The sequence below is a fragment of the Pseudomonas sp. LBUM1673 genome (genome assembly GCF_059695645.1).
On the sequence record NZ_CP166780.1, the window covers coordinates 2801376 to 3259260 of the forward strand.

Annotated in this window: 409 protein-coding genes, 23 pseudogenes and 1 riboswitch (2 of these 433 only partly in view); of the genes and pseudogenes, 226 read left to right on the forward strand and 206 right to left on the reverse strand. The window is 57.2% G+C overall.

What is annotated here, in order from left to right:
- The 3 genes from ACA044_RS12835 to ACA044_RS12845 form a co-directional block, all read left to right on the forward strand.
- Nucleotides 1-606, forward strand: partial view of a LysR family transcriptional regulator gene (locus tag ACA044_RS12835; RefSeq protein ID WP_497446666.1) — the 3' portion only. Its footprint begins 342 nt before the window's first position; 606 of the gene's 948 nt are visible here — the last part of the coding sequence; the start codon falls outside the window, past its left edge; it ends in the stop codon at nucleotides 604-606.
- A gap of 92 nt (nucleotides 607-698) precedes the next feature.
- Complete coding sequence (locus tag ACA044_RS12840; protein WP_497446667.1) at nucleotides 699-1502, forward strand: putative hydro-lyase; 804 nt, start codon at nucleotides 699-701, stop codon at nucleotides 1500-1502.
- Between the two features lie 137 nt (nucleotides 1503-1639).
- Nucleotides 1640-3763, forward strand: a complete 2124-nt coding sequence (locus tag ACA044_RS12845) for a TonB-dependent siderophore receptor (protein WP_497446668.1) — start codon at nucleotides 1640-1642, stop codon at nucleotides 3761-3763.
- Nucleotides 3764-4021: 258 nt separating this feature from the next.
- Here the strand turns inward: ACA044_RS12845 and ACA044_RS12850 are convergent, their stop codons facing one another.
- The 4 genes from ACA044_RS12850 to ACA044_RS12865 form a co-directional block, all read right to left on the reverse strand.
- Nucleotides 4022-4381, reverse strand: a complete 360-nt coding sequence (locus tag ACA044_RS12850) for a PqiC family protein (protein WP_497446669.1) — start codon at nucleotides 4379-4381, stop codon at nucleotides 4022-4024.
- A 585-nt stretch (nucleotides 4382-4966) separates the two neighbouring features.
- Nucleotides 4967-5494 carry a LysE family transporter gene (locus ACA044_RS12855; protein ID WP_497446670.1) on the reverse strand — a complete coding sequence of 176 codons (528 nt, stop codon included), beginning with the start codon at nucleotides 5492-5494 and terminating at the stop codon, nucleotides 4967-4969.
- Nucleotides 5495-5623: 129 nt separating this feature from the next.
- Nucleotides 5624-8002 carry a penicillin acylase family protein gene (locus tag ACA044_RS12860; protein WP_497446671.1) on the reverse strand — a complete coding sequence of 793 codons (2379 nt, stop codon included), beginning with the start codon at nucleotides 8000-8002 and terminating at the stop codon, nucleotides 5624-5626.
- A 32-nt stretch (nucleotides 8003-8034) separates the two neighbouring features.
- On the reverse strand, nucleotides 8035-9261 hold the full coding sequence (locus ACA044_RS12865; RefSeq protein ID WP_497446672.1) for a cation:proton antiporter domain-containing protein: 1227 nt from the start codon (nucleotides 9259-9261) through the stop codon (nucleotides 8035-8037).
- A 226-nt stretch (nucleotides 9262-9487) separates the two neighbouring features.
- Between ACA044_RS12865 and ACA044_RS12870 the strand changes: the two genes are divergently transcribed.
- The 10 genes from ACA044_RS12870 to ACA044_RS12915 are packed head-to-tail and all read left to right on the forward strand — an operon-like array spanning nucleotide 9488 to nucleotide 18184.
- On the forward strand, nucleotides 9488-9796 hold the full coding sequence (locus tag ACA044_RS12870; RefSeq protein WP_497446673.1) for a hypothetical protein: 309 nt from the start codon (nucleotides 9488-9490) through the stop codon (nucleotides 9794-9796).
- A gap of 8 nt (nucleotides 9797-9804) precedes the next feature.
- Nucleotides 9805-10710, forward strand: coding sequence for a GNAT family N-acetyltransferase (locus ACA044_RS12875; protein ID WP_497446674.1), 906 nt, complete (start codon nucleotides 9805-9807; stop codon nucleotides 10708-10710).
- Nucleotide 10711: 1 nt separating this feature from the next.
- Complete coding sequence (locus tag ACA044_RS12880; RefSeq protein WP_497446675.1) at nucleotides 10712-11407, forward strand: SDR family NAD(P)-dependent oxidoreductase; 696 nt, start codon at nucleotides 10712-10714, stop codon at nucleotides 11405-11407.
- A complete protein-coding gene (locus tag ACA044_RS12885; protein WP_497446676.1) occupies nucleotides 11404-12771 on the forward strand; it encodes an ANL family adenylate-forming protein in 1368 nt (455 codons plus the stop codon). The genes ACA044_RS12880 and ACA044_RS12885 overlap by 4 nt, the downstream gene beginning before the upstream one ends.
- Entirely contained in the window at nucleotides 12768-13388 is a 621-nt protein-coding gene (locus tag ACA044_RS12890; protein ID WP_497446677.1) for an LbetaH domain-containing protein, read from the forward strand. The genes ACA044_RS12885 and ACA044_RS12890 overlap by 4 nt, the downstream gene beginning before the upstream one ends.
- A gap of 15 nt (nucleotides 13389-13403) precedes the next feature.
- On the forward strand, nucleotides 13404-15116 hold the full coding sequence (cmlS, locus tag ACA044_RS12895; protein ID WP_497446678.1) for a chloramphenicol-biosynthetic FADH2-dependent halogenase CmlS: 1713 nt from the start codon (nucleotides 13404-13406) through the stop codon (nucleotides 15114-15116).
- Nucleotides 15106-15669 carry an RBBP9/YdeN family alpha/beta hydrolase gene (locus ACA044_RS12900; RefSeq protein WP_497446679.1) on the forward strand — a complete coding sequence of 188 codons (564 nt, stop codon included), beginning with the start codon at nucleotides 15106-15108 and terminating at the stop codon, nucleotides 15667-15669. The genes cmlS and ACA044_RS12900 overlap by 11 nt, the downstream gene beginning before the upstream one ends.
- A 22-nt stretch (nucleotides 15670-15691) precedes the next feature.
- The gene (locus ACA044_RS12905; RefSeq protein WP_497446680.1) at nucleotides 15692-17098 is read left to right on the forward strand and encodes a GNAT family N-acetyltransferase; all 1407 of its coding nucleotides are present in this window, start codon (nucleotides 15692-15694) and stop codon (nucleotides 17096-17098) included.
- Between the two features lie 19 nt (nucleotides 17099-17117).
- Nucleotides 17118-17480, forward strand: coding sequence for a hypothetical protein (locus ACA044_RS12910; RefSeq protein ID WP_497446681.1), 363 nt, complete (start codon nucleotides 17118-17120; stop codon nucleotides 17478-17480).
- Nucleotides 17477-18184: a 4'-phosphopantetheinyl transferase family protein gene (locus ACA044_RS12915; protein WP_497446682.1), complete on the forward strand. Its 708-nt coding sequence runs from the start codon at nucleotides 17477-17479 to the stop codon at nucleotides 18182-18184. Before ACA044_RS12910 ends, ACA044_RS12915 begins: the two co-directional genes overlap by 4 nt.
- Here ACA044_RS12915 and ACA044_RS12920 read toward each other — a convergent pair.
- The 3 genes from ACA044_RS12920 to ACA044_RS12930 are packed head-to-tail and all read right to left on the reverse strand — an operon-like array spanning nucleotide 18171 to nucleotide 20307.
- On the reverse strand, nucleotides 18171-18896 hold the full coding sequence (locus ACA044_RS12920) for a helix-turn-helix transcriptional regulator (protein ID WP_497446683.1): 726 nt from the start codon (nucleotides 18894-18896) through the stop codon (nucleotides 18171-18173). The two genes, ACA044_RS12915 and ACA044_RS12920, sit on opposite strands and share 14 nt — an antisense overlap.
- 48 nt (nucleotides 18897-18944) lie before the next feature.
- Nucleotides 18945-19859 carry a DMT family transporter gene (locus ACA044_RS12925; RefSeq protein ID WP_497446684.1) on the reverse strand — a complete coding sequence of 305 codons (915 nt, stop codon included), beginning with the start codon at nucleotides 19857-19859 and terminating at the stop codon, nucleotides 18945-18947.
- A gap of 40 nt (nucleotides 19860-19899) precedes the next feature.
- Nucleotides 19900-20307 (reverse strand): hypothetical protein, encoded by a 408-nt coding sequence (locus tag ACA044_RS12930; protein WP_497446685.1) that lies wholly within the window; start codon nucleotides 20305-20307, stop codon nucleotides 19900-19902.
- Nucleotides 20308-20401: 94 nt separating this feature from the next.
- Here ACA044_RS12930 and ACA044_RS12935 point away from each other — a divergent pair, with 94 nt between their 5' ends.
- Nucleotides 20402-21319 (forward strand): LysR substrate-binding domain-containing protein, encoded by a 918-nt coding sequence (locus ACA044_RS12935; RefSeq protein WP_497446686.1) that lies wholly within the window; start codon nucleotides 20402-20404, stop codon nucleotides 21317-21319.
- 408 nt (nucleotides 21320-21727) lie between these two features.
- On the opposite strand, the pseudogene ACA044_RS12940 reads toward ACA044_RS12935, so the two are convergent.
- A pseudogene (locus ACA044_RS12940) lies at nucleotides 21728-21925 on the reverse strand (AAA family ATPase); the annotation flags it as partial.
- 783 nt (nucleotides 21926-22708) lie between these two features.
- Here ACA044_RS12940 and ACA044_RS12945 point away from each other — a divergent pair.
- The 7 genes and pseudogenes from ACA044_RS12945 to otnI all read left to right on the forward strand — a co-directional run.
- A pseudogene (locus tag ACA044_RS12945) lies at nucleotides 22709-23401 on the forward strand (methyl-accepting chemotaxis protein); the annotation flags it as partial.
- Between the two features lie 104 nt (nucleotides 23402-23505).
- A complete protein-coding gene (locus ACA044_RS12950) occupies nucleotides 23506-24219 on the forward strand; it encodes a FadR/GntR family transcriptional regulator (RefSeq protein WP_497446687.1) in 714 nt (237 codons plus the stop codon).
- 26 nt (nucleotides 24220-24245) lie between these two features.
- Nucleotides 24246-25151: an L-threonate dehydrogenase gene (gene ltnD, locus ACA044_RS12955; protein ID WP_497446688.1), complete on the forward strand. Its 906-nt coding sequence runs from the start codon at nucleotides 24246-24248 to the stop codon at nucleotides 25149-25151.
- A 10-nt stretch (nucleotides 25152-25161) separates the two neighbouring features.
- The gene (otnK, locus tag ACA044_RS12960; protein WP_497446689.1) at nucleotides 25162-26454 is read left to right on the forward strand and encodes a 3-oxo-tetronate kinase; all 1293 of its coding nucleotides are present in this window, start codon (nucleotides 25162-25164) and stop codon (nucleotides 26452-26454) included.
- Nucleotides 26451-27089: a 3-oxo-tetronate 4-phosphate decarboxylase gene (gene otnC, locus ACA044_RS12965; protein ID WP_497446690.1), complete on the forward strand. Its 639-nt coding sequence runs from the start codon at nucleotides 26451-26453 to the stop codon at nucleotides 27087-27089. Before otnK ends, otnC begins: the two co-directional genes overlap by 4 nt.
- A 195-nt stretch (nucleotides 27090-27284) precedes the next feature.
- Nucleotides 27285-28745: a GntT/GntP/DsdX family permease gene (locus ACA044_RS12970; protein ID WP_497446691.1), complete on the forward strand. Its 1461-nt coding sequence runs from the start codon at nucleotides 27285-27287 to the stop codon at nucleotides 28743-28745.
- 118 nt (nucleotides 28746-28863) lie between these two features.
- Nucleotides 28864-29646: a 2-oxo-tetronate isomerase gene (gene otnI, locus ACA044_RS12975; RefSeq protein WP_497446692.1), complete on the forward strand. Its 783-nt coding sequence runs from the start codon at nucleotides 28864-28866 to the stop codon at nucleotides 29644-29646.
- Between the two features lie 4 nt (nucleotides 29647-29650).
- Here otnI and ACA044_RS12980 read toward each other — a convergent pair whose 3' ends face one another.
- Nucleotides 29651-30469 (reverse strand): DeoR/GlpR family DNA-binding transcription regulator, encoded by an 819-nt coding sequence (locus tag ACA044_RS12980; protein ID WP_497446693.1) that lies wholly within the window; start codon nucleotides 30467-30469, stop codon nucleotides 29651-29653.
- A 1288-nt stretch (nucleotides 30470-31757) separates the two neighbouring features.
- On the opposite strand from ACA044_RS12980, the gene ACA044_RS12985 reads away from it, so the two are divergent.
- From ACA044_RS12985 to ACA044_RS13070, 18 genes are all read left to right on the forward strand, one after another.
- Nucleotides 31758-32726, forward strand: a complete 969-nt coding sequence (locus ACA044_RS12985; protein ID WP_497446694.1) for a sigma 54-interacting transcriptional regulator — start codon at nucleotides 31758-31760, stop codon at nucleotides 32724-32726.
- 332 nt (nucleotides 32727-33058) lie between these two features.
- Entirely contained in the window at nucleotides 33059-33265 is a 207-nt protein-coding gene (locus ACA044_RS12990; protein WP_260954414.1) for a type III secretion system major pilin HrpA, read from the forward strand.
- A 68-nt stretch (nucleotides 33266-33333) separates the two neighbouring features.
- Nucleotides 33334-34209, forward strand: coding sequence for a DNA-binding protein (locus tag ACA044_RS12995; RefSeq protein ID WP_497446695.1), 876 nt, complete (start codon nucleotides 33334-33336; stop codon nucleotides 34207-34209).
- A 33-nt stretch (nucleotides 34210-34242) separates the two neighbouring features.
- Nucleotides 34243-34599 carry a type III secretion system inner rod subunit SctI gene (gene sctI / locus ACA044_RS13000; RefSeq protein ID WP_497446696.1) on the forward strand — a complete coding sequence of 119 codons (357 nt, stop codon included), beginning with the start codon at nucleotides 34243-34245 and terminating at the stop codon, nucleotides 34597-34599.
- 8 nt (nucleotides 34600-34607) lie between these two features.
- Nucleotides 34608-35402, forward strand: a complete 795-nt coding sequence (gene sctJ / locus ACA044_RS13005) for a type III secretion system inner membrane ring lipoprotein SctJ (protein WP_497446697.1) — start codon at nucleotides 34608-34610, stop codon at nucleotides 35400-35402.
- Nucleotides 35399-35977 (forward strand): hypothetical protein, encoded by a 579-nt coding sequence (locus ACA044_RS13010; RefSeq protein WP_497446698.1) that lies wholly within the window; start codon nucleotides 35399-35401, stop codon nucleotides 35975-35977. The genes sctJ and ACA044_RS13010 overlap by 4 nt, the downstream gene beginning before the upstream one ends.
- Nucleotides 35978-35988: 11 nt before the next feature.
- A complete protein-coding gene (gene sctL / locus ACA044_RS13015) occupies nucleotides 35989-36594 on the forward strand; it encodes a type III secretion system stator protein SctL (protein ID WP_497446699.1) in 606 nt (201 codons plus the stop codon).
- Between the two features lie 86 nt (nucleotides 36595-36680).
- Entirely contained in the window at nucleotides 36681-36902 is a 222-nt protein-coding gene (locus ACA044_RS13020) for an HPr kinase (protein ID WP_007906128.1), read from the forward strand.
- The gene (locus ACA044_RS13025) at nucleotides 36889-37305 is read left to right on the forward strand and encodes a type III secretion system chaperone (protein ID WP_497446700.1); all 417 of its coding nucleotides are present in this window, start codon (nucleotides 36889-36891) and stop codon (nucleotides 37303-37305) included. The genes ACA044_RS13020 and ACA044_RS13025 overlap by 14 nt, the downstream gene beginning before the upstream one ends.
- Nucleotides 37298-39307, forward strand: a complete 2010-nt coding sequence (gene sctC, locus ACA044_RS13030) for a type III secretion system outer membrane ring subunit SctC (RefSeq protein WP_497446701.1) — start codon at nucleotides 37298-37300, stop codon at nucleotides 39305-39307. Before ACA044_RS13025 ends, sctC begins: the two co-directional genes overlap by 8 nt.
- 117 nt (nucleotides 39308-39424) lie before the next feature.
- Nucleotides 39425-39622 (forward strand): HrpT family type III secretion system protein, encoded by a 198-nt coding sequence (gene hrpT / locus ACA044_RS13035; protein ID WP_497446702.1) that lies wholly within the window; start codon nucleotides 39425-39427, stop codon nucleotides 39620-39622.
- Nucleotides 39615-39968 (forward strand): negative regulator of hrp expression HrpV, encoded by a 354-nt coding sequence (locus ACA044_RS13040; protein ID WP_497446703.1) that lies wholly within the window; start codon nucleotides 39615-39617, stop codon nucleotides 39966-39968. Before hrpT ends, ACA044_RS13040 begins: the two co-directional genes overlap by 8 nt.
- A 320-nt stretch (nucleotides 39969-40288) precedes the next feature.
- Nucleotides 40289-45934, forward strand: coding sequence for an AvrE-family type 3 secretion system effector (locus ACA044_RS13045; RefSeq protein WP_497446704.1), 5646 nt, complete (start codon nucleotides 40289-40291; stop codon nucleotides 45932-45934).
- 323 nt (nucleotides 45935-46257) lie between these two features.
- Nucleotides 46258-46623, forward strand: a complete 366-nt coding sequence (locus ACA044_RS13050; RefSeq protein WP_497447218.1) for a winged helix-turn-helix transcriptional regulator — start codon at nucleotides 46258-46260, stop codon at nucleotides 46621-46623.
- A 311-nt stretch (nucleotides 46624-46934) separates the two neighbouring features.
- Nucleotides 46935-47333 (forward strand): type III secretion system chaperone, encoded by a 399-nt coding sequence (locus ACA044_RS13055; RefSeq protein ID WP_497446705.1) that lies wholly within the window; start codon nucleotides 46935-46937, stop codon nucleotides 47331-47333.
- A 98-nt stretch (nucleotides 47334-47431) separates the two neighbouring features.
- Nucleotides 47432-48169 (forward strand): hypothetical protein, encoded by a 738-nt coding sequence (locus ACA044_RS13060; RefSeq protein WP_497446706.1) that lies wholly within the window; start codon nucleotides 47432-47434, stop codon nucleotides 48167-48169.
- A 66-nt stretch (nucleotides 48170-48235) separates the two neighbouring features.
- Nucleotides 48236-49843, forward strand: a complete 1608-nt coding sequence (locus tag ACA044_RS13065; protein ID WP_497446707.1) for a pectate lyase — start codon at nucleotides 48236-48238, stop codon at nucleotides 49841-49843.
- A gap of 32 nt (nucleotides 49844-49875) precedes the next feature.
- The gene (locus ACA044_RS13070; RefSeq protein ID WP_497446708.1) at nucleotides 49876-50172 is read left to right on the forward strand and encodes an HrpW-specific chaperone; all 297 of its coding nucleotides are present in this window, start codon (nucleotides 49876-49878) and stop codon (nucleotides 50170-50172) included.
- A gap of 641 nt (nucleotides 50173-50813) precedes the next feature.
- Here the strand turns inward: ACA044_RS13070 and ACA044_RS13075 are convergent.
- The 13 genes from ACA044_RS13075 to sctW form a co-directional block, all read right to left on the reverse strand.
- The gene (locus tag ACA044_RS13075) at nucleotides 50814-51422 is read right to left on the reverse strand and encodes an aspartyl/asparaginyl beta-hydroxylase domain-containing protein (RefSeq protein ID WP_497446709.1); all 609 of its coding nucleotides are present in this window, start codon (nucleotides 51420-51422) and stop codon (nucleotides 50814-50816) included.
- A gap of 104 nt (nucleotides 51423-51526) precedes the next feature.
- A complete protein-coding gene (locus tag ACA044_RS13080; protein ID WP_497446710.1) occupies nucleotides 51527-57223 on the reverse strand; it encodes an AvrE-family type 3 secretion system effector in 5697 nt (1898 codons plus the stop codon).
- A 306-nt stretch (nucleotides 57224-57529) separates the two neighbouring features.
- Nucleotides 57530-58621 carry a type III secretion system export apparatus subunit SctU gene (gene sctU / locus ACA044_RS13085; RefSeq protein WP_497446711.1) on the reverse strand — a complete coding sequence of 364 codons (1092 nt, stop codon included), beginning with the start codon at nucleotides 58619-58621 and terminating at the stop codon, nucleotides 57530-57532.
- A 33-nt stretch (nucleotides 58622-58654) separates the two neighbouring features.
- Nucleotides 58655-59455: a type III secretion system export apparatus subunit SctT gene (gene sctT, locus ACA044_RS13090; RefSeq protein ID WP_497446712.1), complete on the reverse strand. Its 801-nt coding sequence runs from the start codon at nucleotides 59453-59455 to the stop codon at nucleotides 58655-58657.
- 1 nt (nucleotide 59456) lies between these two features.
- Nucleotides 59457-59717, reverse strand: a complete 261-nt coding sequence (gene sctS, locus ACA044_RS13095) for a type III secretion system export apparatus subunit SctS (RefSeq protein ID WP_497446713.1) — start codon at nucleotides 59715-59717, stop codon at nucleotides 59457-59459.
- A gap of 41 nt (nucleotides 59718-59758) precedes the next feature.
- Entirely contained in the window at nucleotides 59759-60412 is a 654-nt protein-coding gene (sctR, locus tag ACA044_RS13100) for a type III secretion system export apparatus subunit SctR (protein WP_497446714.1), read from the reverse strand.
- Nucleotides 60409-61479, reverse strand: a complete 1071-nt coding sequence (locus tag ACA044_RS13105; RefSeq protein ID WP_497446715.1) for a FliM/FliN family flagellar motor switch protein — start codon at nucleotides 61477-61479, stop codon at nucleotides 60409-60411. The genes sctR and ACA044_RS13105 overlap by 4 nt, the downstream gene beginning before the upstream one ends.
- Nucleotide 61480: 1 nt before the next feature.
- Entirely contained in the window at nucleotides 61481-62029 is a 549-nt protein-coding gene (locus ACA044_RS13110) for a type III secretion system HrpP C-terminal domain-containing protein (protein ID WP_497446716.1), read from the reverse strand.
- On the reverse strand, nucleotides 62026-62487 hold the full coding sequence (locus ACA044_RS13115; RefSeq protein ID WP_497446717.1) for a type III secretion protein: 462 nt from the start codon (nucleotides 62485-62487) through the stop codon (nucleotides 62026-62028). The genes ACA044_RS13110 and ACA044_RS13115 overlap by 4 nt, the downstream gene beginning before the upstream one ends.
- A complete protein-coding gene (gene sctN / locus ACA044_RS13120) occupies nucleotides 62474-63829 on the reverse strand; it encodes a type III secretion system ATPase SctN (protein ID WP_497446718.1) in 1356 nt (451 codons plus the stop codon). The genes ACA044_RS13115 and sctN overlap by 14 nt, the downstream gene beginning before the upstream one ends.
- Nucleotides 63829-64803, reverse strand: coding sequence for an FHA domain-containing protein (locus tag ACA044_RS13125; RefSeq protein WP_497446719.1), 975 nt, complete (start codon nucleotides 64801-64803; stop codon nucleotides 63829-63831). The genes sctN and ACA044_RS13125 overlap by 1 nt, the downstream gene beginning before the upstream one ends.
- An 11-nt stretch (nucleotides 64804-64814) precedes the next feature.
- A complete protein-coding gene (gene sctV, locus ACA044_RS13130; protein WP_497446720.1) occupies nucleotides 64815-66908 on the reverse strand; it encodes a type III secretion system export apparatus subunit SctV in 2094 nt (697 codons plus the stop codon).
- Nucleotides 66905-67936, reverse strand: coding sequence for a type III secretion system gatekeeper subunit SctW (gene sctW / locus ACA044_RS13135; RefSeq protein WP_497446721.1), 1032 nt, complete (start codon nucleotides 67934-67936; stop codon nucleotides 66905-66907). Before sctW ends, sctV begins: the two co-directional genes overlap by 4 nt.
- Nucleotides 67937-68250: 314 nt before the next feature.
- On the opposite strand from sctW, the gene ACA044_RS13140 reads away from it, so the two are divergent.
- Nucleotides 68251-68841, forward strand: a complete 591-nt coding sequence (locus ACA044_RS13140; RefSeq protein ID WP_497446722.1) for an RNA polymerase sigma factor — start codon at nucleotides 68251-68253, stop codon at nucleotides 68839-68841.
- On the forward strand, nucleotides 68838-69416 hold the full coding sequence (locus ACA044_RS13145; RefSeq protein WP_497446723.1) for a GNAT family N-acetyltransferase: 579 nt from the start codon (nucleotides 68838-68840) through the stop codon (nucleotides 69414-69416). Before ACA044_RS13140 ends, ACA044_RS13145 begins: the two co-directional genes overlap by 4 nt.
- Nucleotides 69417-69583: 167 nt before the next feature.
- Here the strand turns inward: ACA044_RS13145 and ACA044_RS13150 are convergent, their stop codons facing one another.
- The 5 genes from ACA044_RS13150 to fliB form a co-directional block, all read right to left on the reverse strand.
- Entirely contained in the window at nucleotides 69584-70750 is a 1167-nt protein-coding gene (locus ACA044_RS13150) for a T3SS effector HopA1 family protein (RefSeq protein ID WP_497446724.1), read from the reverse strand.
- A gap of 18 nt (nucleotides 70751-70768) precedes the next feature.
- Nucleotides 70769-71935 carry a T3SS effector HopA1 family protein gene (locus ACA044_RS13155; RefSeq protein ID WP_497446725.1) on the reverse strand — a complete coding sequence of 389 codons (1167 nt, stop codon included), beginning with the start codon at nucleotides 71933-71935 and terminating at the stop codon, nucleotides 70769-70771.
- Nucleotides 71932-72315: a CesT family type III secretion system chaperone gene (locus ACA044_RS13160; RefSeq protein ID WP_497446726.1), complete on the reverse strand. Its 384-nt coding sequence runs from the start codon at nucleotides 72313-72315 to the stop codon at nucleotides 71932-71934. The genes ACA044_RS13155 and ACA044_RS13160 overlap by 4 nt, the downstream gene beginning before the upstream one ends.
- A 105-nt stretch (nucleotides 72316-72420) precedes the next feature.
- A complete protein-coding gene (locus tag ACA044_RS13165) occupies nucleotides 72421-73185 on the reverse strand; it encodes a substrate-binding periplasmic protein (RefSeq protein WP_497446727.1) in 765 nt (254 codons plus the stop codon).
- A 189-nt stretch (nucleotides 73186-73374) separates the two neighbouring features.
- Nucleotides 73375-74760, reverse strand: coding sequence for a flagellin lysine-N-methylase (gene fliB, locus ACA044_RS13170; RefSeq protein WP_497446728.1), 1386 nt, complete (start codon nucleotides 74758-74760; stop codon nucleotides 73375-73377).
- Here fliB and ACA044_RS13175 point away from each other — a divergent pair.
- Nucleotides 74662-75081: pseudogene (locus ACA044_RS13175) on the forward strand (methyl-accepting chemotaxis protein); the annotation flags it as partial. The gene fliB and the pseudogene ACA044_RS13175 sit on opposite strands and share 99 nt — an antisense overlap.
- Before the next feature lie 52 nt (nucleotides 75082-75133).
- Here ACA044_RS13175 and ACA044_RS13180 read toward each other — a convergent pair.
- Both ACA044_RS13180 and ACA044_RS13185 read right to left on the reverse strand, forming a co-directional pair.
- Nucleotides 75134-76033 carry an alpha/beta hydrolase gene (locus ACA044_RS13180; RefSeq protein WP_497446729.1) on the reverse strand — a complete coding sequence of 300 codons (900 nt, stop codon included), beginning with the start codon at nucleotides 76031-76033 and terminating at the stop codon, nucleotides 75134-75136.
- Nucleotides 76034-76248: 215 nt separating this feature from the next.
- Nucleotides 76249-78024, reverse strand: coding sequence for a sigma 54-interacting transcriptional regulator (locus ACA044_RS13185; RefSeq protein WP_497446730.1), 1776 nt, complete (start codon nucleotides 78022-78024; stop codon nucleotides 76249-76251).
- A 293-nt stretch (nucleotides 78025-78317) separates the two neighbouring features.
- Between ACA044_RS13185 and ACA044_RS13190 the strand changes: the two genes are divergently transcribed.
- From ACA044_RS13190 to ACA044_RS13215, 6 genes are all read left to right on the forward strand, one after another.
- Nucleotides 78318-79793 (forward strand): benzaldehyde dehydrogenase, encoded by a 1476-nt coding sequence (locus ACA044_RS13190; RefSeq protein WP_497446731.1) that lies wholly within the window; start codon nucleotides 78318-78320, stop codon nucleotides 79791-79793.
- 59 nt (nucleotides 79794-79852) lie between these two features.
- On the forward strand, nucleotides 79853-80620 hold the full coding sequence (locus ACA044_RS13195; RefSeq protein WP_497446732.1) for a coniferyl-alcohol dehydrogenase: 768 nt from the start codon (nucleotides 79853-79855) through the stop codon (nucleotides 80618-80620).
- Nucleotides 80621-80834: 214 nt separating this feature from the next.
- Complete coding sequence (locus ACA044_RS13200; RefSeq protein ID WP_497446733.1) at nucleotides 80835-82484, forward strand: DUF1302 domain-containing protein; 1650 nt, start codon at nucleotides 80835-80837, stop codon at nucleotides 82482-82484.
- A 15-nt stretch (nucleotides 82485-82499) separates the two neighbouring features.
- The gene (locus tag ACA044_RS13205) at nucleotides 82500-83861 is read left to right on the forward strand and encodes a DUF1329 domain-containing protein (RefSeq protein ID WP_497446734.1); all 1362 of its coding nucleotides are present in this window, start codon (nucleotides 82500-82502) and stop codon (nucleotides 83859-83861) included.
- Nucleotides 83862-83930: 69 nt separating this feature from the next.
- Nucleotides 83931-85034, forward strand: a complete 1104-nt coding sequence (locus tag ACA044_RS13210) for a WD40/YVTN/BNR-like repeat-containing protein (protein ID WP_497446735.1) — start codon at nucleotides 83931-83933, stop codon at nucleotides 85032-85034.
- 52 nt (nucleotides 85035-85086) lie between these two features.
- Complete coding sequence (locus tag ACA044_RS13215) at nucleotides 85087-87510, forward strand: efflux RND transporter permease subunit (RefSeq protein ID WP_497446736.1); 2424 nt, start codon at nucleotides 85087-85089, stop codon at nucleotides 87508-87510.
- 485 nt (nucleotides 87511-87995) lie between these two features.
- On the opposite strand, the gene ACA044_RS13220 is transcribed toward ACA044_RS13215, so the two are convergent.
- The 3 genes from ACA044_RS13220 to ACA044_RS13230 form a co-directional block, all read right to left on the reverse strand.
- Nucleotides 87996-88931 carry a class I SAM-dependent methyltransferase gene (locus ACA044_RS13220; RefSeq protein ID WP_497446737.1) on the reverse strand — a complete coding sequence of 312 codons (936 nt, stop codon included), beginning with the start codon at nucleotides 88929-88931 and terminating at the stop codon, nucleotides 87996-87998.
- A gap of 248 nt (nucleotides 88932-89179) precedes the next feature.
- Nucleotides 89180-89554, reverse strand: a complete 375-nt coding sequence (locus tag ACA044_RS13225; protein WP_497446738.1) for a sigma factor-like helix-turn-helix DNA-binding protein — start codon at nucleotides 89552-89554, stop codon at nucleotides 89180-89182.
- Between the two features lie 6 nt (nucleotides 89555-89560).
- Complete coding sequence (locus ACA044_RS13230) at nucleotides 89561-89713, reverse strand: hypothetical protein (protein ID WP_497446739.1); 153 nt, start codon at nucleotides 89711-89713, stop codon at nucleotides 89561-89563.
- A gap of 379 nt (nucleotides 89714-90092) precedes the next feature.
- Here ACA044_RS13230 and ACA044_RS13235 point away from each other — a divergent pair, with 379 nt between their 5' ends.
- Together ACA044_RS13235 and ACA044_RS13240 are read left to right on the forward strand one after the other, a co-directional pair.
- The gene (locus tag ACA044_RS13235; protein WP_497446740.1) at nucleotides 90093-90500 is read left to right on the forward strand and encodes a response regulator; all 408 of its coding nucleotides are present in this window, start codon (nucleotides 90093-90095) and stop codon (nucleotides 90498-90500) included.
- A 74-nt stretch (nucleotides 90501-90574) separates the two neighbouring features.
- Complete coding sequence (locus tag ACA044_RS13240) at nucleotides 90575-91243, forward strand: HAD-IA family hydrolase (RefSeq protein WP_497446741.1); 669 nt, start codon at nucleotides 90575-90577, stop codon at nucleotides 91241-91243.
- Nucleotides 91244-91353: 110 nt separating this feature from the next.
- On the opposite strand, the gene ACA044_RS13245 is transcribed toward ACA044_RS13240, so the two are convergent.
- Complete coding sequence (locus ACA044_RS13245) at nucleotides 91354-92013, reverse strand: methyltransferase family protein (protein WP_497446742.1); 660 nt, start codon at nucleotides 92011-92013, stop codon at nucleotides 91354-91356.
- Between the two features lie 165 nt (nucleotides 92014-92178).
- Here ACA044_RS13245 and ACA044_RS13250 point away from each other — a divergent pair, with 165 nt between their 5' ends.
- Complete coding sequence (locus tag ACA044_RS13250; protein ID WP_497446743.1) at nucleotides 92179-93126, forward strand: pyridoxal-phosphate dependent enzyme; 948 nt, start codon at nucleotides 92179-92181, stop codon at nucleotides 93124-93126.
- Nucleotides 93127-93170: 44 nt separating this feature from the next.
- Here the strand turns inward: ACA044_RS13250 and ACA044_RS13255 are convergent, their stop codons facing one another.
- The 15 genes and pseudogenes from ACA044_RS13255 to ACA044_RS13325 form a co-directional block, all read right to left on the reverse strand.
- Entirely contained in the window at nucleotides 93171-93488 is a 318-nt protein-coding gene (locus ACA044_RS13255; protein WP_497446744.1) for a DUF2388 domain-containing protein, read from the reverse strand.
- A 237-nt stretch (nucleotides 93489-93725) separates the two neighbouring features.
- A complete protein-coding gene (locus tag ACA044_RS13260) occupies nucleotides 93726-94019 on the reverse strand; it encodes a putative quinol monooxygenase (RefSeq protein ID WP_497446745.1) in 294 nt (97 codons plus the stop codon).
- 123 nt (nucleotides 94020-94142) lie between these two features.
- A pseudogene (locus ACA044_RS13265) lies at nucleotides 94143-94838 on the reverse strand (aminotransferase-like domain-containing protein); the annotation flags it as partial.
- 189 nt (nucleotides 94839-95027) lie between these two features.
- A complete protein-coding gene (locus tag ACA044_RS13270; RefSeq protein WP_497446746.1) occupies nucleotides 95028-95390 on the reverse strand; it encodes a Mor transcription activator family protein in 363 nt (120 codons plus the stop codon).
- Nucleotides 95387-95845, reverse strand: coding sequence for a gp16 family protein (locus ACA044_RS13275; RefSeq protein WP_497446747.1), 459 nt, complete (start codon nucleotides 95843-95845; stop codon nucleotides 95387-95389). Before ACA044_RS13275 ends, ACA044_RS13270 begins: the two co-directional genes overlap by 4 nt.
- A gap of 65 nt (nucleotides 95846-95910) precedes the next feature.
- Nucleotides 95911-96426: a Mor transcription activator family protein gene (locus tag ACA044_RS13280; RefSeq protein ID WP_497446748.1), complete on the reverse strand. Its 516-nt coding sequence runs from the start codon at nucleotides 96424-96426 to the stop codon at nucleotides 95911-95913.
- Nucleotide 96427: 1 nt separating this feature from the next.
- Nucleotides 96428-96814: a DUF2528 family protein gene (locus ACA044_RS13285; protein ID WP_497446749.1), complete on the reverse strand. Its 387-nt coding sequence runs from the start codon at nucleotides 96812-96814 to the stop codon at nucleotides 96428-96430.
- A gap of 1 nt (nucleotide 96815) precedes the next feature.
- Nucleotides 96816-97499 (reverse strand): DUF3164 family protein, encoded by a 684-nt coding sequence (locus tag ACA044_RS13290; RefSeq protein ID WP_497447219.1) that lies wholly within the window; start codon nucleotides 97497-97499, stop codon nucleotides 96816-96818.
- Nucleotides 97432-97914 carry a hypothetical protein gene (locus tag ACA044_RS13295; RefSeq protein ID WP_497446750.1) on the reverse strand — a complete coding sequence of 161 codons (483 nt, stop codon included), beginning with the start codon at nucleotides 97912-97914 and terminating at the stop codon, nucleotides 97432-97434. The genes ACA044_RS13290 and ACA044_RS13295 overlap by 68 nt, the downstream gene beginning before the upstream one ends.
- Nucleotides 97911-98228: a hypothetical protein gene (locus tag ACA044_RS13300; RefSeq protein WP_497446751.1), complete on the reverse strand. Its 318-nt coding sequence runs from the start codon at nucleotides 98226-98228 to the stop codon at nucleotides 97911-97913. The genes ACA044_RS13295 and ACA044_RS13300 overlap by 4 nt, the downstream gene beginning before the upstream one ends.
- Before the next feature lies 1 nt (nucleotide 98229).
- The gene (locus ACA044_RS13305) at nucleotides 98230-99411 is read right to left on the reverse strand and encodes an ExeA family protein (RefSeq protein WP_497446752.1); all 1182 of its coding nucleotides are present in this window, start codon (nucleotides 99409-99411) and stop codon (nucleotides 98230-98232) included.
- Nucleotides 99411-101036: an IS21 family transposase gene (locus ACA044_RS13310; protein WP_497446753.1), complete on the reverse strand. Its 1626-nt coding sequence runs from the start codon at nucleotides 101034-101036 to the stop codon at nucleotides 99411-99413. The genes ACA044_RS13305 and ACA044_RS13310 overlap by 1 nt, the downstream gene beginning before the upstream one ends.
- Before the next feature lie 153 nt (nucleotides 101037-101189).
- Complete coding sequence (locus ACA044_RS13315; RefSeq protein ID WP_497446754.1) at nucleotides 101190-102119, reverse strand: hypothetical protein; 930 nt, start codon at nucleotides 102117-102119, stop codon at nucleotides 101190-101192.
- A gap of 10 nt (nucleotides 102120-102129) precedes the next feature.
- Entirely contained in the window at nucleotides 102130-102432 is a 303-nt protein-coding gene (locus tag ACA044_RS13320) for a helix-turn-helix domain-containing protein (RefSeq protein WP_497446755.1), read from the reverse strand.
- A complete protein-coding gene (locus ACA044_RS13325; RefSeq protein ID WP_497446756.1) occupies nucleotides 102429-102908 on the reverse strand; it encodes a hypothetical protein in 480 nt (159 codons plus the stop codon). The genes ACA044_RS13320 and ACA044_RS13325 overlap by 4 nt, the downstream gene beginning before the upstream one ends.
- Before the next feature lie 111 nt (nucleotides 102909-103019).
- Between ACA044_RS13325 and ACA044_RS13330 the strand changes: the two genes are divergently transcribed.
- Nucleotides 103020-103262 (forward strand): hypothetical protein, encoded by a 243-nt coding sequence (locus ACA044_RS13330; protein ID WP_497446757.1) that lies wholly within the window; start codon nucleotides 103020-103022, stop codon nucleotides 103260-103262.
- A 36-nt stretch (nucleotides 103263-103298) separates the two neighbouring features.
- Here the strand turns inward: ACA044_RS13330 and ACA044_RS13335 are convergent, their stop codons facing one another.
- Nucleotides 103299-103511 (reverse strand): DNA-binding protein, encoded by a 213-nt coding sequence (locus tag ACA044_RS13335; protein WP_497446758.1) that lies wholly within the window; start codon nucleotides 103509-103511, stop codon nucleotides 103299-103301.
- Here ACA044_RS13335 and ACA044_RS13340 point away from each other — a divergent pair.
- The 30 genes from ACA044_RS13340 to ACA044_RS13485 all read left to right on the forward strand — a co-directional run bounded on the left by ACA044_RS13340 (nucleotide 103500) and on the right by ACA044_RS13485 (nucleotide 125304).
- Nucleotides 103500-104015: a helix-turn-helix domain-containing protein gene (locus ACA044_RS13340; RefSeq protein WP_497446759.1), complete on the forward strand. Its 516-nt coding sequence runs from the start codon at nucleotides 103500-103502 to the stop codon at nucleotides 104013-104015. The genes ACA044_RS13335 and ACA044_RS13340 overlap by 12 nt on opposite strands.
- Before the next feature lie 2 nt (nucleotides 104016-104017).
- Nucleotides 104018-104608, forward strand: coding sequence for a hypothetical protein (locus tag ACA044_RS13345; RefSeq protein ID WP_497446760.1), 591 nt, complete (start codon nucleotides 104018-104020; stop codon nucleotides 104606-104608).
- Nucleotides 104609-104665: 57 nt separating this feature from the next.
- Nucleotides 104666-105223, forward strand: coding sequence for a hypothetical protein (locus ACA044_RS13350; RefSeq protein ID WP_497446761.1), 558 nt, complete (start codon nucleotides 104666-104668; stop codon nucleotides 105221-105223).
- Between the two features lie 99 nt (nucleotides 105224-105322).
- On the forward strand, nucleotides 105323-105715 hold the full coding sequence (locus ACA044_RS13355) for a hypothetical protein (RefSeq protein ID WP_497446762.1): 393 nt from the start codon (nucleotides 105323-105325) through the stop codon (nucleotides 105713-105715).
- Between the two features lie 138 nt (nucleotides 105716-105853).
- Nucleotides 105854-106321, forward strand: coding sequence for a structural protein (locus ACA044_RS13360; RefSeq protein WP_497446763.1), 468 nt, complete (start codon nucleotides 105854-105856; stop codon nucleotides 106319-106321).
- Nucleotides 106318-106557 (forward strand): DUF7940 domain-containing protein, encoded by a 240-nt coding sequence (locus ACA044_RS13365; protein WP_497446764.1) that lies wholly within the window; start codon nucleotides 106318-106320, stop codon nucleotides 106555-106557. Before ACA044_RS13360 ends, ACA044_RS13365 begins: the two co-directional genes overlap by 4 nt.
- Nucleotides 106558-106752: 195 nt before the next feature.
- Nucleotides 106753-107352, forward strand: coding sequence for a lysis protein (locus ACA044_RS13370; RefSeq protein WP_497446765.1), 600 nt, complete (start codon nucleotides 106753-106755; stop codon nucleotides 107350-107352).
- A gap of 6 nt (nucleotides 107353-107358) precedes the next feature.
- The gene (locus tag ACA044_RS13375) at nucleotides 107359-107577 is read left to right on the forward strand and encodes a TraR/DksA C4-type zinc finger protein (protein WP_497446766.1); all 219 of its coding nucleotides are present in this window, start codon (nucleotides 107359-107361) and stop codon (nucleotides 107575-107577) included.
- Nucleotides 107574-107879 carry a DUF2730 family protein gene (locus ACA044_RS13380; protein WP_025132158.1) on the forward strand — a complete coding sequence of 102 codons (306 nt, stop codon included), beginning with the start codon at nucleotides 107574-107576 and terminating at the stop codon, nucleotides 107877-107879. Before ACA044_RS13375 ends, ACA044_RS13380 begins: the two co-directional genes overlap by 4 nt.
- Entirely contained in the window at nucleotides 107876-108169 is a 294-nt protein-coding gene (locus ACA044_RS13385; RefSeq protein ID WP_448092479.1) for a VpaChn25_0724 family phage protein, read from the forward strand. The genes ACA044_RS13380 and ACA044_RS13385 overlap by 4 nt, the downstream gene beginning before the upstream one ends.
- Before the next feature lie 2 nt (nucleotides 108170-108171).
- A complete protein-coding gene (locus ACA044_RS13390) occupies nucleotides 108172-108720 on the forward strand; it encodes a phage protein Gp27 family protein (protein ID WP_497446767.1) in 549 nt (182 codons plus the stop codon).
- Nucleotides 108717-110336: a hypothetical protein gene (locus ACA044_RS13395; RefSeq protein WP_497446768.1), complete on the forward strand. Its 1620-nt coding sequence runs from the start codon at nucleotides 108717-108719 to the stop codon at nucleotides 110334-110336. The genes ACA044_RS13390 and ACA044_RS13395 overlap by 4 nt, the downstream gene beginning before the upstream one ends.
- Complete coding sequence (locus ACA044_RS13400) at nucleotides 110333-111826, forward strand: phage portal protein family protein (protein ID WP_497446769.1); 1494 nt, start codon at nucleotides 110333-110335, stop codon at nucleotides 111824-111826. Before ACA044_RS13395 ends, ACA044_RS13400 begins: the two co-directional genes overlap by 4 nt.
- The gene (locus ACA044_RS13405) at nucleotides 111826-112656 is read left to right on the forward strand and encodes a phage head morphogenesis protein (protein ID WP_497446770.1); all 831 of its coding nucleotides are present in this window, start codon (nucleotides 111826-111828) and stop codon (nucleotides 112654-112656) included. The genes ACA044_RS13400 and ACA044_RS13405 overlap by 1 nt, the downstream gene beginning before the upstream one ends.
- A gap of 10 nt (nucleotides 112657-112666) precedes the next feature.
- Complete coding sequence (locus ACA044_RS13410) at nucleotides 112667-113143, forward strand: phage virion morphogenesis protein (protein WP_497446771.1); 477 nt, start codon at nucleotides 112667-112669, stop codon at nucleotides 113141-113143.
- 235 nt (nucleotides 113144-113378) lie between these two features.
- A complete protein-coding gene (locus ACA044_RS13415; protein ID WP_497446772.1) occupies nucleotides 113379-114491 on the forward strand; it encodes a peptidase in 1113 nt (370 codons plus the stop codon).
- Between the two features lie 12 nt (nucleotides 114492-114503).
- Complete coding sequence (locus ACA044_RS13420) at nucleotides 114504-115427, forward strand: major capsid protein (RefSeq protein ID WP_497446773.1); 924 nt, start codon at nucleotides 114504-114506, stop codon at nucleotides 115425-115427.
- A 7-nt stretch (nucleotides 115428-115434) separates the two neighbouring features.
- Nucleotides 115435-115878 (forward strand): hypothetical protein, encoded by a 444-nt coding sequence (locus ACA044_RS13425; RefSeq protein ID WP_497446774.1) that lies wholly within the window; start codon nucleotides 115435-115437, stop codon nucleotides 115876-115878.
- Nucleotides 115875-116207, forward strand: a complete 333-nt coding sequence (locus ACA044_RS13430) for a capsid cement protein (RefSeq protein WP_448092488.1) — start codon at nucleotides 115875-115877, stop codon at nucleotides 116205-116207. The genes ACA044_RS13425 and ACA044_RS13430 overlap by 4 nt, the downstream gene beginning before the upstream one ends.
- 8 nt (nucleotides 116208-116215) lie before the next feature.
- Complete coding sequence (locus ACA044_RS13435; RefSeq protein WP_497446775.1) at nucleotides 116216-116650, forward strand: gp436 family protein; 435 nt, start codon at nucleotides 116216-116218, stop codon at nucleotides 116648-116650.
- Nucleotides 116647-117129, forward strand: coding sequence for a Gp37 family protein (locus tag ACA044_RS13440; RefSeq protein ID WP_497446776.1), 483 nt, complete (start codon nucleotides 116647-116649; stop codon nucleotides 117127-117129). The genes ACA044_RS13435 and ACA044_RS13440 overlap by 4 nt, the downstream gene beginning before the upstream one ends.
- On the forward strand, nucleotides 117126-117359 hold the full coding sequence (locus tag ACA044_RS13445) for a hypothetical protein (protein ID WP_497446777.1): 234 nt from the start codon (nucleotides 117126-117128) through the stop codon (nucleotides 117357-117359). Before ACA044_RS13440 ends, ACA044_RS13445 begins: the two co-directional genes overlap by 4 nt.
- Nucleotides 117360-117365: 6 nt before the next feature.
- Nucleotides 117366-118790, forward strand: coding sequence for a phage tail sheath subtilisin-like domain-containing protein (locus ACA044_RS13450; protein ID WP_497446778.1), 1425 nt, complete (start codon nucleotides 117366-117368; stop codon nucleotides 118788-118790).
- Nucleotides 118791-119315 (forward strand): phage major tail tube protein, encoded by a 525-nt coding sequence (locus ACA044_RS13455; protein WP_497446779.1) that lies wholly within the window; start codon nucleotides 118791-118793, stop codon nucleotides 119313-119315. It begins immediately after the preceding gene.
- A gap of 163 nt (nucleotides 119316-119478) precedes the next feature.
- A complete protein-coding gene (locus ACA044_RS13460; protein WP_497446780.1) occupies nucleotides 119479-119793 on the forward strand; it encodes a phage tail assembly protein in 315 nt (104 codons plus the stop codon).
- Nucleotides 119794-119989: 196 nt separating this feature from the next.
- A complete protein-coding gene (locus tag ACA044_RS13465) occupies nucleotides 119990-122581 on the forward strand; it encodes a phage tail tape measure protein (protein WP_497446781.1) in 2592 nt (863 codons plus the stop codon).
- On the forward strand, nucleotides 122581-123462 hold the full coding sequence (locus tag ACA044_RS13470) for a phage tail protein (protein WP_497446782.1): 882 nt from the start codon (nucleotides 122581-122583) through the stop codon (nucleotides 123460-123462). The genes ACA044_RS13465 and ACA044_RS13470 overlap by 1 nt, the downstream gene beginning before the upstream one ends.
- On the forward strand, nucleotides 123462-123668 hold the full coding sequence (locus tag ACA044_RS13475) for a tail protein X (protein ID WP_489837093.1): 207 nt from the start codon (nucleotides 123462-123464) through the stop codon (nucleotides 123666-123668). Before ACA044_RS13470 ends, ACA044_RS13475 begins: the two co-directional genes overlap by 1 nt.
- The gene (locus ACA044_RS13480; protein ID WP_497446783.1) at nucleotides 123656-124771 is read left to right on the forward strand and encodes a phage late control D family protein; all 1116 of its coding nucleotides are present in this window, start codon (nucleotides 123656-123658) and stop codon (nucleotides 124769-124771) included. Before ACA044_RS13475 ends, ACA044_RS13480 begins: the two co-directional genes overlap by 13 nt.
- Nucleotides 124771-125304 carry a phage baseplate assembly protein V gene (locus tag ACA044_RS13485; protein WP_497446784.1) on the forward strand — a complete coding sequence of 178 codons (534 nt, stop codon included), beginning with the start codon at nucleotides 124771-124773 and terminating at the stop codon, nucleotides 125302-125304. The genes ACA044_RS13480 and ACA044_RS13485 overlap by 1 nt, the downstream gene beginning before the upstream one ends.
- Nucleotides 125305-125321: 17 nt before the next feature.
- On the opposite strand, the gene ACA044_RS13490 is transcribed toward ACA044_RS13485, so the two are convergent.
- Complete coding sequence (locus tag ACA044_RS13490) at nucleotides 125322-125891, reverse strand: hypothetical protein (RefSeq protein ID WP_497446785.1); 570 nt, start codon at nucleotides 125889-125891, stop codon at nucleotides 125322-125324.
- Between the two features lie 307 nt (nucleotides 125892-126198).
- Here ACA044_RS13490 and ACA044_RS13495 point away from each other — a divergent pair, with 307 nt between their 5' ends.
- Genes ACA044_RS13495 through ACA044_RS13515 form a run of 5 tightly spaced genes read left to right on the forward strand, consistent with a single transcriptional unit; the run spans nucleotide 126199 to nucleotide 130059 of the window.
- On the forward strand, nucleotides 126199-126576 hold the full coding sequence (locus tag ACA044_RS13495; RefSeq protein WP_497446786.1) for a GPW/gp25 family protein: 378 nt from the start codon (nucleotides 126199-126201) through the stop codon (nucleotides 126574-126576).
- Nucleotides 126560-127681 (forward strand): baseplate assembly protein, encoded by a 1122-nt coding sequence (locus ACA044_RS13500; protein ID WP_497446787.1) that lies wholly within the window; start codon nucleotides 126560-126562, stop codon nucleotides 127679-127681. Before ACA044_RS13495 ends, ACA044_RS13500 begins: the two co-directional genes overlap by 17 nt.
- A complete protein-coding gene (locus ACA044_RS13505) occupies nucleotides 127674-128255 on the forward strand; it encodes a phage tail protein (protein ID WP_497446788.1) in 582 nt (193 codons plus the stop codon). The genes ACA044_RS13500 and ACA044_RS13505 overlap by 8 nt, the downstream gene beginning before the upstream one ends.
- Nucleotides 128255-129556, forward strand: a complete 1302-nt coding sequence (locus ACA044_RS13510) for a glycine-rich domain-containing protein (RefSeq protein ID WP_497446789.1) — start codon at nucleotides 128255-128257, stop codon at nucleotides 129554-129556. Before ACA044_RS13505 ends, ACA044_RS13510 begins: the two co-directional genes overlap by 1 nt.
- A complete protein-coding gene (locus tag ACA044_RS13515; RefSeq protein WP_497446790.1) occupies nucleotides 129550-130059 on the forward strand; it encodes a DUF4376 domain-containing protein in 510 nt (169 codons plus the stop codon). Before ACA044_RS13510 ends, ACA044_RS13515 begins: the two co-directional genes overlap by 7 nt.
- A gap of 200 nt (nucleotides 130060-130259) precedes the next feature.
- On the opposite strand, the pseudogene ACA044_RS13520 reads toward ACA044_RS13515, so the two are convergent.
- Nucleotides 130260-131006, reverse strand: a pseudogene (locus tag ACA044_RS13520) (aminotransferase-like domain-containing protein); the annotation flags it as partial.
- A 205-nt stretch (nucleotides 131007-131211) separates the two neighbouring features.
- On the opposite strand from ACA044_RS13520, the gene ACA044_RS13525 reads away from it, so the two are divergent.
- Together ACA044_RS13525 and ACA044_RS13530 are read left to right on the forward strand one after the other, a co-directional pair.
- Entirely contained in the window at nucleotides 131212-131652 is a 441-nt protein-coding gene (locus ACA044_RS13525; protein WP_497446791.1) for a carboxymuconolactone decarboxylase family protein, read from the forward strand.
- Nucleotides 131653-131930: 278 nt separating this feature from the next.
- Nucleotides 131931-132911 (forward strand): LysR family transcriptional regulator, encoded by a 981-nt coding sequence (locus tag ACA044_RS13530; protein WP_497446792.1) that lies wholly within the window; start codon nucleotides 131931-131933, stop codon nucleotides 132909-132911.
- A gap of 69 nt (nucleotides 132912-132980) precedes the next feature.
- Here ACA044_RS13530 and ACA044_RS13535 read toward each other — a convergent pair whose 3' ends face one another.
- Genes ACA044_RS13535 through ACA044_RS13555 form a run of 5 tightly spaced genes read right to left on the reverse strand, consistent with a single transcriptional unit; the run spans nucleotide 132981 to nucleotide 137816 of the window.
- Nucleotides 132981-133736, reverse strand: a complete 756-nt coding sequence (locus ACA044_RS13535) for a metal-dependent hydrolase (RefSeq protein ID WP_497446793.1) — start codon at nucleotides 133734-133736, stop codon at nucleotides 132981-132983.
- Between the two features lie 3 nt (nucleotides 133737-133739).
- Nucleotides 133740-134723 (reverse strand): fatty acid desaturase family protein, encoded by a 984-nt coding sequence (locus tag ACA044_RS13540; protein ID WP_497446794.1) that lies wholly within the window; start codon nucleotides 134721-134723, stop codon nucleotides 133740-133742.
- A gap of 3 nt (nucleotides 134724-134726) precedes the next feature.
- Nucleotides 134727-135755 carry a fatty acid desaturase family protein gene (locus tag ACA044_RS13545; RefSeq protein WP_497446795.1) on the reverse strand — a complete coding sequence of 343 codons (1029 nt, stop codon included), beginning with the start codon at nucleotides 135753-135755 and terminating at the stop codon, nucleotides 134727-134729.
- Entirely contained in the window at nucleotides 135748-137085 is a 1338-nt protein-coding gene (locus tag ACA044_RS13550) for an MFS transporter (protein ID WP_497446796.1), read from the reverse strand. The genes ACA044_RS13545 and ACA044_RS13550 overlap by 8 nt, the downstream gene beginning before the upstream one ends.
- On the reverse strand, nucleotides 137022-137816 hold the full coding sequence (locus ACA044_RS13555; protein WP_497446797.1) for a hypothetical protein: 795 nt from the start codon (nucleotides 137814-137816) through the stop codon (nucleotides 137022-137024). The genes ACA044_RS13550 and ACA044_RS13555 overlap by 64 nt, the downstream gene beginning before the upstream one ends.
- A gap of 174 nt (nucleotides 137817-137990) precedes the next feature.
- On the opposite strand from ACA044_RS13555, the gene ACA044_RS13560 reads away from it, so the two are divergent.
- Complete coding sequence (locus ACA044_RS13560; RefSeq protein WP_497446798.1) at nucleotides 137991-138512, forward strand: GNAT family N-acetyltransferase; 522 nt, start codon at nucleotides 137991-137993, stop codon at nucleotides 138510-138512.
- Between the two features lies 1 nt (nucleotide 138513).
- Here the strand turns inward: ACA044_RS13560 and ACA044_RS13565 are convergent, their stop codons facing one another.
- On the reverse strand, nucleotides 138514-139206 hold the full coding sequence (locus tag ACA044_RS13565) for an aspartate/glutamate racemase family protein (protein ID WP_497446799.1): 693 nt from the start codon (nucleotides 139204-139206) through the stop codon (nucleotides 138514-138516).
- 235 nt (nucleotides 139207-139441) lie between these two features.
- On the opposite strand from ACA044_RS13565, the gene ACA044_RS13570 reads away from it, so the two are divergent.
- A complete protein-coding gene (locus tag ACA044_RS13570; RefSeq protein ID WP_497446800.1) occupies nucleotides 139442-140608 on the forward strand; it encodes a nucleoside hydrolase in 1167 nt (388 codons plus the stop codon).
- 260 nt (nucleotides 140609-140868) lie between these two features.
- Nucleotides 140869-143475, forward strand: a complete 2607-nt coding sequence (locus ACA044_RS13575; protein WP_497446801.1) for an exo-alpha-sialidase — start codon at nucleotides 140869-140871, stop codon at nucleotides 143473-143475.
- A 57-nt stretch (nucleotides 143476-143532) separates the two neighbouring features.
- On the opposite strand, the gene ACA044_RS13580 is transcribed toward ACA044_RS13575, so the two are convergent.
- On the reverse strand, nucleotides 143533-144888 hold the full coding sequence (locus ACA044_RS13580; protein WP_497446802.1) for a hypothetical protein: 1356 nt from the start codon (nucleotides 144886-144888) through the stop codon (nucleotides 143533-143535).
- Nucleotides 144889-145370: 482 nt separating this feature from the next.
- Between ACA044_RS13580 and ACA044_RS13585 the strand changes: the two genes are divergently transcribed.
- Both ACA044_RS13585 and ACA044_RS13590 read left to right on the forward strand, forming a co-directional pair.
- Complete coding sequence (locus ACA044_RS13585; RefSeq protein ID WP_497446803.1) at nucleotides 145371-145865, forward strand: hypothetical protein; 495 nt, start codon at nucleotides 145371-145373, stop codon at nucleotides 145863-145865.
- Nucleotides 145866-146109: 244 nt separating this feature from the next.
- On the forward strand, nucleotides 146110-146781 hold the full coding sequence (locus tag ACA044_RS13590) for a DUF3313 domain-containing protein (RefSeq protein WP_497446804.1): 672 nt from the start codon (nucleotides 146110-146112) through the stop codon (nucleotides 146779-146781).
- 157 nt (nucleotides 146782-146938) lie between these two features.
- Here ACA044_RS13590 and ACA044_RS13595 read toward each other — a convergent pair whose 3' ends face one another.
- The 3 genes from ACA044_RS13595 to ACA044_RS13605 form a co-directional block, all read right to left on the reverse strand.
- Nucleotides 146939-147097 (reverse strand): hypothetical protein, encoded by a 159-nt coding sequence (locus ACA044_RS13595; protein WP_497446805.1) that lies wholly within the window; start codon nucleotides 147095-147097, stop codon nucleotides 146939-146941.
- Between the two features lie 9 nt (nucleotides 147098-147106).
- Nucleotides 147107-147898, reverse strand: a complete 792-nt coding sequence (locus ACA044_RS13600; RefSeq protein ID WP_497446806.1) for a hypothetical protein — start codon at nucleotides 147896-147898, stop codon at nucleotides 147107-147109.
- 274 nt (nucleotides 147899-148172) lie between these two features.
- Nucleotides 148173-148598 (reverse strand): YciI family protein, encoded by a 426-nt coding sequence (locus ACA044_RS13605; protein ID WP_497446807.1) that lies wholly within the window; start codon nucleotides 148596-148598, stop codon nucleotides 148173-148175.
- 226 nt (nucleotides 148599-148824) lie between these two features.
- Here ACA044_RS13605 and ACA044_RS13610 point away from each other — a divergent pair, with 226 nt between their 5' ends.
- The 11 genes from ACA044_RS13610 to ACA044_RS13660 all read left to right on the forward strand — a co-directional run bounded on the left by ACA044_RS13610 (nucleotide 148825) and on the right by ACA044_RS13660 (nucleotide 167513).
- On the forward strand, nucleotides 148825-151419 hold the full coding sequence (locus ACA044_RS13610; RefSeq protein WP_497446808.1) for a pyocin-S2/colicin E7-DNase domain-containing protein: 2595 nt from the start codon (nucleotides 148825-148827) through the stop codon (nucleotides 151417-151419).
- Nucleotides 151409-151684: a bacteriocin immunity protein gene (locus ACA044_RS13615; RefSeq protein ID WP_497446809.1), complete on the forward strand. Its 276-nt coding sequence runs from the start codon at nucleotides 151409-151411 to the stop codon at nucleotides 151682-151684. The genes ACA044_RS13610 and ACA044_RS13615 overlap by 11 nt, the downstream gene beginning before the upstream one ends.
- Before the next feature lie 107 nt (nucleotides 151685-151791).
- Nucleotides 151792-153360: a bacteriocin immunity protein gene (locus ACA044_RS13620; RefSeq protein WP_497446810.1), complete on the forward strand. Its 1569-nt coding sequence runs from the start codon at nucleotides 151792-151794 to the stop codon at nucleotides 153358-153360.
- 56 nt (nucleotides 153361-153416) lie between these two features.
- Nucleotides 153417-153860, forward strand: a complete 444-nt coding sequence (locus ACA044_RS13625) for an SRPBCC family protein (protein ID WP_497446811.1) — start codon at nucleotides 153417-153419, stop codon at nucleotides 153858-153860.
- Nucleotides 153861-154153: 293 nt separating this feature from the next.
- Nucleotides 154154-154654, forward strand: coding sequence for a thiol peroxidase (gene tpx, locus ACA044_RS13630; protein ID WP_497446812.1), 501 nt, complete (start codon nucleotides 154154-154156; stop codon nucleotides 154652-154654).
- 449 nt (nucleotides 154655-155103) lie between these two features.
- Nucleotides 155104-156420 carry an MdtA/MuxA family multidrug efflux RND transporter periplasmic adaptor subunit gene (locus ACA044_RS13635; protein ID WP_497446813.1) on the forward strand — a complete coding sequence of 439 codons (1317 nt, stop codon included), beginning with the start codon at nucleotides 155104-155106 and terminating at the stop codon, nucleotides 156418-156420.
- A complete protein-coding gene (locus ACA044_RS13640) occupies nucleotides 156417-159521 on the forward strand; it encodes an MdtB/MuxB family multidrug efflux RND transporter permease subunit (protein WP_497446814.1) in 3105 nt (1034 codons plus the stop codon). The genes ACA044_RS13635 and ACA044_RS13640 overlap by 4 nt, the downstream gene beginning before the upstream one ends.
- Nucleotides 159518-162625: an efflux RND transporter permease subunit gene (locus ACA044_RS13645; protein WP_497446815.1), complete on the forward strand. Its 3108-nt coding sequence runs from the start codon at nucleotides 159518-159520 to the stop codon at nucleotides 162623-162625. The genes ACA044_RS13640 and ACA044_RS13645 overlap by 4 nt, the downstream gene beginning before the upstream one ends.
- Nucleotides 162622-164103 carry an efflux transporter outer membrane subunit gene (locus tag ACA044_RS13650; protein ID WP_497446816.1) on the forward strand — a complete coding sequence of 494 codons (1482 nt, stop codon included), beginning with the start codon at nucleotides 162622-162624 and terminating at the stop codon, nucleotides 164101-164103. The genes ACA044_RS13645 and ACA044_RS13650 overlap by 4 nt, the downstream gene beginning before the upstream one ends.
- 342 nt (nucleotides 164104-164445) lie before the next feature.
- Entirely contained in the window at nucleotides 164446-166527 is a 2082-nt protein-coding gene (locus ACA044_RS13655; RefSeq protein ID WP_497446817.1) for a putative bifunctional diguanylate cyclase/phosphodiesterase, read from the forward strand.
- A gap of 239 nt (nucleotides 166528-166766) precedes the next feature.
- On the forward strand, nucleotides 166767-167513 hold the full coding sequence (locus tag ACA044_RS13660) for an SDR family oxidoreductase (RefSeq protein ID WP_497446818.1): 747 nt from the start codon (nucleotides 166767-166769) through the stop codon (nucleotides 167511-167513).
- 150 nt (nucleotides 167514-167663) lie between these two features.
- Here ACA044_RS13660 and mapR read toward each other — a convergent pair whose 3' ends face one another.
- The 3 genes from mapR to ACA044_RS13675 form a co-directional block, all read right to left on the reverse strand.
- On the reverse strand, nucleotides 167664-169073 hold the full coding sequence (gene mapR, locus ACA044_RS13665) for a GntR family transcriptional regulator MpaR (RefSeq protein ID WP_497446819.1): 1410 nt from the start codon (nucleotides 169071-169073) through the stop codon (nucleotides 167664-167666).
- A gap of 170 nt (nucleotides 169074-169243) precedes the next feature.
- On the reverse strand, nucleotides 169244-170674 hold the full coding sequence (ccoG, locus tag ACA044_RS13670) for a cytochrome c oxidase accessory protein CcoG (RefSeq protein WP_497446820.1): 1431 nt from the start codon (nucleotides 170672-170674) through the stop codon (nucleotides 169244-169246).
- A gap of 195 nt (nucleotides 170675-170869) precedes the next feature.
- Nucleotides 170870-171103, reverse strand: coding sequence for a DUF3203 family protein (locus ACA044_RS13675; protein ID WP_497446821.1), 234 nt, complete (start codon nucleotides 171101-171103; stop codon nucleotides 170870-170872).
- 139 nt (nucleotides 171104-171242) lie between these two features.
- Between ACA044_RS13675 and ACA044_RS13680 the strand changes: the two genes are divergently transcribed.
- Nucleotides 171243-171743: an MgtC/SapB family protein gene (locus ACA044_RS13680; protein ID WP_497446822.1), complete on the forward strand. Its 501-nt coding sequence runs from the start codon at nucleotides 171243-171245 to the stop codon at nucleotides 171741-171743.
- Between the two features lie 9 nt (nucleotides 171744-171752).
- On the opposite strand, the gene ACA044_RS13685 is transcribed toward ACA044_RS13680, so the two are convergent.
- Nucleotides 171753-171926: a hypothetical protein gene (locus ACA044_RS13685; RefSeq protein ID WP_497446823.1), complete on the reverse strand. Its 174-nt coding sequence runs from the start codon at nucleotides 171924-171926 to the stop codon at nucleotides 171753-171755.
- Nucleotides 171927-172142: 216 nt separating this feature from the next.
- Between ACA044_RS13685 and ACA044_RS13690 the strand changes: the two genes are divergently transcribed.
- From ACA044_RS13690 to glgB, 3 genes are all read left to right on the forward strand, one after another.
- On the forward strand, nucleotides 172143-174140 hold the full coding sequence (locus tag ACA044_RS13690) for an alpha-1,4-glucan--maltose-1-phosphate maltosyltransferase (protein ID WP_497446824.1): 1998 nt from the start codon (nucleotides 172143-172145) through the stop codon (nucleotides 174138-174140).
- A gap of 163 nt (nucleotides 174141-174303) precedes the next feature.
- On the forward strand, nucleotides 174304-177645 hold the full coding sequence (gene treS, locus ACA044_RS13695) for a maltose alpha-D-glucosyltransferase (RefSeq protein WP_497446825.1): 3342 nt from the start codon (nucleotides 174304-174306) through the stop codon (nucleotides 177643-177645).
- 2 nt (nucleotides 177646-177647) lie between these two features.
- Nucleotides 177648-179879 (forward strand): 1,4-alpha-glucan branching protein GlgB, encoded by a 2232-nt coding sequence (glgB, locus tag ACA044_RS13700; RefSeq protein WP_497446826.1) that lies wholly within the window; start codon nucleotides 177648-177650, stop codon nucleotides 179877-179879.
- Nucleotides 179880-180010: 131 nt separating this feature from the next.
- Here glgB and ACA044_RS13705 read toward each other — a convergent pair whose 3' ends face one another.
- From ACA044_RS13705 to ACA044_RS13770, 14 genes are all read right to left on the reverse strand, one after another.
- Nucleotides 180011-181078, reverse strand: a complete 1068-nt coding sequence (locus ACA044_RS13705; RefSeq protein ID WP_497446827.1) for an autotransporter domain-containing protein — start codon at nucleotides 181076-181078, stop codon at nucleotides 180011-180013.
- A gap of 428 nt (nucleotides 181079-181506) precedes the next feature.
- The gene (locus ACA044_RS13710) at nucleotides 181507-182307 is read right to left on the reverse strand and encodes an endonuclease/exonuclease/phosphatase family protein (protein WP_497446828.1); all 801 of its coding nucleotides are present in this window, start codon (nucleotides 182305-182307) and stop codon (nucleotides 181507-181509) included.
- Between the two features lie 154 nt (nucleotides 182308-182461).
- Nucleotides 182462-183220 carry a PIG-L deacetylase family protein gene (locus ACA044_RS13715; RefSeq protein ID WP_497446829.1) on the reverse strand — a complete coding sequence of 253 codons (759 nt, stop codon included), beginning with the start codon at nucleotides 183218-183220 and terminating at the stop codon, nucleotides 182462-182464.
- Nucleotides 183221-183632: 412 nt separating this feature from the next.
- Nucleotides 183633-185792, reverse strand: a complete 2160-nt coding sequence (glgX, locus tag ACA044_RS13720) for a glycogen debranching protein GlgX (protein ID WP_497446830.1) — start codon at nucleotides 185790-185792, stop codon at nucleotides 183633-183635.
- A 91-nt stretch (nucleotides 185793-185883) separates the two neighbouring features.
- Entirely contained in the window at nucleotides 185884-186216 is a 333-nt protein-coding gene (locus ACA044_RS13725; RefSeq protein ID WP_497446831.1) for a DUF2934 domain-containing protein, read from the reverse strand.
- Nucleotides 186217-186237: 21 nt separating this feature from the next.
- A complete protein-coding gene (locus ACA044_RS13730; RefSeq protein WP_497446832.1) occupies nucleotides 186238-189036 on the reverse strand; it encodes a malto-oligosyltrehalose synthase in 2799 nt (932 codons plus the stop codon).
- Entirely contained in the window at nucleotides 189033-191111 is a 2079-nt protein-coding gene (gene malQ, locus ACA044_RS13735) for a 4-alpha-glucanotransferase (RefSeq protein ID WP_497446833.1), read from the reverse strand. The genes ACA044_RS13730 and malQ overlap by 4 nt, the downstream gene beginning before the upstream one ends.
- Complete coding sequence (gene treZ, locus ACA044_RS13740) at nucleotides 191108-192904, reverse strand: malto-oligosyltrehalose trehalohydrolase (RefSeq protein WP_497446834.1); 1797 nt, start codon at nucleotides 192902-192904, stop codon at nucleotides 191108-191110. The genes malQ and treZ overlap by 4 nt, the downstream gene beginning before the upstream one ends.
- A 13-nt stretch (nucleotides 192905-192917) precedes the next feature.
- The gene (gene glgA / locus ACA044_RS13745) at nucleotides 192918-194504 is read right to left on the reverse strand and encodes a glycogen synthase GlgA (protein WP_497446835.1); all 1587 of its coding nucleotides are present in this window, start codon (nucleotides 194502-194504) and stop codon (nucleotides 192918-192920) included.
- 597 nt (nucleotides 194505-195101) lie between these two features.
- Nucleotides 195102-196055, reverse strand: coding sequence for a D-2-hydroxyacid dehydrogenase family protein (locus tag ACA044_RS13750; RefSeq protein ID WP_497446836.1), 954 nt, complete (start codon nucleotides 196053-196055; stop codon nucleotides 195102-195104).
- Between the two features lie 13 nt (nucleotides 196056-196068).
- Nucleotides 196069-197106: an alpha/beta fold hydrolase gene (locus ACA044_RS13755; RefSeq protein WP_497446837.1), complete on the reverse strand. Its 1038-nt coding sequence runs from the start codon at nucleotides 197104-197106 to the stop codon at nucleotides 196069-196071.
- A 250-nt stretch (nucleotides 197107-197356) separates the two neighbouring features.
- Nucleotides 197357-197791, reverse strand: a complete 435-nt coding sequence (locus ACA044_RS13760; protein ID WP_497446838.1) for a YqaA family protein — start codon at nucleotides 197789-197791, stop codon at nucleotides 197357-197359.
- Nucleotides 197791-198237, reverse strand: coding sequence for a DUF411 domain-containing protein (locus tag ACA044_RS13765; RefSeq protein ID WP_497446839.1), 447 nt, complete (start codon nucleotides 198235-198237; stop codon nucleotides 197791-197793). Before ACA044_RS13765 ends, ACA044_RS13760 begins: the two co-directional genes overlap by 1 nt.
- A 262-nt stretch (nucleotides 198238-198499) precedes the next feature.
- Complete coding sequence (locus ACA044_RS13770) at nucleotides 198500-199495, reverse strand: aldo/keto reductase (RefSeq protein WP_497446840.1); 996 nt, start codon at nucleotides 199493-199495, stop codon at nucleotides 198500-198502.
- Nucleotides 199496-199612: 117 nt separating this feature from the next.
- On the opposite strand from ACA044_RS13770, the gene ACA044_RS13775 reads away from it, so the two are divergent.
- Nucleotides 199613-200539, forward strand: coding sequence for a LysR family transcriptional regulator (locus ACA044_RS13775; RefSeq protein ID WP_497446841.1), 927 nt, complete (start codon nucleotides 199613-199615; stop codon nucleotides 200537-200539).
- Here ACA044_RS13775 and ACA044_RS13780 read toward each other — a convergent pair.
- The 6 genes from ACA044_RS13780 to ACA044_RS13805 form a co-directional block, all read right to left on the reverse strand.
- Nucleotides 200528-201490 (reverse strand): GNAT family N-acetyltransferase, encoded by a 963-nt coding sequence (locus ACA044_RS13780; protein ID WP_497447220.1) that lies wholly within the window; start codon nucleotides 201488-201490, stop codon nucleotides 200528-200530. The two genes, ACA044_RS13775 and ACA044_RS13780, sit on opposite strands and share 12 nt — an antisense overlap.
- Nucleotides 201490-202779, reverse strand: a complete 1290-nt coding sequence (locus tag ACA044_RS13785; RefSeq protein WP_497446842.1) for an AMP-binding protein — start codon at nucleotides 202777-202779, stop codon at nucleotides 201490-201492. Before ACA044_RS13785 ends, ACA044_RS13780 begins: the two co-directional genes overlap by 1 nt.
- A 15-nt stretch (nucleotides 202780-202794) precedes the next feature.
- Entirely contained in the window at nucleotides 202795-205224 is a 2430-nt protein-coding gene (locus tag ACA044_RS13790; protein WP_497446843.1) for an acyl-CoA reductase, read from the reverse strand.
- A 1-nt stretch (nucleotide 205225) separates the two neighbouring features.
- A complete protein-coding gene (locus ACA044_RS13795) occupies nucleotides 205226-206356 on the reverse strand; it encodes a LuxE/PaaK family acyltransferase (protein ID WP_497446844.1) in 1131 nt (376 codons plus the stop codon).
- Between the two features lie 21 nt (nucleotides 206357-206377).
- On the reverse strand, nucleotides 206378-207619 hold the full coding sequence (locus tag ACA044_RS13800) for an MFS transporter (RefSeq protein WP_497446845.1): 1242 nt from the start codon (nucleotides 207617-207619) through the stop codon (nucleotides 206378-206380).
- 288 nt (nucleotides 207620-207907) lie between these two features.
- The gene (locus ACA044_RS13805) at nucleotides 207908-208045 is read right to left on the reverse strand and encodes a hypothetical protein (RefSeq protein ID WP_008155215.1); all 138 of its coding nucleotides are present in this window, start codon (nucleotides 208043-208045) and stop codon (nucleotides 207908-207910) included.
- Between the two features lie 156 nt (nucleotides 208046-208201).
- Between ACA044_RS13805 and ACA044_RS13810 the strand changes: the two genes are divergently transcribed.
- Nucleotides 208202-208390: a hypothetical protein gene (locus ACA044_RS13810; protein ID WP_497446846.1), complete on the forward strand. Its 189-nt coding sequence runs from the start codon at nucleotides 208202-208204 to the stop codon at nucleotides 208388-208390.
- Here the strand turns inward: ACA044_RS13810 and ACA044_RS13815 are convergent.
- Complete coding sequence (locus tag ACA044_RS13815; RefSeq protein ID WP_497446847.1) at nucleotides 208380-208781, reverse strand: fe2+ zn2+ uptake regulation protein; 402 nt, start codon at nucleotides 208779-208781, stop codon at nucleotides 208380-208382. The two genes, ACA044_RS13810 and ACA044_RS13815, sit on opposite strands and share 11 nt — an antisense overlap.
- A 389-nt stretch (nucleotides 208782-209170) precedes the next feature.
- Here ACA044_RS13815 and pvdQ point away from each other — a divergent pair, with 389 nt between their 5' ends.
- Nucleotides 209171-211516 (forward strand): bifunctional acylase PvdQ, encoded by a 2346-nt coding sequence (gene pvdQ, locus ACA044_RS13820; protein ID WP_497446848.1) that lies wholly within the window; start codon nucleotides 209171-209173, stop codon nucleotides 211514-211516.
- A gap of 55 nt (nucleotides 211517-211571) precedes the next feature.
- On the opposite strand, the gene ACA044_RS13825 is transcribed toward pvdQ, so the two are convergent.
- Complete coding sequence (locus ACA044_RS13825) at nucleotides 211572-212573, reverse strand: FecR family protein (protein ID WP_497446849.1); 1002 nt, start codon at nucleotides 212571-212573, stop codon at nucleotides 211572-211574.
- Nucleotides 212574-213030: 457 nt separating this feature from the next.
- Here ACA044_RS13825 and ACA044_RS13830 point away from each other — a divergent pair, with 457 nt between their 5' ends.
- On the forward strand, nucleotides 213031-214074 hold the full coding sequence (locus ACA044_RS13830) for an Ldh family oxidoreductase (protein WP_497446850.1): 1044 nt from the start codon (nucleotides 213031-213033) through the stop codon (nucleotides 214072-214074).
- A gap of 91 nt (nucleotides 214075-214165) precedes the next feature.
- Here ACA044_RS13830 and ACA044_RS13835 read toward each other — a convergent pair whose 3' ends face one another.
- Complete coding sequence (locus ACA044_RS13835; protein WP_497446851.1) at nucleotides 214166-214483, reverse strand: ElaB/YgaM/YqjD family protein; 318 nt, start codon at nucleotides 214481-214483, stop codon at nucleotides 214166-214168.
- A gap of 165 nt (nucleotides 214484-214648) precedes the next feature.
- Here ACA044_RS13835 and ACA044_RS13840 point away from each other — a divergent pair, with 165 nt between their 5' ends.
- Nucleotides 214649-214900 (forward strand): hypothetical protein, encoded by a 252-nt coding sequence (locus ACA044_RS13840; RefSeq protein WP_007937833.1) that lies wholly within the window; start codon nucleotides 214649-214651, stop codon nucleotides 214898-214900.
- Between the two features lie 21 nt (nucleotides 214901-214921).
- Here the strand turns inward: ACA044_RS13840 and ACA044_RS13845 are convergent, their stop codons facing one another.
- Complete coding sequence (locus ACA044_RS13845) at nucleotides 214922-215836, reverse strand: LysR substrate-binding domain-containing protein (RefSeq protein ID WP_497446852.1); 915 nt, start codon at nucleotides 215834-215836, stop codon at nucleotides 214922-214924.
- Nucleotides 215837-215921: 85 nt separating this feature from the next.
- Here ACA044_RS13845 and ACA044_RS13850 point away from each other — a divergent pair.
- Together ACA044_RS13850 and ACA044_RS13855 are read left to right on the forward strand one after the other, a co-directional pair.
- A pseudogene (locus tag ACA044_RS13850) lies at nucleotides 215922-216041 on the forward strand (carbon-nitrogen hydrolase family protein); the annotation flags it as partial.
- Nucleotides 215995-216420, forward strand: a pseudogene (locus tag ACA044_RS13855) (transposase); the annotation flags it as partial. The pseudogenes ACA044_RS13850 and ACA044_RS13855, both read left to right, overlap by 47 nt.
- Before the next feature lie 210 nt (nucleotides 216421-216630).
- Here ACA044_RS13855 and ACA044_RS13860 read toward each other — a convergent pair.
- The 3 genes and pseudogenes from ACA044_RS13860 to ACA044_RS13870 form a co-directional block, all read right to left on the reverse strand.
- Nucleotides 216631-216733: pseudogene (locus ACA044_RS13860) on the reverse strand (DUF159 family protein); the annotation flags it as partial.
- A gap of 53 nt (nucleotides 216734-216786) precedes the next feature.
- On the reverse strand, nucleotides 216787-217833 hold the full coding sequence (locus ACA044_RS13865) for an acyltransferase family protein (RefSeq protein ID WP_497446853.1): 1047 nt from the start codon (nucleotides 217831-217833) through the stop codon (nucleotides 216787-216789).
- Between the two features lie 77 nt (nucleotides 217834-217910).
- Nucleotides 217911-218144, reverse strand: coding sequence for a hypothetical protein (locus tag ACA044_RS13870; RefSeq protein WP_497446854.1), 234 nt, complete (start codon nucleotides 218142-218144; stop codon nucleotides 217911-217913).
- Between the two features lie 241 nt (nucleotides 218145-218385).
- Here ACA044_RS13870 and ACA044_RS13875 point away from each other — a divergent pair.
- Nucleotides 218386-218694: pseudogene (locus ACA044_RS13875) on the forward strand (transposase); the annotation flags it as partial.
- Here ACA044_RS13875 and ACA044_RS13880 read toward each other — a convergent pair.
- From ACA044_RS13880 to rfaH, 14 genes are all read right to left on the reverse strand, one after another.
- Entirely contained in the window at nucleotides 218669-220147 is a 1479-nt protein-coding gene (locus ACA044_RS13880; RefSeq protein WP_497446855.1) for a family 16 glycosylhydrolase, read from the reverse strand. The pseudogene ACA044_RS13875 and the gene ACA044_RS13880 sit on opposite strands and share 26 nt — an antisense overlap.
- Nucleotides 220148-220184: 37 nt before the next feature.
- Complete coding sequence (gene galE / locus ACA044_RS13885) at nucleotides 220185-221240, reverse strand: UDP-glucose 4-epimerase GalE (protein WP_497446856.1); 1056 nt, start codon at nucleotides 221238-221240, stop codon at nucleotides 220185-220187.
- 29 nt (nucleotides 221241-221269) lie between these two features.
- On the reverse strand, nucleotides 221270-222688 hold the full coding sequence (locus ACA044_RS13890) for an oligosaccharide flippase family protein (RefSeq protein ID WP_497446857.1): 1419 nt from the start codon (nucleotides 222686-222688) through the stop codon (nucleotides 221270-221272).
- A gap of 13 nt (nucleotides 222689-222701) precedes the next feature.
- Nucleotides 222702-223655 (reverse strand): glycosyltransferase family 2 protein, encoded by a 954-nt coding sequence (locus ACA044_RS13895; protein WP_497446858.1) that lies wholly within the window; start codon nucleotides 223653-223655, stop codon nucleotides 222702-222704.
- Nucleotides 223656-223672: 17 nt separating this feature from the next.
- Nucleotides 223673-224986, reverse strand: coding sequence for an O-antigen ligase family protein (locus ACA044_RS13900; RefSeq protein ID WP_497446859.1), 1314 nt, complete (start codon nucleotides 224984-224986; stop codon nucleotides 223673-223675).
- Nucleotides 224983-226095, reverse strand: a complete 1113-nt coding sequence (locus ACA044_RS13905) for a glycosyltransferase (RefSeq protein WP_497446860.1) — start codon at nucleotides 226093-226095, stop codon at nucleotides 224983-224985. Before ACA044_RS13905 ends, ACA044_RS13900 begins: the two co-directional genes overlap by 4 nt.
- On the reverse strand, nucleotides 226092-227171 hold the full coding sequence (locus ACA044_RS13910; RefSeq protein WP_497446861.1) for a glycosyltransferase: 1080 nt from the start codon (nucleotides 227169-227171) through the stop codon (nucleotides 226092-226094). Before ACA044_RS13910 ends, ACA044_RS13905 begins: the two co-directional genes overlap by 4 nt.
- A 2-nt stretch (nucleotides 227172-227173) precedes the next feature.
- Nucleotides 227174-227878, reverse strand: coding sequence for a WecB/TagA/CpsF family glycosyltransferase (locus ACA044_RS13915; protein ID WP_497446862.1), 705 nt, complete (start codon nucleotides 227876-227878; stop codon nucleotides 227174-227176).
- A 13-nt stretch (nucleotides 227879-227891) separates the two neighbouring features.
- On the reverse strand, nucleotides 227892-229232 hold the full coding sequence (locus ACA044_RS13920) for a UDP-glucose dehydrogenase family protein (protein ID WP_497446863.1): 1341 nt from the start codon (nucleotides 229230-229232) through the stop codon (nucleotides 227892-227894).
- A gap of 48 nt (nucleotides 229233-229280) precedes the next feature.
- Nucleotides 229281-230672: an undecaprenyl-phosphate glucose phosphotransferase gene (locus ACA044_RS13925; RefSeq protein ID WP_497447221.1), complete on the reverse strand. Its 1392-nt coding sequence runs from the start codon at nucleotides 230670-230672 to the stop codon at nucleotides 229281-229283.
- A 148-nt stretch (nucleotides 230673-230820) separates the two neighbouring features.
- Nucleotides 230821-233133, reverse strand: coding sequence for a GumC family protein (locus tag ACA044_RS13930; protein WP_497446864.1), 2313 nt, complete (start codon nucleotides 233131-233133; stop codon nucleotides 230821-230823).
- A 2-nt stretch (nucleotides 233134-233135) separates the two neighbouring features.
- On the reverse strand, nucleotides 233136-233669 hold the full coding sequence (locus tag ACA044_RS13935; protein ID WP_497446865.1) for a polysaccharide biosynthesis/export family protein: 534 nt from the start codon (nucleotides 233667-233669) through the stop codon (nucleotides 233136-233138).
- Nucleotides 233670-233685: 16 nt separating this feature from the next.
- Nucleotides 233686-234846: an outer membrane beta-barrel protein gene (locus ACA044_RS13940; protein ID WP_497446866.1), complete on the reverse strand. Its 1161-nt coding sequence runs from the start codon at nucleotides 234844-234846 to the stop codon at nucleotides 233686-233688.
- A gap of 37 nt (nucleotides 234847-234883) precedes the next feature.
- Complete coding sequence (gene rfaH, locus ACA044_RS13945) at nucleotides 234884-235420, reverse strand: transcription/translation regulatory transformer protein RfaH (RefSeq protein ID WP_497446867.1); 537 nt, start codon at nucleotides 235418-235420, stop codon at nucleotides 234884-234886.
- Between the two features lie 605 nt (nucleotides 235421-236025).
- Here rfaH and ACA044_RS13950 point away from each other — a divergent pair.
- Nucleotides 236026-236732: pseudogene (locus ACA044_RS13950) on the forward strand (NAD-dependent epimerase/dehydratase family protein); the annotation flags it as partial.
- Between the two features lie 97 nt (nucleotides 236733-236829).
- Here the strand turns inward: ACA044_RS13950 and ACA044_RS13955 are convergent.
- Nucleotides 236830-236970 carry a hypothetical protein gene (locus ACA044_RS13955; protein WP_497447345.1) on the reverse strand — a complete coding sequence of 47 codons (141 nt, stop codon included), beginning with the start codon at nucleotides 236968-236970 and terminating at the stop codon, nucleotides 236830-236832.
- 94 nt (nucleotides 236971-237064) lie between these two features.
- Here ACA044_RS13955 and ACA044_RS13960 point away from each other — a divergent pair, with 94 nt between their 5' ends.
- Nucleotides 237065-237988, forward strand: coding sequence for a carbon-nitrogen hydrolase family protein (locus ACA044_RS13960; RefSeq protein WP_497446868.1), 924 nt, complete (start codon nucleotides 237065-237067; stop codon nucleotides 237986-237988).
- 67 nt (nucleotides 237989-238055) lie between these two features.
- Nucleotides 238056-239633: an alkaline phosphatase D family protein gene (locus tag ACA044_RS13965; RefSeq protein ID WP_497446869.1), complete on the forward strand. Its 1578-nt coding sequence runs from the start codon at nucleotides 238056-238058 to the stop codon at nucleotides 239631-239633.
- A 3-nt stretch (nucleotides 239634-239636) separates the two neighbouring features.
- On the opposite strand, the gene ACA044_RS13970 is transcribed toward ACA044_RS13965, so the two are convergent.
- Entirely contained in the window at nucleotides 239637-240101 is a 465-nt protein-coding gene (locus ACA044_RS13970) for an LEA/WHy family protein (RefSeq protein WP_497446870.1), read from the reverse strand.
- 279 nt (nucleotides 240102-240380) lie between these two features.
- Between ACA044_RS13970 and ACA044_RS13975 the strand changes: the two genes are divergently transcribed.
- Both ACA044_RS13975 and ACA044_RS13980 read left to right on the forward strand, forming a co-directional pair.
- Nucleotides 240381-241097: a helix-turn-helix transcriptional regulator gene (locus tag ACA044_RS13975; protein WP_497446871.1), complete on the forward strand. Its 717-nt coding sequence runs from the start codon at nucleotides 240381-240383 to the stop codon at nucleotides 241095-241097.
- Between the two features lie 52 nt (nucleotides 241098-241149).
- Nucleotides 241150-241491: a nuclear transport factor 2 family protein gene (locus ACA044_RS13980; RefSeq protein ID WP_007897370.1), complete on the forward strand. Its 342-nt coding sequence runs from the start codon at nucleotides 241150-241152 to the stop codon at nucleotides 241489-241491.
- Nucleotides 241492-241520: 29 nt separating this feature from the next.
- Here ACA044_RS13980 and ACA044_RS13985 read toward each other — a convergent pair.
- A pseudogene (locus tag ACA044_RS13985) lies at nucleotides 241521-241613 on the reverse strand (metal ABC transporter ATP-binding protein); the annotation flags it as partial.
- Between the two features lie 32 nt (nucleotides 241614-241645).
- On the opposite strand from ACA044_RS13985, the gene zapE reads away from it, so the two are divergent.
- From zapE to ACA044_RS14000, 3 genes and pseudogenes are all read left to right on the forward strand, one after another.
- The gene (gene zapE / locus ACA044_RS13990; protein ID WP_497446872.1) at nucleotides 241646-242764 is read left to right on the forward strand and encodes a cell division protein ZapE; all 1119 of its coding nucleotides are present in this window, start codon (nucleotides 241646-241648) and stop codon (nucleotides 242762-242764) included.
- Between the two features lie 18 nt (nucleotides 242765-242782).
- Nucleotides 242783-243364: pseudogene (locus ACA044_RS13995) on the forward strand (DinB family protein).
- Nucleotides 243365-243483: 119 nt separating this feature from the next.
- On the forward strand, nucleotides 243484-243975 hold the full coding sequence (locus tag ACA044_RS14000; protein WP_497446873.1) for a GNAT family N-acetyltransferase: 492 nt from the start codon (nucleotides 243484-243486) through the stop codon (nucleotides 243973-243975).
- 200 nt (nucleotides 243976-244175) lie between these two features.
- On the opposite strand, the gene ACA044_RS14005 is transcribed toward ACA044_RS14000, so the two are convergent.
- Together ACA044_RS14005 and ACA044_RS14010 are read right to left on the reverse strand one after the other, a co-directional pair.
- Nucleotides 244176-245921 carry a phosphoethanolamine transferase CptA gene (locus tag ACA044_RS14005; RefSeq protein WP_497446874.1) on the reverse strand — a complete coding sequence of 582 codons (1746 nt, stop codon included), beginning with the start codon at nucleotides 245919-245921 and terminating at the stop codon, nucleotides 244176-244178.
- 392 nt (nucleotides 245922-246313) lie between these two features.
- The gene (locus ACA044_RS14010; RefSeq protein ID WP_008069248.1) at nucleotides 246314-246496 is read right to left on the reverse strand and encodes a DUF6026 family protein; all 183 of its coding nucleotides are present in this window, start codon (nucleotides 246494-246496) and stop codon (nucleotides 246314-246316) included.
- Nucleotides 246497-246768: 272 nt separating this feature from the next.
- Between ACA044_RS14010 and gnd the strand changes: the two genes are divergently transcribed.
- Genes gnd through ACA044_RS14025 form a run of 3 tightly spaced genes read left to right on the forward strand, consistent with a single transcriptional unit; the run spans nucleotide 246769 to nucleotide 250087 of the window.
- A complete protein-coding gene (gnd, locus tag ACA044_RS14015) occupies nucleotides 246769-247749 on the forward strand; it encodes a phosphogluconate dehydrogenase (NAD(+)-dependent, decarboxylating) (protein WP_497446875.1) in 981 nt (326 codons plus the stop codon).
- Nucleotides 247746-249269, forward strand: coding sequence for a glucose-6-phosphate dehydrogenase (zwf, locus tag ACA044_RS14020; RefSeq protein ID WP_497446876.1), 1524 nt, complete (start codon nucleotides 247746-247748; stop codon nucleotides 249267-249269). Before gnd ends, zwf begins: the two co-directional genes overlap by 4 nt.
- Nucleotides 249266-250087: an HAD family hydrolase gene (locus tag ACA044_RS14025; protein ID WP_497446877.1), complete on the forward strand. Its 822-nt coding sequence runs from the start codon at nucleotides 249266-249268 to the stop codon at nucleotides 250085-250087. The genes zwf and ACA044_RS14025 overlap by 4 nt, the downstream gene beginning before the upstream one ends.
- Nucleotides 250088-250202: 115 nt before the next feature.
- On the opposite strand, the gene nhaB is transcribed toward ACA044_RS14025, so the two are convergent.
- From nhaB to ACA044_RS14040, 3 genes are all read right to left on the reverse strand, one after another.
- A complete protein-coding gene (nhaB, locus tag ACA044_RS14030; protein WP_497446878.1) occupies nucleotides 250203-251705 on the reverse strand; it encodes a sodium/proton antiporter NhaB in 1503 nt (500 codons plus the stop codon).
- Between the two features lie 77 nt (nucleotides 251706-251782).
- A complete protein-coding gene (locus tag ACA044_RS14035) occupies nucleotides 251783-253072 on the reverse strand; it encodes a delta-60 repeat domain-containing protein (protein WP_497446879.1) in 1290 nt (429 codons plus the stop codon).
- A 285-nt stretch (nucleotides 253073-253357) separates the two neighbouring features.
- Entirely contained in the window at nucleotides 253358-253624 is a 267-nt protein-coding gene (locus ACA044_RS14040) for a hypothetical protein (protein ID WP_497446880.1), read from the reverse strand.
- A 343-nt stretch (nucleotides 253625-253967) separates the two neighbouring features.
- Here ACA044_RS14040 and ACA044_RS14045 point away from each other — a divergent pair, with 343 nt between their 5' ends.
- The gene (locus ACA044_RS14045) at nucleotides 253968-255293 is read left to right on the forward strand and encodes a sigma-54 dependent transcriptional regulator (RefSeq protein WP_497446881.1); all 1326 of its coding nucleotides are present in this window, start codon (nucleotides 253968-253970) and stop codon (nucleotides 255291-255293) included.
- 167 nt (nucleotides 255294-255460) lie between these two features.
- Here the strand turns inward: ACA044_RS14045 and fapF are convergent, their stop codons facing one another.
- The 9 genes from fapF to ACA044_RS14090 form a co-directional block, all read right to left on the reverse strand.
- Nucleotides 255461-256741 (reverse strand): fibril amyloid transporter FapF, encoded by a 1281-nt coding sequence (fapF, locus tag ACA044_RS14050; protein WP_497446882.1) that lies wholly within the window; start codon nucleotides 256739-256741, stop codon nucleotides 255461-255463.
- A gap of 46 nt (nucleotides 256742-256787) precedes the next feature.
- Nucleotides 256788-257528: a fibril amyloid subunit FapE gene (fapE, locus tag ACA044_RS14055; protein ID WP_497446883.1), complete on the reverse strand. Its 741-nt coding sequence runs from the start codon at nucleotides 257526-257528 to the stop codon at nucleotides 256788-256790.
- A 32-nt stretch (nucleotides 257529-257560) separates the two neighbouring features.
- Nucleotides 257561-258241 (reverse strand): fibril amyloid maturation endopeptidase FapD, encoded by a 681-nt coding sequence (gene fapD / locus ACA044_RS14060; protein WP_497446884.1) that lies wholly within the window; start codon nucleotides 258239-258241, stop codon nucleotides 257561-257563.
- Between the two features lie 61 nt (nucleotides 258242-258302).
- The gene (gene fapC / locus ACA044_RS14065) at nucleotides 258303-259733 is read right to left on the reverse strand and encodes an amyloid-like fimbrin subunit FapC (protein WP_497446885.1); all 1431 of its coding nucleotides are present in this window, start codon (nucleotides 259731-259733) and stop codon (nucleotides 258303-258305) included.
- A 51-nt stretch (nucleotides 259734-259784) separates the two neighbouring features.
- Nucleotides 259785-260357 carry a fibril amyloid subunit FapB gene (gene fapB, locus ACA044_RS14070; protein ID WP_497446886.1) on the reverse strand — a complete coding sequence of 191 codons (573 nt, stop codon included), beginning with the start codon at nucleotides 260355-260357 and terminating at the stop codon, nucleotides 259785-259787.
- A gap of 1 nt (nucleotide 260358) precedes the next feature.
- Complete coding sequence (gene fapA / locus ACA044_RS14075; protein WP_497446887.1) at nucleotides 260359-260796, reverse strand: functional amyloid chaperone FapA; 438 nt, start codon at nucleotides 260794-260796, stop codon at nucleotides 260359-260361.
- 336 nt (nucleotides 260797-261132) lie between these two features.
- On the reverse strand, nucleotides 261133-261657 hold the full coding sequence (locus ACA044_RS14080) for an AAA family ATPase (protein ID WP_497447222.1): 525 nt from the start codon (nucleotides 261655-261657) through the stop codon (nucleotides 261133-261135).
- Entirely contained in the window at nucleotides 261654-262217 is a 564-nt protein-coding gene (pnuC, locus tag ACA044_RS14085) for a nicotinamide riboside transporter PnuC (protein WP_497446888.1), read from the reverse strand. Before pnuC ends, ACA044_RS14080 begins: the two co-directional genes overlap by 4 nt.
- A gap of 181 nt (nucleotides 262218-262398) precedes the next feature.
- Nucleotides 262399-264033, reverse strand: a complete 1635-nt coding sequence (locus ACA044_RS14090; protein WP_497446889.1) for a methyl-accepting chemotaxis protein — start codon at nucleotides 264031-264033, stop codon at nucleotides 262399-262401.
- Nucleotides 264034-264327: 294 nt separating this feature from the next.
- Between ACA044_RS14090 and ACA044_RS14095 the strand changes: the two genes are divergently transcribed.
- Both ACA044_RS14095 and ACA044_RS14100 read left to right on the forward strand, forming a co-directional pair.
- Nucleotides 264328-265158 carry an undecaprenyl-diphosphate phosphatase gene (locus tag ACA044_RS14095; protein WP_497446890.1) on the forward strand — a complete coding sequence of 277 codons (831 nt, stop codon included), beginning with the start codon at nucleotides 264328-264330 and terminating at the stop codon, nucleotides 265156-265158.
- A complete protein-coding gene (locus ACA044_RS14100; protein WP_497446891.1) occupies nucleotides 265155-265571 on the forward strand; it encodes a DUF1294 domain-containing protein in 417 nt (138 codons plus the stop codon). The genes ACA044_RS14095 and ACA044_RS14100 overlap by 4 nt, the downstream gene beginning before the upstream one ends.
- 6 nt (nucleotides 265572-265577) lie before the next feature.
- On the opposite strand, the gene ACA044_RS14105 is transcribed toward ACA044_RS14100, so the two are convergent.
- Together ACA044_RS14105 and ACA044_RS14110 are read right to left on the reverse strand one after the other, a co-directional pair.
- Nucleotides 265578-265937: an MmcQ/YjbR family DNA-binding protein gene (locus ACA044_RS14105; protein WP_497446892.1), complete on the reverse strand. Its 360-nt coding sequence runs from the start codon at nucleotides 265935-265937 to the stop codon at nucleotides 265578-265580.
- Complete coding sequence (locus tag ACA044_RS14110) at nucleotides 265934-266842, reverse strand: LysR substrate-binding domain-containing protein (RefSeq protein ID WP_497446893.1); 909 nt, start codon at nucleotides 266840-266842, stop codon at nucleotides 265934-265936. Before ACA044_RS14110 ends, ACA044_RS14105 begins: the two co-directional genes overlap by 4 nt.
- 129 nt (nucleotides 266843-266971) lie before the next feature.
- Here ACA044_RS14110 and ACA044_RS14115 point away from each other — a divergent pair, with 129 nt between their 5' ends.
- Both ACA044_RS14115 and ACA044_RS14120 read left to right on the forward strand, forming a co-directional pair.
- Nucleotides 266972-267583, forward strand: coding sequence for an FMN-dependent NADH-azoreductase (locus ACA044_RS14115; protein ID WP_497446894.1), 612 nt, complete (start codon nucleotides 266972-266974; stop codon nucleotides 267581-267583).
- A 169-nt stretch (nucleotides 267584-267752) separates the two neighbouring features.
- Nucleotides 267753-268790: an alpha/beta hydrolase family protein gene (locus ACA044_RS14120; RefSeq protein ID WP_497446895.1), complete on the forward strand. Its 1038-nt coding sequence runs from the start codon at nucleotides 267753-267755 to the stop codon at nucleotides 268788-268790.
- Between the two features lie 119 nt (nucleotides 268791-268909).
- Here ACA044_RS14120 and ACA044_RS14125 read toward each other — a convergent pair whose 3' ends face one another.
- The 4 genes and pseudogenes from ACA044_RS14125 to ACA044_RS14140 all read right to left on the reverse strand — a co-directional run bounded on the left by ACA044_RS14125 (nucleotide 268910) and on the right by ACA044_RS14140 (nucleotide 272497).
- A complete protein-coding gene (locus ACA044_RS14125) occupies nucleotides 268910-270097 on the reverse strand; it encodes an MFS transporter (RefSeq protein ID WP_497446896.1) in 1188 nt (395 codons plus the stop codon).
- Between the two features lie 268 nt (nucleotides 270098-270365).
- A complete protein-coding gene (locus ACA044_RS14130) occupies nucleotides 270366-271955 on the reverse strand; it encodes an ABC-F family ATPase (RefSeq protein WP_497446897.1) in 1590 nt (529 codons plus the stop codon).
- 12 nt (nucleotides 271956-271967) lie between these two features.
- Nucleotides 271968-272192 (reverse strand): annotated as a pseudogene (locus ACA044_RS14135) (site-specific integrase); the annotation flags it as partial.
- A 98-nt stretch (nucleotides 272193-272290) separates the two neighbouring features.
- Nucleotides 272291-272497, reverse strand: coding sequence for a hypothetical protein (locus tag ACA044_RS14140; protein ID WP_497446898.1), 207 nt, complete (start codon nucleotides 272495-272497; stop codon nucleotides 272291-272293).
- Nucleotides 272498-272888: 391 nt separating this feature from the next.
- Between ACA044_RS14140 and lpxO the strand changes: the two genes are divergently transcribed.
- Nucleotides 272889-273788 carry a lipid A hydroxylase LpxO gene (lpxO, locus tag ACA044_RS14145; RefSeq protein ID WP_497446899.1) on the forward strand — a complete coding sequence of 300 codons (900 nt, stop codon included), beginning with the start codon at nucleotides 272889-272891 and terminating at the stop codon, nucleotides 273786-273788.
- A gap of 147 nt (nucleotides 273789-273935) precedes the next feature.
- Here lpxO and ku read toward each other — a convergent pair whose 3' ends face one another.
- Nucleotides 273936-274796, reverse strand: a complete 861-nt coding sequence (ku, locus tag ACA044_RS14150; protein WP_497446900.1) for a non-homologous end joining protein Ku — start codon at nucleotides 274794-274796, stop codon at nucleotides 273936-273938.
- A 214-nt stretch (nucleotides 274797-275010) separates the two neighbouring features.
- Between ku and ACA044_RS14155 the strand changes: the two genes are divergently transcribed.
- Both ACA044_RS14155 and ACA044_RS14160 read left to right on the forward strand, forming a co-directional pair.
- Nucleotides 275011-275361 (forward strand): hypothetical protein, encoded by a 351-nt coding sequence (locus ACA044_RS14155; protein ID WP_497446901.1) that lies wholly within the window; start codon nucleotides 275011-275013, stop codon nucleotides 275359-275361.
- A gap of 51 nt (nucleotides 275362-275412) precedes the next feature.
- Nucleotides 275413-276558: a PQQ-dependent sugar dehydrogenase gene (locus tag ACA044_RS14160; protein ID WP_497446902.1), complete on the forward strand. Its 1146-nt coding sequence runs from the start codon at nucleotides 275413-275415 to the stop codon at nucleotides 276556-276558.
- 162 nt (nucleotides 276559-276720) lie between these two features.
- Here ACA044_RS14160 and ACA044_RS14165 read toward each other — a convergent pair whose 3' ends face one another.
- Nucleotides 276721-277056, reverse strand: coding sequence for a DUF2834 domain-containing protein (locus tag ACA044_RS14165; protein WP_497446903.1), 336 nt, complete (start codon nucleotides 277054-277056; stop codon nucleotides 276721-276723).
- A 247-nt stretch (nucleotides 277057-277303) separates the two neighbouring features.
- Here ACA044_RS14165 and ilvA point away from each other — a divergent pair.
- Nucleotides 277304-278299: pseudogene (gene ilvA / locus ACA044_RS14170) on the forward strand (threonine ammonia-lyase, biosynthetic); the annotation flags it as partial.
- 479 nt (nucleotides 278300-278778) lie between these two features.
- A complete protein-coding gene (locus ACA044_RS14175; protein WP_497446904.1) occupies nucleotides 278779-279048 on the forward strand; it encodes a DUF1652 domain-containing protein in 270 nt (89 codons plus the stop codon).
- Here the strand turns inward: ACA044_RS14175 and ACA044_RS14180 are convergent.
- The 12 genes from ACA044_RS14180 to ACA044_RS14235 form a co-directional block, all read right to left on the reverse strand.
- On the reverse strand, nucleotides 279045-279443 hold the full coding sequence (locus tag ACA044_RS14180) for a hypothetical protein (RefSeq protein WP_497446905.1): 399 nt from the start codon (nucleotides 279441-279443) through the stop codon (nucleotides 279045-279047). The genes ACA044_RS14175 and ACA044_RS14180 overlap by 4 nt on opposite strands.
- A 177-nt stretch (nucleotides 279444-279620) precedes the next feature.
- The gene (locus ACA044_RS14185) at nucleotides 279621-280565 is read right to left on the reverse strand and encodes a carbohydrate kinase family protein (RefSeq protein ID WP_497446906.1); all 945 of its coding nucleotides are present in this window, start codon (nucleotides 280563-280565) and stop codon (nucleotides 279621-279623) included.
- A 13-nt stretch (nucleotides 280566-280578) separates the two neighbouring features.
- Complete coding sequence (xylB, locus tag ACA044_RS14190; protein WP_497446907.1) at nucleotides 280579-282075, reverse strand: xylulokinase; 1497 nt, start codon at nucleotides 282073-282075, stop codon at nucleotides 280579-280581.
- 185 nt (nucleotides 282076-282260) lie between these two features.
- On the reverse strand, nucleotides 282261-283733 hold the full coding sequence (locus ACA044_RS14195; RefSeq protein ID WP_497446908.1) for a mannitol dehydrogenase family protein: 1473 nt from the start codon (nucleotides 283731-283733) through the stop codon (nucleotides 282261-282263).
- Nucleotides 283734-283747: 14 nt separating this feature from the next.
- Nucleotides 283748-284851, reverse strand: coding sequence for an ABC transporter ATP-binding protein (locus ACA044_RS14200; RefSeq protein ID WP_497446909.1), 1104 nt, complete (start codon nucleotides 284849-284851; stop codon nucleotides 283748-283750).
- A 142-nt stretch (nucleotides 284852-284993) separates the two neighbouring features.
- Nucleotides 284994-285824: a carbohydrate ABC transporter permease gene (locus ACA044_RS14205; protein ID WP_497446910.1), complete on the reverse strand. Its 831-nt coding sequence runs from the start codon at nucleotides 285822-285824 to the stop codon at nucleotides 284994-284996.
- A 10-nt stretch (nucleotides 285825-285834) separates the two neighbouring features.
- The gene (locus ACA044_RS14210) at nucleotides 285835-286761 is read right to left on the reverse strand and encodes a carbohydrate ABC transporter permease (protein WP_497446911.1); all 927 of its coding nucleotides are present in this window, start codon (nucleotides 286759-286761) and stop codon (nucleotides 285835-285837) included.
- Between the two features lie 178 nt (nucleotides 286762-286939).
- Nucleotides 286940-288250, reverse strand: a complete 1311-nt coding sequence (locus ACA044_RS14215) for an ABC transporter substrate-binding protein (RefSeq protein WP_497446912.1) — start codon at nucleotides 288248-288250, stop codon at nucleotides 286940-286942.
- 328 nt (nucleotides 288251-288578) lie between these two features.
- Complete coding sequence (locus ACA044_RS14220) at nucleotides 288579-289484, reverse strand: helix-turn-helix domain-containing protein (protein ID WP_497446913.1); 906 nt, start codon at nucleotides 289482-289484, stop codon at nucleotides 288579-288581.
- A gap of 79 nt (nucleotides 289485-289563) precedes the next feature.
- Nucleotides 289564-290445 (reverse strand): phosphatidylinositol-specific phospholipase C domain-containing protein, encoded by an 882-nt coding sequence (locus tag ACA044_RS14225; protein WP_497446914.1) that lies wholly within the window; start codon nucleotides 290443-290445, stop codon nucleotides 289564-289566.
- Nucleotides 290446-290610: 165 nt separating this feature from the next.
- A complete protein-coding gene (locus tag ACA044_RS14230) occupies nucleotides 290611-291477 on the reverse strand; it encodes a phosphatidylinositol-specific phospholipase C domain-containing protein (protein ID WP_497446915.1) in 867 nt (288 codons plus the stop codon).
- Between the two features lie 170 nt (nucleotides 291478-291647).
- Nucleotides 291648-292940 carry a glycosyltransferase gene (locus ACA044_RS14235; RefSeq protein WP_497446916.1) on the reverse strand — a complete coding sequence of 431 codons (1293 nt, stop codon included), beginning with the start codon at nucleotides 292938-292940 and terminating at the stop codon, nucleotides 291648-291650.
- 284 nt (nucleotides 292941-293224) lie between these two features.
- Between ACA044_RS14235 and ACA044_RS14240 the strand changes: the two genes are divergently transcribed.
- A complete protein-coding gene (locus ACA044_RS14240; RefSeq protein ID WP_497446917.1) occupies nucleotides 293225-295579 on the forward strand; it encodes a hypothetical protein in 2355 nt (784 codons plus the stop codon).
- Between the two features lie 6 nt (nucleotides 295580-295585).
- Here the strand turns inward: ACA044_RS14240 and ACA044_RS14245 are convergent.
- Nucleotides 295586-295874, reverse strand: a pseudogene (locus ACA044_RS14245) (response regulator); the annotation flags it as partial.
- Nucleotides 295875-295881: 7 nt separating this feature from the next.
- On the opposite strand from ACA044_RS14245, the gene ACA044_RS14250 reads away from it, so the two are divergent.
- Nucleotides 295882-296628: a transposase gene (locus ACA044_RS14250; RefSeq protein WP_497446918.1), complete on the forward strand. Its 747-nt coding sequence runs from the start codon at nucleotides 295882-295884 to the stop codon at nucleotides 296626-296628.
- A 242-nt stretch (nucleotides 296629-296870) separates the two neighbouring features.
- Here ACA044_RS14250 and ACA044_RS14255 read toward each other — a convergent pair whose 3' ends face one another.
- Both ACA044_RS14255 and ACA044_RS14260 read right to left on the reverse strand, forming a co-directional pair.
- Nucleotides 296871-300704: a hypothetical protein gene (locus ACA044_RS14255; RefSeq protein WP_497446919.1), complete on the reverse strand. Its 3834-nt coding sequence runs from the start codon at nucleotides 300702-300704 to the stop codon at nucleotides 296871-296873.
- 183 nt (nucleotides 300705-300887) lie between these two features.
- Nucleotides 300888-301247 (reverse strand): response regulator, encoded by a 360-nt coding sequence (locus tag ACA044_RS14260; RefSeq protein WP_497446920.1) that lies wholly within the window; start codon nucleotides 301245-301247, stop codon nucleotides 300888-300890.
- A 28-nt stretch (nucleotides 301248-301275) separates the two neighbouring features.
- On the opposite strand from ACA044_RS14260, the gene ACA044_RS14265 reads away from it, so the two are divergent.
- The 6 genes from ACA044_RS14265 to ACA044_RS14290 all read left to right on the forward strand — a co-directional run bounded on the left by ACA044_RS14265 (nucleotide 301276) and on the right by ACA044_RS14290 (nucleotide 307827).
- The gene (locus ACA044_RS14265) at nucleotides 301276-301509 is read left to right on the forward strand and encodes a hypothetical protein (RefSeq protein ID WP_497446921.1); all 234 of its coding nucleotides are present in this window, start codon (nucleotides 301276-301278) and stop codon (nucleotides 301507-301509) included.
- Nucleotides 301506-305009 carry a response regulator gene (locus ACA044_RS14270; protein ID WP_497446922.1) on the forward strand — a complete coding sequence of 1168 codons (3504 nt, stop codon included), beginning with the start codon at nucleotides 301506-301508 and terminating at the stop codon, nucleotides 305007-305009. Before ACA044_RS14265 ends, ACA044_RS14270 begins: the two co-directional genes overlap by 4 nt.
- Nucleotides 305009-305824, forward strand: coding sequence for a CheR family methyltransferase (locus ACA044_RS14275; RefSeq protein WP_497446923.1), 816 nt, complete (start codon nucleotides 305009-305011; stop codon nucleotides 305822-305824). The genes ACA044_RS14270 and ACA044_RS14275 overlap by 1 nt, the downstream gene beginning before the upstream one ends.
- Nucleotides 305821-306198: a chemotaxis protein CheB gene (locus ACA044_RS14280; protein ID WP_497446924.1), complete on the forward strand. Its 378-nt coding sequence runs from the start codon at nucleotides 305821-305823 to the stop codon at nucleotides 306196-306198. The genes ACA044_RS14275 and ACA044_RS14280 overlap by 4 nt, the downstream gene beginning before the upstream one ends.
- On the forward strand, nucleotides 306192-307388 hold the full coding sequence (locus ACA044_RS14285) for a hybrid sensor histidine kinase/response regulator (RefSeq protein WP_497446925.1): 1197 nt from the start codon (nucleotides 306192-306194) through the stop codon (nucleotides 307386-307388). The genes ACA044_RS14280 and ACA044_RS14285 overlap by 7 nt, the downstream gene beginning before the upstream one ends.
- Nucleotides 307389-307449: 61 nt before the next feature.
- Nucleotides 307450-307827 (forward strand): response regulator, encoded by a 378-nt coding sequence (locus ACA044_RS14290; protein ID WP_497446926.1) that lies wholly within the window; start codon nucleotides 307450-307452, stop codon nucleotides 307825-307827.
- Nucleotides 307828-307953: 126 nt separating this feature from the next.
- On the opposite strand, the gene ACA044_RS14295 is transcribed toward ACA044_RS14290, so the two are convergent.
- The 4 genes from ACA044_RS14295 to mexE form a co-directional block, all read right to left on the reverse strand.
- A complete protein-coding gene (locus ACA044_RS14295) occupies nucleotides 307954-309009 on the reverse strand; it encodes a tetratricopeptide repeat protein (RefSeq protein WP_497446927.1) in 1056 nt (351 codons plus the stop codon).
- Between the two features lie 340 nt (nucleotides 309010-309349).
- Nucleotides 309350-310771: an efflux transporter outer membrane subunit gene (locus ACA044_RS14300; RefSeq protein ID WP_497446928.1), complete on the reverse strand. Its 1422-nt coding sequence runs from the start codon at nucleotides 310769-310771 to the stop codon at nucleotides 309350-309352.
- On the reverse strand, nucleotides 310768-313947 hold the full coding sequence (locus ACA044_RS14305; protein WP_497446929.1) for an efflux RND transporter permease subunit: 3180 nt from the start codon (nucleotides 313945-313947) through the stop codon (nucleotides 310768-310770). Before ACA044_RS14305 ends, ACA044_RS14300 begins: the two co-directional genes overlap by 4 nt.
- 15 nt (nucleotides 313948-313962) lie before the next feature.
- A complete protein-coding gene (gene mexE / locus ACA044_RS14310) occupies nucleotides 313963-315216 on the reverse strand; it encodes a multidrug efflux RND transporter periplasmic adaptor subunit MexE (RefSeq protein ID WP_497446930.1) in 1254 nt (417 codons plus the stop codon).
- A 252-nt stretch (nucleotides 315217-315468) separates the two neighbouring features.
- On the opposite strand from mexE, the gene ACA044_RS14315 reads away from it, so the two are divergent.
- On the forward strand, nucleotides 315469-316002 hold the full coding sequence (locus ACA044_RS14315; RefSeq protein ID WP_497446931.1) for a hypothetical protein: 534 nt from the start codon (nucleotides 315469-315471) through the stop codon (nucleotides 316000-316002).
- Between the two features lie 10 nt (nucleotides 316003-316012).
- On the opposite strand, the gene ACA044_RS14320 is transcribed toward ACA044_RS14315, so the two are convergent.
- Nucleotides 316013-316732: a DUF1266 domain-containing protein gene (locus ACA044_RS14320; protein ID WP_497446932.1), complete on the reverse strand. Its 720-nt coding sequence runs from the start codon at nucleotides 316730-316732 to the stop codon at nucleotides 316013-316015.
- A 71-nt stretch (nucleotides 316733-316803) separates the two neighbouring features.
- On the reverse strand, nucleotides 316804-317583 hold the full coding sequence (locus ACA044_RS14325) for a DUF1266 domain-containing protein (protein WP_497446933.1): 780 nt from the start codon (nucleotides 317581-317583) through the stop codon (nucleotides 316804-316806).
- 963 nt (nucleotides 317584-318546) lie between these two features.
- Here ACA044_RS14325 and ACA044_RS14330 point away from each other — a divergent pair.
- Nucleotides 318547-318990, forward strand: a complete 444-nt coding sequence (locus tag ACA044_RS14330; protein WP_497446934.1) for a DUF3592 domain-containing protein — start codon at nucleotides 318547-318549, stop codon at nucleotides 318988-318990.
- A gap of 4 nt (nucleotides 318991-318994) precedes the next feature.
- Nucleotides 318995-319582: a hypothetical protein gene (locus tag ACA044_RS14335; protein WP_497446935.1), complete on the forward strand. Its 588-nt coding sequence runs from the start codon at nucleotides 318995-318997 to the stop codon at nucleotides 319580-319582.
- A gap of 125 nt (nucleotides 319583-319707) precedes the next feature.
- Here ACA044_RS14335 and ACA044_RS14340 read toward each other — a convergent pair whose 3' ends face one another.
- Nucleotides 319708-320625 (reverse strand): LysR family transcriptional regulator, encoded by a 918-nt coding sequence (locus ACA044_RS14340; RefSeq protein ID WP_497446936.1) that lies wholly within the window; start codon nucleotides 320623-320625, stop codon nucleotides 319708-319710.
- Nucleotides 320626-320893: 268 nt separating this feature from the next.
- On the opposite strand from ACA044_RS14340, the gene ACA044_RS14345 reads away from it, so the two are divergent.
- The 3 genes and pseudogenes from ACA044_RS14345 to ACA044_RS14355 form a co-directional block, all read left to right on the forward strand.
- Nucleotides 320894-321916, forward strand: a complete 1023-nt coding sequence (locus ACA044_RS14345) for a zinc-dependent alcohol dehydrogenase family protein (RefSeq protein ID WP_497446937.1) — start codon at nucleotides 320894-320896, stop codon at nucleotides 321914-321916.
- 566 nt (nucleotides 321917-322482) lie between these two features.
- Nucleotides 322483-323973, forward strand: coding sequence for a hypothetical protein (locus tag ACA044_RS14350; RefSeq protein ID WP_497447223.1), 1491 nt, complete (start codon nucleotides 322483-322485; stop codon nucleotides 323971-323973).
- Nucleotides 323974-324040: 67 nt separating this feature from the next.
- A pseudogene (locus tag ACA044_RS14355) lies at nucleotides 324041-324208 on the forward strand (PLP-dependent aminotransferase family protein); the annotation flags it as partial.
- Nucleotides 324209-324610: 402 nt separating this feature from the next.
- On the opposite strand, the gene ACA044_RS14360 reads toward ACA044_RS14355, so the two are convergent.
- Together ACA044_RS14360 and ACA044_RS14365 are read right to left on the reverse strand one after the other, a co-directional pair.
- Nucleotides 324611-324742 carry a hypothetical protein gene (locus tag ACA044_RS14360; RefSeq protein WP_497446938.1) on the reverse strand — a complete coding sequence of 44 codons (132 nt, stop codon included), beginning with the start codon at nucleotides 324740-324742 and terminating at the stop codon, nucleotides 324611-324613.
- Nucleotides 324743-324806: 64 nt separating this feature from the next.
- Nucleotides 324807-325265: a helix-turn-helix domain-containing protein gene (locus ACA044_RS14365; RefSeq protein ID WP_497446939.1), complete on the reverse strand. Its 459-nt coding sequence runs from the start codon at nucleotides 325263-325265 to the stop codon at nucleotides 324807-324809.
- Nucleotides 325266-325428: 163 nt separating this feature from the next.
- On the opposite strand from ACA044_RS14365, the gene ACA044_RS14370 reads away from it, so the two are divergent.
- Both ACA044_RS14370 and ACA044_RS14375 read left to right on the forward strand, forming a co-directional pair.
- On the forward strand, nucleotides 325429-325821 hold the full coding sequence (locus tag ACA044_RS14370; protein ID WP_497446940.1) for a DUF6957 family protein: 393 nt from the start codon (nucleotides 325429-325431) through the stop codon (nucleotides 325819-325821).
- Between the two features lie 165 nt (nucleotides 325822-325986).
- Complete coding sequence (locus ACA044_RS14375) at nucleotides 325987-326547, forward strand: hypothetical protein (RefSeq protein ID WP_497446941.1); 561 nt, start codon at nucleotides 325987-325989, stop codon at nucleotides 326545-326547.
- 42 nt (nucleotides 326548-326589) lie between these two features.
- Here ACA044_RS14375 and ACA044_RS14380 read toward each other — a convergent pair whose 3' ends face one another.
- Nucleotides 326590-327009 carry a hypothetical protein gene (locus ACA044_RS14380; RefSeq protein WP_497446942.1) on the reverse strand — a complete coding sequence of 140 codons (420 nt, stop codon included), beginning with the start codon at nucleotides 327007-327009 and terminating at the stop codon, nucleotides 326590-326592.
- A 164-nt stretch (nucleotides 327010-327173) separates the two neighbouring features.
- On the opposite strand from ACA044_RS14380, the gene ACA044_RS14385 reads away from it, so the two are divergent.
- Complete coding sequence (locus tag ACA044_RS14385) at nucleotides 327174-327557, forward strand: hypothetical protein (protein ID WP_497446943.1); 384 nt, start codon at nucleotides 327174-327176, stop codon at nucleotides 327555-327557.
- 86 nt (nucleotides 327558-327643) lie between these two features.
- Here the strand turns inward: ACA044_RS14385 and ACA044_RS14390 are convergent, their stop codons facing one another.
- Nucleotides 327644-327904, reverse strand: coding sequence for a hypothetical protein (locus ACA044_RS14390; protein WP_497446944.1), 261 nt, complete (start codon nucleotides 327902-327904; stop codon nucleotides 327644-327646).
- Nucleotides 327905-328966: 1062 nt separating this feature from the next.
- On the opposite strand from ACA044_RS14390, the gene ACA044_RS14395 reads away from it, so the two are divergent.
- The 5 genes and pseudogenes from ACA044_RS14395 to ACA044_RS14415 all read left to right on the forward strand — a co-directional run.
- Nucleotides 328967-330187, forward strand: coding sequence for a hypothetical protein (locus ACA044_RS14395; protein WP_497446945.1), 1221 nt, complete (start codon nucleotides 328967-328969; stop codon nucleotides 330185-330187).
- Nucleotides 330187-330648 (forward strand): three component ABC system middle component, encoded by a 462-nt coding sequence (locus ACA044_RS14400; RefSeq protein WP_310659236.1) that lies wholly within the window; start codon nucleotides 330187-330189, stop codon nucleotides 330646-330648. Before ACA044_RS14395 ends, ACA044_RS14400 begins: the two co-directional genes overlap by 1 nt.
- On the forward strand, nucleotides 330645-332648 hold the full coding sequence (locus ACA044_RS14405; RefSeq protein ID WP_497446946.1) for a DUF3732 domain-containing protein: 2004 nt from the start codon (nucleotides 330645-330647) through the stop codon (nucleotides 332646-332648). The genes ACA044_RS14400 and ACA044_RS14405 overlap by 4 nt, the downstream gene beginning before the upstream one ends.
- 30 nt (nucleotides 332649-332678) lie before the next feature.
- Nucleotides 332679-334511: an ATP-dependent nuclease gene (locus ACA044_RS14410; protein ID WP_497446947.1), complete on the forward strand. Its 1833-nt coding sequence runs from the start codon at nucleotides 332679-332681 to the stop codon at nucleotides 334509-334511.
- 331 nt (nucleotides 334512-334842) lie between these two features.
- Nucleotides 334843-335067: pseudogene (locus ACA044_RS14415) on the forward strand (DUF4113 domain-containing protein); the annotation flags it as partial.
- Nucleotides 335068-335205: 138 nt separating this feature from the next.
- Here ACA044_RS14415 and ACA044_RS14420 read toward each other — a convergent pair.
- On the reverse strand, nucleotides 335206-336414 hold the full coding sequence (locus ACA044_RS14420; RefSeq protein WP_497446948.1) for a PIN domain-containing protein: 1209 nt from the start codon (nucleotides 336412-336414) through the stop codon (nucleotides 335206-335208).
- Between the two features lie 205 nt (nucleotides 336415-336619).
- Here ACA044_RS14420 and ACA044_RS14425 point away from each other — a divergent pair, with 205 nt between their 5' ends.
- Nucleotides 336620-336985: a histone-like nucleoid-structuring protein, MvaT/MvaU family gene (locus tag ACA044_RS14425; RefSeq protein ID WP_497446949.1), complete on the forward strand. Its 366-nt coding sequence runs from the start codon at nucleotides 336620-336622 to the stop codon at nucleotides 336983-336985.
- A 182-nt stretch (nucleotides 336986-337167) separates the two neighbouring features.
- Here the strand turns inward: ACA044_RS14425 and ACA044_RS14430 are convergent, their stop codons facing one another.
- Nucleotides 337168-338307 carry an MFS transporter gene (locus ACA044_RS14430; protein ID WP_497447224.1) on the reverse strand — a complete coding sequence of 380 codons (1140 nt, stop codon included), beginning with the start codon at nucleotides 338305-338307 and terminating at the stop codon, nucleotides 337168-337170.
- 195 nt (nucleotides 338308-338502) lie between these two features.
- Here ACA044_RS14430 and ACA044_RS14435 point away from each other — a divergent pair, with 195 nt between their 5' ends.
- The 3 genes from ACA044_RS14435 to ACA044_RS14445 are packed head-to-tail and all read left to right on the forward strand — an operon-like array spanning nucleotide 338503 to nucleotide 340935.
- A complete protein-coding gene (locus ACA044_RS14435; RefSeq protein ID WP_497446950.1) occupies nucleotides 338503-339000 on the forward strand; it encodes a MarR family winged helix-turn-helix transcriptional regulator in 498 nt (165 codons plus the stop codon).
- A 57-nt stretch (nucleotides 339001-339057) separates the two neighbouring features.
- The gene (locus tag ACA044_RS14440) at nucleotides 339058-339561 is read left to right on the forward strand and encodes an arsinothricin resistance N-acetyltransferase ArsN1 family A (protein ID WP_497446951.1); all 504 of its coding nucleotides are present in this window, start codon (nucleotides 339058-339060) and stop codon (nucleotides 339559-339561) included.
- Nucleotides 339562-339576: 15 nt separating this feature from the next.
- Nucleotides 339577-340935 carry an FAD-dependent oxidoreductase gene (locus ACA044_RS14445; RefSeq protein ID WP_497446952.1) on the forward strand — a complete coding sequence of 453 codons (1359 nt, stop codon included), beginning with the start codon at nucleotides 339577-339579 and terminating at the stop codon, nucleotides 340933-340935.
- Nucleotides 340936-341089: 154 nt separating this feature from the next.
- On the opposite strand, the gene ACA044_RS14450 is transcribed toward ACA044_RS14445, so the two are convergent.
- From ACA044_RS14450 to ACA044_RS14470, 5 genes are all read right to left on the reverse strand, one after another.
- Complete coding sequence (locus ACA044_RS14450; protein WP_497446953.1) at nucleotides 341090-343573, reverse strand: arsenate reductase (azurin) large subunit; 2484 nt, start codon at nucleotides 343571-343573, stop codon at nucleotides 341090-341092.
- 13 nt (nucleotides 343574-343586) lie between these two features.
- Nucleotides 343587-344105 (reverse strand): arsenate reductase (azurin) small subunit, encoded by a 519-nt coding sequence (locus ACA044_RS14455; protein WP_497446954.1) that lies wholly within the window; start codon nucleotides 344103-344105, stop codon nucleotides 343587-343589.
- Nucleotides 344106-344303: 198 nt separating this feature from the next.
- Nucleotides 344304-345389, reverse strand: coding sequence for a flavin-containing monooxygenase (locus ACA044_RS14460; RefSeq protein ID WP_497446955.1), 1086 nt, complete (start codon nucleotides 345387-345389; stop codon nucleotides 344304-344306).
- 37 nt (nucleotides 345390-345426) lie between these two features.
- Nucleotides 345427-345774 (reverse strand): ArsR/SmtB family transcription factor, encoded by a 348-nt coding sequence (locus ACA044_RS14465; protein ID WP_497446956.1) that lies wholly within the window; start codon nucleotides 345772-345774, stop codon nucleotides 345427-345429.
- Between the two features lie 91 nt (nucleotides 345775-345865).
- Nucleotides 345866-346138 (reverse strand): hypothetical protein, encoded by a 273-nt coding sequence (locus tag ACA044_RS14470; protein WP_497446957.1) that lies wholly within the window; start codon nucleotides 346136-346138, stop codon nucleotides 345866-345868.
- Nucleotides 346139-346402: 264 nt separating this feature from the next.
- On the opposite strand from ACA044_RS14470, the gene ACA044_RS14475 reads away from it, so the two are divergent.
- The 8 genes and pseudogenes from ACA044_RS14475 to arsJ all read left to right on the forward strand — a co-directional run bounded on the left by ACA044_RS14475 (nucleotide 346403) and on the right by arsJ (nucleotide 352287).
- The gene (locus tag ACA044_RS14475) at nucleotides 346403-346816 is read left to right on the forward strand and encodes an arsenate reductase ArsC (RefSeq protein WP_497446958.1); all 414 of its coding nucleotides are present in this window, start codon (nucleotides 346403-346405) and stop codon (nucleotides 346814-346816) included.
- 7 nt (nucleotides 346817-346823) lie between these two features.
- A complete protein-coding gene (locus ACA044_RS14480) occupies nucleotides 346824-347180 on the forward strand; it encodes a metalloregulator ArsR/SmtB family transcription factor (protein WP_028621210.1) in 357 nt (118 codons plus the stop codon).
- A 45-nt stretch (nucleotides 347181-347225) separates the two neighbouring features.
- Entirely contained in the window at nucleotides 347226-347696 is a 471-nt protein-coding gene (locus ACA044_RS14485) for an arsenate reductase ArsC (RefSeq protein ID WP_497446959.1), read from the forward strand.
- A 16-nt stretch (nucleotides 347697-347712) separates the two neighbouring features.
- Entirely contained in the window at nucleotides 347713-348774 is a 1062-nt protein-coding gene (gene arsB, locus ACA044_RS14490) for an ACR3 family arsenite efflux transporter (RefSeq protein WP_497446960.1), read from the forward strand.
- Nucleotides 348775-348778: 4 nt separating this feature from the next.
- Nucleotides 348779-349494 (forward strand): annotated as a pseudogene (gene arsH, locus ACA044_RS14495) (arsenical resistance protein ArsH).
- Nucleotides 349495-349507: 13 nt separating this feature from the next.
- Nucleotides 349508-350014, forward strand: coding sequence for a cyclin-dependent kinase inhibitor 3 family protein (locus ACA044_RS14500; RefSeq protein ID WP_497446961.1), 507 nt, complete (start codon nucleotides 349508-349510; stop codon nucleotides 350012-350014).
- Between the two features lie 35 nt (nucleotides 350015-350049).
- Nucleotides 350050-351054 (forward strand): ArsJ-associated glyceraldehyde-3-phosphate dehydrogenase, encoded by a 1005-nt coding sequence (locus ACA044_RS14505; RefSeq protein WP_497446962.1) that lies wholly within the window; start codon nucleotides 350050-350052, stop codon nucleotides 351052-351054.
- A gap of 12 nt (nucleotides 351055-351066) precedes the next feature.
- Nucleotides 351067-352287 carry an organoarsenical effux MFS transporter ArsJ gene (arsJ, locus tag ACA044_RS14510; protein WP_497446963.1) on the forward strand — a complete coding sequence of 407 codons (1221 nt, stop codon included), beginning with the start codon at nucleotides 351067-351069 and terminating at the stop codon, nucleotides 352285-352287.
- A 232-nt stretch (nucleotides 352288-352519) separates the two neighbouring features.
- Here the strand turns inward: arsJ and ACA044_RS14515 are convergent, their stop codons facing one another.
- The 5 genes from ACA044_RS14515 to ACA044_RS14535 all read right to left on the reverse strand — a co-directional run bounded on the left by ACA044_RS14515 (nucleotide 352520) and on the right by ACA044_RS14535 (nucleotide 357170).
- Entirely contained in the window at nucleotides 352520-353872 is a 1353-nt protein-coding gene (locus ACA044_RS14515; RefSeq protein ID WP_497446964.1) for a hypothetical protein, read from the reverse strand.
- Nucleotides 353873-353994: 122 nt separating this feature from the next.
- A complete protein-coding gene (locus ACA044_RS14520; RefSeq protein WP_322178444.1) occupies nucleotides 353995-354231 on the reverse strand; it encodes a thioredoxin family protein in 237 nt (78 codons plus the stop codon).
- Between the two features lie 19 nt (nucleotides 354232-354250).
- On the reverse strand, nucleotides 354251-355288 hold the full coding sequence (locus ACA044_RS14525; protein ID WP_497446965.1) for a permease: 1038 nt from the start codon (nucleotides 355286-355288) through the stop codon (nucleotides 354251-354253).
- Between the two features lie 27 nt (nucleotides 355289-355315).
- On the reverse strand, nucleotides 355316-356395 hold the full coding sequence (locus ACA044_RS14530) for an ArsO family NAD(P)H-dependent flavin-containing monooxygenase (RefSeq protein WP_497446966.1): 1080 nt from the start codon (nucleotides 356393-356395) through the stop codon (nucleotides 355316-355318).
- Between the two features lie 142 nt (nucleotides 356396-356537).
- Nucleotides 356538-357170 (reverse strand): Crp/Fnr family transcriptional regulator, encoded by a 633-nt coding sequence (locus tag ACA044_RS14535; protein WP_497446967.1) that lies wholly within the window; start codon nucleotides 357168-357170, stop codon nucleotides 356538-356540.
- Between the two features lie 71 nt (nucleotides 357171-357241).
- Between ACA044_RS14535 and ACA044_RS14540 the strand changes: the two genes are divergently transcribed.
- Nucleotides 357242-357778 (forward strand): aspartate carbamoyltransferase, encoded by a 537-nt coding sequence (locus ACA044_RS14540; RefSeq protein ID WP_497446968.1) that lies wholly within the window; start codon nucleotides 357242-357244, stop codon nucleotides 357776-357778.
- A gap of 31 nt (nucleotides 357779-357809) precedes the next feature.
- On the opposite strand, the gene chrA is transcribed toward ACA044_RS14540, so the two are convergent.
- Nucleotides 357810-359015 carry a chromate efflux transporter gene (gene chrA, locus ACA044_RS14545; RefSeq protein ID WP_497446969.1) on the reverse strand — a complete coding sequence of 402 codons (1206 nt, stop codon included), beginning with the start codon at nucleotides 359013-359015 and terminating at the stop codon, nucleotides 357810-357812.
- A gap of 273 nt (nucleotides 359016-359288) precedes the next feature.
- A riboswitch (Fluoride riboswitch) is annotated at nucleotides 359289-359350 on the forward strand.
- A gap of 142 nt (nucleotides 359351-359492) precedes the next feature.
- On the opposite strand from chrA, the gene crcB reads away from it, so the two are divergent.
- The 4 genes and pseudogenes from crcB to ACA044_RS14565 all read left to right on the forward strand — a co-directional run bounded on the left by crcB (nucleotide 359493) and on the right by ACA044_RS14565 (nucleotide 361012).
- On the forward strand, nucleotides 359493-359876 hold the full coding sequence (crcB, locus tag ACA044_RS14550) for a fluoride efflux transporter CrcB (RefSeq protein ID WP_497446970.1): 384 nt from the start codon (nucleotides 359493-359495) through the stop codon (nucleotides 359874-359876).
- A 10-nt stretch (nucleotides 359877-359886) separates the two neighbouring features.
- Entirely contained in the window at nucleotides 359887-360210 is a 324-nt protein-coding gene (locus tag ACA044_RS14555) for a DUF190 domain-containing protein (protein ID WP_497446971.1), read from the forward strand.
- A 34-nt stretch (nucleotides 360211-360244) separates the two neighbouring features.
- Nucleotides 360245-360361, forward strand: a pseudogene (locus tag ACA044_RS14560) (inorganic diphosphatase); the annotation flags it as partial.
- A gap of 33 nt (nucleotides 360362-360394) precedes the next feature.
- Nucleotides 360395-361012, forward strand: a complete 618-nt coding sequence (locus ACA044_RS14565) for a class I SAM-dependent methyltransferase (RefSeq protein WP_497447225.1) — start codon at nucleotides 360395-360397, stop codon at nucleotides 361010-361012.
- 257 nt (nucleotides 361013-361269) lie between these two features.
- Here ACA044_RS14565 and ACA044_RS14570 read toward each other — a convergent pair whose 3' ends face one another.
- On the reverse strand, nucleotides 361270-361590 hold the full coding sequence (locus tag ACA044_RS14570) for a hypothetical protein (RefSeq protein WP_076030499.1): 321 nt from the start codon (nucleotides 361588-361590) through the stop codon (nucleotides 361270-361272).
- A gap of 555 nt (nucleotides 361591-362145) precedes the next feature.
- Here ACA044_RS14570 and ACA044_RS14575 point away from each other — a divergent pair.
- From ACA044_RS14575 to ACA044_RS14585, 3 genes and pseudogenes are all read left to right on the forward strand, one after another.
- Nucleotides 362146-363138: pseudogene (locus ACA044_RS14575) on the forward strand (S-(hydroxymethyl)glutathione dehydrogenase/class III alcohol dehydrogenase); the annotation flags it as partial.
- A gap of 95 nt (nucleotides 363139-363233) precedes the next feature.
- Nucleotides 363234-363617: a VOC family protein gene (locus ACA044_RS14580; RefSeq protein ID WP_497446972.1), complete on the forward strand. Its 384-nt coding sequence runs from the start codon at nucleotides 363234-363236 to the stop codon at nucleotides 363615-363617.
- A gap of 279 nt (nucleotides 363618-363896) precedes the next feature.
- Nucleotides 363897-364112, forward strand: coding sequence for a hypothetical protein (locus ACA044_RS14585; protein WP_497446973.1), 216 nt, complete (start codon nucleotides 363897-363899; stop codon nucleotides 364110-364112).
- A 109-nt stretch (nucleotides 364113-364221) separates the two neighbouring features.
- Here ACA044_RS14585 and ACA044_RS14590 read toward each other — a convergent pair whose 3' ends face one another.
- Nucleotides 364222-365178 carry a hypothetical protein gene (locus ACA044_RS14590; RefSeq protein ID WP_497446974.1) on the reverse strand — a complete coding sequence of 319 codons (957 nt, stop codon included), beginning with the start codon at nucleotides 365176-365178 and terminating at the stop codon, nucleotides 364222-364224.
- 874 nt (nucleotides 365179-366052) lie between these two features.
- On the opposite strand from ACA044_RS14590, the gene ACA044_RS14595 reads away from it, so the two are divergent.
- Nucleotides 366053-366322 (forward strand): hypothetical protein, encoded by a 270-nt coding sequence (locus ACA044_RS14595; RefSeq protein WP_429433051.1) that lies wholly within the window; start codon nucleotides 366053-366055, stop codon nucleotides 366320-366322.
- Between the two features lie 102 nt (nucleotides 366323-366424).
- Here the strand turns inward: ACA044_RS14595 and ACA044_RS14600 are convergent, their stop codons facing one another.
- Complete coding sequence (locus ACA044_RS14600) at nucleotides 366425-366601, reverse strand: antitoxin Xre/MbcA/ParS toxin-binding domain-containing protein (RefSeq protein ID WP_497447226.1); 177 nt, start codon at nucleotides 366599-366601, stop codon at nucleotides 366425-366427.
- 134 nt (nucleotides 366602-366735) lie between these two features.
- On the opposite strand from ACA044_RS14600, the gene ACA044_RS14605 reads away from it, so the two are divergent.
- On the forward strand, nucleotides 366736-366951 hold the full coding sequence (locus ACA044_RS14605; RefSeq protein ID WP_497446975.1) for a hypothetical protein: 216 nt from the start codon (nucleotides 366736-366738) through the stop codon (nucleotides 366949-366951).
- A 180-nt stretch (nucleotides 366952-367131) separates the two neighbouring features.
- On the opposite strand, the gene ACA044_RS14610 is transcribed toward ACA044_RS14605, so the two are convergent.
- From ACA044_RS14610 to ACA044_RS14625, 4 genes are all read right to left on the reverse strand, one after another.
- Nucleotides 367132-367341, reverse strand: a complete 210-nt coding sequence (locus ACA044_RS14610) for a hypothetical protein (protein ID WP_192351914.1) — start codon at nucleotides 367339-367341, stop codon at nucleotides 367132-367134.
- 56 nt (nucleotides 367342-367397) lie between these two features.
- On the reverse strand, nucleotides 367398-368141 hold the full coding sequence (locus tag ACA044_RS14615) for a hypothetical protein (protein ID WP_497446976.1): 744 nt from the start codon (nucleotides 368139-368141) through the stop codon (nucleotides 367398-367400).
- Nucleotides 368142-368290: 149 nt separating this feature from the next.
- Nucleotides 368291-368557, reverse strand: a complete 267-nt coding sequence (locus ACA044_RS14620; RefSeq protein ID WP_497446977.1) for a hypothetical protein — start codon at nucleotides 368555-368557, stop codon at nucleotides 368291-368293.
- Between the two features lie 131 nt (nucleotides 368558-368688).
- Nucleotides 368689-369483: an endonuclease NucS domain-containing protein gene (locus tag ACA044_RS14625; protein ID WP_497446978.1), complete on the reverse strand. Its 795-nt coding sequence runs from the start codon at nucleotides 369481-369483 to the stop codon at nucleotides 368689-368691.
- A gap of 731 nt (nucleotides 369484-370214) precedes the next feature.
- On the opposite strand from ACA044_RS14625, the gene ACA044_RS14630 reads away from it, so the two are divergent.
- The 3 genes from ACA044_RS14630 to ACA044_RS14640 all read left to right on the forward strand — a co-directional run bounded on the left by ACA044_RS14630 (nucleotide 370215) and on the right by ACA044_RS14640 (nucleotide 372686).
- Nucleotides 370215-370469 carry a hypothetical protein gene (locus ACA044_RS14630; protein ID WP_497446979.1) on the forward strand — a complete coding sequence of 85 codons (255 nt, stop codon included), beginning with the start codon at nucleotides 370215-370217 and terminating at the stop codon, nucleotides 370467-370469.
- Between the two features lie 352 nt (nucleotides 370470-370821).
- Complete coding sequence (locus ACA044_RS14635) at nucleotides 370822-371376, forward strand: Pycsar system effector family protein (protein WP_497446980.1); 555 nt, start codon at nucleotides 370822-370824, stop codon at nucleotides 371374-371376.
- Between the two features lie 107 nt (nucleotides 371377-371483).
- A complete protein-coding gene (locus ACA044_RS14640; protein ID WP_497446981.1) occupies nucleotides 371484-372686 on the forward strand; it encodes a nucleotide-binding domain-containing protein in 1203 nt (400 codons plus the stop codon).
- A gap of 241 nt (nucleotides 372687-372927) precedes the next feature.
- Here ACA044_RS14640 and ACA044_RS14645 read toward each other — a convergent pair whose 3' ends face one another.
- The 4 genes from ACA044_RS14645 to ACA044_RS14660 form a co-directional block, all read right to left on the reverse strand.
- On the reverse strand, nucleotides 372928-373137 hold the full coding sequence (locus ACA044_RS14645) for a hypothetical protein (protein WP_497446982.1): 210 nt from the start codon (nucleotides 373135-373137) through the stop codon (nucleotides 372928-372930).
- A 72-nt stretch (nucleotides 373138-373209) separates the two neighbouring features.
- Nucleotides 373210-373701, reverse strand: coding sequence for a GNAT family N-acetyltransferase (locus ACA044_RS14650; protein ID WP_497446983.1), 492 nt, complete (start codon nucleotides 373699-373701; stop codon nucleotides 373210-373212).
- Nucleotides 373702-373761: 60 nt separating this feature from the next.
- A complete protein-coding gene (locus ACA044_RS14655; RefSeq protein ID WP_497446984.1) occupies nucleotides 373762-375225 on the reverse strand; it encodes an alpha/beta hydrolase in 1464 nt (487 codons plus the stop codon).
- Between the two features lie 143 nt (nucleotides 375226-375368).
- Nucleotides 375369-376262 carry a ribonuclease H1 domain-containing protein gene (locus ACA044_RS14660; protein ID WP_497446985.1) on the reverse strand — a complete coding sequence of 298 codons (894 nt, stop codon included), beginning with the start codon at nucleotides 376260-376262 and terminating at the stop codon, nucleotides 375369-375371.
- A 486-nt stretch (nucleotides 376263-376748) separates the two neighbouring features.
- Here ACA044_RS14660 and ACA044_RS14665 point away from each other — a divergent pair, with 486 nt between their 5' ends.
- From ACA044_RS14665 to ACA044_RS14675, 3 genes are all read left to right on the forward strand, one after another.
- Nucleotides 376749-377837 carry an alpha/beta hydrolase gene (locus ACA044_RS14665; RefSeq protein ID WP_497446986.1) on the forward strand — a complete coding sequence of 363 codons (1089 nt, stop codon included), beginning with the start codon at nucleotides 376749-376751 and terminating at the stop codon, nucleotides 377835-377837.
- Nucleotides 377838-378177: 340 nt separating this feature from the next.
- Nucleotides 378178-378804, forward strand: a complete 627-nt coding sequence (locus ACA044_RS14670; RefSeq protein ID WP_497446987.1) for a hypothetical protein — start codon at nucleotides 378178-378180, stop codon at nucleotides 378802-378804.
- A 240-nt stretch (nucleotides 378805-379044) separates the two neighbouring features.
- Nucleotides 379045-379449 carry a hypothetical protein gene (locus ACA044_RS14675; RefSeq protein WP_497446988.1) on the forward strand — a complete coding sequence of 135 codons (405 nt, stop codon included), beginning with the start codon at nucleotides 379045-379047 and terminating at the stop codon, nucleotides 379447-379449.
- A 501-nt stretch (nucleotides 379450-379950) separates the two neighbouring features.
- Here ACA044_RS14675 and ACA044_RS14680 read toward each other — a convergent pair.
- From ACA044_RS14680 to ACA044_RS14700, 5 genes are all read right to left on the reverse strand, one after another.
- Nucleotides 379951-380982 carry a serine/threonine-protein kinase gene (locus tag ACA044_RS14680; RefSeq protein ID WP_497446989.1) on the reverse strand — a complete coding sequence of 344 codons (1032 nt, stop codon included), beginning with the start codon at nucleotides 380980-380982 and terminating at the stop codon, nucleotides 379951-379953.
- Entirely contained in the window at nucleotides 380982-381458 is a 477-nt protein-coding gene (locus ACA044_RS14685) for a hypothetical protein (RefSeq protein WP_109521224.1), read from the reverse strand. Before ACA044_RS14685 ends, ACA044_RS14680 begins: the two co-directional genes overlap by 1 nt.
- A 507-nt stretch (nucleotides 381459-381965) precedes the next feature.
- Entirely contained in the window at nucleotides 381966-382547 is a 582-nt protein-coding gene (locus ACA044_RS14690) for a hypothetical protein (protein WP_497446990.1), read from the reverse strand.
- 163 nt (nucleotides 382548-382710) lie between these two features.
- On the reverse strand, nucleotides 382711-383376 hold the full coding sequence (locus tag ACA044_RS14695; protein ID WP_497446991.1) for a histidine phosphatase family protein: 666 nt from the start codon (nucleotides 383374-383376) through the stop codon (nucleotides 382711-382713).
- Nucleotides 383377-383535: 159 nt separating this feature from the next.
- Nucleotides 383536-383868 (reverse strand): hypothetical protein, encoded by a 333-nt coding sequence (locus ACA044_RS14700; protein WP_497446992.1) that lies wholly within the window; start codon nucleotides 383866-383868, stop codon nucleotides 383536-383538.
- A gap of 383 nt (nucleotides 383869-384251) precedes the next feature.
- On the opposite strand from ACA044_RS14700, the gene ACA044_RS14705 reads away from it, so the two are divergent.
- From ACA044_RS14705 to ACA044_RS14735, 7 genes are all read left to right on the forward strand, one after another.
- Nucleotides 384252-385490 carry a hypothetical protein gene (locus ACA044_RS14705; protein ID WP_497446993.1) on the forward strand — a complete coding sequence of 413 codons (1239 nt, stop codon included), beginning with the start codon at nucleotides 384252-384254 and terminating at the stop codon, nucleotides 385488-385490.
- A gap of 538 nt (nucleotides 385491-386028) precedes the next feature.
- Nucleotides 386029-387165: a radical SAM protein gene (locus tag ACA044_RS14710; RefSeq protein WP_497446994.1), complete on the forward strand. Its 1137-nt coding sequence runs from the start codon at nucleotides 386029-386031 to the stop codon at nucleotides 387163-387165.
- On the forward strand, nucleotides 387165-387779 hold the full coding sequence (locus ACA044_RS14715; protein WP_497446995.1) for a 3'-5' exonuclease: 615 nt from the start codon (nucleotides 387165-387167) through the stop codon (nucleotides 387777-387779). Before ACA044_RS14710 ends, ACA044_RS14715 begins: the two co-directional genes overlap by 1 nt.
- On the forward strand, nucleotides 387773-388357 hold the full coding sequence (locus tag ACA044_RS14720) for an AAA family ATPase (protein WP_497446996.1): 585 nt from the start codon (nucleotides 387773-387775) through the stop codon (nucleotides 388355-388357). Before ACA044_RS14715 ends, ACA044_RS14720 begins: the two co-directional genes overlap by 7 nt.
- Nucleotides 388354-389139 (forward strand): aldo/keto reductase, encoded by a 786-nt coding sequence (locus ACA044_RS14725; protein ID WP_497446997.1) that lies wholly within the window; start codon nucleotides 388354-388356, stop codon nucleotides 389137-389139. Before ACA044_RS14720 ends, ACA044_RS14725 begins: the two co-directional genes overlap by 4 nt.
- Before the next feature lie 95 nt (nucleotides 389140-389234).
- A complete protein-coding gene (locus ACA044_RS14730; protein ID WP_497446998.1) occupies nucleotides 389235-390044 on the forward strand; it encodes a TIGR02391 family protein in 810 nt (269 codons plus the stop codon).
- A gap of 66 nt (nucleotides 390045-390110) precedes the next feature.
- Entirely contained in the window at nucleotides 390111-390317 is a 207-nt protein-coding gene (locus ACA044_RS14735; protein ID WP_497447227.1) for a GIY-YIG nuclease family protein, read from the forward strand.
- A 232-nt stretch (nucleotides 390318-390549) separates the two neighbouring features.
- Here the strand turns inward: ACA044_RS14735 and ACA044_RS14740 are convergent, their stop codons facing one another.
- Together ACA044_RS14740 and ACA044_RS14745 are read right to left on the reverse strand one after the other, a co-directional pair.
- Nucleotides 390550-391479 carry a hypothetical protein gene (locus ACA044_RS14740; RefSeq protein ID WP_497446999.1) on the reverse strand — a complete coding sequence of 310 codons (930 nt, stop codon included), beginning with the start codon at nucleotides 391477-391479 and terminating at the stop codon, nucleotides 390550-390552.
- Between the two features lie 421 nt (nucleotides 391480-391900).
- A complete protein-coding gene (locus ACA044_RS14745) occupies nucleotides 391901-392071 on the reverse strand; it encodes a hypothetical protein (protein WP_497447000.1) in 171 nt (56 codons plus the stop codon).
- Nucleotides 392072-392395: 324 nt separating this feature from the next.
- Here ACA044_RS14745 and ACA044_RS14750 point away from each other — a divergent pair, with 324 nt between their 5' ends.
- Together ACA044_RS14750 and ACA044_RS14755 are read left to right on the forward strand one after the other, a co-directional pair.
- Nucleotides 392396-393298, forward strand: a complete 903-nt coding sequence (locus ACA044_RS14750; RefSeq protein ID WP_497447001.1) for a tetratricopeptide repeat protein — start codon at nucleotides 392396-392398, stop codon at nucleotides 393296-393298.
- A gap of 204 nt (nucleotides 393299-393502) precedes the next feature.
- Entirely contained in the window at nucleotides 393503-394558 is a 1056-nt protein-coding gene (locus ACA044_RS14755; RefSeq protein ID WP_497447002.1) for a hypothetical protein, read from the forward strand.
- Nucleotides 394559-394681: 123 nt separating this feature from the next.
- Here ACA044_RS14755 and ACA044_RS14760 read toward each other — a convergent pair whose 3' ends face one another.
- Nucleotides 394682-394999, reverse strand: a complete 318-nt coding sequence (locus ACA044_RS14760; RefSeq protein WP_497447003.1) for a hypothetical protein — start codon at nucleotides 394997-394999, stop codon at nucleotides 394682-394684.
- A 34-nt stretch (nucleotides 395000-395033) separates the two neighbouring features.
- Nucleotides 395034-395786 (reverse strand): hypothetical protein, encoded by a 753-nt coding sequence (locus ACA044_RS14765; RefSeq protein WP_497447004.1) that lies wholly within the window; start codon nucleotides 395784-395786, stop codon nucleotides 395034-395036.
- Between the two features lie 344 nt (nucleotides 395787-396130).
- Between ACA044_RS14765 and ACA044_RS14770 the strand changes: the two genes are divergently transcribed.
- Nucleotides 396131-396526, forward strand: coding sequence for a hypothetical protein (locus ACA044_RS14770; protein WP_497447005.1), 396 nt, complete (start codon nucleotides 396131-396133; stop codon nucleotides 396524-396526).
- 80 nt (nucleotides 396527-396606) lie between these two features.
- On the opposite strand, the gene ACA044_RS14775 is transcribed toward ACA044_RS14770, so the two are convergent.
- Nucleotides 396607-397578 carry an endonuclease gene (locus tag ACA044_RS14775; protein ID WP_497447006.1) on the reverse strand — a complete coding sequence of 324 codons (972 nt, stop codon included), beginning with the start codon at nucleotides 397576-397578 and terminating at the stop codon, nucleotides 396607-396609.
- Between the two features lie 161 nt (nucleotides 397579-397739).
- On the opposite strand from ACA044_RS14775, the gene ACA044_RS14780 reads away from it, so the two are divergent.
- On the forward strand, nucleotides 397740-398261 hold the full coding sequence (locus ACA044_RS14780) for a GIY-YIG nuclease family protein (RefSeq protein WP_497447007.1): 522 nt from the start codon (nucleotides 397740-397742) through the stop codon (nucleotides 398259-398261).
- Between the two features lie 113 nt (nucleotides 398262-398374).
- Here the strand turns inward: ACA044_RS14780 and ACA044_RS14785 are convergent, their stop codons facing one another.
- The gene (locus tag ACA044_RS14785) at nucleotides 398375-398662 is read right to left on the reverse strand and encodes a hypothetical protein (protein WP_140669709.1); all 288 of its coding nucleotides are present in this window, start codon (nucleotides 398660-398662) and stop codon (nucleotides 398375-398377) included.
- A gap of 190 nt (nucleotides 398663-398852) precedes the next feature.
- Here ACA044_RS14785 and ACA044_RS14790 point away from each other — a divergent pair, with 190 nt between their 5' ends.
- Entirely contained in the window at nucleotides 398853-400007 is a 1155-nt protein-coding gene (locus ACA044_RS14790) for a hypothetical protein (RefSeq protein WP_497447008.1), read from the forward strand.
- Nucleotides 400008-400487: 480 nt separating this feature from the next.
- Here the strand turns inward: ACA044_RS14790 and ACA044_RS14795 are convergent, their stop codons facing one another.
- The 3 genes from ACA044_RS14795 to ACA044_RS14805 form a co-directional block, all read right to left on the reverse strand.
- Nucleotides 400488-401519, reverse strand: a complete 1032-nt coding sequence (locus ACA044_RS14795; protein WP_497447009.1) for a reverse transcriptase family protein — start codon at nucleotides 401517-401519, stop codon at nucleotides 400488-400490.
- Nucleotides 401520-401847: 328 nt separating this feature from the next.
- On the reverse strand, nucleotides 401848-403149 hold the full coding sequence (locus tag ACA044_RS14800) for a MarR family transcriptional regulator (RefSeq protein ID WP_497447010.1): 1302 nt from the start codon (nucleotides 403147-403149) through the stop codon (nucleotides 401848-401850).
- Between the two features lie 412 nt (nucleotides 403150-403561).
- The gene (locus tag ACA044_RS14805) at nucleotides 403562-403957 is read right to left on the reverse strand and encodes a helix-turn-helix domain-containing protein (RefSeq protein WP_497447011.1); all 396 of its coding nucleotides are present in this window, start codon (nucleotides 403955-403957) and stop codon (nucleotides 403562-403564) included.
- A gap of 344 nt (nucleotides 403958-404301) precedes the next feature.
- Here ACA044_RS14805 and proA point away from each other — a divergent pair, with 344 nt between their 5' ends.
- Complete coding sequence (proA, locus tag ACA044_RS14810) at nucleotides 404302-410937, forward strand: anti-phage protein ProA (RefSeq protein WP_497447012.1); 6636 nt, start codon at nucleotides 404302-404304, stop codon at nucleotides 410935-410937.
- Nucleotides 410938-411212: 275 nt separating this feature from the next.
- Here the strand turns inward: proA and ACA044_RS14815 are convergent, their stop codons facing one another.
- Entirely contained in the window at nucleotides 411213-412181 is a 969-nt protein-coding gene (locus ACA044_RS14815) for a DUF6896 domain-containing protein (protein WP_497447013.1), read from the reverse strand.
- 302 nt (nucleotides 412182-412483) lie between these two features.
- Here ACA044_RS14815 and ACA044_RS14820 point away from each other — a divergent pair, with 302 nt between their 5' ends.
- Nucleotides 412484-413323, forward strand: coding sequence for a pentapeptide repeat-containing protein (locus ACA044_RS14820; protein WP_497447014.1), 840 nt, complete (start codon nucleotides 412484-412486; stop codon nucleotides 413321-413323).
- A gap of 778 nt (nucleotides 413324-414101) precedes the next feature.
- Here the strand turns inward: ACA044_RS14820 and ACA044_RS14825 are convergent.
- The 4 genes from ACA044_RS14825 to ACA044_RS14840 form a co-directional block, all read right to left on the reverse strand.
- The gene (locus tag ACA044_RS14825; RefSeq protein ID WP_497447015.1) at nucleotides 414102-414512 is read right to left on the reverse strand and encodes a hypothetical protein; all 411 of its coding nucleotides are present in this window, start codon (nucleotides 414510-414512) and stop codon (nucleotides 414102-414104) included.
- A 1-nt stretch (nucleotide 414513) separates the two neighbouring features.
- Nucleotides 414514-416562, reverse strand: coding sequence for a hypothetical protein (locus tag ACA044_RS14830; RefSeq protein ID WP_497447016.1), 2049 nt, complete (start codon nucleotides 416560-416562; stop codon nucleotides 414514-414516).
- Nucleotides 416563-416567: 5 nt separating this feature from the next.
- Entirely contained in the window at nucleotides 416568-418250 is a 1683-nt protein-coding gene (locus ACA044_RS14835) for a hypothetical protein (protein WP_497447017.1), read from the reverse strand.
- 154 nt (nucleotides 418251-418404) lie between these two features.
- The gene (locus ACA044_RS14840) at nucleotides 418405-419700 is read right to left on the reverse strand and encodes a site-specific integrase (protein WP_497447018.1); all 1296 of its coding nucleotides are present in this window, start codon (nucleotides 419698-419700) and stop codon (nucleotides 418405-418407) included.
- 157 nt (nucleotides 419701-419857) lie between these two features.
- Between ACA044_RS14840 and ACA044_RS14845 the strand changes: the two are divergent.
- Together ACA044_RS14845 and pgm are read left to right on the forward strand one after the other, a co-directional pair.
- Nucleotides 419858-421102 (forward strand): annotated as a pseudogene (locus tag ACA044_RS14845) (aminotransferase class I/II-fold pyridoxal phosphate-dependent enzyme); the annotation flags it as partial.
- 111 nt (nucleotides 421103-421213) lie between these two features.
- The gene (pgm, locus tag ACA044_RS14850) at nucleotides 421214-422860 is read left to right on the forward strand and encodes a phosphoglucomutase (alpha-D-glucose-1,6-bisphosphate-dependent) (protein ID WP_497447019.1); all 1647 of its coding nucleotides are present in this window, start codon (nucleotides 421214-421216) and stop codon (nucleotides 422858-422860) included.
- Between the two features lie 167 nt (nucleotides 422861-423027).
- Here pgm and ACA044_RS14855 read toward each other — a convergent pair whose 3' ends face one another.
- Nucleotides 423028-424362, reverse strand: a complete 1335-nt coding sequence (locus ACA044_RS14855; RefSeq protein ID WP_497444406.1) for an IS110 family RNA-guided transposase — start codon at nucleotides 424360-424362, stop codon at nucleotides 423028-423030.
- Between the two features lie 315 nt (nucleotides 424363-424677).
- Nucleotides 424678-425373, reverse strand: coding sequence for a pirin family protein (locus ACA044_RS14860; RefSeq protein WP_497447020.1), 696 nt, complete (start codon nucleotides 425371-425373; stop codon nucleotides 424678-424680).
- Nucleotides 425374-425653: 280 nt separating this feature from the next.
- Here ACA044_RS14860 and ACA044_RS14865 point away from each other — a divergent pair, with 280 nt between their 5' ends.
- The 3 genes from ACA044_RS14865 (at nucleotide 425654) to ACA044_RS14875 (ending at nucleotide 431009) form a co-directional block, all read left to right on the forward strand.
- Nucleotides 425654-428128 (forward strand): UvrD-helicase domain-containing protein, encoded by a 2475-nt coding sequence (locus tag ACA044_RS14865; RefSeq protein ID WP_497447021.1) that lies wholly within the window; start codon nucleotides 425654-425656, stop codon nucleotides 428126-428128.
- A 326-nt stretch (nucleotides 428129-428454) separates the two neighbouring features.
- Nucleotides 428455-429831 carry a pyridoxal-phosphate dependent enzyme gene (locus ACA044_RS14870; protein ID WP_497447022.1) on the forward strand — a complete coding sequence of 459 codons (1377 nt, stop codon included), beginning with the start codon at nucleotides 428455-428457 and terminating at the stop codon, nucleotides 429829-429831.
- Nucleotides 429828-431009, forward strand: a complete 1182-nt coding sequence (locus ACA044_RS14875) for a cystathionine gamma-synthase (RefSeq protein ID WP_497447023.1) — start codon at nucleotides 429828-429830, stop codon at nucleotides 431007-431009. Before ACA044_RS14870 ends, ACA044_RS14875 begins: the two co-directional genes overlap by 4 nt.
- A gap of 192 nt (nucleotides 431010-431201) precedes the next feature.
- On the opposite strand, the gene ACA044_RS14880 is transcribed toward ACA044_RS14875, so the two are convergent.
- On the reverse strand, nucleotides 431202-431477 hold the full coding sequence (locus ACA044_RS14880; protein WP_490133199.1) for a DUF1652 domain-containing protein: 276 nt from the start codon (nucleotides 431475-431477) through the stop codon (nucleotides 431202-431204).
- A 274-nt stretch (nucleotides 431478-431751) separates the two neighbouring features.
- Between ACA044_RS14880 and ACA044_RS14885 the strand changes: the two are divergent.
- From ACA044_RS14885 to ACA044_RS14940, 12 genes and pseudogenes are all read left to right on the forward strand, one after another.
- A pseudogene (locus ACA044_RS14885) lies at nucleotides 431752-431859 on the forward strand (DUF4440 domain-containing protein); the annotation flags it as partial.
- A gap of 2 nt (nucleotides 431860-431861) precedes the next feature.
- Nucleotides 431862-432161: pseudogene (locus tag ACA044_RS14890) on the forward strand (FAD-dependent oxidoreductase); the annotation flags it as partial.
- Nucleotides 432162-432328: 167 nt separating this feature from the next.
- On the forward strand, nucleotides 432329-432787 hold the full coding sequence (locus tag ACA044_RS14895) for an REP-associated tyrosine transposase (RefSeq protein WP_497447024.1): 459 nt from the start codon (nucleotides 432329-432331) through the stop codon (nucleotides 432785-432787).
- Nucleotides 432788-433262: 475 nt separating this feature from the next.
- Nucleotides 433263-434720, forward strand: a complete 1458-nt coding sequence (locus tag ACA044_RS14900; RefSeq protein ID WP_497447025.1) for a serralysin family metalloprotease — start codon at nucleotides 433263-433265, stop codon at nucleotides 434718-434720.
- 92 nt (nucleotides 434721-434812) lie between these two features.
- On the forward strand, nucleotides 434813-435235 hold the full coding sequence (locus tag ACA044_RS14905) for an AprI/Inh family metalloprotease inhibitor (RefSeq protein WP_497447026.1): 423 nt from the start codon (nucleotides 434813-434815) through the stop codon (nucleotides 435233-435235).
- Between the two features lie 211 nt (nucleotides 435236-435446).
- A complete protein-coding gene (locus ACA044_RS14910; protein ID WP_497447027.1) occupies nucleotides 435447-437246 on the forward strand; it encodes a type I secretion system permease/ATPase in 1800 nt (599 codons plus the stop codon).
- Entirely contained in the window at nucleotides 437243-438592 is a 1350-nt protein-coding gene (locus tag ACA044_RS14915) for an HlyD family type I secretion periplasmic adaptor subunit (RefSeq protein ID WP_497447028.1), read from the forward strand. The genes ACA044_RS14910 and ACA044_RS14915 overlap by 4 nt, the downstream gene beginning before the upstream one ends.
- 2 nt (nucleotides 438593-438594) lie before the next feature.
- The gene (locus tag ACA044_RS14920; RefSeq protein ID WP_497447029.1) at nucleotides 438595-439959 is read left to right on the forward strand and encodes a TolC family outer membrane protein; all 1365 of its coding nucleotides are present in this window, start codon (nucleotides 438595-438597) and stop codon (nucleotides 439957-439959) included.
- Between the two features lie 264 nt (nucleotides 439960-440223).
- Entirely contained in the window at nucleotides 440224-443271 is a 3048-nt protein-coding gene (locus tag ACA044_RS14925) for an autotransporter domain-containing protein (protein WP_497447030.1), read from the forward strand.
- A gap of 23 nt (nucleotides 443272-443294) precedes the next feature.
- Nucleotides 443295-444992: a polyurethane esterase gene (locus tag ACA044_RS14930; protein WP_497447031.1), complete on the forward strand. Its 1698-nt coding sequence runs from the start codon at nucleotides 443295-443297 to the stop codon at nucleotides 444990-444992.
- A gap of 97 nt (nucleotides 444993-445089) precedes the next feature.
- Complete coding sequence (locus ACA044_RS14935) at nucleotides 445090-446943, forward strand: polyurethane esterase (RefSeq protein ID WP_497447032.1); 1854 nt, start codon at nucleotides 445090-445092, stop codon at nucleotides 446941-446943.
- 255 nt (nucleotides 446944-447198) lie between these two features.
- Nucleotides 447199-447564 carry a hypothetical protein gene (locus tag ACA044_RS14940; protein WP_497447033.1) on the forward strand — a complete coding sequence of 122 codons (366 nt, stop codon included), beginning with the start codon at nucleotides 447199-447201 and terminating at the stop codon, nucleotides 447562-447564.
- 144 nt (nucleotides 447565-447708) lie between these two features.
- Here ACA044_RS14940 and ACA044_RS14945 read toward each other — a convergent pair whose 3' ends face one another.
- Nucleotides 447709-448635, reverse strand: coding sequence for a 2-hydroxyacid dehydrogenase (locus ACA044_RS14945; RefSeq protein ID WP_497447034.1), 927 nt, complete (start codon nucleotides 448633-448635; stop codon nucleotides 447709-447711).
- 272 nt (nucleotides 448636-448907) lie between these two features.
- On the opposite strand from ACA044_RS14945, the gene gabT reads away from it, so the two are divergent.
- The 6 genes from gabT (at nucleotide 448908) to ACA044_RS14975 (ending at nucleotide 455449) form a co-directional block, all read left to right on the forward strand.
- The gene (gabT, locus tag ACA044_RS14950; RefSeq protein WP_497447035.1) at nucleotides 448908-450200 is read left to right on the forward strand and encodes a 4-aminobutyrate--2-oxoglutarate transaminase; all 1293 of its coding nucleotides are present in this window, start codon (nucleotides 448908-448910) and stop codon (nucleotides 450198-450200) included.
- A gap of 95 nt (nucleotides 450201-450295) precedes the next feature.
- Nucleotides 450296-450952: an HAD family hydrolase gene (locus ACA044_RS14955; protein ID WP_497447036.1), complete on the forward strand. Its 657-nt coding sequence runs from the start codon at nucleotides 450296-450298 to the stop codon at nucleotides 450950-450952.
- A gap of 45 nt (nucleotides 450953-450997) precedes the next feature.
- Nucleotides 450998-451486 carry an Lrp/AsnC family transcriptional regulator gene (locus ACA044_RS14960; RefSeq protein ID WP_008055821.1) on the forward strand — a complete coding sequence of 163 codons (489 nt, stop codon included), beginning with the start codon at nucleotides 450998-451000 and terminating at the stop codon, nucleotides 451484-451486.
- Nucleotides 451487-452000: 514 nt separating this feature from the next.
- Nucleotides 452001-452774: a DUF4198 domain-containing protein gene (locus ACA044_RS14965; protein ID WP_497447037.1), complete on the forward strand. Its 774-nt coding sequence runs from the start codon at nucleotides 452001-452003 to the stop codon at nucleotides 452772-452774.
- A gap of 39 nt (nucleotides 452775-452813) precedes the next feature.
- Nucleotides 452814-454019 carry an acetyltransferase domain-containing protein gene (locus ACA044_RS14970; protein WP_497447038.1) on the forward strand — a complete coding sequence of 402 codons (1206 nt, stop codon included), beginning with the start codon at nucleotides 452814-452816 and terminating at the stop codon, nucleotides 454017-454019.
- Nucleotides 454020-454105: 86 nt separating this feature from the next.
- Nucleotides 454106-455449, forward strand: coding sequence for an OprD family porin (locus ACA044_RS14975; protein WP_497447039.1), 1344 nt, complete (start codon nucleotides 454106-454108; stop codon nucleotides 455447-455449).
- 280 nt (nucleotides 455450-455729) lie between these two features.
- Here ACA044_RS14975 and ACA044_RS14980 read toward each other — a convergent pair whose 3' ends face one another.
- Together ACA044_RS14980 and ACA044_RS14985 are read right to left on the reverse strand one after the other, a co-directional pair.
- Nucleotides 455730-456443 carry a cupin domain-containing protein gene (locus tag ACA044_RS14980; protein WP_497447040.1) on the reverse strand — a complete coding sequence of 238 codons (714 nt, stop codon included), beginning with the start codon at nucleotides 456441-456443 and terminating at the stop codon, nucleotides 455730-455732.
- Nucleotides 456444-456511: 68 nt separating this feature from the next.
- A complete protein-coding gene (locus ACA044_RS14985; protein ID WP_497447041.1) occupies nucleotides 456512-457369 on the reverse strand; it encodes a GNAT family N-acetyltransferase in 858 nt (285 codons plus the stop codon).
- 240 nt (nucleotides 457370-457609) lie between these two features.
- Between ACA044_RS14985 and ACA044_RS14990 the strand changes: the two genes are divergently transcribed.
- Nucleotides 457610-457885, forward strand: the beginning of a protein-coding gene (locus ACA044_RS14990) for an aldehyde dehydrogenase family protein (protein ID WP_497447042.1). It continues 1197 nt past the right edge of the window; the window shows 276 of its 1473 coding nt (coding positions 1-276); it begins with the start codon at nucleotides 457610-457612; its stop codon lies off the right edge, out of view.

The following is a 457885-nucleotide window of genomic DNA, read 5'->3' on the forward strand; positions in this document are numbered from 1 at the left end:
ACCTTCCCCGCGGTGGAGATCGAGATCACTGCCGACGCCGCACGCAATCTCTGCGAGCAATTGCAAAAGGGCTATCTGGACATCGTGTTCCAGACAGACCTGATCCGCCATGAAAGCGTGCGCAACCTTGAGCTGGGGCACTACCCCATGCACTGGATCGCCGCCAGCCACTCGATCTATGCCCGGCCCTATGCTTCGCTGATCGAGATGGCCAGTGAGCGCATCATCACCTTCGTCAAACACTCACGGCCGCATCAGGATGTGCTCAACCTGCTGCACGCCCATGGCATCAGCGCGCCGCGCGTCAGTTGCGTCAACTCGGTGTCGGCCATGACCCGGCTGATTCGGGACGGTTTCGGTATTGGCGCCTTGCCGGCGGCACTGGTGGCCAAGCCCTTGGCCAGCGGCGAGCTGATTCAGTTGGACCCCGGCACGCGTCTGCCGCAACTGGATGTCGTGGCCTCGTGGCGAGCGGGCGTCGGCCTGGAGCTGATCGAGAGCATCGTCGAGATGAGCCGCCAGGTGGTCGGCCAATATGCGATTGATGTCGGCCCACAACGCATGGTGGCGGCACCGGGTCTCAACAGCCGACGACCCCTTGAATAACTTTTAGTTGTTGAGTGGTAACAACATTCCTTGTTGGACGGCGTCGCCATGATTTTCTAAAAAGAGTCCACGAACCCTGTGGAGACGCCGTGATGACTCAGCCAGCCCTGTCCTTCGAACAGTTGCAGCAGTGCACCCCCCTGGCCCTGCGCCAAAGCATTGCTGCCGGACACTATCAAGGTCATACCAGCGGCTTGGGCCAAGGCCGGGTGCAAGCCAATATCGTGATTCTGCCCAGCGATTGGGCCAACGAGTTCCTCAGGTATTGCACCCTCAATCGTCAGGCCTGCCCGTTGCTGGACGTGACCGAGCCGGGTGATCCGTATTTTCGCAATCTCGGAACCGCCATTGATATCCGCCACGATGTGCCCCGATACAGGGTCTATCGCCATGGCGAGCTGAGTGAAGAGCCGCTGGATATCGAGCATCTGTGGCAAGACGATCTGGTGGCTTTCGCCATCGGCTGCTCGTTCTCCTTCGAACAACCATTACTGGATGCCGGCATTGCACTCAGGCACATCGAACTGGGCCGCAATGTCGCCATGTACCAGACCAATATAGACACTCGCTCCACCGCTCGCCTGAGTGGCAAGCTCGTGGTGAGCATGCGGCCAATGAAAGCCGCTGCAGCGATCCAGGCGATTCAGATCACCGCCCGCATGCCCAACGTCCACGGAGCTCCCGTACACATCGGTGATCCGTCGCTGATCGGCATTCACGCGCTAGACACCCCGGACTACGGCGATGCCGTACCCATCGAGGCTGACGAAATACCCGTGTTCTGGGCCTGCGGTGTGACGCCTCAATCGGTGGTGCAGGCTTCACGTCCGCCACTGTGTATCACCCATGCCCCCGGCTGCATGCTGGTGACGGACTTGTACAACAGTACTTTATAAAGGCGTGGGTGGCGCTTTGTGGGTTAAGGCAACATGTCAGGAAAAAGTACCAACTGTTAATGGGAATTGATATTATTCAGCATAAATTCTTGCCAGGCTCCTGAGGTGCCCGGCATCCTCCTAAGGATTGTATGTTGATGCGTCGAACCCTCGTTTCTCTGTATGTGATCCAAGCTATCTCCCAGACCGCCTGGGCTGAACAAACACCGGCTGATCCTGCACCCATTGTGCTGCAAGCGATCGACATCAACGGCACAGTCGATGAGCAGGCCCAAGGGCCGGTCCAGGGCTATCGAGCGACCCGTTCGGCGAGTGCGACGCGCACAGACACTCCGATTCATGAAACCCCACAGTCCATCAGCGTGGTCACCCGGGATGCCGTGGAAGACCTCAGCGCCACGCGCCTGCAAGACGCCCTCGATTACGCCGGGGGCGTGGGCCGTGCGAACAATTTCGGTGGCCAGGGTCTGACCACTTTCACCGTGCGCGGCTTTACCACGGGTGAGTTCTACCGCAATGGCTTCCCGATCAACCGCGGTTATCCGAACATGCCCGATGCCAATACCATCGAGCGCCTGGAGGTCCTGCGTGGCCCCGCCACTATGCTGTACGGCCGCGGCGACCCGGGCGGCACCTTCAACGTAGTGTCCAAGCAACCCCTGGCCGAGCGCACGGTCACCCTGGGCAGTCAGCTCAACGATCAGGGCATGCGTCGCGGCACACTGGACGCCTCTGGACCGCTGGATGACGACGGGCGACTGGCCTATCGGCTGAACGTGATAGGCGAGGGCGGCGATACCTTCCGTGATCAGGTCGAAAACGAACGTTACGGTGTGACGCCGGTCCTCGGTTGGCAGGTCAACGACACCACCCGTATCACCTTCGAAGGCGATTTCATGCGCAACAACGTGCCGCTCGATCGCGGTGTCACCCGCTATAGCAATCAGGTCGGCGTGGCATCGCGGGAGACCTTTTTCGGTGAAAAGGACGTCGGCAAGTTGCACAACGACAACAACATGGCGCAATTGCGTTTCGAGCATTTTCTGAACGACAACTGGACCTTGGGCGGCGGCACGCAATTTCTCGAGGGCAGCCTGCAAGGCAATGCCATCGAAGCCAACGGCGTCGCTGCCGACGGTCGAACGCTGGGACGCAACTTCAACTACCGCAAGCTGGAATGGCGTGACCTTGATGTGCAGTTGAACCTGACCGGGCATTTGTCCACCGCCGGATTCGACCATACGTTGCTCACGGGCATCGAGTATGAGGATTACGATTACAAGTCGATCATCCGTCGCTCCAGTGGGGCGGTGGGTGCCTATCCCATCGATATTTTCAATCCGGTCTACGGCCAGCCGCGTCCGGCGCTGACTCGCACCACCACCAACGATCAGGAAAACCTCAAGACCTATGCCGCTTTCGTGCAAGATCAGGTGACCCTGACCGAGGGTTTGAAAGCCTTGGTGGGTGTGCGTTTCGAACGCTTCGAACATGACTACGACAACTACCTCGTCAACGGTCCGAGCTGGACCGCCAGCGACAACGCAGTCACCCCGCGCCTGGGGCTGATCTACGACCTGACCCCGACCGTGGCGATCTATGCCGACACGGCGCGGTCCTTCAAGCCCAATAGCGGTGCCAGTCGAACGGGTGGCGGCTTCAAGCCTGAAGAGGGCAAATCCTATGAGGTGGGTGTCAAGTGGGAGGTTCTCGATCGCCAGTTGAGTGTGGATGCCGCGGTGTATCAGATCGAAAAACGCAACGTCCTGACGACCGACCCGGTGGACTCGACCTTCAGCGTTGCGGCGGGTGAAGTTCGCAGCCGTGGTTTCGATCTGAATGTGGCCGGCAACCTCACGCCAGAGTGGCGCATGATCGGTGGCTACGCCTATGTGGATGCCGAAGTTACCCAGGACAACGTGCTGAAGTCAGGCACCCGTCTGGTGAACATTCCGCGCAACAGTTTCAGCCTGCTGAATGTCTATGAGTTCCAGGACGGCAGCCTCAAAGGGCTGGGTCTGGGGCTGGGCGCCAGGTATGTCGACGAGCGCGCCGGCCAGACCGCGGCCAATGCCTTCTCCATGGATAGCTACCAGGTGTTCGACCTGCTCAGCTATTACAAAGTCAACGAGCGCCTGCGGCTTAACCTTGACTTGAAGAACCTGTCTGACAGCCACTACGACGAAGGCGCCTTTGGCAACGTCTACGCTTATCCGGGCGCGCCGAGAACCGTGCAGGCGGGGATTTCATACACCCTGTAGGGAGATTTTCCCGGGCTGCGAGAGAGGGGTATGGGTTTAACAAGCCTGTACCTCTGCGAGGCCCCCTTTGTAGCAGCTGGCGAAGCCTGCGTTCGGCTGCGTAGCAGTCGTAAAATCAGAGATCGCGGTACGTCAGGTAGATCGTGTTAGCCGAACTCACGACTGCTTCGCAGCCGAACGCAGGCTTCGCCAGCTGCTACAGATAGCATTGCGGCTTAACTGACTCGCATTAGCTACCGCGCTCCTGTTCATGCCTCTTCAGCGCGACTGCGCGCAATCCGTATTCCGTGACAGTGACCAGCGACGTGCATCCTTGGCGACCTGTTCACCCAGCATCGCAACAACGCGTTGTTGAGCGTTGGCCAGTTGCGCATAGCCACCGGGCGCTTCCTCCCTGAACCGGCCCTGACACAGCAAGCGGGCTGGGGGCGTATCACCGACAAAACTCAGGCTCCAATCCGCTTGTAACTCGACTTCCCTACCGGGCCAGTTATCGAGACGTCGAACCTGCACCTTGATTCTCAGCACGGGTGTATTCGGCGGCTGTGCAAGTCCTGAAATGTCCTGTGTATTGAGGCGCTGCGTCAATTCGGCAGAGAGTGCACTGAGCCAGTTCACATGCGGCTTCCCATGGGTAGTGTTTTGTCGCTGTGCAGCGTCTACTACGCTTTCCTAGGTGGGTTTGTTTAGGGCTGCGGGAGGTGATGATGAGGATCCAAGAAAAGAAAGAAGTTGAGATCGTCATAGACATCCTGTGCGATGTCTGCCTCGAAAGCACTCGCGCCGAGGGTTATGGCCTCCAATACGCCATATTGCAGGCCCACTGGGGATAGGCTCGGCCCACGATGGTGAGTGCTATGAGATACACCTGTGTGAACGCTGCTTTTTCCAGGCAGTTGCCAGCCTTAAGCAGGAAAGGCGTACCCAAACGATGTTCAGTGAAAATGAAAAGGACAAGTTAACTGACAATTTCGGCATGGTTGCAGCGGACGATTTCTTCAACAACGGCGGAAGCAATCCTCATGTCGTTCTACCAAGCGTTCCGACTCTGAGCAGGCCTCCCTGAATGATCGAGCGCAGAATCTCCCATTCTAGATCTCAACTTCGGCACCTGGATGCCCTGAACGCGCGGGTGGTCTACCAACGTAGAGGTGCATTGGTAGGTCTGCTCGGTGATACGTCTATAACACCTGAAAACGATCTCTATCTGTCTTGAAATACCAGTTTTCTTCTCTCAATTGGAACCGATAAAACGATGCTGGTACGCGTTTCGCCATAGTTATTGATCTTCGCGATGACATTTTCGATGTCGGCCATCGACTTCGCATAGATCCTAATAAGGTACGAGTCGTTACCCGTAACGTGTAGGCACTCAACGACTTCAGGGATGTCGTTGAGCGTTGCGATCAACTTAGACTTTGATGGCTTGAAGGTAGTCATGCCGACGACAGCCGATCCCAGAATGGTTATGGTTGACCCGGAAAAATAGTTGATCAACCTAAGCTTTGATTGAGAAATCCTAGTCTTGAATATGGAGGAAAACCCGCTCAACCCCAACCACCAGACAGCCGAGCCTAGAAATATACCTGTCACCATAGGCAGCACTGAGTGCTGACTGCTTTGATCATTGACCATGCCGTCACTCATGGCGGCAAATATCGCGATAAACGATAAGATGGCCATTGGGTTCGATGGTGTCAGAAGCGGTGTAGTCGAATAAGCCTTCATCATCTCATCAGTTAGTCCCACTGCCCTCAGCGAAAATCCGTTTCAGGCTGGTTTACGCCTATTTGTCCGAGGGCTCCTGTTCTGATGAGAGTCGTTTTCGGCGATCCGACGGAGCTCGCAGTTGCAGTGCGACTACGGTGTTAGCTCAAGCGTACTTACCGTATGGCTGGCCACATCGGCTTCAGAAAGATGCATGGGCTGGTAATGCCCCTTGGTAAAAGGCAATGCCTGGTCCTTGTAATGCTTGTCAAACAGCACACCACTCTGGCCTACCGGCAAAATTCCCAGCCCTCGGTCAGGCGTCCCCAAGTCAATCAGCCGACGCACGGAGGGTCCATAGTTCACAGCCCACGGCGCGAGGCCCAAAGGGGACGAGAAGTTGTTGGGGACCTCATGATTGCCCGGCACCTCGAATGGCCCGACGTTGAATAGCATCCCCAACCATTTCTGCGTGCCCAGTGGGTGCATCTGGGTCAGGTGGTGGGCCTTGCTCCATTGCCATTGGTTGGCGTCTGGGCCGAGTGTCGATTGTAGGTGAGCGACGCTGGCCTGCCAGGCTTGCGCGACTACATCGGCACGGTTTTCCTTGCCCGGTGTGGTGCGATCGTCCCACCAGGGGGAGGTATCGTCAGCCGCCAATCGAGGCAATGCCGCATCCAGCACACGGGTAGTCAATAGGTTTTCAAACAGGGCATTACCCAGCTTTTCGTGCAGGGTCAGATAAGCCAGTTCATATAGGAACTGGTTGAATAACGTGGCGCTAACCGAATCCAGCGGATAGTCCCCTTGCCACTGGGCGAGATTCTCCAGCCATTGCCGCTGCTGAGGGTCACGAACCTGTTCGCGCAGAATCGGCAGCAACGGCTGCAGCACCCGCTGGCCGTAATGAGTGCGTGTGTCCAGTTGCACCTGCTGGCTGTTGTTAACGTCCCATTTCACCTCATGGCTCAACCATTGGTTCAAGCGTTGGCCGCGGTCGGGCAGATTGTAGTAACCCTGGATTCGCCGACCGGTGGGCGAGGGCGGTTGGGTGTTGGCTGAAACGATGTAGCCCCGAGCGGGATTTTCTTCATGGGGGTTTTCGCTGAAAGGGTAGTACCCGGACTTGTCAGCCTGGCCCGTGCTGCCATCGAGGATAAAACCGGGATCCACGTCCAGAGGGCGGATGGGCAGCGCAGCGGCAGCCCACCAGGCAATGTCGCCTTGGGCGTTGGCGTACACGATATTCAGTCCCGGGGACTGGATCTTCGAGGCGGCCAGGCGGGCCTTGTCCAGCGTGTCGGCACGATTGAGCGCATAGAACGCCTCGACCACCGGGTTCTCGGTATCCAGGTAGTTCCACCACAGTGCGATGGGCCGGTTGCCCGCGCTCTCGCCCAGGGCATCGTTGATGATGGGGCCGTGGGGCGAGCGCCGCAGGTGCAGCTCCACCGCGGGTTCGTCCTTGACCTCGATAAGCTGAACCTGATCTTCAAGGGTGACCCACTGGCCCTGGTACCAGACTTGGTTGGGGTTCTGCGGGTTGGTCTTCTCGGCGATCAGGTCGATATCGTCGTTCTGGAACATGGTCAATGTCCAGGCGAACGCCTGGTTGTGACCCAGCAGGGCAAAGGGCACCAGGCTTTCGTAGTCACCGTACAACTCAAAGCCGGGCGCTGACAGGTGGGCTTCGTACCAGACCGACGGCACCGAAAAGCGGATATGCGGATCGCCGGCCAGCAAGGGTTTGCCACTGGCGGTGCGACTGCCCGATACGGCCCAGGCATTGCTGCCCTCCAATTGAGGCAGGCCAGCGGCGCTCACGGCCTGCTCGCTGAGTTGTGCCAGGGCTTCGAGGCCCTTCCAGTCGTCAGCGTTGAAAGTCTGAGTGGCGAGGGCTCCGTTGGGGCGCCAGTCATGGTCGAATACCTTCAAGTAGTCCTCCCCCAACTTTTCGCGAATGAAGGTCAGCAACGGTTCGGTGCGAAAAGCGGCAGCAAAACTGTAGGCCATGTATCCGACCACACTGTAGACATCCTCGGGTGTGAACGGACGCTTGGGGATGCCCAGCAAGTCGAACTCCATAGGGCTGGCATGCTGGCGCTGATACTCATTGATGCCCTCGAGGTACGCCTGCAAGGCCTGCCAGGCAGGGCTGTTGTGGTCGGCATGCGCGACTTGCAGGTTGGCACGCTCGCGGATGCGCAAAGTCCGAAACAGCTTGTCGGTGGGCACCAGTTTGCTGCCCAGCACTTGCGCCAGCTCGCCACGGGCCAGGCGTCGGAGCATTTCCATCTGAAACAGCCGGTCTTGTGCCTGGGCGTAGCCCAAGGCGCGATACAAATCGCCTTGGTTTGCCGCTGTTATATGGGGGATGCCCCGCTCATCGAAGCGCAGTTGCACAGGCGCCTGCAGACCTCTGAGCACCACCGTTCCCTGGCGTTGCGGCTGCTTGCTATGGACATACCAAGCGCCGCTAACCGTGACGACCGTTACCAGAACCACCAGGCATAGCAGAATGCGTTTGAACACGAAAAAGACCTTGTTGGCAGGAAAGAGAAGGGCTATTGCGCACTCAACAGGCGACCGCTGGCGCTTCGTTTATGCAGCAGATGGAGCAAGGGACCGGTCATCATGGTGGTGACCACGGTCATGATCACGAACAGGGTGAACAGCTCTGCGCCAATCACCCCCAGGTCCAGGCCGATTTTCAACACCACCAGCTCCATCAGGCCCCGGGCATTCATCAGCACTCCGACAGAGGCCGCCACTGACAGCGGGTAACCTGCCAGGCGCGCACCCAAGGCGCCGCCCAGCAACTTCCCGCTGACCGCCACCAGCAACACCAGCGCCAGCATGCTCAGGCCCACGCTGGAAAACGCCGCTGTAGAGGTATTGAGGCCCGCCAGGGCAAAAAAACTCGGCATCAGCACAATCACCGCGATGTGCTCCACGCGTTCCACCAGCATGTTCAGCAAGCGCTGGTCCCGGGGCAGGCAAGCGCCAAACAGGAAGGCGCCGAATACGGCATGCACCTGCAGCCAGTCGGTGAGGCTGCCGTAAATCAATGCGCCACACAGCAACACCAGCAGGCGCGTATCGCCGTCATGGCCGATGCGCTCAATCCAGGCCTTGAGCAGCGGGCGTACGCACCAGAATGAAGCGGCGCACAACAGCAGTAGCCCGCCAAATCGCAGGGCCAGGTCCTGCCATTGGCCGTCGACCTTCAGGCTCGTGGCCGCAATGGCCAGCAGAATCCAGGCGCCCACATCGCTCAGCGCGGCGGACATCAACGCCAGTGAACCGGCCTCGCTTTCAAGCAACTGCCGCTCCTTGAGGATGCGCGCCAGCACCGGAAAAGCCGTCACCGAGAACACCGTGCCAATAAAGAGCACAAAGCTCAGGCGCGGTACGCCTGGCGGTGCGAACGACTCGAACAGCAGCGGTGCCACTGCCGCCCCCAAGGCAAAGGGAATGATGATGCTGCAGCCCCCCGTCAGCAGCACTTTGCCCTGCATGCGTGGCCCTGAGCTTTGCGGAAAGCGGAACTCGGCGCCCACCACAAACATGAATAACAGAATGCCAAGATCACTCAGGGTCTTTAGCTGTATCGCCGCGTCGCCCTTAAATAGTGCGTGGTGAAACTGTGGGAAGAAGTACCCCAGAACAATTGGGCCCAAAATAAAACCTGCCATCATTTCCCCGATAACTCCCGGCTGACCTATCTTCTTCAATAGCGCTCCCAAGGCCTTGGCAGCCAACAAGATGAATACAATCTGCACGAATAGCATGGGTTCTACCTTAATGGTGTTCGTGGAATTTTACTCATCTGCAGGCGGCTCTAGCCTGAAATGAAGGGATTGACGGTCGATCCTAACTGATATGGGAAAATTCAAAAACCTATCGAAAAGGATAGGTTTCTTAGTTTCGCGAAACTGTTAGATTCCTACTGCCTCAGCACGATGTTCGCTACCGGCGAAGAGCTGAACTTCTCCACTGTCCTGACGGAGGTCGATAATGAGAGAGCAACTATTCAGCATTATTAATGCTGTGCTGAACGAAGTTAATGCCACGCGTAAAGAGAAGATCGACCTGGGTAACGTAGACGCCCTGGCGCTCTATGGCACCACTGGCGTATTTGATTCCATGCAACTAGTCAGCTTTCTGGCTGCGGTTGAAGAAGGTCTGGATGATGAACTCGGCATTGAAATCTCTCTGACATCTGAAAAGGCGGTTTCGCAAACAATCAGTCCGTTCAGCAGTGTCGCGTGCCTGATTGATTTCATTGTCGCCGAGACTCAAGCGCCGGCGCTGGCATCTGCCTGATCCCCTTCATGCCCGAGGTCAGCCCATTGAACGTGATCGTGCGAAAAGCCCTGAGCAACGATATGTATACGGTCTGCAAGTTGCTGCGCGAATCGACGCTAAACTCCAACTGGATCGGCGTCAATGTGCGCAAGCGCATGTTCCAGGACCCGTGGTCGGGGGGTGAAGACTATTTTGGTTATGTGATGCAAGACGGCGATGAAGTCGTGGGTTTCCTGGGGCTGCTGTTCACCCGGCAACCCGTCAACGGGCCAGACGAGCGCTTCTGCGAGCTGCACAGTTGGTACGTCAAGGAAGACTATCGCAAGGAAAGCCTCAAGCTGCTGTTGCCAGCGTTGTCCATGCGCAAGGTTACCTTGCTTAACTACACGCCGACACCCGATGTGTACGAGATCAGCAGGAAGTTCGGTTTTACCGATCTGGAAACCGAGTTGTTACTGATCTATCCCTTGGGCAATCTGTTGAATAGTCGTCGACGTTATCGCTTGGAAACGGATATCTGTGTGGTACAAGGCTGGTTAAGCGACAAGGATAAGGTGATCTTTCACGATCACGCGTCACTGGAGTGTCGACACTTGATGGTGGTTGATAGAGTCAGCGGTCGCGCCTGTTATTTGATCGTCAAGAAAATGACCCGGCGTTGGTTTGAACCCTTTGCCCGCATCTTATATATCAGTGATCCTGAATTATTTGCCCGTAGCGTCGACAGTTGGCGTTTGAAGTTATGCCTAATGCTCCGCGTTCAATGCTTGGTGACCAATGCTGCAGAGTTGGATGGGTTTGCAATATATTTATCGCGAAAGATTAAGCGAGAAGTGCCATCGCTGATAAAAACAAAATCGCCGTCGTTATTGTCAGAAAATATCAAGCCTGTTTATAGTCTGCCCCTGCTCATTGGTTATAAGTTGCATTGAAATGATTATATTGCTGACAGGGACGCGCAAAGGCGTCGGTAAAGATGTTGCTCTGCATTTATTGAGTCGCGGCGACCATGTTGTGGGTTGCAGCCGTGGCGCAAGTAGTATTGAACATGAACATTACCAACACTTTTGCCTGGACTTGAATGATTCACGGGCGGTGCGGCAGATGATTAAGCAAGTGCGCCTGACCCATGGCCGGCTCGATGTACTGATCAACAATGCCGGTGAAGCCAACATGGCGCCTTTTCTGTTGACACCGGAAGAAACCGTACAGGGATTATTTGCCAGCAACGTGTTCGGCCTGATCAACGTCACTCGCGAGGCGGTCAAGTTGATGCAGAAAACCGAAGGAGCCAAGGCCATTGTCAATCTGTCGACCGTGGCCACCCGCTGGGCAATTCCCGGCCAGTCTATCTACGCCGCCAGCAAGGCCGCCGTCGAGCAACTGACCCGCACATTGAGCAAAGAGCTGATGGCTTTCGATGTTCGTATCAACACCCTGGCGCTGCCACTTTACCGCAGCTCCATGACCCGCACGCTTCCTCAGGAGATCAGGCAGAAAATGATCGAACGCCAAGCCATAGCCCGACTGTGTGTGTTCGCCGATGTGATCGGCCCCCTTGAGTTTCTGATCGGCCCGCAATCGGCCTTTGTCACCGGCGAAACCTTGAGCCTGGGAGGTGTGCAATGAACCGTTCACGGTTGCTCGGCGCGCTGGCCGAACCGGCGGAACGGGTGGCGCTGTTGCACGGTGAGCACAGCCATACCTATGCCCGACTGTGCCAAGCCGTCGAGCAGGCCCAGGCCACACTCCGGGCCCAAGGCGTGCAGCCTGGTGAGGCGGTGATCCTCAATGCCGACTACGGCGTCGAGGCGATTGCCACGCTGTTGGCGCTGTACCTGAACCGCAACATCATCGCGCCGCTGGTGGACCTGAGCGAGCGCGCCGTCTCGACCCTGCTGACCGCCGCGCACTGCCGCTACCGCATCGACATCCGCGACGGCTTGCTGCAAGTGCATCCCCTTGCCGAAGCCAGTACCGCCGAACCGCCGGTGCACTACCAACGCCTGCGCGAACAAGGGCGAGCCGGTCTGGTGCTGCTCAGCAGTGGCAGCACCGGGGCGCCCAAAGCGATCCTGCATGACTTCGATGAGCTGATAGAACCCAAGCTGGAAAAGGGCCAGAAGAAGCCAACGACGATTCTGATGTTTCTGCTGTTCGACCACATCGGCGGTCTCAACTCATTGCTCAACACTCTGCTGGTGGGGGGGTGCGCGGTGTTGCCCAGCGAGCGCACGCCCCAGGTGATCTGTGGGCTGATCGAGCGCCACCGGGTTAAAGTGCTGCCCGTCAGCCCGACTTTTCTCAACCTGATCCTCATGGGGCGGCACCAGGAACAGCACGATTTGTCCTCTGTACGCCTGATCACCTACGGCACCGAAACCATGCAGCAAAGCCTGCTGGCCCGGGTCCAGCAGATGTTCCCCAAGGCTAAGATGCTGCAGACCTTCGGCACCAGCGAAACCGGGATCAGTGCCACCGTCAGTCAGTCGTCGGCCAGTACCTTCTTCAAGCTGGTGGACAAGAACACCGAGTACCGCATTGTCGACGGCGAGCTGCAGCTCAAGACCCAAAGCCAGTTCATGGGCTACCTGAACCAGGACACCGACAACGTCACCGCGGACGGCTGGTTCCGCACCGGCGATCTGGTGGAGCAGAACGACGAGGGCTATTTGTGCATCCAGGGCCGGCAGAAGGAGCTGATCAACGTCGGCGGCCTGAAAGTGCTGCCCATGGAGGTGGAGAACATCCTGCTGGGCGACCCGCTGATCGAGGATTGCCTGGTCTACGGCATGCCCAACGCGATTACCGGCCAGGCCGTACATATGGACGTCAAGGCCACGGCGATTGCCAGCAAGCAGGAGCTCAAGCGCTATGTGCTCGAACACTTGGGCAACCAGCTGGAAGCCTACAAGTTGCCAGTGAAAATCAATAAGGTCGACGAGATCGCCTTCTCCAACCGCTTCAAGAAGAGTCGGGTGGTGAACCCATGAGCGATATCGTCATTCTCGGCACCGGCAAGTTCGCCCTGGAACTGGCCAGCTACCTGCGGGAGATCGAGCCCCGGGGCGTGATCCGTTTCCTGGGGATCACCGACCATCCCCAAGCGCATACCGCGTTGCTCGAAACCTCACCCGAACAGAGGCTGGACACCCGGCATCGCTATGTCCTGGGCGTATCCGAGATCGCCTTGCGCCAACAGCTGATCGACCGGTACTTCAGCGATGGCCGGCTTCTGGCGCCCAACTTCATCCATCCCAGCGTGCGTCATCACCTAGACCTGGCCCACAGCCGCGGCAACGTCATTGCGGCCGACAGCTACCTGGGCGTCAACGTGCGACTGGGGTCGTGGAACATGATCAATTACCACTGCTGCCTGGGGCACCACTCGAGCGTCGGCGACAACAATTTCCTGTCGCCCCTGTTCAACGCTGGTAATAGCGTGACCTTGGGCAGTCGTGGTTTTTTTGGCTTGAGCACCGTAGTCGCGCCGCTGACCGTGGTCGGCGATGACGTCACCGTGCAGGCCAGTGTGACCCTAAGCGAACTGATCCCCGAGGGCGCCCATTGCAGTTCAACGGCGCGGCAAAAAATCATTCAACTGGTCTGAAGGAGTAATTCCCGCATGAGCAAGAAAGCGAACGTCATTGTCATGGGTGGTGGTCCTGCGGGCAGTATCGCGGCACTGACTCTGCAAAAACTGGGGCACCAGGTCATGGTGTTCGAGAAAGAGAAGTTTCCCCGCTACCGGGTCGGCGAGTCCTTTCTACCGGGCACTTTGTCGATCCTGCATCGCTTGGGCCTGAGCGACAAAATCGCCGAGGCCGAATACGTGCTCAAGCCTTCCGCGACGTTCCTGTGGGGCAAAACCGAAGCGCCCTGGACGTTCTCCTTCAGTACGCCAAAGACCGAGGACTGGGTGTTCGATCATGCCATCCAGGTGCTGCGCTCGGACTTCGACCAGATGCTGCTGGAGACTTGCCGCGAACGTGGGGTCAAGGTGTTCGAGGAAGCGGCGGTGATCGACGTCGACGCTGAGCACCCGGACCACGTCAGCGTCCAGGTCCGTCACAAAGGCGAGACCAGCGAGTTCAAGGCCGACTACCTGATCGATGCCTCGGGCAGCAACAGCCCGCTGGTGCGCAAACTGGATTTGCGCGAGTACGACGAGTTCTACAAGAGCGTGGCCCTGTGGTCGTACTTCAAGGCGCCGGACCCGTTCAAGAACGACCTCAATGGCACCACGTTCTCCATCACATTCGAAGACGGCTGGATCTGGATGATCCCCCTCAAGGACGGGATCTACAGCGTCGGCACCATCGTCGACCAAAGCAAATTACCTGACATCAAGGCCCAGGGCCTGGAAGCCTTCTACGACCAGACCCTGGCCAAGAGCGAACGCGCCCTGGGCATCCTCAAGGGCGTGAAGCGCTCGGAGGAGGTCAAGCTGGTGCGGGATTGGTCCTACGAAACCAAATACTACTCCCGCGGCCGCTTCTTCCTTTGTGGCGACTCGGCGTGCTTTACCGACCCGCTGTTTTCCCAGGGCGTGCACCTGGCGTCGCAATCGGCGGTCAGCGCAGCGAGTAGCATCGACTACCTGATGAGCCATCCCGAACAGCAAGCCCAAGTGCATGCATGGTACAACCGCAGCTATCGGGAAACCTACAACCAGTACCACGAGTTCCTGGCATCGTTTTACACCTTCGCCTCGTTCACCGAGCCGGAGTCCGAATTCTGGACCAAACGCCGGATTTCCGAGTCCGCCGATGAGCGTCTCCAGCGCAAGGAATGGTTCGAGCAATTGGTCAAGGGCGAGAAACAGAACCGCCCGCAGATCGGCGATTTCAAGGACCGCGCCTCGACCATGATCGCCATCGGCAGACACCAGCGCCCTACACTCACCGATGAGTTCATGGACGCCGAACTCAACCCGGCCCGGGTCCGTTGGATTGCCGACCTGACCAAGCAGTTGAACCGCATCACCCGTTTCGACTGGAACGGCGAGCAGGTCGCCACGACCGACTACTTCAAGATCGAGCCACAGAGCTTCAAGTTGCAGCTCAAGCAGATACTCTCCAACGGCGCCGGCAAGGACATGAGCAAGTACTCGGTCAACGACGCGCTGGTGCAGTTGATGCAATCGCTCAACGAGGAGGGCTTTGGCTACAAGGAGCTGATGGTGCGCCTGAACGATGTGGGCGAGGTGAACTCCTCACAGTTTGTCATCCGCCTGATGGAAGCCGGCTTGCTGGATGGCTTTGACAAAGCTGGCAACAAGGTGCGGGTGCAAGACCGTCTGCGCTTTGACGGTGTGGGGGTGGAATATGAAGTCTGATCAGGCGTTCGACTGGCTGTTTCTGGCGGGTATCGGCAATTCCGGGCCCACTCACTGGCAGCGACATTGGGAGGCCGAGCACCCAAATACGTTATGGCTGGAGCATCGCGACTGGGACAACCCCAGCCGTGACGAGTGGGTCGAGGAGTTGCAGCAATTGCTCTCGACCCGCCAGCACCCAGTGGTGGCCGTCGCCCATAGCCTGGGCTGCCTGTTGCTGCTGGAGTGGGCGGCGCAATATGCGCCCGCTCCCGACAAGATACTGGGTGGTTTTCTGGTGGCGGTGCCCGACCCCCGTAGCGCCAATTTCCCCGAGGAGGCCATTGGCTTTCACCCAGCCGATGACCTCGCCAGCCTCTTGCCAGTGACCATCATCGCCAGTGAGGACGACCCCTATGGCGCCCTGGACTATGCCCAGCGCAGTGCCCGGCAGTTGGGCTGCGAGTATGTGAACCTCGGCGCGCTGGGGCATATCAACGGCAAGTCGGAGTTGGGTTACTGGCACCCCGGATACAGTCTGCTGCAAGACTTTACCCGAACGCTGACGGCTTGAGCCTCCCAATGAGGACAATGATATGTCTGCACGCACTGCACTGTTGCCCATGTCTCACCTGTTTGTCTCGTCGCTGTCGCCGCTGATCCGCGGCGTAGCGTTCGGTCAGTCGCACCGCATCCCGGTGCGGGTCCACCTCAGCGATATCAGCGTGCCGGCGACGCTGTTGGCCCTGGACGAGCACCGCGCGATGCTGGAGCTGGCGCCCGGGACTCAGGTCCAAGGCACTGGCGAAGTCAGCATCGGCCTAACGTATGGGCAATGCCTGCATCGCCCGGCGGTGCCGGTGTGGCGTACCGCGTCCTGGGTGCCGACGGCGGCGGCCAGCCTGATTGTCGACCTGTCGGGAGAGCGTCCCGAGTTTCTTTCCCGCCAGGTCGCACAGGCTGATCGCGTGCTGTCGGCTAGCGCGACCTGCCCGGTTTTTTTCAAGCGTCGCCTGACCGTGCAGGTCGGTTGGTTGAGCCCGTTGGCGGGAGAGCTGCAAGTGCTGCAGGAAGACCCCGGGGTGATGCCCGGCATGGACCTGGCGTTGCACTTCAATTGCCGCTGGAGCGGTGCCTGCCGCGTGTGGGTTCAGGTGCTCGAGCGATATGAATGGCAGGGGCGGTGGACTTGCCATTTCCGCGTGCTGGACCCGGCGTCGAGCCAGGCGGTCGCGCTGATGCTGTTGTGCCAGCGCGAGGCGTTCACGTTCGACAACCTGCCCGCTGCGTTGCGCAAGTCTGCAGCAGTGGACAGGCTGATCTCGGTGAGTATCGTCGAGACCCCGCGGCGCCTGGAGGAAGTCCTCGAGTGTCGCTTGGCCGCCAACCGTCACTATGGTCGCTTGGGCAAGGTCGAGGATGCACAGAGCCTGTGGGATGACTTCGACCCGTTTTCGATTCAGGTCAGTGCCCGGCTGGGTCGCAAATGCGTCGGCGCCGGGCGGGTGGTGATCAACGAAGGGCATCGCCAGCGCTGCGAGATTGAAGTGTCGACCCCCTTGCCGGAGTGGCTGTGGGAGGGCGGTTTCGTCGAGATGTCGCGGGTGGCGATCAAGCCCGAATACTCCGGGCACCGGGTGATGCTGGCGCTGTTGCGTGAGCTGGGACGTATCACCTTGTTCCTGCGCTGCCGCTACATCGTGCTTGATGCCATCGAGTTGCTGGTGCCCATCTACACGCGCCTGGGCGCGCGCTGCCTACCCATCAGCAAGCAGCATCCCTACAGCGGCGAACGGGTGCGGATCATGTACTTCGACGTGGGCCAGTTGCTGGCCCGCGTCGACCGTGGGCTGCTGCACTGGTTGTATGTCTTTGGCCCGACTATTGAGCACAGCATTTCCCCTCAGAATATCCAGGAAGTGGCCGCCACGTTCCGAGTGTCCGCCGCAAGGCTGCGTATGAAAAGGAGCATGGCCGGTGTCCTCAAAAAAATCCTTGGCTGACCCCGCACGGGTGAAAGTCGTGAGCTCCGTGGTATCCGCCTCCCTCTATGGCGGCTGGGTGGCTTACTGCGCGCGCCAGCAGCCGCTGGCGCAAATGCTCGGTTCGGGACTTGCGCAGTGGCTGCTCAGTTTTGCCGCGACCTTTGCCTTCTCGGCGCTTATCAGCCGGCTGATCGGCGACAGCCGGCGCTATGAGGTGGCGGCCATGGCGGCAGGGCTGGCGATGCTGCTATATGGCTCGATCTTGTTCAGCGTCCATGCCATCGTCGGCACACCCCGCCCCATGAGCACCTTACTACCGGTCCTGATACTGGCAGGGGCCTATGCGTGCGTGTTCGCCAGTCTGCAAGTGCGGCACAACATACGTCCCGCGCTCCCATGACCGCTCCACAGTTGATCATGTTTGGTCTCGATCATCTTGCGGGCCCGCACTGGCTGGCCGCACTGAGCGAGGCTGAGCGCCGCCACGGCGATACACTCGAAGGCCGCCAGCAACGACGCTTTCTCAATGGACGCATCGCGCTACGGGTGAGCGTCGCGCAGTTACTCGATTGTTCCGCCATGCAAGTGAAAATCGAGCGCACCGCGTTGGGGCAACTGTCCATTAATGAACCCGCACCGCTGTGCGTCAGCCTTACCTATGCCGAGCCCATCGGCTTGCTGGTGCTGGCGTCGACGCGGGTCGGCATTGACTATGAAGCCGGCCCGGCGCCGGTGTTCTGGCAGAGTGCGATGCGCCGCTACCTGTGTCATTGCGAACAGCACTGGCTGCAGGCGCATAGCACCAACGACCAGCGAGCGCAGGGCTTTGTCTGGTTATGGACCCGCCGGGAAGCGCTCCTGAAGTACTTGGGTACCGGCATTCGCGGCCAGCGCCAGTGCCTGTGCGACTGGCCGGAGGGCGAGCAGCCCTTTCAGCGCCGCTTCAACCTGGGAGGTGGCGCGGGAACCCTGGTCAGCGAGGCCCCCCTGGACGGCTTGCAGACCCGCTGCCTGACCTTCGACACCGAGAATCCTGCACCTGTTGATGACCGGCTACACTGGCCTTCGATGCCAAACATCGGGGTTCTCTCTAGACTTGGATGATCTGCATGGACAGCGCTTGCACCACGGCCGCGCTACGGCTAGTCACGCCGAATTTTTTGCGGATGTTCTTGAAGTGGAAAGCCACATTGGCTTCCGAGCAGTTACAGATGTTGGAGATTTCCCAACTGGTTTTGCCAATAGCACTCCATTGCAGCACTTCTTTTTCACGCGGGGTCAACCGAACGTCCTTGACTTCCTTGAGTCCGCAGAGAAATTTCAGGGCGCTTTGCAGGGCGATGTCTCTGAGCAAGGCAAGCTCGTTCCAATGCGCATGGATCAAGCTTTTGGCGGCGTACTGATCGACCTCGTCGACGCTCAGGCCAAAGGTGCCGAACTGGCCTTGGGGGCCATGCAGGGCCAAGGTCACTCCATTGACCAAATCATGGGTGGCGGCTTCTTTGCGCAACACCCGCTGATTGCTGCTGGTGTACAACTGATCAGTCCACACCACAGGAAGCACGCTGTGCATGCAGTGCAACACCACTGGGTCGATCTTGCTGTAACCGGCGCGATCATAGGCCTCGATCCAGGCTGTGGGGAAATCACCGATGACCAGGGCGCTGCGGCTGTCGGCCTTGACGCTGGATTTCAAACAGAACAGAAATCGGCTGAACCCCAAGCGCAAGGCTTGTTTTTTCATGCAATTGTGCCACTCGTTGATTGTGCCGATTCGGCTGAAGTCCGAGAACGACTCAATGGCGTCCAGATCCATCTTTAAGTCCTCCTGAACTTATTCTCAAACCCGGCCCCGCCGTGGGGGCTACTTGTTCACCAACCATATGGAGAAGGCAATCAAGGCCCCTCCAATGCCTTGCAACCACGACAAATGAGTGTTCAACACCATAAATGAGAGCAGCACCGCAAACAGCGGCGCAAAAAACAGAAAGCCACTGACACTGCCCGCATTGCCTCGCCTCAGCGCGATGAACCACAGACCGAAAGAGCCGGTGGACGCCGGTATTGCCAGCCACAGAAACCAGCCCCATTGAGTGGCCGTGATGTGCTCGGGCCACTGCTCGCCAACCAGGCCAGCCAACACCAGCACCGCCAGGGAGCCGATAAACATTTGCCAGAAGCTCAAGGCCCATACGCCGATCGGCAAGCGGTTACGCTTGTTGATCAACGTCGCCATCGCCCAACAGAGCGCGGAGCCCAACCCGTAGCACAGGCCTTGCACCGCTGGCAGGTCTGGAGAGAGCGAAACGTCCGTGCCGATGGCCAAGACGATGCCGCCAACCCCCAATAACAATCCGAACAAACGACCGGCCTTGATCGGCTCAGCAAAAAACACCCGGCCTCCCAGCACCACCCACACCGGATTGGTGAAGAGCAAAATGGCAGCGGTAGAGGCCGAAATCGTGCGCATGGCCATGAACAGGAGACTCATGACTGCAGCCGTCTGGGCCAGCCCGATCAAGGCCACGATGCAGGCCTCCTTGAGCCGTAGATGCCGGGGGAAAAGCGCGTCGATCAACGAATCACTTTCCAGCCACAGCAACGGCAACGTAGCGATCGCTGCCACCAGAAAGCGCCAACCGACCAGCAGAAAGGGTGGAAAGCCATCGTTGAGCAAGATCTTGCCAGAGACAAAGCTTGAGCCCATCAAAAAGGTCGAGGCCAATATGACCGCGACCAGGGTTATCCGACCCTCTCCTGTGCGAGCGAGCTTCGGCATTATCCGATGTCCTTGCAAGGCGCTCACTGACTGCCCATTGCTAGTTGATAGCGATGCGTAAAGCCAGGGTGCGCGGGTTCGTGAAGGAGGTTCCCAGCCACCTGCGTAGCACGGAAAAATGACTCCAGTGCCGGGGTTCATTTGCTGGCGCCACCTGCATGACACCCTCGCCATCAATCAAGGCCAAGCCAGCGGTCAATTTGATGATTTGCCCCTGCTCCAGTAAAACATCGCAGCCACCCCAACTGATCCAGTGTGTGCCGGTCACTGAGCGGGTGTAGATGTCCTGAGCAAATCGCAGGGATAACAATTGAGCCTGTCCCAAGGAGATCTGTACCCAATTGTGCTCGGCGTCTTTAGGCTGCAAAGCTGATTTTTTGGCCAATATCGAGACGCTGTTCACCACGCCGTCCTCTTGGTGGTAGTCAATGCCGATATCCAGCGACACTGTTGAGGCTGCCGATACACTTTGACTTACATTAAATTGGCGGCGAGCTCTAAAATATCAGTAATTATTTACGATTCCTGTTAGGTGGGCTTACATGTCGACGATTCCCCCCCTCAGCTGTCTTCGTAGCTTCGAGGCCGTTTCCCGGTTAGGTAGCGTGACGCTCGCGGCAGAGGAACTGCATGTGACGCACTCAGCGATCAGCCAACAGATCAAGGTGCTGGAGGCGTTGGTTGGTGTAAGCCTGTTCGTCCGTGAAGGGCGGGGCTTGCGGGTGAATGAGCACGGTCGGCTGTATTCACTGCAAATCCGCCAGTCGTTGGGCGCCATCGCCGAGGCCACTAATCTGGTCCGGGCACGGCCCAAGGCTTCCGAACTGGTGGTAGCCGTGATGCCGTCATTCGGGCGCTCTTGGCTGTTACCCAGAATCGGTCGGTTTCTGCAGCACTATCCACATATCACCGTGCGTTTGCAGGCCAGCCTGACGGTATCCAATCTGCTTCAGGAGTCGATTGATATCGGCGTGCGTATGGGATGTGGCGACTGGGAGGGGATGGAAAAGCGTTTGATGTTCCACGATGAAATGGTGGTCGTCGCGGCTCCCGATTTCAATGGCGGACGGCTACCGACGACACCGCTGGAGATCGTCGCCAGCACAATCATTTTCACGATGGACTCCTGGCAACCCTGGTGCCAGGCAGCCGGCCTGGATATTGACGTGCCGCGGGCTGGCCTGTGCAGCAATGACTCCAACCTGGTACTGGAGGCTGTACGTCTGGGGCAAGGTATCGCATTGGCCCGCCGCAGTCTGGTGCATGATGCCATCGTGCGAGGCGAACTGGTCCAACTAACCGAATATGCATCACCTTATGCCTACCCATACTGGCTGGTATTGCCGGGTCAGAAGCATTCAAAGGCCAAACAGCATCAGTTTTCAGCATGGCTGTTTGCAGAGGTCGAGCGGTATCTGCAAGAAGTTGCACAACTCAGCGGACTACCCCCGACATCCTAAACATCTTGTATATACACCCAGCCCTGAAGGTGTGCGCAACTCCGCGCGAAGGACCATGGCCTATGGCGCCCTATTGGCGTCTGAATTGCGGACTGACACGGTCGCGGTAGGGATGGCAGTTACCTGCCATCCCTACCGCGACCGGTTAACAAGCGAATTTATGGTTTGGATGGTAAGCGTATGACAAAGTCACCTGTACGAGCCGAGCGTACGAAAAAGGATACTGGTGATCGCAGATCATTACCTCTAGAAAACCAAGAACACTCAAAAACCAGCCAGCAATCTAATGTTCAAGGACGCTCATTTTTTGGCGAGTCCATAACGATGTAGCTGGTGATCGAAGACACGTGCGGAAAGGTACCGAGCGTCTGCTGATCACCCCTTGCTACGTTGGGCTTTTAGCTGGCGCTACTCCCCGGATAAAAATCGTCTAGTGATCATTGCCACTGCCTCCGCCGGAGACGTCAGGGCTGTGTCTATATTAAACGGAGCGTTATCCCACACCTCATATTCATGATCCAATACAGACTGCCAGGTTGGTGGAGTCAGCCCAGGAATATCAATCTTCCTGGTTTCTACCCGTCGCTGGTGTTCATGTTTATCAGAGCCTCTTTTCTAATGACCACTGAAGGCCGCGTTCACCCAGGTGCAGGTGTTGATCAGACAGGGCGCTCTTGATGCTGCGATGGCGCAGTTGAAACAGCAAGTCATCCCCGCCGAACATGAAGTTCATAAAAGCCTGGACGCCCTGATGACGCTGCAAGGGAAAATTTTTGCCGATCGTGAAAGGTCGGCGCTCACCCTGTACCGGGATGCGCGTCTGAGCATGTTGGGGCTGCTTGTATTCTGCCTGGCCTCGGTCATCGCCGCTGCGTTCATCGTCACACGTAGTGTCACCCGATCTTTGGGTGGCGAGCCTGATGATGCGGCACGGCTCTTGAGTCAAATCGCTCAAGGTGATCTGACGATTCATGTGCCGGTGAATGCAAGTGCCGACGGTCGCGTGATGATGAACATGCACCAAATGCAGCAAAGCTTGAACGCGATGGTTAAACACATCGCGGCATCGGTTGATCGGGTGGCCAGCTCCTCCGAAGAACTGAGCGCGGTCAGCAGCCAGACCAGTAGCAGTTTGCAGTTGCAGGGCCTGGAGATCGAACAGGCTGCGGCAGCGGACAATCATATGACGGCGGCCGTCGACGAGGTCGCACGCAATGCAGTCAGCACCAGCGAGGCGTCCCGGGTGTCCGAGCAAACCGCGCAACGCGGCCGTGAACAGGTTCAGGAAATGGTGGCCTCCATAGGTACGCTGGCGGACGGCATGACGGACACTTCGCAGCGAATCCAGCAAATGGCCGGCCGTGTGCAAGGCATCAGCACGGTGCTGGCATTGCCGAGCAAACCAATTTGCTGGCCCTCAACGCGGCGATTGAAGCCGCCCGTGCCGGTGATGCCGGACGTGGTTTTGCGGTGGTCGCCGATGAGGTGCGGGCGCTGGCCCATCGCACTCAGGTGTCGACCCAGGAAATCGAGCAGATGATTGGTGATATTCGGCTTGATACCGGGCACGCGGTGACTGCCATGCAAAGCAGCGGTCACCTGGTGCAGACGACCCTGGAAGTCGCGCAACGTTCCGGCGAGGCCCTGGAAGAGATCACCCGATCGATCTCGCAGATCAACGAGCGCAACATGACGATCGCCAGTGCCACGGAGGAGCAGGCATTGGTGGCCCGTGAGGTGGATCGCAATCTGGTGGGGATTCGTAACTTGTCCGAGCAAGTCTTGCTGGGTGCCCGGCATACCGACATCGCCGGTATGGAGTTGGCGCAGATGGCAGGAGCACTGCACCAGACCGTGGCGCGCTTCAAAATCCAGGCAGAAATAGTTCAAGCGCAATCCATGTGGGAGCGGGCCGTGGCGAGGGGGCTTGCCCCCTCGCCACGGCCCGCTCCCACAGGTTCCGCTGACTGGCATTACTCAAACGCTTCCAGAAAGCACACCAACTCTTTCCTTGATAACAACGCTCCTGTCAGTTGGATCCCACTGAGCAGTGGTTGCGCCTCCATCCTGCTCGCATGTTAAAAAATGTTATCTTTAAAAAAGACTTCACATAATCCGCTCATTGGGGGATTATCTGCTCAACCTGTATGACGACCTGATAACAAGACAAAAACAGGATGGCTACGATGTTCGACAAGGTTCCGACTCATGTGTTGAGTGACAGCGTCGCTCAGCAGCTGCTGGACAAGATTGAAACCGGTGTGTTCGCCACCGGCAGCAAACTGCCCAGTGAAGCCATGCTTTCAACAGCCTTCGGTGTCAGTCGCACCGTGGTCCGCGAAGCCATTTCTCGTCTCAAGAACGAAGGCGTGCTGCAGCCCCAACAAGGGCGCGGCATCTTCGTCACGGCTAACGCCAATATCCGCCCGCTGCGTATCGATTACGCCGAAGCCAATCTGCCCGGCAGCGTGTTTCACCTGTTGGCGCTGCGACGTGCCATCGAGGCGGAAATCGCCTCCGAGGCGGCACTCAATCGCAGCGAAGCCGATTTGGTGCTGATCGACGAAGCGCTGGCACGCATCGATGAAGAGGTGGATGAAGGGCAGGACGGTGTTCGCGCCGATGTGACCTTTCATCGCGCCATTGCTCAGGCCACGGGCAATCCTTACTTCCTCAAGACGCTGGAGTTCGTCAGTCAGTACCTGGAGGCTGCGACCCGCATCACCCGCATCACCCGCACCAACGAGGCGGGCAGGGCGGACTTCTCGCATCAGGTACATGAAGAACACCAAGCGATCGTCGCGGCCATTCGGCTGGGCGATCCGCTCGCTGCCGGGCATGCCGCCCGTGCCCATATTTACAACGCGGCCCGCCGTCTGCGCCTTGCCGGCGTTGAATGAGCCGCTGCTTTCCTCAGGAGTACCCCATGAATAACAAGAATGTCGGTGTTGTCGGTCTGGGCGCGATGGGGCTGGGCATTGCCCGCTCGCTGTTGCGCAGCGGTTTTAATGTGCATGCCTGCGATGTGCGTGCGCAGGTGACGGAACAGTTTGCCGGGGAGGGCGGCGTGGCGTGTTCTTCGCCCGCGCACATGGCCGCTGAGTGCGACGTGATCATTACCGTGGTGGTGAATGCCGAGCAGACCGAAACCGTCTTGTTTGGCGAGGGGGGGGCCGTGGCCGCGTTGCGCCCGGGCAGCCTGGTGATCGGTTGCGCCACCGTGGCGCCGACCTACGCCGTGGATCTGGGCCAGCGCCTGACTGCGCAAGGCTTGCTGTATCTGGATGCACCGATCTCCGGTGGCGCGGCCAAGGCGGCTGCCGGTGAGATGACCATGATGACTTCAGGCCCGGCCGACGCTTACGCCAAGGCCGAAGCGGTCCTTGCAGGCATGGCCGGCAAGGTCTATCGCCTGGGTGACACCCATGGTCTGGGCTCGAAGGTCAAGATCATCAACCAACTGCTCGCCGGAGTACACATCGCTGCCTCCGCCGAAGCCATGGCGCTGGGCCTGCGTGAAGGGGTCGACGCCGATGCGCTTTACGAAGTGATCACCCACAGCGCCGGTAATTCCTGGATGTTCGAAAACCGTGTGCCGCACATTCTCAAGGCCGATTACACACCGTTGTCCGCGGTGGATATTTTCGTCAAGGACCTGGGCCTGGTGCTGGATACCGCGCGGGCCAGCAAATTCCCGCTGCCGTTGTCGGCCACTGCCCACCAGATGTTCATGCAGGCTTCCAGTGCAGGTTTCGGTCGTGAGGACGACTCGGCGGTGATCAAGATTTTCCCCGGCATTGAACTGCCAACTGCCAAGACCGAGCCTGTTTGAGGAACGCCCAATGAACACCACCACTGCACGCCCATTGCTGGGTTGCATCGCCGACGATTTCACCGGTGCCACGGACCTTGCCAACATGCTGGTGCGCGGCGGTATGCGCACCGTGCAAAGCATCGGTATTCCGAGCAGCGAAGTGGCGGCCGGGCTCGATGCCGATGCGATCGTCATCGCGCTGAAGTCGCGTACCATTCCCGTCGCCGAAGCGGTCGAACAGTCCCTCGCCGCGCTGGCCTGGCTGCGTGAGCAAGGCTGCGAGCAGATTTTCTTCAAGTATTGCTCGACGTTCGACTCCACCGCGGCCGGCAATATCGGCCAGGTCAGCGAAGCGCTGCTGGCGGCACTGGGCAGCGACTTCACCCTGGCGTGCCCGGCGTTCCCGGAGAATGGCCGGACGATCTTTCGCGGCCACTTGTTTGTGCAGGATCAACTGCTCAGCGAGTCGGGCATGCAGCATCACCCACTGACGCCGATGACCGATGCCAACCTGGTTCGGGTGCTGCAGTCGCAGACTGGCCTGAACGTTGGCCTGTTGCGCTACGACACCATTGCCCAAGGGGCCGAGCAGGTGCGTGAGCGCATCGCCGAGCTGCGGGCTCAAGGTGTCGGCATGGCGATTGCCGATGCCTTGTCGGACAGCGATCTGTACACCCTCGGTATCGCCTGCGCCGATTTGCCGTTGCTGACCGGCGGTTCGGGGCTGGCCCTGGGTTTGCCGGAAAACTTTCGTCGCGCCGGAAAACTGCGTGACCTCGACGCCTCGAAACTCCCGACAGTATCGGGCGGTGAAGTGGTGTTGGCCGGCAGCGCTTCGATCGCTACCAATGGGCAAGTGGCTGCCTGGCTCGAAGCCGGTCGGCCGGCGCTGCGGATTGACCCGTTGGCCCTGGCGGTTGGCGAACCGGTGGTTGCCCAGGCCCTGGCCTTTGCCCGTGATAACGAACAGACCGTATTGATCTACGCCACCAGCACCCCGGACGAAGTGAAGGCGGTGCAACAGCAACTCGGCGTCGAACGGGCCGGTGCCTTGGTGGAGAACGCCTTGGGTGAGATCGCTCAGGGCCTGCGCCAGAGCGGCGTCCGGCGCTTTGTGATTGCCGGCGGTGAAACCTCGGGTGCCGTGGTTCAGGCGCTGGGTGTACAACTGCTGCAGATCGGCGCGCAGATCGATCCGGGAGTGCCGGCGACAGTCAGTAGCACGGATGAGCCTCTGGCCCTGGCGCTCAAATCGGGCAACTTCGGTGGTCGGGATTTCTTCAGCAAAGCCTTGAAGCAACTGGCCGGAGGTGTTCAGTGAATAACGAAAACGCCCTGCGCGAAGAAATCTGTCAGGTCGGCCGCAGCCTTTATGAGCGCGGCTACACCGTCGGCAGCGCAGGCAATATCAGCGCGCGACTGGACGACGGTTGGTTGATCACACCGACTGACGTCTGCCTCGGCCGCCTCGACCCCGCGACCATCGCCAAGGTCAATCTGGCCGGCGAATGGGTGTCCGGTGACAAGCCTTCGAAGACCCTGGCCTTGCATCGCCAGGTCTACGACCGCAACCCGAGCGTCGGTGGCGTGGTGCATACCCATTCCACCCATCTGGTGGCGTTGACGCTGGCAGGTGTCTGGCAGCCGGACGACATCCTGCCGCCACTGACGCCGTATCAAGTCATGAAAGTCGGGCATATCCCGTTGATTGGCTACCAGCGTCCCGGCTCGCCAAAGGTGGCCGAACAGGTCGCGCAGCTGGCCAACAGCGTTCGCGGTGTGATGCTTGAACGGCTGGGGCCGGTGGTCTGGGAGAGTTCGGTTTCCAGAGCCAGCTACGCCCTGGAAGAACTAGAGGAAACCGCTCGGCTCTGGCTGATGAGCAATCCGAAGCCCGAACCGCTCGATCAGGCAGCACTGGAGGAGCTGCAAAAAGCCTTCGGCGTGCACTGGTAGTGCGCTGATTTTTTTAAAACGATAGAACACGACAGACCGATAAAGCAGGCCCTGTTCGGGAGACGCGCAGCGACTCCCCACGACCCCGGCTTGCCTGAAAAATACAATAACAAGAGGACATCCAGGCATGACTCACTTTCACTGCGGTATTTTCAGAAGAACCCTTTCGTTCACCCAGCGTGGAGGGCTTCTGAAATGAGCCCGTTAATCCTGATGGTTACCGCGGGGCTAGGGATCGCTCTGTTGTTGTTTCTGGTGCTCAAGTACAAGTTCCAGCCCTTCGTGGCCTTGATGCTGGTGAGCATTCTGGTGGCACTGGTGGCCGGGGTGAAACCGGCCGATCTGGTCGCCACCATCGAAGGCGGCATGGGCAAGACCCTGGGTCATATCGCGATCATCATTGCCCTGGGCGCGATGATCGGGCGGATCATCGAACTCTCCGGCGGTGCCGAGGCGCTGGCCAAGACGCTGATTAGCCGTTTCGGCAATCGACGCACGCCGCTGGCGCTGACGATTGCCGGGTTCATGGTCGGGGTGCCGGTGTTCTTCGAGGTAGGCGTGATCATCCTGATGCCGCTGGCCTATGGTGTCGCTCGCAGTGCGCGTAAGCCGCTGCTGGTATTCGCACTGCCGATGTGTGCTGCGTTGCTGACCGTACACGCCTTCCTGCCGCCACATCCGGGCGCGGTGGCTGCTGCCAGTCAGTTGGGCGCCGACCTCGGCCGCGTGCTGATGTTTGGTCTGCCGATCACTGCGTTCCTTTGCTATGTCGGTTACCGTGTGGCCGGGCGCATGACGCGTCGGGTGTACCCGATGACCGACGATATTCGTGCCGAGGTCTATGGCCCGCATGTCACCAACGAGGACCTGATCGCCTGGTCCAATGGCAACGGCAAGAGCACTGAGCGGGCCGCTGTGGCCGTGTCGCACATGGGCCTGGAAGAGGCCACCAGCAGCATCGTATCCAAGTTGCCGCCGGCACCCGCGCCGGGTTTTGGTCTGATCGTCAGTCTGATCCTGTTGCCGATCATTCTGATCCTGCTGGGGACGCTGTCCACCTCGTTGCTGCCTGCCGACTCGATCCTGCGCGGCATCATGACCGTGCTCGGCGCGCCGCTGGTAGCGCTGCTGATCGATACCTTGCTGTGTGCCTGGTTGCTGGGTTCGCGTCGGGGCTGGAGTCGTACTCAGGTGTCTGACGTGATCGGCTCGGCCTTGCCTGGCGTGGCCATGGTGATTCTGATTGCCGGTGCCGGCGGTGTGTTCGGCAAGGTGCTGGTGGATACCGGAATCGGCGCAGTCGTCTCCGATATGCTGCGCACCACCGGTCTGCCGGTACTCGCCCTGGGCTTTCTGCTGACCATGTTGTTGCGTGCGGTTCAGGGTTCGACCACGGTAGCGCTGGTGACTACCGCCGGCATCATCAGCCCATTGATTGCGACCCTCGATCTCACGGCGAACCACATGGCGCTGTTGTGCCTGGCCATGGGCGGCGGCGGGTTGGCCATGTCCCATATCAATGATGCCGGTTACTGGATCTTTACCAAGCTATCCGGGCTGAACGTGGCCGACGGCTTGCGCACCTGGACGGTGTTGACCACCTTGCTCGGCACGTTGGGTTTCGGTATTACCCTGCTGATCTGGCCGTTTGTCTAACGCACTGTCGACTTGTAGGAGCCAGGCTTGCCGGCGAAGGCGTCCTTAAGAGCGCCTTCGCCGGCAAGTCGGATCGCCGCACCGCTGGCTCCTACAAAAAACATACATAGGAGTTACCATGCCTCGTTTTGCTGCAAACCTCAGCATGCTCTACCCGGAACATGAGTTTCTGGATCGCTTCGCCGCCGCTGCCGCCGATGGTTTCGAAGCCGTGGAATACCTGTTTCCCTACGACTACAGCGCTCAGGAACTCAAACAGCGCTTGAGCGACAATGGCTTGGTGCAGGCTCTGTTCAACGCACCGCCCGGCGATTGGGCAGCGGGCGAGCGGGGCACGGTGTCATTGCCGGGCCGAGAGCGTGAATTTCGTAGCGGCTTTGATCGCGCGCTGGAATACGCCGCGGTACTGGGCAACTCGCGTATCCATGTGATGGCCGGGTTGCTGCCGTCAGAAAGCGATCGCTCGCGGCATCATGGCGTGTACCTGGAGAACCTGGCGTACGCTACCGCGCAGGCCGCCAAGGCCGGCATCACGGTGCTGCTGGAACCAATCAACACGCGGGACATGCCGGGCTTTTTCCTCAACCGCCAGGATCAGGCCCAGGCCATCTGCAAGGAAGTGGGCGCCAGTAACCTGAAGGTTCAGTTCGACTGCTACCACTGCCAGATCGTCGAAGGTGACCTGGCCACTAAACTGCGTCGGGACTTCGACGGCATCGGCCATATCCAGATCGCTGGCGTGCCGGATCGGCATGAGCCGGACCTGGGAGAAGTCAACTATCCCTATCTGTTCGAGTTGATCGACCAGTTGGGTTATGACGGGTGGGTAGGGTGCGAATACCGGCCGCGTGGCAACACATCGGCCGGCTTGCAGTGGCTGCGGGACTGGAAGGCGCGCTAACGCCCTACACGTTGCTATCGGAAGGCAACAACAGTTCGACACCCTGCTTGCGGATGCTATCGGCCGCGGCGGGGGTCAGCGCGTCGTCGCTGAGGATGATGTCGAACTGCTCGAGCCCGGCGATCCTGTACATGCTGAACGTGCCGTACTTCGAACTGCTCGCCACCAGCACCACTTGTGAGGCCGATTGCATCGCGACTTGCTTGACCTCCACCTTCAGCGCCGAAGGCGTGGTAAGGCCGCGACGCAAATCCCAGGAGCTGGTGGAGATGAAGGCGACATCGGTGACGACCTGGCGCAAGGTGGCCACCGCCAGACCGCCCACGCACGATTGATTGGAATGATCCAGCTGCCCGCCGGTATGAATCACCGTGACATGGGGTGCATCGATCAGCGCCTGGACAATCCCGAAGTCGTTGGTCACCACGGTCATGCCCGACAGGGCCTTGATGTACGGGACGATCTCCAGCGTGCTCGTCCCCGCATCCAGATAAATCGTCATATCGGCATGCAACAGTCGTGCGGCCAGCTTGGCCATTGCCTGCTTCTGCGGCAACTCGACCACCGCCTTGAACTGATGGCTGGGCTCGCTGTGGAGCTGGCTGGCGATTCGCACGCCACCGGTTACCGAGTAAGCACGGCCTTCCTGTTCAAGCAGCGCGATATCGCGGCGGATGGTCATGTGCGAACAGTCGAACATGTCCATCAACTGATGAACGCTCAGCACCTGATGCTTGCGCAACTGACGCAGCATCAATTCACGGCGCTGTTCAGGAATCATCGGTGCGCCGCTGTCGGCGGCGATGTCCTTTTGACTAGGCATTCGGGCTCCAGAATGAAGAAATCCGCTGACAAGGAACGCGGGGCAAACATAGTAGCGAATCTACGGTAAAGGGACGAGCTGTTGCGGATTGCTGTTCTTATGAAGCTGTGGTGAGTACAGAGATTTTCAGCGTGCCAGTTCGCCCACGCGCACTGATCGATATGATCAGCTGAGAAAGCCGCTATTGAGCATGACGTTATCATTTGAACATGTGACGGTGTAGCCGCTCATCACCGAGATGGCGGGTTAAAGCGACCTTGCGTCTCCTGAGTCACCAAGCCAGAACCTCCATCGTCCCGAAAGACGACGTGTCAAAAGAAATCGGCATAGTCCCTGCTGTTAATTGTGCTGACGCGTGTTTTTTCATGAGCCATAAAGGAGGCGGCCAAGGAGAAAATTGCCAGGAAGGAGCAGGACGACGAGTTGCCTGCGAGTCTGGGATCAGCCTTTCGATGTGAGCCGCCAAGCGCTCTTGATTTCAACCGCGCCTCACTCTTTGCAGCTGCCAAAACCCAGGCTTCGCCAGCGACTACAGATCGCGTTACGGCTTGACTGACTGGTATTAGGGCCCGGTATGGGCCATCGGAGATTGCCGACGATTGGCCCAGCGGTTAATCAGATCTTCACGTTACTCCCATTCGGAAAGTCTCCCATGTTGAGCCGATTGCGCGATGCCCGAACGAAGAGAGCGACTGCCTATTCCAGTTAATTGAATAAACACAATTACTCAATAGGTATAGTTCATGATGCGTGTCGATGATTTCGGCGGTAGGGTATTCGATTATAAGAGCTTGTTACTATGTCGTGCGTCAATAGTGTTCGTTACGAACAGTATTGTTCGTAGCGTCGTAAACTCTGGCTAGATTTATGTGAGTTATGCAGGAGGAAAGACACATAACCATTTAAAAAGCTGACAAAAACTAACATTTACTGATCCAGTCAAATACGAGCCCCGTTTTATTTTGTTAGACAATTTTTGTTTTTTTCGGGTTTAAGGCGCCAGCAAGCGAGCCGGGGTTATTGAGGTATTCATTCGGGGTTGGGGTGGGTTTGGTACGATTCTGATTTTATGAGAATTAATGATACTGGAATTGTTGCACTATGTTGGTGCGTCCGTTGTGAAAGGTTGGGATGTCGATTGAAGTTTGCTTATCATGTTCCCCGCTGGGCACTCAAGAATGATAAAAGAACTGAGGGCTTGCGGCAGTTAAAGCACATGATCGTATAAAAAGGCCCAGGTGGCAGAGGAGTTTCGTCATGGTTAATGAAAAGGATGGCGGGGGGCGTTATGGGAAATAACCATCCACAACAGGTGCATGAAGTACTAGATATTTGGGGGGCTTTACAGTCATTCATACGAACGGCCGCTCCTCTCAAAGTGGACATGATTCTTGAGGGGGAGACCGGTACCGGGAAAGACACGCTGGCGCGGCGTGCCCATCAACTCTCCGGACGTCCAGGGCCGTTTATCGCTCTGAACTGTGCCGCGGTGCCCGAGCAACTGGCCGAAAGCGAGTTGTTCGGGGTGATGGCAGGGGCTTTTACCGGGGCGCATAAATCTCGATCCGGTTACATCGAAGCCTCCGACAAAGGCACGTTATTTCTCGATGAGATCGACAGCATGCCGCCGCTATTGCAGGCAAAACTGCTCAGGGTGCTGGAGATGCGGGGTATCGAGCGATTGGGCTCGACTCGTTTCGTACCCTTGGATCTGCGCGTTCTGGTGGCGACGCAAACCCCACTGAAAACACTGGTCGAGCAAGGTAAATTCCGTCGCGACCTGTTTTTTCGCTTGAATGTGATCACCATCAAACTTCCGACTCTGCGCTCGCGACCTGACTTGATATTGCCCTTGTTCGAGCGCTTTGCCGAGGATGCGGCATTCAAACACGCCAAGCCCATGCTTCAAGCCGCGGCCGATTTGCGCACGCAACTGCTCAGCCATCATTGGCCGGGTAATATCCGGGAGCTCAAGGGCGCTGCAGAACGTTTTGTGTTGGGGGTTTCGCCCTTGCAGGGTGAGCATCATGCCTACGGTGAAAGTACGGTATTGCTGAAGCCCCAATTGAGATCGTTCGAGAAAGCGCTCATTCAGGATTCACTGCTTCGCCATTCCAAATGCATCGAGGCGGTTGTCAGTGAACTGGGGATTCCCAAGCGGACCCTTTATCACCGCATGAAAGCTTTGGATATCACCTCTACGAGCGAGTGGATGGGGGTGGAGTGCGTTTCTGAGCGGTGGCCAGGCACAGTCTAAAATCGTTCATGCACTGTTTTGGTTCTAAAACCTGGTGTTTATCAAACTCCCATTTAGAGGAGTTGATCTGATGGGATATGACAATCGTTAGAAATGCTCTTTTCTGACGGGAAGAATAGGCGTGCAAGACGGGAGTCACCCTGACACGCATTGATCATTGGCCCGACCAGACGACCTGTTCGATGGCTAATGATGGGGGCAAAGTGCCCTGGAGCACTATCGGCATTCTTTGTCTGCGAGAAACTTTGGAACCATTTTCTACGCGCCTCCACTCATTAAGCGAATGTCATGTCGATGTTCAAAAAAACCTTCAATGATCAGGAGTAATAACTATGGCTGGTGGTGCTTCCCTTGGCGCTTCGATGGCTGCAATGACTAAGATGGACGCAACTGCTGCTGCGACCACTACGATGAATGCTGAAGCGCAATCCAACAAAATGATGACCGATACCGTGAACGGCATTTCCAGTGCCTATCAGGACTCGGCAACTAAATCCCAGAACGCGATGCAGCAAACCGGTAAGGCCATCAACTACTAAGTTGACGACAGCCCTGCCCGTGTAAACGGGTAGGGCTATAGGGTCATCACTGTTAAGGAGTAGGACGCATGATTGCTTCTTCATTAAGTACTGCATCGTTGTCCAGTGGCTTCAATAACGTTGCCGAGTTCGACAGTAAGAACAGCGATACGGCCAGTAGCATCGCTTCTTTGCTGAGCGACGTGTTACTTGATAAAAAAGGCAGCGGCGCGACATTCGACCAGAAAAATCCTCTGGTCGCCATGGTCGCGGAACATATGGACAAGAACCCGGAAAAGTTCGGAAAGCCCGACGATGCCACTGGCAATGTGAATGGCTGGAAGGATGAGCTGGGAGAAGATGACTATCTCAGCGGCGATGAAAAGGAAGCCTTTGCCAAGGGGCTGGAGAGTCTGATTCAAGAGATTCTCGGTGATAGCGTGGGCAACGCCTCCGGTGGGTTCGGCAGCAACAGTACGCAGAACGACTCAGGCTCGCTGGACACCAATGACTTGTTGTCGGCCTTGCTCGGCGATCTGGGTGAAGAGACGCTCGGCAATCTGCTCAAGCCGACCGGCGATCCTGCTCGCGACAAGCGTGGCGAGGTGGCGTTCGAACCTGAAGACAAGGATGTGCTCAAGGAAGTGGCCCGCTTCATGGACATGCACCCGGAAGAATTCGGCAAGCCGGATGGCAAGTCGAAGGACTGGATGGGTGAGCTGTCCGAGGGTGATACCTACATGTCCCGTGCCGAAGGCGAGCAATTCCAGAAGGCCATCGACATGATCAAAGGGCAAGTCAAAGACAACGCTCAAGGTAACTCTCTGGCGGCAGACATGCCGAATGCCGGGCAGAACTTCTTGAACGGTGGCGCTGGCAATACGCTGCAAACCGACGCCAGCATTGCGGCCGGCAACGTACTTTCCGTGCTGGTCCAGCAGTCTTCCACCAGCGCCCGTGGTTAAGGGCAACACCCATGCCTTGGCAGGAGGAGTGTGATGGCGATTACACGCATAACAGGTAGTCACGCAGAGGTATCCGGTTCTGCAATAACGCCAGACGATGCTCCTGCCAAGGCAGACATCGCTTGGTTCAACGCCACCTTGCATCGGGCCGCCGAGAAACCGGCAAGCGCCGATCAGGTGGCTATCCCGGCCTCGCAGGCCTCGCTGTCGCTACAGCGCTTCAGCGATCGGGCCGCACGGGATCTGGATCGGGCGTCGAGGTCCATCGACCCGCAAGACGCGATGAAGGCCAACCGCTCGTTGTCCTCGTTTTATCTGGAGAGTTTGCTCAGCGCAAAAATCGTTAGCAAAGCCGCACAGAGCGTGGAAAAACTCACCAGTCTGCAATAGGCATGAATATGCGTCTTAGAGTAGTGAGGCTGGCAAGCGTCCTGCTGCTGTCGATGTCGATGGCTGCCTGTGGCGACCGCATGGAATTGCATCGTGGCCTTTCCGAGCAGGATGCCAATGAAGTACTTGCCGAGTTGTCGAACAAGCACATCGATGCACAGAAGCGCGTGGACAAAACCAGTGTGGCGGTCCTGGTCTCTGCGCAAGATATCTCGCGCGCAGTCCGGGTGCTCAGTGCCGTTGGTTTGCCGCGCGACTCGCATTCGAGCCTGGGCGATATTTTTCGCAAGGAAGGGGTGATCTCCTCGCCGCTCGAGGAACGGGCACGCTACATCTATGCGCTGTCGCAAGAACTGGAGCGCACGCTTTCGCAGATCGATGGTGTGGTGGTGGCGCGAGTGCATGTCGTGTTGCCTGAGCGCATTGCACCGGGCGAGCCGGTACAACCAGCCTCTGCGGCGGTCTTTATCAAACACCGCGAGGATTTTGATCCGGACAGTGTCGTGCCGCGTATTCGCAGCATGGTCGCCAGCAGCATCCCGGGTATGGCGGGCGCCGATGAAAAGAAACTGTCGGTCATCTTCGTGCCTGCTGAAACCTATCAAGCGCAGCCAGACATGGTCAGTTTCGGGTTGTTCGTCATTGCACGCGATCGGCTGGAATTCTGGCAATGGATTGCGCTGCTCAGTGCGGTGGGGTTGTTGCTGTTTCTGATCGGGTTATTCGCGCTGAACCCGGGGTGGCGTCACACCATTGTTGCTCGGCTCAAGTCCGACAAAGCGCCCTTGAGCGACCCTCGATGAATGTCGCAACAAGTCCCGAGCAATCGCTCAACTGGTTGCGCTGGTGGGCCTATGGATGGTCGCACGCCCATCCCAGCTGGCATCTGCAAGCGCGTATTGGCCTGGATGCCGAGCTGGCCGCGACGGTTGGCAATATTCGCTATTCATGGCTGAGCCACAGGCTGGACGTTGTTGCGTTGCCGGCGCAGAAGCCGCGTCCGGCCTTGCTGCGCTTGCTCCAGCTTTCGCCGCAGGGCCGGCAACGAGCCCTGGATCTGGCAGTGGCCATCTGCGGCGGGGACGAGTCGGGCCCGACCCTCGACGAAATCGGGCACACATGGTGTCGACGCATGGCCAAGGCGTTGCAACCAGGGTATTGGATGCCCGAAGGCTGGCGCCAGTACCCGCCCGAGGAGGCGGGTCTGTTGTTACTCAAGGCCTGGGCCGCAGAACCCACCTGGGAAAAACTGCGTCTGGGATTTCCTCGCGCCGCCGTCGAGGCGGTCGAGCGGATCACACTGCCAGCGATGCCATTGTCCAGACTGGATGCAGTGTGGGAGGCGGTCAGTTGGCATGTCTTTAACGTCACGGAGTAAGGGGATTGGACATGCTGGCCGTTCGCAAACTCACACTTGCCGCTGATTGCCAACTCATAGGCGAGCCACTGTTGCGTCGAGAAACGATAGACGATTGTTTGCTCGCGGGGCAGGTCCTGGAAGCTGCCCGAGAACAGGCACAAGGCATTCTCGACGCCGCGCTCACCGAAGCGCAGGTGTTGCGCGACGATGCCGCCGAGCAAGCACAGGCGCAAGTCTGGGAGCAAGCTCAAGCGCTGCTCGACGACTGGCAAGCGCAGCGCGAGCAGATGTGGGAAGGGTTGAATGAAACTGCTCGGCAATTGCTCGACGAAGCATTACGCACGTTACTGGGCGAAGTGCCTGAGCCGGCACGTATCGATGCCTTGTTACGCCATCTGAAAGCCGCTCAACCTGCTGACGAAGCCAGTGTGCTGCATTGTCATCCGGACCTTGCACAAATGCTCGCCGAGCGATTGCGTGTGCGTGGCCATTCGAACTGGACGGTACGCGCCGACCCGCAACTGCCCGCGGATGGTTTGAGCCTGCGTTCCGACAACGGTGACTTCAATCTGAGTTGGCAGGCCTTGCAGCGTTGGATTCTGCCAGAACAAGCGCGCCTCAACGGCTGTGCCTGAGTTTCGGTTGATCCATTGAGCATGCAATGGAACCGAAGTGAAGTGCCGTTCCACTCATCAGAGAGTCAAAGACCAGGAGTATCACCATGTTTTCTTTGGAAGCAATCCGACACCGTCTCGATAGCAATTTCGAGCGCACGCAACAACAGTTGGACAAATCTGCGGTAGAGATGGATGGCCTTTCCCCGGATGACTGGCACGCCTTCAACACCGCCATGCGTCAGACATCCACCGCCTCCTGGGCGGCAAATCAGGAGGTTGTGGTCAAGCACAACCTGGCCAAGGCCATTATCAATGAAATCCGCTGAGCTCACGCTGACGGTCGAGCGTTGGCTGGACAGTGGCGAGCATGAGCTGAGCCTGGCGGTCGATAGTGCCCGGATGTCTTTGCAGCGCCGTGGGGGAGGTGTGCTGTGCTGCGCGATGCTCAGCACAGTCTGGCGTGGCGACGATGCTTCGCTTGAGGCTGCGCTGCGTCTTTGCGGCCCCAGCCTTGGACGCTTTGCCGGTGCACTGGCGCTCGATCCGCAGGAACGTCGCCTCTGCCTTTTGCTCCGTCTGATGAGCGATGACAGTTCGGCAATCATCCGTGCACTGGAGTCACTGGCCAATCAGCGCGATGTCTGGCAATCGCTGCTCACGCAAGCCCCTGCGGCGGCGCCCCCTCGACGCGCGGACCGACCTACCTTGATGGGGAGACCCTATGTTTAAGCGACTTTGCTGGTTACCTCTGCTGGGTGCCCTGGCGCTACCGGCGATGGCTGGCGTTCCGGAGGATTGGCGCCAGACGGCCTACGCCTACGAAGCGGTTGAAACACCGTTGTCGACGGTGCTTGCCGACTTTGCCGAGTCGTTCGGTGTCAAGTTGAGCATGCATGGCGTTAACGGTGTCGTGAACGCGAAGATACGCTCGGCCAATGCCGAAGAGTTTCTCAACCGGTTGGCGCTGGAGCATCAGTTTCAGTGGTTTCTCTATAACGGCAAGCTGTATGTGAGCCCTCAGGCCGAACAGGTTTCTCAGCGCCTGGAAATTTCCGCCGATGCCGCGCCCGACTTGAAACAGGCCCTGACGGATATCGGATTGTTGGATAAACGCTTCGGCTGGGGGGAGTTGCCCGATGAAGGCGTGGTGCTGGTCAGTGGCCCCTCGAGTTACATCGAGTTTATCCGCAGCTTCAGCAAAGAGAAGGTCAAGCCTGAAGAGAAGCAGCAGGTCATGATGTTCCCTTTGCGTTATGCCTCGGTGGACGATCGGGAGGTTCGTTATCGCGACCAGAGCCTAGTGATTCCAGGCGTGGCCAATATGCTTAACGGTTTGCTCGACAGCCGACGAATACCCGTTACACCGGTGGGCTTTCAAGACAGCATACAGGCCTACCAGGGGCTGGCAGACATGGCCCGGGGGAAAATCCAGAGCCTGGCGGGCGAGCGAGAACCGGTCAAGCCTCGATCCGTCGCTACTTCGGCGAGTAAGTCGAACAAAAAGGTAGTGGCTGACTCACGCAACAATGCGCTACTGATCTATGACGATCCGCAGAAGCACGGTGTCTATGAGAAGCTGATCGAGCAGCTGGATGTTTCGCGTAATTTGGTGGAGATCGATGCGGTCATTCTGGATATCGATCGCACCCAGTTATCGCGTCTGGAGTCGCGTTGGAGCGCAAAGGCAGGGTCAGTCGGTTTCGGCAGTTCATTGTTGACGGGCGGTACGTCGACCCTTTTTATCAGCGACTTCAAGCGTTTCTTTGCCGAGATACAGGCCCTGGAAGGTCAGGGCGTCGCGTCGGTGATTGCCAATCCGTCAGTGCTGACACTGGAAAACCAGCCGGCGGTGATCGATTTCAGTCGCACCGTGTATATCACTGCCACTGGCGAGCGGGTGGCGAACATTCAACCCGTCACCGCCGGCACCAGTTTGCAGGTTATCCCGCGAACCATCCCCAATGGCGCGCAGAACCGTTTCCAGTTGATCATCGATATCGAAGATGGCCAGATCGAACAGAACGCCGACAGCACCACGCCCGGGATCAAGCGCAGCAGTGTCAGTACCCAGGCGGTCATCAGCGAGAATCGTTCGCTGGTCATCGGTGGGTTCCATGTCGATGAAAGCGGCGATCATGAAGACCGGGTTCCGCTTCTGAGCGATCTGCCGCTGGTGGGGCCGTTGTTTTCTTCCAAGCGCCGGGAAAACTCACGACGCGAACGGCTGTTCATCCTGACCCCGAGGCTGATTGGCGATCAAGTGGACCCGGCCCGTTACCTGGCTGCGGAGAACAAGCCACAGTTGGCGGCGGCGCTGGCGCACACCGGATCGCCGGGTAAGGACGCCCTGCTGCGCGATAAGCTGGCCAATGCTTTGGGTGAGTTGGTCAAGGGTCGTATTCCTGCCGGCGTCAACGCTGTATCTTCCGGCGCGGCGGTACGGGATTTGTGCAAGATCGGCGATCGACCTCTGGCGTTCAGGCCTGAAAAGGCCCAGTGGTTCGCGGGAGTCGACTACAGCGTTGCAGTGAGTGTGGTGCGCAACATAGGCAGACAGCCATTGCAGTTCGAAGAACAATCCTGTGCCGGTGCCCAGACGCTTGCGGTGACGGTCTGGCCGCATACCTTGTTGCAGCCAGGGGAGTCTGCTGAAGTTTTTATCGCCTTGCGTCCTGTTGCAGTTTCTGGTGTGCCGGGAATACCATCGAGAGTGTCATTATTGCCGTTGTGAAAAGACAATTGAGTTGATTAATTAATTATGATTCCATGTTGATGCCTGTCCAGGTGCTTCAATAATTAGTATTGCTATTGCAGGGTGGCAGGAGCGATGAAGGTAAGGAATATAAGTATGAAGGTTAACTGTTTTTCTTTTTTATTGATCGGGAGTCAGTTGTTTTTGAGTGGGTGTTCCTCCATGGGCACAACGAACTGCCATTCGTCTGATTGTGCAAGACCTGTGTCTAATGAGCAGCAGTTGAGTGTTTGGTGGTCACCGGCTTTACGCAACGGGCAGAGTGATTACAGTAGGGTGCCGCTGCATGAATGAAGTGATTGTCCGAAGCACCGATCAACAGAGTTTCATTACCCATGTCGGTGATGGACGAGCCAGTGTCTGGCAATGGGCTCCCGGTATAGAGCTTGTCTTTCGTGAGGAGGGCGTCGGTTGGGGCATTGCCTTGAATATTCGGCACAGTGCACAACGACCGAACCTTTTTTCCGATACGTTGAAGCGCCGCTTTGAAGATATAGAATCCTTCGATGGTTATTATATTTGCCTTGATAGCCAGCATACGTTCGTTATCTGGCATGCGCTGCCCAGCGAGCAGCGCTCCAGCGATACACTGGAGCAACTCTTGGCTCAGGTGCTGGAACTGGCGGGTCTGAAACACTGAGTCTGGCTCGGTTCCAGAAGGAACCGAATGCCATTATTTGTCCACTCATGAAGTGAGCCAGGCGCTTGTCTGGCAGCCGCTAACGATGGCGAGCCCCAATAAAACTATCCAGCACTTTTCGAGCGCTCTCTCCGCTTTAAAATAGGGAGTATGTGCACTTCAGGCAGGATGTTTCTGGATGTTTCTGGATATTAGTCGCGAATGACACAACATTTTAAATGTATCTATGGAGCTGGCTTGTCTGAACTGTCACTTATAAGTGAATACTAATACTGCTCCAGGATGGGGCTTGTCCCGGATAAAAATCAAGGAAGACAAATATGAAACTATCCCCCTTGGGTCAGGTGTCCAGTTCGGCTTCCGTGGATACCACGCAGCGAACCGGCGGCAGCAGCGATTTTCATCAACGGCCGGAACAACCGACCCAGCGCAGTTCACACTCACTGGGCAGCATCGGCAAACACTTCAGGAAAAAGCTCGGCAAGCTCCTGCATATAGGCTCTGCCACCGGCAGCCGTCCGAACGTTTCGGCAGCGGCTTCTGGCGCCGCCACCAGCGCCACCACCGCAACCCCAGCGCCAGCCATGGCCACTCCCGCCGCCCGCCGACCACCCAGCCACAACGCGCTAGGCGCGCAGCTTGAGCGCGCGCGTCAGGAGGAGAAAGCGGCCGGTAAAAAGCCGATGAGACAGGGCCAGGCGAGCGACGAGCCCTCGACGTCGGGGAGTGCAGAAAAAGATCCGAAAGCCTCGAACAAACCTCGGACCAAGCTGCTGTCGGGTGGTATGCACGAGCTGGTGACCACCCGCCCGCTAAAAAAAATGCCCGTCAAACTGGAGTCGGTTCCGGAAAACGATGTCGACCATGAACTTGCCACCCACCTGTCCAAACCGAAGGCGGCGGCGAACGGCGAACAGAGCGCTACCGATAAAAACCAGCGCAATGAGGCCAGCACTTCAAAAAGCCCGGCCACCATAGTCAGCGAGATCGAGGAAGTCGGCGAAGACACGGGCCTGCACGGCGCCAGCCTGGAAGACGGAAAAACCTCGGAGCAGGATGAACAGGCTGTCAAATCAGCACTCAAGGAAAGTCGCCGGGATGGTGGACGGCTGCAGGGCGGGGACAGTCTCGGTCGGTCGCTCAGCGATCAACTGGCGCCCACCGGTGCGCGAGCGCTGGCGAATGAGCCAGGCCCAAAGCTGTCACGCAGCAATGCCGGACGCTTCAACCATGGCATCGAGCTGCTGGAACGCACGAACAACCCGAAACAGCCCCTGAGCCTGGACCGCGAGGGCCAGTTGCAGGTGGGGCGCATGGACCCTCCGGCACTCGCCGACATCGTCCAGTCGAAGCTCAAGACCGCCAACAATTCGTTTGTCGCCCTGCACAGCGAGTTCGGGGCCGATAGCCATGAACATGTGCTGTTGGATAACAAGGGCAACCTGCTCCATCTCAAGCAATCCGATACCGCGACCACCTTGCTGCGCAGCAGCCAGACCAGCGACGCCCGACAGTTCCTCAAAGACTTCACCGATGCCGCCCCGCAGCTGCGCAATCAGAACGGCAGCCTGGGCCTGTACGGACAGAACACCCAGATCGGCAAGGAGATCCTGGACGCGCCCGGCAAGGCCCAATTCAGCCACTTGACCGGCGTACACGAAGACCACAACGGCCAGCAGCTGCGCCTGCATGACGACAAACTCTATCGCTTCGACCCGGCTACCAAGGGCTGGCAAGCGCATCCGGAACTTGCCGAGCGGACCTTCAGCGCGCTGAGCACCCAAGGCAATGGCAGGACCTATGGCCTGACCGACAAGGCGGTGGTCGACCTGAGTTCGGAAGACAATCGGCAATACCCGGTCAGTAACATCAAGGCCTTTTCCGTTAGCCGCGAGGGTGAAGCCGCCTTACTCCAGAACAAGAACGATAAACAAAGCCTCGGGCTGCTCGATCTGAGCGCCAATCCGGCCACGGCGCTCACCGCGAGCATCGACGTGAAGCTCGCCGATGACGCGGACGTCACCAGCATCGCCCTGACCAAAGACGCCCTGCTGCTCAGCGATACTCAGGGACGGCTATACAGTGTCGACCGCCAGCAACTGAGCGATGACCGCACCGAACTGTCGCTGACACCGGAGCAGGCAATCACGCACCCGGACGTCAACCTGGGGGGAACCCACCATGCCGAAGCGTTGATCGGTGACGACCAGGGCCAGGTCCATGCAATGATCAAGGATCCGGCAGGTCACACCCATGTCCTCCCGGTCGATACCGCCAGCGGCTCGCTCAAGCCTGGCTGGAACCTGACCGATGCCATGGTGCTGAACAACACCCGCGGCCTGCCCAATGTCACACCGACCCAAAGCAACACCTTCGACCTCGGCCGTCTCGGCAAAGTCGGCCTGGAGAACCAGCAAGTCCAGCGCTGGGACGCCGCCACCCGCGCCTGGGGCCATACCGAGATCAAGGATGTCAGCCATCTGAGTATCGGCCTCGATAGCCGGGCCTACATGATTCAGGACGGAACGCTGAAGAAGCTCGAGGTCAGCCAGGCCCCCGCGCCGCAATCCTTCGGTCGTGACTATGCGTTGTCCCAAGCGACCCAAACCACCCAAGTGAGCGCCGGCAGCGCTATCGCCGGGCTGGAGGGTCGCACCATCACCGCTTTCGCCATGGTCAACCCGGACCACTTCGTGGCCCTGGACGATACCGGCAAACTCACCGCCCACCACGAAAAAGGCGCGATGACCGAGCTGAACACCGAGGGCCTGAACGGGTCGATCAAGTCCCTGGCGCTGGACCAGAATTCAGACTTGTACGCCCTGAACGATCAAGGTGAAGCCTTCCAGATGGACAAGGAAGACTGGCAAGCCTCCGAGGCGAAACCGCGCCCCGAAGCGCAATGGAAAAAAATTTCCACGCCGGACGACGAACCGCTGGGCTCGTTGCGCACCGGCGATGACCAGCAATTGAATGCCACCCTGTTGCATGGCGACGATAAACCGCTGGCCCGGCAAAACAACCATGATTGGAAAGCGGTAGAACCGTCAGAAAGCAAGGATGTCCTCGGCGATTTGCATGAACGTCTCAATGATGGCGTCAAAACCAAGCGCATCCCTGGCACCGGTCTTACGGCGCGGTTCGCCGTCAGTGCACTGGGCCGGGGGGCGATGGAAACGAAGAACCGTGTCAGTACCAAAGAATTCATCACCGCCCATGTGTTCAAACCCACGCTGGAAATGCCACGCTGGATGAAGGCCACGGGTGACAGCCTGGTGCATACCGCCAAAGGCCGGGACGGTCTCAATGATGTCTACCAGGCCGAAGGCAAGCTCTTCAAAAAACTGGAGGCCATCGCTGACGCCGACACCCCGGTGCCGGCCAAGGGCGAAGACCTCAAGTCTCGGATCGCCAGGCTGGACCTGGGCCCGGAAGGCAAGGGGCTGGTTGAGCAACTCGAGGGGTTTCGCAGTGAGCTGGAAAACCATGCGTACAAGAGCACCGTGCATCTGGGGCAGGAATATGGCCAGCTGAAAACGCTGCCGTTTCGCCAATTCGAAGGGCTGCTCAATCAGCATGGGGAGTTCAATCCGCCCTCCAAACGGACGGCCCTGAGCATGGGCCTGTCCGATGTCGCGCGTAAGCTCAACATCAACAGTTCCGACCACAACCTGGTACAAGAGCTGCAGGGTGCCCTGAAAAAAATCGCCCCTTCGGATGAGAACCGCACCGGCGAACTGCTGGGCAAGCTCGAAGAAAAAGGCATGAATATCTCTCACCAGAAGGAAGAGATTCCCCTGGGCCGCCGACGCAATCCCAGTGACGACCTGGCACTGACCAAGGCCCGCCTGGCGCTGGATGTCGTGGCCCTCAAGGATTTGTCCGATCTGGTGGGCAAGATCGAAAACGAGCAAAAGGAAGCCCAGGCGCAAGCCCACCTGCAACAGCCTCAGCCGGCAGAGCCACCGCGGATGCGCACCGCGCAAATCATGGAGTACCGCGACGGGCTGCTGCAACTGCGCGATGTGCAGTACGAAGATCACCCGGTCAAGCAGGTCACCGACATGGGCTTCCGTGGGCATGCCAGCCTGGAATCGACCTATGACGGCATCAAGGCCTTCATCAATGGCTTCAGTAAAACCGACCATGCCACCAGTTCCAACCTGCGCGCCGCCACTGGCAGCACCACCCAGAAGGAACTGGCCGGAACGCTCAAGTCCGCGCTGAAACAGCTCGATCATGGCGATGATGAAATCAGCATACAGCGCAGCTATGGCGCGAGCCTGTCCCCCCCTTTCGTCGGCCTGATCGGTAAACCCTTCGGCCCCTTTCCAAACGGCGGTGTCGGCGCGGCTCGGACCTATACCATGGGTGCCTTACGTGATAAAGAAGGCATCGTCGTCTACATGACGCGTGACGGTGCACTCTCGGGTACGGCTGGGGTAGGTGCGGGCAGGGACATACTGAGCAAGCTCACACACAAGGAGTCCAACAGCAAACCGATAGGCAACGATCGCGAACTCCAACCAGGTGTGCGTATGGATGCAGGTCTGAGCGCTACGGCCACGAGTACCCTAAGCAATGGCCTGCAGTTCAAGATTGCCGATGAAGATATCGACAAATTCGTCGACAATATGATCTCGGGGAAGACCACCCCCATGGAGTTGATGAAAAGCGGCTATTCCCATGAGGTACAGCGGGCGAAACGCTTCAACTTTGACGTGAACCTCACCGCCGGGGTTGATGGACGTGTCGGGGTCGGTCTCAGTAAGGCCGGCAGTACGCCGTTGAACGCAGCGGCCCGCGTCATAGGCGGGGCTAACGTCAGCGTAAACCTGCTGAACTACAGCGACTATTCAATGAAATCGACTTCGGATAACGCTACCGTGCGTGAGTCGGGCATGAACCGTCCACGCTTTTTGAACAAAGCGACCGCCAGTGCTTTCCTTCGCGCTCAAGTCGCCGGTGGACGCACGATCGCACCGCCTGCCCCTGCTCCCGGCAGTGGCGCAAAAGCCCCCCTTCCCGGAGGTCTGGGTATCGCCTCCACGCCGGAACTCATTGGATCGATGAGTGTGGAGTCGAAAACCTCCAAGATGGTCAACTTCAAGTTCAAGGAAGCGCAGTCCTTGAAAGAGGAGGACATTGGAAAAGTCTCTGACACTTTGAAAAGCGCCTTCAAGGACAAAGCCACTCAGAATGAGCTGGCCCGGCTCAGCGAGCAGTCGAAAGCGCCTGAGTTGGCAGTAGATCCAGACAAGGCTGTTGAGTCGCATCTGGAGGGGCTGGATAAACACTTCGCCAACAAGCAACCCGAGAATGACGAGCAGCATGCGGCTCTGCGCGCACTGACCAAGGCCGGTCACCGGCATGTCGCGGCCAAGGAGCATCACAACCTGCTCGAAGGTGCCATGTTCGAAAGCGCTTACACGAACCTGTCACGTCTGGATGAGAAAACCCTCTTGACTCAACTGGCGTCCGGCGTGAATCCAAATCATGTCGTAAGCAATGCTGAACGTATCGCCGAGTTCATGGAGAAAGACCCGAAATTGAAAGCCCTTATCGGGCACCTTCAGTCCACCAGCGGCACTGTCGCCCGCGTCAGGCATGAGCTCAAGGACAAAGCGACCGATACCGTAGATATCGGCTCGAGGAACGGCACCATTACCCACGGCGACCTGGCCACGATGCTCGGTAACCGCGACAACACGCGAATCCAGTCCATCATGGTTCTTCACGGTGTGACCCAGCCGGAAAGCTTCAGCACGCCGACACCGCTCATCAGTGCCGCCAGTAGCTCGTCCCTGACGGTCACCAAGACACTCGGCAAGATCAACTTCATCTACGGTGCGGATGAGAGTATGCCGAAGAGCTATACCCTTGATGGCGATATCGCGAGAACCAGGACAAGCGAAAAACAACTATTGAAAGAGTTGAAAGACGCAGATCTGCATCTCAAGAGCTGACCCAACAACAAGTGCGTACGCTTGATCCCGGCAGTACAAGCGTACGCGCTGTCACCGAGTTACTGATCATGTGGTCGTAGCCGAGTACCGCGACATCGTCGGGAATTTTAGTCCACGGCCCAACAACACCTGATAGGCATGTGATCGTTGTCACAGATCAGAATGCCGGAGGAGGGACGACTGCTGGAAGGAGAGATTTGAGCTGTTTCATGAAGTCCTCTTTATTTTTGTTTTTATAAAAGATAGCGTTAACATTGCAGCGGGTTTTGTCAGTCTGTAAGGAGGGATTTTTTTGGATGTTATGAGTAATGGCGAACCCGGGAATGTGTCTTTTGCTTACTGATTTGTTTGCGCGCATTGGCGACAAGTGGACGCTGAAGGTGATCGACGCGCTGGTCCACAGACCCATGCGTTACAACGAAATCCATCAAGAGGTCTCAGGGATTTCGCAACGCATGCTGACGCGGACTCTCAAAGGTCTGGAGCAGGAGGGGCTGATCAATCGAACGATGTATCTGACAATACCACCTCGCGTGGATTATGAACTGACCGAGCTTGGGCAGCAGTTGACCGTCGCACTGCAATCACTTTATGACTGGGCATTGATACATCGACAGGCGATGTCCGCAGCCAGTGCGCACGTTGCCCGGACGGAACAGGACGACGAATTGCAGCCTGGTCATGATTAGCCTTGCAATGGAAAAACAGATGGGTTGAATCTTCCAATAATGGGAGAGTGTCAGAACATTTTGCTGTTGGAATGACAGCCCTGATCCGATGAAACATTACTTCTCGGGGCGCCCTCGCGACTCCCAAACCACCTTCTACGCTCGACAGATCTGTACTGAGTCCGGGCTTCTGATGGTTCAGGCGCTGGAACTGGCAGGTCTGAAACACTGAATCCGGCTCGATTCCAGAAGGAACCACATGCCATTGTTTTTCCACTCATGACGTGAGCCAGACGTGTGTCCGGCAGACGCTAACATGAGAGGAATCAAAGATGGCGGACTCCAATAAAACTATTCAGCGCTTTCTCGACCGAATGGGTGAGCGGTTGGGTCTCCCCTTGTCTTTGCAACAGGGAGTATGTGCACTTTATGACAGTGACGATAATCAAGTGGCTGTTATTGAACTGCCGGAACACAGTGAAAATATCGTACTGCACTGTCGGCTCGGAAACGTACAAAAACGAGCTGATAATCTGCAACGCTTGCTTGATCTGAACTTCGACGTCTCTGCCTTGCGCGGCTGCTGGCTTGCGCTTGATCAGGGTGAGGTGCGCCTGTGCACTCAGCGCGAACTTGAGTATTTGAATGAAGACCACTTCTGTCATTGGGTGACCGGTTTTATTGCACAGGTCCGGGAAACCCGTACTTCGCTTGGGCGACTGTTGGCGTAATGCAAGTAGCAGGGAACTGGCTGTTATTCAGCGCCACTTAGCGAGGGATGGTTGCAGTCCGTAACTATCCCATTCACTCACAAGCGAGGCTACAGATCATGGCAGATTTAGGTATTTCGCAAAGTTCATTGGGCTCTTCCGGCCTGGGCGGTCTTGGCGGCGCGGGCGACACGGGGCTGGGCCAGACAGGCCTGGGAGGCGGTCAGTCCGGTGGTTCATCGCTGGAGGACCTGGCGGGTTTACTGTCCGAGCTGCTGCTCAATTCATCTGCGGGTTCGGGGCAACAGGGCGCTGGTGGCACCGGGAGCGGCAGTGAGGCTGGCTCGGATGCCCTCAGCAAGCTGCTGGATCAGCTGAAGAGCGGCACTCAAGGTAGTCAAGGCGCCCAGGACAGCGGTCAGAGCGACGCGCAAACCAAGGGCAGTGAAGACGCATCTACGCAGGAGTTGCTCAAACAGCTTCTCCAGGCGCTCCTCAAACAACTGCAGGGCGGTGAGAGTGGTGACAGCACCGGTCAGAGCAAGGGTGTCGATGCCGCGGGCGGCGCAAGTGGTGCCGGTGGTGCCAGCCCGGGTGGGGCGAGTGGAGCAGGCGGTGGCCAAGGTATTGAAGAACTGCTCAACACCTTGATGAAAAGTCTCGGTGACAGCTCGTTGTCGAAGTCGGTAGCGCCGACTGCCGATGGTGGTGGTCAGGTCAGCAAGGATGGCACCTCGAAGGAGACGCTGGGGATGGTCGGTCAGCTCATGGACACCTATCCGGAAACGTTCGGCACGCCAGGCCAAGGCAGTGGCGGTACTTCCGGTTCGGGCGACGCGCCAGGCACGAAAGTCTAGAGCGTCAAAGTTCAGGGGGGCTCGGCAATCCTCAACGACTTATTATTTATATATGAGGCCAACACTATGGCGGATTTAAATATCACGATAAACCTTGCCCAAAGTCCTTCCGGCTCGAATGGAATCGGCGCTCAGGGCGACAGCGGGCTCGGTCAGACCGGCTCCAATGGCAGCCAGTCCGGTGCTTCAGCCCTGGAGGACCTGGCGGGTTTGTTGTCTAAAATGCTACTCAATTCATCTTCAGGGCAACAGGGGGCAGGCGGTGCGGGAAGTGGCGATGGCTCCAGCGCCATCAGCGACCTGCTGGAAAAGCTGAAGAGCGGCAACAACGATGTCCAGGGCAGCGGTCAGGGCGGGACGTCCGATAAGGGCGCGGCTCAAGGCGGTGACGAGGCCGCGGACAAAGAGCTGCTCAAGCAGGTTCTGCTGGCACTCTTCGAGAAGGTCCTGGGTGGAGATGGTGCCGAAGGCTCGAGTCAGAGTAGCAACGGCAGCAACGGCAGCAACGCCTTGGGTGGTGCGGGTGCCGGCGGCAATAAACTGAACGCGCTGGGCGGCACCAACGAGCTGGGTGGTGGCACGGGCGTGGGTGGCACCAGTGGATCAGGTGACAGCCAGAGCACTGAAGAGCTAGTCAACAACTTGATGAAGAGTCTTGGCGACGGCTCCTTGAAAAACTCGGTATCGCCGACCGCCGACGGCGGCGGCCAAGTCAATCAGGATAGCAACCTGAAAGAGTTGCTGGAGTTGATCAGCCAGTTCATGGACAGCCACCCGGAGACCTTCGGTGACGCAGCGAAAGGCGGTGATACATCGTCCAGCAAGGGCGCTTCGCCTGTCTCGACGGGCGGCAGCCCATCGCCCGTTTCCGGTGGCGGAGGAGGGGGCGGTGCTGCTCCAGAGGCCGGTGGTTCCGAGGGCGTAGCGCCTACGGTTACCGGACCTGCTGGCGGTGGCGGCGGCGGTGCACTGGCGCCTGCGGGCACTGACTCCAAAGGTCTGGCGCCGTCCTCCAATGCGACTTCAAGCACTGGCGGGGCTTCGAACATCGATTTCCCGAGCGCATCGAGCAATCCGACAGTGGTCAACGAGACCATCAAGGTCGGTCCTGGTGAAACCTTTGACGGTGAAGGCAAGACCTTCACCGCAGGCTCTGCCCTGGGTGATGGCGGTCAAGCCGAGGGGCAGAAGCCTCTGTTCGAACTGGCCGAGGGCGCCACCCTGAAGAACGTCGTGATTGGTGAAAACGGCGCAGACGGTGTGCACGTCAAGGCGGCGAGCGAGAAGGCGGTCAACGTTGATAACGTGCACTGGACCAATGTCGGCGAAGATGCGCTGACCGTGAAGGATGGCGGTGCCAAGACCACTAACCTGAACGTCACCAACAGCACAGCCCAAGGCGCCAATGACAAAGTCTTCCAGCTTAATGCCGATGCCAACGTGAGTGTCGATAACTTCAAGGTCAAGGATTTCGGCACCTTCATGCGCACCAACGGCGGCCAGCAAGGTAACTGGAATCTCGACCTGAATAACATCAGTGCCGAAAATGGCAAATTCTCGTTCGTCAAAAGCGACAGTGAAGACCTGAAGCTCAAGACCCATAACATCGATCTGCAAAATGTCGAGAATGCCTACAGCAAACTGCCTGAATCGACCAAACGGGAGGACGTGTGATGGCAGTCGGGCAGACAGAGGATCAAACGCCTGTGAGCTGGAGGAGCCTGGTGCAGGGTGACGGTTACCTTTCGCCGGAGCAACGCAAGGCGTTCGAATATGCGATCGACCTGGTACTCGAGCGTTTGCATGCAACGCTTGATCAGCCGACTCAAGGCAGCGGACGCTTTCAGTTCGACCGCTATGTCGACGGTCTGGAGACCTTGTTCTTGCGTGATGCGAATGCTCAAGACCTGCAAAGCGATGCCGCCGTGACCGCTTTCTGGATCGTTCGGCTATTTGCCGACAGGATCCTGCGCGCGGGTGACACACGCCCCAGCATGCACTGATATACCGCTGAAACCAGGCCCGGTCATTTGACCGTAATGCCGTTCACATCAAAGAGTCTTGAGTCAGAGAAACCTGTGGCGAGGGAGCTTGCTCCCGCTTGAGTGCGTAGCACTCACAAAAATCGGCAATGCTTGTCAGATTTATGGGGCCGCTACGCGGCCCAGCGCGAGCAAGCTCGCTCGCCACATAAAGGTAGGCATGACTGAAAAGTGCGCTTAAGTGAACAGCATTGCGGTCATTTGACCGGGCTTTCTCGTTATCACCGCCGCGTGCACCAATTGCTGCACATCGGCATATGCGGATTCATGCGTCACCGCCAGCTTGCGCGCTGTACAAACCGTCGATGGAAGGCCTGCACCAATGACCGTACGGTACCGAGCATCTGCTGGCTGGCCCAGCGCAACGAAGCGCTGTGTTCCGGGCGGGTGGCGGTGGGGGCTTGATGGGCGAGGGCTTCGGCGCAAGTTCCAATGCCGGTAAGTCAAGAAGTATGAGCGACGAAAATCCTGTGGGAGCGAGGCTTGCCCGCGAAGAATGCACCGCGGCTTTTCAGGTATTACGCGTCATCGTTCTTCGCGGGCAAGCCTCGCTCCCACAGGTTCTGCGCAAGGACTTATTTTTTTTTCGGTGCCTGCGGCGTTCAGCAGCTCGCCATCCTGGCCTTGTCGAACTCAAGGTAAAGAATGGTGCGCTCGACGTTCGAGGCATTGACCACGAAGTGGTCGAGCGAACCATCGAAAATCACGGCCTCGCCTGCGCGGTGCTGATGGAACTCGCCGTTGACATTGAGGTACGCGTAATTACCTTCGACCGCAGCGCTCAGGGTGATGTGCATTTGTAGCAGCCCTTCGCTGAACACTTCGGGATGCCGATGACAGGTCAGAAAACTGTGAGCGGCCAGGCGCGCCAGGGAGCACACCTTGATGCCGTCCAGGGCGCCGAGCAGGTCGAGTGTGTCGGGAAAAAACGCCCGGGCGGCCTCGATCGGCTGGTTCTGCACCTGCAGGGCAAACTGCACCCAATCGCGATTACCGCCTGCCTGCCCCCAGCCTTTGAGCCAGCCGTAGTCACCGCCCTCAAGCAAGTGCAGGTTGAGTTCGGTGAAGACCTGACCATGGCTCTTGTCGGTCCGGTCGATGTCGAGCAGAGGGGCCTGCAGACGTGATAGTTCGTCGCGAATGATCTGCCAGTTGTTTTTCAGTTCGAGTAGCGGTTTGAACGAATCCAGCGAATAAAAAGAGGGGCGCACGGCAAGGTACTCCGGATGATCGCATAATCAGAGATGGGTGATTGTCAGTGGCCGTGTCAGGCGCATATTCCTGCAAATATACGCCTGCGCAGGTTACCGCTGGTTTAACTCTTGAGCTGCAGATCTGCATCTTTCAACTCGGTCAGAAGCGCTTTGGTGCCGGCATCGGTACGGGCGATGTCGCCGGCCAGGGTGTAAGCCTTCGGCACGTTCTCGTCTTTGCCATAGGTGAAATTGATCTGGCCCAAAGTCTTGGTGATGGTCAGGGCCGCTCCGCTGCTGGCGCTGAGCAGCGGGGTCGGGGTGGTGAAGCTGTCCGGCTGGGTGGCGGAGTGGTAGACGGTGATCGCCTTGAGCCTCATGTTGTCGCGGTTATCGAGCATTTTAGTCAGATCGCCATGGGTCAGGGTGCCATTTCTCGAGCCGATATCCACGGTATCGCTTGGCCCATCCTTGAGCTCCAGACGCACACGGGCGAGGGTGCCCATGGATGATTTCAGGTGCCCGACCAGTGCTTTGAGTTTCGGATCCTGTTCCATGAACCCGGCGATTCGCTCGGCATTGCTCTGTACGTGGTCCGGATTCAACCCCATGGTCAGTTGGGTCAACAGGCTTTTCTCATCCAGGCGCGACAGATTCGTGTAGGAACTCTCGAAACGGGCGCCGTTGAGTATGTTGTGGTGGCTCTTGGCTGCGGCATGCTGATGACCGGCTCGGGTCAACGCGCGCTTGGCTGCATGTTGCTCATCGTTCTGTGGCGTCTTGTCCGCGAACAAGGTCTCTAGCCCCTCCAGATGTGCGTCGATGGCCTTGTCCGGGTCCGTCGCCTGCTCCGGTGCTTTGGACTGCTCGCTGAGCTGCACCAGGGCTTTTTCGATGGCTTTATCCTTGAAGGTGCTTTTCAAACCATCGGAAATTTTGCCGACGTCCGAGTCTTTCAAAGGCTGCGCCTCGCTGAACTCGAACTTCACGCGCTTGGTGGTTTTCGACTCCACCGTGACCGATTTGCTGTAAGCCGCCGGGAGGCTGATCCCCAACACGCCGGCATCGGCGGTGCTGCCTGCGGGCGGAGGAAGATCGCGACCGCCCACGAGTTGACCGCGAAAATGGGTACCGGCCGTCAGGCTGTTGAGAAAACGTGGGCGGTTCATCCCGCCTTCCCGGCGCACGCGGGTATCGTCCGAGGTCGACTTCAGTGAGTAGTCGCTGTAGTTCATCAGGTTGACGCTGACGCTGGCACCACCGGTCAGTCGCGCCGCCGAGGACAGCGGCGTGCTGCCGTCTTCGCTGAGACCGACCCCGGCGCGGCCGTCGACGGTCGCGCTAAGGACTACATCGACGTTGAAGTTCCGGCCCTTTTCCACTTCATGGGCATACCCGCTTTTCATCAAGTCCATGGGAGTGGTCGTGCCGGAGATCATGCCGTCGACGAATTTGCCGATGTCTTCATCGGCGACGTTGAACACCAGGGCATTGCGATTGCGGGTGGTGGCTGTCGCGCTCAGTTCACCGTCCAGACGCACGGCCGGCAGGAAACTGCGATCGTTGTCGGTGGGCAGTTTTTTATTGTTGGATTCCTTGCCGGTCATGTCGAGCAACAGGTTTCTGCCCGCACCGAGTCCCCCCGAGCCCGTGAGCGAGCCCTCGCGAATCATATAAACCTTGACGCCTTCCCCATCACGCTCGGCATTCAGGGTGTAGCTGCGCGAGGCGCCCAGGCCGCCGCTGGGAAAGGGGCCCATGGGTTTGCCGACGGGGGCGATGAAGGGCGTGCTGAGGTTGGCGCCATAGCTGCGTTGTATGCTGATTTCATCATCGGAATCGAGCTGTTTTAGCGCGGACGTGAGCGTGCCGGCCAGTTCCTTCTGGGTGGTGCTGCCGGTGGCGGCGCGCAGGTTGGTGCTGATGGCATGGTCGGTTTTGCTGAAGCCGTTGATGAAGGCCTTGATGCCGTCATAGGTCGATTCCAGGCTGGCATGCCCACGGAAGCCCATGTCGGTGACCTGCTTGACCGGGTGATCTTCGTACTGCACATCGCGCAGTTGCAGCAGCCCGTCGCGGTACTCCATGATTTGCGCGGTGCGCATCCGCGGTGGCTCTGCCGGCTGAGGCTGTTGCAGGTGGGCTTGCGCCTGGGCTTCCTTTTGCTCGTTTTCGATCTTGCCCACCAGATCGGACAAATCCTTGAGGGCCACGACATCCAGCGCCAGGCGGGCCTTGGTCAGTGCCAGGTCGTCACTGGGATTGCGTCGGCGGCCCAGGGGAATCTCTTCCTTCTGGTGAGAGATATTCATGCCTTTTTCTTCGAGCTTGCCCAGCAGTTCGCCGGTGCGGTTCTCATCCGAAGGGGCGATTTTTTTCAGGGCACCCTGCAGCTCTTGTACCAGGTTGTGGTCGGAACTGTTGATGTTGAGCTTACGCGCGACATCGGACAGACCCATGCTCAGGGCCGTGCGTTTGGAGGGCGGATTGAACTCCCCATGCTGATTGAGCAGCCCTTCGAATTGGCGAAACGGCAGCGTTTTCAGCTGGCCATATTCCTGTCCCAGATGCACGGTGCTCTTGTACGCATGGTTTTCCAGCTCATTGCGAAACCCCTCGAGTTGCTCAACCAGCCCTTTGCCTTCCGGGCCCAGGTCCAGCCTGGCGATCCGAGACTTGAGGTCTTCGCCCTTGGCCGGCACCGGGGTGTCGGCGTCAGCGATGGCCTCCAGTTTTTTGAAGAGCTTGCCTTCGGCCTGATAGACATCGTTGAGACCGTCCCGGCCTTTGGCGGTATGCACCAGGCTGTCACCCGTGGCCTTCATCCAGCGCGGCATTTCCAGGGTGGGTTTGAACACATGGGCGGTGATGAACTCACCCGAGCTGGTGCGGTTCTTCGAATCCATTCCTCCCCGGCCCAGTGCGGTCGTGCTGAACTTTGCGATCAGGCCGGTTCCGGGAATGCGTTTGCGCACTTCGCCGTCACTGATGCGGCCATGCAGTTCGCTCAGGGTATCCTTGCTTTCTGACGGTTCTACCGCTTTCCAGTCATGGTTGTTTTGCCGGGCCAACGGTTTATCGTCGCCATGCAACAGGGTGGCGTTCAGTTGCTGGTCATCGCCGGTACGCAATGAACCCAGCGGCTCGTCATCCGGTGTGGCGATTTTTTTCCATTGCGCTTCAGGACGCGGTTTCGCCTCGGAGGCCTGCCAGTCTTCCTTGTCCAGCTGGAAGGCTTCACCTTGATCGTTCAGGGCGTACAAGTCCGAATGCTGGTCCAGCGCCAGGGACTTGATCGACCCGTTCAGGCCTTCGGTGCTCAGCTCGGTCATCGCGCCTTTTTCGTGGTGGGCGGTGAGTTTGCCGGTATCGTCCAGGGCCACGAAGTGGTCCGGGTTGACCATGGCGAAAGCGGTGATGGTGCGACCCTCCAGCCCGGCGATAGCGCTGCCGGCGCTCACTTGGGTGGTTTGGGTCGCTTGGGACAACGCATAGTCACGACCGAAGGATTGCGGCGCGGGGGCCTGGCTCACCTCGAGCTTCTTCAGCGTACCGTCCTGAATCATGTAGGCCCGGCTATCGAGGCCGATACTCAGATGGCTGACATCCTTGATCTCGGTATGGCCCCAGGCGCGGGTGGCGGCGTCCCAGCGCTGGACTTGCTGGTTCTCCAGGCCGACTTTGCCGAGACGGCCGAGGTCGAAGGTGTTGCTTTGGGTCGGTGTGACATTGGGCAGGCCGCGGGTGTTGTTCAGCACCATGGCATCGGTCAGGTTCCAGCCAGGCTTGAGCGAGCCGCTGGCGGTATCGACCGGGAGGGCATGGGTGTGACCTGCCGGATCCTTGATCATCGCATGGACCTGGCCCTGGGCGTCACCGATCAACGCTTCGGCATGGTGGGTTACTCCCAGGTTCACGTCCGGGTGCGCGATCGTGTGTTCCGGTGTCAGCGACAGTTCGGTGCGGTCATCGCTCAGTTGCTGGCGGTCGACACTGTATAGCCGTCCCTGAGTATCGCTGAGCAGCAGGGCGTCTTTGGTCAGGGCGATGCTGGTGACGTCCGCGTCATCGGCGAGCTTCAAGTCGATGCTCGCGGTGAGCGCCGTGGCCGGATTGGCGCTCAGATCGAGCAGCCCGAGGCTTTGCTTATCGTTCTTGTTCTGGAGCAAGGCGGCTTCACCCTCGCGGCTGACGGAAAAGGCCTTGATGTTACTGACCGGGTATTGCCGATTGTCTTCCGAACTCAGGTCGACCACCGCCTTGTCGGTCAGGCCATAGGTCCTGCCATTGCCTTGGGTGCTCAGCGCGCTGAAGGTCTGCTCGGCAAGTTCCGGATGCGCTTGCCAGCCCTTGGTGGCCGGGTCGAAGCGATAGAGTTTGTCGTCATGCAGGCGCAGTTGCTGGCCATTGTGGTCCTCGTGTACGCCGGTCAAGTGGCTGAATTGGGCCTTGCCGGGCGCGTCCAGGATCTCCTTGCCGATCTGGGTGTTTTGTCCGTACAGGCCCAGGCTGCCGTTTTGATTGCGCAGCTGCGGGGTGGCATCGGTGAAGTCTTTGAGGAACTGTCGGGCGTCGCTGGTCTGGCTGCTGCGCAGCAAGGTGGTCGCGGTATCGGATTGCTTGAGATGGAGCAGGTTGCCCTTGTTATCCAACAGCACATGTTCGTGGCTATTGGCCCCGGACTCGCTGTGCAGGGCGACAAACGAATTGTTGGCGGTCTTGAGCTTCGACTGGACGATGTCGGCGAGCGCTGGAGGGTCCATGCGCCCCACCTGCAGCTGGCCGTCGCGGTCCAGGCTCAGGGGCCTTTTCGGATTGTTCTGACGTTCCAACAACTCGGTGCCATGGTTGAAGCGCCCGGCATTGCTGCGTGACAACTTCGGGCCCGGCTCATTCGTCAGCGAATGCGCGCTGGGTGGCTGCGCCAGTTGATCGTTGATCGAACGGCCAAGACCGTCTTCTCCCTGCAACCGCCCACCATCCCGGCGACTTTCCTTGAGTGCTGATTTGACAGCCTGTTCATCCTGCTCCGAGGTTTTTCCGGTTGGCGAGTGATCTTCCTCGCTGAAGCCGTGCAGGCCCGTGTCTTCGCCGATCTCCTCGATCTCCTCGATCTCGCTGACCCCGCTGGCCTGGGTCTCTGGAACGCTGGCCTCATTGCGCTGGTTTTTATCGGTAGCGCTCTGTTCGCCTTTTGCAGCCGCCTTCGGTTTGGGCTGGCTCGCGGCGAGCTCACGGTCGAGGTCTTCCTGGGTTTTGGACGCCATGGGCGGGTTGATGAAGCGGTCTTCCGGAACCGAATCCAGTTTGACTTGCATTTTTTTAAGCGGGCGGGTGGTCACCAGCTCGTGCACGCCGCCCGACAGCAGCTTGGTCCGAGGTTTGTTTGGGGCTTTCGGCTCTTTTTCTGCACTCCCCGATGTCGAGGCCTCGTCGCTCGCCTGGCCCTGTGTCATCGGTTTTTTACCGTCCAGTCTCTCCTGCTGGCGCGCGGCCGCAAGCTGAGCGCCTAACGAGTTGCGGCTTGGTGGTCTGGGGGCGGCGGGTGTGGCCATGGCTGGCGCTGGGGTTGCGGCAGTGGCGCTGGTGGCGGCGCCAGAAGCCGCTGCCGAAACGTTCGGGCGGCTGCTTGAGGGAGAGCCGATATGCAGGAGCTTGCCGAGCTTTTTCCTGAAGTGTTTGCCGATGCTGCCCAGTGAGTGCGAGCTGCGCTGGGTCGGTTGTTCCGGCCGTTGATGAAAATCGCTGCTGCCGCCGGTTCGCTGCGTGGTATCCACGGAAGCCGAACTGGAGATCCGGACGTTTGATGATGGGATCATGTAGGTGCTCCTCGACTCGTACTGAAATCCGCGCGCCCGGACAGTCCTGGGCGAACATTAGGGATGTATTCAGTCCGGTGAGTGGCTGGCCATGTCCGTCGGTTCCACAGGAACGGTGAATAGAGGCCGGGCATCGAAGGGCAGGGGTTTCTGTAGCAGCTGCCGAGCCCGCGAGGCTGCGTTCGGCTGCGCAGCAGTCGTAAAACCAGAGTTTGCGATACATCAGGCAGACCGCGTCAGCCGGACTCACGACTGCTTCGCAGCCGAACGCAGCCTCGCAGGCTCGGCAGCTGCTACAGCCGGGAGTCAGCTCGGGTTGTCGGTGATTTCGATGATGTCGTCGGCGGCGTGTTCGTCCAGTTCACGTAACAGGCGATAAGCCTGGGCCACGGCTTGCAGGGTTTCGCGCGGGATGAAGCGGCCAACCTCGCTGCGATACAGGGTGCGGGCCAGCCAGACGAAGCGTATGACCGGCACGCCCGCCTCACGGGCACGCTCGATCAGGTCGCGGGCCTCAGCATCCTGACCCTTGCAGATGATGCGGGGCAGTGCGGTTTCCTCTGGCCGATAGAACAGCGCCACGGCGTAGTGCGTGGGGTTGACCAGCAGCATATCGGCGTCTTCCACCGGAGCCTTTTGCGGGGCGGGCGCGGCACCGCCCTGGGTGAGTTCGCGGCCCATGGAGCGGCGGTGCGACTTCATGTGCGGGTCGCCTTCGGAATCCTTGTGCTCCTTGCGAATATCCTCGTGGCTCATGCGTTGGCCTTTGAGGAAGAAGTACTTCTGCAGCCCGAAATCCAGCGCCGCCAGCACCAGCAAAACCCCCAGGCAGATCCGTGAAAGCCGCGAGAACATGTCGATCATGGCGCGCCAGTACGTGTCCAAGTCGGTGTTGGCCAGCCCGATCAGATCCCCCACGGCGGGCGGTAACACCACATACAGCACGCAGGTGATCAGCACCGCTTTGCTCAGGCTGTTGAACAGGTTGAACAGTTGTTTGGCCGAGAACATCTGCTTGAACTGATTGATCGGGTTGAGCCGGTCGAAATCCAGTTTCAGGGCCTCGGGGGCGAAGAGGATGCCAAACTGCGACCAGCCGCCGATGACCCGCATGATCACCGCCAGGCCCAGCGCCGGTAGCATGAACAGCAGAAGGTCGATGCTGGCCTTGACGAACATCTCCTTGAGCGCGGCCTGGAAGGGCATGTCGAGTTGTCCGAAGGGCACGGACATCAGGCCTTTGAGCTTATCCATGCCGCTTTCGGCAAGGGTGAAAATCAGCTCGATCAGGGCGCCGAAGATCAATAGCTTATGCACATCCTGGCTTTGCCCGATCTGGCCTTTCTTGCGCGCATCGTTGAGTTTTTTCTGGGTCGGTTTTTCTGTTTTTTCGCTCATTGATGGCTCCTGGCAAGGGTATCTTTCGAGGCATCAGGGCCGCGGGTTCAGCAGCAGTGGCAGGGTATGCCGCAGATCGCCCAAGGCATCGAGTCGACCTTCGGCAAGGAACGACAGCATCGGCAGGTACAGCACCAGGAACGCCAGCCCGGCCAGGCTCTTGGCCGGCATCGCCAGGGTCGAGACTTGCAGTTGCGGGCTGTACAGGCTGAGGATCGCCATGCCGAATTCGATCAGCAGAAGCAGGCCCACCAAAGGCGCGGCATAGAGCACCATGAAGCGGAAGATGCTCGCGATCAGGCTCAGGTAAACCGCGAAGCCATCGGCCGCGGGTATCGGCATCCACCGGGTCGCCGGCCACACGCTGTAACTGTCCCAAAGCACTTGGGTGAGGCTGGAAAAGCCCGCACCGAGGATCAACAACATGATCAGCACTTGCTTGAACATGAATCCCAGCTCAGAGGTGTTATCGCCGAGTGCCGGGTTGATCTGCCCACCGACCAGGGCGCCGCGCTGGTTATCGAACAGACAGCCGATGGATTCGAACAACCAGAACGGCATGGCCAGCAAGACACCCAGCAGCATGCCGAGCACTGCTTCCTTGAGTGCCAGGCCGCAAAGGTTCAGCCAATGGAATTCAACCCCGGCCAGCGTGGCGCGGATCCCCGGCATGGGCATCAGGGCCAGCGCCAGGACGATGCCGTTGCGCTGCATGCCTTTGAGTTCGCGAAACGAAAACGCCGGTACCAGCAGCAGGCAAGGGTAGATCCGCGCCATGCCGAGGGTCAGGGCGATGACGGAGTCGGACAACAGGCTGATGGCGTGCTCGAACATCTCAGTGCCCCGTCTGCGCAATCATGCCGAACGCCAGAATGGTCAGTTGCATCAACTCGACGCCTATCCAGCGCCCGGTCAGGGCCAGGGCGACGCCGACCGCGACCAGTTTGATGGCGAACGGTAGCGTCTGGTCCTGCAACTGCAGAACCGCTTGCAGCAACGACGTCACGATGCCGACGATTACCGCCACGATCAGCGGCGGGGCCGAGAGCACGACCACCAGCAACATGGCCTGCTTGAACAGGTTCAGGATTTCCATAAGTGCCTCGATCTATCGCGCACAGCAGTGCAAGCGGGCGGTTACAGGTAGCTGTAGAACAGACCGTCGAGCAGACGTGTCCAGCCATCCACCAGAACGAACAGGAGGATTTTCAGGGGCAGGGAAATCGTCATGGGCGCGACCATTTGCATGCCCAGGGCCAGCAGGATGTTGGAGACGATCAAGTCGATGACGATGAACGGGATATAGATCAGAAAACCGATCTGAAAACCGGCCTGCAATTCCGAGAGCACGAAGGCCGGGACGATCACCAGAATGTCCTCACGACTGGCCTTGGCCGCCATCTCCGCCGGCCACATACGCTGGGTGTTTTCCAGCAGGTGGGTCTGGGTATCGGGATCGACGTTGCGCGACATGAACAGCCGCAGCGGCTCGACGACCTGGCTGGCGGAGCTCTGCATCTGCGCCAATGTTTCATGGCGCTCCGGCAATTGCTTGAAGCGTTGCCCCATCTCGTTGAACACCGGGGCCATGACAAACAGGGTCGCCGCCAGCGCGATACCATACAGCGCCATGTTCGGCGGCACCTGTTGCACCCCGATGGCGTTGCGGGTGATCAGCAGCACCATGGAAATCTTCAGGAACGCAGTGCAGATCACCATCAGCAACGGCACCATCGAGAGCCCGCCGAGAAACAAGGCGAGCATCATCGGATCGATTTGTCCCTCACTCATCGCTGTTGTTCCAGGCGCGTAATCTGCAGGCCGAGGCGCCCCTCCACATCCACCAGTTCGCCATGAGCCAAAGGCCGTTCGCCATGGCACAGCAGGGCATTGCCCACGGTGCTGCCCTCCACGGTCAGTACCGAGCCGATGGCCAGATTCCGCAGTTCCGACAGCTTGAGTGAGACGCTGCCCATGCGCAGGGTCAATGCCAGCGGCAGGTCGGCGAAGCGGTCGGGGCTGGCGAGTGGTTCCTCGGCGGAGTCACCTTCGAGGACGGAGGTGTCCAGATCGGGCAAGCCTTCAATGGCGTTCATGGGGTCAAGGCTGGGAGGATTGAGGTGATCGAGGGGTGCATTCATGAGGGTTTCTTCCAGTTCGGTGACGATGAAGCGCGGTGGGTTCGTACTCTCCAACTGCAGACCCAGGCGGCAGCCACCGATTTGCAGCGGGCCTTGCCCATCAGGGGCGAACATTGCTTGCTCGGGGAAGACAATGTCGCCTTCACGCAAGGAGCGCAGGACCGCCGCGCTCATGTGGGTGCGACCCAGCAGCAACGGGATGCAGAGGGGCAGGTCACTGTCCGGGCCTGACAGAGGCGGGCGCCAGTTGCCCCGATCGAGCAGCCGCAGCAAGGTGGTCGGCGCCAGTCGTAGCCGGCTGCAAATGCGCAAGCCATTGATGCGCGCTTCCAGCAAACATTCCAGGCCGTCATCGAGGGGCGTTTGCGTGGGTTCCAGATGGACGAACAGCGCCTGCAATTCGGGGCTCAGGTACTGGTTATAGATCTGCCAGTACCAGGCACTGTCCTCCGGGTTGCGATCACTGTCCGGCAGCATCGCCGGGCAACTGGATATCAGGCTGAGAAAAGCTTCCGCATCGCTCAGTAACAAGGGACCGCAGCCGCTGGTCATGACGTTGCCGGTGATCGACCGGGGGTCGGCGTCAAGCAGGTGCACGCTCAACGTGCCGCGGGCCGCTTCCAGCTGAAAGTCCAGATTCAGCCCTTTACCCAGACGTCTGCGCACCTGCGCTTCATCGCTTTTCATCGGCCGCAGCCTGAGTGCTTGAACGGTCATCTCAACGGTCCTTCAGATCGAATGACAACTTGACTCGCCGCCCGAGCCGCTGGCTCAACAGTTGGCGGCTGGACTCCTGGCTTTCCCGGCAGCGTGCCCAGGCTTCGCCCTGGGCAAAACGCAGGGCGATATCCATGACGTTGCCCTGGCGCATGACCTGTACGGCGACTTCGCCCAGGTTCGGCAGTTCGAAGACGGCCTCGATGGGCAAGTCATCGATGGGCTGCAGTTGTTCGTCGATGTGCTGCAGCTCTATATGTTGAATCAGGGCATCCCACAGCGGGGCGCTATAGGTCGCGGCAGCAGACTCCGGTTCGAACGACGGCGGGCTGCCGGCGAAGCCCTGGGAAGAACCTTCGCCGGTGAATCCGCTGAGTGCCGGGGTGAACCAGCCGAGATCGGGGCTGATCAGCGTTTCGAAGACTTCACCGTCGTGGCGGATCTCGCTCGCCGGCTCGAACGGGCGCGCGGTTCTGGGGAACTCGGCGCGTCCAGTCGTTTCCTGGGGGCGGGCGTTGGCCGTTTTGGCCGGGACATGAGCATGGTTCATGAAGCCTCCCGGGCCAGATCGAGCAAGTAATCGAGCTTTTCTACATCGCGTAGTCGACGGCTGACTTCGAGGCGACTTTCTTCAGCCCAGAGCGATTGTTGATCATGTTCTTTTTGCAGCGCGATGCGTGCCTGCTTGCTGCGCTCGATCCGCCGCAACGACAGTTGTTCCTCGGCCAGGGAATCTTTGAGTTCAGTCAGCGGCATCGGTTTATCTCGGTACTGCTCAAGTAGCTCGAGGCGCCGCTGGCGATGGATCGCCCGCAAGCGCATGGCTTCGCTGCTCAAACTGTCGAGCCGGGCGCGCATCTCGTCGAGCACCTGGCGCTGGCGGCGCCAGGCCTGTTCGGCGAGCCTCAGGCGTTGTCGACGAATAGGTGCCAGCATGTCGACGGTTTGGCCAATGACAGCGAAATCGCCGGCAGGGTAGTCGTCTTGGTCTGCATCAGAGTGGGACATTGGCGGTTACCTCGGCAAGATGATCGAGGGTGTCCTCGAAGGACACCGGTTCGCGCAGAGACTGTTGCAGGAAGTCATTGATGGCTGAGCGCGAGTCCACCGCACAATCGGTCAAGGGGTCATGACCCGGTTGGTACTCACCGAGCTTGAGGAGCATTTCCACCTGCTGGTACGCCGCCATTAATTTGCGTATCTGGGTGGCGCTTCTGACCTGTTCGGTTCCCACCACACCGCTCATTGTGCGGCTGAGACTGGCGAGGACATCGACCGCCGGGTAATGGCCGCTTTCGGCGAGCCTCCTGGAGAGCACGATGTGACCATCGAGCAGCGAACGGACTTCGTCGGCAATCGGATCGTTCATGCTGTCCTGTTCGATCAGCACCGAGTACAGGGCGGTGATCGCGCCGTCATTCGTTCGTCCGGCCCGCTCGACCAGGCGCGGCAGCAGGCTGTACACCGAGGGCGGTAATCCGCTACGGCCGCTGGGTTCACCACTGGCCAGGCCGATTTCGCGCTGGGCCCGGGCGAAACGCGTCAGCGAGTCGACGATCAGCAGCACCGATTTGCCTTGCTCACGGAAGCCTTCGGCGATCGCGGTAGCGGTGAAGGCCGCCCGGGCTCGCTCCATGCTGCTGCGATCGGACGTCGAGCACACCAACACGGTGCGGCTGCGTAATTGCTCATCGAGTTCATGATCGAGAAATTCGCGCAATTCGCGCCCACGTTCACCGATCAGGCCGAACACGATCGCATCGCAAGGGGTATTGCGCGCCAGCTCGGCAAGCAGGGTGGTCTTGCCGCAACCGGCGCCGGCGAACACCCCGACCCGTTGCCCTTCGCCGAGGGTCAACATCCCGTCGATGCTGCGCAGCCCGGTGGGCAGGGGCATCTCGATGCGCGGGCGGGCAGTCGCTGCCGGAGCATCGCGAATCACCGGGATAGCACCTGGCGTGCCAGCAGCGGCGAACGCGCTGGGGCCGTCGCCATCCAGGCTGCGACCGAAGCCGTCCAGTACCGCGCCAAGCAATCCCTCGTCGACGCACAGGCTGTGGGGCTGGAACAACGGCTTCACCGGCGCGCCAATGGCAATGCCGTCAAGCGGTCCCAGGGCCGCGAGCAAGGTGTTCTGGCGATCGAAACCGACGATTTCGGCCATGACCAGACTGTCGTCGGCTCGGCGGATTTCGCACAGGTCACCCATGCGCGCCCGGGGGATCTGGCTGTGCAGGAGAATCCCGCTGACTGCGCAGATGCGCCCGTGAACCTCCACAGGAGCCGCCCGTTGCAGGCGTTCGCGTTCGCCCTGTGCCCAGTCTTCTAAACGCTCGAAAGCCTCACGCATCACCAGCTCAACTCGACTCGGCGATCGCCTTCGAAAATCACCCGGTTATCGTTGATCTCCACCAGGCGCATCCCATCGATTTCGTCACCGAGGAACAGTCGACGCCCATCGTTGGTGACGATATGGGCCAATCGGCCATTGCTGATCTGGGCCACGGTAAAGGGCAGGATCGGTGTCGCTACGGGCAAGGCGCTCTGTACCCGGATCGGGCTTTGATACTGACGCTCGAAACGCAGCAGCATCCGTTCGGTCAATTGCAGCAAGTCGTCTTCGGCGAAGTTGCCGTGCAAGAGGATTTTTCCCGGCTCTTCGGTCAAGGTGATGCGGTTTTGCAGGTCTCGCTGTTGCAGCATCTTCAGGATCACTTTGCGCACTTCCTGCGCATCGGCCAGCACCACTTTGGCCGCGGGTGGCGGTGCAGCAGGTACCGGCTCCTGGCGGTTGAATGCCCAGAGCAGGATCCCGAGAAACAGCGCTAGCCCCGTGATAAGCAGCAGTGAAGCGATCAGCGAGGGAGGCTGACGGCGCGGCTGCGCGTGTACTGTTTCATCCCGTTGGGCGTTGATGGACAGCAGCTCTGGCTGCTCTTGAGAGCCGTCCGGCTGTTCACTGACGATCGACGGCGTGTCGGTCGCTGGAGGTGCCCGCTCGGCGGTGATGGTCTCGTCTTCGGGCCAGTCGGTGTTGGCACTGACCACCGAGAGCCAGACGCCATTCAGGGCAAAAGGGGTATCGGGTTGCAAGGTCGAAATGGCCTCGACGCGATGCCCTTCGTTGTCGGTCACTACGCCTTCCTGGCCGGTCAGCGACCAGGTGCTGTCAGCCAGACGCAGCAGGCAGTGGCGGTTTTTGATCCCGGTATCGTAGAGCGCCAGGTCGGCATCGCTTGACGAGCCGATGCTCCACTCAGCGCCGGACAAAGGCAGTGCCGCGCCGCGATGCAAACCGGTTAAAACGCGCAATTCATACAGCATGTTGTGCTCCATCAGGCCAGTAAGGCCTGGGCCTCTTCCAGGTCGATGCGTCCCAGGACATTGACCTGCACCGCGGATAACAACTCGGCGAAGGACAAGACCGGAACATGATTGAAATCATCCTGCAGCAGGCTGCGCATCGGGCTGCGCAAATCCTGGGCAACCAGCAGCACCGGTGCCGGTCTGGCTCGCAATGGAAAGGCTTCGCGCAGTTGCTCGACGAAGGCGCCGGCCAGTTCCTGTTCGAGGGCGAAATAAGATTCGCTCTGGGTCTGGCGCAATGCGTCGCGTAGCAGCACCTCGGTTTCCGGTGTCACCAGCCAGGCGTGCATGACCCCGCTTTCGCTGTGCTGGTGGCAGATCTGGGCCTTGAGGGCGATGCGCACATAGTCGGTCAAGGCACTCAGATCGCGTTCATGCTGGCCTTGCTCGATCAGCGTCTCGGCGATCAGGCGCACCGCGCGCAGGGAAACCAGTTCGGACGAAAGCCGCTGCAGCACCGCCGAGAAGCGCGCCAGGGGCAGGGTGCGCTGCAGCTCCTGGGCGAGTTCAGGTTGCTCGCTTTCCAGCCAGCCGATAATCGCCTTGGTTTCCTGCAGGCCGATAAATTGTGGCCCCGTGGACTGGAAGGCGCGGTTCATGCGTTCAAGAATCAGCGCCTCGCAACTGGCCCCTTCGACCTCATCGCGCAGCAGAATGGGATGCTCGGGATCGAACCAGAACCACTGGCTTTCATCGCGTTCGGGCGTGCCGGGGTCGCCGCCATCGTCTTCATTGACCAAGCGGTAATCCACGGCCATTTTTTGCGTTGCGAAACTGGCACGGATAAGCGGCACTTCATACACGCTGAACAGAAACTCGTCGGTTTTTTGCAGCTCGTCGAATTCAATATCGAACGAGGGCAGGGTCAGGCCGAATCGATGAACCAGGGTGTTGCGCCGTTGGCGAATGGTCTGGATCAATTGCTCGACCTCGCGGCTGCCCTGATGGCTGGCGTGAAAGCGCAGCAGATAGGCCCGTGACGGGTTGAAGCGGCGGATGTCTTCGCGGCCATTCAATTCAGGGTTCTTGAGTCGTTCTTCTCCGGCGTTGGCCTGTTGGGTGTTTTTATGGCTGGCGCGCAACAGTTGAATCAAGCCACTGGCAAGGCACAGCATGCTGATGGTGATGAACACCAGGCTTGGCATTCCGGGGATGGCCGCAAAGCCGAGCATCCCCACCGAGGAGATGACCCAGGCCTTGGGCTGGCTGGTCAACTGTTCGGCGATTTCACGACCGATATTCAGATCCAGTGACTGGCTGTCGGGGGCCACCCGGGTAATGATCATGCCGGCGGTCAGGGAAATCAGCAGGGCGGGGATTTGCGCAATCAAGCCGTCACCGATGGTCAGTACCGAATACAGGTGCATCGAATCCGCCGGCTCCATGCCGTTCTGCAAAACACCGATCGAGAAGCCGCCGATCAGGTTGATGAACACAATGATCAGACCGGCGATGGCATCGCCCTTGACGAATTTCATGGCCCCGTCCATGGCTCCGAACAGTTGACTCTCCTTGCTTAACTGTTCGCGTCGCTGGCGGGCTTCGCGGACATCGATCAAACCGCCTCGCAGGTCACTGTCGATGGACATTTGCTTGCCGGGCATCGCGTCCAGGGTAAAGCGCGCAGCCACTTCCGCCACACGTTCCGAACCCTTGGTGATGACCAGGAAGTTGACGATGGTGAGAATCAGAAAAATCACCAGGCCGACTGCCAGGTTGCCGCCGACGACAAAGCTGCCGAAGGCCTCGACGATATGTCCGGCGTCCTGCTGCAGCAGGATCAGGCGTGTGGTGGCGATGGACAGTGCCAGGCGAAACATGGTGGTCAGTAGCAACACGGCCGGGAACGTTGAAAACGCCAGCGGTCGTGGCAGGTACATGGCCAGCACGATCAGCAAGGACGATATGCAGATGTTCAGCGCGATCAGCACGTCCACCAGGGCTGTGGGCAAGGGCAGGATCATCATGAATACGATGGCCATGACCATGAAAGCACCGACGATTTCGGTACGGCGCATCGCCGATATGGCCAGCCGGTTGAGCCAATAGATGAGCTTGTTCATCGCTTGGACTGCCCATCGGGAAGCCCGAGCACTTTGCGCTCCTGCCGGGATACTTCGTCCATCAAACCCAGCATCAACCGCAGGCTGTTCTGCCGGGTCTTGTTGTCTTTCCATACCGGCAAGGGCAAACGCTGCAACAGCGATAACAAACCATTGAGGAAAATCGGTTGCAGACGTTGATCGCGGCCGACGGTTTCTTCGGTCAGGGAGGAAAGGTCACGGGCAAAGAAGCCATTGCCGCAGAACCGCACGATCCGGCGGGCCAACTGCAGGGTGGTCATTTTGCCGGCAGGGTTTTTTAGCGCGAGGCGTTCCAGCAAATCGCGACAGATTTGCAGCATGTTGCTCAACTGGCTGGAGGCGCCCAGACCGCGCAGCATCGAGCGTAATGCCGCGCCGGGCAAGGACGGTGCCATGGCCGCGATGTCGTCGGCCAGTGCCCGTTGCAAGGTGCGCAGCACCCGGGGAAATTGCTCTTCATTGAAGCGTTCGAACAGCGATTCCAGCAGGACGGACAACGGTTGCTGCCCGACGATGGCTTTGTAATAGAGTTGACGAATGATCTTGCGTTGATCAGCGTCCTGACTGAACAAGGCGATGGCGCTGGCGGTGTTCAGCCCGGCGCGGATCTTGTCACCATGCAATTCTCGCAGCTCTTCGATGGCGCTCTGTACGTCAGCGATTTCTTTCTCGTCGCCACTGGTGGTCGCCAGGCGCAGGGTTTGCTGCAAAACGATGTCGGTGCGTGCCGGATCATCCTGGGTCAGTGCCAGCATCGCCTGCATCGAGGGTTGCTGTTGCAGCAGCATCTGCATGCGCCGGGCCTGCTGTTCCAGGCTCGGTTGGTCAGGATGATCGAGCAGCCGATAGAGCTCGGTCAGCTTCTCGATTCTCTCCAGCCGCCCCGGCGCATGGGAGGTCTGGACGTGACGTTCATCGATACGCTTGGAGTGCCGTTCCACACTCTCGCTGAACTTCATGCCGATTTCTTCCATGGAGTCCAGCAACGGGTTTCTGGGGACCTCCACGCGTTCTATCTTGGGTGCGAGCGGGGGAATGAAATCCGGTATTACAGGCGTGTCGTTATAAGCGCCGATTTTCATAAATAAGGAACGCCATGAAAGAGTCTGTGTGTGTTCTGTGTGGCACTTTCCAGCGTTGAGTTCCCTTGATGCTGAACTATTTTTCTTGTTTTAAAAGTTGTGCAAGAAATTGCATTGGCTGTGTGTCAGAAATGCAAAAAATGGCATGGTGTAATTGTTCTAATTTATAAATATTCAATTAAATCAGTTGGTTGTGATTTTATAAGAACTGGTACATAAGCTGCTCTATCTCTCTCGCCATGTTGGCTATTTCAATTGTATGGAACGAGGGATTTACGATGGAGCTAAACAGCGTTCAGCCTGAGGTGATGGGCTCGATACATCTGGATGTTGGGGCGTTGGCAAAGAACAGTGAGCGCAAGTTGCGCAGTTTTATTACTCAGCGGGTATTCAATGCGGCAGATGTCGATGATTTGATGCAAATGACTTATCTGGAAGCGCTGCGTAATCAGCACAAATTCATCGGGGCGTCGAAGCCGGAGACCTGGTTATTTGGCATTGCCATGAACCTTGTGCGTAATCACTTCAAGTGTATGTACAGCCAGCCACAGTGCAGCGAGTTGGAGGAGTCAGGCGCCGACAACCTGGAGCATGGCCATGATCCAAGTAACGTGAGTGATCATCAACGCGTCCTCAGTCGAACGCTGAAGGCCATCGGCGAATTGTCGGAGGACATGCGTAACGTCATGAAGCTGGTGGTTGAAACCGACATCAGCTATCAGGATGCGGCGGACAGCCTGGGTATTCCGATCGGTACCGTACGCTCGCGCTTGTCCCGTGCTCGCGAGCAGTTAAAGGCCAGCGTTTTTGCAGGAGCCGTTTACTCATGAGCAGCCTCAAGCAAGGAGTTCCTCAGCACGTCCTGCCGCGCGGTGTGCGTGAATCCACTGACGCGGATCTTCCCGCCATGATGGCGATCTTCAACGAAACGGCCGACACCGGGGCCAACTCTCCGGTGACCCGTCCCATGACCCTGGAAGAGGTCACCTTTTATATCAACCTGTACAAAAACGACGGCTTGCCGGTGTTTGTCATCGAGCGTGGTGGTGAAGTAGTCGGTTGGTTATCGATCAATCGGTTCAGTTGGGGCACCCAGGCGTGTCGCAACACGGGTGAAGCCGCCATTTATGTGCGCGCCGACCATTACGGTCGGGGAGTGGGCGTACGCCTTGGCCAGGCCTCGGTGATTCTGGCCAGGCAATATGGTCTGGAAACGGTGGTGTCATGGATCATGGGCGCGAACAAACCGAGCCAGCACATCGTTCAGGCCATCGGAGCACGCCTGTGGGCGCGCCTGCCGAATATCGCCCGATTCGGTGACACCCGCGCCGATGTTCTGTTGTTTGGCTTACCGCTTTATGAAGAACTCTCGAGCCCGGTGCAACTGTTCAATCAAGACGCTTGATAGGACGCTGACCAACGTGTGGGAGCGGGCTTGCTCGCGAAGAGGGAGTGTCAGTCGGCACCAATGTCGCCTGACACACCGCTTTCGCGAGCAAGCCCGCTCCCACAGGGGAATTTCGGTTGAGCGCTGAACGGGTGTCACAGGGGATGGCATTTAGCGTTCTCGCCTCACCGGGCAGGTGTCAGTCTGAACGCCGGGTTGTCCGGGTTGTAACCTCGCTCGGCAATCGCCTTTCTCAGTTTGCTCTCCAATGAGTCGCCGCTTTGATCCTTCAGCGCGGTTTCAATCAGCGTGGCGCGTGAAATGCCATGACTGCTCGAGTCATTCTTCATCGTCTCGGCATAGTAAAGCCCCTTGGCCAACGGCTGCATGCCCGCCGGTGTATGGTCGATCAAGGCATCCCTGGAAAGCATGGCCTGGAGCTTGCGCCCCAGTGCCTGGGTCGTTGCATAGTCCCCCTTTATATGAAGAACGGCAGAGTCCGGTCTGGCCCCCATTTCGATCGGGCCGGCTATCTTGGCTGCGACGATGGCGTTCTCGCTCTTGACCAGTGTTGCGATGACCTGCGCCAATTCACCCGAATAGCGCGGTTCGATATTGACGGTCAGGCGCCCCGTACTCAGCTCGTGGGACGTCCGTCCTTTGGGCTCGAACCTGTAGAAATCCATGCCCGGGTCGGGATGCCCCTTGATGAGTCTGTCGAGGGTGACGACTTCTCTGTATTGCGCCGGCATCTCGTCGAACCCTTGTGGCGTTATATCAACGCCGTGCTCGCGGTCTAGCCTTACCAACTCATTCAAGACAGCTTTCTGCCCGGCAGGCTCGAGCAGTTGAACCTTGGGGGCGTCGTCAAGATACAGGGTGTAAATGTCATCCGTGGTGATGGGTTGTTTGAGTTGTTCAGCCTTCTTGGCCCATTCATGCAAGCTGGCAAAGGCCTCCTTGCCGACGGGCACGCTCTGTTCTTTTACCTCGGACACCGCGCTGCTGCTCTGGCCTTGTTCGAGGATGAGCGGGTTGAGCTGGAAACGTTCCCCGGGGAAAGGTTCTTGTCGTGGGTTTGAAGGGGGCTTGCCGGCTTTCTCGTTCAGTGTCCGGGCGATCTGCGAATCCTCATTCTGCCCATTGAGGAGGGCGTAGACGCTTTTGAAGAAGCTCCACTGTGTGGCTTGATCGTCCGGACGTTCGACCTGAAATTGGCCATCCGCCGCACTCCGGATCCGATAGGTATTGCCGTTGACCTCGATCTGACCGTGGGCCTTGAGCGCCGGGATATCGACAGGCGCGTTTTTCAGTGCCTCGACACTGGGGAAGCGAAATTGCAGAGGGTTCATGGGCTGAGGCGTCCTTGTTCAGCGGGTGGATGTTTGCCTGAAGGCCGGGTTGTCCGGGTTATAGCCTTTCGCGGCGAGCGCGGCTTTCAGCTTTTTCTCCAGGGAGCCGCTGCTGCGATCACTCAGCGCTGTTGCGATGATGTCGGCTCGTGATGTGCCATGACTGGTCGAGTCACCTTGGGCCGTTTCGGCATAGGCAAGGCCTTTGCCCGCCGACTGCATACCTGCGGGGGTATGGTCGATGAAGGCCTGCGCAGGCAGCATGCTCTGTAGTTTTCGGCCCAGTTCCAGGGTCTCTGCGTAATCGCTGCGGACATAGAGAATGGCGGAATCGGTTCGTTGGCCAAATCTTTCCGGCCCGGCTATTTTGCCGCTGAAGATGCTGTCCTCACTCTTGATCAGCGTGGTCATGGCCTTTGCCAATTCGCCGGCATAGCGTGGTTCGACAGCGATGGTCAGCCGTCCCGCATCCTCTTCCTCCCCTGTGCGACGAGAGTGTTCAGGCGCGATCCGGTAGAAGTCCTTGCCTGCACCGGGATGTTCGGCCATGTAGACGCCGAGGAGGCGGTCTTCCTTGCTCATGCCGTCCAGCCCTTGGGGCCACAGATCGATACCATCCTCGCGCTCAAGCTTTTTCAACCCCGCCATGTAGGCTTTCTGCGCGTCAGGCGCCATGGGCTTGGACTTGGGTGTTTCATGTTTGAAAAGATCGTAAATGGTTTCTTGCATGACCTGTTTGAGCTTTTGTGCTTTTTTCGCCCAGGCGAGCAGGCTGGCAAAGGTCTTCTTGCCGTCAGGAATCTCGCCTTTTTTTGCCGCAACGACGGTCGCCGCGGAACTGCTCTGGCCTTGCTCCAGGTTGATCTGTTGCAGATTGAGGCGTCCACCCAGTTGGCGCGTCAGCTGCGGCCGTGCAGCGGCCGCGGCGGCTTTCTCGTTGAGCGTCTGGGCGATCCGCGAACTCTGGCTCTGCCCGCCGAGGAGGTGGCTGGCGCTCTTGAAGAACTTGTCTACGGCGGCCTGCTTGTCCGGGCGTTGCACACTGAGTTGTCCATCCGCCGCGGCACGGATCTCATAGTGCTTGCCATTGACCTCGATCCGACCGTGCGCCTTGAGCGCCCGAACATCGACATTTGAGTCTTTCAGGGCTTCTACACTGGTGAAGCGCGATTGCACGGGATTCATACACGTACCTCACGCCAACCTTTGATCCAGTCGATCAGCGTCGCGATTTCGCGCATCAATACCGGTACGCTGGCTTTTTCCCGGGTGATGCTTTGATAGGCAAAATACAAACCGCTGCCAGCATCCCAGCCGAGCCCGGGGCCGGCACTGACGAGGGGGTTGAGTGCGCCACCCAGCAAGCGCTGCAGCGGCAGGTCTTTTGGTGTTTCGAGCAAGCCGATCAGCAGCAGGCGCTGGTGAGCGTCATTGCATGCCAGCTTCAGCGGATAGGTGTCATCGATGATCAGATCGCACATCCCCCGGGCATCGAACGCCAAGGGCTGCATTTCAAGGGCGGTGGAAAGATCTTTGAGCAAGGTTTTGTAGAAGAGGCCACTCATGGCTTAACCCGTAAATGATGGATATAGGGGCTAAGTGGTGTGGCCGGCGCTGTCGGTTCCATCAACAGCGCGCGCGGGCTTGCGGCGGTACCTTGACCCGTATTGTTATTGCGACAAATAGCTCTTTTGTATACGCACCAGGGTGCCGTCCTCGCGAAGCGTTTCAACCGCCTCGCGCAGGTCTTGCACCAGTTGAGCGGAGCATTGCAAGGAGCAGGCAAGATAGAGATCGGCACTGCTCACGACGGAACTCATGAGCAGTGTGCGTCGAGACACCTTCGGCCAGATGTATAGACTCTCCGGGACACCATTGAACCAGGCATCGATGCGTCCCATCAGAAGCATTTGCGCGGGGTTGTCACCGATGGTAAGCGGGTGGATCTGTTCATCGCTGAACCCCTCCGCGCGCAGGATTTCCTCCTGTGCGCTGCCCAGGCCGACGCCGATCACCCGGTAGGTTTTTTTCGCTTGCGCGAAGCTGCTCACTGGCCGGTCGAGGCTGAAAAAAGCGCGCTCCATGGGCATGATCGGCGCGATCCAGGTGAAGCGATGTTCACGTTCCGGCGTACGGGACAAGGGGGCTATCAGGATATCCTGCTTCTCGCTGACGTATTTCTGAGATCTGGCCCAGGGAAGCCCATGGACATGAGCGACATAGCCGGCCTTGGCAATGGCCGTCAGGACGGCTTCTCCGACCATTCCGTGGCCCTGGGAGCCCTCGACAAACGTCAATGGCGGAGCGTCCGGAACATACAGTTCGAGCGGCAATGGCGCGCCAGACGCGTTACCAGCAATCAGCAACGATACCGACAGACAAAACCTGCAAAGCGCCGTCGTATTGGCAGTGGATACCCGTGAGCTCCTGCTCATGGTTGATATTTCAGGCATTGAACGTAGAAGGGCGCCACAAGTCACCAGTGGTGTTGATCACGGGGATGATGAGTCTGCCGGCCGTTGTTTGTTATTGGATCCGGTATCGACACGGTATTCTACGCAGACTTTAGGCGGGACACATCCTCCCCGGTGCGACCCTTGGCGAGGTCGCGTGTCACTTTTTATTCAAGCCTCAATTTGCGCGATCAGCGCGCACAGATACGGTGCGCCCCTTTCGCCGATCGCATGACGCAAAGTCCTCTCGGCTGCCGTGACAGCGTTATGGTTGGCTGCCCGGCAAAATCGATAAACCAGATCAACTACTTTTTGCCGGTCCGGCGCCTGTCGTGTGTCCGCATCACAATGGGCAAGCAGCAGGCAGCGCAACGTCAAGGTCCGGATTGCCAGAGTGGCCGCCCACTCGGTAAGGCTCACGCCGTAATCAAGCCCGGCACTGGTACTGGAAATAAACGGAAAACCCGTGCGGGTCATTTCGGCGGCAATGAAACGCTTCAGGATCGGATCGAGCGTGCCGTGAACCGTTTCCCGGTAAAGCTCCCGATAGGCGGGCTTGAGCATCCATTGAGCCTGCTCCGGCGTTTCGCCGGGCTCGATGACCGAGGCGCAGAGCAGTTGTTGACGCAATGCCTGCGGCACGCCCGATGCATTCAGGATGTTCATCAGCACGATCAGCAACGGGTCCACGATGATCGACTCGCTGCTGGCTATTGGAGGTTCATATCCTGCCGCCTGAAGGGAGAGCTCTTCGGCCCAACAGGCATAGGGCAATGCTGCCAGCCGGGCGGCGATCCAGTTCAGGCGCAGCAATACCTGCCCGGCGGACAGCTCCGTTGATAACACCATCTGTAGAAGAAAACCGACCACTGAGCGCCATTGGGACGCGTCCATGCCAGGAAACGCCTGGTTGCTTGCCCCATAAAGGTGGAAGTCGTCTTGTCGGCTTTCCTCGATATGGTACGGATCGTCGCCAAACAGTCCCAGACGGGCGATTTCCGGGCAGCTCATGGTTGCAGACTTCACCAGCGAGCCATTGATCCGGCGATACATGCGCGGGTAGTTGGCACAGGTATCTGTGAGCACCTGTTCGCCTTGCTGGGCATGTATCTGGCAACGTCCACCCTGAAGCGCTCCACACTGACCGCCAGCCCGGTTCATTTGATAGCCGCCATCGTCTTTGACGATCAGGTTCAAGAGTTCAGGGTAGGTTCGGCTATACAAGTCTTGACTGCGTTCACTGACCGCGATGCGCCAGTCGCCTTTGCAGCAGTTGTCTTCGCAGCGTTCGGCCAGGCAGGAGAATTGCTGCACATACCTGAAAGCCCTAGCGGACTGAATTCCCATGAACAATCTCCAGCGGGTCAAGGTTCGTTTCAGACTGAGTGGACGTTGTGCTGGAGTTGTTCCATGAAGCAAACGCAAAACTTCGGATGGTCTTGATCGCGTTGCCAAAGCGGGCGCGGTTTCGCCGTTGTGGCGGACGAGGTGCGGGCTCTGGCGCACAGAACTCAAGCATCGACGGTTGAGATCGAAGCCATGATTTCCAGTGTTCAAACGTGTGTCGATGGCGCCACACACTCCATGAGTCAATGCACGAACAGAGCTGAAAGCACACTCGAAGTCGCCAATTCTGCTGGCAGCGCCCTCGACGAAATAGCCACCGCGGTCGAGCTGATCACTGAGCGTAATCTGCTCATTGCCGGCGCCGCAGAGCAACAGGCACAAGTGGCTCGAGAGGTCGATCACAATCTGGTCAACATTCGCCAACTCTCCATGCAATCGGCCGAAGATGCAGGTCGCTCCAGCCTGGCCAGCGGTGAACTGTCCAGGCTTGCCCAAGGCTTGCGGGAGATGGTGCTGAAGTTTTCGTTATAAAAGAAAACTTCAGTGATACGACAGCTAGAGATCGAGCACGCCCAGGCCGATGTCAACGACCCAGGTGCCGCAGGAGGAAGGCGCTGATCTGGTCCAGTGCGCGGCGGGCTTCTTCGAGTTGATCGCTCATGGCCTGGAAAACATGAATCATCCCCGGCCAGACGTCCAGCTGTACCGCCACTTCGGCGGTGGCCAGGCGGCTGGCGAGCCGGGTTGAATCGTCCAGCAGGCATTCCCGACTGCCCACCTGGATCAGCACTGGCGGTAGACCCTGAAGGTCGCCGTACAGGGGTGAGGCCAGCGGATTCAGTGGCTCGGCGCCCTGCAGATAGGTGTCGGACATAACGGTCTTGCCAGCAACCGGGCCGAGCAATGGATCTCGGTCCTTCTGCAAATTCCAGGACTCACCGGTCTGAGCCATGTCCACCCAAGGCGACATCACTACCGCAGCCGCCGGCAGCGGCAAACCAGCGGCCTTGGCAGCCAGCATCAGAGCCATGCACAGACCGCCGCCAGCGCTGTCGCCGGCCAGCACCAGGTGCTCGGCGTTCACACCGTTTTCCAGGAGTGCGCGGTAGACCTCCAGAGCATCCTGTATGGCGGCCGGAAAAGGGTGTTCCGGGGCCAGACGGTAATCGATGCACAGGGTACGAATCCGGCTGCGGGCTGCCAGTTGGCTGGTGAGCGGGCGATAGGCTTGGGCACTGCCGAATGAGTAGCCTCCGCCATGCAGATACAGCAACACAAAGTCAGGCCGGGCCTCTGCGGGAATGACCCAAAGCCCGCTGACACTGGCCAGGCGGGTGGTCTCAAAGGTCACGCCCTCGGCACAGGAGCCGGCGCCGAAGAGTTGTTCGGCCTGTTGACGTTGTTGGTCGATAGTCAGCGAGCCGAGGGGGGGCAGTTGGCTGAGTTGTTCGATGATGCCGTCGATGTTGTTGTTATGGGGCATGGGCTCTCCGGAGGCGCGTTTTGTGGGTTAAAACAAGTTAATCGAGATAATAGTTAGTTCGAATAACTAAAATTGCAAGATAATTTCATTTCATCCACAGCGAACAACAACAGAGGTTGGCCCGACTCGCCAGCGATGCGTCGGATGTCGAGGTGCTTCATAGTTAACATCATTAATCATATTTGCACTGTTCACCGTGCATTGAGCCGTCTGAATCAGGCCGATGCCTGTCGGTACTTTTTCAGTCGGTAGGCAAACTGCGCGCGACTCAAGCCTAGCAGTCGGGCGGCGGCGGCCAGGTTGCCTTCGCTCTTTTGCAGCGCTTCGTCGATCAAGCGCGACTCCAGTCCTTCAATGGAGAAGCCGTGTTCCAGGCGAGCCAGGGTTTCCAGCAAGGCTGGACGAGGTTGTGTGCTGGCGGGGCTCTGGTCGGTTGCCGCGAGGCTGCCATTGCCGTCCAGAGAGTACGCCTCCTGCGGCATGGGTTCGTTGCGAAACAAGTGGACCAGATCGATGGCTTGACCGTCTTCGCTGGCGATCAGGCCACGCTCCACCAGGTTCTGCAATTCCCGCACGTTGCCGGGAAAGTCATAGCGCAATAGCACCTTGAGCGCACGCATGGTCAGTCCGGCGGGCTTGCGGTTATAAGCCTGACAGAAGCGCCGCAGGAACGCGTTGACCAGCAACGGGATGTCGTCACGACGTTCGCGCAGTGGCGGCAAAGTGATGGGGTAGACATTCAGGCGGTAGAACAGATCCTCGCGAAAATCTCCGGCTGCCACGGCTTTGCGCAGGTCGACATTGGTTGCCGCCACCACCCGCACATCGACCTTGATCGCCTGGCTACCACCGATGCGCTCGATCTCGCGCTCCTGCAATGCACGCAGCAGCTTGCCCTGGCCCGGCAGGCTGAGGCTGGCGATTTCATCGAGAAACAGAGTGCCACCCTGAGCCCGTTCGAAGCGTCCGGGGCGCGAATGAGTCGCGCCGGTATAGGCGCCGCGTTCGACGCCGAACAGTTCCGCCTCGATCAGGTTGTCCGGGATTGCGGCGCAGTTGAGGGCCACGAAAGGTGCTTGATGGCGTGGGCTGAACTGATGCAGCTGACGGGCGAACAACTCCTTGCCAACCCCGGACTCGCCGCTGAACAGCACCGTGGCAGGTGTCGGTGCAACGCGTTGCAAGGCGAGGGTTGCGGCGTTGAAGGCTGCGCTGGCGCCAATGGGTTTTGGCCCGCCGGGTATTTCGCTGTCGTCGTGCTGAGGGGCGGACGCCGGGGCTGGACGCGGCCGGGGGGCGACGCTGGAGGGCGAGGCGGTGAGATAACTCAGGTCCTGTTCGACATCGCCCCATTGCTCGGCGGTCTTGCCGATCACCCGACAGCACTCATGACCCATGCCCCGGCATTCGGTTTCGCGGAAGATCACCAGACGGCCGAATAGCCCACTGACATAACCGATGGCATAGCCCAGTTCAGTCCAGCACACCGGATCCTGGCCGATCCCGTGGGCGGCGATATGTTCGTCGGCCTCACAGGAGTGGTGCCAGAGGAATTCGCCTTCGTAGAAGCCCGAGTCGGCGTCGAATTTGAAGTGCAGGGGTTCGACCTTGGTCATGCCTTCGAGTGTATGCAGGCGAGTACCGGCAGAGAACACCGCCGCGGCGTCGGCGTCTGGCCAGCGCTCGCGGATCAATCGCGCATCGCGCGCACCGGACAGATAGCCAGTGCGGGTAAACAGACCGCGGGTTTGTTCCAGCCCTTGACGCTCGATAATCTCTCGCCGCAGCGCGCCAAAGGATGAGCTGTGCAATAGCAGCATGCGCTGGTCGTTGAGCCAGATACGTCCGTCAACGGGGGAAAAGAACAGGCATTCGGCTAACTCGGCCAGGGTTGGTGAGTTGCCCTCGGCCAGTTGCGTACTGTCTCCTCGGGGCGAGAAATGCTCCTCCTGTACCGCGAGATGAGGAAGCAGCGAATGGGGATTGTTCATTGTTATGCCCCTGAGCGAGTCGACTGATCGAAATGATCAGTTAGCAAAACAGTTATTAAACATAACTTTATCATTTGAACAAGTGGCAGGGTGCTGGCCGTGCGCCGAACGCCTTGCCCTATTCGTCAGTGCTCCTCCCAAGCCCGCAGACCAGAGCCTCCGCCGCCTGATGCGTGGCGCAATACAGGAAGTCGGCACAGCCCTTGCTCTACAGCTTTCATGACGCAGACGGCCTACATCGTTTTAGTGAAGCTGCGTCAGGCAATTACAAACACAAGAGCCGGGAGACCGAAATGTCGGTAAGTGAACCATCTGATTTTCTGCGGGACGGGCTATGGCGCGAACGCATCTTCAATGGCGACTGGATACGTCCATTGGGTGGCAGCAATAGCGTCATTGAGCCGGCCACCGGCGAGGTATTGACCGTCACAGGTTTAGCCGATGCGGCGGACATCGCGTTTGCCAGCCTGAACGCTGCCCGTGCTCAACCGGCCTGGGCGGCGTTGGGGCCACGGGAACGCGCAGGGATCTTTCGCAAAGCCGCCGCACTGGCCCAGCAACACTTTGACGAACTGGCGCTGTACATCGCTCGGGAAAGCGGCGGGAGCCTGTTCAAGGGTGAACATGAGGTCCGTGAAGCGATCGTCTTGCTGCATCAGGCCGCCGGGCTGCTGTCGCAACCCCATGGTCTGGTTCTCCCGAGCGAAGCGGGGCGCTTGTCCTACGCACGCCGATTGCCCCATGGCGTGGTCGGGGTGATCTCGCCGTTCAACTTTCCCCTGGTGCTTTCCCTGCGTTCGGTGGCACCGGCGCTGGCGGCCGGCAACGCGGTGGTGCTCAAGCCCGATCCGCAGACCCCGGTCAGTGGCGGTTTCATCATTGCCCGGTTGTTCGAGGCGGCCGGTCTGCCCAAGGGGTTGCTGCAGGTTTTGCCGGGCGCAGCGGTGGCCGGTGAGGCCCTGTGTCGCGACCCGCATGTACGGATGATCGCGTTCACCGGTTCTACCGCAGCTGGGCGCAAGGTCGCGGAAGTGGCTGGGCGTCATCTGAAAAAAGTGGCCCTGGAGCTGGGCGGCAAGAACTCGTTGATCGTGCTTGAGGATGCCGATCTTGAGCTGGCGGCCAGCAACGCCGCCTGGGGTGCCTGGCTGCACCAGGGGCAAATCTGCATGGCCACCGGACGCATCCTGGCCCATGAATCGATCGCTGAAGAACTGGTCCGCCGGCTGGCAGAGAAAGCACGGGCGATCACCGTCGGCAATGCCGCTCGCGGCGAGGCGGTGCTGGGGCCTTTGATCAACAAGCGACAGTTGCAACGCGTGCATGAAATCGTCACGGAGAGTGTGAGGGCCGGGGCAACACTGGAAGCCGGCGGTGAGTTTGAACAGCTCTTCTACCCACCTACGGTACTTTCCGGCGTGCGCCCGGGCATGCGCGCATTCGACGAGGAAATCTTCGGCCCGGTCGCCACGGTGGTGAGTTTTGCCAGTGATGAAGAGGCCATCGAGTTGGCCAATCGTACTGAGTATGGCTTGTCCGCGGCGATCATTTCGCCTTCGGTCGGGCGCGCGATGGCGATTGGCGATCAACTCAATTGCGGTCTGCTGCACATCAACGATCAGACGGTGGCCGACGAGTGCATCAATCCATTCGGCGGCCGCGGCAGCTCGGGAAATGCCGGCAGCGTCGGCGGCCCGGCTGACTGGGACGAATACACCCAATGGCAATGGGTGACGGTCAAGAACACCGCACCGCGCTACCCGTTCTGACGGCCAGGAGCAGACCGACGAGGTCGGGCGAGTACACAAAAATAATAAGAGGACTCAACATGAAACTCGATAACAAGATTGTGCTGGTGACCGGCGTCTCCTCGGGTATCGGCGCCGCCACTGCAAGCCTGCTGCGCGCCCACGGCGCCCATGTGATTGGCGTGGATCTGAAGGCCCCGCACATGACCCTGGATGGTTTTGTCCAGGGCGATCTGAGCAGTGCCGAGAGCATCGACCGGCTGCTGCCGCAGCTACCGGCACGGATCGACAGCCTGTGCAATATCGCCGGGGTGCCGGGCACTGCGAACCCGCAATTGCTGGCGCAGGTCAATTACCTGGGGTTGCGCCACCTGAGCAGCGCGCTGCTGCCGCGCATCAGCGCTGGCGGCAGCATCGTCAATATCGCCTCGATCCTTGGCGCCGAGTGGCCGCTACGCCTGGAACAGCACAAGGCGCTTGCGCGTATCGAAGGTTTCGCCGCCGCGCAAGCCTGGCTGGCCGAGCACCCGGTGCCGGACGAAACCTGCTACCAGTATTTCAAGGAAGCGTTGATCGTCTGGAACTACCTGCAGGCGCAGCCCTGGTTTCTCGAACATTCAGTGCGCATGAACAGCGTGGCGCCGGGCCCGGTCTTCACGCCCATCCTCGGCGACTTCGTGAGCATGCTGGGTGAAGCACGGACCCAGGCCGATGCCCATCGCATGAAACGCCCCGGTTATGCCGATGAGGTGGCGGCGGTGATCGCTTTCCTGTGTGCCGACGAGTCGCGCTGGATCAACGGGGTCAACCTCCCGGTCGATGGCGGATTGGCCTCCACCTATATCTGAAAGCGCTACCTGTGGCGAGGGGGCTTGTCGGAACGCCGCATCGCCCCGTTCGGCTGCGCAGCAGTCGTAAACCGGTACACGGGATCTACTTGAGAGAACTCGTTGCCTGAACTTAGGGCCGCTGCGCACCACAGCGGGGCGATGCGGCGTTCCGACAAGCCCCCTCGTCACAAGTGCAAAGCCATGCCAAAAATAAAAATAATGAGGAGCGTCCATGGACAACGTTAAACGTTGCTTTCGTTTCAAGCATTGCGCCCTGTTTCTGGCGTTATGCAGCACAGGCGTGATGGTCGAAAGGGCCGAGGCCATGCAAATGGACCTGGGAGATTCCGACTGGAAACTGCGTTGGGACAACACCATCAAGTACAGCCAGGCCTGGCGTCTGCAGGGGCAGGACAGCCGATTGGTCAACGCGCCAACCGCCAACGGTCTGTATCCCTCGATCCAGAGTCAGGGCGATAAGAACTTCAGCAGAGGCTTGGTCTCCAACCGCCTGGACCTGTTCTCCGAAATGGACCTCAGCCGGCAGAACTATGGGCTGCGTGTGAGCGGCGCGGCCTGGTACGACGATATCTACAACCAAGACACCGACAGCAGCGAGCAACCGCATTTCCTCAGCGAAACCCGCAAGCTCCACGGCCGTGACGGCGAAATTCTCGACGCCTTCGTGTTCCTGCGCGGTGACCTCGGTGAAGACTCCCAGGGCGTGGTGCGTCTGGGCCGGCACAGCCTGATCTACGGTGAAAGCCTGTTCTACGGTGGCAACGGCATCGCCAATGCCCAGGGCCCGACCGATGTGGTCAAGTTGCTCAGCGTGCCGGGAACCCAGTTCAAGGAGATCCTGCGTCCTGTCAATCAGATCTCCGGGCAGTTGCAGATCAACCCGCAGTTGTCGGTGGGTGCTTACTACCAGTTCGAGTGGGAACGTTCCAATATTCCGGGTGCCGGCAGCTACCTGAGCGATGTCGATGCCATCGGTTACGGCAGCGGTTCGCTGCGCGAGGTGTTCGGCAACGACACCGTGAATGGCGGTGATCTGAAAGCGCGAAATTCGGGGCAGGGCGGTATGCAGATTCGCTTCAAACCGACCGGGACCGAGCTGGAGCTGGGTTTCTACGCCGCGCAGTATCACGACAAAACGCCGATTGGCCTGTACGCCTACCTCGACGGTGCGGCCGCGGCGGCCACCGGGCTGCCGATCCTGAGCTCTTATCGTCAGGTCTACGCCGAAGATATCAAGACCGCCGGCGTCAGCTTCTCCACCGCCTATGGCCCGTTCAACTTCGCCGGTGAAACCTCCGTGCGCTGGAATGCGCCGCTGGTGAGCAACCTGCAAGTGGTGACCCCAGGCATGGAGGCCGATGGCGGCGATGACGCACTGTTTGCCCGGGGCAAAACCGCTCACGCCAACCTGTCGGCGATTTACCTGTTATCGCCTACTGCTTTGTGGGATGGCGGCTCGGCACTGGCCGAGCTGGCGTGGAACCGAACCCTGAGCGTCACCGAGAACGCCGCGGCCCTGGATTCCAACACAACGCGCGATGCCACTGCATTGCGGGTACTGGTGGAGCCTGCGTACTTCCAGGTTGTCGACGGGATCGACCTGACCGTGCCGATCGGCATGGGCGTGGTGCTCGACGGGCGTTCTTCGGCCGTCAACAAGTCGGGTTTTGGCAATACCCATGCTGGCGACTGGAGTGTCGGGCTCAAGGCCACCTATCTGCAGCGTTGGGACGTCGGCCTGAACTACGTGAACTTCTTCGGGGCGCCGAAAGCCGGGCTACGCGAGGACGGCAATTTCAGTTACGGGCAGTCACTGGCCGACCGCGACTTCGTCTCGCTCTACGTGAAAACCTCATTCTAATAAGGTGGATTCGCCATGCAGAACAACGCTTTTCTGAACACTTGCGTCCTCACCCTGGCCCTTGCAGGCATGAGCCTGGCGCAAGCCGCGGTGTCGCCTGAGCAGGCTGCACGTTTGAAGTCTGAACTGACGCCCCTGGGCGGCGAGCGCGCCGGCAATGCCGATGGCAGCATCCCGCGATGGGACGGCGGTTACACCAAGGTCGCGCCCGGCTACAAACCGGGTGACAAACGTGCCGATCCATTCGCCGGCGAGAAACCGCTGTATTCGATCAAGGCCTCGAACATGGAGCAGTACGCCAGCGAGCTGGCCGAAGGCACCAAGGTTCTGTTGAAGAAATACCCGGACTATCGCCTGGACATCTACCCGACCCATCGTTCGGCGGCGGCTCCGCAATGGGTGTATGACAACACCGGCAAGAACGCCACCCGTGCCACGCTGGACGTGGACACCGAGAAGGTCGCCAACGCCTACGGCGGCATCCCGTTCCCGATCCCGGAAAATGGCGCGCAAGTGTTGTGGAACTACCGGTTGTCCTGGCAGGGCGGCGAGACCATCAGCTCACCTTTTGATACCTGGCTGATGACTGCCGGTGGCAAGAAGGTTCAGGCGACCCGAGCCCTGTTCAGCTATCAGTTTCCCTACTACTCCGAAAGCGGCAGCCTGGAAAACTTTGCCGGCAAGTACCAGATTGGCAAGCTGCTGACCGAACTGCCGTCATCCAAGGCCGGCGAAGGCCTGATGACCCATTGGGACATGGACCCGGCCAACCGTGCGGCCTGGCAGTATCTGGTCGGCCAGCGTCGGGTACGCCGAGCGCCGAACATCGCCTACGACACCCCGGACTTCGTCACCTCTGGCGTCGGTCTGTTTGACGAAGCGTTCATGCTGTTCGGGCCTACCGACCGCTACGATCTCAAGCTTGCGGGCAAGAAAGAACTGATCGTCCCCTACAACAATAACCGCGCCGGCCTGGCCAAGAGCGACGACCTGGTCAAACCGAATTTTCTCAACCCTGATCTGGTGCGCTGGGAGAAGCATCGGGTCTGGGTGGTCGAGGCCACGCTGAAATCCGGCAAGCGCCATGTGGTGCCGCATCGGACCTACTACATCGACGAGGACTCCTGGCAGATCCTGATGGTCGACGGGTATGACGCCCAGGGCAAACTGGGCCGGCAGATGTATTCGCTGACGCTGTTGGCAGCGGACCTGCCGGTCCTCACCGCGCAGGTCATGTGGGGCAGCTACAACCTCGATACCGGCGCCTACTTCCTTAACTCTTCGAGCAACGATCTGGCGGTCCAGTACCAGACGATCGCAAAACCTTCGGCGTCCTATTACACACCGGATGCCATGGCCAACGAAAACATGCGTTGAACCCTGGGTGGCCGTGGCGAGCGAGAGGCTCGTCACGGTCGCTTGCGATTTTCCAGGTTGGATAAAGACATGAACGTTCAAAAATGTTTTGCGAGTTTCAGCCTGCGTCAGGGCATCTGCGCCCTGGCGTTGTGTCTGTTGGCGAGCACGTCCATGGCTGCGCAGGCCAGTACGTTTGCGGTGCTGCAGCAACCGGCGCTGCCGACCGCCAAGGCCCCGCGCGCGGTTTTGCTTGGGCTGACCCGGGCCGGCGAGCGTCTGGTGGCGGTCGGCGAGCGCGGCATCGTGCTGCTCTCGGATGATTCTGGAATGAGCTGGCGCCAGGCCAATGTGCCGGTCAGCGTCAGCCTGACGGCGGTGCAGTTCGTCGATGCCGAGCAGGGCTGGGCGGTCGGTCATCTGGGTGTGGTGTTGCACACCGAGGACGGTGGTGAAACCTGGCACAAGCAACTCGACGGTGAGCGTGCCGCCGCGCTGGCGGTGCAGGCCGCGGAGCGCGATGCCCATCAGCCGGGTGGCGCCAGCCACCTTGCGCAGGCGCGGCGGATGCAGGACGACGGACCGGATAAACCGTTTCTCGACCTGTACTTCAGTGATCGGCTGCATGGCTACATCGTTGGCGCGTACAACCAGATCTACCGTACCGACGACGGCGGGCGAAGCTGGCAGCCGTGGATGCAGCATGTGGACAATCCGCAGGGCCTGAACCTGTATGGCATCCGCGCCTCGGGCAACGACCTGCTGCTGGTGGGTGAGCGCGGTTTGCTGTTGCGTTCGACCGACAACGGGCATTCGTTCCGGGCTCTGAAATCACCTTATGAAGGCAGCTTTTTCGGGCTGCTCGGCACCCGCGGCGGAGCCTTGATTGCCTATGGTTTGCGCGGTAATGCCTGGTGGTCCGATGACCGTGGCGGCAGTTGGCGACGCCTCGACACCGGCATCGAATCAACACTGGCGACAGCCATCGAGCTGCGTGACGGCAGCTTGCTGTTGGCCAGCCAGAGCGGTGAATTGTTGTTCAGCGATGACCAGGGTCGCAGCTTCGACAAACGTCAGAGCCGCGGCGGCGGGACGGTTGCGGCCCTGCAACAGGCGGCCGACGGCAGCTTGGCCAGCGTCGGTTTGAGTGGCGTGGCGGCTGACCAGGATCCGCGGGCATCCGGCAAGCCTTGAAACTTCATGGTGTAGCGCTATCGGGCCATGGCCCGTGCAACAGGAGTCAGACTTGAAAGACGACAAAACCCAAACCGTGATCGGCCGCCTGGAAGACTTCGACCAGGCGTCGGGCAACTTCGCCGAGCGGACGATCTTCAACCATCGACCGCTGGTGATCCTGCTGTGCCTGCTGGTGACCCTGGTGCTCGGCTGGCAAGCCACGCGCATCGGCATCAATGCCAGCTATGAGAAGACCATCCCTACGGGGCATCCCTATGTCGCCAACTTCCTGGAGAATCGCAGCGAGTTGAGCGGTCTGGGCAACGCGTTGCGCATCGCTGTGGAGGTCAAACAGGGCAGCATCTTCACCAAGGACTACCTCGACACCCTGGCCAAACTCAACGACGAGCTCTATCTGCTGCCGGGCGTCGATCGGCCTTACATGAAGTCGTTATGGACCCCGACCACGCGCTGGACCGCCGTGACCGAAGAGGGGCTCGATGGCGGCACCGTGATCCCCGACGACTACGATGGCTCGGCGACCAGCATCGAGCAGGTGCGGACCAACGTCGCCCGTTCCGGTGAGGTCGGTCAATTGGTGGCCGGTAACTTCAAGTCCAGCGTGATCTTCGTGCCGCTGCTGGAAGTCAGCCCGCAGACCGGCAAAGCCCTGGACTACGGCGAGTTTTCCCGGCAGCTGGAGACGCTGCGGGACAAGTACCAGACCGATGACCTGCGAATCCACATCACCGGTTTCACCAAAATCGTCGGCGACCTGATCGAGGGGCTGACCCAAGTCTTGTTGTTCTTTGTGATGGCCGTGCTGGTGACCGTGGTGGTGCTCTATGCCTACACCCGTTGCGCGCGCAGCACCCTGGTCGTGGTGACCTGTTCGCTGGTGGCAGTGCTCTGGCAGATGGGCCTGCTCGCTTTGCTTGGGTACGAGCTGGACCCGTACTCGGCGCTGGTGCCGTTTCTGGTGTTCGCCATCGGCATGAGCCATGGCGCGCAGAAGATGAACGGCATCATGCAGGACGTCGGTCGTGGCACCCATCGGGTGGTGGCCGCGCGTTATACCTTCCGCCGCCTGTTCGCCGCCGGCATGACCGCGTTGCTCTGTGATGCAGTGGGCTTCGCCGTGTTGCTGCTGATCAACATCCGAGTGATTCAGGACCTGGCGATCACCGCCAGCCTCGGCGTGGCGGTGCTGATTTTCACCAACCTGATTCTGCTGCCGATCCTGCTCAGCTATATCGGTGTCAGCCCGGCAGCGGCGCAACGCAGCCTGAGTTCGGAAACCGCCGAGCTGCAGGCGCAAATCAAGCATCCGTTGTGGCGCGTGCTCGATTTGTTCACCCAACGACGCTGGGCCCTCGGCGCCATGCTGGGTGGCCTGCTGCTGGCGGCGTTCGGTTTTGCCGTGAGCCTGAACCTGAAGATCGGCGATCTCGACCCCGGAGCCCCGGAGTTGCGAGCCGACTCGCGCTACAACCGCGACGCGCTGTTCATGACCCAAAACTATGCGGCCAGCTCGGATATTTTCGTGGTCATGATCAAGACCCCGGAAGATCAGTGCACGCGCTACGCCAGCCTGTCTGCGGTGGACGCGTTGGCCTGGCAACTGGAGCAATTGCCTGGCGTGGAGTCGACCACTTCGATGGCGGCGCTGAGCAAGATCGCCACGGCCGGTTACAACGAGGGTAACTTCAAGTGGTATGAGCTGATCCCCAATGACGGCGCGCTGGGCGCGGTGCAGACCCGAGCGCCACGGGAGCTGTTCAATCAGGGCTGCTCGATGCTGTCGCTGTACGTTTACCTGGCCGATCACAAGGCCGATACCCTGAATCGGGTGGTGGAGGCGAGCGAGGCCTTTATCGCTGCGCATCAGGTGCCAGAGGTCAAGTTCATGCTGGCCGCCGGCAGCGCCGGAATCGAAGCCGCGACCAATATCGTGGTGAAGAAATCCATGCACGAGATGCTGTTCTGGGTCTACGGCGCGGTCAGTCTGTTATGCCTGCTGACCTTCCGCAGTTGGCGCGCAACCCTGTGCGCGATGCTGCCGCTGATGCTCACCTCGATTCTTTGCGAGGCTTTGATGGTGGGGCTGGGCATGGGGGTGAAAGTCGCGACACTGCCGGTCATCGCCCTGGGCGTGGGCATCGGCATCGACTATGCGCTCTATGTGTTGAGCGTGATCCTGACTCGAATGCGTGCCGGTGACACTCTGGCCCAGGCGTATTACCAGGCGCTGCTGTTCACCGGCAAGGTGGTATTGCTGACCGGCATGACACTGGCTGTCGCGGTGTCGACCTGGGCTTTCTCGCCGATCAAGTTCCAGGCCGACATGGGCATCCTGCTGGCCTTCATGTTCCTGGTGAACATGCTCGGTGCCTTGATCCTGCTGCCGGCACTGGCCTGGCTGCTGCTGCCGCAAAAGGTCTTCGTAAAAAAGCCTGAAACGAACCTGCTTGCACAGTTAATAAAGGAGAGCTGAAGGGCTGGGCAAGGAGGTTCGCCCTAATGCCGGTAACTTAACGGAAATCTATCGACGGGTGATTAATTGTGGCGAGGGAGCTTGCACCCGCTTGAGTGCGTAGCACTCACAAAAATCGGCGATTGTTATCAGATTTTGGGGCCGCTACGCAGCCCAGCGCGAGCAAGCTCGCTCGCCACAAAGGTAAGCATGACTAAAGAGTCTCGCATAAGTGAACACTATTACGGTCGGATGCCGGGCTTTACGGTTTCTGGATTTTTTGCAGACAAAAAAAGAGCCTCAAAGCTCTTTGATGGGGAGGAAGTAGAGCCCAGAGGCTCAAGATACGCATGAAACAAGTGGTGAGCTTATTGGGGTTCAGTTCACCCACCACCTACGCAACGGCTTAAACCTCCAACCGCTGCGTATCACCATCGTAGGAAGTCGCGGGTTCGCGCTCAAGTACCATTAGTCGAATCCCCCCGGACAGCCTGCCTGGGGTTGAATCAACATCTGAACACCAGCGCCTTCAACCCGCACTCAACATCGGCATCGGGAAACTCCGGCGGATTCTCCAACCGTTGCTCAAAGCGCAGGCTCGGCGCTTCGCGGGTGACGCCATCGATGAGAAAGTCCGCACCGAAGGCCGGATCGTTCATGCAGGCCAGTACCGTGCCCTGAGGGCTGAGCAATTCCGGCAGGCGGCGCAGCACACGCTGATAATCCTTGGTCAGCAGAAAACTGCCTTTCTGAAAAGACGGCGGGTCGATGATCACCAGATCGTACGGGCCCTTGCCGATCACCTTGCCCCAGGACTTGAACAGGTCGTGGCCGAGAAAACTCACCTTGCTCAGGTCATGCCCGTTGAGCCGGTGATTGTCTCGACCACGGCTCAGGGCCGGGCTCGACATGTCCAGATTGACCACATGCAACGCGCCCCCTTCGATGGCCGCCACCGAGAAACCGCAGGTGTAGGCGAACAGGTTCAACACCCGTTTGCCCTGAGCATTGGCCCGCACCCAATCGCGGCCGTAACGCATGTCGAGGAACAGGCCGGTGTTCTGTTTGCGGCCCAGGTCCACGCGATAATGCAGGCCGCCCTCGATGATCGTCATCTCGTCGATCGGCTCCCCGAGCAGCCATTCGGTGGTGCTTTGCAACAGATAGCGATGTTGCAGCAGCAAGGTATGCGCGCCGGATTGTTTCCACTGTGGCGACTGCGTGATCTGCATCAACAACCGCTTCAAATCCTCCAGTTGCGCCGGGTCTGGCTCCTTGAACAGTGCGACCAGCACCACGCCCTGCAGCCAGTCGACGGTCAATTGCTCCAGCCCTGGCCAGCAGCGGCCACGGCCGTGGAACAGCCGACGGGTTTCTGCGGGCGCCGCCGCAAGCGCTGTCAGCAAATGGTCGTGGAGGATGGAGAGGGCGTCTGGGTTCATCGGACAAGGTCGGCCATGGAAAGGGGGCGGCATTTTAACCACAATTCGCCTCCCACGAGTGACGGCGCCGTTTTGCCGCGCAGCAGCGCTGCATCGACGCCGATGGACAACCCGGTCTGAGTGGCGGCAGTTCGAGGTGATAAGTGTCTGTCGCGGAGTCGGCGAAGGCCGGTGCGGCGCAGCTCTGATTTTCCACGACAGGCCACTGCCCGAAGTACTGGCCGAGATTGATCTGCATCGTCGGGGAGTTATCTGGGCGTCGGACGCGCAATTGCCGGGCAGGGGGCAAAGCGATCGTCTGCGTAGAGGGCGCCATCCAGGTACTGCTTGACGCTGCTTTCGTAAACCTGAAGAAGCTTGGCGATTTCGGCATAGGAACAGCCATCGACACGCGCCATCAGAAAAGCCTTGCGCGGTTTCTCTTCCAGCTCTTCGAGCAACAGCAGCAGGACTTTGCCGAGCAACTGGCGCACGGCAATGATCTGTTCCGGGCCTTGTTGGGCCTGCTGATCGAGCAGGACGGCCATGCTGCGCAGGGTTTCTTCCTTGACCCGGCGGCGATGATACTGATTGATCAACAGGCGATTGGCTGCCACCAGCAGATAGGCCCGTGGTTCCTGCAATGTCGGCTAGGCGTCCAGGCCCAGCAGTTTGACGAAGGTGTCATGGGCTATGTCGGCTGCATTATCGGGGCCGCCGAGTTTTTTGCGCAGCCGGCCGAAGAGCCAGCCGTGATGCCCACGGTAAAGCTCGGAAAGGGACGAAGCGGACGGGCCCGACACGACGAAACCTCGAACGAAGACAGTTCTCAAATGGGAAATTATTGCAAATGAGAATGCTGTCATGTCGCCGCGCGACGTTCAAGTCTGATGCGAGACTGTAGCAGCTGGCGAAGCCTGCGTTCGGCTGCGAAGCAGTCGTCAGGCCGGCTGATGCGGTCCTCTGGTTTGACGACTGCTGCGCAGCCGAACCCAGCCTCGCAGGCTCGGCAGCTGCTACAGCCGAACGCAGGCTTAGCCAGCTGCTACAAAGAGTACGCTTGAGCCGATTTTTCGCCTGGCTGTATCAAAAATGAATTTTCCGCGAAGTCCGACGCTCATACCTGTAGGTGGCGGATATGAGCCCGCGAAATCATTTATGCAATCAGGGAGTGGCACAGTCATGGGGCCAATATCGACGGCAGGCGCGCTCTTGTCTGGCGGTTTGATTCTTGTGGTTGAGGACGACCCGTTGATCCTGGAGTTTCTGTGCGAAATTCTTCAGGAGGAAGGCTTTGCAGTTGAACCACAGGTCAGCGCGGACGCCGCGTCGCAGTTTCTGGAGCAGCACGGGCTGGAGGTCGGGCTGTTGCTGACGGACATCACCATGCCGGGCAAACTCAATGGCGCGGACCTGGCCAATCAGTTCGGCGACCGTTGGCCGGACAAACCGATCATGATCATGTCTGGCTTCGAAACCCCGAAAAGCTCCGGGGTCAAGCATCCGGTTGCGTTCATCAGGAAACCCTGGGCAGTGGGACAGTTGCTCGATTGTGTGCAGAACGCCTTGCAGTCGAACCGGACCTTGTGAGCTGCAGCAGGCTGCACGAGTGGTGTACATTGCCGGACAACACTCGACTGGTTCTTGCGAAAGGAAGTCGCCCTTTGTCCATTCAAGCATCCGTGTTCAACACGCCGTACCGCGCCTTCCTGTTCGATATGGACGGAACCGTCCTCAATTCCATCGCCGCCGCCGAGCGGATCTGGACGGCCTGGGCCGTGCGCCACGGCGTCGATGTCGAGTCCTTCCTGCCGACCATCCATGGCGTTCGCGCCATCGACACCATCAACCGTCTGGCGTTGCCCGGAGTGGATGCCCACGCTGAAGCCGCGTGGATCACCGAAGCGGAAATCGAGGATGTGGAAGGGATTGTCGAGGTGGCCGGTGCGGCGAGTTTTCTCAAATCGCTGCCCGCCGACCGATGGGCCATTGTTACCTCCGCACCGCGGGCATTGGCCCTGCGTCGAATGGCGGCGGCAGGTATTCCTGAACCTGGCGTGATGGTCACTGCTGAAGACGTCAGCGCCGGCAAACCCGACCCTGCGGGCTATCGGCTGGCCGCTCGTCGGCTGCAAGTGGATCCTGCCGAGTGCCTGATCTTCGAAGACGCCGCCGTCGGTATTCGCGCAGGCGAAGCGGCGGGTGCCAACGTCATGGTCATCACCGCGACGCACGTTCATCCGCTCCAGACCCCACATGCCACCCTGCTCAGTTATGACTCGGTCGGGGCGCGAGTGGATCTCGACAGTCAAATGTGCCTGTACACACTCTAATAATGTGGGAGCGGGCTTGCTCGCGAAGGCGGTTTATCATCCAACATTGATGTCGACTGACACACCGCCTTCGCGAGCAAGCCCGTTCCCACATTGGAGTTGTGGTTGCTTCAGTAAATCCCCGGAATCAATCGCCAGCTACGGGCGCAGTAAGCCTCGTATTCACTGCCGAACTGTGCGCGTAACAGCGCTTCTTCGGAGCGAATGCGGGCGATCAGCGGGATCAACGTCAACGCCACCAGCAGTAACCCGATACCGGAACGAAAGGCCAGCGCCCAGCCCACGGCGTTGATCAGCAATCCCAGATAGCTGGGGTTGCGCAAGGTCCGATAAATTCCGTCGGTGACCAGAAGGTGTCCCGGTTGAATCGCCACCAGTCCACTGAAGCGTTTGCCCAGCACAAACACCGGCCACATCCGCAACGCGCCGCCACCGATGAACAGCAGCGCCCCCAGCCAACGCAGGCCCTCGCCACCAAAGGTCCAGAAGTCGACTCGGTCGGTGTAGGCCGGCAGATACCCGCTCAACAACCCAAGTACCCCGAAAACCGGCAGCACCCAGCGATTGCCCCGGTCTTCACGTTCGCCGGAACTCAGGTTGCCCTCGCTGAACAAGGACACGACCGCCATCACCAGGGTGGCAAGCGCAATGACCACCAGCGGCGGGCGGGAGAAAAAAGCTGCCAACCCGCCGAGCCCGAACACGGCGAGAGCGAGGTAGGCGAGGGTGGTGACGAGGGTGAAAAACGCGAGTTTGGCCGAGATTTTCATGACTGACTTCGCAATAGGCATATGACGTAGCGGGGCAGCGTGTCATCGCCAGGACGGTAGTCGCGGGGGCAGGGTGAACTAAGCTTGGATAAGGATGAGCCTGTCTGTTCACACCCGGCTCGTTGAAAGACCTCAACGAGCCGGTGCTGCCACAAGGAGCACACGATGCTTCACATCAGAACGCCCCTGATTCTACACCCAGGCCTGTCGACTCCGGCCCGGAGAATCTGGCTCAAGCTGGAAAACCTGCAACCCAGCGGCTCGTTCAAACTGCGCGGCATGGGCCTTTTGTGCAGCCAGGCAGCGGAACAGGGCAAGCGCAAAGTCGTCTGTCCTTCTGGTGGTAACGCAGGTTTAGCTACCGCTGTGGCGGCCGCCAGCCTTGGGCTGAAAGCCTGCATCGTGGTGCCGAACACCACCCCGGAAACCACCCGCGCCAGGATCAGGAAAACCGGAGCCGAGGTGATCGTTCACGGCAAAGTCTGGGACGACGCCAATCAACGGGCGAAAGAGCTCACACAGGGCGCGGACACTGAATACGTGCCAGCCTTCGATCATCCGGTGTTGTGGGAAGGGCACAGCACCATGGTCGATGAAATCCTCCAGGACTGTCCTCAAGTCGATGTGTTGGTGACATCGGTGGGGGGCGGCGGCTTGCTGGCAGGCCTGCTCACCGGGCTGATCCGTCACCGCCGCATGGACTGTCGAATTGTTGCGTGCGAAACCCAGGGTGCGGCGTCTTTCGCAGCCGCCGTCAGTGCCGGACACCCGGTCAGACTGCCGCGCATCGACACCGTTGCCACGTCACTCGGCGCGGCGCAAGTGGCCGCCTGGCCAGTGCAGCACATCCTCGACTTTGCGCACGAATGCGTGGTGCTCAGCGATGATGAGGCAATCATGGGCGTGGTTCGTTACGCCAACGACCTGCGCCAATTGGTCGAACCGGCGTGCGGGGTTTCATTGGCGGTGGCGTACCTCGACCATCCGGCAATTGCCGAGGCCCATGATGTGGTGATTGTGGTGTGCGGCGGCGTCAGCATCAGCGCGCAGTTGGTCGCCGGCTGGGCACGCCTGTCCGCTGGGGTTGAGAAAAACAGCGCTGAAGCAAGGTAGGGCTGGAAACGCTATCCAGGCCCTACCGCTTACGTTTGCAGGCATCAGTGACTTGTTGGAACGCCTTCCTGAACGAGGATCGCTCTGGCCAGGTCTTCATCGCTGGCCTTGAGGTCGGGATGATTTTGTCGAATTTCCTTCAACACCGACTCCAGATAAGCGCCGCGAATCGTACCGCCACTCGCCACGAAGCTGGAAGCATCATCCCGGGCGGGAATCACGACTTTGTCATCCTTGAACGTCGAGTACAGCGACGCGGAGACCCCGGCCGAGGTGGCGACGTCTTTTGCATCCACATCAGCCATGGCCGAACCAGCGGGCAGACAAAGCACTAGCGAAGATATAAGCAACAGACGGCGCATAACGGCGTCCTCCTAAAGCGTAAAGGAAGTAACACATAATTTAGGATGCCTGATGGCGGTCAGGAGTTCCTTGCGGCGAAAACAATCACTTCAATCAATAGACTTGGATCCGCCAGGAGGGTGGTTTGCAGCAAGTGCTTGCGGGTCGCCTGTCTGACGCACCGCCATCTCTGATTTACGACTGCTGCGCAGCCGAACGCAGCCTCGGCAGCTGCTGCGGGGCTGTGTTTTTTTGTTTTAAACGATTGGAAAGCTGTTGAAATCGACGGAGTTGGCCAGTCGGCTGTCGATCAGGCCGATAAAGCCTTGCACTTCGCAGCAGTTGAAATGTGAGTGCATGGCCGCTTCCGATTGCCAGCGTGCGCTGACTGTCCAGCGGGTGTCGTCCTCGGGGCAGCGGTCGCCCATATAGGAGTCACAGCCCGGAAGCTCGCGCAGGGTGTCGACGATTTTTTGCAGTTGCTTGCCCAGTTCGTCCGAGCGGCCGGCGGCAGCCTGTACCTTTACGGTGGTGATCACTTCGTTGGACATTGCTCACACTCCTGAATCAGGCCGGACGAATCCTGCTCATTGAGGGATAACGCCCATTCAGGATAGGCCTGCACCTTTGGACCGCCAATAGCCAATCGCCGGATAAAGCCGCAGACCAATCCGTCAGCCGACCTGCTGCACAATGTCGCGCAAACGGTCCAGGGCGATGTCGATGTCCAGGGTTTCGATCGCCCCGAACCCCAGGAAAAGCCCGGCCCGCGGCGCTTGCTGGTAATAAAAGCCGTCCAGGGCATAGAGCCCTACTTCGACTTTTTTTGCCAATTCGATCACCAATGGAATATCGACCGGCACTTTGCACAGCACCGCCATGTGGAACCCGGCCGTGGTCGGCACCGCCTCGAACCACGGAGAAAGATCGCTTGCCATGCGCGCCAGGATCCGTTCCCGGCGCCCGGCGTAAATCGTATGGCAGCGCCGGATGTGCTTGAGCAGGCAGCCTTCGGCGATGAACTTGGCCAGCGCCCATTGGGGCAGGGTGGAGGTGTGCAGGTCGGTGAGCTGCTTGGCGCGAATCACCGCTTCGAGAATCGCTGGCGGCAAAATCGCGTACCCCAGCCGCAACTCCGGCAACAGCGTTTTCGAGAAGGTGCCGACGTAGGCGACGATGCCGCGCTGATCCATGCTTTGCAGCGAGTCGGTGGGGCGGCCTTCGTAGCGGAATTCGCTGTCGTAATCGTCCTCGATGATGATCGCCCCCAGTTCGTGGGCGCGCGCGAGCAAAGCTTCGCGCCGGGCCTGGCTCATGGGCATGCCCAAGGGAAACTGGTGGGACGGGGTGACGTAAATCAGCCGGGTGCCCTCGGTGTTTAGGACTGAGATAAATACAGGGTTGGGTGTGAGGTAAACCCGAGACAATCCGGGATTCGATGGTACAGGGTGGTATGGGATTTGTAATTGAGTTGCAGAGGGTGCAATTAGGTTGAGCCCCGGTCAGGGTCTTGGCGACCGGGGTGATCGGTGGGTGGATAACGCTTTTTCCGTGGGCGATTACTCCACTTCATACGATGCGAATAAATCACCTTGGTCGCGAGCAATTACCGCCAGCCGCATCCGTTTAATGACCTTGTAGACAAATGCCAGTGAGAGGTTGTGCTTCATGGCGATCTCACGATGGTTACGGCCAGTCCATTCATCAAAGATTTGCTGATGCAGTTTAGAGGCCTGAACATGGATGCCCTTGGGCATGTATAGCTGCTGGCCGCCCCAGATCGTGGCCATCTGCATAGCGACTTCATTGCCATGCGCCTCAGCAAGCTCAGGACTGATGTTCAGAGTTTCTTTTGCAGACTGAGCCACATGGTCTGCCAGTGTCTGGAGTAGCTCGCCTGCCGTGCTGTTGGGCTCTTTCATACGACCTCCTTTTTGATCACTCGATGCTGCCACTGTTTCAGGTTCTCGATCACTCGACTTGCCTGGGGGACGCTGAGCCACTGCAGCGCGGACACCTTGGTCATGCTCTTCACGAAATTGGCCAAAGCTGCCTCGGACGGATCACGCACTGCGCCCAGGTCATGCAATGCCAGCCATAGCGAACGGATCTTCATGGACTGCTCATCGTTGGCCTGTGGCCGCTTACCAGCCTTGTTTGGACGAGGTTTAAAGCCCTTCTGCTTGAGTTGCTCCAAAACCCTCAGCAGGTTTGGAACGCTCAAGTCAGCGGTGGACGTAGCGCCGTCCAATCCCGTCATTCCGGCCAGCATCAGGCGATATGTATCGTCATCCATTCGCAGCTCACGTCGCGCGACATGTATCAGCTTGATGTAACGCAAGCGGTCAGAGCTGGATCTGAAGGTCATGCCTTTCATAAAGCCCTCTGCGTGATAAATTGGCCACCCCAAAAAGGAGTTGGTCATGGATTGCTTTGAAAGTGTCATTGAGTCGTTGAAGGATCAGGCGGATTATCAAAATGGGATGGAGTGCTTGATCGGCTTTCTACTGGCACAACTGGAGAGTCAGCCCGGTTACTCACCGCAGGCGTTGGTAGAGGCTCTCTATGCAGAACAACAATGGCGACTAGAGTCCTGGGCACTGAGGGACAATGATGACCCTCTGCATGTACCCCTTCCAAAGAGCTTACTTTTGTCATTTCAACGGCTCGAAGCTCAGCTACAAGCGCTCTCTGGAAATCCGTTGATACCGGTTGATTTACCCAAACAACTTCAGAGCCGGTATCCACGGCTTCAGGGGGCGCCAAAGGTGCGCTTTGCAGTCGTAGCAACTTCACCGAACGATACACCCACTCCAAAGTGACCCGGTGGCGACGGGCCAACTCGCTGTGATTTGATCCATTAAACTCAGCCTGGATTGCAGCACTGATTTTTGTTAGCTCTTCAGTGCTGAGGCTGGGTAAGAAAATATCGTTTGTAGAAGGAAGTTTTTCTTTCATGTCACCCCTCCTGAAACTCAAGATCGAGATCGACTTCAATCTCAGCGCAGACCAGGCGAATGCCACACCAACCGAAAGCTGAGCCCTGCACTGTTCCACCCCATCCTTCATTGTTGTGGCGATCCTCTGTCCATATCCGCGACTGCTGTCCATCGTCGACACGCATGCCACCTGCCTCCAGCAGGTCATAAACCCACCCCTCAGCGGCTTGTTTGATTACGGCGCGCACTACGTCGCCATCTGCATCACTGAGACGATCCTGAGCACCAGTCCAGAAGGTGTTGATCGCGGTAGCCCGCTCTGATGTCAGGATGTCGTGATCGACCTCAACAGTGATCTCCCATTCTTTCCAAGTGTCTCTCAGTGTGTATTTCTTGAGGTTCGCCATGTCACACCCCCGCCAAATCAAGTGGGATGGCTTCGTAACGGTCGGTATCGCCAACACGCTTATAGAAACGGATATAGCTCCGGCTGCCCGCGACCTGGATTGCATCGCCGATGGCTTCCATTGCCCTTTTCCAGCGGGGATCATCAATGTCATGGCGGCGCAGCGACAGGATTCGGGCTGTACGCAACTCCCCATTGCGGTCGGCCCGGAATGCGTCATTGATCAGGACTTTGACGCCGGGGTGCGAGTTGGCAGTCCATTCGTGGGCGCATTCATCGAGCAGCGCCTTGGCTGACTGCAGGTGTTCGTTGAACTCGATCTGATCTTGGTTGGCACGCATCAGCTTGTAACGCCCGTCGAAACTGATCAGGGTCAGATTGCCTTTCGTGCCACGCGACACAACGCCGTACTGCTCTTTGCTGATCTGCAGCAGCGCATCAATTTCACCGAAAACATGCGCTTTGAAGTTGAGCAACATCGCACTGATGGCCATGGCCTGGTCAACGGCTTCGATCACCACCTTGTCGCGCAACAGATCCGTAGGCTTGATGGAGGCCTCGGGCACCATGCGCCCAAGGGCGTCGACGCGGTAACCTGGCGGTATTTGCAGAGCGTCATTATTGCTCATTGGTTTTACCCTCAAGAATTTGGCGAAGCTGTTGCGCAGCCTGCCGGCAAGTTTCATCAGCACCTAAGCCACCGACCTGTACGATCACACGCTCAACGCCGCCCGATTTGTCGGCCACGGTCACCAGCCAATCGCTGATCCGGTTGTAGCCAATTTCCAACCACAGGAACGGCATCACTGCGTGCGCCTGGTCGAAGGCGTCCAACAGTTCGGCCTGACGTACAACGCGTTCGCCGGTACGAATGTCCAGAGCGGTCAATGCCCGGCGAAGATGCCGGCCGGCTTCGTAAAACCGACTTTCAGCTATAGCGGCGCTAGCCGCCGCCAGATGCTCAGCCGGCGCGGATGGGCGGTGGACGTGCTCCAGCACAGTTGAAACGTGCTTCATGGCGTCTTTCCAAGACATGGTCGGCAGCTCCGTCCATACCGCGTCTTGCAAGGCCTCAATCGAGGCGTTTAGTGACTGGCTCATTTGTCCTGCTCCTTGACCAAGGTGAACCAGACAACGCCGACGCCCCGAATCGACGCGGTGTTGCGAGCGAGCCGCCCCTCGGCGTTGCAACGCATACTGCGAAGCTCATGCCCAAAGCGCCGCGCCAGAAGTTCGAGGCTATCGGGATCAACAAAAATCTTGTTGTCCGCAAGCACCAGTGCCTTGATCACAATTCCGGCCTCGCGCATGTCGCGGGTCAGATCGTTGAAGGTGGCCAGCTTCTTCGGGAATTCCTCGGCGAGGATACTCAGTGGCTGGGCCGGGGCCGGAGGTACCAGGCGTAGTGCCGCCATATCACACCCCCTTCACGATGTCGGCGTTGACCACGGGCACGCCCAGCTCAGCGGCAAGGTTCATCGCAGCAATCACCAGATTGCCGATGGCCAGCGGATACAGAAGCGAGATCGACTCATCGCGTCCCCCACGTCGGCCTGTCTGAGACAGTCGAGCGGCGATAGCTTGAATGCCGCTATCGTCCATAACTTCACGCAGGTCTTTCCCCGCACGTTCAAAACGGAACCGCAAAAATTCATCGAGACGACCACCCTCAATCGGGGGCAGCGTCACACGTTCGCAGCGCTGCACGACTTCACGCACATCGGCATTGCGTTCGCTCAGTTTCACTCCCAGCTCAGGCTGGCCAATCATGATGATGCTGACCAGTTTGGTGAAACCGATCTCCAGTTCCAGAATGCGCTTGAGGTGCTTGAGGGTCGGAATCGGCAGGCTATGCGCCTCTTCGATGATCAGGCAGTGGCGAAAACCGGCTGCATGGGACTCTTTAAGAACGCGGTGCAGTTGGGCAAAGCGCGCCTCCGGGCTGCTTTTGGCTTTTTCCAGCGGCGCGACGGCAGCCATCATCGACTCGGCGATGTGGGTGCTTTTCAGCGACTTGCCCTTGGTGTCGTTGTCTTCGGATGCCAGCACATAAGGTTCGATGATGAGCACCGGGTCATTGTTTTCCAGCAGGCGGTTGACCAAGTCACGGCGTAGAGTACTTTTACCCGCTCCCGATTCGCCCTCGATAGCCAAGAAGCCACCGTGGCGGGCGACCTGGTACATAGCCTCTCGGACATAGCGAATATCAGGACTGACCCACATATCCTTGCCGCTCTGCAGCTCGTCAAAGGGGTCGCGAAAAAGGCTGAATGCTTTTCGAGTAGCCGCCTTCAATGTTTGTTTTGGTAGTAGCATGGGTTCGTCCTCCCCGGACGGCTCTTCTTTTAGGGCCGGATCTGTCGTGTTAGCGCACGGCAGGTCCACTTTTTCAAATGCATTCGCGATGTCGGCATCATTGGCCCCTGACTCGACCAGGAACGCTCGGATGCGTCCCTGTAAGTCCGCACTGTCCAAGCTGCGTGGCCATTGACCATGGTTAATGAGTTGAGCGACTGCGGCCGCGCTCAGCTTCAGCGACTCAGCCAAGGCCGATTGAGGTCGGCCCACCCCCAGCAATACCTGCTTTAACTTCAACATCACTCACCTCCAGCTGCGGACCGCACCAAGCTGAGCGGCTGGCGCATCACCTCTGCAGGTCGGTTCAGCTCAGCCTCAATGGCGTCGAGCTGCTCATGGGGAACACCTTCAGGAAACCGCTGCTGCAACCAGACGAAGGTTTCGCCCGACCACACAGAGCCCAATCGGGCGCGAAGTAGCTTCGCCGCCTCCACGTGCGTAAGCGGGGTTTGCTCAACCGTGGGCACGTTCACGTCCAGCGAAGTGCCACGGCGTGGCATGTAGGCCGGCAGCAAGGTGTCGGTGACGTGCTTGTGTGGATCAATCAGGCCGCCGAAGGGCAGCGTTTTGGCCTTGCGTGCAGCCTTCGCGTCTTCTTCATTAGTAGTGCCGGTGGCGAGCTGCTCCAACACTTTGCGAGAGAGCTGGGCCGGGGTCTGGGCGTGGCTTTTAAACGTTTCGCCGATCTTCGCCGAGCCTTCGAGAAATCCGAACTCGTTCACGTCAAGGCGCTCGATCACGTGATAGTGCTCGCGCCCGTCATCGCCGATCAGCAGTGCCAAGGCCGCGTCCTTGTCTCTCCAGCAGTTGCGCGTCACCAGCAATTTTTCGCCAACCATGACACCTGGCACGTTGCTGACGTCGAACTGAGCACCACGGAAAGAGATGCGCAACATAGTCGAGACCTTGCGCTCTTCCGGGGTGCTGACGGCCAGTTCACGGCAGACTTCAACGCTCGGTGCCAGGCGCAGCTGTTCAGCTTTGATCAGCTGCCAAACACCGTAACGAGTGCGCTTGGTACGAGTGTGAATCGCGGTTGCGTTGTAAAAGCGCATCCACTGGCCAGCCCAGTCGTTGATTTGCTCCAGGCTTTTAGCGGCCTGGAATTTCAAGGCGCTTTCGAATTCCCGCTCCACCAGGTTGTGCGCTTGCTCGACCTGTCCCTTGGCCCGTGCGTTGCCCACCTGGTTGATGATCAGCTCGATGGACATGGCGCGGCAGAGGTTGCGGAAAATGCCGCTGGTCATGGCTGCGCCTGGATCGGTCATGAGTATCCAGGGCACGCCGTGGAACGGGTCCGACTCATGCCGTTTCTGCATGGCATTGATCAGGACGTTGCACAGGTTTTCCGAGGACTCGGCTCCCAGGACGTACTCCAGGTAAAGCGTGCCGCTGGTGTGGTCCGTGATCACATAACGCCAAAGGCGCTGACGCTCGATCTTCTTGAGATTGGTGGGCTTGCCGTCGTAATACTCGGCAGGGTTCATCACTCGTGCACCGTCATCTGCCAAGTAGTACTGAGTCGAGATAGACGCATCGACCTGCCAGACATGGTTGGGGTGCTTACTGGCCAGCGATACCGATGGCGCGTCGTGCAGCAGTTGCTCCGGGTGCAGCTTGTAAGCCCGCAATGCTCGACTGATTGCACCCGTTGAAAGCTCTGTGAATACACCGCTTTTTTCATCCAGCCGACCCGCGATGATCATGTTGTTGCTGCGCAGACGTTCAACCGCACGCTCTACAGTGGACAGCTGTTTATTGTTGGCTCGGATTGATTCCAGCAGAACCGCCGAGATCAATTGCGCCTCGTTCAGAGGTAGCGCGCTGTTGCCTGCATCGCTTCGGCGCTTACGTGGTTTAGTCATGGATATGTCCTTCAACTTGCGTTGTAAGGTCTGGATCGATACGCCCAGCTCGACCGCACCGGCCTTGTATATAGCTGTGCGCTGGCCATGCGGGGCATTGGCTGCCTGTTGGGCAATACGAGCCAAGAGCTGGGTTTGTACCGGCGTCATAAATTAGCCCTTAGACGAGTTAAGCCAGACTGGTTCGCTATCCAACGCGTCGGTCAAATAGAATTCGCTACGCACGGCGGCAAGGGTGAGTTCGAGGTTTTTGATCAATCCGGCCTTGAAGATGCGGTGGTCTTCACCTGTTTCTTCGGCGTGCTTCGAAAGTACTGTGAGGGCTTCTCGTAGTTCACCAAGAATGCTTGATTCGACTGCAAAGGCTTGCCTGCCCGCTTCTTGCCGAATCTTTTCGGTGACTTCATTTGGCTTTAGCTTTTGAATCTGGCCCCGAACCTTTTCAAGCTCCATCTCGACTCGATCCAGGTCGCTTTTTTTGGCCGCTATGAGTTTGCCCTGGGCGTCGTAGTCCGCATTCACTTCGTCGAGGCGTTGGGTCAGGACCTCTTTTTCCTTGGCGTGCTTGGCAATGATCTCTTCGGCCAGATCAATGAATGCATCCTTGTCACCGGTCTTAGCAACTTCGATCAATGCGGCCTGGTGGTCTTCCGGCAGGCGGCGGTACTGGCGCATTTCGCGGTAGCCGATGCCCATGCGGGACATGGATTCCAAAGCCTCTTCGCCGAAAGCTTGCAGGTTTGCTATGTCCAGATTCGCTTTATCGTGCGAGATACCAAGGGCTTCACAAAACTCTTCCCAAGAGCCAGAAAAGTACGAACCGTTCGTGTTTTTTTTGCCCTTGAGGGCCCGGTAAAGCTTGTTTTCCTTGACGTAAGCCAGTTTGGAAGTACGAACCGTTCGTGAAAATTCTTCAAACGCCCCGGCCATTTGCGTCTGACCTAGGAGCTGGTTAACCAAGTCTCGCTCGTCGCTATGCGAGTCGAGAACTATCGCCATCAAATTTTGATTTGCCGTCAGCACTTCGCCGTCTAGTTCAGGAAGTTCAATCTCAGGTGTTGCATCCAGTTTTTTACGCGCCATGGTGTTCTCCTTAATTCATCGTTCCAGCGGAAATACGATGGTTGATTTCCTGCATGCGATTGGTCAGACGGGCCATATGTTCGGCATGGGCTTGGGCAATCTGGAGCATGCCAACCGAGTGAGCGAAACGTCCGTTGTCCAGTTTCACCACCAAACCTTCCTCAACCAGGGTCTGCATTGCCCGACTGATATTGCTCGGACTGTCCTGAGTGAGGTGGGCCAGTTCGGTGTTACTGAGGCCTGTCACGGTGTGGCCTTTCAAGGCTTTGAGAGCGCGCAATACACGTGCGGCGGCTGAGACGGTACGGCTCATGGCTGCCCCTCTAGTTCGAGTTGTGGCTGTTGGGTTTGGCTGACGTTGCCTCGGTGCCAGGCGAGTCCTTCCATCGCGGCCTGAATGGCGGCCAGAGTTTCTTCGGCTTCGCAGTTGTTGGCGTAGAAAGCCAATAGCTTTCCGGTAGCAGTGGTCAGTAGTTCTTGCAGAGCCTGGGTGTCTTGGGCTGTGCAATTCCGACCGGTCGGTATTGCAATGGTCAGGCGCCCAGAGCTAGCAGCAATCCAGCGGGTAACGTAATCGCAGCCGCAAGCCCGTTCATAAGGAAGGATCAAATTGGCCGGCATACGTCCAGTCTGGAGCCACTTGTAAACCGACCAGTGATCGGTCACCCCCATCTCATCGGCAATGCGTTCTACACCCTTGTTATGAGCCTCCTTCGCAAAGTCTTTGCACAACTCCATTGCGTTTCGCAGCGAGGTCGGTTGAGCGTTCTTCCAGCGACGACGGTTCATTGGAAAGCCCTCACTAGAGCGTCTTCCAAACAAACAGAACGTTTGCACCTATGCAAAAGGATTACTCCGGGCGCAATGTTTTCGGGTACATTCGCTAACAGGAACATGGCTATGACCGACCGTATAGATAGGCTTGAAGCGCAAGTGAATGCCCTGGCGCAGGGTTGGTTGCGTCTTGCTGCTGCTCTTGAAGTAGGAGGAGTGGTTGCTCCTGGTCAAATTGAACAATCTCTGCGAACTGCTCGCTGGCCTGGACAGCCATTTGAGCTTGAGGCAGTGAAGACAGTTGAATGGTTGTGCGATCAGTTAGCTCATGCGCGAGACGTTCGCCAATCGCTGGAACCGCATGATTGAAGCCAAAACAGTCGGTGCGTAGCTGTATGGCCTTCATCATGCTGCCATCGCAAGGGAAGGCTTCAGACCAAGCTTCACCGCAATATCATGGGCTTTGCCGTAATGGGCTTTGGCCTGGCCATTGAGGACGCGGTACACCTCGTTACGGGTGTAACCGTTTTCGATAGCCCATTGAGTGATCGTTTTGCCGACACGACGAAAGTTTTCTTTCACCTGGTCGGCGGTTAGGGCTTTGGCATGGGTGGCCATGGTGGTGGCTCCTGTGATGCAAAGATAATTGGAGTGTGTGCGAATGATTATGTGATCTATAGATCACATCGTCAAGGATATTTTGTGACGAATAGATCACCTTTTTTGCGCCTAAAAGAAGAGCGAAAGCGACTTAAGCTCACTCAGGCGGCAGCAGGTTCCATTGCTGGGGTAACCCGCGAGACCTGGAGTCGGTATGAAGGAGGGGCTGTATCACCAGGAATGGAGGCGTTAGAGGCCTTCGCCTTAGCTGGCGCGGATGTTCAGTACGTTTTAACTGGGCTACGCGGATCAACCCCTCTGACTACAAAGGAGAGACTGTTTCTGGAGCAATTCAGACGTAGTACTGAAGTCCAGCAGGATGAAGCTCTACGTGCGCTGCTTGGTGGGCAGACGTCTGCAAGTACGCAACACACGTTCAAAGAAGTCGGCCAGTACATCCATGGATCGGTCAATCAATCTGGCCTCACGCTCAACGTCGGTGGCAGTAAAGGGAAGAAGTAACCATGAGCCAGGACTTCCATGGTGGTGTAGGCCAAGCGGCCGAAGGCGACATCAACAACTACGGCATTAATATCAACCTGACCGACAAAACTGAGAGTCGTGGTTTGGTTACAGCACAGCGTAAGGAGCTACATGTGCTGCGTGCCAAGTGTGAGGAATTGGGTGATGACCCTCGCGATGTCTGGCGTAGAGTGCACGCTCAACTCGGGGTGACCTCAATCAGCGAGATTACTGCAGAGCAGTTCGTTGACGCGCGAAACGCGATGCAAGCAAGGCTAGAGCTTCTACAAGAAGACGCCGATAAACGTCGGTTGGTGGGCAAAGTCTTGCGGGCCGTCGCTGAAAAAGATGCAAAGGCCGAGATGAACAATTTCTGTGAATTGAACTTTGGTCGCACTCAGCTCAAAAACCTTCAGAAGCTACAGCTTCAACAAACGTTAGAATTTGTTCAGCGCTTCCAACCGATGAGGCAGCCAGAAACGTCTTCCATTGAGACCAGAGTAATGTCGATCAGAGAGTTCCTGATCGTGCATAAACAGAACGCTGCCGCTTTGTTTTGTTTGGGCGTACTGGTTGGTGGTATTTGGTTTTGAGAAAGCTTTCGAGTCTGGTCGAAAGCTAATAGGCAATTTGTACAGGGAGCGTGATTGATGAAAAGATTTTTTACCGTGTTCGTGTTGGCGATGGCCGTAACTGCTCATGCAGAGCCTTTCAAGAAGGCAAGTCCTGAATCGCTGGAGCAGGCTACTAAACAAATGAACGCCCTCAGCAAAGCAATGACAGACGGTGTTGCCATATTAAAGAGCGGAGACCTGGCCACCATTGGCGCCCACAGCAAGCATTTTTCTTCGCTAGTGGAGTCAGGGAAAAGCCAGTTCGGTGACACTATCTTTGAGCCACTAGGCAGTTGCTTTGCAGCTGGTAATTTTTCCCGTAGCTGGTGGAATGCACAGTTGGCTGCAGCTCATAACGGTGGCATCGAAAAGATATCCGGCTCAATCAAAGATGCGCTGGATGAATATCAGGAAAAGCGAGATGACTGCCTCCAATCTGCTGACCCTGTAATTTCAGCGAAGGCGGATGCTGAAAGCGATGCGGAGCTGAAGAAAAAATTTGGCGGCGGTCGAGAGTGCCTCACTGTCTTCACTGTCGATCCCGAGACAAAAGAAGTCGTTGCGAAACCCAAGCCAGTCCACTGCAAAAGCTGATTCAAGCATGGGCTCTGAACACTGGTTAAAACCGGCAACTGCTGAGTAGCTTAAGGCTGTGATGAAATTGCTGTAGCCAAATAAACAAAGAGTGTGAATATGGGAAATCAGTCATTCAATAGCAATGTGGGGCAAGTGGCTGGCGGCGATATCTATAACTTTGGCCTGGATGATCTGACAAGCCGAAGTCGCGAGGAAGTGACTGAGCTACTCATTCATCTGTGCGAACGTCTGACAGATGCTCGTAAAAAAATGATACTCAACCCCATTGTAGGTTGGATGGCCTTAGGCGCGTTGACGTTCCTCATAGAGCTGTTTTCGGGAATCGCTTTTAGCTCTTCAATTCTGCTCGCGGCAACCATGTTTTTGGGGGTTCTGGTGCCGTACTTCTTCTTCATACCAATCCAAAAGAAGTATGGCCGGTTGGTATACGCATACCGGGAAAGCATCGACTACGTACAAATCTTTCAACACAGCCGAGGTTGGGCTTAGTTGAACGGATACGTTGAATTGCCAGGCTATCGATCTCTTTAAACTCGATTAAAAGCTCTCCTGTACCGCGCCGCCCATCATGGCGGCGTGTGTATTTCTGGCGCCCGAAACCGGCGGCGCCGTTACAGGAGGCGTCCCATGCGACCCGAATCCCCTCGCGGTATCCGCAACTTCAACCCCGGCAACATTCGCCATGTCAAAGGCACCCGCTGGCAAGGCATGTCGGCGAATCAGAATGACACTGCATTTGTCCAGTTCATTGGTCCCCAATGGGGTATCCGAGCCATTGCCCGGACCCTCATCACGTACCAGGACAAGCACGGTCTGCGCACCGTCCGCCTGATCATCGGTCGCTGGGCGCCACCGAACGAGAACAACACAGAGAGCTATATCCGTCAGGTTGCCGCCCGCCTTGGTGTGTCACCTGAAGATCGTATCGACGTGTACGACTACCGCACCATGCGTGCTCTGACAGAAGCGATCATTCGTCACGAAAACGGCGCTGGCCTTCTCCCCGAGGGCAACTGGTACGGCGAAGCACTGATCAATGAGAGCTTGTATCTGGCAGGTATTGTTCCCGGCGCTTTTCACGGGGAGCCAGCATGAAGCTAATCGACAACTGCCATTGCTGCTGGAAGCTTCACAGCGTCCAGCTGGCCATCGTCATTGCGCTGCTCGGTTTCGTCCAGGCCACTATCCTGCCTATGTGGCAAGCGCAACTTTCTTCATCGACCTATGCCGTAGTCAACAGCGGCTTGGCCGTTCTGCTGTTCATCACCCGCCTGATTAAGCAAGGCCCTTCTGACCAACCAGAGCAATCAGACCAAGAGGTTCCGTCATGAGACTGAACCTCTTTGGTAGGGCCTTTGCTGCGCTGCTGGCGGGGCTTGCGGGTGTTTGTCGTTGGCCTACTCCAAGTACCGCTGCCGGGACCTGGATCAGTTCCGGCGTAATGCCCCCTTATCGCCACGGCAAGACCGGCATTGCAGCCGCCAAGCGCCGTGCGCGTAAGTCCCGCAACCGTATGAGGCAACGCCATGGTGTTTGACCGATTGCCAACAGGACTTCTTGTCGCTGGGCTGGCCTGCGTGATCAGCGCAGCGGCGTCCGGTTCAATCGCCTATGGCTTCGGCTTTCGGTACGCCGAAGCTCTAGGTAACTCCAACTTACAGACACTCAAGACCACACACGCAGAACAAGCCGGGGCTGCCGAGAAGGAAAACCGTCTGCAGCTGCTGCAACAGGTCGCCCGCGCCAACGAATCCGAGTCCCTGCTGTTTGCTGCATACGACAGTTTTACAGAAGAAAAACGCAAGCTCCAGGAGCGAATCCCCCATGTCACGACCCAATACATTTCGGCGCCTGGCGTTGTCGCTAAGCCTATCCCTCGTTGCGTGTTCACTGCTGGCTGGCTGCGCGACTTCAATGCCGCCCTCGGTGTGCCCGCCCCAAGACCAGGCACCACTGCCACCGCTGCTGAAAAAGCGGCCTGGCCCGCCACCGGCACTGACGCCGAACTACTGGAAAGCGGCGTCACTCCCGCCGACATTCTTGCCCACGCCCAGGACTACGGCCTGTGGTCTCGATCCATCCTCGTCCAACTCAATGCCTTGCTTGATCTCCAGGAAAAGGACTGACCGCATATGGATGTAGCTGAACCCGCTACAGATGACGACATCAGCGATTCACAATTGCGCGTGCGCAACAGCCAGTTACGACGTGGCTCCGGTCAGTCGGTTTACCGCTGCGAGGAATGCGGGGATGCCATTCCCGAAGATCAACGCCAGGACAACCCTGGTGTCGAACATTGTTTTGATTGCATAGACGCCTTGGAACACTTGGCTACGCGGGGTTTTGAATGAACTTGAACGAACTCAACTTCGGCTTCCAAACCGTTCAGTGGCTGATGCTGACGGTACTCAGCATCTACACCTGGATGACCAAACGCCAGGCCGCCAGTGCCCAGGAACTGCTTGAGCTGCGCACTCGCATCGTTGCCCTGGAAGAACACGTCCGGCACTTACCTGACCAGACCGCCGTCACCGATCTGCTGGGCGACATGAAAGCGGTACGGGCCGAACTGTCGGGGGTGAAAGAAGCGCTCGGCCCTTTAGCCCGTTCGCTGGATCGGATCAATGATTACTTGCTGCGAGAAAAGACATGACCCAATTCGCCGACTTTCTGCGCCAGGATTACCGCCTGGTGATTCTGCGCCTGCTGGCCGAGACGACCGGCTACCGCGCCAACAGCTCAGTGCTGGCGATGGCCCTGGACAACTACGGCCACACCCTCAGCCGTGACCAGGTGAAAACCGAGATGCACTGGCTGGCCGAGCAAGGCGCTCTGACTGTTGCCGATGTCGGACCGGTGCTGGTGGCCACGCTGACCGAACGTGGTCAGGACATCGCTGCAGGACGCGCCCGCGTCCCTGGCATCAAACGGCCGGGGGCATAACCATGGCAGGCAAGTCATCCATCAATCGTCTTCCGCCGATGGTCAAGGCGTACATCCAGAAGCTACTGCGTGAAGATCGCATGACGCTGGATGACATGCTGGCCGATATCCAGTCGCGCTTTCCCAACGAGAAATCTCCCAGCCGCAGCGCGCTGGGGCGCTTCAAGCAAGGTTTCGATTTGCTGACCGAGAAAACCCGCCAACACCGCGAGCAGGCGGAAGCCTTCGTTGGTGCGTTTGGGGAAGATGCGTCCGACAAGACTGGCGCTTTGCTGGTCGAGGCCATCTCGACCCTGGCGTACCAAGCTGCGATGGGGGCCCATGAAAAGGATGATGTCACCACCAAGGAGGTGGCCGAGTTGGCGCGGGCAGCGAAGAACACGATGCAGGCCCGGACCCTGAGCATCAAAGAGCGCCAGGCCATCGAGAAAGCTGCTCGTGATCGCCTGCTCCAGGAGCAAGACGCTGAGTTGGCCAAGACCGTACAGACTGGGGGCATCAGCGAAGAGCAGGCCCTGTTCTGGCGTCAGAAATTCCTGGGTGTCAAATGAGTGCCCCAGCGGTCAAGCCGTCATCGAGTACGTTGCGCGTCGTCGAATGGGACGATTTACCGCCGAGCGTCAAACAGATCCCCAGCGACTACAACCCAATTGCCGATGGCATCCTCATGGCTCACCAGGCCGACTGGCTGAGCATCCAGGCACAAATCAAACTTTGTGAAAAAGGTCGTCGGACCGGTATCACTTTCGCCGAGGCCCTGGACTCGGTGATCACAGCGGCGTCACGCAAGGCCTCTGGCGGTATGGACGTGTTCTATGTCGGTGACACCAAGGAAAAAGGCCTGGAGTTCATAGGCTACTGCGCCAAGTTCAGCCGGGTAATGGCCGAGGCTCAGGCTTCGGGTGTCAGCGAAATCGAAGAGTTCTTGTTTGAGGACCAGGACGAATCGGGCAACACCCGCCAGATCAATGCCTACCGCATTCGCTACGCCTCGGGCTTCAAGATCGTTGCGCTGTCCAGTAACCCGGCAAACCTGCGCGGCCTACAGGGCAAGGTGATCATCGACGAGGCGGCCTTTCACCGTGACGTGTCCGCCGTACTCGATGCCGCGACCGCTCTGCTGATCTGGGGTGGTCGGATCGTCATCATCAGCAGCCATAACGGCAAGAGCAATCCCTTCAATCAGATGGTCAACGACATCCGTGAAGGCCGCTATGGCGATACGGCACAGGTCTACAAGGCGACCTTCGATGATGCCGTCGCCAATGGGTTGTATGAGCGCAAGTGCTTGATGACTGGGGAAGTCGCCACCGTTGAAGGCAAGGAAGCCTGGTACAAGCAGATCCGTAACGCCTACGGCCCACGCAAAGCGCAGATGCATGAAGAGCTGGATGCGATCCCACGCGACGGCAACGGTGTGTGTATTCCTGGTGTGTGGATCGAAGACGCCATGCGCGATGGGCGTACGGTGCTGCGCCTGGCGCTGGATGATAATTTTGCGCTGCAGTCACTTGCCCGCCGTGAAGCGTATGTCGAGGACTGGATTGAGCGTTATCTCGCGCCACTGCTGCAGGAACTGACGCCCGAGCTGCGGCACTACCTAGGGATGGACTATGCCCGTCATCGGGACTTTTCGATCATCTGCCCAATGTCCGTGGACCAGGCCCGGCATCGTGACGTGCCCTTTGTGGTGGAAATGCACAAGGTGCCGTATCGCCAACAGAAACAGATCCTGTTCTACATCCTGCGTCGACTGCCACGCTTTGCCAGCGCGGCCTTGGACGCCACCGGCAGTGGTGAAACCCTTGCCGAAGAAGCCGCTGATGAGTTCGGTCGTGACCGCATCCTGCAGGTAAAACTCAGCCGTGCCTGGTACGGCGCCTGGATGCCGAAGTTCATCCAGCTCTTTGAGGACGGCACCATCACGCTGCCCAAAGATGACTCGCTGCAGCAGGACGTGCGCTCGATTGAAACGGTTGAGGGTATTCCGATGATCATGAAGGCGCGCTCGCAAGACCTTAAAGACCCCGAACTCTACCGTCACGGCGACTTCGCTGGCGCCGGTTCATTGGCCAACTTCGCAACGCTGGAGAGTGCTGCAGGTCCGGTCTCAGTCAAATCCCGTCGCCCACGTCAGGGCACCCGCATCACCCAGGGGTACGAATGAACAAGAAAGGTGTGTGGGTCTCACCCACGGAATTCGTCAACTTCGCCGAGCCGAAGCACAGAGGGCTGACCGAGCATATCGCCAGCCGTGCGCGCAGCTTCGATGCCCAAGCGCTGGGTATGTATCTGCCCAATCCCGACCCGATCCTCAAGGCCCAAGGCAAGGACATTACGGTCTATCGAGATCTGCGCAGCTCAGCCTTGGTCGGCGGTAACATCCGTCGTCGCAAGTCATCGGTACTCGCCCTGGAGCGCGATCTGAAACGCGGCAATGCTCCGGTTCGGGTTGAGCGCTTTGTGCGTGACTGGCTGACCGACCTTGATCTCGACCGAATCATTCGCGAAATGCTGGACGCGCCGCTGTTTGGGTTTCAACCCATCGAAATAATGTGGCGCCCGGTCGGGTTGAATATCGTCCCCGAGGATCTGCTGGGCAAACCGGCTGAGTGGTTTCTCTACGATCAGGAGAACAACCTGCGATTCCGTGCCCGCGATGCAGGACTGACTGGCGAGCTATGCGATCCGCAACGTTTTGTCGTGGCTCGCCAGGATGCGACCTACAACAACCCGTATGGCTTCGCCGATTTATCCATGTGTTTCTGGCCAGTGATCTTCATGAAGGGTGGCCTGAAATTCTGGGTCCAGTTCACCGAGAAGTACGGCTCGCCCTGGGTAATTGGCAAACACCCCCGTGGTGCCAGCACAGGTGAGACCGATCTGTTGCTCGACAGCCTTGAGGCGATGGTTCAGGACGCCGTTGCCGCCATCCCTAATGACTCCAGCGTTGACATCATCGAGGCCGCTGGCAAGGCCGGTAGCGCCGAGGTCTACCGTGAGCTGTTGGTTTACTGCCGCAGTGAGATCAACGTCGGGCTGTTGGGGCAGAATCAAACCACCGAATCCAACAGCAACCGGGCCAGTGCGACAGCTGGTCTTGAGGTAGTCAAAGACATCCGCGACGGTGACAAGGGCATCGTCGCCGCGACCATGAACGCAATCATTCGCCGTGTTGTCGATCTGAACTTTGGCGAGAACGTTGCCGCCCCGGTGTACGAGCTGTGGGAACAGGAAGAGATCGACAAGACCCAGGCCGACCGCGACAAGTCGTTGACCGACTCCGGGGTGAAACTCACTAACCAATACTGGATGCGCACTTACAACCTGCAGGAGGGTGACCTGGAAGAGACCCCGGCGCCCGCTGAATCGTCAGAGTTTGCCGAGTCGATCCTGAAGCCGATTCTCGACCAGGTAGCGTTGGACCAAGCCATCAACAGCCTTCCTGCCGAGCTGCTCCAGGAGCAGAGCGAACAGGCCGTTGCCTCCCTAATCGACGCCCTGTTGCGCGCTCGCACTGACTCCGAAGCGCTCGGCCTGCTGGCCGAAGCTTACCCGACGATGGATGACCAAGCGCTGCAGGAGAACCTCACGCGACTGCTGTTCATGGCCAACATCTGGGGCCGTTTGAATGCCAATGCGGATCGGGAGGACTGATGGCGACTACCATGAAGACCCCGAACCCGGCCGACCTCAAGGCCATATTTGGCATGGAGCCGAAAAACGCCGTGGCCTACCTGAAGTCCAAGGGCTATGCGATCACCTGGAACTGGCAAGAAATGCTCGACCAGGCGCACGACCAGGCGTTCACCGTGGCCAAGGCGATGCGCCTTGATCTGCTGTCGGATATTCGCGGTGCCCTGGAAACTGCACTGCAGGAAGGCCAGACCCTCAAGCAGTTCATCGCGGATCTGCAGCCCGTCCTGGAGTCTCAAGGCTGGTGGGGGCAACAGGTCATTGTCGACAGCCAAGATGTCGGCGAGCTGGTCCAGTTGGGCAGTCCGCGCCGTCTCAAGACGATCTATCAGACCAATCTGCAGAGCGCCTATATGGCCGGCCGCAAGGCCGAGATGGAACAAACCACCGAGACCCACCCGTACTGGATGTACGTTGCCATCCTGGACGGCAAGACCCGGCCGAGTCATCGGGCGCTCAACGGTCAGGTGTTCCGGCATGACGATCCGATCTGGTCGGCGATCTTCCCGCCCAATGGGTTCAACTGCCGCTGCCGTGTTGTCGCCCTGAGCGAAGCCGCTGTGAAGCGCCGAGGCTTGAAGGTCGTGTCGAGCGAGGGACGTATGTTCACCGAGACTGTGGAAACCGGCATCGACAAACGTACCGGCGAGATCCGTACCGCCCCTGTCACCGGCATCCGAACAACAGACGCCGCAGGCAAAGCCATAACGTTCCGCACCGATCCTGGATTCAACCACGCACCAGGTACTGGCCTGGCCGACATGCTTAAACGCAAACAGGCAGCCGCCTAGGAGGTTTGAAATGTTCACCGTCGAACTGGATCACCAGCGCCTGCAGGCCGCCCTGCGTAAAATCGAGTGGGCCGTGGGCGACATTGCGCCACTGATGCGCGGCATCGCTGCAGAGCTTGCCAGCCAAACCGAGGAAAACTTCGGCGAGGAAGGTCGCCCCGAGTGGGAGGATCTGTCCGATGTCACCACGGCACGCCGTGAGAAAAACGGTAACTGGCCTGGGCAGATGCTGCAGGTCAGTTCTGCAGGCCTGGCCGCCTCGATCACGACGCAAGCGACCGACAGCTCGGCGCTGGTCGGCAGCAACAAACCCTATGCCGCCATGATGCAGTTCGGTGGCACCAAGTCGGACTTCCCCCATCTGTGGGGTGACATTCCTGGTCGCCCATACTTGCCGATGGACGCCGAGGGCGAGCTGCAGCCCGAGGCGGAAGAGGCAATCCTGGATCTGGCCATGAATCACCTGGAAAAAGCCGCTCGTTTGTAAGGCCCTCAGAAGCGCCTGAGCGCTTATGCGGCTCCGGTTCATCGAACCTCATAGGCAAAGAACGCTGTAAACGCTTTATAAAGCCCTGTCGCCTTACTCCTATCCCACTGCGCGGGTGCCAATCGCACCCTGGCCGCATCAACACCTCCGCGACACTCTTTAAACTCGATTAAAAGGCTTGGGCCGCTCATTGGCTCAGGCTGTGCACATCACCTTCAACTGAAGCGCACAGCCCATGAGAACTATCCCTTTCTTTCGTGCCGGTAAGCATGTCGATAGCCAAGGTCGGTCAGTCGAGTTCAGCGAGAAAGATCTCGCGGCATCCATCAGCGGTTACGACCCAGCACTACACCGGGCGCCCCTGGTCATCGGCCACCCCAAGGACAACGGCCCGGCCTATGGCTGGGTTCGGTCCATCAGCATCAACCCCAAAGGCGAAGCGACGGCAGTACCTGAGCAGGTTCACAACGACTTCGCCGAAGGTGTTGCGGCCGGCACCTGGTATCCGCGTTCGGCTTCCTGGTACGCACCCAATGACCCTCGCAATCCCAAACCGGGCATCTACTACCTGCGTCATATCGGTTTCCTCGGCGCTCAGCCACCCGCCATCAAAGGCCTGTCCGACATCGAGTTTGATGATGGCGATGGTGTGATTGAAATCGAATTCGGTGACTTCGGCGACAGCATTTCGGCCGGAGTCTTCCGTCGCCTGCGCGAATGGCTCATCGACAAGTTCAGCCAGGAAGACGCTGACCGCGTTGTACCTGGCTGGGACGTAGACAACTTGCTGGCGGAGTCCCGCCGCGAAGTCGACAGCCCCTCATTTACCGAACCCACCCATCCCAGCAAACCCATCACCGAGGAACACACCGTGAGTGCAACGGAAAAGGCCGCCCTGGAGGCGGAAAACAAGCGTCTTCAGACCGCACTGGATACACACCTGGCCCAACAGCGAAAGGATCAGGCCAACCAACGTCATGGCCAGAACCTGGCATTCGCTGAAGGTTTGGTCGGTGCGGGCAAGTTGCTGCCCAAACACACCGCCGCCCTGATCGCCGCCCTCGACTTCGCCGAAGCAGGTAACGCGCCGCTGGAGTTCGGCGAGGGCGATCAGCGCAAGCCGGTTATCGAAGGCATCAAGGCGATCTTCGACGACCTGCCGCAACAGATCGACTTTGCCGAGCAGGCGAGCAAGGGCCGCTCGGGCGATGTGCACGTACCGACCGATTTGGAGTTTGCCGAGAAGAACACCGACCCCGACCGCCTCAGTCTGCACAATCGTGCGACAGCGTTGGCGGCCGACAAAAACATCCCCTACGAGTCGGCAGTTCGCCAACTCATCAAGTAACAAGGAGTCATCATGGCTGATCGTTTGAAGGCATTGCGGGTCGTTGACCCGGTACTCACCAACCTGGCGCGAGGCTATCGCAACGCCCAGTACATCGGCGAAGGCTTGTTCCCTATCGCGCTGATGGACAAGGAAGCCGGGGTTGTTCCGCTGTTCGGTAAGGAGGCTTTCGAGGTCTACGATACCGAGCGGGCTATCCGTGCCCAGTCCAACATCATGACCCCGGATGACGTGGACGGCCTGGACGTGGTGCTGCGCGAGCATGACCTCGCTTATCCCGTGGACTACCGCGAGAAGAACGAATCCATGTTCGACGCCGAGTCGCGAGCCTCTCGTCGCGTCGTCAACGCCATCGATCTGCGCCGCGAAGTGGCCTGCGCCAAGCTGGCGCAGAGTCCCGGCACCTTCCCGGTTGGCTCCAGGGTCACCCTGGCTGGCTCCAGCCAATGGAGCAGTGGCGGTGGCGACCCCATCGCAGTGGTTGAACAAGGCAAGGAAGTGGTCCGCAGCCGAATTGGTATTCGCCCCAACACCATGACCATGGGCGCCTCGGTGTATCAGTCTCTGAAGTTCCACCCAAAGTTGCAGGAAGCCCTGGGTTCCACCGAACGCAAGCTGATCACCGTCGAACACCTGAAAGCCCTGTTCGGTATCGAGAACGTCTTGATCGGCGAGTCCCTGGCCGGCTCGGTCAATACCTCCGACATCTGGAGCGACAACCTGACCCTGGCTTACGTGGCCAAACCTGCGGCCGGCGCCCAGACCGACTACGACGAGCCGAGCTTCGGCTACACCTTGCGTCGTAAGGGCATGCCCGAGATCGATACCTACGACACGGCGGGCGGGAAGGTTCGCTTCGTTCGTAACACCGACATCTATAAGCCTGTGGTCGTGGGTTCGGATGCCGGTTACCTGATCACCGACATCAACGGCTGAGGTTCCCATGGCAGCTAAACAGACAAAGGACACCACCTTGGACAAGGCCACTGATACGGCTCAGGGTGATGTCAGCCAAACCGCTGCAGCTGCATCTGCTGCTGTAGCGCTTCCGCAGGCAGGCCCTGTAACAGCGGGCGAACAGGCCAGCGATCAGGCCGCACCTGCAGCTCCTGCAGTACTCACCCCAACTGACACCAAAGCTTCGGATGAGCTGGGTGGTCGGCTTGATGAGTTCCGAGCACCAATAGGTCTCTCTGACTTGTCGGCCGTTCTTCAGGATGGCGCCAAGGATACTCCCGCACTGCCTGGCTACCTGGTAACCGATGTGTCGTCCGTGCTGCATGACGGCACCTGGTATCACCAGGACGATGAAATTTTCTTGACCGATAAGGAAGCGGCCCCGCTGTTGCGCCGCCGAATTATCGAACCGTCCCGGAGCGAAAAATGAAGACTCAACAACCTGTTCTCACCACCTCGGTTGTCGCGTTGGCTGATCTGCCGCGCTACCTCTTCGCCGGCTTCAATGGCGCTTTGTGTGCTGCTGGTGCGAAGGCCCTGGGCACGGTTCAAGCCGACACTGAAGCGGACAACGTGGCCCCGGTCAGTGTCCTGGGCATCTGTCTGATCACTGCCGGTGGTGCAGTGGCGGCCGGTGTCGAGGTGGAGTCTGACGCCTCCGGTCGAGCAGTGACGCTCGCTGCAGGAAAGTCGAACGGCATCACCATGGATGCAGCGACAGCTGCAGGTGATGTCATCCGTATCGTCCGGGGAATCTGAGGCCAGTCATGCGCTACTGCACTCGCACCGATATCGGCAAGGCCATCCCTGAGCAGATCCTGCTTCAGCTCTCCAACGACGACCCCGCCGCCATGGAGCCCAACGAGGAAGTCATAGAGGATAGCGTCCGCCAGGCTGAAGAGCTGGTCGATGGTTACCTTCGTGGTCGCTACGACCTGCCGCTCAACCCGGTCCCAACCGTATTGCGCGATGCAGTGGTGTACCTGGCGCGGCACTGGTTGTATCAGCGCCGCCCCGAAGGGGCATTACCCGATCCCGTGAAGGACAGCCGCAAGGACACCATCAAGCTCCTGGAAAGCATCCGCGACGGCGTAGTCACCCTGGGCATGCCTGGTGGTCAGGCCGCGCCAGAGCCTGGTGAGATCCGTTTTCGCGCACGTAGCCAGCAGTTCAGTAGCGATCTCTGGGAGCGCTACAGATGAACCAACCCAAAACCCAAACCGAGCAACTGATGGAAGCCATGCGGGCGCGCCTGCAGGAGACCTTTGGCAAGGTGCTGGCGGTCGAGCTGTTCCCTGAAAATCCATCGGGCTACCGCCTGAATCACTCTCGGGGCGCGATCTTGCTGGCCTACGGCAAATCAACCTTCGGAGGTTCCGAGGCTGGAGACTCGATGTTTCAGGCACGCAACATCGTCATCAGGCTGACCCTGGTGTTTCGCCAGCTCAATGGCAAGGACGGGGTGATCAGCTACCTCGACCAGATCCGTACCTGCCTGACGGGCTGGTTTGCACCGCATTGCGATCAGGCCTGCCGTCCAGTTGCCGAGCAGTTCATCGGCCAGATGGGAGGGCTCTGGCAATACGGTCAGGACTTCGCCCTTCGTGCCACTCAACTGCAAGTCATGGAGCCCAAAAGCGGGCCTCTGCTTAAACAAGTTCGTTTTGAGGAAGACCAATGAAACTTACCCGCTACATCTATAACGGCCCGCAAAGCGCCACCAACCTGCGGGTAGGCGAAGCCCGCGAACTACTGGAAGTGCAGCTGCTGCCGGGAAAACCCGTCGATCTGCCGGCCGACCACGAGTACACCCTGGTGCTGCTGGAACTCAAGCACCTGGTGCTTGCACCGTCTGACGCGAAACCTGCCGGCAAGACTGCAGCTACGCCTCAGAAAACTGGACAGGAGTGAAGCCCAATGGCTGCTAACTATTTGCACGGTATTGAAACCACCGAGGTCGAGAATGGCCCTCGGGCCATTCGGGTGGTCAAGTCGGCGGTGATCGCTCTGGTTGGTACAGCGCCTATCGGTCCGGTCAATGAGCTGACTCAGTCGTTAAATGAAACAGACGCCGCTCAGTTCGGATCGCACCTCACCGGCTTCAGCATTCCTGAAGCCCTGGAAGGCATCTACGACTTCGGCACCGGTACGGTGCTGGTGGTCAACGTGCTCGATCCGGCGGTTCATCGCACCAACGTCGCTGACCAGGAAAAGCAGTTTGGTGATAACGAACTGCTGCAGCTGGAGCACGGCGCGCTGCAGCTGCTGACCGTCAAGTCGGCGGATGGTGCCACCACCTACGTGCTGGGCACCGACTACACGGCTGACATGCTGATCGGTCGGGTGAAACGTCTGGCGACCGGGAGCATTCCCGCCAATGCCCAGGTGAAAGCGGATTACACCCACGCGGATCCGAGCAAGGTCACTCCGGCCGATATCATCGGTGGTGTCACCGTTGCTGGCCGGCGTACTGGCTTGAAGGCTTTCCAGGACAGCTACAACTTGTTGGGGTACTTCCCGAAAATCTTTATTGCGCCGGGCTTTAGCAGCCTGAACTCGGTGAGTGTCGAATTGATCATCTCGGCCGTGCAGCTCAGCGCGTTTACATACATCGATGCGCCTATCGGGACCACGGTCCAGCAAGTTATTGCGGGGCGCGGTCCGGCCGGTGCCATCAACTTCAACACCAGCAGCGACCGTGTGCGTCTGTGCTATCCGCATGTGAAGGTGTACGACGCGGCAACCGATGGCTCGCGCCTGCAGCCATTGTCGATCCGCTTAGCAGGTCTGCGGGCGAAGATCGACAACGACAAGGGTTACTGGTGGAGCATGTCCAACCAGGAACTGGTTGGCGTGATTGGCCTAGAGAGGCCATTGACGGCGCGGGTGGATGACCCGAACAGTGAAGTCAACCTGCTCAACGAAAACGGCATTACCACCGTCTTCAACTCCTTCGGCACCGGTTTACGTGCGTGGGGTAACCGTTCCGCCGCCTGGCCTACCGTGACCCACATGCGCAATTTCGAAAACGTGCGGCGTACCAAGGACGTAGTGGACGAGTCGATCCGCTACAGCTCGCTGCAATTCGTTGACCAGCCTGTTACCGACTCACTGATCGACAGCATCACCGAAAGCGTCAACCTGTTTATCCGCAAGTTGATCGGTGACGAAGCGTTGCTCGGTGGTGAGTGCTGGTATAACCCCGCCCGCAACCCGCAAACCGAACTGGAGCTGGGACATGTCCTGTTCAGCTACAAGCTAGGCGTTCCTGTGCCGTTCGAGCGTGGCACATTCGAAACTGAAATTACCGGGGAATACCTGGTCAACCTGGGAGCTGCATAAATGGCCGGTTTTAGCGCACACCGTATTTCCAACGCCAACATCTACATCGACGGCGCCAGCTTCTTCGGCAAGTGTGAAGAGATCGATCTGGGCTCGATCAAAGCCGTGATGAGCGACTTCCAGGGGCTGGGCATGGTCGGCCTGATCGAGCTGCCGGATGGCATCGATAAGCTGGAGGGAAAGATCACCTGGAACAGCCTGTACTCTGATGCGGCGAAGAAGCTGGTAAGTCCATTCAAGAGCATCCAGCTGCAATGCCGCTCCAACGTCCAGGTGTTCAACAACGGTGGTCTGGTCGATGAGATCCCTCTGGTCACGATGATGACCATCACCGGCAAGGAGTATCAGCTGGGCAGCCATAAACCACGCGACCCGACCAAGTATGAAACTCAGTTCTCGGCCACTTACGTGCGCCAGGTACTCAACGGTGACGAAGTGGTGTTGCTGGATTACCTGTCCAACATCTTTCGGGTCGGCGGTGAAGACCAGTTATCCAAATACCGGAAGAACATCGGCCAGGCCTAAGGACTAGCTCCACGGACTGGAGCCGCCAGGACGGCAACCCGAAGCCCCGCCATCGTGCGGGGCTTCGTCTTTAAACTCGATTAAAAGTCATCGCCACGGCCAGGTGCGATGCTCAGGGCTCATTCAAAGCAGTCGATTAAACCGACAACCTGGAGCAACAAAGATGGCCGAACCAATCAGCTTTACCCTCAAGTTTCCCTTCCAGAGTGCCGGCGGCGAGAAGATCTCGAAGCTGTCCATCAAGCGCCTGAAACGCAAAGACATCAGCACCGCCCAAGCAGTCACCAAAGACGAAGCCGCAATGGAAGACGTACTCGTCGCCAAAATGCTGGGTATCACCATCGAGGACCTCGGCGAGTTCGATATCGCCGACTCTAAGTTAGCCACCGAGGTGTTGCGGGAAATGGCTAGCGGCGGAGACCTTGCTGCAGTCCTGGGACGAGGCGTTGTTGCTGGTGTTGAGGATGCAGCCGTCTGAGATTGCACGATTGGACATGGTTGAGTATTGGCGCTGGGTCGATGTTTGTGAGCGTGAGATCAATCGGCGGATCGAGGCTGCTGAGAGGATGAATAGCTGATCAGCCGCCACGGCCAACACCATGTTCGCTAGCAACACGCCGCCTTCTGCAATAGAGGGCGGCCCCCAGCAATAGTCGCCCCTCGTTGAGAAATTTATGGCCAGTGAAGTTCGGGTTGGATTAAGGATCGGGGCTGCAATCTCCGGCACCCTGAGCGGTGCATTCGGTTCGGCCAGATCGACAGTACAACAGCTCGGTCGCGCGACTGATGGTCTGACGGCGAAGCAGAAACTCATCGGCACCGAACTTGCCGCATCCCTGGCGCGTGGTGCTACTGGCATCGAACGTATGCGCCGGCAGTACGATCAGGTCGGACGGACGATCGATCAACTCAAGGTCAAACAGGATCGTCTCAATACCAGCATCGCTCGTGGCGAAACCCTCAAGAACAAGCGCGGTGAGTTACGTGGCCAGGCGATGGAGACGGTCGGTACAGGCGTTGCACTTGGTGCGCCAGTTGTTCAGTCGATGCGTACCGCCATCAACTTCCAAGATCAGACTCGCGATATCGCTATCACTGGTGGCTTTGATGAGGCCGAAGAGGCTCGTCTAAGTGACGTTATGCGCGGGGCGGCGTTGAAGTGGAATCAGACACAAACCGAAGTCGCCAACGGTACTGCAGTTTTGATTGCTGGGGGAATCGCTGATGCCAAGGCATTGGCAGATTATGCTCCGGTAATGGCTAAGGCAGCGACTGCTACTCGGGCCAGTATGGATGACCTCGGGTCGGTGGCTATTGCCCTGAATGACAACTTGGGTATCGGTGCCGCTGGACTAGAACGCTCAATGAACATGCTGGCCTTTGCCGGTAAGAGCGGGCAGTTTGAGCTTGCAGACATGGCCAAATGGCTGCCGCAACTTACTCCCCAGTTTGCTGCCCTGGGCGTAACTGGCGAACGTGCTGTAGCGGAGATCGGCGCATCTCTGCAGATCGCTCGTCGGGGCGCCGGCAGTAACGATGAAGCTGCTAATAACTTCAAAAACTTTCTATCAAAAATTACTGCGCCCGAAACTCTTAAAGCATTTGAGAAATCCGGCATTGACCTTAAAAGCAGCATGAAGAACTTGGTCAGCGAGGGACTTTCACCCGCTGAGGCGATGATAAAAATTCTGACTACTCATCTCGGCACAAAAGCACCGGCAGCTGCTGCTGAGTATGGAAAAGCGTTAGATCTCCAGGATGAGCAAGAACGTCAGACGGCGCTGGCACGACTGGATGAAGCCTATAAGCTTGGCGAGCTGTTTGCCGACCAACAGGTACTTTCGTTTATTCGGCCCGCTCTTGCTAATCAGAAGGACCTTAGTGGCATTCAATCAGGTAGTAAGGATGCAGCTGATAAAGGTGTGCTCGATCAGGATTGGACCAAACGCATGGGCAGTTCTAAGGAGCAACTTAAGGCTCTGCAGATCAACCTTGCTGATATTGGAATTTCTGTTGGCAATGCACTGCTACCTGCTCTGGCAGATGTGAGCAAAGCAGTTGTGCCCGTGATGCGTTCATTTGCCACCTGGGCCGGCGAAAACCCTGCGCTTATCAAGGGTGTCGTCGGCCTGGTCGGTGGTCTCCTGCTCAGTAAACTGGCGTTCATCGGTGTTGCCTATGGGGCCAACCTGGTGCTGTCGCCCTTCGTGGCAATGACCACCACCGTCAGAACGCTGTCTGCCAAATGGACGTTACTCCGTGGCCTATGGCAAATGGGGAAATTCGCGCCGCTGGTCTCTGGCCTGTCCCGGATCGGTGGTGGTTTGCTCACAGTGGTCAAGTACAGTGGTTTGTTCCTGCGCGGCTTAACCTTTGCGCTGGGCGCGCCGCTGATGATGGTGGCGCGAGGCGGTTTGTTCTTGGGCAAGATCTTCGGCGGCACGCTGTTGTTCGGATTGAAACTTGCTGGCCAAGCCATCCTCTGGCTTGGTAGAGCCTTGCTGATGAACCCCATCGGCTTGCTGATCACCGGTATCGCTCTCGGGGCTTATCTGATCTACCGCTACTGGGAGCCAATCAAAGGGTTCTTCGTGGGCCTTTGGGGAGAGATCAAGGCCGGCTTCAGTGGAGGCCTGAGCGGTATCGTCGGACTGATCGCCAACTTCTCGCCGCTGGGTCTTTTCTACAGAGCCTTCTCTGGGGTGATGAGCTACTTCGGAGTTGAGCTACCCGGCAAATTCAGCGAGTTCGGCGGCATGATTGTCACGGGCCTGGTCAACGGCATCAGCAACATGGCCACGTCGCTGAAAGACAGCGTAATCGGCATCGGCTCATCGGTGAAAGGTTGGTTCACCGAGACGCTTGGCATCCAGTCGCCGAGCCGCGTGTTCATGGGGTACGGGGCCAACATCAGCGAAGGCGCTGCCATTGGTATCAGTTCGCAATCTGGCCTGGTGCGCCAGGCCGCGCTCGGTATGGCTGCGCAGTCGGGTGTTGATCTTGCCCCACCGAACCCGGCCAATGTATCCAGGGCGAGCATGATGGGCAATGGCGGCGGCATGTCCGCTGGTGGTTCTCCAGGTGCAGGCGGTCAGCCTGTCTTTTATTTCTCCCCTCAAATCACCGTACCTGGCGGCACCGAAACTCAACAGCAGGTTCAACAGGGGTTGCAGGCCGGTTACACCGAGTTTGTGCGGATGATGGATCGATACATGCACGACAAGAACCGGCGTAGCTATGGCCCGTCTGATGGAGGGCTGACTTGATGTTTGCCATCCTGGGCGATATCGAATTCACCGTTGCTGGTGGTATCACCGGCATGGAGCAAAGCAGCTCGGCCGATTGGGCCGAGCATGCGCGTATCCAGGGCAAGCCCTTGCTTGAATGGGTTGGCGAAGGGCTAGACGAGTGCAACCTGACCATCGAGCTGCATCCTGTCCTGGGCGATCCCGAGGAAAGGTTGCGGGCGCTGCGTCTGGCCAAGACCAAGCACGAGCCTCTGGCGTTCGTGATGGGCTCTGGCGAGTACCACGGCGCCTATGTCATCACCAACATCGGCAACACCATCCGCCGCGCCACTGCAACGGGTCAGATCAGCTCTGCAATGGTTCAGCTGAGCCTGAAGGAATACACCGGGGCTTTCACGCGCAAGGTCGCTCGTCCGGGGCTACTCGACACTGCTTTGAGCGGCACGCCTGCAGCTGCAGCAGGGTCGCCCGGACTTATCTCGCGGCTGATGCCATCCCCCAGCACCGTCCAGGCGGTAATTGGTCACGCCAAAACAGCCGGCAATATGCTGAAAGCCGGTCAGAACCTGTATGAGACGGTCAAGAGCGGCAACGCCTCGATGATCCTTGGCCAGGTTCCCCAGTTGCTGGGTGTCACCGCCAGAGCTATCGAGCCGTTGCAAGGGCTTACGGCAGCCGCGGGCCTATTAGATGACGGCGCCGATCTGGCGCGGCTAGGGGAGGACGTTCTGGGCAGTGTGGCCGGGGCCCGGTCCGCCCTCAATCCAGTTGACCTGGGAAACATCGTGGACCGGTTCACCGCGTCCCGCGAGTCGCTTGACCAGGCGCTTACCACCATGAACGGTGCCAGCACCCGCTTGGCGGGACTGGCAGCACAAGTTCTGACGAGGAAAGCCTGATGTTTCTTACCCATGTCACGACTGAAGGTGAACGTTGGGACCAGTTGGCATGGCGGTACTACGGTGACGCTCATCGGTATTTGCCGATCGTTCAGGCCAACATGCATGTGCCGATCACCGGCGCCTTACCGGCTGGGTTGACCCTGGCCATCCCGCTGCTTGATCCCGTGGCGACAACCGAGGATCTGCCACCATGGATGCGATGATCCCCAAGCAGGTGCCAGAAGCGCGTTTTGTGCTGACCTACCAGCAGAGCAATATCACCCGGAATGTCAGCCTGCACCTGCTCTCACTGACTTATTCAGACTTTCTCACTAGCGAGGCCGACAGCTTGGAGGTCGAACTGGAGGACACCGAGGGCCAATGGCGTGATGCCTGGTATCCAGGTCATGGTGACACCTTGTCCCTGGCAATTGGCTGGGAAGGTGAACCGTTGCGCACGCTTGGTCGGTTTGAGATCGATGAGGTAGAGCTGAATTGCCCACCGTCGACCATCACCATTCATGCGTTGGCCACCGGCATCAAAGCGTCATTGCGTACCACCGAGCATCGCGCATACGAAAACACCACGCTGGATGCCATCGCCAAGCAGGTGGCTGACCGTCAAGGCCTGGAGCTGATTGGCAGCATCGAACCGATCAAACTCGACCGGCTGACTCAGCAAGAGTCTGACTTGACCTTTCTGCGCAACCTTGCCGGCGAGTACGACTATGCCTTCAAGGTCACCGGTAGCCGCATGGTCTTTCACGCTATCAGTGAGCTGGCCAAAGGATCGCCGGTAGCAACTCAGGTGCTCCAGGATCTGGCCAGCGTGAGGTTGCGCGACACGATCAAGAGTGTGCCTCAGGCTGTGGAGGTCAAACACAAAGAGCCGGCGAAGAAGCAGTTGATCGCCTACAAGATCGACAACGACGGCAAGACGGTCGCTGTACCCAGTAGCGTGAGCAAGGCCACCACCAGCGGTGACACGAAGAAGAGCCGCAAGCGCAGCGCCTCGGCCGAAGAATCCAAAGCAAAAGCCAAGGCTGAACTAGCCAAGGCCAATCGCGAGCGAACTACTGGCAGTTGGACCGCCATGGGTCGCCCGAACCTGGTCAGCGGTAATATCGTGACTTTGGCTGCAGCGGGCATGTTGGGAGGCAACTATTTGATCATGTCCGCGCAGCACCGAATGACCCGCAGCGGCGGTTACACAGTGGATCAGTCTCTCTGCCGCATTTCTGCGCCCTTGATCTCGATGAGCCAGGACAGCACAAAACCCGACTTGGCGTTATCTACCTACGGTATTCAGCAAGAGGTGGTTGCCTGATGGGCGTTCAACTGGAGTACGGCGAAGTCAGCGCCGTGGACTGCATGACCTGCCGTATCCGGGTGCGCCTCGATGACCGTGACGGTATTGAGAGCTACTGGCTCAACGTGCCTCAACGTAACACCCAAGGGACCCAGCGCCGGCCGCTGATGCCAGAACTGAATGAGCAGGTCGCGGTTCTGCTGGATGCTGACGGTGTGGGTGGTGTTTACCTTGGCGGGATCTACTCGACGGCTGAGCCGCCACCTGTGGTCGACGAGGACACAGACTATGTGCGATTCAGTGACGGGACGGTCTCCACCTACGACCGTGCGGCCGGGGTGATGACGTTGGATTGCGTAGGGGCGCTGCTGGTGAAGTGCGGCCGGAATATCACGGTCGAAGCCGGTGAGCCGGTAGTGGTGAAGGCGCCATCAGCGACTCTGGATATCCCACAGGTTACTTTGAATGGCAACCTGCAGGTGAATGGCGACGTCAGTGCCACAGGAGCTGTCATGGATGTGGGTGGCAATTCGAACCACCATAGCCATTAGTCTTGTTGATAGCTCAGCTAGAAGTAAGCGTTAAATTGTGCAACAACAAGCGCAGTGTACCTGTGCAAATTCATCAACATTGGCCCAATCGGTTCCAATCGGTCTTCGTATTGGATAGCAACGATGGCGTGTGCATCGTATTGACCACTAACTGATTCAACAGGGCAGGTTGTTCTTAACTCGATTAGCGTAACCCCGGCTTCAAGCGGGCCAGCCCAAACGGTTGCATCTGGCGGTACGTTCGCTGATGCGTCTTCATCTGAGTAGAAATGTACAGCCATGTTATGAGCCAGTTCAGTAGGTGCAATCAATACGACAGAAGGCACTCGATGCTTGTCGGTATTGCTTAGCCACTGAAGGAGGACAAGCGGATCGTTAGCTGCAATTCCAAACTCAGGAGAGCCATCCCGTTGGAACGGCTGCAAACGCTCTATCAGATCAACTGATGCCTGAGGTAACTGATTGATACATCGACGCCCATTGGAATTATACGAGGCTTCGTCGGTGAAAATCGGAAATGCAATTCTCCCAGGAAACGCTGGCGGATCGCATTCAAGTCTCGCTAATGCATACGCAAGATTATCCAAAGCACTCCTTAGGTTATGGACACACTCTCCGATGACTAGCCCCCAGGTATCCAAGGGTGACGGCTCAGGAAACTCATTCAAAATCAGCTGAAATCCAAGTCGTCCATCCCTAAGACGGCATTCGGCGGTTATGGGATTCTCACTAACCCATTTCACCACGGAATCCGATAACGACTGAGCTTGTAACTCCGCGCGAGCAAGCTTCATTGCAACTGATCGGCATAACTCATGCATTGGCGACCTCTGCCCTAGGTGTCTTTAAACTCGATTAAAAGTAGTCGTCTTTCAGTGTGTTCACTATAAACGCATGACGACTCCTACTTCCTACACAAACATCACCGCCGCCCACTGGCAGCCCGCCCTTGGTAAATCCGGGGATGTTGTCGAGGGCCTGCGCGATATCGACCAGTCCATACGAATCATCCTCACCACGCCCAAGGGCGCCGACGCGCATCGGCCGGACTTTGGCAGTGACCTACATTTTTATATCGATTGGCCTGTTAACCGAGTGACGCCGCACCTGGTGCGTGAAACGGTCGACGCACTACGTCGCTGGGAAACCCGCATTTCAGTCGTGCAGGTAAAGGTGCAGATCGAAGGAGCGCAGATCAGAGTGCGGGTGCAGTGGCGTGTTGCGGATGGTGTCGCCCAGTTGACCGAGGTGCCCTATGCGCGAGCTGCCTAAACCAGTGTTTGTCGAGATCGATCCGGCTGCTACCGAAGCCGCTCTGATTGCCCGCTATGAGGCCAAGTCAGGGAAAACCCTGTATCCCGCTCAGATCGAGCGGCTTTTTATCGACCTGATTGCCTATACCAAGACACTCTCGGACATGTCCATCCAGAATGCCGGCGAGCAGCTTCTGGTGCGCTTTGCAGATGCGCCGATTCTGGATTACCTGGGCGAACTGGTTGCAACCCCCAGGCTGTTGGCTGCCCCTGCACGTTGCCCGATACGCTTCAGCATGCCAGCCGTACTGCAGCAACCTTTGCTAATCCGTGTAGGCACTCGGGTTAGCACCCAAGACGCCAAGATCACCTTTCTGACTGACCAGGATGCAATTATTCCGGCAGGCCAAGCTCAGGTAAACACCAATGCTACCTGTCTTGCGTCCGGTGTGGTTGGCAACGGCTGGGCCGTTGGCCAGATCAGCAGCATCGGTAACCCACCTGCAGAAGGTCTGACGGCAACAAACACCAGTGTCACCGCCGATGGGGCCGAGGACGAAGATAACGACCGCTACCGTGAGCGGATCATCCTGGCCCCTGAAGCCTTCAGCAATGCCGGCAGTCGTGGTGCTTATAGATATCACGCCCTGGCGGTGCATCAGTCGATCATCGACGTCGCCGTGCATGGACCAGACGAAGGGCAACAGGATGGCCATGTGGCTTTGTTCCCGCTTACCACCACCGGCTTGCCAACGGTCGATCTGCTGCAGCGGATTAAAAGCCAGGTCTCTGGCGAAAAAGTACGTCCGTTATGCGACACCGTAAACGCTCTCGCGCCCACCGAAGTGGCTTACCAGATCAAGGCTCGCTTGACCTTTTACGCCACAGCAGATCGAGCCGAAGCGATGAAAACGGCCAGGGCCGCCGCCGAGGCGTATGTGGTCGATCGTCGTGCCGGGCTCGGCCGTGATCTAGTCCAGGAGCAAATAACCGCATTACTGCAGGTGAACGGCGTCTATCGCGCTGAACTGGAGTTGCCCAGCGCCTGGCGAGAGTTACAGAGTAATGAGTGGGCCAACAACACGTCGATCCTGCTGGAGGATGCAGGGGTGGCATATGGCTGAACAACAACTACCGCCAGCCCTGGCTGGTGACGAACGTTTCGCGTTGCTCTGCGAGTTGCTCAAAGAGACGTTTGACAGCCTGGATATCAACGCGATGTTGGTTTACATGGTCGACCTGGTGAAGCCGCGACTGCTGCCCGTCCTGGCCGATCAGTTCTCTCTAATCGACGAGGCAGCCTGGCTGTTGGCCGAGTCTGAGGATGCCAAGCGCAACTTAATCAAGAGTTCGGCCGAGCTGCATCGATTCAAAGGTACGCCTTGGGCTATCCGTGAAGTTATCCGCCTGCTGGGCTTTGGCGAGGTGACGATCCAGGAAGGGCTTAACAACCAGGTGCGCGATGGATCGATCACCAGGGATGGAAATTATGTCCATGGTGATCCTGGCGCGTGGCCCCTCTATAGAGTCTTTCTCAAGCGCGTAATTACCAATGACCAGGCAGCGCTATTGCGCCGTCTACTACTTTCCGTCGCCCCAACGCGTTGCCGCTTGGTCTCGCTCGACTATCAGTCAGTGGCAATCAGGCACAACGGGTTTGCTCGTCGCGATGGGCAATACAACCATGGGAGCAGCTGATGGCTGATTTACCAGAAATAAATGAATGGCCGGAAGGCATCTATCAGCTTGAGACTTCCGACCCTGTGTTGGGTGGACCGGAAGGTATCGACAATCTGCAAGCCAAGCAGCTGGCGAACCGAACGAAGTGGCTCAAGGATCAGTTAGGTAAGGTCGTCGAGGGCGTCACCGCCGTTGGCAGTGCGCTCAAACTGACGACACCACGCGCCATGAAGTTTAAGGGGGCCGCCACAGGCAGCGGGAACTTTGATGGGAGCGCTGATCTAGAGGTTACGCTGGCTTTGGCAAATAGTGGCGCTACCGCTGGGAGCTTTGACAGGGTGACTGTGAATGAAAAAGGTCTGGTAACAGCAGGCAGCAATAGCCCTGTTGTCGTTGTTTCAACGTCCAGAACGTTGACTTCTGACGAGCTGGGACTAGTTCTGATCGACTCAAACGCAGCTCCTTTGACCATTCAACTACTGCCAGCTGATTCTACGTTGGGCGTCCGCGATGTGATTGTTCGTCGCGCCGATAATAGTGGTAATCGTCTGGTGGTAAAGGCTGGAGGCACTGACAAAATCATGCTCGATATGACCACCTCGTCGAGCGGTCAGGTATCGACCGAACTTCTGTTTGCCGGTGACTACCTACATCTGCGTAGTGACGGTACGGGTAAGTGGTGGTGTGTTGGTCAAGCGCTATTGCCAGGAAGTATTGCGTCCGGACTTGTCGGCTACCAAGTGGCGGGAGCCTTTACCTATACCGTTCCGGCCGTGCTACGCAGTGGACGCCGTAAAGGGTATGTGAAAGTAGTCGGTGGCGGCGGTAGCGGACGCAATAGCTCTACGTTTGGCGGCGGCGGTGGAGGTGGAGGTGTTGCTGAAGGTTTTCTTGATCTTACCGGCGTGCAAACCGTTGCAGTTGCTGTTGGTGCCGGTGGTGCCGGAGTTGCGTATGACTCAAGCAATGGTGTGGGCCTAAGTGGCGGTACATCGTCATTTGGCAGCTATATGTCAGCTACTGGGGGCACCGGTGGTGATACCAGTGGACAGGGAGGCCGAAGCGGTAATGGTGCGGGTGGGACGCTCAACTATGGTCTTGGGGACGGGCAATCAGGAGGTCGAGGGGCGACTTCCACCTATGGTATTTCCGGGGGCGGCGGCGGACCAGGCGGCTCAGGCGTCGTGGTAAGTGCTGCCAACGCGTCCTTGACCAATTTGCGGAATGGTCAGGGGCCTGGTGGCGGCGGTGGTGGACGAATGGATAACGGCGGGTTTTCTGGTGCCGGACATGACGGAGAGGTAACTATCAAATGGTGACAAAGGTATGGTCCAGGATTGAAAACGGCTTAGTAGCCGAAGTCACCGACATCGACCCCGATGGTCGGTTTCACTCATCGCTCCATTGGGTTGCCTGTCCGGAGAACGTAAAGCCTGGCTGGATGGCTGAATCGTCCAACGGCGCAGTAGTGTTCAGCGAGCCTAAGGGGAGTGCATCAGACTACATCGCCCTAATTGCCTCCCGCCGATATGCGGCTGAGGGAGCAGGAATAACCATCAACGGCATGTTTATTGATACTGCGCGAGACAGTCAGGCCCTGATCACAGGGGCGGCGCTAGCTGCCTTGCGTGATGCTGCCTATAGCTGTCGATGGAAGACGCCCTCTGGTTTCATAACGCTGGATGCGCCCACGCTCTTGTCGCTGGCTGGCTCCGTGCGTGCGCATGTGCAGGCGTGCTTTGATCGCGAAGATGAGCTGCTGACGGAAGTGGCAGACGGTGACTTCACCATCTCCATGCTTGAGGAAGGCTGGCCCTCATAAGCGCACTAGGGAAATTTAGCGTGTAAAGACAATCCACGAGATCCCGCATTGGCGTCGTGAGAGTCGGACGTATCGAACAGGCGAAGATCAGGATGAAACGACGATGGCCAAAAGGGACCTTCTTTATGTAATTCTTTTGCACTATGTGAAAATCTTTCTACGTTAATTTATCGCGCATTAAAGCCCGAATTTTTCGCGCTGCGCATCACCTCGGGAATATGCTCGACCTGAATGCCTTCTGCGTCCACCGGTACGCCGACCACTGTCGCGCCATGAGTTGCGAATAACAGGCGCGCTGGTGGGTAACCGGGGTCTTCCATGGCCACGAGGCTGCACGGTCGGGTCAACACCCGGGAAATCAGGTCCAGTGCCTGCTGCGCGCCGTTGCACACCACTACGTCTTCGTCCTGACAGTTGACCCCGCGTGAAAACGCGATGTGCCGTGCAATAGCATTACGCAGCGCCGGCAAGCCTTCAGGCTGGCTGTAGAAGCCCTTGGAACCGGCGATCTGGCGCAAAGCATGGGAGGTGCAGCGGCGCCAATCGTCCTGCGGAAACTGGCCTTTACCGGTGGCGCCACCGATGAACTCGTAACGCAGCGAGCCTTCCAGCGTCGGGTGACGCAAGAATGTCGGCAGGTTGCGCCAGCTCTCGATGACCTCAAAGCTGGCCAGCTCCGAATGGCTCTGCTTGCGGACGATTTTCGCCGCTCGGGCATTGACGTAAGTGCCTTTGCCGATCACCCCGGTGAGGAAGTTTTCGTAGGTCAGTTGCGCATAGGTGTCGGAAATGGTCTTGCGCGAGATCCCCAGTTGTTCGGCCAGCAAACGGCTGGGCGGCAGCTGCGTCCCGGCTGCCAATCGGCCCGATTCAATGGCGCTGCGCAGTTGCCGGTACAACTGGCCCGCCAGGTCCTTGCGGCCGTTGATGACAACATGAAGTTCCATACCGGCGGGGCTCCTTGGGCGATTGAGGCGACTGTGCGTCGCGCCAGATTACCCCCATGAACGGCTGCACAGAAGTTGCGTGGGCGAAAAACCTCCGATTGGCCTTCTGCCGGGCGGTCCACGGTTTTTTCGTCGAATTGGACCTGTGACGCCCATGGGGCAGCCTCTACCTTGGAGTCACCTATCCGATCCGCGAGGTCGCCCCATGAACTCCCGCCTGGATTACTACAGCGCATCGCCCAACGCGATGAAAGCCATGATCGCCATGGAGGCCTTGACCCGCAATCTGAGCATCGAACAGGCGTTGTTGAACCTGATCAGAATCCGCGCCTCTCAGCTCAATGGCTGCGCCTTCTGCACCGACATGCACTCGGTGGACGCGCGCCGCTTCGGCGAGACTGATCGCCGGCTGTATGCGATCGTGGTCTGGCGCGACAGCCGCTTCTTCAACCCTCGGGAGCGGGCCGCTCTGGCCTGGACCGAAGCGGTCACCTTGCTCTCGGAAAGCCACGTGCCGGATGACGTTTACGCCCTGGCCCGCGAGCAGTTCAGTGAAGGCGAACTGGTCGACCTGACGATGGCCGTCAGCACTATCAATAGCTGGAATCGACTGGCGGTGAGCTTTCGACAAACGCCCGGCGGTTGATTCAAGCGCAAACCCTGTGGGAGCGGGCTTGTGGCGAGGGGGCTTGCCCCCGTTGGGCTGCGAAGCAGCCCCAGAATCTCTGATGTACCAAAGATCTTGTGAGTGCTATGCACTCAAACGGGGGCAAGCCCCCTCGCCACACAAGCCCGCTCCCACAGGTTCCGTACCTTATCTGGCTGATATCAGGCGGCTGATCCGGTTTTTGCCCGGTTGTCACATCAGGTTCATGAACGGTCAGCAGGATGAAACGCTCAAGGAAGATCGACAGGGAGTCATCAATGTCATTCATGGAATCCACCAGGCGTCAGGGTGTGTCCGAGTACCGCTGGCCTGCAGAACAAAGCAAATCCTTGCACACGCTGGCGGCCGGAATCGATCCGGTGCTGGCGCAGTCTTTCAGGGTCAGCGCCCGTTGCGGCTGTTTCATGCAAGCGGCCCGCAGCCTCAACATCAAGTCGACCCAATTGCGTAAACAATTGGCGCAACTTGAAGCACAACTGCAGTGTTCGCTGTTCAACCATTCGGGCAATGGTGTGGCCCTCAGTCGTGACGGGTTGCAGCTTCAGGCGCAATTGATTGCCTTGGCCCATGAACGCGACTTGCCAGTGATCGAACAGCCGTTGATTCGTCTGGCCATCGCCGAGTCGATCTTGCATGACATCCTCGGACGCGACCTGGTGTCGCTGCTGCGACGCAATGCGAGCGTGCGCCTGGACATCATCTCCCTGGACAGCGAATTATCTCTGCAAGCCATCAGTGCCGATGTGGTGGTATGGCTGGCCGGCACCGACTCACCGTTGCCAGGCCCCAGTTTTGCCGTCAGCGAGCCCCAGCGTCTGGCACGGCTGGACTATCTGCCGCATATCGCCAAACGCTATTCGCGGGTCGCGGCGCGGCCGGACAGCTTGGGTGACCTGACCGATTTCATGCTGGTGCAATGGCTGCACGACCGTCAGGTTGGCGCCTTTGGGCCATGGAACAGTCTGGTGGAGCAGCGTCTGGCGGGGGTGGTGCAACTGCATTCCTATGAGCTGATGCTGGAGATGATCCGTTGCAGCGCCTGCATCGGTTTGCTGCCGCACTACATAAGCCAATTCGACCGGGGGCTGGTGGCGTTACCCGGGCTCTTCAACCAACCGATGCAGCGCCAGGTGTGGATGGCGGTCAATGCCGACTCCCAGGATGGGGCCCAGGTGCAGGGGATCGTCGAACTGATCCACAACACCTTCAATGAGCGCCGGGAGTGGTTCGAGCGTTAACGACGATCCCCTGTGGGAGCGGGCTTGCCCGCGAAGGGGCCGAAGAGCCAGGCGCGGTGCCGTCCGAAATCAACTTTTTTTCAGCGGAAGAAAGTAGGCGGCCCATCTGATTGCCATCAACGCCAGGTTGGCACCATCGCGAAACAGCAAGCTGCCCGCAGCACGCCGCACTTCTTTCGAACTGACGCGACCGCGGGCAATGTCGAGGCGGGCAAAACTGTGCATGTGGCGAATGACATCGAATGCCATGAGCCCCGATGCCGCCAGGAAATAGAAAATCCGCTGCCAATAGGAGATGCCCAGCGATCGCACCAGGTCCGTGGTGACGTGCTGGTGCGCCACTTCTTCTGTGCAATGCCATCGCCATAGGCGTGTCTGTGATGACTCCTTGACCGAGAGCAATCCGTTTCTACGCAAGGCGGCGGTGGACATCACGGCCGTCACGTGCTCGAACGCGGCAGCCAATGCCAGTTGTGCATTGGCTGACAATTTCGATTGGAGGGCCTCGAGATCCTTTTCGATCATGTGCTCGAACTTCTTTACTTCAAACCCCTGGGTTTCCAGTTGCTGGTTGTACAGCCTGTGCGCTCGCTGGTGGGCCCGTTCCTCTGCCACGAAGTTGCGCGAATGTTCGGCAAGCGCCGACGTTTGTGGCAATCGCAAAGCGGATGACTCCACCACCGAAATCACGAATTGCTCACCGGCAGGAAGCAGTACCGAACAGGCATCGAACAGGTAGGTCTTGATCGATGTGTCGTTCCAGAATGGCTTGAAGAGGGCGGCCTCGCTGCTATTGTCGGACACAGGCTGCTTTAGGTAATCCATGCATCAATGCCTCACAAATGAACGCGGGGTGCCGGCGGCAGCGATCTCACGGACCAACCCCGAGAAATAGCCACGCGTGATATGCGTCTGCTGCGCATGTGCCTCGTCTTTCGTCAGCGCATCATGCACCTGCCAAAGGCGAAAGCACGGTACGGCAGGATACAGGTGGTGTTCGGCATGAAAGCCGACGCCGTGGGGGGCGATCAATAAGCGTTCCCACCAGGTTGCAAGCACCGTTCGGGATGCTCCGGGACCGGGTTGGGGTATCGCGAAGTGTTCTGCCACATCGCGCCAATACAGCAGGGCCATCAACACGGTAAACAGAGGCAGGAGCCAGTACACCAAGACCGCCAGCCAGAGGTGGAACCAGGTGAGAACCACCGCGAGCAGAACGGCAAAAGTCCATTGCCGATACCGCGTGGAAGGTGGGCATTGTGACGCCATTTTTGACGTCACCAGGGCCGTTTTCAACTCATGGAAGCCGTACAACCCTGCGCAGTGTTTCAGCAACAGGATGGCAATGTTGAACGCAGATTTTGGAAACGTGAATCGGTCCTGTCCCTTGCATGAAGCCCAGTTGGGATCGAGGTCGGTTGCGGTATGCCGATGGTGGGCGGTGTGGTCGCGACGAAACCCGTAAATGGTGATGGTGAACGGGATTGCCGTCAGGAAATCGCCAAGGGTGTCGTTGAGCACGGGGCGAGTCCGGCTGAACTGCCGGTGTGAAAACTCATGCATCAGGATGAGCAATGCATGTTGCCTTGTGCCAATGAACACAATGGCCAACACCGAGGCCCAAATGGTGCCTGCGTACATGGCCAGACCTGCCGCACACAGGATAAACGCCCACTCCAAAACCGTGGCAGCGAGTAACCGCAATGGCGCGGGTTTGCCCCACTCCAATAACTGGGCGCGTTCCACAGTGTGGACGCGGTGTTTGGTCTCGGCAGTCTTTGTGTGCCGTGGTTCGATAGGTGTGTCTGTCATGGCTTACTTCCAGAGTCGGGGACCGAGTCGCATCCAGGTCGCAAAGAAGGTGGGTAGGTCTGTCACGCCGCCTGGCTTGCTTTTGGCCAGAACTATCGATTGAGCGTGCGCATGGAACCAGCGGGTCGCCGGCGCGTCATGGTGAATGCGGTGCAGCGAGCGATGCAGAACGAGCCAGGACAATGGCTTGGGCAGGTATAAATCCGTCGTGATGTCAGAGGGCGCGCGGCGCGAGCCTTGAGCCGAGATCGGTACCCCATAGTGCTCGGCCTGCGTCAGCCAGAAATCCAGCCAGGCAAAAAGGCAGTAGGGGAGCAGGTAGGCGCATACGATTTGTCGAGGCGCCTCATGGATGCCCAAAGCCAGCACCGCGACGAAAACGGCGATAAAGGCATTGTTCCAGTGCCAGCGCCAGCGTGCATGAGCAGGCGTGTAGCGTCGGGAAAAAATATTGATGGAGACCGCAACCCACAGTTGCTCCACGGCGCCAAACAGGCTGATCAAGCGTGTTCGCCATGTCTGTTCGTACAGCAGCCCTTCGGGATCATCGGCCTGGCAGGTTTTGCGATGGTGTTCGAGGTGAAAGCAGCGGTAGCCCACGAAGTTGACGCCAAAAATGGCAGCCGTGATCACACCCACTGCATCGTTCAGGCGCGTGCCAACGAGGAACTGACGATGCACACACTGATGCTTGGCTTCCTGAACGCCAATCATCAGGATCGCCTGGAGCACTATCAACGGCGCAACGGCCAGCCATCCGAACGCCTCGTTCGCAGCAAGCCAGGCGATTGCCGCCGTATTCAAGACGCACAGGGCCATGAACAGATAGCTGGGCAGGTTGGAGCGCGGTGAATGAAAGGCAGCTTGTAGCAGCTGCCGAAGGCTGCGTTCGGCTGCGAAGCAGTCGCAAATCCTGCTTGCACGGTTTGTCTGCAATACCGAAGTGCCTGATTTTTCGACTGCTTCGCAGCCGGACGCAGCCTGGCGACAGCTGCTACAGACACTACCCAATGGCTCTGCTTGCTTAAACATCCGACAGCCTCCTCAGGCCCGAGCCGAAGTAAGAAAACCCCACCGTCATCAATAGCAACACACCGGATGCTACGAACACGGCTTCGATGGATACGAATTGCAAAACCCAGCCTGAAATCGCTGCCGAGATCGGCGCAAGTCCGGCAAATACGAGCATGAACAGACTCATGCCGCGGCCGAGCAATGAAGGCGGTAATGCTCGCTGCAGCCAGGTGTACGCCATGACCTGCAGAAAGCCGCCGAAGATGCCAATGGCGAACAGCAGTGCCATGCCCTGCCAGAGGGCGTATACCCATCCCATCGGCATCAGCAGTAAGGCAATGGCGGCATCCACTGCGAGCAAGGTGGTGCCCAAATTGATAATCCGGAATTTCGGCTGGGCGGTGAACATCAGCATGCCGACCAATGTCCCCGCACCCTGAGCACCGAAGAGCCAGCCCAGGGCTTCTGCCTCGGGCGTGAAGCGCGCGTGGGCCAGTAGCGGCACGGCGATCTGCACCGGTCCACTCATGAACAGCGTCATGGCCGCCATATAGGCCAGATACGTGCGCAGCTGCCGATCCTGAAAGAAATAGCGCAGGCCTTCTGCCGTGGCGGTGGAACCAGAACCAGGGGAAGTCGTTCTGCGGATACGCAGAGTGCTCAGCCCGAGCGCGGACACGGCAAAGGTCAGCGCATTGAGTGCAAACGCGATGGCATAGCCGTCCAGCGCGCCGTTTGCGTCTGACCGCACACCGGAGGGCAAAAACGCGTTGGCGATGAGTGCACCGGCCGCGACCGGGCCTAGCGCCATGGTCACCTGTCTCAGCGCAAGAAAAACGCCGTTGGCCTGCTCCAGATCACGCGGGCTCACGATGCCAGGCACCAGGGCACTGCCGGCCGGCAAAGTGAGTGCGCTGAACAGCCCCAATAACGCGGCGCATCCATAGACCACAGGCAATGTGGCGTGGCCTTGAAAAACCGCCCAGGACAAGCCGCATAGCGCCATTGCGCTCAAACAGCAGCCGAACGTCCATACCGAGCGGGCGCCAAAACGGTCAACCAGCGAGCCGCCCACCAACAGAAACAAGGCCCGCGGCAATGCGAGAGCGGCAAACGCCCAGCCGAGCGCCATCGGGTCTGGCGTTATCGCCATGACCAGCAGGGGAAAGGCGACTAAAGTGAGCTGGTCTCCCATCATGGACGCCGCAGCGCAGGCCAGCAGCCGCCAAAAACGCCTATCGCGACCGAGTGGACGTGCTGCGCTTTCTACTGTCAGAGAGGCGTTCACAAGCACACGAAGAACAGTTTTTTCATGCGCTGCAGCCAAGGCAGCGGAACTCTCTTCCATATAAAGGAAAGGCCGGAGAGTGGCACTTTACCCAGGATCAGCACGCCGACATCCAGCGAACGTTCATGCGGGAAATAGTTGTCGTTGATGGCGACGATCTTGCGAAAGCCTTTTTGGAAGTAATACCGCAGTTGCGGATCCAGCGGCAGGCCCTTGCGTTCAGCTCGCACATACTGCGTGACCGGAATATCAGGATTCTTCGAGGCCCAATGACGAAGGCCCGGGACCGGCGAGCCAAGATAGACGTCTGACCATCCCGCCTTCAGCGCATGGGGCCAAAAGAATTCGAAAATCGCGTTCGCCGCTTTCGGATCAACACTGCTCAGGCTGATGCCAAACAGCACACCGGTTTTTGCGGACTCATCGCCATGCTGCTTTCTCGCACAGTCTTCCCACGTCGGGCATTTGCTTATGATGTCGTGCCGTGTAGGTTTCATGAACAACGACGCCAGCACAGTCCCCGTGCGCGTGCAAAAAGCGCCGATACTCAATGCCGGGAATGAGGCGATCCGTGACGCCATCATTGAGGCATCGGCGCGCTGATCGCCTTCCCATTTCCTTTGCTCAAGTTCAAGCAGCGAGGGAATGTCCGCTGGCGATAGAAATCGAACTTCGATCTCAACGTCATTAGAGGGGCTGTAAACCCCCACTTCATGCCTACCAGCGCAACGAACAGGGACTTTTGCAATCCCGTTTTTTAAGGCGGCTTCCATCTTGGCAACAGGCAACATTACGTATTCGGCTCACAGATTGAAGGGGCGAGAAATCAACCTGCGCTAATGTATTGCGCCTATATGAACGTCTGATGAACGGGCAAAAAACACACACCTCCAATTGTTATCGCCACGCAGAGGGCGTGCGGTTTAGAGTGTTCGGCCACACACCGATCAAAGGCGAACACCGCCATGCCCGACCACGACGCTGCCATTCACCTCGAACGCTTCAACGAATCCCACATCGAGGGCGTCACCGCGCTCTACAACGACCCGGCGATCACCCGTCAAGTGCTGCAAATGCCGTTTCAGTCCACCGAGGTCTGGCGCAAACGCCTGGCGCCGGATAACGAGCGAGTGGTGCAACTGGTGGCGCTGCATCAGGGAGCGATCATCGGCAACATTGGCCTGGAGCAGTTTTCGCGAATCCGCCGCAGCCACGCCGGCAGCCTCGGCATGGGGGTCGCCGTGGCTTGGCAGGGCAAGGGCGTCGGTTCGAAACTGCTGACGGCGGCGCTGGACATCGCCGACAACTGGATGAACCTGCAACGGGTCGAACTCTCGGTGTATGCCGACAACGAAGCGGCGATCGGGCTGTACCAAAAATTCGGTTTCGAGACCGAAGGCCTGTTTCGCGATTACGCCGTGCGTGATGGTCGACTGGTCGATACCCTGAGCATGGCGCGCTTGCGTCGCACGCCCACGGCCGACTGAGTCAGTCGCCCAACGCGAACGCCACCGCCGCCTGCGCATGCAGTTCGGTGGTGTCGAGCAAGGGCAGGGCGCTGTGCTCGGGTTTGATCAGCAGGCCGATTTCGGTGCAGCCAAGGATAATCGCTTGGGCGCCGCGTTCGGTCAGCGATTCGATCACGCGTTGATAGACCTGGCGTGAGGCCTCGCTGATCACTCCGACGCACAACTCGTCATAGATGATCCGGTGTATGGCCTGACGCTCCTCGGCCTCCGGCACCAGTACCGTCAGGCCCTTGGCTGTCAGACGCTCCTTGAGGAAGTCCTGCTCCATGGTGAACGCAGTGCCCAGCAAACCCACGCGCAGCGCACTGACGTCCAGCGCCGCCTGACCGGCCGGGTCGGCAATGTGCAGGAACGGAATATCAATCGCTGCCTGAATCTGCCCGGCCACCTTGTGCATGGTGTTGGTACACAGCACCACGCACTCGGCACCGCCAGCTTCAAGACGCCGCGCGGCATCCACCAGAATCGCCGCCGCATCGTCCCAGCGCCCGGCATGCTGGGCCTGTTCGACAGGGCCGAAGTCGACGCTGTACATCAGCAATTTCGCCGAACGCAATGGCCCGAGGCGATCGCGTACCTGCTGGTTGATGAGGCGGTAATACTCGGCACTGGACTCCCAGCTCATGCCGCCGATAAGGCCGATGGTGCGCATTGGATCTCCTCAGGCTATGGCCTGTGTTGATAGGCCAGGCCTGAAAGGAGTCTCCATTTGTTCGATGGCGGACACCAGTGATAAATCAACTGTAATGCTCATCTTTTGGTGAAGTGTCATGGTGCTTTTTCAGGTAGTCGGTCTATGCACATAATAAATCTATCATGCTGGATCCATAGTATGTCGTTATCAGTAGATAAATGGATTAACCGTCGATATTAAACAGGCATTTACCATGGACGATGCTACTGTTACACCGAACAGGCTGACTTTTCCTATCGTGAACACCGGACGTAACTTCTTCATTAGCCAGGAGGCTGACACTATGTCTGTACAACCCCTCACACACCTGCTCATCGATACCGATGTCGATTTCGACGACTACATGGCCATCTCGTATTTGCTAAAGCATCATGCGGTAAAGGTCGAAGGCATCACAGTGACGGGGGTGGGCGCTGTTCACTTGAGTCACGGTGTTGAAAACATCAGTAACTTCCTCACTCTGTTCGATGACCCGGCGATAGAGCGCATCCCGGTCGCTGCTGGTTTTCAGCGCCCCATGGTGTACAGCAATACCTTTCCCTTTGAAACACGCCAGGCATCGGATCAACATTACGACGCCTCGTTTCCGCGGACAAACCTGAATCCCACGCGAACAGATGCGGTCGCTTTCTTAAGGGAAACATTGAAAAATGCCGATCATAAATTGACCGTATTAATGATCGGCGGTGGCACGACCTGGGGGCATTTGTTCCAGCAAGCTCAAACCGACGACGCATTGCAAGACTTGTTGCGCACCAAAATAGACCGCATCGTTATGATGGGGGGCAATTTGTTGCCGCAATACGCCCAGCCCGGCGCGGCCGGCAATATCATTGACGCCCTGGGCGACACTCCCTACTACGCCAACAAGGTTGCCGAATGGAACATCTTCCTGGATCCGCTTGCAGCCCAATATGTCTTTAATAGCGGGATCCCAGTGCAATTGGTTGCGCTCAACGCATGCAACCAGATCCCCATTACGCGGGATTTCGTGCAACAACTCTCCCGTATTCCCAACCCGATTGCTCAATTTCTCACACAAGTGCTGCATAGCTCGACCATTGCGCCCGGTATCGGCACCTATCTGTATTTTTGGGATCCACTGGCGGCCATCGCGATAACCGACCCTCAGTTTATCCAATTTACCCGCTATGACCTGCAGGTAGAGCAAGAGCTAAACGAAGAACAGGATACGAGCGGGAAGTTGGTGCCGGATAACGCTGGTGCTCCAGTCGACGTTGCCCTGGGGACCGCACCCGGGTTCGTCAGGTCACTTTATCTGTCCACCATTGCAGGGAACTCGGTCCAAGCCACGGCCGAAAACATGGCCAATGCAACGGCAGTAGCGGCAGATGAGTGAATACCCTCTATTCTTGTCGTGAGTGACGTCATCGGCCTTTGCCGATGACGTCACAATTCTAAGGGAGCTTGCCTATCGCAACGCAGTCAATGATTTCCAGATCACACGCTATCCCATGAGTTACAACGGAGGGGAATACAAACCTATTGAACCCGGACATCTCGCTGCGAATGCAGATCGCGCTTCAGCAATGGAACAACTACGCCTGTCAGGGCGCACTCACGGCCTGTAGTAGCAACTAACTCAAAGGAATGAAATATATGAACGTTAAAGCGATACTTAGTCGTCTGATGCTGTGCATATGTGGTTTGTTGGCGGTCTCATCAGCTTATGCGGAGAGCGTGATCATCGCGACGCCGCAACAAGGTGTGGGGATCGAAGTCGATGTCTTTGACAGTCCAGATGCCTCAAGCGGTAAGCCTTCTTCGACGAGCATGGTGCCATTCCGCCCCACAGGGTTATATACACCCGTGGTGCAGTCGTTCAAGGGCAGAATTTATATGTTCTGGTCCAACGGTTATGATAAAAGTATCTATTTTACCACTTCAGTGGAGGGGAGAAACTGGGCCGCCCCTCAAACCATCAGAGTGGATAGCATCTTAAATAACGTCTCAGTGACTGTATTTAAGCAAAAGCTGGTACTGACCTTTGCCGATTCCCAGAGTCGCTTAAATACCATCAGCTCCGAAGACGGCTTCACTTGGTCCAAGGTTAACCCTATCAATACCACCCATACGGCCGTCAATAACAAACCTGTCGTGTATAACGGGCAACTATTTGTCTTATATAGCGAAAATGCAGGTAAAGCTGTTTACTATGTCACCTCGAATGATGGCCTTCGGTGGAGCCAGGAAAATTTAGCGTTCCAGGAAAACACCGACAAAATTCTGACGATGGTGCCCGTCGTCTATAACGGTAATTTATGGGTCTATTATTCTTTTAATAATAACGTCAGGTTCGCACGCACTTACGACCGGGCCGGCCGCTGGGGCGCGAAGCAAGAGCTGGTGGGCAAGAATTTCACGGGGCTCCTGAATAGTGCAACGATGATCGGTGAGCGCGTGTTTATCAGCACTTCGTCTGGCAGCTCCAATACTTTTTATTCAAACGATGGGCTGAACTGGAATCCGTATTTCTCCAAGAGTTTCTCTGGGTATTTTACCTACCCGTCAGGATTGGGCGTTTCCTATGCCATTACCGCAAGCGACTTAACCGCAGACAACCCGCAACTGCCTACGGATCTGGCTTCGGGCCTTAGCCATACCGACTATGCAACCTTCGCCTGGCGGAGCTTTATCGCACTGAACAATACGGCCAACACTCCGTTGCCAGCTAACCGCGGCGTCGGCAATCCCGGCAGCAGCTTTGCCGATTCGGGCAAGGCGTCCAGCCCCCTGGCGTCTTCCAGCCCCTTGTTGTGGCAAACCTTCGCCCACCGCACCGAGTTGTTTCCAGGGGATAAGAAACAGCAAAACCCCGTAGGCGGCCCTACGCGTCCGTTTGCTTCTGACCCGCAATACAGCTATATCAAGTTCCCCAACGGTGCGCCTTTGGCGTCAGGCGCCACCTATGCTCATTACAACAATCTGGACGAGGCGACCCAAATAGGACAAAACGCTATCTTTTTCCCGGTCAACCCTCCGCAAGCGGCAATGACAGGGGCCAACTATGCCCCTTCAAAAGACAGCCAGATCCTGTTTGAGGCCAAGGCGAATCCCGTCGTCTACGAGTATGCGAAAAGCCTGAGCAGCAAACCGGATCATATCGTTCTGCCCGACGGCGCGGTGGAGGTCAAGGCGGCATGGCGCAAGCTGGCAGACATTCCGCAATCGCAGCGCGCGCGCTACCATACGGCGACGGTGGTGACCTATCAGGGCAACGATGATGCGCCGGTGGCGCACAATGAAGACTACGCCCTGGTAGCCTTGCATATCATCCATAAGACGCCCAACTACCCGACCTTCATATTCGCCACTTTCGAGCAGCAGGATTCCCTGACATTGCCCGACAGCACCAAGCCGACTGGCCTCTACTATATCGCCAACTACAACAAAATTACCTACCCGGCCAACTACGACAAGATTGCCTACCCCCCATCGGAGAAACCACCGGTCGCTACCTTCTCTGACGGCAACACAATCCATAAGGTTACCCTGCCCAAGAGCGATTTCGTAGGTTCGAACCTTAATCCGCCCGTCTACTCCGGCAGTAACGGAATCCATGAGGGGCAGGCCGGCCCGATCCGCGTTGTGCAACCGCCAACCATCTATTCCGAAGTCACTGCGGTCAACAACCAGGTGCAGCAGCTAATGAACGGCAGCAGCGAATTCAACAATTCGGTCTGGAAGTACTACCGGCTTAAAGGGGTGCAGGCCATCCCGTCGAGCACTGAAACCGACCCGGATTATTACCTGGCCAATGTCATGGTCGAAAGCAGCCAGCCGGGGATTCAGTTGTTTCGCGGGACCAACTCATTCCCCATTCCGAAAGACCACATCCTGACCAATACGCGCACCAAAAATAACATCATGGTGCCGGATTTTGATCACAGCATTCCAGACCAAAGCCAAACCATGGGCGGCTGCATGGGGTGTCATGGCATCGCCCAGTCCGTACTGAAACAAGGTTTCAGTTTCCTGTTTGATGCGATCAATCCCCCTGGCTACACCGGCCCCGCTGGCTCCACCAGCGACACCGGCCCTTCCGGCCGCACCGGCTTTGCAAACCCGGAGACCGTAGGTTATCCGGATGCCGGCACCATGCAGAAACGGGCCCTGAAATACGCCCTCAACCCTGAGAACAAAGTCGCCGTTGAGAAGACGGGCGCGCAGCAGCCAAACACCTCGAACGATAAAGGGGAATATTAAAACGGCCAATGGCGTGAGTAAGCCTCCGGGCAACAAATGCCCGGAGGTTGTCGCACGTTACTCGAGCAGTTGTTCCAGGCTTGGATCGCGGATCACTCGCTGCACCGGCTGCGGCGCCGCATTGCCGGACTGCATCGTCTTCAACTTCATGCTGGCAATTTTCGCACAAGCGTCGATGCCGTTCTCGTAGATCCCGCCCATGTAACACTTCCACTGATAGAAGTTCACCAGCCCGCCCGACATCTGGAGGCTGTAATCCGTGCTCTGGGTGCCCGGGGTGAACGGATGGCCTGCCGGGATGTTCTGGAACCACTTCATCCATTCAGGCGAACCCACCGCCACCGGTGGCGATTTTTTCTGGAACAGCGGATTCATGAGCGCCTTTTGCGGCGACTCGGCCGTCATGTGGCAGCTCTGGCAGGAGCTGTTGGGATTGTCCACAGGACCGGCGAGGCGACCGTTCCAGCCCAGGTGGGTCGGCGGCAGTTCCTTGGTATCGGCGTTGATGGCGGTCTGTTGCAGCGCCCTGTTGATTCTGGTGATGGTCGGTGTCGGGTTGGTGAAGTCATTGTCGGTGTCTTTCGGATCGTTGCCCCACATGATCCCCACCGGTACCAGGTTGTCCCAACCAGCCTTGTCGGTTTTGGCGCCGTTGTACTGGAAGGTGCCGAAGATCCAGCCGGTATTGCTCATGCGGGTATCACGTACGGCGATGTCCAGCTGGATCAGGGCGACTTCCTTCACATGGCGCTTGGCGGAAGTGAAGGTCTCGGTGATATAGCCCTGCCACAACACCGGGTTGACCAGAAACGGCACGGTGTTGCGGTCGATGTCGGCAAACAGTGCCTTGCACACGACCGTACCGTTGGCGAAGCTTTTGGGCTGTGAGGTGTAGCTCGGATCAGGGTTCTGTGGGTCTTTCCAGACCTGGCCGATGGTGTAGGCGCCGATGTCGTTGTAAATACCCACGGCGTAAGTCTGGCCGGTGGCGGTTTGCGTAGACGCCAGTTGCTGCTTCTGAATCTGCGCTTCCTTGGTCAAGCCATGAATGCCCTCACGCCCCAGTGGGCCATAGTGCTGCCACGGCATGTGATACCAATGACGAACCTTGTTTTTCTGAACGTCCCAATTGACGTCGACGTTACCTTCCAGACAATAGTTTTTCACTTCGTCCATGTAGGCACGCCAGGTTTCAAAATTATTGTCCTGCTTGGCCGGCAGCTTCTTGAAGAACGCCGGCAGCTCGCCTTTGGGCGGTGTGGTGGGATAACTCTGGCTGAGTACGAATTTGGCGCCGGTATAGCTGTCGGGTGGTGCGTAGCCATAGTCAGGGTAGGTTCCGGCCTGGGCTGCGACGCTGAACAAGGCGGCCGTCGCCGCGAATGCTGTGAGCTTTCCTTGGGGTTGATTCATCGATGATCTCCTTGATTGGGAAAACGCCTGGCATCGTTTGAGCTAATGCTCGTCGATGCGGGGCTTCCTTTATTCTTAGTCAGGGTCTCGGTCTGATCGCCGAGACTGGTTTCACGGGTGAACGGGGTATTGGGTGGTTTACCTCCTCGGCAGCGCCGGACGAATGCGTTCAATCCCCGCCGATTTGCGCGGAATGATAAAAAGAGAGGAAACGGAGGGTGAGCAGGGGATGCGAGGGATGTCGCTTATCGACTCCTGTCGATCGCTTGCCGTTCTTCCTTGCTATCAGGTGTAGGACATTTCCAGAAAAGTGCCATCCTTTTCATATCAACCCTTTTGCCCTGAAGAACAGGAGCCTCAGGACCACTCGTCACGTTCAGCTGCCGTGGCTTTGTAGCCGTTCGCACCTTTGCCGTACGCGAGCTGTCGGCATCTGCCATGATCGACTTCCGCAGCACCGCTTCAACCAAAGGAACACCGCAATGGACGACGTACAGCAACTGGGCGAGATGCTTCGCCACTATGCAGAAAGCGAAGCGCACAAGAAGCAACTGTTTGAGTCGCAATCGGCCGTGTGGGCGACGCGCATTGGTGAATTGTTCGATCAGATCCAGCAGTGGTTGGAACCGGTCCTGGTGCCGAGCCTGTTGGAGGTGAGCCGCGAAGCGTATGTCGCTTCCGGGCCGAGCGTTCCGGTCGAGACGTCGACGTTCAAGACCGAGAAGCTGAGTATCGTGATCGCAGGTAAACCGGTGGAATTCGTGCCGGACGTTATGGGTGTCGGCGGGCAGATTTCATTGGCGGTGATGGGCCTGACCGCGGCGCGCTATGGCAGCATTTCCCTGGTGTGTCTGCCACCGTCCAGCGCCTGGCAATGGCGCAAGACCAATGGTTTGAAAGACCCGGATACCTTTGCCTTCGATGCGAACTTCCTGGCGCAGCAGCTGCAGAGCCTGATTCCCCGCGAACGCGGCTGAAGCGTGTTTTTTGTGACCAACCCATAACCACTGTGGGAGCGGGCTTGCTCGCGAAGAGGCCATAACATCCAGCATCAATGTTGGATGTCAGTCCGCCTTCGCGAGCAAGCCCGCACACATTGCGTAGTAACTGGCGGCGAATTGCGCGTTGCTTGTGTTTTTTGATAACAATTTGCCGTTCATTGGCTATACCTGTAATTCCCGTAGGCAATATTGTTTTCGGCCTTCTGACAGGAGTTACAGCATGAAGCTTGCGTTAATGATGAGCACACTGTGCATCGCCTCTATCGGGGTGGTGGGTTGCTCCAGCAAAGTCGTTGAGCCGGACCAGTATTCCGGTTTTCTCAAGGACTACAGTCAGCTCAAGGAGGCCAAGTCGCCATCGGGCGCCGTGGTAATGCGCTGGATGGACCCCAAGCTCGATGTCAACAAATTCACCAGTGCCTACATCGAGCCGACTCAGATCTATCCCAAACCGCAACCGACGGTAAAAATCCCTCAGGCTACGCTGAACGGCATCACCAGCTACTACGATCAGGCGCTCAAACGCGAGCTGGGTAAATCCCTGCCATTGGCCAGCGGCCCCGGTCCTGGCGTGATGGTGGTGCGTGCGGCGATCACCTCTGTCACCAGCAAGACCGAAGGCCTCCAGCCTTATGAAGTGGTCCCGATCGCCCTGGTGGCGGCGGCAGTCAGTACAGCCAGCGGCATTCGCGACCAGGAAACCAATCTGGCCACCGAAGCAGTGTTCCTCGATGGCGGCAACAACAAAGTCGTGGCCCAGGTGGTACGCAAGGGTATCGGCAAACCGCTGGAAAACGCAGATCAGGTGATGAAGGCCGGTGATGTGAAAAACGTGATCGATGGCTGGGCGTCGGATCTGCATCAGTCGTATCTGAAGCTCAAGTCCAAGTAACGCGGCGGGGCTGAGGGCCTCTTCGCGAGCAAGCCCGCTCTCACACTGGATCTGTTTTGGTCACATATTCTGTGTACACCAGAGATCAAGTGTGGGTGCGGGCTTGCTCGCGAAAGCGGTCTTTGATCAGCATGGGGTTAGTCATAGACCTGGACATTCAGGGCAGCGGCATAGAGTTTGGCGATGGATTCGTGGTTGGCCGTTCGCCTCCCATCGCCACCTTGCCGATTTGCGTATCCAGACCCTGAGCCCCCACACCGCAGCTGGCGAACAGGGTCATCAGGCTGAAAACGGCGGCACGAATTGCACTCTGCATAAAAAATCCTCATTGATCGAAGGTGACGTTGAGCCCGACGAACAGGGTGAATTGCGGCAGGCCATCGCCCTTTCGCTCCACGGTCCACTGAGGTTCGACGAATGCGTTGAGAATATTGGCCCCGGATTTCCAGACCTTGCCGCCACCCAAGCCGATGGGGATGTAATGGGTGTCGTTTTTCAGGTCGAAGGTCCAGGTGCCGGTCGAGCGCAGATACCAGCCCTTGGGCAGGTTATGAATGAGGAACGGTTGAAAAGTCGCTGTTTCGACGTGGGCGCGATCATGGTCGCCGGCGAAGGAGCGCTGGTACTGCACTTGTGCGCCGAGCAAGCCGCGAGGTGAGGCGTCGATGGCTACGGCAGTCAGGCCTGCTTGCCATTTGCCGGTACCGAGTTCGTCCTGATCGGCGGTTGGCGCTGTGATCTGCGGGCCGATGCCCAGTTGCATGCCGTCGGTCTTGAGCAGGAAAATATCGACCAGGTTCAGATCGCCTTCACCGGTGCTGTAGCCTCCGTTCGGATCGGGGTGAGTGCTGATCGGCGCGGTGGCGCGCAACAACTGCGGGACCCCGATGTAAGCGTTGGGCGCAATCGGCAGCGTGCCGCGCACCAGCAGGTCGTTGGTATGGACATGGGTGTCGTAGTACTTCGGGGTGTAATAGTCCTGCAGGTTCATCCCCGGTGCCAGGTTCAGCGGGTTGTTACTTTTGTTGGCGGTGTCGGCGTTATCGGCCAGCACACACGCTACAGGCGTGAACCCTGCCGCGAGCAACAAGGCGTGCATCCCCATTTTTATCGACATGATTCCCCCGGTTCCTCGGTGGCTCATTGGACGATTCGGCACTTGGCGGCCGTTGCGGCGTAATCTCTTTCCTATCAAACCTGTAGGACATGTCACTTGAACTTAGCAGCTAAGTACGGGTTATCCAGTCGATTGGATTGATTCCTCGGATTTTGTCTACGGGTTATCTGTGGCGAGGGAGCTTGCCCTGACAGGCCATTTCAGCAGCGACGCATTTCTTGTAGCAGCTGCCGAAGGCTGCTACAGATTGCATTACGGCTTAACTGACTGGCCTTCAGTGCTTCTTCGCCTGTGCACGCACTCGTTCTTCCTGCTCCCGCAGTTGCGGTGTGAACTCGGCCCCGAAGTCTTCGGCTTCGTACACCTGGCGAATCTCGATTTCGGCTTCGGTGCCCGGCATTGGGTTGGGGCAGCGCTTGACCCACTCGACCGCTTCCTGTTTCGACTTTACCTGCCACAACCAATAGCCGGCGATCAGCTCCTTGGTTTCGGCGAACGGGCCGTCGATCACCGTGAGCTGGTCACCCGAAAAACGCACGCGGGCGCCTTTACTGCTGGGCTGCAGGCCGTCGCAATCGATGAGGATACCGGCCTTGGCCAGTTCCTCGTTGAAATTGCCCATCGCGGTCATCAGTTCTTCGCTGGGCATTACACCGGCCTCGGAATCCGGGCTGGCTTTCACAATGATCATGAATCGCATGGTCTTGTCTCCGCTGGATTTGAGTGACTCACTGTCTAGTCGAATGGCGGTCGCCTGAATCGACACTACCTCTAACGAAAGACCGCAAAAGGAGCGGATCTGTTACCTGTGTGGGTGATTCATATCCTCAAATAGCACCTCGATTTAAATCCACACCGATAACCATGTACCGCACCTGACCACCGCCCCATCGACATGCTGTGCCCTACAGACAAGGAGTGACTGTATGGCACAAAACACATTGAACGATGGATCTTCAGGGAGCGTGGTCATCAGATCGGGACCGCCCGCTTCGAGTGGCGGCTCTGGCGGCGGTTTTGGTGGCGGCGGAGGGGTTTCAGGCGGATTCGGTAAAACCAGTAAGAAAAGGCAAAAGGCCCGCAGGCGGGCCCTAGAAGCGGATCGTCAGAAAAAGGAAAAAGAGCGTGCGCAGGCCGAGGCCAAAGCGCAAGCCGAGGCGGCTCAAGCACAGGCAGCCGCCGCGCAGGCTCAGGAACAGGCCCGCGTCCATGCTCTTCACCAGTTTCTGGCGGGGCTGGCGCAGCGTCATGACGCTATCAGAGCCGAGGTGGACCGTCGTTTTGCCGACAAGGCCGGGCAACTCGCGCCATCCCTTGAACACGAGATATCGGCTGCGCGACGGCCGCCCACCACGGGCTCGGGCGAACGCTGGCAGCTTTACCTGATAACCAAAGAAAAAAGCGAAATCGATGGGCTCATCGCCCGCAAAACCACCGAGCTAAATGCCAGGAACGCGGTCGCTCGCTCGTTCGATGGACACGATCCATTCACCCGCACTTCGAACGATTACCTGACGCGACTGGGGCAGTTCGGCCAGGCACTCAACGACGGCCACCAGATCTGGGAAAACGCCTACAACGCTGCCCATGAAGCGCGGTTGCTATCTACACAGATACGCGTACTCACTGATAAGTCCAACGCGCTGGCCAGGCGTCATGCCGAGCAGACTATTGTCTGGCGCGAAAGGGAAGCTGTCTGGGAGGCCCAGCGTCAGTACGCCGAGCAGCGTGAAGCTCGAGTTCGCTTCAAGCAGCAAGCTGATGAAGATATACGGGTTGAGCGGGTCAGGCAGGCCAACACACTGACGGTCCCGGTGTCTTCGCTGATGGCTGGCGGAATGGCTTTGACCCGCGATGGCGTATTCGTTGCGCAGCAAGCCGCCGCAGTGCTTGAGACGGCTGTCCAGTCTGCCGTCAATACCCTCATCGATTTCGGGCAGATTGCCGCAAAAACGGGGCCGGTGTTCGTCACCGCGATGGTGTACTCGCCAACCCTTGGCAATGGTGAGTTGAGCGCTGAGCAACGTCGGCGTTTGTTTCAGGCTGTCGCTATTCCTGCGCACGCGATGGGGCTGTCCGACAGTCGAGCACTGCAATCGATTGCTGATGCCGGTGGCTCGATGGACGTGGCGCACCGGCTCAAACCCGAAGCCGTGCCGGAAGGCACCGCGATCATCTCTGTCACTACGGGCGATGAGATTGATGCCAATGTGCCGGTCATCAACGCAGTGCTCGATCCGCTGACCGGGCTCTACAACGCACAGATCCCCGGATTCCCGACCAGGCACTTGCAATTCACACCGGACGCTACCGCTCAGGCTGCCACTACGAGCGAGACCCGGTTGGCGGTGATGACGCCGCAGATCCAGGACATCCCCGAGGGCGTCGATCTGCGCATTCAGGACTGCATTGTGTGCGTACCTGGCCTGCCGCCGACTTACGTGTCCTTCAACCTGCCGCCCATGGGCTCGGGCATCGTCACCGGGCGTGGTGAACCGGCCACTGCCGACTGGTGGAAAACGGCCAGCCAAGTGACGGGCGCAGCCATTGCGACGCAGATCGGCGACCAGTTTCGAGGTCGCGAAATCAACTCGTTCGGGGCTTTTGACGAAACGCTTTGGCGAACGCTGGGCGAGCACCCGGTGCTCACTGTCCAGTTCGATGAGGTGAACAAAAAGCGCATCGAACAGGGCTTCGCGCCCTATGCGCCGAAAAGCACTTGGGTCGGTGAACGACGTGAATTCGAACTGCGTTATCAAGAGTACGCAGAGCTCGGTGAAAACCCCTTCAACCTCGACCAAATCAGCATCACTACGCCGCAAAGCACCCACGGACAGTTGGGAATCCCCCCTGCGGTTCTGCCTTGGCCAATTCGCCCCGTTGGCGTTGGAACCTGGACACCTCTCGTTCCGTCGGGCATCGAACACCTCGGTCCTACAACCTCACCGATTTCACCGTCGATTCCAGCGGTTTATCCCGGCACACCGACCATCCCGGTCCTACCGCAAAACGAGACGTTTCCGGCTGTTGACGAAGGGCTGATCGGTGCCAATATTCCTGGGTACCCGGCGGACATGGAATTGCCTTCGTCGGATGTTCTGTTTCGGGATCGTCGCGATGATTCGGGTGTGGCGTTGGGGTTTGGGGAGCCGGTATCAGGCGTATGGCTAGGCGATGCTGCACGAACGGACGGTGCGCCGATTCCCGAGCAGATTGCGGATCAGTTGCGGTGGATGGAGTTTCGTAATTTTCATGGGTTCAGGCGGGCGTTTTGGAAGGCTGTTGCGGTGGATGTGGGATTGAGTCAGCAGTTTAGTGTTCACAATTTGAACAGAATGCGCGAGGGGCTCTCTCCGTACCCTACGTTATCTGACCAAAGCGGCGGACGTAAAACGTTCGAACTTCATCATGATGTTGAAGTTTCAAGTGGGGGCGAAGTTTATGGCATGGATAATATTTCAGTAATGACGCCACGGCGACATATTCAGCTACATAAGGAAAGAAAAAATCATGATCTTTAAAGAGAAATTCGAGGATTACACTGAAGAAGAATTTTTGTCTTTTTTGAGAGAGTTTAGCCATTATCCCAGTGGCTTGGAGGGTAGTGAGTTGGAGGCATACCTGGATCGACTTCTGACGCATTTTGAACTTGTTACCGAACATCCAGGCCGTTCAGACGTCATCTTCTACCCAAAAGAAGGCCAAGAAGACAGCCCAGAGGGCATCCTGAAAGAAGTCAAAGCATGGCGCGCACTCAATAACAAACCCGGCTTCAAGCCAGAGTAACTGCACTGATTAAAGCGCAAACAATTCACACGCATCTGCTCATCACAATATGAGCAGGTGCCGTTATCTGGCGGCCGTTGTGTGCCAGAAACAAGGAAGCAATAAAGATGGAACTAAAAACAACACTCAAGGATTACACCGAGCCCGAATTCCAGGCGCTGGTCGACAGAATCTGGGCCGTCGATCTGCCGAAACAGGACCATAACCGGCTAATCAATCATTTCGACCGCATCGTCGGTCACCCCAAAGGGGCAGACCTGCTGTTTTATCCGCCAGAGGACGATACGGACATCTATTCGTCGGGCTCGGTCGTGTACTACGTCAAAGACTGGCACCACAAACAGGGCCGTGCTGCGTTCAAGGGAGAGGGCGTTCCTGTTCCACGTCCAGTTGTTGCAAGGCCCGGAGCACCGTTGACCCCGGCGCAGGTGACGCAGCAGCGTATTGCCCAAAATCTGGCTGACGTACAAAAAGTCGCCGTCGATCTGGCTGCCTCAGAGCGGGCGGCAGAAGCGGCACTCAGTGTTTTCGAGCAACGGATCAAACACCTGCGTCAACGACAGAGCGAACATGTGGACATCCCTGGGCGTGAGGCGGACATCCGCGCTCTGGAAGCTTCTGAATTTGAAACGCGCCTGGCTGCCCACCGGTACGAATTCTGGAAAATGAGCATAGGCTTCAAAAGAGATAGTGCCCGGCGCGACCTATCTTATGCCCGGTCCGAGCACGCGCAATGGCATAGTATCGCCCAGCAGATAAACGCCACTTACGACCGCTATCTGGCGAAGTTGAATGAGATCAATCAACGTCTCCAGCGCTTTCAAGTGGACGCCGAAGCACTGCTGGTGGTCGCGCAAACACAACTCGTTGATCAGCGTTATCAGCAGGGAACAGGGCCGACTCAGGCGTCCGGGCTGCTTTTTGCACCGCTTGCCTTTGCCAATGCGCGACCGGGTATTTTCCTCGATGGCGGCCTTTCGCAACCGTTGGAGACCCATCGGGGCGCACTGCAAAAAGCCATACGTTCGGCGGTGGCGGAGTTTACCTGGCAGATCACCTCGGGAGCCCAAGACCATCAAGGCCAATACGCAGCCGTGCTGCAATTCGATTTCTCCAGTCGGGCCGAAGTGGAGAGGTATGGGCTCAGCGTTCCTCTGCTCGAGTTGCTGCCGATCGAGGGCCAGGATTGGCAAGGCCTGGCCGCGACGGGGGCCGAAGTCGATCTTCCGTTCAGGATGAACAGCGGCACGTACGCCGTTCCACCGGGGACGATGTCCCGAGGCCTGAGAGAAATAAGCACGTTGCTACAAGTGGCCATTACGCCAACGAATGGCAACGCACTGTCGTCCAGGGTGAGGGTGCGAGCCGCCATCTGGAATGAGCAACTGAAGACCTACTGCTTCACCGCTGACGGGCCGGTCCCGGTGATTGTGAGTTGGAGTGCGCCAGCTACCCTTGAAGCCATCTCGACGCTGGCGCCAGCCCCCGAATATCGGTTGGGATTCCTCCGGTCTTTGCCTGTGCCTGTGTTGGAGTCCTTCAGCGATATGGCTGCGATTCGTTTCGATGACTATGTCGTTGTCTTCCCGCCAGCGTCTGGTCTGGACCCGCTTTACATCATGTTCAGAGACCGGCGCGAATATCCCGAAATGACCGTTGCTGAAGCTAAGTCCTAGCGCGACTTTGTTCTAGCGCAGCTGCCATCCCGCCAAACAAAGGAATGTTTCCGTCTATGCCTGTTCTGGAACTCACCACTCTGATCCCCAACCGTACGCCTGAGCTAGTCCTCGACTTTTGCCTGGAAGGTCTCAACTTCCCGAAGATCTTTCCGGAGCGGGTCACACTATTGAGCGATCTCGACTTGAGTAACCTGCGCATTGAGGCCGGGCGGGAGTTTCGCTTTCGACACTGGATGTTCAACGTGATCCCGTCGAACTGGACAGTGGTGATCCGTGAGGTTGGCGAGCACCATTTCATCGACGAAATGCTCAAGGGGCCGCTGCGTGCCTTTCGTCATGAACATCGGGTCGCGGCGGGTGAGGGCGGTACGCTGTACACCGATCGGGTGACCTATGCGGCCGTTGGTGGCGCTTTGAGTGAAGGGCTGCTGGTGAATGCCTACATGCGGCGGATTTTCGCGGCGCGGCACCGCAATATGTTGCGTTTGCTGGGGTAGCAATCCTGCTGGGGGCGGGCTTGTGTGGCGAGGGAGCTTGCTCCCGCTGGGTCGCGAAGCGGCCCCAAAAGCTTTGCGACTGCTGCGCAGTCGAGCGGGAGCAAGCTCCCTCGCCACACAAGCCCGACCCCACAGGGTTATGCAGTGTTTGTAAGTTTTGTTGAAACGCTTGTATCCAGTTTTGTGCGAAGACACATCACAATTTGTATCTGACCATAGGTCGTCAGGCAATTTCGTGGTTAACTTCGGCCTCGTCAAAATTCTCTACATCAACGTTCAGAAGGACTCCGTTCATGGCTCAAGTCACTCTTAAAGGCAACCCGGTTCAAGTCAACGGCCAACTGCCACAAGCCGGTTCCAAGGCGCCAGCCTTTTCCCTGGTTGCCGGCAATCTGTCCGACGTGACCCTGGCGAGCTTCGCCGGCAAGCGCAAAGTGCTGAACATCTTCCCAAGCATCGACACTCCGACCTGCGCCACCTCCGTGCGCAAGTTCAATGCCCAGGCCAGTGACATCGCCAACACCGTCGTGCTGTGCATCTCCGCTGACCTGCCGTTCGCTCAAGCCCGCTTCTGCGGCGCCGAAGGCCTGGAAAACGTGCAGAACCTGTCGACCCTGCGCGGTGCCGAGTTCATCGAGAACTACGGCGTGGCCATCGCTGACGGCCCGCTCAAAGGCCTGACGGCCCGTGCCGTTGTGGTTCTGGACGAAAACGACAAAGTGCTGCACAGCGAACTGGTCAAGGAAATCGCTGAAGAACCGAACTACGACGCAGCACTCGCCGTTCTGAAATAAGCGAAGTATTACAATTGTTAACGGCCTAGGGGGCGTTCTCAGTTAATTACCCCGCTGCGGCGGGGTAATTAATTGTTAACGCTCCCTCTGTCCACAATGCTGTTCTAAGCCGTGATGCGCTCTGTAGCAGCTGGCGAAGCCTGCGTTCGGCTGCGAAGCAGTCGTATGATCAGTCATTGCGGTGCGTCAGGTACACCACGGCAGCCGGACTCACGACTGCTGCGCAGCCGAACGCAGCCTTCGGCAGCTGCTACAAAAAATGCGTTGCGGCTGAAATTGCTTAAGTGAACAGCATTGCCTTCTGTCCAGGCCGTTTTCATTTGTGCTTCAGTGTCTTAGCCAAACCTCCTGTTACGTAAGCCGAAGGTAAATTGCCGGTAAAGGCGCTTTGCTTAATACCCGCCAGTGCTTATCGTTCAGCCTCCCGTAGAAAAAAGCTCACGCGCCCAATGGTTGATCATTCCATGCAATCCTCCGCTTCCCGCAATCCTCGTCGCTGGCTGTTCGGCCTGCTGGTCCTGTTGGTCATCGCTGGCCTGTGCTGGAAGTTCTGGCCTGCAGGCAGCAGCCCGAAGGAGGGCGCAGGGCAGAAAGCCGTTGCCGGGCATACCGGTCGGTCGGGGGGGATGCGTCCGGGGTTTGGCGGGGCGAGCGGGCCGGTCCCGGTGCGCGTGGCGCCGGCGGTCAAAGGCGATTTCCCGCTGTATTACAAGGCGCTGGGCACTGTGACCGCGCTGAACACCATTAATGTACGCAGCCGGGTGGGCGGCGAACTGATCAAGATTTCGTTCGAAGAGGGGCAGATGGTCAAGGCGGGCGACCTGCTGGCCGAGATCGATCCGCGTCCTTACCAGAACGCCTTGCTCCAGGCCGAAGGCACCTTGCTGCAGAATCAGGCGCAACTGAAAAACGCCCAGGTCGACGTCGAGCGTTATCGCGGTCTGTACCGCGAAGACAGTATCGCCAAGCAAACCCTGGACACCGCCGAAGCGCTGGTCGGCCAGTATCAAGGCACGGTCAAGACCAATCAGGCGGCGGTCAACGACGCCAAGCTCAATCTCGAATTCACCAAAATCCGTGCGCCGATTACCGGGCGTGTGGGCCTGCGTCAACTGGATGTCGGTAACCTTGTTGCCGCCAATGACACCACGGCACTGGCGATCATCACCCAGACTCAACCGATCAGCGTCGCTTTCACTCTGCCGGAAAACAGCCTCGACGTCGTGCTGGCCCGCTATCGCACCGGCGCCAAACTTCCCGCCGAAGCCTGGGACCGTGGAGATACCAAATTGCAGGCCACCGGCGTGTTGCAGAGCCTCGACAACCAGATCGACGTCACTACCGGCACCCTGAAATTCAAGGCCCGCTACGAGAACCGCGATCAAGCGCTGTTCCCTAATCAGTTCGTCAACGTCCACCTGCTGGCCGACACCCTCAAAGACGTGGTGCTTGCACCCTCGGCGGCGATCCAGTTCGGCACCAACGGCACGTTCGTCTATGCCCTGGACGGCGACAGGAAGGTCACGATCCGTCAGTTGAAAGTCGGCGCCAGTGACGGTGATAACACCGTGATCACCGAAGGCCTGACCGTCGGTGATCGGGTGGTCCTGGAAGGCACCGACCGCCTGAAGGAAGGCAGCGAAGTGGAAGTCGTCAACGACAGCAAGGATGTACCGACCACCCCGACCGGGCACCTGCAAGGCAAATCGGCGGCCAACGAGACTGAATCGACAGCCACCGACAAGGCGAAAAAGGGCGGCGCATGAACATCTCGCGGCTGTTCATCCTTCGCCCGGTCGCCACGACCCTGAGCATGCTGGCCATTATTCTGGCCGGCGTGATTGCCTATCGGCTGCTGCCGGTGTCGGCATTGCCCCAGGTCGACTACCCGACCATTCGCGTCATGACGCTCTATCCCGGCGCCAGCCCGGATGTCATGACCAGCGCCGTGACCGCGCCACTGGAGCGTCAGTTCGGGCAGATGCCAGGCCTGACCCAGATGGCGTCCACCAGTTCCGGCGGCGCTTCGGTGCTGACCCTGCGGTTCAGCCTCGACATCAACATGGACGTCGCCGAGCAGCAGGTGCAAGCCGCGATCAACGCCGCGACCAACTTGCTGCCCAAGGACTTGCCGGCACCGCCGGTGTACAACAAGGTCAACCCGGCGGACACCCCGGTGCTGACGTTGGCGATTACTTCCAAAACCATGCTGTTGCCCAAGCTCAATGATCTGGTCGACACGCGCATGGCGCAGAAAATCGCCCAGATCAGCGGCGTCGGCATGGTCAGCATTGCCGGCGGCCAGCGTCAGGCGGTGCGGATCAAGGTCAACCCCGAGGCTCTGGCGGCCAATGGTTTGAACCTGTCCGACGTGCGTACGTTGATCGGCGCCTCCAACGTAAATCAGCCCAAGGGCAACTTCGATGGCCCGACCCGGGTGTCGATGCTCGACGCCAACGACCAGCTGACCTCGCCCAAGGACTACGCCAACCTGATCCTCGCATACAGCAACGGCGCGCCGTTGCGACTCAAGGACGTGGCGGAGATCGTCGACGGCGCCGAGAACGAACGTCTGGCTGCGTGGGCCAATGAAAACCAGGCCGTGTTGCTGAACATCCAGCGTCAGCCCGGCGCCAACGTCATCGAAGTGGTCGACCGGATCAAGGCCTTGTTGCCGAGCATCACCGACAACCTGCCGGCCGGCCTCGACGTCACGGTACTCACCGACCGCACCCAGACCATCCGCGCCTCGGTCACCGACGTGCAGCACGAACTGCTGATCGCCATCGCCCTGGTGGTGATGGTCACGTTCCTGTTCCTGCGGCGGGCCAGCGCCACGATCATTCCGTCGGTGGCGGTGCCGCTGTCATTGATCGGCACCTTCGGCGTGATGTATCTCGCGGGTTTTTCGGTCAACAACCTGACCTTGATGGCGCTGACCATCGCCACCGGTTTCGTGGTGGACGATGCGATCGTCATGCTGGAGAACATTTCCCGATATATCGAAGAGGGCGACAGCCCGCTGCAAGCGGCGCTCAAGGGCGCCAAGCAGATTGGTTTCACCCTGATTTCCCTGACCTTGTCGCTGATTGCGGTACTGATTCCGCTGCTGTTCATGGCCGATGTAGTAGGGCGCTTGTTCCGTGAGTTCGCGATCACCCTGGCGGTGGCGATCCTGATTTCCCTTGTCGTCTCCCTGACCCTGACGCCAATGATGTGCGCGCGGCTGCTCAAGCGTGAGCCCAAGGAAGCAGAACAGGGCCGGTTCTACCGCTCCAGTGGCGCCGCAATTGATTGGATGATCGCGGCTTACGGGCGCAAGTTAAAGTGGGTTCTCAAGCACCAACCGCTGACCCTGATGGTGGCCATCGGCACGCTGGCATTGACCGTCTTCCTGTACATGGTGGTGCCCAAGGGCTTCTTCCCGGTACAGGACACCGGGGTGATCCAGGGGATTTCCGAGGCGCCGCAGTCGATTTCCTTTGCGGCGATGGGTGAGCGCCAGCAGGAACTGGCCAAGGTGATCCTCGCCGATCCGGCGGTCGAGAGCCTGTCGTCCTATATCGGGGTCGACGGTGATAATTCGACGCTGAACAGCGGCCGTCTGTTGATCAACCTCAAATCCCACAGCGAGCGCGACCTGAGTGCCACCCAAGTGATCGCGCGCCTGCAACCGGAACTGGACAAGCTGATCGGCATTCGCCTGTTCATGCAGCCGGTGCAGGACCTGACCATCGAAGACCGGGTCAGCCGCACGCAGTACCAGTTCAGCATGTCGTCGCCGGATTCCGAGTTGCTCAGCCTGTGGAGCGGGCGTCTGGTGGAAGCGCTGACACAACGGCCGGAGCTGACCGACGTCGCCAGCGATTTGCAGGACAAGGGCTTGCAGGTTTATCTGGTGATCGACCGTGATGCGGCGTCGCGGGTTGGTGTGTCGGTGTCGAACATCACCGACGCGCTGTACGACGCCTTCGGTCAGCGGCAGATTTCCACCATTTACACCCAGGCCAGCCAATACCGCGTGGTGCTGCAATCGCAATCCGGCGAGAAGATCGGCCCCGATGCGTTGAACCAGATTCACGTCAAGACCACCGACGGCGGTCAGGTGCGCCTGTCCAGTCTGGCGCATGTCGAGGAACGCCAGGCGCAACTGGCGATCACTCACATCGGTCAGTTCCCGGCGGTGATGATGTCGTTCAACCTGGCGCCCGGCGTGGCACTGGGGCATGCGGTCGAGATCATCGATCAGGTGCAGAAAGACATCGGCATGCCGATTGGTGTGCAGACCCAGTTCCAGGGCGCGGCCGAAGCGTTCCAGGCGTCGCTGTCGAGCACCCTGCTGCTGATTCTGGCGGCGGTGGTGACCATGTACATCGTGCTCGGCGTGCTCTACGAGAGTTACATTCACCCGATCACCATTCTCTCGACCTTGCCCTCGGCGGCGGTCGGCGCCTTGCTGGCGCTGCTGTTGAGCGGCAATGACCTGGGGATGATCGCGATCATCGGCATCATCCTGCTGATCGGTATCGTCAAAAAGAACGCGATCATGATGATCGACTTCGCCCTTGAGGCGGAACGTAACCAGGGCATGGACCCGCAAACCGCGATCTATCAGGCAGCGCTGCTGCGATTCCGGCCGATTCTGATGACCACCCTGGCGGCGCTGTTCGGCGCGGTGCCGTTGATGCTGGCCACCGGTTCCGGCGCGGAGTTGCGCCAGCCTTTGGGTCTGGTGATGGTCGGTGGCTTGCTGGTGAGTCAGGTGCTGACGCTGTTCACCACGCCTGTCATCTACTTGTACTTCGACCGTCTCGGCCGGCGCTGGGGCCGTAAGTCCGAGTCCGTGGAACCGGTAGAGCAGCCATGAACCTGTCCGGACCTTTCATCAAGCGCCCGGTCGCAACGATGTTGTTGAGCCTGGCGATCATATTGCTCGGCGGCGTGAGCTTCGGCCTGTTGCCGGTATCGCCGTTGCCGCAGATGGATTTCCCGGTGATCGTCGTCCAGGCGAGTTTGCCCGGTGCGAGCCCCGAGGTCATGGCCTCGACCGTGGCTACGCCGCTTGAGCGTTCCTTCGGCGCCATCGCGGGGGTCAACACCATGAGCAGCCGATCCAGCCAGGGCTCGACCCGGGTGATCCTGCAATTCGACCTCGACCGCGACATCAACGGCGCGGCGCGGGAAGTGCAGGCGGCGATCAACGCCTCGCGCAACCTGCTGCCCAGCGGGATGCGCAGCATGCCGACCTACAAGAAGGTCAACCCGTCCCAGGCGCCGATCATGGTGCTGTCGCTGACTTCGGATGTGCTGGAAAAAGGCCAGCTCTACGATCTGGCCTCGACCATTCTGTCCCAGAGCCTGTCCCAGGTGCAGGGCGTGGGTGAAGTGCAGATCGGTGGCAGCTCGTTGCCGGCGGTGCGCATCGAACTCGAACCCCAGGCCCTCAACCAGTACGGCGTGGCGCTGGACGATGTACGCAATACCATCGCCAACGCCAACGTGCGCCGGCCCAAGGGCTCGGTCGAGGATGGCCAGCGGCTGTGGCAGGTGCAGGCCAACGATCAACTGGAAAAAGCCAAGGATTACGAGTCGCTGATCATTCACTATGCGGACGGCGCGGCCCTGCGCCTGAAGGATGTAGCCAAGGTCAGCGACGGCGTCGAGGACCGTTACAACAGCGGGTTCTTCAACGACGATGCGGCGGTATTACTGGTGATCAACCGTCAGGCCGGCGCCAACATCATCGAGACGGTCAACGAGATCAAGGCGCAGTTGCCGGCGTTGCAGGCCGTGTTGCCGGCCAGCGTCAAGCTGAACCTGGCGATGGACCGTTCGCCGGTGATCAAGGCCACCCTGCACGAAGCGGAAATGACCCTGCTGATTGCCGTGGCGCTGGTGATTCTGGTGGTGTTCCTGTTCCTCGGTAACTTCCGCGCCTCGCTGATTCCCACTCTGGCAGTGCCGGTGTCGCTGGTGGGTACGTTTGCGGTGATGTACCTCTACGGGTTTTCCCTGAACAACCTGTCGCTGATGGCGCTGATCCTGGCCACCGGGTTGGTGGTGGACGATGCCATCGTGGTGCTGGAGAACATTTCCCGGCACATCGACAAAGGCGTGCCGCCGATGAAGGCTGCGTACCTCGGGGCCCAGGAAGTCGGCTTCACGCTGCTGTCGATGAACGTCTCACTGGTGGCGGTGTTCCTGTCGATCCTGTTCATGGGCGGGATCATCGAAAGCCTGTTTCGCGAGTTTTCCATCACCCTGGCGGCGGCCATCGTGGTGTCGTTGCTGGTGTCCCTGACGCTGACGCCGATGCTCTGCGCCCGCTGGCTCAAGCCGCACACGCCGGGGCAGGAAAACCGCCTGCAGCGCTGGAGCCAGCAGACCAACGAGTGGATGGTCGGCAAATACGCGACCAGCCTCGATTGGGTGCTGCGTCACCGCAGGCTGACCTTGCTCAGCCTGATCGTGACGATTGGCGTGAATATCGCGCTGTATGTCGTTGTTCCCAAAACTTTCTTGCCCCAGCAGGATACCGGCCAGTTGATCGGTTTCGTGCGCGGCGACGACAGCCTGTCGTTCAGCGTGATGCAGCCGAAGATGGAAGTCTTCCGCCGCGCCGTGCTCAAGGACGAGGCGGTGCAAAGCGTCGCCGGGTTCATCGGTGGCAACAACGGCACCAACAACGCCTTCATGCTGGTGCGACTCAAGCCCATCAAGGAGCGCAACCTGTCCGCGCAGAAAGTCATCGAGCGCCTGCGCAAGGAAATGCCCAAGGTGCCCGGTGCGCAATTGATGCTGATGGCGGATCAGGACCTGCAATTTGGCGGCGGCCGCGAACAGACCACTTCGCAGTATTCCTACATTCTGCAAAGCGGCGATCTTGGCGCATTGCGTGAGTGGTATCCGAAAGTCGTCGCCGCCCTCAAGGCGCTGCCGGAACTGACGGCGATTGACGCGCGCGAAGGCCGGGGCGCCCCGCAAGTGACCCTGATCGTCGATCGCGATCAGGCCAAGCGTCTGGGCGTGGACATGGACATGGTCACGGCGGTGCTGAACAACGCCTACAGCCAGCGGCAGATTTCGACGATCTACGACAGCCTCAACCAGTATCAGGTGGTGATGGAGGTCAATCCGAAGTACGCCCAGGACCCGATAACGCTCAAGCAGGTGCAGGTGATCACTGCCGACGGGGCGCGGATTCCGCTGTCGACCATTGCCCATTACGAAAACAGCCTGGAAGACGACCGGGTCAGCCACGAAGGCCAGTTCGCCTCGGAGAGCATTTCCTTCGACATGGCCGAAGGCGTGACGGTGGAGCAGGGCTCAGCGGCCATCGAGCGGGCGATTGCCAAGGTCGGTTTGCCGGAAGACGTCATCGCGAAAATGGCCGGTACCGCCGATGCCTTCGCCGCGACCCAAAAGAGCCAGCCGTGGATGATTCTCGGCGCGCTGGTGGCGGTTTATCTGGTGTTGGGTGTGCTGTATGAAAGCTACATCCACCCGCTGACGATTCTCTCGACCTTGCCGTCGGCCGGGGTTGGGGCGTTGCTGTCGATCTATGTGCTGGGCGGCGATTTCAGCCTGATCTCCTTGCTCGGGCTGTTCCTGTTGATCGGCGTGGTGAAGAAAAACGCCATTCTAATGATCGATCTGGCACTGCAACTGGAACGGCATCAAGGCCTGGAGCCGCTGGAGTCGATCCGCAGCGCCTGCCTGCAACGGCTGCGGCCGATTCTGATGACCACCCTGGCGGCGATCCTCGGTGCCTTGCCGTTGTTGCTGAGCCGGGCCGAAGGGGCGGAAATGCGTCAGCCGCTGGGCCTGACCATCATCGGCGGGCTGGTCTTCAGCCAGGTGCTGACCCTTTACACCACCCCGGTGGTTTACCTCTATCTCGACAAACTGCGCCATCGCTTCAACCACTGGCGTGGGGTGCGTACCGATGCTGCTCTGGAAACTCCGCTATGACTGACCGTTCGCTTATCAATCTGGCTGCACCGCTGATCACGGCCCGAGGCTCGCGCTTACTGAGCCTGTCGCTGTGCGTGGCGATGCTCAGTGCCTGCGCCATCGGCCCGGATTACCAGCGCCCGCAAGCCGCCGCGCCGGCACAGTACAAGGAAGCGGCTGGCTGGCGTCAGGCCAACCCCAGCGACTCTTTGGCGCGCGGTGCCTGGTGGGAGTTGTATGGCGATCAGCAGCTCAATGGCCTGATCGAAAAACTCAACAGCGCCAACCAGACCGTCGCCCAGTCCGAGGCCCAGTACCGCCAGGCCCAGGCCTTGGTGCGCAGTGCCCGGGGGGCGTTTTTCCCGACGGTGGACCTGACCGTCGGGAAAACCCGTTCCAGCCAGGGCACCGGTAGCAGCAGCTCGAGCCTGAGCAGTACGTCCAGCGGTATTCGCGACACTTACACCGCGCAGGCCGGTGTGAGTTGGGAAGCGGACGTCTGGGGCAAATTGCGCCGAGGCCTGGAAGCCGACACGGCCAACGCCGAGGCGAGTTTTGCTGACTTGGCGGCGATGCGCCTGAGCCAGCAATCGGAACTGGTGCAGAACTACCTGCAATTGCGGGTGATCGACGAACAGAAACGCCTGCTGGAAGCGACAGTCGAGGCCTATCAGCGCTCGCTGACCATGACCGAAAACCAGTACCGCGCCGGTGTCTCCGGCAAGGACGCGGTGGCTCAGGCCACCACTCAACTCAAAAGCACCCAGGCCGAGATGGTCGACCTGATCTGGCAGCGCGCTCAGTTCGAGAACGCTATCGCCGTACTCATCGGCCTGCCGCCAGCTGAATTCAGCCTGGCCGAAACCCAAGACATCCCGGCGTTGCCGCAAGTACCGCTGAGCCTGCCTTCGCAATTGTTGGAGCGCCGCCCGGACATCGCCTCCGCCGAGCGCTCGGTGATGGCCGCCAACGCCAATATCGGTGTGGCCAAAGCTGCCTACTACCCGGACCTCACTCTTAGCCTGAACGGCGGTTATAGCAGCAGCACCTCCAACAACTGGATCAGCGTGCCGAACCGCTTCTGGTCGGTCGGGCCGCAATTGGCCATGACCCTGTTCGACGGTGGCCAGCGCTCGGCGGAAGTCGACCGCAGCGAAGCGGCCTACGACGAGACCGTCGCCAAGTACCGCCAGACCGTGCTCGATGGCTTCCGTGAAGTGGAAAACTATCTGGTGCAGCTCAAGGTGCTGGAAGACGAAGCCAAGGTGCGCCAGGAGGCCCTGGACGCGGCACGCGAGTCCCTTCGTTTGACCCGGAATCAGTACAAGGCCGGGGTGATTGCTTATCTGGATGTGGTGGTGGTTCAGGCCACGGCGTTGAGCAACGAGCGCAACGTACTGAGCCTGTTGCAGAGCCGGTTGATTGCCAGCGTGCAATTGATTGCCGCACTGGGCGGCGGGTGGGACGGACAGCTTCAGGTGAGTGACAAGGAATAACACAACCCTGCGGTGATCGGGCTTGCTATGGGGAACTGTGGCGAGGGGCTGTTGTGGCGAGGGAGCTTGCTCCCGCTGGACGGCGAAGCCGTCCCAAAGGTGTTGACGCGTACGTTCAGACAAAACGCATCATCCGGTTTGCGACTGCTTCGCAGCCGAGCGGGAGCAAGCTCCCTCGCCACAAATGATTGTTGCCATCACTGCCACGGGCAGCGATCGCACAAACGTTTCATCACCTTGATGGCCTTTTGATGACTTTGTGAGTGCGTTCGTCAGCGGAGTCAGTACAATCCCCGACTTTGCTCCCCGAGAATGGACGCGGGGACGGTCTCGAGAAGTCCCATGCTCATCGGTAGTTATTCCCTTACGCTGGTTTTCATATCGCTCTGTGTGGCGATACTTGCCTCTTATACCGCGCTCGATCTCACCGGACGCATCGCCACGGCCAAGGGCCGAGCCGTGCATCTCTGGACGGCGGGCGGCGCATTTGCGATGGGCATTGGCGTATGGTCGATGCATTTCATCGGCATGCTCGCGTTCACATTGCCGATCGATCTGGGCTACGACGTCACTCTCACGTCGCTATCGCTGTTGATCGCGGTCCTGTCTTGCGGCTTTGCCCTGTGGCTGGTCAGCCAGCCACAACTGCCAGCCTGGCAACTGGCGTTCGGCGCGCTGGTCATGGGCGCCGGCATCAGTGCCATGCATTACACCGGCATGGCGGCCATGCGCATGCAACCGGGCATCGATTACGACCCGACACTGTTTGGCGCGTCGCTGCTGATCGCCGTTGGTGCGTCGGGTGCAGCGTTATGGATCGCCTTCCGCCTGCGCCAGCACACGCCGTATGTTCGCCCGATCCGCGGCGGTGCCGCGGTCATCATGGGCATCGCCATCGTCGGCATGCACTACACCGGCATGGCCGCGGCGCGCTTTGCCGACGGCAGTTTCTGTGGTGCAGCGGTCGACGGCTTGAACGGCAAGGGCCTGGACAGCCTGGTGCTGATCACCACCCTGGCGGTGTTGAGCATTGCTTTGCTGACGTCGATCCTCGATGCGCGCCTGGAGGCTCGCACCGCGGAGCTCGCCCAATCGTTGACCGAGGCCAATCGAGAACTCACCCAACTGGCGCTGCACGACCCCTTGACCGGCCTGCCGAACCGAGTATTGCTGGCCGACCGCATCGATCAGGCGATGTCGAGGGTGCAGGAGCAGGGTGGCTGTTTTGCGTTGATGTTCATTGATCTGGACGGCTTCAAACCGGTGAACGATGCTTTCGGGCACCACATGGGCGATCAGTTATTGCGTGAAGTCGGCCTGCGACTGCGCGAGGATCTGCGCAGCCAGGACACCCTGGCGCGGATCGGCGGCGATGAGTTTGTACTGCTGGTGCAGCTCGGCGAGCCGAGCGACGCGCTAAACCTGGCGGCGCGACAAGTCGGGCTGATCGCGCGCTCGTTCCGGGTCGCGGAACATCACTTGCAGATTTCCGCCAGCGTCGGCATCTCGCTCTATCCGGGTAACGGTCAGACCGCCGAGGAATTGCTGATGAACGCCGACGCCGCGATGTACCACGCCAAGGGCGCCGGGAAAAACGGCCACCGCTTCTTCGATGCCTCGATGAACAGCAACGCGCGCAAACAGCTGCAATTGCTGCAAGACCTGCGCAACGCCGTCGATCAGCAGCAGTTCAGCTTGTATTACCAGCCCAAGTTTGACGCCGGCAATGGCCGACCGGTGGGCGCCGAGGCGTTGCTGCGCTGGGAGCACCCGACCGAGGGCATGTTGCAGCCGGACACGTTCATCGACCTGGCAGAGAAGACCGGGCTGATCATTCCGATAGGCGAGTGGGTGCTCAACGAGGCGTGTCGTCAAATGCGCGAGTGGTACGTGCTCGGTTACACCGACTGGCGCATCGCGGTGAACCTCTCGGCCTTGCAGTTCTGCCACGCCGGGTTGGTGCAGAGCGTGGCCAGGGCCCTGGCCACGCACCACTTGCCGGCCAACAGCCTGACCCTGGAAATCACCGAAACCACCGCCATGAGCGACGCCGATGCGAGCATGACGGTGCTGCAAGAACTCTCGGAAATGGGCGTCGACTTGTCCATCGATGACTTTGGTACTGGCTATTCGAGCTTGATGTACCTCAAGCGTTTGCCGGCCAATGAACTGAAAATCGACCGGGGCTTCGTCCGCGATCTGGAACACGACAGCGACGATGCGGCCATCGTGTCGGCCATTGTGGCCCTCGGCCAGGCGTTGGGGTTGCGGATCGTGGCCGAAGGGGTAGAAACCAATGTCCAGCAAGACTTCCTGACCCAACTGGGCTGCGATTCGTTGCAGGGGTTCCTGCTGGGGCACCCGCTGCCGGCCGACCGCTTCATGGCCGACATCCACCGCGGGGAACAATTGGCGACGGGCTGATAGACCCCTGTGGCGAGGGAGCTTGCTCCCGCTCGGCTGCGCAGCAGTCGTAAATCAGGCACCTCGATTTATCTGATGTACCGCAGCGGCCCGGATTGGGAGCGCTGCGCACTCCAGCGGGAGCAAGCTCCCTCGCCACAGGTTTGTGTCATTGGAATTGACGCAGGTTCATGCAAAACCGCGCGATGGCGGTTATTCTTGGCCCCGACTGCTTACGCTTCAAATGGGGGAAAGCCAGCATGGACAAAGTCATCGTCATCACTGGGGGCGGCCGTGGAATCGGCGCTGCCACGGCCCTGTTGGCCGCAGAGCTTGGCTATCGGATCTGTATCAACTATCAGTCCGATGAACAGGCGGCGCACAGTGTGCTGGAACAAGTCCGCGCACTCGGCGCACAGGCCATTGCCGTGCGCGCCGACGTCAGCATCGAAGATGAAGTGATTGGTCTGTTTCACCGCGTGGACACCGAACTGGGTCGGGTCACGGCGCTGGTGAACAACGCCGGCACCGTCGGGCAAAAGTCTCGCGTCGACGAAATGTCTGAATTCCGTATTCTGAAAATCCTCAAGACCAACGTCCTGGCACCGATCCTCTGCGCCAAACACGCGATTTTGCGCATGTCACCCAAACATGGTGGGCAGGGTGGCAGCATCGTCAATGTGTCGTCGGTCGCGGCCCGCTTGGGCGCTCCCAGCGAATATGTCGACTACGCTGCGTCCAAAGGCGCTCTGGACACCTTCACCATCGGCCTGTCCAAGGAAGTCGCGGGGGAAGGTATCCGCGTCAACGCCGTGCGCCCGGGCTACATCTACACCGATTTTCATGCATTGAGCGGTGATCCGGACCGGGTCAGCAAGCTGGAGTCGGCGATCCCGATGGCCCGGGGTGGGCGACCGGATGAGGTGGCTGAGGCGATTGTGTGGTTACTGTCGGATAAGGCTTCTTATGCGACGGGGACGTTTGTCGACCTGGGGGGTGGGCGTTAATCCTTAAGGTTGGCGCCGTCTGTTCTGGCCTCCTCGCGAGCAGGCTCGCTCCCACAGGGGGACGGTGTGAACACATCATTTGTGAACACCACCGAACCCCTGTGGGAGCGGGCTTGCTCGGAAGGCGATAGCCCAGACAACATCGAACTTTCAGAACGACCGCACAATCCGCCCCAACGTCTCCATCGCCTTCTCCGAATCCTCAGTCCACGGGCTTCCATAGTTCAACCGAATACAATTCCTGAACCGCTGGGTCGGTGAAAAGATCGGCCCCGGCGCAATGCTGATCCCTTGCGCCAATGCCATCTGAAACAACTTCAACGAATCCATCTGCGGTGGCAGTTCCAGCCACAGAAAATACCCGCCGGCCGGTTGGCTGACGCGGGTCTGGGCCGGGAAGTAACGGGCGATGGCGGCGAGCATGGCGCTTTGCTGCTCTTCCAGGGCATAGCGCAGTTTGCGTAGATGCCGGTCGTAGCCGCCGTGTTGCAGGTAATCGGCAATGGCCGCCTGGGCGGGCATCGAGGCGCAGAGCGAAGTCATGAGTTTCAGCCGTTCGATCTTCTGCGCATAACGCCCGGCGGCGACCCAGCCGATTCGGTAACCGGGGGCCAGGCTCTTGGCGAACGAACCGCAGTGCATCACCAACCCTTCGGTGTCGAAAGCCTTGGCCGGTTTAGGCGCCTGCTGGCCGTAATAAAGTTCGGCGTAGACATCATCCTCGATCAGCGGCACCTGATGGCTGCGCAACAGCTCCACCAGCTCCTGCTTCTTCGCCTCGGGCATGGTCGCGCCCATGGGGTTCTGGAAACTGGTCATGCACCAGCAGGCCTTGATCGGATGCCGTTCCAGGGTCTGGGTGAGTACGCCGAGGTCGATGCCGTCTCGGGGGTGGACGGGAATTTCCACCGCTTTGAGCTTCAACCGTTCCAGCACTTGCAGGCTGGCGTAGAACGCCGGGGCTTCGATGGCCACCAGGTCACCGGGCTCTGTCACGGCTTGCAGGCACAGGTTCAGTGCTTCCAGCGCACCGTTGGTGATCAGCAGTTCTTCCACCGGCAGCATCAGCCCGCCGACCATGTAGCGCAGGGCAATTTGCCGACGTAACTGCGGGTTGCCCGGCGACATGTCGGTGACCACCATGCGCGGGTCCATCTCCCGGGCGGCACTGGCCAGCGAGCGGGACAACCGTTGCAGCGGGAATAGCATGGGGCTGGGGAAGGCCGAACCGAAGGGTACGGTGGTCGGGTCCTTGATCGAGTCCAGCACCGAGAACACGAGCTCGCTGACGTCGACTTCGGTGGACTCGTTGACCTGACTGCTGATCACCGGCTCCGAGAACGGGCTCGGTGCATGCGCATTGACGAAGTAACCGGAACGCGGCCGGGCACGGATCAGGCCACGGCGTTCGAGCAGGTAATAGGCCTGGAACACCGTGGACGGGCTGACGCCGTAGGTCTGGCTGGCGTAGCGTACCGACGGCACCCGCTGGCCGGGACCGAGGACGCCGGAGCGGATCAGCTCGGCGATGTCGTCGGCGAATTTTTCGTAGCGTTTCATCGAGGGCCCGGTTTGAAGTTATTCATGTGGTGCGCTGTTGTGGCGAGGGAGCTTGCTCCCGCTGGGGTGCGCAGCGCCCCCCAAAATTTTACGACTGCTGCGCAGCCGAGCGGGAGCAAGCTCCCTCGCCACAGGGGACTGCATCTGATAAAGGACTGCATCTTAAAGGCTCAACGGTTCATCGGCGCAACAAACCGGCTTTTGGCCACGCTGTAAATGTCCGGCTCATCCCGGTCGACAATCTTGAAACTGATGCTCTGCGAGCTGCTGCTCGGGCGATCCGTGGTCATGGCCACCGACACCGGCACATCGACGATCTCACCGGGGGCCAGGCTCAGTTCGGTCTTGCCTTGCAGCTGGAAGCCATCGCCATCGACCAGCGTCAATCGATAATCCTGACGTTGCTGGGTCTTGTTGATGACCTTCAGGCTGTAGATGTTTTCGATCTGGCCTTCACTGTTCTCACGGAACAGGCCACGGTCCTTGCTCACGTCCAGCGATACCATCGGCCGCTCTACCAGCGCGAGGGCGAGGGCACCGATCATCACCAGTAGCACGGCGGTGTAACCGATCAAGCGCGGGCGCAGCAGACGGGTCTTGCCACCCTGCAATTGATGCTCCGAGGTGTAGCTGATCAGCCCACGGGCGTAGCCCATTTTGTCCATGATCGAATCGCAGGCGTCGATGCAGGCGGCGCAACCGATGCATTCCATCTGCAAACCGTCACGGATATCGATGCCGGTCGGGCAGACCTGCACGCACAACTGGCAGTCGATGCAATCACCCAGTCCGACTTCGACAGGTTTCACCTCACGTTTGCGCGGGCCACGATTTTCGCCACGGGCCACGTCGTAGGAAATGGTCAGGGTGTCTTTGTCGAACATCACGCTCTGGAACCGCGCATACGGGCACATGTGCATGCACACCGCTTCTCGCAGCCAACCGGCGTTGATGTACGTGGCGCCGGTGAAGAACAGCACCCAGAACAGGCTGACACCGCCGATTTGCAAGGTCAGCAATTCTTCGGCCAGGGGCCGGATGGGTGTGAAGTAGCCGACAAAGGTCAGGCCGGTGAGCAGGCTGATCGCCAGCCACAGAGTGTGTTTGGCCGAGCGGCGGATCAGTTTGTTCAAGCCCCAGGGCGCGGCTTGCAGCTTGATTCGCTGGTTGCGTTCGCCTTCGGTGAGCTTCTCGCACCACATGAAGATCCAGGTCCAGGAGCTCTGCGGGCAGGTGTAACCGCACCAGACCCGGCCTGCGAACACGGTGATCGCAAACAGGCCGAACGCGGCGATGATCAGCAGTGCCGACAGCAGGATGAAATCCTGTGGCCAGAAGGTCGCGCCGAAGATGTGGAATTTGCTTTCAGAAAGGTCCCAGAGCACCGCCTGGCGGCCGCCCCAGTTCAGCCACACCGTGCCGAAGAACAGCAGAAACAGAACCCCCGCGCCGCTCATGCGCAGGCTGCGGAACAAACCGGTGAAGCTGCGGGTGTGGATCAGGTTGTCGCTGGATTTGGCCTTTATCTTTGGACGCAAAGGCTCATTGCTTTTTGTAAATGAGGCAGGTTCAACGGTTCGGACGGGGATTCTATCGCTCATGGTCTTTCGCTCATCAGCCTCCATCAGGCCCGAGCACTATGACCAGCGATCTGTTTGCATAACAGAATCAGTTAAAGCAATAAAAAGCGGATCAGATGAATTGCCAGCACCGGCCTGCGACAACTTGATGCACCCGCAACGGCTGGCCGCAAACGCCTGTGTCAGGTGTTTGCGGCGTGTGTTGATGCGGGTCAGTCAAATCACCGAATCACTGTCCGTGGACTTCAAATGCCGGCGACCGTCCACAGCGCCTGCTACGGTCAATGCATCGGCTTCTGCTTCGGTGATGTAGATGCGCTGGCCGTCGAGGTCTACCGCCGACATGGACTTTTCCCCGTCGGTGATGATGGTGACATCGGGGCAAAGACGAATTTCTTCGCCGTTCTCGGTGATAAAGAAGCAGGTCTGGTTTTCGATGCGCACGGTCATGGAGGCGTCCTTTTTTCTGCGGATTCTTAAGTGTTAGGGCGCATCCGCCGGTCATCGTTCTGTGCAACCGATTAATGGCGGGTGGGGTCCATCCTCCATAAGGGCAACTTTTCCAGTTAATCATCATAAGGACCGCGCCATGGACGCCTGGTGGCATGAGGTTTGGGTGACGCTGCAAGCGGAGTTCGCCGACATCGGCGACGCGTCGCAACTGACGCGCATTACGGTGCGATTGCTGATGGCCGCCGTGCTGGGCGGCATTCTCGGTTTCGAACGTGAACAGAAGGGCAAGGCCGCCGGGGTTCGCACCCATATGCTGGTGGCGCTGGGCGCGGCGCTGTTTGTGCTGGTGCCGCAGATGTCCGGGGCCCAGGCCGATGCCATGAGCCGGGTGGTCCAGGGCATCATTGCCGGCATTGGCTTTCTGGGTGCCGGGACGATTCTGAAAAACACCAATGGCGACGAAGGCCATGTCAAAGGCCTGACCACCGCCGCCGGGTTGTGGATGACGGCGGCCATCGGCGTTTCGGCAGGGTTGGGCCGCGAGGCGACGGCGGTGCTCAGTACGTTGCTGGCGTTGGTGATTCTTGGTGTGATGCCTGTCGTCGTGCGCCAGCTTGAAAAGGATCGAAACCCCTAGGGGCGCGGTTTACGGACTCACGATCTCCGGCGGCTGGGTAGTCGGCGGTTCCTCGCGAGGCGGCGGGGTGGTACCCGGCGGTTCTTGCTCAGGGATGGGGCCGGGTTCGGTCGGCGGTGTTGGCGGTATCGTCGGCTGATCGATGTTCGGATCGGGCGTCACGGCCGGTATAGGAATGCTCATTGATGCAGTCTCCAGTGGCGGATGGCGTGAGTCGTGCTTAAGTTGGTGGACCCGTGCACAGGGGATTTGATTCCACGAAAGACTTGGCAAATTCCACTGAACTTTTGCCGCCGTCTGTCGCTCGGAACCTAAGTGAGTTCATTCCGGGGCAGACCGCTTCATGTGAATGACGATCAGGCACAAGCGCGTCCTTGGGGCGTAAAGGAACGATGCTCGATGACTGCTGCAAAACCGACAGAGCTGAGCTACAACCCTCATATACCGCTGTCGCAGGCCTTACTGCTGCCGCGGATCGTGATCGAAAACACCATGCCGACCCTCGATGGCGGGCAATTCGCTGTTAAAGCCATCGTTGACCAGGACGTGGTGGTCACCAGCAAAGTATTTGCCGACGGTCACGACAAACTGGCCGTGCGCATTCGCTGGCGTGCCGACGGCGACGACATCTGGCAGAGCGAGGTGATGGCCGAGCTGGGCAATAACGGCTGGCAGGGCCAGTTCCGTGTCGAGCAGCAGGGCCGCTATGTGTTCTGCCTCGAAGCCTGGATCGATCAGTTCGCCAGCTTTTGTTATGAGCTGGAGAAAAAACACACCGCCGGCGTTTCGGTCAGCCTGGAACTGCAAGAAGGGCGCACTCACGTCCAGCAAGCCGCCGAACGCTGCGAAGGCCAGCTCAGTGAACAACTGGCGGCGTTGCATCATGAACTGTCCAGTCTGCTCGAAACCGAGCAGGTCGCCTTGTTTCTGCACCAACGCAGCGCGGACTTGATGGCCCAGGCCGACCATCGTCCCTATCTGACCCTGAGTCCTGAATACCCGGTGGACGCGGAGCGAGCGCTGGCGCAGTTCGCCAGTTGGTATGAATTGTTTCCGCGCTCGATCACCGATGACCCCGCCCGCCACGGCACCTTCAACGATGTCCATTCGCGGCTGGCAATGATCCAGGACATGGGCTTCGACGTGTTGTACTTCACGCCGATCCACCCGATCGGCCGCAGCTACCGCAAAGGCCCGAACAACTCGTTGACCGCCGGCCCCGACGATCCGGGCAGCCCTTACGCCATCGGCAGCGAAGAGGGCGGGCATGAGGCGATCCACTCGGAACTGGGCAGCCGCGAGGACTTTCGCCGGCTCGTCGCCGCGGCTGCCGAGCATGGGCTGGAAGTCGCTCTCGACTTTGCGATTCAGTGCTCCCAGGATCACCCGTGGCTCAAACAGCACCCGGGCTGGTTCAACTGGCGGCCGGACGGCACGATCAAATACGCCGAGAACCCACCGAAGAAATACCAGGACATCGTCAACGTCGACTTCTATGCCGTGGACGCGATTCCCAGCCTGTGGATCGAGTTGCGCGACATCGTGGTGGGCTGGGTCAAGGAGGGCGTGAAGCTGTTTCGCGTCGACAACCCTCATACCAAACCGTTGCCGTTCTGGCAGTGGCTGATCGCCGATGTGCGGGCGTTGTACCCCGAGGTGATCTTCCTGGCCGAAGCCTTTACCACGCCGGCGATGATGGCGCGCCTGGGCAAGGTCGGTTACTCCCAGAGCTATACGTATTTCACCTGGCGCAACACCAAGACCGAGCTGGCGACCTATTTCACCGAACTCAACGAGTCGCCGTGGCGTGAATGCTACCGGCCGAATTTCTTCGTCAACACCCCGGACATCAACCCGGCGTTCCTGCATGAGTCGGGGCGTTCCGGCTTTCTGATACGTGCCGCGCTGGCGACCATGGGCTCCGGGCTGTGGGGCATGTATTCGGGGTTCGAACTATGTGAAGCGGCACCCGTGCCGGGCAGGGAGGAATACCTCAATTCCGAGAAGTACGAAATCCGCCCGCGGGACTTCAATGCGCCGGGCAACATCATTGCCGAAATTGCCCAGCTCAACCGCATCCGCCGGCAGAACCCGGCGTTGCAAACGCATCTGGGCCTGAAGGTCTACAACGCCTGGAACGACCACATTTTGTACTTCGGCAAACGCAGCGTCGATGGCAGCAATTTCATCCTGGTGGCCGTCAGCCTCGATCCGCATAACACCCAGGAAGCGAATTTTGAATTGCCGCTATGGGAAATGGGCCTGCCCGACGATGCCAGTACCCAGGGCGAAGACTTGATGAACGGCCACCGCTGGACCTGGCACGGCAAGTACCAGTTCATGCGGATCGAGCCGTGGCATCTGCCGTTCGGGATTTGGCGGATTACCAGTTCCTGAGCCTGGCGAAGATCAAATGTGGGAGCGGGCTTGCTCGCGAACGCGGTGTGTCAGGCGACATCAATGCTGACTGTTATGGCCCCTTCGCAAGCAAACCCGCTCCCACACTGACCGCATTTCTTCAGGCAGATACTGTTTTTCCAGAATTTTTCAGGAGTTTCAAATGGCGAAGAAACCCAGGTCAGCCACCTTCATCAAGGACCCGCTCTGGTACAAGGATGCGGTGATCTACCAGGTTCACGTTAAGTCTTTTTTTGACTCCAACAATGACGGGATCGGCGACTTTCCGGGCCTTATCGCTAAACTCGATTACATTGCCGATCTAGGCGTCAACACCGTCTGGCTGTTGCCGTTCTATCCCTCGCCACGGCGCGATGATGGCTACGATATCGCCGAATACCGTGGCGTGCACGCCGACTACGGCACCATGGCCGATGCCAAACGCTTCATTTCCGAGGCCCACAAACGCGGTCTGCGGGTGATTACCGAATTGGTCATCAACCACACCTCGGACCAGCACCCGTGGTTCCAGCGCGCGCGCAAGGCCAAACCCGGCTCGGCGGCCCGCGACTTCTACGTCTGGTCCGATAACGATCAGAAATATGACGGCACCCGCATCATCTTCCTCGACACCGAAAAGTCCAACTGGACATGGGACCCGGTGGCCGGTCAGTACTTCTGGCACCGCTTCTATTCCCACCAGCCGGACCTCAACTTCGACAACCCGCAAGTCATGAAAGCGGTGCTGTCGGTGATGCGTTACTGGCTCGACATGGGCATCGATGGTCTACGGCTGGACGCGATTCCGTACCTGATCGAGCGCGATGGCACCAACAACGAAAACCTGCCCGAGACCCACGACGTCCTCAAGCAGATCCGAGCCGAAATCGACGCCAATTACCCCGACCGCATGCTGCTGGCCGAGGCCAATCAATGGCCGGAAGACACTCAGCTGTACTTTGGCAATACCGATGCCAGTGGCCAGAACGGCGACGAATGCCACATGGCCTTTCACTTCCCGTTGATGCCGCGCATGTACATGGCGCTGGCCCAGGAAGATCGCTTTCCGATCACCGACATTCTGCGCCAGACCCCGGAAATTCCCGCCAACTGCCAGTGGGCGATCTTCCTGCGCAACCACGATGAGCTGACCCTGGAAATGGTCACCGACAAGGAGCGCGATTACCTGTGGAATTACTACGCGGCCGACCGTCGGGCGCGGATCAATCTGGGGATTCGCCGTCGTCTGGCACCGTTGATGGAGCGCGATCGTCGTCGCGTGGAACTGCTCAATAGCCTGCTGCTGTCGATGCCCGGCACGCCGACCCTGTATTACGGCGATGAAATTGGCATGGGTGACAACATCTACCTTGGCGACCGTGATGGTGTGCGCACGCCGATGCAATGGTCGATCGACCGTAACGGCGGTTTCTCCCGCGCCGACCCGGCCAGCCTGGTATTGCCGCCGATCATGGACCCGCTCTATGGCTATCTCTCGGTCAACGTCGAAACCCAGGCCGGCGACCCCCATTCGTTGTTGAACTGGAACCGGCGCCTGCTCGCGGTGCGCAAGCAGTCCAAGGCCTTCGGCCGTGGGACGCTGAAGATGCTTTCGCCGAGCAATCGACGGATTCTGGCTTATACCCGCGAATTCACCGGCGCGGACGGCAAGCACGAGATCATTCTGTGCGTGGCCAACGTATCCCGCAGCGCGCAAGCGGCGGAACTGGATTTGTCGGCTTATGTCGGCATGGTTCCGGTGGAAATGCTCGGCGGCAACGCGTTCCCGCCCATCGGCCAGTTGAATTTCCTGCTGACGCTGGCGCCTTACGGCTTTTATTGGTTCGGGCTGGCGGCGGAAAACCAGATGCCGAGCTGGCACGTGGAGCCGGCGCAAAGCCTGCCGGACTTCACCACGCTGGTGTTGAAGAAACAGATGGAAGAGCTGCTCGAAGCACCGTCTCGTCATACGCTGGAACAGGGCATCCTGCCGAGCTGGTTGCAGAATCGTCGCTGGTTCGCCGGCAAGGACGGCACTATCGACAGCGTCAATCTCGCTTACGGCGTGCGTTTCGGCGATCCGCAGCATCCGGTATTGTTGGGTGAAATCGACGTCACCAGCGGCGGTCAGACCAGCCGCTATCAGTTGCCGTTCGGTTTTATTTCCGAGGAACAGGTCGGCGCGGCCTTGCCGCAGCAGTTGGCGCTGGCCAGGGTTCGGCGCGGTCGTCAGGTCGGTTTGATCACCGACGCCTTCAGCCTCGACAGCTTTATTCATGCCGTGTTGCAGAGCATGCAGGCCGGCACGGTGTTGCCGTCGGACGGCGGCGAGATCCGCTTCGAGCCTTCCGACGAACTGGCCAAGCTCGGCCTGACTGCCGAGTCGGAGGTGCGTTACCTGTCCGCTGAGCAATCCAACAGTTCGGTGGTGATGGGCAGTAGCCTGGTGCTGAAACTGATCCGCAAGGTCGCGTCGGGGGTGCACCCGGAACTGGAAATGAGCGCGTACCTGACCCATGCCGGTTTCCAGAATATTTCGCCGCTGCTGGGGGCGGTGATTCGTCGCGATGCGGCGGGCGAGGACACGCTGCTGATGATTGCCCAGGGCTACTTGAGCAATCAGGGCGATGCGTGGGAGTGGACCCAGAACAACCTCGAACGGGCGCTTCGCGACGAGCTCGCTGATGCCGTGTCCGAACAGGAACAGCACTACAACGCCCTTGGCGAGCTGAAGGATTTTGCCGGCATGCTCGGCCAGCGTCTGGGGGAAATGCATCAGGTGCTGGCGGCCCCGAGCGCCAACCCGGACTTCGCCCCACAACTCACTACCCAGAAAGATGCCCTGGCCTCGGCCAAGGACGTGGCGGCGCAACTGGAACATGCCTTGAAGTTGCTCAAGCAGCATCAAGCCGAACTGAGCTCCGCGGACCAAACCATGGTCAGGCGATTGCTGGACAACAAAAAAGCCATCCTCAGCCATGTCCAGGCGTTGGGCAAAAAGGCTGCTGGCGGCTTGCGTATTCGCGTCCACGGCGACTTGCATCTGGGGCAGGTGCTGGTGATCAAGGGCGATGCCTACCTGATCGATTTCGAGGGTGAACCGGCGCGGCCGCTGCCTGAACGACGCGGCAAACACAGCCCCTATAAAGATGTCAGCGGCGTGTTGCGTTCCTTCGATTACGCCGCGGCGATGACGATCAACGTGCACAATGTCGACAACACCGCCGACGCCCAGGCAGCGCGTCAACGGGTCGCCGAGCGTTATCTGAAAGAGGCGAGGCAAGCATTTGTCGACGCTTATCGGCTGGCGGCAGCTAGTCTTGCTCATGCATGGCAAGATCCCGAAGGCGAGGACGCCGCGCTGGCGTTGTTCGGTCTGGAGAAGGCGGCTTATGAAGTGGCCTATGAGGCCGAAAATCGCCCCACCTGGCTGCCCGTGCCGTTGCACGGTCTGTACGGGTTATTGAGTGGGCTTAAACCCTTTTCCGATCTTGGTGGAGAGTAGTCATGAGTATCTCGAACAAGGAACAGGGGCACGTTAAAGAGGCGCTGCTGCCCAGAGCGCGGGATATCGACGCATTGGTACGTGCCGAGCACCGGGACCCTTTTGCAATTCTCGGCCCGCACGGCGATGGCGCTGGTGGGCAATTCATTCGCGCCTATCTGCCGGACGCCTTGAGCGTGCAGGTGGTAGACAAGGAGTCAGGGGAAGAACTCGGCAGCCTTGAGACCACCCAGACGCCGGGGCTGTTCGTCGGGCATTTCGAACAGGCGCGGCCCTATCTGTTGCGAACCCGTTGGGCCGGGGGTGAGCAACTCGCCGAGGACCCTTACAGCTTTGGCCCATTACTCGGCGAGATGGATTTGTACCTGTTCGCCGAGGGCAATCACCGTGATCTGAGCAGTTGCCTCGGCGCGCAGTTGAAGACGGTCGATGGCGTGGATGGCGTGAGCTTCGCCGTGTGGGCTCCGAATGCCAAAAGGGTATCGGTGGTCGGCGACTTCAACGTCTGGGACGGTCGTCGGCATCCCATGCGCCTGCGCCACCCTACGGGTGTCTGGGAATTGTTCATCCCGCGCCTGCAGGCGGGGGAGGCCTACAAATACGAAATCCTCGGTGCCCAAGGCATTCTGCCGCTCAAGGCTGACCCGATGGCCCTCGCCACCGCGCTGCCGCCGGACACCGCCTCGAAAGTCGCCTCACCGCTGAAAGTCGACTGGCAGGACCACGACTGGATGCAGTCGCGGGGCGAGCGTCAGCGAACCAGCGCGCCGCTGTCAATTTACGAGTTGCACGCCGGTTCCTGGCAATGCGAGCTGGATGACCTGGGGGAGGTCGCCCGTCAGTACACCTGGCACGAGTTGGCCGAGCGGCTGATTCCTTATGTGAAGGAGTTGGGCTTTACCCACATCGAACTGATGCCGATCATGGAGCACCCATTCGGTGGCTCATGGGGTTATCAACTGCTGTCGCAATTCGCCCCAAGCGCCCGTTACGGTACGCCGGATGACTTCGCCGCGTTCGTCAATGCCTGTCACCAGGCCGAGATCGGCGTGATCCTCGATTGGGTGCCGGCGCATTTCCCCACCGATACCCACGGCCTGGCGCAGTTCGACGGCACCGCGTTATATGAGTACGGCAACCCCCAGGAAGGTTTTCACCAGGACTGGGACACGCTGATCTATAACCTGGGGCGCACCGAGGTTCACGGCTACATGCTGGCGTCGGCGTTGCACTGGCTCAAGCATTTCCACGTCGATGGCCTGCGCGTGGACGCAGTGGCGTCGATGCTGTATCGCGACTACTCGCGCAAGGCCGGCGAATGGGTACCCAACCGTCACGGCGGTCGGGAAAATCTGGAAGCCATCGATTTCGTCCGCCATCTCAACGATGTGGTGGCCCTGGAAGCGCCGGGTGCGCTGGTGATTGCCGAAGAGTCCACGGCGTGGCCGGGTGTCAGCCAGAGCACGCAACAGGGTGGCCTGGGGTTTGCCTATAAATGGAACATGGGCTGGATGCATGATTCGCTGCATTACATTCAGCAGGATCCGGTGTACCGCGCCCATCATCACAACGAGCTGAGTTTCGGCTTGGTGTATGCCTGGTCCGAGCGTTTCATCCTGCCGATTTCCCACGACGAAGTGGTCCACGGCAAGCATTCGCTGATCGACAAGATGCCCGGTGACCGCTGGCAGAAATTTGCCAACCTGCGGGCTTATCTGAGTTTCATGTGGACGCACCCCGGCAAGAAACTGTTGTTCATGGGGTGTGAATTTGGCCAGTGGCGTGAGTGGAATCACGATCAGCAGCTGGACTGGTATTTGCTGCAATACCCGGAACACCAGGGTGTGCGCAAACTGGTCGGTGACCTGAATCGACTGTATCGCGAAGAACCGGCACTGCACGATCAGGACGATGCCCCGCAAGGCTTTCAGTGGTTGATCGGCGACGACGCGATCAACAGCGTCTACGCCTGGTTGCGCTGGAGCAAGGACGGGCGGCCGGTGTTGGTGGTGGCCAACTTCACGCCGGTGCCGCGTCAGTCCTACCGCGTCGGTGTGCCGTTTGCAGGGCGCTGGGTCGAGTTGATCAACAGCGATGCCGACACCTATGCCGGGTCCAATTACGGTAACGGCGGCGGGGCGTTCACCGAGGAAGAGCCGAGCCATGGCCAGGCTCTGTCATTGGTGTTGAACCTGCCGCCGTTGGCGGTGTTGATTCTGCGTCCGGAGGGTTGATCTAAAACCGCGTCGCTTCATTCGCGAGCAAGCCCGCTCCCACATTGGTTTTGTGTACAACGACAATCCAATGTGGGAGCGAGCCTGCTCGCGATGGCGTCAGAATTCACAACACATCCCTTGAGTCCTCGTTACCACCGCATCCGCACCCCAAGGCTGCCAATCAACCCGTTCAAATCATTGTCATCCACGTCGCTGCTGTAATCGGCGCTGATATACAGGCTGACCAAAGGCGTCACTCTGGCCACCAGCCCCAGACCCACGTCCACCGTCGATGAATTGCGGCTGCTGCTGATCTTGTCGACCTGATCCAGGCTCACGGTATTACCGGTGTACACCGTGTGCCACACGTTGGTCCGCACATAGGGTTCGATCGGCAGGCCATTAATATCGTAACTGCCTTTCAAGCGGGCACCGACCCGCCCGCTCCAGGATGTCAGGTCGCTGGAAGAGGCATTGCCAGAGCCGGCATAGGGCGTATCCAGCGTAATGCGTTGATTGATCAACTGCGCCTGGGGTTCGACCACCCAGTTATTACCCAAACCAATCGGGAAACCACCTTCCACCGACAACGTCACCGCGCTGCCTTCGGTGGCTAGCCGTGCGCCCTGGTCGTTGCGGCTATAACCGTTGACCCGGCCACCACTGGCCGTCAAGTCTACGTGCCAGCCTTGCGGGCCAGTCAGGCTCCAGTAGGCGCCGAGACTCTGGCCTTGAAGGTTGAGCGTGTCATGGCCGGGATCGGCGAGGGCGCGGTTGGTCAGCAAGCCGTTGTCATTGCCGTGGAATTGAGCGGTGCCGCCGATCAGCCCGACCCGTTGGGTATGGCCGCTGTTGCTTTGCACGGTCAGGAGTGCCGGGCCTTTGAATTCGCTGGCACCGGGGATAGAAGAGCCCTGAGCGAGATAGTCGGTCTGGGCCTGCCGCGACGTCTTCCCATAGACATGGTCCCAGGCCGAAGGCGCAGCGTCTTCGATCGTCAGGCGTGAGCTTTGTAAGTCGGGATTGACGTGTAAGCGGCCAGGATAGGTGGCGGATCCGGCGGGCAAGGTGAGAACCGGCAGTTCCTGGTTGTACCAGGGGGGTGTTTCGTCCTCGGCAGGCGAGGCCTGCAGCTCCATGGATGAGCACAGCAGGAGTGAACTCGTGACAGTGTAAAAGGTGATTTTGATCTCTTGTGAGGAGAGTGAAGTTTTCATGGCGGTCTACCTTGCAATCGCATGCGCATCTCGCTGTGGCGTCTCTCCTACCCCGAATGAGGGGCGACCGAATGGATTGAGGCAAGGTCCGACCCGCCCGTTTTTACGAGAGTCTGGAGGCTTGCCCCTGATGGATTTCCGGGGGTAGTAAGAAGTAGCTAAGAAGACCGATGGCGTTGCGTCAAGAAAATGGCCGATAAGTGGTATTGCTATTTTAGCGTCCATAAGTGACTGATTTTTGGCGCGTATATAAGTTGTTGTTTGTGCGAAATATCATTCCAAAAGGCGCGGAGCAGACATGTTTGATAGAGGGCTATCGGTTTGCTTGAGCGATCATCGGTGTAAGTTAAATGAGCAGGCACGGCTCGTTGTTGCTGTCATTTTTTCTGTTGGAGTGGGCACTCCTCGGCGACTGCCACTTGACGGTGTTACAGGCGCACTTCCACCGCCAGCGGCAAATGATCCGACAGGTGCGTCCAGGGTTTGTGGCCGAGTATTCGCGGTTCGTGACTGCTGGCATTACGCAGGTAGATCCGGTCCAGACGCAGCAGGGGAAAACGCGCCGGGTACGTTTTTGCCGGTCGGCCATGGTGGCGTTCGAAGGCTTCATGCAGGTAGTCGCGTCGGGCGAGGGCGGCGTTGCCTTGCAACTGCCAGTCGTTGAAATCGCCGGCAATGATCACCGGGGCATTGTCGGGCAGCGATTCGAGCAACAGGCAGAGCAATTGGAGCTGGAGTTGTCGATGGCTTTCCAGCAGGCTCAGGTGCACGCAAATGGCATGCACTTCGGCATGGCCCGGCACATCCAGCACACAGTGCAGCAACCCGCGACGCTCGGGGCCGGTGATTGAGACATCGAGGTTGCGAAATTCGCGGATCGGGTATTTCGACAGTAGGGCATTGCCGTGGTGGCCGTCGGGGTAGACCGCGTTGCGACCATAGGCGAAATCGCTCCACATACTGTCGGCCAGGAACTCGTAGTGTGAGGTCTGTGGCCAGTCGTTGTAGCGGAAAGAATGCCGGTCGTGCTCACCGACCACTTCCTGCAGAAACACCAGGTCCGCCGACGTACTGCGTACCGCTTCACGCAGCTCCGGGAGGATGAAACGTCGATTGAGGGCGGTGAAGCCCTTGTGGGTATTGACCGTCAGCACTCTCAGCCGATGAATCGCCGGGGGCGTGTTCAATGGCACTGACTCGACGGCTTGGCGTTCGGAATCGCTGGTCACATTCACTCCTCTGAATCAGGGCTGATGTTATGTATGCGACTGATACATGGGCGAGCAGTTCAGCGTGATTTGTGGCAAAGGAGCTTTTGTGGCGAGGGAGCAAGCTCCCTCGCCACAAAAGCTCCTTTGCCACAAAAGACATTCCTTGAATGATTCAGACAAACACAATTTCATACGGCAACCGCATGCGTTCCAGAATCACCCGGGGCAACATCGGGGCGATGCCTATCGCCGGTTCGCCATCGAGTTGGCTGGCGTAGGCATAGGTGGCGTGGCTTTTGCGCGCGACGGTCCAGCTGTCGAGGCGGATCTTGCGCGCGCGATGCCAGGGGATCAGCCTGTGATCGCGCATCGGCCAGTGCCAGGCCCAGACCGGTACTTCGTTGAACGTCGCACCGACCAGGGCCGCAGCCCTGGCGCTGGCTCGACCGACAGCATCGTGGTCGACATTGCCGTCTTCGCGCCAAGTGCTGAACACCACATCGCCGGGGCGCAGGTAGCGGATGATGAATTGGGTCAATTCAGACTCCCGCTCGGCCAGACCGTTGTCGGTGAAGCCGGCGCGAATCCACTTAAGGCTGTGCATCGGTAACCCGAGCCGGCGCAAGGCTTCGACGCTTTCCTGGGGGCGGAACACGCTCAGGCGTTTTTCCGACCACTGTCGCGACCCTGGATGACTGGCGCTACCGTCGGTGATCGAGATCAACTGCAGAGGATGATCCAGGGAGCACAGCAGTTGCAGCAGGCCACCGCAGGTCACCACTTCATCGCCGGGATGCGGCGCGATCACCACCGCACGAGCGCCGGTCGGGACCAGCGTTTCGGTGTTGATGACGGGGATGATGTCCAGTTGCGGGGCGCTGTTCCAGATCTGCGCGGGCAAGCTGCTTTCGCTGATGGAAACTGTTTTCATGGGCGCTACGTCCTTGTTCTGTCTTGCCCTCCGTCGTGCGCAATGCTTGCAGGGGAGCAAGCCTGGCAGACCCGTGAAGGCGGGGGGATAGCAATGTGCCGCGCTCCGAACCCTGGATTGCCGCGGGCAGAGTATTGCTCATGGAACGCTATTCGTCGCCTCAGCCTTTGGTCTGATTCGGTTTTTTTAATCCGAGCTGTGTCGGGTTTCGCAAATCAGCAGCGATGCACACCTTGTAGCAGCTGCCGAGCCTGCGAGGTTGCGTTCGGCTGCGAAGCAGTCGTGAATCCGGCTGACGCGGTTTGTCTGATGCACCGCAAGTTCTGGTTTGACGACTGCTTCGCAGCCGAACGCAGCCTCGCAAGCTCGGCAGCTGCTACAGAGGGCATTACGGCTTACCCCCGGGGGCTTTTCACTCTTCTTCCTCGTGCTGCAATTCGAACAGCAGCAGCGAACGGCCGGTGACCGAATATTCGTGACCGAACTCGAAGCGTTCCTGGCCACGTATCGACGGTTGATTGGTATCGATCATGCAGGTCCAGAAACCACCGTCAGGCACTTCCGGGAGGAGGAAATTGACGATGTCATGGTGGGCGTTGACCACCAGCAACAAAGTCGCGTCGGCGCCCTTGCGACGAATGCCGGTTTCCTGGGCGCGGCCATCGAGCAGCATGCCCAGGCAGCGACCGTGGCCTTCCTCCCATTGTTCGGTGGACATTTCGCTGCCGTCCGGGGAAAGCCAGGTCACGTCCTTGACGCCAATGTCTTCGTTGTAATTGCCCACCAGGAAGCGTCCGCGCCGCAGGATCGGGTAGGTCAGGCGCAACTTGATCAGGCGTTTGACGAATTTGAGCAGGGCCTTGCCGTCTTCGCTCAGGTCCCAATTGACCCAACCGATCTCACTGTCCTGGCAATAAGCGTTGTTGTTGCCTTCCTGGGTACGGGCGAACTCGTCGCCGGCCACCAGCATCGGCGTGCCCTGAGACAGCAGCAACGTGGCGAAGAAGTTGCGCATCTGCCGCTGGCGCAGCGCATTGATCTCGGGATCGTCGGTGGGGCCTTCGACACCGTGGTTCCAGGACAGATTGTTGTTGCTGCCGTCCTGATTGTTCTCGTCGTTGGCTTCGTTGTGCTTGTCGTTGTACGACACCAGATCATTGAGGGTAAAGCCGTCATGGGCAGTGATGAAGTTCAGCGAGGCATACGGCCGGCGCCCACGCTGGTTGAACATCTCGCCGGACGCCGTCATGCGGCTGGCAAAGTCGGCGAGTTGGCCGTCGTCGCCTTTCCAGAACGCGCGCACGGTGTCGCGGAATTTGTCGTTCCATTCGACCCAGCCCGGCGGGAAATTCCCCACCTGGTAACCGCCGGGGCCACAGTCCCAGGGTTCGGAAATCATCTTCACCTGGCGCAGAACCGGGTCCTGGCGGCAGGCCACGAGGAAGCTGTGACGCTCGTCGAAACCGTCGTGGTAGCGGCCGAGGATGGTCGCCAGGTCAAAGCGGAAACCGTCCACGTGCATTTCCGTGGCCCAGTAACGCAGGGAGTCAGTGACCATTTGCAACACGCACGGGTGGCTCAGGTCCAGGGTGTTGCCGGTTCCGGAGTCGTTGATGTAGTAGCGTTTGTCGTCAGGCATCAAGCGGTAGTAGGAGGCGTTGTCGATGCCGCGCATGGACAGGGTCGGGCCTTGTTCGTTGCCCTCGGCGGTGTGGTTGTAGACCACGTCGAGGATCACCTCCAGATTGGCCTCGTGCAGGTGCGCGACCATTTCCTTGAACTCGGCGATCTTGCCGCTGGCCAGGTAGCGCGGGTCCGGGGCAAAGAACGCAATGCTGTTGTAACCCCAGTAATTGGTCATGCCTTTGTGCAGCAGGTGCTGGTCATTGACGAAGGCATGAATAGGCAACAATTCCACGGTCGACACGCCGAGCTTGCGGATGTGTTCCAGTATGTCATCGACCATCAACCCGGCGAAGGTGCCACGCAGATTCTCGGGGACGGAGGGGTGACGCATGCTGAAACCACGTACGTGAGTCTCATAAATGATTGTCTTGTCCCACGGCACGCTGACCCTGTGGTCATGGCCCCAGGTATGTGCCGGGTCGATCACTTTGCATTTGGGCACGAAGGGGGCGCTGTCCCGTTCATCGAAACTGAGGTCGGCGTCAGGGTGGCCGATGGTGTAGCCGAACAACGCTTCGGACCATTTCAATCGGCCGACCAATTGTTTGGCGTAGGGATCGATCAGCAGCTTGTTGGGGTTGAAGCGATGGCCGTTGGCCGGGTCGTACGGACCGTATACGCGATAGCCGTAGATCAACCCTGGATGGGCATCGGGCAAGTAGCCGTGGTAGATCTCGTCGGTGTATTCCGGCAATTCGATACGCTCGAGTTCCACCTCGCCGGCATCGTCGAAGATGCACAGTTCGACCTTGGTTGCGTTAGCCGAAAACAGCGCGAAATTGACCCCCAGGCCATCCCAGGTCGCACCTAGCGGGAAGGGCAAGCCTTCACGAATTCGCGAGGCCTCGGCATGAGGTTCGGGCGCGGCTTTCTTTGGACTGGTCATAGCTGCTCCTGCAACGGTTTTTTGAGGGCGAATGCGCTCTCGGTGGCGAGAGGGCTCGCCACGATGTCAATCGGGACAAGGCTGTGAAGCGTCAGGTCGTTGGCGGTTTACGCGCGGCGCGAGGCTTTTTCACAGGGGGCTTTTCGCCCGGTGGAGTCACTGCCGACGCCGCGGCGGATTTGGCTTTGGGCTTGGACTCGATGCCCTTGGCATTGACCAGCTTGCCGTCGGGCTTGCCAAGCGCGGACTGGGTGCCGATGCTTTTGCTGCCGTTCGCTTTCGGCGACTTACCGGGCGCCAGTGCTTCGGCTTCGGCCAGTTTGCAGGCCATCTCCCAATGGCGTTTTTCCTGGCCCACGGGTTTGCCCTCGGACTCCCAGATTTGATAGGCAAATTCGCGGATGCGTTTATCGTCGGTACTCATCGCAATGCTCCTGAACTGAACTCAAGCTTGGGTCGTTTGGATAAAGAGATTGACCGGGAAATCCCCCAGCGCGGCGCTGACCATCAGCTCCCTGTGTTTTGTGACTGCGACGCTTGCAAAAAGTCCCTTCAGATTTTCGTCAGGCGCGGCGAACGGCAATTGGACTCGGGTATCGCCCCACAGCTGCGCGTCAACCTGTGGATCGGCACTGTTTTCCAGCAATTCGGCACAGCGTATCGGTACGATCACGATAGCCCGTTTTCCCTGCCATTCACGAACAAACGCCAGTACCCGGTGAGCCTGGCTGCCGAGGACTTCAAGGGCTTGGTAAGTCCCTTTCTGAAACAGCCCGGCATGCTCGGCACGCAGGTGTAACGTCTGGGCGATCAGGGTTTGCTTGATGCGCCCATCACGCCAGCTCGCCAACACATCGGGCAGGTCCAGCCGAACGTGCATGGCCTGTTGACGGCTGACGTAATCCACCGGCCGACGGTTGTCCGGATCGACCAGCGTAAAATCCCAGAACTCGTTGCCCTGATAGAGGTCCGGTACCCCCGGCACGGTCATTCGCAGCAAGGTTTGCGCCAATCCATTCAGTGCGCCTGGGGCGGCAATGCTCTGCGCTGCCGCACCGATGGCCGTGCGCAGTGGCTGGCCTTCGGGGCTCAGCAGCAGGCGTTCGAGAAACCCTTGGGTCGCTTGTTCATACCCCTCGTTGGGCGCGCTCCAGCTGCTTTGCAACTTGGCTTCGCGCAGGGCTTTTTGTTGCCACTGCCAGAGGCGTTTAGCGTAGCCCTCGAGCGCCACCTGATCGTCAGGGCGAAGCTCCAACGGCCAACTGCCGAGGATCGCTTGATAGAGAATCAGCTCGTCGCCCGCCGAGGGCGCGCCGGGTTCAACGCGCAGTTTGCCGGCCAGGGTTCGCCAGTGTTCGACCTGCGCGGTGTACCCAGTGCTGCGTTCACTCAACACCGCCAGCCGCGCGCGGGTATCTTCGCCGCGTTTGTGGTCGTGGGTCGCGGTGGCCAGCAGGTTGTCGGGGAATTCGGCGAGGCGATTGGCGCAGGCAGCGTGGAAGTCAGCCACCGGTGCGCTGAACTGTTCAGTGTTGTAGCCGACATCGTTGCGCGACAACAGCACCGCCGAGCGATAAAGCGCGGTGTCTTCCACGGCCTTGGCCGCCGCCGGTGAGGTCAGCTGCTGGAAGCGCACGCACGCATGCTTGAGCAGTTTGCGCGGGCGGCCCACCGGGCGCTTGCGCCAGGGTTGGCCACCGAGCCAGCCGGCCAGGCAATCGAGCACCGGCCAGTCGGCCTCGCCGAGGGTTTGCCTTGCACCGTCCATGGCCTGCTGGAAAAACACCTCGTCCTGGGCGCAGTTTCGGCCCAGCGGGCTGATATAGGTGCGGTACACCGGGAAGTGCACGATCAGTTCCTGCAAGGCCCGACGGATTGCGCCGAGGGTCAGGTCCCGCGTCATCAGGTCATCCCGGGCTATTTGCAACAGGGCTTGGGCGACACTTTCGAAATCCCCGGCCAGGGAACCGTTGAGAATCTGCTGGCGTGCCAGTTGCGCTTCCTGGCGGAAATCGGCGGGCCGTTCGCTGTGCCGGCTCCACAGTTCACCCAGGGGCTGGGCGCCTTCGGGGTCGGTTTGCAGCAACGACAACTGGTTCATGAATTCGTAACCGGTACTGCCATCGACGCACCAGTCGCGGTGCAGGGTTTCGCCTTCGCCGAGGATCTTCTCGACGTAAATCGGCAGGTGCCGCTCCGGTGCCAGGCGATCGATCCGGCGCCGCAGTTTGCGGCAGTAACCACGCGGGTCGGCGAGGCCGTCGATGTGGTCGATGCGCAGTCCATCGACAAGGCCTTCGGCCACCAGCTCGAAGATTTTTGCATGGGTGGCTTCGAACACCGCCGGGCGTTCGACGCGCAGGCCCCCCAGTTCATTGATATCGAAAAAGCGCCGCCAGTTGATGTCGTCCGCCGCGGTGCGCCAACTGGCCAGGCGATAGCTCTGGTGTTCCAGCAGGTTATGCAGGCGCTGAAAACCCTCGGGGGTGAGCGAGTCGTAAGTGCCGAGGGTGTGCTGGATGGCCTGAAGAATGGCCGGATCGCTGGCCAGTTCCCGCAGCTCTGTTTTCAGTGGAATCGCCAGGCTGTGGGCGTCGGTCTGATAACTCAAGGTACTGAAGCGATCTGCCAGGGATTTGAGTTGCTCGACCTGCTCGGCATTCAATAGCTCATCCGCCTTGAGCAATTCGCCGTAGTCCGTGGGGCGAATCGGGAAGTGATGCTCATAGTGCTCGACATAAAAGGCGCCGCTTTGGGCATCGAAACGCAAGGGCAGGGTGCCGTCTTGCAGGGCGACGCCGTAATCGCTGCCCAGGAAGGGCAACAGTAACTGGCCTTCCATCAATGGGTCGGGTGAGTGCCATTGAATGTCGAAGAACTCGCCGTAAGGGCTCAGCCGTCCCCATTCCAGCAAGTCGAGCCACCAGGGGTTGTCACCACCGCCGACGGCCATGTGGTTGGAAACGATGTCGAGGATCAGCCCCATGTGGTGTTCGCGCAACGCACTGACCAAGCGGCGCAATGCAGCTTCGCCGCCCAGTTCAGGGTTGACCGCGGTCGGGTCCACCACATCGTAGCCATGCATGGAGCCTGCGCGGGCGGCGAGCAGCGGCGAGGCGTAGACGTGGCTGATGCCCAGGCTGGCGAAGTACGGCACCAGCGGCACCGCTTGATCCAGTGTGAAACCTTTATGGAATTGCAGCCGCAGCGTCGCCCGCAGCGGTTGGGTCAGCGGTTGATTCATTGGTCACGCTCGGCCGCCTGAAGTCGCGCACAGGCGAGCAGTTCCAGGCGTCGGGCGGCATCCGGGTCATCGAGCAGGGCTTCGCTGTCGCCGGGCAACCGGCGGGACCAGTTGGGGTGGGTGTCGGTGGTGCCGGGCAGGTTGGCCTGCTGTTCGATACCCAGGGCATCTTCCAGCGGCAGCAACACCAGTGGCGCGCGGGTATGACCGAGGAACCGGATGGCGGCGTCGAGTACCTGATCGGTTTCGTGGGACTCTTCGCGGAAATTCTGCGGGTCCTGGCTCAGCACCCGGCGCAGGCCTTCGCGCTCGCGTTCGCGATGTTGGCGCCATTCGATTTCACCCGGGGCGTCGACCAGACTCAAGCGAGCGCTCCAGTCGATATCGCGACCGTGCCACCAGCCATTGAGCGTCGGCAGGTCATGGGTGCTGGTGGTTGCCAGGGCGTTGTCCGGCCAGTCGAGAATCGGCTTGAAGTGCGTGTTGTCCTGTTCGAACAGCAGCACGCGCATGCCGAGGATCGAGCGCGCGATGAGTTTTTCGCGTAGGCCGTCGGGTACGGTGCCGAGGTCTTCGCCGAGAACGATGGCCTGATGCCGATGGGATTCGAGGGTCAGCAAGCGCAGCAGGTCGTCCACCGGATAATAGAGGTAGGCACCGTCGCTGGGCGGCGCGTCATTGGGGATCACCCACAGTCGTTGCAGGCCCATGACGTGATCGATGCGCAGGCCACCGGCATGGCCGAAGTTGGCCCGCAGCATTTCGATGAACGCGCGAAAGCCGTTGCGCACCAGACCTTCAGGGGAGAACGCAGAAATCCCCCAGCCCTGGCCGGCGCGGTTGAGGATGTCCGGTGGCGCACCCACGGTCAGTGAGGCGAGCAATTCATCCTGGCGACTCCAGGCCTGGCTGCCGCCGCCGTCGGCGCCCACCGCCAGGTCGGCGATCAGGCCGATGCCCATGCCGGCACCGCGGGCGGCGCTCTGGGCGCGCTCCAGGCTGCGCGCAATCAGCCATTGGCAGAACGCGAAGTAGCCGATGCGGGACGAGTTCTCTTCGGCAAATTGCGTCAGGGCGGCGCTGCGCGGGTCACGCCATTGCTCGGGCCACTCACGCCAGTCGAGGCTTTCACCGCGAAGGGCACGGGCTTCCTGGATCGCTTCGAAGCGGCAATGATTTTCCAGCGCTTCGCCACCGGCATGGCGGAAGCTGCTGAAGTCTGGATGCAAGGGATGTTCGCCGTGGACGAACCCTTCATACAAAGCTTCCAGCAAGCGATGCTTGGCCTCGGCGGCCGTGGGCCAGTCGATCAGCGACAGTGTTTCGAGGTGCTTGAGCTCAGCGGCAAGGCCGGTGGAGTCGATCGCGGTGCGCAGGGCGCGTTCACCGAAAATCGCACCGGGCGCCGCGTACAGGCTGTTGAGAAACAAACGGCTGGACGGTGAGTAAGGGCTGTAACGCTGGGTGTCGCCGCTGAACATCGCATGCAGCGGGCTGATCGCCAACGCTTCGGCGCCCCGTTCGCCGGCCACCCGGGCCAGATCTTCGAGGGCCTGGGTATCGCCGAATCCGCCATCGCCGGGACGGCGCAGCGAGTACAACTGCACGCTCAGGCCCCAAGTACGCGGGTTTTGACTGTCAACGGCATCGCCAACGCTGTAGCAGCGCTCGGGCGCCACCGCCAGGGTGAAGGACTGATCGTCGATGCTGACATGCTGATAACCCACCGGCACCAGCCCGGGCAAAACAGCGTTGTCATCGAGCTTCAGGTTGATCCGTGAGCCGTCTTCGAGATGGATCTCACACGGGGTTTGCGGTTCGAAGTAGTGGGCCAGATCAAGGCCGACGCCGACGTCGCAGGTCAGCAGCGGTGGCAGGTGCCGGGTTTGTTGCACCTCCTGCAATTGCACCAGGCTGGCGTCGATCTCCTGGGCGGAATTGGCGGGATGGCCAAGTCCACTGAGCACCGAGCGCAACACCGCCGGGGTAACTTTCTGTGGACGGCCATTGGCGTCGATCCAGTCGACGGCCAGGCCTGCTCGGCTGGCCAGTATTTCCAGTTGCGTTTCGCTCATGGGCGCTCTCTATCCGGGGGTAGCAAAGGGGGTGCGGCCGTGAGGGTGACTAGCGCGCAATACGGGACAAGTGTGCCCTGATCCAATAGGCCGGCCGATCGCGGCGGGTGTTCGAACAGCAACATAGCGTCGGCCTGTGAGGTGTGGACCACGGGCGTGTCGCTGAGGTTCAGGTCAATGCGCAACTGACGGCCATCGCCCAGCCGCCAACGCGCCGTCACCGCGCCTTCGGCCAGTACCTGCGCACCCTGCGCCTGGGCACCGGGCAGGTGCGGGATGATGTGTTGATGGCGAATCTGCAGCAGTTGGCGATACAGGTCATAAATCGGCGATTGGCGGGTGGCGGTCAGTTTCGGCCGTGAAGCCTCGAAGGTCTGTTTCGCGTTCGGGTCGGGAATTTGCTCGCGTTTGTGCGGGTCGGTAAAGGCGCTGAACGCCGCGAACTCATTGCGCCGTCCTTCGCGCACCAGTTCCGCCAGTTCACCGTGGTGGCTGGTGAAGAACAGGAACGGTTGCTCGGCGGCGAACTCGTCGCCCATGAACATCAGCGGGATCATCGGCGACAACAGCAGCAACGCGGTGGCGGCGTAGAGGGCATCAGGCCGGGCCAGTTGATGCAGGCGCTCGCCAAAGGCGCGGTTGCCGATCTGGTCGTGGTTTTGCAGGAACAGCACGAAGGCCGTGGGCGGCAAGTGACCACTCGGCTCACCTCGGGGCGTACCGTGGCGTGTGATGTGGCCCTGAAACACGAAGCCCTGGCTCAGGCAACGGGCGAGTTGTTCGGTGGGCTGCTCGGCATAGTCGGCGTAATAGGCATCGGTTTCACCGGTGAGCAAAACGTGCAGGGCGTTGTGGCCGTCGTCGTTCCACTGCGCGTCGAAACCTTGCTCCAGCAAGCTGGCCTGGTTGTGCTCATTTTCCGCCATGAGCCACACGTGCCGCGCCGGATCGGTTTGCCGCCGAACCCGTTGCGCCAGCTCCTGAAGGAAGTCCGGGTCTTCGATGGCGTGCACGGCATCCAGGCGCAGGCCGTCGAAGCGGTACTCCAGCAACCACATCAGCGCGTTGTCGATAAAGAAGTTGCGCACCTCGCGCCGCCGGAAGTCGATGGCCGCGCCCCACGGGGTGTGTTGGTCTTCTCGAAAAAAGCCTTTGGCGTAGCGATGCAGGTAATTGCCGTCCGGGCCGAAGTGGTTGTAGACCACGTCGAGAATCACCGCCAGGCCATGGCCGTGGGCCGTGTCGATCAGGTGTTTGAGTTGTTCGGGCGAGCCGTAGGAAGCCTGGGGCGCGTAAAGCAAAACGCCGTCGTAACCCCAGTTGCGCTCGCCGGGGAACTGCGCCAGCGGCATCAGTTCGATGGCGGTAATCCCCAGTTCGACCAAACGCGCCAGATGCTGCTCGACCTCGCTGAAACCGCCGAGTACCCCGACGTGCAGTTCGTAGATCACAGCCTCATTCCATGGCCGACCCTGCCAGGCGCTGTGTTGCCACGCATAGGCGAGGGGATCGACCACCACGCTGTGGCTGTCGATATCGCCTGCCTGGGCGCGGGAGGCCGGGTCCGGCACCTCCAGCTCGCCATCGATGTTGTAGCGGTAGCGGGTACCCGCGGGGCAGCGGGCCTTGATCACAAACCAGCCATCGGCCTGAGGCAGCAACGGCAGGGATTGCCCGGTTTCCAGTTCAAGACTGACAAAAAACGCATCTGGCGCCCACAAGGCAAAACGCGTGTGTTCTGCGTCCAGCATGACTGCGCCGTGGGGCCAGGTCTCAAGGGTCCGTAACGGCATCGTTGAAAGCCTCTTACTGTTTGCCCGATTTGCCCAGCGCTTGAGCCACCAGTTGTTCGTAGAGTTCGGCGTAGGGTTCGACCGCCTTGCACCAGTTGAAGGGCGCCGTCATGGCTCGGCAACGCATGGCGTTGAGCAGGCCGGGGTAGGCGAATACCTTGAACGCGCGGCTCAGGGCTTCGCGATAACTCTCTACCGTGGATTCGTCGAAGAGGAAACCGGTCACGCCGTTTTCAATGGTGTCGGCCAGGCCACCGGTATTGCGCGCTACCGGTAATGAACCGAAGCGCTGGGCGTACATCTGGCTCAGACCGCAGGGTTCGTAACGCGAAGGCATCAGCAGGAAATCACTGCCGGCGAACATCCGACGGGCGTCGGTTTCATTGAAGCCGATGTGCACGCCGATTTGCCCGGGGAAGCGCAACGCCAGTTCACGCATGGCTTGTTCTTCTTCGGGCTCGCCACGGCCGATGATCGCGATCTGGCCGCCGTTGGCGACAATGTCTTCAGCCACCGCTTCGGTCAGGTCCAGGCCTTTCTGGTAGACCAGCCGCGAGACCACGGCGAACAGCGGACCTTCGGAGTCTTCGAGGTCGAACAGCCTGCGAACGTGCGCCGCGTTGACGGCTTTGCCGTCCCAGTCGCCGATGGCGAACGGGTGGAACAGGTGCGGATCGGTGGCCGCGTCCCAGCTTTCATCGATGCCATTGGGAATCCCGCTGAGCAAACCTTGCTGGGTCTTGGCGGCGAGAAAACCGTCGAGGCCGCAGCCGAAGGCCGGCGTGGTGATTTCCTGGGCATAGGTGGCGCTGACGGTGGTGATGTGGCTCGAATAGGCCATGCCGGCCTTGAGGAACGACATCTTGCCGTAAAACTCCATGCCTTCCTGTTGCAAGGCATGCATGGGGATCCCGAGTTCCGGGCACGAGCCGAGGCTGGTGACGCCCTGGTACGCCAGGTTGTGGATGGTGAACAGGGTCGGGGTGCGTTGCCCGCGCCAGTGCATATAAGCGGGCGCCAGGCCGGCAGGCCAGTCGTGGGCGTGCACCAGGTCCGGGCACCAGTGAATTTGTGCGAGGTTGGCGGCGATATCGGCTGCCGCGAGGCCCAGCCGGGCGAAACGAATATGGTTGTCCGGCCAGTCGCGGCCGTTGTTGGCGCCGTAAGGCAAGCCTTCGCGCTCGTACAGTTCAGGGCAGATCAACACGTAAATGACCAGGCCGTCGGGCATATCCATGCGCCCGATCTTGCAGGGCGGCAATGCTGCGTGCCCACCCAGTTCACCAATGATATGAATCGGGTTCTCGCTGTTCATCACTTGCGGATAACCGGGGATCAGCACACGAACGTCGTGCAGGTGAGCCATGGCCCGCGGCAGCGCAGCGGAAACGTCGCCCAGGCCGCCGGTCTTCACCAGATCGGCAATCTCCGAGGTAACGAACAGGACTTTCTTCTTGTTGGGATTCTGACTGGCCGCCGGTGCCAGCGTCTTGGGGACCGGCACGCTGGCCGATTTGGCACTGAGGGCGCCGATGGCGCTCGTTTCCCCGACCTGCTGATGAGCACGTTCTCCCTGAATATCTAAAGCCGCACTGATCATATGAATCTCCCGTGTTGTTGATCTAATTCTAGGTCTGGCACAAACGGTGTTCGTGGCCAAATCCTGTGGCCGGGCGCTAACGCGCTACGCATCGGTGAGCAAGTGCTGCCCATGCGCTGAAGCAGAATGGGTGAAGTGGCTGTTGCAAGGAATGCACCAGTCGCTGTGGCCCTACCTTTAACCTGACCAGCGGCCAGCACTAAAAGTTTCGATTTTTTTCACCGAATGACCGGTCGGTTTTACCCCGCGAAAATCAGTCTAGGCCAGAACTTAGAGCGGGGTCGGTTAACCGGGGAATTTGTTCGACAATCGGTTGGATGAGCATGCAAAAACGAGGCTTTGCGCAGGGATATGCACCGACGAAGGGCAGGTTTGTTTTTGGGTGTGGGTCAAATCGGACTTGAAAGTCACAATGACCGGGCGTGATGGGTTGTGAATTGCACCATTGCGGTGCGTAGGGCTTGGGGAGATGTGGTGGGTTTGAGGGCCTCTTCGCGGGCAAGCCTCGCTCCTACGGGGTTTGTGTCGGTCACGGTATTACGGTCGACACAAACCCCGTAGGAGCGAGGCTTGCCCGCGAAGAACGATAACGCGGTCCTAGTTCAGAATCCGAACCGGTTCCCCGGCCGCCCAAGCTTGAATGTCTTCGATCATCTGCGAAAAAAACAGTTGGTAGTTCTGCCGGCTGACATACCCGGCATGAGGCGTGGCCAGTACATTGTCCAGCGTTCTGAAGGGATGATGGCGGGGCAACGGCTCCTGCTCGAAGACGTCCAGCGCAGCGCCCGCCAGGCGTTTTTTCTGAAGCGCCTTGATCAACGCCGACTCATCGACAATTGGCCCGCGTGCGGTATTGACCAGCCATGCTGTGGGTTTCATCCAGTCCAGCGCCTGAGCGTCCACCAACCCTCGGCTGCGCTCGCTGAGCACCAGATGGACCGACAGCACATCGGCCTGCTCGAACAGTTCCTGCTTGCTGACATAGGTGACGTCGACTTCGGCAGCCCGTTCGCTGGTGAGGTTTTCGCTCCACGCGATGACGCGCATGCCAAACACCTGACCGAACCGGGCTACCCGCTGACCGATGCTGCCCAGACCGAGGATCGCCAACGTCTTGCCCTGCAGGTCGCCGCCCAGGCCTTGCTGCCATTGACCTGCGCGCAAGGCGTTGGCTTCGGCCACCAGGTTGCGGGTTGCTGCCATGATCAGCGCCCAGGTCAGTTCGGGGGCGGCGTGTTTGTAGCTGTCGGTGCCGCAGACCTGAATGCCCAGCGCGGCGGCGGCTTTCAGGTCCAGGGCGGCGTTGCGCATGCCGCCAGTGACCAGCAGTTTGAGTGTGGGCAAGCGGCGCAGCAGGTCTTCGTCAAACCGGGTGCGCTCGCGCATCACGCAGATCACCTCGAATGCGCCCAGACGTTCGGCCAGGGTTTCGTTGTCGGCAGGGTAGTCATGGAGAAAGCTCACCTGGCCGATGCTGTCCAGCACCGACCAGTCCACCACGTCGCGAGCTACGTCCTGCCAGTCATCGATCACCGCAATCTGCACAGCCATCAGCCTTACCTCATCAACGAACGGGATTGGTTTTGTTCAGCCACTCGAGCAACGCCTGATGGAACTTCGCCGGCTCCTCCATCTGCGGCGCGTGGCCAAGGCCCGGGAATTCAACCAGCGTCGACTGTGGAATCAGTTTCGCTACTTGCTTGCCGAGTACGTCGTAATGACCGATTTTCGCCTTGACCTCGGGCGGTGCGATGTCCTTGTTGATGGCCGTGGTGTCGGAGGTCCCGATCAGCAGCAGGGTCGGCACTTTCAGGTCCTTGAACTCGTAGTACACCGGTTGGGTGAAGATCATGTCGTAAATCAGCGCCGAGTTCCACGCCACCGCTGTTTTGCCCGGTCCTTTGGCCAAGCCTGCGTACATGTTCACCCAACGGTCAAACTCCGCCTTCCAGCGGCCATCGTAATAGGTGGTGCGTTGGTAGTCGTGGATACCTTGCGCCGTGACTTTCAGCTCGCGCTCATACCATTGATCAACTGTGCGATACGGCACGCCGAGGGCTTTCCAGTCTTCCAGGCCGATGGGATTGACCAACGCCAGTTGTTCGACTTGATCGGGGTATTGCAGCGCATAGCGCGTGGCGAGCATGCCGCCGGTGGAGTGCCCGAGCAAGGAGGCTTTCTGGATGCCCAGGGCTTTGAGCAGTTGCTGGGTGTTGGTGGCCAGTTGCTGGAAACTGTATTGATAGTGGTCCGGTTTACTGGAGGTGCAGAAGCCGATCTGGTCCGGGGCGATAACCCGGTAACCGGCCTCGCTCAACGCCTTGATCGAGCTCTCCCAGGTGGCGCCGCAGAAGTTCTTGCCATGCATCAGCACCACGCTGCGGCCATTGGCCTTGCCATGGGCCGCGACGTCCATGTAACCCATCTGCAGGGATTTGCCCTGAGACTCAAAGGCGAAATGCTTGACCGTGTAGGGGTACTCAAAGCCCTGAAGTTGCGGACCGTATTGCGGCGTTTCGGCTTCGTTCCGGGCGTGGACGAAAACGGGCAGTGCCGCCGTCAGCAGCAGACCGGGCAACCAGCGGGAGAGAATGGGCGACATGGGTGAACTCCACAGGAAATCCGCCGATGCTGGATTGGCGTGATTAGGGTGACATTAAACACAGGCGGCGACGCATTCTTTGTAGCAGCTGCCGAGCCTGCGAGGCTGCGTTCGGCTGCGAAGCAGTCGTGAGTTCGGCTGACGCGGTCTGCCTGACACACCGCGAGTTCTGGTTTTACGACTGCTTCGCAGCCGAACGCAGCCTCGCAAGCTCGACAGCTGCTACGGGGCTATGGCGCTGCATGATCGTTCAACCCATCCAGCCCAGTGTGGCGATGGCCAACACACCGTAGCGGGCGCCCTTGGCGAACGTCACGATCACCAGAAAACGCCCCAGCGGCTCGCGCATGACGCCAGCCACCAGCGTCAGAGGGTCGCCGATGATCGGTACCCAGCTTAGTAGCAAGGACCAATGACCGTAGCGCTGATAGTGCTTTTGGGCTTGTTGAAGATGGCGAGGGCTGACCGGAAACCACCGCCGATCGCGGAACCGTTCGATACCGCGCCCCAGCCACCAGTTCAGCAGCGAGCCCAGCACGTTGCCCAGCGTGGCCACCGCCAGCAATGACCAGAGCCAATACTGGCCGCTGAGCAACAGCCCCATCAGCACTGCTTCGGACTGCAAGGGCAACAGGCTCGCGGCACCGAACGCCGCGAGAAACAACCCGATGTATGCGCCGAACATCAATGGGCGGGGTAGTCCGCCACCACCACGTCAGTGCCGTCCTTTTTCAGGCCGATCACCTGGTAGGCGTCGCTCATGCCGTCCATTTCCATACCGGGCGAGCCCATGGGCATGCCGGGGGCGGCAACCCCCAACAGATCGTTACGCTTGCTCAAGGCCAGTACTTGCTCGGCCGGCACGTGGCCTTCGACGAATTTGCCGTTGATCAAGCCGGTATGGCAGGACGCCAGGCGAGGTGGCACGCCGTGTTGTTGCTTGAATTGGCTCATGTCGGCTTCGACATGATCTTCAACCTTGAAGCCGTTGGCTTCCAGATGACTGACCCACTTTTTGCAGCAGCCGCAGTTGGCGTCGCGGTGAACTTCGATGGGGATCAGGTCGGCGGCCTGAGTCAGGGAGGAAATGAAGAGGGCGCTCAGGGCGGCCAGGCGCAGGTAGGTTCGCATGGGAATCTCGTCTCGGATTGCGGCCAAAAAGATGCATTTTGACCCTTTTCACTCGCGAAGAGGTGGCGGATTGTTTCGAAGTAATACAGCGTTGGGCAATCCATTGTGGGAGCGGGCTGTGGCGAGGGAGCTTGCTCCCGTTGGGTCGCGCAGCGACCCCGGCATTTCAAAGTTAAACCGCATGTAAAGGGTTTACGACTGCTTCGCAGCCGAGCGGGAGCAAGCTCCCTCGCCACACAAGCCCGCTCCCACAGGGAACCGCTTACCGGTCGAGCAACTTCATGACCTCTTCCGGATAACGCAGGCCTGCCGTGGCATTGGCCGGGAATATTGCTTCCAGGGCCTGCAACTCTTCACGGCTCAATTTCACCTCCAGCGCGGCCACATTTTCTTCCAGGTATTTACGCTGTTTGGTGCCTGGAATCGGGATCAGGTAATCCCCTTGGGCCAAGACCCACGCCAACGCCAGTTGGCCCGCCGTCACGCCCTTGTCGGCGGCCAGGGCCTGCACCTGCTGCACCAGCAACAGATTTTTCGCGAAGTTGTCCCCTTGAAAACGCGGGCTGAAACGACGGTAGTCGTCGGCTGCGAAGTCATCCGGGCTTCTCAGTGCACCGGTCAAAAAGCCCCGGCCCAACGGGCTGTAAGGTACGAAGGCAACGCCCAGACGCTGGCACGCGGCCAGGCAACCGTTCTCCTCCTGATCGCGGCTCCACAGCGAATATTCACTTTGCAGTGCGCTGATCGGATGAACCTTGTTCGCTCGCTCCAGCGTGGCGACCGATGCTTCACTCAATCCCAGGTAACGCACCTTGCCGGCCTTCACCAGTTCTGCCATGGCGCCGACGGTTTCCTCGATGGCCACCTGCGGATCGATGCGGTGCTGGTAATACAAATCCAGGGTTTCCACGCCGAGGCGTTTGAGGGTGCCGTCAATAGCGTCGCGAATGTATTGCGGTCGACCGTTGACGCCCCGTGCATCGGGGTTGGACGGGTCACGGACAATGCCGAACTTACTGGCCAGAAACACCTGCTCACGCTTGCCGACAATGGCCTTGCCGATCAGCTCTTCGTTGTTATGTGGGCCGTACATATCTGCCGTGTCGAGCAGGTTGATCCCCAGTTCCAATGCGCGGTGCAAAGTGGCGATGGCTTCACGGGTGTCCACGCCCGTGGTGTAGAAATCGGTCATGCCCATACAGCCCAGCCCGATCGCGCTAACCTGCGGACCGTTTTTACCCAGTTGACGTGTTTGCATGAAATCAGCTCCCTGTGAATTGAAGCCCATTGTTGATCTCGACAGAAACAAGATAAACAGGCTAAAACTGCTATCACTATTTGCAAATTCTAAATAATCAACCGGTAAACCAAAGCAATGGACCGTCTCAACGCCATGCGCGTGTTCACCCGAATCGTCGAATTGGGCGGCTTTGCCAAAGCGGCGGACAGCCTGCAATTGCCCCGGGCTTCGGTGACCATTCTGATCAAGCAACTTGAGGCCCATCTGGGCGTACAACTGCTGCAACGCACCACTCGCCAGATCAGCCTGACGCTCGATGGCGCTGCTTATTACCCGCGTTGCGTGCGGTTGCTGGCGGATCTGGAGGAGACCGAAGCCGTATTTTCCGCTGCTCGCCACAACCCCAAAGGTCTGCTGCGAGTGGACATGCCCGCGGGAATAGGGCGTTTGATCGTGATCCCGGCGTTGCCGCAGTTCACTTCCCGCTATCCATTGATCGAGCTGGAGATCGGTTTGAATGACCGGCCTGTGGATTTGATTCGCGAAGGCGTCGATTGCGTGTTGCGGGGTGGCTCGGCTCTGGACGATTCATTGGTGGCGCGGCCGCTGGTCATGATGGACCAGGTCACCTGTGCCAGCCCTGAGTACTTGCAGCGTCACGGGACTCCGCGGTGTCTGGAGGATCTGAAGGGGCATCGGATGGTGGAATACTTTTCCAATCACACTGGAAAACGCTACGGACTGGAGTTTGTAGTCGATGAGCAGCCGCGGTTGATCGACCTGCCCAAGCACGTCTCGGTCAACAGCGCCGATGGTTATCTGGCGGCGTGTGAGGCGGGATATGGCTTGGTCCAGACCCCGTATTATCACGTAGCCCGCCAGTTGAAAGAGGGGCGTTTGATCGAAATCCTGGGGGATGTGCCACCACCGGGTATGCCGGTCACGGCGCTCTATCCTCCTCACCGTCAGTTATCCCGGCGGGTGCGGGTGTTCGTCGACTGGATGGTGGAACTCTGTGCACAACCGGCTAATGGTTTTCATAGACAAGACTCAAGCGGCTGAGCGAGTTCCACTCAGTGTTTTGGCACTACTGTGTGTGTTCGTGGCATTGGCGTTCTGCTGTAAGTCGTCATGCAACTGTTGCATTTGCGAGCACTGAAGGTTGAGGGGGCGAGACTGGACGCCCCGATGAAACAGGGCGAACCAGCCATTGTCGCCCGGCGTGGGCATCAAGCCGGTGAAGGCGAAGCCCCGCGCCGACAAACTGCGCAGATCCCGGGTGAAGTACCGGGACAGTTCGAGTCTGGCCGAGATAAGCCAGTGTCTGGGCAGTTGCCAGAGCTGCTCAAGCAAGTGTCTGTTCAAGCGCTGAATGACAATATCGAGTCGATTCTGGTGTTGTTTGATTTGCAAGGGCATCGCAGGCCGTGACGCTTTGTCCTGGTGGGTTCCAAACACCGAGCACAGGTGTTGCATAAACGCTCGGTAGCGTTCGGGCCAAGGGATGTCGGGAAGCGGGCGTGAGTGTCCGTCAATCATGTGACAACCCATCACAATGGTTTCCGGCAGTGGTTCAGCGAATGGCGAAGGAACGTAATCTGGAAGCAGTCCAGTGCTGTGAAAGCCGATTTTTTCGGCCATGCGTTGCGTATAGGGGTGATGGGTCACTTGCTTGATCGAGACGCTCTTGAGCCCCAGAGCACCTGACAGCCTCAGCAACTCGCGGCCCAGATGGGTCGCGAGACTCTGTCCCTGAGCTACGGGATGTACCACGCTGAGAGCCAGTTCGGCGGTATTCGAAGGTGTATCGCGACACAACGCGGCATGCCCGAGAACGCGTATGCCGTCCACGGCCAGCATCGATTGCCAGCGGCCCTCGGCGTTGTGCTGACTGATCATGCATGGCAGGTAGACATCCGGCTGAACATAATGGTCGCCGTAAACCTCTCGAAACAACCGGCTCACGGCACCGGCGTCGGAGGGGCGGTAGGGTCGAAAAATCAATCGGGCCATCATACGGGCTCCAGCGGGGGAACGTCATACACTCGCAAATCCAGCACCCGCAGTTGTTTACCCGAGCGCGGGTGAAGCTTCAGGTCTGTGGTTGTGCAGGCCAGCACCCGCAACTCCAGCAGACCTTCGCGGCTCAGGTCGTCGATAGCGGGGTAGTGGGCAAGCAGCGTTTCACGCAATGCGCGGCGCGCCGGCTCGACGGGTTGTAACTGAGGTTCGGGCACCCACATCACGCTCAACACATCCTTGTGGTCGGCCTGTTCGATCAGCAACTGCCATTGCTCGCTGCGTGTTGCGCGCTGAACGATCTCCTGTATTTCTTCGGTAAACAGCGACAGCACACCGACTCGTACTCGCTGACTGTGGGCACTGCGCCCTTTGAGTACGAATTTACGCATCGGGGTTGCGGCCGGTTCACACCAACAGGCACGGTCGCCTACCGGATAGCGCAGCAGCGGCATCAGCCGGCGCGTCAGGTTGGTCAGCACCAACAACCCGGTGCGATCGCACTCCTCAATCACTTCACCGGTGTGTTCATCGACGATTTCCAGCAGGGTTTGTTGTTCGAACACCCGATGTTCGCCCAATGCACAGTCGCGATGGCTGGCACCTATGAGTCCGGCGTCCACGCTGGCATAGCCAATGGAGGCGATACGGGCGTTGGGGAACACCTCGCCGAGGATTGCCAGCTGCGGGGCAAACAGGCTTTCGCCGCCATACAGCAGCGTCTCGACTCCACATAACACACGCCGATGCTGCGCCAGGTACGCCGCAAATCGCAGTAACTGTGCCGGCACTCCGGCCAGAACGTTGATCCGATGTCGCGCAATGGCATCCGCCAGTACGTCCAGCTCGACGTCTCCGGTAAACGGAAACTCACAGATGGATCGCCCGACATGCGCCAGGGCGTCGTGGATAAACAGAAAGCTGGCGTAGAGATCCCCTGAAAAAAACAGATTGGCGACCCGGTCGCCGTTGTTCAACTGAGAGGAGAGGCTGGCTCCGAACGTGCTGACAAAAGTTTGCCATTCCTCGAAGGAGTACACCGCCAGCTTGCCCTGACTGGTCGAGCCACCGGTTTTAAACACCAGCGCATCGTCGACGTTTCCTGTCAGGACTGGCCAACTATTCAAGTCATTGCTGCCGGCCCAATAGTCGGCCACGTTGGTTAACGGTAAGTCTTTTAAAGTAATACCCTCCGTGGGCAAGTGCGCCAGGCATTTGCTGTAGAAGTTGGAGTGTTGCCTTATATAAGGTATTAGCTGTTCAAACGAATAAATGGCTTTCACTGAGTTCTCTTTATATCAGGCGTCCCGGTGGACGTCGGCTTGCTGTTTTCTTTGATCGATCATTAATGGGGTTTTGCCGCTGTGTTTGTTTCGGGTGAATGCTTGTTCGGCGCACGCTGTCACTTCCACAATTAAAAGTGCTGCACTCACCGCACTCGCCAAAGCTTCGTGGGTCAGCAGTTTTTCGTGGACCCAGGCGGCGTCTGCGTCCGCGAGAACGTGTATTCGTTCGATCCCGTCGGCGACGTGGTCCAGAACAATTTGAATGGGGACTCCCACGCTGTGCTCCAGCGCCGAAGGGGAAATGAATTCAGTGCCAATGCGCACCAGTTTGCCGTGCCGCTTCAGCAGTTCGAATCGCGGCGTCTCCAGTCCGCAAGCGCAGGCACCGGGTATCCAGCGGCCAGTGTCTCCGATGTCATATCGGCACACGTGCTGACCCTCTCGGGCGCGGGACGTAAACAGCAGGCGACCGATCTCATTGGCCTGCACCGGCACATCCTGTTCGAGCTGAACGATCTCCAGATGCTGGGTTTCGCACATCAAGTGAAACACGCCGTCCGCGGTCGCCCGACAGGCATGCCCCAGGGGACCAGCATCGACGGAGCCATAGATGGCAGAGCGAATCGTCGACACCCCACAGCTTTCCATCAGGCGTCGACTGGCCTCTCCCGGATGCTCGCCGCCAAGGAACACTTTACTGATACCGGCGTAGGCGCGGAGTCGGGCCTGCTCGTTGAGAAACAGCCGATGTAGCGTACTGGGCATGCCGATCAGCACGGTGACGCGTTGGTCCACGATCAGTTGGGCTATTTCGTCGAAGTCATCGTCCTGGGGAGCTCCCATGGGTAAATGTGCAACGCCCATCTGTTCAAGAATTTTCGAAAAACTGAAAAAGCCTCCGTACAGGTTTCCGCCGTAGAACAGGTTCATCACCCGGTCCTGTGCAGGGTCGAGCCCAGCGGCGAACATGCCATCAGCCGCAGCGCGCATTTGCCTTTGAAAGTCGCGATAGCTGAAACCGGCCAGGGCCGGGACCCCACTGCTACCGCCGGAGCGGAAGTACAACTGTGCTGCGGAGTCGATCGGCTGGGTCATGAAAGTGCCTTTGTCCATGATCAGGCCATGGGCTGTGTCAGGAGCGGGTGCAAGCGGGTCGAGCGTTGCACGGCCAGTCGAGGCATCCGGCGGCAGGCTCACCGAGAGGCGGCGACTCAGGCGCGACAGCGCGTAGACGCCATCGTGGGGCTCACCGGCATAGCCGTCATGAATCGACTCGCAAGGCGTAATGCGGCTAACGCCGGCGTTGAGCAATGTTCGAACCAGCTCGGGCGTCTCTGCCGAGGGGCACATCAGCGCGCAGCTTTGCAGAACGGTGCGCCAGGGCAACAGCGTCTCGGCGAGCAGGTGCTGCGGGACTGGCTTGAGCAGCACCGTACGAAACAGCGGCGACGGCGTGAGCGTCTGATGATGCTCCCAGATGACCCGCCATCCGGGGCCGGTCCACACCCGGCCGGTCTGGTTCTTGAAACACTGATCGAGCTGCGCCATGGCGGTGCGGGTGCTGATTTCCGACGCCTCCTGGTCTGTCGGCACTAACGCCGGCCAGTGTGAGGCGCGACGGTTGAAGGCATCGGCCAGTCGATCACCCAGATTGTGCAATACGGCCGGATCGTTGCTGTCCACCAGCGCCCATTGAGGGCTGGAGCACGCCTGTTGATCCAGTCGACAGACTTCATCTGCCAATGCATCGAGTGCCGAAGGATTCGCCGCTTCAGGTGACAGATAGACGAAGCTGATCTTGTGTCCCCAATCGATCCAGCGACAGCCGGCCGGGATCTGCTGACGGATCGCTTTGAGCGCCGTTTCTCCGCCCCAGGCGGATACCCCATCGGCCTTGGCGCAGAGTTGCGCAATGGCAGAGATGTTCACCGGCAGAACCGCTACGAATTCGGCCAGTCTGGCGCTGGTGTCGCACCGCACAAGGGCGGCGAGCAACTGTGCAGTCAAACCTTGATCGTTGGAGCTGGGTCGAAGCCAGTTGATGTTGCCGGCCAACAGGCTTTCCAGTACCGCGCAGAACGCCAGCAGCGGCGCGTTGCCCGGGGTGATATGTACCACCAGCCCTAACGGGTGCCAGCTTTCGAAGCACGGCTGCCGGTAGTCGATACGTCGTAGTGAGCGCGGTTGCAGGCCCAGCTCTCGCTCAAGCTTTGTGTTCAGGTTGCTGCGCTGGCAAAAATCGATCAGTCCCTGACATTGGTCGTCGTCGAGGGGCAGGTCCAGTCTGCGAGCTTGCAATTGCGCGGCAAAGCGAGCAGCGGATTCGATCACGGTATCGCTATCGATTGGCTCAGCCAGCAGCCGGGGTAGCGGTTGCTGAAGGAGCTCGAGGGCGCTTTGCGGGGTGACGTCTTCACGCAATTGGCCATTGATCAGGTACATATCAGGCCCCCCCGATCAGTTCTGAAGCGGCCATGGCACAGCTGCGACTGACGCTGGTGCCAGCACGTCCATGCAACTCGAACCAATCTGTCGTCAGGCCGCATCCGCAACTGGCGCCGGGATGCAGCGTTGCAAGATCGTTCATGACCACGGCATGAGCAGGACTGGACGAAATGTACGGGGAGACGAACTCCAGCAAGCCGCGCTGGCCGTATGGCTGGACAGTGAAATCAGATGGGTTGCGCACGAAAACCTTCGAGTAAATCGGTACATGGAAATGATGGTGGGCACACTGGATATAGGGCACGGCATGCTCCACGGCGCCATAGCCGTCCCGGCAGCGGGACAGTTCGATACCCAACTGCCGGTTGATTCGGGCATACAACTGATGCAGGGGAATCTCCTGTGCCGCCTGGGTTTTCCAGCCGCCCCCCAGAAACACCAGTGACTGGGCAGGCAACTGCAAGTCGGCCACGCCGGTGTCCTCCATGCATTGAAGCGCATGCGCAAGGAACGCCGGAAAACCGAGAATGCGAACGGGCAATCCTTCCTCGGCAAACGCCTGCAAGGCACGAATCACACCGAAAAGGTCGAATTCGTGGCCTTTGCCGGTGAGGCGCAAGCCGTAAACGACTTGGTTGATGGGGGCATAGCTGCAAAGAAACTGATCGGTGTAGGCCGTTCCCAGCGTGATGGCCGCCTCGGGCTCATAGCTCAGCAGGAGGTAATTGCAGGGGCTGTCCGGGGTATCCCAGCCGTAATGCCGGAAAATGTGGCTCACCATGCCTTGTGCCGCGGCCATGCTGCGATGGTCGTAGCGCATGCGACTCTTCTGGCCGCTGGTGCCGGACGATGTCAGCTCCAGCGCGCCTTTGCCTGTGGGGCCGATTACCAAATGACGTTTGAAGTAATTGGCAAAAATCGGTGGCAGCCTTGACCAGTCATCCAGTGTCTCCAGGTCGTGGGCATCAAGATCATTGGCGCTCAGCCAGCGTTCGTATCCAGGTGTGTGATGACAATGAAACAGGCTGATTTCGCCCATGGCCTGGTCGAACAGGCCTGCCGGCACGGAATCCAGGCAATAGGGTTGCGTTAACGCGCAAAGCGCATCGGTGTGAGGTAGATGGATCATCAAAGGACCTATTGGGTGGTGTCAGACGGCAAGCGTGAGGTGAGAGCGCCGCAGAAACAGTCGCAAGGGCACCAGGCACGAGAGCCCCGTCAGACCGGCCATCAGGGCGAAGGCTTCAAGGCTGTCACCGGCACCCAGTGCGGCGATAATCGAGCCGCCGCCCCCCATGACGGCGATGGAGAGCATGCCGATCATGGCCGAGACCAGGCCTTTGCTGTCGTCGCTGGAAAACAGTGCAAGCCGGTACAGCGCGGCATTGCTCATGCCAAGACCGATGGCATATATCGACAGGCAACTGATCAGCAGCACCGTTGAAGCGCTGGTGAAAGTGATGGCGACCAAGGCAATGAGCCCGCCGCAAAATGGCCAGAGCGCGTATCGAATCAGTTGGGGCAGTTCAGTGTTGGCAATCAATCGGCTGAGTATCAGATTGCCGAGAATAACGGCCGCAAATACCGGGATTTGCCACAGGCCATATTGCAGAGGAGAAAGTCCCTGGCTTTGGATCAGCAAGAGTGGCGCCAACCCGATCCAGGCAATCAACGGCAGGCTCATGAGTCCCAAGGCGACGGTAGCGCTCAGGAATCGGGTGTTGGTGAGCAAAGCGGCGTATCGACGCACGGTGCCGCCCCATTCAAAGGGCACTGCAGCCAATTGTTGACCGTCCTGGCGCAAGGTACCCACGGTTTCCGGCATGAACAGGTAAAGCCCGAGCCAGACCGTCGCGCCGCCGACACCCAGCAGTAAAAACAGCTCCCGCCAGGAGAGCCATTCCAGCGCCAGGCTGCCGAGCAGGGGGCCGAGCAGCGGGGAGAGCAACGCAACGTTCCCCAGCAACGCCATGATTTTTACCGCGTCGGCTTCGCAAAAGACTTCTTGCAGGGCTGGATAACTGACGGCGATGACAAATCCCAACCCCATGCCCTGAATCAGGCGCAAGCCGTTGAAGGCAAGGATGCTCTGCACATGGAACGCTGCGGCACAGGCCAGAGAGAACACCGCACAACCGATGAGCAGCATCGTGCGACGACCGAAGTGATCGGACAGCGGACCGATAAGCCATTGCAGAAGAATGCCGCCAATCAAGTAAAGAGTGAAGGCATAAGGAACGTGGTTCGGGCTGGCACCCAGTTGATGGGTGACAGTCAACATGGCCGGCATGATCATATCGCTGGCCATATAAGTCAGAAGTTCGAAAAAAGTGATTGCAAGACAAAACCAAAATAATCGAGATGGACTTATATCTATCAAAGGTTGGTGCATGGCGTTCCCGTTGGTGCTGGAGATTTGATAAGGCAGCAGAGCAAGAGTAGCCATGGCCCATGAATAATTTCATGTGCTTATGTGAGGCTAAAAATTTCGATCCTTTTCGTTATGTGTCTGGTTAGAAGTTTGGGGGGGAGAGTGGGGTTTTGTAAGTAAAATTACAGCTGAATAAGAATAATCCCATATAAAAAATGCCCGCTATAGAGCAGGCATTTGTACGAGGCTAGTAGGATAAGTTCTTCGGTGAATAGTAAGTTGTTCACTCGTCAAGAAAGCAATTTAACGTTAACGATGCTGATAGTAGCCCGGTCCGCCACGGTCGTAATGGTGGCCGCCATGCCAGCCGCCGTGGGGGAAAACGATGCAGCCACTCAGGGTCAGGAGAGCAAGCAGGGGAATCAGCAGTGTGATTCGACGGAACATTTCAAAATCCTCATGGTTATCGCCGCAATGAAGTCAAAACTCTTCATCGGCTGTAACATGAGACCCCGTTTGCAGGCCCTCATTCACGCAGAAAGGTAGGGGCTTGGCATGCAATCGGATACAAATTGGATACATTTTTTGGTTCAGGAACCCGCAATGACCCAGTCGCAACGTTTGAAATACTCGATTCTGATCTCCCTGATGGTGCTGGGGATCATGTTCGGCCTTTCCTGGCTGCAAAATGCAGGGATCATCACAGAGCAACTGTTCCAGTACATCGCCATTGGCGTGGCGGTGCTCGTGGTGGTGATCAATGGCGTGATGCGTCGCAAGGTCAAGCCTTGAGCGACGTTTTCTGGCCGGATTGCTCGTTATAAAGTACGGCGGCAGCCTGTGGATGCAGGCTGTAGCTTTTGTCCGGATTGAGGGTAATCACGCCTTCACCGCACAAGCGCTTCAAGACTTCGCGGACACTGAGAAAGGACAGGGGAATGTCCAGCTCCAGCAAGTGACTGTGCACGCCGCGCACGCCCAGGCTGCGCTCGCTTTCGGCGGCGGTCAGCAAGGCATCGATGACTTTCAGGCGAATCAAGCTGGTTCGCAGGCCAAAGCTCTTGAGCAGAAACCGGATCCGTTCGTTGCCCTGGCGTTCGGTTTGTTGATTGAAAACGCCGGCGCCCATGGCGGTGCCCTTCGGCGTATGGCTACCATCCGTTGGCAGTTGCGGGTTGTACATGCAAAAACTCCTTTTCAGAGCCTGATCAGGAAAAATGTGATGGGTGCTCTCAATCAATAAGACGAACGAGCAGGGAAATAATGAAGCGCCGCATGTAGAAAATTTGTCACCGTTACGTCAGCAACCCGTGAGACGGGCGTGGGGACGTCCTCAAAGGCCTAAATTTTTGCCGTTTGCTTCGTTTCAAGGGGAGGCGCATTGCGTAATGCCAGTCAGTCAAGCGCAATCCATGTGGGAGCGGGCTTGCTCGCGAAGGCGTCGGTTCAGCCAACATCAATGTTGAATGACACACTGCTTTCGCGAGCAAGCCCGCTCCCACAGGTTTCGCTCCTTAACCGACAGGCATTAGGCGCATTGCGTGTCATACGTCTTTTCGATCAGGAGCGAGCGTGATTATTTCCAGGCAGTTAACCAGGTTGAGCCTTGCGGGTGTGGTTCTGGGGCTGAGCCTTGCGGCAAACGCGCGCAGCCAGCCAGAGCAGGCGACGGCCGAGATTCGTCGAACCAGTTTCGGTGTGCCGCATATTCGTGCCGAAAACGAGCGCGGGCTCGGCTACGGCATCGGCTATGCCTACGCTCAGGACAATCTGTGCTTGCTGGCCAATGAGATCGTTACCGTCAGCGGCGAGCGTTCGCGGTATTTTGGCCCGGACCAGTTTACGCTCGAAGAGCGCGGGAACCTGGCCAGTGATTTGTTTTTCAACTGGCTGAACACCCCTCAAGCCGTTTCCGGTTTCTGGCAGGCGCAAACACCTGAAGTCCGTGAGCTCATCGAAGGTTATGTGGTGGGTTACAACCGTTCGCTGACAGAGCGTCGGGCGCAGGGTTTGCCGCCGCAATGCCAAGGTGAATGGGTGCGCCCGATTGCCGCCCAGGACCTGGTCAAGTTGACCCGTCGCCTGCTGGTCGAAGGGGGCGTGGGGCAGTTTGCCGAAGCACTGGCCGGCGCCACCCCGCCTAAAGCCGTCGCTCATGTCGCGGATGAATCAGCATCGTTCCGGCTGGCGGCCTCGCGCATGCAACGATTCGCTCTGGATCGCGGCAGCAACGCCGTGGCGGTCGGCAGCGAGCGCTCGTTCAACGGTCGAGGGATGCTGCTGGCCAATCCGCATTTTCCTTGGGTGGGCGGGATGCGTTTCTATCAGATGCACCTGACCATTCCCGGCAAACTGGACGTCATGGGCGCCGCGTTGCCCGGTCTGCCCATGATTAACATCGGGTTCAACCAGCATTTGGCGTGGACCCATACCGTGGATTCGTCCAAGCACTTCACCTTGTATCGCTTGCAACTCGATCCCAAGGATCCGACCCGTTACCTGCTGGATGGCAAGTCCTTGCCGATGAAAAAGCAGACGCTGGCGGTGAACGTGAAGCAACCCGATGGCCAGACCCGGCAGATTTCCCGTGTGGTCTACAGCTCGGAGTTCGGCCCGATTGTGCAATGGCCCGGAAAGCTGGATTGGAACAACCAGTTTGCCTATAGCCTGCGCGATGCCAACCTGGAGAACGATCGGGTCTTGCAGCAGTGGTACGCGATGAACCGTGCCGCCAGCCTCAAGGATTTGCAGGCATCGGTGCATAAGATTCAGGGGATCCCGTGGGTCAACACGCTCGCGGTGGACGATCAGGGGCAGACGCTTTACATGAACCTGTCGGTGGTGCCGAACGTCAGTGCCGACAAGCTGGCCAAATGCAGCGATCCGCGGGCCGGATTGCAGATGATCCTGCTCGACGGTTCCAACAGCGGCTGCGCCTGGGACATTGACCCGCACGCTGCGCAAAAAGGTATTTATGCGGCAGACAAGTTGCCGCAACTGCTGCGCAAAGACTTTGTGCAGCACTCCAACGATTCGGCCTGGATGGCCAACCCGGCGCAACCGCTCACCGGTTTTTCGCCGTTGATCAGTCAGGACAATAAGCCATTGGGGCTGCGTTCGCGCTTCGCACTGGAGCGTTTGGGCACCTTGAACAAGGCCGGTCCCGTTACGGCTGCGGATCTGCAACACATGGTGATGGACGATCAGGTCTATCAGGCGTCCCAAGTGATGCCGGACCTGCTGCAATTCTGCACCGCGGACCTTGGGCCCGATGCGCCGACGCTGACGCCGCTGTGTGCCAGCCTCAAGGCCTGGGATCGCCGTGCGAATCTGGACAGTGGGCTGGGCTTAGTGCATTTCCAGAATGTCATGGTGCCGTTACAGCAACACCCTGATATCTGGCGTGTAGCGTTCGATCCGAAGGATCCTCAACATACACCGCGTGGCCTGGCAATCGAACGGCCAGACGTCGCCAAAGCGATTCGGGCGGCGATGCTGGCTTCGGTAGAACAGGTTAAAACCCTTGGTTTGAAGGCCGATACCCGCTGGGGCGATATCCAGGTGGTCAGCAGTGGCGGACAGCAAACGCCGATCCACGGCGGGCCGGGCACACTGGGGGTGTATAACGCCATTCAAAGTGTGCCCAGAACCGATGGCAAACGCGAAGTCGTCAGCGGCACCAGCTATTTGCAGGTGGTGACGTTTGATGACAAGGGGCCGCAGGCTCGGGGGGTGCTGGCATTTTCGTTATCCAGTGACCCGGCTTCGAAGTATTCCCGGGACCAGACACTGGCCTATTCGAAAAAGCAGTTGAGTGTGTTGCCGTTCACCGAACAACAGATCACGGCCGATCCGCAGTACCAGGTTCAGACGATCCGCGAGCAGGATGAAAAAGCAGGGAAGATCGCCGCGCAGTAACAGCGATAGCGTTTGAATCAAGCATGAAGGCCGCACCCCGCCAGGGTGGCGGTCTTCAGCTTTTTGGGGGTTGTTGCGCAATTGAATTGAGGACCGGATTACCGTCCTTGTTGTGGGTCAGGTAGACCGGCAGCACCTTGGGCAGCGAAGCCACCAGGTTGTTGAGCTCTTTGATGTTGTAGATACCGCCGAGGCGAATCGAGCCGGTGCTGTGGTCCGCAATCATCACAGGCTTGTTCAAATATCGATTGATCAAGGGCAGGGCGTCGGTCAACGCCAGATCATCGAGCACCAGTTTGCCGCTGCGCCAGGCCAACGAATGGTCGTTGGCATAGGTCTGGCTGATCTGCGGCGTGAAGTCTCCGAGCCTGTAACGCGCCTGCATGGCAGGTTCAAGACGCAAACCCTCGCCGGGCAGGGCATCGTTGCTGGTCACCAGCACGGAACCCTCGATCAGGTTTATGCGTACCTGGTCTTCATACATCCAGACGTTGAATTGGGTTCCGGTGACGCAAATCCTGCCTTCGGCCGCTTTGACGATGAACGGATGCTGCATGTCGTGACTGACGCTGAAGAAGGCTTCGCCTTTTTTCAGCGTGACACGCCGTTGATCCTTGTAATTGCTGAACGTCAGTTCACTGCCCAGGTTCAGCTCTACCTGGCTGCCGTCGCTCAGTGTGACCTGACGAACATTGTCGGTCGCCTCGAAATGCTGGTAGGCATTGGGCAGCCATCCAAGGTTCCATCCGGTGTACGCCGCCAGTGGCACCGCCAGGGCGCAAACGGTGGCTGCAATGCCGAAGGTGCGCCAGGGGGATGCCGGTTTGACCGGAGCTACCGGTACGGCGGATTCCGGACGAGGCAAATCCCCCGCAACGTCCCAGATCTCCAACATGGCTTCGTACTCGAAGGCGTGCAGAGGATGCGCATCACGCCATTGCTCGAACGCCAGGCGCTCTTCGGCCGTGCAGTCGATGGCATGCAGACGCATGCACCAGTGCGCAGCGGCATCGGTGATGGCGTCGTATTGGGCTTGCGAGAGAGAGTGGTCGGTCATTGACTCATCCTGATTTCCTGCATTCTAACCTTGAGGCGAAGTCTGCGAGAACAACCGTCATGGCATTTCCCCATCAAAGTCGTATTTATTTTTCACCCCCAAGGCCCTGAAAACAGAACGTTGCCAGGCAGTATCCATAAAGGGAGTGAAAAAATGATCAAAATCACGATTGGAAAAGCCAGGGCACTGACGTTGTGCCAGTGCCTTGTCACCGCGCTTTCTCGCGGTAGCCGGTGTCCTCGATGGGCTGCGATGGGGGGATCGCAGCGAGTGGGTCGAGGGAAAACATTAGGGCCAATGGAAAGCCTGGGTGCGGTACATATTGCTTGACCTTGATCCTGTGCTGGAGGCTTGACAGGACGCCGGTAAAACAGCGCTTAATCGATGACTTTTTCTGGTTGCCCTGCAACCTCGTTTGACCTGTTGCCCGTACCCAATAATAAAACTGGAGCTTCAGATGACTGCATCGCCTGAAATGGCCGACAACTCGAACACTCAAACGCTCGATTTCTCCGCGCTCGTCCTATTGCTCGAGCAGATCTTCCTGCGCCACGGCACCTCAGCCGACGTCGCCAGAACGCTGGCCTTTAACTGTGCCGGCGCCGAGCGCGACGGGGCTCACAGTCATGGGGTGTTTCGCATTCCCGGTTATGTGTCGACGCTGCAGAGCGGCTGGGTCAATGGTCAGGCCGTGCCGGTGGTCGAGGACGTGGCCTCGGGGTTTGTCCGGGTCGACGCCGGCAATGGTTTCGCCCAACCGGCCCTCGCGGCGGCGCGGCCATTACTGGTGGAAAAAGCCCGCAGCGCCGGCATTGCGGTGCTGGCCATCCGTAATTCCCACCATTTCGCCGCCTTATGGCCAGACGTCGAGCCTTTTGCCGAAGAAGGGCTGGTGGCACTGAGCGTGGTCAACAGCATGACCTGCGTGGTGCCGCACGGCGCCGATCGTCCGTTGTTCGGTACCAACCCGATTGCCTTCGCCGCCCCTCGGGCCGACGGTGATCCGATCGTCTTTGACTTCGCCACCAGCGCCATTGCCCATGGCGATGTGCAGATCGCTGCCCGCAAAGGGGAGCACTTGCCGGCGGGCATGGGAGTGGACAGCCTCGGCCAACCGACCCAGGACCCGAAAGCGATACTTGAGGGCGGCGCGTTGCTGCCGTTTGGTGGGCATAAAGGTTCGGCGCTGTCGATGATGGTGGAGCTGTTGGCGGCGGCGTTGACGGGCGGTAATTTTTCTTTCGAGTTCGATTGGTCGAATCACCCGGGGGCCAAAACCCCCTGGACCGGTCAACTGCTGATTGTGATCGACCCGAGCAAATCGGCGGGGCAGAACTTTGCCGAACGCAGCCAGGAACTGGTCCGGCAGATGCACGGTGTAGGGCTCAAGCGTTTACCGGGTGATCGGCGTCACTGGCAGCGAGTCAAGTCCGCTGCTCAAGGCATCCCGCTCGATGTTCAGACGCTGGCGAATCTGCGGGAACTCGCCGGGCTTTTGTAGGAGCCAGGCTTGCCGGCGAAGACGGACTTGAGATCGCTTTCGCCGGCAAGCCTGGCTCCTACAGGTTCAGATACAGAGACAATGTTTCCCGCTAGCGCCGGCCCAACAACAACCCGACCACCAGACCGAATCCGGCGGAGATGGCCACGGTTTGCCAGGGATGACCGCCGATGTAGATTTCAGTGGCGTTGACCGCGGGTTTTGTCCGCTCGCGAACACTGGTTACCGAGTGCCGTGCCTGCTGGAGTTTCTGGGCGATTTGCCCACGAAGGGTGTCCGCCTCCTCTCCGACCAGTGAAGCACTGCTTTTGAGCAGTTTCGCCGATTCTTCGATCAGGGCCTGAAGTTCGCTGAAGACCTGATCCTTGATTTGATCCTCAGCGACTTGATCGATGATTTTGCGGGCCATTGGAGTACTCCTTGCAGGTGAATGGGCAATGAACAATGGAGTCTGCCGTCGTGATAAAAGTTGCAGCCATTTTGCGTGGTGACTCAACGCTGAAGAAAAATCCAGGGCAGGACATTTCTTCCTACAGTGTAAGATGTCGCCTATTTTACGCAGCAGGTAACTCCCATGAGCTTCAATCTGGCCGACAAACCCCTTGCCGAGCGCGCGGCGCTTGAAGATGAAAAATCCCGTTTGTTCGAACTCTGGCAAAACAATCTGGGTAAAGCCAAGGGCGAAGCCGCACGGTTGTTCGGTGAGCGCGCCAAGCGCAAAGGCAAATGGGCCGAATGGGTGCGCTCCGAACTCGACGGCATGTCGCCCCCGGAATTCGCGAACATGGTGCGCAGTGAAGTCAATCGCCTGATGGCCGCTAAATAAACGTCTACCTGACCCTATTCCCTACGGTTGGGAAAAGATCGCGACAATCGCCTCGCGAACTTTCAGCACCACCGGATCGAGCTGCGTAGTGGTGCGCCAGCCCAGCTCGATCGGGTAGCGTGGCAGCGCCAAAGGGCAGGGCAGCAGTGCCAGTGCGCTGAGCGCGGCGATACTTTTAGCCGCATGGGCCGGAATGGTCGCCACCGCCTGACTGCCCTTGAGCAGATGCGGCAACGCGGCAAAGTGCGTGGTCGAAGCGCATACCCGCCGGCTCAGCCCCAACGCCGCCAGGCCTTCATCGGTAATCCCGATAAAACCGCCCGAGGACACCAGAATGTGCTCGCGGGCGACGAACGCCTCAAGGCTGAGGCTCTGCTGTCCCTCGGCCAGGCTGAGGGGATCCACCAGACACAGATAATCCCCTTCACCCAGCACCTGACGGCTGAGCAAGCGCTCGGCAAACCCGCCTGCCGTGATCGCCAGATCGATGCTGCGCGCCATCAAGGCCTGGGCGACGATCTGGCTATGGGTTTGCCGAAAGATCAACCGCAGCTTCGGCGCTCGGTGAGCTATCTCTTCGATCAATCGTCGCCCGTAGGCGATTTCGAAATCATCAGACAAGCCGATCATTACCGAGCGTCCGTCGTAATGGTGGGCAGCCGGATCGACCATCGCCAGGCTCTGGCGGCATTTATTCAACGCATCGCTGACCACCGGTTTCAACTGGTTGGCCTTGAGCGTCGGCGCAAGACCTCGACCCGTGCGCACGAACAACTGATCGCCATACACCTCTCGCAACCGGCGCAACGCCGCGCTGACCGCCGATTGCGTCACGCTCAGACGCAGCGCGGCACGGCTGGCGCTGGATTCCTCGTGCAGCGCTTCGAAGACTTTGAGCAGGTTGAGATCGACGGTGGCGATATTCATTTGATTCATATCATTGAGTAGTGAGTCTGGCTTTATTCATGATCCTGTCGCGCCGCAGAATGAGCAACACCTCATTGCTAACGGAGTCACCGCGATGTCCAAGTCAATCGTTGCTGCCCTGCAAGTCGGTGCCTTGCCCGGCGGCAAGGCCGACACCCTGGAACAGATTCTTGCCTGGGAAAACGCCATTATCGAGTCCGGCGCCGCACTGGTGGGAGTGGCTGGAATTTCTCAAAAAGATCAATCGCGAAACGCCCAGGCATCTTCAGTTGCATCTGATCGTGGACAATTACGCCACGCACAAACACCCGAAAGTGAAGGCTTGGCTTGAGAAGCACAAACGCTTCCACATGCATTTCACCCCGACCTCCAGTTCGTGGATGAACATGGTTGAACGCTTCTTTCGCGACATCACGGTGTATCTGCGTGAGGGCAGTTTCAGCTCGGTTCGTGAATTGGAAAGCTCGATCACCACGTTCCTGGCACTGCGTAATGTGCAGCCGACTCGCTATGTATGGAATGCAAAGGGAGAAGATATTTTGAACAAGATACAGCGAGCCCGTGAGGCGATGGCTTCACGGGCTAATGGGTAAATTATTTTCAAAACAGCACACTAGGTGACATCTTTATTGACCCGCCGACGCGCGCCTCATGCTCTCATCTCTATCAAGCCTCAGCATTTGCCGGGGCTTTTGTATTCATGCTCCCGAGACGGAGGAAAGGGAGGACATCCGTCACTTGCTATGCCTGGCACCAGACACGTGGGCGGTCTTGCTCGCCTGGCTCAGCCAGCATGCCCGGCTTCTGCACGGGGCCGCCTTCATCAACCCACTCAGACCAGTTGTCGATCGCAATGATCGCCCAGTGTGGCCAGATGGCTTTGAAAAATGGGTCCATGGGCAACTTTCTTGAAGGCTCAGTATCGCGCTGTCGTGAAGGAGGAGCTCTGTTAGGGCTGATCAGCCTCTGACACGGTTGAAGGATAATGAAAGGAATTTTTTAATTAGTCTGGCAATGGGGACTTCTATTTTTTTGTGGATGATATAAGACGCACCTATCATCAAGGCGGTGGTGCCCCATAGCAGTATGTGCGGGTTCACAGCCGGATAAGCAATGTTAAAGATCATAAAGCCGATCATTTGATGTAATAGGTAAAGTGGGTAGGTTAGCGCTCCTAATGTAGTCCAGTTCAATGCCCCTATGGCTGCCGTTTTGTTCGTTGCGATCAAAAAAAACGTCATGAAAAACAGGATAATTATGCTGCATACGATCAGAGGATTGAATTCGGTTGAATATTTGGTTTCGAGCAATTCGGCCCATACAGTTGCGGTGTAGTTGGCTAATGCCAATGCACCCGCCAATAGGAGAACTCGTGTTTTTGTTATGCCCTTGGCCCATATAATGTAGAAGGTTGCACCCGCTATGAAATATGCAGAGTAATCGGTAACTAATATCAAGCGCACCTTTTCAAAAGTGAATACTTCTGCTGTGGCAGAGATCAGTAGCCAGAGCACGAGGTATGTCTCTATTTTTTCTATTTTCCTGAAGCCCAACAGAATGGATATCATTATGTAAAATTTTATTTCTACAAAAAGAGACCAGTAAACACCGTCTATCGACGGGACACCCATCAGGTCGCTAAGTAATGTCATGTTGATAATGTATTGATAAAGATTAGCCGTATATCTTGGCTGTCCGATGGCAAGAGTGATTAGAAAAGTGATGGTGCAGCACACCCAGAAAGCAGGGCAGAGGCGAACGACTCGGGATATAAAAAATACTTTGAGATCATTGTTCGAAGCGGTCATCAGAATGACGAATCCGCTGATCATAAAAAACAGTTCGACTCCTAAATAACCGTATTTAGCAGGCTCAGCCAATAGCGGGTAGGGCATTGTAGACATGTCGCCCCTTGCATGCCCGCGAAAAGCATAGTGAAAAATCACTACTGCGAAAGCAGCAAGGAAGCGCAGCAAATCTAATTCTTTCAGCCGGCGTTTGATCATGTCTATGCGCTCCAAACTTGTTGGCGCTGATTGAAAACTGACCATCCTGCCGATTGAAATTTGACTCAGGGCGAACGCTATAGCAGCAGTAGCGCCTCATGGACTTCAATAGAAGGTGTAATGCCTTCTTTGCGTCGGCTATCGAGCCAGTTTCTGGTTTTGTTTACATCGAAGATCTGGCCCTGATCCATCAAGGTCAAAAGGAACTCATCGGAAATCCGATAGCGCCCACAGTCCGGACAATCCCTCTCCTCCCACGGGCCGTGACACTGAATGCGTTCCGCCACGCCGACACAAATAAGACAATTCATCGTTATCACCCATTCTTGTTTTTTTAACCGCCGCCCGTGAGCCGGTTGAGACGCCGCGCACGGGAATCATCGGGCGCGCTGATGAGGCTGGAATTTTGTCGACCTAAATGATCGAACGAAAGTTCAGGGCGTTAACGCTTTCAGGATAAACAGGTCGTATCTACCACCCAACCTGAGGTCAGCCAGGCGACGGTTGTAGACTTTGACGTTGGCTTGACTGGTTCGGATCTGTTGCCCCTTGCGGGTTCGACGCTGGGAACATCAAGCCGTACTGGAGGAAATGCAGGACAGGCCAAGCAACGCGCCGGAAGTGATGCAGATCCGAAAACGGATGGTTGAGCATCCCTTCGGGACGCTCAACCAATGGATGTGAGCGAGGCACTTCCTGACTCGAAAGCTTAATGGGGTAAGCGCCGAGATGAGCGTGAATGTGCTCGCCTACAACCTGAAACGGGTCATGAAAATTAGGTCGATCGGAGTCGGCCTGGGGCGAACATTGAGAATACCTCGGCTTCGTGTGATGGCTATCGACTACGTTGCCACATCTTGACGTAGTCGACTTCGAAGGTGGCGGGCAGGTCAGCATCGTCGACCACGCCGAACCATTTCCACATGGCCTCACTGTCAAAGACGATCTGCATGGGGAAGAAGAAGTGGGTGTTCTTCGATTCCCTGACCAGCACGCCATCGACGTACCAACGCAGGGTGTCGGGCTGCCAGTCGAAGCCGTAGACATGAAAGGCACTTGCCAGGCGCCAGGGGCTGATCCAGGTGCTGCCATTGGCGACATGCTCAGTGCTTTGCGGCGTTGCCCACAGGTGGGCATTCATGTTGTACGAACGGTCGAGGGCCGCGTCTTTGGTCTTGCCGCCGATTTCGAAGATGTCGATTTCGGTGGCATTGTCGGCCATGCCTGTCCACGCGAGCCAGAACGCGCTGGAACCCGCCGAGTTCATGGGTTTGGCGCGTGCTTCGTAGTAACCGTAAAAGCCGCGCTCGATCGTGCGGACCATGGCGGAGGAATAGTCCTTGAAACCCAGTTGCACGTACTTCTGCGGCAAGGCTTCCTTGCGAAAGACGATATTCAGGTTGCCGTTGGCCAGGAACGCATTGGCCGGCCTGAACAGCGCCGGTTTGCGACCCAAGGATTCATTCCCCTGGGCATTGTTGACGTGCCAGCGCACGGAGTCGAGAACGTCGCCATTGAAGTCATCGGACAGTTTGCTGTCGAATATCCAGTTGCCGGCATTGGCCTGATCGGACAGGGGCAAGCCAGTGTCGCCGAGTGTCGGCAAAGTGCCCAGCGGTCCAACCCGGGTCCAGGTATCGGCCTCCCGGGGAACGGCAACCGACCACTTGTTCGCCAGGTATTGATACGCCTCTTGTTGCTGCGCAAGGGAGGCAAACGGGCGGTCGTACACCAGCACTTCCGCGATATCGCCTTTGAAATTGTCGGAATTGCCGACCACGTTGCGCCCGACCGCGTAGGGGCCAATCGGCACGTCGTGAAGTTCGAGGACGGAAAAGGTCGGCGCGTAGGCGTCTGCCTGTCGCAGGCTGATGGCGAAGTTCGGCAGCACGTTGTCGTTATCGGCGCTTTTCGGGCGCGAGCTGAACAGCCGCTGCCAAGGGTCTGCCGGGCTCTGCTCGGGCAACCGACGGGAGACGATCAGGAGGGTCACCGAGCCTTTGCCGGCGCGGATTGTTTTGCCCAGAAACGCCGAAACGCCATTGAAGCGCACCACCGCGTTGCCGTGCATTGCGTTGACCACGCGCTGCGGACGCGAGGACGCAATGGCATCGTCTACCGTGGCATGGTTGGTTTTGCCGGACTTGTCGTTCCAGCGCTGGAGGCGGCCCTGCGTATCGATACTCATGGTCGACGCGTCGGCCGCGTCCAGCCACAGCACCAGCCCGACGGCTGGCGGACGGGAAGGCGCTAGCGCGGCGCTGCAAACCAGCGAAACCGACAACAGCAGTACCAGCAGACATTCTCTGAGCATGTGCTTTCCTTGCTGTTGGAGCGATTGCTTGCGCCCGTTACTTCACCGCAGTCAATACCGGTACGTTGAAAGAGGACTGATACCCCTGCGGATTGCAAGACTGCCAACGCCAGGAATCCGCCATCATCTGATCCAGATCGCGTTGTGCGCTCCAGCCCAGATCCCGTCCAGCCCTGCTCGGGTCGGCCCAGCATTGGGCGATATCTCCGGGGCGGCGTGGGGCGAAGCGGTAAGGAATGGTAATGCCGGTAACGTCTTCGAAACTGTGGATGATCTGTAGCACGCTGTAGCCAATGCCGGTGCCCAGATTCCAGCAATGGATGCCACCGAGGTTTTGCAATACCTGCAGCGCTTTCAGATGGCCATTGGCAAGGTCGACCACATGGATGTAGTCGCGCACGCACGTCCCGTCCACGGTGGGATAGTCGCAGCCGTACACCATGAGTTCGGGCATCCGTCCAATCGCGACCTGCGTCAGGCACGGCAACAGGTTGTTGGGTCGGCCCCTGGGATCCTCGCCGATCATACCGCTTTCGTGAGCGCCAATCGGGTTGAAGTAACGTAACAAGGCGATGTTCCAGCGTGGATCGGAGTGGCACAGGTCGGTCAGCAGCTCTTCGATCATCAGCTTGGTTCGGCCGTAGGGATTGACGGGTTTGCCAGTGCCGAGATCTTCGGCAATCGGTATTCGCGTGGGATCGCCATATACCGTGGCCGACGAGCTGAACACCAGGTTGAACACCTCGTTTCGGGCCATCGCCCCGCAGAGGCTCAGCGTACCGGCAAAGTTGTTGGCGTAGTAATCCAACGGTCTTCGCAGGCTTTCCTCAACGGATTTCAGGCTTGCGAAATGCACCACGGCATCGATGTCATAGCGACTGAAAATATCGTCGAGCAAGATCGAGTCGCGAATATCGCCGTTGATGAAATCGACCCGGGTATGGGTCAGATGCTCAAGACGAACGATCGACTCTCGACAGCTGTTACACAGGTTGTCGAGCACCAACACATTGTGTCCGGCGTTGATTAACACCAGGGCGGTATGGGAGCCGATGTAGCCGGCCCCGCCAGTGATTAGCGTAGTTTTGCGCATGGTGAGGTGTTCCTGTCTCGGGACTGAATTCAGCGGGCGGTGAAAACCGATTTGAATTCTTGCGGCCAGCGCGGGTGCATGACGCTATACGCCACGGCATAGCTCAGCGCGCCAACCACGATGTTGCAGATCAGGTGCAGGTAGCCTTGAAAACCCAATCGGGAAGAAACCATCAGGACGATCGCTGCCATGACGAGCGAGGCAATCACGCTGCGATAGTTGGTGTCGAAAAACAGCCGCCAGCCATAGCCGATTGCGCTGTTCAATCCGCGGATTTGTAGTGGAGTGATGATCGCCATCCGCGCCAGCAGGGCCAGGGCGGCGGCCATGCCGCCATAGAGGCTGCCGAAGCTATAGACCAGCGCCAGTGCCAGTACCGTGGTTGCCACTTCGGCCTTGATGGTCAGGTGGCTGCGATTGACCGCGACCAGTGCGGTCGTGGCGTACATGGCGGTATTGCCGATGGCTGCCGTGCACGCAAGCACTTGCAGCAGGGGAATGGCCTCGGTCCATTTGGCGCCGAAAATCAACAGGATCAGGTCGTGCGCCGTGAGCGCGATGCCGATGAACAAAGGCGTCAACAGAAAGCCGCTGATGGCGGTGGAATCGCTGATGATCGCGCGCAACCGTGATGGATCGGCGCTGCGCCGGGCAAACACCGGCAGCGCATAGCTAATCAGACCGTGATAGATCGCCGTACGCGGCAGATCGATGATGCGCATCGCCATGTTGAATATGCCAACCGCGTTGGTGCTGGCCGTCATGCCCAAGACCACATTGACCCCGTGCTGTAGCGTTTGCGAACTCAGCGCGTTGACGGCAACCGGTGCGCCGGCCTTCAACAGTTCGCGCAAGAAAGGGCCGTCAATATAAAAGGCAATGCGTCGCGGGTCTGCGCGCATCAATACGATGATGGACACGAACTCCATGATCAGGGCCTGGGCAATGACCGCCCAGGCGCCCAACCCCCAAAGCGCGACAGCGATGCCGCCGACGCCACCACACACTTTGCCCAGTAACGTGCGTGACGCCAGCATCCTGAAGTTGCCGCTACGGCGCATTTGCGCCACATAGACCCGCGCCATCATGGTGAACAGGATTTTCACCGAGGCCACCGCCGTCATCCATTGCAGCACCGGGTCGGGCGTGTACAGAATCACCGCGCCCGAGATGATGGCGATGGACACCAGGCTGACAAGCACCGCGGCCCAGAAGGCGGTAGAGATGTGTTTGTCTTCCAGTCGTTCGAGCCGTACCAGCGGGTCTTCCAGCACCGAGGAGTAGATGAGACCGATCAACTCGACGATGGCAATGATGATCGTGCCCACACCCAACTCTGTGGGTGACAGCAGCCTGGCATACGCGACAAAGGTAATCATCGACAGGAAGATCAGGCCGAATTTCTCGGTGAAGATCCAGATCAATGTCACCAGACGGTGATTGGCCATGGCGGATACCGGTTCAATGAGCGGTGGTTGACGCCATTACCTTGCGCAATGATCGGGCGCATGCGTAGAGGTAGCGCAAGGTCGGTTTGCCGTTGGCGAAGATCAGTGCTTGCCAGGAATATTCCAGCATTCGCCGGTACACGCCGATCACCTCGGCATGCTCGGCTCTGCGGGAAAACGCATAGAGAAAGTCGGTGTGGTTACCCAGCACGAAATCGATCCGTTGCTGCTTGCTTAGCTGCGCGCCATAGCGGGCGAGGTACACTTCGATGAACCTGATCTTGTTCTGGTAGTACTTTTTCGGTTGCGCGGTCATGTTGCCGCTGTTGACCGTGCGCTCCAGCAGCACCTGTGGCACCGTGTGGATCTCCCAGTGTTCGGCGATTCGGGTCCACATGAAGCGGTCTTCGGAGTAACGCAGGCTGGCATCGAAGCCGCCGAGTTGCATAATCACGTCGCGCTTGACCAGCGCGGTGGATACGCCATTGACGACGTTGGCGTGGATGAAATCGTAGAAATGCCTGCCGTTCTTGCGCCGGTTGTCCAGTTGCCGCCTACCGTCGCTGTAATTGACCTGCGTGTAGCAGTCGATCAACCCCACCGGCCGTCCCTGACGACTGAGTTCGTCATACAGTGCCAGTTGTTGCTCCAGCTTTTGCGGACGCCATTGGTCATCGGCATCGAGCAACGCCACAAAAGTTTCTTGAGTGTGCCGCAATCCGTGGTTGCGGGCGCTGGCCTGGCCTTCGTTGGCTTGCTGCAACAGCGTCAGGCGAAACGGCGCCGCGAAGTCTTTGACCCGTTGTGGTCCGTCATCGGTGGAACCATCGTCGATGACGATGACGTGATCGGGCTGTCGGGTTTGCCCGACCAGGGACGCCAGTGTTTGCTCAATGCTGTCGGCGCCGTTGTACATCGGGATCACGACGCACACTGAATGCGGTAAAGGGGGGGCTTGGTCTGACACAGGTGTTTCTCCTTTTGTTACGCCTGGGCTGAATCGCGCGGTAATGCCCTGCCAGACGGACGTTGACGCAGGGGTGCAGGGGACAACTCGGGGAATGTCGCGTGGTGATACCGAAAGGACAGGGCCAGGGTGCAGAACACCAAGAACTCGGCGGAGCGGTAGTTGGGAATCACGTACGCCACATAATTGGTGACGGCGAACAAGCCGATGATCACCAGCGCGCTGGCGCGAAACTGTGCCGCCTGGTTCGCCGTCACGGCGCGGTATTGTTTGAGCAGCGATTCGCTCAGCAGCAACGCCAGTGCAGTCAACTGGATAACGCCGCCGTTGAGCAGGGTCTCCATGTAGCCGCTGTGAGCGTTGCCGATATAGCCCCAGCGGGTAATGAAAGCAGCGGCATCAGGGCTGGACCAAAAGGCGCCGAAGCCGTAACCCTTGAGAAACTGTCCGTCGATAAAGGGCGCGAGCAGCTCCCAGATCAATGTACGGTCGGTAAGTGACGGGTCACGACCGGACATTTCCAGTAGTACCGCAAAGTTGCTGTATAGAAACAGGCAAGTCAGCAGGTAGAGGAAGGTGCAGCCCAGGAACATCAGCTGCGAGCGGTTGATGCGCAAGCGGATCAACGTGAGGAAGTACCAATAGCTGATCGTGCCGGAAATAATCAGCACCACCCCTGTTGCTGACTGGGCGAGCAAGATGGCGACCAGCGAGAAAAACGAACAGAAGAGCGCCCAGCGATTGCGCTGACGAATCATCGGTAGCAACAGCAGGATGGCGATCGCGTTGAGCCGGGCGCCGGCGTTCTTTTCGGCAAAAATCCCCTTGAATGCGCCGTCGCGAATGCCACCGGATAAGAACGCGATGCCAGGCATGACCACGGCGAGTATCAACCCGATCAACGCCGCCACGCCGATGGCACAGCCGAGTATGAAGGTGATTTTTTCAAGGGGGTAGTTATAGGCAATGAAACCGGCAAAAAACACCACGCTGAGCATCGCGATAAACCGCTTGAGACTCAGCATCGGGTCGTGGGACCAGCCGATCGATGCGATGACACAGAGCATGAACACCAGCAGAAAGAAGTTGCTGCGGTAAAAGGTTTTGCTGAGGAACACCTTGTTGCGGATGAAGAAGAAGAATGGCACCAACAGTGTGATGAGGCCGCAGACCTGGTTGGCGACGCTGCCTTCGAGGTCTTTATCGATGTCGCCGAAGCTGGATGCGCCACCCAGCCCGAGAACAAACGTAATCACCTGGATGTAAAACAGCACGCCGAACAAGGTGAAGGCGTCACGTAGCGTGGAGTACCTGACTTCCAGTCTGTTCATGGCGACGGTCTCCCGAGCAGCGCGGCGAGGTAGGTTTGCGCCGCCTTGGCGCTCACGAATCGGGCGGCAGCATCGAGTCGGAACTGACGCTTGAACTCTCGCGGCAGCGTCAATTGCAGGGCAATCGCCTGCGCCATTGCGCTGGGGTCGTCGACCGCCACCAGCGGGGCAACGACTCCATCGAGCAGAATGTCTTGCGGGCCATGGGGGCAGCGGGTCGAAATCACTGGCGTCCCCGTAGACAAGGCTTCGACCAGCGCGTTGGGACTGCCCTCGAACCGCGACGACAGCACAAAACAATCAGCCGCAGCCACTTCGGCCATAGGGTCATTGGTGTAGCCCGGCAGGTCGAACCGATCAGCCAGGCCCAGCGTACATGCCTGGTCAAGCAATTGAGTCCTGAGCGCGCCTTCGCCAAAGATGATCAAACGGACGCTGCGATCCGGTAATGCCGCGAAAGCGGTGATCAAGGTGTCGAAGCCTTTTTGCGACGCCAGACGACCCACGGCGACAATCACCGGGCAGGACTTTTCCAGCAGCCAGCAATGGCTCGGCAGCCCGGGCCTCTTGTCGCGAAAGTCGTTGTCGAGGACCGGATTGTCGGCAATGGTCACATCCCGGTGTCGCGCAATGGTGGTGTCGACCAAGTCCTGGGCGACGCCTCGCGAGACGCAGATCACCGGATTGGGAATGAGCCGATACAGCAGCGGCGCCACCAGGTAGGCCACCCGCACCCTGAAGTCGGGGTTAACATATTTGTCGTGGGAAAACGCGTTGCGCTCGCTGACGTGCAGCCGTGCCAATGTTCCTGACAGCGTTGCGGCGGCGATCGCCACCACGTTGACGTGAGTGAGGGCAGCCAGTTGCGCGTCGAAGCGATTGGCGCGCAGAAATCGCGCGAGTGCCGGCACGGCACGTGAGCTGCGCGGGCTTTGCAGTTCAACCTTTTTTACGCGCGGGTCGAGGTGCGCCGCATGGATGCCGTCGCCGGTGAGCATCAGCAATGTCACGTCATTGCCCGCATCCACCAGTGCGCCGGCGAGGCGCGCCATCATCTTTTCGGCCCCGCCTGCGCTGAGATCATGCAGGATAATCAGCAGCTTTTTCATTGGTTCCATACCTGGTAGTACGCCTGCGCGGCCTGCTGGCTGGTGTATGGGTGGATGGCATCAGTGAGCATCTTATCGCTTGGCGAAACGTATCCCTGTGACGTCAGGCTTTGCAGCATTCCACTCGCCAACGCGGGTACGTCGTTGACGGCGACCAGTCGGCCAAGTCGACCGTTGTCCAGCAGCTCTCTGGGCCCGGTCTCGCAGTCACACGCCAATACCGGCGTACCCAGCGCCAACGCCTCGATCAGCACGGTCGGCATGCCTTCCTGCACGGAACTCAGAATGAACAGTTTTGCGTGCCTGAGCAGTGGATAGGGGTTACTCAGGAAACCCGTGAAATGCACCCGGTGCGCGACGCCCAGGCGGCTTGCTTGAGTGGTCAGTGCGTCGAGCAAGGGACCGTCGCCGACGATCACCAGATCCGGCAGCGCTTCGTTGTGCAAAGCCAGGGCGTAGGCATCGAGCAACAGGTGAAAACCTTTGGGTTCCACCAAACGGCCCAGGCTCAACCAGTAGTCGCTGGGTAATCCTGCGAGCAGTTGGGCCTGCGAGGCCTTAAGCAGTTGTTCGGTGACGACTGCGTTGGGGCAATAACGGATTCGCTGCTGACCCCATGGCATTAAATCAACGAGAGCCTGGCGCAGGGCAGTGGAGACCGTCACTACCTTGCCGCTGCCACAGAGGTACAACGTGTAGAGCAGGCGCAGGCTTGAGGGACCGGTTTTCTGTTCAGTGCAATCAAGTGTCGCGTGGCGGCTATAGATGACTTTGCAGGAACTGCCCAAGGTTGCGAACCAGGTGCAGAGGTTGGCCTGCTCCTTGGCAGAGATGAGGTGGGTGACGCCGTCACGGCGAATGAGCTGGCGCAACAGGACGATGGACTTGAGCAGACCGACGATACCGCTGCCGCCGCCGTTGAGGTTTTGAACACCTTTGGTGTCGGACATGTCACCGTTCATGACGAAAAAACTCACACGCCGGCCGTCCTTGAGAAACTGCTCGGACAACCGTTGCTGAACGCGCTCGACGCCGCCGCCCGGCTTGAAATCCTTGAGGATAAACAGGATATGCATGGTCACTCCCCGACGCTGATGGCGACTTTGTGCCGAGCGATCATCGCCAACAGGTGCAAAAAGTTGCTTGGGTAGTCGATGAGGTAGCGTTTGATCGTATGGGGCTCGCGATACATTCGATAAAACGCGCGCATATGCAGGCGATTGATCACCGCTGGGTAGTAATGCCGCGTGGCCATGGCTTCCTGGCGAATGAACCCGCCACAGGTGAAGGCGACACCGCCGAAGCCCGCGCGCAGCGCATCCTGCTCGAACTGCTCTTGCAGGCCGGCGCCCAGGCCGACGATCAGGATGTCCGCTTTGCTGCGGCAGATGTCGGCCCGAATGCCCTCGGCCTGCGACGCATCGAAGTAGCCGTTGTGATAACCGGCGATGGTCAGCAGCGGATAGAGTGTCTTGATCTTGCTGATGAACAGCTCCAGTTCAACTTGCCGGGCACCGACGAAATACACGCGTTTGCCCTGTTGCTCGGCGCTGCCAAGTACAAGGTCGGCAATAGACGTGAAGTCGAAGCTGACCCGGCCGATCTTACGACCGGTCACGCGAGACATGAATGTCGACATCAGCATGCCGTCGCAAAAATAGGCGACGGTGCTTGGCGTCTGCTCGAAAAAACTGCCGATGGACGAAAAGTTAATGAAGGAATAGGCCTGGTTGGCCTCCAGTAACTTCGGTGAGTATTGCCCGACGAGTTCCAGTCTGATCATGGTGCGATACCTTTCAGAGGACCGTGTGGGTTTGCCGGCCCACGGATATGTAGGTAAAGCCGCGTTTGCTCAAACGCTGCGGATCGAACAGATTGCGTCCATCAAAAATCAGCGGTTGTTTGAGCTGCTGGCTAAGCAAGTCGAAGTCCGGCGCGCGAAATGATTGCCACTCGGTGACGATGATCAGTGCGTCGGCATTTTTCAGGGCCGCTTCCTTGGTGCCTGTCAGTGTCAGGTCATCGCGCGAGCCATAAATGCGCTGGGCCTCTTCCATGGCTTTCGGGTCGAACGCCTGGACGCTGGCGCCGGCGTGCCACAAGGCTTCCATCAATACCCGGCTGGGAGCTTCGCGCATGTCGTCGGTGTCAGGTTTGAAGCTCAAGCCCCACAAGGCAAAGGTCTTGCCGCGAAGGACACCGTCGAAGTGATTGAAAATTTTGCTGTACAGGCTGGCTTTCTGTTCATGGTTGCGCAACTCGACGGCCTTGAGCACCCGGGCGTCGATGTCGACGCTGGTTGCGGCGTGAATAAGAGCCTTCACGTCTTTGGGAAAGCACGAACCGCCGTAGCCAAGCCCCGGGTAGATAAATTGATAACCGATGCGCGGATCGGAGCCGATGCCATGGCGCACCCTCTCGATATCGGCGCCGAGTTTTTCGGCGAGGGCGGCCATTTCGTTCATGAAGCTGATCTTGGTCGCCAGCATGCAGTTGGCGGCGTACTTGGTCAGTTCGGCGCTGCGAACGTCCATGACGATGATTTTTTCGCGGTTGCGGTTGAACGGTTCATACAGTTCGCGCATAACCTCTTCGGCGCGCGGGCTGTCGGTGCCGATGATTATCCGGTCCGGGCGCATGCAGTCTTCCACCGCGCAACCTTCCTTGAGAAATTCCGGATTGGAGACCACGTCGAACGTGAGATCGCTGCGATCGTTGTCGGCCAGCACCTGCTCGATGCGCGCGCGTACCAGGTCACCGGTGCCGACCGGCACAGTGGATTTGTCGACAATGATGTGGTGACGGTCCATGTTCAGCGCGATGGTTTGCGCCACGCTCAACACGTATTTGAGATCTGCTGAACCGTCTTCGTCAGGCGGCGTACCAACGGCGATCAACAGCACATCGCCATGATGAACAGCACTGGCCAGGTCTGTGCTGAATTGCAGTCGTCCGCTTTGGTAATTGTCGCGCACGAGGCTTTTCAGACCGGGTTCGTAGAGGGGCAGCGTGCCTTCCTTCAGTGCCTCTACCTTGGCAGCGTCGACATCGACGCAGAGCACGTTGTGCCCGACCTCTGCCAGTGCGGCGCCTTGGACAAGGCCCACGTAACTAATACCGAATACGCTCACGTTCATGGTCAAACCTCGAGTCGTCGTGGCAGTCAGCAACGATGGGGAAGGGGGTCAGTAGATGTTTTTCGAGAACAAGGTGAAGGGGGTCTTGATGAGGATTTTGATGTCGAGCCACAGCGACCATTGGTTGATGTAGTTGAGGTCCTGGGCGACGCGCAGTTGCATCTTTTCCACCGTCTCGGTTTCCCCGCGATGCCCGGTGATCTGGGCCAACCCGGTGATGCCCGGCTTGAGGCGATGCCGGGCCATGTAGGCGCGCACTTTGCCGGTGTAATAAATGTTGTGAGTGACGGCATGCGGGCGCGGGCCGACCAGGGCCATTTGGCCGAACAAGACATTGAACAGCTGTGGCAATTCGTCGATGGAACTGCGGCGCAGGAAGCGTCCAACCGGCGTGATGCGGTCATCGTCACGGGTGGCCTGGCGCACTTCGCGGTCGTCGTGGACGCGCATCGAACGAAACTTCCAGACCTTGATCACTTCACCGTTGCAACCGTGGCGGTTTTGCTTGAACAGCACAGGGCCTGCGGAGGTCAGCTTGACGGCGACCGCCACCACCAACAGCAATGGGCTGAGCAGAATAATGGCCAGGGTGGCCAGGCTGCGTTCGAACAGGTCCTTGCAAAACAGGCTGGCGGGATGAGAGCTGATCAGGCTTTCATTGAGGTAAATGGCCGGCATTCGCTCGATTTCCGAGATCGAGTGGTTGAGCAACACCATGCTGCCAAAATCCGGGATCCATACCACATCGACATTCATGTCCAGCAGGTCGATGTAGAGCGCTTCGATGGTGGCGGCATGCGCCATTGTCAGAACGATATAGACGCGGCGCACTTCCAGGCGGGTGATGATTTCGCGGATCGAGTCGACATGGCCGAGCAGCGGCAGAATGCTGGGGGCCGGGCCGCTGTTGTCCGCTGCGGCAATAAAACCCAACACCAGCGCACGGTTCGGTCTGGAGAGTTTTTTCGCCAGCTCATGGGCGGTCGGGCATGTGCCGATGATCACCGAACGACGCTCGTTGCAGACCATCCGAGAGTGCAGTCGGGCGAAGTAATGCAGGGGCAGAAAACTCCCGGCCTGGACCACGAAGCCCAGCACCGCCCAGACCATAATCACCTGGCGCGAATAAATCGCACTGGTCTGGGTGATGAAGGCAATACCCGCCAGCACGGCCAACAGGATCAACCAACCGGCCAGCAATCTGCCGAGCCCGACCAACAGGCCATGGCGCTTGTGGTAGACCTGCATCACGCTGTAAATCGGCACTGAACCGAGCACAGTCAGAATGATCAGAATGCGGTATTCGCTGGTCAGACTGCCGACGCGCCAATACACGAGCAGCATCAGCAGCGAGGTGGCCAGCGTCAGCGCGCACAGCCACTGCCCCCAGAACGTCAGGCCTCGGCGGTGTGCCATGTGAGCGGTATAGAACGGTGTCATGGGCTTAACCTCAAGGCAGAAGTAATGCATCAGCGCTGGTCGGGCAGGCACGGCGTGGCTCCCGCAGGCTTTTCCCTAGTTCGGCAGAGGTGAAGCAGCGTGTTGTGATGGCAGAAAGAGGCGTAACGACAGGCTGGGTCGCAGGGCGTTACCGAGGCGCGAAGTCGTAGTTATAAAAAGTCTTGGAATGGTGGTAGCCGTACTTGCGCGCCTTGCGCAGGTTCACCTGGTTGAGCACGGTGCCAAATACCGGCACATGGCTCTGCTGCAACATGGCAATGCCCCTCTGCACTTGGCTGATCGGCGTGCTGTCGGCTTTGACCACATAGATCACCGCATCCGAATGCTTGGCCAGCAACAGCGCGTCGCTGATCATCTCCGCAGGTGGTGAGTCGATAATGATGTGGCGGTAACGCGACCTCAGCGCCTCAAGCATGCGCGCCATGCGCGGCGAGCTGAGCAGATCCTGCGGCGGAGGCTGGCGTGCCGGGTCAAGCGAATCGGCAGGGGAAGGCAAGCGCGGTGCGGCGAACAGATCCAGCGAAGGGGGCAGGACCTTGCCGGCCGGCAGCATGTCCAGATTGCCCACCGAAACGATGCAGTCTTCGAGTCTGGCAGTGCCTGCAATGATATTGGCCAGTCCGGGGCTGTCAGGCGGAAAATCGAAGTTCAGCGAAAGGGTTGGCTGGCGCATGTCAGCATCGATCAGCAGCACACGCTCCAGCGGAGTGAGCGAACTGGCCAGATTGTTGGCAATGGTGCTTTTGCCCTCTCCAGCAACGGTCGACGTCACCAGAACCACCTGCGACGGCATTTCACTGCTTTGCAACATCAGCCAGGTGCGCAGATTGCGAATGGTCTCGGAAAAACGCGGGTTGTCGTTGTCTTCGAACAATCGCGCCAATTGCCGCCGGCTTTTCTTCATCACCAACGGTACGACGCTGAGCAGAGGAATGTTAAGCGCGCTTTCGATCGTCTCGTCGGTTTTGAAGGTGTTACTCAGGCTGTCAAAGAGCAACGCCAACGCTACGCCGATTACCGCAGCGACCAACCCGACTATCCCCACAATCAATGTTTTGCGGGGCTTGCTTGCATCGACTGGGACAATGGCTGGGTCGACGATGCGCACTTTGGTCGAGTCCATGTCGGCGGTCGCCGCTGTTTCTTTCAAGCGGGTGACGAACGTTTCATACAGCGCGCGGGTGCTGTCGACATCACGCTGGAACTCGCGCAACTGGAACTCCTTGCGAGCAATGTCCTGGATCTGCGCCTTGTTGCTGTTGAATGATTGGCGTAACGAGGCTTCACTGGCCGAGGCGAGTTGGTATTGCCGTTCAATACCGGCCACCACCTGCTGCACCTGCAGTTGCAGGCTGGTGGTGGCTGTGCGCAATTCGGACTGCGCGGAGAGCAGACTGGGATGTTTTGAACCATAGCGCCCCGCCAGTTCCTCAACCTTGGCTTGGGCCTTGGCCCGGTCCGCCTGAAATTGCTGGACCAATGGGTTACTCAAGACCGCAGGCACGCTGGAAAGTCGGCTCAGATCGCCGTTGCTCAGGGCCTTCGCCTGCCGGTATTGGCTCTCTGCTTCAGCGCGGTTACGACGGGCGTCGACCATGCGATTGCCGGTCATTTCCAATTCGTTGGCACTGATGGTGGCGACCCCTCCAACGTCGACCAGACCTTGCTCTTCCCGGTACCCCTGAAGCTTTTTCTCGGCCACGCGCAGGTTGTCACGCAGCTTGATCAGTCGAGTGTTCATCCACGCGGTGGTGGTCTGCGAGGACTTCTCGCTAGTGTCCAGTTGGCTGTCGGTAAAGCCTTGGGCCAGCGCATTGGCAGACGCTGCCGCCAGAGTCGGGTCCGGAAGCTCCACCTCGATTTCGAGCAATTGGCTCTTGCCGACGAACTTGACGCTGGTGTGCAGCATCAGGTTCTGCGTGACCTGATTGAAGACGTTTTCTTCACTCGGCGCATCTTTTACCGGCATCAACATGCCCAGCCCCGGGAGCCATTGATCAAGATCAAGATCCGCCAGCCACTTGCGCGGCGTGAACCATGGCGTCGGTTGCTGGCGCGGGTCGGTGACCGGGTTAGTCGTCAGACCGAGTTTTTTCACCGCTCGTTCGGCAAGGTCCCGCGATTGCAGGAGTGCTTGTTGTGTCTGCAAGTATTCGGTGGCGTTGCTGCCCGAATCCTTGACTTGCTGAAAGGACATCAGTGGCGGTGTTTTATCGTTGAACAGCAAGGTGGTGCTGCCGATGTATTGCGGGGTAATGCTCGAGACCACAACGGCCGCCAGCACACCGCTCAGCAGGACCAGCCATCCGATGCTCCATTTGGCGCGCCAGATCACCCTCCAGAGCTTTAGAAGATCAATGGTGTCCTTGTCTTCGCTGTACTGCTGATGCAGATGCGTTTGAAGAGGACGTTCGACGTAGGTGCTAGGGCTGTTGTCCATGATTAGAAAAAGCCTTGTGCAATGGAAATGGTGTCGCCGGGGGCAATCGTGGTGTTTCGCGTAACGTTATCGGTGAGGGTTGCGCCGCCATCGCCGCGCATGATGGTCACGCGTTTGATTGAGGCCCGCTCGGTCAAGCCGCCGCCCAATGCGATGGCTTTCTCCAGTGTCAGTCCGGGCACGAACGGATAGCTGCCAGGCTTTTGCACTTCGCCATTGATGTAGAACGAACGGTATTCGATCTGGCTCAGACTGACTTTCGGGTCGATCAGGTAACCTTGTTTGAGCCCGTCGACGATGATCTTTTCGACTTGGTTGGGTGTGAGTCCCTTGGCGGAAATCTCTCCCAGAAACGGGTATGAAAATGTGCCGGCATCGCTGAGGCGGATCTTTTTCAGGCTCAGCTCCGGCTCACCAAACACGATGATGCGCAGGACATCGCCAGCGGCCAGTTTATATTGAGGGCCGGGGTCTGCTGCATGCGTATTGGGTACAAACGTCAGTGCAAACAACAAGCCAAGAGTGTGTGCGTTCATATCGAAACCCTCTTGCTTAAAGGCTTAAGTTGAAGCTGATCTGAAAAACGTTGCGGGTGAAACTTTCATTGTCGGTATCGGAGTCGTTATCGCGGAATCGATAGCCGAGTTCGATATCCAGCCACCGGCGCATTGCGTACACCACCGCCAGGTTGTAATCCTGAAAGTTGTCCGTGCGGCTCTGGCCTTCGTAGACATACCGACCGATCCCGGCTTTTGCCACCGTGGTGATCCGTTCAGTCCAGCCATGGCGCCAACCGACCTGGGTGAAGGTGGACTTCACGGCATCCGCGCCATCGTCGCCCTCGGCCAAGGCTTGGCGGGCCACAAAGGTAAACGTCGAGTAAGTTCGTGGTTTCCACTGCAGGTCCACCTGCCAGGTGGGATTGTTGAGGTCTTTGGAATCGCTGTTATCGAAGTTCTTTCGTTCATAACCGAGGCGGACTTTTCCGGTCGTGCGTGCGGTGACGTCCCATACGGCACCGGCGAGCACGGCGTCGGATTTGCTACTGCGCGGGCTGTCGGATTGCTGGTAGTCAAAAATCGTGTGGTCGTATTCCAGCAGGCTACGTGTGTTGCTGCCGACACGGTGGTACCAGGTGGAGGTCACGCCGGTGGTATTACGTTCTTTGTCGTCGTTGATGCCGTCAGAGTTGTCGTAGCGGAGTTGTGCGTAATTGGTGCCGAAAGCAATCTGATTATCAGCACTTTTGGCGCCATAGGTGTAGAGGCCACTCACACGTTTATTGTTGATCTTGTCATTGACGCCTTCGACCGCTGTCGATTCCGTACGCTCGTATTTGCGGTATTCGGCTTCGAGCTCCAGGCGATGTCGGTCGGTGTACTCCATGATGCTGTCCGCCAGCACGCGTTGAGCTGTGTACGAGGCATCCGACTCATCGTGATAAATGTAGCGGGTGGGCTGCCAGATCAGTCGGGTGGCGCTGTTGCGATCTTCGGCCTTGAGTGCGAAGGAGGGCGCCAACTTGGTGATCATGGAGGACTGTTTATTGCTCTCCAGCTCCCGGAAGTTATCGTCATGACTTTCTGTCAGCATGAAAGTAGGAACGAAATCGAATCCATAAATATCGATAGGCTGTGGATCAATACTCCAGGCCATCCCGGGGTATAAAGAGGCCATGATCAGTGCAAAAGGGCAGCGTGACTTCAAGGCCATCTCTATAGCTCCCGGGAAAGCATCAGTCAGATGATTTTTAGATATTTGTTTGTAATGAGGGTTGCTGACGTTCGAGATCACTTAATGGCACACAGACAGCGTGTTCCCGATTAAGAAACTGAAGCAAGATCATGACGCGCTCAGACCCTAGCGAAGAGATGAAAATGCCTTCCAGTGTCGACAACGGCCCTTGAATTATTCGCAAGTGTTCGCCGGGCTTCAGCGGCTCGTTGTCTTGCAATTCCGATGATTCAATACAGCGCGTACGCAGATGATCGATGACATTCTCGGACACCGTCGTAGGACCTTGATTGAATTCGACAATACGACTGACGCCGCGAGTGGATCGTATGGGCGCCCAGTTGTCGTCACCGCCAAGATGGATAAACAAATACCCTGGGAAAAGAGATTCCCGCACCCTGTGTTCTTTGCCGCGAATCACACGCGCTCTCACAAATTGAGGGTGAAACACGACATAGTTCTGTTGAAGCAGGTTGACGTGGGCACGTTCGTCCTGATGGGGCTTGCATTGCAGAAGGTACCAATTGCACCGGTCGGAGCTGATTGCTGGCATGCTGGTAAACTCCGTGAATATCGAAAGTTTAAGCAGGCGGAGGATTAATTGAATCCGGGAAGTGATAAGCCAGACAGCGTTATGTTTTTATGAGGTTGTGCAAGTGTGTTTCAAAATTGAATCATGTGTTACGTCGGTGGAACACTGGATAATGAATTTACGTTATAGATGACAGCGCTTCGGGTATGATCATCGGGCACTTTTCCGCAGATAAAGCTACCGCACGGTCCGTACGAAGGGCCGTAAAATAAATAAGTTATTCATAAGTTGTCTGAAGAACAGCGGTCAACGAGCAATGTGCACTCGTCGCCTGTTCAGATAGACCAATTTAGTTATCGACCACTCTTGGCAACCTGTCAAACGTCCTCCGTCAAAAAAACATGCCTTCTATCAAATAGTGCATATCATTATGCTTAACCAATTGTTTTTAAAGGCTATATTCTTTCCGTCGAGCGGTTTAAACTTTTTAAGAAATCCATGGTCGTGCTCTGGCGAGAAACCGGGAGAGGATTCCTCAATAGTGGGTTTTGTTATGGAGTCTGGCCTTCGTGCAATAGCAACGCTATAACTAACTGTCTGGGGTTTGGCAAATGGAGCAGGGCACTATGACCGTTCTTGTGACTGGCGCCGCAGGATTCATCGGGGATCACACAGTCAAACGGTTGTGTGATGAAGGTATTGAAGTCGTCGGTATTGACAACCTTAACGATTACTACAGCGTGGAACTCAAACACGCGCGGCTCAAGCAACTGAGCCTGCTGCACGGTTTCCATTTTCAGACGATGGATATTGTCGATAAACCGGCCTAGATGGCGTTGTTCAAAGACCAGGGTTTCACCGAGGTCGTGCATTTGGCTGCACAGGCGGGCGTTCGCTACTCGCTGGATAACCCGGATGTGTATGCGCAATCGAATCTGGTAGGGTTTCTGAATGTGCTGGAAGCCTGCCGATACTATCAGCCCGCGCATCTTATCTACGCGTCGAGCAGTTCGGTGTACGGCGCCAACAGCAAGCTGCCGTTCAGCTTCGACGACGCGGTCGATCAGCCGGTTTCGCTGTATGCCGCGAGCAAGCGCGCCAATGAATTGCTCGCCCACAGTTACTGTCATCTCTATGGTCTTCGCGCCAGCGGCCTGCGTTTTTTACCGTGTATGGGCCGTGGGGACGTCCCGACATGGCACTGTTCAAATTCACTGACGCGATCCTCAAGGGGCAGCCGATTGATATTTACAACCATGGTCAGATGGCGCGCGACTTTACCTACGTCGACGACATTATCGAAAGCATTGTGCGACTGCGTCTGAAGCCACCGGGGGGTAGGCCTGTCTTAAAGCTGATCATTCTTCGCCTTGCGCTGAACGCAGGATCTATACGGCCGAAAGCGAGGATCGACTCCAAAAGTTTCAGATTTATAGACCAATCCGCAAGGATTGATGGTGAGCAAGACAAAGAAAACCCAGCATCGCCGACGAAAAGTCCAAGAGTTCTGTCGCGGCGTGCAGCGCTTCGAAGACTTTGAGCAGGTTGAGATCGACGGTGGCGATATTCATCTGATTCATAACATTCAGCAGTGAGTCGGGCTTTATTCATGATCCTGTGGCGCCGGAGAATGAGCAACACCTCATTGCTAACGGAGTCACCGCGATGTCCAAGTCAATCGTTGCTGCCCTGCAAATCGGTGCCTTGCCCGGCGGCAAGGCCGACACCCTGGAACAGATTCTTGCCTGGGAAAGCGCCATTATCGAGTCCGGCGCTGCACTGGTGGTCATGCCTGAGGCATTACTCGGCGGCTACCCCAAAGGCGAAGGCTTCGGCACGCAACTCGGCTATCGACTGCCAGAAGGTCGTGAAGCATTTGCGCGGTATTTCGACAACGCTATCGACGTGCCCGGGGCCGAGACGAAAGCCTTGGCCGGATTGTCCTCACGCACCGGAGCCAACCTGGTGATCGGCGTGATCGAACGCGCGGGCAGTACCTTGTACTGCACGGCGTTGTATTTCGATCCGCAGGCCGGGCTGATCGCCAAGCACCGCAAATTGATGCCCACCGGCACCGAGCGACTGATCTGGGGCAAGGGCGATGGTTCGACTTTGCCGGTGATCGACAGCCAGGTCGGGCGGATCGGAGCGGTGGTGTGCTGGGAAAACATGATGCCGTTGCTGCGCACCGCGATGTACGCCAAAGGCGTGGAGGTCTGGTGCGCACCGACGGTGGACGAGCGGGAAATGTGGCAGGTCAGCATGCGCCATATCGCCCATGAAGGACGCTGCTTTGTGGTCAGCGCCTGTCAGGTCCAGGACTCACCGCAAGCCTTGGGCGTGGAGATCGCCAACTGGCCGGCGCAAAGGCCGTTGATTGCCGGCGGCAGCGTGATTGTCGGGCCGATGGGCGACATTCTCGCCGGACCGTTGCGTGACGGGGCAGGTTTGCTGACCGCCGAAATCGACACCGATGACCTGATCCGTGCCCGTTACGACTACGATGTGGTCGGCCATTACGCGCGCCCGGACGTGTTTGAGTTGACGGTGGATGAGCGGGCCAAACCGGGTGTGCGGTTCAACACATAAACCTGTGGGGGGCGATTGTCGTCTAGTCTCTAGGCGTTCACACCCCAGTCAACGGATGGACCGCCCCATGAGTTTGTTACTTGGCCCGATTCTGCAGTTTCGTGGTATCAACAGTAGTGTCTATAACCTGTCTGCTCTGGTGGTTCTACCCTCCGGGGGGGCATCACCCAGCGTAAAAGTACCCAAGGGGGTCACGGCCGGCAAACCATTGGCCACCGCCGATATCCCGCTGCTCAATCCTCAGTACCGCGTCTGGCGCATCGATTTCAAGGCGGTGCAGGATAAAGCCGTTGCAACGGCTTACACGATCAACATCGAGGGCGCAGAGGCCAACTTCGTTGTTCCGGTCAAGGGCCAGTCGCCGCGCATGGCGTATGTGTCGTGCAACGGCTTCTCGGACCCCAAGGACATGGAGAAGGTGGACAGGAACAACGAGCGCTGGGAGCACATGTGGGGCGCTCATCAAAGAAAGCCCTATCACCTGTTGTTGATGGGGGGCGATCAGGTTTACAGCGACGATATGCGCAGCAGTGTGTCGTCCATGAAAGCCTGGTTTGCCAAACCCTTCGCCGACCGTCAAAAGGCGGTCTACAGCAAGGTGATCGAAGCCGATCTGGACAAGTTTTTCACCAGACTCTACCTGGAACGCTGGAAACAGCCTGAAGTCGCGAAGATGCTCAGTGCTGTTCCGACGGTGATGATGTGGGATGACCATGACATCATCGATGGCTGGGGTTCTTACGATGAAATACTGCATTCAAGTCCGGTGTTTCAGGGGCTGTTTGCCACGGCCAAACGCTATTTCAGGATTTTCCAGCAGCAACTGATCCAGACCCATCCTCACCTCAAACCGTCCGCTGATACGCATCCCTGCGCGATTCCCGACACCACTGATGGCTTTCATCTGGGGTTCACCGGCCTGGGTAATCTGGCCTTGCTGGTTCCCGATTTACGCAGCGAGCGCGCACCGGATTTGACGACCCCGCGGGCTCGGCAGACCAGGATCATTTCCCCCGTCAGTTGGGATGCGATCTATGCCTGGCTGGGCAAGGTCAAGGCGCATAAACATTTGCTGCTGATGTCGAGTATTCCCGTGGGTTACCTTGATTTGCAGGCGGCCGAAAAGGCGCTGGACCTGATTTCGGGGCAACAGGAACTCGAGGACGATTTGCGCGACCATTGGCGAAGCCAGCCCCACCGAGACGAACGCAAGCGGCTGATCATGCGGCTGCTGGATTTCGCCAATACCGAATCATGCAAGGTCACGCTGGTGTCTGGTGATGTCCATGTGGCGGGGGCCTGCGTGATCGAATCGAAGTTGACCCGGCATAACGTCGACGGCGCGGGAACGATCTACCAATTGATTTCGACCGGGGTCGTGCATCCTTCGCCGCCGGCGCTTGCGGTGCAGTTTCTGGAGTCCATTGGTGGGCACCCGGAACAGATCGATTACGCCGTCACCGGAACCATGTTGCCCATTGGTGCAAGGGGACGCTACCTGATCGCCGCTCGAAACTGGCTGGCGATAGAGCCGGATGAAGGCAGCAACGGCAAAAACCGACTGTGGGCCAACTGGCACGTGGAAGGTCTCAAACATGCTGTGACGCAGGTGATCGATCCCGTTAAATCACGGGCCGAGCCGTGAGCGTTACCAGGTGTCGGTGGTCGGCCCCGGCAGGCTGAGTTTACCGCGATCAACGAAACGCATTGTGCCGAACACGCCGCCGGCCAGTTTACCCCGAAGCACGTACGGCAGATTGACCAGTGTCTGCGTCTGACTCAGCCCGAGGGTCTGACGCAGCACCGAGAAGGCCGATACGCTCACCGGCACCACTAACACAGCTTCGGAGAACCGTGGGATCGAGCCCGATTGGTCGCTGACGCCGGAGGCGAGTGATCGGCCATTCACCTCCAGATCCAGGGCCACGCCGTTGTAGTCGATTGCCGTTTCATTGGGGTTTTGCACGCGCAGTTTTACCGCAAAGCGCACCTCCAGTTCCTCGCTTGGCAGCGGCTCGATACCGATCACGTTGATGTTCAGCGGGTCGCGATGGGGGAACAGGGCGCAGGCGCTCAGGGAGAGCAGCAGGGACAGGACAAGTAATCTGCGCATGGACAGGCTCTCGTAGTGAAGAAGGCCGAAAGATATAGCGCACCATAGCGCACAACGCGCTGACGGTGATCGGTGATTCGAAGATGAGCCCATGTGGGAGCGGGCTTGCTCGCGAAGGCGGTGTGCCAGCCAATATAAGTGCTGAATGTTAAGCCGCTTTCGCGAGCAAACCCGCTCCCACATTATTTGATCTGTGTCGGGCCTCTTATCACTCCTGTCAGTTTCTGACAGGAGCCTCTGCTAAGCTCCGACGACTTTTCAGGAAAGAGCCCGCCGACCGTGTCACGAACCAGCCGTTTACTGACCTTGTTACAAGTGCTGCGGGGCAAAAGTCGTCCGGTGACTGCCGCGACATTGGCCAGCGAACTGGAGATTTCCGAGCGTACGCTGTACCGCGACATTGCTGAACTCACCGCGCTTGGCGCTCCGATCTTTGGCGAGGCGGGCATCGGCTACGTATTGCGCAGCGGTCTGTTTCTGCCGCCCTTGATGCTCAACGCCGATGAAACCGAAGCCATCGTGCTCGGGCTGCGCTACGTGGATCAGCGTGGCGATGAGGTCCTGGGCAAAGCCGCGGCCGATGCCCTGGCAAAAATTGCTGCGGTACTTGACCCGGCAGCCCAGGAGGCTTTGCGCAACCCGACAGTGCTGCCGGGCCCACCGGGTTATGGCTATCCGCAAAATGCCGTGCCCTTGAATGTGTTTCGCCAGGCCATCCGCGACCAGGTCAAGTTGCACATCGATTATGCGGACGCCAACCAGGTGCCCAGTCAGCGGCTGATCTGGCCACTGGCCCTGGGTTTTCTCAACGAGGTGCGGATCATTGTCGCCTGGTGTGAGTTGCGCAGTGCCTATCGCACGTTTCGCACCGACCGGATCTCGGCCGCCAGTGAGCAGGGCGAACGTTATCCGGGGCGGCGCAGCGACCTGTTGCGCACCTGGCGCAAGCAGATGCAACTTGACGACGCAGGGCGTTTCACTCCTGACAAGAACTGACACAGGCTTGTTCTAGCATGGCTCCAGAATCAACTCACAAGGAGCCGTAAACATGTCCAATCCCGCCTCTTCACTGGCCCCCGCCATCGCCGCCTACATTGCTGCCGCCAATGCTCGCGACACGTCGAGGGTTGCCAGTTTTTTCGCTGAGGATGCCAACGTGTTCGATGAGGGGCAGCATCAGGTCGGCACGCAAGCCATCGCCCAATGGATGCAAGACACTGCACAACGTTATCAGCCGCGAGTCGAGGTGCTCGACGTTCAACTGCGCACTGGCAAAGTGCTGGTGCACAACCTGATCTCCGGAACCTTTCCCGGCAGCCCTCTGGAGCTGCGCTACATGTTCCGCCTCAATGAGCAGGGCAAGATCGCCCGGCTGGATATCTCGCTGTAACCCGGTGCTGTGTAACGGCGCAACCCATGTGGGAGCGAGCTTGCTCGCGAAAGCGGTGTGTCATTCAGCATTGATGTTGGCTGACCCGACGCCTTCGCGAGCAAGCCCGCTCCCACAGGGATTGAGCTTCGCTAGCTGCTATATACTGCCGCGCATGAATGTCGACTCTCCCTTAAGCGCCTGGCAACACGCCATCGAACAGAAAGGCTTCGTCCAGGACGAAGCCCAGGAACACGCTGTGTGGGCGCTGCAAAAGTGCCACGAAGCCTTGCATGAAGGCCGTACACCCATCACCGGCGTGTACCTCTGGGGCCCGGTCGGGCGGGGCAAGACCTGGTTGATGGATCAGTTCTACCAAACCCTGCGCGTTCCGGCCCGGCGTCAGCACTTTCATCATTTCATGGGCTGGGTGCATCAGCGCTCCTTTCAATTGACCGGCACCGCCGACCCGTTGAAGGCCTTGGCCCGCGAACTGAGCCAGGAAGTACGGGTGCTGTGTTTCGATGAACTGTTCGTCAACGACATCGGTGACGCCATCATCCTCGGGCGTTTGTTTCAGGTGATGTTCGAGCAGGGCGTGGTCGTGGTGTGCACCTCCAATCAGCCGCCGGATCAGCTGTACGCCGATGGTTTCAACCGCGACCGGTTTGTGCCGGCCATTGCCGCGATCAAGCAACACATGCAGGTGATTGCGGTGGATGGCGGGGAAGATCATCGTCTGCACCCGGGTGCCGGTCTGCAACGGTACTGGGTGAACGTACCGGGTCAGCCCGGCGCCCTCGGCGAAGTGTTCAAGGCCTTGACCATCGGCCAGTCGCTGTCCGGCGATCCGGTCAAGGTCGGCTACCGTTCGGTCAATGCCATGCAGGCCAGTCAAACCGTGCTCTGGTGCCGTTACGCCGATCTCTGCGATCAGCCTTTTGCGGCCATGGACTTCATGGTCCTGTGCGACACCTTCAGCGCTATTCTGTTGAGTGACGTGCCCAACCTCAGTGCACAAAAACGCGAAGGGCGCATCGCCCGTGGCACTGAAGATGGTGCCTTGCGGGTGGTGGCGGGGGATCGCGAGTTGCCGCAGTTGTCGGTGCATGACGACGGCGTGCGGCGGTTCATTGCCCTGGTGGACGAATGCTATGACCGCAAGGTGCCGCTGTACCTCGAAGCGCAGGTGCCGATGGAGGCGCTGTACACCGAGGGCTATCTGCAATTCCCGTTTCGTCGCACCCTCAGCCGCTTGCAGGAAATGCAGCTAAAACGTTTTGCCGAGGCTTGATGCCTGGGAGGAGCGAACATGAATCAGTCCTTGTCCCACCATTTGTTGACCATGGCCTAACAGAACGCCTGGGCCAATCACCGACTGGCCAAGGCCTGGATTCAGCTAAGCCCGGCCGAGCTGGCGGCGCCTCGAGTCAGTTTCTTCCCCAGCCTGAGCGCGACCCTCAACCACATCCTGACCTGCGACTGGTTCTATGTGGATGCACTGGAGCGGGAATTACGCGGTGACGAACCGCATCCCGATTGCTACGTGTTTTTTAACGAAGACGAGCCGTTCACCCACGGCGCCGCTCTCAAATGCGAGCAAGCCCTGGTGGACCGCCGACTGATCGCCTACTGCGAGCAACTGCGCGACGCAGACCTCGGGCGAATCGTGACCATCGCGCGCGATACCCCGCAACATGACAGCCGATTGCGCATGCTGTCCCATCTGTTCGAACACCAGATTCATCATCGCGGGCAGGTTCACGCCATGCTCAGCGGCACCTCGGTCAAACCGCCGCAACTGGACGAGTTCTTCTGTGCCGGTGAGTCGCAACTGAGGGCCGAGGATTTTGCCGAGCTGGGGTGGACCGAGGCATTGATCTGGGGCAGTTGAGAGAGAATGATCACGGCAGGATTCAGTTGTCGACACCACCGCGCTCGCGATATGGTCGCTGGACCTTTCAGTGCGCAAGAGGCGAACTGGGGCAACTTCATGTGTGATCGAGGGTGGAAATGGAATCCGCAGAAATTCTTGTGCTTCAGGCCAGCTACACCAACCCGGTACATGCCGAGGCGATTGGCCTGGTGTTGAACCACTACGCCGAAGACCCGATGGGTGGCGGTCACTCATTGCCCGCCGATGTGTTGCAACAACTGCCGGGGGAACTGGCCAAACGTCCCTATGCCTTCAGCGTACTGGCGTTTGTCGGTGGCGAGCCGGCAGGGCTGGTCAATTGCTTTGAAGGCTTCTCGACCTTTGCCTGTCGGCCATTGGTCAATGTGCACGATGTGATGGTGGTGTCGAAGTTTCGCGGGTTGGGGCTGAGCCAGAAGATGCTGCATAAAGTCGAGGACATCGCACGCCAGCGCGGCTGCTGCAAAATCACCCTGGAAGTACTGGAAGGCAATGCCGTGGCTCAGGCGTCCTATGGCAAATTCGGTTTTTCGCCAGGCATGTTCGACCCGGCGCACGGCCGGATGCTGTTCTGGATCAAGGCGCTTTAGTCGCAGTCCACGTGGGAGCGGGCTGTGGCGAGGGAGCTTGCTCCCGTTGGGTCGCGCAGCGACCCCGGCATTTCAAAGTTAAACCGCATGTAAAGGGTTTACGACTGCTTCGCAGCCGAGCGGGAGCAAGCTCCCTCGCCACACAAGCCCGCTCCCACAGGTTCCGCGCCTGGCATTAGTCCAGCAGGCCTCTTGAAAAATTACTGCTGAACGACTGCCGGGGTGATAGGCGCACCCTTGGGTTTCATCAGGCTGAAGTCGATCAACGGCCGCTGCTGACGCTCATAAGGGTTGCCGATCATCAATGGCCGAGGCTTGAAGCTGTCGCTGACCAGGCTTTTGCTGCGGTCCAGTTCATCGGAGCTGAGGCCTGCCAGATCCGCCCAGGTGTGAATCAGCTGAGAACTGCTGTAAGGCCGGCCGAGATCACCGGCAAAATTCCAGTCGTGGGTTTCGCGCCATTTCGGCGAGGCCCAGGCCATGAATGGAATGGTGTACATCGGCGCGGTCGGCTTGCTCTCGTTGCGTCCCAGGGTTTTATGGCCCGTGGAGTCGAAAACGTCTTCGCCGTGGTCGGAGAGGTATAGCAGGAAGCCGTTCGGATCAGTCTTGGCGTAATCCTTGATCAGGCTCGACACCACGAAGTCGTTGTACAGCACTGCGTTGTCATAGCTGTTGTATGTTGGCACCTGATCGTCACGCACACCTTCCGGCACCCCTTTGCGGTCGGTGAATTTGTTGAACGTCGGCGGGTAACGGTACTGGTAGCTCATGTGCGTGCCGAGCAAATGCACGACGATCAGCTTGCGTGGCGCCGCATCGCCCAAGGCCTTGTTGAACGGTTCGATCACATCGCCATCGTACTGGGCGGCGTTCTGGTTGCGGTTGTTGTTCAGGTACACCTGCTCGTCGGCCTGTTCGGAGAAGGTCGTGAGCATGGTGTTGCGCTTGGTCATGGTTTGCTGGTTGGTGATCCAGAAGGTCTTGTAACCTGCCTGTTTCATCATGTTGACCAGCGACGGCGTCGACAGGTAAAGGTCCGGGTTTTCTTCGTCGGCGAACGTCAGCACCTGCTGCAACGCTTCGATGGTGTAGGGACGTGGTGTAATCACGTTATCGAAAACCGCCAGTTGGTCCTTGAGCTTGTCCAGCTCCGGGGTGGTTTCCCGAGGGTAGCCGTACAGGCTCATGCGCTGACGGTTGGTGGACTCGCCGATCACCAACACCAGGGTTGCCGGCTGATTGGCCATCGAGTCGGTAAGGTTCTTGAGTGGTGGAATCTTGCTGGCGCTGTCGAGCATGTCTTGCATGCCGGCCAGGGTATCGAGATATCGGTGATAGGCCACGGCCATCTGCCACGGCACCGCCGGCTCGATACGGGTTTCGAATTTTTCGAAGCCACCCGCCAGACTGCCGGTGCGCGCGGTCTGTTTGATCAGCGGGTAACCCACCACAGCCAACAGAATCGCCGTTGCTGCAATCAGCGCCTGACCGCGTGGCAGGTGCACCGGACGCAAGCGGGTCCAAAGGAAATACGCGAACGCGGTGTGGGCGAGGAACGCCAGCACCATCCACCAGGCAAAATACTGGGTCATGTACTCGCCGGCTTCAGACACGTTCGATTCGAACATGATGAAGATGACGCTCTGGGAAAATTCCTGCTGATAGATGAAGAAGTAACCGAGACTGGCCATCGAGCAGGCCCACAGCACCACGCCGATCAGCGCGGCCATCACACGTGTTTGTTTGGGAAACAGCAGCATCGGCGCGAGCCAGATGGCGCTCATCACAAAGGCCTGGCGGAATCCGGTAAAGCCGGAGGTGCCCGTCAGCTGAATGAGCAGTTGGGTGATGCCCGAAAAATACCAGAAGAACAGAAATAGCCAGAGAAATCCTGCCCAATCAAAACCTTTCGCAGACGTTTTGCTGCGTTTAAACAAAGCCATTCGCACTCCAGCCTGATGGTTACTTCGGCCGTCGGCACTCTCCCTGTCACAGACGAACAGACGCCGCGCGGATACCGGGGCGACCACAATGAGCCGGAGTATCAACAGACAGGTGTGAAAACTTTGTGAGTTGCCGGAGCTGGCAGGGTTGCAGCGAGAAGGAAGCGAAGGCTGTTCCTGATGCCTGTTTCAGGCACGACACACTTTTTGTAGCAGTTGCCGAGCCCGCGAAGCAGTCGTAAACCCTATATGCACGGTTTCTGCTCAAATACCGCGGTGGATGGTTTTACGACTGCGGCGCGGCCGAACGCAGCCTCGCAAGCTCGACAGCTGCTACAGATCGCATTACGGCTTTGTTCCCTTCTCTCAAACGAAAAGGGTAGGCGAGAGGATCAGGCGTGGGGAGCACGTTGGGTGACGGGCAAGGGCTGAGCCTGATTGCCTTGGGTCAGCAGGCGCAATTGTGCGACCTCCCGCTTCAACTGGTCACGCTCGTCTTTCAATTGGCGCAGTTCATCGCGACGGATCGTGACGTAAAGGGTTTGTGCTGGCAGTGCTGTGTGTACGGTGCCCATTGCTCACCTCGCAAATGGCTGTCTCAACTGTAAGTCCGTTCCCGAAATCGGGTGCTGACTCACTATCGGCGCCAATTTTGATTTCTTTTGCCCCCGAAGGGAACTTTTTTATTTTTCATGGTCGTTGTGTCTTCGGTGCGATAACCGACGTTATCAGTCTGGATCGGGCACAATGCCCGGAAACTATGTGCCAGCACTCTGGACTAACCCTCAATAGTCGCGTTGGGCTATAACCTTTGACACACTTTATTTGTAGTAGGGAGCATCAGTACATGCAACTCGGGATTATTGGACTGGGCCGCATGGGTGGCAATATTGCGCGGCGCCTGATGCTCAACGGCCATGCCACCGTTGTTTACGACCGCAATACTGCCTTTGTCGACACCCTGGCTGAAGAAGGCGCCACCGGTGTTGCCGACTTGCCAGCCCTGGTCGCTGGCCTGGCCAAACCACGCGCGGTATGGGTCATGCTGCCCGCCGGTGCGCCGACCGAAGACACCATCGACACCCTGAGCACCTTACTTGAAGCCGGCGATACCATCATCGACGGCGGCAACACCTTCTATAAGGACGACATCCGCCGGGCCAAAACCTTGTCGGAAAAAGGCCTGCACTACATCGACGTCGGCACCTCCGGCGGCGTCTGGGGCCTGGAGCGTGGCTACTGCATGATGATCGGTGGCGATGCCGAGACCGTTAAGCGCCTCGACCCGCTGTTCGAAACCCTGGCCCCAGGCCTGGGCGACATTCCTCGCACCAAGGACCGCCAGTCCGATGACGATCGCGCCGAGCGCGGTTACATCCACGCCGGCCCCGCGGGCGCCGGGCATTTCGTGAAGATGATCCATAACGGTATCGAATACGGAATGATGCAGGCCTTCGCCGAAGGCTTCGATATTCTCAAGACCAAGGCCAGCACCCACCTGCCGGAAGATCAGCGCTTCGACCTGAACGTCGCCGACATCGCCGAAGTCTGGCGTCGTGGCAGCGTGGTGTCGTCCTGGTTGCTCGACCTGACCGCCGACGCCCTGGCCAGCGACCCGAAACTCGAGGGTTACTCAGGCTCCGTGGCCGACAGCGGTGAAGGGCGCTGGACCATCGAAGCTGCCATGGAGCAAGCGGTGCCCGTACCGGTGCTGTCGAACTCGCTCTTCTCTCGCTACCGTTCGCGCGGGCAAGGCACCTTTGGCGACAAGATTCTTTCGGCCCAGCGCTTCGGCTTCGGCGGCCATGTGGAGACTGCGAAAAAATGACCCATGTGATCCGCAGGAAATCCAAGGCAGAACCCGCACCACCCACCACGCTGTTTCTGTTCGGTGCCCATGGTGATCTGGTCAAGCGCCTGCTGATGCCGGCGCTGTACAACCTGAGTCGCGACGGTTTGCTGGGGAATGGACTGCGGATCATCGGCGTCGATCACAACGCTATCAGTGACGAGGCTTTCGCCAAAAAACTCGAAGATTTCATTCGGGCGGAAGTCGCGGCCAAGGTCGGCAAGGGCGATCAAGCCCTTGATCCGGCGTTGTGGGCCAAATTGGCCAAACACATCAGCTACGTCCAGGGCGACTTCCTCGACGAACGCACCTACGAAGCGCTGGCGGCGAACATCGCCGCCAGCGGCACTGGCAATGCGATTTTCTACCTGGCCACCGCGCCGCGCTTTTTCAGCGAAGTGGTGCGCCGTCTCGGCGCTGCCGGATTACTGCAAGAAACTCCCGAAGCGTTCAGAAGGGTGGTGATCGAAAAACCTTTCGGCTCCGATCTGTACACCGCCGAAGCCTTGAACGCGTGCTTGCTCAAAGTGATGACGGAAAAACAGATCTACCGGATCGATCACTATCTGGGTAAGGAAACCGTGCAGAACATTCTGGTGAGCCGGTTCTCCAACAGCCTGTTCGAAGCCTTCTGGAACAACCATTACATCGACCACGTGCAAATCACCGCCGCCGAAACCGTCGGCGTGGAAACCCGTGGCAGTTTTTATGAGGTCACCGGCGCCCTGCGGGACATGGTGCCCAATCACCTGTTCCAATTGTTGGCGATGGTGGCCATGGAACCACCGGCCGCCTTCGGCGCTGATGCAGTACGCGGTGAAAAAGCCAAAGTCATCGGCGCGATTCGCCCCTGGTCAACCGAAGAAGCGCAAGCCAACTCGGTGCGCGGCCAATACACCGCCGGCGAGATCGATGGCAATCCGCTGCCCGGCTATCGTCAGGAAACCAACGTAGCGCCCGACAGTACGACCGAAACCTATGTCGCGCTCAAAGTCATGATCGACAACTGGCGCTGGGTCGGCGTGCCGTTCTACCTGCGTACCGGCAAGCGCATGAGCGTGCGTGACACCGAGATCGTCATTTGCTTCAAACCGGCGCCGTATGCGCAGTTCCGCGACACCGAGGTCGATGAGTTGCAGCCGACTTATCTGCGGATCCAGATTCAACCCAACGAAGGCATGTGGTTCGACCTGCTGGCCAAGCGGCCGGGGCCGGCGTTGAACATGGCCAATATCGAGCTGGGCTTCGCCTACAAGGATTTCTTTGAAATGCAGCCATCGACCGGCTATGAAACCCTGATCTACGACTGCCTGACCGGCGATCAGACGCTGTTCCAGCGTGCCGATAACATCGAGAACGGCTGGCGCGCCGTGCAGCCATTCCTCGACGCCTGGCAGCAGGACGCGACGGTGCAGAGCTATGCGGCCGGCGAAGACGGGCCTCAGAGCGCTGACGAGCTGCTGACCCGCGACGGCCGCGTCTGGCACAGCGTCGGATGAGTGACGTCACGCAACAGTCCATCCGTTTTCTGCTCAGTGACATGGACGGCACTTTACTGCTCCCCGATCACAGCCTCAGTCAGCGCACGATCGAGGCGGTCCGCGCCTTGCGCGAGGCCGGCGTGCTGTTCAGCCTGGCCACTGGGCGTCCGCCCAAAGCCATGTTGCAGCAGATCGAAGCCCTGGGTGTCGATCTGCCGACGGCGGCCTTCAATGGCGGCACGATCGTAAACCCGAACGGCAGTTTGCTGGTTGCGCATTATTTGCCGGCCTCGTCAGCGCTGACGGCTTTGGCGCTGTTTGCCGATCAGCCGGACATTGAAGTCTGGGTGTTCAGTGGCGGCGACTGGCTGTTAAAGGATCAATACGGCCCGATGGTCCCGCGCGAGCAGCATGGTTTGGGTTATCCGCCGGTGGTGGTCGAGAGTTTTGAGCCTTACATGGCGCGTATCGACAAAATCGTCGCCGCCAGCAACAACGCCGAACTGTTGATCGAACTGGAAGCGCAGTTGCTGCCCAAGGTCGAAGGACAGGCACAGGTTTCGCGCTCACAACCGGTCTATCTGGACGTGACCGCGATGAAAGCCAACAAGGGCGAGGCATTGGCGACACTGGCCGAGTTTCTCGGTGTGCCGCTGGAGCAGACCGCCGCCCTCGGTGATGGCGGCAATGACCCGGCGATGTTTCATCGTGCCGGGTTGTCGATTGCCATGGGGCAGGCGGAGGAGGCAGTGAAGCGTCAGGCTGACGTGGTGACCGGGGCCAATACCGAAGACGGCGCGGCCCAGGCGATTGAGCAATACATCCTCCCTCGATGACGACACAAAACCAATGTGGGAGCGGGCTTGCCCGCGAAGAGGCCGTCACATTCAACATCGTTGTTGAATGACACATCGCCTTCGCGAGCAAGCCCGCTCCCACATTTGGTCGGTGTTACAACCAGTAGCTCACCGCATACCAGCCCAGCACGCCCATCACCACGGTGTAAGGCACCGCCATCCACACCATCCGCCCGTACGACAGGCGAATCAGCGGTGCAATCGCCGAGGTCAGCAGGAACAGGAACGCCGCCTGACCATTGGGCGTCGCCACGCTCGGCAGGTTGGTGCCGGTATTGATCGCAATCGCCAGGGTTTCAAAGTGCTCGCGGCTCATGTGGCCGGAAAGGAACGCCTGCTTCACTTCCGTGATGTAAATGGTCGCTACGAACACGTTGTCGCTGATGGCCGATAACAAACCGTTGGCAATAAACAACATGCCCGGCTGTTGATCTACCGGCAGGGCCAGCACCCATTGGATCAGTGGTACGAACAGTTGCTGATCGTGAATCACCGCCACCACCGCGAAAAACACCACCAGCAGCGCCGTGAACGGCATCGCATCCCTGAAGGCGTTGCCGATGCGGTGTTCATCGGTGATGCCGGTGAACGCGGTGATCAGCACGATCACCATCAAACCGATCAGGCCCACTTCAGCGACGTGAAACGCCAGCCCGGCAATCAGAATCAGCGCCGCCATCCCTTGTACCAGCAACGCAGCGCGTTGACGGGAAGTGCGCTCGGCGTTGTCTTCGGCGGCGTAGTTGGCCAGTACCGTCCGCACGTTGTCCGGCAGCAGCGTGCCATAGCCGAACCAGCGCAGCTTCTCCAGCAGCACACAGGTCACCAGGCCGGCTGCCAGCACAGGCAACGACACCGGGGCGATCTTCAGAAAGAACTCCGCGAAGTGCCAGCCCATCTCATGGCCAATCAGCAGGTTCTGCGGCTCGCCGACCAGCGTGCACACACCACCCAACGCAGTGCCGACCGCGCCGTGCATCAGCAGGCTGCGCAGGAAGGCGCGGAACTGTTCGAGGTCGGCATGGTGGAGGGTGGGCAAGTGTCGGTCATCGCAGAATGAGCTGTCCTGACGCGGATCGCTGCCCGAGGCGACGCGGTGATAGACCGAATAAAACCCCACGGCCGCACTGATGATCACCGCAGTGACGGTCAACGCATCAAGAAACGCCGACAGAAACGCCGAGAGGAAACAGAACATCAACGCCAGCAGGGCTTTGGAGCGAACCCCCAGCAGCAAGCGCGAGAACAGGAACAGCAGCAGGTCTTTCATGAAATAGATGCCCGCTACCATGAACATCAGCAGCAGGATCACTGGAAAGTTGTGCACTAATTCGTCATAGAGCGCCTGGGGCGTGGTCATTTTCAGCAGCAGTGCTTCGATCAGCAGTAACCCGCCGGGCATCAGCGGGTAACACTTGAGCGCCATGGCCAGGGTGAAGACGAACTCCAGCACCAACAACCAGCCGGCCGCCACCGGACCGACCGTCCACAACACCAAGGCGTTGAGAATCAGGAAGCTGACAATGCTCGCCTTGTACCAGCGAGGTGAGTGCCCGAGAAAATTGTGTGTGAAGGCCTGGGCCATTGAGCCGGACATCGGCTACTCCTTGTATTAAGAAGCACGCAACTTGCCGTAACAAAGAGGGAAGATCAAGTGCGGAAAATGACCTTGGCCTAGCACTGGTAACGTGCGACGACTGCGCGGTAGTTTCCGTCCAGTGAATAGCCGCCTACGACGATGCAACCATCGGCCTGTACAGCCAATGAAGTAGCGGTATTCGGACCACGACTCAGGCATGTGCGAACCCAGCCGATGCCCTTGGCAAAACTGCGGTCCAGTTGCCCATTGGGTAAATGCCGGGCGAGAATAAAATCGGCGTCGACCCCGCCCATCGTCGCTCCGACGGTCAGCACACGGCCGTCCGGCTGAACCCCGGCGGCGGTCCAGTGGCAACCACTGCGGCAGACTCCCAGTAGCTTTGGCTGGCCACCGTTGCAGTGAACATCCGGCCGGCCATTGCTGTGAACTTTCAGGGACAGGCAGCGCATCGGGTCGCGACTGCTGCCAAAACAATGCAAGTCACCATTTTCATGCTGGACGATCTGGCAGACCCGAGCGCTGCGGTCCTGTGCCTTGAAGGTCATAAAACCATCCACGGCGAAGCCGTCGTCCAGCCGACCATCCGTGTGATAACGCGCCAGCAGACCTTCCTCGGGAAAATTGATCGATCCGCTCACCAGGATCCGGCCATCGCGTTGCACCATCAGGTTGCTGAGCCAGGTGTTCATCAGCAAGTGCCTGACCATGACGAAGCCACGACCGTTGAAGGTGCTGTCCAGCGAGCCGTCGGCGTTGAGCCGTATCAGCATGCCGACGTGATCGGTCAGTTCGTAGTGATGATTGGCCAGCAGCAAGATTCGACCATCTTCCTGCACGCAGACATCACAGGCTACGGCCCCCGGTACACCGGACGCTAACCAGGTATCGCCAGCCCCGCGGGAAAGATTACCCGGCAGACGCACTACGTAGCATCCCTTGTCGCCAAAACCCTGGACCGGGCAGCCTTGCTGATCGAACATCGCCAGAGCGGGCAGTGTGCGGTGAGCATTTTCGTAGTGCAGGCCGGCCACCAGAATGTTGCCGTCCGGCAGCACTCGCACCTTGACAGCCACGGCCTCAAAGCCATGGACGAACTGCCCGATGATGCTGCCTTGCTTGCCGAATGCCAGATCCGCCGAACCGTTCTCTAGCAGGCGAGCCAGGCCAAAGCGGCTGCCACCTGGCGTGCCGACTTTTGCCGCCACCAGTAACCGGCCGGCGTGGTCAATCGCAACGCCATTGGCCATGCTGAAGGTACTGCCGGCGAAATACACTTGAGTCTTGCCGGTGCCAGCGAAATGCGTATCGAGCTGCCCGGCGTCCTTCACGGTTGCAGGTAAAGCAAAAGCAGTCTGAAGTGACATGCACGCATCTCCTTGGCAGTCGTCCTTCTCCGGGTGGCCGGGGGGTGACTGCATGAGCAAAACATTCAATCCCTGAATGCGCTGATGTTCAACTGCCATTACTGTCGGGAAAGGGGCGTTTTGTGCCAGAACAGTGTCTTTTCGAACCACTGACCAGTCTGCCAAGTAATTAGGCGGGTTAAACGTTGGAACAGGTGAGTGGCGTTGCGCAGCTGACCGTAGAAAATCGTCAACTAAGAGGAAGAGGAGGGGGCGCGGATTACCGGGAGGTAATCCGCGAAAACATTAGTGCGGCATGGACCACGATTGCAGTTTGTAACCTTCCAGGCTCAACTCGGCACGGGCTTCTTCCAGCAAGTGTTCGAGTTGCTCGGGATCGGAATAGGCGCTGCTTGGAATTTGTTTGCGGCTGATGCGAGTGTTAGTGCGATCGATGACGGTCAGGCTGAGCTCGCCATTACCGTCTTGTGGTGCCCAGGCCACGCATTGAAAGGGTTGGAATGCGCGGTCGGCAATCAAAAGTGCTTCGTTGATACGGAGCGGGGCGTTCATGGGATCTTCTCTCTATATGCCCAATCAAGTGATGTGCCGTCGGTTGGGCTTACCGTTCGGCTGGTTACTTGTACTGATGCCCGCAACTGGGGTTTGGGTCACACACAATCAAAAGAAATTTCAACTTTCTTTGTTTGATTCGATATTCAGGCCGTTTCTGAAAGCTGAATGAAAGGTTCAACTCGTTAGGTAACTAACCAAGTGACTTCTTATAACTAATAAGCAAACAGCCCTATAAGCAATCGATACAAGCCCGCGTCAAAATCTTGCTAGTGTTACAACGAAGCTCGCCAAATGACTGTTTTTAATAATATTTCCTAAAATTTGGCGTCAAGGAACAGTCATGATCGAAGCGCCTGCCTTACGACGTCTGTTAGTAGTGGATCCTTGCGACGACTGCCACCGTTTGTTGCCGGGTTTACGCGCAGTGGGTTGGGATGTCGATAGCTGTACCCTGGAAAACGCCACCGAGCGAACCTGCGATGTCGGCTTGTTGCGTTTACAGCCCTTTCATCTGGAGCGCCCGGAAGCCGTCAAGGAATTGATCACCCGTAGCGGTACCGAGTGGATTGCGGTGCTGAATCAAGAAGTCCTGCGATTGCAAAATGTCGGGGACTTCGTTTGCGAATGGTTTTTTGACTTTCATACCCTGCCGTTCGATGTCTCACGGGTTCAGGTGACCCTGGGCCGAGCGTTCGGCATGGCGCGCCTGCGCGGCCAGGGCACGGTTCATATCGATCAGCCTGAACACGAACTGCTCGGCGACAGCAAACCGATTCGCGAACTGCGCAAATTGCTGAGCAAACTGGCACCCACCGAATCTCCGGTGCTGATCCGCGGTGAAAGCGGGACCGGCAAGGAATTGGTCGCTCGCACCCTGCATCGACAATCCCAGCGTCACAGCAAACCGTTCGTGGCGATCAATTGCGGCGCGATTCCCGAACACTTGATCCAGTCCGAACTGTTTGGCCACGAGAAAGGGGCCTTTACCGGTGCTCATCAGCGCAAGGTCGGGCGGATCGAAGCGGCCAACGGCGGAACACTGTTTCTCGATGAGATCGGTGATTTGCCCCTGGAGTTGCAAGCCAATCTGCTGCGCTTCCTGCAGGAAAAGCACATCGAACGTGTAGGCGGCAGTCAGCCGATTCCGGTGGATGTGCGGGTTTTGGCGGCGACCCACGTCGACCTTGAAGCCGCCATCGAGAAGAAACGCTTTCGTGAAGATCTGTACTACCGCCTGAACGTGCTGCAAGTCGTCACCGCGTCACTGCGTGAGCGCCATGGTGACTTATTGATGCTGGCCAACCACTTTTCCCATTTCTACAGCCATGAAACCGGCCGCCGTCCGCGCAGCTTCAGCGAAGACGCCTTGATTGCCATGGGCAAGCATGACTGGCCGGGCAATGTTCGCGAGCTGGCCAACCGGGTACGTCGCGGGTTGGTACTGGCCGAAGGCCGGCAGATCGAGGCGCGAGACCTGGGGCTGATCAGCCAGCAGGCCATTGCCACGCCGATGGACACGCTGGAAGACTACAAGCGCCGGGCAGAGCGCCAGGCCTTGTGCGATGTACTTAACCGCCACAGCGATAATTTGAGCATCGCCGCCAAGGTGCTGGGGGTATCCAGGCCTACCTTCTACCGTTTGTTGCACAAACATCAGATACGTTGAGCGATTGCAGACCCGTAGGAGCGAGCGGTGCGGCGATCCGACTTGCCCGCGAAGAACGATAGCGCGGTGGTCCAGTTAAACCGCGTAGCGTTCTTCGCGGGCAAGCCCGCTCCTACAGAATCAACAAAAAAGCCCGCCGAAAAGGCGGGCTTTTTGTGGGTGCCGGATTAGAAGTAGTACGGGAATTTCAGGCTGAAGGAAAAGTCTGGCGAGTCGTCGGTCAGGCCGATGGCCAGGTTGGGAACGATCGTCAGGTTATCGGTTGCCGCCAGGGTCATGCCGATGTTGAAGTTGGCCGAGTTGTAATCGCTGTTGGAAATCGATTGCCAATCGCCACCGTCCGGCTTGATCTTGCTCTTGCGGGCGAACTGATCGGTGAACGAGAACGACATACTCATCTTCTCGTTCAAGGCGAATGCAATGCCGGCGCCGACCTGCCAGGAATCGCCCAGTTTCACGTCCCCTTTCACCTTGGAGCCGACCTGAGGGCTGATGTCGCTGAAAGAATCTTCCATGTTGTAGGTGTAGGCCAGGCTGCCGAACAGCACGGCCGGGTCGAAGCTCTTGACCAGCGAGATACCCGGGGTGATCGACCAGACACCATTGCCGGTAGGCAAGTCCTCGGGTACCGAGAGGTTATCGTTGTTCGGGTCATTGACCAGCTTGATGCCGTAAGGGTCCTTACCGGTCGGCGCCTTGACGCGCATTGTAAAGACCGCGTCGGGTCGATTGGGCGACTCATCCAGAAACTTGTAAGCAACGCCAAAGTTCACATCGCCGATGGTCGGGTCGCGGGTAACGGTTGCCTCCGACGTCACCGGGCCTGCGCCACCGGCGCCACCGGAGGAATACGTTGATTCGCGATAAACCACGGGGACGTTAATGTCGAACTGCCAACGTTGTGCCACGTTGTAGCGGGCGGTCAGGTCCAGGGTCCAGTTATCCGCCTTGATACGGTCGAGGTTGATGTTGCCGAGGAAAATCGCATCCAGTGCCAGGAAGCCGTTGAGTACCAATGCACGGGTATCGTAGTGCGTGTAGGTCAGGCCGGTTTCGACGCTGAACTTGCCGCCACCGAAGAAGCCGCTGGCTTCGTCATACAGGTTGGAAACGCTTTGCGCAGGCGCCGAATCATCCTTGAGCGATTGGCCGTATGAACTGCCTGTGGTTCCCGGCGCACCGGCGGCCACCGTCTGGCCACTCCTGGGCGTTTCTGCGGGGGATTTGGTCAGGCGTTTGGGAGCAGGTGTCGCAGGAGTTTCTTCGACTTGGCGAACGCGTTGCTCGAGTACCATCAACGCGTTTTGTTGTGCTTCGTAACGTTGTTTCAACTCCATGAGTTCTTGTTTTAGTGCTTCGACCTGGGGGTCCGGTGCTGCGTACAGCAGTGTGGCCGGGGCCAGGCTACTCAAACAAACGATAGCTTTGAACGTCAACGATCGGTGCATGGGTTAGTCGTCCCTTCTGACTACATCTGGTGAGACTGAGCGTAGATCAGAATCCTTGAGTGCGAAGACCTTTCAGCTGGTCCAGGTTGCCGTTCAGCGACCCGGTTGTCGACACGTTGTCACGCAGCACGACATTGAAGGATGTGAGGTTGCGGACCTGGTTGCTACCGCCGAGCAAAGTCGTGTTCTGCATCAGCCCACCCTGGCCCAGGCGTTGTACAGTACTGCCCTGGTTGTTGCTGGCCACGATGTTAAGTTGCACACCGGTACCGGTCGAGGAAACGCTGAGCGCGCCCGCGTCATTGGCGCCGACCAACGTCGAGCCTGCGGCCAATGCCTGGCCCTGCTGTTGCGTTGCTGGTGCTTGGCTAGCCTTTGTGACGTTGACATAAACGTTGTTGTAGGCAGTGTTATGGTCGCCGGCGGCACGCACGACTTGAGTGACGCCTTCGGTGCTGTTGAGGCCGTTGCCGCCAGTGACGGTACCGGTGCCTTGCGAATGCGCTGAGCCATTACCTTTTTCGTCGATCATCGACACATAGAACTGTGGCTTGATGGTCGATTGTTGAATTTGCATCGAGGACGTTGCCCCGATCACTTCACCGTTGGCATTTTGCCAAGTGCTGGTCATGACAATGCCGAAGCTGATGACCCGTCCCGGCATGACATAGCGGCCTCGCAGGGTCGCCAATTCCTGATCCTTCAATTCAATGGGTTTGAACGTCTGTGCCTGGGTCGGCACGCTGGCGGCCAGGCAAACCACGGCTAGCCAGATTGGAGTCTTCATTGGATGCTCCCGGAGCGTCGTGCTCCTTGTCATTAGAAGAAGTCGCTTCGGATGAATCCGAAATCCATCAACTCTGTGTCTCGCACCGGGCTGAAGGTGTTGATGCGGTTCTTGGCGGTCAGTGGCATGGGTGGGTCGAGCAATGCATTGGTTTTGTCGTAGCCCTGACCGATGACGGCAAAGATGATGCCGTTCCAGCCCTTTACAAAGTCCTCGACCTTGTAGCGTTTATGACCGAGTACCGGATCTCCGATATATACCCAGCCCTGATGGACTTTTTGCATGACCACAAAATGTTTGTAGCCACGGATATCCATGAGTACCACCACCGGGATTCTGATGTCGTTCAAGGACTCCGGCGATACCCGGTAGCCACGGGCCCGCATGCCGATACTTTCCACGTAACGCTTCATGTCGAGCATGGAGAAACCCTGGACGCGGACTAGATCTTGATCGGAATGTGCCAGCATGCCTTCGATGATCTGTTCTTCATTCACGTCCAGCCAATAGCCCTGGCGCAATACGGTCGCCAGCGCAGCTGCGCCGCAACTGAAGTCGGTTTTCTGTTGCACCAGGTCGGCAAATTTACGCTCGCGTACGCTCTGGATCGGCTTGTACACCACCGCGCCACCCGGCAGGATGGAAAGTGGCATCTGTGCAGCCTCGATCACGCTGGCCACGCAAAGCAACAATGCCAAGGCGATAATTCGCATGGTGGGACGCCCCTTGGTTGTGTTGAAAAAGGCCCCCGTAAGGGGGCCTCCAGAGACAGCATTAGAACGAGTTGTTGGAAATGGCCAGCGAGTTGCTTTGTTGGTTGCCCACACCAGCAGCCACGTTGACGCCCAGGTTGCCACTGCCGCCATTCACCGAACCGCTCAGGGTTGCAGTGTTGGTCACAGGGTTTGCCCAGCCAGTTGGAGTCAGCACTTGATAGGAGTAGGTGTTGCTCAAATCATAAGAGCTGCTTTCACTCCAGCTTTTCGCTTTTGCGTACTCAGACTCGGACGACTTACTGCCCGATTTTTCGTACGAGGAGGCGGACGATTTCTCGTACGATTTATCGAACGATTTTTCGAACGAGGAATCGCGCGATCTGTCGTACGAGGAATCACGCGATCTGTCGTACGAAGAGTCACGCGATCTGTCGAACGATCTGTCTACCGATGCGTCAAGCGTTGCGTCCAGCGATGCGTTAAGCGATGCGTCGGAAGACCTGCTGCGGGTGCGATCGCCAAAGCCATTATTGAAGGTAGTGGAGCTGGAAGCCGCCGCAGTAGCGTCCAGCGTAGCGCTCAAGGAAGCATTCAACGAAGCACTCGAAGAACCGCTTGCACTGCTGCTGTTGGAACCGCTCGCATCACTGCTGCTAGAGCCGCTCGCATTACTGCTGCGAGAACCGCTTATATCAACGCTTTTGGAACCGCTGGCTTCAGAGCTCCTGGAACCGCTCGCGTCCCAGCTCGAAGAAGAGCTTTTACTGCCGCTAGCCTCGGATGACTTATCGCGAGAGAAACTACCGCTGGCCGAGTTGGTAACTGTGAACGTATCCAGGCGGTACGTCCGATCGGCGTTGTTATTCACTACCAGGCCAGGACCTTGTTGATCGGCAGAGGCGGTGGCTGTTGCGTTACCGAGCGGGGCATTGGTGTTGGCAATTGCCATGGTGTTTTTCTGTTGGTTAAGGTCGCCGCCAGCAATGTTGATACCCATATTACCGCTGCCGCTATTACCCGACCCGCTCATCACGGCAGAGGCTGTGCTGCCGAAGTTGTTGACCCTGTTATTGTCGCTGTATTGCGTGACGTCGGCGGTGGCCGTGGCAGTGCCGAACACGAAGCTATTATCCTGACTCGAGTTTGAGGCAGCATTTGCGATGGCGGCCGCGTTATCTTGTTGGTTGCCGCTACCCGCAGCCACGTTGACGCCGACGTTGCCGCTGGCGCCTGTGGCAGAGCTGGTCATCTCAGCTTCGTTGATGGTCCCTTCGTTGCGTATGCGGTTGTCGGTACTGCTCTGGTTATCCCAGGCATTGGCAGTCGCATAGACAGGGATCTTGGTTGGAGGAGGGGTGTGGTGACCGTTGTTGTGATGACCATTGTGGTGGCCATTGTCACGACGATCGTTCTGCCCAGCTTGTACAGCAACAGCCATGACCGCAGCAATTGCGAAAACCAGAGGCTTGAGTGCCATCGAAGGTTTCATGGTGATTCTCCGTACTTATTTTAGGTTAAGTGTTGTTTCTACCTGTTTGGGTCAATCCGTGACCCGTACGCTCAGGGTGTTGGCCGTTCGGTTTCCCACCCCGGCGATCTGATTCAACTGGATCACCCCACGGCTACCGGTGAAGGCCTGATCGCTGGTAGCGACCTGGCGATAACCTGGTGCAGAGTCAGTTGGATCGGAACTGGTGATCAGCGCCACGTTTTGCTGCATGAGGACGCTGTCGTCGATACTTTGCGGCTGTGTACTGATGCTTATCCGCAGGGCATTGGCTTGCTGGTTGCTGGCGCCCGCGCTCTGGTTGACGCCCAGTACGCCGTTGCCGTGGCTGAAGGAGTCGCCTTGAATGCTGGATCGAGCATCGATTTTGGGGTCGACCTGCGTACGCAGCCGTTGGCGAATCTGTGTGGTAGCACTGGCGTTGGTGCCAATAGCGATGGCCCGGGCGTTAGCCTGTTGCTGTAGATCGCCGGCAGCCTGGTTGACCGAGAGGTTGCCCTGGTACTGCATGCCCGAACCGTCGATTTCGGCGTTATTGATGACGGGAGGTTGGGCAAAGGTCGATGCACTGCAAAACATGGCGAACATCAGCAGCGTACGATTCATCTTAACGGTCTCCCGTTACGACTTTCAGAGCACCCAGGCCTTGCTGGATGTTTGAATTGACCATGTTGGCAATACCGTTGCCCGAGTTTCCCGAACGTCCAGCGGGGAGGTTGGAAAGCTGGGTCTGGTTGGTGATATTGCCGCCCAGGTTATTGGAGCCTTGATTGACCAGGCGTGTGATGCCTGCACCACTGGCAACACTGGCAAAGTCGCCGTCGCTCAACTCGTTCGTTTGCCTGAGGATTTGTTTGGACGGGTTGGCATTGGCGGTCGTGGGGTTAGGGTCGGGAATCACCGGCGCACGCGTTGCCATGCGCGGTTGGACATCACGTTTGATAATAATGATGCCGTTGTCAGCCTGTACGGGCAGGCAGACACTTGAGCCCAGTGCGAATCCGATCAGCAGGAAGCTATAGATGCTTTTATCAAATTTCCCCACGGCGGCAATTCCTTCTGTAAATGGAACGCTGGGCCCTTATCAGCGTTGCGAGGAAGAGAGCAGGAGGTGTGCCGTTTTTTGTTTTTCTTTTAAAAACAGTTGGTTGACTTCAATTGTCGAGGTGGTCAGAAAAATTTTGTAACGCCACTGAGACAGAACCACGCAAAAGCGCCGTCGATGCTGGCGACATTGCTCGCTCAAGGGCGCTGTAGGCAGGTTGTATCAGTGGCTTAACATTTTCTTGCTGGGGCGCTCGGGCCGCGTTAGCTCGCGGGTTTGCGCAGGGGTGGGTGTTTCAGGAATGGACATTTGCGCCAAAGCGGGCGGGGACCCCTGTCAGGCCTTGAGTAAACGCGTCACCGCCTCGAATGCCGCGTCCTTGCGCTGTATCCAATCACCTTGCAGAACCTGGCAAGGCTGGCGGTGCAGATCAAGCCATTGGCGGCTGGCCTGGAAAAACGCCTGGCGTTCTGCCAGTTGCGGTTGGCAACGCTGCCCGTCGTCATGCCAGGCCACGGTTTCAGGGCTCAGCAGCAAATGCAGATCGTAGTGCCGTGCCAGCAATACTTGCTCGATCCACGTCGGGCAAGCGCCAAACAAAGTGCGACTCCATAGGATATTGCTTAAAAGGTGCGTATCGAGAATCAACAGTGACGGCTGTTTGGCGCGTGCTTCATCTTCCCAAGTCAGCTGGCCCTGTGCGATGGATGTAATGTCCTCGTAGAGGGTTTCGCGGGCTTCACTTTCGATGAAATGCCGAACGTACTCGCCGACCAATATGCCTCCAAAATTGCCGTGAATCTCGCTCGAAAGCCAGCTTTTGCCGCTGGATTCCGGCCCTGCCAGCACCAACACCTTCATGGGCACAGCAGCGGATCGCTGCGCCATGTGCGCCAGCCTTGAATGGCCAGCAGGGTGAACAGGCCATACAGGGCAGCAGTCAGATACATCCCCTTGTACAGGAACAGGCCGACGAAAATGCAGTCCAGGACGATCCACAGCGGCCAGCACTGCACGCGTTTTTGTGCCATCCACAATTGCGCCACCAGGCTGAAGCCGGTCAGCGCGGCGTCGAGCCAGGGTTGGGCGGCATCGGTCCAGTTCGCCATGGCAGCGCCCAGCAGCAGACTGCCGAGGGCGCCGATGGCCAGGCTGAGCGCCACCGATCGACTGTCGAGCCGGCTGACCTGGCGTCCCTGATGCGCATGCCCGCCTTGGGTCCACTGCCACCAGCCATACAGCTGCAAGGCGGCGTAGACGACCTGCAGCAGCATGTCCGAGTACAGCTTCACCTCAAAAAAGATCCAGCTATATAGCAGCACCATGACCAGGCCGATCGGCCAGCACCAGGGGTTCTGTTTGACCGTCAACCAGACGGCAATTACACCGAGTGCGGCGGCAAACAGTTCAAGCCCGGACATGGAGGCTCCTTGGTGTCGTAGAAATGAGGGGGGCGAATTGTACCCGGATTGTGGGGAATGGGCTTGTTGTGGCATTGGGGTAAATCGGACATGTAGGAGCCAGGCTTGCCGGCGAAGGCGTCCTTAAGAGCGCCTTCGCCGGCAAGCTTGGCTCCTACGAAAAGCGGTTCACTCGCTTGAGTTACACCCGAAACTGCTTGAGCAACCCGTTCAACTGTTCGCTCAGTTCCTTGAGGTGAGCACTGGCTACGCTCGACTGTTCGGCCGCCAGTGCCGTGCTGTGGGACAACCCGGCTGCCTGGGTGACGTTCTGATTGATGTCTTCCACCACATGGGCCTGCTGCAAGGTCGCACTGGCAATCGATGCGTTCAGCCCGTTGAGGTTGCGCAAGGCCTGGCCGATGGCATTCAGGCTGGCACCGGCCAGGCCGGCCTGCTCGATGGTCAGTTGCGACGCACGGCTGCTGTCGCTAATTACTTTGACCGCCGCTTCGGAATGACTTTGCAGGCGTTCGATCATCGACTGGATTTCCGCCGTGGACTTCTGGGTGCGCTGGGCCAGCAGGCGCACTTCATCGGCGACCACCGCAAACCCTCGTCCTTGCTCGCCGGCCCGGGCGGCTTCGATGGCGGCGTTGAGGGCCAGCAAGTTGGTTTGCTCGGCGATGGAGCGGATCACTTCCAGAACGCTGCCGATTTGCGTGCTTTCAGCGGCCAGCGTGCGAATCACTTCGACGGCTTGATCGATGGTCGACGACAGCTTGTCGATCTGCTGCAGGCTGCCGTCGATGTTGACCTGCCCCTGTTGCGCCTCAGACTCGGCATTGCGCATTTCGCTGGCCGCGTGCTCGGCGTTTTTGGCCACATCTTGCACGCCGTAGGTCACTTCGTTGATCGCGGTCGCCACCAGTTCCATTTGTTGAGATTGCTGCTGGCTGCGTTGCTGAGCCTGCGCGGCATCGTTGCCCAGTTCGCTGGAAGACTGGCCCAGTGCGCCGGCGGACACTTGCAACTGACTGATCACCAGGCGCAGTTTGGCGGTAAAGGCGTTGAAGTGCCGGGCCAGTTGCGTGACTTCGTCCTGGCCATGGGTATCGAGGCTGCGGGTCAGGTCGCTTTCACCGCTGGCGATATTGGCCATGGCGTTCACGGCTTCCTGCAGCGGGCGCACGATGCTGCGGGCAATCATGATCACCAGCAGCGCCATGATCAGGGCAATCACCAGACCCACGAAAGACGCTTTCCAGACCTGCGCATAAAACTCGGCCTGCATGTCATCGATGTACACGCCCGAGCCGATCACCCAACCCCAGGGCTCGAACAGTTTGACGTAGGAGGTTTTTTCCACCGGCGCGCTGGCGCCCGGTTTCGGCCAGCGGTAGTCGACCATGCCGGCACCCTTGGCCTTGGCGATGGCGACCATCTCGTTGAACAGCGCGAAACCGTCCGGGTCGCGGATCGTCGAGAGGTTCTGGCCTTCCAGTTTCGGATTGGTCGGGTGCATGACCATGACGGGCGTCAGATCGTTGATCCAGAAATAGTCATTCTGGCTGTAGCGCAATCCGCGCACGGCAGTGAGTGCCTGCTTTTGCGCTGCATCGCGGGTAAGGGTGCCGGCGGTTTCCAGGCTGTGGTAGTAGGTCAGGATGCCACTGGCGGTCTGCACCACGTGTTGGGTCTTTTCAGCCTTGGCCTCATAGAGGTCGTCGTGAATCTGCTTGAGCATCAACACACCCAACGTCAATAGCATCACCACGGCCACGATCAAGATGAGCCACAAGCGTCGGCTGATCGACACACTGCGCAAGCTGTTCATAACGCTTTTACTCCGTTTTCTTGTTCTTGTTATAAACGATCGCCAGCATCCAACCACACTTTGCCGATCGGGCCTATGCGACTCAGGTCCTATTACGCGGCAGCGTAAATGAGGCGTGTCTGATAGGATTTCGGCCCCGCACGGAAAAACCTGAGCCCAAGTTGAAAGTTCACGGAATTTTTACGGTTTTGTAGGGATCTTGTGCGTGTGGGGCTTGCGCTGACGCCGATCGCGGTTAGCGCTCTAAACATTATTAACGGAGCATGCCTGGGGGCATCGCTTCTTGGGGGATTGATGGATCTTTGGACCGCCTTTCAGGCATTGATTTTAGGGGTTGTAGAAGGGCTGACCGAGTTCTTGCCCATTTCCAGTACCGGGCACCAGATCATTGTGGCGGACTTGCTCAACTTTGGGGGCGAGCGGGCCATGGCCTTCAATATCATCATCCAGCTCGGGGCGATCCTGGCGGTGGTCTGGGCGTTTCGCCGCAAGATCTTTGACGTGGTTATCGGTTTGCCGACGCAACCCAGCGCTCGACGCTTTACCGCGAACCTGCTGATTGCCTTCCTGCCGGCTGTGGTATTGGGGGTGATTTTCGCCGATTTGATTCACGAGTACCTGTTCAACCCGATTACCGTGGCCACTGCACTGGTCGTGGGCGGGATCGTCATGTTGTGGGCCGAACGCCGTCAGCATGAAGTGCATGCTGAAAGCGTCGATGACATCACTTGGAAAGACGCCCTGAAAGTCGGCTTCGCCCAATGCCTGGCGATGATCCCCGGGACTTCGCGTTCCGGCTCGACGATCATTGGTGGTTTGCTGTTCGGGTTGTCGCGCAAGACAGCCACCGAGTTCTCGTTCTTCCTCGCCATGCCGACCATGGTCGGTGCGGCGGTGTACTCCGGCTACAAATACCGCAATCTGTTTGTGCCGGCTGATTTTCCGGTGTTTGCCATTGGTTTCGTCACCGCCTTTATCTTTGCAATGATCGCCGTTCGCGGCTTGCTCATCTTTATTGCCAGCCACAGCTATGCAGTGTTCGCCTGGTATCGCATTGCGTTCGGTCTGGTGATCCTGGCCACTTGGCAATTCGGCTGGGTCGACTGGACAGCGGTCAAGCAATGAATGGCTCCGCCGCACGCAACAACCCCGGGCGCGCGATTCAGAACCCACGGCTGAAACTGCTGGTGTTCGCTGTGCTGTGCGCAGTGCCATTGTTTGGCTCGGTGTCGCTGTGGCTGCGCGGGGTGTCGGTAATTCCCCTGGCGGCGTACGGCATCGTCAGCGTGCTGGCGTTTTTCCTGTACTGGAGCGACAAGCACAAGGCCCGCACCGACAGCTGGCGCACGCCGGAAAACGTTCTGCACGCGGTGGAACTGGCGGGTGGTTGGCCGGGCGCCTTGCTGGCCCAGCAAGTGTTTCGGCACAAGACCCGCAAGGTTTCGTTTCAGTTGGTGTTCTGGCTCATCGTGCTGATGCATCAAGTGTTCTGGATCGACCAGCTGTTTCTGGGCGCTAACCTGTTTGCGTTGTTTTAAAGCACTTTAAAGCAGCAAGCCGACCTGCGTGCGCTTGGGCAACTTGCTCACCACCAATTGGTGGGAACGTTGCAACAAGCCTTGCAGCTCTTCGGCGCCCAGCGGGTAGGGCGTTTCCATGATGATCCACTGAGCCCGGGCCAGATACGGCGCCGGGTGAATGCCCGGCCGGTCGCAATGGCCCAGGAACAGGTCCTTGTCGACCTTGAAGGCCAGGGACTGTCCCCGCAGGTTCTGCAAGGCGAACATCTTGTTCCCGGCAATCGAAAACACCCGCACGCCACCCCACTTGTAGTCCTCCCGCGCACCGGGCAGCGCCAGGCAGTATTGCGCGACGTCCTCTTCGCTAATTAATCCCGCTTTCATAACAGTCTGTCCCCACAAGCATTGAATGATTCGATCAAATGGTCGATCCAGGCGCGCACGGCCGGCATCACCCCGCGTCGATGAGGGTAGACGGCTTGCAGCCAGCCGCCCGGCAATGACCAGTCGGGCAACAGTTGCACCAGCGAGCCGTTTTCCAGCTCCTGCTCGCAATACATCATTGGCAACACGGTGAAACCCAATCCGGACAGCGTACAAGCCCTGCGTACGAGAAAGTCATCGATCCCCAGGCGGGCTTCGAACGCCATGTCACAGGCCTTGCCGTGCTGGTCGAGCATACGCAGATGCACCAGCCGATCGGCCTCCAGGGCGCCCAGCATCGGCACGTTTTTCAAATCGTCCGGCGTCTTGATCTGCCGCTCGCGAAGAAACGCCGGGCTGGCGACCATGACGGTTTGCGCCTGACGTAAACGGCGGGTGACCAGCAATGGGTCTTCATCACCCAGATCCCGCACTCTCAAGGCGACGTCGACGCCCTCGGTCACCAGATCAACCCGACGGTTGAGCAGCATAATCTCCAGCTGAACCTGAGGGAATTTCTCCAGGAAGTTACTGATCACCCCAGGCAGAATTTCGTGGGCTAATCCAACGGGACAGGACACTCGCAAGCGCCCCCGGGGCTCGTTGGACATGCTGGCCACCGCTTCGTCGGCCATCTCGGCCTCCAGCAGCATCGCCTGACAATGCCGCAAGTAACGCTCGCCCACGGCGGTCAGGTTGAGTTGGCGAGTGGTGCGTTGCAGCAGACGCGCGCCCAGGCGTTCTTCCAGCTCGGCGATGCGTCGCGACAAGCGCGACTTGGGAATCCCCAGCAAACGCCCGGCCGCCGCGAAGCCGCCGGCGTCGACCACTTTGGCGAAGTAGTAGAGGTCGTTGAGGTCTTGCATGATTCAAACTCGACTGTTCTATCAGTGGGACGAACTATCGCATTGTTACCGACTAATCAGCTATTGGTTTCGTTGGTAGGATTGTCTCCATCAGATCGCCGGTGGCGATCCTCACCTTGGAGATCCCACATGAAATTACTGCATATCGATTCGAGCATTCTGGGTGACAACTCGGCTTCCCGTCAGCTGAGCGGCGAAGTCGTCAAAACCTGGCAAGCCGCCGAGCCTGGCGTTGTGGTGACTTACCGCGACCTGGCCGCCGATGCCATCAGCCATTTCTCCGCCACCACCCTGGTTGCCGCCGGCACCGCCGCTGAGCTGCGCAACGCCGCGCAACAGCACGAAGCCGATCTGAGCGCGCAGGCCCTGGCCGAATTCCTCGCCGCCGATGCCGTCGTGATTGCCGCGCCGATGTACAACTTCACCATCCCGACCCAACTCAAGGCCTGGATCGACCGCATCGCCGTGGCCGGTCAGACCTTCCGCTACACCGAAGCCGGCCCTGAAGGCCTGTGCGGCGGGAAGAAAGTCGTGATCGTCTCGACTGCCGGTGGTCTGCATGCAGGTCAAGCGACCGGGGTTGCGCACGAAGACTATCTGAAAGTGCTGTTCGGCTTCATCGGCATCACCGACATCGAGTTCGTCCGCGCCCATGGCCTGGCTTACGGTGATGAAGTGCGCACCAAAGCCATGAGCGACGCTCAGGCGCACATCAGCGAGCAGTTGTTCGCTGCCGCGTAAGGCTTGCGTAAAGTCGTAAACAGCTCGGGCAATACCTCTGAAACTCTGTATTCTGGTCAGCATGATGGCCAGGTACGGAGTTTTTTGTTTCTGGCGGTGATCAGTTTCTGGCCCAGGTTATGCAGTCGAGGGCTAATATCGGCGGGCAGGTAACAGGGTGGGGCATCCCATGGTGCGTCTTTGTGCAACGCTACTGATTGGTCTGCTTGGCAGCCTGAATTCAGTGCAAGCCGCGCCTGCGCCGCATCCTCACTGGAGTGTCGGTTTCCATGAGATGACGTTCCTCGATCCGCTGGATTTGCAGCCGATGCGCGCCATCGCCTTTTACCCATCCAGCGACAAGGAACATTCCAGCAAGCTCGAGGGCTATACAGTCGAAGCCGGTGAAGACACCAAGGTCGCCATCGGCCGTTACCCGATGCTCATGCTGTCCCACGGCAACACCGGAACGCCGCTAGCCCTGCATGACCTCGCCACATCGTTGGCACGCAAGGGCTTTGTGGTGGTGGCGGTGATCCATCCCGGCGACAACTCCAAAGACCACAGCCGACTCGGTACCTTGAGCAATCTTTACGGCAGGCCGATCCAGATTTCCCAAGCCATTAGCGCGACGTTGGGCGATCGTATGCTCGCGCCCTTCGTCAATGCCGATCAGGTCGGAGTGATTGGCTATTCGGCGGGTGGTGAGACGGCGTTGATCCTGTCCGGCGCCACGCCCGACCTGGATCGTCTGCGCCGTTATTGCCAGGAACGCCCGGACGACCACGATGCCTGCAACACTCAAGGTGAATTGATCGTCGATCGCGATGACTTGCAGCCAGTGGCGGACCCCCGCGTGCATGCCTTGCTGCTGATGGCGCCGCTGAGTCTGAAATTCGGCCGCCATACCCTGGCCGACGTGCATGTACCGGTACTGCTTTACAGCGGCGATGGCGACAAACTGGTGGCGTTCGACAAGAACGCCGCAGCCCTGGCGCGCAAGCTGCCGACCGCACCGGACTTCAAATTGCTGGCCGGGGCAGGGCACTTCGTGTTCATGGCGCCCTGCAACGAAGAACAGATCGCCGCCATGCCGGCGTTGTGCACCGATGCCGACGGCGTCGATCGCAAGGATATACACCGCAACATGATCTCCGAAGCCGGACGCTTCTTCTCCCATGCCCTGGGCAAACCCACCCGCGCCGGCATGCAAACCGCGGATCAGTAAATGCCCCGGAACCCCTGTGGGAGCGAGCCTGCTCGCGATAGCGGTCTGACAGGCGACTAATTTGTTGAATGTCCTGCCGCCATCGCGAGCAGGCTCGCTCCCACAAGGGATTGCAGGTGTCAGGCCATTGCGCGGTGTTTCAGCAGCAAGGTCAAACCGAGTCCGGCAACCGACAACAACGCCGCACTCAAGAAAATCCACGAATACCCCAGGTTCAACGCCACCGCGCCCATCAGCGGCCCGGCAATCGCCAGTGCCAGATCGAAAAACACTGCATAAGCACTCAACCCCGCTCCACGACTGGAATTGGGCACTTGCTTGATCGCCTCGACCCCCAGCGCCGGATAGACCAGCGACAGGCCGAACCCGGTCAGGCCTGCGCCGATCAAGGCATAACCCTTCGAGGGCGCCAGCCACAACAGGACCAGGCCCACGGTTTCAATGCTCATGCAGGCAATGGCCGAGGTGAAACCGCCGAAACGGCTGATGCTGGAAATGAACAACAGTCGCGCCAGAATGAAACAGACCCCGAACACCGTCAGGCAGTAAGCCGCGCCGGTCCAGCCAAGGTTGATGTAATACAGGGTAATAAAAGTGGTGAGCGTGCCATAACCGATGGACGCCAGGCTCAGGCTCGCGCCGAAGGGAGCAATGCGCCCGAACACCGACCAGAACGGCAGCCGTTCACCGCGAATCACTGGCACCGAAGGTTTGTTGCGGATCAGCAGCAGCGCCAGCACGGCCAGTAACGACAGCGCAATCCCGAGGCTGGCGAACCCTAGTTCAGCGACCATCACCACACCGAGCGGCGCGCCGATGGCGATGGCACCGTATGAGGCGATTCCGTTCCAGGAAATCGAACGCGCCGTGTGCTCGGTACCGACCTGGCCCATGCACCAACTGATCGTGCCGACCCCGATCAACCCTTGAGCGATGCCCAGCAACAACCGTCCGGCGATCAGGATCATCAGGCTCAACCACGGCAAACTTTGCAGCAGGGTCGACAGCAGCGTCAGCACGCCGCTCAACGCAATCCCCGACAACCCGTAAACAATCGCCCGCTTGGTGCCGACGCTGTCCGAAAGACGTCCGGCCATGGGACGGCTGAGCAGGGTGGCCAGGTATTGAGAGCCAATGGTCAACCCCGCCACGACGGCGCTGAAGCCCAATTGTTCATGCACATACCCAGGCAACACCGCAATCGGCAGGCCGATGCAGAGGAAAGCAATGAAGGTATAGAAGACGATGGAAACGATCTGCAGGGTGATCGCCATGGCGCTTGGCGGGGGCAACTGCTGCACAGACATGAGAGCTCGTTCGCGGGCGGCGTTAGGAGAGTTGCATCATGGCGTGGGCGGGGAATAAAAGGAAGTAGGCTAACTATGTTGGCCTTTGAATTTTGCAGCGTTATCGAGGGCCTCTTCGCGGGCAAGCCTCGCTCCTACAAGGTTTGCGCATAACCTGTAGGAGCGAGGCTTGCCCGCGAAGGTGTCAGCACCAAAGCATTCCTTGGCCCTGAAATGCAAAAAGCCCCGTCACAACGACAGGGCTTTTCACTTGCAGCTTACAACCGTCTTACATCAACACACCCTGGCTACGCAGGTAGTCGTCATAGGTGCCGCTGAAGTCGATCACGCCATCGGCGCTCAACTCGATGATGCGGGTGGCCAGGGACGATACGAACTCACGGTCATGGCTGACGAAGATCAGCGTGCCCGGGTAGTTCTCCAGCGCCAGGTTCAGCGCCTCGATGGATTCCATGTCCAAGTGGTTGGTCGGTTCGTCCATGATCAGTACGTTCGGCTTTTGCAGGATCAGCTTGCCGAACAGCATGCGACCTTGCTCACCACCGGAGATGACCTTGACCGACTTGAGGATCTCGTCGTTGGAGAACAGCATGCGGCCGAGGGTGCCGCGAACCAGTTGCTCGCCGCCCTGGGTCCACTGACCCATCCAGTCGAACAGATTGCAGTCATCTTCGAAGTCGTGAGCGTGGTCCTGGGCGTAGTAGCCCAGTTCGGCGGCGTCGGTCCACTTCACGGTGCCGGCATCCGGGGTCAGTTCGTTGACCAGGGTGCGCAGCAGGGTGGTTTTACCGATACCGTTCGGGCCGATGATCGCTACGCGCTCGCCGGCTTCAACCTGGAAGCTGAAGTCCTTGAACAGCGGCTTGCCGTCGAAGCCTTTGGCCATGCGCTCGACGATGACCGCCTGACGGTGCAGCTTCTTGGTTTGTTCGAAACGGATGAACGGGCTCACACGGCTCGAAGGCTTGACTTCGGCCAGCTGGATCTTGTCGATCGCCTTGGCGCGGGAGGTCGCTTGCTTGGCTTTCGAGGCGTTGGCCGAGAAGCGGCTGACGAACGATTGCAGTTCCGAGATTTGCGCTTTCTTCTTGGCGTTGTCCGACAGCAGTTGCTCGCGGGACTGGGTCGCCACGGTCATGTACTCGTCGTAGTTGCCCGGGAACAGGCGCAGCTCGCCGTAGTCCAGGTCAGCCATGTGGGTGCACACGCTGTTCAGGAAGTGACGGTCGTGGGAGATGATGATCATCAGGCTGGAGCGCTGGGTCAGAATGTTTTCCAGCCAGCGGATGGTGTTGATGTCCAGGTGGTTGGTCGGTTCGTCGAGCAACAGCACTTCAGGATCGGAGAACAGTGCCTGCGCCAGCAACACGCGCAGCTTCCAGCCCGGGGACACTTCGCTCATCGGGCCGAAGTGCTGCTCGATGCCGATACCCAGGCCCAGCAACAGCTCGCCGGCACGGGATTCAGCGGTGTAGCCGTCCATTTCGGCGAATTCGGTTTCCAGCTCGGCCACGGCCATGCCGTCTTCTTCAGTCATTTCCGGCAGCGAATAGATGCGGTCGCGCTCGGCCTTGACCTTCCACAGCTCTTCGTGGCCCATGATCACGGTGTCGATCACGGTAAATTCTTCGTAGGCGAACTGGTCCTGGCGCAATTTACCCAGACGCACGTTCGGCTCGAGCATGACCTGGCCGCCGGACGGCTCGAGGTCGTTACCGAGGATTTTCATGAAAGTCGACTTGCCGCAACCGTTGGCGCCGATCAGGCCGTAGCGGTTACCCGCGCCGAATTTGACCGAAACGTTTTCGAATAGCGGCTTGGCGCCGAACTGCATCGTGATGTTAGCTGTGGAGATCAATTACTTTACCTATCAATGGGTTGCGAGCTGCGCATTTGGCGCTTGGGCCATTCCTGGGGCATTTTGGAGTTTCTCCATCTCTCCCCAGCCACCGCTAGAGTTCAACCAGCGCGCATAAGTCGAGAGCAGCATCTGGACGGTGTGTCCAAGCTGTTGGGCAATAAAGGCGGGATTCATGCCAGACATTGCGCATATTGTCGCATAAGTGTGACGGCAGTTGTATGGCGGGCGATAACGTGTCTCGCAGTCGGTCAAAACTGAAAACAATTGACCGACTCATGAAATAGTATTTCTTCCCCCGCGTGCGACAAGCCGGCGACTGATCAGGTCGGGACTCAGAGCAAGCAACCCGTGGCTTGTCCGAGGTGGTTGTCCTGCACGCCTTTGATCAGGTGCAGTGGAATGTGCTGTTGCTCATCAATGGATGGGATTTCGATACTTCCTACTATTTGAAGGTGTCGCTCGCTCAGTCCGGTCGACTCTTCCTCTTTTACCTTAGCCATTCTCGCGTGGTTCGCTGCGATTTCATTGAGAGTTGACACGTTACATCTCCGGTGACTGACCAAGCGTATCGCTGGGGTCCTTAAGCGTTAATTGAATTGCCGCCGCGTCAGAATTACGTCGTTCTGGGGCTGCCAGGTCCGGCCTTTGCAAAGGCTAAGCCAGACAGGTTACGTATTGCGCGCCACGTTTTCATATGCGACGAATGGTGGCGTGGCAGGAGGCTACTACGGGAGCGCGGTTCGCGTTACGGTGCGTTAGTCCGCGGATGTTTCGGCGGGGTCGGTGGACACATTTTCACAGTTGAAGGTTAACCATTGGTTACAAAGTGTGGCTAAGATGCCATCTGTTCAGCCCCTGCCGACAGTCGGCAGGGCTCAAGAACGCGCCATCGGGACGCAGTTTGCTCACTTCTGACGTGTGACAATTTCCGTGAAACTCATCATTGCCGCTATTTATGTGTTCTCCATCGCGTACGTCCACTTGCGCGGTCAAGTACGCCATAAGCTGGGCCGCCAATTGAGCGATCATTCGACGTTTCTGGCGCCGATCAATTGCTTCCTTTATCTGTTCTCGAAAATCCCCAACAAGCCTTATCTCAATCCGGCGGACTTTCCCGACCTGAGCCCTTTGCAGGCTCATTGGGAAGAGATTCGCGCCGAGGGCCAGAGTTTGCTCAAGGCCGGGGAGATCAAGCGTTCGAACCAGTACGACGACGTCGGTTTCAACTCGTTTTTCAAAAGTGGCTGGAAGCGTTTCTATCTCAAGTGGTACGGCGACAGTCACCCGTCGGCCGCAAAGCTGTGCCCGCGCACGACTGAACTGGTGCAAAGCATCGGCTCGATCAAGGCGGCCATGTTTGCTGAACTGCCACCGGGATCCAAATTGGTCCGCCACCGCGATCCGTATGCTGGCTCGTACCGTTATCACCTGGGGCTGGAAACGCCGAACGATGCGGGTTGCTACATCAACGTGGACGGCGAGAACTACCATTGGCGCGACGGCGAAGCGGTGATGTTCGATGAAACCTTCATTCATTACGCCGAAAACACCACGCAGCAGAACCGCATCATCCTGTTCTGTGACATCGAGCGGCCGATGAAGTATCGCTGGGCGGCGGCGTTTAATAGCTGGTTCAGCCGTACGGTGATGGCGGCGGCGGGTGCGCCGAACGATGCCGGCGACAAGACCGGAGGCATCAACCGCTTGTTCGCCAGAATCTACAAGATTCGACTGCGTGGCAAAGCGCTCAAGAAGCGTAACCGCGCGCGCTACTATCTGGAGAAGTGGGCGATTTTTGGTGGGTTGCTGGCGATTTTTGTTTTGATCTGAGTTTGGTGTTGTGGCGTATGGCCTCTTCGCGAGCAAGCCCGCTCCCACATGGGGCTTGTGAACGACACAGATCCAATGTGGGAGCGGGCTTGCTCGCGAAGAGGCCGGTACTTCTACTGCATAACTGATGGATACTCCAATGACCGGTCAGCCACGAGAATGCTTCGTGGCTTTTTTGTCTGCGGTCGGTTTGGCTTTACTGGCCGCTTTACCACCCCCCTTGCCACCAAGGCTGCGCTTGAGCAGTTCGGTCAGATCAATAACATCGGCAGTCTTGCGTTCCTCTTCACCTGTAGCGGTTTCGACGGTTTCGATTTTGCCTTCATTCGCCTTCTTCTCGACCAGCGCCATGATCTTGTCTTCGAAACTGTCGCGGTACTCCTCGGGCGTCCAGTCAGCGCTCATGTCCTCCACCAGCCGTTTGGCCATCTCCAGTTCACCTTTGGCCAGATCCGGCTTGGTCACTTCACTGCCCAGCTCCAGTTGATCCAGGCTGCGCACCTCGGCGGGCCAGCGCAGCATCACCAGCACCATGGCTGATTCCAGCGGCATGACGGCCGCCAAGTGCTGACGGGTATGCAGAACAACGCGGGCCAGGGCGACCTTGTCGGTTTTGCTGAGGGTTTCGCGCAGCAGCGCGTAGACCTTGCCGCCGCGTTTATCCGGCGCCAGGTAGTAGGGCGTGTCGATGTTTTGCAGGGGGATCTGCTCACTGTCGACAAAGGCAAAAATGTCGATGGTTTGGGTCGAGAGTGGATGGGCCGAGCGAATCTCCTCTTCGCTGAGCACCACGTAACGCCCTTTTTCGTACTCGACCCCTTTTACGATGTGCGCTTGGGTGACTTCCTTGCCGGTGACTTTGTTGACGCGTTTGTAGCCGACCGGGTCCATGCTGCGGCTGTCGAGCCAGTTGAAATCGATCCCTTGGGAAGACGTCGCCGAGACCAGCGCCACGGGGATGTGCACCAGACCGAAACTGATTGCGCCTTTCCAGATTGCCCGTGCCATCGCCGTCTTCTCGTCAGTCGATTGATGTTCAGGTGACCTGTGGCCAATGGAAAAAGTTTCAGCAGACAGCGGCCCGGTCCTGCGGGCAGATCGGCGGTGCAGTCAACTCGTGTTACATCTTGTGGAGGAGGTTTTAGTTAACAAATCTGAACCCTGGGCGTAGCGTGGCTCCATTCATCCATGAAGCGTGGCACGCTCATTTTGAGAGGTCCTCATGAACCGATGTGTGCTCGGCGTCATCGCGCTGGCATTGAGTGGCGTGCCGGCTCTGGCAGACGCCGCATCGCCGTCCTCGCCCTTGCTGCTGGCGCAGAACCTGCCGGGCAGCACCCACAACAATCCTTACAACAGCCCGATTCGCCGGGCCAACCCCAACAGCATGCAAGGCACGCAACCCAACGTCCCGGTGATCCGCGGGCCGAACACCGTGCCTGTGCCACAACCGCCAACGCTCGATAACGGCGGTATCGGCAACCGTTATCCGCAAGATCGACCGGCTCCCACCCTCCAACCGAAATTCATTCCCAATCCGCCGCCCCGGGACTCGGACCGCAACTACCGTTGAACGGCAGGACAGAGGTCTTGCCAGCCATTTTGACGACAAAAGGAATCGTGCATGTTGCGTAAAACACTCTTCGTCACACTCTGTGTCAGCGCGCTGATCACCGCCACCGTTTTTGCAGCGTCAGCCCAGGAACTGAAAAGCGAGCAGGGCACCCTGGAGCTCACGCCGATCGTCAAGGGGCTGGTGCATCCCTGGGCGCTCGCGTTTCTGCCCGATCGCCAAGGGATGCTGGTGACCGAGCGACCCGGCAACCTGCGGCTGGTCGCCGCCGATGGCAAACTGTCGGCCCCACTCAGTGGCGTGCCTCAGGTGTGGGCCAAGGGGCAGGGCGGATTACTCGATGTAGTGTTGTCGCCCGACTTCAAGCAAGACCGCATGGTCTATCTGTCTTACGCCGAAGGTGGCGGTGAGGGCGGCAAGGCCGGCACTGCGGTCGGTCGCGGACGGTTGTCCGAAGACCTGACGGCCATCAAGGATTTCAACGTGATCTTCCGTCAGGAGCCCAAGCTCTCGGTCGGCAACCACTTTGGCTCGCGACTGGTGTTCGACCGCGACGGTTATCTGTTCATCACCCTGGGCGAGAATAACGACCGGCCCACGGCGCAGGACCTCGACAAGCTGCAAGGCAAGATCGTGCGGATCTACCCGGATGGCAAGGTGCCGAAGGACAACCCCTTTGTCGGGCAAAAAGGCGTTCGCCCGGAAATCTGGTCCTATGGTCATCGCAACCCGCAAGGCGCGGCGCTCAACCCCTGGAGCGGCACACTCTGGGAAAACGAACATGGCCCCCGGGGCGGTGACGAGATCAACATCATCGAGCGTGGCAAGAACTACGGCTGGCCGATGGCAACCCATGGCATCAACTATTCCGGCCTGCCGATCCCGGAAGCCAAGGGCGATTCCGCCGAAGGCACCGTGGGCCCGGATCATGTCTGGGAACAGTCCCCCGGCCTCAGTGGCATGGCCTTCTACGACGGCGATCGCTTCAAGGCCTGGCAGCACAACGTGTTTATCGGTGCGCTGGTGAGCCAGGAGTTGATTCGCTTGCAATTCGAGGGTGACAAAGTCGTTCACGAAGAGCGTTTGTTGGGTGAACTCAACAGACGGATTCGCGATGTGCGACAAGGGCCGGATGGGTATTTGTATGTGCTAACTGACGAGGACGATGGTGTGTTGTACAAGATTGGATTGAAGTAAGCAGGTTCACACAACCTTTGTAGCCGCTGTCAGATCGCCTTCGCGAGCAAGCCCGCTCCCACATTAGATCTTCTGTGAACACATAATCGCTGAACACCCGAGATTAAATGTGGGAGCGGGCTTGCTCGCGAAGGCAATCAGAACAGCACAACAACTCCTGGATCAGGCCTCTTGAGGTGCCACGGCGGAGTTTTTCCGCTCCTGAAAACCCCGCACCACCAGATACAACAACGGTCCGACAGACACAAAAATCGCCGTCAACAACAGATAAGGCACCACCGACCATACCGACTGCCCACGCTTGCGTGCATCCTTGTACATCCAGATACCGGCAAGCGTCGCCAACAGGTACAAATCGATCACCACTTGCGCGGTATCGGGCCGCGACATCAGGCTGATGCCGAAGTCGAGCAACGACTGTTCGGCCTGCAGCATCACCGAAATGGTGTAACCGGCGAAGGCGATCAGGGCAATGAGGGGCAGGGCGACAGACTTCATGGTTCCCTTCCTTGGGACGATGAGCAGAACCGCCAGCCTACAGCGGTCGTTGAAAATTGGCCATTGACTTGCCATCAGCGTCCGGCTAATTTCCTGCCATGACTTCCACCGTATTGCGCTGCCAGCCAAGCATTATTACCGCCATTCCTTATTTGGCGGGCTAGCTCACGACTGCAGCACCCAACCCGCCCTAGAGGCGGGTTTTTACTTTCTGTCTCCGGGGCCCGATCAAAGTCAGGAGACGACCATGAGCAGCACCCCCGCCCAGCAAAGCTTGCTTGAGCACTACGTGAAAAAAATCCTCGCCGCACCGGTTTACGAACTCGCCGTGCGTACGCCGTTGCAAGCGGCACCGGCCTTGTCCGAGGCGTTGGGTAATCAGATCCTGCTCAAGCGCGAAGACTTGCAACCGACGTTTTCCTTCAAGATACGTGGTGCTTACAACAAGCTGGCGCACCTGAGCGATGAACAGAAGGCCCGGGGCGTGATCACCGCCTCGGCGGGCAATCATGCCCAAGGCGTGGCATTGGCAGCCCGGGAGTTGGGGATTGCCGCCACCATTGTCATGCCCTGTACGACGCCGGAACTGAAGGTGCTGGGTGTGCGCAGCCGGGGTGCCGATGCGGTGCTGCACGGCGAGAGTTTTCCGTTTGCCCTGGAATATGCACTGGACCTGGCACGGCAAACCGGCCGCACTTTTGTTTCGCCCTTCGACGACCCGGACGTGATCGCGGGGCAGGGCACCGTCGCCATGGAAATCCTTCGCCAGCACCAAGGGCCGCTGGACGCGATCTTCGTTCCGGTGGGCGGTGGTGGCTTGATCGCCGGTATCGCCGCGTACGTCAAATACCTTCGCCCTGAAGTCCGCATCATCGGCGTCGAGTCGGAACATTCCGCCTGTTTGCAGGCTGCATTACAAGCCGGCGAACGGGTTGTCCTGCCGACTGTCGGCACCTTCGCCGATGGCGTGGCGGTCGCTCAGATCGGCACCCATGGTTTCGAGGTCTGCCGGTTTTGCGTCGATGAAGTGCTGACGGTCAGTAACGACGAGCTCTGCGCGGCGATCAAGAACATCTACGACGATACCCGCTCGATCACCGAACCTTCCGGCGCCCTGGCCGTGGCCGGGATCAAACAGTACGTGGCGCAAACCGGCGCCCGGGGTCAGATCCTGGTGGCCATTGATTCCGGAGCGAATATCAATTTCGACAGTTTGCGGCATGTGGCCGAGCGCGCTGCCTTGAGCGGCGTATCGGCGTGAGGAGGTTAAGGCGTCAGGGGTAGAACGGCAACTATCAGCCCAACGGTCGCGTTAAGCGGCAAAGCACCCTGATGACTTCTTGCGTGTGTGTGGGGGCAGCGGATACTGAATGGATGGGCCGCATTCTCCCTGCCGTCCTCAGGCAATGCAAACCCGCCATCGGCGGTGTTTGCAAAATGCAGGTCTTGAAACAGTCCTTTCTTGCATTTTGCATGACGCGATGTGTTGCCACTTGCCCCAAACCCTTGATTTGCCGACGAGGCGCAGAGCGAAATCCTGGGCATGTTTTATGCTGAAGCTGTCTTGAGCTGACCACGATGCCTGTTGAGCCAGCGCTGAAACAAGAAAACGGTCGGACGTTGGAACGATGTAGCCCGCACGGAAGAAAAAGAACGGGCGATTTGAGCTCCGACCGACATTTGATTTTTGATTGGCAATCTCACAATACCGAGAGGGTGGCCATGTTTCTTTCTGCCTTGGAACTACGCAATATCGTTGAAAGCAGCTTTCTCCCGAAACGCTGCCAATGCACGCTGTCGCCGGAGCTGTCGATGACCGTCAAGGTGTATTCGGACCTCGAGACTGACCATCTGGACCTGTTCGTTACCGGCATAGACGCCCATCGCCTCAACGGCTGTCGGGAGATCAATAATCTGATAGCCGAGTTACGCACCGACCTTGCGCATAACGCGCACAGCCAGCTGTTCAGCCCAAAGTCAAAAGTCCATTAACCAGCCGTTTCACCCAGTTCGACCGACACGCACCGGGTCTGGATAAACCCCAGACCCAGTGCCAACTCCACCAGAATCGCCAGCAAAATACCCGGCCCGGCATGACCATTGAGCCATTCGCCGAAGCCCAGTGCTGCCAAACCGAAACACCCAACCATAAAGCCGCTGCACATCGCGCTTCTCGTCGCCGACGGCGGTGCCTGCCGCACGAGATAAAACATCACCCCCACCGCGCCGAACAACACCGCACTGCGCCTGGCCACAAACCCCGCCGCAGACGAGTATTCAATACTCCAGATCGCCAGCAACCATTGCGGCATCAAACCCCAGACCAGCGCCAGTAGAAAACAAAGCGCGGCGGTGAACGTCGACAGCGTGCGAAACGACAACTGCATGGCGAATCCTTGCGGCAGAGAGAGAACGCCAGAGCATAGCGTCAGAATCCTCACTGGCCTACCGCCAAGTGGCGGTGTGAGGTAGACCGCTTTCGCGAGCAAGCCCGCTCCACATTAGGTTTGTGTTGGTCACAAGGCTAATGTGGAGCGGACTTGCTCGCGAAGAGGGCCTCACATTCAGCGCACTTCCAACTGCTGCCGATATGGCAAATCCGGCCCGGTCTTGCTGCAGGTCAACGCTGCGGCGCTCACCGCAAACTTGAGCATTCCGTCGATCTGCTCGCGGCTCAACTGCTGCACACCCTCAACCGAATCCAGCTGTTGCTCGGTCAGCCAGGTAATCAACGCCGCCTGGAAGGTATCGCCAGCCCCCACGGTGTCGGCGATTTTCACCGAACAGGCCGGCACCGACCACGAACCCTGCGCACGGCTGAACACCGTCGCCCCCTGGCCGCCACGGGTCAGGAAAACCAACTGACAGCGGTGCTCCAGCCAGCCTTCGATGACGCGCTGAGGATCCTGCTCGGGGTACAACAGGCTCAAGTCTTCGTCGCTGACTTTGATCAGGTCGGCAAGCTCCACCAGCGTGGCAATCCGCGAACGCCACAACTCAATGTTCGGCTCGGGATTCAGGCGCACGTTCGGGTCGAGGCTGATCAGGCGTTTGCCGCTTTCGCGCTGCACCAGCGCGAGCAAGGTATCGGCAATCGGTTGCACCACCAGCGAGAACGAGCCGATGTGCAAGCCACGCACTTCAGGGCCAAGCGTCGGAAGATGCGTCAGACTCAACTGCCGATCTGCACAGCCTTCACCACGAAAGCTGTAATGGGGCGAGCCATTGGCACCGACCGCCACCATCGCCAACGTGGTCGGCGCGGCAAAGTCCACGAGGTAGTCCGGGCGCACACCTTCATCCTGCAGCACTTGCTGCAACCGTCGGCCGAGGTAATCGGTCGACAGCCCGGCAAACAGTGCGGCATCCACCCCCAAACGGCGCAAACCCACCGCCACGTTGAACGGCGAGCCGCCGGCAATCGCCTTGAAATTCACTTTGGACGCCAGGCCGCTGGCATCGTCTTCGCTGAAGAAATCGAACAGCGCTTCACCACACACCAGATACATAGTTTCTCGCTCTTTAAAGGGTTGCGACATGCTGTTGATAGCGTTCGTAGGCCTGCTGACAGGCCTGCACATTTTCTACAATCGGTAAGGTTTCACTGGCCAAATCGAACGTCACACAACGCTCGCACAAATTCGCCAGGTTGTCTTCGTGGCCGTTTGCCCAGGATTTGCACCACGCCGCCTGAATCGCGGCGCCGAGGGCCGCGGCCTCGCTGTGTTCGGTGCAAATCACTGGGGTGTTCATGATGTCGGCGACGATCTGTCGCCACACCGGACTTTTCGAGCCGCCGCCGATCAGGCAGATACTGCGGCTTTGTAAGCCATTCTTGCGCAGCAGGTCCAGCCCGTAACGCAAACCGAAGGTGGTGCCTTCCACCACGGCGCGGCACAGATTGGCCCGGGTCAGGTTGGTCACGGTCAGCCCCAGCAGGCTGCCGCTGGCATGGGGTAGGGCGGGAACGCGTTCGCCATTGAGGAACGGCAACATGTACACGCCTTCGGCACCGATCGGCGCTTGCTCGACCAAGGCGTTGAACGGCTCGATATCCAGTTCGAACAACTCGCGAATCGCCCCGGTGGCATTGGTCAGGTTCATCGTGCAGATCAGTGGCAGCCAGCCGCCGCTGGAAGAGCAGAACGTCGCGACCGAAGCATCCGGGCTGATGTTCGGTTGCTCGGCATAGGCGTAAACCGTCCCCGAGGAGCCGAGGCTCATGGTGATCGCACCGGGCTTTATATTGCCGGTGCCGATCGCGCCCATCATGTTGTCGCCGCCGCCGCTGGAGATCAGTGCCTTGGGGTTGATGCCCAGATGCTCGGCGATACCCGGCAGGATCGTGCCAACCGGCTGGTGGGCATCGATCAGCTCCGGGAGTGCGGCTTGCAGGCGCCCGGTGGGGTCGATGTCGCGCAACAGTTGCAAGTCCCACTGGCGGGTGCGCACGTTGAAATAACCGGTGCCCGAGGCATCGCCATACTCGCTGCAACTGCGTCCGGTGAGCCAGTAGTTGAGGTAATCATGGGGCAGCAGGATGCGGGCGATTCGGGCGAATACCTCGGGGTGCTGTTCTTTGGTCCAGAGCAGTTTGGACACGGTGTAGCCCGGCGCGATCACTACGCCGAGGCGTTCCAGTGAACCCTTTTCACCGCCTAAATGAGCCAGCAGACGATCATTCTCCTCGGTGGATTCGGTGTCGCACCAGAGCTTGGCCGGGCGCAGCACCTGACCGTGATCGTCGAGCAGCACCAGACCATGTTGCTGGCCTGAAACGCCAATGCCGAGGATCGCTTGACCGTCTACATTCGCTGCGAGCAATGCGCGGCGGGTGGCCAGGGTAAAGGCTTCCAGCCATTGGGCGGTGTCTTGTTCGCGACGGCCATTGGCGCCGCTGATGAGACTGTGGGCGGCGGCGCCCTGACCGAGGACCTGACCACTGTGTGCATCGAGGATGACGGCTTTGGTGCCTTGAGTACCGCAGTCGATGCCGAGGAATAGTTGTTGGTTTGCCATGGAAGATCCTTGGATCGTCAGGTCGATATCAGTGCACATTCAACATTGATGGTGTCTGTCAGTCAGCCATCGCGGGTAAGCCCGCTCCCACAGTGGTCCGTGGTGGAACACAGATTTGTGACCAACCTCGATCCCTGTGGGAGCGGGCTTGCCCGCGATGGCGACAGAAATTTCACCGCAGGGGCTTAGGCCAGCACCCGCTCCAGCGTCCGCGTCACCCCAACCTCCCGCAAGCTGTTGCAGCACCACTCGAACGCCGCCACGAACTCCGAAGAACGCGAAATCGCTGTCCCGAAAATCTCCTCAACCTCCAGCAACCGCTGAGTGATTAACGCATCATCGGCCACCAGCGCCTGACAGAACGCCGCTCGCGGGTCGGGAATCGAATAGGTCTGGCCATTCTCATCCACGCCTTTGAGGTACAACGCCCAAGCCGCCACCACCAATGCCGCACGTTTGGTCTCCCGGCCATCGGCAATCAAGCGGTTGATGGTCGGCACGGTGAATTTCGGAAACTTCGATGAGCCGTCCGAACACACCCGCTCCAGCTGATCGGCAATCGCTTTATTGGAGAAGCGCGCCACCAGGGTGTTTTTGTACTCGGTCAGGTCTATGCCCGGTACCGGCGCCAGTTGCGGCGTCACGTCAAGGTCCATGTAGGCGCGCATGTAGCGCACGAATAGCGGGTCGTTCATGGTTTCGTGAACGAAGCGGTAACCCTTCAAAAAGCCCAGATAGGTCAGGGCCAGATGGCTGCCGTTGAGCAGTTTGATCTTCATCTCTTCGTAAGGCGTGACGTCGTCGGTGAACTGCACGCCGACCTTTTCCCAGGCTGGACGGCCGTTGACGAATTTGTCTTCCAGCACCCACTGCACAAACGGTTCGCAGACCACCGGCCAGGCGTCGTCGAGGCTGTGTTTGTCGTGCAGTTGCAGACGATGTTCGGTGCTGGTCATGGGCGTGATGCGGTCGACCATGGCGTTGGGAAAGCTGACATGGCGCTCGATCCAGTCCCGCAGATCGGCATCGCGAAGGGCAGCGAACGCCAGCAGGGCCTTACGGGTCACCGCGCCGTTATGCGGCAGGTTATCGCAGGACATCAACGTGAACGCGGGCGTGCCGGCGGCGCGCCGTTTAGCCAGTGCGGCGCAGAGGAAACCGAATACAGTCTTTGGCGCGTTCGGGTGAGCCAGGTCGTGCTGGATCTGCGGCAGGTGCGCCATGAACTCGCCGTTGCTGTCGTCGATGCAGTAGCCGCCCTCAGTGATGGTCAGCGAGACGATGCGGATGTCTGGATGGGCGAGTTTATCGATCAGGGCCTCGGCGCTGTCCTCGGCCAGCAGCATGTCGCGGATGGCCCCGATGACCCGCACTTCGGCGTCGTCGGTGTCGCCCAGTTCGAACAGAGTGAACAGGTAATCCTGCTCCTTCAAGTCGTCCCGGGCGCGGCGGTCTTCAGTGCGCAGGCCGACCCCGCAAATGGCCCAGTCCAGCGCTTCGCCGGTATTCATCAAGGCGTCGGTGTAGTACGCCTGATGCGCGCGATGGAAGCCGCCGACGCCGATGTGGGCGATGCCTTGGCGAGTGTCGCTCAAGGTGTAGGCGGGCAGGGCCACCTCAGGGGCGAGGCGGTTGAGGTTGTGTTTATTCAGTTTCATCACAGGCTCTCGAATCAGGCTGCGGCGCGCAGTGGACGGGTCAGCGCCACGCCATCGGCATCGAATAAATGGCAGTGTTCGGCGTCCAGGTGCAGGCTCAGGGTTTCGCCATAACGGCTGGCCAGATCGCCGCGAACCCGCATGGTCAGCGCTTCACCGGAAGACGTCAGGACGTGGCAGAAGGTGTCGCTGCCCAAGCGTTCGCTGACGTCGGCGGTGACTTGCAGGGTGCAGTCGCCGGGTTTCGCCAGCTCCAGGTGTTCCGGACGAATCCCTAAGGTCACCGCGCCGCCGACGCTCAGGTTGGCACCGCTCAACGGCAGGGTGATGCGGGTGCCAGCCTCCAGCAGCACTTCGCAGCTTTGGCCGTTGACGCGGGTGACTTTGCCCTTGAGGAAGCCCATTTTCGGCGTGCCCAGGAAGCCAGCGACAAACAGGTTCGCCGGCTGGTGATACAGGTCCAGTGGCGAACCGACTTGCTCGATCTTGCCGCCATTGAGTACGACGACTTTGTCGGCCATGGTCATCGCTTCGACCTGATCGTGGGTCACGTAGATCATCGTGGCTTGCAGTTCTTTGTGCAGTCGCAACAGTTCCAGGCGCATCTGCACCCGCAGGGCGGCGTCGAGGTTGGACAGCGGTTCGTCGAACAGGAAGATTTTCGGGTTACGTACGATCGCCCGTCCGATGGCCACACGTTGACGCTGACCACCGGACAGTTGCTTGGGCTTGCGTTCGAGCATCGGCCCGAGTTCAAGGATGCGCGCTGCTTCGCCGACTTTTTTCTCGACTTCGGCTTTCGCCACGCCGGCCAGGTCCAGGGCAAACGACATGTTTTTGCGCACGCTCATGTGCGGGTACAGGGCGTAGGTCTGAAACACCATCGCCAGGTCGCGCTTGGCCGGGCTGACTTCGGTGATGTCGCGGCCATCGAGTTCGATGGTGCCGCCGCTGACCTCTTCAAGACCGGCAATCAGCCGCAGCAGGGTGGATTTGCCGCAGCCCGACGGGCCGACGAACACCACGAATTCCTTGTCGTTTACTTCCAGGTCGATGCCTTTGATGATGGAAAAACCTTCGAAGCCTTTTTGCAGATTCTTGATTTTCAGGTTGGCCATGATGATGGGCCTCCACGTGTTGTTATTCAGTTGAGCCGGACGGGCTTTTCTGTAGGAGCCAGGCTTGCCGGCGAAGGCGTCCGGAAGATCGCCTTCGCCGGCAAGCCTGGCTCCTACAGGGATCGTGTTGGGGCGGCGATCTTCATTTCACAGCACCGAACGACAGGCCGCGGACCAATTGTTTCTGGCTGATCCAGCCGAAGATCAGGATCGGCGCGCAGGCCAGGGTCGACACCGCCGACAACTTGGCCCAGAACAGACCTTCAGGGCTTGAGTACGAGGCGATCAGCGCGGTCAGCGGCGCGGCTTTGGACGAGGTCAGGTTCAGCGACCAGAACGCCTCGTTCCAGCACAGGATCAGCGACAGCAACACCGTGGACGCCAGGCCGCCCTTGGCGATTGGCAGCAGCACCCGGACCATTTCCTGCCACAGCGTGGCACCATCGAGGCGCGCAGCTTCAAGGATGTCCTTGGGGATGTCCTTGAAGTAGGTGTAAATCATCCAGACTACGATCGGCAGGTTGATCAGGGTGTAGATGATGATCAACGCAATCCGTGTGTCCAGCAGCTCGAACTGCTTGGCCAGCAGGTAGATCGGCATCAGCACACCCACCGGCGGCAGCATTTTGGTGGAGAGCATCCACAGCAGCGTGCCTTTGGTGCGCTGGGTTTCATAAAACGCCATCGAGTAGGCCGCCGGCACCGCAATCAGCAGGCAAAGGGCCGTGGCGCTGAAGGAAATCACCACCGAGTTCCAGGCGAAGCTGAAGTAATCGCTGCGCTCATTGATATGCAGGTAGTTCTCCAGGGTGGGCGTGAAGATAAACTGCGGCGGGGTGGCGAACGCGTCGATTTCGGTTTTGAAGCTGGTCAGTACCATCCAGAAGATCGGGAAGAAAATCAGGATCGCGATGGCCCAGGCCAGGGTGCCGAGCAGCAGGCTTTGCAGGCGACGGGATTGTTGAAGAGTCATGGCGCAGGCCTCAGGCTTTGTCTGTCAGGTTTTTGCCGATCATCCGCACCAGCACGATGGCCGCGATGTTGGCAATCACCACCGCGATCAAGCCACCGGCGGACGCCATGCCGACGTCGAACTGCACCAGCGCCTGGTTGTAGATCAGGTAGGCGAGGTTGGTCGAGGCGTAGCCGGGGCCACCGTTGGTGGTGGTGAAGATTTCGGCGAACACCGACAGCAGGAAGATCGTTTCAATCATCACCACCACCGCAATCGGCCGGGCCAGATGCGGCAGGGTCAGGTGCCAGAAAATCGCGATGGGGCCTGCTCCATCCAGGCGCGCAGCTTCTTTCTGCTCCTGGTCGAGGGACTGCATGGCGGTCATCAGGATCAGGATCGCGAAGGGCAGCCATTGCCAGGACACAATGATGATGATCGACAGCAGCGGGTAGTGCGCCAACCAGTCCACCGGCTGTGCGCCGAACAGTTTCCAGATGTAGGCGAGAATCCCCGACACCGGATGGAAGATCAGGTTTTTCCAGATCAGCGCGCCAACGGTGGGCATGATGAAGAACGGCGAAATCAACATCACCCGCACGATGCCGCGACCGAGAAACTCACTGGCCTCCAGCAAAGCACTGATCAACACCCCGAACACCACACTGATCAGCAGCACGCTGCCCACCAGCAACAGGGTGTTGGTGGCACCGGGCAAGAAACCCGAGTCGCTCAAAAAGTAGCTGAAGTTCTCCAACCCCACGAACTGGTTTTCACCGGGGTAGAGCAGGTTGTAGCGGATCATTGAAAAGTAAACGGTCATGCCCAGCGGCACGATCATCCACAGCAGCAGCAACGCTACCGAGGGGCTGACCAGAAACCAGCCGGGGTTGGCCAACCGGCTTTTACGCACCGGCTGGGGGATGTCCATGTGAGCTTTGGCAGTTGAAATATTCATGGCGATCAGAACCGATTGGGAACAGGCAAATGAAGATCAAATGTGGGAGCGGGCTCTGTGGCGAGGGGGCTTGCCCCCGTTCGGCTGCGAAGCAGTCGCAAAGCATTGGGGCCGCTTCGCGACCCAACGGGAGCAAGCTCCCTCGCCACACAAGCCCGCTCCCACATGGGGTGCGGGGTTATTTGGGATAACCGGCGCGCTTCATCTCACGTTCGGTGGTTGACTGGGCGGCGGTCAGGGCCTGGTCGACCGTGGTCTGGCCGATCAGCGCTGCCGAGAACAGTTTGCCGACCTGGGTGCCCACGGCCTGGAACTCAGGAATGGTCACCAACTGGATGCCAATGTACGGCACCGGTTTGGCGCTCGGCTTGCTCGGGTCGGCTGCCTTGAGCGATTCGAGCGTCACCTTGGCGAATGGCGCGGCATTCATGTAGGCCTCGGTGTAGGTCGAGGCGCGAGTGCCTGGCGGCACATTGGCGATGCCGTCTTTTTCCGCGACCAGCGCACCGTATTCCTTGGAAGTGGCCCAGGCGCTGAACGTTTTCGCCGCATCCTTGGCCTTGGAACTGGTGGGAATTGCCAGCGCCCAGGAATACAACCAGGCCGAACCTTTGTCGGTGGTTTCATGCGGTGCGTAGGTGAAGCCGACGTGATCGCTGACCTTGCTTTGGGTCTTATCGGTCACGAACGAGCCGGCGACGCTGGCATCGACCCAGATTGCGCATTTGCCGCTGTTGAACAGCGCCAGGTTCTCGTTGAAACCGTTGCTCGACGCACCAGGAGGGCCGGATTTCTTCATGGTGTCGACGTAGAAATTCAGCGCGTTTTTCCACTCGGGACCGGTGAATTCCGGTTTCCACTGCTCATCGAACCAGCGTGCGCCGTAAGCATTGGCGACGGTGGTGATCAGGGCCATGTTCTCGCCCCAGCCAGCCTTGCCGCGCAGGCAGATACCGTACTGTTCTTTATCTTTATTGGTGAGCTTGCCGGCAAATTCGCTGATCTGAGTCCAGGTCGGGCGTTCCGGCATGGTCAGCCCGGCGTCCTTGAACAGGTCGGTACGGTAATAGGTGATGGAGCTTTCAGCGTAGAACGGCAGGGCGTAGAGCGAGCCCTTGACCGAAAGGCCTTCACGCACCGAAGGGAAGACATCGTCGAGGGCGTAGCTGGCCGGCAAGTCCTTCATCGGTTCCAGCCAACCCTTGGCACCCCAGAGTGCGGCTTCGTACATGCCGATGGTCAGCACATCGAACTGCCCGCCCTGGGTCGCGATGTCGGTGGTCAGGCGTTGGCGCAAGACATTTTCTTCGAGCACCACCCAATTGAGCTTGATGTCCGGGTGCTCGGCCTCGAAGGTTTTCGAGAGCTTTTGCATGCGGATCATGTCGCTGTTGTTGACGGTGGCGATGGTCAGGGTCTGGGCGCCGAGGCTGACGCTGCTGAGGGTCATGCAGGTGAGGGCAAGCAGAGCTTTTACAGAAGGTTGCATCGTGCACTCCTTTTCTGCACCCAACGGGTTACAGAAGGACAGTTATTGTTTTTGTGTCTTCCTGCGGCGGGAAGAATGTGCACTGATTACAGCCTTCAATTGATGGACTGACAAATCATCCATCGCACTGTGATCGATACTTTTTTGCACTGTGGTTTGGAGCGGGAGATGCAAGGACAGGCTTTTTAGAGGCGAGCGGTCATCGATTTTGTACAGGTTTTACCGGCCCCTTCGCGGGCAAGCCTCGCTCCTACAGGGTTATGCGGTACTTGTAGGAGCGAGGCTTGCCCGCGAAGGCGATCTAAAAATCACCACATGACCAAGGCCTTCAGCCCAGGTTTTGTTCGGTCAGCCGCTGCACCACCAACCGCCGGTAGTGCGACGGTGTCATGCCCTTGAGCTGCTGAAAACGTCGGTTGAAGTTGGAAATATTGTTGAAACCCGACTCGAAACACACATCGGTCACCGGTTTGTCGCCATCGGCCAGCAGTTCGCAGGACTTGCTGATGCGCAGGCGATTGACGAATTCGATGAAACAGCGCCCGGTGGCTTGTTTGAACACGCGACTGAAGTACGTCGGTTTCAAACCCAGGTGCTCGGCGACTTCTTCCAGCGACAGGTCCCGGGCGTAATGAGCAAAGATGTAATCCACCGCCCGGTTGGTACGATCGATATTGTGTTCATCGGCCAATTGCGGGGTCGTGGCACCGGACAGCAACTGGTAATCGTCCGAAGACGCCAGCAGTTCCAACAGAATAAAAAAATGCCCGAGCCGGGTCATACCCTGGGTGTCGGCAATGCGCTGCATCAAGGTCATGGCCTGGCGGATCGTGCGTTTGCAGCGAAACTCGATGCCGTACTGTGCACGCTCCAGCAGGGGCGCAAGCGTCTTGAGTTCGGCGAACACCTGATGGCCGCTTTCAAACAGCTCGTCAGTGAAATTGACCAGCATGTCGCGCTTGGGCACCACTTCGTCTTCGGCCACCTGGCTGATCCAGTTGTGGGGCAGGTTAGGGCCGGTCAGGAACAGCGTTTCCGGGTAGAAGTTACCGATGTAGTCACCGATGAACACCTTGCCGGAGCTGGCGACGATCAGGTGCAGTTCGTATTCCTTATGGAAATGCCAGCGCACCAACGGGCACGGAAAGCCGTGCTGGCGGTAGATGATGGACAACCCGTTATGGTCATCCATCAACTCGTAGGAGGGGTCTGTCACGCGGGCTGTTCGGGTCATGTCAGGGCGCTTTTCTTGTTATCGCCAGCGGATCATGCCTCTTTCCGCGCCTGCTGTGCCAGCCTGCCGCGACTATCGTTTATGGCCGTTCATGCAATCCATGACCATAAACCGCTTTCATGCTGGTGGCGACCCAGCAGTAGCGGACGATTTGCGACTCGTCAAAGAAATCGGTGCTGATGATGCTGCACCGGGTGACTCGGTCGTGGGTGGTGTGAAACCAGTCATCGATATGGGTTTTGATGTGCTGCGGACCACCCAGCACCGAGTAGCAGGTCACCGGCAATGACCAGAGAAATGTGTCGTAAGGAGCTTCTGAAAGAGTGGTCTCGATATGGGATTGAAGATCGGTGGTGTCGTTGAATACCCTGCCATTCCACTTGTGAGGAATTCGCGGCCAGAAATACTCACTGTCTAGTCCAGGCTTCATCTGCGCTGCCATGACAATGCGGCGCGTCGAACTGGCGCGCTTGAGCTGTTCCACAGTACTCAATCCATCCGAAGCAGAAATCAGACGCGGGCCCAGGCGGCGCATCAGAAAATCATTGAGTTGCTTGTAGTCGAAAGGCTTCAACCCATCACCCAACTGGTGGAAGTCGAACACGATGAACTCGTCCCGATTTTGATCGAGGAATGTCGTTACCGCGTCGACCAGCTCATCAAGGATGCGGTGAGACTGATAACCGTTGTGATGAAAGTAGAAAACCGGTACTTCCGGGCCGGCGGTATAACCGAGCCGGATATCGAACGCCCGCGCCCCGTTGGCCAATTGCCAGGCAAAGGAATCGTTCTGGCAGGTCGTCCAGTTGCCGATCACCACCTCATAGTTGGGTGCTTTTTTGTCCATGCCGGCATTGTGCGTGCCGGGCCAGACGATATCGGTCAGCTTCAACCGGTCGATATCCAGTACGTTGCTCATCCATTTCTGCTTGTCGAACGTGATTGCAGTGCTGCGGGTCATGACAGTTCCTTGTCGTTGACTTCGTCCCATCCGTGGGACGAAGAAATTCACGGGGTGGATGTGGCTGCATGCCACATCCGTTTCATGACCCAGCATAGAAGTGCGCGGCAGTATTGCCAGCCATGGAAATATATCCACAAATATGGCCACCTGATATTGCGATGGCTATTCGATTTTCTGGCTGGCTTTTTTCAGGTTTGCCGTTCGGCAATGAGACACGACTTTCGAGTTCTTAATAAAGTCGAAGTTGATAATGTTGCACATTGCAGCCCATTCACTTTTCTCTGGATCAAACCACGCGTCAAGTTGATCAAGAATTTTTGTGGGGCCACTCAGGTAACAGGTTGCGGAAAGCGACCAGAGCGATCCATTGCCAGGCGGACTGTTCAGTACCTTGGTAATGTAATTACGCAGACTGTAGGGAGTGACTATTTTGTCGCCGATCCATTTGTGTTCGATCTGTCTGCAAAACCATCTGTAATCCAGGTTGTAGTGCAGTGGCGCGGCGACCAATACCCTTTGTAATGGACTGATTTCCTTGAGCTGACCGAGGCTCAGGCCCTGGTTTTCGGCAGGTATCATTCGATCGCCGAGATGCTTCAGCATCATGTCGTTGAAGTGTTTGAAGTCAAACATCTCCTTGCCGTGTTTCAGTTCGTGAAAATCCAGAATGATGAATTCATCGTAGCTTCTCTCAAGAAAAGCTTTGATGTCGCCGACAAGATCACCCAACGTGCGAGAAGAGAGGAAGTCGCTGTGTTGGAAACGGAACCTTCCAAGTCCTGCCGCGTCGGCGTCATAAACCAATCGAACATCGAGCGCCCGAGCACCGCGGTTCAGCTGGGAATAAAACGGGACGTCCTGACACGCGAGCCAGTTGGCGCCTGGTAACAACGCGTACGACGCTTCCCGGTCACAGCCCGCATTATGAGTGCCCGGCAGTGTTAACTCACAGAGCGACAAGGTATCAATGGCCGGTGTGGCGGCCATCCAGTTATGATTTTCGTAGTTGTTTGAAATAGTGTTGCTCATTAACGCATCCTTGCAGGGATTTAATAAAAGAGGGCGCCACTTGCTCTGAAGCAATTAAAGTGGCGCTTGCAAGGTGTTTATAATGATTAACGTGTTGTTCATCTATAACTAACTTGATACAAGCTGTGAGTCTTCAGTCTTCTTGTTGTGCCTGGTTGGTAAATCAACGCTTACTCAGTGCGATTTTTTGCTTCAATCCACTGTGCCATGTATTGCGTGCTTTTATGAAAGTGATGGCGCAACATGCTGCCGGTGAAGTTATCCCTTCTAAGTTGCGACAAGTGTTGCTGGCAATACAGTAACTTCTCGATCAGTGCCGGGCCATGTATCGATCGTCGATAACGATCGGTCAACAGTGTCTGCCCCAAGGATTGGGCCTCCTTCCAACGTGATTCATCCTTGTAGAGCTGAACCGCGCAATCGGCGAATTCCTTTGCCGTGCGGGTGACTGCCCCCGGCCATGAGTGTTCGCCGTGCATGGCTTCGGCACCGGTCGGTGTGGTGACACTGGGTGTGCCACACAACATGGCGTCGACAAGCTTGCCTTTGATGCCGGCACCGAAGCGCAAAGGTGCCAGGCACACCCTGGCTGCAGACATGACCTGCAATGCATCTTCTGCCCAGTTCATCACATGAAAACCCTGGGCCGCATTGTGCAGTGCCGTGGCTTTGGGCGGCGTATAGGCGCCATAGATGTGTAACTGCGCAGCGGGGAGTCGCTGGCGGATCAGTGGCCAGATCGTATTTTTCATCCAGAGCACCGCATCCCAGTTGGGGGCGTGACGGAAATTGCCGATGCTCAGGAAGTGCGCCCGGTCTTCAAAGGCTACCGGCGGCACGCTCGGTGGGTCGACCATCAGCGGACACCAGTGCAACAAGGTGCGGGGCAATTTGAACTGCTCGACCAGCAATTCGATCTCCACTTCGGAGATCATCAGATTCAAGTCGCAGCGATACAGTGCGGCAATCTCCCGTTTCGCCAGGTCGGTATCGGCCATGAACTCGAATTCTTCACGCAATGCCGGGGCGAATAACTCACTGAAATCGTTGGCGTCATCACTGGCCTTCAAGCGCTCCTTGAGGCGCTGATGCCGGGCATGCCGCAGGCTTTGCAGGTCCGAGGTCTCAAGCACGCGCAAGGCGTAGGGGCAGTACTTTTCGACGCGCCAGCCGAACTGCTCCTCGATCATGAACTGGTCAAACAGGACGATGTCCGGCGCCAGTTCGCTGATGAAGGTGTCGAAGCTGCTGTTGTTGAGTTCGATCGGCACTTCGCGGATGCCCAGCTCGGTCAGATCGGCCTTGTGCTCGCCGGGGCCTGCTGGGCTGGCGAAGGTGATGTCCCAGCCTTGCTGCAAGAACGTTTCGAGGATCTGCATGACGTGCCCGCTGGCCGCTGAAGAGCGGGGCTCGGGCCAGACGTAACCAATGGCTAGGACTTTGGTTGCACGGGGTTGAGTCATCGATATTCCTTGGGGTGGATAATTGGCCAGGGCGCGGGGGACGCAATTAAACCACAGCAAGGTTGTTTTTGAACTGAAACACCGTTGTCGCCGGTTGAGAGCAGTACGTTTTTTATCGTCATTACATGCATGTCGGAAAATATAACTAAAGTTTTTGGTTGCGTTGTAAATATTAATAACATTTCCACGGTTTATTGTTTGGTTGGGGGTGATTACGCTAGTGTCTGGCTTGCAGTAATGGAAAAGTGCAGCTCGTACTTTGTTGCTGTTCGCAGGGATAAGTTATGAAAATGGATTTGCCTGGTATTTACGACGATGCCGAAGATCAATATTCGCTTCTATGGTTGCTGGACCCCCTAAGTGATCTGGAAGAGGAGGAGCCAATGCCAATGCCAATGGCGAGAACCAAAACATTCGAAATCAGCTCGTTCGATGAAAAAGATGTTGATGGTGTTAATGTGAAAAATCTGGGTGATGAAATATTGCATGGCTGTTCGATCGTCGCTGACCCAGCCAGCTTTGATCCTGCATATTTTATTCGTGATCGCATTGATGAGACTGTGCAAGCGCTAGTGCCTGACGAACAAAACAGGTCGCGGATAAAGCATGATTCAGAAGTGCTGATTAGATATATAGAGGTTAAACAACCCAATCGCAGTGACATGCTTAAAGCCGAAAGAAATTCCGCGAACTGGAAGGAGAGAAAATTCACATTGGCAGAAATATGCACCGGCTATCATTATCGTGCACTGAAAGACAGGGGGTACTCTGAAATACAATGGCCTTCCTACTATCCTGCCAAGCTTGTAAAGACTTTGGAGGGGGCCGACTATCAGGCTGACTTCAAACAGTATGTAGCCGAAAGCTTACAGCATCCTGCGGCGCAAGCTTTTGGGCGACTGCTAAAAAAAGCCGAACTCAACAAGCTGGTCGTAGAGTTCATCAAGAGTGACGCTCGTTCAATGGAAGACAGGATGATTGCCTTTGAGTATCTCAAAGGCTTGATCCCTGCGCGCCTTCTTAACTTGCACAGCGACCCGGATCTTGAGGTCGATAACGCTGTGTTTATCGGGCGCAGCAATCTGGATCGCGGCGTGTTGTTTTTTCTGGGCGAAGACAGTGCTGCCATCGAATTTCCCGCCGGGCATGACGAGCGCGGAAGGTTTCTGGAAAACCATCCGGAACTGCAAAAGCGCCTGTTGAAGCGTGTTCCATTAAGTGCCCAACAAAGATCTTACGTCCGTGATTTCAAATATAGGGGAATGGAATTCCCCCTGTTCGCGACGCGCCCAAACTATCGAGAGATTGTATTTCGATCCAGCACTGACATTGGTAAAGCCCTTTTCGACCGGCAGATCGAGCGAGCGTTGGCGGATATCGATACATTGGTATCAACCCACGCCGAGCGTATGACCGATATTGCGTTGGAAGTCGCCGGGTATCTGCTGCAATGCATTGCGTTCGCGGTTTCGATCCCTACCGGAGGAGCGGCGGCCTGGGTGTCTGCACCGATTCGTATGCTGATTCCCTTCCTGTTGGGAATTGGGGCATCGGCAACTGATCTGATCCGTGCCGAAATCTCTGATGATCCTTCCGAGGCGGAACGTTTGAGGATCAACGCAGCGATCGGAGTTCTGTCTGAACTCGCCGGCCCCATTGCGGAAAAACTTTTGGGTAAAGCCCTTTCCATCGCGGCCAAGAGGAACATCAGCCGCCGGGTGCTCGAAACGCTCAAACGCAGTAACAGACCCTCGCTGGTACGCAGACCCGTGGGCAGCATCAGCCATCAGTTGGCGAGTACTGCAGGTAAAGAAATACCGGATGCAGGCAAGGGGGCGCTTGTCGCAGGCTACCTGTCAGAGTTGGCGGGCGGGCCTAATGTGGCGCAGTCCCTCGCGACGAACTCACAGGTGGTGAGACTTTCCGGGCCGGAAAAAGGTTTTGTCTATCAAGGTTTCGTGTTCCGCGGGGACATGCGCGACCCGACGGTAATCTTTGAAAAAGGGTTTACCCAACGCACGCCAATCAGGGATCTCAGCCAGGTCAACGGCTTCAAAGGTGGCTATGGAGGTGCTCACGATGCACTCGATCTTGATGGCGCAGGGATTTCGACCTCGGCTTTTTACAAGAAAGACGGCGCAGGGGCCTTTGTCTATGGTGGCCAAAAAGGCGGCTACACCTATTTCGTCGATGCTCGTCAGTTGGAGGGATTCCATTTGTATGCCAATACCGAACTAGCATTTCGCCCTAACTCCGGGTTGAAACAACTGCCTCCTTTGGAAATCAACTATGCCGTCGATCTACCGCCTGCCTTGATTCTCGGCGCCTATGACAGGACCGGGAGGTTCATTCCCAATCCCAAAGCGATCAATCGAGCGATCAGGGCGAGTGAGGTCAATCCTTTGAAAGGCAATGGTCGAGACGTGGGAAGCAAATTCCGTCAGCCGCTGGATGGTGCCTCCGAGTTCGCTGGCGTCGATTTTGGTAACCAAGCGGTAGCTGAGCAGGAAGCAATGGCGCCTGCGCCAGAAACCTCCCCGACTTCGGTGCCAGAAAAGACTCCGGCTAAAGTGGATATCAATGACATCATCGCTTTCAGAGAGCGGCAGGAGGCTAAACGCAGACGCGCGAGCGCTTGAGTCGCGTCATTCAAGAATACCCTTGACCTTTTCCCGCAACTGATCAATCGAAAACGGCTTGCCAATGACATGCATGCTGTCAGGCACCTCGATGCTTTCGGCATAACCGCTAGCAAACAGGATCGGCAGTCCAGGGCGCAGCCTTCTGGCCTGTACGGCCAATTCACGACCGTCAATCACCGGCAAGCCGACATCGGTCATCATCAGATCGATGTCCTGGTCTTCGTCGTTGATGAACTCCAGCGCCTTTCTCACAGCCATCGGCCGCAAGCACCCGGAATTGCAGTTCCTCCAACGATCCCATGCAGGCCATCCGATTCTTACACAGCGCGCTCACCCAAGCACTTCCCACTGTCCATTCTCGCCGTCTGAAAACGTTAATGTACTGTGTCAGCGCATTACTCCGAGGACGTCGTCTGACTCTGACAGGACTTGGCCGATTCATGTCAGGCAAGGCATATCCCAAACACGCCATCAAACGAGTAGATCGGTTGCTGGGTAATCGACATCTGCAAACAGAGCGCTCATTATTTTACTGGGTCAGGCATTTGGCAAAGGGGCGCAAACACCAGCGTGTCACCGGTTCAATCGCCAAAAACAAACTCAGCAGGCAATCGGCCAATCGTGAACGAGAGCCCTGGTTATTGGCCAGTAACCTGCCGGAGGATCAATGGAACCCATTGAGAGTCGTGGCTATTTACAAGCAGCGTATGCAGATAGAAGAAGGCTTCAGGGATGTAAAAAGCGAGCACTTTGGAGTTGGCGTGACTCGCCATCGGAGTCATTGCCCGCGCCGAATCGAAGTGCTTTTACTGATCTCGGCTTTGGCCAACTACATCATTTGTTTAACGGGGTTGCAGGCCCGCGAAGCGGGTCATGAACATCGCTTTCAAAGCAATAGCCTTAAACGCCGGTGGGTGTTGTCGCTGTGGCGACTGGGTTTGGAATACTGGCGCAGCGGATGCGACGCAAACTCTCGAAAGATCTTGGAGAGGCTTGAGCACGCGTTGCGAGACGAGGTATGTCAACAGGCGCAGGCGTTGGAGTAGATTTGTGGGGATTCCTCAGGGACGGTGTGAATTTTTCAAGCAACCAATGACAAGAGACTATTCATTATCCATGGATAGTCAGGATTCACATCTTACTTTGCGATGGCGAGCATTTGTCGTGGTGGTTGTTGGATCTTTTGTTCTGGATAAAAATCGATAGATGCATAAATGCCAGTCTGAGCGGGACTGGCATTTTTTATCGGTCAATCAATTTAATTGATCTTTGTATCGAGAGCAAAAACTCAATCCAATACTCTGCCAAGATCGATTTCTAATGTGCCCAGGAATTGGTCGGCTGCGGTGTTGTTTAGCGCAGTCTCGATGGTAGCCATATTTATGGCAAATCCAGCAGGATCGGATTTGATTTGGTCAATCAAGGAAACTGCTACTTCATAAGAGTCCGCGTTGTATAAAGCTGGATGCTTCTGAACCAGAGTCGGGAGACTGGGGCGAATGGATTCAAACTGATGCAGATGAGTAAAGCTTTCCGTGTCCACTGTCCTGTAAGGGTTCGAAAAAGACGGGTCAACCATGCGGGGGTTACGCGCGAGATCAACTAACGGTGCAGCGTCGAATTCAACGCGATCCAGAGTTTTTCCGTAATACAGATCGAGTGTGCCAGGGGCACCATGTGACATCTCATGGATCAAAACATCCGCAATTCTGGATTCATCGTATTTGGTTGTGCGATAAAAATCATCCAGGTGTTCCGGGTAAATCTTGATGAATTTCTTGATTGATTCTTTATGTACAGTCCCATTAGTTACCGCCTTTTTCCACTGCTTGTAATCAGGCACATTCAGTGCTGCCACCGCGCTGACATCGGCTTTTCTGAACGACACATTAGAGAGCGTGAAGGCATCGAGATCCTTGCGCATTGCTCGCAGTTTTAGCCCGATATGTTGAGCAGCTTCGTCGGATCCCGTCCCAAACACATATTTGAGAACCTTGCGAACTTCGTTGTCGAACTCTACATCGGCTAACAAATGGATGGCACTGTCCAGTTTGGCTTTGGCGGCGGGAATAGCTTTCTTTAGGTAACGCTGGGTGTAGCTTTTGGGCATGATCCTGTGCCACGGCAGGGTAGGCAGTTTGAATTTGTAATTGAAATTTTCCAGTTTGGCTCCCCAAGGTTCGCCCAAGCGGTTCAGCGCGTACCATTCGTCATTGCGGCGTATACCCCATACCTGGAAGACATCCTGGGAAGTTTGCGCGGGACGGCAGGTTCCCAGGCGAATAGTGTCAGGGTCGACAGTTGCGGCCAGTTGGCGGTGTGGCGTTACGCCCGACCATTTGCGCGCATCGACAATCGCGTTATCCAGTGCGGCCACACTGTTTCGCCACCCTTTGCGCAACAGCTTTGCGCCATGCAAAAGCAAGTCGGATGCTCCGTCCAGCGGATTGAACAGGCTGCTCACTAATCCAAGGCCCGTGGTTGCCATTGCGCTGGCTTTGGTAGCAAGGCTCATGCTCTTGGCGGAAAGACTGGCAATCCGAGCGACGGCTCCGACGACTAACAAAACGGTCATCGCGACTTCTAAAGTACAGGCCGCCAACCCTTGGAATTGTCGATCCAGATCGTCTGAGCTCAGGTCTTCGATACAGGATTTGAAGGGCACGACAACGTTGAGAAACGTATCCAGATCCTTTTCCCGTTTTGCGCGCAATGCCTCCAGCCTGGTCTGTCCCCAGCATTCTTTCACCAATTCATCGTAGGTCGCGACGGGTCTGTGCTTGAGTACGAAGTTCACCAATGGGTCGAACTCTGTCGAATAGAAACTCTGGTAATAACCGTTGATTTCTGGCGCCAGTGGAGACGCTGACAATTCACCGATTTTTTCGATCACACCAGGACTGACGTTGACGAGGCCGGGCGTGACCCCATGGGTATAACACTCGATGTTCGTGGGCAGCTGAAGCACCTTCGCAGGAGGAGAGTAGTTTTTCTCACTGCTGCGAACGGTTGTGCTTAAAAGGTCTTCCTCTTGGATAAGCGTTGCCAGCCTGGTGTTTTCGCGACAGGTTCCGTGCAAGGTGAATAATTCGTAACACGTCACTCGGCCTTCGAAGTGTGAACAGATGACTACACCGTAGCGACCCTTTGCCTCATCTATTTCCTGATGACTTTCCGTCGGTTTGCGCTGGGTCACTTTCAGGATCGTGTCAATGGTCGACGCTATGGGATTCGAGGGAAGGCTGGTGATCGAGTGGAGTTTCGCGACTGACGGTCTTACGGTGAACATCGTCACCTTGCCTTTTAGCAGGCGTGTCCGATCAGGCAATGGCATTGATGAAAACGCCTGCTTCACATGCATGTTCATTGCTTGTACATGAGTCACATAGGCGTGATTGAACTGACGGTAGAACTCACCATCAGGCGCAATCAGGTTGGAGAGCATTTGGGGAAACGCTTTGTAAATGCTTTCGCCCTTCTTCAGATCCCAGTCACCGGTCGCCAGATCATTGGACATATGCAGTTCTACAGGCGATATGGGAAACGGGTCGTAAGCGTCCTCAATCGGTCGATTTTTCGTTTGGTGAAGGACGTCGTTTTCAAGATAGGTGCATCCCTTGGCGACCTGCTTGAGGATGTCCAGTGAGATGCTTTTGCGAGTTGGCAGAGGGCGAAACAATGTTTCGGCCGTTTCGGCAAGCGTCTTTGCATGTCGGGCGTACGCGGCCAATGCCACTTCAAGCGAGTCTGTGATCGACTTCTCTACCTCATCCGGCGTGACGATTTTGTTAAGCAATGCCCAATCAATCACAGGATCCACGGCAGCCAGAGCGTCGAGCGTCTTTCGCGACTCGCAGACCCCGTCAAACTTCGACAGTTGTTGTAGCTGCGCACACGTCATCGAGCGCGTCGATCCCGGCGCAATGATTTCCTGCACCGCGACGATCCGGCAAAATTCGACCCATTGCGGCGTGCCCAATAACAGGGTGGGAGGCAGGTCTCTTACCAGAAATTCCGGTGCGGCCTCTGCCAGCAACAGGTGAGCGGCCAGTGCCGCATTTTTTTCGGTAATCCGGTGGTACTCGATCAGGTGCCTTTCGAATTCCGTTTGAATATCGGCGAAGGATTTCTCCATGTGCTCGACAGCATATAAGTTGAAACCTGCCACATGATTGCGAGGCTCTTGCTCGCCGGCTCCAGGATGAAGATTGAGCAAGAGCGAAGTCAGCATCATTTGCTTGAGCGACTCCTCTGGTTGGGGTTGGTTTTCTTGCGCTCCATACCAGCCCAGATCCCGCACGTAAGCGTTGGCCCAGTCAAAAGCGATGGGACTGGAAACAAGTTTTTCAAGAACGTCCTCAGCCTCCGAGCGTTTGAAGGGGGTAGACCGCCCGCCCAAAATGCTATTTACCAGATGCTCAAGTAACGACTGATCCTTGATGTAACTGCTGATGAGTTTGCGGAACTCACTGCGTTGAACTGCAGAAAGAGTGACTGAATTGTCTCCCTCTGCCTTGATCATTTCCCAATAGTTACCAGACGGTGGACTCACTGGAGACTTCAGTTCCATGAATGCTGTCAGCCTGGAACCTTCGGTAGCGGTTCGGGGAATGATGTAACCATGGAATTTCAGCCATTGCGCTAACTCGACGTGGTCAGCGAGAGAGATGACGCCACCGGTCAATTGCGCCATTTCAACCAATGCATGAAGATCATCTTTCAGGTCCGGTGCAAGTTTGAATGCGTTCGCAAAGCCAAGTGTTTTGCCTGAGTACCTTGCGTTTATTTCGCCTTCGGAAGTTACTTCGAACAGTGAGTGCTCGGGAAGTTTGAGGGTGACCATTAGTTTTTTGAAAGCGTTTTGTTCGGACATTCTTTGCAGCAGTTTCCTGCCGGGTTGCAGAGCGTCTTCAAGCGTCGACCCGGACTCCAGGGAGATGGCGGCGCCTTCCAGCGTGATGGCTTGCGACGGGTCAAAGTTTTCTCCACGCTGCTTTAGTTTAAATATAACTTCCCTTTGCTCATTGTTGTCACTTTGAAAGTGGTTGTCTTGAGTGGCGGTATAGGGAGCAGGTCTGGACAAGTATCTTTGAGTGGGAGAGTTTGCATGTTTGTGGGTCATGGTAAATCCATTTGTTTTGGGTTTAATGTTTGAGAGATCCTCTTTTGTTGTCTTGCGTTTATCAAGAGTGGCTGTGTAAGTGTATTTTTCTGATGTTGGAAAGTATGAGTTGTTATATTGAGATTTTGTCTATGGAAGGCGACCCCTTCATTGCCATTTGAAGGGGTTTGATTGTCGATATATCTATTTGATAATGCTCTTTACTTTGTCCCGCAACTGATCAATCGAAAACGGTTTCCCAATGCTGTGCATGTCGGTGGGCACATCAAGGTTTTCGGAGTATCCACTGGCAAACAGGATCGGCAGAGCGGGGCGCAGTTTGCGTGCTTCAGTGGCCAGCTCACGACCATCCATACCCGGCAAACCTACATCGGTCATCATCAGATCAATGTGCTGATCCGCATCCTTGAGAATCTCCAGCGCCTGCTCGCTGCCGTCCGCTTCCAACACCCTGAATTGCAGTTCCTCCAGCACATCGACGATTAACATGCACACGATGGCATCGTCTTCGACGACTAGAATGGTGGAGGCATTGGCGGACATAGTGGGGCTCTCAAAGGTTGAATTTGCGATGGCGTCGATCAAAATCGCCGGGCTTTTGCATGAAAAAGTGACGAATCACGACAAGTTCCCGACGCGCTACAAAAACAATAGCCGCACAAGAGCCACAGAGAATAACTGCTCCTTTGTCCCAGAGCAGCCAAATGCAGGGTTTTGCCGCAAAACATGTCAGAAAATTGGATCAGCGCGGCAGTTTTGGGGCAGACTCGATGGTTTTCAACAGTTCGACAAGGCTACCCCATGACCTCTGCGTCTTCGGTTGATGAGCAACGATTTCGTAAACTCCTGAGCCGCAACGTCAGCCTGCCGTTGGGTGTCGGTGTTATCAGCGCGTTTTTCTTCGTTTCGCTGATCACCTATCTGATGTCGGTGATCCAGTGGGTCCAGCACACGGACCGGGTGATCAATAATGCCAATGAGGCGATAAAGTTGACCGTCGATCTGGAAACCGGAATGCGCGGTTTCCTGCTCAGTGGCGACGAACATTTTCTTGAGCCCTATGAGACGGCCAAGCCGCGAATAGCGGTCGCCCTCAATACCTTGCTCGAATTGACCGCCGACAACCCGGTTCAGACCGACCGCCTGCACCGGCTCCAGGCCTTGCAGACAGAGTGGGCCCATTACGCGCAATCGATGATCGATTTGCAACGTGCGAGTGGTGACTACCGCGGCGCCGTCAAGGTCGGGCGCGGCAAACGGCTGACCGACGAGATCCGCAAGCAATTCGAAGACGTTATCGGCATGGAGCAGCAGTTGCATGCTGCACGCAATGAGGAAGTGCGCCGCACCACGATCTGGAGCATTGCCCTTTATCTGTTGTTTGTGGCCGGTATCAGCGGGCTGCTGGCCTACATCGGTCGTCGTGATCTGGTCAATCTGTCTGAGAGCTACGGCGCCACGTTGGCAGCGCAGCAGGCCAGCGCCGAGCGTCTGGAACAGCAAGCCTGGTTGCGCAACGGGCAGACCGAACTGGCAGAGCAAGTCCAGGGGCAGTTATCCCTCAATCTATTGGGGCGCAACATCCTGCAGTTCTGCGCGCAATATCTGGGCAGCGCCGTCGCAGCGATCTATGTCCGTGAAGATCATGGCGGCCTCAATCGCGTCGCGTCTTACGGTTTCTCCCGGGAACAGGAAGCGCTTGAACAGCAGATTTACAGTGGCGAAGGGATTGTCGGTCAGGTGGCGCAACAGGCGCGCTCGATTCGTCTTGATGACGTGCCAGGCGACTACTTCAAAGTCAGCTCCGGTCTTGGCGAAGGCCTGCCGCATAGCGTGCTGGTGGTGCCGGCCAGCGACGACGATCGGGTTAACGGTGTGATCGAGCTGGGCTTCCTGCGCCCCCTGTCTGACCGCGATGTTGAATTGCTCGAGCTGATTGCCGGCAACATCGGCACCTCGATCGAGGCCGCTCGCTATCGTCAACGCTTACAGGAAGTGCTGGCCGAAACCCAGCAACTCAATGAAGAGCTGCAAGTTCAGCAAGAAGAACTCAAAACCGCCAACGAGGAGCTGGAAGAGCAGTCGAGGGTTCTCAAGGAGTCCCAGGCGCATCTGGAAACCCAACAGGTCGCGTTGGAGCAAACCAACGAACAACTCGCCGAACAGGCGCAGATTCTGGCCGAGCAACGTGACGCCATGGACCTGAAGAACACTGAACTGAATCAGGCCCAGGTTGAGCTCCAGGCGCGTGCCGAAGAGTTGCAGCGCTCCAGCAAGTACAAGTCCGAATTTCTCGCGAACATGTCCCACGAGTTGCGTACGCCGCTGAACAGTTCGTTGATTCTGGCCAAGCTGTTGGCGGAAAACCCGCAGGAAAACCTCAGCGCCGAACAGGTCAAGTTCGCCGAGTCGATTTACTCCGCCGGCAACGACTTGCTCAACCTGATCAATGACATTCTCGACATTTCCAAGGTCGAGGCCGGCAAGCTTGAGGTGCGTCCAGAGAACACCAGTGTCGCGCGTCTGGTGGAAGGTCTGCGTGGCATGTTCCAGCCGTTGGCCGCGGACAAGAAACTGGATTTCCAGGTCCAATTGCAGGCCGATGCGCCGCTGATGTTGTTCACCGACCGCCAGCGCCTGGAGCAAGTCATCAAGAACCTGCTGTCCAACGCGGTGAAGTTCACCGAAAAGGGTACCGTCGTCCTGAGCGTCGCCGCTCAGCCGGGCGATGGAATCGCTTTTATCATCCGCGATTCCGGGATCGGCATTGCACGGGATCATCAGGAAAGCATTTTCGAAGCCTTTCGTCAGGCCGATGGCACCACCAATCGTCGTTATGGTGGCACCGGCCTGGGCCTGTCGATTTCTCGTGATCTGGCCGCGTTATTGGGCGGTTCCATCAACGTAACCAGCGAGCCTGGGCAGGGCAGTGTGTTCACCCTGATGTTGCCGCAGCACTACGTTGAACCGGGCGACGAGCCTGTCGAGACGATGAAAGCAACACCGGTTGCGACGCCGGTTGTCATGTCGAAAAGCGCCGTGCTTACTGCGTCTGCACCGTTGATTACCGACGTCGACATTCCGCGTTTCGACGATGACCGCAACAAGGCGCCGTTTGGCTCTCGCTGCATCCTGGTGGTGGAGGATGAGCCGAACTTTGCGCACATTCTCTACGATCTGGCACATGAATTGGGTTATCAGTGCCTGGTGGCCCACGGTGCCGACGAAGGCTACGACTTGGCCAGTCAGTTCATCCCCGATGCGATCCTGCTGGACATGCGCCTGCCGGATCATTCCGGGCTGACGGTATTGCAGCGTCTGAAAGAACATGCCGAAACCCGGCATATTCCGGTTCACGTGATTTCGGTCGAAGACCGTGTCGAGACTGCCATGTACATGGGCGCCATCGGTTATGCGATCAAGCCGACCACCCGCGAGGAACTCAAGGATGTGTTTGCCCGCCTCGAGGCCAAGCTGACTCAGAAGGTCAAACGCATATTGCTGGTCGAAGACGACGATGTGCAGCGCGACAGCATTGCCCGCCTGATCGGCGACGAGGACATCGAAATCACCGCCGTGGGCTTGGCGCAGGATGCACTCGACTTGCTGCGCACCACGATTTTCGACTGCATGATCATCGACCTGAAGCTGCCGGACATGCTCGGCAACGATTTGCTCAAACGCATGTCCACCGAGGAGATCTGCTCGTTCCCGCCGGTGATCGTCTATACCGCGCGTAACCTGACCCGGGATGAAGAGGCCGAGCTGCGCAGGTATTCGCGCTCGATCATCATCAAGGGCGCGCGTTCGCCCGAGCGGTTGCTGGATGAAGTGACACTCTTTCTGCATAAAGTCGAATCCCGGTTGTCCCATGAACGCCAGACGATGCTCAAGACTGCCCGCAGCCGCGACAAGGTCTTCGAGGGGCGCAAAGTGCTGCTGGTGGACGACGATGTGCGCAACATCTTCGCCCTCACCAGTGCGCTGGAGCAAAAGGGCGCCTTCGTGGTCATTGGCCGCAACGGTCGTGAAGCGATCGAGAAATTGAATGAAGTCGAGGACATCGACCTGGTGCTGATGGACGTGATGATGCCGGAGATGGATGGCTTCGAAGCCACCATTGAAATCCGTAAGGACCCGCGCTGGCGCAAGCTGCCGATCATTGCGGTGACGGCCAAGGCCATGAAGGACGATCAGGAGCGCTGCTTGCAAGCCGGCGCCAACGATTACCTGGCCAAGCCCATCGACCTGGATCGACTGTTCTCGCTGATTCGTGTGTGGTTGCCGAAGATGGAACGCCTCTAGTGGAGCGCAATACCGAAATCGAGTTGCGCTTGTTGATCGAGGCGATCTACCTCAAGTACAGCTACGATTTTCGCGATTACTCCGGTGCTTCGATCAAGCGCCGGGTCAATCATGCGTTGAGCCAATTCGAGTGCAATACCATCTCGGCGCTGCAAGAGAAGGTCTTGCATGATCCGACCGCGTTCATGCAACTGCTGCAATTGCTGACGATCCCGGTCAGCGAGATGTTTCGCGACCCTTCACACTTCCTGGCACTGCGTCAGGAAGTGGTGCCACTGCTCAAGACCTATCCGTCGATCAAGGTCTGGATCGCCGGTTGCAGCACCGGTGAAGAGGTCTATTCAATGGCGATTCTGCTGCGCGAAGAAGGGCTGCTCGATCGCACTATCATTTATGCAACCGATATCAACCCGCGCTCGCTGGATAAAGCCAGGCAGGGAATTTTCTCCATGGCGAATGTCCGGGCCTACACTCACAACTACCAACAGGCCGGCGGTCAGCGTTCGTTCGCCGATTACTACACGGCGGCCTATGGCTACGCCATTTTCGACAAGAGCCTGTGCGACAACGTGACCTTCGCCGATCACAGCCTGGCCACCGACAGCGTGTTCTCGGAAACCCAATTAATTTCGTGTCGTAATGTTTTGATTTATTTCAACAAAGAACTTCAGGATCGTGCCTTCGGCTTGTTTCACGAGTCGCTTTGTCATCGTGGTTTTCTGGCACTGGGCAGTAAGGAAACCCTGGAATTTTCGGCCTACGGCAATCAGTTTGAACCGTTGGTCAAACAAGAACGGATCTACCGTAAATCATGAACAGTGCAGGTTTGCCTTCTGTAGAGGCTATCGTGATCGGCGCCTCGGCCGGCGGTGTCGACGCGTTGCTGAGCATCAGCCTGGAAGACCCTGTGCATCATTCGCGTCCGGCCATCGATTACCTGTTCGAATCCGCCGCCGATACTTACGGTGCAACGCTGGCGGCGGTGTTGTTGACCGGTGCCAACCGTGATGGCGCCTGCGGCCTGGTCCAGGTCAAGCGTCGTGGCGGGATGACCATCGTGCAGGACCCGGACGAAGCTCAGGTCGCGACGATGCCCCTGGCGGCGCTAGGTACTCATCGTCCGGATTACATTCTTCCTGTAAGCGGCATCGGCCGTCTGCTTGTCGAACTGGAACGAATCGCATGCTAAGTAATATCCAGGCCAAATTGCTGATCGTCGACGATCTGCCGGAGAACCTTCTGGCCCTCGAGGCATTGATCAGGCGTGCGGACCGCATCGTCTACAAGGCCTTGTCGGCCGACGAAGCGTTGTCGCTGTTGTTGCAACACGAATTCGCCATGGCCATCCTCGACGTGCAGATGCCGGGCATGAACGGCTTCGAGCTGGCCGAGTTGATGCGCGGCACGGAAAAAACCAAAAACATCCCGATTGTGTTCGTCAGTGCCGCCGGGCGCGAACGGAATTACGCGTTCAAAGGCTACGAAAGTGGTGCCGTGGACTTCCTGCACAAACCGCTGGATATTCATGCGGTCAAGAGCAAGGTCAATGTCTTCGTCGACCTGTATCGCCAGAGCAAGGCAATGAAACAGCAGGTCGAAGCCCTGGAGCAAAGTCGCCGTGAGCAGGAGGCGCTGCTCAAGCAGTTGCAGAACACCCAGAATGAGCTGGAGCAAGCGGTGCGCATGCGTGATGACTTCATGTCCGTCGTTGCCCACGAAGTCCGTACACCGCTCAATGGCCTGATTCTCGAAACCCAGTTGCGTAAAATGCACCTGGCCAGGGGTAACGCCGCGGCGTTCACCCTGGACAAGATGCACGCCATGGTCGACCGCGACGAACGGCAGATCAAAAGCCTGATCCGCCTGATCGAAGACATGCTCGATATCTCGCGGATCCGCACCGGCAAGCTGTCGATCCGCCCCAGTCGGTTTGACCTGGTGCAACTGGTGACCAACCTTCTGCAAAATTTCGCACCGCAGATTGAGGCCGCTGAGTCATCGGTCACCTTGACGGCCGACCAGCCTGTGGTGGGTAATTGGGACGAATTCCGTATCGAGCAAGTGATTTCCAATTTCCTGACTAATGCCTTGCGTTATGGCGCCAAGAGCCCGATCGACATACGCGTGTACAATCAGGACGGGCAAGCGCTGGTTGAAGTCCAGGATCGCGGTATCGGGATCAGTGAAGAGAATCAGCAGCGCATTTTTCAGCAATTCGAGCGGGTTTCAGCCAAGGCCGTTGTAGCGGGGCTGGGCCTGGGGCTGTTTATTTCGGAGCAGATTGTCGCCGCCCATGGTGGCTCCATCACCGTCGAGAGCCGGATTGGCGAAGGCGCCTTGTTTCGCGCTTGTCTGCCGTTGCAGGAAACAACCGGATAAACGCAACCTCTGAGTGACCGCACGGTCGTATCAGCAGCTATTGATCGAACAAAGGCTTTCCATGAGTGAAGATGCGCAAGACGTGGTACTGATCGTCGAGGACGACCCTTCGATACTGATGGTGTTGTCCGCTTATTTGTCGGGTGAGGGTTACCGGGTGCTGCAAGCCGAAAACGGCGAGCAGGCCTTTGAAATTCTGGCGAGTAAACCGCACCTGGACATGATGATCACCGACTTCCGCCTGCCAGGCGGGATTTCTGGCGTACAGATCGCCGAACCTGCGGTGAAATTGCGACCCGAGCTCAAGGTGATCTTCATCAGCGGTTACCCGCAGGAAATTCGCGAGACCGACAGCCCGATCGCTCGCAAGGCGCCGATCCTGGCCAAGCCGTTCGATCTGGATGTGTTGCAACAGATCATGCAGGACATGCTCTCCTGAAAGGACAGCTCCGGTGTAGCAGCTGTCGAAGGCCAGCGTCCGGGGGGTGAAGCGCCCGCCGGTCAATCGATGGCGAGTGCTACGCACTCGAACGCAACCTTCGGCAGCTGCTACAGAAACGATCGTTTATAACCCTTGCTGCAACGCCGGATCATCCGGATTGAGCTGTTCCAGCTGGGCCAGCAGGATTTGCACGTTCTGCAACTGTCCGCTTTCCTTCCAGTAGTTGATCAGTAACACACGCGCCTTGCGATCGGCCGGGTGGCGCTGGACGATTTCCTGCAGTTGGTTCTGCGCCGCTTCCAGCTCTTGCTCACCATGCAGCGTGGTGGCCAGGTCGTAGCGGTAATCCTTGTTGTCCGGCTCAAGCTCCACGGCTTTGGACAGCCCGAGGAGCGCGAACTCACTTTGCCCGTGATGCAGCAACCAGAGTCCCAACGCATGTTGCAGGTAGGCCGAATCGGGCTGGGCCTTTAACTGCTTCGCCAACAATTGCCTGGCGGCATCGCTTTGGCCCTGTTTATCCAGCACTTCGATCTGCATCACCAGTGCCGGCAGATTGCCGGGCGCCAGTTGCAACGTACGCTCCAATGCCTGCTGCGCGTCCTTCAGCTCTGCATTGTGCAGGTGCAGGCGCGCCAGTTGATATTGGGTTTCGGCGCTTTCCGGCTGACGCTTGAGGAGCTGCTCCCAGGCATCGATGGCTTGCTCCAAGGGGCCGAAATACAACCCCAGCTCATCCGGCGTCAGACCCAATAAGGCATTGACCGCTGCAAATCGGACGCTGGGCTCGCTGTCATCGAGCAAGGGCCCCAGCAACAGACTGCGCTGCCCATTGGGCACCAGCCCGCTGATGCTTTTGATTGCCGCGATACGCACATCCGCCGATGGATGTTGCAGGTCCGCATCCGCCAGTTTCAGGGCTTGCGGGCTTGGATAGTTGGGCAGTTCGGCATGCAGCCAGACGCGGCGCTTGGCCGACAGGTCAGGACGGCCCAATTGTTGGTAAAGCACCCGCGCCGCCCCCGGCTGGCCCGCGCGTGCCTGGGCCAGCGCTTCGCTGTAACCATGCTTGATCGCCGCCGGTACCACAGGCGTCGTGCTGCGCAGGAAAAACCAGGCGAGGGCGAGGGCAAGCAATGCGCAGAGACTGATGAGCAAGTAGCGGCGGGACTGAGGCATGCAGGAATCCGGGAGCTGGCAGGTTTTTGCAAAGCCATCAGCTTCGGTCAGGAGGGGCTGTGAGTCAAACCACGAGTGAGGTTTTCGCGATTTGAGCCTTGGGGTAGCTGATTATTCCTGATACCCCCAAATCCCTGTGGGAGCGGGCTTGCCCGCGAATGCGGTATGTCAGCCACAGAATATCTGTCGGATGTACCGGCCTCTTCGCGGTGTAAGCCCGCTCCCACAGGGGTTGTGGTGACTCCAGCACCATGCGCAGACAAAAAAAGCCCCGCGACCGAATGAGGCGCGGGGCAAGGAGTTGGTTGGTTGCGGCCAACCAAAGGAGCTCGTTAAAACATTACTTGCTGGCGACTGTCTCTGGTTGCCAGCCACCGCCGAGGGCTTTGTAGATTGCGACAATGCCGCGATACAAATCGACTTCGGCCTGAGCCTGGGTGTCTTCGGCGGCCAGGCGCTCACGCTGAGCATCGAGCAACACGAGGAAGTCCACAGTGCCTTCGCGGTAGCGAATGTCGGCCAGGTCCGCGGCGGCGCGGCTTGATTCGCTTTGACGAATCAGCGAGATCAGGCGCTGCTGACGTTTGCCGTAATCGCTGAAGGCGTTTTCCGACTCTTCCAATGCCAACAATACTTGCTGCTCGTAAGTCGCCAGGGCGCCTTCGGCTTCAGCGTCGGCACCGCGCAAACGGGCGCGCACGCTGCCCAGATCGAACGCTGCCCAGGTGATGCTTGGGCCCAGGGCCCAAGCGTTGGCGGCTGACGAGCCGATCTGCGAACCGCGCCCGGCAGTGAAGCCGAGGAAGCCGCTGAGGCTGACCCGTGGGAACAAATCAGCCTTGGCCACGCCAATGCGGGCGGTGGCGGCCGCCAGTTTGCGTTCGGCGCTGCGGATGTCCGGGCGCCGTTGCAGCAGTTCGCCCGGATCCCCGACGGGCAGGGCCTTGGCGATCGCCGGCAAGTCTTTTGGGCTCAGATCGACGGTCAGCTTGTCCGGACGCTCACCCAGCAGGGTGGCGATGCGGTTACGCTGACGAACCTGTTCGGCCTGCAGTTGCGGCACGCTGGCTTCGACAGAGGCCAGGCGCGCATCGGCGCGAACCACGTCCAGCTGATCGCCGACACCGGCGTCACGCAGGCTTTCGGTGATCTTGCGCGACGCCTGCTGATTGTTCAGGTTGGCCAGGGCGATCTTTTCCCGCAGTTGTGCACCGCGCAGTTGGCCATAGGCATCCACCAGTTCGGCAATCATGCTGACTTGCAGTTGGTAAAGATCGGCTTCGGCCGCCTGCTGTTCGGCGTCGCTGGATTCCAGGTTGCGCTGGATGCGACCGAACAAGTCCAGTTCCCAGGCCATGTCCAGGCCCAGGTCATAGCGTTCACTGCTGACGCGGTCGGTGGTCTGGCCGGGGATCTGCCCCTTGGCCAGATCACTGCTCGCACGGCTGGTGATGGTCGGCATGGCGTCATTGCTGGCGTCATCGCGAATCGCCCGGGCTGCTTTCCAGCGGGCGAAGGCCACGCGCAAATCGCGGTTGCCTTGCAAGGATTGCGTCACCAACTGGTTGAGGGTCGGATCGTCGAACTGCTGCCACCAGATGCCTTCGAATCGGGCGCGGTCAAAGTTCTTCTGGCCGGCGCTGCCATCGGTGGCGGCCGTGATATTGGCCGCCTCTGTGGCTGGGGTTTTGTAGTCCGGGCCGACGGCACAGGCACTCAGGGCCAGCACCAGAAGGCTCGGCAGGAAGGCTTTCAGGCTCATTGTTGCGCCTCCAGTTTCAGGGCCTTGGCCGCTTTACGCGCTTCACCGCGCTCAACAAAGTTGCGAATTAGTACGTAGAACACCGGTGTCAGCAGCAGGCCGAAGAAGGTCACCCCGAGCATCCCGGAGAACACCGCCACACCCATGGCATGACGCATTTCGGCACCAGCACCGCTGGAGAAGACCAGGGGCACAACACCCATGATGAACGCGAAGGAGGTCATCAGGATCGGCCGCAGACGCAGACGGCAAGCTTCCAGCACCGCTGCCAGCGGGCCGAGGCCTTCTTCCTGTTTATCCTTGGCAAACTCGACGATCAGAATTGCGTTCTTGCACGCAAGCCCCACCAGTACGATCAAGCCGATCTGGGTGAAGATGTTGTTGTCGCCGCCCGAGGCAATCACCCCGGTAATCGCCGACAGCAGGGTCATCGGTACGATCAGGATCACCGCCAGTGGCAGGCTCCAGCTTTCGTACTGCGCCGCGAGCACCAGGAACGCCAGCAGTACGCAGAGCGGGAACACGAACAGCGCCGTGTTGCCGGACAGAATCTGCTGGTAGGTCAGGTCGGTCCACTCGTAGGTCATGCCGTTGGGCAATTCGTCCTTGAGCAGTTTCTCGATGGCTTTCTCGGCCTGGCCAGAGCTGTAGCCGGGGGCTGCCGCACCGTTGATTTCAGCGGTGATGAAGCCGTTGTAGTGCATCACGCGGTCCGGGCCCGAGGTGTCGCTGACCTTGATGAAGGTCGCCAGCGGGATCATCTCGCCGCGGTTGTTACGCACTTTCAGCTGACCGATCTGGTCCGACTCGAGGCGGAACTGTTGCTCAGCCTGAACGTTGACCTGGTAGGTGCGACCGAAGCGGTTGAAGTCGTTGGCATACAGCGAACCCAGGTAGATTTGCAGGGTGTCGAAGATGTCGCTGACGGCCACGCCGTGGGTCTTGGCTTTTTCCCGGTCGATGGCGGCATCGACCTGCGGCACGTTCACGGTGTAACTGGTGAACAGGCCAGCCAGTTCCGGCACGCTGTGGCTTTTGGTGATGATGTTCATGGTTTCTTTGTACAGCTCGTCATAGCCCAGGTTGCCCCGGTCTTCGATCTGCAGGCGGAAACCACCGATGGTCCCCAGGCCTTGTACCGGCGGCGGCGGGAAGATCGCCATGTAGGCTTCCTGAATCCCGGCGTACTGGCCGTTCAATGCACCGGCAATCGCACCGGCGGACATGCTCGGATCCTTGCGTTCATCGAAAGGCTTCAGGGTGACGAACACGATGCCGGCGTTAGGGCTGTTGGTGAAGCCGTTGATCGACAGACCCGGGAAGGCCACGGCGCTGTCCACGCCAGGCTGTTTCAGGGCCAGGTCGGACATGCGCTTGATCACGTCTTCGGTGCGGTCCAGGCTCGCGGCATCCGGCAATTGTGCGAAGGCCACCAGGTATTGCTTGTCCTGGCCGGGTACGAAACCGGTCGGGGTATTGGAGAAACCGAAGAACGTCAGCACCATCAGGCCGGCGTACACCAACAGGGCGATACCGCTGCTGCGGATAACCCGGCCCACGGTGCCGACATAACCATGGCTGGCCTTGTCAAAGAAACGGTTGAACGGACGGAACAACCAGCCACCGAAGATCTTGTCCAGAACCTTGGAGAAACGGTCTTTCGGCGCGTCATGGCTCTTGAGCAACACGGCAGCGAGTGCCGGCGACAAGGTCAGCGAGTTGAAGGCCGAGATCACGGTCGAAATCGCAATCGTCAGGGCGAACTGTTTATAGAACTGCCCGGTCAACCCGGAGATGAACGCCGCCGGGATAAACACCGCACACAGCACCAGCGCTGTCGCAATGATCGGACCGGTCACTTCGCGCATCGCACGCTTGGTGGCTTCTACAGGGGTTAATCCGAGCCCGATGTTTCGCTCGACGTTCTCCACCACCACAATCGCATCGTCGACCACGATACCGATGGCCAGTACCAGCCCGAATAGCGACAAGGCGTTCAACGAGAAGCCGAACAGGTGCATCACCGCGAACGTACCGATCAGCGAAACCGGCACCGCCACCAACGGGATGATCGAGGCGCGCCAGGTTTGCAGGAACAGGATCACCACGAGCACAACCAGGATCAGTGCTTCGAAGAGGGTATGAACCACCGCCTCGATGGAACCGCGCACGAAGATCGTCGGGTCATAGACGATGCTGAAGTCCATGCCTTCCGGGAAGTTCTTCTTCAGCTCGGTCATTTTCTCCCGAACGTCGTTGGAGATCTGGATCGCGTTGGAGCCAGGGCGCTGGAAGATCGGGATCGCTACCGCCGGCTGGTTGTTCAGCAAGGAGCGCAGGGCGTACTGGCTGGAGCCGAGTTCGACGCGAGCGATGTCTTTCAGGCGAGTGATTTCACCATTTTCGCCGGAGCGAATGATGATGTTCTCAAACTCTTCCTCGGAAACCAGGCGGCCTTGCGTGTTGACCGACAGCTGGAACGCGGTGGCATTCGGTGCAGGCGGAGCGCCCAGGGCACCGGCCGCTACTTGACGGTTCTGTTCACGAATCGCAGTGACTACATCGGTCGCGGTCAGGTTGCGCGAAGCAGTCTTGTTCGGATCGAGCCACACCCGCAGCGAGTAATCGCCCATACCGAACAGTTGCACATCACCGACACCGCCCAGGCGCGCCAACTCATCCTTGATGTTGAGCAAGGCGTAGTTGGACAGGTAGAGCATGTCGTAGCGTTTGTCCGGCGAGGTCAAGTGCACAACCATGGTCAGGTCGGGCGAAGCCTTGTCGACGGTGATACCGATGCGCGTCACTTCCTCGGGAAGTTTGGGCTCGGTCCGGGTCACGCGGTTCTGCACCTGCACCTGCGCATTGTCCAGGTCGGTGCCCAGGGCGAAGGTGATGGTCAGGGTGATCTTGCCGTCAGCGGTGGACTGCGAGGACATGTACAGCATGTTCTCGACGCCAGTAATGGCTTGCTCCAAAGGAGCGGCCACGGTTTCACCGATGACTTTAGGGTTGGCGCCGGGGAAGTTGGCACGGACCACAACGGTCGGCGGAACCACTTCCGGGTATTCGCTGATCGGCAACTGGAACAGCGAGATGGCACCGGCGATCAGGATCAGCAGCGACAGCACCGCTGCGAAGATCGGCCGTGAAATGAAGAATTGGGAAAAATTCATCGGAGTAATGGTCCCTTAACCGCGTGGAGTCGTAGCAGCCACTTTCACAACCGTACCCGGCGCGACCTTGGCAGGGGCGACTTGGGGCAGGTTGCTGGCTTCCAGCGCTTGTCGTTGTTGGGCGAGGGCCGCGAGGGTTTCCTGGCTGGCCATCGGGATCACTTCAGGGGTGACCGGTGAACCCGGACGAACCCGTTGCAAACCCTTGACGATGATGGTGTCGTCTTTGTTCAGGCCGTTGCGCACGATGCGCAAACCTTCAATCTTCGGACCCAGCTCGACAGGGCGGTAAGCCGTTTTGTTGTCGGCATCCATCACCAGCACGAACTTTTTGCCCAGGTCGGTACCGACCGCTTCGTCGTTGATCAACACGGCGGAGTAGGTGCCGCTGCCCACCAGTTTCAGGCGTGCATAAAGCCCCGGGGTGTAGGTGCCGTCACTGTTGTCGAACACCGCACGACCGCGGATGGTGCCGGTCTTCGGGTTGACCTGGTTGTCGACGAAATTCATCTGGCCCTGGTGCGGGTTGCCGTCTTCATTGGACAGGCCGAGGTAAACCGGCGTGGTTGCGCCGCGTTGGCCCTGGCGGGCGAGCTGGGTGTATTTGAGGAAGACACGCTCGTCGGCGTCGAAGTAGGCATAGACCTTGTCGGTGGACACCACGCTGGTCAGCGCGGTGGTATCGGCAGTCACCAGGTTGCCGGCGGTGATTTCCGCGCGACTGACACGGCCGCTGATGGGCGCAGTGACACGGGTGAAGCTCAGGTTCAGTTTGGCCAGGTCCAGTTGTGCCTGGAGGGCGCCGACAGCGGCGCGGGCTTCTTGAGCGGCGCTGGTGCGCGAGTCGGCGAGTTCGGCGGAAATCGCGTTGCTGGTGCGCAGACGTTCGCCACGCTGGGATTCGTTTTCGCTGCGGGTGGCCGTGGCACGGGCCTGGGCAACCAGGGCTTCGAGGCGGCGGACCTCAGCCTGGAAGGGGCGCGGGTCGATCTGGAACAACAGATCGCCTTTCTTGACCAGCGCGCCTTCGGTGAAGGCCACGTCATCGATCTGGCCGGAAACCCGTGGACGAATCTCTACCGTTTCTGGCGCTTCAAGCCGCCCGGTGAATTCGTCCCACTCGTTGACCGGTTGTTCCAGCACCTTGGCCACGCTGACTTTGGCCGCAGGCATCGTGGCGGCAGCGTCCGGCGTCTTGCCGCAAGCGCTCATCACCAGCACGGCCAACAGGGCCAAGGGGAAGCGCAAATGTTTGAGTGACTGTTCCATGGATAGCATCCGCCAATGTATTGAGATGGACGGATGATGCTTGGCGGGGTTGTATCACACGAATCGAATGAGGCGAAGGTAACTATCATTCGGAATGATGTAAGCTCAAAGCGAGCTCTCTAGCATGCACCTTCCGTTAGTGGGCTATCAAATGAAATGAAAGCTATTCATTGGCAGCCTTGACTTTACAATGACGCATGTCAGCGTAACGCCAGGCAATGGTCGAACTCTTCACAATTCCCCGGTCAATCAATGACAGTAAGACAATTCGTGCGCAATACGTGCATCGCGATGGCGGTGAGTTCACTTCTGGCGGCTTGCGGTTCGCACTATCAGCCGCCTGAGCGAATGCCACCCGCGCCTGCTGCCAACAACACAGTGATACTGCCACCCGTCGTGTACGGGCTTCAGATGTCGTCATCCGATGACGCGTGCGGCGTGCCGGACTCGTTGCGTCAGGCGGTGCAAGATCAGTTGGAAGCGCGGTATGAAGTTGTGCTCCCCGTGTCAGGTACCGGTATGGGTGCCGCCGCTTTGCTGAAAATCGAAATCAACGACATAGTGACCGTCAGCGCCGGCGGCCCCACGATCGTGGTCGTCCATGTGGTACTCGAACGGCCGGGACTGCCAGCAGCGCAATTCACAGACCAGCGCCAGAAGCATACGCAGTACTCTGATATCACAGCGCAGACCACCGAATGCAGCACAATGGATGCAGTGATTCACGAGTTGGGCGTGGACATTGCGAAATGGATGCTCAATCCGGTGGATGGAGTGTTTCAATAAATCGATAAGATTAATGTTTAAAATTGAATCTTTGATAAATGTCGACGCCTTCTATGTCGTCCATTTTTTTATCTGACACCTGGCCATTTAGTAATGCTTTTGCGATTAAACCAACATCATCCAAATCAAAACCCTGCATCGTCCTGCCCAGCAAGAACGATATCGTATAATCCTGCCAATCACTGCCCTGTTCGCTTGCTGTATTCGACGCAGTGAAAATAAAGTCCCAGGCTTCTTGTTCAGTAATATAGCCACACCAGTAACACCATTTTGAGAGGGCGACTGCTCTTGCTAAATCCCATGCAAAGGTCGAAGCAGTGTCCTTGATTTTTTCAACAGGAATATCAATTTTTCTGGATATGGCTTTTTGGGTGAGGTCAAGATTTATTGCTTTGTCTTCAATTAAGTGATCATATTCCAGTGTTCTTTCTCGCGCCAGTAACGTCATGATTTTTTCTTTCGCTTCGGTGGCACTTGTTATGCCCCATTGCCTTTTTAAACCAAAAGAATAAATGAACGTATTTGTTTTTACAGGGAAAAACGCCTGTAGGCTCTCGCCTTTCATGGCGAACAGAATGCTCCCCAAAGCCAATCCTTTTTGTTGAGCACTCGAAAGGGGTTCTTTCGATTGCTTTTTTATGATTTTTTTATTTTTGTGAATGCTAAGTATTTTGGTGGCTGCATATAAGGTAAAACCTAATATCAATATTGAGATGGCGGCGGTTAGCATGTAGATGTCCTTGGTTTGAATACTGTTATATGGCTTTGTGGGAAGCTAAAGCGGGCAAAGCAAATCAACAATTAACTCCCGTCGTTGTTAAAATGGACGTGAGTGTAAATTGCAGGAACGTACAGGCCTGAGTAGTCCCAGGATTTTCCTGTCAACAGGTTCTTTACCACGGCCTGACACTCGTCAAGCTCCTCGGGAGAAGGTGTGTCAAGCGTCAATCCTAAAAGGTACGAAATGCTGTATTCTTCCCAGTCCTTTCCTAGTTGGCGTGCGGTGTTAGAGATTTTAAAAATATACTCCCACATTTCGTCTTCAGTTAAATAATCATTCCAAAAACACCATTTGGCCACTTCTATTGCACGGGATAAATCATAGGCGAAGGTTGATCTTGCTGTCGTGACATCTCTAGCGGGAATGCTCAAAAGCTTTGAAATGGATTCGTATGTTTTTTCTAGTTTTTTAAGTGAGCCACTTTCAATGAGCGTGTCAATGTTACGGCTGGCACTCATGTCAAATAGTTTGTCCAATACCAATTGTGCTTGCACCTTCGAGGTGACTTTCCAGTGTCTCTTCAGTCCGTAGTAGCTTTTATCCGTCCCCTGTAGAGGAATCATTTCATTAAAAGCTTCCCCTTGCAAAATAGAGGGTATAGCTCCATAACTTAACGCAGTTAATCTCTCGTTATAAGCTATCGCCTCATCATTGTTTGCTTCGTCGTCATCACCACTGATATGGTTGCCTATATGGTTTTCTATTTGTTTTTTTCTTCTCGAAGAAGAAAATTTTGCCAGTACGGCAATGTATATGCAAAAGACAGTGGCGACCAAGGCAATAATTAAGTATGCGTTCACATTAATAAGCTCCAAAAATATCCCGCTAAATAGCAGGGTCTAGATGAAAAGATCTTCCTGTTAACCTCTAGCCGTAAATAAACGGTCATGCTATAGGGCTAAATGTTTGCGGCATGCATGGGTTGATGACGGGTAGGGAGTTCAGTGGTCCTCGGGAGAGTTCTTAAGCAACAGTAACAATCTTGGTAAGGTACTCACTGAAGCACTGCATGACGCCCAGTATTAATTGGTGCGGCATAGACCGTTATGTGCGTAAAGCATTTACTTTATAATGGCGACAAATGAAAGGTAGGGGCGAGGCATTGGCTCCCGCCCTTAACGTTCTTGATAGGGTCTATTTAATGATCCCTTTGCTTTTCAAAAACAGATACAGTGCAACAATGGATACGACTGCGATAAGGGGGAGCCATGTGGTCATTTTTAGTTTCCTAACTGCTTGATTAAGAGGGTTATTTGCAACTTGCGGGGAGCAAGCCAATTCGACAGGCGTCCCCACGCACCAGGTATTCGTAGGGGGAGCCGTTTCATATCCCACCTGCATTTGAGATTAGCAGCTTATTTTTTTGCATGCTATAGGGGGGGATTCTTAAAAAAGTAAACGATCGTTTAGGCACCATTCAAAGGTTCAAAACAAGGTTGCCCAGTGAGTATTTCTCAACAACTCCCGGTTCCAATGCCCGGGCAAGACGCATAAAAAAATGATACCAGTACAGGCATCGGATTTTGATTTCTTGCGCCAGTAACTAATCGGTATTAGGCCACATTTATTTTCAGCATTACTGAGACGGGAGTCTCAAAACGTAAAAATCCCCGTACTAGTAAATTGGTTTTCCGCTGATTGTGCATCGTGTGTATCTCCTGGCGCCGTACGGCACTCGGAATATTTTTGCTGGGATATGCGACATAGCGAGGCTTTTTGTTATCCTGACCTCCTTCTTTCATGGACGAATACCGAGACAAACCATGGCTAACTACACCCCGTCACGCATCGGGAAGATACTGCTGGACCTGCTTTTTGCCCTGATTGGTATCGGCTTGTTGAGCATTACGGTCGATCTCACTCTTGACCGACGCGAGTTCCTCGCCCGCGCACAGATCGCCAATGGCATCGTCAGCCACTTGAATGCCGGTGGTTCGCATCCTGAGATCGCCTTCACTACCGGCAGTGGTGAAAAAATTTCCTACCCCCAGGGCGGCTTTATCTTCGGATATCAGCAGGATCAGCCGGTGCGGGTGTATTACCTGCCCGAGCAGCCGGCTAACAGCGCCATCGTCGATGACTCGGCCGCACTGTGGGGCACTCCCGGGGTACTGGGTTGTATCGGTCTGGTGTTCACTTTTGTCGGTCTGGTAAAGGCCATCCGTCCGCGCGGTCGCGGTGCGGTTCATTCACATAAAGGACTTTGAACGTATGAGCTACAACATCCCAATCCCGCTCAATGAAAGTCGCTGGCAGTACCAGACCGCCAGCGGCGGCGGTCTGACCGTGGCCCTGTTGGCAGGCAGTGGCGGTTCGATCATCCTGCGTTCGCCCCAGGGCGAGAACGTCAGCTACCGATACGGCGGCGTCGGGTTGGGTGTCGGATTTGGCGCGCGGCTGCCGCGTTTCGGCAAGATCAATATCCAGGTCAAGGGTAAGAGCGTGGGTGGAGCCGTTGCGGCGGAGGCTTTTCCCAGTACCGGCAAGGTGTTTGTCAGCGACGCCCTGGTCAGTCGTGACCTGACCAGTGACGACATCACCGGGCCCTGCATGTATACCGAAGTGGGGGTGGGTCTGGTGGTCGGCGGTTCGGCCACAGCCCTGTTGTTCGGGCTTGATCCCAAGCTGCTGGCGTTGGCGGCCGCTCTGAGCTCCAACCCGGCGACTTCGCTCATTGCTTCCACCACGGTCAACCGGCGCTTAGTGCAATCGGCCAAGGGGGCGGTGGTCATGGCAGGCATGAACGCTGGCGTGCAGGCCGGTGGTGGCGCCGCGATCTACATGGGCTATCTGTTCTAGACGCGCATCGGGTCTCAAGCGAGTTGGGGCCAAAAAGCGGTTTTCCGGCGATTAAATGCCGGAATTACCGCCCAGCGTTTGCCGGATTCCACACCCATTGGCTACTTGACGCCTTGTTCCAAGCCTTATGACAGGCTGTCCGGATCCCCAAAAAACATCTGAATCCTCGACCTTAACCACCGCTCACCCGGATCATTATCCTGCGACCCGCGCCAAGCCATGTGCAACTCAAAACTGCGCACCGGCAACGGCGGATCTTCGGCTCGCACACCACCGGCCGCCGTCAACGCTTCAGCCGTGTAATCAGGCACGGTCGCGACAATGTCGGTGCCACTGATGAGTGTACTGAGCCCATTGAACTGCGGCACCGCCAGCACCACATGCCGTTTGCGCCCCAGCTTCTCCAGCTCTTCATCGATAAAGCCGCTCAGGTCGCCCGCGAACGAAACCAGCGCGTGGGGGCGGGCGCAGAAATCATCCAGGCTCAACGGCCCCGGCACCGTGTCGGCCCGCAACAGTTTCGGCATGCTGCGGCGCAGTACTTTGCGCTTGGCGTTGGCCGGCAGGTCGGCGGTGTAGCTGACGCCGATGGAAATCTCGCCCGAGGCCAGCAGGCTCGGCATCAGGATGTAGTTGGCCCGACGCACCACCAGCACGATCCCCGGCGATTCCGCGCGCAGGCGCTTGAGCAGCATCGGCAGCAGCGCGAACTCGACATCGTCCGACAGGCCGATGCGGAACACCGTGGTGCTGGTCGCCGGGTCGAATTCCGCGGCACGACTGACCGCGGTGGAAATCGAATCCAGCGCTGGCGAGAGCAGGGCGAAGATTTCCACCGCCCGGGCGGAAGGTTCCATGCTGCGGCCGGTGCGCACGAACAGCGGATCATCGAACAGCCCGCGCAGACGCGAGAGCGCCGCACTGATGGCCGGCTGGCCGAGGAACAGTTTCTCCGCGGCGCGGGTCACACTGCGCTCGTGCATCAGTGTTTCGAAAACGATCAACAGGTTCAGGTCGACACGACGCAGGTCATTACGATTCATCTGGAGTCCTGGCAGAGTCAGCTAACTTGACGTGAGCGACCATATGAGAACAATGGCCGGCATGAATCTTACGGGCAAAGACTGGTATTCTGCACAGGGTAATTCAGTTTTTCCAGAAAGGCTGCTTCGGTTTTTACGGCATTTGATGATGTCGCCGTCGCTGCGGAATCAATGACAGGCATGTCGACTATTAATAGCCACTGATGGTCTTGGGTAGAAAGCCCAGATAGAGTTCAAGGCATTAGAGGTTACTTTGACGAGGTTTGCGATGTCCCGCACGATCCGTTTTCACAAGTTTGGTCCAGCCGAGGTGCTCAAATGCGAAGAGCATGCGGCCGCTCTGCCTGCGCCGGGCGAAGTGCAGGTGCGTGTCGAGGCGATTGGCATCAGTTGGTACGATATTCTCTGGCGCCAGAACCTGGCCTCGTCCCATGCTCGTCTGCCTTCGGGTCTTGGTCATGAAATGGCCGGCGTGGTCACGGCGGTCGGTGAGGGCGTCGATGACCTGGCCATCGGTGACAAGGTTGCCAGCTTCCCGGCCGAAAGCCCCAACGACTACCCGGTCTACGGCGAACAGATCGTTCTGCCGCGCTCGGCACTGACCCGCTACCCGGATGTGCTCAGCCCGGTTGAAGCCAGCGTGCATTACACGCCTCTGTTGGTCGCCTATTTTGCCTACACCGATCTGGCGCGAGTCAAACCCGGGCAATTCGCCCTGGTGACCGACGCCAGCCACTGTGCCGGGCCGTCTTTCGTGCAACTGGGCAAGGCCCTCGGCGTGCGAGTGATCGCTGCGACCAAAACCGCGGATGAGCGTGAATACCTGCTGTCCCTCGGCGCCGAGAAAGTCATCGTTACCGAAGAACAGGACCTGCTGATGCAGGTCAACAAGTTCACCGACAACCGTGGCGTCGACGTGGTGTTCGATGGCCTTGGCGGGCCGCAGATGTCGCTGCTCGGTGATGTGTTGGCGCCTCGTGGCAGCCTGGTGCTCTATGGCCTGCAAGGGGGTAACCAGACGCCATTCCCTGCCTGTGCGGCGTTCCAGAAGAACATTCAGTTCTTCGTGCACTGCATCGGCAACTTCACCGGCAAGCCGGAACTGGGCATCATCCAGGATCAGGTTGCACTGCAACGCGCCCTGCGCGACATCAACCAGTTGACCGCGGATCGCGTGCTGCTGCCGCTCAAGACTCGGGTCTTCCCGTTTTCCGAGTTTGTCGAAGCGCATCGCTATATGGACGAATGCCCATGTCGCGAACGGGTCGCCCTTGAGGTCGAACCGACCTGAGTTCTCCCCCTCTGCAAGAGTCCGTGCCAGCACGGACTCTTCTGCTGCCCACACCTCCCCAATGAGATGTCCCATTGATCCTTCGATGGGCCGGTTCAGCAACTGAACTGGTTTTTGCTCTCAATCTGTATCTTCTAATCATCATATAAGCCCTGATAATTGAATGATTATTTCATCTCAAGGAAAGAGTCATGGCTGGGTATCCGGTTGAAACTTTTCAATGCGCGTCGGCAATACATACTCGACAAATAATGCGGCATCACTCGGTTGTCTTACATTTATGGGCAACTTCTTTCTTTATTTCTTGTATTAAATGTCTGTGGGATGCTGTCGGAAATTTCCTAGGACATCGCGTTAGAGCGCAAGACGCCCATTCTGCCGGGCATTGCGGCGATCTTGCCCTGCTAGGGGTATCCGCGACGTGCAATGATTTCAAACAATTACATAAAGTTTAAGTGCTAGCATTTGATCGTAATCCCGGCACCCCATTCATGACAGGCAACCCGTCGCGCAATACATACAATTGTTTGCGTGGCATCGGACTTATGAGTAACAGGTAAACAATGATGACCCATACCCATGAACAGGCAATGAATTATGTTTATCAACAAGTACTGCAGCGCTTGCTGAGTTTTTTCTCTCGCGCCGAGCGCACGGCATTGCAACTGATGATTCAGCGCCTGGTGGTGTCCGCTGGAGGTATGGAACGTATTGGCGATTACAAGGTATTGGCGATCCAGTCCGGATCCCGCGACAGCTGTTACACGCTGGCGCTGCTGCGTGCCGCGCAACTGAGCATCGCCGGGCGGGCACCGGCGACCTTTCAGCTGCGAGTGGCGACCTTGCGCTTGAATGGCGCGGCCTCTACAGCCCTGGAAAACATCCATCGCAGCTACAGTGCATTGTTCCTCTACGACGATCCTCGGGTCGACGTGTTGATGGCCGACAATCGCGAGGTTTTGCCGTTTAACCATAAGGCGCCGATCTCCGAAGCCGGCCGCGAGTCGAATCGGCTCAACCTGCTGATGGTCGGGCACCGTCGTGCCTGGAGCGGGCCGCTTGATCTGTGGGATGACGGGTACCTGGCAACCGGCGAGTTTTATGGACAAATCGCCCGATGGGACAAGGGCGTCGATGTATTGGTCAGCAGCGATACACCCCGTCGGCAGACGCAGTTTCTCGACGGTTTGAACCGTGCCGCGGCCAAGGCCGGGCTCAAGGCATCGAATCGCAATGAAGCGGGCTACGAGGGATTGTTCGCACGGCTCGATGAACTGGGCAGCAACTGCTACCGCGAGTTTTATCCTGATGCCGCTCCGGTTGAGTGGCGTCCCGCTGACCGCTTTGAAGTCTGCCGTCGCACGACCTTCATCGACATTCACGACATGCTGGTGAGCAACCTGGAAGAGCGTTGGCCGCTACTCACCGACTTCCTCGGGTTTCAACCTGACGAACTGACGGCTCAACTCAGTGATAACGACTACGTCAGCCTGACGATATCGACGCATATTCGCGGCTTGCAAGCGTGTTATGTGCACGGTCGCACCTATGAAGCCGGCGTCGGCGAGTACCTGCAGCGGGCGCTGGTGATGATGCGTCGCAAGCAGCTGCCCGAGCGCATTTGCGAACAGGCAATGGAAACCTTTGGCAATCCGCTGACAATGGCCGATCAGCGCGCATTGGCGGCGGCCGAGGCACAAAAGAACCTTGGTTTGAGCGAAGCCCAGTTGGTGTGTCTGCTTTTTGCCCCTTTTGTCGATAACGGTGCGGGGCTTGAGCATTTTCTACGTCAGTGTCACCCCGGCATGCTCGTAGCATTGCCGGACTTGCACCGGGCAATGCAGGGCAACTCGGCACCCGAGCAAGTTATGCAATGGATGGTTGATGTCAGCGGGTTGCCAGTCAGCCTGATCGGCAGGCTTTACCGCATGGCTCCGGTAGCCCTGGATCAGGGCAGGGGGCCAGATGCGCAAAGTGGCAACATGGGCGTGCAAGCTGAAGTCATAGACCCTGAGAATGAAACGGTCGTGGCTGGCGAATGGTCGACGGGGCGGTGAAAGTGCCTGGTTTGCCTGATTCATCAAGGATGCGTCACGACGTTCGTAGCGTATTCGGCCATTACCCATGAAAGGACCACGAGATACCGATTTTGCGTACCAGGCGGTGTACCGTTACCTGAATAACCTGATCAATGAACCGGGCAGTGACGTGCGAGTACGCCTGCCTTCGTTGCGACAGTTGGCAGACCGTCTGAGTGTGTCGATCTCGACCATTCAGTACGCCTGCCAACTCCGCATTGTCAACGACATTGTAAAAATAAGAAAAAAATTCAGAGCCCCAGACTGCGAGGGTTTCAGAGGAGGCAGGTCAATAACCAGAAGGAAATCAGCTGAAAGTGTAAAAATAACCCAGAAATCTACCCGTCTGTTTACACTTCTGCAAAATGCTCAATCAGAGCCCCGGGAGTCCGCATCTGCGGCGATCATCCGAAGGTTCAATTAACCATACGTAGTAGGTCATAACAATCCAAAATGCGGTGATCTGCTATTGACGATTTGCTGGGTGGAGAAATGATCAGTGCCTCCAGTTGTCGACAAAACGGGCCTACCATTTTGGACGTCTTGGTAGACATGGCCAGCTCTCACGTAGTCGATGGTGGCATGCAAAATAGAAAGGCATTCCGACCTCGCTCAGTTAAAGCTCGGTGATCAGCAAGTGAAGTGGTGATACCTCGAGGGCAAGGTTGTAGCCGATGATTTCAAGCAGAAACTCTTGCCCCCCGAATGCCTCGGTATGGATTGTAGAGCCCAAATCAGAAGCGATCATCCCCGCATTTCCAAGACGCTTTGAGGGGAAGGGCGGGGTCGGATCTAAGGGTTGATGTACTTCATTATTCGCCATCCGCCGACCACAGACGGTTGATCGTCGTCCACGCGTAACCGAGCTCGCGCGCAGCTTCAGCACGACTATAGCCCTTGGCTTTCAATCGCTGAACCTGATCTTTCCTCTCCCGGGCTTCAGCCACCACTGGCGCTTCGAGCTTCTGCGGTTCTGCAGGAAGAACGATATCCGCTAATCCCAGCGCTTCCATTTCAGCGATGGCGGAGAGCATCACCTCGCGAGGGGTCTGGTGTTGACTGGCTGCGATGACTAAGCCGAAGAAAGTTGCAGCATTTACCTGTAGGGCGTCAGCCAAGGCTTTCGTGGAGTCCACGGTGGCTGTAGTTTTCGAGGCCTCAAGCTTGCTGACGAACGACTGGGCAACCTCGCCGGCGATCGCGTGCTGATGCAACCCTTTGGATCTACGTAGTAGCTGAAGCACGGCTGCGTAAGGGCGGCGCAGTGACATTTTGACGTCTCTTCAAAAAGAGACGGTATGCCGCGTTTGCCAATCAACATACAAATATATATAGTGATTCATGTAGTGATTTCGCTGGTTTTACGGCCTTCCCTCGCGACGAAGGCAGCCAAGCCGCTGTCAATTTATGCATAACCTAGGCGGAGCGTGAGCCGTGACGTGCCCAGTTCAGAGTGATTTTATTCTGGGGATCAATAGATCCTTGCGGGGCACCTCTGCTTCGGCAGAGGAGGTGATTGCAACGCTTGCTCTACGTTCGTCGCTCAAGGCTTATTGCCTGGTTGAGGAGTGGACGATCTTTCGCGCCGACCTAACCCCTGAAGAAATCGCAAAGGTTCACGCTGCCAATCACCTCCCGCTTTTTGTGTTTGCCCACAAAGTGGTTGAGGACAGTCGAGGCCGCTTTCGATCCGGCGATTGGGTACGCAGCAGCATGGCTATCTCGTTTGACGGTGTGATGTTTGAAACCAAGAACTCTGTGTACGTGCTCATGGGAGACGGCCATGAGAGGGTGGCAAGCTTAAAAACAATCTTCTCTTTTTTCTAATCGAGGCAATGGGCTGAGAAACCACTAGGCATATTAGTACCCGCGACAACATTGATATCGACAAGGCCCGCAGTCACGCGAGCTTAATGGCGCCTCTTTGTCTGAAATTTAAGATCTTTGTCGGTCTAGAGTTAGGACGCTCATAACGAAAACTAGGAGTTTTTTGTGTTCAAATTTGATTGTGTAAAAGTGACGGGAAAGGTCGACTACATCAAAGTTAACTCTAATCACGGAGATAGCTACAAAGTCGTCATAAGCATTGACGGCCAGGTTCTTCCAAATCTTACGCTTTCGAAAAAAATGTACGAAGAAATGGAGGCCAGAGAGACAGTAACGCTTTACGGTTTATTCAAAAACTCCGCGAACAAGGAAAAGAATTCCGGCATCGTGTACGGCATGCAGAAAGAAAACGGTGCCAAGATATTTGCAACTCACATTAGATTCACCGTTCCGATCCTAATGGTTTTTTATGCAGTTCTCGCCTTCTGCATAGTTTTTCCTGTGGGATGGCTGGTTTCTATTGTGCCCATGATGAACTTCATTGGTGGGCAGCATCCGATGATAATGGAGTACACAAGTATCGTGGCTTTGGTAGAGGCAGCTCTGGCCGCTCTGTTCTTTCTGTGGGCTGGCTGGAATATGTTGAAGAAGACATCTGATCCAGAGTCTTGGAAAACCGTCGGCGCGGCGGAACTCTCCGATCGTTTTAGCAAGCTTCATAAGTAAGTTTGGCCGCGAGGCCGTTTCTGAAGGACTTTTGTACTGCCTTCATGCTTTAGGCATTGCTACGAAGAAAATTTGAATCTGAGGCACGATATGTTCAGAACTCACAATGCTGATATGGCTGGCCTGCCTGGGATGTTTAGAGAAGGCCTTGCGCACTGGCACGCGGTGTCTCGGAGCTTGGCGACGCACTGGTATCACGTAAGCATTAGGCAGCGTCACGAGGATCGATTTATCTCCCAGGTGGAGATGCTTAATGACGAGACCAAATTGTTCGAACTCATCTCGGCGCAAGGCCCTGACCTCGTCATAGATGAGCTCCAGGTCGTCTCTCCGCCCTGGATCAATAAAAGCGGCAGCTGGCGAATGGAAAGGCTCACGTCGGTTTCCGTAGGCTATGACAAAAACGAGATACCTGTGTGCCTGATGGAGATTGAGAGCGGCGCCATGTACGTCGACGTTCACGATCCATCCTTCGATGCCAGCACTCTGACAAACCTTCGGAAGATTTACTGAAAAAACGTAAGGTTTCCCAAAGGTGTAACACGATTTTCCCACTGTAACATTGCCAATGTTACGTTTCATAAATCGAGTTACACCCCAATGAATATGCACCTGGGAGCGGATAAATGCTGAATACGATCAACGTAGAGCTGCATGGTAAACGCCTTACAGATTTTCATCTGACGCGCATTGTACGAGCAGAGGCTCAGTCATTTGATGAGCCCATTACAGCTTATCTGAGCGACGTGTTCGTTTCTTCTTGTACAGCGATCGGTGTGGTCTTTGGCCATAAGAAGCGCGAGGAGCTTGGGCGGTTTGCAGACGGACATTTTGTGCGGACATCAGAAATTTGTTTTGCGAGAAAAGAGGGGAGATTCTGGGTGCTCACCACGATGAACTCCCGTTACGTCGTGGCATCCTTCAAGCGGGGGTACGGTAGGGCTACTCTTAAGACATTCCTACGAGCTGCGCGGGGCCGGTACATCTTCACACCGCCTGTGCTGCAGTAGATGGCGGTGCGTCTGATGGGCGAACTCATACCGTGACTTGTTGACGTTGGGATGTGAGTCGTGACGAGGGCTTGATCGGGAAGGATTTATGAATAAACCGGAATAGGATCGATTCGAAGGACTTTAAATTTAGCATGCGGCGTGTCCACGACGTCATCACTGGTTCGGTAGTTGCGATATCGCTCAAACGTTGCTTCGAGTTCACGAATGTTATTGCAATGCTTATAGAGCGGATCATCTGAAGTGCTGACGGTTTCCACGAGCAGTATGCTCTTGTCTCGCCGGTCGTTCAGAGAATAAGCATCTACTGTGGTATCAATAATCAAAAACCAAATGTCGTATCTCATGCGTGTCTTTGCTCTCGAAAAATTGATTGGATCACAACCTCAATTCGTCAATTGTTAGCAGATGAAATGAGAAAATCAAGGTGCAGAGTGGAAGATAAATTTATTGAAATGTAGGCGTTCAAAATGCCTGTCCAAAAAATTACTGTATATATATGCGGTAAATCCAATACAGCTGTGGCCTGCAGAGGGGCGAGTTGACAGAAAGTTAACTTCGCAGAGAAAAAAACAGTCAAATAATTTACAGATCCAAGTAAAGAGTGCTGGTCAATTCATCGGTTTTTTATTCAAAGTGCCCTGTACGTATTGAGATTCATACTCGATGGAGTCCTTCGTCTTCGGTGTGGCAGTGAACGTTGAGCGGGTATTTAATCGCTTGTTAGGAGTTCAAGGCGTGCCCCTTCGGGGACGGCTGTCGTTGAACCAAGCCTCTACGTGTCTTGGCCCTGGCGGGCTTCCATCCTCACGTCTTCGGCCGGGCGGCCTGCGCGCTCCGCTTGCCTAAAGCGCAGGATGACGTAAGTAGACGAATCGACTCTGATCATTCGTAAATAAACGAAACGCGGCGCTTGAGTTGAATTCAAGGGCACAGCTTTTTGCAAACGTGCCATTTTTTTTCGATACCCAAACAACTCAGGCTCAGATTGTTTCGAGCCTCGTAGTCTTTGGCACGTCGGCCGCGATTGCGGTCATCCGAATACCAAGCCGTCGTCAAAGAGCGGATCGTTTGGGAAGGCAGTGGGGTTGGTCGGTCAATTTTTGGCACAAGATTTCGATTTTGCATCGCAGCTTCGAATGGCTGCGGCGGAAGCTGCGGGCCGCGAAGGTCGCCAAGCACTCGTGATGGCTTTTCGCGACTACGAGCTGAACTGCTGGTAGCATATGTCCAAATGCCGAATAAATACTGTATTTATATACAGTAATGGAATAACGGTTATCTACCCAACACCGACGCCGGGCCAATGCCCTGCGTTGATTTGCTGACGCGTATCAAGAAGCGATGCGTGTGCTCGGTCTGCTAAGCGAGTCGCTGGTCAGGGAAGCATGCCCAATATTGGAATGTGTATGGATACGACTCAACACCCGAATACGACGCTACCCGGTCACGCACCCTTGCCGTTCGATGCGACGCTCCTGTTCAAGGCGCTTCAGTACCAGCTGCTCGTTGCCGTGGAGCATTGCTATGACCTGGCACCTGACGAGTGCCTGTGGCTCGAAGTCCTAGGAGATGTCACGGTTCCTGGAAAAAGCCAGACAGAGGTCAAGCATTACACCGATAACCTCACGGATAGCCATGCCAATTTCTGGAACACCCTGAAAAACTGGCTACATGAAAACTTTGATCGCACCTCCTTCAAGAGCCTGGTGCTGCTGACGACGCAGGAGTTCGGAGCGCAAACCCTGCTCAAGGGATGGAACACGGCCACTCCCGCAGAGCGGCTTTCGATCATGGAGAGTATCGTTGCATCCTCTCAAGCCAGTGCCGACAAGAAGACGAAGAAGGAGTCCGAGGCCGGGGAGGTCGTTTCTAAGCCCTCGAAGTCCCAGTCGCTTCAACAATACGTGATGACCCCTGACCGCCGTGAAGCATTGATGGAAGTGCTGGAACGGATGCACATCACAACAGGCGCCGAGTCACTGGAGCAACGCCTCAAGACCTACGAGACCCGTCATCTCAAGCCCATTCGACCGTCCAAATACCAGCAGTTCATCTATGAGCTGTTGGGCTTCATGTGCAGCCCAGAGCTAGTGATCAAGGGGTGGAAGATCACCCATCAAGCTTTTACTGACAAATTGTCAGAGCTTACGCATCGGTACATGAAGCATCCGAAAACTTTTCCCCCAGTGGATATGGCGGCGCTCAAGAAGAGCGTCGATGTCGAAGAAATTCGGCCCATGCCGTTTGCTCAGAAAATCACAGAAATTGGCGGAGAGCAGTACCTGAAGCGGGCAGCTCTGCATCGAGTGGTTGCCCAGACGACGATCTCCGATCTGTACACGGATGGCGTGCTCTTCAAACCAATGGTGGATCTCTACCTCAGCAATCACCTTACACAGCACCAATACGGGCGTGATGCGGCGATGCTCGGCTGCACGGGGGTTACCTGTTCAACCCAGCTGAGTACCCAATCCATGATGTTCTTCCTTGAGCGTAATGGTTTGCCCCCTGAACCGTTCTGCGGCTTGGAACACACGATGCCCGAATTTCGCAATGGCATCTATCACATGCTCGCAGGAGAGAAACCCGAGGATGAGGATGACGAATTTCACTGGAGGCTGTGGTGATGACCACTCAAGTCTCTGATCACCTGTATACGTTGCATAGAACTCCTTTTGCGCTGGCGCCTGTTATCCAGAGCTTCTATCAGCACTGGGAACCGGTCGAAAAGGATGTACTGCTCAGCTACCTGATCCTTCCCCTCGTCACCTACAAACCGATGCATGCCTTTCTGCACAGGGCGCGACGGGACAGTTCACTGCGGACGATGGCCTCCGACGCGGAAAGGCTCATTGGGCTGGCCCTTCGTGTTGAGGAGTTCAAGCCGATCACCAACGCTTCCTTGCTTATCCTGGCCGCTGAAAAAAGTCTGGAAATCACGCCCGAACTGTCCGTTCGATCGCTCCAGAAGCCGCAGTCGGTCAACTCGGATAAGTCGTTGCTGAGGTACAGCCAGAAACTGGCCATGGTGCTGTCTGGCGAAAACGTTGTTTCAATTTACAGGATGTTGGGGCTCAAATCGCTATGAAGTGTTACGTACAATACATCGGTGTCGTGGACAGTGATCATAACGTCCACCACGTCCCCTTTGAGCCTGGTCTCAATATTGTGACCGGCAAATCCTCCAAAGGTAAAAGTGCGATCCTCGACATTTTCGATTACTGCCTGGGGAGCTCCGAAGACACGATCCCGGAGGGCATTATCACGGATCGTGCGAAGACATTTTTTACCGTACTGCGATTCCCGAGCATGGCAGTTGTCGTAGGGCGAGCGGCGGCCAGCAACCGGTGTTTTTTACGCGAGATTTCCGGGCAAGCAGTGGACAACGTGCTCCAGCTCATCGAAGACGTGGATACGTTCTTCACTTCTAATTTCTACCAACCCAAGGCCGACTTCCTTAAGAGCCTAGGGCGCTACTTCGGTGTCACGCTGGAGAACATCGACACAGATCCTCTGCAGCAGGAGATGACTGGCAAATGGAGCGCCACACCTTCGGTGCGCAGCTTCCCGTCGTTTATGCTGCAGCATCAGAACCTGGTGGCCAACCGGCATGCGATTTTCTACCGGTTCGAAGAGAAGCGTAAACGTGACCAAGCCACCGATCATTTCAAGATCTTCATGGATATTGTTGGAGAGGATTACTTCGATCTTGCGAAGCTCCGTACTGAGGCTCTGTATGAGCTCAAGCGTGCTAAGGCTCAGATACCAAAGCAGGACAAGATCAAGGAAGATTACCTTTCTGACTTCGCGACCCTGTTGAAGGAGTACGAAGCGTTCGCCGGTGTGCCGCTAACAGAGCTCACGCCTGAGGAAATATTGGCAAAGCCCAAGCCAGCGTTGGAGCGCCTCACAGGTCTCTCAGTCAGAGTTGATGGCCAATCCAGTGCTTTTGAAACCAGACGGACTGAACTGCGCGAGCAGAAAGCCGTACTGATGGCCAGCATTCAGAAGGCGCTCAATACTCGCTATCTGCTGAAAGTATCTACCCAGCAGGCGTCGGGTTTCGCGGAATCTGTGACCGCGTTGCCCATCCCTACGACGACCAACCTTGAACACGCGGCCTGCCCCGTTTGCGCATCGCAATCGGATGTGGCTGAGGACGAAGCCAACAAATTGTCGGCAGCGATCAACTGGCTGAATGGTGAACTCAAGGTCTCGTCCTACGCGCGGGAAGGATTCGGTGAGGAGAGCCGGGCGATTGAGGAAGAGCTCAAAAAGCTTCGCAAGGAGCTCGCGCTCGTAGAAAAGGCACTGAAGCCCCTAGACGATGAAGCGGATCGGCTGGAGAAATCAAAGTCCGCCGATGGCGCGGCTCAGAAGGCCAAAATTAAACTCGAGCTCGCCATTGAAAAGCGCATCGCGAATCCCCCATCCGAGGCAACGGGTATGGCGGATTTCTGGCAAAAAGAAGTTGATAGGTTTGATGGGCTTATGTCCCAGTATGACGTCGAGTCAAAGCTGTGGGCGCTTCAGAACGATATCAACAAAAAAATGAAAACCTTCGGAAAGGACTTCGATTTCGAAGAAGCCTATAAAACTGGCTCTTTGAAATTTGACGTGGAAACCTTCGATCTTTGGCATGAACGGCCCATCGCTGGCGGCCACTTCAAAAAGGTATTTCTGCGCTCGATGGGCAGCGGAGCCAACTGGTTGTACTCGCATTTGACCCTGTTCATGGCGCTGCACTATCAGTTCGCGGCGTATCCCAAATGTAAGGTGCCACCGATCCTCTTCCTCGATCAGCCGACACAGGTCTATTTTCCCTCAACAGATGATTCTGATGCATTCAAAGCAGATGATCTGCGTGGGGATAGAAAGACTGCCAAGACTGTCGACGAGGATGTACACGCCGTTTCGAAGATGTTCACCAACCTGGCCAGATTCTGCGATGTGACGCTCAAAGAGACCGGCGTCATGCCGCAGATTATCGTGTGCGACCACGCCGATAAGTTGCCGCTGCAGGGCAACTATGTCTTTGAGAGTTTCGTCCGCGCTCGGTGGAGAACCAGGGGCCTGATAGCGGAGTAACCTGAGACGTTGCCAAGGGAGATCGCTCCCTTGGCCGGTATCGTGCGAATTGTAGCTGGGGCTGTATTTGATACCGGTATCGAAGCGCCAAGCGACGCTTCGTTGGTCGACGCCGGTTTTTTCAACCTTGGCTTCGATAATTATGAGGTCATGCAGATCATTCCCTATACACCCGGATCGGGGCGCCGCAGAAGTCCGAACATCTCGCGGGGGCAAACTGGCGCAGTGACACTGCGCTGCGCACATTTTACTAAGCAGAGCAGCCCGAGCGGCTATAGCGATGCCCTACCGGATTCCACTACTTTCAGGAGTTTATGCACCATGGCGGTTAGTCAGCAGGTTACCCATAGCCTGAGCATCAAAAAGCTCAAAGGCATTTCGTCTCTGGATGAGATCCGATTTGATGAGAAGCCACTCACAGCCATCCTGGGGCCTAATGGTTGCGGGAAGTCGACGATCTTGCATGCTTTGGCTTGTTGCTACAAACCGACGCTTGGTTCGGAGCAATATAACTGGCGATTTCGAGATTTCTTTACGCCAACCACCGATGCAACCTGGACGGGCAGCGAGTTGAAAATGCTTCACTCCCATCGGGAGGGTGCCAACAATTTTCCCAATCTGAAAACGACATATCAAAAGAGGGCAGGGCGCTGGGCGCCTCGCTATTCGAATCGTCCGGAACGCTACGTTCGTTTCGTGGGTATCAAATCATGCGTACCGCGCATCGAAGAGGAAACGTACACTTCCGCAATCTCCTATCAGACCGAGGCTCACGTCGATGCGGGTCTAATCATGGCCAAGATGAGCACCATTTTTAATCGAGGCTATACCGAGCTGAACCTCCATCGGGCTCATTCCGGCCGGCGATACACAGGTCTCGTATGGGACGGTGCCCGGTACTCTGCGCTTGCTATGGGCGCTGGCGAGCAGAGGGTATTGGAAATTCTGTCAGTTGTTTTTAACGCACCTCGATACGGCCTCATTCTGATTGACGAGGTTGATCTGCTTCTGCATACCGCCGCCCTGCGAGGATTGATCGATATTCTGTTTGATCGTGCGCAAGATAAATCACTTCAGATTGTTTTCACGACTCACCGAGAAGCGATCCTCGAACTTCATGAGAAAGTCAGCATAAAACACATCCACACCGTCAGACCTGAGCTTAAGACCTACTGTTTCTCCAATACCAAGCCTGATGCTCTCCAGCGACTGACTGGGGTGCCTGATCGTCCCATCGAGGTCTTCGTCGAAGACGAAATGGCCCTTGCCATTGTTGAGTATGAGCTTTCCAGGTTGGGCATGAAGCGCGTTGCTAATATCACTCCATACGGCGCGGCAACGAACTGTTTTACATTGGCCGCAGGCTTTATCCTTTCTGGGGGACATAACACAGAGCGCCAGTTGTTTCTGCTCGACGGCGATCTATATGTAACCCCAGAATCTCGATTGGATCGTGCCAAGGCCGTCCTTAGTGGCACGGAGGCCTATGCTGAAGCTCGACGGGATCGCTGCCTTGAGGGAATCAGAATGCTGCGCGCTCTTGATGGGGCGCCCCCTGCACCCGAAGCCCAGCTCCATAGGATGATCACTAGGCTGCCCCCTCAACAGGATGCGGCTGTGAATGAGATCATTGAAATTGCGAACGGGCTCCAAGCGGTCGGCGATGTTCATTTGTTCGTCGAAAACATCATCAGAACATTGAATGTCCATCGTCACTCAGGATTCTCTTCCATAGTCAGAGCTGCAGCGCTGTCACCGGATTGGGAAGTGTACGTGCAAGAGCTGCGTGCTTGGCTAGAGGTGCAGCGACCTCGGGTAATCGAAGACCGGGCTCATGGTGATCAACGCGCTGTGTGTGCCTAACGTTCCTAGCGCCAATACCTGCTGTACCGCCCGGTCAGAGGCAACTGCTTCAACGGCGCGGTGGGTATCTGATTGCAAGGATTGGCTCTATGAATGTTTACCTGCTCACCTGATTTGCAGTTATCCAAAAAAGAGCGGTCGGCAACAGGCGTTGAGTCTCGTGTGATTTTTTGGTAAGTCGGGAGTGCCTTGGCGGGTGAACACCGGAGCACTGCTTATGCTTTTTACTCGTCACGTGCAGGTCGAACAACTCGCGTCGTGCAAGGCTCATTCATCGTGTCACGAGCCAGGCGGGTTATGGCTCTCCATGCGAGTTCCTTTCTCGCCCAACCTTTTCCAAAAAGGCGAGTACACCGACGATCTCTATTCGAACTCTCAGCCGGAATCGACCGAAAAAGTGATTGGTGTTTTGGATGCGATCAATGGCCGATAGGGCAGGGGGACGATGCGCTTGGCTAGTGTGCCGACCGATCCGGATTGGGGTATGCGCAGGGAGATGATGAGCCAGAGTTTCACGACGCGCGTTGATCAGCTTTGGACTGTCTACTGCAATTGAGGCGATCCTCCATCGATAGGTGACCGCATTCGATGGAGGGGAAAAACGAAATTATTCGAAATTATGGCTGAGCCATAATTTCTGATTTTCCAATTGATGATTGGAGCCGGAGCATACACTCGAGTCGACAGTAAGAGGCTAACGCTTGGAAGCCAGTGCTTCGTCACGCCTCCTTTCTTTTTCTTGCTCCCATTCCCATTCCCAGCGGAGCTCCTCATCCCGTTCATTAGAATAATCTGGTGCAATGTCACCGAATTTAACTATGCCCATTTCGCCCTCCACCTCAATTTCATTTGGGGTAAGAGAATTACCTAATTCTTTCCAGTCACCCTTGAAATGAATTAGCACATCTGCCTCGTAGCTCTCGTTCCTTTCTTCCAAGGAGCCACCTAATGGCACGTAATCTTTGTCAATTGAGTCGTACTGCGAAAAAGAGAAAGTAGTCATGACTTTTGTATTGACCAGCGCTGTTAGACTGAGCACCACAAGGTCGTCCTCGATCAGGACGATTCTGACCCTGGGTTTGTTATCTTCTCCCTGAGCGAATTTGTGCCCAAGATATTCGATTTGAACCTCATCGTACTCAAAGTAAAATAGTGAATTCGCTTCGATATCAGGTGTTTGTTCGCTAACCCTTTCAGAAATTGCATTTTTGATGCTTTGGAACAGTGTGCCATCTCGGTCGAGTAGTCTGTCCGCTTGGAGCATTTCAATGAGACTTTTGACCTTCGTATGGGGTTGGAATAAAGCTAGGGCATCGGGCAGGTCTTCAACAACGTGTAGGTACGACGAATTTTTTGCAAACGCGTGCCAGCCTTTGTCTTTACTGACCAGCACAGTCCTTTTGTCATTACCTACGGCCCAGGATTCGAGTGTTAGTAGCGCAATAGCATCAGGAAACTCGTGCTTTTTTTCGTTCGTGGTTTCGAAGGGCGCCTCGGTGGAGAAGTACATGCGCATTAAGTCGCTAATGTTTACGCGTGAGCTGGCTATAACCATTCCATTGATTCGCTGATAGAATTTTTTAAGCTTTTCTTCCGCCATAAGTGCCGGATTTATATCGCGCAAATGAGAGGCGCCAAACTGTGATATCTCGCTGTTATCAGCATACTTGGCAAGCGTCCTAAGATTGCCTCTGGCCGCTTTAAGTGCTTCAGCAATCTCAGAAGAGAGGTGTTGCACCCCTTCGGAGTGAATGACATCAGGCTGAACTATCTGGACGGGGCTGCCTTGAAATTGTTCAAGTTGCTTCAGAATACCCCCATCGAAATTATAACGCTGGCCGCGAAGGATGTTGCTATCTATGGATAATGCAGCGAAATCTAAATAGGGTTCTGATGGTGGCATGTGCATCTCCATTTTTCTGGGGGAGCGTTTTTTTAACTTGCCTCTGCAGGGTCGTAGAATAGTGCATCTCACGCGATTGGCTTCAGCACCATACCTGAAGACAATGTCCTTCGCGTCTAGAAAACTCATGAGGTTGTGGGGCTTTTTGACGACGACGCGTGTAATATTTGTAGGTGAACCGCACTCTCTTAAAGGAAACCATTTAATGTCTCGTCTAGCTGAATACCGCAAACTCGAACAACAACTTGCCGCCCAACTCGCAGAGCTCGAGTCGATGAAAAACGACTCCGGCTTGAAGCGTGAAATGGATTTTGAGACCAAGCTGCGCGCTTTGCTCGCTGAGTACGGTTACAGCCTCCAGAACGTGATCAACTTGCTTGACCCACACGCAGGTCGTCGTGCGCCAGCAACCGAGTCCAAATCCGGCAGCCGCAAGCCTCGCCAGGTAAAGGTCTACAAAAACCCGCACACCGGCGAAGTCGTCGAAACCAAAGGCGGCAACCACAAAACGTTGAAAGAGTGGAAAGCAAAATTCGGCTCCGACACGGTCGAGTCTTGGCTGACCAAGTGATCTTGCTTTGAGTACAAACAAAGGGGCCCGTTGAGGGCTCTTTTTGTCGGCTAGGAGGATAGAGAAAAATGGAGAGACAGAGCAGTTTCCTAAGCTTTGGGCTTCAGATTTCAGGCCTACCGGCCATAACGAATTGCTTTCGACTCGAGTTGGACATAAAGCTCTTCCCCTCAATCAACAGTTTACTTTGACGGAAGACCGAAGCTGGCGATGAGGCTTGCCATCGCTAGAGTGCACATCACAACGAGCAAAGGTGTTGAGCCGAGCTTGTCCAGAATAACAGCAGCTGCCACAGGGCCTACGGCCTGCGCGACCAGCATTGGGCGGGCCAATAAGCCCATGCGAGTACCGTAGCCATCTTGTCCAAAAAGAGCCAATGGTAGTGTCCCTCGTGCAATGGTCAGAATTCCATTTCCAGCACCGTATAGCGCCATCGCAATGAATGCCATCCATGGAATAGCCGGTATCAGTAACCCGATTCCTATCCCGCTTAGCAATATCGCTGCCTTGGCAGATGTGGTCGGATGCAAGTTTCGCCCAAGGGAGAACTCTGCAAGCCGGGCTACGACTTGAGATGGCCCTATCATCATGCCGATGGCCAGTGCGGTGGCCGTAGCGATGCCGAGCAGCTTCAGCACATCAAGCAGATGGACAGAAATTGACGAGATCACCAGCGACTGGAGTGTCAGTAGCGCTGCCAACAGCAGAAAGAGGCGATTGCCTGATTTTGTGTGATGGGCAGTGGCAATGGAAGAAGCGTGTGTAGAAACTGCCGCACTGTTAGGAATGCTCTCACTCTTTGGAATCAACAAGAGATGAATCGGTAATCCTATGGCCAGATGAGCTGCGGCTAATATGACGCAGCTATATCTCCAGCCAATCTGATGTTCCAGGCCGGCGATCAATGGCCAGCCCAAAGTGCTGGCGAACCCACCCAATAGAGTGAGGCCGGTCATCGAAGTGCGTGCGCTGTCCCCAAATAGTCGTCCCAGAGTCGAGAAGGCTGCGTCATACAGGCCGGCAGCCATGGCGGCTCCAATGAATGTCCAGGCCAGGTAGTAGATGATCAGATTGCTAGCCAAACCCATCAACAGCAGCCCCAGTGCCATCAGCATCGAACTGGTTGCCAGGACGGGGCGGCCACCATGCCGATCTATCTGCCTCCCGACCATAGGAGAGCATGCCCCTGCGACCAACAAACCCCATGAAAGTCCGGCTACGGTGCTGGTAATCGACCATCCCGTCTCTCGTGTAATCGGTGTCGCGAGGACTGCGGGCAAGTAGTACGTTGTACTCCACGCGAGTATCTGTGCGATGCCCATCGCCCAGACGAGTCCAACTCGGTTGATTGTGCGCTGACTGCTGATTGGGTAACTCAAGGGCGCCAGCCTTTTTTAGTTGTTAGGTGCAACAAATTAGCGGCGCCGGTACAGCGTCGTCAACCAAAATGAAGGAGTGGTTGACCGTTTCCTGAAGTCAGGATTATTGTTGCACCTAACAACTAATCTGTGATGGCCATGACAAAACGAAAAAAAAACCAGCTGACTCAGGATTCCGAAGATCTATATGAAGCCTTGAACCAACTCGTCCGGGTGTATCAGTTCCGCGACCGGGATCGCATCTGCTGCTACGACGTTTCGGTCACGCAATGCTATGCCATCGAGACTCTGGTCAAAAGGGGCCGACTCCGCCTGCAAGCGCTGGCAGAAGAGATGTTTCTGGATAAAAGCACTGCGAGCCGGGTGGTCGATGCGCTTGAACGCAAGGGCTATGTGTCGCGGGTTGAAGACAGCGAGGATCGTCGCGCAGTGCAGGTTGAGGTTACTGAAACTGGTCATGAGCTTTACCTGAAGATCCGCGCTGACCTGATTGCTGAAGAGCGGGCAATGATCGAACAGTTGTCACCCGAAGCGCGGCAAGGCGCGTTGAGCTTGTTGAAGCAGATCACTCGAGCGACTGAGATTCGCTGTGGCCTAGCCAGTGGCTGCTGTCCGTCAGTGCCCGTAGTGAAATGAGGGGGAGCCACCTTTTTTGCCTGAAATGTTGCTACTACCAACTGGATGGATTCAAGCATGCACATTCGATTTGCTGAAGTCAGGGACGCTGCGTCGATAGCTGATATCTACAACCAGGGTATTGAGGAGAGAAGCTCGACATTCGAGACCACGTTGCGCATGCCAAATGACATGCTTGAGCGCATTGCCTTGATAGAGCGCTACCCGACCCTGGTTATGGTTAACGATGCAAATGAAGTGGTCGCTTGGGCAGGTTTGAGTAGTTACCGTTCCCGAACCTGTTACGACGGTATCGCAGATTTCTCGATCTACCTGGATCGGAGCGTTCGAGGCCAGGGGCTAGGAAGAGTTTTGCTTCAGGCGTTACTGAACGAGGCCCAAGCCCAAGGTTTTTGGAAGGTGTTATCACGCATCTTCACCTTCAACACGGCCAGTTTGGCGTTGTGCCGTTCTTGTGGGTTCCGGGAGGTGGGGGTTTACGAAAAACACGCTTGCCTTGAAGGCCAGTGGCTCGATTGTGTGATCGTCGAGCACCTAATTTCTGCTAATCAGCCTCACTAAAGCGAGGAGTCAGTCATGGACAGTAAACTTCCTATCGCCATTATCGGCGCTGGCCCCGTGGGATTAGCTGCAGCCTGTCATCTCATCGCGAGAGGGCTGACTCCCTTGATCTTCGAGGCAGGGCCCAGTGCAGGGGCAAGCATCGAAAACTGGGCACACGTGCGAATGTTCTCTCCATGGGGGTTCAACATCGATAAGCAGGCTGCGACGCTGCTCACGGCCCAAGGATGGGACGCGCCCGCTGAGGACGTTTATCCCACTGGGCGTGAACTGCTGGATAACTACGTATATCCACTTGCAGCACTGCCATCCGTGAATAGGTATCTATGTCTGAACACCGAAGTCCTGGCGGTGACTCGGTTCGGCCAGGACGTCATGAAGACGAAGAGCCGTGAAGCCACATCATTTCTGCTACGGGTCAGGACTCCAGAGGGTGAAAAGGATGTGCTCGCCAGCGCCGTCATAGATGCATCCGGCACGTTCCGCTCGCCAAATTGGATGGGGGCACATGGTATTCCTGCCTTGGGCGAGAAGGATTTGGCTGAACGCATCGCTTACGGCATTCCCGAAGTGCTTCGTAGTGAACGGCAACGCTATGCAAATCGGCGAATCATGGTGGTTGGCAGCGGTCACTCTGCGTTCAATATCTTGCAAGACTTGGCCCGGCTTGCCCTACAGGAGCCTGGCACGAAGATTTTCTGGGTGATTCGCGGCTCCTCTTTGGATCGCATATTGGGCGGTGGGGCAAACGACAAGCTGGAGGAGCGAGGGAAACTGGGACAAAGGGTTCGCCAGTTGTTGAGCGATGGAGCCATTGAGTTGTTCACCAACATCGCCATCGACAAGGTTGCCGCAACTGACGATGGCATCGTTGTTGAGGCAAACGGCCAAGCCCTCCCCATGGTGGATGAGATCGTGGTCGCAACGGGATTCCGGCCTAAATTGGAGCTGCTTGCCGAGCTGCGTTTGGCGCTGGATTCGGCGACCCAGAGCCCAATTCATCTTGCCCCCTTGATTGATCCGAATGAGCACAGTTGCGGCACGGTTCGCCCGCATGGTGCCGTTGAGCTGGCTCACCCCGATGAAGGGATCTTCATCGTAGGAATGAAGAGCTATGGCCGTGCCCCGACTTTCCTGCTCCTGGCAGGCTATGAGCAGGTGCGTTCGGTGGTAGCTGCGTTGGCCGGTGATTGGGATGCGGCCAAGCGAGTTGAATTGGTCTTGCCAGAGACTGGTGTGTGTAGCACGCAGTTCGATGATTCTGAGTGCTGCGACCGAGCGGCAAGCCCTGACTGCTGCGAGCCAAGTTGTTGCACCGAGGCGGATAAGGCTGCTGAAGTTGTGCCGACATCGACCCGCTCTTGCTGCTCGTAGCTGTATGGGAAGTAGCTAGGCATTTGCCCAAAGCTCTTCCTCGCTGAGAAGGATGCCTCACGCCCCCCATACAATTTAAGTAGGTATGGGGGGGCTGGGCGTTGGCTTGACCACCTCGGGAAGAAACGCCCAGCTAGCTGCTAAACAATCGTGATTACGTGTTAAACCTCCGCGACTTGAAGCTGATCTTCTCTTTGAATTCCTCCACTTTCCCGATGCGGCGAATGCTCGCCCACGTCCCTTTGTAATATGGGATTACGTTTCGGTCTGTCCATGGCGTGGTCAGATCGCCCATCACGCCATTGAAATGGCCGAACTGCATAAACGTCTGGTTACGCTTGATATCCGGCTCCAGGTAGGCCAGCGCGTAGGATGAACCGTAGTCGTTAAACACCTCGACCACGTCCCCAGATGTAATAGCCAAGACTTGTGCATCGTCGGGGTTAATTTCCAGATAGGCCATAGGCACACGCCGTTGCACGAAGTCGTTGTATTGATCGTGGTAGAGCGTTTGCCACACTTCGTTGATGCGTCCATTGTTGACCCAGAACTGGTGCTTCTCCTTCTGTTCTGCCACCGGTTTCGGCAATCCGGGCCATGTTGCTGGCTTGAACTCAGCCTTGCCGTCCGGAGTGTCGAACTTGTAATCGGTGTAGAGCATCTCTGTGCCGATCAGCTTACCGTCTCGGTATTCCTTGGTGGGTAACTGGACGCCATTGTTGCCCATGGCTTTCAGCCGCTCGTAGGTGACGAGATTTCCCGTGGTGCCGCCCTGACTGTCGATTGGGCCAGCACCGGGTTGGCCAGCCATACGGAAGCCGTCATTGAAGGCGTCCTCCTCGCTTTTCCAGTCGAACCCTGCAAAACGCGCCGCCATGTCCTGTTTCCCTTCGTCCGTATACATCTGCCGAAGGGTGTTAGCGATAGCCGCTGCGATGAGGCAATCGGCTTTCGCCGAACCAGGGGGATCCATGAATTTTTGTGAAAGGCGCATCCGGCGCTCGCCATTCATTGAGGTGAGATTCATTTCGCCTGGATGGGTCGCCGGCAGCATCACATGGGCGGCTTCTGCCAGCTTGGTAGGGTAGAGGTTGATGTTGGCGAAAAAGAGACCGCCTTTGTTTTTCACTGCATCGTAAATTGCATCCACCATCTGCGAGGTTGTGCCGCCACGAACACTGGCCATGGCTTCTCTGACAATGTTGGCGCGTTTGAGAATGACTGCTCGATGTTGCTCAGCATTGAGCGTGGTCTGGAAGGGATTGGCCCCCCATGCCGTGTACATCATTCCCTTGCCGTTGATAATCTCCTGATCCACATAAATCTTGGTATTGCCTGGATATGGGGGGCGTGTGTACCCCTCTTGGTGCCCACCCATCCGCACCACCCCCGTACCTCGTCGTCCGACGTTGTGAGTGGCCAGCACCAAGTCGACCAATGCCGACTGGATGAGGTAGTTGTCATTGCCCCAGATGATTCCTTTTTCGTAGGCGTGCATGGTGTGGGGACGGTGGCCAGAGGTTTTGGGTTTGTAAGCCCATTCGGCTGCAAGCTTGAGTTTATCTGCCGACACGCCAGTGATACGGCTGGTTTCTTCAAGCGACAGCCGGTTGGCTTGAAGTGCTTGATCGAACCCCTTGGTATGGGCCTCGATAAATTCCTGGTCATGCCATTTTTGGTCGACCACGTAGGTCAGCAGACCATTGAACAGAGCGATATCCGTTCCCGGTTCGATATCCAGGTGAAGCACGTTGTCTTTACCTGCTGCTTGCTCCGCTATAGCGATGGTCGGCGTCCTGCGAGGGTCGACAAAAATCACCTTGGCTGGGACAACGGCCTCTCCTGGGAAACGCTGCTTACGTTTGTCGACTGTCTGCCCCTGCAAGTTGGGCAACCAATGCGCCAGGAAGTAGTTGGTTTGGGTTTCGTATGAGTTGCAGCCTATGGCAACAATGACGTCGGCCAACTCGGCGTCTTCATAGCTGTTGTTGAGTTCGCCAATGCCCATCTCGCGGGTGGCGTGGCACTCGGAGTTATAGGCTGGGCGGTTGTGGATTCGCACCAATGGGGTTTGCAGTGCGGTGAACATCAGCTTGCCGGTGCCCCAAGTATTCTCAAATCCGCCTCCGGCGCCTCCATGATCGAAGCAGTCAAAGGCGAGCGGGGCAGGCCCGTCATTATCAAGGATCTTCTTGGTCACCCCAGCGTAGAGCGCCAGTGCATCATTCCAACTGGTGTCTACCCACTGATCAGCCACATAAATGCGCGGGCTGCGTAAGCGCTCCCTGCCTACCCCGTCGGGGCTGTACATGACCTTGGCCAGTTGTCCGCCTCGTGTGGACGAGAGCCCTTTATTAACGTCGCACTGTTTGTCCGGCACAATCATGATGTTGTAGCGCTTGCCATCCTTGTCGGTGATCGTGTTCTGCATTGCCGGTGTCATGGTGACAGCCAACGGGGGTAACTGTTTGCGGAAGTCGAGCCCTAGGGCGTTCTCATCGGGCGCCCGTCCACCTTCCTGATTTTCCGGCCATTTGTATACGTGATAACCACAACCCACGATGCAGAAGTGGCATGTCAGATTGGTCTTTTGGGCATCTGCAGGAGGCAGGGCCACTCTATCTTTATTGGTTGCCATTTTAATCTCCTTATCACAGGAGGTTGGACTGACGTCCGTAGATCAACCCTTCGACGGCAACTGCACGTACCGAATCGTCTTTGGGGTTGTATTCGAGCACTACGCTGGGCAAATTCTCGGTGGCTTGGCCGGAAACCATCTGACCAGTATTCTCAGGGTCGAAGATGCTGAAATGGCAGGGGCATTTGAACAATCTCCTCTCTGCGTCATAGGCAACCGGGCAGCCCATGTGAGTGCATAGGATGCTGTAGGCGACAATGTCGCGTTCCGGGCCGACGCCGCCCGGAACAGGAGCGCCCATCTTGATCAATGCACAAGGTGAGGCGGCATCGGGATAGGAAAATTGGACTGGCGTATTGACCTGTAATTTCTGCGCCTTGGTAATCGCTTTCATTTGGTAGGGGAGATTGACTCGCCCCTCTACTGCAGGCGTTGATGTCGCCGCTTGTGCGAGTTCGGGCAGCCCAATAGCCACGCTCGCAGCAACCCCGCCCCCAATTTTCAGGAAGCCTCTTCTAGAAATAGATGCCATCTCTGCCTCCGCATTACGCTTGCGATGCAGTCGACCTCGTCTGTTTCGTAAGCGACTTTTCATTCAACCTACTCAGCATAGGATAGAAAGCCCTGTTGTGCGGCCAAAGTGGCTTTAGATGTCGAGTGAGTTCACAGGGCCCGCTATTGGCAATGCAAGGATCCGGGCAAGAGAGGTGTGCATCATTGCTTTGGTTGCTCATCGCTGCGCGGCTATCACCTGTTCTATGCCTGTGGAGCGCAGATGGCGAAGTAAATGTGGAAGGATGACTTCAGCGTCAGGCCCTACACCTCTGAGAGTTGCTGAGGCGAAATTGCGCTGCTTTGGTAACCCCATAAAGTACAGGCCCGGGATCTGCAGTGCTCGTCCATCGCGCTGCATCAATCGCCCTCGATCATCCGTCACCGCGAGGTCTTCAAGTAAGGAAATATTTGGGCGAAACCCAGTGGCGAAGACTAGGCAATCAACTGCTTCGCGGTGACCATCCGCCCAAACGACTCCGGTTGGGGTTACTTGCCCGAACATCGACCGCTGATTAAATAGTCCTGACTTCAGCGCTTTTTTGTAAGTGCCGTCATCCAATACCGGCGTGCTCTGATCATTGAGCCAGCGAGTTCTTTCCAGGCCCGTCCATTTCAGCCAGGCGTGGAAATCCGCGCCGAGCAGCTTCTGCGGAAAGAATCGAATCGCCTCACGCGTGGCAAGCGTGACCTCGGCCACCTTGGCTAGCTCGTAAGCAACCTGCACTGCCGAGTTCGCCGCTCCAATTACTACGATGCGTTTTCCACTGAACATCTCCACATTCCGATACTCGGCACTGTGAAGGCGAACACCTTGGAAGCTTTCGAGCCCAGAAACTTCAGGGGTATAGGGGCGACTGAATGCCCCCGATGCCACGATCAGCGCCCTGGTAAAGAAGCGCTGCCCACTGGCAGTCACTACTTGGAACCCACCAGCTGCCTGATTCACCTTTATGACCTGTATCCCCGGAAGAAACGGCAACTGGAAGAAGCTGGCGTACTGCTCTAGGTAGCGCACTACTTCATCGCGGGAGGGGTAGTGCCCCGGTTCTCCAGGAAACGGCAGCCCTGGTAGTGAGGAATACGCTGCCGGCGAGAACAACTCGAGGCTGTCGTAGTAGTTACGCCAGTTACCACCTGGTTGCTGCTGCTCATCCAGGATAAGGAAATCGAGCCCCTGCTGTTTCAAGTGCCAGCCACAGGCCAGCCCTGCCTGCCCTGCGCCTATTACGACAACATCGAATGATCGATCTATTATGTTCATGTGTGCGCACTTATACACATATAAGGGTAAGAAAAAATCAGCGAGATCCGCCTGGGCAGCACAATAAAGCAATGCTCTTGGCGTGATGGAGGATGTCCTCCAGTCGCTTAACGATGGCTGGGCCATCCACCTCATAAAACATCTGACGTCCTACCTTAGTGGCGCGCACGATTCCCGCGTCCAGCAGCACCTGAAGATGACGAGATACCACAGAGCGCTCTTGAGGTAGATCAGCCGCAATCGCGGTCACATCTGCCCGACCTAATTGCATCACGCGCTTCAGCACAGCAACTCTTGGCGGCTCGCAGAGGGCTTTGAAAAATGTGCCGTCGAGAGACTCAATGGCAGACTCAATGGCTTGTGACCGGTTGGTGGTGACGTTCATGCAGAGAATATATGTGCATGTTCATGCATATGTAAAGTCCCGTTTGGAGGGTGGCACTGCCTCCTTCAGTAGAGAGCAGTGCCACTACAGCTTATTTCTTAATGGTCTGTAGATAGTCTTTCAGGGTTTTTTCATCAGCCGACTTCACCGTTATTCCGTTTGGGCCAGCACCGATGTCGGAGAACTGTTTGGCGGGCTCACCGGTTTTTTTGAAATCTTCCAGTTCCTTGGAGCCTTCGCGGAATACCCAAAGTCGACCATCTTCGACCTCGGTAATGAAGCCTGGTTTGTCGTATTGACTGGCGAAGGTAGCGCTCGCGAACAGGTTGGTGAGTAGCATCGCGGTCAGGGGCAGTTTGTTCATCGCAAGGTTCCTGCTTGGGGTTGAGGTGGGGGGAGCCTAAAGCCATTGCGATGACAGATTAATTACAAAATACGGATATGCGAGTAAGCAGATGTTACGTGCCGGTGCTTGCTGATAAATGATCGATGCTTGCTCTTGAGCTCCATATTTATTGCCAATATTGGTTTGTTGAGCAGCTTGTCGACCAGAAATCGGCGTTACCGCTTTACTAGATATTTGATAAACCATATATTCGCTAAACCATATACTCTTCGAGACTTGGCAATGACCGATAAGATCCGCGTGCTGTTCGTTTGTGTCGCTAACGCTGCCCGCTCGCAGCTGGCTGAAGCGCTGCTGCGGCACACTGATTCAGAGCATTTCGAGGCCTTTAGTGCAGGCAGCATGCCCAGCGAGATCGATCCCCGCACCTTGGGAGCGCTTCAGCACCTAGGTGTGAGTACCGTAGGGTTGTACAGCAAGTCTATCGATGAGTTTGCGGCAGAGCGTTTCGATTACGTCATCACGCTGTGCGATAAATCGTCTCTGGAGTGTCATGCCCTGCCAGGAGTAGGAGAGGTGCTGGCCTGGAACTTTGAAGATCCAGTGACTAGCACCAAGCACGACGCATTCCGTCACACCCTTCACGAGATCCATGAACGCATCAAGATGTTCGTGTTGGTGAAATCTAAACGTTGAGACCCCTATGGCTGACCATCTGACACCGACCACCGTATTCAAGTGCCTGGCCGACGAAACCCGCATTCGCCTTATGTTGCTTATCACCCGTGAGGACGATCTGTGCGTTTGCGAACTGACCTGCGCACTCGATGAGAGCCAGCCGAAGATTTCCCGCCACCTGGCGCAACTGCGCAATTGCGGTTTGCTGGAGGATCGTCGACAAGGCCAATGGGTGTATTACCGCTTGCATCCCAGTCTGCCGGATTGGGTGATCGCCGTACTGAAAACCACGCTTGACGCCAACCAGCATTGGCTCAGTCCCGACGCCAAACGCCTCGACGTGATGGGTGATCGCCCTCAGCGCCTAGCTGCTTGCTGCTGAGTTAACGCTTGCCTGAGCACCGCTCGACCTTTACGAGATAGCTCGATGAAAACTCTGTTTCTCTGCACCGCCAACAGCTGCCGCAGTATTCTTTGTGAGGCCATGTTCAATCACTTGGCTCCGGCTGAGATGCACGCCTACAGCGCCGGCAGCCAGCCGAAGGGTGAAGTGCATCCGTTGAGCCTGAAAACGCTGAATAAGGCTGGAGTCTCGACTGCAGGGCTCTACAGCAAATCCAGTGAAGTCCACGAGAACCTGGCACCTGATTTCGTCATCACGGTGTGCGACAAGGCTGCCGGTGACGCCTGCCCGGTATTTTTCGGGCCGGCCACCAAGGCCCACTGGGGGCTGGCTGACCCATCGGAATATCAAGGGACTCAAGAAGAAATCGAGGCGGCTTTCGAAGCCACTCTGGAACAGATCAGAACCCGAATCGAAGCCTTCCTGGCTTTACCGCTCAAGCAGTTAAGTGCCGAACAACTCAAGGCCGAGCTGGCCCTGATCGGCACCCTCTGACACTGGAGACATGACGATGAGTAAAAGCCGTCTTTCTTTTTTGGATCGCTATCTGACGGTCTGGATCTTTCTCGCTATGGCAATTGGTGTCAGCTTGGGCAGTCTGTTCGAGGGGCTGCCGGCCTGGCTTAACAGCCTGTCGGTGGGTTCGACCAATATCCCGATTGCCATCGGCCTGATCGTGATGATGTATCCGCCATTGGCCAAGGTCAGGTACGAAGAGCTGCCGGAGGTGTTCAAGGACAAGCGCATCTTGGCGCTATCGCTGATCCAGAACTGGGTGATTGGCCCAGTGCTGATGTTCGTCCTGGCCATCGTGTTTCTCGCCGACAAGCCGGAGTACATGACCGGCCTGATCCTCATCGGCCTGGCGCGCTGCATCGCCATGGTGCTGGTGTGGAATCAAATCGCAGGCGGCAACAACCAATACGTCGCTGGGCTGGTGGCCTTCAACAGCATCTTCCAAATCCTGTTCTTCAGTGTGTATGCATGGATCTTCCTCGGTCTGCTGCCGCCATTGTTCGGCCTGCAGGGCAGCGTGATTGACACCAACTTTGTCAGCATCGCCGAGTCCGTGCTGATCTACCTGGGCATCCCATTCCTGGCTGGTTTCCTCACGCGCAAGATCCTCATCAGCCGCAAAGGCGAGACCTGGTACAGCCAACGCTTCATTCCGCGCATCAGCCCGCTGACGCTGGTCGCGCTGCTGCTGACCATCGTTGCCATGTTCAGCCTCAAGGGTGACGTGGTGCTGCAATTGCCATTTGATGTGTTGCGCATCGCGATTCCCCTGACGATCTACTTCGTGGTGATGTTCTTCATCAGCTTCTGGATGGGCAAGTTGCTCCACGCTGACTATCCACGCACCACTGCGCTGGCCTTTACCGCCGCCAGCAACAACTTCGAACTGGCCATCGCTGTGGCCATCGCGACATTTGGCCTGGCCTCGCCAGTGGCGTTCGCTACGGTGATCGGCCCACTGGTTGAAGTGCCGGTTTTGATCATGCTGGTCAGTGTGTCCCTTTGGCTTAAGCGCCGCTGGTTCGATCATCCGAAAGGCGCCCTCGCTGAGGAGTAAATATATGACTGATGAACATATCCCCAACCTCGATGCCGAACTGGTCGATCTGCCGACCCTCGATAAGCTCCGCAGTACGTTCTCGGCCACGCATAAACCGCGCATCCTGCTGCTCTACGGCTCGACTCGCGAGCGTTCGTTCAGCCGCCTGCTGACCGAAGAAGCTGCGGCCTGTTGCAGCACTTCGGCGCAGAAACACGCATCTTCAATCCATCCGAGTTGCCGTTGCCAGATGACGTGCCGGACAGCCATCCCAAAGTGCAAGAACTATGCGAACTGGTGCTCTGGTCAGAAGGTCAGGTCTGGTGCTCTCCTGAGCGCCACGGCTCGATGAGCGCGGTGTTCAAGGCGCAGATCGACTGGGTTCCATTGACCATGGGCGCGGTGCGCCCAACCCAGGGTAAGACGCTGGCGGTGATGCAGGTCTGTGGCGGCTCGCAATCCTTCAACGTGGTCAACCAGCTGCGTGTGCTGGGTCGCTGGATGCGTATGTTCACTATTCCCAACCAGTCCTCGGTGCCGAAGGCCTACCTGGAGTTCGATGAAGCCGGGCGCATGAAACCCTCCGCATTCTACGACCGTGTCGTGGACGTAATGGAAGAGCTGGTGAAGTTCACATTGCTGCTGCGCGAACGGCAGGACTATCTGGTCGACCGCTATTCCGAACGTAAGGAGTCGGCGGAAGAACTCTCCAAACGCGTTAATCAACGCTCTATCTAAAGGACGACTGATCGTGCACCAACATCCGTATTCCGTTTTCACCACGACAGCTGTGCAAGGCCAATTGATCTTCACGCCTTGCCCAGGCACGAAAGACGCGTCGGTCGCTGAGGCGCTGGACTCTCTGAAGGGAGCAGGTGCTTCGGCCTTGCTGACGCTGATGCCGGTTGAAGAGTTGAGCCAGAACGAAGTCGCAAATCTGCCAGAGCAGTGCCTGCAGCGTGGTATCGAGTGGTTTCATCTGCCTGTGGAGGATGACGAGGCACCTGGTGAGCCGTTCCAGGCTGCCTGGGAGACCAATCGTGAGCGGATCAAGCAATTGCTCATCGAAGGCAAGAATATTGCCATTCACTGCAAGGGCGGTTCGGGCCGTACCGGATTGATTGCAGCGCAACTGTTGATCGAATGCGGAGTGCCGTTCCGTGAGGCGATAAGCGAAGTGCAAGCGCTGCGTCCGCGTGCGATTCAGCACCCTGCACATATCAACTACATCAGCCAATTCGACATCGCGAAGTCGTAATTGCCCGCAGACAGCAGTCCCAAGAGAACAACAGCATGAGTATCAAAGTAGGTATCAATGGTTTCGGTCGTATCGGTCGTCTCGCCCTGCGTGCAGCCTGGGGCTGGCCAGAGTTCGAGTTCGTGCAAATCAACGATCCGGCAGGCGATGCAGCAACCCATGCGCACCTAATCAACTTCGACTCTGTGCATGGCCGTTGGCACAACGAAGCCAGCGCCGAAGGCGATCATGTAATGATTGGCGGTAACCGCATCAAGGTCACCGCAAACAAAACGATTGCCGAAACCGACTGGTCGGGTTGCGATTTGGTGATCGAGGCCAGTGGTAAGATGAAGACTGTGGCGGTGTTGCAGGCCTACCTGGATCAGGGCGTTAAGCGTGTGGTGGTCTGTGCGCCGGTCAAGGAGCAAGGCGCCTTGAACGTGGTGATGGGCGTTAACCAGCACCTGTTCGACCCGGCGCAGCACCGTATTGTGACCGCTGCCTCCTGCACCACCAATTGCCTGGCCCCGGTCGTCAAAGTGATCCACGAGAATCTGGGCATTCGCCACGGCTCGATCACCACCATCCACGACCTGACCAACACCCAGAGTATCCTCGATCAGCCGCACAAGGATCTGCGCCGCGCCCGCGCTTCCGGCATGAGCCTCATCCCGACCAGCACCGGCTCGGCCACCGCCATTGCGGAAATTTTCCCCGAGCTGCGTGGGCGCCTGAATGGTCACGCGGTGCGCGTACCGCTGGCCAACGCCTCGCTCACCGACTGTGTGTTCGAAGTGGAGCGCGCCACCTCGGTGGATGAAGTTAATGCGTTGCTCAAGGCTGCCGCCGCTGGCCCGCTGAAAAACATCCTGGGCTATGAGGAACGCCCACTGGTATCCATCGACTACCGCACCGACCCGCGCTCCTCGATCATCGATGCGCTGTCGACGATGGTGATCAATGGCACTCAGGTGAAGATCTATGCCTGGTACGACAACGAATGGGGTTACGCCAACCGCGCTGTTGAGCTGGCCAAACTGGTCGGTTTGGCCGATTAACAGGGAGAGATCATGAACGCGTTGTCAGCCCTTTCACCGCAAGTGCGCCAGTACCTGTTGGTGACCGGCAATTACTGGGCCTTTACCCTCACCGACGGTGCGCTACGCATGTTGGTGGTGTTGCACTTCCATGCGTTGGGTTACAGCCCGTTGCAGATTGCGTTCCTGTTTCTGTTCTACGAAATCTTCGGTGTCATAACCAATCTAGTGGGCGGTTACCTGGGTGCCCGTCTAGGCCTGAATCGCACCATGAACATTGGATTGGGACTTCAGGTGGCGGCTTTGTTGATGCTCACGGTGCCTGCCGCTTGGCTGACCATCCCTTGGGTGATGGGGGCCCAGGCGCTGTCGGGTATTGCCAAAGACCTCAACAAGATGAGCGCGAAAAGCTCCATCAAGCTGCTGGTGCCCGACAACCAGCAAGGCACCCTTTACCAGTGGGTAGCAATTCTCACCGGTTCGAAGAACGCGCTCAAAGGCGTGGGTTTCTTCCTGGGCGGTGCGCTGCTGGCATTGCTGGGTTTTACGGTTGCCGTGCTGGCGATGGCCGCAACTCTGGCGCTGATATGGATAGCCAGCCTGTTCCTGCTGAAGAAAGATCTGGGCAAAGCAAAGGCCAAACCGAAGTTTCGCGACATTCTCTCCAAGAGTCGGGCGATCAATATCCTCTCGGCGGCGCGGATGTTCCTCTTTGGTGCCCGTGATGTGTGGTTCGTGGTGGCGTTGCCGGTCTACCTGAGCGCAGTGTTTGGCTGGGACTTCTGGTTGGTTGGCGGCTTCTTGGCGGCTTGGGTCATCGGCTACGGCATCGTCCAGTCGTTAGCCCCGAACATCACCGGAAAGAAGCACGGCCACGTCCCTGATGGGCGGGCGGCCTTCGTTTGGGCGGCATTGCTGGCAGGTCTGCCTGCTGCAATCGCCCTCGGTCTCTCGGCGGGTTGGTCGCCTCACGTTGTGCTGCTGGGTGGGTTAATGGTGTTCGGCGTGCTGTTCGCGGTGAATTCCTCGCTGCACAGCTATCTCATCGTCTCGTATGCCAAAGAAGACGGGGTATCGCTGGATGTGGGTTTCTACTACATGTCCAACGCCTTGGGCCGACTGCTCGGAACCGTGCTGTCCGGCTGGATTTATCAGAGTTACGGATTGGAGGCCTGTTTGTGGGTTTCCTCGGCCTTCGTGTTGCTGGCTGCCCTGATTTCTATCGCCTTACCCAGGCATGCCGAGGCGATATGAAGCAGTATGGAGGTGACGCTGACTGCACATTTAGTTATGGCATCATTGCCGGATAGCGATCAGTTCTTGCAGGATATAGCTGTAGAATTACGTGGGCACTTCGAGATCACTCATTGCACTCTGCAACTGGAGCGCGATCAAGGTAGTTCGTTTGGTTGTAGCGGACTATAGGGGCTGAGCTATTATTTACGCTCAGGTTTGACTTTACCTGAATGATTGATCTGTCTATTCGTCAACCTGCTGTTTGTGGGCCTGGATACACAGGGGCGAAACCGCCGCCCAATGTTCGGAAATTGGTTGTCTGGCCTTGGTATAGCCGTGCGGCCACCGACAGTACCTCGCCAGCATAGGTGTAGTTACGAACGTCGAACTTCAGCACTTGGGCCTTAGTTTCAGTTGATAGAGTTCGTTGGCCAGGTTGGATCAAGGCCTGGGCCACATAATCACCGGCGAGAATCTCCTGCCAGACCCGCTGGGTGAGCTTGTCACCACGGTAGGCAGCCCGGCTGCCAAATCCGGTGTAAGGTTTGAAGAACAGCCCCCGGCGCTCCCGCCACAGGCGTTCGGCATTTGCTGCCGTCACTATTTCGGTATGCGGAATGCTGGTCAGTAATAGATCCTGGGTAGCTTGTGGCACCCCCGATGCTTTCAATCGCTGGGCATCGCAGAGTAAGGCCAGATTGCTCTTGTCTGCGTACAAGGCATGGGCTCGCGGATGTGGTGTGAGTAGCGTGGCTCGTTCAAGGTAGGCTTGGCGTAGCGTGGCGTTGCCAACAGCCTCAAGAGAAAAGTCGGTCAAACGGTTGTAGACCATGTCGATGGCCAACTGGTCATGCCAAAGCAAACCATCCCTCAGGTTGAGCTCAGAGGGATCGACGATCACTGCTTCTAGACCGTTCCGCTGGAACAACTGCTGGAACAGCAGGAACTCTGGGTACAGGTATTGTTGCTCGGGTGCCTCATCGACAATGGCAATACTGCGCAACGGTTTATCCCGCTCGTACTGTGACCACTCCTGACGAAACATTGCACTGATGCTGCTCTCAAATACTTCAGCTCTTTTTGATGGTGGCAGCAGCTGTTCTATCGCCGGGCAGCAGGCGTGCTGCGCTCGTGATAACACTGCATTGAGCATTGCCCCACCAGCATTGGTGTTGATCTCAATCAGGCCGAAATTGTTCTCAGTGACATGAAAGTCATACCCAAAGAAGACTCCCTTGACCCCACCCGGGTCATGTCGTGCGATAGCAGGAGAGTGAGCTAGCACTTCCTCTCGGTAAGCCGGGAGTGCAACGACTGATTCGACCGCGCGCACGACCTGCGCCATGCGATCCAAGTGGGCCGGTGCGATAAAGACCGGATGGGCGGCGAATAGGTGAGGGCAGCGTTGCTGCACAAGCTCAAACAGACCAGGCTGACCGAGTGTCGACTCCAGGGTCTCGCGCAGGGCGCCTTTATCCAGGCTGATGCAAAAGCACTGGCTGTTGAGGGTTTCGATAGGCACTCCTGCCAGAGCCGCTGCAGCGGCTGCCGTCGAAAGAAACGCTGCGTCATTGTCGGACAAGGGCATAACCAACTTAGGCATCGCTGTCTCCCCTAGGGCTCTGAGACTTGTCGGGCTGAGTTTTCGAGCCTGTGATGGTTTGAGGCGGGTACAGTTGGGCCTCTCAACACCGAGTGTGTCTGGACGTCCAAATGCAGCCTACCTCAAGCACTGAGCCACTGTTCGACCTTGTCACGGGTCGGGATGCCCCCTGAGTGAACAACCTTTCCATCAATCACGACACTGGGCGTGGACATTACCCCGTAGCTGACGATCTGTTGCATGTCTTCGATTTTTTCCAGTTTTACGGGGACACCTTTCGCACTCGCCACCTGTTCGATGATGGCTACTGTCGATTTGCATTTTGCACAACCGGTGCCCAGAACCTTGATGTCTTTCATAAAAACCTCAGTAGGTGGATTACAAAGCGAAGTTGAAGGCGTAACCAACGATGAGAATGCCGACGGCTACGACCCCAATGAAGGTGGCTATCAGGCGAACTTTCAGCACCTTGCGCAAGATCACCATCTCAGGAAGGGATAGAGCGATGACACTCATCATGAAGGCCAGCACAGTGCCCAGTGCCGCGCCCTTTGCGAGCAGTGCCTGCACAATAGGAATGATGCCAGCCGCATTGGTATACATGGGGATTCCTATAAGAACCGCGAGCGGTACCGACCACCATGCTTCTTTGCCCATGAAACTGGCCATGAAATCCTCAGGCACATACCCGTGAATGCCTGCGCCAATGGCTATGCCGGCAAGGATGTAAGGCCATACTTTCCCGACGATTTCACGCACGCTGGTAAACCCGGCATTTATTCGCTCATGCAGCGGCATACTCGTGTCCCCGGCGGTCGCCTGGATCTTGGGCATATTACGAACCCAGTCTTCCAGATGGGCCTCCATTTTCAGGCGCCCTATGACCCAACCAGCAACAATCGCAATAAACAAACCCAGGCTGAGGTATAGCAGCGCAACTTTCCAGCCGAACAGGCCAAGCAGCAGTGTCAGCGCTACCTCATTCACCATGGGCGCAGAAATGAGGAAAGAGAAAGTCACCCCTAGTGGCACCCCGGCTTGAACAAAACCTATGAATAGAGGAACGGCTGAACAGGAACAAAAGGGGGTAAACACACCCAGAGAGGCCGCCATGACATTGGCCATACCCTCGCTTCGCCCCGCCAACAGTGCGCGGGTGCGCTCAGGTGTGAAGTGGGAGTTGAGCATACCCATCAAGAACACAATGCCGGTTAGCAGCATCAGCACCTTGGGCGTGTCGTAGAAAAAAAACTGTAAGGCGCCTCCAAGGTGGCTATTACGATCAACAGGAATCGCTGCGACCATAGCCTCCGAAATGGGAATCAGGGCCTCATACAAACCAAACCAAACCAGTGCGGCTACTGCTAAGAAGAGGCGGGGATTGCGCTCAGGCCAACGCATAATCATTTCGTTCATGTCCACTACTCCTAAGGTGTAGACGCACTAGGCAACGGACTGCTCGGCGAAAAAGGCTGCGATCTCATTGACTGTGCTGCGTGCTGTGCGTGTTACGCCGATCAAGGTGGCAGAAGCTGCACCTGTCCACTCGCCATAGCCGACCAGCCACAGTCTTGGTTCTTGAGTCGAGTGGGTACCTTCGACCTCAACGCGGCCCTCGGTGTTGATCACCCCTAGCGTATCCAGATGCTGTAGGGCTGGTCTGAATCCGGTGCACCAAATCACCACGTCCACCGCAGATTCGGAACCGTCGACCCAAATCACGCCGTTGCGAGTGAAACGTTCAAAAGGGCGTACAGACTTGAGGACGTCGCGCTCACGGGCTTCGACAACTGGCGGCACCATGACAATGTCACCCAGTCCACCAACGGGCTGCTCAATGACACGCCCCTCCAGTTGGGCTTTCCAGCGCTCGGTTGCGCGCTCGAACAGTACCCGCCCATCCACTTCATCCGGTAAAAACAATGGTTCGACGGGGGTCACCCAGGTGGTCTCGGCGACCTTGGAAACCTCGGCCAATATCTGCGCCCCTGAATTACCTCCACCCACCACCAACACCTTCTTGCCCTTGAACGGCTGGGCTTCGACATAGTGCGCGGAGTGCAACCGTCGACCGGCGAATAAATCGGCATCTGAGTAGTGAGGGATGTAGGGATTGCTCCAGGTGCCTGTAGCGCTGACCACAACCCTGGCATCCCAATGCCTGTCGTCAGAACGAACCCGTAAGCCAGACTCCGTATGCTCCACAGAAGTGACCCGAACCGGGCGCTCGACCGGGAATTGGTAGCGCTGTTCGTACTGGTTGAGGTAGTCGACCACATGGTTGCGCGAAGGGTAACCCTCTTGCGTGGGGGGCATCATCCAGCCAGGGATCGAACTCCAAGTGGCCGGGGAGAATAGACGTAGCGAATTCCAGCCGTGTCGCCAGGCACCACCGGGTTCTTCCTCCGCATCGAGGATAACGAATGAAAGTTGAGTTCGGCGTAGGAAATACGCTACCGCCAAGGCTGACTGGCCCCCACCGATAATGACTACGTCTAGCTGGTCACTGAGCGAATGAGTCATCGGAATGAACCCTGGATCGATGCAAGAGGGTCATCATTGTAGCGATTCAATTATGACTCCAACTGATCTAGCTCAGATTAAGAGGGGATGACTGTCACCGTCTATTGCCTCGCTCGCCATGTCCTCAATTGGTCTGCGCAGGTCAAGGTTTGATAGTCAAATGATTGCCTTCGACTTTAAGACGACCATCGTTCTGCATGCGTCTCAACGCCCTGTATAGAGCTTCGTGAGTCAAGCCCAGATCTTTTGTCCAAGACTTGCGCGACTGACTGAGCGTCACGACGCCGTCGGAACCTTCGGATTCAATGTAATGGGTGATACGGTCAGTCGCGCTATGCAGGCACAGCCTTTCGCATTGAGCGCGTAGTTTTTGGATTTCCTTGGTTAGTTCTGACTGCCAGGCTTTGCGAAATGCAGGCACATCTTCCAAGGCCGCGCGAAACGCTACGACCGGAAACAGCAGCAAAGTGGTGGACTCGGTAGCTATACCGTCACAGTGATAAGCGCGGCTGTCGAGACTGGCCTCCGCAATGAAGCCTCCGCATGAGCGTTGCAAGACCACTTCGAGGCCATTGCGGCCTAGCCGAACCAGGCGCGCTTCGCCAGAGATCACAAGATAAACATGACGAATCGGGTCTCCAATCAGAAAGAGCGTCTCGCGAGTATCGGTATCCACCCGCTTGGCCGACACACGCAGTGTCTCGGGGATGAGAGCCGCTGATGGTTGGGCGGCGATCAAAGCCGGCCAGTCCAATGCGTCATTTACTTTTTTCATATGATTAGGATCATACCCATGGAAGATCGTCACATCATAGGATCGATGTAACGTCAATTCGGAGAAAAATCATGCGCAAAATCGCTATTACTTTGGGCGTCATCGTTGCTTTCGCCGGAAGCGCTTTTGCCCAAACTATGGATCACTCTAAAATGAACCATGCCGCTCATATGACGACGATAGCCGACGCGCAGCGCGAAGCAGAAGTATCCCAACGTGGCGAAGAGGTAATGCCATTTAGCCTAGCAGCAACGACCCACATCTTTACGAAAAACGCCGAAGGCGGGATGCAGCGAGTTGTGGCCAAGAAGTCCACCGACGCCGACCAAGTGAAGTTAGTTCGCGAACACCTGCTAGAGATCCGCAAGCAGTTTCTGAATGGCGACTTCTCAAGCCCTTCCCGCATCCATGGCGACGACATGCCTGGTCTCGCCGATCTGAAAACCGCTAGACCAGGACAAATCTCCATCGTTTACCAAGATGTTGAGGGCGGCGCAGAGCTGATCTACAAAACGTCGGATGCCAGCTTGGTGACGGCCTTGCACAAGTGGTTTGACGCCCAACTCTCCGACCATGGTAAGGATGCTATGGAAGGGCATTCCAAGTAGACGAGAAAGCCCTACGGAATTTCAAAGACTGTCAAAGCACGACACTCAGCAACCATCCGGCTGCACCACCACCGATCACCACTAACCATGGCGGTTGCTTCCAAAACATCAGAGCGATTAGGCACACCAATGCCAAACCGAAGTCCTGTGGCTTAAGGATTGCGCTCGTCCATACAGGCTGATAAAGCGCTGCCAGAAGCAAACCAACCACCGCCGCATTGATCCCAAGCAACGCCGCTTGGATGTGTACGCTGCGCCGCAGCTGCTCCCAAAACGGTAAGGTACCAACGATCAACAGAAACGACGGCAGAAAAATGGCTAGCAAACAAATCAACCCGCCGACCCAGCCAGAGGGCTCGGCACTCATCGAAGCACCAAGAAATGCAGAGAACGTCAAAAGCGGCCCAGGAACAGCCTGTGTTGCACCATACCCGGCAAGAAAGGTTTCATTGCTGACCCAGCCTGAAGGCACTACTTCTGCCTGCAACAATGGCAACACCACATGACCACCACCAAATACCAGAGACCCGGAGCGATAAAATGCATCTACCATGGAGAGCGTCTGATTGAGTAGCATCTGGCTCATTATCGGTAAGCCGACCAGCAAAGCGAAGAACAGTGATAACCAGAACAAACCTGCTCGGTAACCGACCTTTATGGGCAGTGGGTCATGTTCGGCGGCGCGAGCTGGTTTGAATAAAAGCAAGCCGGCAAAAGCAGCTACAGCTATTGAGCCGATCTGCCCCCATGCAGACGGAACCAACAGCACCACACACGTCGTAATCGCCATGATCGTGATACGCAACGCATCTGGGCATAGACTCCGTGCCATTCCCCATACGGCTTGAGCAACCACAGCAACGGCCACGACTTTGAGGCCGTGCAGTACGCCAGGCGCGATGATATCGCTGTAGTTGGAAATACCTAACGCAAACAGGATGAGGAGGATTGCCGAGGGCAACGTGAAACCCGCCCAGGCAGCTAGCGCACCAGAGTAGCCCGAACGAGAGAGTCCCAGCGCCATACCAACCTGGCTACTCGCGGGGCCCGGCAAGAACTGGCAAAGCGCAACCAAGTCAGCATAGCTACGCTCAGTGAGCCATTGCCGGCGCGTGACGAACTCATCGCGGAAATACCCCAAGTGTGCAATGGGGCCGCCAAATGAGGTCAGCCCCAGGCGCAAAAAGATAAGGAATATAAAAAAAGGTCGACGGTCACCCTTGCTGTTTATGTTCATGCACATGCGTTCCGCATTTAATTAGACGTTTATGACGATGAGGAAAAGAAGACTGCAAACGGATCTGCGTCTACGAAAGCCGAGGGTGGTAAAAAGTCGTGAACCTTCATGTTGTGGTTTTCTCTCGCGATTTGCGCCGCGTAGACTAGGGCTCGGTAGAGATACACCTCGAATCTGGGCGCCATCATAGCGCTCGATTGAGGTATCAAAACTCAGTAAACCAGTTCATACGAACTCGTTGTACCTTGAAAGTCTTACAGTTGCTGCTATAGGATGAATATAGGAGATGGCATTCCTCCTTTAACCGCCTTTGTGCTGATGATGCCTACGTGAACCCTGGACAGGGTGCGTAGGTGTGTCTCCCTGTCCTCCAATTTAGGACAGGATCGTGACTCAAAACCTCATATCAGCTCCCTCTCGTAGTGCGCGGTTATCCGCACCTCCTCGGCTACATCAGCCCAGAGGAGACATGCAACCATGCTGAAATCACTTCTAGTCATTGCTGTAGGCGCATCACTGGGTGCCTGGTTGCGCTGGCTCTTGGGCATGAAGCTTAACGCCCTGTTTCCCACGATTCCGCCAGGCACTGTGGTCGCGAACATGGTCGGTGGCTACATCATTGGCCTAGCCATCGCGTTTTTGGCCGGATCCCCCTCCCTAAGCCCTGAATGGCGCCTGCTGATCATCACGGGTTTCTGTGGCGGACTGACCACCTTTTCCACGTTTTCCGCCGAGACAGTTGCCCTGATTCAGGAGGGCAGATTGTTGTGGGCACTCGGCTCGGTTTCATTGCACGTCGTGGGCTCGTTGGCGATGACCGCCGCCGGGCTTCTGTCCTATCAAATGATTGGCACGCGCTGAGGAGATGAACATGAAAGGTTTTTTGGTAATTTTCTTTACTCAACAGAACCGTCGTTATCAGGGAAAGATGCTCGGCGAGTGGATCGTTGATGTGGCTAAAGAAATGGGGCTGCGTGGTGCGACCCTGTCTACGGGCATTGAGGGATTTGGGCACACCGGGCGGTTGCACTCTTCGCATTTTTTTGAGCTGGCGGATCAGCCGACGGAGATTCGCATGGCTATCACCGAGGATGAATCCGAAAGGTTGTTCAAGAGGTTGGAGGTTGAGGATATTTCTGTGTTTTACATAAAAACTCCAATCGAGATGGGCACTGTCGGAAAAAAGGCCTGCTAGCCTGAAACGTTCCTATACCCTTGGAGGTGCGAAATTGAGCTATGCGGATATGCCAGCTGGTAACTCGACCCCCGATGACTTTTTCACCGTTATCGAGATCCCTGCAAACCACTCTCCGACCACGAGCAAGGTGGATAGGCGCTCAGCCCGGCGCGGTTTGTAAAGACAACTCGGAGAGATGACCGTGCAATCCAAGGATCACTGGGAAAATGTCTACACAACCAAGGCCGCCGATGAGGTGAGTTGGTTTCAAGAGCATGCCGTGCTCTCGCTGAAGTTGATTCAAGAGGCGGGCCTACCGCTTACGGCGTCGATCATTGATGTTGGCGGTGGCGCATCAACGCTGGTTGATGATCTTTTAGCTAGCGGCTATGAAAATGTGACGGTTCTCGATCTTTCTGGTGCCGCGCTGGCTACGGCAAAGGCCAGGCTCGGCGCTCGCGCAGCTGATGTGCAGTGGTTAGACGCTAATATCCTCGACGCCGAGTTAGGTTTGAACACCTACGACCTGTGGCACGACAGGGCAGTATTCCATTTTCTAACCAGCGAACAAGAGCGCTGCGCTTACGTCCGGGCGGTACTAAGGGCAGTCAAGCCTGGAGGTCTGGTTATAGTGGCAACCTTCGCGGAGGACGGGCCCAGCAAATGCAGCGGGTTACCGGTTATGCGTTACGACGCAAAGGAGCTTCACGCGGAGTTTGGTGAGACGTTTGTACTGCTTGGACATGAAAAAGAGTCGCACCACACGCCTGGTGGCAATGAGCAGAAGTTCGTTTACTGCTTTTGCCGCAAGCTAGCCTGATGACTATGCGGTTTAGATGACCGTTTTAATGATGAGCAAGAAGGTTCTATAGCCAGCGGCGAACCGTTGCTTGATAGGCCAAGAAGTCAACGCCAAACAAGTCCACCAATGCACGTTCCTCGGGGGTGATCTGGAACCGGTACGCAATGGGTTCTCCACCACAGAACTCGATTGTAGGTTCGCGAGCAGGGCGCACGATTAAGAGGAGAAAAGTAATCGCGCTGACTACGCCGTTTCACGCGCTGCGGAGCAACCGATCAATCATCGCCATCGCACTTGACCTCTTTCTTGTACTCATCTCGCTTGGCTTCGATCTTGACCTTGCAACCGCGCTCCCAGAATTCGTCTTTCCACTCGCCGCGACGCCAACTGGCGCCACGGCCATTTGGGCATTTGATCTCTTCCTTGTATTCATCGTCTTTGGATTCAATCTTTACCTTGCATGGCCCGTCCCTGTACTCGTCCTTCCACTCGCCACCCTCGCGTCCGCCTCGCCAGTGATCCGCTGACGCTGGCGTCAACATGACTGAACCCATTGCAGCCACCACCCACATACCAAGCATGGGTCTCACGCTCATCTCACCACCTCTGCAATAAAAGACACTACGCGGCAGGCCAAGCTTTCCCGTCGCCCAGCGTATCAGCGTCTTGATCGTAACGGTGTGCCTGCAGGTGATACGACAACGATCTCCGGCGAGGTTCTCCTATAGCGAGAAAAAACAGTGTGCTAATCGTCGGAACGGAAAAATTGCAGGTAGAGGGCTGCGGTTGTGCGGCCCTCCTATGATTTTCGACTTCTGAGAATGCTTTTGGCCGAGGCTGTGTAAAAACTGTCTAGAGCGGGGGGTTGACGGTCAGAGGCGGAACGAAAATCGCGCTCCTACGTGAGTTTTTTTGTCTGGCTGATTAACCGAACGCTGGCAGATTTCACGTTGCAACGCAGACGTTCAAAACGTTTTTACACAGCCTGGGCCGATTGCTGCCTGTCGCCAATAGCAGCAATGGGCAGTTCTCTGCCGATTATGGTTACGACGTGCTGGTCAGATCCGATGCAATCGGTGGTCAGATCGAATGCCAATGACTGGTCAAGTCGAATGCAAACGGGTGGTCAACCCATCAGTGAGTGCCCGACTACCGATGCGTTTACGCTGTCCGGTGCTGATCCCGAAGGTATTTTTCCAGTCATTCTCGGCCACGAAGGCGGCGGTATCGTCGAGGCAATCGGCGAGGGTGTTACTTCAGTGGCGGTAGGCGATCATGTGATTCCGCTTTACACCCCGGAATGTGGTGACTGCAAATTTTGCAAATCCGGGAAGACTAACCTCTGTCAGAAAATTCGTGCGACTCAGGGCAAAGGCGTGATGCCAGACGGTACCAGCCGCTTTTCCTACCAGGGTCAACCCATTTTTCACTATATGGGCACCTCGACGTTCTCCGAGTACACGGTGTTACCGGAAATGTCGCTAGCGAAAATTCCGAAGGACGCTCCTTTGGATAAGGTTTGCCTGCTCGGTTGCGGTGTGACGACCGGCATTGGAGCGGTGCTCAACACGGCCAAAGTGGAGGAGGGCGCCAGCGTGGCCATCTTCGGTCTTGGCGGCATTGGCCTGGCAGCAATTATTGGCGCATCCATGGCCAAGGCCGGTCGAATAATCGCAATCGATATCAACCCCGCAAAGTTTGAGATCGCCCGGCAATTGGGTGCCACCGATTTCATCAATCCGAAGGATTACGACAAGCCGATCCAGGATGTGATCGTCGATCTGACCGAGGGTGGCGTGGATTACTCGTTTGAATGCATTGGCAATGTCAACCTCATGCGCGCGGCTCTGGAGTGTTGCCATAAGGGTTGGGGCGAGTCGGTGATTATCGGCGTCGCTGGCGCCGGTCAAGAAATCAGCACCAGGCCGTTCCAGCTGGTGACTGGTCGCGTCTGGCGCGGCTCGGCTTTTGGTGGATTGAAAGGTCGCAGCGAGTTACCCAGCTATGTCGAGAAGTCTCAACAGGGTGAGATCCCCCTGGATACCTTCATCACGCACACCATGGGGCTGGATGACATCAACAAGACCTTTGACCTGATGCACGAAGGTAAGAGCATTCGCACCGTTATCCATTTCGATCGCTAATTCAATCGGCCTAGCGTTGATCGTTAGACGCATCGCGCTTGGTCGAAACGGCAATAACCACCCAACTGTGTGTCCACCAAAGAGAGAGCATCAAGATGAGCATCTTCACCCATGTCACCGTCGGTACCAACGATCTGCAAAAGGCCCGCAGCTTTTACGATAATGTACTCGGCGCTCTCGGCCAGAAGCGTATAGCTGATCTGAATGACAATGGCTCGATCTGGGGTGATAACGCCTCGTCCTTCTTCGTACTAAAACCGGCCAACGGCGCACCTGCTAGCGTTGGAAACGGTGTCACTGTCAGCTTTGAAGCAGCGGATCGAGCCGCAATTGACGCCTTCCATACAGCGGCTCTGGCCTGTGGCGGCACCGATGAAGGCGCGCCCGGCCCACGAAGCTGGGCACCGAATGCTTATGCCGCTTATGCCAGAGATCTCGATGGTAACAAGCTGGCTGCGTACTGTTTCAAATCTGCCTAAGCCTCAAGCGAGGCTTCCATCGAGCCTCGCTTTCCCCCTTAGATGGATTACTTAAAGTTTCATTGTCATTTTAAAGCGCGGGTCGAAGCGCCCACTCGACATGTTTGGAACGAGGGTGAAACGAATCGCGGCCAAACGTAATCGACCCCTCATGGGGTGCCCCTCCAGCTAGCGTCAAGTCAGCCGGAGCGGTGATTCAAAACCAGTTCGTGCAACTGAAACACTAACGAAACATTTCGGCCATATGATTCGCGTCACCGAAACCTAGGAGGGTTGGAGATGAATCGGCCATCAAGAAGCATGCGCAAACTGCTCGACTCCGTCGCTACCAACAATGAGCGCGCGGCGCTGGAGGTTATGCGTGCAACTGAGCAGCTCACGGACGAGGTATTGCGGCAACGGTTGCTCAACCTGGTTCACCGGCTCAATCAGGACGCCGATGGCCTGCGATTGGCGCGCGACGACTTCCAGGACGGCACCATCAAATTCGCGTGACTGACCGCCAGAACAGCCATAATTCCAGCATCAACGTCCCAACCATAGCGATATCAGCTTGATGGTGAACTCCGCCGGCATATTCATTCAGGGCGATTCATTTCCCCGGTTAAGGAAGGCGAGTAGCCAACTGCCAAGTGGTTTCCATTTCTTTCATCGCCTTACTTTTTTGGAGTTGGAGGCGCTCATACGCCGCGTGGGCAAGCCCTCTTACATCCCCAAACCGTCCAGCAGCAGTTTCGAGTGCTCTGCAGGGGCCCATGTCGGGTATGACTTCTCCAGGTTTGACGGTGGACGTGCCGAGGCAGTTACCATTGAAGGCCATCATCCGGATGTTGAGAGATGCCTCTTCCCTGGTCATTTCTTCAATTGCCCTATCGATCGAATCTCCGGTATTTCGAATCGCGGGCTCGGAGGCCGAGACTTGCGTCAACACCACCTCGGCTTGAGCTCTCTGCGCACCGTTTTCTGACGCAAGACGTTGAGCCAATCGCAGTCTGTCACTGAGATGGTTGCTTGCGCGAGTGAAGTAAGAAATAAAGCGGGGCGTATCGTCGATTTGCTTTCTGGCTCTCTTCACATATGTGTTCAGCGCGTCTTCGAGAGCCAACGCAGATCGGTTCAAGGTTTCGATCTGATCAGCCCGTAATTTCTCAGTTTTGATCGACTCTCCGGCCTGCGCCAGCTTTACAGCGTCAGCGTTGAAGTCAGCAACACTGCCCCGTGTGAAATGAGCGCTGGTAACCGCGCCGTCGCTGCCGACCAAATATAGCTCCAAAGCTGAAGCGGTAACTGTTCCGCTGATGTTCCGACCGATCGGGAGGCCAGCCAGAGATATGGTAAGGGTCAAACTCTCACCATCAACGATCCCAGTCACGTTTCCCGTTGACGTTTCTATCCCACCACTGCTTTTGAGAGTTATGTGCTGCAAGGTACCTACGATCTTTCCGTCTTGCGCCTGAGTAAGCTGCAAGAGCTCAGCGCTTGATGAGTCTTTGGCCACGTAACTGCCTGATACAGAACGGTCAAAGCACCCCGTAAGCGACATCATGATGGACGTGATCACTAGAATGCGTACCTGGCTTCCCATTCCATTCTCTCTTCGTAGACCAAGCCAGTATAGAGGCTGCTGAAGCATCCTATTTTTGTATAACCGCGAAACAGCCGCACCGATGATGGCTGCAGTTCTTTGTATTTGACCTCAATGCAGGGACTGAGCTTTTTCTATTACGCCCTAGGCTTTTCGCGTTGACGGGTACACCTCTGATGAGAAAATGTTCGAGCTGATCGCAAGGATTTCGAGAGGAGGGGAATACCGTTACGGAGCTACCGGCGAAGGCGCAGTCGCGACGCCTGGTGATGGATGAGTTCGCCCTCGTTACGCCAGCGTTGTGCTGGATGCCGATAACCGGCGAGTGTTGTGGGTGGGTGTCCCTTTCTACGATGGGCAGAGGAAATCATGTCCCAGATTTTTACTGGGATCAGGCGATGTAGCGTGGCCTCAACGCCTGATGAGAACGATAACTAATTTATGAATAGCCAATGCCTTACATGTCACACAGTTAAATGCGGACATACTTTCCACTTAAGTCTGATAGCTTAAAGCCAGCGGCATGCCCAATAAGCAGCGCCGCGAAGACAAGGCACGGAGGTCTGGCAGCTGTCATTCATAGATGGCTGTTTCTATCAGGGACAAGGATCTGAGTTGGCGACCACTACCCTATCCTCCATGACCATACGTTCGCGCCCGCCTGCCCCTTAATGGCCTGCGTTGCTCGACTCGTGCGGCACGTACCGATGTTTTTCCAAGTGCTCTGTTTCACGACAAACAGGGCGACGCGGAAAACCACTCAGCACAATGGATTCCGGAAACCATTAAATAAACGGGGCGAACTCCGAAAAGCCAGACGAGTAGGAACTTATATATGGAGATATATCGTATGTCGGCTCAAGAAAATCTCGTTGGCGGATGGACTCCTTACCACGAACTGACTCCAAAGGATCAGGAAGTATTCAAACAAGCCCTAGAGGGGTTCGTGGGTGTGCACTACACGCCTGAACTGGTTTCGAGCCAGGTCGTCAATGGCACCAACTATCGCTATAAGGCGGAAGCAACGCAGCCTGGCTCGCCAAACAGCTGGCAAGCGATCGTGGAAATTTACGCGCCTATTAACGGCAAGCCGCACATCACCCAGATCATCCGTATCTAAGCACGTATCAACCCCGTCGGGTCGCGCATGGATTGCGAGACCCGATGGTTCATCACGACTCTCTCCTTCAGTAGGCCAGTCAAAAGAAAAGGTGGCTATCGCTTAAAGGGTACATCCGTGATTGATTCTCTCGAGCGTCTCCTTGACTGATTCGTACCCAGCCTCAGTATTTGAAACCTCTAATGACGTCATCCCAGCAAAAACAGTCTGTGGCTTGTTCAACCAAGCTGCCGCTTTCTCTTTGTCTGCAAAGACCTGCTCAGCTTGTAGATGAATAATCGACCCCTCAGGTTATCCCCCCAGCTAGCATCAAATGAGCCGAAGCCGGTGATTCAAGCCAGTTCGTGCAGCTGAAATACTGACGAAACATTCTGGCCATATGATTCGCGTCACTGAAATCCAGGGAGTTGGAGATGAATCGACCATCAAGAAGCATGCGCAAACTGCTCGACGCCGTTACCACCAACAATGAGGCAGCGGCGCTTGATGTGATGCGTGCTACTGAGCAGCTCCAAGATGAGGTGTTGCGCCAACGATTGCTCAACCTCATTCATCGGCTCAACCAAGACGCCAATGACTTGCGAATGGCGCGGGACGATATCCAAGGCGGAGCCATCAAGCTTGCATGACCCGCGTCCACCACTTTCAAGCTTGTTCGTCTAAGCCAGGCATTGGGTGGCGCGATGAGCGGCTTTCAATCCAGACGATGCTTCATCTCGACTCTACTTGAAGCACTAAGACCTCAGTTGAGCCTCGACTGATTTATCTTCTGGAATGCCTTGCATCATCCACCGTGGTGGTCGAACAGATCACTCGGGTGCCATGAGCACCGCAAGCGTCATGTTGATGAACTCTTCATTTGTTCTGATCGTGTCCAGCGCACCGCGCACGTTGCCTCCAACTTCACCCGATCCTCGCTGCTCGACCCAGAGCGTCAGTTCCATGATTGCAGCCTCAAGGGCTTGCTGGTTTTCGTTGATCTTGAATAGCAGGGAAGGGAGCAGATCTGAGTTTGGCATCGCGATTCTTCCATGGGCGGTGAGACAGCTTGGCAGGGATAGAGTATGAATAGTCCTTAGCCTAGGTAGACACCATTTGGCAGCCGCATCTTTTTTTCTCTTTCTATCCGCGCAGCCTTCTCCTCGTCGGACTCAGGCAGGTAGATTTTTTCGCTGGTTTCAGGGGTAAGCGACATTGCGAGTATCACTAATAAGAAGAAGTTAAACGTACCAAATGCCATTAGGATCAACGTACTCGCCCAGAAACCGGTGATGGTGTCTAGTAATGTTGCAGCTGTCTGAGTGAGCGACAGCACTTCGCCCGTACCCAGATTAAGAAAGTTGATAGCAAACATAAACACCAGACCAAAGGCAATGTTCATATTGGTTTCGTGATCCCTTCTTTGTGCCTCCTGCTTGTCCAAGAGCTCGACGATTAGCTTGTCTCTATGAATGAGCGCTTCACGGCGCGCGGTGGACGTATCGCGAAAGTCATGGTTGATCTCCTTGCCTTTGGTTCGGCACAGCAACTTTATCCATGAGGTGAATGCTAGTAGAACCTGACGCAAAACAGGAAAAAACAGGGCCATCAAAAACGCAAAGATACCAAGGAAAACTAATGCTCCTCCTGCGTTCACCTCGGGAGCGTCCAATTTGCCGAACGACTGCAGCAGATTCTTTTTATAGAAAATCATGAGGCATGAATCTAGTGCCAGCAGGAAGGAAATCAGCAGCATGAAGTGTCGAAATTCAACCGCTTTATCGACGAAGGTGGTGCTAGTGGTGATGGCTTTACTAATGCTGGTGCTGGAATCGGCCATGAGCGTCCTTAGGTAGAAGTTGTGTGAGCGGTGAATCAGTGGTCGGCAGAGAACGACCCAAAGCTACCGGTAATGACTCGATGAGGCCGGTAAAAACGGGAAATCTACAAAAAATAGATCTGCCCTATTTGTACTGTTTGGTCAAAAAGTCAGCCGCCTTGCTGTGACTCATAAATATCAACTAGCTGCTGGTGATCTAAATTCTCTCCTGGCCATGTGTCATGGATCTCAATAAGGTCAAACTCTAGCTCATCTGCTTTTGCTAGCTCGATGATTTCTTCATCGGACATGGCAGCGTATTCGGGCCATTGATCAATGAGCCCTCTTGCACTCGCAACGGTCTCCTCGTTGGTTCTGCCAATGTACAGTTCATCAATTTGAGTTAATCCGAAGGTGATCATATAAAAAGGCATCATCTATCCTGAGTTTCAGTGAGTCGTAGTGATGGAAGACAAAGCGAGCAGCAAAAGGAGGCGGATCTGTATTTCCTTCCCTTGTTTCAGTCACCTACTGCGCGTGTGCTGCTGGATTGACCGTGTGCCTGTCTTCATTCTGGTAGTTGTAGCGCTGGTACTTTCGTTACAGCTACGGAAAGTTTGTACTCGAACAGTTCTACGTTCTTCATGCTTGAGCAGGCTAGTCGCAGATCTTCGGACATGCTGCGACACACAATGATGCCGCGTACCTTTTGCCCCAGCTCCGCGAGATCGCGCCGAACCCAGTTCATATAGCGCAGCAATTGCCCAATTACGCGGTCATAACCCCGAGAAACCTTGAGCTCAATCACGACGAAAGCACCATTGCGGTCGACGGCGAGAATGTCGATACGTCTACCTCCACCCGCTTCGTATTCGATGCCTCGTAGGTCTTCGTCTTCATACAGTTTCAAGCCCGGCTCGATGCATTCAAGGTTTTCCGCTAGGTAACGTTGTAGATCTTTCTCCAGTAGAAACTCGGTGGAGCCGGGCAGGATGGATTCGTCTGAGCCGTCGCAACCGCTTTCAACCTCCTCTATTTCTTGCTCGGCAACATCGCCCTTTACCATTTCACGAATGGGCGCCGGATCCTTACCCGCTTCATAGCGTCGAAACTCCCCAGGGGCAACCTTGAACAGAATGTCATCAGTGCTATTGGTCGAAGGATGATGCAAGCGACTAGGATCGTTCGTGGCAGCCTGGACTAAATGCGCGCGGATACTGCCTGGCTTCAGTTTGGGGTAGTGCGTCGCAAACCACTGTATCGCGCGAGCAGCGGTGAATACTTGACCAGGTTGGAGATTCCAGCTCACGAGCATGTCCTTGAGCAGAGCACGGGTAGGCTTGTCGTAAATAGTCCGGGCCATGAGGGCTTCCTTGCGGCGTTACAATCTTATGGTTTGCGCACATGTTGCCTTTTATGGCGCGTTGACTTCAACTCGGCTTGCGTCGCTATGCCCTGCAAAGTGGAAAAAGGACGGAAAAGGGGGCAGACAGAAAAGGGGCCGGATTTACGTTACCATTCGATTTGCTTGAACGGCTGCTTTGGTCGATTGCTGCGACATGACCATGCTGGGCTCCTTGAGGAATGAATAGTCCTCGCCATAAAAATGGCATTTCATTGCGCCATTTATGCGTCAGTTCTAGTTCGGGTTTAGTTCGATAATCACTGGCTAAGGACATAGCCAGCACAATTCGTAACAAGATATTTCAGGTTTTTTCGAAGAAAGTCTTGAGAATCAAAGCTGTGGATACGTACAGTCTATTTTGTGGATCCAGTTCGGCACAAATGCACAGGTTATCCACAGGCTATCACCTTGCATAACCCCAAAAAGCACATTATCTTGTGTTGAAGCCGAATCTAAGTACCACATCTTGTGTTTTGTCTGGCTGTCGAAGGCTAAGGTAATGTCAGTAAGTGGACGCGCTATGTTTGGAGACGGAACGCGCGCACCTACTACCCTGAACCCAAATGCAAACACTGGCGGGATGCGCATTAGAGATAACTCATGCTGGAGTGTCAACGCCCTGCGTAGCTATCGATAGAGGGGGGTTCCTGTCTGCTATCAAAATTGAGCAGTATGTGGAGTGCAGTACCATGTCTAAGAACACCAAAGAAACCTCTTCTTCGGTCGCTACTTTGGCTTCCGAAACCCTGCGCAGCTCGAGCGCTTCGGCTATCCAAAAGCAACTGGCCGCCTCCGCGATGGCACAAGCTTCCACCGGCAAGCAAACCAGTGCCGAGATGGAAACGAAGGCTAGCCACGTGCTGGAAAGCGATAAGTACAACGCTACGACCAAGACCCTCGCAGGGGCGGTTCTCTCGCAATCCAACAAAGAGCGAGGTAACTGATCATGGCTCAGTATTTGGTCAATAAGAATGCCCAGACTAACGGTGATCACGAGGTGCATACCAGCACTTGCAGCTATCTGCCCTTGGCGATAAATCGTCTCGATCTTGGTCGGCACGCAACCTGCTCGTCGGCGGTACGCCAGGCACGTCTCACCTATCGCCAGTCGAATGGCTGCCGCTGGTGTTCTTCGCTGTGTCACACCAGCTAAATCTGCAGAGGCCCGTTGCTAGAGTAGCGGGCTTCTAAGTGAGACACTATTCCAAGATGTTATAAAACTCTTAATAATTTAATATGCGTCGAGCCCTAAATGAAAGTTGTGTTTTAATCTAGCGATACCTACAGGAGATTTAGGTGGCTATAGATGATGAGCAGAAAATTCGTATGTCAGCAATGTGGGATACGCTGAAACGCTACGATGGTTATATTTCTACGGTGAATTTTCGATGCGGATTGATTACATCGTTTTCTGCCGCGATCTTCGGTGGTGTACTGCTAAAGGCAGATGAGCTTATCAAGATCGGAGGAGGGTTGGATTATGTTTTAGTTGTTCTCTTGTGTGGTTTGGTTTTTCTCTCTTTGCTCAGTATCTATTGGGTGGTGCGCACGATATGGCCGGACTTGTCTACGAACAAGTCTGGGGTAAACAAGCCATCTTTGTTTTTCTTTCACTCCGTTGCCAGTAAGTTCGATTCAAAAAGCTATGCGGACACTGTTCATTCCATATCAATGGATGACTTGGAAAGGGATTTGGCTATACAGGTGCATGAGGTGGCAGAAGTAACTACTAAGAAATTTAAAGTAGTGTCGAAAGCGGCCCAGGCTGTAAAGTGGAGTCTGCTATTGATGGCCCTGATCTTTGTAGTGGTTTTGAAAAATAGCATGGGGGTCGAGCTATGTCTTCGTTAAAAGATGTTTATAAGTCATTCGATAGTGTGTTTGATCGAACTCTTACAAAGAGTATGCAGTCTAGGAGCATGGTATTTGAGTCCGTTACAGGGAGCACTGCATATGCCATGGACAGTCAGCAATTTCTCGATAGCGCCGCAGGAGCAGAATTTGGAATTCAACAAGCCATACGGGGCCTCTTTGGGAAGAAGGATATTAATCCGCATAGCATCGGCGGGCATCCGCATTTTGATCATTTGAAAGAGCCTGGCGCGATAGAATACGGCTTTAATGTCTCGCTTTTCATGGATATTAAGGGGTCGACAAAGCTTGGCTTAATTTATAGCCCTGAAGAAGTGTTCTTTATTAAAAATACCATTATTCGCTGTACTATCGAAACGATTCGCGCATTTGATGGGCATGTGCATCGAATTATGGGGGATGCTGTTCTTGCATTCTTTCGAGGAGATGGCGTTTCGGCTCGAAATGCCGCTATTGATGCAGTGAATTGTGGCTGTTATCTGGTTGAGTTCATGCGTCAGTTAGTGGCGCCTAAGCTACGTGATAACAACGTTGCGGAAGATGTTGGAATCCGGGTGGGTGTTGACTATGGTCAGCACGACAAAGTCCTCTGGGGGATGTACGGCTTTGAGGGGTCTTCGGAGGTTACTGCGACATCGTTCTATGTGGATGTCGCTGCGAAACTACAGCAAGCAGCTCCTCGTAACAGGGTGATGATTGGTGAGTCCTTGAAGTCTCTTCTTGACTTGCACGACGGTGTCGTCGAGTTGAAGAAGGTGAAGGAGGCAGGTGAAGATATTTTTGAACGTTTTATCTACCCTAATTACACCGGTGCGGATGGCAAACCAGTAAGCTACAGAAAATTTGTCCTTTCGCAAAAGCATTATTTTGGTCTGCTTCCAAAGCCTGAGTGGAGCCATGCACCAATTCAGTTGGCCGCAGTATTGAAGGCAAATAAAGACGCAATCGGTACTGGCGAAAATTACTATCCATGTTCGCGATCTATTCCGAAGGGTCAAGGAATAGAGTTCAAGGCGCGCTTTAAAATGCCTAAGTCGGCTGGGAAAGTAACGGTTAATTTTCGCGTTACAAATCACGGTAACGATGCTGAGTCACTTGGGCCGATACACTGTAAGTACGAGGACGAAGTGGAGGCAGCCTACAACCATGAGCGAGGAGAATATTTTGCCAAGTATTGGCGAGACACAGCTTATACCGGTCTGCACTACATGTCAGTTTCAGTGCTGATTGATGGCACGATTCACCGCCGGGAGCAGGACTTTGGGGTGTATATCGGCGCGAACTCGTAGGCTTAGGTTAAAAAATGAAGATACCAGCTTGAAATTCTTGCTGGCATACATCTGCAGAGTAGCAATAAGCACGGACAAGAGAACTGAACACTCGATAGCTGGGCCCCTGCTCCTCGAGATACCAAGTTTGATCGAGTGCCCTGTGATGGAAATCATTGGGCACGATCATGAGTCTCCACTTTTTTGTGTTCTGGGCTCAGTCGCCCAAGCTATGCAATCGGAACAAACGCACTTCATATCTTCAGAATGTCGGTGATGAGTTTTCGGTAAGAGATGAGTCGATGTTTGACTGCTCGAGCAGCCTCTCACGAGCTTGCTTGACAGTACGGATAATGTCTTCGGCATCCATGGCAGTATCGTGAGTGGGAAGGGGATAGCCAGCTGCAGCGAGTTCAGCTGCCCGTTTCTCAATCAGTAATGACTCAGGATCACGTTCACGCTGGAATTTCATAGCACCACCTATCTGGCTAACGGCTTAACGAATTCATGAGCTAGGAAGGGGCTCATATTTGTTTGTTGGATCTTAAGCGATGCTGTTGTCGAGTGATCTGTTGGCAAGAGCTTGCTGAATGTCAGAGATTGACCCGAGCCTGTGCCGGCCATCTTCGTAGGGGGTGAAACCCATCCGATTGCCAAACGCGGCGGCGTTTTTGTTCGCGCATTCGATGGCAAGGAATCTGTAGCCAAGCGCTGGTGCAAGCTTCACAAGCATCTCAAGCAAATCCCGGCCATGTCCTACTCGCTGTTCTTTGAACATCAGTCGCGCGAGTACAACGCACTCCCTAGGCCAGAAGTCTTGGGGGCGCACAAAAGCACGGAAGTAGAGATCGTATTTCCTAGTGAAAGCGGAAATTGTCGAGCCTGATTGCGATAGCATTTGCTTCACGTATCGCGGCTTGTATGAGAATCGTTCGACAAGAAAACCAGCCAGGTGAGGCTTTAAAAAATCGCAGCTTTGTTGAGCATATTCATACCACTCATCATCGCTCGCACCGTCCGAAGGAATCGTGAGCATCTCTAGGCTCCTCAGTGTTAGTCCGAGGTCAAAAGTGTAGACCTCATGTTGCTTGCAGGATCAGGTCGGTTCCCAATAACCGTGTATGGTCTTCTGAATGCCGGCGCGGCGATCAGGAGTGAGGCGTTCTTGGATGATGTAGTACAGATCCCGGAATACTTTGGACGTAGTCGCGATATAGCTGTGACCCAGTCCGAACATTTCGCGGCCAACGGCGGTGACGTCAACTGTCGATAGATGATCGAGCACGATAGGTGGAGATGAGTCACCCGCTCGCGGCAGCGAACGGAGACTGCGAGATAGCTGGATTGCCCTATCATGCTGGGAAGCATAGAGCGTTACTTGTTCGTAAGCGCCAAAGACTTTTCCTACTTGCTTGAATCGACCAGCGTCAACGTCTGGGGCGGCAAGGACTATTTGGCTAATAGGGGTTGCTCCAGGTTTGTCCTCCCAATTCTCGAGTACAGAAAGCAATGCACGATTGCCCATGCTATGGGCGATGATGTGAAGGCGAGTAAGACCAAGGTGTTGCGTGATCTCGGTCAAAAAATCGCGAAGATGTGAAGCCGACCATTCGATCGTTGCTTCGTCAGACATGTAACTCAGCACTTTCCCACAAGAGGCCCAAGAGTAGCAGAGTTTCACGCCGGGAAACTTCAGGTCATGACCGATCTGGGCAGCTCGCCAGATAGCCTCATCAAAGGTTACGTTGAAGCCGTGAATAAATAACAGGCCGTCACCATCTTTCAACTGAGCAGTCTCTAGCCATGAGCTCAGGCCTAATTCCGAGGTTTCATGGATGACAATATGCTCGTTCGGGTTCTGCTTGCGAGTACGCCAGATTTTCCAGGTCGAGGTAGGCCGCTCTAAGTAACCCTCTTTGTGAATGTGTGGTACCGACACATGAGCAAGTCCATAGGTTACCTTGTCGTCGCCACGGAAATCTGTGAAGCGAAGGGGGCCTCGACGAGGTTCTATCAACCGATCAGTACCAAAATGGATTACGTGGCGGGTGAAGTTTTCCAATTCTATTCCAGGAGAATACGAGCTCAGGCTATCGCCGATCCGGCGGCTACGCATGTATTCAATGCTGTCATCGAAGTGCTTTATTTCCTTAATAGGCGCTCCGAACGCATAGTCAGAATCCTCCAGATCGTCGTGCTGGCTAATAAGCTCGAACGGCAGGAGGACTGATCTGGTTACAAGAGTGCGAAACCCCGGGCTACGCGCAAGCTTTTGTGAGGGCAGCTTATCTTGGCTCTGCTGGCGCAGTATGTTGTCGACCTCCTGAGCGGGCGCGAGGAGTACCAGGCGAGCACTCTGTGCGACGAGATTACGAAAACACCGTTTTGCTGAGGTGGACGAAATTTCGCTTAGCAGGAAATCCTGGAAGGTGTCCGCTGGTGCCTTTTCCCAGCAAAGAAATAGGTGTGATGTGCTGATAATACGCCTGTTTGCTCGCTTGGCTGTGAAGTTGATCAGCAACAAAGCAATAGCTAGCTTGAGTTCCTGGGGTGTCCGCATCTGAATTCCCTATCTGGTGGTTATTGCTAGGCGCAACTCATGTAGGCGTTAGCTTACCCATGGTCTGGTCGCTCATTGGCTAGCCCGATGACTTTCTGCCCAAAAGTGGGCTAGTCAGTTGGGCAGAGGGTGCGTCATTTGTCTTAGCAGATACGGTCAATCGCCGCTGCATAGTCAAAATCGACGATAGCTCCATCAGCCTGCACCACCTGAAGACGGTGAACGAGATCTCCAGGAACGACCCAGAACTCTTGCGCTGTTATGACGTGCTTTGTCGTTTCCCAAATCAAGCTGAGCTTCTCGATCGCTGTAGGATGGATCACCCGACCGAAAGGCTCTCGCGATAGGTAACTGTGCAGCCTGGTTTTGAGTTCAAACCGAGAAGGGTAGGAGTGAGGGCCGAGTAAAAAAGGGCCGTCTCCAATAATCATGTCCATCTGCACCTTGGGAGCACGATGGAGCTCTTTGATTTCTCGATGCTCTCTTAGACGATTCCAGACGGTGTATCCTCTCTCGACATAGTGCTTGATCCACTTGGTCTCGGCAGCTAATGCGGCTTCTTTGGACTCGCAGAATTCTATAGCTTTAAATGCGGGCACCTGCCCCTTGGCAAGAATCTGCGCGATCTTGGCTGCGGCTCGCTTCGTTCTCTCGTGCGCCGTTCTCAGATGGGATTGCTGGCGACGAGGAAAGTGCCTCGTCTCGCCAACATAGAAGGGTTCTTCCGTTTCTGGGTCGATGATTGCGTAGACGATGATTCGCTTCGAGCGATTACCGTCCAGCGTCGTTTGCAGGGCGACGTCACTTGGTGCCTTAGCGATCGTTTCGGTATCAAAGTGGTAGATCGGCGAGTGAAGGGAGTGCGGGTTACGCGTGTTCTGCCGGTACCATTCCTCGGCGAGTGTAAGTGACCTGAAGGCACGGTGATCAGCGTCAGGGAAATGATCGATAGCAAGGCGGGCTCCACCCTCCCATTTGTCGAAGATACCAGTCTGACGTCCATGTACAACTGCATAAAAGCGAGGTTTCTTTGCCATCCTGACCGGCCTTCTTCAATTCGTCGTCACCGGTTTCCCGATTCATGCCTACTGCCATGCCCCATACCAGTACATAGAGTGGTAAATGCCTGGGATGGGGGCGAACTCTACGACTGGTTTTGGTCACGTCACCAATTTGCTCTCGGCCCTATTATTGTCAATGGGTACGGCCCCGCCATCGAGATAAATTGCCAGTCGCGTGCTCAATCTGTGGAAAAAGCGTGTATTCACTTTTCAAGCGCACATAAGAATCATGGTCGATTATAAATCAGGTGCTCGATGATGGCACATTGGCGGGATCGGTCTAGAGTTATGCTTGACCATTGAGGACAAGCTGCTATGAAACGGATATGTCAAATGCTGTCGGCTGCAGCTAAGGGAGTTTTTTTCGCTGTCGTACTTCTACTCGCAGGTTGTTTAGCTGGAGGTATGCACAGCTCACATCCAGTCCCTGCCCCTGCCCCTCCGCATTCAGATCCTGAGCCAATGCCTGATCGTCAGATTGAAACTGACTTAGGACAGTTTGAGGCTCCTAAGCAGCCCTTAGAAACCGATCTGACTAAGCCGCCGACAAGTGCTTACGAGAACGTGATTATTCGTACATTTTACGCAACTAATCGGAACGCTACAGGCTCATCAACTGCTTATCAAGCCTATGGTCTAAAAGAGGACGTGCTGAGTTATGGAGTAGCCGATGTAAGTATTCCACGTGATCATCGTTTGGGAAGAATGGAGGCCCCCGTCTTAGGTATTCGTTCATTCGAGAGTCCAAGAACCGACCTCATGCTAATGGGTGTTCAAGCCTTGACAAGGATTCAGCTTCTGAAGGCAATACGCGAAAGGATAGGAGAGAGCAAAGGAAAAAGTGCTCTTGTTTTTATACATGGCTATACCGCGTCCTTTGAGGATGCTGCAAGGCGCACCGCGCAAATGAGTTATGACCTAGGCTTTGAAGGAGCGCCGATTTTCTATAGTTGGCCCTCCCAAGAGGCAAAATTGGAATATAAAAACGACGAAAAAATAATTGAGCGTAGTATCCCGAAAATAAAAAGTTTTCTCAGCGATATTTTTCAAGAGACAGCGGCGCTGAATATCTATCTTGTAGCTCATAGCATGGGTAATCGGGGAATGGCTACAGCGATGTCCGAATTATTAAGCGAACAACCGGCGATTCGCCCAAGGTTAAAGCAGCTAATCCTAACTGCTCCAGATATCGGTGTGGATGAGTTCAAGGCCATAAGCGAAGCATTGGTCAGCGTCGGGGCTCCGGTTACTTTGTATGCATCATCCAAGGACAAGGCTCTCATGGCTTCCAAATTGGTCAACTCGATGCAGAGGATAGGTGACGCTAATCAGGAAGTAACGGTTATCAAAGGGATCGAAACGATCGATGCGAGTGACGTAAGCACAGATTTTTTGGGCCACTCGTATTTTGCAGAAAATGGTTCTGTTGTATCGGATATGTTTTATCTGTTCAGAACGGATTTACGGCCGGAGTATCGTTTCAACATGAAAACTATCAACAGCGATAAAGGCGCTTATTGGAAATTCAAACCAGGCCTCTGCGAGCCATAGGTGAGTGGCGTGATATCACCTTGTGATAGATCAAATAGCGCCCTTCCTTGTCTTTGAGTCAGCGAAGGTGCAGATCGAATGGTGAGAGAGGAGGTACATGGGCCGGGAGTGTGCCTTGCCAGAGTGGTGTTCTTCGTCCCTCCCAAAATCTGCGTGAGGATGGATCACTCAACCGAGAGGCTCTCGCGATAGACCGATAGGCGAAAGAGGTTGGCGAAGATAGGGGCGATAGCTGATGGTGTTATCTTTTTCAGTAGATCGGTAATTTTTTGGTTATTGCTAAAGTTTTATGAGCAGCGAGCCGTTTGTATTTGCATTCAAATTAATTGGTGGATGCTTTATGAATGGTGAGGTTTTTGCTGCAAGCAATGTCGTTTTCATGGTCGAGCGCCCGATGAGGTGGCACGGTTTTACTGATCATGAGCCGTATATGGCGTCGGTCGAAGTGGCAGATAATTACGTTTCTCTTGTCCTTGATGATTCGGAGCATTGCTTCACCGCGCAGCAGTGCGCCGAGGTGACTAAATGTCTTGTCAGGATGTTATTGACCTACTCGCATCTCTGGGTTTTCCAAGGGGACGCGGAATCGATTTCGCAGTTGGAGGCCTATGCCTCCTGGTACCAACTGATCCAAGCGCGATCATTGTCGGCGGAACGTGACTCATTGCAGATTTACGAATCGGGGAACAAGGGATTTGAGTTTTGCGCCTCGGGGTCATTTCGGCACCCAGAATCGCTCCCTGGTGAGCCGACTTATTACAAGCTTGCGATTGCCTTGGATGATGACCTTAACCTGCCATGCTTGAGCATTGACGGTCGGACATTCCCCTTCGATTTTGATGAAACATTCTGGATGGCGGAGCAGCTTTGGGTCGCAGGAAATCTGGTGACTCACACCGAGCAACCGATTAATTCCACCGTTAAAGTGCCGTGGATAAACGAGGAAGGTCAACTGGTTTTGATGTAGCTGTGAGCGCCGGGCTTCGAAGCTTTTGTCCGCTCCACCAGGGTGCGTCCACGACCCAGCTCGCTTCCAAAACCGGATGCGCTAAGGACAACCGTTGGCTGAGGACGATGTGTCATGCGGTGATCGAGCAGCCCTGTGCCTTACTGAGAAACCAGCGACTCATCTGCGGAGCACCTATACGCAAGAAACAAAATATGTTCAGGCTATCGACGCCTGTGACGCAGAGAGGAGCTGATCGCGATGACTTCTGATGAAGAGCTTCGGCATCGTGAGACCGCAAGGCGTAAAGCACTATGGACGCTTGCCAACATCCTTCCTGGGGATCTCAAGGCGCTCGATGCCTTAGACGTGCTTGACGATATTGAGCAGCGAGAACGGCTTGATACTGCGTCGATGGAACACCCTCTCGGCGTTGAGGAGGTTCGACGTTTCGTACCTACTGAGCCACACCCGATAGGTTGCCGCATTGTTCTCGAATCAAGCATTCCGCAGCCATGGCGTGAGCGTTTCCTGCGTGCCAGCTTGGGATCGACACGTGTAACGGAAGGGCCATATGCGCATGACTGGGAGAAGTTTCTTATGGAGTGGCGGGATGAAATGCGGCACGTAGAACGACATAGAGCTGCTAGAGGCAAACATATTTAGGGCCTGATGTCGGGTAGCCTCCTTCCTGTTCATGACATCTTTCTAGGGCGTTTCTGATCCCATCACCTAGGCGAGCCCATTCATCGAAGACCGCTTGTGTACAACGCGACTTGTGCAATACTGTATACATACACAGTTTTTGCAGGGAGTTGCAAAAAGCGTATCGACCGAAATGTCAAAGGACTGAGGACGGACTGGATATGAGCACCAAGTCAGCAAACTTAAAAGTAGCGCTTCCTCGCTGCCGGCACTGCCAGCGTTATTGGCAACCTGACGAGGGTGTAGTAGCTAGCAACACCTACTGTCCGTTCTGCTCGGAGTCCAGGCGTGCCGAAGCGGCACAGCGCCTTGGCCTCAAGCCTCTCAAACCAGCTGACGAGAACGATTTTTACCTGCTACCTCGCGCTCTTCGCCGTACCCAGTCCTAAACCTGCCTTGATCGGTTAGGACTGGGTATACGTGCGAGACAAAACGTTCAAGTGAAATCCTAAGCCGCTCGACTTAAATCTCAAAGTAGTCCTCAAGCTGCTTTATTAGCTGGCGCTTCGCCACTTTTCCATTCGACCCGCCTAACGATTTACTTCGCCCGGGAATCCCAAACGGCTCACTCCAGGATTTCCATTCATGACTTCGTGGCGAATGTTGCGTCCATTCAACGATCTTCCGTCTTGTTCCTAAGATTTGCTCCCACCTCACCAAACCAGGGGTGACGGTGGCAGCCCAGTTAGGCGTGGGCAGACCCGATAACGCATTCAGAACCTGGCCGGCGGTTTGATAGCGTAAATCCGGATCGTCGTTGAGCATTTTTCGGATCGCCCTGCGCCACGCTTTTGGTATGTGAGGGAGCCATTGGAGTGTGTCGACGAATCCGCCATCTTGAACTATGTGCTTAGGAGCTATTGCTTCGTCATACCAGATTTGCCCATGTAAAAGGCGGAAAAGGGTCATACCAAGAGCCCAGATATCGGTCTTTACGCTGGTGCCATTCCCCAGCCAAACCTCATAAGCGATATGGTCTAGATAACCAGCCTGCGAGCCATACCCTAGGATCAAATTATCGGTAACCAGTCCGAAATCGCCAAGTTGGGCTACCCCTACAGCGTCAATAAGGATGTTGCCAGGCTTGATATCCCGATGAAGCATTCCCCGCGCATGCAGTGCTTCCAAGCCTAGGGACACCTCTGTGCCGGCTTTGCGTGCTTCGAGAAGCCGCATTGGCCTCACCTCGTAAACGCTCTGAAGTGACCCACCAGGGCAGTAGGCCATACAAAAACGGATGCTGTTGCCGTCCGGCAGCTCTTCTATGTGATAGACCTGAACCACGTTCCGATGACGAGCCTTTGAGAGATTCTGAGCCTCGGCCAGAAAGCCCGTTTTATATTGCCACCACTCAGGGTCGGTATGATTTGGTTTTCGACTTAACACTTTGACGGCAACTTGGCCGTGCACGCCATCTTCGCCAAGGAAAACCTCACCGAAGTGACCATTGCCGAGCTTCTGGCCGACCTGAAGCGCCGGTACAATACCGTGCATCAGGCATTCCTCTGGGCAACAATGAGCATCGCGGCTTCGCGACTGGTTTTTCTCAGCTTGCCCCCCTCTGTGTGCTCATTCCAGAAGTCGTCGTCCTTCAAATATTCATCAACCTTTCGCTCGCCATATGTGCGACTGATGACTGCCTTCGAAAGTATTTTGACTTCGTTCAGTACAGAAGCGGCGGCAGCGATGACCACGCCTCGTACTTCAGCGCTTCCAAGCAGTGCCAGCTTTGCAGAACCAGTTGGTAACGCACTTGCCTTAATAACGACCTGATCGACCTTGTGCTCGGTCAGATAACCTGCACAACGTTGATGAAGGACGGCAAGCGCGGGCCCTCGATCGCCTTTTTGCAGGTTCCAAGTCGTATCGGAATGTATGGTGATGGGCTGCTTGTTGTCGTCTGGTACTTCGGCATTCACAACCGTGATGACCTCTCCTACAACTACGAGGCTTACGTAACGTCTTGTCATTCTTCTACTTCCTGTAAGGGGGGGCTTTCGCTGGGCGGCGAGTGGAGTGCCCGGGTAGTCTCAGTCTATCAGCACAAATGAGGAGGTGGCACTTGGCTGCCTAACCACGTGCATCAGGTAATCCCGACCTTTGTCCAAACATTAAGAAGGCTAACGGTACAAAACAGAGAGGTATCAAATGACTTGAAGCGCACTCGGTAATCTCGGCTATGGGATTGTTGAGATGAGATATCTGAGGGAGACGCTAGGGAGTGGCTGTGATGCATTATTTATCGACACAACGCGGGCCAGCCCCGTTTCTGCTTACGCGCATGCCGGGTTGCAAGGATTCAGGACTACTGCTTTGCCAATCCTTCTCATCGTCTGTTCATCACCAGATGCAGGCCTGCCGTTGCGAGCAGATCTTTTGGAACTTCCACGGTGACATCGTGGCCCCCATCTGCCGACGCGGAATCTGCAGGTAAGGAGGGGCAATCAGTAGACGGTCGAAATTGAAAAGCCTGTAGGTTAAATGCTCGCGTCAAACGCATCCATGGCTGCGCTGGGTGAGTCGAACCACACAAGGTCAGCACAGCTCAGAGCCCGGATGATCCGCTGGTTGGCTTTCGTATCAAGAACCGTCTGATCATTATTTTTAGGCAGAGAGAGGAGGTCTGTCGAAGTGACGGCGTACTGCTTTGTTGTTAAAGATTCGAGGCACACGTAGCGCACGGATGCGCCGGAGGCCAGACGGCGCCAGGTCACGACTTCGACAAAGTCATCCATCCCCGAAGCGCTTGGCGAGGAGCCTCCCTGATGGCCGGTCAACGGAGCGGTGGTGAATGGAGGCGCGTGAGTAGTACGGTTCGACGACGGCGGCTGGACAAGGTGCTTCAGCTCTTCGCGACCTGTCGTAACGAGTTCGCGAAGCTCCTCGGGATCCATGGACAATCCACCCCGATCACTGACTGAGTAATTCTTGAACTTGTTGAGCGCATCGATGGCTAGGCGGTCTTGTTTCTGCTCCCAAGCCGACCTTTTGTCTTCGAAGAGCCAGGCCCAGAACTGCATGAATAATCCCATTTTTTCTTTCACCCTGCCTTGATCCATGGGGAGCATCTTCAGTGAAGCGGGGGGAAATGTCCTGATATTTTTTTGCTGGGCGCAGGACAACTTCGTGGGAGTGGTTTGCCGCCAAAGACATCCCATCATGTACTGCCGAATACTCGGCTGCTCGTTCAAGCGCGATAACGGGTAGCCAAAGGCGAGAGCGCTATATCGTACAGAACTCGTCTATAAATCTCCCTTGGCCAGATACGTCGAGTTGGCATTCAACTGTCCATCTGCAGCCATCAAACACGAGCTGATAACTCCAGCAATTTCTCAACGGTTCCTGTACATCGACGACCCGAAATTCACGCATCAGATCTTGCGAGCTAGCGTGGTCTCCATGCTTGATCCGCCAAGCAGCAGCTCTGATGAGTTGCCCATGGCTGAAAACTAGGATGTCCTGGGCATCGTGATCCGCAAGCTTGGCCAGCATTGCATCTGCCCGCCCGAGCAGATGATCGAACGACTCAGCGCCAGGCCCATCAATCATCGTCGCGTCACCGCTCTCCCAGTAGTTTTCCGCATGTGGCTTTCGGTCGGCCTGGGTGCTGCCGGAAAATCGGTCTGGGTTCAAATAAGTAAATTCTTCGACGGCCCACAGCTCGAATGGCGCATCGGGGTAGCGCTGCGCGGTCGGTAATGCCGTAGCCTCGGCGCGCACAAACGGCGAAGAGACGATCAGATCTGGAACTGAGCTAAACGAATGGGCAAGTTCCTGGGCTTGGTGCTTGCCCTTTTCAGTCAAAGGTATGGAGTCAGGGGCAGTCGTGGCCAAACCGACATTCGCGGCGCTCTCGGCGTGCCTGATCAACCTGACCTGCTTTGGCATTTACTTCCTACCTTAAAAAACGCATGTGTAGTCTGCCAATGTTGAATTGGGCTGGCCGTGACAGCAGCTCGTAGTCTTGCAGATTACCGGCATCACGCGTTTTCTTTGCGTTTACAAAAAGGGGCGCCCATCAATTTTTCCCCAGCAGTCTGCATTCAGTTACATGCCTAATTCGTTTTCAAGTTTCATGGTGCGAAGGCGCATCGGCAAAGCCCTGGCAGGCAACCATCGAAACGCTGCTTCAGTCATCGCATGCCAAATCAAAACCTGGATATAAAGAGCGTCGTCGGTGGTGCCAATTGCCCCGTGAGGCTTGAGAGTCTGCTTGAGCAGTAGTGTCACTGCGCGAGGGTATCGACCTCGCCCTGTGCTGTCGGAAATCGGCACATAGGAAATGCAGTCAAAGGGGCGAGAGTAACCTCGGATCACGTTCTGTAATTTTGCGCGTAGCTCTTTCTTGCTCGACCGTGAGGCAGCGATCCACCAGATCAACTCTACGTCCTCCAACTCCATTCCTATGGGTGGCTCATCACAAAAATTGTCGAACTGGTCGAAGGGGAGCGGACGATTTGGGCGAGGTCGTGGGCGACCGGGCATGCCGTGGTTCGATGGGCAGTTTGAGATGTTCATGTAAGGCCGAATCTGGAGAAGGTAGGGATATTAGCAGCGTCGATGGCATTTCAAAAAAGCTTCAGCGAAACTCCAATCCTCTGGTAAGTACGCGCACTGTCAATCGGGTCAGGTTCGAGCTGCTGACGCTTATCTTGCTAGAGGACGGCGCAATTGAACAAACGCCATGCGACCTGGCATCAATGTCTCGGCAGTCCCGCGATTCGTTCTGAGTAGCTCTCTATAAAAGGATTTTTGGAAAACGTATGTCATCTACAGAATTGGACGAGGTCGTCCCTGGTACCGTTGAAAAAACCGTGCAAGTGGTCGAGGAAATTGCTGACCCACTTGGCCACCTCTCTGCAGAGCAGGTGGAAAATATCTACCAACGGTATCTGGGAGGCGAGAAAACAAGCGACTTGATGAACGAGTTCGCGATCAATACCAACACTAATTCTCTACTGAAGCTCCTACCTCTCCTGGAGCGTACCGATCTCGCTTGTCCGCATTGCAGCGCTCACGGGACGCAGAGACGAGCAGCCCGAAACAAGCCCGCAAATCGGCCAGTTTGCACCGGGTGTGATCACATCTTCCCGACGTTTAGTGAGGACATCTGTGGGTGCAGTGGTTGTAAGGACGAGTACCTCAGTCAGATCAATGGCGAGGGCATGCGCCATAAAACTGCTTATGACCAGCTAACGCTTCGTGAAAAGATACTTCTGCTCGCCGCCCTGACAATGGCCGGCCCTGCTGATGTGACCTGTTTCTCTTTCGCCCAGCTTCAGCGATGGCATCGCCGGTTAGCACCAACGCCCGAGTATCAGAATCAATGCATAAGTGAGCTTTTCGGTAGGCATATCATTCTTGTATCAGCAGATACGTCATCCGACGCGCTGGATTTTTACCGCAGATACGACAGGCATGATTTTTTATGGTGGACTCCCAACGTAAGCGCTGCTGATTCCGATGACGTGGCACTTGATGTGCAGTCTCTCCAAATGCTGATTGTTTACGACCTGGAGCGAAACAAGGCAGAGCTTGAGTCTGTTTTGACAGAGCTCATTTATGAGCTTGCTGAAGAGGATCTTGTAGAGTATCTGCGCTACCGAGTCGAAAACGCTGCCGTCGTATTCAAAGCGGAGCGCGCTACCCGTGAGGTCTTGAGGCCATTGCTTGCTTCAAGCTCAATCAGCAACATATTTAGCTTCATCTGGAAGGCAGTGAAGCAAGCTGACAATTCGCTTGAGAAGGGCACAGTCAAGGGCGCTACTCATGCGGGCAATAGGATCCCCTCTGCCATAGTCAGAGCAGCAGAAGCGGAAAAGCAGAACGAGTATGAGCGTTCGAAGCAGTCCAGGATTTGCCAAATTTCTGAAGTGATTTACAGCCTGATCCTGGATGATCCCGATGGTAGCTTTAAGGTACCTCTACCGCGTTACACCGCCGAGGTGATGCGACCGGTGCTCGAAGGTATCAGCAGCGCAAAAGACGCGAAATTCGCGTGATTTTGTCGGAAGTCAAAATCAGCAGAGGGGCGTGCGCCCCCTGCTGAGTTTATTGCACATCACTTGCGGGGATTCCCCGCATCACTCCGTTTATCTCGAATCTGCCCATCTTGATTCCGAGAACGCGGCTGCTCACCACCGCCTGGTTTAGGAACGTTGACGTCTTTGTTGATAGGGCGACGATCTGTCATACGAAATCTCCTTCATGCGTTAAGGATCTTACGAAAATACATCGGTAGACAGCGGGCGCAGCAAGTGGAAACCACATTATGTGGTGTTTTTATATGTTCTTGAGCACAACATAGTGCGTTTTTGCCGGTTTCGCAATTATTTTGGATCACATCTTGATGGCGCTAGAGCGATGGGTACATGGATCGCGAAAACTATTGCCTCAGGCATACGAGTCTGACTTGCCCGTACACTCAGAAATCAAGCTATCATCTGGCCATTACTGTACCCACCAAGGATGGGCGGGTAGGCACCTCCAAATGGGCGCTCACTCCATCTGTTGATCCGGCGGCAAGCAAGGAGAATCGCAGTGAGATCCCAAGTCAGAATCATCGAATCGACGCAGTTACAAAACGCCAACCCGAATCTGGTAGATCCTGTCGGGTACCGCAAAAGCGGGCTCAGCTTGAATCACATCATTGGCTGTCCACTCGATTGCAGCTACTGCGTTCGTCACCTCTATGGAAATTTCGATCAGCGCACGCCGCAGGCACTGATGAGCGATGAGGACGCCTTCCAGCGATTTATCACTCACCGGTATTTTCAGCCTCACATCACACCTATTCAGCTGTTCAACCGGGCCACCGACCCGATGCTCCCCGAGGTCAAGACTCATACCCACAATCTGTTGCGTATGCTTGATGAGGCTGGGCTAACCAACAATGTGCTAGTGATCACTCGATGGCGTGTATCGCAGGACGATTGCGAGCGTTTCAATACTCTCCGAAACCTCAAGCTGACAGTGCTGGTTACCTACTCAGGAATTGATGATCCGAAGATCGAACCCATCAAGTCTTCGATCGCTGCCAACAGCCTGAAGATGTTGTTCCGCCACGCCAGGCAGTACAAAGTGGTGCTGTATTGGCGCCCAATCGTTCCAGGGCTAAACGACTCACCTGAGCACATTGCAAAGGCCGCAGCGCTTGCCAATCATGCCCATGCGACCGTATTCAGCGGGCTGTTCTATCGCAAGGAGATAGCCGAGTTTTACCAGAGCCAAGGAATCCCTGAGCCATACAAAATGACGGCTAGGCGAAAGCTCTTCCCGTTGGAGGATGAGCAGAGGCTGCTCAGGTTGTACGGGGAACAGAATCAGGTGACACCGATCTTCCACAAAACCTCTTGTGGAGTCGCCTTTGCGCATCACCAGGCCGATTACAACGGACACTTCGGTATCACCGAACTGTGCGAAACCTGCCCGACCTCCCAATTCGCCATCTGCAAAGCAGCATGGAAGAAGCCGGATCAACAGGTTCTGAATCGAATGTGCCACGAGCTGGGTGCTGTGGGAGATCCGCAGGTGAACGACCGTGCGATTGTTGTTCGCGGTCTTGATGAACAGCGTCGTTACTATCTGCAGCACTCTTTAGGCTATCAGGTACATGACGCTGACAAGCCCCATCACTACGCGCGCCATGGCCGCGCCGAGGCAACAAGGAATCTCTGATGCTTAAAACAGACTTCGCGTGGCCCTCTGAACCCATCATCATCGTAGACGTTGAAGGCAATGGGCATACGCCACCGGACTTGGTCGAAGTAGGGATCGCCCCTTTTCCACCCGTGGAAATCCACGAGCTCCTGTCTTGGTTAATCAAGCCCGTCAACCGGATCACTTGGCAGGCTCAGCGCATCCACGGCATTAAAAACACGGAGCTGGAAAATTGCCCATCCTGGGCTGAGATCATGGACGACGTAGAACAGCATCTCCGGAACCGATGGTTCGTCGCGCACAATGCGTCGGTCGACTATGGCGTGATGAAGCGTCACTTGCCCGGATGGTCGCCAGTGGGGGTCATCGATACATTGAAACTTGCTCGTCACGTTTACCCTAGCGCCAAGAGCCATCGGCTTGAGTCATTGCTCGTTGACACAGGGCTGCGCGATAAGGTCGCCGACCAGCTCCACCGCGCCGCAGATGATGCTTACGCAACAGCCTTATTACTCGATCATCTCATCGAAAAGTCGTCCGCCAGAACTTGGCAGGACATCTGTAAGATTGCGCAGCTCAAAACGCAACCTGACGAGCAATCACCTCCCCCAGAGCAAGGAAACCTATGGTGAAGCCTGTTCTTTTAGGTGTTACTGGTACCCATTCCACGGGGAAGTCCACCTTCTGTGATGAGCTCAAAGTTTCACTTGAGTGCAAAGGCATCAGTGTCGCCACCATCCCCTCGTTTGGGAGGCTGGCAGTACAACAGGGCATTCCGCTGCTGACTCAACATACCTATGACTCCACGATGTGGTTTATCGATCGGACGCTCGAAGCGCAACGAACAGCCGCTGACAATGCTGAGGTGATACTGGTCGATCGACCGATAGTGGATGCTGTGGCGTATTGGAATGCCGCCGTCGAGCATCGAGGTACACCTGTACCTATGCATCAGATAGACGCGATTAACGCACTGATCACCAGCCAGCTTCCCGGCTACACAACCATCGTTGCTACTCGACTTGATAGCTCCATCGCTCTTGGCCCAGGACGCGATACCAATTTGGTTTTCAGGCAGTCCGTCGACACCCACTTACATCAGATCTTGAACCACTTCGGGATCCAGCATCAGATGCTTGTTCCTCATGTACGTGGTGCTCTACTCGATAGCTTACACACCGAAATTCTTCACAAGTTGGAGCGTTCATGATTGCCCCCCGGACAAGACTCTTGGCAGGAAAGCAGGTGAGGCGTCTTGGCTTCGGCACAATGAGGCTCACGGGGCCTGGTATATGGGGCCCACCGGCCTCAGAATCTGAGGCCATTCAACTCCTGCGCAGAGCCGTGGACTCGGGTGTGCAACACATCGACACCGCCGACGCTTATGGGCCAAATGTGGCCGAAGGGCTAATTCGCAAAGCGTTGTTCCCCTATACAGACGATCTGGTCATTGCTACCAAAGGTGGCTTTACCCGCCAAGGCCCGGGCAAGTGGACACCCTGCGGCTATCCGGCGTATTTGCGCCAGTGCGTCGAGATGAGCCTCAGACAACTTAGCGTTGAAGCAATTGATCTGTATTACCTACACCGTGTCGATCCAAATGTCCCTTTGGTCGACCAGGTCGGGGAGCTTGAGAAGATGCGTCAGGAAGGGAAGATCAAATCCCTGGGTTTGTCGAAAGTCGATATTCCTCAACTCACGCAGGCGATGACGATTGCTCCAATCGCCGCTGTTCAGAATCAATTTAGCATCCTGGACAACCATTCCGAGGGTGTGATCCTTTGGTGTGAGCAGAATGAAATAGCGTTCGTTCCCTACGCACCTCTGAGCGCCGGAAAGTGTTTTGCAACAAGTGAGGTTCGAGACCAGCCCACCTTGGCAACCCATGCATTGAAATGGCTTCTGAACTACTCGCCGATCATGTTCCCAATTCCGGGCACATCTAGAGTTGAGCATCTGGAGGAAAACCTCAGATCGGATATTGAGGGCTAGTACCCCGTGTGCTATCTCGTTAGGCACATTGGCCCAAGGATTGTTTTTCCCCGGTGCGCATGCGGCACTTTAGTGTTTACCGATGGAGATTGACTTTGAGTACCCGCATCGCACCCTTTAGTTCGCAGCACCTAGAAGCTGCATGTCGTGTTCTCGCTGATACCGAACGTGGCTTGAGCGGCACTCAAATTGGATATCTTCTCCAAGACATTCGCGTTCCAGACGCCGATCCGAGTAACACCAAGTGGAAACGCTTATTCAATGCGTTGGCACAAATGCAGAGCCAGCATCAGGTTGGGAACCATCTCATCCTTTTCATCAACTGCGCTATGAATCCTGTGAGTTACGCCCGGGATCGTGAGACCTTCAGTTGGCGTAGGGATGAGCTCAACGTTGTCCTCGCTTTCTCGGGATTCTACGTGCGCGATGATGGAAGAGTAGGGCGTGCGGACAAGGCAACCACCCTGGATGTGGCTCGCGCGCGTGTAGGCCGGCTCAAAGCAGCGCTAGAAGCACGAGCAGTACATGAGGAGGTTTTCAAATACTGTCGGGCAGAACTGTTGAGCGAAAATTACTTCCACGCAGTATTTGAGGCCACAAAGGGGATTGCTGCACGGATCCGAAACCTGTCGGGCTTGAATGGCGATGGCGCCGATCTGGTGACCAAGGCTTTCCTCGGACAAAGCCCAATGCTTGCCTTGGGGCCCCTGACCACCGAGTCTGAGAAAAGTGAGCAGAAGGGATTTGCGAATCTGCTAATCGGATTGTTCGGGGCTGTCCGTAATCCTATGGCGCATGCGACGAAGATAGACTGGCCTATGTCCGAGCAAGACGCCTTGGACATTCTCACGATGGTATCGCTCATGCATCGTAAGCTTGATGTTACCCGAAAGATAAACCCCTAGATTCAGCAAGACTGGTCAACGGTTTCAGGTACTTTGTCCCGACTCACCTCAATCGAGAAAAATGCGATGCCGGTCTATTTCATTGGTCAGGTGCAGGCCAGCAATTGCACTCACATCAAAATTGGGCGCGCCAGCGACATCACGCGCCGACGGGGTCAGCTCCAGACCGGTAGTCCATTTCCTTTGGAGGTCATGGGCCGGATTAGGAACGATAACGGCATCCACGTGCACACATACTCCCGGAGCAGCTTTCGCTCGGCATTCTTGATGTAGGCAGTCGTGTAGGACTCGCCCATATCCACCGGGCATGCGGATAACCGAGGTACCTCAATCTGCCACAACGGCAAAGCTTCCCCCTGCTTACACAAGGTGCCTTCACAAGGCAGCTTGGACTGGATGACCTCGTCTTCGAAAGGCTATCGTAGGTTTCAATACGACCATGCTCGTCGCTGGTTATCCGTCAATCTAAGCTAGTTTGACATCGATGCCATAGTTATCGATTGGATCAATGCCCGACGGCCAACGAGGCAGTAGTCCACGCCTCGGGCTCACGAAACAGCAAGGTGAGATCTAGTGCCAGTTTGAAGCCTGCCTCAGCATATTTCTCGATTTCGGCATGCCCATCAATGTCGATGGTAAGGCGTGAAGCATTGCCATGCACCAGCTCAGATCGTACATCATAGAGCTTGTAAAACTCTTTGGCTCTGGTGCCGCCGAGAACCTGCTTGACCAGCCGCTTACCGGATTTCGATATGGACTCTCTCTTGGCTTCTTCTAATACTTTGGTAAGTCGAGCCTTGACCTCGGGTGAGGCTTCAATTGCCGGGATTTTCTCCCTCAATGCATCAAGCGCTTCCACAACCTCCGTCTCCGCGCTTTCTCTATCGCTGAGAATCTCTACCGCAGTCATCGCAAGAATCAGTTTGGATTTCGCATGCGGATCTGCCAAGGCTAGTCCCAGTACAGTCAAGGCCTCCAGTGTGCGAATGGTTCCGAAATTGAAGTCAGCGTCGGGAAGAGCGATATCTGTGAGTGTGTCAAGATTGAATGCGGTTCCTGCGGGCGTTGCACCAGGCCAGTGCTGAAAGCGATCTGTTTCATAAACTTGTGGTCTGTAGCTAATCGCAACAATCCTGCGCTCTTCAAAAATGCTGCCGATAGCATTCGTGGCAAACCTCTGCTGGGTGTTGAACGACAGCCAGTCCTGATGGGGAATCCTGAGCTTAAGCAACGTGATCTTGGTTTTCATTAGCATGGATGCCAGTTGCTGCTCCGCATCTTCCTTGCAAGAGTATCCAGCGGAAGAAATCAGGAAGATATCGTCCTCTTTACGCTCTACTTTGATGGCTCGGGATTCACTCTGGAGCAATGCTTGAGAGGACTGCTGATCAATGTTGCGATCGGTCAATTTCACCGCAAATGAGTAGGAAAACACCTTTGATCCCTCAACGTTAAATGTAGGCGCGACTTGATTGGGCGATTGTATATCACAGTCAAAACTGCCCGAGCCAGGAGGGCAGTAGGAAATGGTTTCGATAGACCGGTCAGTTGGAAAGGGCGATCGCGGTGATAGAAAACCAAGATCAGTTATTTCGTGGTGCGTTGGTGGCTGGTGAGGCGGAGACTGGTTAACTACTACCCCGGCGAAAAGGAGGAGACGTGGGAGGCATTTCTATCCGACCTAGAGGTACCAGCACCTGAGTTCAAAGCTTAGGCATCAACGATTACCCGTTCGTTGACGCATATGCCCGCGTTTTTGAGGGAGCGGCACAAGGGGCTGCTAAGCGTGGATGATGAGGGAGGCTTGCAATGACTTTCTCGTTCATCGAGATGCCAAGAGATCTAGTGGCTATGTGCTATTTTTCTGCTTCCCATGCCGCAATCTCGCCTGTTAGGATAGTCCCGTAACTTCCACCAAAGAATTCCCATGCTGCCTGACATCCCATCCCGCACAGCTTTGCACGCAGGGTGCAAAGGCTATCAGCAACAACGCTGAGAAAAATGGAGACATCGTCATGGGCAATCATGTCAAAGTCGTACCTGTACGACGATACAAGCGTTTCCGCTTTGGTCGTTAGGAGTCTGGGCAAGTAACTTCGCTCCATGCCACAGCCGTAATGCATAACCTTGGTGGTAGCTGCACCTATAATTTCTGGTGAAATCGGGCTGACGTGCCAGCGATGTCGGTTTCGACGCGAATATCTCCCTTTTCGCACATCGTTGATGACGCGAGTGCTACTGGGACAGAAGGCCCCAAGCGTCCTCCTAAAGTTTTATTCAATCCGCCCGGGCATCTGTTTTCGAGTTCCCAAAACTTTTAACTTGCCGCTCACATAAAATTTCTTACAGACATGCACGAAGAAACTAATTCTGCGACCTCTTTAGATGAGAGAAAACTCTCAATCGAAATGGCAAAACTTGAGCTCGAACAAAGAAAACTAAGGTTTGAGGAAATCAAGACAGCTATGGCTGTCAAAAGCTATCGGATCGACTTGGTCGCCAAACTCGCAATCCCAGTAGCGGTACTCATTCTGGCAGCGGCGACATACAGCACGAACACCAGTATCAACGATGCACGCATGGTATTAGAAGTCGATAAACAGAAAAAAGATTTCAGCCAAAAGCAGGAAGAACTCTTCATCAAGCGCACTGACGTCGAGCGCAATCGGATGGAAAGCAAGGCCAGATTCATACAGAACAATCAGAAACTTATCTTCGAGACCGATCCAGAATCTGTACAGAGAGTCACATTGCTCGCGAAGGCTATGTTCTCAAAAGAAGATCTCGACGACATGCTTGAGAAAGTAAAGACGTTCAGGATCGAAACTCCAACGCGCCAAATCGAGTCAGACCAGTCATCACCGTTAAAAGCGGCAGCTGAATACATCGAGACTGGCAAACGTTTTACACAGAAGGGTAACTTTTCGCAGGCGTTGATCAATTTCGAGATGGCAACACTCCTCAATACCTCGGATGCGATGGCCTGGAACTACAAAGCTTATGCTGAAATGCGGACTGAACGTAACGAAGCGGCGCTAAAAAGCATCAGTGCGGCGATCAATTTGCAGCCTGTTGATAGCGGTAACGTGCAAATAATTGTGATAAATGCGACGAAAATTTTGTGTTCGCTTGGACGAACTGAAGATGCTCGTTCTTATATCAATAAGAGCATTGCAATCGTGCCTCAGGTGGTTGGAAAAATCCGTAGTGATAATGATTTCACTCGGCGCTGTAATTTCAAATTTAGCAGTTAAGCGCCCTGAACAGCTTTAGTCATGCCATTTCTAGGAGCTTACTTTGCATGGAGCATCGGAAACCAATGATAAGCCGTCTGGGCACTTTGGCACAGAATTATCCTGAGGTGGATATCGTAGCCTATGAGGATGTTGGCTGGCGGAAAGACTGAGTGATGTTTATGCCTTCAAACTTAGTGAGATTGACCATAGGTGATAGTTGTGATGTCCAAGGATGAAAGTAAGGAATTAAGGTTCTCAGCAGCCAGCGACGCTATAACTAAGCTAGCTTTCGATTTGATACCGGGGGCTGGTGCTGCAAAGGGTATCTACGAAATAGTGAAGTTTGCTATGGATAACGTCATTAAATACCAAGAGGAAAGAGCTAATAAGCGTGCGGAAGAGTTTCATCGCGGTCTGTTGGAAGGAGCCCCTATTCTCATAGGCGGAGCACTCGATGTGGAGGATTATAACTCCCTGTTGAAGGCTTGTTTGGATGATATTGAAAATGATAAATCGCTTATATATGGCCAGCTTGCTCGGTCAATAGGGTTGTTTAAGGTTGAGGAGAAATATAAGCGATTTTTAATTATTGCCTTGAGTCAACTAACTTCTAGGCAGGTAGATAAGCTTCGGAAGGCCTGGATAGCATCCAGTTACACCTTAATATCGTCGGACGGTCTGGGCAGTATTTCTCAGAAGGACTATCTTGTCGGTGAGGTAAGCGAAATAATGGATGAAGTAGATTATGAGGCGCTATCCACTAGAAGGCTTGTAAAGGAAGAGAAACTTACTGTGCTAGGAAATACATTGGTTGAGTCGTGCTATAAAAGCGCTCAGCTACTTCCAGAAGCCATAGGCAAAACACCATGGGTTAGTGGTTCATTAGATGTCATCACTGCTGAATCTAAACATCATTCAACAAGCGAGTTTTTGGTTCGACTGCTCTCTTTGCTACGTGCTGGGTTGGTTCAGGCTAAACTTAATAATCCGGAAAGTCAGTTTAGAAAATCTGAGCATTTGAGAGTGCTGTCTGTTTGTGTTGTACTGATTAGGGATGTGGCACTTTATTCAGAGCATGCTGAAGATATCAGGTCTTTGGTTAATGGTAGGGGTGTGATTCTGGCATTCATCGGTGCTAGGAATGTGGAGGTTACTAAATTATTTGATGTTGTAGATGTTGTGGAGTCTGTTGGAGTGAGTCCTTCAGAGTGTAGTGATTTAATGAATGAAATTTCCAAAGCTGTTAGACGAAGGGTTGAGCTTGCAAAGGTCTCGTAAAGCGCAGGGTGGGCGAGAGCAACAGTATGATATTTGTAAGGGGGAGCTGTTTGTCATGATGCTCCCCCGAGCGTACCACTACGGGGATTGCGGAAGTTCGATTTATACTTCAAAGACGGTTGCTTAGGGCTTATAGCCTGTAGAGGGGGCGTCATCGTAGGACTTCCCGTCTTGAAGGTAATCTAGTTTGTCAGGAACGAAAACTCCTTTGAGGTGTACTAATCGTGTAGGCTTCAAGTTTGGTACGTTTTCTATCTCTTTTTCATGATTTTTCATGAACTCTGATATCTCTAAAGATAGAGGGCTGTCTGGCTCTTCTGCTATGTTTCTAGCTTGTTTTCGGAGCTCTTGCTCTCCTTCTTTGGTGCTTACATCAAGCACAATGCCTGTCAGATTTTTGAGGGCTTGTGCAAGTAACAATAAATCTTTATCGGTGCTCATTGTTTTTCTCCTGATGCCAATTCCATAAGTAAGCCTAGCACATGATATGGCTGTCTTGTAAAGGCAGACTAGCGGGATGTTGGACGTGTCTCCAGATGTCATTTTTGTCGCTGAAATTTCGGGCATTGATTTTGCTTAGCGCAAAATATCCACCTCGATCTCGCCAGCGGTAAAAAGTAAGTGGGATGGAGCTTTCGGGGACTGGCTTAAATGTACAAGAGAGGTAATATTGTTTGAGTTCTTCTCCACCTTTCGGCGATGAATGAAGAAGCAGGGCGCCATCTCCGTCATATTTGATGGATGCTTGGATCGCGGTGTCTAACAATGCTTTTCCAACACCCTTTACCTCTTCCTTGTAAGTATAAGTGTCGTAGAATTCTTTTGGTGCCGTGGATAAATACCAGACGTATGTTTTTCGCCCAAACTTCTCCGCTTTGCAAAGATATTGAGGAACCAATGTAAGCATTCCTATAGGATAGTCCTCGTTATCAAGATTGATTGTCAGGCAAAATCCTTGAGCCGGGGCGGCCAAGGCGTTGAAGTGACCAATGTTATGGATTTTGTTTAATTGAATAATATTGTGCCAGTTCCATTTGTAATCTGCGCGAATAGGTTTAGGGTTAGAAACTTTCCCGTCGCTGTAATGTGTATGAATAATGGGCTGAACGTAACGGTGCCAAATTTCCGCAAGTGTTGTCGTCATAGGGACAATTTTCACTCTGGTGTATTCAGTGGGGCCATCAACTTTCAGGTAAGAGATAAAGGGCTTTAGTTTTTTTGAAATCATAAGATCAACGAAATCCTTTCATTAGTAATGCTGTAGATATGTGAGGTGCAAGCATGAATTGAAAAAAGGCTGAGCTCTAGCTCAGCAAGGTAGCGAGTGTCGCTGGAGTAGTTTTCAAACACCCCTATACGACAAGCATACCATTCGTGCCTCTATGTTTGGCAGATCCAGGAGGTTGTCTAAGTCTTTTTAGGGAGCACGAACCTCCTGTGTGCAACGATCCATAAAACGTGGGGGGGATTAGGTCAGGTGTAAGCAGCATAGTTCGCGTGCCACGCAGGTGCTGAAATGGTTTTCGGCAGCTTGTCGTGTCAGCACTTCTCCAATCTATAGAGGGCAGTTTGATGGCCCGCACTTCTTGTGAAATCTGGCAAAATCCGTACTTTAAAACGGTTATACGATGGGGTCGCATGCGAATTCTTGGTTTCACGTTGGGGGCGATTTTAATGGCAGTGGCAGCCTTACCTGCACATGCGAAAGGCCTCAGTAAGAATGAGCTAGAAATTTGCAAATGGGGCGCAGGGGTCGCAGGCAATGCCCAGCAGTCCAAGCTTTCTGGAACCACCCTATACAGTGCTCGAAACAACCTGAAAAAAAAGACGTATTCGAAGCCGTGGATGCCGAAGATGGCGTTAGGCATCACCGAGCAAACCTACAAAAGTAAGTCGAAGCTCCAGCCCTCAGTGGTTAAGAAAACGTATTACGATGGCTGTATAAAGCATGAGTTGGCCAGGAAGTAGAACCATCGAAAACGCATTCTTGCTGGGCACACCTGGCGTTCACTAAACGCGCAGCCCCATTAGAGGCTGCGCCGTTGATATCAGGCTTTCTTGCAGTTGCCCGCTATACGGTATCCTGCCGCCCGAGCCTCAGATTCAGTTTCAAAAGTAATTTGGTTTTTCACCGAAACCTGACCATAACCAGGACACCCAACTGAGAGGTGATACACCTGGCTCTTTCGGTTGCCAATGATCAAATCTACTCCGGTCGCGCTTGCTAGGGTTGGCTGTGCTGCTACTCTCGGAGGATTAACAGGAATGGCACTAACTACCCCATCACCAACCGCCTTATACCCTTGTGACCATCGACGCTCGCCAGTCACGAAAGGGTTGGAGTGCCCCATGATTGCCGTAATGCGCCTATCCCGCTCTTTCTCCCAAGCCGAAACCGGATACTGCTTGTCCCAGGCCATTAGGAGCTGTTGCTGCTGACGAGACATGTTCAGATTGTATCTGTCGAACATGTAAAAGGTTGTCCTTGCGACCAGCCCTTTAACCTCGTCACGCGGTTCTGCAGTTCGTTGATTGAAGTCGACTCGCGTCTTGCACTGCCCGTACTGCGGCGCTACCCCGGAAGCCATTCCATAATTGAAATTGCTACGGTCGCCGTTCACCTCACCTACCGATGGATAGAGGTTGAACAAATCGGCCTCCATTGCTCGAAATACCGGATCATCGTTTACGCAATGTTCTCGACCACCATTCTGCCAGCATTGCCGTTGGTGACCGAATGTCCAAGCTGGAACGATGTGCTCCCATTCAGTTCGGTCTGCGCGGTTCTCTTGCTTTCTAGCTTGAAGGCCGCAGGATTCAGCATCGATGCGACCACCCGATTTTCCTACCCACGTCCATTTGCAGCCGCAGTACAGCTCGCCCATCGAGCTGCTCGCTTGGTCAAGGTAGATCTTCTGCTTTGCTATGACTTTAGCGTCGGTGAAATTCGATGGCGGGGCGGAAAAGGCAGGATTGATAATTGACAGAGATAGCGTCAGTACGTAAAGCAATTTTTTCATGAATGAGCATATTCAAATTTCGGGTGCCGCATTGTACTCATGATGAATCGCCCCGGGTTCGCTGATGCATCGTAAGCTTGATGTCACCCGAAAGATTTAGCAGGACGGGGCAACTGTTTTTCAGGCACTTTGTCCCGACTCACTCAATAGAGAAAAATGCGATGCCGGTCTATTTCATTGGTCAGGTGCAGGCCAGCAATTGCATCCACATCAAAATTGGGCGCGCTAGCGACATCACGCGCCGGCGGGGTCAGCTCCAGACCGGTAGCCCATTTCCTTTGGAGGTCATGGGTTGGATTCATTCAGAGAATGATGCAGCTCTTGAAAGGAAGCTCCACATCCATTTCGCGCGACAAAGGCAGATAGGAGAGTGGTTCCTGATCGAGCCTGCTGACGTCTTGCCCATCCTGATGAGTGAAGGTGTGGATGGATTCATAGCGAAAAATGCTGATGCATTCGAAATTACGGGGTATGGGCGAGACGCTTTGCCGGAATACATGGGTGTCTGGGCGTGGGGCGATTTAGAGATCGAAGAGTGCTGCCCGTTTTGTGGATGCTTTTGCGGTATGCATCACCGAGACGCTCCTCCATGTATCACTACATCAATTGTGATGTGCTCACAGACTTTTCGGATCTCTCGCGGGACGAGTGTGACTGATCGGTTCTCACATTTAGCCGCATAGACAAGTTTCGATATCTCATACCCTTTCAGAGTTTTGCCTAGGTTGTCTTGCTCGGTCACACTGACGTGGAAGCGCTGCCCGTCGATCCAGGCAGCGCCTTGTAGGTTGCCCTGTCAGTACCCCAATATCTTTTCTACGCCAGAGATGAGCGCTTTGCGCATGATCTCCTTGCTAAGGCTAGGGCTGTGAAGAGCATCCTCGACTTTATGAAAGTCCGCTTTGCTTTTGAGCCCGTGTTTATCCATGAACTGCTCTACGAATTCCAACACCTCATATCCCTCAACCTTACTAACGCGGTCTCGATCTAGGGGGCCAGTATATTTTCCATCACCGTCAGTGCGTTTCCAGGTGTAGGTATATTTTTCGGATTGCAGATTAGAGGTGGATAATTTTAGCGACATCGTATCTTCCTGATTGATTCGATAGGGAGGCGCAGGATTGGTCTTGCGCCCAAGTTTGGAGGGTGAAGCGCAGCGTACCTATTTAAGTTAAGGGTCGCCTAGCCACTATGGCGCCATCATGTCCATTGAGTCAAAATCTCAGGAAGCACATCGGCGATCAAGCGGCCGTGCATTGACTTAGGTGGGACTCATGGCAAGAAAGTGGCTCAAGCAGGAAAAACGGACGAAGGAACAGCTGTTCGATGCTTTGGTGAAGAATGCGCTGGGGTTCGTTGAGACGTCACTTGATCACGTTAAGGAGAGACCCAAGAACTCTATCGTCGACTTGTATACGGCCATTGAACTATTTCTCAAAGCCCGCCTGATGGCGGAGCACTGGACGCTTATGCTGTCCAAGCCAGAGACTGCAGAGCTGCAAAATCTATACGTCGGGGACTTTCTTTCTGTCTATCTCGATGATGCTCTGAAGCGGATCAATTCGATACTTGGAGAGAAAATTGACACCGCCGCCTCCGATAACTTCAAGGCACTAGGCGAGCATCGCAATCAGATTGTCCACTTCGCCCATTCAGGTCATGACGACCTAGCAGCAACTCAAGCGGGCGTCATCGTTGAGCAGTGGGCCTCATGGCACTACCTATATTCCATGCTCACAGAGACGTGGAAGGGCGTTTTCGAGCCCTACAAAATTGAGCTCCAAAAGCTGAATCATCGCATGATGAGGCAGCGCGATTTTCTCAGTTCTCGGTTCACGATCCTCAAGCCGAAAATCGACATCGAGGAGAAAAGAGGTAAAACGATCATTGCATGCGGGCACTGCGAGCTGACGTCAGCTGTGGTGAGTGAAGTGCACACCTGGGGGGCAGATTACAGCTGCCTGGTGTGCGGGGTCAGTGACACTGCGGTGGTGAAGGCTGACATCAAATTACCCTGCCCAGGATGCAATGAAGAAATTGAATTCTTTGATGCAAAGTTCACCGAGTGTCCGACGTGCCACTTCGCTTTCAACACAGATGCTTTGATTGATCTGTGTACCGCTCACATCCATGAGGGGGATCAATGGTGGGAGGAGGGCGCCGAGCATATCGCTTCTTGCCATAAGTGCGAGTGTCCCCGGCCTTCTGTGTTCTACATCGACGGATTGTGGAGCTGCGTTTCGTGCTTCGATCGAGGATGGCAGGCAATTACGTGTGAGCGTTGCGACGCTTTTGTGACAGGGGATATGGAGAGAATCCAGTATTTCGCCTGCCATAAATGCGAGGATCAGGCGCGGCACGAATTCTTAGCTATGGCCGCAGCTGATGCGGCGGCAGGGGAGAGTCAGGATGCCGACGAGCAACCATGAATCAGGTAATTACAACTCGGAGGCGGCTTAACCTGTCCCAGGAGGGGCTGCTTTGGAAGGTCGCGTTGGCCCATCTTGGAGCTTCCGGCCTTCATCAAGCTGTGGTGGATTTACTCCATGGCTTTGGGCCCAAGCCTTCACGTAGCTCAATGGAGTACCTTCGCCGTGAGTGGGTGGGGGAGGACGTTCTCCACGTGTTAGAAATAGCTTTCGCGGAGGCAGGCACTGGGATGCCATCGTTTGATGCACTTCCCGAACACATTGCGTTGCTCTCATGCCATAGTCAGCACCTCGCAGACGGTCTTCTGCACTTCCTGCCGCTCAAAAAGCTGACATCAGAACTTAGAGGTTACCGTCTCGACCTAGGCATGTGACGACGATCCTCAGGTACCCCATCCACTGTGTATGAGTGGTGCTGGGCTGTCTGTCTGCAGTGTCTCTCGTTAGGAAGCGTCTGTGCGTCAGGCCGTTACCTGGCATTCAGTACAGCACTGGCCAATCTACGCGCTCAAGTCTCCCCTTGACTGTTTTTCCGTAGGCAGGCTCGATCTGAATAGCGTAAGCGGCAAGCCCCATCAGATGATTTCGCATACCTGCAACGGCTGAAAAACCGCGACGCTCTGCATGTTTCAAAGGGCCAACGTCGTCACGCTCAAGATAATGCAAGTGCATGCGCATCTTCATTTTGAAGGCGCGCGTCAGCCTCGGCTCATTCTGATCCACCTGGAGACCCAGAATGATCTTTCTGCTTCGTGGGGAAACGATAGCCGTTTTGGTCAGGTTTGGAGACAGTCCGAATCGCCTCAAGACGCCATAAATTTCGTAAATTGCTTTGCGAGCATCATCTCGTTGGAACCCAAGAGCGCCGGTAGAAAAGGTCAGGTCGTCAGCGTATCGCGTGTAGGTGAGGCCGTATCGGTTCGCTAGGGCAGACAACAATACGTCCGCATCTCTCATGGCGAGGTTTGCAAGCATTGGACTTGTCGCAGCCCCTTGAGGGAGATGCCCAAGCCTTGGTACGGCATAAGATCTGATTTTCGAGTTTGCGACAGGGGCCTTGCGGAACCATCTCCAAGAGCGCCGCAATCCGTTGAATGGCCCGACACGAGTACATATGCGCGACAGTTCCAATGATACGAGGGGTTGGTATCCGAGGCTACGAAACACTCGGTAACAATCGACTTCTGATATCGATTCGAAGAAGCGCTGCACATCAACTTTGATCAGCCAGCGACTGGCGCAGTGGGGGGCAGCAGCGTCGACCAGGCGGCAGTTCGGGGCAAATGCTGTGCTGGCAGAATGGGGCTTCCCTTTCGCCAACACGTGCTGGGCAATCCATTGCTGAGCCACTGCAAGGCTATGTGGCGGCACGCAGATCACCCTGAATGAGGTGGGCTGGCCTGGCCGTGCACGCTTACGAACGCGGAAGATTTTATAGGCGTCTATTTCTCGCGTGACGTAATCACGCAGGTGTGGATATGGCACCTGAGTCAGATGGGCCAGATGCTTCAAGGTCAAAATCGGGGGAAGAGAGGGGTGTACTGCGACGGTTTTTTCCCCTGTAGCGACCGCTGCTACCATTACGGGGGCGGGTACAGCACTTGCTCCCGGGGCACGTTGATAGTGCTGAGGCTTCCAATCCTTCATCTACTTTGACACCCGCAGGGTGAGTGCTCCCGCCGCAGGCAGAAGGCTACGCCACGTAGACTGTGGCGGGAGCGCTTAGCCGTAAGCAGGGGCTAGGACATAGGGCTGCAGTAATCTGCGCCCGGTAGATGAGTCGTGAAGCCTGGACTCATCTTGGCGGCAACATTCTGGGAATGCACGCCGATGCTAGAATCTAGACTGGTTGCCTCAACGAGGTGGGATAGTACGGTTGCAACTCATGATTGCCAACAGGCATTGCGTTTGAAGCGAGCTGAAGCTGCTTTTTTGCATGCGCGAGTTGGCCGGCGCCCTGGTCAGTCACCCGTCGTTGGGAGTCTATCCATCCATGTGCTGTCATCACCCGCAGTAGCCTCGTCAGCTCATGCGTTGGCAGGCCAGTTCTTCCAGCGAGCACTCTGTCATTGAGACGTGGCGGACGTGAGAGGGCTCCCAGAATAAGAAATATATGAGCGGTCGGTATGTCTGATTTCATTATCGCATTGGATTTGGCGAGGGTTTGCTGGCCTAGGTTATTCAGGCGTGCGTTGATTTTTTCCGTAGTCAAACCAATCCCGAATTCGTCTTTGCCAATGCCTGCAGAAACCCTGGCCGGGAATAGTGGCGTCCAAGGGTTATTTTTATTTTTGGAAGCCTTATGGAATATCAACGGGACATTATTCGGCGCGCCATGGGCGAAGACGAGCAGCGCGCCAGCACTTCCATAACCCAAGCTTGGCCCACTCCATCCCCATGGCCCGTGACCTGGCTCTCCGTCAGTTGGGTTGTAAGCCGTACAGAGTCTTTTCATTTGCTCTGCCACAGGCTTTGAAAACGTCGTGTCGATGGTCGGGCAAGGTAGAACGATATGAACCTTTGGATGGCAGGGATGGCGCGACACATATCTCTCGCCGCTTTCGGTAGCCGAATAGGCCATGACCGAAAATTTTATCAGTCGCCCTGACCACCAGCTGCGTACGGATCGCACTAGCCAAGCGGCTTCGAGATAGCGTCTTGCTCGATCTCCACTGCCGACCAGATCTGTTACGACCCAAAAACTTCGCACCTGTTTGCGTCGAATCTGCTCAGGCCCCGGATGGTTGATAAATTTTTTGGGAAACTCATGGCAGAGTTCTGAAATCATTTGAGCAACAATTCCTTCACTGCCGACGGAGGGATCATATGATTTTGTCGGCTTTACCGCCGCAGGCCCAGCCGCTCCATACGCTCGCCGAGGGGTTTTTCTAACCTCCTTGAACAAGCGGTGAGGTTTTCCGTGACGGTGTCCGAGTTCACGTTCGGCGTACAGTGCGACAGCGCCATCAGTGCTCTTGGCTTCGCTGATGAGCATCGTGCGCATGTGATCTATGAAGTCGTCTCGTGAGACCAGGCAAAAGGCTTCACGCAGCTTCTTCGCGAGCGAACGGTCTCCCAGATGGAACTGCTGCAGCCACGCTCGGGTTTGGTTATCACTGCCTAACGCTGTCAACTCGTCCATGGGTCATCCTGATTTGAAAGCCCTTCAATGCCGTCCAACACATTTAGCTGCCAGTGTAAGAGGGGTAGGGCGTATGGGTGCAGCAACCACCGGAAACGCAACGCTCTCAAGGCTATCACGGCACCAATCATCGCTGAGGTGATGATTTTTCCGGTATCGGGCGTTTATTGCTCAAGTATTTCGACCTGCAGGCTGATCTTTGCGCGTTGTCTTCAGGGAGTCGGATGTCCTACTACTCCCCAAAAGCAGCATCCGAAAGGGGAATCTTCGGATTGCTCCAGCGTTGCGTGAGTAGGATTACGTATTCCAGTACGATCGAGCGGTGCATGGCGCGATCCCGAGTTTTTACGTGATTGTATTTTTATCAAGACCCTCGGCTTTGAGAGCTCCAGATTATCCTGCAATCACCACCTCAGTCCGAAAATTGGAATTCACCCTGTTGAGCCGATTTAATGGACTGCCGGCTCCGTACGCTGTGCTGAGGCTGATACTGCTCCTTCCGTGGGCTCAGATGAAGGTTCTCCAGTGTGTCCCCATGTAGCTGAGCAAGCTCCTTTTCTACCTGGCTCATAAGTGATTTGATCGGTTGTCCGGTCGCAGCCCCTATCGTCATCGCTATCAAGGTCAAGGGGCTTAAATTAAGTGGTGCGCTCAGGGCGGTCATCATCTCCAGAGTCGGGCTGCACTGACCTCGCTCCAATTTTGAGATGTACGTGCGGCTGCTTACCTCCGCAAGATTTTTCTGGGAGAGCCCCCGAATGGCGCGAGTTGTTTTTAATACAGAAGCAAATGCTGATTTGAGCGACATGTACGTCCTTAAGATGTTTGATTTCGTTTCCGATCTGCCAGCATTGAACATGGATTGAAGCTAAAAGCGTCAGACATGCCTCGCCACGTCAGAAGTAATTAGCGGTATCGGCTGCGACGATACCTGAGGTATATCGATAGATTCTTTATCCAGCACACAATGACGACGTCTCAGGCGCGGTAATTCACATCCTGTTTAGTAGGTGTGCGCAACAGGCAAGGGTGACCAAAGGCTCATTACGCGGCTGACGAGACGCGCTATCATCGCGCCATTAGCTCAATCGGGGCTCCCTTGACCTGGCATTCGCCTGCACCCCCTGGGCATCGAGACAAGGATGTTTGCGCATGGACGAGCTCGTTCAGCATGTCACCTTACCAGCGGAACCTAAGCTGAAAGAGCTCAAGATCCTCGCTACGCTGGTGTCAAAGCTCAACCTGGCAGACTTCCAGAACGCAATCCCAGTGATCCATGAGCTGCGTCTCGCCAATGAAACCGGCGAGCGCTATCTCAATGTCACGTTGACTCTGACATCCTCGCCCGAAGTGTTGAAGCCGAAGAGCTGGCGCATTGAAGAGATTGCGGCAGAGTCGTTTCGAGCCCTTCCTGGTCTTGATCTTGTGCTGGATGGGCCGCTGCTCAGCAGGCTGACTGAAGCGGAGATGTCTACGTTCCTCTTCGTCCTGGAGGCCGATTGCAAGGAGGCTGAAGGCGGTCGCAAAGTTATTGCGCAACTGGAGCAGGTCGTTGAGTTGCTACCTCGCAACCAGTGGGGTGGATTGCGTCATATCCCGGAAATGACGGCTGCCTTCGTTCAACCAAACGATCCAGCGGTAGAGCGTGTGCTCAAGCAAGCTGCCGAGTTGCTTCGTTTGAGCGAAAAGTCGCCTGCACTGGATGGTTACAGCGGTGGCCCTAAGCGAGCATGGCAGCTTGCTTCAGCCGCGTGGGGTGCTGTTGCTCGGATGAAGCTGGACTACTCATTGCCGCCGGCCAGTTTCGAACAGTTCGGTCAGAAAGTGCGAAGCCCTAGCCAGATTGCGGATTCCGGCCTAGCAACCTGTATGGATTTGACCCTATTCCTGTGTGCAGCGCTGGAGCAGATCGGTCTCAACCCTGTCATTGTGTTCACGAGAGGCCATGCTTATGCAGGGGTTTGGCTGAAGCCTGAAGAGTTCAACACTACACTCATTGACGATGTCACGACAGTGCGTAAGAGAGTGAAGCTCAAAGAGCTAGCTCTGTTTGAAACTACGTTGCTTACTCAGCCCTCAATCCCGTCGTTTGGATACGCAGTCGAACGTGGATCCAAGCAGATTGACGAGGATGCCGAGGCCGAGTTCGAGATGCTGCTTGATGTTCGACGTGCTCGACTTCAACGTATCAAGCCCTTGGCCAGCTCCGAGGCTCAGATAGCCCGGGTTGTGACAGGCGACTCGAGCGAGGCACCTTTTCTTCTAATCGATGATGGTGACGATATTCCCGACGAAATGGTGAATATCGAAATCGAAGACATCGCTAAGCTCAATCCCAAAGATAGGTTGGAGCGATGGCAGCGCAAGCTGCTTGATCTCTCGCTGCGTAACAACCTGCTCAATTTCAAATATGGTAAGAAAGCTCTCAAGCTTGAGGCGCCGGATCCTGGAGCACTCGAAGATATTCTCGCCAGCGGGCAGTCTCTGAAGCTTTTGACACGCCCAGACCTCATGGATGGGGCAGACCCGCGTGAGAAAGAAATTTATGAGCAGCGTGAGCGTGAGGATGTTCGCCGGCGTCACGCTGAGGATGCACTGAAGCGTCGAGAGGTTTTTGTCGCTCTAACCTCTCGCGAAATGGATGCGCGCTTGACCGAGCTCTATCGCGGCGCTCGTACCGCTTTGCAAGAGGGCGGAGCTAACACATTGTTTCTCGCTGTTGGTTTTTTGAGGTGGACACGCGAAGACAAAGGGGGACAGAAATACAGTGCACCTCTGTTGCTCATCCCTGTCAGCCTTGAGCGTAAAAGTGCACGTTCAGGTTTTTCAATTGTGCTCCATGATGAGGAGCCTTGCTTCAATCCAACACTGATCGAAATGCTTCGGCAGGATTTCCAGTTAGGCTTAGGGACATTGGAAGATGAGCTTCCTCGAGATGAATCGGGGTTGGATATTGTCGGGATATGGCGGCGAGTGGGTCACGCCATTAAAGACATTTCAGGATGGGAGTTATCTGAAGAAGTAACCCTAGCCATGTTCTCGTTTGCCAAGTACCTAATGTGGAAGGATCTGTCAGAAAACGCTAGTCACTTGCGGCAGAGTCCAGTCGTCCAGCATCTTCTCGACACTCCAAGGGATTCATTTGCATCTGATATACCTTTCCCGGATGCCAGATTCCTTGATCGTGAATACGGCCCAGCGGATGTGTTCTGCCCGCTGCCGTCAGACTCCTCCCAGCTCGCCGCCGTGATGGCTGCGTCCAAGGGAAAGGATTTCGTGCTTATCGGCCCACCTGGTACCGGTAAAAGCCAGACAATTTCTAACATGATCGCCCAGTCAATTGCTCAGGGTCGACGCGTACTGTTTGTCTCCGAGAAGATCGCTGCCCTGGATGTTGTCTACAGACGGCTCCGTGAGATCGGTCTTGGAGAGTTCTGTCTCGAGATTCACTCCAGCAAAGCGCGCAAAGCAGACGTACTCGCTCAGCTGCAATCAGCTTGGGAGGCCAAGGGAGAGATCGACACGCAAGCTTGGGAGGTTGAGGCGCAGAGGCTCGCTTCTATCCGAGATAGCTTGAATATCTACGTTGAGCGACTGCACAACCGGTATCGCAATGGGTACACCGTGTTTGATGCGATCGGTACGGTCACTTCAGGTACTGACGAGCCGGTAGCTCCATTGGGTTGGATATCTCCTGAAATCCATGACCAGAAGGCAATGCTGGAAATTCGCGAGATTGGTGACCGCCTAGAGGTCAACGCTCAAGAGGTGGGGTATGAACACCTAGGCAAACATTCACTTTCCGGAATTGGACAATCGGAATGGTCGCCCCATTGGACGCAACAGTTTGTGCAGGCTTCTCGTGATGTTCTGCCTGCGGTTCTTGATGCCCAAAAAGCTATTGACGGATTTATTGAGTTTGCAGGATTGCCAGCAGTTCCTCATACACCTTCGTCTCTTCAAGGGTTGTCAGCTCTATCTTTGGTGCTTCCAACTGCAGCTGGCCATGATTGGCGCTTCGCTTTGCTGCCAAGCGCCCGATCGATTGCGCAGCGTCTAACGGATGGGTGTAATTGGATTGAGGAACACCGTAATCTGACAAGCAGTTTGTCGCAGATCTGGCCGACTCGGGTTGTGGGAGAAGCCAAGCGTGCAATGGATCTTCTGCAACAGCGCAGGACGACATTAGATTCCCTGAGTCCTGCTTGGTCTTCTGGCATGATCGACACGCTCCAAGACGGACTCGCCAAGTTTGCAAAAATCAAGGAGCTGACAGACCAGCTTTCGGTAACCTACACCGACGCGGTCGAAACGCTCGATGTTGAACAGCTTCACCAAGAGTGGGTAAAGGCTGATGAGGCCATTTGGCCAAAATCTTGGCTGGGCAAGCGCCGTGTTACTGCCTCCCTCGCTGCAGTTCAGGCAGTAGCTGGAGAAGCTGATGTTGCAAAGGATCTTTCGACTTGGATTGAGATTCGTGGTCAGCGGAAACTCATTGACGAACTCCAGCCTGGAGCCCAGTGCGGAGACGTTTGGAACGGATCTAAGTCCAATCCTAGCCACTTGACCAGCTCCCTAGCTCTTCAGTTCGCCTTGGCGAATCAGATGAACAACTCTGAGTGGCACGACGAAGAATTTGATGTCGTTGAACAAGGGCATTTAGGCGAGCCTCTGAAGGCTCAACTCTCGCGCATGCGCGCTATTGTTCGTCTCGACGGTGAGTTGTCTGAATTTGATGAGCTTGGTGGTCAGACCTCCGGCCTGTGGAGAGGGCTTGCTACAGATTCCGAGGTACTTACGGCGGCATTGCAGTTTCAGGCTGAGCGGCGAGAAATCGAAGTGCGTGGTCGCCTAACCGATGACCATCCTCATGTGGAGGAGGGGCGTTGTGGCCAAACCCTGAAAGATGACTACATCCTACTCAAGAAGAGAGGCACCCTTGAGCGAGAGTTGGCTGACCTTGCTGATCTTCGTGAAACTGTGCCCCTTTGGAATGACCTGAAGACAAAGGTGGATGACGCACGTCAGGCAGTGCTGTTCCAAGGTCAAATTGCGGTCGCCTTGGCCAAGCTAGCCCAAAACCCCGAGCAAATCGCAGGGTTTAAGGGGCCATTGAATGCGCTGCTCGGAGAGGGTAACGCTCTGCTGGAACCTGAGGGCGCTATCCCCCAGTCTGGGATCGCCCTCCGTGAAAAGCTTAAGCAGTTGGAAATCCGGTCAGCACATTTGACTGCTGTGGGCCAGTTCACTGAGCAGACAGTAGCCGCAAATTCAGAGCTGTCTCTTGATGAGCTGAGGCAAAATTGTGAGTTGATGGTCGTGTCTGAGCCTCGTCTGAGAGCTTGGTGCGCTTGGCGTAAAATCCGTGATGAGGCGTTTGCGGTTGGCCTGGCTCCGATTGTGGAAGCTATGGAGAACGGAGCAATTACCCTCGGCAATGTGCGTCGAGTGCTTGAGGTGAACTACGCACGGTGGTGGTTGAATGCGACCGTCGACAACGAAGCGGTAATTCGCACGTTCGTCAGCGCCGAGCACGAACAGCGCATCCGTGATTTCCGAGCCCTGGATGATAAATTCATTTCATTGACTCGTGACTGGTTACGGGCGCGCCTGTGTTCAGAGCTTCCTAGCCAGGAAAGCGTAAGTCGCTCTTCTGAGTGGGGCTTACTGCGTCACGAGATGAGTAAAAAAACCAGGCATATGCCGTTGAGAGAGCTGATGAGTCAGGCACCGAGTGCGCTGACAAAACTCACCCCTTGCTTGTTGATGAGTCCGCTGTCGATTGCTCAGTATCTGCCATCAGGTACTACTCCGTTCGACTTGGTGATTTTTGACGAGGCCTCTCAAATTCCTGTCTGGGATGCGATTGGCGCGATGGCTCGTGGGCGTCAGGTTGTCATGGTTGGTGACCCCAAACAGCTGCCGCCTACGTCCTTTTTCGGGCGCGCAGAGTCTGGATCTGACGATGAGGACACCGAAGCTGACCTGGAAAGCATTCTGGATGAGTGCATCAGTGCCAACCTCCCGACTCGAAAGCTCAACTGGCACTATCGTAGCCGCCATGAAAGTCTCATCGCGTTTTCGAACCAACGCTATTACCAGTCTGAGCTGGTTACCTTTCCGTCGCCATTCACTGCGGATAAAGCTGTCACGCTTCATCCTGTCGCCGGTGTATATGACCGGGGTGGATCGCGAACAAATCGCATCGAGGCCCAGGTACTCGTCGCGCATCTCGTTGCCCGCCTGAGGTCGCCGACGTTCAGGCAGTCGGGACATACCGCAGGAGTGGTCACCTTCAACAGCGAACAACAAAAGCTGATTGAAGATTTACTCGATGAGGCGTGCAGGAAGGATCCGTCGTTGGATAGCTATTTCTCGGAGTCGCTACTGGAGCCCGTTTTCGTCAAAAACCTCGAGAGCGTGCAAGGTGATGAACGAGACATCATCTACTTCTCCATCACGTTCGGTAAGGATGCAGCTGGCCACACATCGATGAGCTTTGGCCCAATGAACGAGCAGGGTGGCGAGCGTCGTTTGAACGTGGCGATAACTCGAGCGCGTCAAGAGCTTGTGGTGTTCTCCACTACGCGGCCTGAACACATGGATCTCTCCCGAACCAAGAATGAGGGCGTACGAGACCTGAAGCACTTCCTTGAATTCGCCGAGCGTGGCCCTCGTGCTCTGGTGGAAGCAGATTTTGGAAGTGTTGGAGGCTTCGATAGCCCCTTCGAGAAAGCAGTCGCTGCCGCGCTGTCCAAGAAGGGATGGCAAGTCCACACACAGATCGGCGTGTCGTCGTTCCGAATTGACCTGGGCGTAGTCCACCCCGACGCACCTGGTCGATTCCTCGCGGGCGTCGAATGCGATGGCGCTACTTACCACCGCAGCGCTACTGCTCGAGACAGGGACAAACTTCGTGAGTTCGTGCTGCGCGGGTTGGGCTGGGAAATCGTCAGAATTTGGTCGACCGATTGGTGGATCGATGCTGTAGGGACGGCGGACAAGGTTCATCAGAAGCTCACTGCGTTGTTGGAGGCTTCGCGTGCGAAACAGGCAGAAATTGATGCGATCGAAGAAGCTGAACGGCTTAAGGCTGACGCAGCAGTAGCCGAGGTGATCGAAATAGCTGAGCAGGTTAGCCAAGTAGTATTAGGCGAGGAGGGTACTCCCGTTGCCAATGATCCTGCGCTGGGCATGCCAGAACTGAAGTACGCGAGAGTGTCTGATGTTGAGGCCACGACCGAGTACGTGGCTTACGAGCCCGTGAGCTATCTGGTTTATCGAGAAACAGATCCTGCCCAGGCTGTTGAAAATGTGAACCCAGATCTTTTCTTTGAAACAGGGTACACGCCGCTTCTGCAGAGCATGATCGCGCACGTCGTGAACGAAGAAGGCCCAATTTTGAATACAGTTCTGGCGAGGCGCATTGCCAGGGCACACGGCTGGGTACGTACTGGAGCACGTATCCGGGATCGCGTGGATCAGGTGGCTCTCGCGCATTTCAGATCTCACGAGGAGGAGCTTGGCACCTTCTTTTGGCCGATCCATCTGCAGTCAGACTCAACTCCATTTCGCCGTCCTGGTGACGATGACTCTACGCGCAGCCTTGCCGAAATTTGCCTTCAGGAGCTATCTGCGCTTGTAGGTGAGATGGAGAGCAAAGGGCATGAGGCTGAGGCGCTGATTTACGCGGTCGCTAAGGAAGCAGGTGTCACGAAGCTTGCTCACACTGGCCGCTTGCGTATCGAGAAAGCCATACGTCATCGCAGAGATGTTAGTCATCAATAGGAAGGCGGGGCATGGATATCCATGCCCTGCACTAAGTCGCAGCCCTGATCATAAAAGATCATGTTTGAGGTTCTGCTGAGCCAGGCACGCATAGTCAATTGGTCAGTAACCTCGATGATCCCCAAGTCGCCGAAAAAGCAGGTGGTATCAGGATCATGGATGCCCGCTAGAGACACCTTTGCAACGCGGGTGATTTCAGATTGTAGGCACAACGAAAATCTATACACAGCGCTGTGTACTCCGCTCTGCTGTGCCTGATTATAAGATGTGATTAATCATTTTTTCTTCCGGCCAATGTCCGCCTCGGTTTGTCGCCCATTGAACATGTAATGGCATTCGCACAGCACTCGATACTCAGAAAAAAACGATTTGAGGTCTTTGTGGATTGATCGCGCCCAAGAAAGACGATCTGCGTCTGGCGAAAGAAACGCTAGCGTGTCGTTGACGCTGGTGCGCAAATGAAAAACGTTATTTCGAAATTTACGCAAATCATCGTAGTGTTTCTTAATGACGCTGTTGAGTCTATTGCATCTGGGGATCAGTTCTTGGTAGTCAGCGGGCCTGTCGTTGTTAAGTAGCAGATACATATTGAGCTGTCTGTAACCTTCGCAGGTGACGGCTAGAAAGCCTAACCAGGAGCTCATGTAGATTCGGAAGTTGATCTCATCATCCCTGCTCAGTTTTTTGTTTTTGTCCCATTTTTTTTCCAGTGAATCATGCTGCTTCAGCATCAGGTCGGCGGCATAAAAATAGTGGGTTTGGAGAGTGAGAATCTTGTCTAGTTCTCTATGAGGAAGCAGATCGCCACAATTCCTGCTGTCAATGCTTGAAGCGTATTCCACAGGTTCACTTGAAAGACGGTATAGATTGGTGGCGAGAGGCACCAGCAGCTTCTTTTTAATTGCGTCATCGAAACATTCGTAGAGCTCTTTATCTGTCGCGAAGCCATACCTTTCCTGCCTTTCAGCGGCGAACCGTACGAGCCGCCAAGCATCCAAACCAGATATTTCCGCGAGTCTGCCGAAATCGAAATCTACGCGACCGTCTGGCAATTCCACCCAGCATCCGGCTCCATGTTTAAAGTAGTCGATACCGTCATTTAAGCTGGAAAGGTGTGACAGATCAGTTTCAATCCATTCCATAGAGGTGTGCGGAAGGGAGATCCCCGATTTCTGCATCAACGTCAAAGCTGTCCGAACAGCCTGTAAGTAGTCGTTTATCAAGCTAGCAAGTCGCTTATCCATGGGGCCTCAAGCAGACAAAAAATCGTTAAGTGAATCTATAAAGCAAAAGGCAGCGTATCGTATTTTAGTGGGATTTCTGCCCACCTAGAGCACCGGCTCAAATGCCAGCCTGAAAAATTGAGATGGCAGCACCTTGACGACTGGATAATAATTTCTCAGTATTACCTCGCGCGCCACTGACGGAGGCGTTCGGCCCTAGCTTGGTGAAGCTCCCGCACCGTCGCGTTATCGCCCTACCTTTCCAAGCCATCTCAATGATCAGCATTCTCTAGGGTTCCATGCTGATATTGTGAGGTTTGGTCATGAAAACTCCAGATACCCCATCACTTTCGATACTGAAGTCTGATGCTAAAGCGCTCTTACGCGATGCTCGTGAGGGCAGCTCTGAGGCAGTGCTCCGGCTTGTACGCCAAGGCTTTCGACGATCCGAGGAATTGACGCACGACACTTGCTTGCGCGTCGTTGCCGAGGAGTACGGTACGACCTATGTTGAGGCCGTCCGTGAGGAGAAACTGATCTCTCACTATGTTCAGCATTCACAAGCAAGTGCGGTTTGGCGTGAGCCCTACGGGTATCCGTTTCGTCGTGCCCGGTACTTACGGCAGTTTGACGCTCTGGTGGAATGTCTTCGCGATCAAGTGCCTTTGGCCGTAACCGCAAAAGAGCGAGGTGTTGATTTCGCCGGCTTTCACTTCAGCAGCTTGCTGTTCGGACGGATCGATCAAGTGCTGAAGCGGCGCAAGGTACCTGATTTCAGCCATCTTCAGGCTCCTGGCAGCCTTGTGCACTGGCACTGGGTACTAGATGTCGTCAAATACAACCACGCAAATTTTAGTGACGCGAAATTTTATACGGTCAGCGTGGATCCTATTGCTCGTCCTGGCGGACATTTCTGGGTCGCGGATTTTAGCGATGCAGATCTGACGGGAGCTGATTTCCGTGGCTCGTACATGAGAGGTGCAAAATTTGTAGGTGCCAACCTGGACGGTGCTGACTTTCGAAACGCCAACACCTTTGATACAGATTTCACTGGATCAAAAGGTGCGTATCTCACTGGAGAGTTTGAGGATGACGATTGGGTGGTTGGGCCGAGCAAGGTAGGTCTAAAGAGCATTCGAGGCAGGCCCTCAGCTAAATATTAAAGGCCAGAAGCTTCGACGTTGAGAGCGAGCTAGTCAGTCGGCATTCCTAACCGTTTTCCCGGCGGCTAGCTCAATCTCACCTTCCTCCAATGGCGAGAGAGATCAGTTCTTGTCAGTACCGCTGCACAGTGGACGAAGGTGAACCGAGCTTCGCCACTGTCTTACGTTGAGTCATGCCCGCAACCTTGCACTCTCGCACAGCAGCCAGTTTCTCCCGAGAAACCTGAGCTCCGGAAGGTCGCCGTATTAGCCGACCATCTTCTATCTGGCTTGCAAAATCGGCCAAGAATCCAGGCGAAGAAAACCCACGTAATTCTGTTTTGATTTCCGCCAACAACTCCTCAGGCGATACTTTTTCGCGGAGGCTCTACTTCAGATCCTGAATCCTGGGAAGTGATTGAACCTGCTACGCTTTCTAGCCGTTTCAGCAAGCTCCATAAGTAATAATCCGGGATGTTGGCAGCATAAGTGCCAAGCTTGAACAACCTACTCGCTGAAACCTGGGGGGAGTCAGAACCCTCGTGTTCTGCGTCAACTCTACCCATGTTACGAAGAGCAAGCGGAGCGCGCAGGCGTGCGGGATGGACGCCCAACGGGCCTAGACGTGGCTTTGCCACGGCTCGGTTCACGACAGCCGGCCCGCCAGGGCACGCATGGACAGTTTCAGAGACTTTAGGAGTACGTGCAATAAAGCCGGCGGGAATAGATCAAAGTGGACACCGTTTTGGCGGTGAGGTTGCTGCTGAATGGTGATAGAAAGCGGGTAGTACCGGTTTCCTCACTTCCTATCAACCTTAGGAAGTGGTGCATTCAACTGCTCACGCTTCAAGCCGTGCACTACCGCATTGTGTATGAAGCGTCGCGCCATCTCCGCCATCAGCTGAAGCTCGTCTTTGAGCTGTCTGATTTCATCCTGCTGCCTTGCAATCGTTTCCGCTGCAGCGGTAAGACTCTTAGGCTTCGGAATACTTGCAAGCCTATCGCGGTGTGACGTGATCGCCGCTTTTCGAATCTTGTAGGCATTAGTCACTACGGGCTTGTCGGCAAATGCTTGGCGCGTGGGGACGAAATCTAGCACCGATTCGGAAGCTTTACATATGCCATCCCAAGTCAGTTTTTGTCCGATAGGCCAGTCTCTGATAATCGCCACAACGGCTTTGATTTCTTTAGGCGTAAAGGCGCGAGGCATGTTAGTTCTCACCCATCATTTCATTGAGGCAAAGCCGTAGGTCTTCATCGTCGATATCGCTGAGCACACTGCTGACATTATTTGTCAGTGCAGCTTGCGGTTGTTTGTTGATGAGAATTCGCTGGGCATGCGTGAAGTCTTTGCCAACCATTTGTACGGGACTGCCATCCGGAATATCTGGGCTCTCGTGCATCGCCACAATCTGATTGAGCCGTTCAAGGTAACGGGAATGAGTTTCTACCCAACGAGTCGCCGGACGGTTTCCTGCCTCGATCTCCTTGACCGTCGCAGCAAGGTTCTCCGCCACCTGATCCCGTTCAACCTTCACCGCAGTTAACGAATTTTTGTGCCCTTTGCAGTGCAGCAGCTCAGAACAATTCAGGCAATCACCGGACTTTTGGCACGGGCTAATCGTCCAAGCATGCGTACAGATCCCGTATCGCGTCGTGATGATTGGGCCTTTATCAAGGATGCTGTACTGCGCCGCAGTGATAGGCTCTGGCGTAACGTCCGCAACCGGAATCACACCAGCGCTATACATCTCGGCCTTTCTCATCGGATCCTGATGGATGTACTCGCGCGTCTGCTTGTCTGACGCGCGCCCGCTCCACTTAGTAATGAGCTCAATCCCGACGCCAGCCTCTTTCGCGGCAGTGTTCAGAAAATGACGCAGCTGATGTGACCTGATGGAAAGCCCAGGATACCCGTGCCTCGTCAGAAAAGAAGGATAAGTCTTACCATTGGTAGTGGCTACTCGATCTGGCCGGACGCGGGTTGCATAATGATGCTGGTTTATTGGCATGAGCATTACTGGGCTTGTAACTAAATCTTGACTGACTTGGAGTTTGAGAAAACACAGCAACGATTCCGACATCTTTGGTGGCTCGGTCTCTTGCAGGTTCGGATCCACTTGATAGGGGAAAAAGGGATTGATCTTCATATTGTAGGCCCGAACGACCTCCCACAAAGTGTTTAATGTCCAGCCTTCCAGTTTGTACGACCCGGTCATATGCTTCATCACCTGTTCGGTCGATGACGCGGTGGGACGACCCAGCGCTGAAATCACTTCATCTGACGTTAAAAGATGATCTCCGGGTACGTCGGGTACGCCAGGGTGTGGGTAGAAAGCCGTGGCGCGGCTCTCTAGGTACAAAGCAAGCTGGCGGGCTGGATCCGTAATGGCTTCCAGTCGCTTGAACGCCTCTTTGCAGTGACTCACCATAGTTGCTGGAATGCCCTTCGTCCTTGTTATTTTATTTTTCGTGGAGTAATAGTGCAAATACCACTGCGTATCACCGTTCTTGTCTTTTTCAGATTTTATCGCGTCCAGTCTGAGCCATAGTTTCTCGGCAATGCGCATAGGTACTGAAAGCAGAATTGCGGTAATACTTGTGATGTAGATAGCTTCATCATCGAGATCATTTTGTTTATAGCCGCGCGAAAAAATCTCTGCAAGCGCTAATAAGGCCTCGTCGTCAGGCAAGGATTGCTTGGTGGCCTTTGCGCTTGCCGCTTGCGAGTTCGGGCTGAAAGGCGATTCCCAATACTTGATCGAGTGCGGGCTGATATTTTGCGCGGCCACCACCTTTACGAGAGCTTTTACAGCAACTCCACAGGGATGATGGCCTTTATTTCGTTGCTCGATAATTTCAATTGCCTTATCAAGGTGCCGTTCAGATAGCCGGGTGATGTCAGCATGCCCATCGATTTGGGTCAGTGCAGCACCGACAATTTGAATAGCGAGGTAGTCGGCCCGAAAGAGTTTTGCAGGGTCTCCATTACGGGTATTGATGATGTAAGCCTTGGCGAATTCCATGTAGCCCGAATCAAACTGCTGGTCGGGTGTTGGCATCTTTGATGCCTGTAAATTTATTCCGTATTTCATGAAGCGCAGTACGCCACGCGGCGTACTCCAAACGTTTGCACTCCAATCAAAGCCGGGATGACTCCTCCAGATTGGACTTACGTGTTCTGCTAAGTGGATGTAATCCTGAAGCTGTTTTTGGCAAGCAAGCTGGATTTTAGACTGGAATTGGATTGGATCCGACATAATGTCTACTCAGCTGCGGGGGCGGTTGTGATATCCCGAGCGCCAAAGCCATCGGCAGGATGTTTTTTGAGTTCGTGTGCGCCCAGCTTCAGCTCTCGTTTGCGGGCATCGCAAAGTTTAATAACTAGCTTGACTGCAGCAATATCTTTTTCCAGTTGAAGAGGAACCAAGATGCGACGAGCTTTACTCGGTAAATGAATGTTGTTCTCTTCTTCTTGGCGCTCTATCAACCTGAGCAACACCTCTTCATGAGGTGCTTCCACCCATGGCTGGAATTTGGAGCATCGGTAGCAGGGAATTGGAACTGATGCAGAACAGAATCCGTGTTCTCCGCAAGTACCCACGCTGTGGCGTCCGTCCAATTCAATTCTGCTTGAAGGGTCGTCACCACGAATCGCTTCAGATTCCTTATCCCTCAACGATCCAGAGAACGCCTGGGCAAGTGGAGCGAGTATCACCTGCATTTCTAGATCCAGCAGCCGCGCGTCTTCCGCTGGGTCGTCATAATAATGATCAACCGAAGTAGTGCCGTCGTGTCCTAACCAGTGTTGTAGGGTTGCACGGGGCACACCCAAGCGTGCCAGCTGTCTGGCGCGGGTATACCTCATACGGTAAGCAAACTCACGTACCGGCTTGCCGGTATGATGGGAGATTACCGTTGATCCCCCCGTTCTTTTAAGTATTGTGGATATGCCAGCTGGAGAAAGATGAAAAACCGAACTCGCATTTCCGATTTTAAAGACTTTTAGTGACTTCAGCCTTCTGTAGTCCCTTTGTAAAAACGGAAGTTCAGCGCGCTCAATGTCAGTAAGCTCACGACCAAAGTGCTTCTCATGCGAGGCAATGGTGCTATCGATCTGTAGCATACAGAGATTCCAAAGATCATCGCCCAAGGGGTGGACTTCGACTTTTGACCCTCGAAACCATTTTTCGGCATTTCTATCCTTAGCGCCCGGAAATGCTACACGTTTACCGGAGAGTCCATCAGTTTCTCCCTCCCACTGAAAGTCACATACCTTGAGATTGGCCAGCTGGATTCCTCGCTTACCAAATTGCCCCATCAACAGCAATGCTGTTGTATTCCGCAAGCTCGATTTGTTCGATTCGTAGTCAGTCCAGTAAGTATCAATCAGATCTTCATATTCTTGGGTTAGGTACCAGCCTTCTGTCGAATCACCTGATGTGATCCGCTTGCGCGCTGGGGGAGTCTTGGCCCTTAAGGCGTTCACAACGTCAATAGTCTCTGCACTGACGCCGGGGAACCCCAATCTATGCCAAGTATTTAAGATAGATGTTAAAGCATTGTTAGTATCTTTGGACGCTTGCCGTGCAAGTGGCGGATATGTGTCTGGTGAAAATGTTGAAATCGAACAGTCTTTTACGAGTTTTGAGATCCTAGTCGCATAGTGGCGCAGGGTGTAGGGAGAGAGTGTGCCTCTGACGGCAATTGATTTAATTGTAGACTTGAAGCCGGAAACTGTTTCACTGCTCATGCTCAGTATGCCCTGTAAATCACTCTCAAATTGATTTGCAATGATTACAGTGGTTTCCGTGAACTGTATGCTATAGGAGGCGTCTTGCGCAGGTTCATTTCGATCAAAAGCGGCTAACAGTTCAATGTCTTCGGCCGGTATGTCGTCGCGTTTATTTGTCTGTGCAGTATTGGCTGCGCCATTTTTGATGTTCATATACTTTTCCTGGCGCCAGCTATGTGTGCTGGGAGTTAATAAGGATATAGCGACTGCCGTTCTACAGTTGGCGATTCTGCTGGTGGTCAAATTTGTTCTGTCGCGGAAAGTGTAATATCGAGCAACCACTTATCCACTTTTACAATGGCAGCGCTCATTCAGTGTGTCCGTATCGGCTACTACCTGAGCGTTTCCGGCCGGCTTTGCTTCTTGCTGTATCCGAAGCAACTGCAATGCCTGTTTCGTTCGCTGATTGTTGAATGTGTCTCAAATCATAGTCGTGCGCAGACGATGATCCTTCTACCCATCCCATCCAGTGTTCGCGTTCCTGTCGGGTTCGTTTGTCGCTATAACCCAGTTTTTGGCAGTGCAAAGAAAACCTGTAGTTCCAATGATGCCGAAGGAGGTGAGGGTGCAAGCCTCTAAGCCGTGGATCACGCTTAATTATTACAGTCAGCGCGGAACGGAACGTCGTAATCTCGATTTCCTGACCTTGATTCTCACCGCGCTTGTGGTTCACAAAAATGAACGATTCGTCTGTGAAGCCTGCATTCGGTACATCTGCTCGGTGCTTGCCCAAATACTCAAGCATCAGCTTCTCAAGTTGCTCCGATATTTTGAGGGTGCGCCCCAGTGTCTTTGCTACGGGTTGGTTCAAGCGGCGGTCGAACGCGTCATCGTGGTTACGTCGGATCCTGATGTAGGCGTTTTCTCCTCCTGAAGAAGGAATGAAATCCGAATATCTGAGGCTAAGCAGCTCTCCGAGCCGCATACCTGTGTCGTATAGAGCTCTGAGGGCCAGCACGTTGCGGAACAGCAATGCTCGCTTGAACAGGGATTCGAGTCTGTTGGGGGAAGTGACGCCGAGTTGCTCCTCTGAATCACCTGCAGCCGTGTCTTTGAGGTGGACGTTCAAGCTCTCAAAGAGCTCGAGGAGCGCAGCATCTGCAACATCACTCAGCTTCTTAGCGATGCGCTGCCTTTTCGCTTGAGACTCAGAGCCAGCTTTTCGCTTACGCTCCTCTAGATTCATTTGAAGGCGCTCGATCAGCCGCGCATTCTCTGAGGCGTTCGAGTCAGTGATCCAATGTCCAAACAGCCACCCAAAATACTTGATCAGGATGTCCAGGGAGTAGTTGATCCGTGCGCCCTTGATGGTGGAACCATCACGCTTTTTGATGTTGATCGAGAGCGCTTGAACGAGAGACTCGATTTCCGGCACGGTCAACAGCCGCTTGGTGGCAAACCTTTGATCAAGATCGATCTGTTGCCGAGTCGCCCACTCGTACAATCTCTTCAGGCAGAAAAGCACAGCCCTCTGCGTGTTGGCCGTCTGACTCGCCATTCGCATGCTGATGAATGCAGTGGGATAGAACAGGGGAAACCCGTCCCCCTCTGTGTCTATGAGTAGTGAGAAGCGACTGCCGTCTCTTGCTTTGTAGTCTCTCACTCTCATAGCCATATTTTTACACTTCGCCTCGGACTTTTTGTATACGGGTTTCAGTTCTTACAAAAAATCCTAACAGAAACGTCGTAAGAATGATGCTAGCTGTTGAAAACAATGATATTTTTAACAAGCGTCTTGTCGTATTTGTGCTTGCAGTATGAAGTATTCGCTGTTGGAGAAGGAAGGGCGCGTCTATTCAGTGGCCAAGTCCGGTTATTACGCACTGCCGGTGTCTTCCATCAGCATGCCCGGCAGCGGCAAGGACCTGCTCGAAACGGTCTATGTCAACGCCAGACGTCCCGGCATGCTGGTGCTGAGCGCCGATGAGCCGGCGTCGTTACAACCCCTGGATAGCCCGTTGCTGTTGCTGGAGAGAGAACTGCTGCGCCAGTATCCGCGCCAGCCACAACCGTCTTCACAACCCTGCGGCGAGCTGGAGCTGCGCACAGCCCTCGCGGCGCGCTATACCACTTCGCCGACACGCTGCTGGCATGCCGATGATGTCTATATCGGCGCAGACCTGCGTGGCGTACTGGAAATATTGATCTCCGTCCTTGGCCTCAAAGACGCCGTGGTGGTGGTGGAGTCGCCCTGCGACTGGGTGATTCTGCGCTTGCTCCAGGACGCGGACGTGCAGGTGATCGAGCTGCCGTTGCAAACCAGTGGCGATCTGGATCTTGAGCAGTTGAAGGCGCTGCTTGAGACCGGGCAGGTACGCCTGGTAATGCTTTCCTCAGGGCTGAACATGCCCAGGGGCAGCGTGGCGCCTGACAGCAACCGAAAATCAACCGCGCAACTGCTGGAACAACATGGCAGTTGGGTATTGGAAAACGATTGTTACGGCGAGCTCGAATTCGAACCGAACGGCTTGCGGTTTCGCGATCTGCTGGACCCTGATCGGCTGATCGTGTTTTCCTCGTTCGAGAAAATCATCGGCTCGGAGGCGCCCTATGGCTATCTGCTTTCGCGACAGCTGCGCGCCGAATTGCAACGGCACTTTTTACTGCGTGCATTCCGTTTGTCGCTGATTCGTCAGAAAGCCATCGCACGGCTGTACAGCAACGGACGTATCGATCAACACCTGCAGGTATTGCGTCGACTGCTCAAGGAACGCATGGTGCAGATGACCCAGTTGCTTGAAGAGCGTCTGCCTGATGCGCTGCACTTCGTCGAACCCCGGGGCGGGGCGACGATCTGGATCCGCTCGTTGCGCGAGGTCAATGTACATCGAGTGTTCCAGCGACTGCTCAAGCAGCAAGTGGTCATCGCGCCGGGGGAGTTGTTCAGCCTGCACGGCCTGCACGCGCAGCACTTGCGCCTGAGTCATACGTTCGGCGGCGATCACGACCTCGTCGCCGCACTGGGGCTGCTGGGGGACGCCTTGCGCCTGGAGTCGATCGATTGAGCCGAGGCGCAAAGCATCCTCGGTACCTGACATTCGATAACATCGCGCTACGGTCAAACTGTCAGTAAACTGCATCCCTATTCCCGAACCACTCTCTTTCAGAGGTTTTGCATGACACTCAGTCCTTTTGCGGGCAAACCGGCACCGGCAGAGCTGTTGGTCGACATCCCGCGACTGGTAACGGCCTATTACACCGGCCAGCCCGATGCAGCCATTTCTACCCAGCGTGTCGCTTTCGGCACGTCCGGACACCGAGGTAGCTCGTTCGACCTGAGTTTCAACGAATGGCATGTTCTGGCCATCAGCCAGGCGATCTGCCTGTACCGCGAAGCCCAGGGCATCGACGGTCCGCTGTTCGTCGGCATCGATACCCACGCGTTGTCCACGCCGGCCGGTGCCAGCGCGCTGGAAGTGCTGGCGGCGAACGGCGTGACGGTGATGATCGCCGAAGGTGACGAGTACACTCCGACGCCGGCCATTTCCCATGCGATTCTTTGCTACAACCGTGGGCGCACCTCAGGCCTGGCGGACGGCATCGTCATCACGCCGTCCCACAACCCGCCGCAAAGCGGTGGCTACAAGTACAATCCTACCAACGGCGGCCCGGCCGATACTCACATCACCAAGTGGATCGAAGCCAAGGCGAACGAGCTGCTGGCGGCCAAACTTGCTGACGTCAAACGCATCAGCTACGAGCAAGCCCTGAAGGCCAGCACTACTCATCGTCATGATTACCTCAACACCTATGTCGCCGACCTGATCAACGTGATCGACTTCGATGCTATCCGCGATGCGAAACTGCGTCTGGGTGTCGATCCGCTGGGCGGAGCAGGGGTGCGCTATTGGTCGGCGATTGCCGAGCACTACCGCCTGGACCTGGAGGTGGTGAATAAACAGGTCGATGCGACGTTCCGTTTCATGACCGTCGACTGGGACGGGCAGATCCGCATGGACCCATCGTCCAGCCACGCCATGCAAGGCCTGATCGGCCTGAAAGAGCGCTTCGACGTGGCCTTTGCCTGCGACCCGGACCATGACCGCCATGGCATCGTGACGCCGTCCGGTGGTTTGCTGGCACCGAACAACTACCTCGCCGTGTCGATCGACTACCTGTTCCAGAACCGCCCACAGTGGCGCGCCGACGCGGCCGTGGGCAAAACCGTGGTCAGCAGCGGTTTGATCGATCGCGTCGCCAAGCGTTTGGGGCGTCGTCTGTACGAAGTGCCGGTGGGTTTCAAATGGTTTGCTGACGGTCTGTTCGACGGTTCCCTCGGATTCGGCGGCGAAGAAAGCGCCGGCGCGTCGTTCCTGCGCAAGGACGGCGGGGTCTGGTGCACCGACAAGGACGGGTTGATTCCGGCCCTGCTGGCAGCCGAAATGACCGCTCGCACGGGCCGTGACCCGAGCCAGGCCTATCGTGCGCTGACCGATGAGCTGGGCGAACCCTTCTCGGTACGGGTCGATGCCAAGGCGAATCCTGAGCAGAAAGCGCTGCTGAGCAAATTGTCGCCGGACCAGGTCACCTCGACTCAACTGGCGGGCGAAGCGATCCAGAGCATCCTCAGCCACGCACCGGGCAACGACCAGGCCATCGGCGGCCTGAAAGTCATGACCGAGAACGGTTGGTTCGCGGCGCGGCCGTCGGGCACTGAGGACATCTACAAGATCTACGCAGAAAGCTTTGTCAGTGACGATCACCTCAAGCAACTGGTGGCAGAGGCTCAGACGCTCGTGGATGGCGCGATTTCTGCGAAGTGATTGAGGGCCCTGTGGCGAGGGGGCTTGCCCCCGTTGGGTTGCGAAGCGGCCCCAAATCGGTTAGCGAGATAGCAGATCCACCGCGCCGGTTGGATTGCGACTGCTTCGCAGCCGAGCGGGAGCAAGCTCTCATCAAACAAAAGCCAACCCTTTGTTTTTAATGTTTTTTAAGCGACGTCGACCAACCTCATGCCCAGCTTAGTAGCCTTGCGTTGCAAGGCTCTGACCTGGCGATCACGACTTTTAGCCTCATATTCTTCCATGCCTTTTTCCACGTACGGCTGTCCTTTGGTCAGCATGGCATAGATCAACCGAGCCAGTTGATGTGCCGTGGCCTTGATCGCGCATGAGGTATCCATGCGGGCCAGTCGGGCGCGATGACTGGCGCCAATGAAGCTTTTGTCGTTGCGGGCGCTGGAAGCGGCCTGCTTCAGAGCCTGCGCCGCTCGGTTAAACACTTTCGCAACCTGACCGGGTAACGGCTTGCCCCCTGATATTCGGGTGGGAGGTGCCAGGCCCATCCAGGAAGAAAATTGCTGCGGAGTCGGAAAGCGCGACAAATCAGGTCCTATTTCGCTCGCCAGAACCAAAGCGGTTTCAACTCCAATGGTGGGAATAGCGGTCAAATCAACGCCCATGATTTTCCCAAGCGCCTCATGCAGGCTGGCCTGTTCATCTGCCGAACGATGAGGGCTGCGCAGTGCCTTGGTGGGCTGCATGGGCGCATTGTTCAATACGGGAAGTCGATCAAGAGCCTCAACGATGGCCTGATCGCACTCGGTAATTTGCTCTTCCAGAAAATCATGGGCCGCCACTTCCTGAGCCAGGGCATGCAGATGCTCGATCCGCCAGTTACCGTGCAAACTACGGGCAATGGTTTGGTGATCAGCCTTGATACGACCGTCTCGAAAATTGGCTAATACTTGAGGATCGCGCTCGCCGCCGATGATGGCCTTGATAATTTTCATGCCTGTCAGGCCGGCGATATTGCTGATGACAGTGGCTAGTTGAATGTTCATCTGGGTCAGAGCTTTTTGCATGCGATTGATGGTCTTGGCTTGATCGCGAACCTTCATGGCACGCTGGCGAACCAAAGATCGCATCGAGCAAATATCATCAGCCGGCCGGAAAGCGCCTCTGAGTAAGCCGTGGGTCATGAGCTGCCAAATCCACTGGCAATCCAGGACATCAGATTTACGGCCGGTTATCTGGCGTGTAGCCCGGGAATTGACCAAATACACCTCGAAGCCTCTCGAGTCGAGAAGCTCGAAGAGCGGTATCCAGTAAACACCGGTGGCCTCCATCGCCACGACGTTGATTTTCAGCGATTCCAGCCATTCTGCCAGCTTCACCAAATCCTCAGTAAAGGTCGAAAAGCAGCGAACCGGCGTATCGCTTTGGCCGGGGTTGATGCCGACCCAGTGCTCACGGCTACCGATATCGATCCCCGCACAATGAGGATGAATTACTTCAAATCGTTTCTGCTGGTTCTTGCGCGCCATGACAATTCCTCGCAGGATTGAAAGGCGCGCGGGGAACACGGTGGCGAACGGATTCACTCTCTCATACGTGGTCACAGCTTGCTGTGCCTACAACGACTCCACGCCGATACCGTGCAGACCACTCTCCCTCTCGGGTGCGCACACACCAGTGATGGCTACGGTCTCTGCCCCCGCGCGCTCCCCAATCTTAGGTCGGACACTTGTTTGCTGCGCGACAGCGCAGCGTCGAAGACGCGGCGGCCACTCCCTCGCCACAAATGAGTAAAGAAAGGGCGACCAGTAACGGTCGCCCTTTTTTGTCACGCATTTACTGCATCAAGCCAGATCCACCAACACAATTTCACTGTCCTCAATCGCAGTCACGCGCAGCACCTGCTCATCGGCAATCGCGACACCGTCTCGAGCTTGTGCGCGCAAGCCATTGACTTCAATGACGCCCGTCGCTGGCACCAGATAAGCGCGACGGTCATTGTCCAGATGATATTCCGCCGTTTCTCCGGCTTTCAGATTGGCCGCCACCAAACGCGCATCGGCACGAATGCGCAGGCTTTGATCATCACCAGCCTTGCCGCTGGCCAGGGTCACAAAGCCTTCGCGCTGGCCTTTGGGGAACGGCTTGGCGCCCCACGACGGTGCCGAACCGGCTTCGTTGGGGATGATCCAGATCTGAAAGATTCGGGTTTCGGTGGCTTCCAGGTTGTATTCGCTGTGGGCGATCCCGGTGCCGGCGCTCATGACCTGAACGTCACCCGCTTCGGTGCGGCCCTTGTTGCCAAGGTTATCCTGGTGGGTAATCGCGCCTTCACGCACGTAGGTGATGATTTCCATGTCCCGGTGTGGGTGTTGCGGGAACCCGGTACCGGCGGCAATCACGTCGTCGTTCCACACCCGCAGGTTGCCCCAGTTCATGCGTTTGGGGTCGTGGTACTCGGCAAACGAAAAGTGGTGATGGGCATCCAACCAGCCATGGTGCGCGCCGCCCAGCGAGTTGAAAGGTCTGAGTTCAAGCATGATCGTCTCCTGAAAAGGTTCGTCATGGGGCAGAACGCCTGAGCCACAAAACGAGAACCGGTGGTTGATGGCAAGCATCATCTATCAGGTAATGATCGATAAAAAGCGTAAAAATTGCCTGAATCCAATCAAATAAACCGATATTAAGTAACCTCGAAACGTTCTCATCCAACGTTCACTTCATCGCATAAGCCAATGACCTGTAAGCATTTCACTAGAACTCATCGGCAAATGCAGACACCATAGCCCTCAACAGCCTCACCCCCTGGAGTCCGTCAGCGTGCCGCAACACACCCCCGATCTTCCCCCCGAACTTCGCCCGTTGGCCGAGATGCCTTTGCTCAAGCGCTTGGCCGCCCGGTTCTTTGGTCACGGCCTTACCCGTCTGCGCGCGCAACACCGTGCGTCCTGGCTGCACGGGCAAGCCGACGGTTTTCGCAGCGGCCACAGCGCCGGTGTGGAGTACGGCTATAAGGAAGGTAAGCTCGAGGGGTTGGAGGAAGGCCGGCAGGTTCTGCTGATCCGCGACTCGCGCTCAACCGAGCATCGGCCGCCCAACGTCGATGACAATCTGTTCGACGATTGGCGCCTGCCATTGAGTGCTGAGCTGAAGAAGCGCATGAAGGCCGACGTTGCACGGTTGCTGCCCACACACGCCCAGCCGAGCGCTGCCCAATGGAAGATGATTTTCAGCGACACACCGTCGACCTCGGTGATCGCCGGGGCGGGCGCGGGCAAGTCGACCACCCTGGTGCTGCGAATCCTGCTGCTCAGCCATTACCTGGGGTTTGAGCTGAGTTCGATGACTGTGGTGACCTTCACTCGTGAATCGCGCAAGGATTTCATTACCAAGCTGATCGAGCTGTTTGCAGTCTGGGGTCGGGGAATCAGCCTTAAAGAGGCGCGCGATCTGGTGCGCACCTTCCATTCGCGCATCCTGCCGATGGTTCGTAGCCTGCCGGGCTTCGAACGGCTGCAAGCCTTCGAAAATCTTAGCTTTCGCGTGCAGGGCGCCGATGAGGAGGTCGACAGCAATCCCTTCGACCTGCGAATCAACGACGCTCAGCGTCAACAACTCAACGCCTGCTATCACAGCCTGCATACACGCGATGAGCGTTTCCGTGAATTGATCAAGCCCCTGTCTCGTCACGCCTTGCAGCTCAAGGAGCTGGAGCGTGATCACCCGGACGTGCAAAAACGCATGGCGGTGACTGAGCTGGCCGCCAAGCGCGATGAAGAACTCTGCGACACCCTCGAAGACCTGTGGTTTCGCGCCGGCGCCTGGCCGATCAAGGGCATCGAGCCGAATCGCCAGACATTCGATGTCAACGGCTCGACCTTTCATTGCCACGGCTACATTCCGGCGCTGGACGCCTGGGTGGTGCTGGGTTTCGATCCCCGGGAGAATCCTCAGGTCAGCCGTCCGAATGCCAAACTTTCAGTGCGCGCAGAATGGGCGGTAAAGCGCACCCTGTTTCAGGCTTTCTGTCGTAAGCCATTGATATGGCTAGACAGTTATGAGTCTTCAAAGCGCATTTTAGCCTCGCTTGCCGGTGATGCGAGTGCCGGGCCAGGCTTCGATTACAAGGTCAAGGGCGAGCTCGGTTCCGCGCCGCTGCTGGACTGTTTTGTCGCGGCGGCCGGGTTTATCGAAAACCTCGGCCTGGATGTACCCAATGCCGTAGGCCAGATGAGTTTCGCCAAGGATGACCCGGACCGGTTTTTCTTCGAGGCCTTGAGTCTGTTCTGGCGAGCGCTGGAAGATCATCTGCTGGATCAATCGCCACCGGTGATGACCTACAACCGGATGTTCGCCTTGTTCAGCGAGCATTCACCGGAGAATCTCAAGCTGCTGAGCGATGAGCTGCTCAGGCCAATGTCGCACTTGATGATTGACGAGTTTCAGGACGTATCGCCGCAGATTGTCTCCTGGATTCGTGCCAGCCTGGCCGAGATCCGCAGCCGCGGCCCAGCCATGCATGTGGGGCGCGGCGCGCAACGTTCGTCATTGCTTTGTGTCGGTGATGACTGGCAGTCCATCTATGGCTGGCGCGGTAGCTCGCCGACTTACTTCATGGAGTTCAACAAGGAATTCCCGTCGCCGAGCACGACCAAAGTGATGCTCAGCGACAATTACCGCAGCCATCAACACATCATCGACGCGGCGGAGCATATTGTCCGCGCGGCACCGGCGATCGCCGGCAAGAAGGCCAAGGCCAGCGGTGAAACCAAAGCGCTGCTGCCGGTGAATGTTCTCGATCGGGATGACCAGGGCATGGCCCAGCGTCTGACCGAACACTACAGAAAGGGCGATTCAATCTTGATGCTTTATCGAAAAAGTAGCGATAAGTCATTGATAGAAGAGCATATTCAGTCTGTAGTTAATGTGGATTCTAACTTACCGTACGAGGCGCGACGGCTCAAACAACTGACCTATCACAGCGCCAAAGGCTTGCAGGCTGACGCCGTGTTTCTGCTGGGCGATTGCCAGCATCTGACCAGTTCACCCTACAAGAACCAGGTCTATCGCATGGCCGGCCTCGGCAAGGCTGGTGACAGCGAGCCTTACGACAGTGCACAGAAAGACGAGATTTTGCGGCTGGCCTATGTGGGCATCACTCGGGCGGTGAGCCATTGCTACTGGTATGTCGATGGCCAGGATACCCAGGCGGCGAATATGCCCAAGGCCTCCGACCGGATCGGCAAGGGCAAGGCGTTCTTTGCGGATCACCGTCAGGGAAAAGTGCCGGCCTGACCCCTAATGTTGTTCACTCAAGGGAGTCTTGAGTCAGAAAAGACCTGTGGCTAGGGAGCTTGCTCCCGCTTGAGTGCGTAGCACTCATAAATATCGGCGACTGTTGTCAGATTTTTGGGGCTGCTACGCAGCCCAACGCGAGCAAGCTCGCTCGCCACAAAGGTAGGCATGGCTGAAGAATATGCCGCTACCGACGGGCTACGAAAAGTTGCGGGGGGCGCATTCCCGGCCTATGGTCCAAGCGAGACTTTGCTTGCGACTGGCGCGCGACGGCTCGCCGCAGGTCGCTGTCCATCCAGTGCGGATACCCGCAACGAGGTGACGACATGCCGAATGACTCCCGTCCCGCCGTGCTCGAATTGATCGGCAATACGCCGCTGGTGCGCGTCAGCCGTTTCGATACCGGCCCGTGTACGCTATTCCTCAAACTCGAATCGCAGAACCCCGGCGGTTCGATCAAGGATCGCATCGGCCTAGCAATGATCGATGCCGCCGAGCGCGACGGCCGCCTGTGCCCCGGCGGTACCATCGTCGAGGCCACTGCCGGCAACACCGGTCTGGGCCTGGCCCTGGTCGGCCGTGCCAAGGGTTACCGAGTGGTGTTGGTGGTGCCGGACAAGATGTCTACCGAAAAGGTCCTGCACCTCAAGGCGATGGGCGCCGAGGTGCACATCACCCGTTCCGACGTCGGCAAGGGCCATCCCGAGTATTACCAGGATGTCGCTGCACGGCTGACGCAGGAAATTCCCGATGCCTTCTTCGCCGATCAGTTCAACAACCCGGCCAACCCGCTGGCCCACGAGTGCAGCACCGCGCCGGAGATCTGGGCGCAGACCCAGCATGATCTGGACGCCATCGTCGTCGGTGTCGGTTCGGCCGGCACCCTGACCGGGCTTACCCGCTTCTTTCGCCGCGTACAGCCGAACCTGGAAATGGTGCTGGCCGATCCGGTCGGCTCGGTAATGGCCGAATACAGCCGTAGCGGCACCCTCGGCATGCCCGGTTCCTGGGCGGTGGAAGGCATCGGCGAAGACTTCATCCCGTCGATTGCCGACCTTTCCAGCGTGCGTAAGGCCTACTCGATCAGCGACGAGGAAAGCTTCGATCATGCCCGCCAACTGCTGCGGGCCGAAGGCATTCTCGGCGGTTCTTCGACCGGCACCTTGCTGGCGGCGGCATTGCGTTACTGCCGCGAGCAAACCGAGCCGAAGCGGGTGGTCAGTTTCGTTTGCGACACCGGCACCCGCTATCTGTCGAAGATCTACAACGACCAGTGGATGAACGATCAGGGCCTGCTTGCGCGCAAGCGCTACGGCGATCTGCGCGACCTGATCGCGCGGCGCTTCGAGGATGGCCGGGTGATCAGCGTGGGCCCGGACGACACGCTGCTCACTGCCTTCCAGCGCATGCGCCTGGCGGATGTGTCGCAACTGCCGGTGCTGGTGGATGGAGAGCGGCTGGTCGGCGTGATCGACGAGTCCGATATTCTGCTTGGCGTGCACCAGGACGCTTCGCACTATCGCCTGACGGTGTCCAGTGCAATGACCGACAAGCTGCAAACGCTGCCTCCCGGCGCCAGCCTGGCTGAACTGGAGGCGGTGCTCGACCGCGGGCTGGTGGCGATCATCGCCGACACCTCGGGTTTTCATGGCCTGATTACCCGCGTCGACATGCTCAATCACTTGCGGAGATCCCTCGCATGAGTCAACACGATGAAACTGCCGCGCCACGCGGCTTCGCCACCCGTGTGATCCATGCCGGCCAGGTGCCGGACCCTTCCACCGGGGCGCTGATGCCGCCGATTTACGCCAACTCCACCTATGCGCAGCAGAGCCCCGGCGTGCACAAGGGCTTTGACTACGGGCGTTCGCACAATCCGACGCGCTTTGCGTTGGAACGTTGCGTGGCGGACCTTGAGGGCGGCACCCAGGCTTTCGCCTTCGCTTCCGGGTTGGCGGCAATCGCTACCGTGCTCGAACTGCTTGATGCTGGCGCACACATCGTTTCTGGCAATGACCTGTACGGCGGCACTTTCCGACTGTTCGAGCGAGTACGCCGGCGTAGCGCCGGGCATCGCTTCAGTTTCGTCGATCTGACTGACCTGGCAGCCTTCGAAGCGGCGCTGCAGGACGACACGCGGATGGTCTGGGTCGAGACGCCGAGCAATCCTTTGCTGAGCCTCACTGACCTCGCCGCCGTCGCGCGCACCTGTCGCGAGCGAGGCATCATCTGCGTGGCCGACAACACCTTCGCCAGCCCGTGGATACAGCGCCCGCTGGAGTTGGGCTTCGATATCGTGCTGCACTCGACGACCAAGTACCTGAACGGCCACTCCGACGTGATTGGCGGCATCGCGGTGGTTGGGCAGAACGTCGAGCTGGCCGAGCGCCTGGGCTTTTTGCAGAACGCGGTGGGGGCTATCGCCGGGCCGTTCGACGCGTTCCTCACGTTGCGCGGGGTGAAGACCCTGGCGCTGCGCATGGAACGCCATTGCAGCAACGCGCTGGAGCTGGCGCAATGGCTAGAGCGTCAGCCGCAGGTGGCGCGCGTTTACTATCCGGGCCTGCCATCGCACCCGCAGCACGAACTGGCGCGGCGGCAGATGCGTGGGTTCGGCGGGATGATTTCCATGGACCTGAACAGCGATCTGGCTGGCGCCAAGCGCTTTCTCGAGAGTGTGCGGATCTTTGCCCTGGCCGAGAGCCTGGGTGGGGTGGAAAGCCTGATCGAGCACCCGGCAATCATGACCCACGCCAGCATCCCCGTCGAAACCCGGGCACAACTCGGCATCGGCGATGCGCTGGTGCGTTTATCAGTGGGGGTTGAGGATGTCGAAGACCTGCGTACCGATCTGGCCCAGGCCCTGTTGCTGATGGGTTAAGCGCACTCCATGTGGGAAGCGGGCTTGTGTGGCGAGGGGGCTTGCCCCCGTTCGGCTGCGAAGCAGTCGCAAAACCGGTAGATGCGTTTTGCCTGGAGAGTCGCGGTGGTTTTTTGGGGCCGCTACGCGACCCAACGGGGGCAAGCCCCCTCGCCACATCCCGCTCCCACAGGTTTTGTCGAGTGATGACCGTCAGGCATAACTCCTGAGCGCCTCCGGCGGAATGAACGCTTCCAGCTCATCCTCCACCGCTTCGATTATCCGTTCTACATCGGCGGCATTCATGACCGTTGCACAAGGAATGCCAGCAATGGCGATCATGGTTTCGCCACTGGCGCGGTCGAACAGCCGGGCAACCATACTGCCCGGAGCGTCCATGGTCGCTTCGAAACCCATGGGATGAAAATGCCAGCGCATCAGCTGGCAGGCATTTGGAAAAGTGACTTTGCTGAAAGACCCTTGATTCATGTGTTGCCCGCCTTCTTCATCGAGCGCTTCCTTTAGCTCATGTTAGGAGGGAAGAGCCTTCAATGGCTCAACCGGTGACTGTCTTTAAAAGTAGCATCCAGATGTGAAAATCATGTGGAATTTTTCAGTCCGTTTAGCAATTGGTTCATTTTTTTTGATACAGATCACGAGATAGCGATTTTTCGGCGAAAGGCCAGCATCGTGAGGGCATTCCATTGGTCATTGAAGCCCAGGCAGAACTTCGGCAAGTTCGGCTTTTCTCGTCGAGTCCTTTGTGCACGCCGATGATGATGGTCCGTTGCAAACCCAGGCCACGGGCGAGACGGTCATGCGTTACCACCTGCGCTGGAAGCACCGGGATCTGGAGGGTGTCATGGCGCTTTCGCCTTGTCTGGCGGTTATGGCGGGGAGGGCGTCGGCGCCAGCAACCTCGGCGGTCGGACCCTGGCCGACCTGATTCTTGAGCGCGATACCGAGTTGGTCCGCCAGCCGTGGGTCATTCCTCAGGGCGGTCTCGATGCGCTCAAGGCTTGGGAACCGGAGCCCTGCCGCTGGCTGGGCTACAACGCAATCATCCGCAGCTTCGTCCACGAAGACCAGACTCTGGCCAACCCGTTCACCACGCCCTGGCGGTGCAAACTGGCCAGCGGGGTCGCGGGCTTCATGGAAGGTTTCATGCACTAAACAATGACGCTCTGATGTGGCCCGATGTCATGGCCAGCATCAGCAACTGTGGAACAAGATTCGGACGGGCAGCTAATCGGTCATATTTTGTAGCCAATGGCGCCCGTTGGGCTGGCTGCAACAGTTTGGATTCCATGCCTTCTGTCGGTAGACAAGGAGGCAATGGAATGCCTGTCTGTTCGAAAGCGGGTCATCTGCGCATTGGGCGTTGTTCGGAACCTGGACGCATCTACGTGTTAACAGCCGTCGTTCATGATAGGCAGCCGATTTTTACCGATTGGCGGTTGGGGGGATTGGTTGCTCGGCAATTGCATCAGGCACAGGAGGAGCGTTGGGCAGATTTTTTGACTTGGGTGGTGATGCCAGATCATATGCACTGTTTGGTACAACTTCAGGATAAGACGTTGGCCGAGCTGATGTGTCGAATCAAATCCCGTAGCAGTCTGGCGGTTAATCAGGCGCTAGGGCGAAGCGGGCGTTTGTGGCAGAAGGGCTATCAGGATCGAGCGGTTCGGCGGGAGGAGGACGTGAAAGCTCTTGCTCGATATGTCGTTGCCAATCCCATTCGAGCGGGACTGGTTGCACGTGTTCATGATTATCCATTGTGGGATGCGTGTTGGCTGTGATTTTACGACTGCTGCGCAGCCGAACGCAGCCTTCGGCAGCTGCTACAGATCCCCGGTTCGCCACGATTTTTTGTAGCAGCTGGCGCAGCCTGCGTTCGGCTGCGCAGCAGTTGTAAAATTCGACCCGCTCAATAAAAATTGAAAGTGATAGCAATGCACTGGCACTTATATTAAAAAGTCCGGGAAAGTGAGGCGCCCTCAACAAAAAACCAACTTACGCCCATTTAATATTTAAATAGCAAATTGTCAGACAATCCCGCTGAGCCTCTGAACTAAAAACAATATTTCGACAGCATGTGCACTGTTTCCGGGAGTTCGCCGGAGCAACTCAATTTGACGTCAAAAAAAATGTAGACGTTTGATTTCGAATTGTGTCAGTTTTCTTTCGCCTTCATTGGGCGAGTGATAGGACGATCTCGCCAGAGATTGTCGTATCGGACAAAACTGTTCCATTGCTAAACAAGGAAGTGTGTTTATGTCGAAAGTAAAAGACAACGCTATTGATCTTGCCGAACAAGCCTTTGCGCCATCGCAAGCATTGGCTGCACCCAGTTCCGCCTACAACCAGATCAATAGTTTCAGCCATCAGTATGACCGGGGCGGCAATCTCACGGTCAATGGCAAACCCTCCTTCTCCGTCGACGAGGCCGCTACCCAGCTGCTGCGCGACGGCGCTGCTTACCAGGACAAGGACGGCAGCGGCAAAATCGAACTCACCTACACGTTCCTGACCTCGGCCTCGTCGAGCACCATGAACAAACACGGCATTACCGGGTTCAGTCAGTTCAGTGCGCAACAGAAAGCCCAGGCCGTGCTCGCCATGCAATCCTGGGCCGACGTGGCCAACGTCACCTTCACCGATAAAACCTCTGGTGGCGATGGTCACATGACCTTCGGCAACTACAGCGGCGGGCAGGATGGCGCGGCGGCATTCGCCTATCTGCCTGGCACGGGTGCAGGTTATGACGGTACTTCCTGGTATCTGACGGGCAGTGGCTACAACGTCAACAAGACGCCGGGCCTGAACAACTACGGCCGTCAGACCCTGACTCACGAGATCGGTCACTCTCTGGGCCTGGCTCACCCAGGCGACTACAACGCCGGTGAAGGCGCGCCAACCTACAATGACGCGACTTACGGGGAAGACACCCGCGGCTACAGCGTCATGAGTTACTGGAGTGAAAGCAATACCGACCAGAACTTCAGCAAGGGCGGTGTGGAAGCCTATTCCTCCGGCCCGTTGATGGACGATATCGCCGCCATCCAAAAACTCTACGGTGCCAATACCACCACTCGTACCGGTGACACCACCTACGGTTTCAACTCCAACGCCGGTCGCGACTTCCTGAGCGCCTCTTCGTCGTCAGACAAGGTTGTGTTTTCGGTCTGGGATGCGGGCGGCAAGGACACCCTGGACTTCTCCGGTTTTACCCAAAACCAGAAGATCAACCTCAATGACGCCTCGTTTTCCGACGTTGGCGGCTTGGTGGGTAACGTGTCCATCGCCAAGGGTGTCACCGTCGAGAACGCGATTGGCGGTTCGGGTAGCGACCTGCTGATCGGTAACGGCGTGTCCAACGAGCTGAAGGGCGGTGCCGGCAACGACATCCTCTACGGCGCGGGCGGTGCAGACAAACTGTGGGGCGGCTCGGGTTCGGACACCTTCGTGTTCGCCGCCAGCAGCGACTCCAAGCCGGGTGCCGTCGACCAGATCCTCGATTTTGTCAGTGGCCTGGACAAGATCGACCTGACCGGCATCACCAACGGCGCGGGCCTGCACTTCGTGAATTCGTTCACCGGTGCGGCAGGCGATGCGGTGCTAACCACTTCGGGCGGCAACAGCTTGTTGTCGGTGGACTTCTCCGGGCATGGCGTGGCTGACTTCCTTGTCAGTACCGTTGGCCAGGCGGCGTACTCGGACATCGCGGCCTGATCCAAGGCAAGAAGGAGGGCGGCGCTTGACGCGCCGCGCTCTGTCCTTGAATGGCAGGTGTTATGAGTCTACGCCCCAGAGTAAAACGCCCTATGATCCAGAACGCTTTTACCTACAAAGCAACCGCGTGGCTGTTGGCGACGCTGATGATGTTTCTTGGAGATGTAGCCATGGCACGCAGTCTGAAATTAGCCGACCCGTCGGAACTCGCGGGGAAATGGCAGGCCACCTTGAACGCCACGCAAGACTCGCCCGAGTCCCAGGCGCTACAGGACAAACCATCGAACGTTTGCACGATCGAGCTTAAATCGGACCAGACCCTGGGCGAGGGGGCCGACTGCCTCGGCGCCTGGCTGAATGCGCCGGCGATGGGCTGGTTCCCGGAACCGGACGGCATTGCCGTGACCGGTAAAGAAGGCTCAAGAATTGTGTTTTTCAGCCGACAGCATGAGGGGCTTTATAAAAGCACCTTGAAGTCGGGTCTGATCATTACGCTCAAGCGCGAAGCGCATTAAGCGAAAAACTCCGGGCCGACACCGGATGCTGGATATAAAACTCGTTATGACGGTTATAAGCAGCCCATTAATAACTGTAACTCTTTAAGGATCACAAAGAGTTGTTATCAATGTGTAAGCGATAACCGGCAAAAGAATGTCTCGACCCGTGTGCGGACAGTTAATTGGAACCTTGCCAAGCAGGCGAGGATTAATACATCAGGAAAAACCAATGAAGATGGCGAAGAGCCCGGCCACCGCACCATTATTCAAGGCACTGGGCGACTATAAAAGCATTCTAATCAGCGTCGGGTGTTTTACCGCACTGATCAACGTGCTGATGTTGGTCCCGTCGATTTATATGCTTCAGGTCTATGACCGGGTGCTGTCTTCGCAAAACGAAACCACACTGGTGATGTTGTCGTTGATGGTGGTCGGGTTCTTTGCCTTCATCGGTCTGCTGGAGATCGTGCGCAGCTTCATCGTCATCCGTATCGGCAGCCAATTGGAGCGCCGCTTCAACCTGCGGGTGTATCAAGCCGCTTTCGAGCGCAACCTGTTCAAAGGCGAGGGCAACGCCGGGCAATCCCTGGGGGACCTGACCCATATTCGCCAATTCGTTACCGGCCCGGCGCTGTTTGCCTTCTTCGATGCGCCGTGGTTTCCGGTCTATCTGTTCGTGATCTTTCTGTTCAACGTCTGGCTCGGCGTATTGGCCACCGCGGGCGCGGTGCTGCTGATCGGGCTGGCCTGCCTCAACGAGGCGATGACCAAAAAGCCCTTGGGTGAAGCCGCAGGGTTTTCCCAGAAGTCCAGCCAATTGGCCACCAGTCACCTGCATAACGCCGAAACCATTCAGGCCATGGGCATGCTCGGCGCGTTGCGCAAGCGCTGGTTTCAGGTGCACTCGCGTTTTCTCGGCTTGCAGAATCAGGCCAGCGACACTGGCGCGGTCATCAGCTCCCTGAGCAAAACCCTGCGTCTGTGCCTGCAATCCCTGGTCCTGGGGCTGGGCGCCTTGTTGGTGATCAAGGGTGACATGACCGCCGGCATGATGATCGCCGGTTCCATCCTGATGGGCCGGGTGCTGAGCCCCATCGATCAGTTGATCGCCGTGTGGAAACAGTGGAGCGGCGCCAAACTCGCTTACCGCCGTCTCGACGCCTTGCTGCAAGCCTTTCCACCGAGTGACGAGGCCATGGCGCTGCCGGCGCCGAAAGGCCAGATCACGTTTGAGCAAGTCAGCGCCGGCCCGCCGGGGCAACGGGCAGCGACCTTGCACATGGTCAATTTCAACCTGGGCGCCGGGGAAGTGCTGGGCGTGCTTGGGGCTTCCGGCTCGGGTAAATCGACCTTGGCCCGGGTGCTGGTCGGCGTCTGGCCGACGTTGGGCGGCACGGTGCGCCTTGATGGCGCGGACATTCATCGCTGGAACCGCGACGACCTTGGTCCTTACATCGGCTATCTGCCCCAGGACATCGAATTGTTCAGCGGCAGCATCGCCGAAAACATCGCCCGATTCCGTGAGGCGGATCCGCAACAAGTCGTCGAAGCCGCGCAACAGGCCGGCGTGCATGAACTGATCCTGCGCATGCCCCAGGGCTACGACACGGTGCTTGGCGAGGACGGCAGCGGTTTGTCCGGCGGCCAGAAGCAGCGTGTGGCCCTGGCTCGCGCGCTGTACGGCAATCCGAGCCTGGTGGTGCTGGATGAACCGAACTCCAACCTCGACACCGTTGGCGAAGCGGCATTGGCTGGCGCCATCGCGCAAATGAAGGCCCGGGGTACCAGCGTGATTCTGGTCACCCATCGTTCTTCCGCCCTGGCCCAGGCCGACAAGTTGCTGGTGCTCAACGAAGGTCGCTTGCAAGCCTTCGGCCCAAGCCAGGAAGTGCTCAAAGCGCTGTCCGGCAATCAGTCCGGCAACCCGTCGGCCAATCAGGAGCAGGCACGTGAAAAAGCTGCGTCGGCACCAAGCGGGCTCAGCATGAGCCGGCAGTATCAGCCCACGACAAGGAATTCGGGTGTATGAGCAGCGCACGCATGAACGACGACAGCGAAGCGACGATGGAACACGACTACATCGCCGAACGCCCTGAACGCGACGCCCGATTCTTCGCGCGCATGGGCTGGATTCTGGCGATCGTCGGCGCCGGCAGTTTCTTCACGTGGGCGAGCCTCGCGCCGCTCGACCAAGGCATTCCGGTACAAGGGACCGTGGTGGTCTCGGGCAAGCGCAAGGCCGTGCAATCGATGAGCAGCGGCGTGATCAGCCAGATTCTGGTGCGCGAAGGGCAAGTGGTGAAGCAAGGTCAGCCGCTGTTTCGCCTCGACCAGACCCAGGTCGCGGCCGACGTGCAATCGCTGCAAGCGCAATACCGCATGGCGTGGGCCAGCCTGGCGCGCTGGCAGAGTGAACGGGACAACCTCAAGCAGGTGAATTTTCCCGCCGAACTGAGCAACGATCCTGACCCGCGCCTGGCCCTGGTGCTCGAAGGCCAACGGCAATTGTTCAGCAGCCGTCGCGAAGCCTTTTCCCGGGAGCAAGCGGCCCTGCGCGCGAACATCGAAGGCGCCAGCGCGCAGCTGGCCGGCATGCGCCGCGCGCGCACCGACCTGACGGCCCAGGCCAGTTCGCTGCAACAACAGCTGAGCAATCTTCAGCCCTTGGCAGACAACGGCTACATCCCGCGCAACCGCTTGATGGATTACCAGCGGCAGCTGTCGCAAGTGCAGCAACAGCTGGCAGAGAACACCGGCGAAAGCGGCCGGGTGGAACAGGGCATCCTCGAGTCTCGGCTGAAGCTGCAGCAGCACAACGAGGAATACCAGAAGGAAGTGCGCAGCCAACTGGCCGAGGCGCAGCTCAAAAGCGTGACCCTGGAAGAGCAACTGACTTCCGCCGGCTTCGACCTGCAACACAGCGAGATCATCGCCACCGCCGACGGCATTGCCGTCAACCTTGGGGTTCACACCGAAGGCGCGGTGGTGCGTCAGGGCGACACCCTGCTGGAGATCGTCCCGCAAGGCACCACTCTGGAGGTGGAAGGGCACCTGCCGATCAACCTGATCGACAAAGTCGGCACGCACTTGCCGGTGGACATCCTGTTCACCGCATTCAACCAGAACCGTACCCCGCGAGTGCCGGGCGAAGTCAGCCTGATCTCCGCCGACCAGATGGTCGATGAGAAAACCGGTGTGCCGTATTACGTGCTGCGCAGCAGCGTCAGCGACCAGACCATGGAAAAACTCAACGGCCTGGTGATCAAGCCCGGCATGCCGGCAGAAATGTTCGTGCGCACCGGTGAACGTTCACTACTCAACTATTTGTTCAAACCGCTGCTCGACCGGGCAGGCTCCGCGTTGACCGAGGAATAAGGATGTTCGGCTGTATGAATAAGTTTTCCCTGCTCGCGGCGACCCTGACGTTGCTGGCGTGCAACAGCGCGATGGCCATGGGGCCGTTCGACATCTATGAGCAAGCGTTACGCAATGATCCGGTGTTCCTCGGTGCCATCAAGGAGCGCGATGCTGGCCTTGAAAACCGCGCCATCGGCCGCGCCGGGCTGTTGCCGAGGCTGGGTTACAACTACAACAAGGGGCGTAACGCCTCCAAGGTCACCAATCTGAACGACCGCGGTAACAGCCAGAGTGAAGATCGCAACTACAGCAGTTACGGTTCGACCTTGACCCTGCAACAGCCGCTGCTCGACTACGAGGCCTACGCGGCGTATCGCAAAGGCGTGGCGCAATCGTTGTTTGCTGACGAAAACTTTCGCGGCAAGAGCCAGGAACTGCTGGTTCGCGTGCTGGAGAACTACACCAAGGCGCTGTTCGCTCAGGACCAGATCGACATCGCGCGGGCCAAGAAAAAAGCCTTCGAGCAGCAGTTTCAACAGAACGAGCAAATGTTCCGCCAAGGGGAGGGCACGCGCACCGATATCCTTGAAGCCGAGTCACGTTACGAACTGGCCACCGCCGAGGAAATCGAGGCGCGTGACGAACAGGATGCGGCCCTGCGCGAGCTCGGCGCACTGATTGGCGTGCCGGCCATCGACATTGGCGACCTGACGCCACTGGATCAGAACTTTCAGACCTTCACCCTGCAACCGGCTAATTACGACACTTGGCATGAGATGGCGGTGGCCAACAACCCGAACCTGGCCTCCCAGCGCCAGGCGGTGGAAGTGGCGCGCTACGAGGTCGAACGCAACCGCGCCGGCCACCTGCCAAAAGTCAGCGCCTACGCCTCGGTGCGCCAGAACGAATCGGAAAGCGGCAACACCTACAACCAGCGCTACGACACCAACACCATCGGCATCGAAGTCAACGTGCCGCTGTACGCCGGTGGCGGCGTCTCGGCCTCGACCCGGCAGGCCAGCCGCACCATGGAACAGGCCGAGTACGAGCTGGACGGCAAGACCCGGGAAACCCTGATCCAGCTGCGCCGCCAGTTCAGTGCCTGCCTGTCGGGGGTCAACAAGTTGCGGGCTTATCAGAAGGCCCTGACCTCGGCCGAAGCGCTGGTGGTCTCGACCAGGCAAAGCATTTTGGGCGGCGAACGGGTCAACCTCGATGCGCTCAACGCCGAACAGCAACTGTTTACCACCCGCCGGGATCTGGCCCAGGCGCGCTACGACTATTTGATGGCCTGGACCAAATTGCACTACTACGCCGGCACCTTGAGCGAGCAGGACCTTGCCAAGGTAGATGAGGCCTTCGGCCAGGGTCCGAAAGCTCGGTAGCGCATAGAAAACATTGTGGCGAGGGAGCTTGCTCCCGCTGGACTGCGAAGCAGGCCCAATGGCGGTTGCTGCGCAACCGAACGGGAGCAAGCTCCCTCGCCACAAAGCGCGAAGAGCCATGGAATCGGGCTCAGTCTCAATTGGCAGTTTTAACGCAGGCGAGGGGACTTGGCGCAATCCCTGTGGGAGCGCGCCTTGACTGACAGGATTGGGCAGGCCTCGAGCCACAGGGATTTTGGCAACACTACTAAGGACGGTAGCTTGATGAATAACCAATACAACAGTCTTGCCTTGCTCTGCGCATTGGCCACACTGGGCACCGCACACGCGGCGCCCTACGTGGAAAACGGCAGGGTGGGTGATCCGAACAGTTGGCGCAGCACAGAGTTCAACGCCGACTGGGGCCTGGGGGCGATCAACGCTCAGGAGGCCTATGCGGCCGGTTACACCGGCCAAGGCGTGAAACTGGGGATCTTCGACCAACCGGTGTACGCCTTGCACCCGGAGTTTTCCGGGGCCAACAAGGTGATCACGCTGGTCACCAGCGGCATCCGCGAATACACCGACCCGTACATTCCGGTCAAAGCCGGGGATGCCTTTCTCTATGACGGTTCGCCCTCGGTGGGCTCCAACGGCAAACTCGGAGCCCACGGCACTCACGTTGGCGGGATCGCCGCGGGCAGTCGCGATGGCGGCCCGATGCACGGCGTCGCCTTTGGCGCGCAAATCATCAGTGCCGACAACGGCGACCCGGGCCCGGAAGACGGCATCATTCGCGGTAACGACGGTGCGGTGTACAAGGCCGGTTGGGACGCCTTGATCGCCAGCGGCGCGCGGATCATCAACAACAGCTGGGGCATCGGCATCACCGACCGCTTCGACCTCGGAGGCCGTGATCCGGCGTATCCGCACTTCACCGTGCAGGACGCGCAACTGCAGTTCAACGAGATCCAGACCTTGCTGGGGACCAAACCCGGCGGTGCCTACGACGGCGCCATCGCGGCGGCCCGCAGCGGCATCGTGACGATCTTCGCCGCAGGCAACGACTACAACCTCAACAGCCCGGACGCCATCGCCGGCCTCGGTTACTTCGTCCCCGAGATCGCGCCGAACTGGATGACCGTCGCCGCATTGCAACAGAACCCGGACACCAGCAGCCCCGACCTCTACAACATCAGCACCTTCTCATCGCGCTGCGGCTACACCGCAAGCTTCTGCGTGTCGGCACCGGGTAGCCGGATCTACAGCTCGATCATCAGCGGCACCAATGCCGATGACCTGACCACCGGCTACGCCAATTACAACGGCACCTCCATGGCAGCGCCGCACGTTGCAGGCTCAATGGCGGTGTTGATGGAGCGCTTCCCGTACATGACCGGCGCGCAAGTCGCCAGCGTGCTGCGCACCACCGCCACCGACCTTGGCGCACCCGGCGTCGACGCACTGTATGGCTGGGGCATGATCAACCTGCGCAAAGGCATCGATGGCCCGGCCATGTTTGTCACCGAGCAGGACATTCCCGAGGAGTTCCGTATCGAAGGGGCCTACGGCTCCAGCCAGTTTGTCGCGGACTTGCCGGGTATCGGCGCGATCATCGACGCCGGCAAACCCACCGAGCGGGTGTGCGATGACGTGCACTGCGGGCTCGACGTCTGGCGCAACGATATTTCCGGCCATGGCGGCCTGACCAAGCAGGGCATCGGTACGCTGGTGCTGACTGGCGCGAACACCTACGCCGGCCCGACCCTGGTCAATCAGGGCCGGTTGGCCATCAATGGTTCGCTGCTGTCGGCTGTCACCGTCAACAATAGCGGCATCCTCGGCGGTAACGGCAGCATCGCGGCGCTGACCGCGAAAAGCGGCGGCACGGTAGCGCCCGGCAACTCCATCGGCACCTTGCAGGTGGCGGGCGACGTGACCTTCGAGCCTGGCTCGACCTACGCCGTAGAGCTGTCGCCCACCAGCAGCGACCAGATCATCACCAGCGGCAAAGCGGTCATCGAAGGCGCAACGGTCAGTCTGTCTCTGGAAAACAGCCCGACGCTGTTGACCACCGGCGAGGCGAAAACCCTGCTCGGCAATCAGTACAACATTCTGCAAGCGGCCGGCGGGATCGAAGGGCGCTTCGGTGCGGTGGTGCCGGACTACCTGTTCCTCGGTGGCACCCTCGACTATTCGGCGGGCGGCATTCAACTGGCCGTCGTGCGCAACGCAACGTCGTTCACCAGCGCCGGCCAGACCCCAAACCAACGCGCCGTGGCCGCTGCCGCTGAGCAGTTGGGCGCAGGCAATCCGCTCTACGAAGCGTTGCTGCTGTCGCCGACCGCTGCTGTCGCGCAACAAGCGTTCCAGCAACTGTCCGGTGAGATTCATCCGGCGATCGGCACGCTGCTGATCAACGACAGCCGTTACCTGCGCGATGCGGTCGGCGAGCGCCTGCGCGAGCACGATCTGTTCGACGCGGCGGCACCGACCGATGACCGCAGCAACGCCTGGCTCAAAGTGCTCGGCGCCTGGGGCAAGAGCGATGGCGGGCATGACAACGCCAGCTCCAACAGCTCCATTGGTGGGCTGCTGGCCGGTGTCGATGGCTTGATCACTGAAGATACGCGACTGGGTTTCGTCACCGGCTATAGCGACAGTTCGCTGAGCATGGGCGATGGCACGCATTCGTCGGCGTCAGTCGACAGCTACCACTTGGGTGCCTATCTGGGCCATGAAATCGACGCGCTGCGCCTGAGCGTCGGCGGCGCTTACAGCTGGCATCGCATCGACGGCAAACGTGACCTGCAATTCGGTGACGTCAGCGGCAAGCAGAAATCCAAACGCGATGCGACTACCGCGCAACTGTTCACCGAAGCGGCGTATCGCCTGGACCTGCAACCGATCGCTCTGGAGCCGTTCGTCAATCTGGCTTACGTGCACCTGAACACTGAAAGCTTCAGCGAAAAAGGTGACGCCGCCGCACTCAAGGGCGGCGAAAACAACCGCGACGCGGTGCTCTCAACCCTCGGCCTGCGGGCGAGCAAAGCCATTGTGCTGGCCGACCAGCAACAGCTGGAACTGTCCGGCACGCTCGGTTGGCAGCACAACCTGAGCAACACCCGTTCCGAGGACCACCTGGCCTTCGTCAACGGCAACACCGCGTTCAGCGTGCAAAGCGTGTCCATGGACCGCAATGCCGCGGTGGTCGGTGCCCGTGCCGGATTGGCGCTGGGCCGCGATACCCGTTTGAACCTGGATTACAACGGGCTGCTCGGCTCCCGGGAAAAAGACCACGGTGTGGGCCTGACCCTGGACTGGCAGTTCTGATTTGACGCTAAGGAAGCAAGAACATGGGACTGTTTGATTACAAAAATGCCGGCAGTGAGGCCGGCAAGGCGCTGTACTCCGACGCGATCGCGCTGACGCTCTACGCGTACACGCCGACCGGCCAGCCACTGCCGGCGACCGCTTGGGCGCCGATTGGCGCGGCAGCGTTGGGCTATCAGGGCAACGTCGGCGCTCAAGGCACTTTCTATGGCGAGAAGGACGGCTTCACCAGCGCCGAAGCCGAAATCCTCGGTAAATACGACGGGGCAGGGAAGCTGATCGGCATCGGTATCGCCTTCCGTGGCACCGGTGGCCTGGGGTACAGCGACACCTTAGGCGACATGAAAAACAACCTGCTGGCCGCGGTCGGCCCGGTGGATTACGCGACGAACTACGCGAAAAACGCCTTCGATACGTTGCTCAAGGATGTCGCTGCGTTTGCCATCGCCCACGGCTTGAGTGCCAAGGACGTGCTGGTCAGCGGGCATAGCCTCGGCGGGTTGGGGGTCAACAGCCTCGCGGAGTTGAGCGGCAATAACTGGGGCGGTTTTTTCAAGGACGCCAACTACATCGCCTTCGCCTCGCCAACTCAGAGCGCCACCGGCAACAACGTGTTGAACATCGGCTACGAGAACGACCCGGTGTTTCGAGTGCTCGACGGCACCACCTTCAGCAGTGGCTCGCTGGGCAAGCACGACGGTCATCAGGATTCGGCGACCAACAACATCGTCAACTTCAATGACCAGTACGCCTCCACCGCGCAGAACCTGGTGCCGTTCAGCATCCTCAACCCGTTGAACTGGTCGGCCCACGGTTCGCTGGGCTATGCCGACGGCTTGAACCGGGTGATCGACTCGCGCTTCTACGACCTCACTGACAAGGACTCGACGCTGATTGTGTCCAACCTGTCGGAATCGTCCCGAGGCACCACGTGGGTCGAGGACCTGGGCCGCAGCGGCGAGCCCCACACCGGCAGCACGTTCATCATCGGCACCGACAGCAATGACTGGCTCAAGGGCGGCGCGGGCAATGACTTCATCGAAGGTCGTGATGGTAACGACCGGTTCCGCGATGACGGTGGCTACAACCTCCTGCTGGGCGGCAAGGGCAGCAACACCTTCGAGCTGCAGAAACCGTTGCAGAACTTCAGCGTTGCCAATGACGGCGACGGCACGCTGTACGTGCGCGACGCCTACGGTGGCATCAGCATGACCCACGACATCGGCGCGCTGGTGAGCAAGGAGTCGGGCTCTTGGTGGGGCAGCAAGGAGGTGACCTACAACGTCACCGCCAATGGCTTGCTCAATGGCACGGAACTGACCCATTACAACCACTCGCTCAACGGCGATGCCTACGGCAATACGCTGATGGCCAGCGTCGACGGTGACTGGCTGTTCGGCCACGCCGGCGACGATCTGCTGCGCAGCGACAAAAGCCATGTGACCTTCGTCGGTGGCGCGGGCAATGACGTGATGCATGCCTGGGGTGGCAACAACACCTTTCTGTTCAGCGGTGCCTTCGGCTTCGACGCCATCAACGGCTATCAGGGCAGCGACAAACTGGTGTTCCTGGGCGTCCAGGGCGCGGGGCAGGGTTATGACTACGCTCAGCACGCGACCCAGGCCGGCAACGACACGGTGCTCAAGATTGGCGATTACGCCGTAACGCTGGTCGGCGTGGGTCTGGATAATCTCTCGGCTTCGGGAATTACGTTTGCGTAAAGGCTGCATGCACTAAATGCTCCGGGGCGCCTCGTGATTGAGGCGTCCTGGCTGTGAGCTATCTCTGACAATTCCAACAAAGAGAGAGGCAATACCAATGGGTGTGTATGACTACAAGAACTTCGGCACAGCAGACTCCAAGGCGTTGTTCAACGACGCCATGGCGATCACGCTGTATTCCTATCACAACCTCGACAACGGTTTCGCCACCGGTTACCAGCAAAACGGCTTCGGCCTGGGCTTGCCGGCAACCCTGGTTACCGCACTGATCGGCGGTACCGATTCCCAGGGCGTCATTCCCGGCATTCCCTGGAACCCCGACTCGGAAAAGGCCGCGCTCGACGCCGTGCAAAAAGCTGGCTGGACGCCGATCACCGCCGCGCAACTGGGCTATGACGGCAAGACCGACGCTCGCGGAACCTTCTTCGGCGAGAAGGCCGGTTACACCAGCGCCCAAGTGGAAATCCTCGGCAAGTACGACGCCCAGGGCCATCTCACGGAAATCGGCATCGCCTTTCGCGGCACCAGCGGCCCGCGAGAAATCCAGATCGGCGACTCCATCGGCGACGTGATCAACGATCTGATGGCAGCGTTAGGGCCCAAGGATTACGCAAAAAACTACGCGGGCGAAGCCTTTGGCAATTTGCTCGGTGACGTTGCAGCATTTGCCCAGGCCAACGGGCTGTCGGGCAAGGACGTGCTGGTCAGCGGCCACAGTCTCGGCGGGTTGGCGGTCAACAGCCTGGCGGACTTGAGCAATGAAAAGTGGTCCGGGTTCTACCAGGATTCCAACTACATCGCCTACGCCTCGCCGACCCAAAGCAGCAGCGATAAAGTGCTGAACATCGGTTATGAAAACGACCCGGTGTTCCGCGCGCTTGATGGCTCGTCGTTCAACCTGTCGTCGGTGGGCGTGCACGACGCCGCCAAGGCATCGGCGACCGATAACATCGTCAGCTTCAACGATCACTACGCCTCGACGGCGTGGAACGTGCTGCCGTTTTCCATCCTCAACATCCCTACCTGGATCTCCCACTTGCCCACCGGTTACGGCGACGGCATGACCCGGGTGCTGGAGTCGCAGTTCTACGACCTGACCAGCAAAGACTCGACCATCATCGTCGCCAACCTCTCGGACCCGGCGCGCAGCAACACCTGGGTCCAGGATTTGAACCGCAACGCCGAAACCCACAAAGGCAGCACCTTCATCATCGGCAGCGACGGCAATGACCTGATCCAGGGCGGCAAGGGCAACGACTATCTGGAAGGCCGCGACGGTAACGACACCTTCCGCGATGGTGGCGGCTATAACATCCTGTTGGGCGGCAAGGGCAGCAACATGCTGGACCTGCAGCAGTCGGTGAAGAACTTCGTCTTCGCCAATGACGGTGCCGGCAACCTGTACGTGCGCGACGCCAATGGCGGCATCAGCATCACCCGCGACATCGGCAGCATCGTCACCAAGGAGCCGGGGTTTCTGTGGGGGGTGTTCAAGGATGACGTGACCCACAGCGTCACCGCCAATGGCCTGGCGGTCGGCAGCAACCTGACCCAGTACGCCTCAAGCGTGAAGGGCACGGCCGGGGCTGACACGATCAAGGCACACGCAACGGGCGACTGGCTGTTTGGCCTGGATGGCAACGACCATTTGATCGGCAGTACCGGCAACGACGTGTTTGTCGGCGGCGCGGGTAGTGACTTGATGGAGTCGGGTGGCGGGGTGGATACCTTCCTGTTCAGTGGCGCGTTTGGCCAGGACCGGGTGGTGGGCTATCAAGCCAACGACAAACTGGTGTTTCTCGGGGTTCAGGGTGTTGCGCCAAACGATGATTATCGGGCCCATGCCACGGCGGTTGGGCAGGATACGCTGCTGACGTTCGGCAGTGATTCGGTGACTTTGGTGGGTGTGGGGCTGGACAGTTTGTCCAGTGGGGGGATTGTGATCGCCTGAGGGTGATGGGCGCCTGTCAGGGCCCTATCGCGAGCAGGCTCGCTCCCACATTGGATTTTCATTGTTCACAAAATCCCTGTGGGAGCGAGCCTGCTCGCGATGAACGATAACGCGGTAATTCAGTGACTCACCGTTCACTCCCGGACTCCAATACCTGCATCATCAGGAACTGGCACTAAAGCATCAGCCCATACACGCGTTATCCCTATGACGCCGGCGCTGCATGCCGCCATTGAGTACAGGAGACTTTGCAACGTGAGTAATAGCAAGAGGTACACCTTCGGTCTGGCGCTGGCCTTTTTATCGGCAACCGCCGCCGCAGAACTGCCTCAGAGCTCGATTCTGACCCGATACGGGGTCACCTCCGATCAACTGCCGGAACCGGCAGTGACCGAAACCGCCAAGCCCAGCGAAGAAAAAAGCCGCTTCCAGCTCCAGCCGGAACAGCCCTGGATGACAGTGCGCCTGGGCGACGACAAACAACCGGAGAAGACCGGCAATATCAGCATCGATCGTTCGATGCAGCAGGAACGGGAGCGTTGCCAGCGGATGCAGGAACGACTGATCCGGCAAGGAGGGCAGTCCTTCTCCTGTGATAACAGTTTTCCGGGAACTCACTGAGCATAACGAGTGCCTTTGTGGCGAGGGAGCTTGCTCCCGCTTGAGTGCGCAGCACTCACAAAAATCGGCAATGGTTGTCAGATTTTTGGGGCCGCTACGCCGCCCAACGCGAGCAAGCTCGCTCGCCACATACGGCATGGGCGATCAATAACCCTGCGTGCGATCGATCTCACCGAGCATCGGCTCACCCCGTTGATGTCGACGAATGTTCTCCAGCAACACCCCGAATGCGCTTTCTGGCTGGGTCATCGCCGCGATGTGCGGTGTCAGCAGAATCTGTGGGTGGTGCCAGAACGGATGATCCACCGGTGCCGGTTCCTGTTGCAGCACATCAAGGACCGCGCCGCTCAAATGCCCGCTGTCCAACGCCTTAAGCAGATCATTTTCTATCAGATGCCCGCCACGGCCCATGTTGATCAGCGCCGCGCCTCGGGGCAGTTGCTCAAACAGCCTGCGATCAAGAATGCCCTGGGTCTGTTCGGTCAGCGGCAATACACACAACAGAATGTCGCACCGGCTGAGGAACGTTGGCAGCTGCTGGTTGCCGGCATAGCAATCGACACCCGGAATTTGATGGGCACTGCGCGCCCAGCCTGACAAGGCAAAACCCAGCGGCTGCAAGGTTGCCAGAATCTGCTGTGCCTGAGCGCCGAGCCCCATGACCCCGACCCGACGCCTGGCGGCCGGTTGCAGCAAGTGCGCTTGCCAGCATCGGGCCATTTGTTGCTGGCGATAGCGCAGCATGTCCCGATGCAGGCTGAGCACGGCGAAACTGGCGTATTCGCACATGCCACGGGTGATGCCAGGGTCCAGCAGGCGCACCACTGGCAAGCTTGCCGGCAGGCGACCGAGGTCGAGCTGATCGACGCCGGCGGACAGGGCAAACAGCACCTGCAGATTGGGCAGCACCACCTCGAGATCGTCGGGTGCCTGCCACGCGGCCAGGTACTGAATGTCCTTCGGGTCGCCGATGTCCGGCCAGGTGCGCCATTCGATATCCGGGGCGTGTTCGGCGAACAGGGCTTTCCACTGTTCGCCGCGCACAGGGTCAGCTTTATACAGCAGGGCCATGGGCATTTCCTGAAAGATGAAGGTGCTGCCCATCATCGCGCAACGCCAACGCAGGATCTGTCGAAAATACCGGGTTTAACGCATTGTGTGACGTTGTATCGGCCATGGACCGGCAGAATCGGCGGGCTGAAGGAATCTGCCGTTTGGCGGGGTGAAAACAGTCGATCCGAATTTCTCAGGGGGCAAGTTCGGCGTAGTTCGTTTCGCGCAAGCCTTAACCTGAACGCCATCGCAACCACTTCCCGGTTGCCGGACTCACGATGGGAAATGCCATGAATAGCAAAGTCGACGAAACCCCTCATTTGCTCCGTCAGCGTGATCGATTCGTGCCACGTGGCCTGGTCACCGCGCATCCGTTGGTGATCGATCGGGCCCAAGGTTCAGAGTTGTGGGACGTGGACGGCAAGCGCTACCTGGATTTTGTCGGCGGCATCGGCGTGTTGAACATCGGCCACAACCACCCGAAGGTGGTCGCGGCGGTGCAGGCGCAGTTGCAAAAGGTTTCCCATGCCTGCTTCCAGGTGGTGGCGTACAAGCCTTATCTCGACCTGGCCCAGCGCCTGTGCGAAATGATCGGCGGTCAGGAATCTTATAAAGCGGCGTTCTTCACCTCCGGCGCCGAAGCGGTGGAAAACGCGGTGAAGATCGCCCGTGCCCACACCAACCGTTCGGCGGTGATCGCCTTTCGCGGCGGGTTCCACGGCCGGACCTTGCTCGGCACCACACTGACCGGCATGAGCCAGCCGTATAAACAGAACTTCGGGCCGTTCGCACCGGAGGTCTTCCACACCCCGTATCCGAATGCTTATCGCGGCGTCACTAGCGACATGGCGCTCAAGGCGCTGGACGAATTGTTGGCCACCCAGGTGGCGCCTGAGCGGGTCGCGGCAATCATCATCGAGCCGGTGCAGGGTGATGGCGGTTTTCTCTCGGCACCGACAGAGTTTCTTCAGGCCCTGCGTGCCCTGACGGAAAAGCATGGGATTGTGCTGATCCTCGATGAAATCCAGACCGGTTTCGGGCGCACCGGCCAATGGTTCGGTTTCCAGCACGCCGGCATCCAGCCGGACCTGGTCACCGTGGCCAAGAGCCTGGCCGGTGGCTTGCCGCTGTCCGGTGTGGTGGGCAAGGCCGAGATCATGGACGCGCCGTTACCCGGCGGCCTCGGCGGTACTTACGGCGGTAACGCGCTGTCGTGCGTGGCGGCGCTGGCGGTGATCGAGGCCTACGAGCAAGAGCAGTTGCTGGCCCGTGGCGTAGCGCTGGGCGAACGTCTACGTCAGGGACTGTTGCGCTTGCAGGCCCGCTTCCCGCGTATCGGCGATGTGCGCGGCAGCGGCTTCATGCTGGCGATCGAGCTGATCAAGGATGACGAGGCGCGCACCCCGGATGCTGACCTCAACCAACGGTTGATCGACGAAGCCCGGGCCGGTGGCTTGCTGGTGATCAAGTGCGGTGTGTACCGCAACGTATTGCGCTTCCTTGCCCCGCTGGTGACCACCGAAGCGCAGGTCGATGAAGCGTTGCAGATTCTCGACGCGGCACTGGCACGAGTCTTGAACTGAGCTCACGCCTGCTCGGGGCGGTGCCACACGGCATCGCCGGTGAGCACTTATGGAGCATGGATTGATGGAATGCATCATCGGAGGCTTTACAGACCATGGGGCTGACTGATTATCGAGCGTTGCTGATCGATTGCGATGAGGTCCTGGTGGATCGCGATTCCGGGGTCTGGACGGCGTTGCAGCCGCTGCTCGACAGCCGTGGCGGTCACCCGGACAAGGCCCTGGTGCTGGCCGAATTCAGCGAGGTAGTGCACGCGCTGTACCCGCGCTTCGGCGAGCTGGGTTTCAGCGGCTTGCTGTGTTTCGCCCACCGTCAGTTGGCCGAGCGCTGGGGCCTGAAAGCCAGTTGGGAGGAGGGCATGAGCTTTGCCCGGTCGGTGGCGGGTTGGTCGCTGTTCGAAGATGCACCCGGCGCGATGCTGTATTTGCGCAAGTTCTATCGCCTGCTGGTGCATGGCGATCGTGATGCCGAAGACCGGGGCCAGCTGTGCGAGCGCTTGGGGATTATGCCCGATGATTTTATTTCACTGGCCAGCGATCCGCTGCGGGATCGCGACTGGCTGGCAGCCAATGAACTTGATGTGAAAACCATCCTCCAGGTGACCCGGCCTTCGGCCCGGCAACCGGGGGCGGGCGCGGTTTGCCTGATCTGTCGGGGCCGGGGCAAACACCCGACGCCGTGCGCGGCGGACTTCTGCATCAACAGCATGGCGGATCTGGTGGCTCAGCATCAGCTGTCTTTACGGCGCTGATTTTGCTAGAAGATTGTCTTACAAACGGCAGTCAAGAGGTACGCAATGGAAGGTTTAGTCAAACTGGACCGGATCGACATCAGCATTTTGGTTGAGCTGCAAAAGGACGGGCGCATGACCAACGTCAGCCTGGCCGATGCCGTGGGCCTGTCAGCCAGCCCCTGCCTGCAACGGGTCAAGCGGCTGGAGTCGGCCGGGTATATTTCCAGCTACAAGGCCCACCTGAACCTGGCCAAGATCACCGACTCGGTCACGGTGTTCACCGAGATCACCTTGAGCGACCACAAGCGCGAAGACTTCGCCAAGTTCGAGTCCAATATCCGTCTGGTCGATGAAGTGCTCGAATGCCACCTGATCAGCGGCGGCTACGATTACCTGGTGCGCTTCATGACCCGCAGCATCCAGCATTATCAGGAAGTGATCGAAAGCCTGCTGGACAAGAACATCGGCATCTCCAAGTACTTCAGCTACATCGTCATCAAGTCACCCGTGCTCAAGGACGGCGTGCCACTGCGCAAATTATTGCGTCACTGAAACTGACTCCGCGAACACATCCGTCGTCCACTCCATTGCCTTGCAACCTGTCGCGCCTTTGAAAGAGGCGCGCGACGGGCTAGCCGCGACGCATTCTCTGTAGCAGCTGCCGAGCTTGCGAGGCTGCGTTCGGCTGCGTAGCAGTCGTAAACCCTGAATGCACAGTGTGCCTGACGGACCGTAGCGCCTGATTTTACGACTGCTACGCAGCCGAACGCAGCCTTCGGCAGCTGCTACAAAGAGTGCGCGCGGCATTACGCACGACGGGTTGCTTTGGGCATGCACCTCGATTGGACATCGGGGCGGCAGGACCTCCCTGCGCGCGTCATGCTGGCGCAGGCCGCATAAAGAGCTGTTTACGCGGCGAAAACAGTCTTCGGTGGCGTTATGCGCGATGAATTCGGGACGAAGCACAAAATCGCCTGCGTTGTAATGCGTTCAGAGAGAGGGGCAGGTTGTTGCAGGGCTGCAACGATCCATGGAATGACACCAATCGGAGCGCAAAAAAATGCGAATGAGCAACGCAAAAAAAGCACTGTTGGGTTACGGCGTCTTCATGCTGGCGAGCAGCAGCGAGGCGCATCAAATCTGGTACGAGCAACCACCGGGGCAACCCTTGGCGTTGTACTACGGGGAATATGACAAGAACATGCTGGAAGTCACTCCGGGCGGGATGGACCGCTTCCGGCAACTCAAGGGCTGGTCGATCAGCAACAAGTCCCAACCGTTGAGCCTGACCTTGCAGCGCCAGGCGTTTGCCGTGGCGCATCAAACCAACGCAGATGAGTCGCTGCTGGCCGAGGACGCGCATTACCCGATCTTCGACCTTCATGAAGGCGATAAAACCCTGAAGGCTTACTGGACGCCCGCCACCCGTTGGGTCGGTGACCTGCGCCCCCGCACCCCGCAATTGACCCTGGATATCGTGCCCACGGGCGTCGCCGATGACGGCAAGGCGCAGTTCCAGGTGTTCTATGCGCACAAGCCCCTGGCCGATCAGGACGTGGTACTGGAAACCGGCTCCGGTGAAGTGTTTACCCGGCGCACCGATGCGGCCGGCAAGGTCGGTTTCGAACTGCCCTGGCAGGGCACCTATGTGGTGGCGGTCGAATACAAAGACCCCATTTCAGGCGAGCGCATCAACCCCCAGGGCCAGGCCGAGCCCTTTGATGTGAAGAGCTTCAGTTCAACACTGTCGTTCTATCGAAAGGACGGTCAGGTACCCTTGCCGCGGGCGCCGTCGCAGCTGCCGGCATCGGAAGTTGCCAGGCTGAAGAAACAGGGCTGAGCCAGCGGTAGTCCACTGACCACGACATGAGTGACTGATATGACCCTATCCACAAGCGTGGCAGGGCAGGCGGGAAGTGTTTCCCCTGCGCTTGCCACCAGCGCTGCAAAAACCAACACCCGGATGCTGGCCATCGATGCCCTGCGCGGCTTCGTCATGCTGTTGATGCTTATCGACCACGTGCGGGAAACCTTTCTGCTGCACCGCCAGGTCACCGACCCGATCGATGCGCTGAGCGTGACCCCGGACCTGTTCTTCACCCGATTGCTGAGCACCCTCTGCGCCCCGGTGTTCATCTTCCTCACCGGTTTGTCGGCCTGGCTCTACAGCCAGAAACACACGGCCAGCGAGACGTCGGTGTTCCTGCTCAAACGCGGGCTGTTCCTGGTGTTTCTGGAGCTCACGTTCGTGTGCTTTGCCTGGAACGCCGAGTTCCCGCCCAAAACGTTGTGGTTGCAAGTGATCTGGTGCATCGGTATCTGCATGATCGTGCTCGCCGGGTTGCTGCACTTCAAACGCGGTTGGCTGATCGTGCTCGGGGTGGCGATTGTCGCCGGGCACAACCTGCTCGATGGTGTGACCGTGGGGCCGGAGTCGCCGTTCTTCGTGCCGTGGTCGATCCTGCATCAGCGCGTATTCATCGACATCACCGAATTCACCCGGGCTCGCACCACGTATCCGGTGTTGCCGTGGATCGGGGTGATTCTGCTGGGCTGGGGCATCGGGCCGTGGTTCGGCAAGGACATGGAACCGGCCGAGCGGATTTCCCGGTTGCTGAAAGTCGGCTTTGGCCTGCTGGTCGCGTTCGTGTTCATTCGTTACCTGAACGTTTATGGCGAGAAGCCTTGGGTGCAAACCGGTGATTCGCTGCGCACGTTCATGAGCTTCATGAGCGCGAAGAAGTATCCGCCGTCGCTGATGTTCCTGATGCCGACCCTCGGCCTGGGGCTGATCCTTTTGGCGTTGTTCGAAAAGGCCCAGGATCGCTGGTCCACCGCGAGCCTGGCGATCTACGGCGGTGCGCCGATGTTCTTCTACTTGCTGCACCTGTACCTGCTCAAAGCCATGTACCTGGTGGCCGTCGCGATCTGGGGCGCCAATCAAGGCACCTACTACGGCTTCGATAACCTGCCCATGGTCTGGCTGTGGAGCGTGATCCTCGGGGTGTTGCTGTTCTTTCCAACGCGCTGGTTCGCCAACCTCAAACAGCGCCGTCGCGACATCGCGATTCTCAAATATCTCTGATTCCTAGAGTTGTCCTTCGGTGTCCCCCATTCGGCGGGACACCTTGCAGACCTGCTACGCACGACCGATTTTCCAGGAGAAAAACTGTGAAGACGTTAACGACGCACGCCCTGCTTTTGGCCTTGGGAGGGCAGACCCTGCTCGCTCAGGCCTCGGAACAAGACAACGCCAAAGGTTTTTTGGAGGGCGGCCAATGGAGCCTGCTCAATCGCAGCCTCTATGATCGCCGGGATTATGAACACGGCTCGCTCAGCAATGGCGCGCGCAACGCCTATAAACCCAGGGCCCAGCGCAGCGATCTGGCGCAGGAATGGGCTTACGGTCTGATGGTCGATGTGGCCTCGGGTTTCACCACCGGTACCGTGGGTTTCGGGCTGGACGCGCACTGGTATTCCGGTTGGCAACTGGACAGCGGAGGTGGGCGCGCCGGCAAGGCGCGGGTGCTGGGCGTGGACAACGAAGGGCACCCCAAAGACGAGTTCAGCCGAGGCGGCGCCGTGGCCAAGCTGCGTTTTTCCTCCACCGAATTACGTTACGGCGAGCAGCGGGTGAAAACCCCGGTATTCGGCTCATCTGACAGTCGTTTGCTGCCCGAAACCGCCACTGGCTGGTTGCTGACCAGTCGTGAGCTGCCCGGTACCACGCTGTACGGCGGACACTTCAACGAAAGTACCGACCGTAACGCCACCAGTCATGACCAGGGCTTCGTGGTCAATTACTCCAACGGAAAGCAGGGTAACCGCTTCGACTTGATCGGTGCGCGCAACACCTCGATCAAAGGGCTCAATGCCAGCCTGTTCAGCGCGGTGTACGACGATACCTGGCGTCAGCATTACCTGGGCGCGGTGTACACACTGCCGTTGACCGAAGGCCAGGACCTGACCTTCGACCTCAATCTGTATCGCACCCAGGACACCGGCAAAGCCTTATCCGGCCGTATCGACAACACCACCTGGAGTTTTCTGTCCACCTACAAGGTTGGCGCCCACAGCGTCGGCCTGGGTTATCAGAAGGTCGACGGCGACACGCCCTTCGACTACGTGACCCGAGGCGCGATCTACCTGAGCAACGCGGTGGCGCTGTCCGACTTCAACGCCCCCGAAGAAGCGTCCTGGCAGGCCCGCTACGATCTGAACATGGCCGGCTACGGTGTTCCCGGCCTGACCTTCGGCGCGCTGTATGTGCGTGGCAGCGGCATCGACGGCAGTCACATGGACCCGAACGGTGGTTACAAATGGTTGGGTTACGGGCAGGGCGGCAAGCATTGGGAACGAGATCTGCAAGCCAAGTACGTGGTGCAGTCGGGGCCGGCGAAAAACCTCGGGTTTATCCTGCGGCATGCGGTCCATCGGGGGAATTCGGCGCAGGCTGAGCTGGATGCCGATCAGATTCGTCTGGCGATTGAATACCCGTTGGGTGGGAAATTCTGAGGCTCTGAAAAATAAAAGCAGCGCAACCGGCTAATGCCAGTCAGTTAAGGACTGAATATCGCAGTGCTGTGGGGAGCATGGCTGACTGCAAGTTTTGCGGTGTTTTTCTGGCCTCATCGCGAGCAGGCTCGCTCCCACATTGAATCGGCGTCGTTCACGAATAATGTGTTCACAGCAGATCCCCTGTGGGAGCGAGCCTGCTCGCGATAGCGTCGGGTCAGCCAACATTGATGCTGAATGCTCGTTCCCAAAGGGTTGCACTGCGTCAAAACGGTCAGCGCTATTTAACGGCGTAAACCTTGCGAACATACCGCGCACTGCTCCAGGCGCACGGTGCGCCTTGCGGTACGAACACGGTGTCGCCGGGGTTGACGGTTACGCTGGTTCCATCCGGCGCCTGCAAGGTCACGCTGCCTTCAAGCAGGTGCATCAGCTCGTTGAGTTTGTGCGGTCGGCCACGGCGTACGTACGGCGTCGAATCCCAGACACCCACACGCAGATCAGTGGCGTCGTCTTCGAAGGCGTTGCGGGAACGGCACTGCGGCGTGGGCCCGATCAGTATTTGCGGTTCCGGTGCCGCCGAAGGCGACAGCATCGCCAACGGGTCAAGCGCTGTCAGCCCCGGCGTCAGTTCGACGGTGGGGCTGGTGACGGCGCAGAAGGCCCAGCAAGTATCGGGTTGTGCCTGAACCCGCAGCGCTGTACCGCGACCGATGACTGCGCTGGCACCGATCCCCAGTTCCAGCGTCTGTTCCCCGGATTGCAGCACCACGCGCCCGGCATGAACCACGATCACTTCGGTGTGCGGAAAATCATCGATATCGAGGGTTTTGCTCGTGTGAACGAGGCCCGCCGAGACGCCGTCGGGCCCGATGTAGGCGACTTGACGACCTACCATGAAGGGGTCGATGGGACTCAAGGTCGCTGCTTTGAAAGGCGTCGGAATACGGCTGTCGTCGGCGCGGGCCAACAGCAGAACGGTAGGTTGAGACATGCGGGTGACGCTCCCTGAAGATGGGGGTAGAAGGTGTTGGATGGCGCTCGCTTCATCGCGCGCCGGGGTCAGCCGATGGCTTGGGTGACGAGGGCAAACTGTCGAACGCCGTTGACCGCTTGCGGCGACGTGCCCCGTGCCATTTGCGCCACGGTGTCGACCTGCTTGAGACCGGCCAGCTCCAGCCACTTGCTCAAACCACAGTCTGCCGGAATATCGATCCGCACGAAGGCGTCCGGCACCTGGGCCAGCAACACGGCGATCAGGTGTTTGGCCTGTTCAAGGGTTTCAGCGATGACCGGGCCGATGCAACGACCACGGCCGAAGGGGCGCAGCAGGGCGAAGGCACGCAACTGACCGTCACGCTCGATGCCCACCGAATGCTCGACCACCTCGAACAAATCCGTGAGCACCGCTTGCCGGTCCAACCCGCTGCCGGCGTTGGCCAGTGCCAATTGACGAGCCCGATCCGCCGCCTGCAACGGGCGACATTCTTCGCCGTCTGCCAGTGGTTCAAGCGCCGGGGCCTGTGCCTGGCCTTGATGCTGCTGAATCCGGCCGAATTCGACAAAACCCTGGCTGGCGTAAAGCGGTGCGCCGGCGAGGGTGGCATTGAGCACCGGCGTGCGCGACTGGCAGGCCTCCAGCGCGTGTTCCATCAACCGACGACCGATGCCCTTGCCCTGATAGTCGTCACTGACAATCACCAGACCGATGGTGGCGAAGTCGCCTTGCAGACAGGCGAACGCAGTGCCGATCAGCCGCTCGCCATCGAGCACCACGAAGCCTTCGCTGACTCGCTGCAACATTGTCCAGTCTTCCAGGCGATGGGGCCACTTCAACTGCACGGACAAGGCATGGGCCGAAGGCAGATCGGCGGCGGTCATCGGCCGATAGACATAAGCGCTAGGGTGCGAGGCGGACATGGCGAGTCTCCGTTTTCAGTGTGTGCGATCAACCGGTTTTCCGGCGCTAGGGTGCCTGTATCCCATCTGCGTGAAGGCCTGACAAGGGGGCCGGGAAGATTCGGCAGATTCCTCACATCAAAGGCCCGCAGACCACACTTACTACTCAATTGCCCCATAAGGTCGGCAGCAAATGCTTGGGCTTTTTTTCTACGATGGAGGCCTGAGTTCCCGACTCGTCGTCCCTTTCTGGAGTGCTCCATGGATAGCTTCGATCCTCGCCTTATCGTTGTGCGCAGTGCTCACTTTATTGCCGGTCAATATCGCGATGCCCAACCGGGGCTGGAGGTGGTTCGCCCTTCGGACGGCCAGGCTTATGCCCAGTTGCCGATCGCCGATGCCGACCTGGTGGATGAGGCGGTCAACGATGCCTGGCAGGCGTTTAATCGCAGCGACTGGGCCAGCCGGCCACCCCGGGAACGGGCGCGGGTCATGCGCCGCTGGGCCGATTTGATCGAAGCCGATGCCGCGGTCCTG

What these genes read in the sequence shown, in the direction of transcription:
- ACA044_RS12840 (WP_497446667.1), top strand. Translation starts at nt 699, where the DNA reads ATGACTCAGCCAGCCCTGTCCTTCGAACAGTTGCAGCAGTGCACCCCC.
- ACA044_RS12845 (WP_497446668.1), top strand. Translation starts at nt 1,640, where the DNA reads ATGCGTCGAACCCTCGTTTCTCTGTATGTGATCCAAGCTATCTCCCAG.
- ACA044_RS12855 (WP_497446670.1), bottom strand. Translation starts at nt 5,494, where the DNA reads ATGATGAAGGCTTATTCGACTACACCGCTTCTGACACCATCGAACCCA.
- ACA044_RS12865 (WP_497446672.1), bottom strand. Translation starts at nt 9,261, where the DNA reads ATGCTATTCGTGCAGATTGTATTCATCTTGTTGGCTGCCAAGGCCTTG.
- ACA044_RS12870 (WP_497446673.1), top strand. Translation starts at nt 9,488, where the DNA reads ATGAGAGAGCAACTATTCAGCATTATTAATGCTGTGCTGAACGAAGTT.
- ACA044_RS12875 (WP_497446674.1), top strand. Translation starts at nt 9,805, where the DNA reads ATGCCCGAGGTCAGCCCATTGAACGTGATCGTGCGAAAAGCCCTGAGC.
- ACA044_RS12880 (WP_497446675.1), top strand. Translation starts at nt 10,712, where the DNA reads ATGATTATATTGCTGACAGGGACGCGCAAAGGCGTCGGTAAAGATGTT.
- ACA044_RS12885 (WP_497446676.1), top strand. Translation starts at nt 11,404, where the DNA reads ATGAACCGTTCACGGTTGCTCGGCGCGCTGGCCGAACCGGCGGAACGG.
- ACA044_RS12890 (WP_497446677.1), top strand. Translation starts at nt 12,768, where the DNA reads ATGAGCGATATCGTCATTCTCGGCACCGGCAAGTTCGCCCTGGAACTG.
- cmlS (WP_497446678.1), top strand. Translation starts at nt 13,404, where the DNA reads ATGAGCAAGAAAGCGAACGTCATTGTCATGGGTGGTGGTCCTGCGGGC.
- ACA044_RS12900 (WP_497446679.1), top strand. Translation starts at nt 15,106, where the DNA reads ATGAAGTCTGATCAGGCGTTCGACTGGCTGTTTCTGGCGGGTATCGGC.
- ACA044_RS12905 (WP_497446680.1), top strand. Translation starts at nt 15,692, where the DNA reads ATGTCTGCACGCACTGCACTGTTGCCCATGTCTCACCTGTTTGTCTCG.
- ACA044_RS12915 (WP_497446682.1), top strand. Translation starts at nt 17,477, where the DNA reads ATGACCGCTCCACAGTTGATCATGTTTGGTCTCGATCATCTTGCGGGC.
- ACA044_RS12920 (WP_497446683.1), bottom strand. Translation starts at nt 18,896, where the DNA reads ATGGATCTGGACGCCATTGAGTCGTTCTCGGACTTCAGCCGAATCGGC.
- ACA044_RS12925 (WP_497446684.1), bottom strand. Translation starts at nt 19,859, where the DNA reads ATGCCGAAGCTCGCTCGCACAGGAGAGGGTCGGATAACCCTGGTCGCG.
- ACA044_RS12935 (WP_497446686.1), top strand. Translation starts at nt 20,402, where the DNA reads ATGTCGACGATTCCCCCCCTCAGCTGTCTTCGTAGCTTCGAGGCCGTT.
- ACA044_RS12950 (WP_497446687.1), top strand. Translation starts at nt 23,506, where the DNA reads ATGTTCGACAAGGTTCCGACTCATGTGTTGAGTGACAGCGTCGCTCAG.
- ltnD (WP_497446688.1), top strand. Translation starts at nt 24,246, where the DNA reads ATGAATAACAAGAATGTCGGTGTTGTCGGTCTGGGCGCGATGGGGCTG.
- otnK (WP_497446689.1), top strand. Translation starts at nt 25,162, where the DNA reads ATGAACACCACCACTGCACGCCCATTGCTGGGTTGCATCGCCGACGAT.
- ACA044_RS12970 (WP_497446691.1), top strand. Translation starts at nt 27,285, where the DNA reads ATGAGCCCGTTAATCCTGATGGTTACCGCGGGGCTAGGGATCGCTCTG.
- otnI (WP_497446692.1), top strand. Translation starts at nt 28,864, where the DNA reads ATGCCTCGTTTTGCTGCAAACCTCAGCATGCTCTACCCGGAACATGAG.
- ACA044_RS12980 (WP_497446693.1), bottom strand. Translation starts at nt 30,469, where the DNA reads ATGCCTAGTCAAAAGGACATCGCCGCCGACAGCGGCGCACCGATGATT.
- ACA044_RS12985 (WP_497446694.1), top strand. Translation starts at nt 31,758, where the DNA reads ATGGGAAATAACCATCCACAACAGGTGCATGAAGTACTAGATATTTGG.
- ACA044_RS12990 (WP_260954414.1), top strand. Translation starts at nt 33,059, where the DNA reads ATGGCTGGTGGTGCTTCCCTTGGCGCTTCGATGGCTGCAATGACTAAG.
- ACA044_RS12995 (WP_497446695.1), top strand. Translation starts at nt 33,334, where the DNA reads ATGATTGCTTCTTCATTAAGTACTGCATCGTTGTCCAGTGGCTTCAAT.
- sctI (WP_497446696.1), top strand. Translation starts at nt 34,243, where the DNA reads ATGGCGATTACACGCATAACAGGTAGTCACGCAGAGGTATCCGGTTCT.
- sctJ (WP_497446697.1), top strand. Translation starts at nt 34,608, where the DNA reads ATGCGTCTTAGAGTAGTGAGGCTGGCAAGCGTCCTGCTGCTGTCGATG.
- ACA044_RS13010 (WP_497446698.1), top strand. Translation starts at nt 35,399, where the DNA reads ATGAATGTCGCAACAAGTCCCGAGCAATCGCTCAACTGGTTGCGCTGG.
- sctL (WP_497446699.1), top strand. Translation starts at nt 35,989, where the DNA reads ATGCTGGCCGTTCGCAAACTCACACTTGCCGCTGATTGCCAACTCATA.
- ACA044_RS13020 (WP_007906128.1), top strand. Translation starts at nt 36,681, where the DNA reads ATGTTTTCTTTGGAAGCAATCCGACACCGTCTCGATAGCAATTTCGAG.
- ACA044_RS13025 (WP_497446700.1), top strand. Translation starts at nt 36,889, where the DNA reads ATGAAATCCGCTGAGCTCACGCTGACGGTCGAGCGTTGGCTGGACAGT.
- sctC (WP_497446701.1), top strand. Translation starts at nt 37,298, where the DNA reads ATGTTTAAGCGACTTTGCTGGTTACCTCTGCTGGGTGCCCTGGCGCTA.
- hrpT (WP_497446702.1), top strand. Translation starts at nt 39,425, where the DNA reads ATGAAGGTTAACTGTTTTTCTTTTTTATTGATCGGGAGTCAGTTGTTT.
- ACA044_RS13040 (WP_497446703.1), top strand. Translation starts at nt 39,615, where the DNA reads ATGAATGAAGTGATTGTCCGAAGCACCGATCAACAGAGTTTCATTACC.
- ACA044_RS13045 (WP_497446704.1), top strand. Translation starts at nt 40,289, where the DNA reads ATGAAACTATCCCCCTTGGGTCAGGTGTCCAGTTCGGCTTCCGTGGAT.
- ACA044_RS13050 (WP_497447218.1), top strand. Translation starts at nt 46,258, where the DNA reads ATGTGTCTTTTGCTTACTGATTTGTTTGCGCGCATTGGCGACAAGTGG.
- ACA044_RS13055 (WP_497446705.1), top strand. Translation starts at nt 46,935, where the DNA reads ATGGCGGACTCCAATAAAACTATTCAGCGCTTTCTCGACCGAATGGGT.
- ACA044_RS13060 (WP_497446706.1), top strand. Translation starts at nt 47,432, where the DNA reads ATGGCAGATTTAGGTATTTCGCAAAGTTCATTGGGCTCTTCCGGCCTG.
- ACA044_RS13065 (WP_497446707.1), top strand. Translation starts at nt 48,236, where the DNA reads ATGGCGGATTTAAATATCACGATAAACCTTGCCCAAAGTCCTTCCGGC.
- ACA044_RS13080 (WP_497446710.1), bottom strand. Translation starts at nt 57,223, where the DNA reads ATGATCCCATCATCAAACGTCCGGATCTCCAGTTCGGCTTCCGTGGAT.
- sctU (WP_497446711.1), bottom strand. Translation starts at nt 58,621, where the DNA reads ATGAGCGAAAAAACAGAAAAACCGACCCAGAAAAAACTCAACGATGCG.
- sctT (WP_497446712.1), bottom strand. Translation starts at nt 59,455, where the DNA reads ATGTTCGAGCACGCCATCAGCCTGTTGTCCGACTCCGTCATCGCCCTG.
- sctS (WP_497446713.1), bottom strand. Translation starts at nt 59,717, where the DNA reads ATGGAAATCCTGAACCTGTTCAAGCAGGCCATGTTGCTGGTGGTCGTG.
- sctR (WP_497446714.1), bottom strand. Translation starts at nt 60,412, where the DNA reads ATGAGTGAGGGACAAATCGATCCGATGATGCTCGCCTTGTTTCTCGGC.
- ACA044_RS13105 (WP_497446715.1), bottom strand. Translation starts at nt 61,479, where the DNA reads ATGACCGTTCAAGCACTCAGGCTGCGGCCGATGAAAAGCGATGAAGCG.
- ACA044_RS13110 (WP_497446716.1), bottom strand. Translation starts at nt 62,029, where the DNA reads ATGAACCATGCTCATGTCCCGGCCAAAACGGCCAACGCCCGCCCCCAG.
- ACA044_RS13115 (WP_497446717.1), bottom strand. Translation starts at nt 62,487, where the DNA reads ATGTCCCACTCTGATGCAGACCAAGACGACTACCCTGCCGGCGATTTC.
- sctN (WP_497446718.1), bottom strand. Translation starts at nt 63,829, where the DNA reads ATGCGTGAGGCTTTCGAGCGTTTAGAAGACTGGGCACAGGGCGAACGC.
- ACA044_RS13125 (WP_497446719.1), bottom strand. Translation starts at nt 64,803, where the DNA reads ATGCTGTATGAATTGCGCGTTTTAACCGGTTTGCATCGCGGCGCGGCA.
- sctV (WP_497446720.1), bottom strand. Translation starts at nt 66,908, where the DNA reads ATGAACAAGCTCATCTATTGGCTCAACCGGCTGGCCATATCGGCGATG.
- ACA044_RS13140 (WP_497446722.1), top strand. Translation starts at nt 68,251, where the DNA reads ATGTTGGCTATTTCAATTGTATGGAACGAGGGATTTACGATGGAGCTA.
- ACA044_RS13145 (WP_497446723.1), top strand. Translation starts at nt 68,838, where the DNA reads ATGAGCAGCCTCAAGCAAGGAGTTCCTCAGCACGTCCTGCCGCGCGGT.
- ACA044_RS13150 (WP_497446724.1), bottom strand. Translation starts at nt 70,750, where the DNA reads ATGAACCCTCTGCAATTTCGCTTCCCCAGTGTCGAGGCACTGAAAAAC.
- ACA044_RS13155 (WP_497446725.1), bottom strand. Translation starts at nt 71,935, where the DNA reads ATGAATCCCGTGCAATCGCGCTTCACCAGTGTAGAAGCCCTGAAAGAC.
- ACA044_RS13160 (WP_497446726.1), bottom strand. Translation starts at nt 72,315, where the DNA reads ATGAGTGGCCTCTTCTACAAAACCTTGCTCAAAGATCTTTCCACCGCC.
- ACA044_RS13165 (WP_497446727.1), bottom strand. Translation starts at nt 73,185, where the DNA reads ATGAGCAGGAGCTCACGGGTATCCACTGCCAATACGACGGCGCTTTGC.
- ACA044_RS13180 (WP_497446729.1), bottom strand. Translation starts at nt 76,033, where the DNA reads ATGCCCCATAACAACAACATCGACGGCATCATCGAACAACTCAGCCAA.
- ACA044_RS13185 (WP_497446730.1), bottom strand. Translation starts at nt 78,024, where the DNA reads ATGAACAATCCCCATTCGCTGCTTCCTCATCTCGCGGTACAGGAGGAG.
- ACA044_RS13190 (WP_497446731.1), top strand. Translation starts at nt 78,318, where the DNA reads ATGTCGGTAAGTGAACCATCTGATTTTCTGCGGGACGGGCTATGGCGC.
- ACA044_RS13195 (WP_497446732.1), top strand. Translation starts at nt 79,853, where the DNA reads ATGAAACTCGATAACAAGATTGTGCTGGTGACCGGCGTCTCCTCGGGT.
- ACA044_RS13200 (WP_497446733.1), top strand. Translation starts at nt 80,835, where the DNA reads ATGGACAACGTTAAACGTTGCTTTCGTTTCAAGCATTGCGCCCTGTTT.
- ACA044_RS13205 (WP_497446734.1), top strand. Translation starts at nt 82,500, where the DNA reads ATGCAGAACAACGCTTTTCTGAACACTTGCGTCCTCACCCTGGCCCTT.
- ACA044_RS13210 (WP_497446735.1), top strand. Translation starts at nt 83,931, where the DNA reads ATGAACGTTCAAAAATGTTTTGCGAGTTTCAGCCTGCGTCAGGGCATC.
- ACA044_RS13220 (WP_497446737.1), bottom strand. Translation starts at nt 88,931, where the DNA reads ATGAACCCAGACGCCCTCTCCATCCTCCACGACCATTTGCTGACAGCG.
- ACA044_RS13235 (WP_497446740.1), top strand. Translation starts at nt 90,093, where the DNA reads ATGGGGCCAATATCGACGGCAGGCGCGCTCTTGTCTGGCGGTTTGATT.
- ACA044_RS13245 (WP_497446742.1), bottom strand. Translation starts at nt 92,013, where the DNA reads ATGAAAATCTCGGCCAAACTCGCGTTTTTCACCCTCGTCACCACCCTC.
- ACA044_RS13250 (WP_497446743.1), top strand. Translation starts at nt 92,179, where the DNA reads ATGCTTCACATCAGAACGCCCCTGATTCTACACCCAGGCCTGTCGACT.
- ACA044_RS13255 (WP_497446744.1), bottom strand. Translation starts at nt 93,488, where the DNA reads ATGCGCCGTCTGTTGCTTATATCTTCGCTAGTGCTTTGTCTGCCCGCT.
- ACA044_RS13260 (WP_497446745.1), bottom strand. Translation starts at nt 94,019, where the DNA reads ATGTCCAACGAAGTGATCACCACCGTAAAGGTACAGGCTGCCGCCGGC.
- ACA044_RS13270 (WP_497446746.1), bottom strand. Translation starts at nt 95,390, where the DNA reads ATGAAAGAGCCCAACAGCACGGCAGGCGAGCTACTCCAGACACTGGCA.
- ACA044_RS13275 (WP_497446747.1), bottom strand. Translation starts at nt 95,845, where the DNA reads ATGAAAGGCATGACCTTCAGATCCAGCTCTGACCGCTTGCGTTACATC.
- ACA044_RS13280 (WP_497446748.1), bottom strand. Translation starts at nt 96,426, where the DNA reads ATGAAAGAAAAACTTCCTTCTACAAACGATATTTTCTTACCCAGCCTC.
- ACA044_RS13285 (WP_497446749.1), bottom strand. Translation starts at nt 96,814, where the DNA reads ATGGCGAACCTCAAGAAATACACACTGAGAGACACTTGGAAAGAATGG.
- ACA044_RS13290 (WP_497447219.1), bottom strand. Translation starts at nt 97,499, where the DNA reads ATGAAACTTGCCGGCAGGCTGCGCAACAGCTTCGCCAAATTCTTGAGG.
- ACA044_RS13295 (WP_497446750.1), bottom strand. Translation starts at nt 97,914, where the DNA reads ATGAGCCAGTCACTAAACGCCTCGATTGAGGCCTTGCAAGACGCGGTA.
- ACA044_RS13300 (WP_497446751.1), bottom strand. Translation starts at nt 98,228, where the DNA reads ATGGCGGCACTACGCCTGGTACCTCCGGCCCCGGCCCAGCCACTGAGT.
- ACA044_RS13305 (WP_497446752.1), bottom strand. Translation starts at nt 99,411, where the DNA reads ATGTTGAAGTTAAAGCAGGTATTGCTGGGGGTGGGCCGACCTCAATCG.
- ACA044_RS13310 (WP_497446753.1), bottom strand. Translation starts at nt 101,036, where the DNA reads ATGACTAAACCACGTAAGCGCCGAAGCGATGCAGGCAACAGCGCGCTA.
- ACA044_RS13315 (WP_497446754.1), bottom strand. Translation starts at nt 102,119, where the DNA reads ATGGCGCGTAAAAAACTGGATGCAACACCTGAGATTGAACTTCCTGAA.
- ACA044_RS13320 (WP_497446755.1), bottom strand. Translation starts at nt 102,432, where the DNA reads ATGAGCCGTACCGTCTCAGCCGCCGCACGTGTATTGCGCGCTCTCAAA.
- ACA044_RS13325 (WP_497446756.1), bottom strand. Translation starts at nt 102,908, where the DNA reads ATGAACCGTCGTCGCTGGAAGAACGCTCAACCGACCTCGCTGCGAAAC.
- ACA044_RS13330 (WP_497446757.1), top strand. Translation starts at nt 103,020, where the DNA reads ATGACCGACCGTATAGATAGGCTTGAAGCGCAAGTGAATGCCCTGGCG.
- ACA044_RS13340 (WP_497446759.1), top strand. Translation starts at nt 103,500, where the DNA reads ATGGGTGGCCATGGTGGTGGCTCCTGTGATGCAAAGATAATTGGAGTG.
- ACA044_RS13335 (WP_497446758.1), bottom strand. Translation starts at nt 103,511, where the DNA reads ATGGCCACCCATGCCAAAGCCCTAACCGCCGACCAGGTGAAAGAAAAC.
- ACA044_RS13345 (WP_497446760.1), top strand. Translation starts at nt 104,018, where the DNA reads ATGAGCCAGGACTTCCATGGTGGTGTAGGCCAAGCGGCCGAAGGCGAC.
- ACA044_RS13350 (WP_497446761.1), top strand. Translation starts at nt 104,666, where the DNA reads ATGAAAAGATTTTTTACCGTGTTCGTGTTGGCGATGGCCGTAACTGCT.
- ACA044_RS13355 (WP_497446762.1), top strand. Translation starts at nt 105,323, where the DNA reads ATGGGAAATCAGTCATTCAATAGCAATGTGGGGCAAGTGGCTGGCGGC.
- ACA044_RS13360 (WP_497446763.1), top strand. Translation starts at nt 105,854, where the DNA reads ATGCGACCCGAATCCCCTCGCGGTATCCGCAACTTCAACCCCGGCAAC.
- ACA044_RS13365 (WP_497446764.1), top strand. Translation starts at nt 106,318, where the DNA reads ATGAAGCTAATCGACAACTGCCATTGCTGCTGGAAGCTTCACAGCGTC.
- ACA044_RS13370 (WP_497446765.1), top strand. Translation starts at nt 106,753, where the DNA reads ATGGTGTTTGACCGATTGCCAACAGGACTTCTTGTCGCTGGGCTGGCC.
- ACA044_RS13375 (WP_497446766.1), top strand. Translation starts at nt 107,359, where the DNA reads ATGGATGTAGCTGAACCCGCTACAGATGACGACATCAGCGATTCACAA.
- ACA044_RS13380 (WP_025132158.1), top strand. Translation starts at nt 107,574, where the DNA reads ATGAACTTGAACGAACTCAACTTCGGCTTCCAAACCGTTCAGTGGCTG.
- ACA044_RS13385 (WP_448092479.1), top strand. Translation starts at nt 107,876, where the DNA reads ATGACCCAATTCGCCGACTTTCTGCGCCAGGATTACCGCCTGGTGATT.
- ACA044_RS13390 (WP_497446767.1), top strand. Translation starts at nt 108,172, where the DNA reads ATGGCAGGCAAGTCATCCATCAATCGTCTTCCGCCGATGGTCAAGGCG.
- ACA044_RS13395 (WP_497446768.1), top strand. Translation starts at nt 108,717, where the DNA reads ATGAGTGCCCCAGCGGTCAAGCCGTCATCGAGTACGTTGCGCGTCGTC.
- ACA044_RS13400 (WP_497446769.1), top strand. Translation starts at nt 110,333, where the DNA reads ATGAACAAGAAAGGTGTGTGGGTCTCACCCACGGAATTCGTCAACTTC.
- ACA044_RS13405 (WP_497446770.1), top strand. Translation starts at nt 111,826, where the DNA reads ATGGCGACTACCATGAAGACCCCGAACCCGGCCGACCTCAAGGCCATA.
- ACA044_RS13410 (WP_497446771.1), top strand. Translation starts at nt 112,667, where the DNA reads ATGTTCACCGTCGAACTGGATCACCAGCGCCTGCAGGCCGCCCTGCGT.
- ACA044_RS13415 (WP_497446772.1), top strand. Translation starts at nt 113,379, where the DNA reads ATGAGAACTATCCCTTTCTTTCGTGCCGGTAAGCATGTCGATAGCCAA.
- ACA044_RS13420 (WP_497446773.1), top strand. Translation starts at nt 114,504, where the DNA reads ATGGCTGATCGTTTGAAGGCATTGCGGGTCGTTGACCCGGTACTCACC.
- ACA044_RS13425 (WP_497446774.1), top strand. Translation starts at nt 115,435, where the DNA reads ATGGCAGCTAAACAGACAAAGGACACCACCTTGGACAAGGCCACTGAT.
- ACA044_RS13430 (WP_448092488.1), top strand. Translation starts at nt 115,875, where the DNA reads ATGAAGACTCAACAACCTGTTCTCACCACCTCGGTTGTCGCGTTGGCT.
- ACA044_RS13435 (WP_497446775.1), top strand. Translation starts at nt 116,216, where the DNA reads ATGCGCTACTGCACTCGCACCGATATCGGCAAGGCCATCCCTGAGCAG.
- ACA044_RS13440 (WP_497446776.1), top strand. Translation starts at nt 116,647, where the DNA reads ATGAACCAACCCAAAACCCAAACCGAGCAACTGATGGAAGCCATGCGG.
- ACA044_RS13445 (WP_497446777.1), top strand. Translation starts at nt 117,126, where the DNA reads ATGAAACTTACCCGCTACATCTATAACGGCCCGCAAAGCGCCACCAAC.
- ACA044_RS13450 (WP_497446778.1), top strand. Translation starts at nt 117,366, where the DNA reads ATGGCTGCTAACTATTTGCACGGTATTGAAACCACCGAGGTCGAGAAT.
- ACA044_RS13455 (WP_497446779.1), top strand. Translation starts at nt 118,791, where the DNA reads ATGGCCGGTTTTAGCGCACACCGTATTTCCAACGCCAACATCTACATC.
- ACA044_RS13460 (WP_497446780.1), top strand. Translation starts at nt 119,479, where the DNA reads ATGGCCGAACCAATCAGCTTTACCCTCAAGTTTCCCTTCCAGAGTGCC.
- ACA044_RS13465 (WP_497446781.1), top strand. Translation starts at nt 119,990, where the DNA reads ATGGCCAGTGAAGTTCGGGTTGGATTAAGGATCGGGGCTGCAATCTCC.
- ACA044_RS13470 (WP_497446782.1), top strand. Translation starts at nt 122,581, where the DNA reads ATGTTTGCCATCCTGGGCGATATCGAATTCACCGTTGCTGGTGGTATC.
- ACA044_RS13475 (WP_489837093.1), top strand. Translation starts at nt 123,462, where the DNA reads ATGTTTCTTACCCATGTCACGACTGAAGGTGAACGTTGGGACCAGTTG.
- ACA044_RS13480 (WP_497446783.1), top strand. Translation starts at nt 123,656, where the DNA reads ATGGATGCGATGATCCCCAAGCAGGTGCCAGAAGCGCGTTTTGTGCTG.
- ACA044_RS13485 (WP_497446784.1), top strand. Translation starts at nt 124,771, where the DNA reads ATGGGCGTTCAACTGGAGTACGGCGAAGTCAGCGCCGTGGACTGCATG.
- ACA044_RS13495 (WP_497446786.1), top strand. Translation starts at nt 126,199, where the DNA reads ATGACGACTCCTACTTCCTACACAAACATCACCGCCGCCCACTGGCAG.
- ACA044_RS13500 (WP_497446787.1), top strand. Translation starts at nt 126,560, where the DNA reads ATGCGCGAGCTGCCTAAACCAGTGTTTGTCGAGATCGATCCGGCTGCT.
- ACA044_RS13505 (WP_497446788.1), top strand. Translation starts at nt 127,674, where the DNA reads ATGGCTGAACAACAACTACCGCCAGCCCTGGCTGGTGACGAACGTTTC.
- ACA044_RS13510 (WP_497446789.1), top strand. Translation starts at nt 128,255, where the DNA reads ATGGCTGATTTACCAGAAATAAATGAATGGCCGGAAGGCATCTATCAG.
- ACA044_RS13515 (WP_497446790.1), top strand. Translation starts at nt 129,550, where the DNA reads ATGGTGACAAAGGTATGGTCCAGGATTGAAAACGGCTTAGTAGCCGAA.
- ACA044_RS13525 (WP_497446791.1), top strand. Translation starts at nt 131,212, where the DNA reads ATGAACTCCCGCCTGGATTACTACAGCGCATCGCCCAACGCGATGAAA.
- ACA044_RS13530 (WP_497446792.1), top strand. Translation starts at nt 131,931, where the DNA reads ATGTCATTCATGGAATCCACCAGGCGTCAGGGTGTGTCCGAGTACCGC.
- ACA044_RS13535 (WP_497446793.1), bottom strand. Translation starts at nt 133,736, where the DNA reads ATGGATTACCTAAAGCAGCCTGTGTCCGACAATAGCAGCGAGGCCGCC.
- ACA044_RS13540 (WP_497446794.1), bottom strand. Translation starts at nt 134,723, where the DNA reads ATGACAGACACACCTATCGAACCACGGCACACAAAGACTGCCGAGACC.
- ACA044_RS13545 (WP_497446795.1), bottom strand. Translation starts at nt 135,755, where the DNA reads ATGTTTAAGCAAGCAGAGCCATTGGGTAGTGTCTGTAGCAGCTGTCGC.
- ACA044_RS13550 (WP_497446796.1), bottom strand. Translation starts at nt 137,085, where the DNA reads ATGGAAGAGAGTTCCGCTGCCTTGGCTGCAGCGCATGAAAAAACTGTT.
- ACA044_RS13555 (WP_497446797.1), bottom strand. Translation starts at nt 137,816, where the DNA reads ATGTTGCCTGTTGCCAAGATGGAAGCCGCCTTAAAAAACGGGATTGCA.
- ACA044_RS13560 (WP_497446798.1), top strand. Translation starts at nt 137,991, where the DNA reads ATGCCCGACCACGACGCTGCCATTCACCTCGAACGCTTCAACGAATCC.
- ACA044_RS13565 (WP_497446799.1), bottom strand. Translation starts at nt 139,206, where the DNA reads ATGCGCACCATCGGCCTTATCGGCGGCATGAGCTGGGAGTCCAGTGCC.
- ACA044_RS13570 (WP_497446800.1), top strand. Translation starts at nt 139,442, where the DNA reads ATGGACGATGCTACTGTTACACCGAACAGGCTGACTTTTCCTATCGTG.
- ACA044_RS13575 (WP_497446801.1), top strand. Translation starts at nt 140,869, where the DNA reads ATGAACGTTAAAGCGATACTTAGTCGTCTGATGCTGTGCATATGTGGT.
- ACA044_RS13580 (WP_497446802.1), bottom strand. Translation starts at nt 144,888, where the DNA reads ATGAATCAACCCCAAGGAAAGCTCACAGCATTCGCGGCGACGGCCGCC.
- ACA044_RS13585 (WP_497446803.1), top strand. Translation starts at nt 145,371, where the DNA reads ATGGACGACGTACAGCAACTGGGCGAGATGCTTCGCCACTATGCAGAA.
- ACA044_RS13590 (WP_497446804.1), top strand. Translation starts at nt 146,110, where the DNA reads ATGAAGCTTGCGTTAATGATGAGCACACTGTGCATCGCCTCTATCGGG.
- ACA044_RS13595 (WP_497446805.1), bottom strand. Translation starts at nt 147,097, where the DNA reads ATGCAGAGTGCAATTCGTGCCGCCGTTTTCAGCCTGATGACCCTGTTC.
- ACA044_RS13600 (WP_497446806.1), bottom strand. Translation starts at nt 147,898, where the DNA reads ATGTCGATAAAAATGGGGATGCACGCCTTGTTGCTCGCGGCAGGGTTC.
- ACA044_RS13605 (WP_497446807.1), bottom strand. Translation starts at nt 148,598, where the DNA reads ATGCGATTCATGATCATTGTGAAAGCCAGCCCGGATTCCGAGGCCGGT.
- ACA044_RS13610 (WP_497446808.1), top strand. Translation starts at nt 148,825, where the DNA reads ATGGCACAAAACACATTGAACGATGGATCTTCAGGGAGCGTGGTCATC.
- ACA044_RS13615 (WP_497446809.1), top strand. Translation starts at nt 151,409, where the DNA reads ATGATCTTTAAAGAGAAATTCGAGGATTACACTGAAGAAGAATTTTTG.
- ACA044_RS13620 (WP_497446810.1), top strand. Translation starts at nt 151,792, where the DNA reads ATGGAACTAAAAACAACACTCAAGGATTACACCGAGCCCGAATTCCAG.
- ACA044_RS13625 (WP_497446811.1), top strand. Translation starts at nt 153,417, where the DNA reads ATGCCTGTTCTGGAACTCACCACTCTGATCCCCAACCGTACGCCTGAG.
- tpx (WP_497446812.1), top strand. Translation starts at nt 154,154, where the DNA reads ATGGCTCAAGTCACTCTTAAAGGCAACCCGGTTCAAGTCAACGGCCAA.
- ACA044_RS13635 (WP_497446813.1), top strand. Translation starts at nt 155,104, where the DNA reads ATGGTTGATCATTCCATGCAATCCTCCGCTTCCCGCAATCCTCGTCGC.
- ACA044_RS13640 (WP_497446814.1), top strand. Translation starts at nt 156,417, where the DNA reads ATGAACATCTCGCGGCTGTTCATCCTTCGCCCGGTCGCCACGACCCTG.
- ACA044_RS13645 (WP_497446815.1), top strand. Translation starts at nt 159,518, where the DNA reads ATGAACCTGTCCGGACCTTTCATCAAGCGCCCGGTCGCAACGATGTTG.
- ACA044_RS13650 (WP_497446816.1), top strand. Translation starts at nt 162,622, where the DNA reads ATGACTGACCGTTCGCTTATCAATCTGGCTGCACCGCTGATCACGGCC.
- ACA044_RS13655 (WP_497446817.1), top strand. Translation starts at nt 164,446, where the DNA reads ATGCTCATCGGTAGTTATTCCCTTACGCTGGTTTTCATATCGCTCTGT.
- ACA044_RS13660 (WP_497446818.1), top strand. Translation starts at nt 166,767, where the DNA reads ATGGACAAAGTCATCGTCATCACTGGGGGCGGCCGTGGAATCGGCGCT.
- mapR (WP_497446819.1), bottom strand. Translation starts at nt 169,073, where the DNA reads ATGAAACGCTACGAAAAATTCGCCGACGACATCGCCGAGCTGATCCGC.
- ccoG (WP_497446820.1), bottom strand. Translation starts at nt 170,674, where the DNA reads ATGAGCGATAGAATCCCCGTCCGAACCGTTGAACCTGCCTCATTTACA.
- ACA044_RS13675 (WP_497446821.1), bottom strand. Translation starts at nt 171,103, where the DNA reads ATGACCGTGCGCATCGAAAACCAGACCTGCTTCTTTATCACCGAGAAC.
- ACA044_RS13680 (WP_497446822.1), top strand. Translation starts at nt 171,243, where the DNA reads ATGGACGCCTGGTGGCATGAGGTTTGGGTGACGCTGCAAGCGGAGTTC.
- ACA044_RS13685 (WP_497446823.1), bottom strand. Translation starts at nt 171,926, where the DNA reads ATGAGCATTCCTATACCGGCCGTGACGCCCGATCCGAACATCGATCAG.
- ACA044_RS13690 (WP_497446824.1), top strand. Translation starts at nt 172,143, where the DNA reads ATGACTGCTGCAAAACCGACAGAGCTGAGCTACAACCCTCATATACCG.
- treS (WP_497446825.1), top strand. Translation starts at nt 174,304, where the DNA reads ATGGCGAAGAAACCCAGGTCAGCCACCTTCATCAAGGACCCGCTCTGG.
- glgB (WP_497446826.1), top strand. Translation starts at nt 177,648, where the DNA reads ATGAGTATCTCGAACAAGGAACAGGGGCACGTTAAAGAGGCGCTGCTG.
- ACA044_RS13705 (WP_497446827.1), bottom strand. Translation starts at nt 181,078, where the DNA reads ATGAAAACTTCACTCTCCTCACAAGAGATCAAAATCACCTTTTACACT.
- ACA044_RS13715 (WP_497446829.1), bottom strand. Translation starts at nt 183,220, where the DNA reads ATGAAAACAGTTTCCATCAGCGAAAGCAGCTTGCCCGCGCAGATCTGG.
- glgX (WP_497446830.1), bottom strand. Translation starts at nt 185,792, where the DNA reads ATGACCAGTCCAAAGAAAGCCGCGCCCGAACCTCATGCCGAGGCCTCG.
- ACA044_RS13725 (WP_497446831.1), bottom strand. Translation starts at nt 186,216, where the DNA reads ATGAGTACCGACGATAAACGCATCCGCGAATTTGCCTATCAAATCTGG.
- ACA044_RS13730 (WP_497446832.1), bottom strand. Translation starts at nt 189,036, where the DNA reads ATGAATCAACCGCTGACCCAACCGCTGCGGGCGACGCTGCGGCTGCAA.
- malQ (WP_497446833.1), bottom strand. Translation starts at nt 191,111, where the DNA reads ATGAGCGAAACGCAACTGGAAATACTGGCCAGCCGAGCAGGCCTGGCC.
- treZ (WP_497446834.1), bottom strand. Translation starts at nt 192,904, where the DNA reads ATGCCGTTACGGACCCTTGAGACCTGGCCCCACGGCGCAGTCATGCTG.
- glgA (WP_497446835.1), bottom strand. Translation starts at nt 194,504, where the DNA reads ATGATCAGTGCGGCTTTAGATATTCAGGGAGAACGTGCTCATCAGCAG.
- ACA044_RS13750 (WP_497446836.1), bottom strand. Translation starts at nt 196,055, where the DNA reads ATGGCTGTGCAGATTGCGGTGATCGATGACTGGCAGGACGTAGCTCGC.
- ACA044_RS13755 (WP_497446837.1), bottom strand. Translation starts at nt 197,106, where the DNA reads ATGTCGCCCATTCTCTCCCGCTGGTTGCCCGGTCTGCTGCTGACGGCG.
- ACA044_RS13760 (WP_497446838.1), bottom strand. Translation starts at nt 197,791, where the DNA reads ATGTTCGGCGCATACATCGGGTTGTTTCTCGCGGCGTTCGGTGCCGCG.
- ACA044_RS13765 (WP_497446839.1), bottom strand. Translation starts at nt 198,237, where the DNA reads ATGCGAACCTACCTGCGCCTGGCCGCCCTGAGCGCCCTCTTCATTTCC.
- ACA044_RS13770 (WP_497446840.1), bottom strand. Translation starts at nt 199,495, where the DNA reads ATGCAAACACGTCAACTGGGTAAAAACGGTCCGCAGGTTAGCGCGATC.
- ACA044_RS13775 (WP_497446841.1), top strand. Translation starts at nt 199,613, where the DNA reads ATGGACCGTCTCAACGCCATGCGCGTGTTCACCCGAATCGTCGAATTG.
- ACA044_RS13780 (WP_497447220.1), bottom strand. Translation starts at nt 201,490, where the DNA reads ATGGCCCGATTGATTTTTCGACCCTACCGCCCCTCCGACGCCGGTGCC.
- ACA044_RS13790 (WP_497446843.1), bottom strand. Translation starts at nt 205,224, where the DNA reads ATGTACCTGATCAATGGCCAATTGCGTGAAGACGTCACCCCGCAAAGC.
- ACA044_RS13795 (WP_497446844.1), bottom strand. Translation starts at nt 206,356, where the DNA reads ATGATCCATCTACCTCACACCGATGCGCTTTGCGCGTTAACGCAACCC.
- ACA044_RS13800 (WP_497446845.1), bottom strand. Translation starts at nt 207,619, where the DNA reads ATGCACCAACCTTTGATAGATATAAGTCCATCTCGATTATTTTGGTTT.
- ACA044_RS13805 (WP_008155215.1), bottom strand. Translation starts at nt 208,045, where the DNA reads ATGTTCCGTCGAATCACACTGCTGATTCCCCTGCTTGCTCTCCTGACC.
- ACA044_RS13810 (WP_497446846.1), top strand. Translation starts at nt 208,202, where the DNA reads ATGACCCAGTCGCAACGTTTGAAATACTCGATTCTGATCTCCCTGATG.
- ACA044_RS13815 (WP_497446847.1), bottom strand. Translation starts at nt 208,781, where the DNA reads ATGTACAACCCGCAACTGCCAACGGATGGTAGCCATACGCCGAAGGGC.
- ACA044_RS13825 (WP_497446849.1), bottom strand. Translation starts at nt 212,573, where the DNA reads ATGACCGACCACTCTCTCTCGCAAGCCCAATACGACGCCATCACCGAT.
- ACA044_RS13830 (WP_497446850.1), top strand. Translation starts at nt 213,031, where the DNA reads ATGACTGCATCGCCTGAAATGGCCGACAACTCGAACACTCAAACGCTC.
- ACA044_RS13835 (WP_497446851.1), bottom strand. Translation starts at nt 214,483, where the DNA reads ATGGCCCGCAAAATCATCGATCAAGTCGCTGAGGATCAAATCAAGGAT.
- ACA044_RS13840 (WP_007937833.1), top strand. Translation starts at nt 214,649, where the DNA reads ATGAGCTTCAATCTGGCCGACAAACCCCTTGCCGAGCGCGCGGCGCTT.
- ACA044_RS13845 (WP_497446852.1), bottom strand. Translation starts at nt 215,836, where the DNA reads ATGAATCAAATGAATATCGCCACCGTCGATCTCAACCTGCTCAAAGTC.
- ACA044_RS13865 (WP_497446853.1), bottom strand. Translation starts at nt 217,833, where the DNA reads ATGATCAAACGCCGGCTGAAAGAATTAGATTTGCTGCGCTTCCTTGCT.
- ACA044_RS13870 (WP_497446854.1), bottom strand. Translation starts at nt 218,144, where the DNA reads ATGAATTGTCTTATTTGTGTCGGCGTGGCGGAACGCATTCAGTGTCAC.
- ACA044_RS13880 (WP_497446855.1), bottom strand. Translation starts at nt 220,147, where the DNA reads ATGCTCAGAGAATGTCTGCTGGTACTGCTGTTGTCGGTTTCGCTGGTT.
- galE (WP_497446856.1), bottom strand. Translation starts at nt 221,240, where the DNA reads ATGCGCAAAACTACGCTAATCACTGGCGGGGCCGGCTACATCGGCTCC.
- ACA044_RS13890 (WP_497446857.1), bottom strand. Translation starts at nt 222,688, where the DNA reads ATGGCCAATCACCGTCTGGTGACATTGATCTGGATCTTCACCGAGAAA.
- ACA044_RS13900 (WP_497446859.1), bottom strand. Translation starts at nt 224,986, where the DNA reads ATGAACAGACTGGAAGTCAGGTACTCCACGCTACGTGACGCCTTCACC.
- ACA044_RS13905 (WP_497446860.1), bottom strand. Translation starts at nt 226,095, where the DNA reads ATGAAAAAGCTGCTGATTATCCTGCATGATCTCAGCGCAGGCGGGGCC.
- ACA044_RS13910 (WP_497446861.1), bottom strand. Translation starts at nt 227,171, where the DNA reads ATGCATATCCTGTTTATCCTCAAGGATTTCAAGCCGGGCGGCGGCGTC.
- ACA044_RS13915 (WP_497446862.1), bottom strand. Translation starts at nt 227,878, where the DNA reads ATGATCAGACTGGAACTCGTCGGGCAATACTCACCGAAGTTACTGGAG.
- ACA044_RS13920 (WP_497446863.1), bottom strand. Translation starts at nt 229,232, where the DNA reads ATGAACGTGAGCGTATTCGGTATTAGTTACGTGGGCCTTGTCCAAGGC.
- ACA044_RS13925 (WP_497447221.1), bottom strand. Translation starts at nt 230,672, where the DNA reads ATGACACCGTTCTATACCGCTCACATGGCACACCGCCGAGGCCTGACG.
- ACA044_RS13930 (WP_497446864.1), bottom strand. Translation starts at nt 233,133, where the DNA reads ATGGACAACAGCCCTAGCACCTACGTCGAACGTCCTCTTCAAACGCAT.
- ACA044_RS13935 (WP_497446865.1), bottom strand. Translation starts at nt 233,669, where the DNA reads ATGAACGCACACACTCTTGGCTTGTTGTTTGCACTGACGTTTGTACCC.
- ACA044_RS13940 (WP_497446866.1), bottom strand. Translation starts at nt 234,846, where the DNA reads ATGGCCTTGAAGTCACGCTGCCCTTTTGCACTGATCATGGCCTCTTTA.
- rfaH (WP_497446867.1), bottom strand. Translation starts at nt 235,420, where the DNA reads ATGCCAGCAATCAGCTCCGACCGGTGCAATTGGTACCTTCTGCAATGC.
- ACA044_RS13955 (WP_497447345.1), bottom strand. Translation starts at nt 236,970, where the DNA reads ATGAATATCGCCACCGTCGATCTCAACCTGCTCAAAGTCTTCGAAGCG.
- ACA044_RS13960 (WP_497446868.1), top strand. Translation starts at nt 237,065, where the DNA reads ATGTCCAAGTCAATCGTTGCTGCCCTGCAAATCGGTGCCTTGCCCGGC.
- ACA044_RS13965 (WP_497446869.1), top strand. Translation starts at nt 238,056, where the DNA reads ATGAGTTTGTTACTTGGCCCGATTCTGCAGTTTCGTGGTATCAACAGT.
- ACA044_RS13970 (WP_497446870.1), bottom strand. Translation starts at nt 240,101, where the DNA reads ATGCGCAGATTACTTGTCCTGTCCCTGCTGCTCTCCCTGAGCGCCTGC.
- ACA044_RS13980 (WP_007897370.1), top strand. Translation starts at nt 241,150, where the DNA reads ATGTCCAATCCCGCCTCTTCACTGGCCCCCGCCATCGCCGCCTACATT.
- zapE (WP_497446872.1), top strand. Translation starts at nt 241,646, where the DNA reads ATGAATGTCGACTCTCCCTTAAGCGCCTGGCAACACGCCATCGAACAG.
- ACA044_RS14000 (WP_497446873.1), top strand. Translation starts at nt 243,484, where the DNA reads ATGGAATCCGCAGAAATTCTTGTGCTTCAGGCCAGCTACACCAACCCG.
- ACA044_RS14005 (WP_497446874.1), bottom strand. Translation starts at nt 245,921, where the DNA reads ATGGCTTTGTTTAAACGCAGCAAAACGTCTGCGAAAGGTTTTGATTGG.
- ACA044_RS14010 (WP_008069248.1), bottom strand. Translation starts at nt 246,496, where the DNA reads ATGGGCACCGTACACACAGCACTGCCAGCACAAACCCTTTACGTCACG.
- gnd (WP_497446875.1), top strand. Translation starts at nt 246,769, where the DNA reads ATGCAACTCGGGATTATTGGACTGGGCCGCATGGGTGGCAATATTGCG.
- zwf (WP_497446876.1), top strand. Translation starts at nt 247,746, where the DNA reads ATGACCCATGTGATCCGCAGGAAATCCAAGGCAGAACCCGCACCACCC.
- ACA044_RS14025 (WP_497446877.1), top strand. Translation starts at nt 249,266, where the DNA reads ATGAGTGACGTCACGCAACAGTCCATCCGTTTTCTGCTCAGTGACATG.
- nhaB (WP_497446878.1), bottom strand. Translation starts at nt 251,705, where the DNA reads ATGTCCGGCTCAATGGCCCAGGCCTTCACACACAATTTTCTCGGGCAC.
- ACA044_RS14035 (WP_497446879.1), bottom strand. Translation starts at nt 253,072, where the DNA reads ATGTCACTTCAGACTGCTTTTGCTTTACCTGCAACCGTGAAGGACGCC.
- ACA044_RS14040 (WP_497446880.1), bottom strand. Translation starts at nt 253,624, where the DNA reads ATGAACGCCCCGCTCCGTATCAACGAAGCACTTTTGATTGCCGACCGC.
- ACA044_RS14045 (WP_497446881.1), top strand. Translation starts at nt 253,968, where the DNA reads ATGATCGAAGCGCCTGCCTTACGACGTCTGTTAGTAGTGGATCCTTGC.
- fapF (WP_497446882.1), bottom strand. Translation starts at nt 256,741, where the DNA reads ATGCACCGATCGTTGACGTTCAAAGCTATCGTTTGTTTGAGTAGCCTG.
- fapE (WP_497446883.1), bottom strand. Translation starts at nt 257,528, where the DNA reads ATGAAGACTCCAATCTGGCTAGCCGTGGTTTGCCTGGCCGCCAGCGTG.
- fapD (WP_497446884.1), bottom strand. Translation starts at nt 258,241, where the DNA reads ATGCGAATTATCGCCTTGGCATTGTTGCTTTGCGTGGCCAGCGTGATC.
- fapC (WP_497446885.1), bottom strand. Translation starts at nt 259,733, where the DNA reads ATGAAACCTTCGATGGCACTCAAGCCTCTGGTTTTCGCAATTGCTGCG.
- fapB (WP_497446886.1), bottom strand. Translation starts at nt 260,357, where the DNA reads ATGAATCGTACGCTGCTGATGTTCGCCATGTTTTGCAGTGCATCGACC.
- ACA044_RS14080 (WP_497447222.1), bottom strand. Translation starts at nt 261,657, where the DNA reads ATGAAGGTGTTGGTGCTGGCAGGGCCGGAATCCAGCGGCAAAAGCTGG.
- pnuC (WP_497446888.1), bottom strand. Translation starts at nt 262,217, where the DNA reads ATGTCCGGGCTTGAACTGTTTGCCGCCGCACTCGGTGTAATTGCCGTC.
- ACA044_RS14090 (WP_497446889.1), bottom strand. Translation starts at nt 264,033, where the DNA reads ATGAACAGCTTGCGCAGTGTGTCGATCAGCCGACGCTTGTGGCTCATC.
- ACA044_RS14095 (WP_497446890.1), top strand. Translation starts at nt 264,328, where the DNA reads ATGGATCTTTGGACCGCCTTTCAGGCATTGATTTTAGGGGTTGTAGAA.
- ACA044_RS14100 (WP_497446891.1), top strand. Translation starts at nt 265,155, where the DNA reads ATGAATGGCTCCGCCGCACGCAACAACCCCGGGCGCGCGATTCAGAAC.
- ACA044_RS14105 (WP_497446892.1), bottom strand. Translation starts at nt 265,937, where the DNA reads ATGAAAGCGGGATTAATTAGCGAAGAGGACGTCGCGCAATACTGCCTG.
- ACA044_RS14110 (WP_497446893.1), bottom strand. Translation starts at nt 266,842, where the DNA reads ATGCAAGACCTCAACGACCTCTACTACTTCGCCAAAGTGGTCGACGCC.
- ACA044_RS14115 (WP_497446894.1), top strand. Translation starts at nt 266,972, where the DNA reads ATGAAATTACTGCATATCGATTCGAGCATTCTGGGTGACAACTCGGCT.
- ACA044_RS14120 (WP_497446895.1), top strand. Translation starts at nt 267,753, where the DNA reads ATGGTGCGTCTTTGTGCAACGCTACTGATTGGTCTGCTTGGCAGCCTG.
- ACA044_RS14125 (WP_497446896.1), bottom strand. Translation starts at nt 270,097, where the DNA reads ATGTCTGTGCAGCAGTTGCCCCCGCCAAGCGCCATGGCGATCACCCTG.
- ku (WP_497446900.1), bottom strand. Translation starts at nt 274,796, where the DNA reads ATGGCACGGGCAATCTGGAAAGGCGCAATCAGTTTCGGTCTGGTGCAC.
- ACA044_RS14155 (WP_497446901.1), top strand. Translation starts at nt 275,011, where the DNA reads ATGAACCGATGTGTGCTCGGCGTCATCGCGCTGGCATTGAGTGGCGTG.
- ACA044_RS14160 (WP_497446902.1), top strand. Translation starts at nt 275,413, where the DNA reads ATGTTGCGTAAAACACTCTTCGTCACACTCTGTGTCAGCGCGCTGATC.
- ACA044_RS14165 (WP_497446903.1), bottom strand. Translation starts at nt 277,056, where the DNA reads ATGAAGTCTGTCGCCCTGCCCCTCATTGCCCTGATCGCCTTCGCCGGT.
- ACA044_RS14175 (WP_497446904.1), top strand. Translation starts at nt 278,779, where the DNA reads ATGTTTCTTTCTGCCTTGGAACTACGCAATATCGTTGAAAGCAGCTTT.
- ACA044_RS14180 (WP_497446905.1), bottom strand. Translation starts at nt 279,443, where the DNA reads ATGCAGTTGTCGTTTCGCACGCTGTCGACGTTCACCGCCGCGCTTTGT.
- ACA044_RS14185 (WP_497446906.1), bottom strand. Translation starts at nt 280,565, where the DNA reads ATGTATCTGGTGTGTGGTGAAGCGCTGTTCGATTTCTTCAGCGAAGAC.
- xylB (WP_497446907.1), bottom strand. Translation starts at nt 282,075, where the DNA reads ATGGCAAACCAACAACTATTCCTCGGCATCGACTGCGGTACTCAAGGC.
- ACA044_RS14195 (WP_497446908.1), bottom strand. Translation starts at nt 283,733, where the DNA reads ATGAAACTGAATAAACACAACCTCAACCGCCTCGCCCCTGAGGTGGCC.
- ACA044_RS14200 (WP_497446909.1), bottom strand. Translation starts at nt 284,851, where the DNA reads ATGGCCAACCTGAAAATCAAGAATCTGCAAAAAGGCTTCGAAGGTTTT.
- ACA044_RS14205 (WP_497446910.1), bottom strand. Translation starts at nt 285,824, where the DNA reads ATGACTCTTCAACAATCCCGTCGCCTGCAAAGCCTGCTGCTCGGCACC.
- ACA044_RS14210 (WP_497446911.1), bottom strand. Translation starts at nt 286,761, where the DNA reads ATGAATATTTCAACTGCCAAAGCTCACATGGACATCCCCCAGCCGGTG.
- ACA044_RS14215 (WP_497446912.1), bottom strand. Translation starts at nt 288,250, where the DNA reads ATGCAACCTTCTGTAAAAGCTCTGCTTGCCCTCACCTGCATGACCCTC.
- ACA044_RS14220 (WP_497446913.1), bottom strand. Translation starts at nt 289,484, where the DNA reads ATGACCCGAACAGCCCGCGTGACAGACCCCTCCTACGAGTTGATGGAT.
- ACA044_RS14225 (WP_497446914.1), bottom strand. Translation starts at nt 290,445, where the DNA reads ATGACCCGCAGCACTGCAATCACGTTCGACAAGCAGAAATGGATGAGC.
- ACA044_RS14230 (WP_497446915.1), bottom strand. Translation starts at nt 291,477, where the DNA reads ATGAGCAACACTATTTCAAACAACTACGAAAATCATAACTGGATGGCC.
- ACA044_RS14235 (WP_497446916.1), bottom strand. Translation starts at nt 292,940, where the DNA reads ATGACTCAACCCCGTGCAACCAAAGTCCTAGCCATTGGTTACGTCTGG.
- ACA044_RS14240 (WP_497446917.1), top strand. Translation starts at nt 293,225, where the DNA reads ATGAAAATGGATTTGCCTGGTATTTACGACGATGCCGAAGATCAATAT.
- ACA044_RS14250 (WP_497446918.1), top strand. Translation starts at nt 295,882, where the DNA reads ATGCAGGCCATCCGATTCTTACACAGCGCGCTCACCCAAGCACTTCCC.
- ACA044_RS14255 (WP_497446919.1), bottom strand. Translation starts at nt 300,704, where the DNA reads ATGACCCACAAACATGCAAACTCTCCCACTCAAAGATACTTGTCCAGA.
- ACA044_RS14260 (WP_497446920.1), bottom strand. Translation starts at nt 301,247, where the DNA reads ATGTCCGCCAATGCCTCCACCATTCTAGTCGTCGAAGACGATGCCATC.
- ACA044_RS14265 (WP_497446921.1), top strand. Translation starts at nt 301,276, where the DNA reads ATGGCGTCGATCAAAATCGCCGGGCTTTTGCATGAAAAAGTGACGAAT.
- ACA044_RS14270 (WP_497446922.1), top strand. Translation starts at nt 301,506, where the DNA reads ATGACCTCTGCGTCTTCGGTTGATGAGCAACGATTTCGTAAACTCCTG.
- ACA044_RS14280 (WP_497446924.1), top strand. Translation starts at nt 305,821, where the DNA reads ATGAACAGTGCAGGTTTGCCTTCTGTAGAGGCTATCGTGATCGGCGCC.
- ACA044_RS14285 (WP_497446925.1), top strand. Translation starts at nt 306,192, where the DNA reads ATGCTAAGTAATATCCAGGCCAAATTGCTGATCGTCGACGATCTGCCG.
- ACA044_RS14290 (WP_497446926.1), top strand. Translation starts at nt 307,450, where the DNA reads ATGAGTGAAGATGCGCAAGACGTGGTACTGATCGTCGAGGACGACCCT.
- ACA044_RS14295 (WP_497446927.1), bottom strand. Translation starts at nt 309,009, where the DNA reads ATGCCTCAGTCCCGCCGCTACTTGCTCATCAGTCTCTGCGCATTGCTT.
- ACA044_RS14300 (WP_497446928.1), bottom strand. Translation starts at nt 310,771, where the DNA reads ATGAGCCTGAAAGCCTTCCTGCCGAGCCTTCTGGTGCTGGCCCTGAGT.
- ACA044_RS14305 (WP_497446929.1), bottom strand. Translation starts at nt 313,947, where the DNA reads ATGAATTTTTCCCAATTCTTCATTTCACGGCCGATCTTCGCAGCGGTG.
- mexE (WP_497446930.1), bottom strand. Translation starts at nt 315,216, where the DNA reads ATGGAACAGTCACTCAAACATTTGCGCTTCCCCTTGGCCCTGTTGGCC.
- ACA044_RS14315 (WP_497446931.1), top strand. Translation starts at nt 315,469, where the DNA reads ATGACAGTAAGACAATTCGTGCGCAATACGTGCATCGCGATGGCGGTG.
- ACA044_RS14320 (WP_497446932.1), bottom strand. Translation starts at nt 316,732, where the DNA reads ATGCTAACCGCCGCCATCTCAATATTGATATTAGGTTTTACCTTATAT.
- ACA044_RS14330 (WP_497446934.1), top strand. Translation starts at nt 318,547, where the DNA reads ATGGCTAACTACACCCCGTCACGCATCGGGAAGATACTGCTGGACCTG.
- ACA044_RS14335 (WP_497446935.1), top strand. Translation starts at nt 318,995, where the DNA reads ATGAGCTACAACATCCCAATCCCGCTCAATGAAAGTCGCTGGCAGTAC.
- ACA044_RS14340 (WP_497446936.1), bottom strand. Translation starts at nt 320,625, where the DNA reads ATGAATCGTAATGACCTGCGTCGTGTCGACCTGAACCTGTTGATCGTT.
- ACA044_RS14345 (WP_497446937.1), top strand. Translation starts at nt 320,894, where the DNA reads ATGTCCCGCACGATCCGTTTTCACAAGTTTGGTCCAGCCGAGGTGCTC.
- ACA044_RS14350 (WP_497447223.1), top strand. Translation starts at nt 322,483, where the DNA reads ATGACCCATACCCATGAACAGGCAATGAATTATGTTTATCAACAAGTA.
- ACA044_RS14360 (WP_497446938.1), bottom strand. Translation starts at nt 324,742, where the DNA reads ATGATCGCTTCTGATTTGGGCTCTACAATCCATACCGAGGCATTCGGG.
- ACA044_RS14365 (WP_497446939.1), bottom strand. Translation starts at nt 325,265, where the DNA reads ATGTCACTGCGCCGCCCTTACGCAGCCGTGCTTCAGCTACTACGTAGA.
- ACA044_RS14385 (WP_497446943.1), top strand. Translation starts at nt 327,174, where the DNA reads ATGCTGAATACGATCAACGTAGAGCTGCATGGTAAACGCCTTACAGAT.
- ACA044_RS14390 (WP_497446944.1), bottom strand. Translation starts at nt 327,904, where the DNA reads ATGAGATACGACATTTGGTTTTTGATTATTGATACCACAGTAGATGCT.
- ACA044_RS14395 (WP_497446945.1), top strand. Translation starts at nt 328,967, where the DNA reads ATGGATACGACTCAACACCCGAATACGACGCTACCCGGTCACGCACCC.
- ACA044_RS14400 (WP_310659236.1), top strand. Translation starts at nt 330,187, where the DNA reads ATGACCACTCAAGTCTCTGATCACCTGTATACGTTGCATAGAACTCCT.
- ACA044_RS14405 (WP_497446946.1), top strand. Translation starts at nt 330,645, where the DNA reads ATGAAGTGTTACGTACAATACATCGGTGTCGTGGACAGTGATCATAAC.
- ACA044_RS14420 (WP_497446948.1), bottom strand. Translation starts at nt 336,414, where the DNA reads ATGCCACCATCAGAACCCTATTTAGATTTCGCTGCATTATCCATAGAT.
- ACA044_RS14425 (WP_497446949.1), top strand. Translation starts at nt 336,620, where the DNA reads ATGTCTCGTCTAGCTGAATACCGCAAACTCGAACAACAACTTGCCGCC.
- ACA044_RS14430 (WP_497447224.1), bottom strand. Translation starts at nt 338,307, where the DNA reads ATGGGCATCGCACAGATACTCGCGTGGAGTACAACGTACTACTTGCCC.
- ACA044_RS14435 (WP_497446950.1), top strand. Translation starts at nt 338,503, where the DNA reads ATGACAAAACGAAAAAAAAACCAGCTGACTCAGGATTCCGAAGATCTA.
- ACA044_RS14440 (WP_497446951.1), top strand. Translation starts at nt 339,058, where the DNA reads ATGCACATTCGATTTGCTGAAGTCAGGGACGCTGCGTCGATAGCTGAT.
- ACA044_RS14445 (WP_497446952.1), top strand. Translation starts at nt 339,577, where the DNA reads ATGGACAGTAAACTTCCTATCGCCATTATCGGCGCTGGCCCCGTGGGA.
- ACA044_RS14450 (WP_497446953.1), bottom strand. Translation starts at nt 343,573, where the DNA reads ATGGCAACCAATAAAGATAGAGTGGCCCTGCCTCCTGCAGATGCCCAA.
- ACA044_RS14455 (WP_497446954.1), bottom strand. Translation starts at nt 344,105, where the DNA reads ATGGCATCTATTTCTAGAAGAGGCTTCCTGAAAATTGGGGGCGGGGTT.
- ACA044_RS14460 (WP_497446955.1), bottom strand. Translation starts at nt 345,389, where the DNA reads ATGAACATAATAGATCGATCATTCGATGTTGTCGTAATAGGCGCAGGG.
- ACA044_RS14465 (WP_497446956.1), bottom strand. Translation starts at nt 345,774, where the DNA reads ATGAACGTCACCACCAACCGGTCACAAGCCATTGAGTCTGCCATTGAG.
- ACA044_RS14470 (WP_497446957.1), bottom strand. Translation starts at nt 346,138, where the DNA reads ATGAACAAACTGCCCCTGACCGCGATGCTACTCACCAACCTGTTCGCG.
- ACA044_RS14475 (WP_497446958.1), top strand. Translation starts at nt 346,403, where the DNA reads ATGACCGATAAGATCCGCGTGCTGTTCGTTTGTGTCGCTAACGCTGCC.
- ACA044_RS14480 (WP_028621210.1), top strand. Translation starts at nt 346,824, where the DNA reads ATGGCTGACCATCTGACACCGACCACCGTATTCAAGTGCCTGGCCGAC.
- ACA044_RS14485 (WP_497446959.1), top strand. Translation starts at nt 347,226, where the DNA reads ATGAAAACTCTGTTTCTCTGCACCGCCAACAGCTGCCGCAGTATTCTT.
- arsB (WP_497446960.1), top strand. Translation starts at nt 347,713, where the DNA reads ATGAGTAAAAGCCGTCTTTCTTTTTTGGATCGCTATCTGACGGTCTGG.
- ACA044_RS14505 (WP_497446962.1), top strand. Translation starts at nt 350,050, where the DNA reads ATGAGTATCAAAGTAGGTATCAATGGTTTCGGTCGTATCGGTCGTCTC.
- arsJ (WP_497446963.1), top strand. Translation starts at nt 351,067, where the DNA reads ATGAACGCGTTGTCAGCCCTTTCACCGCAAGTGCGCCAGTACCTGTTG.
- ACA044_RS14515 (WP_497446964.1), bottom strand. Translation starts at nt 353,872, where the DNA reads ATGCCTAAGTTGGTTATGCCCTTGTCCGACAATGACGCAGCGTTTCTT.
- ACA044_RS14520 (WP_322178444.1), bottom strand. Translation starts at nt 354,231, where the DNA reads ATGAAAGACATCAAGGTTCTGGGCACCGGTTGTGCAAAATGCAAATCG.
- ACA044_RS14525 (WP_497446965.1), bottom strand. Translation starts at nt 355,288, where the DNA reads ATGAACGAAATGATTATGCGTTGGCCTGAGCGCAATCCCCGCCTCTTC.
- ACA044_RS14530 (WP_497446966.1), bottom strand. Translation starts at nt 356,395, where the DNA reads ATGACTCATTCGCTCAGTGACCAGCTAGACGTAGTCATTATCGGTGGG.
- ACA044_RS14535 (WP_497446967.1), bottom strand. Translation starts at nt 357,170, where the DNA reads ATGAAAAAAGTAAATGACGCATTGGACTGGCCGGCTTTGATCGCCGCC.
- ACA044_RS14540 (WP_497446968.1), top strand. Translation starts at nt 357,242, where the DNA reads ATGCGCAAAATCGCTATTACTTTGGGCGTCATCGTTGCTTTCGCCGGA.
- chrA (WP_497446969.1), bottom strand. Translation starts at nt 359,015, where the DNA reads ATGAACATAAACAGCAAGGGTGACCGTCGACCTTTTTTTATATTCCTT.
- crcB (WP_497446970.1), top strand. Translation starts at nt 359,493, where the DNA reads ATGCTGAAATCACTTCTAGTCATTGCTGTAGGCGCATCACTGGGTGCC.
- ACA044_RS14555 (WP_497446971.1), top strand. Translation starts at nt 359,887, where the DNA reads ATGAAAGGTTTTTTGGTAATTTTCTTTACTCAACAGAACCGTCGTTAT.
- ACA044_RS14570 (WP_076030499.1), bottom strand. Translation starts at nt 361,590, where the DNA reads ATGAGCGTGAGACCCATGCTTGGTATGTGGGTGGTGGCTGCAATGGGT.
- ACA044_RS14580 (WP_497446972.1), top strand. Translation starts at nt 363,234, where the DNA reads ATGAGCATCTTCACCCATGTCACCGTCGGTACCAACGATCTGCAAAAG.
- ACA044_RS14585 (WP_497446973.1), top strand. Translation starts at nt 363,897, where the DNA reads ATGAATCGGCCATCAAGAAGCATGCGCAAACTGCTCGACTCCGTCGCT.
- ACA044_RS14595 (WP_429433051.1), top strand. Translation starts at nt 366,053, where the DNA reads ATGTCGGCTCAAGAAAATCTCGTTGGCGGATGGACTCCTTACCACGAA.
- ACA044_RS14605 (WP_497446975.1), top strand. Translation starts at nt 366,736, where the DNA reads ATGAATCGACCATCAAGAAGCATGCGCAAACTGCTCGACGCCGTTACC.
- ACA044_RS14610 (WP_192351914.1), bottom strand. Translation starts at nt 367,341, where the DNA reads ATGCCAAACTCAGATCTGCTCCCTTCCCTGCTATTCAAGATCAACGAA.
- ACA044_RS14615 (WP_497446976.1), bottom strand. Translation starts at nt 368,141, where the DNA reads ATGGCCGATTCCAGCACCAGCATTAGTAAAGCCATCACCACTAGCACC.
- ACA044_RS14620 (WP_497446977.1), bottom strand. Translation starts at nt 368,557, where the DNA reads ATGATGCCTTTTTATATGATCACCTTCGGATTAACTCAAATTGATGAA.
- ACA044_RS14625 (WP_497446978.1), bottom strand. Translation starts at nt 369,483, where the DNA reads ATGGCCCGGACTATTTACGACAAGCCTACCCGTGCTCTGCTCAAGGAC.
- ACA044_RS14630 (WP_497446979.1), top strand. Translation starts at nt 370,215, where the DNA reads ATGTCTAAGAACACCAAAGAAACCTCTTCTTCGGTCGCTACTTTGGCT.
- ACA044_RS14640 (WP_497446981.1), top strand. Translation starts at nt 371,484, where the DNA reads ATGGACAGTCAGCAATTTCTCGATAGCGCCGCAGGAGCAGAATTTGGA.
- ACA044_RS14645 (WP_497446982.1), bottom strand. Translation starts at nt 373,137, where the DNA reads ATGAAATTCCAGCGTGAACGTGATCCTGAGTCATTACTGATTGAGAAA.
- ACA044_RS14650 (WP_497446983.1), bottom strand. Translation starts at nt 373,701, where the DNA reads ATGCTCACGATTCCTTCGGACGGTGCGAGCGATGATGAGTGGTATGAA.
- ACA044_RS14655 (WP_497446984.1), bottom strand. Translation starts at nt 375,225, where the DNA reads ATGCGGACACCCCAGGAACTCAAGCTAGCTATTGCTTTGTTGCTGATC.
- ACA044_RS14660 (WP_497446985.1), bottom strand. Translation starts at nt 376,262, where the DNA reads ATGGCAAAGAAACCTCGCTTTTATGCAGTTGTACATGGACGTCAGACT.
- ACA044_RS14665 (WP_497446986.1), top strand. Translation starts at nt 376,749, where the DNA reads ATGCCTGATCGTCAGATTGAAACTGACTTAGGACAGTTTGAGGCTCCT.
- ACA044_RS14670 (WP_497446987.1), top strand. Translation starts at nt 378,178, where the DNA reads ATGAATGGTGAGGTTTTTGCTGCAAGCAATGTCGTTTTCATGGTCGAG.
- ACA044_RS14675 (WP_497446988.1), top strand. Translation starts at nt 379,045, where the DNA reads ATGACTTCTGATGAAGAGCTTCGGCATCGTGAGACCGCAAGGCGTAAA.
- ACA044_RS14680 (WP_497446989.1), bottom strand. Translation starts at nt 380,982, where the DNA reads ATGCACGGTATTGTACCGGCGCTTCAGGTCGGCCAGAAGCTCGGCAAT.
- ACA044_RS14685 (WP_109521224.1), bottom strand. Translation starts at nt 381,458, where the DNA reads ATGACAAGACGTTACGTAAGCCTCGTAGTTGTAGGAGAGGTCATCACG.
- ACA044_RS14690 (WP_497446990.1), bottom strand. Translation starts at nt 382,547, where the DNA reads ATGGATCAAGGCAGGGTGAAAGAAAAAATGGGATTATTCATGCAGTTC.
- ACA044_RS14695 (WP_497446991.1), bottom strand. Translation starts at nt 383,376, where the DNA reads ATGCCAAAGCAGGTCAGGTTGATCAGGCACGCCGAGAGCGCCGCGAAT.
- ACA044_RS14705 (WP_497446993.1), top strand. Translation starts at nt 384,252, where the DNA reads ATGTCATCTACAGAATTGGACGAGGTCGTCCCTGGTACCGTTGAAAAA.
- ACA044_RS14715 (WP_497446995.1), top strand. Translation starts at nt 387,165, where the DNA reads ATGCTTAAAACAGACTTCGCGTGGCCCTCTGAACCCATCATCATCGTA.
- ACA044_RS14720 (WP_497446996.1), top strand. Translation starts at nt 387,773, where the DNA reads ATGGTGAAGCCTGTTCTTTTAGGTGTTACTGGTACCCATTCCACGGGG.
- ACA044_RS14725 (WP_497446997.1), top strand. Translation starts at nt 388,354, where the DNA reads ATGATTGCCCCCCGGACAAGACTCTTGGCAGGAAAGCAGGTGAGGCGT.
- ACA044_RS14735 (WP_497447227.1), top strand. Translation starts at nt 390,111, where the DNA reads ATGCCGGTCTATTTCATTGGTCAGGTGCAGGCCAGCAATTGCACTCAC.
- ACA044_RS14745 (WP_497447000.1), bottom strand. Translation starts at nt 392,071, where the DNA reads ATGATTGCCCATGACGATGTCTCCATTTTTCTCAGCGTTGTTGCTGAT.
- ACA044_RS14750 (WP_497447001.1), top strand. Translation starts at nt 392,396, where the DNA reads ATGCACGAAGAAACTAATTCTGCGACCTCTTTAGATGAGAGAAAACTC.
- ACA044_RS14755 (WP_497447002.1), top strand. Translation starts at nt 393,503, where the DNA reads ATGTCCAAGGATGAAAGTAAGGAATTAAGGTTCTCAGCAGCCAGCGAC.
- ACA044_RS14760 (WP_497447003.1), bottom strand. Translation starts at nt 394,999, where the DNA reads ATGAGCACCGATAAAGATTTATTGTTACTTGCACAAGCCCTCAAAAAT.
- ACA044_RS14765 (WP_497447004.1), bottom strand. Translation starts at nt 395,786, where the DNA reads ATGATTTCAAAAAAACTAAAGCCCTTTATCTCTTACCTGAAAGTTGAT.
- ACA044_RS14770 (WP_497447005.1), top strand. Translation starts at nt 396,131, where the DNA reads ATGGCCCGCACTTCTTGTGAAATCTGGCAAAATCCGTACTTTAAAACG.
- ACA044_RS14775 (WP_497447006.1), bottom strand. Translation starts at nt 397,578, where the DNA reads ATGAAAAAATTGCTTTACGTACTGACGCTATCTCTGTCAATTATCAAT.
- ACA044_RS14780 (WP_497447007.1), top strand. Translation starts at nt 397,740, where the DNA reads ATGCCGGTCTATTTCATTGGTCAGGTGCAGGCCAGCAATTGCATCCAC.
- ACA044_RS14785 (WP_140669709.1), bottom strand. Translation starts at nt 398,662, where the DNA reads ATGTCGCTAAAATTATCCACCTCTAATCTGCAATCCGAAAAATATACC.
- ACA044_RS14790 (WP_497447008.1), top strand. Translation starts at nt 398,853, where the DNA reads ATGGCAAGAAAGTGGCTCAAGCAGGAAAAACGGACGAAGGAACAGCTG.
- ACA044_RS14800 (WP_497447010.1), bottom strand. Translation starts at nt 403,149, where the DNA reads ATGGACGAGTTGACAGCGTTAGGCAGTGATAACCAAACCCGAGCGTGG.
- ACA044_RS14805 (WP_497447011.1), bottom strand. Translation starts at nt 403,957, where the DNA reads ATGTCGCTCAAATCAGCATTTGCTTCTGTATTAAAAACAACTCGCGCC.
- proA (WP_497447012.1), top strand. Translation starts at nt 404,302, where the DNA reads ATGGACGAGCTCGTTCAGCATGTCACCTTACCAGCGGAACCTAAGCTG.
- ACA044_RS14815 (WP_497447013.1), bottom strand. Translation starts at nt 412,181, where the DNA reads ATGGATAAGCGACTTGCTAGCTTGATAAACGACTACTTACAGGCTGTT.
- ACA044_RS14820 (WP_497447014.1), top strand. Translation starts at nt 412,484, where the DNA reads ATGAAAACTCCAGATACCCCATCACTTTCGATACTGAAGTCTGATGCT.
- ACA044_RS14825 (WP_497447015.1), bottom strand. Translation starts at nt 414,512, where the DNA reads ATGCCTCGCGCCTTTACGCCTAAAGAAATCAAAGCCGTTGTGGCGATT.
- ACA044_RS14830 (WP_497447016.1), bottom strand. Translation starts at nt 416,562, where the DNA reads ATGTCGGATCCAATCCAATTCCAGTCTAAAATCCAGCTTGCTTGCCAA.
- ACA044_RS14835 (WP_497447017.1), bottom strand. Translation starts at nt 418,250, where the DNA reads ATGAACATCAAAAATGGCGCAGCCAATACTGCACAGACAAATAAACGC.
- pgm (WP_497447019.1), top strand. Translation starts at nt 421,214, where the DNA reads ATGACACTCAGTCCTTTTGCGGGCAAACCGGCACCGGCAGAGCTGTTG.
- ACA044_RS14855 (WP_497444406.1), bottom strand. Translation starts at nt 424,362, where the DNA reads ATGGCGCGCAAGAACCAGCAGAAACGATTTGAAGTAATTCATCCTCAT.
- ACA044_RS14860 (WP_497447020.1), bottom strand. Translation starts at nt 425,373, where the DNA reads ATGCTTGAACTCAGACCTTTCAACTCGCTGGGCGGCGCGCACCATGGC.
- ACA044_RS14870 (WP_497447022.1), top strand. Translation starts at nt 428,455, where the DNA reads ATGCCGAATGACTCCCGTCCCGCCGTGCTCGAATTGATCGGCAATACG.
- ACA044_RS14875 (WP_497447023.1), top strand. Translation starts at nt 429,828, where the DNA reads ATGAGTCAACACGATGAAACTGCCGCGCCACGCGGCTTCGCCACCCGT.
- ACA044_RS14880 (WP_490133199.1), bottom strand. Translation starts at nt 431,477, where the DNA reads ATGAATCAAGGGTCTTTCAGCAAAGTCACTTTTCCAAATGCCTGCCAG.
- ACA044_RS14895 (WP_497447024.1), top strand. Translation starts at nt 432,329, where the DNA reads ATGCCTGTCTGTTCGAAAGCGGGTCATCTGCGCATTGGGCGTTGTTCG.
- ACA044_RS14900 (WP_497447025.1), top strand. Translation starts at nt 433,263, where the DNA reads ATGTCGAAAGTAAAAGACAACGCTATTGATCTTGCCGAACAAGCCTTT.
- ACA044_RS14905 (WP_497447026.1), top strand. Translation starts at nt 434,813, where the DNA reads ATGATCCAGAACGCTTTTACCTACAAAGCAACCGCGTGGCTGTTGGCG.
- ACA044_RS14910 (WP_497447027.1), top strand. Translation starts at nt 435,447, where the DNA reads ATGAAGATGGCGAAGAGCCCGGCCACCGCACCATTATTCAAGGCACTG.
- ACA044_RS14915 (WP_497447028.1), top strand. Translation starts at nt 437,243, where the DNA reads ATGAGCAGCGCACGCATGAACGACGACAGCGAAGCGACGATGGAACAC.
- ACA044_RS14920 (WP_497447029.1), top strand. Translation starts at nt 438,595, where the DNA reads ATGTTCGGCTGTATGAATAAGTTTTCCCTGCTCGCGGCGACCCTGACG.
- ACA044_RS14925 (WP_497447030.1), top strand. Translation starts at nt 440,224, where the DNA reads ATGAATAACCAATACAACAGTCTTGCCTTGCTCTGCGCATTGGCCACA.
- ACA044_RS14930 (WP_497447031.1), top strand. Translation starts at nt 443,295, where the DNA reads ATGGGACTGTTTGATTACAAAAATGCCGGCAGTGAGGCCGGCAAGGCG.
- ACA044_RS14935 (WP_497447032.1), top strand. Translation starts at nt 445,090, where the DNA reads ATGGGTGTGTATGACTACAAGAACTTCGGCACAGCAGACTCCAAGGCG.
- ACA044_RS14945 (WP_497447034.1), bottom strand. Translation starts at nt 448,635, where the DNA reads ATGGCCCTGCTGTATAAAGCTGACCCTGTGCGCGGCGAACAGTGGAAA.
- gabT (WP_497447035.1), top strand. Translation starts at nt 448,908, where the DNA reads ATGAATAGCAAAGTCGACGAAACCCCTCATTTGCTCCGTCAGCGTGAT.
- ACA044_RS14955 (WP_497447036.1), top strand. Translation starts at nt 450,296, where the DNA reads ATGGGGCTGACTGATTATCGAGCGTTGCTGATCGATTGCGATGAGGTC.
- ACA044_RS14960 (WP_008055821.1), top strand. Translation starts at nt 450,998, where the DNA reads ATGGAAGGTTTAGTCAAACTGGACCGGATCGACATCAGCATTTTGGTT.
- ACA044_RS14965 (WP_497447037.1), top strand. Translation starts at nt 452,001, where the DNA reads ATGAGCAACGCAAAAAAAGCACTGTTGGGTTACGGCGTCTTCATGCTG.
- ACA044_RS14970 (WP_497447038.1), top strand. Translation starts at nt 452,814, where the DNA reads ATGACCCTATCCACAAGCGTGGCAGGGCAGGCGGGAAGTGTTTCCCCT.
- ACA044_RS14980 (WP_497447040.1), bottom strand. Translation starts at nt 456,443, where the DNA reads ATGTCTCAACCTACCGTTCTGCTGTTGGCCCGCGCCGACGACAGCCGT.
- ACA044_RS14985 (WP_497447041.1), bottom strand. Translation starts at nt 457,369, where the DNA reads ATGTCCGCCTCGCACCCTAGCGCTTATGTCTATCGGCCGATGACCGCC.